The organism is Pseudomonas sp. BP8 (assembly GCF_017875955.1).
In the GTDB taxonomy this organism is placed as follows: Bacteria; Pseudomonadota; Gammaproteobacteria; order Pseudomonadales; family Pseudomonadaceae; genus Aquipseudomonas.
This window is the reverse complement of record NZ_JAGINK010000001.1, coordinates 4977786-5439158: the sequence shown is the minus strand read 5'-3', so window position 1 is coordinate 5439158 and position 461373 is coordinate 4977786. Positions and strand designations below refer to the sequence as shown.

393 protein-coding genes, 5 tRNA genes, 3 rRNA genes, 3 pseudogenes and 1 riboswitch (1 of these 405 cut by a window edge) are annotated in these 461373 nt (G+C 62.3%); of the genes and pseudogenes, 223 read left to right on the top strand and 181 right to left on the bottom strand.

Annotation, left to right across the window (positions count from 1 at the left end; translation table 11 throughout):
* The 7 genes from J3B00_RS23790 to pdxJ all read left to right on the top strand — a co-directional run.
* A protein-coding gene (locus J3B00_RS23790) for a DegQ family serine endoprotease (protein WP_209872917.1) crosses the window boundary here: on the top strand, positions 1–345 show its 3' end. 1095 nt of this gene lie to the left of the window's left edge; only the last 345 of its 1440 coding nucleotides appear in the window; its start codon lies off the left edge, out of view; its stop codon occupies positions 343–345.
* Positions 346–608: 263 nt separating this feature from the next.
* A complete protein-coding gene (gene lepA / locus J3B00_RS23785; protein WP_209872915.1) occupies positions 609–2408 on the top strand; it encodes a translation elongation factor 4 in 1800 nt (599 codons plus the stop codon).
* A gap of 5 nt (positions 2409–2413) precedes the next feature.
* Positions 2414–3268, top strand: a complete 855-nt coding sequence (gene lepB, locus J3B00_RS23780; protein WP_209872907.1) for a signal peptidase I — start codon at positions 2414–2416, stop codon at positions 3266–3268.
* Between the two features lie 163 nt (positions 3269–3431).
* Positions 3432–4121 carry a ribonuclease III gene (rnc, locus tag J3B00_RS23775; protein WP_209872905.1) on the top strand — a complete coding sequence of 230 codons (690 nt, stop codon included), beginning with the start codon at positions 3432–3434 and terminating at the stop codon, positions 4119–4121.
* Positions 4114–5016 (top strand): GTPase Era, encoded by a 903-nt coding sequence (era, locus tag J3B00_RS23770; protein ID WP_209872901.1) that lies wholly within the window; start codon positions 4114–4116, stop codon positions 5014–5016. The genes rnc and era overlap by 8 nt, the downstream gene beginning before the upstream one ends.
* A 53-nt stretch (positions 5017–5069) precedes the next feature.
* Complete coding sequence (gene recO, locus J3B00_RS23765; RefSeq protein WP_209872898.1) at positions 5070–5753, top strand: DNA repair protein RecO; 684 nt, start codon at positions 5070–5072, stop codon at positions 5751–5753.
* A gap of 43 nt (positions 5754–5796) precedes the next feature.
* Positions 5797–6537, top strand: a complete 741-nt coding sequence (pdxJ, locus tag J3B00_RS23760; RefSeq protein ID WP_209872894.1) for a pyridoxine 5'-phosphate synthase — start codon at positions 5797–5799, stop codon at positions 6535–6537.
* Between the two features lie 64 nt (positions 6538–6601).
* On the opposite strand, the gene J3B00_RS23755 is transcribed toward pdxJ, so the two are convergent.
* Together J3B00_RS23755 and J3B00_RS23750 are read right to left on the bottom strand one after the other, a co-directional pair.
* On the bottom strand, positions 6602–7987 hold the full coding sequence (locus tag J3B00_RS23755; protein WP_209872891.1) for a heavy metal sensor histidine kinase: 1386 nt from the start codon (positions 7985–7987) through the stop codon (positions 6602–6604).
* The gene (locus J3B00_RS23750; RefSeq protein WP_209872888.1) at positions 7984–8658 is read right to left on the bottom strand and encodes a heavy metal response regulator transcription factor; all 675 of its coding nucleotides are present in this window, start codon (positions 8656–8658) and stop codon (positions 7984–7986) included. Before J3B00_RS23750 ends, J3B00_RS23755 begins: the two co-directional genes overlap by 4 nt.
* 274 nt (positions 8659–8932) lie before the next feature.
* Here J3B00_RS23750 and J3B00_RS23745 point away from each other — a divergent pair, with 274 nt between their 5' ends.
* The 4 genes from J3B00_RS23745 to J3B00_RS23730 all read left to right on the top strand — a co-directional run bounded on the left by J3B00_RS23745 (position 8933) and on the right by J3B00_RS23730 (position 12661).
* Positions 8933–9136, top strand: coding sequence for a hypothetical protein (locus J3B00_RS23745; protein ID WP_209872885.1), 204 nt, complete (start codon positions 8933–8935; stop codon positions 9134–9136).
* Between the two features lie 132 nt (positions 9137–9268).
* Complete coding sequence (locus tag J3B00_RS23740; protein WP_209872881.1) at positions 9269–10432, top strand: alpha-xenorhabdolysin family binary toxin subunit A; 1164 nt, start codon at positions 9269–9271, stop codon at positions 10430–10432.
* Between the two features lie 13 nt (positions 10433–10445).
* Positions 10446–11441, top strand: a complete 996-nt coding sequence (locus J3B00_RS23735; RefSeq protein ID WP_209872877.1) for an alpha-xenorhabdolysin family binary toxin subunit B — start codon at positions 10446–10448, stop codon at positions 11439–11441.
* A gap of 26 nt (positions 11442–11467) precedes the next feature.
* Positions 11468–12661, top strand: coding sequence for an alpha-xenorhabdolysin family binary toxin subunit A (locus J3B00_RS23730; RefSeq protein WP_209872873.1), 1194 nt, complete (start codon positions 11468–11470; stop codon positions 12659–12661).
* Positions 12662–12683: 22 nt separating this feature from the next.
* Here the strand turns inward: J3B00_RS23730 and cmoB are convergent, their stop codons facing one another.
* The 7 genes from cmoB to J3B00_RS23695 all read right to left on the bottom strand — a co-directional run bounded on the left by cmoB (position 12684) and on the right by J3B00_RS23695 (position 24118).
* A complete protein-coding gene (cmoB, locus tag J3B00_RS23725) occupies positions 12684–13640 on the bottom strand; it encodes a tRNA 5-methoxyuridine(34)/uridine 5-oxyacetic acid(34) synthase CmoB (protein ID WP_209872870.1) in 957 nt (318 codons plus the stop codon).
* A complete protein-coding gene (gene cmoA, locus J3B00_RS23720) occupies positions 13637–14380 on the bottom strand; it encodes a carboxy-S-adenosyl-L-methionine synthase CmoA (protein WP_209872866.1) in 744 nt (247 codons plus the stop codon). The genes cmoB and cmoA overlap by 4 nt, the downstream gene beginning before the upstream one ends.
* Before the next feature lie 88 nt (positions 14381–14468).
* Positions 14469–14861, bottom strand: coding sequence for a protease inhibitor I42 family protein (locus tag J3B00_RS23715; RefSeq protein ID WP_209872864.1), 393 nt, complete (start codon positions 14859–14861; stop codon positions 14469–14471).
* A 109-nt stretch (positions 14862–14970) separates the two neighbouring features.
* The gene (gene lon, locus J3B00_RS23710; protein WP_209872859.1) at positions 14971–17391 is read right to left on the bottom strand and encodes an endopeptidase La; all 2421 of its coding nucleotides are present in this window, start codon (positions 17389–17391) and stop codon (positions 14971–14973) included.
* 663 nt (positions 17392–18054) lie between these two features.
* Positions 18055–20466: a glucose/quinate/shikimate family membrane-bound PQQ-dependent dehydrogenase gene (locus J3B00_RS23705; protein WP_209872855.1), complete on the bottom strand. Its 2412-nt coding sequence runs from the start codon at positions 20464–20466 to the stop codon at positions 18055–18057.
* Between the two features lie 31 nt (positions 20467–20497).
* Positions 20498–21844 carry a carbohydrate porin gene (locus tag J3B00_RS23700; protein WP_209872852.1) on the bottom strand — a complete coding sequence of 449 codons (1347 nt, stop codon included), beginning with the start codon at positions 21842–21844 and terminating at the stop codon, positions 20498–20500.
* A 222-nt stretch (positions 21845–22066) separates the two neighbouring features.
* Positions 22067–24118, bottom strand: coding sequence for a TonB-dependent receptor (locus J3B00_RS23695; protein ID WP_209872849.1), 2052 nt, complete (start codon positions 24116–24118; stop codon positions 22067–22069).
* A 172-nt stretch (positions 24119–24290) separates the two neighbouring features.
* Between J3B00_RS23695 and J3B00_RS23690 the strand changes: the two genes are divergently transcribed.
* Positions 24291–24512 (top strand): VF530 family protein, encoded by a 222-nt coding sequence (locus tag J3B00_RS23690; protein ID WP_119138883.1) that lies wholly within the window; start codon positions 24291–24293, stop codon positions 24510–24512.
* On the top strand, positions 24513–25139 hold the full coding sequence (locus J3B00_RS23685) for a Pr6Pr family membrane protein (protein WP_209872845.1): 627 nt from the start codon (positions 24513–24515) through the stop codon (positions 25137–25139).
* 141 nt (positions 25140–25280) lie between these two features.
* Here the strand turns inward: J3B00_RS23685 and J3B00_RS23680 are convergent, their stop codons facing one another.
* The 4 genes from J3B00_RS23680 to J3B00_RS23665 form a co-directional block, all read right to left on the bottom strand.
* Entirely contained in the window at positions 25281–26042 is a 762-nt protein-coding gene (locus J3B00_RS23680; RefSeq protein ID WP_209872842.1) for a siderophore-interacting protein, read from the bottom strand.
* A complete protein-coding gene (locus J3B00_RS23675) occupies positions 26039–26572 on the bottom strand; it encodes a PadR family transcriptional regulator (protein WP_209872840.1) in 534 nt (177 codons plus the stop codon). Before J3B00_RS23675 ends, J3B00_RS23680 begins: the two co-directional genes overlap by 4 nt.
* Positions 26573–26655: 83 nt before the next feature.
* Positions 26656–29799 carry a transglycosylase domain-containing protein gene (locus tag J3B00_RS23670; RefSeq protein WP_209872837.1) on the bottom strand — a complete coding sequence of 1048 codons (3144 nt, stop codon included), beginning with the start codon at positions 29797–29799 and terminating at the stop codon, positions 26656–26658.
* 196 nt (positions 29800–29995) lie between these two features.
* Positions 29996–31615, bottom strand: a complete 1620-nt coding sequence (locus J3B00_RS23665) for an FMN-binding glutamate synthase family protein (protein ID WP_209872834.1) — start codon at positions 31613–31615, stop codon at positions 29996–29998.
* Positions 31616–31793: 178 nt separating this feature from the next.
* On the opposite strand from J3B00_RS23665, the gene J3B00_RS23660 reads away from it, so the two are divergent.
* Positions 31794–32057, top strand: coding sequence for a type B 50S ribosomal protein L31 (locus tag J3B00_RS23660; protein ID WP_209872831.1), 264 nt, complete (start codon positions 31794–31796; stop codon positions 32055–32057).
* A gap of 390 nt (positions 32058–32447) precedes the next feature.
* Positions 32448–32861 carry an NUDIX domain-containing protein gene (locus J3B00_RS23655; protein WP_209872827.1) on the top strand — a complete coding sequence of 138 codons (414 nt, stop codon included), beginning with the start codon at positions 32448–32450 and terminating at the stop codon, positions 32859–32861.
* Here the strand turns inward: J3B00_RS23655 and metR are convergent.
* Positions 32845–33762 carry a transcriptional regulator MetR gene (gene metR, locus J3B00_RS23650; RefSeq protein ID WP_209872824.1) on the bottom strand — a complete coding sequence of 306 codons (918 nt, stop codon included), beginning with the start codon at positions 33760–33762 and terminating at the stop codon, positions 32845–32847. The two genes, J3B00_RS23655 and metR, sit on opposite strands and share 17 nt — an antisense overlap.
* Positions 33763–33957: 195 nt before the next feature.
* Between metR and J3B00_RS23645 the strand changes: the two genes are divergently transcribed.
* Entirely contained in the window at positions 33958–34953 is a 996-nt protein-coding gene (locus J3B00_RS23645; RefSeq protein WP_209872821.1) for an alpha/beta hydrolase, read from the top strand.
* Between the two features lie 80 nt (positions 34954–35033).
* Here the strand turns inward: J3B00_RS23645 and J3B00_RS23640 are convergent, their stop codons facing one another.
* The 11 genes from J3B00_RS23640 to J3B00_RS23590 form a co-directional block, all read right to left on the bottom strand.
* A complete protein-coding gene (locus J3B00_RS23640; RefSeq protein ID WP_209872818.1) occupies positions 35034–35378 on the bottom strand; it encodes a GlpM family protein in 345 nt (114 codons plus the stop codon).
* Between the two features lie 18 nt (positions 35379–35396).
* Entirely contained in the window at positions 35397–36725 is a 1329-nt protein-coding gene (locus tag J3B00_RS23635) for a sigma-54 dependent transcriptional regulator (protein ID WP_209872815.1), read from the bottom strand.
* Between the two features lie 13 nt (positions 36726–36738).
* Positions 36739–38643 (bottom strand): ATP-binding protein, encoded by a 1905-nt coding sequence (locus J3B00_RS23630; RefSeq protein ID WP_209872812.1) that lies wholly within the window; start codon positions 38641–38643, stop codon positions 36739–36741.
* 68 nt (positions 38644–38711) lie between these two features.
* Complete coding sequence (locus J3B00_RS23625; RefSeq protein WP_119138855.1) at positions 38712–39446, bottom strand: amino acid ABC transporter ATP-binding protein; 735 nt, start codon at positions 39444–39446, stop codon at positions 38712–38714.
* Entirely contained in the window at positions 39443–40114 is a 672-nt protein-coding gene (locus J3B00_RS23620; protein WP_209872809.1) for an ABC transporter permease subunit, read from the bottom strand. Before J3B00_RS23620 ends, J3B00_RS23625 begins: the two co-directional genes overlap by 4 nt.
* On the bottom strand, positions 40114–40860 hold the full coding sequence (locus J3B00_RS23615; protein WP_209872806.1) for an amino acid ABC transporter permease: 747 nt from the start codon (positions 40858–40860) through the stop codon (positions 40114–40116). The genes J3B00_RS23620 and J3B00_RS23615 overlap by 1 nt, the downstream gene beginning before the upstream one ends.
* Before the next feature lie 145 nt (positions 40861–41005).
* Positions 41006–41929 (bottom strand): glutamate/aspartate ABC transporter substrate-binding protein, encoded by a 924-nt coding sequence (locus tag J3B00_RS23610; RefSeq protein WP_209872803.1) that lies wholly within the window; start codon positions 41927–41929, stop codon positions 41006–41008.
* A 306-nt stretch (positions 41930–42235) separates the two neighbouring features.
* The gene (glpD, locus tag J3B00_RS23605) at positions 42236–43774 is read right to left on the bottom strand and encodes a glycerol-3-phosphate dehydrogenase (RefSeq protein ID WP_181088791.1); all 1539 of its coding nucleotides are present in this window, start codon (positions 43772–43774) and stop codon (positions 42236–42238) included.
* Between the two features lie 184 nt (positions 43775–43958).
* Positions 43959–44714 carry a DeoR/GlpR family transcriptional regulator gene (locus J3B00_RS23600; protein WP_209872800.1) on the bottom strand — a complete coding sequence of 252 codons (756 nt, stop codon included), beginning with the start codon at positions 44712–44714 and terminating at the stop codon, positions 43959–43961.
* A 183-nt stretch (positions 44715–44897) separates the two neighbouring features.
* A complete protein-coding gene (gene glpK / locus J3B00_RS23595) occupies positions 44898–46397 on the bottom strand; it encodes a glycerol kinase GlpK (RefSeq protein ID WP_209872796.1) in 1500 nt (499 codons plus the stop codon).
* A 78-nt stretch (positions 46398–46475) separates the two neighbouring features.
* Entirely contained in the window at positions 46476–47327 is an 852-nt protein-coding gene (locus tag J3B00_RS23590) for an MIP/aquaporin family protein (protein ID WP_209872792.1), read from the bottom strand.
* A 306-nt stretch (positions 47328–47633) separates the two neighbouring features.
* On the opposite strand from J3B00_RS23590, the gene ybaK reads away from it, so the two are divergent.
* Positions 47634–48104, top strand: a complete 471-nt coding sequence (gene ybaK / locus J3B00_RS23585; RefSeq protein WP_209872789.1) for a Cys-tRNA(Pro) deacylase — start codon at positions 47634–47636, stop codon at positions 48102–48104.
* A 123-nt stretch (positions 48105–48227) separates the two neighbouring features.
* Here ybaK and J3B00_RS23580 read toward each other — a convergent pair whose 3' ends face one another.
* Positions 48228–49337: an ABC transporter ATP-binding protein gene (locus J3B00_RS23580; RefSeq protein WP_209872786.1), complete on the bottom strand. Its 1110-nt coding sequence runs from the start codon at positions 49335–49337 to the stop codon at positions 48228–48230.
* Positions 49334–50254: an ornithine carbamoyltransferase gene (gene argF / locus J3B00_RS23575; RefSeq protein WP_209872783.1), complete on the bottom strand. Its 921-nt coding sequence runs from the start codon at positions 50252–50254 to the stop codon at positions 49334–49336. Before argF ends, J3B00_RS23580 begins: the two co-directional genes overlap by 4 nt.
* Positions 50255–50618: 364 nt before the next feature.
* Here argF and J3B00_RS23570 point away from each other — a divergent pair, with 364 nt between their 5' ends.
* A complete protein-coding gene (locus J3B00_RS23570; protein WP_209872780.1) occupies positions 50619–52727 on the top strand; it encodes a molybdopterin oxidoreductase family protein in 2109 nt (702 codons plus the stop codon).
* 131 nt (positions 52728–52858) lie between these two features.
* Complete coding sequence (grxD, locus tag J3B00_RS23565; protein ID WP_209872777.1) at positions 52859–53194, top strand: Grx4 family monothiol glutaredoxin; 336 nt, start codon at positions 52859–52861, stop codon at positions 53192–53194.
* A gap of 86 nt (positions 53195–53280) precedes the next feature.
* On the opposite strand, the gene bfr is transcribed toward grxD, so the two are convergent.
* Together bfr and J3B00_RS23555 are read right to left on the bottom strand one after the other, a co-directional pair.
* Positions 53281–53754, bottom strand: coding sequence for a bacterioferritin (gene bfr / locus J3B00_RS23560; protein ID WP_209872774.1), 474 nt, complete (start codon positions 53752–53754; stop codon positions 53281–53283).
* Between the two features lie 202 nt (positions 53755–53956).
* Positions 53957–54178, bottom strand: a complete 222-nt coding sequence (locus tag J3B00_RS23555) for a bacterioferritin-associated ferredoxin (protein ID WP_209872770.1) — start codon at positions 54176–54178, stop codon at positions 53957–53959.
* Positions 54179–54388: 210 nt separating this feature from the next.
* Between J3B00_RS23555 and J3B00_RS23550 the strand changes: the two genes are divergently transcribed.
* The gene (locus J3B00_RS23550; protein ID WP_209872767.1) at positions 54389–54991 is read left to right on the top strand and encodes a peroxiredoxin C; all 603 of its coding nucleotides are present in this window, start codon (positions 54389–54391) and stop codon (positions 54989–54991) included.
* A gap of 858 nt (positions 54992–55849) precedes the next feature.
* On the opposite strand, the gene rnt is transcribed toward J3B00_RS23550, so the two are convergent.
* Both rnt and pyrC read right to left on the bottom strand, forming a co-directional pair.
* Complete coding sequence (rnt, locus tag J3B00_RS23545) at positions 55850–56512, bottom strand: ribonuclease T (protein WP_209872746.1); 663 nt, start codon at positions 56510–56512, stop codon at positions 55850–55852.
* The gene (gene pyrC / locus J3B00_RS23540; protein WP_209872743.1) at positions 56509–57555 is read right to left on the bottom strand and encodes a dihydroorotase; all 1047 of its coding nucleotides are present in this window, start codon (positions 57553–57555) and stop codon (positions 56509–56511) included. The genes rnt and pyrC overlap by 4 nt, the downstream gene beginning before the upstream one ends.
* A 130-nt stretch (positions 57556–57685) precedes the next feature.
* On the opposite strand from pyrC, the gene J3B00_RS23535 reads away from it, so the two are divergent.
* On the top strand, positions 57686–58642 hold the full coding sequence (locus J3B00_RS23535) for an OmpA family protein (RefSeq protein WP_209872740.1): 957 nt from the start codon (positions 57686–57688) through the stop codon (positions 58640–58642).
* 131 nt (positions 58643–58773) lie between these two features.
* A complete protein-coding gene (locus J3B00_RS23530; RefSeq protein WP_209872737.1) occupies positions 58774–59991 on the top strand; it encodes an argininosuccinate synthase in 1218 nt (405 codons plus the stop codon).
* A 680-nt stretch (positions 59992–60671) separates the two neighbouring features.
* Here the strand turns inward: J3B00_RS23530 and J3B00_RS23525 are convergent.
* The gene (locus J3B00_RS23525; protein ID WP_209872734.1) at positions 60672–61109 is read right to left on the bottom strand and encodes a hypothetical protein; all 438 of its coding nucleotides are present in this window, start codon (positions 61107–61109) and stop codon (positions 60672–60674) included.
* 338 nt (positions 61110–61447) lie between these two features.
* Between J3B00_RS23525 and J3B00_RS23520 the strand changes: the two genes are divergently transcribed.
* Entirely contained in the window at positions 61448–62074 is a 627-nt protein-coding gene (locus J3B00_RS23520) for a response regulator transcription factor (RefSeq protein WP_209872731.1), read from the top strand.
* 87 nt (positions 62075–62161) lie between these two features.
* Here the strand turns inward: J3B00_RS23520 and J3B00_RS23515 are convergent, their stop codons facing one another.
* The 7 genes from J3B00_RS23515 to metG all read right to left on the bottom strand — a co-directional run bounded on the left by J3B00_RS23515 (position 62162) and on the right by metG (position 67851).
* The gene (locus J3B00_RS23515) at positions 62162–62341 is read right to left on the bottom strand and encodes a hypothetical protein (RefSeq protein WP_209872728.1); all 180 of its coding nucleotides are present in this window, start codon (positions 62339–62341) and stop codon (positions 62162–62164) included.
* 104 nt (positions 62342–62445) lie between these two features.
* Entirely contained in the window at positions 62446–63084 is a 639-nt protein-coding gene (gene nth / locus J3B00_RS23510; protein WP_209872725.1) for an endonuclease III, read from the bottom strand.
* 4 nt (positions 63085–63088) lie between these two features.
* Positions 63089–63613 (bottom strand): Rnf-Nqr domain containing protein, encoded by a 525-nt coding sequence (locus tag J3B00_RS23505; protein ID WP_209872722.1) that lies wholly within the window; start codon positions 63611–63613, stop codon positions 63089–63091.
* Positions 63606–64205, bottom strand: coding sequence for an RnfABCDGE type electron transport complex subunit G (locus J3B00_RS23500; protein WP_209872718.1), 600 nt, complete (start codon positions 64203–64205; stop codon positions 63606–63608). Before J3B00_RS23500 ends, J3B00_RS23505 begins: the two co-directional genes overlap by 8 nt.
* Positions 64202–65173 (bottom strand): RnfABCDGE type electron transport complex subunit D, encoded by a 972-nt coding sequence (locus J3B00_RS23495; RefSeq protein ID WP_209872714.1) that lies wholly within the window; start codon positions 65171–65173, stop codon positions 64202–64204. The genes J3B00_RS23500 and J3B00_RS23495 overlap by 4 nt, the downstream gene beginning before the upstream one ends.
* A complete protein-coding gene (locus J3B00_RS23490; RefSeq protein ID WP_209872711.1) occupies positions 65170–65718 on the bottom strand; it encodes an Rnf-Nqr domain containing protein in 549 nt (182 codons plus the stop codon). The genes J3B00_RS23495 and J3B00_RS23490 overlap by 4 nt, the downstream gene beginning before the upstream one ends.
* Before the next feature lie 93 nt (positions 65719–65811).
* Positions 65812–67851 carry a methionine--tRNA ligase gene (gene metG, locus J3B00_RS23485; RefSeq protein WP_209872708.1) on the bottom strand — a complete coding sequence of 680 codons (2040 nt, stop codon included), beginning with the start codon at positions 67849–67851 and terminating at the stop codon, positions 65812–65814.
* Positions 67852–68011: 160 nt separating this feature from the next.
* On the opposite strand from metG, the gene apbC reads away from it, so the two are divergent.
* Positions 68012–69106 (top strand): iron-sulfur cluster carrier protein ApbC, encoded by a 1095-nt coding sequence (gene apbC / locus J3B00_RS23480; RefSeq protein WP_209872705.1) that lies wholly within the window; start codon positions 68012–68014, stop codon positions 69104–69106.
* A gap of 235 nt (positions 69107–69341) precedes the next feature.
* On the opposite strand, the gene J3B00_RS23475 is transcribed toward apbC, so the two are convergent.
* Positions 69342–69551 carry a cold-shock protein gene (locus tag J3B00_RS23475; RefSeq protein WP_209872702.1) on the bottom strand — a complete coding sequence of 70 codons (210 nt, stop codon included), beginning with the start codon at positions 69549–69551 and terminating at the stop codon, positions 69342–69344.
* A 327-nt stretch (positions 69552–69878) separates the two neighbouring features.
* On the opposite strand from J3B00_RS23475, the gene dcd reads away from it, so the two are divergent.
* Both dcd and J3B00_RS23465 read left to right on the top strand, forming a co-directional pair.
* Positions 69879–70445, top strand: coding sequence for a dCTP deaminase (dcd, locus tag J3B00_RS23470; RefSeq protein ID WP_186556221.1), 567 nt, complete (start codon positions 69879–69881; stop codon positions 70443–70445).
* 97 nt (positions 70446–70542) lie between these two features.
* A complete protein-coding gene (locus J3B00_RS23465) occupies positions 70543–70776 on the top strand; it encodes a hypothetical protein (RefSeq protein WP_209872699.1) in 234 nt (77 codons plus the stop codon).
* Here J3B00_RS23465 and pdeM read toward each other — a convergent pair whose 3' ends face one another.
* The 10 genes from pdeM to J3B00_RS23415 all read right to left on the bottom strand — a co-directional run bounded on the left by pdeM (position 70777) and on the right by J3B00_RS23415 (position 82456).
* Positions 70777–71436 (bottom strand): ligase-associated DNA damage response endonuclease PdeM, encoded by a 660-nt coding sequence (gene pdeM / locus J3B00_RS23460; RefSeq protein WP_209872696.1) that lies wholly within the window; start codon positions 71434–71436, stop codon positions 70777–70779.
* Positions 71402–73897, bottom strand: a complete 2496-nt coding sequence (locus J3B00_RS23455) for a ligase-associated DNA damage response DEXH box helicase (RefSeq protein ID WP_209872693.1) — start codon at positions 73895–73897, stop codon at positions 71402–71404. The genes pdeM and J3B00_RS23455 overlap by 35 nt, the downstream gene beginning before the upstream one ends.
* A gap of 64 nt (positions 73898–73961) precedes the next feature.
* Positions 73962–75077 (bottom strand): succinylglutamate desuccinylase/aspartoacylase family protein, encoded by a 1116-nt coding sequence (locus J3B00_RS23450; protein ID WP_209875117.1) that lies wholly within the window; start codon positions 75075–75077, stop codon positions 73962–73964.
* Positions 75078–75196: 119 nt separating this feature from the next.
* On the bottom strand, positions 75197–76855 hold the full coding sequence (locus tag J3B00_RS23445; RefSeq protein ID WP_209872690.1) for an ATP-dependent DNA ligase: 1659 nt from the start codon (positions 76853–76855) through the stop codon (positions 75197–75199).
* The gene (locus J3B00_RS23440; protein WP_209872687.1) at positions 76852–77868 is read right to left on the bottom strand and encodes a ligase-associated DNA damage response exonuclease; all 1017 of its coding nucleotides are present in this window, start codon (positions 77866–77868) and stop codon (positions 76852–76854) included. Before J3B00_RS23440 ends, J3B00_RS23445 begins: the two co-directional genes overlap by 4 nt.
* Positions 77869–78024: 156 nt before the next feature.
* A complete protein-coding gene (locus J3B00_RS23435; RefSeq protein WP_209872684.1) occupies positions 78025–80463 on the bottom strand; it encodes a penicillin acylase family protein in 2439 nt (812 codons plus the stop codon).
* Positions 80464–80794: 331 nt separating this feature from the next.
* A complete protein-coding gene (locus J3B00_RS23430; protein WP_099430255.1) occupies positions 80795–80998 on the bottom strand; it encodes an SEC-C metal-binding domain-containing protein in 204 nt (67 codons plus the stop codon).
* A gap of 6 nt (positions 80999–81004) precedes the next feature.
* Positions 81005–81478: an LEA type 2 family protein gene (locus J3B00_RS23425; protein WP_209872681.1), complete on the bottom strand. Its 474-nt coding sequence runs from the start codon at positions 81476–81478 to the stop codon at positions 81005–81007.
* Positions 81479–81480: 2 nt separating this feature from the next.
* On the bottom strand, positions 81481–81957 hold the full coding sequence (locus J3B00_RS23420; protein WP_209872678.1) for a YchJ family protein: 477 nt from the start codon (positions 81955–81957) through the stop codon (positions 81481–81483).
* Between the two features lie 4 nt (positions 81958–81961).
* Entirely contained in the window at positions 81962–82456 is a 495-nt protein-coding gene (locus J3B00_RS23415; RefSeq protein ID WP_209872676.1) for a DUF6231 family protein, read from the bottom strand.
* A 159-nt stretch (positions 82457–82615) separates the two neighbouring features.
* Between J3B00_RS23415 and J3B00_RS23410 the strand changes: the two genes are divergently transcribed.
* From J3B00_RS23410 to J3B00_RS23395, 4 genes are all read left to right on the top strand, one after another.
* Positions 82616–83308: an OmpA family protein gene (locus J3B00_RS23410; protein WP_209872672.1), complete on the top strand. Its 693-nt coding sequence runs from the start codon at positions 82616–82618 to the stop codon at positions 83306–83308.
* An 88-nt stretch (positions 83309–83396) separates the two neighbouring features.
* Complete coding sequence (locus J3B00_RS23405; RefSeq protein WP_209872668.1) at positions 83397–84116, top strand: OmpA family protein; 720 nt, start codon at positions 83397–83399, stop codon at positions 84114–84116.
* A gap of 102 nt (positions 84117–84218) precedes the next feature.
* The gene (locus tag J3B00_RS23400; protein WP_209872666.1) at positions 84219–84494 is read left to right on the top strand and encodes a DUF1145 domain-containing protein; all 276 of its coding nucleotides are present in this window, start codon (positions 84219–84221) and stop codon (positions 84492–84494) included.
* Positions 84487–85245: a collagen-like protein gene (locus tag J3B00_RS23395; RefSeq protein WP_209872661.1), complete on the top strand. Its 759-nt coding sequence runs from the start codon at positions 84487–84489 to the stop codon at positions 85243–85245. Before J3B00_RS23400 ends, J3B00_RS23395 begins: the two co-directional genes overlap by 8 nt.
* Before the next feature lie 113 nt (positions 85246–85358).
* Here the strand turns inward: J3B00_RS23395 and J3B00_RS23390 are convergent, their stop codons facing one another.
* The gene (locus J3B00_RS23390; RefSeq protein WP_209872658.1) at positions 85359–85823 is read right to left on the bottom strand and encodes a CopD family protein; all 465 of its coding nucleotides are present in this window, start codon (positions 85821–85823) and stop codon (positions 85359–85361) included.
* 98 nt (positions 85824–85921) lie between these two features.
* On the opposite strand from J3B00_RS23390, the gene dinG reads away from it, so the two are divergent.
* The 6 genes from dinG to J3B00_RS23360 all read left to right on the top strand — a co-directional run bounded on the left by dinG (position 85922) and on the right by J3B00_RS23360 (position 94163).
* Positions 85922–88066: an ATP-dependent DNA helicase DinG gene (gene dinG / locus J3B00_RS23385; protein ID WP_209872655.1), complete on the top strand. Its 2145-nt coding sequence runs from the start codon at positions 85922–85924 to the stop codon at positions 88064–88066.
* A gap of 81 nt (positions 88067–88147) precedes the next feature.
* Positions 88148–90385: a beta-agarase gene (locus tag J3B00_RS23380; RefSeq protein WP_209872652.1), complete on the top strand. Its 2238-nt coding sequence runs from the start codon at positions 88148–88150 to the stop codon at positions 90383–90385.
* Between the two features lie 177 nt (positions 90386–90562).
* A complete protein-coding gene (locus J3B00_RS23375; protein WP_209872649.1) occupies positions 90563–91708 on the top strand; it encodes a serine hydrolase domain-containing protein in 1146 nt (381 codons plus the stop codon).
* 99 nt (positions 91709–91807) lie between these two features.
* A complete protein-coding gene (locus J3B00_RS23370; protein ID WP_209872646.1) occupies positions 91808–92785 on the top strand; it encodes an OmpA family protein in 978 nt (325 codons plus the stop codon).
* A 19-nt stretch (positions 92786–92804) separates the two neighbouring features.
* On the top strand, positions 92805–93452 hold the full coding sequence (gene pdxH / locus J3B00_RS23365) for a pyridoxamine 5'-phosphate oxidase (RefSeq protein WP_209872642.1): 648 nt from the start codon (positions 92805–92807) through the stop codon (positions 93450–93452).
* 246 nt (positions 93453–93698) lie between these two features.
* Positions 93699–94163 carry a glycine zipper 2TM domain-containing protein gene (locus J3B00_RS23360; RefSeq protein ID WP_209872639.1) on the top strand — a complete coding sequence of 155 codons (465 nt, stop codon included), beginning with the start codon at positions 93699–93701 and terminating at the stop codon, positions 94161–94163.
* Positions 94164–94727: 564 nt separating this feature from the next.
* On the opposite strand, the gene J3B00_RS23355 is transcribed toward J3B00_RS23360, so the two are convergent.
* From J3B00_RS23355 to J3B00_RS23325, 7 genes are all read right to left on the bottom strand, one after another.
* Positions 94728–96341, bottom strand: a complete 1614-nt coding sequence (locus J3B00_RS23355) for an NAD(P)/FAD-dependent oxidoreductase (protein WP_209872636.1) — start codon at positions 96339–96341, stop codon at positions 94728–94730.
* A 103-nt stretch (positions 96342–96444) separates the two neighbouring features.
* Entirely contained in the window at positions 96445–97119 is a 675-nt protein-coding gene (locus J3B00_RS23350) for a hypothetical protein (RefSeq protein WP_209872633.1), read from the bottom strand.
* 691 nt (positions 97120–97810) lie between these two features.
* Positions 97811–98512 (bottom strand): ATP-binding cassette domain-containing protein, encoded by a 702-nt coding sequence (locus J3B00_RS23345; RefSeq protein WP_209872630.1) that lies wholly within the window; start codon positions 98510–98512, stop codon positions 97811–97813.
* On the bottom strand, positions 98513–99280 hold the full coding sequence (gene livG, locus J3B00_RS23340; protein WP_209872627.1) for a high-affinity branched-chain amino acid ABC transporter ATP-binding protein LivG: 768 nt from the start codon (positions 99278–99280) through the stop codon (positions 98513–98515).
* On the bottom strand, positions 99277–100533 hold the full coding sequence (locus J3B00_RS23335; protein ID WP_209872624.1) for a high-affinity branched-chain amino acid ABC transporter permease LivM: 1257 nt from the start codon (positions 100531–100533) through the stop codon (positions 99277–99279). Before J3B00_RS23335 ends, livG begins: the two co-directional genes overlap by 4 nt.
* A complete protein-coding gene (gene livH, locus J3B00_RS23330) occupies positions 100530–101453 on the bottom strand; it encodes a high-affinity branched-chain amino acid ABC transporter permease LivH (protein ID WP_086977869.1) in 924 nt (307 codons plus the stop codon). Before livH ends, J3B00_RS23335 begins: the two co-directional genes overlap by 4 nt.
* Before the next feature lie 226 nt (positions 101454–101679).
* Entirely contained in the window at positions 101680–102795 is a 1116-nt protein-coding gene (locus J3B00_RS23325) for a branched-chain amino acid ABC transporter substrate-binding protein (protein ID WP_209872621.1), read from the bottom strand.
* A 360-nt stretch (positions 102796–103155) separates the two neighbouring features.
* Here J3B00_RS23325 and J3B00_RS23320 point away from each other — a divergent pair, with 360 nt between their 5' ends.
* Positions 103156–103461 carry a DUF2288 domain-containing protein gene (locus J3B00_RS23320; protein ID WP_209872618.1) on the top strand — a complete coding sequence of 102 codons (306 nt, stop codon included), beginning with the start codon at positions 103156–103158 and terminating at the stop codon, positions 103459–103461.
* A 185-nt stretch (positions 103462–103646) separates the two neighbouring features.
* Complete coding sequence (locus tag J3B00_RS23315; RefSeq protein ID WP_209872615.1) at positions 103647–104534, top strand: NAD(P)-dependent oxidoreductase; 888 nt, start codon at positions 103647–103649, stop codon at positions 104532–104534.
* Here J3B00_RS23315 and J3B00_RS23310 read toward each other — a convergent pair.
* Together J3B00_RS23310 and rapA are read right to left on the bottom strand one after the other, a co-directional pair.
* Positions 104434–106698, bottom strand: a complete 2265-nt coding sequence (locus J3B00_RS23310) for an EAL domain-containing protein (protein WP_209872612.1) — start codon at positions 106696–106698, stop codon at positions 104434–104436. The two genes, J3B00_RS23315 and J3B00_RS23310, sit on opposite strands and share 101 nt — an antisense overlap.
* A 942-nt stretch (positions 106699–107640) precedes the next feature.
* The gene (rapA, locus tag J3B00_RS23305; RefSeq protein WP_209872609.1) at positions 107641–110487 is read right to left on the bottom strand and encodes an RNA polymerase-associated protein RapA; all 2847 of its coding nucleotides are present in this window, start codon (positions 110485–110487) and stop codon (positions 107641–107643) included.
* 123 nt (positions 110488–110610) lie between these two features.
* Between rapA and J3B00_RS23300 the strand changes: the two genes are divergently transcribed.
* The 7 genes from J3B00_RS23300 to J3B00_RS23275 all read left to right on the top strand — a co-directional run bounded on the left by J3B00_RS23300 (position 110611) and on the right by J3B00_RS23275 (position 115576).
* Positions 110611–111306 carry a hypothetical protein gene (locus tag J3B00_RS23300; protein ID WP_209872606.1) on the top strand — a complete coding sequence of 232 codons (696 nt, stop codon included), beginning with the start codon at positions 110611–110613 and terminating at the stop codon, positions 111304–111306.
* Between the two features lie 107 nt (positions 111307–111413).
* The gene (locus tag J3B00_RS23295; protein WP_209872603.1) at positions 111414–111740 is read left to right on the top strand and encodes an aspartate-semialdehyde dehydrogenase; all 327 of its coding nucleotides are present in this window, start codon (positions 111414–111416) and stop codon (positions 111738–111740) included.
* A 60-nt stretch (positions 111741–111800) separates the two neighbouring features.
* On the top strand, positions 111801–111962 hold the full coding sequence (locus tag J3B00_RS23290; RefSeq protein ID WP_209872600.1) for a hypothetical protein: 162 nt from the start codon (positions 111801–111803) through the stop codon (positions 111960–111962).
* 138 nt (positions 111963–112100) lie between these two features.
* Complete coding sequence (ccoM, locus tag J3B00_RS26870) at positions 112101–112217, top strand: cytochrome c oxidase subunit CcoM (protein ID WP_281076012.1); 117 nt, start codon at positions 112101–112103, stop codon at positions 112215–112217.
* A 281-nt stretch (positions 112218–112498) separates the two neighbouring features.
* Complete coding sequence (locus J3B00_RS23285; RefSeq protein WP_209872597.1) at positions 112499–114487, top strand: FUSC family protein; 1989 nt, start codon at positions 112499–112501, stop codon at positions 114485–114487.
* Positions 114474–114680, top strand: coding sequence for a DUF1656 domain-containing protein (locus J3B00_RS23280; protein WP_209872594.1), 207 nt, complete (start codon positions 114474–114476; stop codon positions 114678–114680). Before J3B00_RS23285 ends, J3B00_RS23280 begins: the two co-directional genes overlap by 14 nt.
* A gap of 11 nt (positions 114681–114691) precedes the next feature.
* On the top strand, positions 114692–115576 hold the full coding sequence (locus J3B00_RS23275) for an HlyD family secretion protein (RefSeq protein ID WP_209872591.1): 885 nt from the start codon (positions 114692–114694) through the stop codon (positions 115574–115576).
* Positions 115577–115591: 15 nt separating this feature from the next.
* On the opposite strand, the gene J3B00_RS23270 is transcribed toward J3B00_RS23275, so the two are convergent.
* Complete coding sequence (locus J3B00_RS23270) at positions 115592–116665, bottom strand: diguanylate cyclase (protein ID WP_209872588.1); 1074 nt, start codon at positions 116663–116665, stop codon at positions 115592–115594.
* A gap of 126 nt (positions 116666–116791) precedes the next feature.
* On the opposite strand from J3B00_RS23270, the gene J3B00_RS23265 reads away from it, so the two are divergent.
* Positions 116792–117886 carry an MBL fold metallo-hydrolase gene (locus tag J3B00_RS23265; RefSeq protein WP_209872584.1) on the top strand — a complete coding sequence of 365 codons (1095 nt, stop codon included), beginning with the start codon at positions 116792–116794 and terminating at the stop codon, positions 117884–117886.
* Position 117887: 1 nt separating this feature from the next.
* Here the strand turns inward: J3B00_RS23265 and J3B00_RS23260 are convergent, their stop codons facing one another.
* On the bottom strand, positions 117888–118784 hold the full coding sequence (locus tag J3B00_RS23260; RefSeq protein WP_209872581.1) for a formate/nitrite transporter family protein: 897 nt from the start codon (positions 118782–118784) through the stop codon (positions 117888–117890).
* Between the two features lie 540 nt (positions 118785–119324).
* Here J3B00_RS23260 and J3B00_RS23255 point away from each other — a divergent pair.
* From J3B00_RS23255 to J3B00_RS23190, 14 genes and pseudogenes are all read left to right on the top strand, one after another.
* Positions 119325–120861: ribosomal RNA gene (locus tag J3B00_RS23255) — 16S ribosomal RNA — on the top strand.
* Positions 120862–120948: 87 nt separating this feature from the next.
* A tRNA-Ile gene (locus tag J3B00_RS23250) sits at positions 120949–121025 on the top strand.
* Between the two features lie 26 nt (positions 121026–121051).
* Positions 121052–121127: transfer RNA gene (locus J3B00_RS23245), tRNA-Ala, on the top strand.
* 244 nt (positions 121128–121371) lie between these two features.
* A 23S ribosomal RNA gene (locus tag J3B00_RS23240) occupies positions 121372–124263 on the top strand.
* 130 nt (positions 124264–124393) lie between these two features.
* Positions 124394–124509 (top strand): 5S ribosomal RNA (gene rrf, locus J3B00_RS23235).
* Together the 16S, 23S and 5S rRNA genes with 2 tRNA genes alongside form the textbook arrangement of a ribosomal RNA operon.
* Positions 124510–124850: 341 nt before the next feature.
* Positions 124851–126494 (top strand): acetolactate synthase large subunit, encoded by a 1644-nt coding sequence (locus J3B00_RS23230; protein ID WP_209872577.1) that lies wholly within the window; start codon positions 124851–124853, stop codon positions 126492–126494.
* Between the two features lie 192 nt (positions 126495–126686).
* The gene (locus tag J3B00_RS23225; protein ID WP_209872574.1) at positions 126687–127583 is read left to right on the top strand and encodes a nitrilase family protein; all 897 of its coding nucleotides are present in this window, start codon (positions 126687–126689) and stop codon (positions 127581–127583) included.
* Positions 127584–127592: 9 nt separating this feature from the next.
* Positions 127593–128749 (top strand): annotated as a pseudogene (locus tag J3B00_RS23220) (hypothetical protein).
* On the top strand, positions 128749–129738 hold the full coding sequence (locus J3B00_RS23215; protein WP_209872571.1) for an asparaginase: 990 nt from the start codon (positions 128749–128751) through the stop codon (positions 129736–129738). The pseudogene J3B00_RS23220 and the gene J3B00_RS23215 overlap by 1 nt, the downstream one beginning before the upstream one ends.
* A 70-nt stretch (positions 129739–129808) precedes the next feature.
* The gene (locus tag J3B00_RS23210; protein ID WP_209872568.1) at positions 129809–130354 is read left to right on the top strand and encodes a UPF0149 family protein; all 546 of its coding nucleotides are present in this window, start codon (positions 129809–129811) and stop codon (positions 130352–130354) included.
* 11 nt (positions 130355–130365) lie between these two features.
* Positions 130366–130920: a UPF0149 family protein gene (locus J3B00_RS23205; protein WP_209872564.1), complete on the top strand. Its 555-nt coding sequence runs from the start codon at positions 130366–130368 to the stop codon at positions 130918–130920.
* Positions 130921–131166: 246 nt separating this feature from the next.
* Positions 131167–131796, top strand: a complete 630-nt coding sequence (locus J3B00_RS23200) for a glutathione S-transferase (protein WP_209872561.1) — start codon at positions 131167–131169, stop codon at positions 131794–131796.
* A 29-nt stretch (positions 131797–131825) separates the two neighbouring features.
* Positions 131826–133859 carry a pyridoxamine 5'-phosphate oxidase family protein gene (locus tag J3B00_RS23195; RefSeq protein ID WP_209872558.1) on the top strand — a complete coding sequence of 678 codons (2034 nt, stop codon included), beginning with the start codon at positions 131826–131828 and terminating at the stop codon, positions 133857–133859.
* Positions 133860–133944: 85 nt separating this feature from the next.
* A complete protein-coding gene (locus J3B00_RS23190; protein ID WP_209872555.1) occupies positions 133945–134844 on the top strand; it encodes a LysR family transcriptional regulator in 900 nt (299 codons plus the stop codon).
* Between the two features lie 52 nt (positions 134845–134896).
* Here J3B00_RS23190 and J3B00_RS23185 read toward each other — a convergent pair whose 3' ends face one another.
* From J3B00_RS23185 to J3B00_RS23145, 9 genes are all read right to left on the bottom strand, one after another.
* A complete protein-coding gene (locus tag J3B00_RS23185) occupies positions 134897–135772 on the bottom strand; it encodes an aldose 1-epimerase (protein ID WP_209872552.1) in 876 nt (291 codons plus the stop codon).
* Between the two features lie 47 nt (positions 135773–135819).
* Positions 135820–136755, bottom strand: coding sequence for a DMT family transporter (locus tag J3B00_RS23180; protein ID WP_209872549.1), 936 nt, complete (start codon positions 136753–136755; stop codon positions 135820–135822).
* 55 nt (positions 136756–136810) lie between these two features.
* The gene (locus J3B00_RS23175; RefSeq protein WP_209872546.1) at positions 136811–138091 is read right to left on the bottom strand and encodes a TRAP transporter large permease; all 1281 of its coding nucleotides are present in this window, start codon (positions 138089–138091) and stop codon (positions 136811–136813) included.
* Positions 138092–138619 carry a TRAP transporter small permease gene (locus J3B00_RS23170; protein ID WP_209872543.1) on the bottom strand — a complete coding sequence of 176 codons (528 nt, stop codon included), beginning with the start codon at positions 138617–138619 and terminating at the stop codon, positions 138092–138094. It abuts the gene before it with no gap.
* 67 nt (positions 138620–138686) lie between these two features.
* Positions 138687–139658 (bottom strand): TRAP transporter substrate-binding protein, encoded by a 972-nt coding sequence (locus tag J3B00_RS23165; protein ID WP_209872540.1) that lies wholly within the window; start codon positions 139656–139658, stop codon positions 138687–138689.
* A gap of 56 nt (positions 139659–139714) precedes the next feature.
* Positions 139715–140608 carry an SMP-30/gluconolactonase/LRE family protein gene (locus J3B00_RS23160; RefSeq protein ID WP_209872537.1) on the bottom strand — a complete coding sequence of 298 codons (894 nt, stop codon included), beginning with the start codon at positions 140606–140608 and terminating at the stop codon, positions 139715–139717.
* Between the two features lie 26 nt (positions 140609–140634).
* The gene (locus J3B00_RS23155) at positions 140635–141441 is read right to left on the bottom strand and encodes an NAD(P)-dependent oxidoreductase (RefSeq protein WP_209872533.1); all 807 of its coding nucleotides are present in this window, start codon (positions 141439–141441) and stop codon (positions 140635–140637) included.
* Between the two features lie 238 nt (positions 141442–141679).
* Positions 141680–142918 carry an OprD family porin gene (locus J3B00_RS23150; RefSeq protein ID WP_209872531.1) on the bottom strand — a complete coding sequence of 413 codons (1239 nt, stop codon included), beginning with the start codon at positions 142916–142918 and terminating at the stop codon, positions 141680–141682.
* A gap of 275 nt (positions 142919–143193) precedes the next feature.
* Positions 143194–144084 carry an EamA family transporter gene (locus J3B00_RS23145; protein WP_209875115.1) on the bottom strand — a complete coding sequence of 297 codons (891 nt, stop codon included), beginning with the start codon at positions 144082–144084 and terminating at the stop codon, positions 143194–143196.
* 113 nt (positions 144085–144197) lie between these two features.
* Between J3B00_RS23145 and J3B00_RS23140 the strand changes: the two genes are divergently transcribed.
* Positions 144198–144974, top strand: a complete 777-nt coding sequence (locus J3B00_RS23140; protein ID WP_209872528.1) for a helix-turn-helix transcriptional regulator — start codon at positions 144198–144200, stop codon at positions 144972–144974.
* A 276-nt stretch (positions 144975–145250) separates the two neighbouring features.
* Here the strand turns inward: J3B00_RS23140 and J3B00_RS23135 are convergent, their stop codons facing one another.
* Together J3B00_RS23135 and J3B00_RS23130 are read right to left on the bottom strand one after the other, a co-directional pair.
* Complete coding sequence (locus J3B00_RS23135) at positions 145251–146501, bottom strand: ribonucleotide-diphosphate reductase subunit beta (protein ID WP_209872525.1); 1251 nt, start codon at positions 146499–146501, stop codon at positions 145251–145253.
* Between the two features lie 271 nt (positions 146502–146772).
* Positions 146773–149652: a ribonucleoside-diphosphate reductase subunit alpha gene (locus J3B00_RS23130; protein WP_209872522.1), complete on the bottom strand. Its 2880-nt coding sequence runs from the start codon at positions 149650–149652 to the stop codon at positions 146773–146775.
* Positions 149653–150497: 845 nt separating this feature from the next.
* Here J3B00_RS23130 and J3B00_RS23125 point away from each other — a divergent pair.
* Both J3B00_RS23125 and J3B00_RS23120 read left to right on the top strand, forming a co-directional pair.
* A complete protein-coding gene (locus J3B00_RS23125; RefSeq protein ID WP_209872519.1) occupies positions 150498–151202 on the top strand; it encodes a response regulator transcription factor in 705 nt (234 codons plus the stop codon).
* On the top strand, positions 151199–152809 hold the full coding sequence (locus tag J3B00_RS23120; RefSeq protein WP_209875112.1) for an ATP-binding protein: 1611 nt from the start codon (positions 151199–151201) through the stop codon (positions 152807–152809). Before J3B00_RS23125 ends, J3B00_RS23120 begins: the two co-directional genes overlap by 4 nt.
* Positions 152810–152812: 3 nt before the next feature.
* Here J3B00_RS23120 and J3B00_RS23115 read toward each other — a convergent pair whose 3' ends face one another.
* A complete protein-coding gene (locus J3B00_RS23115; protein WP_209872517.1) occupies positions 152813–153514 on the bottom strand; it encodes a 4'-phosphopantetheinyl transferase superfamily protein in 702 nt (233 codons plus the stop codon).
* Positions 153515–153590: 76 nt separating this feature from the next.
* A complete protein-coding gene (locus J3B00_RS23110; protein WP_209872514.1) occupies positions 153591–154382 on the bottom strand; it encodes a dienelactone hydrolase family protein in 792 nt (263 codons plus the stop codon).
* Between the two features lie 133 nt (positions 154383–154515).
* Here J3B00_RS23110 and J3B00_RS23105 point away from each other — a divergent pair, with 133 nt between their 5' ends.
* From J3B00_RS23105 to J3B00_RS23090, 4 genes are all read left to right on the top strand, one after another.
* A complete protein-coding gene (locus tag J3B00_RS23105; RefSeq protein ID WP_209872511.1) occupies positions 154516–155121 on the top strand; it encodes an outer membrane beta-barrel protein in 606 nt (201 codons plus the stop codon).
* A gap of 122 nt (positions 155122–155243) precedes the next feature.
* Positions 155244–155921, top strand: a complete 678-nt coding sequence (locus tag J3B00_RS23100; protein ID WP_209872508.1) for a response regulator — start codon at positions 155244–155246, stop codon at positions 155919–155921.
* The gene (locus tag J3B00_RS23095; RefSeq protein ID WP_209872504.1) at positions 155918–157264 is read left to right on the top strand and encodes an ATP-binding protein; all 1347 of its coding nucleotides are present in this window, start codon (positions 155918–155920) and stop codon (positions 157262–157264) included. The genes J3B00_RS23100 and J3B00_RS23095 overlap by 4 nt, the downstream gene beginning before the upstream one ends.
* Before the next feature lie 415 nt (positions 157265–157679).
* The gene (locus J3B00_RS23090; protein ID WP_209872501.1) at positions 157680–159002 is read left to right on the top strand and encodes a dicarboxylate/amino acid:cation symporter; all 1323 of its coding nucleotides are present in this window, start codon (positions 157680–157682) and stop codon (positions 159000–159002) included.
* 153 nt (positions 159003–159155) lie between these two features.
* On the opposite strand, the gene J3B00_RS23085 is transcribed toward J3B00_RS23090, so the two are convergent.
* Both J3B00_RS23085 and J3B00_RS23080 read right to left on the bottom strand, forming a co-directional pair.
* The gene (locus J3B00_RS23085; protein ID WP_348635974.1) at positions 159156–159662 is read right to left on the bottom strand and encodes a SprT family zinc-dependent metalloprotease; all 507 of its coding nucleotides are present in this window, start codon (positions 159660–159662) and stop codon (positions 159156–159158) included.
* 117 nt (positions 159663–159779) lie between these two features.
* Positions 159780–160379: a Yip1 family protein gene (locus J3B00_RS23080; protein ID WP_209872495.1), complete on the bottom strand. Its 600-nt coding sequence runs from the start codon at positions 160377–160379 to the stop codon at positions 159780–159782.
* 284 nt (positions 160380–160663) lie between these two features.
* Between J3B00_RS23080 and ttcA the strand changes: the two genes are divergently transcribed.
* Entirely contained in the window at positions 160664–161488 is an 825-nt protein-coding gene (ttcA, locus tag J3B00_RS23075; protein ID WP_209872492.1) for a tRNA 2-thiocytidine(32) synthetase TtcA, read from the top strand.
* Between the two features lie 3 nt (positions 161489–161491).
* Complete coding sequence (locus tag J3B00_RS23070; RefSeq protein WP_209872488.1) at positions 161492–162163, top strand: DNA-3-methyladenine glycosylase I; 672 nt, start codon at positions 161492–161494, stop codon at positions 162161–162163.
* A 49-nt stretch (positions 162164–162212) separates the two neighbouring features.
* On the opposite strand, the gene J3B00_RS23065 is transcribed toward J3B00_RS23070, so the two are convergent.
* From J3B00_RS23065 to arsC, 3 genes are read right to left on the bottom strand one after another with little or no spacing between them, the layout of a single operon-like run.
* The gene (locus tag J3B00_RS23065) at positions 162213–162626 is read right to left on the bottom strand and encodes a DUF2069 domain-containing protein (protein WP_209872485.1); all 414 of its coding nucleotides are present in this window, start codon (positions 162624–162626) and stop codon (positions 162213–162215) included.
* The gene (gene wrbA / locus J3B00_RS23060; protein WP_209872481.1) at positions 162619–163224 is read right to left on the bottom strand and encodes an NAD(P)H:quinone oxidoreductase; all 606 of its coding nucleotides are present in this window, start codon (positions 163222–163224) and stop codon (positions 162619–162621) included. Before wrbA ends, J3B00_RS23065 begins: the two co-directional genes overlap by 8 nt.
* The gene (gene arsC / locus J3B00_RS23055; RefSeq protein WP_209872477.1) at positions 163221–163574 is read right to left on the bottom strand and encodes an arsenate reductase (glutaredoxin); all 354 of its coding nucleotides are present in this window, start codon (positions 163572–163574) and stop codon (positions 163221–163223) included. Before arsC ends, wrbA begins: the two co-directional genes overlap by 4 nt.
* Before the next feature lie 87 nt (positions 163575–163661).
* Here arsC and J3B00_RS23050 point away from each other — a divergent pair, with 87 nt between their 5' ends.
* Positions 163662–164129: a TlpA disulfide reductase family protein gene (locus tag J3B00_RS23050; protein WP_209872473.1), complete on the top strand. Its 468-nt coding sequence runs from the start codon at positions 163662–163664 to the stop codon at positions 164127–164129.
* Between the two features lie 153 nt (positions 164130–164282).
* On the opposite strand, the gene J3B00_RS23045 is transcribed toward J3B00_RS23050, so the two are convergent.
* The 4 genes from J3B00_RS23045 to J3B00_RS23030 are packed head-to-tail and all read right to left on the bottom strand — an operon-like array spanning position 164283 to position 168923.
* Positions 164283–164687 (bottom strand): META domain-containing protein, encoded by a 405-nt coding sequence (locus J3B00_RS23045; RefSeq protein WP_209872470.1) that lies wholly within the window; start codon positions 164685–164687, stop codon positions 164283–164285.
* Complete coding sequence (locus J3B00_RS23040) at positions 164684–165121, bottom strand: hypothetical protein (protein ID WP_209872467.1); 438 nt, start codon at positions 165119–165121, stop codon at positions 164684–164686. The genes J3B00_RS23045 and J3B00_RS23040 overlap by 4 nt, the downstream gene beginning before the upstream one ends.
* A 31-nt stretch (positions 165122–165152) precedes the next feature.
* On the bottom strand, positions 165153–166142 hold the full coding sequence (locus J3B00_RS23035) for a 2-hydroxyacid dehydrogenase (protein ID WP_209872464.1): 990 nt from the start codon (positions 166140–166142) through the stop codon (positions 165153–165155).
* 24 nt (positions 166143–166166) lie between these two features.
* Positions 166167–168923 (bottom strand): response regulator, encoded by a 2757-nt coding sequence (locus J3B00_RS23030; protein WP_209872461.1) that lies wholly within the window; start codon positions 168921–168923, stop codon positions 166167–166169.
* Between the two features lie 274 nt (positions 168924–169197).
* Between J3B00_RS23030 and J3B00_RS23025 the strand changes: the two genes are divergently transcribed.
* From J3B00_RS23025 to J3B00_RS22995, 7 genes are all read left to right on the top strand, one after another.
* Positions 169198–169914 carry a response regulator transcription factor gene (locus J3B00_RS23025; RefSeq protein WP_209872458.1) on the top strand — a complete coding sequence of 239 codons (717 nt, stop codon included), beginning with the start codon at positions 169198–169200 and terminating at the stop codon, positions 169912–169914.
* Positions 169915–169916: 2 nt separating this feature from the next.
* Positions 169917–171317, top strand: coding sequence for a sensor histidine kinase (locus J3B00_RS23020; protein WP_209872455.1), 1401 nt, complete (start codon positions 169917–169919; stop codon positions 171315–171317).
* A 1322-nt stretch (positions 171318–172639) separates the two neighbouring features.
* Positions 172640–173539 (top strand): cysteine synthase CysM, encoded by a 900-nt coding sequence (gene cysM, locus J3B00_RS23015; protein WP_209872450.1) that lies wholly within the window; start codon positions 172640–172642, stop codon positions 173537–173539.
* Positions 173539–174897, top strand: a complete 1359-nt coding sequence (gene rlmD, locus J3B00_RS23010) for a 23S rRNA (uracil(1939)-C(5))-methyltransferase RlmD (protein ID WP_209872446.1) — start codon at positions 173539–173541, stop codon at positions 174895–174897. Before cysM ends, rlmD begins: the two co-directional genes overlap by 1 nt.
* A 96-nt stretch (positions 174898–174993) precedes the next feature.
* Entirely contained in the window at positions 174994–177234 is a 2241-nt protein-coding gene (relA, locus tag J3B00_RS23005; protein WP_209872443.1) for a GTP diphosphokinase, read from the top strand.
* A 62-nt stretch (positions 177235–177296) separates the two neighbouring features.
* Positions 177297–178130: a nucleoside triphosphate pyrophosphohydrolase gene (gene mazG / locus J3B00_RS23000; RefSeq protein WP_209872439.1), complete on the top strand. Its 834-nt coding sequence runs from the start codon at positions 177297–177299 to the stop codon at positions 178128–178130.
* 26 nt (positions 178131–178156) lie between these two features.
* Positions 178157–178696: a DUF2058 domain-containing protein gene (locus J3B00_RS22995; protein ID WP_209872435.1), complete on the top strand. Its 540-nt coding sequence runs from the start codon at positions 178157–178159 to the stop codon at positions 178694–178696.
* A gap of 44 nt (positions 178697–178740) precedes the next feature.
* On the opposite strand, the gene J3B00_RS22990 is transcribed toward J3B00_RS22995, so the two are convergent.
* The 4 genes from J3B00_RS22990 to purM all read right to left on the bottom strand — a co-directional run bounded on the left by J3B00_RS22990 (position 178741) and on the right by purM (position 182933).
* Entirely contained in the window at positions 178741–178926 is a 186-nt protein-coding gene (locus J3B00_RS22990) for a hypothetical protein (RefSeq protein WP_209872431.1), read from the bottom strand.
* Positions 178927–180502: 1576 nt separating this feature from the next.
* Positions 180503–181213, bottom strand: a complete 711-nt coding sequence (locus tag J3B00_RS22985) for a DUF3108 domain-containing protein (protein ID WP_209872428.1) — start codon at positions 181211–181213, stop codon at positions 180503–180505.
* 8 nt (positions 181214–181221) lie between these two features.
* Positions 181222–181875, bottom strand: a complete 654-nt coding sequence (gene purN / locus J3B00_RS22980) for a phosphoribosylglycinamide formyltransferase (RefSeq protein WP_209872425.1) — start codon at positions 181873–181875, stop codon at positions 181222–181224.
* Positions 181875–182933 (bottom strand): phosphoribosylformylglycinamidine cyclo-ligase, encoded by a 1059-nt coding sequence (purM, locus tag J3B00_RS22975; RefSeq protein ID WP_209872422.1) that lies wholly within the window; start codon positions 182931–182933, stop codon positions 181875–181877. Before purM ends, purN begins: the two co-directional genes overlap by 1 nt.
* A gap of 340 nt (positions 182934–183273) precedes the next feature.
* On the opposite strand from purM, the gene J3B00_RS22970 reads away from it, so the two are divergent.
* The 5 genes from J3B00_RS22970 (at position 183274) to J3B00_RS22950 (ending at position 187750) form a co-directional block, all read left to right on the top strand.
* Positions 183274–184350, top strand: a complete 1077-nt coding sequence (locus J3B00_RS22970; RefSeq protein ID WP_209872419.1) for a DUF2066 domain-containing protein — start codon at positions 183274–183276, stop codon at positions 184348–184350.
* A gap of 15 nt (positions 184351–184365) precedes the next feature.
* Positions 184366–185439, top strand: a complete 1074-nt coding sequence (locus J3B00_RS22965; protein WP_209875109.1) for an AI-2E family transporter — start codon at positions 184366–184368, stop codon at positions 185437–185439.
* 168 nt (positions 185440–185607) lie between these two features.
* Positions 185608–186312: a DnaA regulatory inactivator Hda gene (hda, locus tag J3B00_RS22960; protein WP_209872416.1), complete on the top strand. Its 705-nt coding sequence runs from the start codon at positions 185608–185610 to the stop codon at positions 186310–186312.
* A 127-nt stretch (positions 186313–186439) separates the two neighbouring features.
* Positions 186440–187078 (top strand): C40 family peptidase, encoded by a 639-nt coding sequence (locus J3B00_RS22955; protein WP_209872413.1) that lies wholly within the window; start codon positions 186440–186442, stop codon positions 187076–187078.
* Between the two features lie 135 nt (positions 187079–187213).
* Positions 187214–187750 carry a C40 family peptidase gene (locus J3B00_RS22950; protein ID WP_209872410.1) on the top strand — a complete coding sequence of 179 codons (537 nt, stop codon included), beginning with the start codon at positions 187214–187216 and terminating at the stop codon, positions 187748–187750.
* Between the two features lie 226 nt (positions 187751–187976).
* Here the strand turns inward: J3B00_RS22950 and J3B00_RS22945 are convergent, their stop codons facing one another.
* Complete coding sequence (locus J3B00_RS22945; RefSeq protein WP_245362610.1) at positions 187977–189293, bottom strand: sorbosone dehydrogenase family protein; 1317 nt, start codon at positions 189291–189293, stop codon at positions 187977–187979.
* 225 nt (positions 189294–189518) lie between these two features.
* Here J3B00_RS22945 and J3B00_RS22940 point away from each other — a divergent pair, with 225 nt between their 5' ends.
* From J3B00_RS22940 to J3B00_RS22870, 16 genes are all read left to right on the top strand, one after another.
* A complete protein-coding gene (locus J3B00_RS22940) occupies positions 189519–190577 on the top strand; it encodes a tartrate dehydrogenase (protein WP_209872405.1) in 1059 nt (352 codons plus the stop codon).
* A 155-nt stretch (positions 190578–190732) separates the two neighbouring features.
* Positions 190733–190939, top strand: a riboswitch (cobalamin riboswitch).
* Between the two features lie 120 nt (positions 190940–191059).
* Positions 191060–191671, top strand: coding sequence for a cob(I)yrinic acid a,c-diamide adenosyltransferase (gene cobO, locus J3B00_RS22935; RefSeq protein ID WP_209872402.1), 612 nt, complete (start codon positions 191060–191062; stop codon positions 191669–191671).
* Positions 191668–192963, top strand: coding sequence for a cobyrinate a,c-diamide synthase (locus tag J3B00_RS22930; RefSeq protein ID WP_209872398.1), 1296 nt, complete (start codon positions 191668–191670; stop codon positions 192961–192963). The genes cobO and J3B00_RS22930 overlap by 4 nt, the downstream gene beginning before the upstream one ends.
* Positions 192960–193610: a 5,6-dimethylbenzimidazole synthase gene (gene bluB / locus J3B00_RS22925; RefSeq protein WP_209872396.1), complete on the top strand. Its 651-nt coding sequence runs from the start codon at positions 192960–192962 to the stop codon at positions 193608–193610. The genes J3B00_RS22930 and bluB overlap by 4 nt, the downstream gene beginning before the upstream one ends.
* Entirely contained in the window at positions 193607–194515 is a 909-nt protein-coding gene (cbiB, locus tag J3B00_RS22920) for an adenosylcobinamide-phosphate synthase CbiB (RefSeq protein WP_209872393.1), read from the top strand. Before bluB ends, cbiB begins: the two co-directional genes overlap by 4 nt.
* Entirely contained in the window at positions 194508–195500 is a 993-nt protein-coding gene (cobD, locus tag J3B00_RS22915; RefSeq protein WP_209872390.1) for a threonine-phosphate decarboxylase CobD, read from the top strand. Before cbiB ends, cobD begins: the two co-directional genes overlap by 8 nt.
* A complete protein-coding gene (locus J3B00_RS22910) occupies positions 195497–196951 on the top strand; it encodes a cobyric acid synthase (protein WP_209872385.1) in 1455 nt (484 codons plus the stop codon). The genes cobD and J3B00_RS22910 overlap by 4 nt, the downstream gene beginning before the upstream one ends.
* A gap of 1 nt (position 196952) precedes the next feature.
* Positions 196953–197474, top strand: a complete 522-nt coding sequence (gene cobU, locus J3B00_RS22905) for a bifunctional adenosylcobinamide kinase/adenosylcobinamide-phosphate guanylyltransferase (protein ID WP_209872382.1) — start codon at positions 196953–196955, stop codon at positions 197472–197474.
* Positions 197471–198526: a nicotinate-nucleotide--dimethylbenzimidazole phosphoribosyltransferase gene (gene cobT, locus J3B00_RS22900; protein ID WP_209872379.1), complete on the top strand. Its 1056-nt coding sequence runs from the start codon at positions 197471–197473 to the stop codon at positions 198524–198526. Before cobU ends, cobT begins: the two co-directional genes overlap by 4 nt.
* Positions 198523–199089: an alpha-ribazole phosphatase family protein gene (gene cobC / locus J3B00_RS22895; RefSeq protein ID WP_209872376.1), complete on the top strand. Its 567-nt coding sequence runs from the start codon at positions 198523–198525 to the stop codon at positions 199087–199089. The genes cobT and cobC overlap by 4 nt, the downstream gene beginning before the upstream one ends.
* A gap of 1 nt (position 199090) precedes the next feature.
* On the top strand, positions 199091–199831 hold the full coding sequence (locus tag J3B00_RS22890; RefSeq protein WP_209872373.1) for an adenosylcobinamide-GDP ribazoletransferase: 741 nt from the start codon (positions 199091–199093) through the stop codon (positions 199829–199831).
* Between the two features lie 267 nt (positions 199832–200098).
* A complete protein-coding gene (locus J3B00_RS22885; RefSeq protein ID WP_348635987.1) occupies positions 200099–201211 on the top strand; it encodes a cellulase family glycosylhydrolase in 1113 nt (370 codons plus the stop codon).
* 53 nt (positions 201212–201264) lie between these two features.
* The gene (locus J3B00_RS22880) at positions 201265–201669 is read left to right on the top strand and encodes a MarR family winged helix-turn-helix transcriptional regulator (RefSeq protein ID WP_209872366.1); all 405 of its coding nucleotides are present in this window, start codon (positions 201265–201267) and stop codon (positions 201667–201669) included.
* Between the two features lie 63 nt (positions 201670–201732).
* Positions 201733–202935 carry an MFS transporter gene (locus J3B00_RS22875; protein WP_209872363.1) on the top strand — a complete coding sequence of 401 codons (1203 nt, stop codon included), beginning with the start codon at positions 201733–201735 and terminating at the stop codon, positions 202933–202935.
* Positions 202932–203054: a hypothetical protein gene (locus J3B00_RS26865; protein ID WP_281076008.1), complete on the top strand. Its 123-nt coding sequence runs from the start codon at positions 202932–202934 to the stop codon at positions 203052–203054. The genes J3B00_RS22875 and J3B00_RS26865 overlap by 4 nt, the downstream gene beginning before the upstream one ends.
* A gap of 49 nt (positions 203055–203103) precedes the next feature.
* The gene (locus J3B00_RS22870) at positions 203104–203655 is read left to right on the top strand and encodes a glutathione peroxidase (RefSeq protein ID WP_209875102.1); all 552 of its coding nucleotides are present in this window, start codon (positions 203104–203106) and stop codon (positions 203653–203655) included.
* A 3-nt stretch (positions 203656–203658) separates the two neighbouring features.
* Here J3B00_RS22870 and J3B00_RS22865 read toward each other — a convergent pair whose 3' ends face one another.
* Positions 203659–203913 carry a DUF2798 domain-containing protein gene (locus J3B00_RS22865; protein WP_209872360.1) on the bottom strand — a complete coding sequence of 85 codons (255 nt, stop codon included), beginning with the start codon at positions 203911–203913 and terminating at the stop codon, positions 203659–203661.
* 125 nt (positions 203914–204038) lie between these two features.
* Between J3B00_RS22865 and J3B00_RS22860 the strand changes: the two genes are divergently transcribed.
* Positions 204039–204974, top strand: coding sequence for a LysR family transcriptional regulator (locus tag J3B00_RS22860; protein ID WP_209872357.1), 936 nt, complete (start codon positions 204039–204041; stop codon positions 204972–204974).
* 223 nt (positions 204975–205197) lie between these two features.
* Here J3B00_RS22860 and J3B00_RS22855 read toward each other — a convergent pair whose 3' ends face one another.
* The 3 genes from J3B00_RS22855 to J3B00_RS22845 all read right to left on the bottom strand — a co-directional run bounded on the left by J3B00_RS22855 (position 205198) and on the right by J3B00_RS22845 (position 207583).
* Positions 205198–206481 carry an outer membrane protein transport protein gene (locus tag J3B00_RS22855; protein WP_209872353.1) on the bottom strand — a complete coding sequence of 428 codons (1284 nt, stop codon included), beginning with the start codon at positions 206479–206481 and terminating at the stop codon, positions 205198–205200.
* Positions 206482–206627: 146 nt separating this feature from the next.
* Positions 206628–207110 carry a hypothetical protein gene (locus tag J3B00_RS22850; RefSeq protein ID WP_209872350.1) on the bottom strand — a complete coding sequence of 161 codons (483 nt, stop codon included), beginning with the start codon at positions 207108–207110 and terminating at the stop codon, positions 206628–206630.
* A gap of 248 nt (positions 207111–207358) precedes the next feature.
* Positions 207359–207583: a hypothetical protein gene (locus J3B00_RS22845; protein ID WP_209872347.1), complete on the bottom strand. Its 225-nt coding sequence runs from the start codon at positions 207581–207583 to the stop codon at positions 207359–207361.
* Between the two features lie 940 nt (positions 207584–208523).
* Here J3B00_RS22845 and J3B00_RS22840 point away from each other — a divergent pair.
* Both J3B00_RS22840 and rmuC read left to right on the top strand, forming a co-directional pair.
* A complete protein-coding gene (locus J3B00_RS22840; RefSeq protein WP_209872344.1) occupies positions 208524–208931 on the top strand; it encodes an SEL1-like repeat protein in 408 nt (135 codons plus the stop codon).
* Between the two features lie 319 nt (positions 208932–209250).
* Positions 209251–210609, top strand: coding sequence for a DNA recombination protein RmuC (gene rmuC / locus J3B00_RS22835; protein ID WP_209875099.1), 1359 nt, complete (start codon positions 209251–209253; stop codon positions 210607–210609).
* Here the strand turns inward: rmuC and J3B00_RS22830 are convergent.
* Positions 210581–214057 carry a hybrid sensor histidine kinase/response regulator gene (locus J3B00_RS22830; protein WP_209872341.1) on the bottom strand — a complete coding sequence of 1159 codons (3477 nt, stop codon included), beginning with the start codon at positions 214055–214057 and terminating at the stop codon, positions 210581–210583. The genes rmuC and J3B00_RS22830 overlap by 29 nt on opposite strands.
* A 149-nt stretch (positions 214058–214206) precedes the next feature.
* On the bottom strand, positions 214207–214863 hold the full coding sequence (locus J3B00_RS22825) for a TetR/AcrR family transcriptional regulator (RefSeq protein WP_209872338.1): 657 nt from the start codon (positions 214861–214863) through the stop codon (positions 214207–214209).
* Positions 214864–214902: 39 nt separating this feature from the next.
* Here J3B00_RS22825 and J3B00_RS22820 point away from each other — a divergent pair, with 39 nt between their 5' ends.
* The 9 genes from J3B00_RS22820 to J3B00_RS22780 all read left to right on the top strand — a co-directional run bounded on the left by J3B00_RS22820 (position 214903) and on the right by J3B00_RS22780 (position 226889).
* Positions 214903–215652, top strand: coding sequence for an SDR family oxidoreductase (locus tag J3B00_RS22820; protein WP_209872335.1), 750 nt, complete (start codon positions 214903–214905; stop codon positions 215650–215652).
* Positions 215645–216400 carry an SDR family oxidoreductase gene (locus J3B00_RS22815; RefSeq protein ID WP_209872332.1) on the top strand — a complete coding sequence of 252 codons (756 nt, stop codon included), beginning with the start codon at positions 215645–215647 and terminating at the stop codon, positions 216398–216400. The genes J3B00_RS22820 and J3B00_RS22815 overlap by 8 nt, the downstream gene beginning before the upstream one ends.
* A 237-nt stretch (positions 216401–216637) precedes the next feature.
* Positions 216638–218713 (top strand): hydantoinase/oxoprolinase family protein, encoded by a 2076-nt coding sequence (locus tag J3B00_RS22810; protein ID WP_209872329.1) that lies wholly within the window; start codon positions 216638–216640, stop codon positions 218711–218713.
* A 36-nt stretch (positions 218714–218749) separates the two neighbouring features.
* Positions 218750–220402: a hydantoinase B/oxoprolinase family protein gene (locus tag J3B00_RS22805; protein ID WP_245362609.1), complete on the top strand. Its 1653-nt coding sequence runs from the start codon at positions 218750–218752 to the stop codon at positions 220400–220402.
* 3 nt (positions 220403–220405) lie between these two features.
* Complete coding sequence (locus J3B00_RS22800) at positions 220406–221608, top strand: pyridoxal phosphate-dependent aminotransferase (protein WP_209872323.1); 1203 nt, start codon at positions 220406–220408, stop codon at positions 221606–221608.
* 26 nt (positions 221609–221634) lie between these two features.
* Positions 221635–222447 (top strand): NAD(P)-dependent oxidoreductase, encoded by an 813-nt coding sequence (locus tag J3B00_RS22795; protein ID WP_209872321.1) that lies wholly within the window; start codon positions 221635–221637, stop codon positions 222445–222447.
* A 26-nt stretch (positions 222448–222473) separates the two neighbouring features.
* Entirely contained in the window at positions 222474–223670 is a 1197-nt protein-coding gene (locus J3B00_RS22790) for an FAD-binding oxidoreductase (protein ID WP_209872318.1), read from the top strand.
* 25 nt (positions 223671–223695) lie between these two features.
* Entirely contained in the window at positions 223696–225381 is a 1686-nt protein-coding gene (locus tag J3B00_RS22785) for a thiamine pyrophosphate-binding protein (RefSeq protein ID WP_209872315.1), read from the top strand.
* Positions 225382–225440: 59 nt separating this feature from the next.
* The gene (locus tag J3B00_RS22780; RefSeq protein ID WP_209872312.1) at positions 225441–226889 is read left to right on the top strand and encodes an NAD-dependent succinate-semialdehyde dehydrogenase; all 1449 of its coding nucleotides are present in this window, start codon (positions 225441–225443) and stop codon (positions 226887–226889) included.
* Positions 226890–226970: 81 nt separating this feature from the next.
* On the opposite strand, the gene J3B00_RS22775 is transcribed toward J3B00_RS22780, so the two are convergent.
* Both J3B00_RS22775 and J3B00_RS22770 read right to left on the bottom strand, forming a co-directional pair.
* The gene (locus J3B00_RS22775; RefSeq protein ID WP_209872309.1) at positions 226971–227696 is read right to left on the bottom strand and encodes a FadR/GntR family transcriptional regulator; all 726 of its coding nucleotides are present in this window, start codon (positions 227694–227696) and stop codon (positions 226971–226973) included.
* A gap of 216 nt (positions 227697–227912) precedes the next feature.
* Complete coding sequence (locus J3B00_RS22770; RefSeq protein WP_209872307.1) at positions 227913–228653, bottom strand: FadR/GntR family transcriptional regulator; 741 nt, start codon at positions 228651–228653, stop codon at positions 227913–227915.
* Between the two features lie 228 nt (positions 228654–228881).
* Here J3B00_RS22770 and J3B00_RS22765 point away from each other — a divergent pair, with 228 nt between their 5' ends.
* The 11 genes from J3B00_RS22765 (at position 228882) to J3B00_RS22715 (ending at position 241240) form a co-directional block, all read left to right on the top strand.
* Positions 228882–230030 carry a branched-chain amino acid ABC transporter substrate-binding protein gene (locus J3B00_RS22765; protein WP_245362608.1) on the top strand — a complete coding sequence of 383 codons (1149 nt, stop codon included), beginning with the start codon at positions 228882–228884 and terminating at the stop codon, positions 230028–230030.
* 138 nt (positions 230031–230168) lie between these two features.
* Positions 230169–231107 carry a branched-chain amino acid ABC transporter permease gene (locus tag J3B00_RS22760; protein ID WP_209872304.1) on the top strand — a complete coding sequence of 313 codons (939 nt, stop codon included), beginning with the start codon at positions 230169–230171 and terminating at the stop codon, positions 231105–231107.
* 13 nt (positions 231108–231120) lie between these two features.
* Positions 231121–232368 (top strand): ABC transporter ATP-binding protein, encoded by a 1248-nt coding sequence (locus J3B00_RS22755; protein ID WP_209872302.1) that lies wholly within the window; start codon positions 231121–231123, stop codon positions 232366–232368.
* The gene (locus J3B00_RS22750) at positions 232365–233138 is read left to right on the top strand and encodes an ABC transporter ATP-binding protein (RefSeq protein WP_209872299.1); all 774 of its coding nucleotides are present in this window, start codon (positions 232365–232367) and stop codon (positions 233136–233138) included. The genes J3B00_RS22755 and J3B00_RS22750 overlap by 4 nt, the downstream gene beginning before the upstream one ends.
* Positions 233135–233851 (top strand): ABC transporter ATP-binding protein, encoded by a 717-nt coding sequence (locus tag J3B00_RS22745; protein ID WP_209872296.1) that lies wholly within the window; start codon positions 233135–233137, stop codon positions 233849–233851. The genes J3B00_RS22750 and J3B00_RS22745 overlap by 4 nt, the downstream gene beginning before the upstream one ends.
* Positions 233852–233895: 44 nt before the next feature.
* Positions 233896–234243, top strand: a complete 348-nt coding sequence (locus tag J3B00_RS22740) for a RidA family protein (RefSeq protein ID WP_209872293.1) — start codon at positions 233896–233898, stop codon at positions 234241–234243.
* A 117-nt stretch (positions 234244–234360) separates the two neighbouring features.
* Positions 234361–235770, top strand: coding sequence for an amino acid permease (locus tag J3B00_RS22735; RefSeq protein ID WP_209872290.1), 1410 nt, complete (start codon positions 234361–234363; stop codon positions 235768–235770).
* A gap of 158 nt (positions 235771–235928) precedes the next feature.
* Entirely contained in the window at positions 235929–236660 is a 732-nt protein-coding gene (locus tag J3B00_RS22730; protein ID WP_209872287.1) for a GntR family transcriptional regulator, read from the top strand.
* Positions 236661–236789: 129 nt separating this feature from the next.
* A complete protein-coding gene (locus tag J3B00_RS22725) occupies positions 236790–238064 on the top strand; it encodes an MFS transporter (RefSeq protein ID WP_209872283.1) in 1275 nt (424 codons plus the stop codon).
* A gap of 15 nt (positions 238065–238079) precedes the next feature.
* Complete coding sequence (locus J3B00_RS22720; RefSeq protein ID WP_209875093.1) at positions 238080–238925, top strand: amidohydrolase family protein; 846 nt, start codon at positions 238080–238082, stop codon at positions 238923–238925.
* 440 nt (positions 238926–239365) lie between these two features.
* On the top strand, positions 239366–241240 hold the full coding sequence (locus tag J3B00_RS22715) for an MFS transporter (RefSeq protein ID WP_209872280.1): 1875 nt from the start codon (positions 239366–239368) through the stop codon (positions 241238–241240).
* Between the two features lie 17 nt (positions 241241–241257).
* Here the strand turns inward: J3B00_RS22715 and sugE are convergent, their stop codons facing one another.
* The 3 genes from sugE to rdgC all read right to left on the bottom strand — a co-directional run bounded on the left by sugE (position 241258) and on the right by rdgC (position 243803).
* Entirely contained in the window at positions 241258–241575 is a 318-nt protein-coding gene (gene sugE / locus J3B00_RS22710) for a quaternary ammonium compound efflux SMR transporter SugE (protein WP_101321713.1), read from the bottom strand.
* Positions 241576–241789: 214 nt separating this feature from the next.
* A complete protein-coding gene (locus J3B00_RS22705; protein ID WP_209872278.1) occupies positions 241790–242755 on the bottom strand; it encodes a bile acid:sodium symporter family protein in 966 nt (321 codons plus the stop codon).
* A 127-nt stretch (positions 242756–242882) separates the two neighbouring features.
* Positions 242883–243803, bottom strand: a complete 921-nt coding sequence (gene rdgC, locus J3B00_RS22700; RefSeq protein WP_209872275.1) for a recombination-associated protein RdgC — start codon at positions 243801–243803, stop codon at positions 242883–242885.
* Between the two features lie 206 nt (positions 243804–244009).
* Here rdgC and J3B00_RS22695 point away from each other — a divergent pair.
* The 3 genes from J3B00_RS22695 to J3B00_RS22685 all read left to right on the top strand — a co-directional run bounded on the left by J3B00_RS22695 (position 244010) and on the right by J3B00_RS22685 (position 246040).
* Positions 244010–244085: transfer RNA gene (locus J3B00_RS22695), tRNA-Val, on the top strand.
* 13 nt (positions 244086–244098) lie between these two features.
* Positions 244099–244175 (top strand) — tRNA-Asp (locus J3B00_RS22690).
* 158 nt (positions 244176–244333) lie between these two features.
* Positions 244334–246040, top strand: a complete 1707-nt coding sequence (locus J3B00_RS22685) for a molecular chaperone HscC (protein WP_209872272.1) — start codon at positions 244334–244336, stop codon at positions 246038–246040.
* A gap of 30 nt (positions 246041–246070) precedes the next feature.
* Here J3B00_RS22685 and J3B00_RS22680 read toward each other — a convergent pair whose 3' ends face one another.
* The 3 genes from J3B00_RS22680 to map all read right to left on the bottom strand — a co-directional run bounded on the left by J3B00_RS22680 (position 246071) and on the right by map (position 251404).
* Positions 246071–248713: a J domain-containing protein gene (locus J3B00_RS22680; protein WP_209872267.1), complete on the bottom strand. Its 2643-nt coding sequence runs from the start codon at positions 248711–248713 to the stop codon at positions 246071–246073.
* On the bottom strand, positions 248710–249402 hold the full coding sequence (locus J3B00_RS22675) for a DUF1266 domain-containing protein (protein ID WP_209872264.1): 693 nt from the start codon (positions 249400–249402) through the stop codon (positions 248710–248712). Before J3B00_RS22675 ends, J3B00_RS22680 begins: the two co-directional genes overlap by 4 nt.
* A gap of 1225 nt (positions 249403–250627) precedes the next feature.
* On the bottom strand, positions 250628–251404 hold the full coding sequence (gene map, locus J3B00_RS22670; RefSeq protein ID WP_209872261.1) for a type I methionyl aminopeptidase: 777 nt from the start codon (positions 251402–251404) through the stop codon (positions 250628–250630).
* A 286-nt stretch (positions 251405–251690) separates the two neighbouring features.
* On the opposite strand from map, the gene J3B00_RS22665 reads away from it, so the two are divergent.
* From J3B00_RS22665 to nirD, 3 genes are all read left to right on the top strand, one after another.
* Positions 251691–255719: a bifunctional nitrate reductase/sulfite reductase flavoprotein subunit alpha gene (locus tag J3B00_RS22665; RefSeq protein WP_209872258.1), complete on the top strand. Its 4029-nt coding sequence runs from the start codon at positions 251691–251693 to the stop codon at positions 255717–255719.
* Between the two features lie 288 nt (positions 255720–256007).
* Positions 256008–258560: a nitrite reductase large subunit NirB gene (gene nirB, locus J3B00_RS22660; protein WP_209872255.1), complete on the top strand. Its 2553-nt coding sequence runs from the start codon at positions 256008–256010 to the stop codon at positions 258558–258560.
* Entirely contained in the window at positions 258560–258922 is a 363-nt protein-coding gene (gene nirD / locus J3B00_RS22655; protein ID WP_209872252.1) for a nitrite reductase small subunit NirD, read from the top strand. The genes nirB and nirD overlap by 1 nt, the downstream gene beginning before the upstream one ends.
* A gap of 144 nt (positions 258923–259066) precedes the next feature.
* Here the strand turns inward: nirD and J3B00_RS22650 are convergent, their stop codons facing one another.
* From J3B00_RS22650 to J3B00_RS22635, 4 genes are all read right to left on the bottom strand, one after another.
* Entirely contained in the window at positions 259067–260017 is a 951-nt protein-coding gene (locus J3B00_RS22650) for a 2-hydroxyacid dehydrogenase (protein ID WP_209872249.1), read from the bottom strand.
* 33 nt (positions 260018–260050) lie between these two features.
* Positions 260051–260815 (bottom strand): SDR family oxidoreductase, encoded by a 765-nt coding sequence (locus J3B00_RS22645; RefSeq protein ID WP_209872246.1) that lies wholly within the window; start codon positions 260813–260815, stop codon positions 260051–260053.
* 18 nt (positions 260816–260833) lie between these two features.
* The gene (locus J3B00_RS22640) at positions 260834–261535 is read right to left on the bottom strand and encodes a fumarylacetoacetate hydrolase family protein (protein ID WP_209872243.1); all 702 of its coding nucleotides are present in this window, start codon (positions 261533–261535) and stop codon (positions 260834–260836) included.
* 116 nt (positions 261536–261651) lie between these two features.
* Positions 261652–262995, bottom strand: coding sequence for an MFS transporter (locus tag J3B00_RS22635; protein ID WP_209872240.1), 1344 nt, complete (start codon positions 262993–262995; stop codon positions 261652–261654).
* Positions 262996–263323: 328 nt separating this feature from the next.
* Here J3B00_RS22635 and J3B00_RS22630 point away from each other — a divergent pair, with 328 nt between their 5' ends.
* The 11 genes from J3B00_RS22630 (at position 263324) to J3B00_RS22580 (ending at position 274341) form a co-directional block, all read left to right on the top strand.
* Complete coding sequence (locus J3B00_RS22630) at positions 263324–264253, top strand: AraC family transcriptional regulator (RefSeq protein ID WP_209872236.1); 930 nt, start codon at positions 263324–263326, stop codon at positions 264251–264253.
* 46 nt (positions 264254–264299) lie between these two features.
* On the top strand, positions 264300–265232 hold the full coding sequence (gene pcaQ, locus J3B00_RS22625) for a pca operon transcription factor PcaQ (RefSeq protein WP_209872233.1): 933 nt from the start codon (positions 264300–264302) through the stop codon (positions 265230–265232).
* A gap of 237 nt (positions 265233–265469) precedes the next feature.
* Positions 265470–266210, top strand: coding sequence for an FKBP-type peptidyl-prolyl cis-trans isomerase (locus tag J3B00_RS22620; protein ID WP_209872230.1), 741 nt, complete (start codon positions 265470–265472; stop codon positions 266208–266210).
* Between the two features lie 274 nt (positions 266211–266484).
* Complete coding sequence (locus tag J3B00_RS22615) at positions 266485–266925, top strand: DUF1232 domain-containing protein (protein ID WP_209872227.1); 441 nt, start codon at positions 266485–266487, stop codon at positions 266923–266925.
* A gap of 100 nt (positions 266926–267025) precedes the next feature.
* A complete protein-coding gene (locus J3B00_RS22610; RefSeq protein ID WP_209872225.1) occupies positions 267026–267376 on the top strand; it encodes a helix-turn-helix transcriptional regulator in 351 nt (116 codons plus the stop codon).
* Positions 267373–267741: a hypothetical protein gene (locus tag J3B00_RS22605; RefSeq protein ID WP_209872222.1), complete on the top strand. Its 369-nt coding sequence runs from the start codon at positions 267373–267375 to the stop codon at positions 267739–267741. The genes J3B00_RS22610 and J3B00_RS22605 overlap by 4 nt, the downstream gene beginning before the upstream one ends.
* 587 nt (positions 267742–268328) lie before the next feature.
* Complete coding sequence (locus tag J3B00_RS22600; RefSeq protein ID WP_245362607.1) at positions 268329–269846, top strand: OmpA family protein; 1518 nt, start codon at positions 268329–268331, stop codon at positions 269844–269846.
* 15 nt (positions 269847–269861) lie between these two features.
* Complete coding sequence (locus J3B00_RS22595; protein ID WP_209872219.1) at positions 269862–271475, top strand: hypothetical protein; 1614 nt, start codon at positions 269862–269864, stop codon at positions 271473–271475.
* Complete coding sequence (locus tag J3B00_RS22590; protein ID WP_209872216.1) at positions 271476–272306, top strand: hypothetical protein; 831 nt, start codon at positions 271476–271478, stop codon at positions 272304–272306.
* A 47-nt stretch (positions 272307–272353) separates the two neighbouring features.
* Positions 272354–272677 (top strand): hypothetical protein, encoded by a 324-nt coding sequence (locus J3B00_RS22585; protein ID WP_209872213.1) that lies wholly within the window; start codon positions 272354–272356, stop codon positions 272675–272677.
* A 26-nt stretch (positions 272678–272703) separates the two neighbouring features.
* Positions 272704–274341, top strand: a complete 1638-nt coding sequence (locus J3B00_RS22580) for an ankyrin repeat domain-containing protein (RefSeq protein WP_209872210.1) — start codon at positions 272704–272706, stop codon at positions 274339–274341.
* Between the two features lie 1612 nt (positions 274342–275953).
* On the opposite strand, the gene J3B00_RS22575 is transcribed toward J3B00_RS22580, so the two are convergent.
* Entirely contained in the window at positions 275954–278035 is a 2082-nt protein-coding gene (locus J3B00_RS22575) for a carboxy terminal-processing peptidase (protein WP_209872207.1), read from the bottom strand.
* A gap of 141 nt (positions 278036–278176) precedes the next feature.
* On the opposite strand from J3B00_RS22575, the gene J3B00_RS22570 reads away from it, so the two are divergent.
* Positions 278177–279139, top strand: coding sequence for an NAD(P)H-quinone oxidoreductase (locus J3B00_RS22570; protein ID WP_209872204.1), 963 nt, complete (start codon positions 278177–278179; stop codon positions 279137–279139).
* 141 nt (positions 279140–279280) lie between these two features.
* On the opposite strand, the gene J3B00_RS22565 is transcribed toward J3B00_RS22570, so the two are convergent.
* The 6 genes from J3B00_RS22565 to J3B00_RS22540 form a co-directional block, all read right to left on the bottom strand.
* Positions 279281–279934 carry an HAD family hydrolase gene (locus J3B00_RS22565; RefSeq protein WP_209872201.1) on the bottom strand — a complete coding sequence of 218 codons (654 nt, stop codon included), beginning with the start codon at positions 279932–279934 and terminating at the stop codon, positions 279281–279283.
* A gap of 12 nt (positions 279935–279946) precedes the next feature.
* Positions 279947–280936: an ABC transporter ATP-binding protein gene (locus J3B00_RS22560; protein WP_209872199.1), complete on the bottom strand. Its 990-nt coding sequence runs from the start codon at positions 280934–280936 to the stop codon at positions 279947–279949.
* Between the two features lies 1 nt (position 280937).
* Complete coding sequence (locus tag J3B00_RS22555; RefSeq protein ID WP_209872196.1) at positions 280938–281732, bottom strand: ABC transporter permease; 795 nt, start codon at positions 281730–281732, stop codon at positions 280938–280940.
* On the bottom strand, positions 281722–282555 hold the full coding sequence (locus J3B00_RS22550) for an ABC transporter permease subunit (protein ID WP_209872193.1): 834 nt from the start codon (positions 282553–282555) through the stop codon (positions 281722–281724). Before J3B00_RS22550 ends, J3B00_RS22555 begins: the two co-directional genes overlap by 11 nt.
* A complete protein-coding gene (locus J3B00_RS22545) occupies positions 282552–283358 on the bottom strand; it encodes an alkaline phosphatase family protein (protein WP_209872189.1) in 807 nt (268 codons plus the stop codon). Before J3B00_RS22545 ends, J3B00_RS22550 begins: the two co-directional genes overlap by 4 nt.
* A gap of 142 nt (positions 283359–283500) precedes the next feature.
* Positions 283501–284562, bottom strand: a complete 1062-nt coding sequence (locus J3B00_RS22540; protein ID WP_209872186.1) for an ABC transporter substrate-binding protein — start codon at positions 284560–284562, stop codon at positions 283501–283503.
* Between the two features lie 329 nt (positions 284563–284891).
* On the opposite strand from J3B00_RS22540, the gene J3B00_RS22535 reads away from it, so the two are divergent.
* The gene (locus J3B00_RS22535) at positions 284892–285605 is read left to right on the top strand and encodes a UTRA domain-containing protein (protein ID WP_209872183.1); all 714 of its coding nucleotides are present in this window, start codon (positions 284892–284894) and stop codon (positions 285603–285605) included.
* A 711-nt stretch (positions 285606–286316) separates the two neighbouring features.
* Here the strand turns inward: J3B00_RS22535 and J3B00_RS22530 are convergent.
* The 7 genes from J3B00_RS22530 to minC form a co-directional block, all read right to left on the bottom strand.
* A complete protein-coding gene (locus J3B00_RS22530) occupies positions 286317–288494 on the bottom strand; it encodes a mechanosensitive ion channel domain-containing protein (RefSeq protein ID WP_209872179.1) in 2178 nt (725 codons plus the stop codon).
* A gap of 44 nt (positions 288495–288538) precedes the next feature.
* Positions 288539–288706 carry a hypothetical protein gene (locus J3B00_RS22525; RefSeq protein WP_209872176.1) on the bottom strand — a complete coding sequence of 56 codons (168 nt, stop codon included), beginning with the start codon at positions 288704–288706 and terminating at the stop codon, positions 288539–288541.
* Positions 288707–288835: 129 nt separating this feature from the next.
* Positions 288836–290125: a M18 family aminopeptidase gene (locus J3B00_RS22520; RefSeq protein WP_209872173.1), complete on the bottom strand. Its 1290-nt coding sequence runs from the start codon at positions 290123–290125 to the stop codon at positions 288836–288838.
* 122 nt (positions 290126–290247) lie between these two features.
* On the bottom strand, positions 290248–290883 hold the full coding sequence (locus J3B00_RS22515; RefSeq protein ID WP_119139654.1) for an RluA family pseudouridine synthase: 636 nt from the start codon (positions 290881–290883) through the stop codon (positions 290248–290250).
* Between the two features lie 188 nt (positions 290884–291071).
* Entirely contained in the window at positions 291072–291326 is a 255-nt protein-coding gene (minE, locus tag J3B00_RS22510) for a cell division topological specificity factor MinE (protein ID WP_119139657.1), read from the bottom strand.
* Between the two features lie 3 nt (positions 291327–291329).
* Positions 291330–292142 carry a septum site-determining protein MinD gene (gene minD / locus J3B00_RS22505; RefSeq protein WP_119139659.1) on the bottom strand — a complete coding sequence of 271 codons (813 nt, stop codon included), beginning with the start codon at positions 292140–292142 and terminating at the stop codon, positions 291330–291332.
* Positions 292143–292242: 100 nt separating this feature from the next.
* On the bottom strand, positions 292243–293001 hold the full coding sequence (gene minC / locus J3B00_RS22500) for a septum site-determining protein MinC (RefSeq protein WP_209872170.1): 759 nt from the start codon (positions 292999–293001) through the stop codon (positions 292243–292245).
* Positions 293002–293112: 111 nt separating this feature from the next.
* Between minC and J3B00_RS22495 the strand changes: the two genes are divergently transcribed.
* On the top strand, positions 293113–294048 hold the full coding sequence (locus J3B00_RS22495) for a lipid A biosynthesis lauroyl acyltransferase (RefSeq protein WP_209872167.1): 936 nt from the start codon (positions 293113–293115) through the stop codon (positions 294046–294048).
* A gap of 62 nt (positions 294049–294110) precedes the next feature.
* Here J3B00_RS22495 and J3B00_RS22490 read toward each other — a convergent pair whose 3' ends face one another.
* Positions 294111–294926: a VacJ family lipoprotein gene (locus J3B00_RS22490; protein ID WP_209872164.1), complete on the bottom strand. Its 816-nt coding sequence runs from the start codon at positions 294924–294926 to the stop codon at positions 294111–294113.
* A complete protein-coding gene (locus J3B00_RS22485) occupies positions 294919–296217 on the bottom strand; it encodes a serine/threonine protein kinase (RefSeq protein ID WP_209872161.1) in 1299 nt (432 codons plus the stop codon). Before J3B00_RS22485 ends, J3B00_RS22490 begins: the two co-directional genes overlap by 8 nt.
* Positions 296218–296449: 232 nt before the next feature.
* On the opposite strand from J3B00_RS22485, the gene J3B00_RS22480 reads away from it, so the two are divergent.
* Positions 296450–296839: a hypothetical protein gene (locus J3B00_RS22480; RefSeq protein ID WP_209872157.1), complete on the top strand. Its 390-nt coding sequence runs from the start codon at positions 296450–296452 to the stop codon at positions 296837–296839.
* A 149-nt stretch (positions 296840–296988) separates the two neighbouring features.
* Here the strand turns inward: J3B00_RS22480 and J3B00_RS22475 are convergent, their stop codons facing one another.
* A complete protein-coding gene (locus J3B00_RS22475) occupies positions 296989–298548 on the bottom strand; it encodes a beta (1-6) glucans synthase (RefSeq protein WP_209872154.1) in 1560 nt (519 codons plus the stop codon).
* 206 nt (positions 298549–298754) lie between these two features.
* On the opposite strand from J3B00_RS22475, the gene J3B00_RS22470 reads away from it, so the two are divergent.
* From J3B00_RS22470 to J3B00_RS22430, 9 genes are all read left to right on the top strand, one after another.
* A complete protein-coding gene (locus J3B00_RS22470; RefSeq protein ID WP_209872150.1) occupies positions 298755–299603 on the top strand; it encodes a glycine betaine ABC transporter substrate-binding protein in 849 nt (282 codons plus the stop codon).
* A gap of 161 nt (positions 299604–299764) precedes the next feature.
* Positions 299765–300076: a DUF485 domain-containing protein gene (locus J3B00_RS22465; protein WP_209872147.1), complete on the top strand. Its 312-nt coding sequence runs from the start codon at positions 299765–299767 to the stop codon at positions 300074–300076.
* Positions 300073–301737 (top strand): cation acetate symporter, encoded by a 1665-nt coding sequence (locus J3B00_RS22460; protein ID WP_209872144.1) that lies wholly within the window; start codon positions 300073–300075, stop codon positions 301735–301737. The genes J3B00_RS22465 and J3B00_RS22460 overlap by 4 nt, the downstream gene beginning before the upstream one ends.
* A 219-nt stretch (positions 301738–301956) precedes the next feature.
* Positions 301957–302436: a CS1 type fimbrial major subunit gene (locus J3B00_RS22455; protein WP_209872142.1), complete on the top strand. Its 480-nt coding sequence runs from the start codon at positions 301957–301959 to the stop codon at positions 302434–302436.
* Between the two features lie 103 nt (positions 302437–302539).
* Positions 302540–305023, top strand: a complete 2484-nt coding sequence (locus tag J3B00_RS22450; protein WP_209872138.1) for a CS1-pili formation C-terminal domain-containing protein — start codon at positions 302540–302542, stop codon at positions 305021–305023.
* A 91-nt stretch (positions 305024–305114) separates the two neighbouring features.
* The gene (locus tag J3B00_RS22445) at positions 305115–305849 is read left to right on the top strand and encodes a molecular chaperone (protein ID WP_209872135.1); all 735 of its coding nucleotides are present in this window, start codon (positions 305115–305117) and stop codon (positions 305847–305849) included.
* A 56-nt stretch (positions 305850–305905) separates the two neighbouring features.
* Complete coding sequence (locus J3B00_RS22440) at positions 305906–307036, top strand: hypothetical protein (protein WP_245362911.1); 1131 nt, start codon at positions 305906–305908, stop codon at positions 307034–307036.
* 29 nt (positions 307037–307065) lie between these two features.
* Positions 307066–307692, top strand: a complete 627-nt coding sequence (locus J3B00_RS22435) for a response regulator transcription factor (protein WP_209872130.1) — start codon at positions 307066–307068, stop codon at positions 307690–307692.
* Positions 307693–307702: 10 nt separating this feature from the next.
* Positions 307703–310900, top strand: a complete 3198-nt coding sequence (locus J3B00_RS22430) for a transporter substrate-binding domain-containing protein (RefSeq protein ID WP_209872127.1) — start codon at positions 307703–307705, stop codon at positions 310898–310900.
* Positions 310901–310917: 17 nt separating this feature from the next.
* Here the strand turns inward: J3B00_RS22430 and J3B00_RS22425 are convergent, their stop codons facing one another.
* Positions 310918–311076, bottom strand: coding sequence for a DUF3309 family protein (locus tag J3B00_RS22425; protein ID WP_209875087.1), 159 nt, complete (start codon positions 311074–311076; stop codon positions 310918–310920).
* A gap of 221 nt (positions 311077–311297) precedes the next feature.
* Here J3B00_RS22425 and J3B00_RS22420 point away from each other — a divergent pair, with 221 nt between their 5' ends.
* The 3 genes from J3B00_RS22420 (at position 311298) to csrA (ending at position 313774) form a co-directional block, all read left to right on the top strand.
* Positions 311298–312110 carry an SDR family oxidoreductase gene (locus J3B00_RS22420; RefSeq protein ID WP_209872123.1) on the top strand — a complete coding sequence of 271 codons (813 nt, stop codon included), beginning with the start codon at positions 311298–311300 and terminating at the stop codon, positions 312108–312110.
* Positions 312111–312319: 209 nt separating this feature from the next.
* Entirely contained in the window at positions 312320–312652 is a 333-nt protein-coding gene (locus J3B00_RS22415; protein WP_209872120.1) for a YnfA family protein, read from the top strand.
* Positions 312653–313588: 936 nt separating this feature from the next.
* Entirely contained in the window at positions 313589–313774 is a 186-nt protein-coding gene (gene csrA / locus J3B00_RS22410) for a carbon storage regulator CsrA (RefSeq protein ID WP_209872117.1), read from the top strand.
* A gap of 29 nt (positions 313775–313803) precedes the next feature.
* Here the strand turns inward: csrA and J3B00_RS22405 are convergent, their stop codons facing one another.
* The 5 genes from J3B00_RS22405 to mnmC all read right to left on the bottom strand — a co-directional run bounded on the left by J3B00_RS22405 (position 313804) and on the right by mnmC (position 321170).
* On the bottom strand, positions 313804–314031 hold the full coding sequence (locus J3B00_RS22405; RefSeq protein ID WP_209872114.1) for a YheU family protein: 228 nt from the start codon (positions 314029–314031) through the stop codon (positions 313804–313806).
* Positions 314032–314098: 67 nt separating this feature from the next.
* Positions 314099–315283, bottom strand: a complete 1185-nt coding sequence (locus J3B00_RS22400) for an osmoprotectant NAGGN system M42 family peptidase (protein WP_209872111.1) — start codon at positions 315281–315283, stop codon at positions 314099–314101.
* Positions 315284–315428: 145 nt separating this feature from the next.
* Complete coding sequence (gene ngg / locus J3B00_RS22395) at positions 315429–317174, bottom strand: N-acetylglutaminylglutamine synthetase (protein WP_209872109.1); 1746 nt, start codon at positions 317172–317174, stop codon at positions 315429–315431.
* A 3-nt stretch (positions 317175–317177) separates the two neighbouring features.
* Positions 317178–318965, bottom strand: a complete 1788-nt coding sequence (locus J3B00_RS22390) for an N-acetylglutaminylglutamine amidotransferase (protein WP_209872106.1) — start codon at positions 318963–318965, stop codon at positions 317178–317180.
* Positions 318966–319193: 228 nt separating this feature from the next.
* Positions 319194–321170 (bottom strand): bifunctional tRNA (5-methylaminomethyl-2-thiouridine)(34)-methyltransferase MnmD/FAD-dependent 5-carboxymethylaminomethyl-2-thiouridine(34) oxidoreductase MnmC, encoded by a 1977-nt coding sequence (gene mnmC, locus J3B00_RS22385; protein WP_209872103.1) that lies wholly within the window; start codon positions 321168–321170, stop codon positions 319194–319196.
* Positions 321171–321292: 122 nt separating this feature from the next.
* Here mnmC and pap point away from each other — a divergent pair, with 122 nt between their 5' ends.
* Positions 321293–322786 (top strand): polyphosphate:AMP phosphotransferase, encoded by a 1494-nt coding sequence (pap, locus tag J3B00_RS22380; protein ID WP_209872100.1) that lies wholly within the window; start codon positions 321293–321295, stop codon positions 322784–322786.
* A gap of 273 nt (positions 322787–323059) precedes the next feature.
* A complete protein-coding gene (locus J3B00_RS22375; protein ID WP_209872097.1) occupies positions 323060–324022 on the top strand; it encodes a DMT family transporter in 963 nt (320 codons plus the stop codon).
* Between the two features lie 115 nt (positions 324023–324137).
* Here J3B00_RS22375 and J3B00_RS22370 read toward each other — a convergent pair whose 3' ends face one another.
* Entirely contained in the window at positions 324138–325532 is a 1395-nt protein-coding gene (locus tag J3B00_RS22370) for a class II fumarate hydratase (RefSeq protein WP_209872093.1), read from the bottom strand.
* A gap of 156 nt (positions 325533–325688) precedes the next feature.
* Here J3B00_RS22370 and J3B00_RS22365 point away from each other — a divergent pair, with 156 nt between their 5' ends.
* From J3B00_RS22365 to J3B00_RS22335, 7 genes are all read left to right on the top strand, one after another.
* Entirely contained in the window at positions 325689–326210 is a 522-nt protein-coding gene (locus J3B00_RS22365; protein WP_209872089.1) for a DUF2059 domain-containing protein, read from the top strand.
* A gap of 10 nt (positions 326211–326220) precedes the next feature.
* A complete protein-coding gene (locus tag J3B00_RS22360; RefSeq protein WP_209872086.1) occupies positions 326221–326517 on the top strand; it encodes a BolA family protein in 297 nt (98 codons plus the stop codon).
* A 229-nt stretch (positions 326518–326746) separates the two neighbouring features.
* Entirely contained in the window at positions 326747–327679 is a 933-nt protein-coding gene (locus tag J3B00_RS22355; protein WP_209872083.1) for a rhodanese-related sulfurtransferase, read from the top strand.
* Positions 327680–327682: 3 nt separating this feature from the next.
* The gene (locus tag J3B00_RS22350; RefSeq protein WP_209872079.1) at positions 327683–328315 is read left to right on the top strand and encodes a DsbA family protein; all 633 of its coding nucleotides are present in this window, start codon (positions 327683–327685) and stop codon (positions 328313–328315) included.
* The gene (locus tag J3B00_RS22345) at positions 328308–330140 is read left to right on the top strand and encodes an ABC transporter ATP-binding protein (RefSeq protein WP_209872076.1); all 1833 of its coding nucleotides are present in this window, start codon (positions 328308–328310) and stop codon (positions 330138–330140) included. Before J3B00_RS22350 ends, J3B00_RS22345 begins: the two co-directional genes overlap by 8 nt.
* Positions 330141–330294: 154 nt before the next feature.
* The gene (locus tag J3B00_RS22340; protein WP_209872074.1) at positions 330295–332751 is read left to right on the top strand and encodes an EAL domain-containing protein; all 2457 of its coding nucleotides are present in this window, start codon (positions 330295–330297) and stop codon (positions 332749–332751) included.
* Positions 332752–332790: 39 nt separating this feature from the next.
* Positions 332791–333576: an iron-containing redox enzyme family protein gene (locus tag J3B00_RS22335; protein WP_209872072.1), complete on the top strand. Its 786-nt coding sequence runs from the start codon at positions 332791–332793 to the stop codon at positions 333574–333576.
* Positions 333577–333644: 68 nt separating this feature from the next.
* On the opposite strand, the gene J3B00_RS22330 is transcribed toward J3B00_RS22335, so the two are convergent.
* The 4 genes from J3B00_RS22330 to J3B00_RS22315 form a co-directional block, all read right to left on the bottom strand.
* Complete coding sequence (locus J3B00_RS22330) at positions 333645–334385, bottom strand: YciK family oxidoreductase (RefSeq protein ID WP_209872070.1); 741 nt, start codon at positions 334383–334385, stop codon at positions 333645–333647.
* Positions 334386–334523: 138 nt separating this feature from the next.
* Positions 334524–335195: an N-acetylmuramic acid 6-phosphate phosphatase MupP gene (gene mupP, locus J3B00_RS22325; RefSeq protein WP_209872068.1), complete on the bottom strand. Its 672-nt coding sequence runs from the start codon at positions 335193–335195 to the stop codon at positions 334524–334526.
* A 2-nt stretch (positions 335196–335197) separates the two neighbouring features.
* On the bottom strand, positions 335198–335896 hold the full coding sequence (gene ubiG / locus J3B00_RS22320; RefSeq protein WP_209872065.1) for a bifunctional 2-polyprenyl-6-hydroxyphenol methylase/3-demethylubiquinol 3-O-methyltransferase UbiG: 699 nt from the start codon (positions 335894–335896) through the stop codon (positions 335198–335200).
* 64 nt (positions 335897–335960) lie between these two features.
* Positions 335961–337283, bottom strand: a complete 1323-nt coding sequence (locus J3B00_RS22315) for a TRZ/ATZ family hydrolase (protein WP_209872063.1) — start codon at positions 337281–337283, stop codon at positions 335961–335963.
* 109 nt (positions 337284–337392) lie between these two features.
* On the opposite strand from J3B00_RS22315, the gene mtnA reads away from it, so the two are divergent.
* The 29 genes from mtnA to J3B00_RS22170 all read left to right on the top strand — a co-directional run bounded on the left by mtnA (position 337393) and on the right by J3B00_RS22170 (position 380331).
* Positions 337393–338466 (top strand): S-methyl-5-thioribose-1-phosphate isomerase, encoded by a 1074-nt coding sequence (gene mtnA / locus J3B00_RS22310; protein WP_209872060.1) that lies wholly within the window; start codon positions 337393–337395, stop codon positions 338464–338466.
* Between the two features lie 313 nt (positions 338467–338779).
* Positions 338780–341545 (top strand): DNA gyrase subunit A, encoded by a 2766-nt coding sequence (gene gyrA / locus J3B00_RS22305; protein WP_209872057.1) that lies wholly within the window; start codon positions 338780–338782, stop codon positions 341543–341545.
* A 71-nt stretch (positions 341546–341616) separates the two neighbouring features.
* Positions 341617–342702: a 3-phosphoserine/phosphohydroxythreonine transaminase gene (gene serC / locus J3B00_RS22300; RefSeq protein ID WP_209872053.1), complete on the top strand. Its 1086-nt coding sequence runs from the start codon at positions 341617–341619 to the stop codon at positions 342700–342702.
* Positions 342702–343796 (top strand): prephenate dehydratase, encoded by a 1095-nt coding sequence (pheA, locus tag J3B00_RS22295; protein ID WP_209872050.1) that lies wholly within the window; start codon positions 342702–342704, stop codon positions 343794–343796. Before serC ends, pheA begins: the two co-directional genes overlap by 1 nt.
* Before the next feature lie 231 nt (positions 343797–344027).
* Positions 344028–346235 carry a bifunctional prephenate dehydrogenase/3-phosphoshikimate 1-carboxyvinyltransferase gene (locus tag J3B00_RS22290; protein WP_348635986.1) on the top strand — a complete coding sequence of 736 codons (2208 nt, stop codon included), beginning with the start codon at positions 344028–344030 and terminating at the stop codon, positions 346233–346235.
* Positions 346232–346918, top strand: coding sequence for a (d)CMP kinase (gene cmk / locus J3B00_RS22285; protein ID WP_209872043.1), 687 nt, complete (start codon positions 346232–346234; stop codon positions 346916–346918). Before J3B00_RS22290 ends, cmk begins: the two co-directional genes overlap by 4 nt.
* A 122-nt stretch (positions 346919–347040) precedes the next feature.
* Positions 347041–348717 (top strand): 30S ribosomal protein S1, encoded by a 1677-nt coding sequence (gene rpsA / locus J3B00_RS22280; RefSeq protein WP_119139742.1) that lies wholly within the window; start codon positions 347041–347043, stop codon positions 348715–348717.
* Positions 348718–349361: 644 nt separating this feature from the next.
* The gene (gene ihfB, locus J3B00_RS22275; protein WP_119139744.1) at positions 349362–349661 is read left to right on the top strand and encodes an integration host factor subunit beta; all 300 of its coding nucleotides are present in this window, start codon (positions 349362–349364) and stop codon (positions 349659–349661) included.
* A 21-nt stretch (positions 349662–349682) separates the two neighbouring features.
* Entirely contained in the window at positions 349683–349922 is a 240-nt protein-coding gene (locus J3B00_RS22270) for a lipopolysaccharide assembly protein LapA domain-containing protein (RefSeq protein ID WP_209872040.1), read from the top strand.
* Between the two features lie 112 nt (positions 349923–350034).
* Positions 350035–351489, top strand: a complete 1455-nt coding sequence (locus J3B00_RS22265; protein ID WP_209872037.1) for an MBL fold metallo-hydrolase — start codon at positions 350035–350037, stop codon at positions 351487–351489.
* Between the two features lie 233 nt (positions 351490–351722).
* Entirely contained in the window at positions 351723–352784 is a 1062-nt protein-coding gene (locus J3B00_RS22260) for a Wzz/FepE/Etk N-terminal domain-containing protein (protein ID WP_209872034.1), read from the top strand.
* 111 nt (positions 352785–352895) lie between these two features.
* Complete coding sequence (gene tviB, locus J3B00_RS22255) at positions 352896–354173, top strand: Vi polysaccharide biosynthesis UDP-N-acetylglucosamine C-6 dehydrogenase TviB (RefSeq protein WP_209872031.1); 1278 nt, start codon at positions 352896–352898, stop codon at positions 354171–354173.
* 47 nt (positions 354174–354220) lie between these two features.
* Positions 354221–355246 carry an NAD-dependent epimerase/dehydratase family protein gene (locus J3B00_RS22250; protein WP_209872028.1) on the top strand — a complete coding sequence of 342 codons (1026 nt, stop codon included), beginning with the start codon at positions 354221–354223 and terminating at the stop codon, positions 355244–355246.
* 161 nt (positions 355247–355407) lie between these two features.
* Positions 355408–356694: an oligosaccharide flippase family protein gene (locus tag J3B00_RS22245; protein WP_209872025.1), complete on the top strand. Its 1287-nt coding sequence runs from the start codon at positions 355408–355410 to the stop codon at positions 356692–356694.
* Positions 356681–357913: a hypothetical protein gene (locus J3B00_RS22240; RefSeq protein ID WP_209872022.1), complete on the top strand. Its 1233-nt coding sequence runs from the start codon at positions 356681–356683 to the stop codon at positions 357911–357913. The genes J3B00_RS22245 and J3B00_RS22240 overlap by 14 nt, the downstream gene beginning before the upstream one ends.
* Positions 357903–358820 carry a glycosyltransferase family 2 protein gene (locus J3B00_RS22235; RefSeq protein ID WP_209872019.1) on the top strand — a complete coding sequence of 306 codons (918 nt, stop codon included), beginning with the start codon at positions 357903–357905 and terminating at the stop codon, positions 358818–358820. Before J3B00_RS22240 ends, J3B00_RS22235 begins: the two co-directional genes overlap by 11 nt.
* On the top strand, positions 358817–359893 hold the full coding sequence (locus tag J3B00_RS22230; protein WP_209872016.1) for a glycosyltransferase family 4 protein: 1077 nt from the start codon (positions 358817–358819) through the stop codon (positions 359891–359893). The genes J3B00_RS22235 and J3B00_RS22230 overlap by 4 nt, the downstream gene beginning before the upstream one ends.
* A gap of 39 nt (positions 359894–359932) precedes the next feature.
* On the top strand, positions 359933–361885 hold the full coding sequence (asnB, locus tag J3B00_RS22225) for an asparagine synthase (glutamine-hydrolyzing) (protein WP_209872013.1): 1953 nt from the start codon (positions 359933–359935) through the stop codon (positions 361883–361885).
* 4 nt (positions 361886–361889) lie between these two features.
* The gene (locus J3B00_RS22220) at positions 361890–363026 is read left to right on the top strand and encodes a glycosyltransferase family 4 protein (protein ID WP_209872011.1); all 1137 of its coding nucleotides are present in this window, start codon (positions 361890–361892) and stop codon (positions 363024–363026) included.
* 91 nt (positions 363027–363117) lie between these two features.
* Positions 363118–364293 (top strand): DegT/DnrJ/EryC1/StrS aminotransferase family protein, encoded by a 1176-nt coding sequence (locus tag J3B00_RS22215; protein WP_209872008.1) that lies wholly within the window; start codon positions 363118–363120, stop codon positions 364291–364293.
* 102 nt (positions 364294–364395) lie between these two features.
* Positions 364396–364941 (top strand): dTDP-4-dehydrorhamnose 3,5-epimerase, encoded by a 546-nt coding sequence (gene rfbC / locus J3B00_RS22210; RefSeq protein WP_209872004.1) that lies wholly within the window; start codon positions 364396–364398, stop codon positions 364939–364941.
* A 23-nt stretch (positions 364942–364964) separates the two neighbouring features.
* Entirely contained in the window at positions 364965–365561 is a 597-nt protein-coding gene (locus J3B00_RS22205; protein WP_209872002.1) for a sugar transferase, read from the top strand.
* Positions 365558–366184, top strand: coding sequence for an acetyltransferase (locus tag J3B00_RS22200; RefSeq protein WP_209871998.1), 627 nt, complete (start codon positions 365558–365560; stop codon positions 366182–366184). The genes J3B00_RS22205 and J3B00_RS22200 overlap by 4 nt, the downstream gene beginning before the upstream one ends.
* 44 nt (positions 366185–366228) lie before the next feature.
* Positions 366229–368226: a nucleoside-diphosphate sugar epimerase/dehydratase gene (locus J3B00_RS22195; protein WP_209871995.1), complete on the top strand. Its 1998-nt coding sequence runs from the start codon at positions 366229–366231 to the stop codon at positions 368224–368226.
* An 87-nt stretch (positions 368227–368313) separates the two neighbouring features.
* Positions 368314–369384 carry a dTDP-glucose 4,6-dehydratase gene (gene rfbB, locus J3B00_RS22190; RefSeq protein ID WP_209871992.1) on the top strand — a complete coding sequence of 357 codons (1071 nt, stop codon included), beginning with the start codon at positions 368314–368316 and terminating at the stop codon, positions 369382–369384.
* Positions 369381–370277: a dTDP-4-dehydrorhamnose reductase gene (gene rfbD, locus J3B00_RS22185; RefSeq protein WP_209871989.1), complete on the top strand. Its 897-nt coding sequence runs from the start codon at positions 369381–369383 to the stop codon at positions 370275–370277. The genes rfbB and rfbD overlap by 4 nt, the downstream gene beginning before the upstream one ends.
* 5 nt (positions 370278–370282) lie before the next feature.
* Entirely contained in the window at positions 370283–371164 is an 882-nt protein-coding gene (gene rfbA / locus J3B00_RS22180; RefSeq protein WP_209871985.1) for a glucose-1-phosphate thymidylyltransferase RfbA, read from the top strand.
* 303 nt (positions 371165–371467) lie between these two features.
* Positions 371468–378970, top strand: a complete 7503-nt coding sequence (locus J3B00_RS22175; protein ID WP_209871981.1) for a type I polyketide synthase — start codon at positions 371468–371470, stop codon at positions 378968–378970.
* Between the two features lie 8 nt (positions 378971–378978).
* Positions 378979–380331, top strand: a complete 1353-nt coding sequence (locus J3B00_RS22170) for an aminotransferase class I/II-fold pyridoxal phosphate-dependent enzyme (RefSeq protein WP_209871978.1) — start codon at positions 378979–378981, stop codon at positions 380329–380331.
* Between the two features lie 722 nt (positions 380332–381053).
* Here the strand turns inward: J3B00_RS22170 and J3B00_RS22165 are convergent.
* The 9 genes from J3B00_RS22165 to J3B00_RS22125 form a co-directional block, all read right to left on the bottom strand.
* Positions 381054–381509, bottom strand: coding sequence for a transposase (locus tag J3B00_RS22165; RefSeq protein ID WP_209871974.1), 456 nt, complete (start codon positions 381507–381509; stop codon positions 381054–381056).
* A 224-nt stretch (positions 381510–381733) separates the two neighbouring features.
* Complete coding sequence (locus J3B00_RS22160; RefSeq protein WP_209871971.1) at positions 381734–382777, bottom strand: phytanoyl-CoA dioxygenase family protein; 1044 nt, start codon at positions 382775–382777, stop codon at positions 381734–381736.
* A gap of 3 nt (positions 382778–382780) precedes the next feature.
* Positions 382781–384913, bottom strand: coding sequence for a capsular polysaccharide biosynthesis protein (locus tag J3B00_RS22155; protein ID WP_209871969.1), 2133 nt, complete (start codon positions 384911–384913; stop codon positions 382781–382783).
* The gene (locus J3B00_RS22150) at positions 384910–385467 is read right to left on the bottom strand and encodes a GNAT family N-acetyltransferase (RefSeq protein ID WP_310196495.1); all 558 of its coding nucleotides are present in this window, start codon (positions 385465–385467) and stop codon (positions 384910–384912) included. Before J3B00_RS22150 ends, J3B00_RS22155 begins: the two co-directional genes overlap by 4 nt.
* A 16-nt stretch (positions 385468–385483) precedes the next feature.
* Positions 385484–387103: an LTA synthase family protein gene (locus J3B00_RS22145; RefSeq protein WP_209875084.1), complete on the bottom strand. Its 1620-nt coding sequence runs from the start codon at positions 387101–387103 to the stop codon at positions 385484–385486.
* 7 nt (positions 387104–387110) lie between these two features.
* The gene (locus J3B00_RS22140; protein ID WP_209871965.1) at positions 387111–387887 is read right to left on the bottom strand and encodes an SDR family NAD(P)-dependent oxidoreductase; all 777 of its coding nucleotides are present in this window, start codon (positions 387885–387887) and stop codon (positions 387111–387113) included.
* Positions 387884–389203, bottom strand: a complete 1320-nt coding sequence (locus J3B00_RS22135) for a capsular biosynthesis protein (RefSeq protein WP_209871962.1) — start codon at positions 389201–389203, stop codon at positions 387884–387886. Before J3B00_RS22135 ends, J3B00_RS22140 begins: the two co-directional genes overlap by 4 nt.
* Positions 389143–391167 (bottom strand): capsular polysaccharide biosynthesis protein, encoded by a 2025-nt coding sequence (locus tag J3B00_RS22130; protein WP_209871960.1) that lies wholly within the window; start codon positions 391165–391167, stop codon positions 389143–389145. The genes J3B00_RS22135 and J3B00_RS22130 overlap by 61 nt, the downstream gene beginning before the upstream one ends.
* A gap of 515 nt (positions 391168–391682) precedes the next feature.
* Positions 391683–392801 (bottom strand): phosphotransferase, encoded by a 1119-nt coding sequence (locus J3B00_RS22125; RefSeq protein ID WP_245362605.1) that lies wholly within the window; start codon positions 392799–392801, stop codon positions 391683–391685.
* Positions 392802–393022: 221 nt separating this feature from the next.
* Between J3B00_RS22125 and J3B00_RS22120 the strand changes: the two genes are divergently transcribed.
* Entirely contained in the window at positions 393023–393955 is a 933-nt protein-coding gene (locus tag J3B00_RS22120; protein ID WP_209871958.1) for a KpsF/GutQ family sugar-phosphate isomerase, read from the top strand.
* A 1327-nt stretch (positions 393956–395282) separates the two neighbouring features.
* Positions 395283–396956: a glycosyltransferase gene (locus J3B00_RS22115; protein ID WP_209871956.1), complete on the top strand. Its 1674-nt coding sequence runs from the start codon at positions 395283–395285 to the stop codon at positions 396954–396956.
* Between the two features lie 263 nt (positions 396957–397219).
* Here J3B00_RS22115 and kdsB read toward each other — a convergent pair whose 3' ends face one another.
* The 6 genes and pseudogenes from kdsB to J3B00_RS26855 all read right to left on the bottom strand — a co-directional run.
* Positions 397220–398506, bottom strand: coding sequence for a 3-deoxy-manno-octulosonate cytidylyltransferase (kdsB, locus tag J3B00_RS22110; protein WP_209871954.1), 1287 nt, complete (start codon positions 398504–398506; stop codon positions 397220–397222).
* 24 nt (positions 398507–398530) lie between these two features.
* Positions 398531–399373, bottom strand: a complete 843-nt coding sequence (kdsA, locus tag J3B00_RS22105) for a 3-deoxy-8-phosphooctulonate synthase (RefSeq protein WP_209871951.1) — start codon at positions 399371–399373, stop codon at positions 398531–398533.
* 85 nt (positions 399374–399458) lie between these two features.
* Positions 399459–401705: a capsule biosynthesis protein gene (locus tag J3B00_RS22100; protein WP_209871948.1), complete on the bottom strand. Its 2247-nt coding sequence runs from the start codon at positions 401703–401705 to the stop codon at positions 399459–399461.
* Positions 401705–402838 (bottom strand): CDP-glycerol glycerophosphotransferase family protein, encoded by a 1134-nt coding sequence (locus J3B00_RS22095; RefSeq protein ID WP_209871946.1) that lies wholly within the window; start codon positions 402836–402838, stop codon positions 401705–401707. Before J3B00_RS22095 ends, J3B00_RS22100 begins: the two co-directional genes overlap by 1 nt.
* Positions 402831–403226 (bottom strand): pantoate--beta-alanine ligase, encoded by a 396-nt coding sequence (locus J3B00_RS22090; protein WP_209871944.1) that lies wholly within the window; start codon positions 403224–403226, stop codon positions 402831–402833. Before J3B00_RS22090 ends, J3B00_RS22095 begins: the two co-directional genes overlap by 8 nt.
* Positions 403227–403783: 557 nt before the next feature.
* Positions 403784–404110: pseudogene (locus tag J3B00_RS26855) on the bottom strand (CatB-related O-acetyltransferase); the annotation flags it as partial.
* A gap of 917 nt (positions 404111–405027) precedes the next feature.
* Between J3B00_RS26855 and J3B00_RS22080 the strand changes: the two are divergent.
* Positions 405028–406098, top strand: coding sequence for a right-handed parallel beta-helix repeat-containing protein (locus tag J3B00_RS22080; RefSeq protein ID WP_209871941.1), 1071 nt, complete (start codon positions 405028–405030; stop codon positions 406096–406098).
* A 96-nt stretch (positions 406099–406194) separates the two neighbouring features.
* Entirely contained in the window at positions 406195–407355 is a 1161-nt protein-coding gene (locus J3B00_RS22075; RefSeq protein ID WP_209871938.1) for an alpha/beta hydrolase, read from the top strand.
* Positions 407356–407435: 80 nt separating this feature from the next.
* Here J3B00_RS22075 and J3B00_RS22070 read toward each other — a convergent pair whose 3' ends face one another.
* Genes J3B00_RS22070 through J3B00_RS22055 form a run of 4 tightly spaced genes read right to left on the bottom strand, consistent with a single transcriptional unit; the run spans position 407436 to position 411135 of the window.
* A complete protein-coding gene (locus J3B00_RS22070; RefSeq protein ID WP_348635971.1) occupies positions 407436–408524 on the bottom strand; it encodes a polysaccharide biosynthesis/export family protein in 1089 nt (362 codons plus the stop codon).
* Positions 408517–409623, bottom strand: a complete 1107-nt coding sequence (locus J3B00_RS22065; RefSeq protein ID WP_209871932.1) for an ABC transporter permease — start codon at positions 409621–409623, stop codon at positions 408517–408519. The genes J3B00_RS22070 and J3B00_RS22065 overlap by 8 nt, the downstream gene beginning before the upstream one ends.
* A gap of 53 nt (positions 409624–409676) precedes the next feature.
* On the bottom strand, positions 409677–410330 hold the full coding sequence (locus J3B00_RS22060; RefSeq protein WP_209871929.1) for an ABC transporter ATP-binding protein: 654 nt from the start codon (positions 410328–410330) through the stop codon (positions 409677–409679).
* Positions 410331–410343: 13 nt separating this feature from the next.
* Positions 410344–411135 (bottom strand): ABC transporter permease, encoded by a 792-nt coding sequence (locus J3B00_RS22055; protein WP_209871926.1) that lies wholly within the window; start codon positions 411133–411135, stop codon positions 410344–410346.
* Positions 411136–411575: 440 nt separating this feature from the next.
* Here J3B00_RS22055 and J3B00_RS22050 point away from each other — a divergent pair, with 440 nt between their 5' ends.
* Positions 411576–411902: a ComEA family DNA-binding protein gene (locus J3B00_RS22050; protein ID WP_209871923.1), complete on the top strand. Its 327-nt coding sequence runs from the start codon at positions 411576–411578 to the stop codon at positions 411900–411902.
* A gap of 382 nt (positions 411903–412284) precedes the next feature.
* Here J3B00_RS22050 and J3B00_RS22045 read toward each other — a convergent pair whose 3' ends face one another.
* Positions 412285–412452 (bottom strand): DUF2897 family protein, encoded by a 168-nt coding sequence (locus J3B00_RS22045; RefSeq protein WP_209871920.1) that lies wholly within the window; start codon positions 412450–412452, stop codon positions 412285–412287.
* A 184-nt stretch (positions 412453–412636) separates the two neighbouring features.
* On the opposite strand from J3B00_RS22045, the gene pyrF reads away from it, so the two are divergent.
* Positions 412637–413338 carry an orotidine-5'-phosphate decarboxylase gene (gene pyrF, locus J3B00_RS22040; protein ID WP_209871917.1) on the top strand — a complete coding sequence of 234 codons (702 nt, stop codon included), beginning with the start codon at positions 412637–412639 and terminating at the stop codon, positions 413336–413338.
* Positions 413339–413718: 380 nt separating this feature from the next.
* On the top strand, positions 413719–414600 hold the full coding sequence (locus J3B00_RS22035; RefSeq protein WP_245362603.1) for a lipopolysaccharide biosynthesis protein: 882 nt from the start codon (positions 413719–413721) through the stop codon (positions 414598–414600).
* A 41-nt stretch (positions 414601–414641) separates the two neighbouring features.
* Here the strand turns inward: J3B00_RS22035 and J3B00_RS22030 are convergent, their stop codons facing one another.
* Together J3B00_RS22030 and J3B00_RS22025 are read right to left on the bottom strand one after the other, a co-directional pair.
* Complete coding sequence (locus J3B00_RS22030) at positions 414642–415145, bottom strand: AAA family ATPase (RefSeq protein ID WP_209871914.1); 504 nt, start codon at positions 415143–415145, stop codon at positions 414642–414644.
* 452 nt (positions 415146–415597) lie between these two features.
* Positions 415598–416599 carry an NADP-dependent oxidoreductase gene (locus tag J3B00_RS22025; RefSeq protein WP_209871909.1) on the bottom strand — a complete coding sequence of 334 codons (1002 nt, stop codon included), beginning with the start codon at positions 416597–416599 and terminating at the stop codon, positions 415598–415600.
* Positions 416600–417052: 453 nt separating this feature from the next.
* On the opposite strand from J3B00_RS22025, the gene J3B00_RS22020 reads away from it, so the two are divergent.
* The 3 genes from J3B00_RS22020 (at position 417053) to J3B00_RS22010 (ending at position 419027) form a co-directional block, all read left to right on the top strand.
* Complete coding sequence (locus J3B00_RS22020; RefSeq protein WP_209871906.1) at positions 417053–417814, top strand: SDR family oxidoreductase; 762 nt, start codon at positions 417053–417055, stop codon at positions 417812–417814.
* Positions 417815–418491: 677 nt separating this feature from the next.
* Entirely contained in the window at positions 418492–418755 is a 264-nt protein-coding gene (locus J3B00_RS22015; RefSeq protein ID WP_209871903.1) for a hypothetical protein, read from the top strand.
* The gene (locus J3B00_RS22010) at positions 418755–419027 is read left to right on the top strand and encodes a DUF3077 domain-containing protein (RefSeq protein WP_209871899.1); all 273 of its coding nucleotides are present in this window, start codon (positions 418755–418757) and stop codon (positions 419025–419027) included. The genes J3B00_RS22015 and J3B00_RS22010 overlap by 1 nt, the downstream gene beginning before the upstream one ends.
* 138 nt (positions 419028–419165) lie before the next feature.
* Here the strand turns inward: J3B00_RS22010 and J3B00_RS22005 are convergent, their stop codons facing one another.
* Positions 419166–420356, bottom strand: a complete 1191-nt coding sequence (locus J3B00_RS22005; protein ID WP_209871896.1) for a benzoate/H(+) symporter BenE family transporter — start codon at positions 420354–420356, stop codon at positions 419166–419168.
* A gap of 143 nt (positions 420357–420499) precedes the next feature.
* Here J3B00_RS22005 and J3B00_RS22000 point away from each other — a divergent pair, with 143 nt between their 5' ends.
* Positions 420500–421102, top strand: a complete 603-nt coding sequence (locus J3B00_RS22000; protein ID WP_209871893.1) for a glutathione S-transferase family protein — start codon at positions 420500–420502, stop codon at positions 421100–421102.
* Positions 421103–421256: 154 nt separating this feature from the next.
* Here the strand turns inward: J3B00_RS22000 and J3B00_RS21995 are convergent, their stop codons facing one another.
* From J3B00_RS21995 to J3B00_RS21975, 5 genes are all read right to left on the bottom strand, one after another.
* Positions 421257–421628, bottom strand: coding sequence for a glutaredoxin (locus J3B00_RS21995; protein WP_209871890.1), 372 nt, complete (start codon positions 421626–421628; stop codon positions 421257–421259).
* Between the two features lie 61 nt (positions 421629–421689).
* On the bottom strand, positions 421690–422235 hold the full coding sequence (gene folE, locus J3B00_RS21990) for a GTP cyclohydrolase I FolE (RefSeq protein ID WP_209871887.1): 546 nt from the start codon (positions 422233–422235) through the stop codon (positions 421690–421692).
* Positions 422236–422305: 70 nt separating this feature from the next.
* Positions 422306–422866 (bottom strand): Smr/MutS family protein, encoded by a 561-nt coding sequence (locus J3B00_RS21985; RefSeq protein WP_209871884.1) that lies wholly within the window; start codon positions 422864–422866, stop codon positions 422306–422308.
* Between the two features lie 154 nt (positions 422867–423020).
* The gene (locus tag J3B00_RS21980) at positions 423021–423341 is read right to left on the bottom strand and encodes a hypothetical protein (RefSeq protein WP_209871881.1); all 321 of its coding nucleotides are present in this window, start codon (positions 423339–423341) and stop codon (positions 423021–423023) included.
* Between the two features lie 79 nt (positions 423342–423420).
* Complete coding sequence (locus J3B00_RS21975; protein WP_209871878.1) at positions 423421–424011, bottom strand: cysteine hydrolase family protein; 591 nt, start codon at positions 424009–424011, stop codon at positions 423421–423423.
* Between the two features lie 178 nt (positions 424012–424189).
* Here J3B00_RS21975 and prmB point away from each other — a divergent pair, with 178 nt between their 5' ends.
* Positions 424190–425098, top strand: a complete 909-nt coding sequence (prmB, locus tag J3B00_RS21970; RefSeq protein ID WP_209871875.1) for a 50S ribosomal protein L3 N(5)-glutamine methyltransferase — start codon at positions 424190–424192, stop codon at positions 425096–425098.
* Between the two features lie 118 nt (positions 425099–425216).
* On the opposite strand, the gene J3B00_RS21965 is transcribed toward prmB, so the two are convergent.
* Positions 425217–425999 carry a hypothetical protein gene (locus J3B00_RS21965; RefSeq protein WP_209871872.1) on the bottom strand — a complete coding sequence of 261 codons (783 nt, stop codon included), beginning with the start codon at positions 425997–425999 and terminating at the stop codon, positions 425217–425219.
* 227 nt (positions 426000–426226) lie between these two features.
* Positions 426227–427186: an alpha/beta fold hydrolase gene (locus tag J3B00_RS21960; RefSeq protein ID WP_209871868.1), complete on the bottom strand. Its 960-nt coding sequence runs from the start codon at positions 427184–427186 to the stop codon at positions 426227–426229.
* 203 nt (positions 427187–427389) lie between these two features.
* On the opposite strand from J3B00_RS21960, the gene aroC reads away from it, so the two are divergent.
* The 3 genes from aroC (at position 427390) to J3B00_RS21945 (ending at position 430266) form a co-directional block, all read left to right on the top strand.
* On the top strand, positions 427390–428481 hold the full coding sequence (aroC, locus tag J3B00_RS21955) for a chorismate synthase (RefSeq protein ID WP_209871865.1): 1092 nt from the start codon (positions 427390–427392) through the stop codon (positions 428479–428481).
* 94 nt (positions 428482–428575) lie between these two features.
* A complete protein-coding gene (locus J3B00_RS21950; protein WP_209871861.1) occupies positions 428576–429730 on the top strand; it encodes an MFS transporter in 1155 nt (384 codons plus the stop codon).
* A complete protein-coding gene (locus J3B00_RS21945) occupies positions 429730–430266 on the top strand; it encodes an oxidase (protein WP_209871859.1) in 537 nt (178 codons plus the stop codon). Before J3B00_RS21950 ends, J3B00_RS21945 begins: the two co-directional genes overlap by 1 nt.
* 222 nt (positions 430267–430488) lie before the next feature.
* Here the strand turns inward: J3B00_RS21945 and J3B00_RS21940 are convergent, their stop codons facing one another.
* Positions 430489–430761 carry a DUF3509 domain-containing protein gene (locus tag J3B00_RS21940; protein WP_209871856.1) on the bottom strand — a complete coding sequence of 91 codons (273 nt, stop codon included), beginning with the start codon at positions 430759–430761 and terminating at the stop codon, positions 430489–430491.
* Between the two features lie 280 nt (positions 430762–431041).
* On the opposite strand from J3B00_RS21940, the gene J3B00_RS21935 reads away from it, so the two are divergent.
* Both J3B00_RS21935 and J3B00_RS21930 read left to right on the top strand, forming a co-directional pair.
* Entirely contained in the window at positions 431042–431566 is a 525-nt protein-coding gene (locus tag J3B00_RS21935) for an ankyrin repeat domain-containing protein (RefSeq protein WP_209871853.1), read from the top strand.
* A 60-nt stretch (positions 431567–431626) separates the two neighbouring features.
* On the top strand, positions 431627–432157 hold the full coding sequence (locus J3B00_RS21930) for a hypothetical protein (RefSeq protein WP_209871850.1): 531 nt from the start codon (positions 431627–431629) through the stop codon (positions 432155–432157).
* Between the two features lie 474 nt (positions 432158–432631).
* Here the strand turns inward: J3B00_RS21930 and J3B00_RS21925 are convergent, their stop codons facing one another.
* Positions 432632–433570, bottom strand: a complete 939-nt coding sequence (locus tag J3B00_RS21925) for a ZIP family metal transporter (protein ID WP_209871847.1) — start codon at positions 433568–433570, stop codon at positions 432632–432634.
* A gap of 126 nt (positions 433571–433696) precedes the next feature.
* On the opposite strand from J3B00_RS21925, the gene J3B00_RS21920 reads away from it, so the two are divergent.
* The 4 genes from J3B00_RS21920 (at position 433697) to J3B00_RS21905 (ending at position 437088) form a co-directional block, all read left to right on the top strand.
* Complete coding sequence (locus tag J3B00_RS21920) at positions 433697–433888, top strand: PLDc N-terminal domain-containing protein (protein WP_209871842.1); 192 nt, start codon at positions 433697–433699, stop codon at positions 433886–433888.
* 221 nt (positions 433889–434109) lie between these two features.
* Positions 434110–436188: an LTA synthase family protein gene (locus tag J3B00_RS21915; protein WP_209871839.1), complete on the top strand. Its 2079-nt coding sequence runs from the start codon at positions 434110–434112 to the stop codon at positions 436186–436188.
* Between the two features lie 145 nt (positions 436189–436333).
* Positions 436334–436570: a hypothetical protein gene (locus J3B00_RS21910; RefSeq protein WP_209871836.1), complete on the top strand. Its 237-nt coding sequence runs from the start codon at positions 436334–436336 to the stop codon at positions 436568–436570.
* Positions 436571–436755: 185 nt separating this feature from the next.
* The gene (locus J3B00_RS21905; RefSeq protein WP_209871833.1) at positions 436756–437088 is read left to right on the top strand and encodes a ribonuclease E inhibitor RraB; all 333 of its coding nucleotides are present in this window, start codon (positions 436756–436758) and stop codon (positions 437086–437088) included.
* A 53-nt stretch (positions 437089–437141) separates the two neighbouring features.
* Here the strand turns inward: J3B00_RS21905 and J3B00_RS21900 are convergent, their stop codons facing one another.
* Entirely contained in the window at positions 437142–437942 is an 801-nt protein-coding gene (locus J3B00_RS21900) for a cytochrome c (protein WP_209871830.1), read from the bottom strand.
* Positions 437943–438477: 535 nt separating this feature from the next.
* On the opposite strand from J3B00_RS21900, the gene J3B00_RS21895 reads away from it, so the two are divergent.
* Positions 438478–439212: an amidotransferase gene (locus J3B00_RS21895; protein WP_209871826.1), complete on the top strand. Its 735-nt coding sequence runs from the start codon at positions 438478–438480 to the stop codon at positions 439210–439212.
* Positions 439213–439397: 185 nt separating this feature from the next.
* Here the strand turns inward: J3B00_RS21895 and J3B00_RS21890 are convergent, their stop codons facing one another.
* The 3 genes from J3B00_RS21890 to J3B00_RS21880 all read right to left on the bottom strand — a co-directional run bounded on the left by J3B00_RS21890 (position 439398) and on the right by J3B00_RS21880 (position 442050).
* Positions 439398–440369, bottom strand: coding sequence for a magnesium and cobalt transport protein CorA (locus J3B00_RS21890; RefSeq protein WP_209871823.1), 972 nt, complete (start codon positions 440367–440369; stop codon positions 439398–439400).
* 78 nt (positions 440370–440447) lie between these two features.
* Complete coding sequence (locus tag J3B00_RS21885; RefSeq protein WP_209871819.1) at positions 440448–441164, bottom strand: 1-acylglycerol-3-phosphate O-acyltransferase; 717 nt, start codon at positions 441162–441164, stop codon at positions 440448–440450.
* 196 nt (positions 441165–441360) lie between these two features.
* On the bottom strand, positions 441361–442050 hold the full coding sequence (locus tag J3B00_RS21880; RefSeq protein ID WP_209871816.1) for a crotonase/enoyl-CoA hydratase family protein: 690 nt from the start codon (positions 442048–442050) through the stop codon (positions 441361–441363).
* Positions 442051–442337: 287 nt separating this feature from the next.
* Between J3B00_RS21880 and J3B00_RS21875 the strand changes: the two genes are divergently transcribed.
* Positions 442338–442427, top strand: a tRNA-Ser gene (locus tag J3B00_RS21875).
* Between the two features lie 495 nt (positions 442428–442922).
* On the opposite strand, the gene J3B00_RS21870 is transcribed toward J3B00_RS21875, so the two are convergent.
* The 3 genes from J3B00_RS21870 to J3B00_RS21860 all read right to left on the bottom strand — a co-directional run bounded on the left by J3B00_RS21870 (position 442923) and on the right by J3B00_RS21860 (position 447024).
* A complete protein-coding gene (locus J3B00_RS21870) occupies positions 442923–445076 on the bottom strand; it encodes a TonB-dependent siderophore receptor (RefSeq protein ID WP_209871813.1) in 2154 nt (717 codons plus the stop codon).
* A 202-nt stretch (positions 445077–445278) separates the two neighbouring features.
* Entirely contained in the window at positions 445279–445659 is a 381-nt protein-coding gene (locus J3B00_RS21865; protein WP_209871809.1) for a hypothetical protein, read from the bottom strand.
* A gap of 177 nt (positions 445660–445836) precedes the next feature.
* A complete protein-coding gene (locus tag J3B00_RS21860) occupies positions 445837–447024 on the bottom strand; it encodes an MFS transporter (protein ID WP_209871805.1) in 1188 nt (395 codons plus the stop codon).
* Positions 447025–447132: 108 nt separating this feature from the next.
* Here J3B00_RS21860 and J3B00_RS21855 point away from each other — a divergent pair, with 108 nt between their 5' ends.
* Positions 447133–448029 (top strand): LysR family transcriptional regulator, encoded by an 897-nt coding sequence (locus J3B00_RS21855; RefSeq protein ID WP_209871802.1) that lies wholly within the window; start codon positions 447133–447135, stop codon positions 448027–448029.
* Between the two features lie 29 nt (positions 448030–448058).
* Here J3B00_RS21855 and J3B00_RS21850 read toward each other — a convergent pair whose 3' ends face one another.
* Both J3B00_RS21850 and J3B00_RS21845 read right to left on the bottom strand, forming a co-directional pair.
* A complete protein-coding gene (locus J3B00_RS21850) occupies positions 448059–448541 on the bottom strand; it encodes a GreA/GreB family elongation factor (protein WP_209871799.1) in 483 nt (160 codons plus the stop codon).
* A 2-nt stretch (positions 448542–448543) separates the two neighbouring features.
* Positions 448544–448936 (bottom strand): hypothetical protein, encoded by a 393-nt coding sequence (locus tag J3B00_RS21845; protein WP_209871796.1) that lies wholly within the window; start codon positions 448934–448936, stop codon positions 448544–448546.
* A 132-nt stretch (positions 448937–449068) separates the two neighbouring features.
* Between J3B00_RS21845 and earP the strand changes: the two genes are divergently transcribed.
* The 3 genes from earP to J3B00_RS21830 all read left to right on the top strand — a co-directional run bounded on the left by earP (position 449069) and on the right by J3B00_RS21830 (position 451671).
* On the top strand, positions 449069–450202 hold the full coding sequence (earP, locus tag J3B00_RS21840; RefSeq protein ID WP_209871793.1) for an elongation factor P maturation arginine rhamnosyltransferase EarP: 1134 nt from the start codon (positions 449069–449071) through the stop codon (positions 450200–450202).
* 48 nt (positions 450203–450250) lie between these two features.
* On the top strand, positions 450251–450820 hold the full coding sequence (gene efp, locus J3B00_RS21835) for an elongation factor P (protein WP_209871790.1): 570 nt from the start codon (positions 450251–450253) through the stop codon (positions 450818–450820).
* Between the two features lie 551 nt (positions 450821–451371).
* Positions 451372–451671: a hypothetical protein gene (locus J3B00_RS21830; protein ID WP_209871787.1), complete on the top strand. Its 300-nt coding sequence runs from the start codon at positions 451372–451374 to the stop codon at positions 451669–451671.
* Between the two features lie 126 nt (positions 451672–451797).
* Here J3B00_RS21830 and J3B00_RS21825 read toward each other — a convergent pair whose 3' ends face one another.
* From J3B00_RS21825 to J3B00_RS21815, 3 genes are all read right to left on the bottom strand, one after another.
* Positions 451798–452226, bottom strand: coding sequence for an organic hydroperoxide resistance protein (locus tag J3B00_RS21825; RefSeq protein ID WP_209871784.1), 429 nt, complete (start codon positions 452224–452226; stop codon positions 451798–451800).
* A 130-nt stretch (positions 452227–452356) separates the two neighbouring features.
* Entirely contained in the window at positions 452357–452812 is a 456-nt protein-coding gene (locus tag J3B00_RS21820; protein WP_209871781.1) for a MarR family transcriptional regulator, read from the bottom strand.
* Positions 452813–452864: 52 nt separating this feature from the next.
* The gene (locus J3B00_RS21815; RefSeq protein WP_209871777.1) at positions 452865–453821 is read right to left on the bottom strand and encodes a LysR family transcriptional regulator; all 957 of its coding nucleotides are present in this window, start codon (positions 453819–453821) and stop codon (positions 452865–452867) included.
* Between the two features lie 112 nt (positions 453822–453933).
* On the opposite strand from J3B00_RS21815, the gene J3B00_RS21810 reads away from it, so the two are divergent.
* Positions 453934–454683 (top strand): sulfite exporter TauE/SafE family protein, encoded by a 750-nt coding sequence (locus tag J3B00_RS21810; protein ID WP_209871774.1) that lies wholly within the window; start codon positions 453934–453936, stop codon positions 454681–454683.
* 65 nt (positions 454684–454748) lie between these two features.
* Here the strand turns inward: J3B00_RS21810 and J3B00_RS21805 are convergent, their stop codons facing one another.
* A complete protein-coding gene (locus J3B00_RS21805) occupies positions 454749–455603 on the bottom strand; it encodes a LysR substrate-binding domain-containing protein (RefSeq protein ID WP_209871769.1) in 855 nt (284 codons plus the stop codon).
* A gap of 96 nt (positions 455604–455699) precedes the next feature.
* On the opposite strand from J3B00_RS21805, the gene J3B00_RS21800 reads away from it, so the two are divergent.
* On the top strand, positions 455700–455918 hold the full coding sequence (locus J3B00_RS21800; protein WP_209871766.1) for a DUF1127 domain-containing protein: 219 nt from the start codon (positions 455700–455702) through the stop codon (positions 455916–455918).
* Positions 455919–456016: 98 nt separating this feature from the next.
* Here J3B00_RS21800 and J3B00_RS21795 read toward each other — a convergent pair whose 3' ends face one another.
* Positions 456017–457363 carry a 3-deoxy-7-phosphoheptulonate synthase class II gene (locus J3B00_RS21795; protein WP_209871762.1) on the bottom strand — a complete coding sequence of 449 codons (1347 nt, stop codon included), beginning with the start codon at positions 457361–457363 and terminating at the stop codon, positions 456017–456019.
* 119 nt (positions 457364–457482) lie between these two features.
* Between J3B00_RS21795 and J3B00_RS21790 the strand changes: the two genes are divergently transcribed.
* Together J3B00_RS21790 and J3B00_RS21785 are read left to right on the top strand one after the other, a co-directional pair.
* Positions 457483–458238 (top strand): spermidine synthase, encoded by a 756-nt coding sequence (locus tag J3B00_RS21790; RefSeq protein ID WP_209871759.1) that lies wholly within the window; start codon positions 457483–457485, stop codon positions 458236–458238.
* Positions 458239–458686: 448 nt separating this feature from the next.
* Positions 458687–460409, top strand: a pseudogene (locus tag J3B00_RS21785) (DEAD/DEAH box helicase).
* Positions 460410–461373: the final 964 nt, after the last annotated feature.

Below are 461373 nucleotides of genomic sequence, written 5' to 3'. Positions count from 1 at the left end.
GCTCTGCCGGAAGACGACGCCGACATCGGTGTAGGCGCCGGTACTGATGGCAGCGCAGAACGCAGCAGCAACCGCCTGGGTGTGTCGGTGTCTGACCTGACCGCCGAACAGAAGAAATCGCTCGAGCTCAAGGGCGGCGTGGTCATCAAGGAAGTGCAGGACGGCCCTGCGGCCCTGATTGGCCTGCGTCCGGGTGATGTCATCAGCCACCTGAACAACCAGGCCATTGGTTCGGCCAAGGAGTTCACCGAGATCGCCAAGGACCTGCCGAAGAACCGTTCGGTGTCGATGCGCGTCCTGCGTCAGGGGCGTGCAAGCTTCATTACCTTCAAACTGGCTGAATAAGCTGGGTCTTGGGTAGGAAAAGGGCAGCCTCGGCTGCCCTTTTTCGTCAAAACCTGTAGGTGCTGACTTGGCCTGCGGTTAACCGCGCAGCCCTTGCCGAGTGCCTGTGGGGGCCGGGCTGGCTTTTTCGCGGGACAAGCCGACGCCAACCGGGTATCCAGCGCAGCCGATCAGGAATCTCCCATAAGCCTTCGGCTTGAGGTACAATTCCCGGCTATTTTTCGGCGGGCGTCCGGCTCGCAGCCTTTTCCGAGTGTTGACCCGTGAGTGATTTGAGTCATATCCGCAATTTCTCCATCATCGCCCACATCGACCATGGCAAGTCGACGCTGGCCGACCGTTTCATTCAGATGTGCGGTGGCCTGTCTGCGCGCGAAATGGAAGCCCAGGTCCTCGACTCCATGGACCTGGAACGCGAGCGCGGGATCACCATCAAAGCCCACAGTGTCACGCTGCATTACAAGGCGCTGGACGGCAAGACCTATCAGCTGAACTTCATCGACACCCCCGGCCACGTCGACTTCACCTATGAAGTCAGCCGTTCGCTGGCGGCCTGCGAAGGTGCGCTGCTGGTCGTCGATGCCGGCCAGGGCGTCGAAGCACAGTCCGTGGCCAACTGCTACACCGCCATCGAGCAAGGCCTGGAAGTCATGCCAGTGCTGAACAAGATGGACCTGCCGCAGGCTGATCCGGACCGCGTCAAGGACGAGATCGAGAAGATCATCGGTATCGACGCTGCCGACGCCGTGGCCTGCAGCGCCAAGAGCGGCATGGGCGTCGACGAAGTGCTCGAGCGCCTGGTGCATCAGATTCCTGCGCCAACCGGCGACATCGACGCGCCACTGCAGGCGCTGATCATCGACTCCTGGTTCGACAACTACCTGGGCGTCGTCTCCCTGGTGCGCGTGCGTCATGGCCGCGTGAAGAAGGGCGACAAGATCCTGGTCAAGTCCACCGGCAAGGTGCACCTGGTCGACAGCGTCGGTGTATTCACCCCGAAACACACCCAGACCGCCGACCTCAAGGCCGGTGAAGTGGGCTTCATCATCGGCAGCATCAAGGACATTCATGGTGCACCGGTCGGTGACACCCTGACCCTGAGCTCCACCCCTGAGGTGGAAGTGCTGCCAGGCTTCAAGCGCATTCAGCCGCAGGTCTACGCTGGCCTGTTCCCGGTGTCTTCCGACGATTTCGAAGACTTCCGCGACGCCTTGCAGAAGCTGACCCTGAACGACTCGTCGCTGCAGTACCTGCCAGAGAGCTCTGACGCCCTCGGCTTCGGCTTCCGCTGCGGCTTCCTCGGCATGCTGCACATGGAGATCATTCAGGAGCGCCTGGAGCGCGAGTACGACCTGGACCTGATCACCACGGCGCCGAGCGTAATCTTCGAGGTCAAGCTCAAGACCGGCGAAACCATTCACGTCGACAACCCGTCGAAGTTGCCAGACGTATCCTCGGTCGAGGACTTCCGCGAGCCGATCGTGCGCGCCAACATCCTCGTGCCACAAGAGCACCTGGGCAACGTCATCACCCTGTGCATCGAGAAGCGTGGCGTCCAGCGCGACATGCAGTTCCTCGGCACGCAGGTGCAGGTGAGCTACGACCTGCCGATGAACGAAGTGGTGCTGGACTTCTTCGACCGTCTGAAGTCGACCAGTCGCGGTTACGCATCGCTGGACTATCATTTCGATCGCTACCAGTCGGCCAATCTGGTCAAGCTGGATGTGTTGATCAACGGCGACAAGGTCGATGCCCTGGCATTGATCGTGCACCGTGACAACGCGCACTACAAAGGCCGCGCGTTGACCGAGAAGATGAAGGAACTGATTCCTCGGCAGATGTTCGATGTTGCGATCCAGGCCGCCATTGGCGGGCAGATCGTGGCGCGGACCACTGTCAAGGCGCTCAGAAAGAACGTACTGGCCAAGTGCTACGGTGGTGACGTTAGCCGTAAGCGCAAACTGCTGGAGAAGCAGAAGGCCGGTAAGAAACGCATGAAGCAGGTAGGCAATGTGGAAATTCCACAAGAGGCCTTCCTCGCCGTGCTCAGGTTGGATAGCTAGGTCCTATGTCGCTAAATTTCCCGCTGTTGCTAGTCATTGCCGTCGCCGTCTGTGGCGTGTTGGGTCTGATCGACCTGCTGTTCCTGGCCCCGCGCCGGCGGGCAGCGATCGCCAATTACCAGGGCAGCGTTACCCAGCCCGAAATGGCAGTGGTCGAGAAGCTGAACAAGGAGCCGTTGCTGGTTGAGTACGGCAAGTCGTTCTTCCCGGTGCTGTTCATCGTGCTGGTGCTGCGCTCGTTCCTGGTAGAGCCGTTCCAGATCCCTTCGGGGTCGATGAAACCGACCCTGGAAGTGGGCGATTTCATCCTGGTGAACAAGTTCTCCTATGGCATTCGCCTGCCGGTGATCGACAAGAAAGTCATCGAGATCGGTGATCCGCAGCGCGGGGACGTCATGGTGTTCCGCTACCCGAGCGACCCTAGCGTCAACTACATCAAGCGTGTGGTTGGCCTGCCAGGCGACCAGATCCGCTACACCAACGACAAACGTCTGTTCGTCAATGGTCAGCCGGTCGCCGAGCAACTGGTCGGCACCGAGCCGGGCACCTTGGGCAGCGCCGAGCTGTACAAGGAGAAACTCGGTGAGGCCGAGCATCTGATCCGCAAGGAGATGAGCCGCTACCGCATGCCGCCGGACCAGCAATGGACGGTGCCTGCCGGCCATTACTTCATGATGGGCGACAACCGCGACAACTCCAACGACAGCCGCTTCTGGGATGATCCGAATATCCCTAAAGAGCTGCACGGGATGGTTCCGGACCGCAACATCGTCGGCAAGGCCTTTGCGGTCTGGATGAGTTGGCCGGAGCCCAAGCTCAGTCACTTCCCCAACCTGTCGCGGGTCGGCCTGATTCATTGATACCCATCGGCGTTGTCTGACAGACAGCGCCGAATGCTTTTCTGACATAGGCTGTGTACTCAGGGATCGAGACGTTTCGTCGCCGACCGGCGACGATCCACAGCCAAACAGTCTTTCAGGATGTTGATTTGAACAACGCGTTGAACAATTCACGGGTGGCCGCATGAGTGCACCCCTTGCACGCCTCGAGCGCAAGCTCGGCTACACCTTCAAGGACCAGGACCAGATGGTCCTGGCCCTGACCCATCGCAGTTACGCCGGGCGCAATAACGAGCGCCTGGAGTTTCTTGGCGACGCCATTCTCAACTTCGTCGCTGGCGAGGCGCTGTTCGAGCGCTTCCCGCAGGCACGCGAAGGCCAGCTGTCGCGCCTGCGTGCTCGGCTGGTCAAGGGTGAAACCCTGGCGCGGTTGGCCCGTGGCTTCGACCTTGGCGAGTACCTGCGCCTGGGTTCGGGTGAACTCAAGAGCGGTGGTTTTCGCCGCGAGTCGATCCTTGCCGATGCGCTTGAAGCCCTGATCGGCGCCATTTATCTGGACGCCGACATGGAAACCGCGCGCGAGCGCATCCTGGCCTGGCTGACCGATGAATTCGCCAGCCTGACGCTGGTCGACACCAATAAAGACCCCAAGACCCGTCTGCAGGAGTTTCTGCAGTCGCGTGGTTGTGAGTTGCCGCGTTACGAAGTGGTGGACATCCAGGGCGAACCTCACTGCCGCGCCTTCTTCGTCGAATGCGAAGTGGTGCTGCTGAATAACAAGAGCCGTGGCCAGGGCGTGAGCCGGCGTATCGCCGAGCAAGTCGCCGCCGCCGCTGCATTGATCGCCTTGGGCGTGGAGAATGGCAATGACTGAGAACAACCCAACCCGCTGCGGTTACGTGGCCATCGTGGGTCGCCCGAACGTGGGCAAGTCGACCTTGCTCAACCACATCCTCGGGCAGAAGCTGGCGATCACCTCGCGCAAGCCGCAGACCACCCGTCACAACATGCTCGGGATCAAGACCGAGGGTGATGTGCAGGCGATCTACGTCGACACCCCAGGCATGCACAAGGCCAATGACAAGGCACTCAACCGCTACATGAACCGCACTGCGTCGGCCGCCCTGAAGGACGTCGACGTGGTGATCTTCGTGGTTGATCGCACGCGCTGGACCGATGAGGACCAACTCGTCCTCGAGCGTGTTCAATACGTCACCGGTCCACTGATCGTGGCGGTCAACAAGACCGACCGGATGGACGAGAAGGGTGATCTGATTCCGCACCTGAAGTGGCTGCAGGAACAACTGCCGAACGCCGAAATCGTGCCGATCTCCGCGCAACAGGGGCACAACCTCGAAGCGCTCGAAGGGCAGATCGCCAAGTACCTGCCGGAGAACGAGCACTTCTTCCCGGAAGACCAGATCACCGACCGCAGCAGCCGCTTCCTGGCCGCCGAACTGGTCCGCGAGAAGATCATGCGTCAGCTCGGCGCCGAGCTGCCGTACCAGATCACCGTGGAGATCGAAGAGTTCAAGCAGCAGGGCCATGTGCTGCACATCCATGCGCTGATCCTGGTCGAGCGTGACGGGCAGAAAAAGATCATCATTGGCGACAAGGGCGAGCGCATCAAGCGCATTGGCTCTGACGCGCGCAAGGATATGGAAACGCTGTTCGACGCCAAGGTGATGCTCAACCTCTGGGTCAAGGTCAAAGGCGGCTGGTCCGATGATGAACGCGCCCTGCGTTCGCTGGGCTACGGCGACCTGTAACTGCCCTCGACGGCCCGGATCTCTCCGGGCCGTTCAGTCTCCGGACCCTCCCCATGGAACAATCCCCAGGTCAACCGGCGTACGTGCTGCATAGCCGTGCGTACCGTGAGACCAGCGCGCTGGTGGACTTCTTCACGCCGCAAGGTCGCGTGCGCGCGGTGCTGCGCCGTGCGCGCGGCAAGGGTGGCAGCCTGGTGCGTTCGTTCGTGGCCTTGGAAGTCGAACTGCGTGGGCGCGGCGAGCTGAAGAACGTCGGCCGTCTGGACAGCACTGGCGTCGCCGCCTGGCTCAGCGGGGATGCGTTGTTCAGTGGTTTGTACCTGAATGAGCTGCTGATGCGCCTGCTGCCCGCCGAGGCGCCGTGTCCGTTGTTGTTCGAGCATTACACCCTGACCTTGCAGGCACTGGGTGAGGGGCGCGCGCTGGAGCCACTGCTACGCGCCTTCGAATGGCGGCTGCTGGATGAGCTGGGCTACGCCTTCGCGCTGGATCGCGATATCGCTGAGCAGCCGCTCGCCGCTGATGGGCTGTACCGCTTGCAGGTGGATGCCGGGCTTGAGCGGGTAGAGTTGTTCCAGCCGGGTTTGTTCAAGGGCGCCGAGCTGTTGGCCCTGGCTGAAGCCGACTGGCAGGCGCCTGGCGCATTGCTGGCGGCCAAGCGTCTGATGCGCCAGGCCTTGGCCGTACACCTGGGGCCAAAACCGCTGGTCAGTCGGGAACTGTTTCGCAAGCGCTGAGCACATCGTATGCTGTGTGGCTAAACCATCAGGAGAGCCTTTCGTGACTCACAGCAACCGCATGCTTCTCGGCGTCAACATCGACCACGTGGCAACCTTGCGCCAGGCTCGCGGCACCCGCTACCCAGACCCGGTCAAGGCCGCGCTGGATGCCGAGGAAGCAGGTGCCGATGGCATCACCGTGCACCTGCGCGAAGACCGCCGACATATTCAGGAGCGCGACGTGTTGCTGCTCAAGGACGTGCTGCAGACCCGCATGAACTTCGAGATGGGCGTCACTGAAGAGATGATGCTGTTCGCCGAGCGAATTCGCCCCGCGCATATCTGCCTGGTACCGGAAACCCGCCAGGAGCTGACCACTGAAGGCGGCCTGGACGTCGCCGGGCAGGAGGCGCGGATCAAGGCTGCGGTCGAGCGTTTGGCGCGTACCGGTGCCGAGGTCTCGCTGTTCATCGACGCCGACGAGCGCCAGATCGAAGCGTCGCGTCGGGTCGGTGCGCCGGCCATTGAACTGCACACCGGGCGTTACGCCGACGCCCAGACGCCTACCGACGTGGCTGAAGAGCTCAAGCGTATCGTCGATGGTGTGGCGTTTGGTGTCGGTCAGGGCCTGATCGTCAATGCCGGTCATGGCCTGCATTACCACAACGTCGAAGCCGTGGCGGCGATCAAGGGCATCAACGAGCTGAACATCGGCCATGCGCTGGTGGCGCATGCATTGTTTGTCGGTTTCAAGGCTGCCGTGACCGAGATGAAAGCGCTGATCGTCCAGGCGTCGCGCTGATTCAGCTGGAGTATTGCAGCCCCCACACGGGCAGGCGGTGTGGCCAATTGTCTGTTTGATGCGGCTATTGCGCCATGAAGGTCAGGGTAAACCGTGTGGGCCCCTCAAGCCGGCTGGTCACTTCGACCTTCCCACCATGCAACTGCATGATCGACTTCACGATCGCCAGCCCAAGCCCTGTACCACCTTCCAGTCGCGAGCGGCCGCAGCCAACCCGGTAGAACCGCTCGAACAGCTGCGGCAGATCCGCCTCAGCGATTCCCGGCCCCTGGTTCTCTACCCAGAGCCAGACATGCTCATCTTGGCGGCCGATACCCACCGTCACCGTCTGGCCATCCGGACTGTGCCGAATGGCATTGCTCAGCAGGTTGGACAGCGCCCGCTGCACCATCAGCCGATCGGCCAACGCCGTGCCCCAGCCGTGCAGCTTGAGTTCGATGTCCTTGAGCTCGGCGCTGAACGCAAACAGCTCGCTGACCCGCTCTGCTTCTGCGGCCAACGCCAGTGGCTTGAGCTCAAGCTGGGCCTGAGGCTGGCTGACCTGGGCAAGAAACAGCATGTCATTGATGATGCGGTTGAGCCGGGTCAGCTCCTCGATGCTGTCCTCCAGCACCTCACGGTAGTTGCCGCTGTCGCGCTCGCGGGCCAGGGTCACCTGAGCCTTGCCCATCAGGTTGCTCAGCGGCGTGCGCAGCTCGTGGGCGAGGTCATCGGAAAACTGCGACAGTTGCTGCACGCCCTGGGCGAGGCGATCGAGCATCACATTGATGGCGCTGGCCAGTTCGGCCAACTCCTGCGGCAGGCCCGTCGCGGGCAAGCGGTGGCTGAGGTCCTGGGCCGAGACTTGGCCGGCAATTCGGCGAAAATGGCGCAGCGGTTTCAGGCTGCGTTGTACCAGTTTCCAGGCACCGATGCCGATCAGGATCAACAGCAAGGGCAGGGCGAGCAGGGTCGAGTTCAGGTAGGCCTGGAGCAGGGCATTGTCATCGTCGCGGTTGAGCGACATCATCACCCGCACCGGGGTGTCGTCACGCAGGCGCATCAGCCGCGAAGCGGTGAGGATCTCTGTACCGAAGCGATCGTGCCACTGATGGAAACTCAGCTGAGCGGCGGTTGGCAACGCGCGCAAGGTGTCCGACTGCAATGCCGGGCCGAGGCTCAGCAACGCCGGATGACGAGCATTGAGAGCAAGGATGCTCAGGCTGAGGTTGTCGTGGCCCATGACCAGGTCGAGCAGGGGATGGGCGCGTGCGGCCAGGTCATCACTGCGCAGGTCGATGCGCAGGTTGTGCTCCACCTGGAGCATCTTGCGCGCGAGGTCCTTGCGCGCACGGCTGTCCAGTTGGTGATCGAGGGCGAACACCGCCAGGCAGCCCAGCAGCATGACCAGCATCGCGCCCATCAGGGTCACGCTGAGGCCGAGGCGCAGCGACAGGCTGGCAGTTCTCAATGGCGCGCCTCGAGCACATAGCCCACGCCGCGCAGGGTATGGATCAGCTTGTCTTCGAAGGGATCGTCGATCTTCGCCCGCAGGCGGCGGATGGAGACCTCGACGACGTTGGTGTCGCAGTCGAAATTCATGTCCCAGACCAGCGAGATGATCTGCGTGCGCGACAGCACCTCGCCGCTCTGGCGCATCAACAGATGCAGCAGGGAAAACTCTTTGGCGGTCAGGTCGATGCGCTTGTCGCCGCGCCAGGCGCGGTGGCGGCCCGGGTCGAGCTCAAGGTCGGCAACGCGCAAGGTGCTCGGCTGCAGGGGCTGCTCGTTGCGGCGGAGCAGGCTGCGGATACGGGCCAGCAGCTCGGGAAATTCGAACGGCTTGAGCAGGTAGTCATCGGCCCCCAGGTCGAGGCCTTTGACGCGGTCCGCCAGGCGACCATGGGCGGTGAGCATCATGATCCGCGTGGCGGATTCGGCGCGCAGCCGTTGCAGCACGCTCCAGCCGTCCAGTTCGGGCAGGTTGACGTCAAGGATGACCAGGTCGTAATTCTGCTGGCGGGCCAGGTGCAGGCCGTCAATGCCGCTGTGGGCGCAGTCGACCACGTAGCCGTTTTCGCGCAGGCCTTGCTGCAGGTAATCGGCGGTGCGCAGTTCGTCCTCGATGATCAGTAGACGCATGCTCGAGCTCGCTGGGGTTAAGGGCGGCAATTCTCAGCCCTGTAGCCGCATCAGGGTCAAGCGCCGGGATGTTACGGCATGAGCGCTGAGAACAGGCGTGGATTACAGATTTGTAATCCCCCGGCCATTTTCCCGACAGGTCCGGGCTGGACCGCGAAGGGGCCGTGACCGACGCTGCCAGGCCAGTTTGCAGTACTGTAATGTCCGCCTCACCTTGGCGTTAGCTGCCGCGCGCCACTATGGCCTCATCTGCATACGCCCTGAGGCAATCACGATGAAGCTTACCCGATACCTGTTGCTCGCACTCCTCGCCGTGGGCAGCACCCCCGCATTGGCTGAAGACGGGGCTGAGCGCTCGCGCCAATTCTGGGAGGCTTTCCGCCAGGAGCAGCAGCGTTTGCACGGCCAGCCGGACCCGGTGCTCGCGCAGCGTCAGCGCAATGAGCAGGCACAACCGGCAAAGGTAGCCAAGGACTGACCCCGGCCGCCTGCTCAACTCACGGTGCAACACTGCAAGTAGCGGAACACCTGCCTGCTGCCGCGTCATCGGCTGCCGCCTTAGTTTGCCTGTCGCGAGCCACTTAAGGGCTTGAGTACAGGAGGCAAGACCATGAGCGCACAAACGGCTGATTACGATCAGCTGCAGGAAGATGCAACCAAAATACCCGGCAAGCTTATCCAGGCCATGGCCGAACGTGATGGTCAGGAGGAGGGTGGGCTGACCCTCAGCCGCGAGCACATCATCACCCTCAACCGCTACGTGAACTTTGTCTTCAGCCTGCCCGCGACCCCCGACAATCTTCATCGATGGCTGGGCTACAGCGAAATCGACGAGCCCGAACTGGCCCCTACAGGCATGACCACGCTGTTCAATTCGCTGCGTGGCCATGCGCGCAGCTGGGCGCCCTTGTCCGACAACAGCAAGAAGCTGGCCAGTGAGCTGGCTTCGACCGCTGCGTCCATCAATGCAGCGGGGGAAACCATCGTTGATGAGTGCCGGCAGATTCGTGCGCTGGGCTCGGATATCAGGGAGTGGGACAAGGTCGTACTGCGCACGCCGGTCAAGCTGGATGCTGCCGACCGGCAAGCGGTATCCATGCTGGTCGAGTACATGGAGGTCCTCAACGAGGACGTCAACCGCTATGCCACGCGGGTCGAAAGCGTGCGCATTGAAACAGAAACCTTCCGTGATACGGCGCGATTCAAGCTGATTCCAGCGGTGAAGCAGAAAGGCCTTGCTGTCGAGCGCAAGAAAGGCGATGGCGAGGTTGAGCGCCTGCGCGGCCAGCTCAAGGAGCTGGATGAAGAGATCGTTGCGCTGGGCAAAGAGTATGACCAGTACGTCAAGCAGGCGCTCAGTGGTCTGGCTGCCGGCCCGATCGGCGTTGCGATCACCGGTGGGATCTACGGCAGCAAGGCCGAGAAGGTGCGTAAGGAGCGCAAGGCGCGTCAGCAGCAGCGACGTGAGGTCAGCGAAGCCCTACGCGTGCGGGTCAATCTTGAAGGTCGCATGGAAGAACTGTCGACCTTCGTCGATGAACTCGACAGCCGCCTGCAAGATGTCGTGACTGCCGCCTCCCATCTGCAGACGGCCTGGGAGATCGTCGGCAGCTATATCGACAGCTCCATCAGCAAACTCCAGCAGATCACTGACAACCGGCAGTTGGCCAGGTTCGTCATCTATTTCCGGCAGTTCCTCGCGCAGTGGAAGCAGATCGAAAAGACCTCGCTGCAACTGACCCGCATCTTCGACGAAGCAGCTTCTGCTCAATAACAGGTGAATGATCATGAACGACAATGTCAGTGTTCTGCACAGCAACCCAACGGCACCTGAGCTTGGCCATGCGCTCGCCGCCACGCGCAGTTATACCCAGGCGTGGCAGCAGGGCAAATTCAAATCCATGCCGGTCATTCATGAGTCGTTGGAGCGGCACATGAAGCTGTTCATCAACTGTGGCGAACAGATGGCGCGTCACGCTCAACGGCTGGTCGCCGAGATTTCCAGCGATCCGCTGCGGGACATCCTCGATGCGTTGGGCGGTGGCGACGATGACGATCTGATGGGCATCGCCGATGAACTGCTCGACACGGTCAAGTCGCTGCTTGAGGCGCAACTTTCCCACCTGGGCAAAGAGCAGCATGCACTCGGTGCCCTGCCAGCGCCGGCGTGGGCCAGCGACGAACAGCGCTTGCTCAAGCAACAGCAAGACCTCGCCCGCCTGCAGGTTCAGTTGAGCGAAGAGCATGCACGCGAAGATCAGAAAAAAACGGCTGTGGAACAGGCCATCGCGACCTTGGAAGCCAATGGTCTGCAGACCCGATTTGAAGGTGTCGTGCCTTCGCTCAGTGACTTGAGCAAACTCGCCGCCCCTGGCGGCGAGGCGTTGGTTACCGCGGAACTGGTGTCCAAGGCCGTGCAACAATTGCAAACCCTGCTCGGCGATGTCATCGAGGGCATGCGCTACGAACAGTTGCACCGCGAGCGTCGCCTCCAGCGCGAGCGGGTGCGTGCGTTGGAGCTGCAACTGCAAGACATCACGCGTGGGCAAGCCACCGCGCAAGGCAATCTTGCTGCGCTGGCGCTGATGCCCGGCTTGCTCGAACATCGGCTGGGTTGGGTTTCGGCGATCAATGTCGTTCGCCAGGCATTGGCCAATTTTGCCACGCGACTAGGCCGCCATAGCGCGCGCGACGCTGGTGAAGTCCGCGCAATGGATGCCCTGTTCAAGCAATTGCTCAGCTACCAGCGACAGCTGCTCGAACAGCATCGTCTCAGCCAGTAACCCACCCGCACAGCCAACTGAACTGCTTGCAGCGCGGTTGGCTGTGTCATTTGCAGAGGCTTGGAAAGCAACCAATGAATCCACGGCTATTGAATTTTGAAGATCAGCAACGCAAGGCAATTGCACTGCCCTGCGGCCTGATCGAGGCAATGGACAGTCGAAATGGGGTGGGCAGGGCGGGGCTGATTCTGACGGGTGAATCCCGTCAGACCCTCCAAGCGTACAGCCAGCGTATGCTGCAGCTGCCGTCCAACTTGCCCGGTGCCATCGCTTGGCTGGGGTATTCCAGCATCGCCGAGCCGGAGTTGACTGCGGGTGAGATGCTTGCGCTGTTCAGGCGGCTACGGGTACATGCCCAATCGTGGCGAGCGCTGGACAACACCGCGCGCGCAGTCACGCTTCGGCTCAATGCGCACGCCAGAAAAGTCGAGGACTGCGGAGCCGAAGTCATCGCGCTGGTCGCCAGAACGCGTGCGTTGGGTGATCGGCAAGCATCATGGGACAGCCTGCGTGAGGCCGCGGATATACCGCTCGATGAGCATGACCTGAACTGTATCCGGTCAATGGCTGACCGACTGATGCAACTGCATCAGCTGATCGATGATTTTGATCAGGACGTGGACAGTGTTCGATTGGGTTTCGAACAATTTCGCGACGTGGCGCGCTTTAACCTGCGCCCGGCGATAGTTGAGAAGTGCCGGGCGGCGCAGCGTTTCTCCAAAGCGGCAGATGGCGAGAATCTGGCCCGGGAGCTCGACAGCCTGGACGCAGACATTCGCGCCGTACGTAGCGAGTACCAACGCTATTCCAAGCAATCCTCCATGGGCTGGATCGGCGGTCCCTTCGGGGCAATTATCAGCGGCTCGATCTATGGCCCCAAGGCCAAGGCGGCGCGTGCTGAACTGCATGGCCTGGAACGCCGGCGCGCCGAGATCAGCCGCAGGCTGGCCGAGTTTCGCCGGGTGGAAGGGCGTGTGCAGGAGCTGCACTCGTACATGGGTGAGCTGGAGTTCGACGTGTGGGACGCGGTTCTTGCTGCGGGCCATTTGCATACAGCCTGGCAAACCATCGAAGCCTATCTGGAAAGCGCGGCAGCGCAGCTGGAAAAGATGAACACTCGCCAGCGGCTGGCGGTGTTCATCTATTACTTCAGGCAGTTCCTGGCCCAGTGGGCGGGCATCCGCGCCCATGGCCTGGAGATGGCGAAGGTCTTCGACTAGCGGGTGAATCGGTCGTGCAGGTTCACTTGCGCGCCAGAATCGTCGCCCGCCGCGGTGCCGGCAGGCCTTCGATGGTCAGGCTGTGGTCATTTGGGTCGAGGAAGTCGCCCAGCGACTGGTAGCGCATCCAGTCGGTACTGCGTTGCTCTTCGACGCTGGTAACGCTGACATCCACGCAACGCACATCGCTGAAGCCGGCACGCCGCAGCAAGCGTTCAAGCGCCGGCACGGACGGCAGGAACCACACGTTGCGCATTTGTGCATAGCGGTCTTCGGGGACCAATACCTGGTTCTCGTCGCCTTCGATGACCAGGGTCTCCAGGACCAGCTCGCCACCTTTGACCAGGCAGTCCTTGAGCGCCAGCAGGTGCTCGATGGGCGAGCGACGGTGGTAGAAGACGCCCATGGAAAACACCGTGTCGAACCCTTCGAGGCTGGCCGGCAGCTCTTCCAGAGCGAACGGCAGGTGCCAGGCCGGTAATTGCGGCAGGTACTTCTGTACCGCCTGGAACTGGCAGAAGAACAGCCAGTTGGGGTCGACCCCGATGACCATGTCGGCCCCGGCACCCAGCATGCGCCATTGGTAATAGCCATTGCCGCAGCCGACATCAAGCACGCGCTTGCCCTTGAGGTCGAGGTGCGGGCCGACCCGCGACCATTTCCAGTCCGAGTGCCATTCAGTGTCGACGTGCACGCCGAACAGGTCGAACGGCCCTTTGCGCCAAGGTGAAAGCCCCATCAGGGCCTGGCGCAGTTGCTCGCGGCTGGCATCGTCGCACGGGCTGTCCAGACGCAGGCCAGTGACCAGGTCGATCTCGCTCGGTTGCAGTTGCGGCAAGGCCTCCAGGGCGCCGCGCCAGCGCTCGAGGTCGCCGTGGCCTTTTTCCAGTTTGGTGTCCAGTTGCGCTTGCAGGCCCGTAGACCATTTAGCCAGAGGGGTGCCCGCCAGACGGCGGACCAAGGGAGACAGATCGATCATGGCAGGGCTATCAGTGAGGCGAAGTTGAGGCATTGGAACCACGGTACGACCTTGGAGAAGCCCGCCGCGTGCAGACGCGCTTTGTGGGCTTCAAGGGTGTCGGGTTTCATCACGTTTTCGATGGCGCTGCGCTTCTGGGAAATCTCCAGTTCGCTGTAGCCATTGGCTCGCTTGAAGTCCAGGTGCAGGTCGCTGAGCAGCGCCTGCTCCTGGTCATCGGCGAAGCAGAGTTTTTCCGAGAGGATCAATGCCCCGCCTGGCAGCAGCGCCTGGCGGATCCGCCCGAGCAGCTCAAGGCGTTGCGTGGGGGCAATGAACTGCAGGGTGAAGTTCATCGCCACCACCGAGGCTGTTTCGAACGGCAGGGCGAGAATATCCGCCTCCAGCACCTGCACCGGCAGCAGCTCCTGGAACATCGAGTCCTGGGCGGTGAGGTATTGCCGGCAGCGTTCGACCATTGCCGCCGAGTTGTCCACCGCGATCACCCGGCACCCGTCGCTGCGCACGTGGCGGCGCAACGACTGGGTCACCGCGCCCAGCGATGCCCCCAGGTCGTACAGCGCGGTATGCGGCTGGGCGAAACGCGCGGCCAGCACACCGAGGTTCTCGACGATGGTCGGGTAGCCGGGCACCGAGCGCTTGATCATGTCAGGGAACACGCGCACCACGTCCTCGTTGAAGACGAAGTCGGGGACCTGTTCAAGTGGCTGGGCGAATAGGCGGTCGGGGTCTTTGCTCACAGGGTGTCCGGGGTCTGGCGAGGTGAAGGGCCGGCATTTTAGCCAAACTGCGCCAAGGATGCATGAATGGCTGACCAGCGCTGCGCCTTTACTTCACCCTGATCTCGCAATCGAAGGTCTGCACCGGGCGCACTTCCGGGGCCCACGGCTGCTGATAGACCAGAATCAAGTGCCCATCTCCGACCGCCTTGGCCTGGAAACGCCAGGTCGAGACGCCTGCGCTGCCTACCAACCCGGCTTCCTCGGGTTGGGTATAGACCTCGGCGGCAATCGGGCGAAGGATGTTCGAGGCAGGGTTCTGCAGCAACCAGCGGTAACCGGTGGTGGGGTTGCTAGGCAGGCTCAGGGTCAGGCTTTGGCCGGTTTGCAGGCGGATCGGGCATTCGTTTTCGGTGCCCAATTCAAGGGTCTGGGCGGGCCGCTGGCTGCAGGCCGCGATCAGGGTGAGGCTCAGGGGAACAAGCAGACGAAGGGCGGTCATGTTGGCTCCAAAGGCGGGGGATGCCTGAGGATAACCGAAGTTGCCCAAGGTTGTGCTGGCGCAGCTGGCCTCATCGCACGCTGTTGGCAGCGGCGATGAGGCCGATGGATCAGAACAGCACCTTGGCTACGTCGGTAAAGCGCTTGGCGAAATGCACCGTCAGGCCTTCACGCAGGTAGTCCGGAAGCTCCTCGTAATCGCCGCGGTTGGCCTCCGGCAGGATCAGCTCGAGGATTTTCTGGCGCTTGGCGGCGATGATTTTCTCGCGCACGCCGCCAATCGGCAGGACCTGGCCGGTGAGGGTCAGTTCGCCGGTCATGGCCACGCCTTTTTTCGGCGCCTGGTCACGGGCCAGCGACAGCAGCGCACTGGCCATGGTGATGCCGGCGCTGGGGCCGTCTTTCGGGGTGGCCCCCTCTGGCACGTGCAAGTGGATGAAGGCTTCGTTGAAGAAGGTCGGTTCACCGCCAAACTGCTGGAGGTTGGAGCTGACATAGCTGTAGGCGATTTCAGCCGATTCCTTCATCACGTCGCCGAGCTTGCCGGTCAGCTTGAAGCCGCGGTTCAAGGTATGGATGCGCGTGGCCTCGATCGGCAAGGTCGCGCCACCCATGCTGGTCCAGGCCAGTCCGGTGATCACGCCCTTGCCGGCGAGTACCTGCTCGCTGCGGAACACCGGCATGCCAAGCGCCGCTTCCAGATCCTTGGGGCCGATCTTGAGTTTTGCCTGCGGGTCGTCGAGCAGTTTGACCACGGCCTTGCGCACCAGCTTGCCCAATTGCTTCTCGAGCTGACGCACCCCGGCTTCTCGGGCATAGCCGTCGATCACCGTGCGCAGGGCGCTGTCGCTGATGCTCAGGCTGGTCTTGGCCACGCCAGCCTTGGCCAGCTGCTTGGGCCACAGGTGGCGCTTGGCGATGGCCAGTTTCTCTTCGGTGATGTAGCCCGAAAGGCGGATCACTTCCATGCGGTCGAGCAACGGCCCGGGGATCGAATCCAGGGTGTTGGCGGTGCATACGAAGAGCACCTTGGACAGGTCCAGGCGCAGGTCGAGGTAGTGGTCGAGGAAGTCGACGTTCTGTTCCGGGTCGAGGGTTTCCAGCAGTGCCGAAGCGGGGTCACCCTGGTAGCTCTGGCCCATCTTGTCGATCTCGTCGAGCATGATCACCGGGTTCATCACCTCGACATCCTTCAGCGCCTGTACCAGTTTGCCTGGCTGGGCGCCGATGTAGGTGCGGCGGTGGCCCTTGATTTCTGCTTCGTCACGCATGCCGCCGAGGCTGAAACGGTAGAACGGCCGGCCGAGCGACTCGGCGATGGATTTACCGATGCTGGTCTTGCCTACGCCTGGCGGGCCGACCAAGAGCACGATCGAGCCACTGATTTCGCCTTTCCAGGCGCCGACGGCAAGAAACTCGAGGATCCGTTCCTTGATGTCATCGAGCCCTGCGTGGTGTTGGTCGAGCACCTTGCGCGCATGCTTGAGGTCGAGCTTGTCTTTGCCGTACACACCCCAGGGCAGGGCGCTGGCCCACTCCAGGTAGTTGCGGGTGACGGCGTATTCCGGCGAGCCGGTTTCGAGAATGGCCAGCTTGGCCATCTCTTCGTCGATGCGTTTCTTGGCGGCAGCGGGCAGGGTCTTGCCTTGCAGGCGCTGCTCGAACTGCTCGAGGTCGGCACTGCGGTCGTCCTTGGTCAGGCCGAGTTCCTGCTGGATGACCTTGAGCTGTTCCTTGAGGAAGAACTCGCGCTGGTGCTCGCCGATCTGCCGGTTGACCTCGGCCGAGATTTCATTCTGCAGGCGGGCAACTTCGACTTCCTTGCGCAGCATCGGCAGGACTTTTTCCATGCGTTTGAGCATGGGTACGCAGTCGAGCACTTCCTGCAGCTGGTTGCCGGTGGCTGAAGTGAGTGCCGCGGCGAAGTCGGTCAACGGCGAAGGGTCGTTGGGGCTGAAGCGATTGAGGTAGTTTTTCAGCTCTTCGCTGTACAGCGGGTTGAGCGGCAGCAGCTCCTTGATCGCGTTGATCAGGGCCATGCCGTAGGCCTTGACCTCATCGGTCGGCTCGGTCGACTGGCGTGGGTATTCGACTTCGACCAGGTAGGGCGGGCGATGGTGTTTGAGCCAGGTGCGGATGCGCACGCGGGTCAGGCCTTGGGCGACGAACTGCAGCTTGCCGTTTTCGCGGCTGGCGTGGTGAACCTTGACCAAGGTGCCGTATTCGGGCAACGCCGAGGTGTCGAAGTGGCGGTGATCTTCGGGCGGGGTGTCCATGAAGAACAGGGCCAGCGAGTGATGATCGGTCTTGGCCACCAGGTCGAGGGTTTCTGCCCAGGGTTCTTCGTTGACGATCACCGGCAGTACTTGCGCGGGGAAGAATGGGCGGTTGTGGATCGGGATCACGTAGACCTTGTCCGGCAGTTGTTGGCCAGGCAGGGCGAGGGAGTGGCCGGTGGTCGAGGCCGCTTCGAGGTGTTCGACTTCGCTGTGTTCGTCGGGATGTTCCGGCAGATCCTGCTGGTCGTTCATGGGGCACCTGGGTGAATGGCTATGGTGCTTAGATGGGGCGGGGAGCAAGGGGTTTCAACCCTGATCAGCGGCACGCGCGACTGGCTGCAAGTTTGAAGCGGCAAAAAAGGTTCTTCTCGGGTTGGCGGGGGGCGCGGGGTTGGTTCTGGTTGTGGGGCTCGTAGGTTGGGGGCTTATCCATTTGATGGGGTGGCTGTGATGGCCCCTTCCGCCCTTACGGCCAGGCCTTTCAAGGTCTTTGCATTTTTCCGGAATTTGTCTTTGGCTTGAGTTCGCTGGGGCCGCTACGCGCCCCTTTCGCGACACAAGGCCGCTCCCACAAGGGCGAACCGCAACCGTTCTTGAGACATGCGCTATCCCTGTGGGAGCGGCCTTGTGTCGCGAAAGGGCTGCAAAGCAGCCCCGGCTCACTCAAGCCAGTCCAAATTTCAAAGACCTTGAAAGGGATGGCCGTAAGGGCGGAAGGGGCCAGTGGCGCCACCACATCAAATGGATGAGCCCACAATTCCTAAGCCAGCCAGCCAGCCAGCCAGCCAGCCAGCCAGCCAAGCCAAGCCAAGCCAAGCCAAGAGATATCACCCCCAACAATCCGTTAAGTACAAAAAAAAGCGGGACCGCACAGGCCCCGCTTCTTCTTAACGCTTGCAGCTTGTTTACTGAAGCTTACTCAGCAAGTTTATAAGCGATGATGTAGTCACCCATCTTGGTCCCCAGCGAGCCATGCCCGCCGGCGGTCACCAGCACATACTGATTGCCATCCTTGCCGCTATAGGTCATCGGCGTGGCCTGGCCACCTGCTGGCAGGCGCGCTTTCCACAACTCTTCACCGTTGTGCACGTCATAGGCACGCAGGTACTGGTCAAGGGTGCCGCTGAGGAAGCCAACGCCACCGGCCGTCACCATCGAGCCGCCCATGCTCGGCACACCTACCGGCATGCCGATCGGCACTGGGGTGCTGTCACGGGTGGTGCCATTCTTGTGCTTCCACACAACCTTGTTGGTGAACAGGTCAATGGCCGCCACGTAACCCCAGGCCGGTGCCTGGCACGGTACGCCCAGCGGCGACATGAACGGATGCATGGTCACCGCATAAGGCGCGCCGGTGTTCGGCTGCACACCGCTGGTTTCGCTTTCGCGCTTGCTGCCGGCCGCGACTTGCTCACGCGGCACCATCTTCGACACGAACGCCATGTAGTTAGGCGAGGTGAACATCAATTGACGCACCGGGTCGACCGACACGCTGCCCCAGTTGAACACGCCGACGTTGCCCGGATAGATCAGGCTGCCCTGTTCAGACGGCGGGGTGTACTGGCCTTCGTAACGCAGTTCGCGGAACTGGATGCGGCACAGCATCTGATCGAACGGGGTCGCGCCCCACATGGCCTGTTCGGTCAGGTCCGGGCCGAGCAGGTTGAGGTCGGAGCGGGCCTGGGTCGGCGCAGTGCGATCTCCCTTGACCGCGCCCTGCGGGGTCGGGATCTCGCGGATCGGCACGATCGGCGTACCGTCGCGGCGGTCCAGCACATACAGGCTGCCCTGTTTGGTCGGCACGATAACCGCAGGTTTGACGCCGTCGTCGGTCTTCAGATGGATCAGGGTCGGCTGGCTGCCGACGTCCATGTCCCACAGGTCATGGTGGGTGAACTGGTAGTTCCAGCGCGCCTTGCCCGTGGCCAGGTCCAGCGCGACGATGCCAGCGCTGTACTTCTCGGCACCCGGCGTGCGGTCAGCACCCCATTGGTCGGGGGTCTGGTTGCCCAGGGGCAGGTAGATCATGCCAAGGTCTTCATCGACGCTGGCAATCGACCACATGTTTGCCGAGTTGCGGCTGTAGGTCTTGCCCGGGGCCAGTGGCTTGGTGTCGTCCGGGTTGTTGCTGTCCCAGTTCCATACCAGGTGACCGTCGTGCACGTCATAGGCGCGGATCACCCCGGAAGGCTCGTTGGTCGACTCGTTGTCGGTGACATGGCCACCAATGATCACCAGATCACGGGTGATCGCCGCCGGCGAGGTGGAGTAGTAACCGCCGGCAGTAAACGGGCCGATCCCGCGGGTCAGGTCAATCACGCCTTGATTGGCGAAGCCTTCGCAGACCTTGCCGTTGTCGGCGTTGATGGCGATCAGGCGGGCGTCGGCAGTAGGCAGGTAAAGCCTGCGCGGGCACGCCTGAGCCACTACCTGGCCGGCGTCGGAAATCTTCGGTGCAGGGCTGCCGTCACGGCTGACGTAGCGGTTCTCGTCGTAGTAGGAGACGCCGCGGCAGGTCATGTGGGCGAAGCCCTTGAAGGTGCCTACCGGGCTCTTGACCTGCGGATCGAAACGCCAGATTTCAGCGCCAGTGTCCGGGTCCAGGGCCAGCAGCTTGCTGTGCGCCGTGCACGCGTAGAGCATGCCATTGACCTTCAACGGGGTGTTCTGGTTGGTCAACTCGACCGGGTCGTTGTCGGTCGGCAGATCACCGGTGCGAATGCGCCAGGCTTCTTCCAGGCGATAGGCGTTCTGCGGAGTGATCTGGCGCAGTGGCGAGTAGCGATCACCGTGCTCGGTACGCCCGTAGGCCTGCCATTCACCGTCAGGCATGGACGGCGCGGCGCTGGCCATTTCACTGCTGTCGCGGTTCAGTTCGCCGTGGATCTCGCCTGGGTGCGTGAACTGGCTGGCGACGGCGGTCGCGCCGGAAGCCACCACTGCCACGCTGAGCAGGGCGGTATTGAGCTTGGAAGCAGGGCCGAGCAATGGACGACGCGCCCATGGCAGCAGCAGGAGCACGCCGATAGCGAACCAGATTGCCAGGCGCGGCACCAGTTGCCACCAGTCCAGGCCGACTTCCCACAGCGCCCAGACAGTGCTGGCGAGCAGCACCAGGCCGTACAGGCCGAGGCCGATCTGGCGCCTGGCCAGCAGCAGGGCGCCGGACACGGCAAAGCCCAGACCTGCGATCAGGTAGTAAAGCGATCCGCCCAGCTGGCTCAGCTTGATGCCGCCGGCCAACAGGGCCAGGCCCATCAGCAACAGCAGCACGCCCAGAAGGCGCGATAGCCAGCGGGTTCCATTCTTGGCACCGTCAGTGCTCATCGTAGGTACTCCGTTAGGTCAAGGGTTGGGTTTAAAAACTGCTCTGGATCTTCAGGCCTGCAATCAACGCGTCGTCGACCTGCGACACCCCGCCCGGATGGCGGATGTACTGCAGGTTCGGGCGCACGGTGAGCCAGTTGGCCAGGTGAATGCCGTAATAGAGTTCGGCGCTGTATTCGGTGTCCTGCACTGGCAGGAAGCCTGGATTGTCGTAGTCGTCGAGGCCCGCCACCTGATTGGCCAGGCGGGCGTTCTTACGGTAGCCAGGGTTGACGTGCACGCGTGCAAGGGCGAAGCCGATGTCGTCCTTGGCACGGGCATCGAAAGGCCCCTTGTAAACCAGTCCTGCCTGAACATAGTTGTCGATGGCATTGGTCTTCTTGTCGTGCAATGTGGCATTGGCGAACAGGCTGAGGCCGCGCGACTGGTCGGATGCCTGCGCAGTGACCTGCTGCTGGGCACCGAGCCAGAGGCCGTGCTTGCTGGAACTGCTGCGGTATGCGGCGCCACTGATGGCGGCCGGCTGGCCGTTGCGGTCCTTCAAGACGTCCTGTGCCTTGGCATTACTGTAGTAGTAGCCGGCACGATATTCCCCTGCAAGGCCATTGACCTGTGGGCTCCAGACCAGTTCGATCGGCATCACCGCGCCTTGGGTGCCGCTGCCGCTGAGTTTGAAGCCGTTGCCGGACTCGAGGTTGGACGGGTTCTGCTCGAACACGCCGACCTGTGCATAGAGGCTGTCGCTAAGGTTGTAGCGCACGCGCATGGCCCACTGGCTGACCGGCCAGTTGTACCAGATGCCGCCGACCCAGTTACCGACCTGCGAGCCGCAGAACGCCAGGTTCTGGAAGTCGCAGGGGAAGCTGTTGAAGTCTTCACCCTCACCAAAGCGGCCGAATTTCACATCCAGGGCGCCGTTGAAGTATTTCTGCTTGATCCACATCTGGGTCAGCCGCCAGGTCTGGCCACGGCCCCAGACTTCCTGGGCCGAGGTGAAACCGCCCACCCGCGGATCGTTGATACGGTCGTTGCTGATGTTCTGGCCGTGGCGCTCGGTGATGGTCAGTTGTGCTTCGGTGTCATGCCAGCCGAGGATCTTTTCCAGGTCCAGGTGGCCGCCGAAGGTGAATTGGTCGCTGTAGCGTGCGGTGCGATCGTGGTCGTAGCCGCCGTGCAGGTTGGCGCCCATCTCGCCGGTGTAGCCGAGGGTGAAGTCGTAGCCTTTTTCCAGCAGCTCGCTGCGGGTACCGCCCCAGTCGCCGAGCATCCACGGCGAATCGGCAGCGAACAGTTCGCTGGCGCCGGTGGTGGGCGAGAGGACGCTGAACAAGGTGGCCAAGGCGAGGCCGGAATAACGTGTAGTGGGCAGCTGGAACATGAGATAGCGCTATCTTTTGATTATTGAAAAATACGCAAGCGCATCGGAGAGCAAGGCTCTTCAATGGAGATGGCAGCGGAAGGTTTGGATGAAGCGATTCAGCTTGCGGCGAGGAGGATATAGAGGAAGTTGCAAGAAAAAAAGACAAATTGTCGCAGGGGATTGTTGTTGAAGTTGTAACAATGAGACTGCTGGGGGCGCTCTACGCGCCCCCGCTGGTATTCAGAACGTTGTGCGCACGCCAACTTCAATGCTACGCCCCGGCGCCGGGGCGATGTCGCGCAGGATCGAGCTGGCGTAGCGCACGGTCTGATCCGTCAGGTTTTCACCCCGGACAAACGCCAGCCATTGGCTCTGGCCAACCTCGAAGCGATAGCCAACGCTCGCCCCCAGCGTGGTATAGCCATCGGTGCCGCTCTCGTTCGACGGCGTGCGCCGCTGCGACGCCGCATGCTGCACATCCAGCCGTGCCTGCCAGCGGTCCAGCTCCCACAGCAGGCCGCTGTTCAGGCGCAGCGGCGCGATCCGCGGCAACGGCTCGCCACTGTCGAGGTTTTTGGCCCGGGTGTAGTCGCCCGACAGTTCCAGGGCAAAGCTGCCATAGCGGTTTTCTACCAGTTGCCAACGGTCTTGGGCCTCGATGCCATAGAAGCGCGCCCGCACGCCCTGATAGAGGTACTCCGGGATGTCGCCATGGTCATGATCGTGGTCATGGTCGTGATCTTCTTCGCCATGGTCATGCTCATGTCCCTCACGCAGATTGCCGCTGCCGATCAGGCCGATGTAGTTGCGAAAGTGGCTATAGAACACGCCGACACTGCCCTTGTGCGTGCCATTGTCGAAGCGCAGCGCCAGGTCGGCGGAGATCGCCTTCTCTTTGTTCAGATCAGGGTCGCCCACTTCATAGGCACCCGTGGCCACGTGCGCGCCATTGGCGTACAGCTCGTAGAAGGTCGGTGCCCGCTCGGTGTAGCCGAGGTTGGCCGCCAGCGACCAGACCGGATCGAACTGGTACACCGTGCCGGATGACAGGCTGGCGGCGTTGAAGCTGCTGGCGCTGTCGGCCGCAGCGAAGTCTTCGTTGCCCTTGGCATCCGGGTCGACCCGGGTGTGCTCGAGGCGTGCGCCAAGGCTCAGGTTGAGGCGTTCGCTGGCCTGCCACTGCTCGAGCATGAACAGCGCAAGGCTGTCGGTATCGGTATGCGGGACAAACGCTTCCTCGCCCAGAGCAGAAAACTCGTTGCGGCTGACCTGGGCGCCAATCACCCCTTCGACCGGCCCGATCGGCTGATGCCGGGCCTCGATGCGCGCCTCGTAACCTTTGTTCTTGAAGGTGGTATGCACTTCGCCGCTTTCGATTTCACGGTGCTGGTAATCGGTGTAGCCGGCATCGACCTTGACCGAGCTGAACGGGCCGTCGAGGTCACGCAACTCGGAGGCGAAGGCGTAGTGGTCCTGCTGCATGTCGAGGCGTACCCCGGGCTCGGCCACCGAGCCATAGTTGCTGTCGTAGCGGCTGTAGGACAGCCCGGTGTAGCCGTGATCCCACTGGTAGGAACCGCCAATGGCACCGCCGTCCTGGCGCCCGTCGCTGTTTTCCAGGCGATGGCGGCTACCGGGTTCGTCGGCGCTGCGTAGGTTCGAACTGCGCGCGTGGCCGGGGATGCGCAGGTCATTGAACTGGCGGCTGTTGGCATCCAGGTGCAGGGCGAAGGTGCCGTTGCCGGCTTCCAGCTTACCGGCGCTGCTGCGGGTGGTGTCGGCACCGCCGTAGCGCAGTTCGCCGGCGCCCTGAATGCCTTCGATCGGCGCATCGGGGATGCGATTGTCGAAGGTATTGACCACCCCGCCAATGGCGTTGCCACCATAGAGCAGGGCTGCCGGCCCGCGGATGATTTCGACGCGCTCGACGGTGACCGGGTCGAGCGGCACGGCATGGTCGTACGACAGCGACGAGGCATCCAGCGCACCGACGCCGTTGCGCAGGATGCGGATACGGTCGCCGTCGAGGCCGCGAATTACCGGACGACTGGCGCCAGGGCCGAACCAGGTGGAGGCGACGCCGGGCTGCTTGTTGAGCGTCTCGCCGAGGCTGGAGTGCTGCTGTTGCAGCAAATCGTCGCCTGACAGGACGGTACTGGGTGCGGCAAGTTGAGCACTACCGAGCGGGTTGGCAGTGATGACCTGCGGCTGCAGTTCAACGGCGTGGCCGGGCGTGGATGCGAGCCACAGGGCAGCGGCGAGAGGGGAGAGGCGCAGGGGTGAGGACAGCATGGGAGGGTGACGTTCCTTGGCAGGGTCTTAGTATCGTTACAATATAACATTACTGATCTGCGGTCTGGCCAGAGGATTTGTTGAAAGTCTTCGCCGACACAGGGATCGAATCGCCCGCAAGCGCCTCTACACTCGTGTAATGTGCGCATCTTTTTCATCGCGGGAGCACGGCATGAGCACGGCCAACCACAACGCGCTGCACGGCAAGACCCTGGAGCAGATCCTCACCGAACTGGTCGCGCACTACCAATGGCAGGGGCTGGCCGAGCGCATCGACATTCGTTGCTTCAAGAGCGATCCGTCGATCAAGTCGAGCCTGGCGTTTTTGCGCAAGACCCCTTGGGCGCGCGAGAAAGTCGAGTTTCTCTACATCAAGCTGCAGCGCAAAGGCTGAATGTCACGCCATCCCTGGCTGACCCTGGCGGCGCTGCTCGGCTGGGCGGGGCTGGGCGTGCAGGTCTATCTGGTGCTGGTGGCGCGCTGGCAGGAGCAGGCCAGCCTGATTGGCGGCCTGATCAACGTCTTCGGCTATTTCACGGTATTGACCAATACCTTGGTAGCGACCGTGCTGAGCCATGCGGCGTTTGGCCGTGAATCAGCGGCCCGGCGTTGGTTTCTGTCGCCGGTGGTCAGTTCCGGGGTCGCGGCCAGTATCATCCTGGTGGCACTTGCCTATAGCGTGCTGCTCCGGCACTTGTGGCATCCGCAGGGGTGGCAGTGGCTGGCGGACGAGCTGCTCCACGACGTCATGCCGCTGCTGTTCGTGGTGTACTGGTGGCGGACGGTGCCCAAGGGCTCGCTGCGCTTGCATCATCTGGGGCTGTGGAGTGTGTATCCGGCGGGGTATTTCGCATATGCGTTGTGGCGGGGGCATGAGATCGGGGTGTATGCGTATCCGTTCATTGACGTTGCCCGCCTTGGGTATGGGCGGGTGATGCTCAATGCCCTGGCGGTGCTGGCGGGGTTCTGGGTGATTGGCCTGGTGCTGCTGCTGGTGGATCGCTGGCGGCGGGCTGACTGACGTGTGGCAGTGCCGGCCTCTTCGCGGGGCAAGCCCGCTCCTACAGGATATGCGGTGCCCCCCGCATTCGCGTCATCTGGGTTACCCCAATCCTGTAGGAGCGGGCTTGCCCCGCGAAGAGGCCGGCACTGATACGACTGCTTACGCGTCGTCAGCGCTGCCGTCTTCACGCCAGTAAGCCGCGGCCTTCAGTGCGTCGTCCTGCACGCCCTTCTCCAGCAGCAGTGTCTTGGCCTGGCGCGTCAGCGCTTTCTCCAGTGCGACCCAACTGTACAGCTTGCCTGCAGGCAGGCTCAGGTTGTTCACCAATGCAAGCAGGTCTTCATCCTCACGACGCACCCAGATCACTTCTACCTGGGCCTTGCTTGGCAGTGGCTGGCGCTCGTGTTCATCTGCGATCTGAATGATCGCCAGCACCTGGCGACCCGCCGGCAGCTCATCCAGACGGCGGGCGATGGCCGGGATCGCGGTCTCATCACCGATCAGCAGGTAACTGTCGAAAATGTCCGGCACCACCATCGACGCGCGTGGCCCAGCAATGTTCAGGGTCTGCCCCGGTGCAGCCTGTGCCGCCCATGTGGAGGCGGGGCCGTCGCCGTGCAGGACAAAGTCGATGTCCAGTTCGCCTGCCGCCAAGTCATAACGCCGTGGCGTGTATTCGCGCATGGTCGGCCGCACGCCGCTATCGCGGCCCAGCTGGCGCGCGTCGATGGCAGCTTGCTGTTCGGCGGTCTCGCCAAACAGCAGCTTGACGTGATCATCGCTGCCCAGGCTGACAAAGCCCTCCAGCTCCGGGCCGCCGAGGGTGATGCGGCGCATGCGCGGGGTCACTTCAGTCACCCGCACGACCTGCAGGCGGCGCTGTTTGATTTCGTGATTGACGCGGTGGATGGTGTCACTCATGGGGTGTGCTCCGTAACGCGATCGGCCGGCCCTGTGGCGATGGCCTTGGCGGTTTCATTGAGCAGGTTGCGCACCCGCTCGATTTCTTCAGGGGTCCAGCGGCCGCTGTGCATGTGCAAGGCATGGCGCAGGTTGCCGACGGCTTCATGGATTTCGGGTGGCCGATCATGGCCGCGCAGGGCGCGCTTGCTGACTTCGATGCGCATGCGCACGCCATCGAGGGCGACGGCTTGCTCGGTCAACGCGGCGCGGCCGGCGTCGGTGATCTGGTAGAGGCGCTTGCTGCCCTGGATCTGGCCGCTGATCAGCTCGGCTTCCTCAAGAAAATTGAGGGTGGGGTAGATGACGCCTGGGCTCGGGCTGTAGCTTCCGTCGAACAAGGTCTCGATCTGGCGGATCAGGTCATAGCCGTGGCCAGCTTGTTCGGCAAGCATGGCCAGCAGCAGAAGTTTGAGGTCGCCAGGGGCGAACACCCGAGGGCCGCGTTCACCGCGGCCGGGTCGGCGTTCAAATGGGTCATGGTCACGCATGCAGGCTCCGTCTTTGACGATATATCGTTAGATACTACTCAAGATATATCTTAAGACAAGCCTTAGTTAGTGATGATTATCATCTACATTTTCGATATTGGCTCGCGCCCGGGCAGGTGGGCCAGCTCCGGTGGCTTGCATTCCGTCGCGCTACCTGGCTCCAGATACGGCATGAGAATCGGCGCCATGCCCTTGAGCACCTGCACCGGCAATGCCGAGGTGAACGTGAACGCCTCGGCGCTGCGCCCCGGGACAAATGCGGTCAGCGTGCCGAAGTGGTTGTCGCCCAGGAAGAACACAAAGGTCGCTGTGCGGTTCAACGAGCGCGAGCCGATCAGCCGGCCGCCCGCGCCAAAGCTCTCGATGCGGTTATCGCCGGTACCGGTCTTGCCACCCATCACCAGCGGTGTACCGTCCTGCAGTTTGAAACTGCCCGAGATACGCCGCGCGGTACCCGCATCGACCACCTGCGACATGGCGCCCTTGAGCGCACGCGCCACCTCTACCGGCAAGATCCGCTGACCGCGGTCCGGGTCGCTGATCAGCTTGGTTTCATACGGCGTGTTGGCGGCAAAGTGCAGCGTGTCGATACGCAACGTCGGTAGGCGAATGCCGTCGTTCTGGATGATGCCGACCAGTTCCGACAAGGCCGCAGGACGATCACCCGAGCTGCCGATGGCGGTGGCCAGCGATGGCACCAGGTGGTCGAAAGGGTAGCCGACACGCTTCCAGCGCTGATGGATATCCAGAAACGCCTCGATCTCGACCATGGTCCGGATGCGGCTGTCGCGGGCGCCCTGATGACGGCTCTTGAACAGCCAGCCATACACTTCCTGTCGCTCGAAGCGGCTGGCGTTGACCATTTCGGTAAGGGTCGCGCCGGGATTCTTCAGCAGGTAGCCGAGCAGCCACAGGTCGAGCGGGTGCACCTTGGCGATATAGCCCTGGTCAGGCAGGTCGTATTTACCGGGCCCGTAGGAAACGTACATCTCCGACAGACGTCCATCGGTGAGTTTGGCCAAGGCCTTCTTGTCTTCCTTGCTGTGCGCCCGAACAAAGGCGTTGAAGGTTTCCTGGCCGGCTTCAGGGAACAGGTAGCGGTGTACGGCAGCAAGCCGTTGCGGGGTCACGCGCATGCTGTCGAGGAAGGTATCGAGACGCTGCTGAGACGTCTTGCGCTGGTACTTCTTCCAGAAACGCATGAGGTAGTTGGTGCCTTCGCGGTCGGCAAAGCGCGCCAGATATTCCTGGCGGCGCGGGTCGGCATCGTCCTTGAGCAGCATGGCGCGGTTGAACGGCTGCTGGTAGGTGACATAGCGCACGATGTCGCGCATCAAGCGAATGAACGGCAGGTTGATCGACTCGCGCAGGGCGTCCTTGAGGGTGGGGTTGCGGCCGTTGTCTTCCTTGCGGAAGTTATTGAACACATGCATGCCACCGCCGGTGAAGAACGCTTCGCCGGTATTGGCCGAATACTTGCGCTCGAGTGCCGCGTCGAGCATGGCGTCCAGGCTCTGGTTCTTGCTGTTCTGCATCAGCCATTCCAGCGACCACTGGGTGAGGCGGTCCAGCTCGGCGACTGGCTCCTTCTTCAGCTCCGCAGCCGGTTTGCCGGCGTACTTGTCGTGCAGTTGGGCGATGATTTCCAGGTAGGTGGTGAGCACCCGCAGCTTGGCGGTCGAACCCAGTTCCAGCTTGCTGCCTTCATTTATATCAAAGGCCAGGTCGGTGCTGTCGGTCTGTACGCGCACCCGTGAGCCGTCTTCGGTGCGCTCGAACAAGGTGAAGCTGTAGCGCACCTGGTCAGTGGTCTTGGAGGTCAGCAGGCGCTCGCCGATCAGGCCCATTTGTGCGGCGAAGGCGGGGTCGGAAAGGTTTTTCAGGTACTGGCTGACGTGGGTCTGCAAGTCGGCCTGCAGGGTACTGGTGGCCGACAGGTCAAGGCGATCGAGGTCGTACAGGGGGCGGTTGAGCATCCCGGCGAGACGGTTACGCGCCAGGCTGATGCCTTTGTTGGTGACAATCGGCACGATGGTCGGCTGCGCTACCCAGTCGCGGTACACCGCCTTGCTGGCCAGCGCCGCATCCGCCAGCGGCCGCTCGATAACGTTGGCGGCGGCGAGCACGCGGATGTGCGAGTCGGTCAGTTCGGCCAGCTCGACCCGGCCCTTGGACAGGTAGTGCGAGGGCCGCCGCTGGGCGATCATCAGCGACAGTACCTGACGCAAGGCCAGGCCGCGGGCTGCCATGCTCTGCGCGTCCGTGGCGGTCGAGGTCAGGGCCTGATTGACCTGGTCGAAATCGGCGCCATACCAGACCCGCAATCCTTCAGCCATGCCGTGCACTTCGCCGTGACCCGGTACGGCCGAGAGCGGCACGCTGTTGAGGTAATCACGCACGATGCGCTGGCGCGATTCAGTGGTATCGGGCCCGCCCTGGTAGGCGCGTACGCTGGCGGAGAACATCTGGCGTATTTTCTCGGCGCCCGACACGGTCAGGCCGTCGGGTGAGTGACGGTACTTTTCCAACTGGGTCGCCAGGGTACTGCCGCCCGCCGATTGGCCGGGCAGGGCAAGGTACTTGGCGATCTGGCTGTAGGCCGCCTTGGCAAAGCGCGGCCAATCCACTGCAGGGTTGTTGCGCGGATCCTGTGGGTCGAGCAGGTCGCGGTTCTCGATGAACAGCAAGCTGTTGACGATCACCGACGGGATTGCCGCAAAGTCCGGATACAGATGCTGCGGGTAGTTGTATTGATAGAGCATGTCGCCACGGCAGTCGGTGATCGTCAGGCCGGCCTGGATTTTCTCGACGAAGGGTACGAACAGGCCATGATCGACGTAGTTCATCAGTGCCGGGGAAAACTGCACCTGCTGGCTGATCAGGTAGTCGCGCTTGAGCAGCCGCGGCAGGAATTCACCCAGCGCGCTGTAGCCCAGGCGTTTGTCGAAGGGGCCGTCGCCCGGGTAAACGATGGCATCGCTGGGACCCGCTTCGAGGCTATACGTGAGGGTGCTCGCCAGGCGGCTGAATTCGCGTGATTGCAGGTTGGAGGTCTGCATCTCGTCGTACGCGGCGAAGCCAATGGCAACGATCGCCACCAGCAGGATCAGGATGATCAACCGCCACCAAAGCCGGCGCTGGCGAGGGTTTTTTGGCGCCGGAGCATCAGCCAGATTTTGTTCAGGTTCTTCCGTTCTGGTCGGTTCCGATTGCCACTGTGCGCCCATAGTCTTCAATCCGGCCAAGTATTTTCGTCTAGCTTGCCTGAAGCTTAGACGTTGACCGGATTTGGTGAAAATTTTGTAGGAAGAGTTGGAAAAATTATTGAGGATTCAGAGGTACTTGCGGTTCGAAGGCGGTTTTGTGGTGATTTCGGATGCCTGGCATGGGCTTGTGCAGCGTCCGTGACAGGCATCCTTAACCTCAAGCCGCCACTTCGCTATGCGGCTCGAAACTGTCAGCCCGAGCCAACTGCCACATCCGCGAATAAAACTGCCCATCGACCTCACCGGTCAACAGCTCGCCAGGCTTGAGAAACACGTGCATCTGCGAGAACAGCTTGATCTCGGTCGCCGAAACCCGCCGCACCAGGTGCTTGGCATCCAGCTGCGCAGGATGATCGAGCCCCGCCGCCGCCAGCATCTCGGCCAACGCTCGCAGTGTGTTGCGGTGGAAATGCAGCACGCGGTTGGCCTTGTCTGGTACCACCAAGGCCCGTTGGCGCAGAGGGTCCTGAGTGGCCACGCCGGTCGGGCACTTGTTGGTATGGCAGCTTTGCGACTGGATACAACCAATGGCAAACATGAAGCCACGCGCCGAGTTGGCCCAGTCCGCACCAATCGCCAGCACGCTGGCAATATCGAACGCGCTGACGATCTTGCCGCTGGCGCCGAGCTTGATCTTGTCCCGCAGATTGAGCCCGACCAGGGTGTTGTGCACGAACAGCAAACCTTCGCGAAGCGGCACGCCGATATGGTCGGTGAACTCCACCGGCGCTGCGCCGGTGCCGCCTTCCTTGCCGTCGACGACGATGAAGTCGGGGAGGATGCCGGTCTCGAGCATAGCCTTGGCGATCCCCATGAACTCCCATGGATGGCCCAGGCAGAACTTGAAACCGACCGGCTTGCCGCCCGACAGCTCTCGCAGCTGGGCAATGAACTGCATCAGCTCGATCGGCGTGGAAAACGCGCTGTGGCGCGACGGCGAGATGCAGTCTTCGCCCATCTGAATACCGCGCGTCGCGGCGATCTCTTCGGTCACCTTGTGCTTGGGCAGGATGCCGCCATGCCCGGGCTTGGCGCCCTGGCTCATCTTGATCTCGATCATCCGTACCTGCGGGTTGCGCGCCTGCTCGGCGAACCGCTGCGGGTCGAAGCGACCGTCCGCAGTGCGGCAACCGAAGTAGCCGCTGCCCAGTTCCCAGGTCAGGTCGCCGCCATGCTCGCGGTGGTAAGGGCTGATGCTGCCCTCGCCGGTGTCATGGGCAAAGTTGCCGAGTTTGGCGCCCTGGTTGAGGGCGCGGATGGCGTTGGCACTGAGCGAGCCGAAGCTCATTGCCGAGATATTGAAGATCGAAGCTGAATAGGGCTGGCTGCACTGCGGGCCGCCGACGATCACCCGGAAGCTGGCCGGGTCGGCCAGTGGCGCCGGGCGCATGGAGTGGCCGATGAACTCGAAGCCGGACTGGTAGACGTCGATCAGGGTGCCGAACGGTTTGTCCGAGGCTTCGTTCTTGGCCCGGGCGTAGACCAGCGAGCGTTGTGCACGGGAAAAGGGCAGGGCATCGCTGTCGGCTTCCAGCAGGTACTGGCGGATTTCCGGGCGGATCGTCTCGACCAGGTAGCGGATGTTGCCAAGGATCGGGTAGTTGCGGCGCACCGCGTGGCGCTTCTGCAGCAGGTCGAACAGACCTATAAGGCTGAGTACGGCGGTAGTCAGGGTAAACGGCCAGAGCCATTCGTGGTGGAGCAGTGGCAGGCTGGCGAGGGTGAACAGGACGCATCCGGCGAAGAAGGCGTAGCGGCTGAGAAGTGACAGGCTCATACGTAATCCTTGCGATGGCTCGGTCAGGCTCAGGGCCTGGGGCAAACCCCGACCATAGCCCTATCCGGCGACCTAAGGCCAGCCTTGAGCGGCGAGAGAAAAATGAAATTCGCGGTATCAAAAACCATTCGCCTTTAGTATGTTATAAAGTATCACTTAGCGCTTGAGGGCTTTTGCCATGAAACCTGATATCCATCCTGCCTATCGTCCGGTGCTGTTCCACGACACCGCGGCCGATGTGTATTTCCTGATCGGTTCGACGGTGGATACCGATCGTACCCAGCAGCACAGCGACGGGCAGAGCTATCCGTACGTGGCCTTGGATGTGTCGAGCGCCTCGCACCCGGTCTATACCGGTCAGCAACGCAAGACTACCGTCGAAGGGCGGGTGGCCGGGTTCAACAAGCGCTTTGCCGGATTTGCCGGAAAGACTGCGAACTAGGCGAGGGGCGCTGGGGCCGCTGCGCGAACAAACACAGCGCCAGTCTTGAGGCACGCGCGGACTCTGTGGGAGCGGCCTTGTGCCGCGAAATGAGGGCGCAGCCCTCACCGGCATTACCTCCAGATACGGATCCGTTCGCCCACTGCTACCCGCATTGGCATTGCGTGTGGTTGTAAGTCAGCTGGTGAGGGCTTCGCCCTCATTTCGCGACACAAGGCCGCTCCCACACAGACCGCGCCAGCGTGAGGTTTAGCGCAAGACAGTTCCACGGAAGCTGTGTATGTCTGCCGACTGGCGCGAAAGGCCTGCGGCCAGTCAGTTAAGGCTTGCCTCGGCACAGACGCTGCAGGGATCAGGTATTCTCATCCCTTTACGTGCCACGAGCGCTTCATGACGAAAACCATCCGCATCGCCGCCGCCCTTTTGATCGACCCCCAGGGCCGTACCCTGCTGGTACGCAAGCGCGGCACGCAAGCCTTCATGCAACCTGGCGGCAAGATTGACGCGGGTGAAACCCCGCAACAGGCGCTGGTGCGTGAGCTGGAAGAAGAACTGGGCCTGCAGCTTGACCCAAGCCAGGCTGAATACCTCGGCCAGTTCAGCGCGCCGGCGGCCAACGAGCCTGGCTTCGAAGTCCAGGCCGAGCTGTTTCGTATCGACACCGCCGCCGCCGTGGCGCCGGCCGCGGAGATCGAGGAAGTGCACTGGCTGGCGGCTGATCAAACAACCACCCTGCAACTGGCGCCGCTGACCCGCGACCTGATCCTGCCGCTCTACCGCGAGCTGCTCAACGCACCGCGCTGACCCCATCGAGGGTGGCGAATGAGGTGTCTTTGGCAGTGAGCAAGAAATCACGCATGTACGGTGCATCGAGCATGTCGGTGCGCACCGCCGCGTAGAGCGTGGCGAACAGGCCTTTCTCGCCCAGGCGCTTACCCTTGACGTAGCCGCGCGAACTGTACTCGTGCAGGGCCCAGTGCGGCATGCCGCACACGCCACGGCCGCTGGCCACCAGTTGCATCATCATCACGGTCAGCTCTGAAGTGCGCACTGCGGCAGGCTCGATGTCGGCCGGCTCCAGAAAGCGGGTAAAGATATCCAGCCGATCACGTTCCACCGGATAGGTGATCAGGGTCTGGTCGAGCAGGTCTTGCGGCACCATGTACGGCTTGCTGGCCAGCGCGTGCTGATTGGCCACCGCCAGCATCGCCTCGTAGGTGAACAGCGGCACATAGGTAATGCCAGACAGGTCGAGCGGATCGGAGGTCACCACCAGGTCGAGGTCGCCGCGGGCCAGTGCCGGCAGCGGGGCGAAGGCAAAGCCCGAGGCCAGGTCGAGCTCGACTTCCGGCCAGGCATCGCGAAACTGGTCGATGGTCGGCATCAGCCACTGGAAGCAGCTGTGGCATTCGATGGCCATGTGCAGGCGTCCGGCGGTTCCGCCTGCCAGGCGCGCAATGTCGCGCTCGGCGCTACGCAGCAGCGGCAGGGTGGCGTCGGCCAGTTGCAACAGGCGCAGGCCGGCGCTGGTGAAGCGGATCGGTTTGGTCTTGCGCACGAACAGCGACATGCCCAGGCGCTCTTCGAGTTCCTTGAACTGATGCGATAGCGCCGACTGGGTCAGGTGCAGGCGCTCGGCCGCTTCGACCAGGCTATCGGCCTCGCGCAGGGCATGAAGGGTTTTCAGGTGGCGGATTTCCAGCACAACGAACTCCGGGGGAGAAGCCAGGGGGATAACGACATGTAGTGAGTTTCGCTCATGTTGATCGCCGCTGTCGACCTGATCCTCACTGACCACTGGGCAGGGTTCATCAAACTGTCACCGAACTGTGGCAGCGCGCTTGAATGATTTTCATCAGACTCGCGCTCTACTGGGGATCTGCATTCTGGTGTTTCTGTCATGCGGGCTTTACTGCTTTTTTTCTGTTTGCTGTTCAACCTGCCGGGTGCCCTGGCGGGGCAACGCTGCGCCGCCGATGTGCCGGTGCAGCGAGCCGATCTGGGTGAGGTAAGCCTGGTTTACCAGAGCGTTGGCTCATCGACCGACCCGGCGCTGTTGCTGGTGATGGGGCTGGGCGGGCAACTCATCCATTGGCCGGATGACGTGGTCGAGGCGCTCTGCCGGCAAGGCTTTCGGGTGATTCGCTATGACAACCGCGATGTTGGCCTGTCGCGCTGGAAGCAGCTGCCGCCTTCGGCCAACCTCACCCTTGAGCTGTTGCGCTACAAGCTCGGCCTGTCGGTAGCGGCGCCCTATACCCTGACCGACATGGCCGGGGATGGCCTGCGCCTGATGGATGCGTTGCAGGTCGATCAGTTTCATGTGCTAGGGGTGAGCATGGGCGGCATGATCGCCCAGCACTTGGCGGCCATCGCGCCCGAGCGGGTGCGCAGCCTGACCTTGGTGATGTCCAGCTCGGGCGCCGCTGGGCTGCCTGCGCCGAGCCCGGCGCTGATTCAGTTGTTGGCGCGCAGAAGTGCGCCGAGCCGCGAGGTGGCGATCGAGCAACAGGCGGACTTGTTAGCCGCGCTGGGCAGCCCACAGGTACGTGATGAGCGTGCAGTATTGTTGCAGCAGGCGGCGCTGGCCTATGACCGAGCGTTCAATCCGGAAGGGGCCAAGCGGCAGATCATGGCGATTCTGGCCGAGCCCAGTCGAGTCGAGCTGTTGAATCAGTTGCGAGTGCCGACGCTGGTGGTGCATGGCACGGCCGATCCGTTGCTGCCGGTGATGCACGGGGTGCATCTGGCGGCGCATATCCAGGGCAGCCAGTTGCGGCTGATTCCGGGGTTGGCGCATCGCTTTCAGGAGCCGTTCAAGGCGCCGTTGCTGGGGGCGGTGTTGCCGTACCTGAAGTCGCATCGGGAAGACCTGACGCACTTGGCTCGGCTGTAGAGTGCCGGGGCCGCTGTGCGGCCCTTTCGCGACACAAGGCCGCTGCCACAGGGTCCGCGTCGGCCTTGAGGCATGTGATCTCAGTGCATGCGCACCCAAAGGCTCACCAGCACCGTCGCCGCCACCAGCCAGGCCACGGTGGCCAGCGCCAGCGACACTTCAAGGCGCATCCGGTCGACCAGCACATACAAGGTCGCCAGGTAGACGAAATACGGAATGATCGACCACATGCCGAACAGGATGGTGGTCTTCAGGTCTTCCAGCGAGCGTCCCTTGCCGACGATGTAGTGCGCGATCAGGGCAAAGGTCGGAAACAGCGGCACCAGCCCGGCAATGTAGTAATTGCGCGTTTTCGCCAGAATCGCCAGCAGTACCACCACGCCCGCTCCCAAGGCGGCTTTGAATAGCAGATCCACAATGTTCATCCAGGTTGAAGTCAGGGGTCAGCCGAGGCCGTATTTTTTCACTTTGTCGAACAGCGTGGTCTTGGCCATGCCCAACTCCAGACTGGCCTGGCTAAGGTTGCCGCCAGTGCGCTGCAGGGCGTCGCTGAGCAGGTTGCGCTCGAACGCTTCGACCGCCTCGGCAAAGCCCAGGCCCTGACTGGCACCGCTGCTACCGGACTTCTTGAACGCCGGCAGGCCGAGGGCATAACGCTCGGCGACGTTGCGCAGTTCGCGCACGTTGCCTGGCCAGTCATGGGACATCAAGCGCGACAGGGTCTGGCTGTCCAGTTCAGGCGCTTCGCGGTCGAAGCGCAGCGCTGATTGCTGGAGGAAGTGTTCGAACAGTTGCAGGATGTCTTCACGGCGCTCGCGCAGTGGCGGCAGCTCCAGAGTCACCACGTTCAGCCGGTAATACAGGTCGCTACGGAACTGGCCACTCTGGCCCATGGCATCCAGGTCGGACTTGGTGGCGGCGATCACCCGGCAATCGACCGGGATGCTCTGGTTCGAGCCCAGTCGTTCCAGGGTGCGTTCCTGCAACACCCGCAGCAGCTTGATCTGCAGGTTGAGCGGCATGCTTTCGACTTCGTCGAGGAACAGCGTGCCGCCGTTGGCGTGCTCGATCTTGCCGATGCGGCGTTTGCCCGCGCCGGTAAAGGCGTTGGCTTCATGGCCGAAGATCTCGCTCTCGAACAGGTTCTCGGGCAACCCGCCACAGTTGAGCGCAACGAACGGCTGAGCCTGGCGCCGACTGAAGTCGTGCAGGCAGCGGGCGACCAGCTCCTTGCCGGTGCCGGTCTCGCCTTCGATGAGGACGTTGGCCGAGGTGTCGGCAACATTGGCAATCAGCTCGCGCAAGTTGTGCATGGCCGGCGAGCGACCAATGATGCGCCCCTCCAGGGTGCTCTGGCCGGCCAGCTGGCGGCGCAGGGAAAACACTTCACGGGCCAGGCCGCGTTGCTCCAGCGCGCGCCGCACCACTTCGACCAGACGCTCTGGCGAGAAGGGTTTCTCCATGAAGTCGTAGGCGCCATTACGCATGGCGCCCACCGCCATGTCGATGTCGCCATGGCCGGTGATCAGCACCACCGGCAGGCTGCGGTCGCGGGCCTTGAGGCGGCTCAGCAACTCCAGCCCATCGATGCCCGGCAGGCGGATATCGCTGACCACGATACCGGCAAAGTCGTCGCCGATACGCTCCAGCGCCAGCTCGGCACTGCCGACCCCCTCGCAGGCGATGTCTTCCAGGGCCAGTGCCTGTTGGCAGCCGAGCAACACATGGGGGTCATCCTCGACAATCAGGACGGTTAAGGGTGCTTGGTTCATAGGTACCCTTTGCTCATGGCAGCTCTGCCGATTCGGTAGGGGTGTTGAGCAGCGGCAAGGCCAGGACGAAAGCAGTACCGCCGCTGGCAGGGTGCTCGACGTTCAACGAGCCCTTGGCCGCGGCGGCAAGACTCGCCGACAGGGTCAGGCCCAGGCCCAGGCCATGCTCGCCCGGTTTGGTGGTAAAGAAAGGTTCGAACAGGTGCTTGCGTGTTTCGACATCGATGCCGTGGCCATTGTCGCGTACGCGCAGGCGATACTTGTCGCCCAGCAGTTCGCCTTCGAGCCACAACTGTGGCTGCGGCTGGCTGGCCATGGCATCCAGAGCGTTGCCGATCAGGTTGACCAGAATCTGCTCCAGGCGGGTCTGGTCGATGGCCAGTTGCTGGTCGTCGTAGTGATTGTGCAACTGCAAATGGCAGCCGGCAATGCGATTGCCGAGTACCTGCAGGCTGGCCTCGACGGCCTTGGTCAACGAGGCCTGGCCGCCATCGTCGCCGCGGCGGGCGAACGAGCGCAGGCTGGCGGTGATGCGGCCCATGCGGTCGATCAGGTCGTTCATGGTGCGCAAGTTGGTGCTGGCGGTTTCCAGCGCGCCCCGCTCAAGGAAGCGCACGGTGTTGCCAGACAAGGTCCGCAGCGCCGCCAGCGGTTGGTTGAGCTCGTGGGCAATGCTGGTCGACATCTGGCCGATGGCCGCCAGCTTGCCGGCCTGGACCAGCTCATCCTGGGCATGGCGCAAGGTCTGTTCGGCGTGGCGCCGCTCGCGAATCTGGCCCTTGAGCCGTTCGTTGCTTGCGCGCAGGTCGGCGGTGCGCTCAGTGATCTTGCGCTCCAGGTGACTGTTGGCTTCTTCCAGGGCCTCACGGGCGGCCAGGCGCGTGGCGATCACCTTGCGCCGCTCGTTCCAGGCGATCGCCAGGATCGTCAGCAAGGCGAACGCCACGGCCACCAGCACGCCTTGCACCAGCGATTCACGGCGCAGGTCCTGCAGGGGGGTGAGCAGGGTGAAATGCCAGGGCGTGTCGGCCAACCGCCGGGTCTGCGCCAGGTAGGCGACTTCATGCGGCTTGCCTTGGGCGGTCTCGCTGTTGGCCGGGAAGGTCAGTTTCTCGACGCCATCTGCCAGGGTTTCGCGGGCCAGCGGCTGCAGCTCGTTAAGCGGCCACCAGTAGTACTGCAGGCTGCGCGCCAGGCGCTCCTTGGTTTGCGGGCTCAGCGCGCGGACCGCCTTGAGCCGTCGGGCCGGGTCACTGGAAAGGATGATGATGCCGTTCTCATCACTGACAAAGGCTTCCAGGCGGGCGCGTTGCCAGCGCTCCTCGAGTGTGTCGAGACGCACCTTGATGACCGCCACGCCGATGATCTTGCCGTGCTCCTCCAGGCCGTGGGCCAGGAAGTAACCGGCTTCGCCGGTGGTGCTGCCGATCCCGTAGAACCGCCCCGGCTCGCCGCGCACGGCATCCTGGAAGTAGGCACGGAACGACAGGTCTTCGCCAAGAAACGAATCGGCATCGCGCCAGTTGCTGGTGGCTTGTACCCGACCACTGGTATCGAGCACGAAGATCGCCCGGCTGCGGCTGCGTCGATTGAGGCCTTCGAGGTATTCATTGACGGTCTGCCGCGCGCCGCTATCGGAATCGGTCAGCAGCAGTGAGACGCTGTCTTCCAGTTCGAGCAGGCTCGGCAGGTAGGTGTATTTGCTGATTTCGCTTTCGACCGTACGCGCATGCAGCTCGAGCTGACGCTCGCCATTTTCGCTAAGGGTGCGGATACCGTTGCTATCGCTGATCAGATAGCCGATCAGGCCCAGGCCGACCATCAGCAGGATGATCAGGGGCGGCAGCAGCAATTGGCGGATCAGACGGGATTTCACGGCGGGTTTGGCAGGGCGCAGGAGCGAGGGGTCGCATTTCATCACAGTGGCCTTGTCACGACCAGCGTCCACTGTCCGGAGAGGGCCGGACAGTGGGCGCTGCGGCCGACTTAGTGTTGCAGGATCTTGCTGAGGAAGTGCTGGGTGCGCTGGTCGCGGGCGGTCTGATCGCCGAAGAATTCTTCCTTGGTGCAGTCTTCGATGATGTTGCCCTTGTCCATGAAGATGACCCGATTGGCGACCTTGCGAGCAAAGCCCATCTCGTGGGTCACGCACATCATGGTCATGCCTTCATGGGCCAGCTGGACCATCACATCGAGTACTTCGCTGACCATTTCCGGGTCGAGCGCCGAGGTCGGTTCGTCGAACAGCATGACGATCGGGTCCATCGACAGCGCGCGGGCGATGGCCACACGCTGCTGCTGGCCGCCGGAGAGCTGGCCCGGGTGCTTGTGCGCATGGGCCGACAGGCCGACGCGCTCAAGCAGCGCCAGGCCCTTCTTGGTGGCCTCTTCCTTGCTGCGGCCGAGCACCTTGATCTGCGCGATGGTCAGGTTCTCGGTGATGGTCAGGTGCGGGAACAGTTCGAAGTGCTGGAACACCATGCCGACCCGCGAACGCAGCTTGGGCAGGTTGGTCTTCGGGTCGGAGATCGACGTGCCGTCGACCACGATGTCGCCTTTCTGGAACGGTTCGAGGGCGTTGACGCACTTGATCAGGGTCGACTTGCCCGAGCCGGACGGCCCGCAGACCACGACCACTTCACCCTTTTTGACATCGGTGGTGCAGTCGGTGAGCACCTGGAAGTCGCCGTACCACTTGTTGACGTTCTTGATGGAAATCATACGGTGATCCTTTTTTGCAGGCGCTTGACCAGCCATGAAGCGGAGAAGCTGATGAGGAAGTACACGACACCGGCGAAGATCAGGAACTCGTGTGAGCGGCCGATGATATCGCCATTGGCGCGTGCCGAGTTAAGGAAGTCGACCAGGCCCACGGTGTAAACCAGCGACGTATCCTGGAACAGGATGATGCTCTGTTGCAGCAGCAACGGCGTCATCTTGCGAAACGCCTGCGGCAGGATGATCAGACGCATGGTCTGGCTGTAGTTCATGCCCAGTGCTTGGGCGGCGCCCATCTGGCCCTTGGAGATCGACTGCACGCCGGCCCGGACGATCTCGCAGAAGTAGGCCGCCTCGAACATCATGAAGGCCACTACGCACGAGGTGAAGGCACCCACCGGGGTGTCTTCGCCAGTGATCCAGCGCAGCACGAACGGCACCGCCAGGTAGAACCAGGTGATCACCAGCAGCAGCGGGATCGAGCGGAAGTAGTTGACGTAGGCACCGGCCAGCCGCGACAGCAGCTTGTTTGACGACAGCCGCATCAGGGCCAGGATGGTCCCCAGGGCGATACCGCCAATCACGCCCATGACCATCAGTTGCAAGGTCATCAGCATGCCGTTCCACAGGCCTGGCAGGGCTGGGATAATCCCGGAAAAGTCCATTTCCATCACTTACCTCCCACGGAGATCAGGCCTGGCACGGCGACTTTCTTCTCGACCATGCGCATCAGCAACATCAGCCCCATGTTCAGGGTGAAGTAGATCAGGGTGGCCAAGGTGAAGGCTTCGAACAGGTTGGCCGAGAATTCGGCAGTCTGCTTGGTCTGGGCCAGCAGCTCCATCAGGCCGATCAGCGAGGCTACCGAGGAGTTCTTGAAGACGTTGAGGAATTCAGAAGTAAGCGGCGGGATGATGATCCGGTAGGCCTGCGGCAGCAGCACGTTGTTGTAGATCTGCGCCAGGCTGAAGCCCATCGCACGGGCGGCGGCCTCCTGGCCACGCGGCAGCGCCTGGATACCGGTACGAACCTGTTCGCAGACGCGCGCCGCAGTGAACAGGCCGAGGCAGATGACCACGCTGATCAGTGCCGAAGTCGTTGGGTTGAGGTCTTGCTTGAACCATTCCTGCAAGCCCTCGGGCAGCAGGTCGGGCACCAGGAAGTACCAGATGAACAGCTGCACCAGCAGCGGCACATTGCGGAACAGCTCCACGTACGCGGTGGCGATGCCCGACACCAGGCGGTTCGGCACCGTGCGCATGACGCCCAGCAGCGAGCCCAGCAACAAGGCGATGATCCAGGCGGAGATGGCGATGGCGATGGTCCAGCCCAGACCGGTGATGTACCAGTCCAGGTAGGTTTCGCTACCGACGCCGGTGGACTTGAAGAACACGCCCCAGTCCCAGTTGTAATTCATCGGGATTTCCCCTCAGACGGTTGTTTCACGGGCACCTTCGAGCATCCAAGGGCGGCGAGCGCCCTCGGATGAAAGGTTAGACACTAACGAGTGGCCTGCAGGGTTAATTCATGCTCGTGATGAGCACCAGGCCACTATTTACCGATCAGGACTTCTTTTCGTCCGCAGCTTTGTCGGTTGGATTGGCGATCAGCGCCTTGAGCTCGTCGCTCATCGGGAACTTCAGATTCAGACCCTTAGGCGGGATTGGCTGAGAGAACCACTTGTCGTAGATCTTGTTGATCTCGCCCGACTTGTACAGCGCGACGATGGCGTCATCGACGGCCTTCTTGAAGGCCTCGTCACCCTTGCGCACCATGCAGCCGTAGATCTCGTAGGACTGCGGCGTACCGGTGATGGTCCAGTCAGCAGGCTTCTTGGCCTTGGCCATTTCACCGGCCAGCAGCGCGTCGTCCATCATGAAGGCGACGGCGCGGCCGCCTTCGAGCATGTTGAAGGCTTCACCGTGGTCCTTGGCGGAAATCACGTTCATCTTCATCTGCTTGTCGGCGTTCATCGCCTTGAGGATGCGCTCGGACGTAGTGCCAGCGGTGGTGACGACGTTTTTCCCAGCCAGATCCGGGAAGTCGTTGAAGGCCGGTTTACCGTCCTTGACCTTGGTCAGCAGGCGGGTACCGACTTCGAAGATGCCGACCGAGAAGCTGACCTGCTGCTGGCGCTCGACGTTGTTGGTGGTCGAGCCACATTCGACGTCGACGGTGCCGTTCTGCACCAGTGGAATGCGGGTCTGCGAGGTGACCAGGTTGTAGCGAGCATTGAGGTTCGGGACGTCAAGCTGCTTCTTCAGGTGTTCAACGATAGCCAGCTGGATGTCGTGGGAGTAGCCAACGGGTTTACCCGAGCCGTCGGCGAAGTAGGAAAACGGAATGGAGGAGTCGCGGTGCCCCAGGGTGATGGTGCCCGAATCCTTGATCTTCTTCAGGGTGCCGGTCAGCTCTTCAGCCATGGCCGGTGAAGCGATCACAGCGGCCGCGATGGCGGCGCCCAGCAATTGACGAACGATACGCATCAAATTTTCCTCGACATGTTTGTTTTTTTTATGGAGCCGTTGGCGGACTCTTTCGTTCAACGAATACCACATGAAGCGGTGAGCATTCGGGTTCAGAGTGTAGAGCATGAGTCGTGCCAAGCCCTGGCTTTGATCATAACGCCGCGAAAACGCTGGGGATTAATCTTTTTTGACGGTTGTATGGGGGATTGTGTCGTCCGGATTACCGGACGAATACGTAGAGGCCGTTCGGAAACCCGAATGAATGGTCGTATTCCCCTGTAAAAGTAACGCCCCTTTTCAGGGGCGTATGCCTGTTGGGCCGAATCAGGCGGCCTGGACCTGGCTACGGTTGGCCCGGGTCTGCTGCAGGTAATCGGCCAGCGCCTGCTGTTCGGTGGCAGTGGTGAACAGGCCGAGCTTGGTCCGGCGCCAGAGGATGTCCGCGCTGCTGGTCGCCCACTCGGTTGCGCAGAGGTAGTCGACCTCGCGCGTGAACAACCCGCCACCGATGGCCTGGCCGAGGTCCTGTGGCCCTTGCACGCCGTCGAGCAGGCGCCAGACACGGCTACCGTAGGTCACGGCCCAGCGCCGGGCGATATCCACCGGCAACCAGTCATGGCGCGCCAGCACGGCATCGGCCAGTGCAGATGCCGTGGTCATGTCTTCGCCGCCAGGCAATGCTGCGCTGGCGGTCCAGCTGCCACGCATCTGGGTGAAGAACGGCTTGAGTTCAGCCATGGCCGATTCGGCCAGCTTGCGGTAGGTGGTCAGCTTGCCACCAAACACCGACAGCAGCGGCGCCTGACCTTCACTGGCCGACAAAGCCAGGGTGTAGTCACGGGTCACCGCCGAAGGGTTGTCCGACTCGTCGTTGCACAGTGGGCGTACGCCGGAATAGGTGTGCAGGATGTCGGCACGGCTCAGCGTGTGATTGAAGTGCTGGTTGACCACGTTGAGCAGGTAATCGGTCTCCCCCTCGGTGATCGATACCTGGGCCGGGTCGCCCTGGTATTCGCGGTCGGTGGTGCCGATCAGGGTGAAGCGCTCCAGGTAGGGAATGGCGAAGACGATACGTTGGTCTTCGTTCTGCAGGATGTATGCATGCTCACCTTCGTACAGCCGCGGCACGATGATATGGCTGCCCTGGATCAGACGGATACCGTAGGGTGCGTCCAGCTTGAGATCATCCTTGATGAACTTCGCCACCCACGGGCCTGCGGCATTGACCAGCGCGCGGGCGCGGATGGTCTGCACGGCGCCGTCGCTGTGCTGGAGTTCGACCTGCCACAGATCTGCCACGCGTTCGGCACGCAGGCAGCGGGTGTGGGTAAGGATATCGGCGCCATTCTCGCGAGCGGCCATGGCATTGAGCACCACCAGGCGCGCATCGTCCACGGCGCAGTCGGCATATTCGAAGCCGCGGGTGATCTCAGGCTTGAGCGGGTTGCCCGGACCGAAGCGCAAGCTGCGCGAGGCTCCCAGGCGCTTGCGTTTGCCCAGGTGGTCATACAGGAACAGGCCAGCGCGGATCATCCAGGCCGGGCGCAGGTGTGGGCGATGCGGCAGCACGAAACGCATGGGCTTGACGATGTGTGGGGCCTTGGCCAGGAGTACTTCCCGCTCGGCCAGGGCTTCCCGCACCAGGCGGAATTCATAGTGCTCGAGGTAGCGCAGGCCACCGTGGATCAGCTTGCTGCTGGCCGAAGAAGTGTGTTGGGCCAGGTCGTCCTTTTCGCACAGGAACACCTTCAGCCCACGCCCGGCAGCGTCAGCGGCAATACCTGCACCATTGATACCGCCGCCGATCACAACGAGATCGTAACAGTCGGCGAGGGCGGGCTGGGGCGAAACGGGCTGGGACACGGGCAAGGCCTCCTGAAGGCTGTTCATATCGAATATGAACATCGATGTTCGTTTCCGAAAATACTAGCGCAACAGAACCGCTATCACCAGTCAGTATTGATAGAAATAACTGATCGGATGGCACACAAGTGAACATTTGTGAACATTTTCAGCAGTAAGGCGCGGGATGACCCCGCGCGCTGTGTCACACCACTTCGAGGCGGACCTTGTGCTCAGTGAGCAGCTGGTTCAGTTCAGGCGAAGGGGCGAGGTCCGTCACCAGGCAGTCGACCAGATTGATCGAGCCGAGGCGGACCATGGCGTTGCGGCCATACTTGCTTGAGTCGGCGGCAAGGATGACCTGGCGTGCGTTGGCGATGATCGCCTGGGAGACGCGCACTTCCTGGTAGTCGAAGTCGAGCAGGCTGCCGTCTTCATCGATACCGCTGATGCCGACCAGGGCGAAGTCGACCTTGAACTGGTTGATGAAGTCGACGCTGGCCTGGCCGACCACGCCGCCGTCACGGCGCACCGTACCGCCGGCCACCAACACCTCGAAATCATCCTTGGCACTGAGGATCGAGGCCACGTGCAGGTTGTTGGTGATGACCTTGAGGTGGTTGTGGTTGAGCAGGGCGCGGGCAATGGATTCGGTGGTGGTACCGATATTGATGAACACCGAGGCGTGATCGGGAATCTGCCGGGCCACGCCTTCGGCGATGCGTTGCTTCTCGTCGCGCATCTGATCGGCGCGCATGGCGTAGGCGGTGTTTTCGATGCTTGAGTCGTAGGCCGCGCCGCCATGGTAACGGCGTAGCAGATTGCTCTCGGCGAGCTGGTTGATGTCGCGGCGGATGGTTTGCGGGGTGACGACAAACAACTGCGCCATTTCTTCGATACTGACGTAGCCGCGTTCGCGCACCAGCTCGAGGATTTGTTGTTGGCGGGGGGGCAGATTCATGGGCGGTCCTTTGGGGCTGCCGGACAAATGCTGCAATGATGCCGTAGGAAGGGGATGACGGCCAGTGGCGAGGCGAATCAATGCCGGCCTCTTCGCGGGGCAAGCCCGCTCCTACAGGATCTGCGATCGACCGGTAGGAGCGGGCTTGTCTCGCGAAGAGGCCGGCAGCCTCAGCGCATCAATTTACGCCTCGTGATCTTCCCAGTCACGGGTACGCTCGACGGCCTTTTTCCAGCCGGCATACAACTTCTCTTTGTGCGTCTCATCCAGCTGTGGGCTGAACTCGCGCTCGATGATCGCCTTGTTGCGCAACTCGTCCAGGCTGCTCCAGAAACCGCAGGCCAGGCCCGCCAGGTAGGCTGCGCCGAGCGCCGTGGTTTCACGCATTTTCGGCCGTTCGACGCAGGTGCCGAGGATGTCGGCCTGGAACTGCATCAGGAAGTTGTTGGCTACCGCTCCGCCGTCCACTCGCAGCTCGGTCAGGCGCTGGCCGCAGTCTTGCTGCATGGCGTCGAGCACGTCGCGGGTTTGGTAGGCGATCGACTCGAGTGCTGCACGAATGATGTGATCGACCTTGACCCCGCGGGTCAGGCCGAACAGTGCACCGCGTGCGTAGGGGTCCCAGTACGGTGCGCCCAGGCCGGTAAAGGCGGGCACCAGGTAGACACCATTGCTGTCTTTGACCTTGCTGGCGAAGTATTCGGTGTCGAGCGCGTCGTTGACGATCTTCAATTCGTCACGCAGCCATTGCACGGTCGAGCCGCCGTTGAACACAGCCCCTTCCAGGGCGTAGGCCACTTCACCGCGTGGGCCGCAGGCGATGGTGGTGAGCAGGCCGTGGGAAGAGGTCACCGCCTTGTCGCCGGTGTTCATCAGCAGGAAGCAGCCGGTGCCGTAGGTGTTCTTGGCCTGGCCGGGTTCGACGCACATCTGGCCGAACAGTGCCGATTGCTGGTCGCCGGCGATACCGGCAATGGCGATACCGCTCTTGGTATGGCCATAGACTTCCGACGACGAGCGCACCTGCGGCAGCATCTGGCGTGGCACGCCAAGCAGCTTCAGTAGCTTTTCGTCCCACTCCAGGGTATGAATGTTGAACATCAAGGTGCGCGAGGCGTTGGTGTAGTCGGTGACGTGCACCTTGCCGCCGGAAAACTTCCAGATCAGCCAGGTATCGACGGTGCCGAACAGCAGCTCGCCGCGCTCGGCACGCTCGCGCAGGCCTTCGACGTTATCCAGGATCCACTTGAGCTTGGTACCGGAGAAATACGGGTCGGTGACCAGCCCGGTAGTCTCGCGGATGTAGCTCTCGTGGCCGTCACGCTTGAGCTGCGCGCAGATCTCGGTGCTCCGCCGGCATTGCCAGACAACGGCGTTGTACACCGGGCGACCGGTTTCCTTGTCCCACACCACCGTGGTCTCACGCTGGTTGGTAATGCCGATGGCAGCCACCTGGGCGTGGCTGATGCCGGCCTGGGCCAACGCCTCGACCATGGTCGCGCTCTGCGTGGCGAAGATTTCCATCGGGTCGTGCTCGACCCAGCCGGCCTGCGGGTAGTGCTGGGCGAATTCGCGCTGGGAGGTACCTACCACATTCGCATCACGGTCGAAAATGATCGCTCGCGAACTGGTGGTGCCCTGGTCCAGGGCGATGATGTAGTTCTTGTCCTGGGTATCTGTCATGTCGGTGGCCTTGCACAAAATAGGGGGAGGTCAGGGCTGGCCGGGCGCTTGGCCCGGCATCGGGGTCAGCCAGCCGATTCAGGAAACCTGAGCATCGCTCTGAGGATTATCGTCTGTTTGCAGGTTCGCCGTGTTCGCCATTGGCAGGTTACGTGCGATCAGGCCGCGATAGACCGCTGCACCCAGGCAGGCGCCAACGATCGGGGCAAAGATTGGCACCAGGAAGTACGGAATGTCCCGGCCACCGGTAAACGCAACTTCGCCCCAGCCGGCCAGGAAGGTCATCAGCTTGGGGCCGAAATCACGTGCAGGGTTCATTGCAAAGCCGGTAAGCGGGCCCATCGCGCTGCCGATCACGGCGATCAGCAGGCCGATCAGCAGCGGCGCCATGGCACCGCGCGGCAGGCCATTGTTGTCGTCGGTCAGGGCCATGATCACCGCCATGAGGATGGCGGTGATGACCAGCTCGACCAGAAACGCCTGGCCGATCGACAGGGCCGGGTGCGGATAGGTGGAAAATACTGACGCCAGTTCGAGGCTTTCCTGGGTGCCGCGGAGCATCGCGTGGGCCTGTTCGAAATCGAAGAACAGGTTGCTGTACAAGGTGTAGACCAGCGCTGCGCCGCAGAACGCGCCACACACTTGGGCCAGGATGTAGAACGGCAGCTTGCGCTTGTCGAAGCCGGCGAACAGGCTCAGGGCGATGCTCACGGCCGGGTTGAGGTGCGCACCGGAGACGCCGGCAGTCAGGTAGATCGCCATGCTTACGCCGACCCCCCAGATGATGCTGATTTCCCACAGCCCGAAGCTTGCGCCCGCGACCTTGAGGGCTGCAACGCAGCCTGTGCCGAAGAAAATAAGCAGAGCAGTGCCGAGAAACTCGGCCAGGCATTGGCCCCAAAGCGTGGGTTCGCGTAATGCAGTCGTCATGTATGACCTCGGTTCTTGTTGTTGTGAGGCGCAGGGCGCTCGACAGCAAGGCCCAGGATCGATCCCCATTGATCCCGGGCAGATAAGCGAAAGCGCACGTTAAAGGTGCACCATTTATTCAGAAACGAAAAAATATAGGCAAGAAACGCTCATGTCAAAGGTCGAAAGTGAACGCTCGGCCATAATCTGACCCGCAACGCCAACTTTGACTACTTGGACAGCTTGCTGCGTTCTGGCAGCAGGCTGGCTGGCGCGGGGCTTTTGACCTAAAGTAGCCGCCGACACCGTCCTTGCTCGGAGCTCCGCATGACCCCCGCTCTGGATCTATTGAAAAAGATGCGCGCGATTCACCGCGTGCACAGCTACGAACACGACCCGAAGTCGGCTTCCTATGGTCTGGAAGCGGCCGAGAAGCTTGGACTTGAGCCGATGCAGGTGTTCAAGACGTTGCTGGCCAGTAGTGAGAAAGGCGAGTTGCTGGTGGCCGTGGTGCCGGTAATCGGCACCTTGGACCTGAAGGCGCTGGCCCATGCGGCGGGGGTCAAGAAATGCGAGATGGCCGACCCGGCGGCAGCGCAGCGAGCCACGGGATATCTGCTCGGGGGGATCAGCCCATTGGGGCAGAAGAAGCGCCTGCGCACGTTTATCGATCAGTCAGCGCAACAGTTCGAAACGATTCATGTGAGTGCCGGGCGGCGAGGACTGGAGGTGGAGCTGGCGGCGGCGGTGTTGGCGGAGCATACCCAAGGCAAATTTGCCGAGATCGGGCGGGGCTAGTTCGAGTGCTGGGGCCGCTGCGCGACCCTTTCGCGACACGAGGCCGCTCCCACAGGTACCGCGCTGTCTCTGTGGGAGCGGCCTTGTGTCGCGAAAGGGCTGCGCAGCAGCCCCGGCAATCTATCAGGTCGCCGAGCTGTAGCGGCGAACCCCATTCTCCTGCCGCGGCAGTTGCGCCGCGACACTGCCTGGCACTGCGAACAGCACCAGGTGATCGGCTTTTACCGCAATGCCCACATCCTGGCCGACCTGATGGTCGATGTGACTGGTGAAGATCGCCTCGAGCTGGCTACCGGTGGCCAACTGCAGGCGGTACAGGGTGGAAGCACCGAGGAAACTCTTGCCGACAATCGTCGCACGCAACGCGCTGTCCGGCGTATGGACGATGTCGTCCGGGCGCAACAGTACGTCTACCGCACTGCCAGGCGCCATCAAGTAGGCGCGATTGCCACACAGTTCACCCAGCTCGGTGTTGACCGCTTCATGGCTGATCATCTGCCCACGGATGAAGTAGCCCTGGCCGATGAAACTCGCAACAAACGGCGTCTGCGGCTCATGGTAGAGGTTGTAGGGCGTGTCCCACTGCTCCAGCCGGCCTTCCTTGAACACCCCGACGTGGTCGCTGACGGCGAAGGCCTCTTCCTGGTCATGAGTGACCAGGATGGCACTGGTGCCGCGGCTCTTGAGGATGTCGCGGACCTCGTGACTCAGGCGTCGGCGCAGCTCTACGTCGAGGTTGGAGAATGGCTCGTCGAGCAGTAACAGCTGCGGCTCCGGGGCCAGCGCGCGAGCCAGGGCCACGCGTTGCTGCTGGCCACCTGACAGCTCGTGCGGGTAGCGCCCGCCCAGGCCGCCGAGCTTGACCAGTTCGAGCATCTCGGCAACCACTTCAGCCTGTGCCGGGTGCTTGCTGATGCCGAAGGCAATGTTCTGCGCGACGGTCAGGTGGGGGAACAGCGCGTAGTCCTGGAACACCATGCCGATCCGGCGCTTTTCCGGTGACAGCGTGAAGCCCGCACGGGAAATGACCTCTCCAGCCAGCTGGATCTCGCCCTCATGCACCGGTTCGAAACCGGCAATGGCGCGCAGGGTGGTGGTCTTGCCGCAACCCGAAGACCCCAGCAGGCAACCGATGTCGCCTGCATTGAGGTGCAGATTGAGGTTCTGGACGATGCGCGTATCACCATAGCCACAGGCCAGGTTGCGCAGGTTGAGCAATAGCGGTTGACTCATGCGTGGTGGTAAGCCGGTTCGACAAGGAATTCGAGGAGGGCCTTTTGCGCATGCAGGCGGTTTTCAGCTTGGTCCCAGGCGACCGAACGAGGGTCGTCGAGCAGGTCCAGGCTGATTTCCTCGCCACGGTGGGCGGGCAGGCAGTGCATGAACAGGGCGTCGGGTGCCGCCAGGTCGAGCAGTTCGCGGGTGACCTGATAAGGCGCGAAATGCGCCAGGCGCCGTGCAGTTTCCTCCTCTTGCCCCATGGAAGTCCAGACGTCAGTGCTGACCAGGTGGGCGCCGGCAATGGCTTGCTTGGGGTCGCGCACGATCTGCACACGGTCGCCAGCCAAGGCCAGGAAGCGTGGATCGGGCTCGTAGCCTTCCGGGCAGGCGATGCGCAGCTGGAAGTCGAACTGCTGGGCTGCCTCGATGTAGGAGTTGCACATGTTGTAGCCGTCGCCGATCCAGGCCACTGTCTTGCCCTGGATCGAGCCGCGGTGCTCGAGGAACGTCTGCATGTCGGCGAGCAACTGGCACGGGTGCGACTCGTCGGACAGGCCGTTGATCACCGGTACCCGCGAATGGGCGGCGAACTCGGTGAGGATGCTGTGGTGATGGGTACGGATCATCACCGCATCGAGCATGCGCGACATGACGATGGCGCTGTCTGCAATCGGCTCGCCCCGGCCCAGTTGGGTGTCGCGCGGCGAGAGGAAGATAGCCTGGCCGCCGAGCTGGATCATGCCCGCCTCGAACGACAAGCGGGTACGGGTCGAGGATTTTTCGAAAATCATCCCGAGTACGCGGTTCTTCAGCGGCTCGAACAGCACGCCGCGACTACGCAGGTCCTTCAGCTCGATGCCACGACGGATCACGCCGAGCAATTCGTCAGCAGTGAAGTCCATCAGGGAGAGAAAGTGCCTAGCGCTCATGATTGATACCTTATCTGCAACGGTTTGCAGGTCGTCCGTAGGGTTTTATTGACAACGGGAGTGACCTGCGGCGTAAGCCGCACGGGGCGGACGTAATAGGGGAAAGGCGCAATACTATAATTAAATGTCGCCTGAAACCAAGAGGGCAAACCACGTCACTGTATCAGCGGGTGTCGTAACCTACTGGCAGAGTGCTGTTTTTTATTTGCTACAGAGGTTTGTACACGGCTCGCGGGTGCGTTGGCAAACGCCAGGTCGCGAATCGTCTGCCTGATGTCGGGGGATTCATGCCACTGAGCTCGGTGGCCACTGTCCAGCGGCGAGCGCATAGTCGAAGCTCCAGAACAACAAGGCAGAGGCGGCCATGTCCACGACCCTGCATCACCGAGCCTGTCACCTGTGCGAGGCTATCTGCGGTCTGAATATCGAAATTGCACAAGCGGCCGACGGCCGCGCGCGTATCGCTTCGATTAAGGGTGATCCGCTCGACCCGTTCAGCCGCGGTCATATCTGCCCCAAGGCGATTGCGCTGCAGGACATTCAGGATGACCCCGACCGCTTGCGCCAACCCCATCGGCGCATTGCCGACCGTTGGCAACCGATCGGCTGGGACGAGGCCTTTGCGCTGGCCGCCGAGCGCCTCTGGAGCATCCAGCAAGCGCACGGGCGCAACGCTGTGGCGGTCTATCAAGGCAACCCCAGCGTGCACAACTATGGCCTGATGACGCACAGCAACTACTTCCTTGGCCTGCTCAAGACCCGCAACCGCTTCTCCGCGACGTCGGTAGACCAGTTGCCGCAGCACCTGACCAGCTACCTGCTGTATGGCCATGGCTTGCTGCTGCCCATTCCCGACATCGACCACACCGATTTCATGCTGATTCTGGGCGGCAATCCGCTCGCTTCCAACGGCAGCATCATGACCGTGCCGGATGTCGAAAAGCGCCTCAAGGCCCTGCGCGCCAGGGGTGGGCGGTTGGTGGTGATCGACCCGCGCCGCAGCGAAACCGCAGCCATCGCCGATCAGCACCTGTTCATTCGCCCAGGGGGCGACGCTGCGTTGCTTTGCGCCATGCTCCATACCTTGTTTGCCGAGGATCTGGCCAAGGGTTCACACCTGCCGGTCAACGGCCTGGACCAGGTGCGTGCCGCCATCGAGCCATTCAACGCGCAGCGCATGAGCCCGCTGTGTGGCGTGGCCGCAGACGACATCCGCCAATTGGCACGCGATTTCGCGACCGCCGAGCGGGCTGTCTGTTATGGCCGCATGGGGGTTTCGACCCAGGCGTTCGGCACCCTCTGTCACTGGCTGGTGCAAGTGATCAACCTGGTCACCGGCAATCTTGACCGCGAGGGCGGCGCCCTGTGTACCGAGCCGGCCGTCGACGTGGTGGGGAGTACCTCCGGCGGGCACTTCAATGCCTGGCAGAGCCGCGTGTCCGGCTTGCCCGAGTACGCCGGCGAGCTGCCGGTGGCGGCCCTCGCCGAAGAGCTGCTCGAGCCGGGTGCAGGGCAGGTGCGGGCGCTGGTGACCGTGGCCGGCAACCCGGTGCTGTCGACGCCCAATGGCCGCCAGTTGGACAAGGGCCTGGAAGGCCTGGAGTTCATGCTCAGCATCGACCTGTACATTAACGAAACCACTCGCCATGCCGACCTGATCCTGCCGTCCACCTCGTCCTTGGAAAACGATCACTACGATACGACCTTCAACCTGCTGGCGGTTCGCAATGTCACCCGCTTCAACCGGGCGATCCTGGCCAAGCCAGAGGGGGCGTTGCACGACTGGGAGATCTTCGTCGGATTGGCACAGGCCTTTGCCCGGCGTGCGCAAGTGGAGTTGAAGCCGACTGTGGCGCCGGCACAGATGATTGACCAGGCACTGCGAACAGGCGGCTATGGCGACGCTTCAGCGTGGCAGTTGTCGCTGGAGACCCTTGAGCAACATCCTCATGGACTCGATCTGGGCGCATTGCGGCCCAATCTGGCCGCGCGCCTGCGCACCGCCAGTCAGGCCGTGGAGGCGGCGCCGCAATTGCTGCTGGACGACCTGCGGCGTCTTGCCGATCAGCTGCCGCCGGCGGCGGGTGAGTTGCTCTTGATCGGACGCCGGCATGTGCGCAGTAATAATTCCTGGATGCACAACTTTCATCGGCTGGTCAAAGGCAAGCCGCGTCATCAGTTGTTGATGCATCCGCACGACTTGCAGCAGCGACAGCTGACCGATGGCCAGTGGGTGCGGATTCACTCGCGCACCGGTGTGGTCGAGGTTCAGGTGCAGGCCAGCGAGGACATGATGCCCGGGGTGGTCAGCCTGCCCCATGGCTATGGGCAGGGGCGCCAGGGGGCACGGTTGCAGATTGCCGGTGCGCAGCCGGGCGTCAGTGTCAACGACCTGACCGACGAGCGCCTGCGTGATGCGGTGTCGGGGAATGCGGCATTGAATGGGGTGCCCGTGCGGGTGGAGGCTGCTTGAAGGGCTGTGACGCCGCTGAGGGCAATACGGGCATCAATCCGACAGCACGCAGGTCGACCCGCCGCCGGCCTTTCCGATACAATGCGTCACCGTGCCGACCATCGAGTCGGAAAGTTCAGACGAGGTGTTCCATGGATATCATCGAAACAATCAAAGAGCAGATTGCCAACAACACCATTCTGCTTTACATGAAAGGCTCGCCGAACGCCCCTCAGTGCGGCTTCTCGTCTCGTGCCTCGCAAGCCGTAATGCAGTGTGGCGAAAAGTTCGCCTACGTCGACATCCTGCAGAACCCGGAAATCCGCGCCAACCTGCCCAAGTACGCCAACTGGCCAACCTTCCCGCAGCTGTGGGTCGGCGGTGAGCTGGTCGGCGGTAGCGACATCGTCCTGGAAATGTTCGAAAAGGGTGAGCTGCAGACCCTGATCAAGGACGCGGCCGCCAAGGCCAAGGCTGCCGAGGCCTGATTCACGCTGATGTCAGAGCGGCCATGCCGTTCTGACAGGCAACAAAAAGCCCCGCTTGGCGGGGCTTTTTTGTGGCAGCGAGAACGTTATTCTTCGCCCATCTGCGATTGCAGGTAGTTCTCGATGCCGATCTTGTCGATCAGGCTCAGCTGGGTTTCCAGCCAGTCGATGTGCTCTTCCTCGGCTTCGAGGATGTCTTCGAGCATTTCCCGCGAACCGAAGTCGCCGACGCTTTCGCAGTGGGCGATGGCGCCTTTGAGGTCGATCAGGCCGCTCTGCTCGATCTTCAGGTCACACTCGAGCATTTCCTTGGTGTGTTCGCCGATCAGCAGCTTGCCGAGGTCCTGAACATTGGGAATGCCTTCGAGGAAGAGAATACGCTTGATCAGTTTGTCAGCGTGCTTCATCTCATCGATGGATTCCTTGTACTCGTGCTTGCCGAGCTTGTTCAGGCCCCAATCTTCATACATACGGGCGTGCAGGAAATACTGGTTGATCGCGACCAGCTCGTTTCCGAGGATCTTGTTGAGATGCTGGATGACGCTTACGTCGCCTTTCATGTCCGGATTCCTGCCGTGTGAAGTGTGTCAATACAGCAAGTTTGAGCCTGGCAACTTCCACTGTCAAACCTAAGTTATTGAATAATAAATGAAATTTAATCGGAATAAGAATGTTTGTGAACCGCGTTAGAGGTCTAACTTGTTGAATTACAGGCATAAAAAAACCGGACACTAGGTCCGGTTCTTCAAATTCGCGGGTTTTTTACGCCACATTAAATTCAACGGGATAGGGCAGGGCGGCCTGCTGGCTGGCTTGAAGGTCGCTCAAAGTCTCGCGCACCACCTGTTTGGCGAGGCAAGCGCACTTGCCGCACTGGCTGGCCACATTGGTGGCTGCCCGGACTTCCTTGTAGCTGCAGCATCCTTCATAGATCGCATCGCGGATCTGTCCGTCGGTAACGCCGACACAAAGACACACATACATAGAGGCTGACCATCGTCGTTGAGTCGATGCGTTGGAGAGTAATAGTAATGAGAATGCTTGTCAAAGCGCTTTGTTGATGAGTATTGATCGGGCGACCGGCGGTTGAATTCGGACTGTCACCCTAACCCGTGTATGATGGTCGGCCTTTGCTGGATGCCTGACGGGTCCCCCGTACGGGCAACGATCTTTCACCATCATCAGGAGATAACGATGAGCGTACTCGTTGGTAAACAAGCCCCCGACTTCACCGTCCCCGCTGTACTGGGCAACGGCGAAATCGTTGACAGCTTCACCCTGTCCGAGGCCATCAAGGGCAAGTACGGCCTGGTGTTCTTCTACCCGCTGGACTTCACCTTTGTCTGCCCGTCCGAGCTGATCGCTCTGGACAACCGCATCCCGGACTTCGCTGCACGCGGCGTGGAAGTGATCGGCGTGTCGATCGACTCGCACTTCACCCACAACGCCTGGCGTAACACCCCGGTCAACAACGGCGGCATCGGCCAGGTCAAGTACACCCTGGCTGCTGACATCGCCCACTCGATCTGCAAAGCCTACGACGTAGAGTCTGCAGACGGTGTTGCTTTCCGTGGCGCGTTCCTGATCGACAAGAACGGCGTTGTCCGTTCGCAGATCGTCAACGACCTGCCGCTGGGCCGTAACATGGACGAGCTGCTGCGTCTGGTTGACGCTCTGCAATTCCACGAAGAGCACGGCGAAGTCTGCCCTGCCAACTGGAAGAAAGGCGACAAGGGCATGAACGCTTCGCCAGAAGGCGTTGCTGCTTACCTGAGCGAGAATGCTGGCAAGCTGTAAGCGCCATGCATGAAAAAACCGGCCCTGGTGGCCGGTTTTTTTTGTTCTTTAGGGGGGCTTTTGGGTTGGGGGCTTATCCGTTTGATGGGGTGACTTTTCTGGCCCCTTCCGCCCTTACGGCGGGTCACTTTTTTTCTTGGAAAAAAGTAACCAAAAACCGCCTGCTCCTGCATCCGGCCCTTCGCTGCGCTACGGGTCCCCTCGCTCCGGTCTTGCTCCGGGAGGACCGCGCTGTACGGCCCATCCTGGGCCTCAGCGCTTTCCGGCCATCCATGGCCTCCACCTCCCTGCGCAAGACCTCCACTCGGCCTCCTGAAGTCGCTGCTAGATCAAGAGCCAGATCAAGATCAACAGCCAGGGCAACGGCAGGCGAATCGCTGCGCTCTCGCTTTGTTTATTTACCAGCGGATTTGTGGGGTGGCTGGCAGGGCTGCGCCCTGCGATTTGTATTGGCAGTACCGGCCTCTTCGCGGGGCAAGCCCGCTCCTACAGGGATTGCGCCGAATTCAAAATTTGCGCCAACCCTGTAGGAGCGGGCTTGCCCCGCGAAGAGGCCCGAATATCCACCACACCTGCCACTATCGAAGACAACGCCAGCCCAGACGCCACCCGTAACTTCGCGACGTCAGGAGGCCGAGCGCAGGTCTTGCGCAGGGAGGTGGAGGCCATGGATGGCCGTACAGCGCGGTCCTCCCGCCGTAAGGGCGGAAGGGGTCATCACAGCCACCAGATCAAATGGATAAGTCCACAATGCCTAGGCCAGCCAATCCAACAGATCCCCGCCAACACTCCGTGAAGACCCTTTCTTGCCTGACTCACACCGCTCTCGCAGACACGCCTGCGATAGCGGCATGGACATCAGTCCCGCCAGCCGCCCATGTCCTTCCAGCGGTTGACGATGCCGCAGAACAGCTCGGCGGTCTTCTCGGTGTCGTAACGGGCCGAGTGTGCCTCACGACCATCAAAGTCGATATCCGCGCTCTGGCAGGCTCGCGCCAGCACGGTCTGGCCGTAGGCGAGGCCGGCCAAGGTAGCGGTGTCGAAGCTGGAGAACGGGTGGAACGGGTTGCGCTTGAGGTCGTTGCGCGCCACCGCAGCGTTGAGGAAGCCGAGGTCGAAGCTGCTGTTGTGACCGACCAGAATCGCCCGCTTGCAGCCGTTGGCCTTGAGGGCCTTGCGCACACTGCGGAAGATTTCGGTCAGGGCACTTTCCTCGCTCACCGCCATGCGCAGCGGGTGATCGAGCTTGATCCCGGTGAATTCCAGGGCAGCGGCTTCGATGTTGGCCCCTTCGAACGGCTCTACGCGGAAGAAGTGGGTGTGTTCAGGGAACAGGAAGCCCTTTTCGTCCATGCCGATAGTGACCGCGGCAATTTCCAGCAGCGCGTCGGTGGCACTGTTGAAACCACCGGTCTCGACGTCGATGACGACCGGCAGGTAGCCACGGAAGCGCTCGGCCATCGGGTGGCGGGGGCCACCGGTTGGAGCATCCTGCTCGTCTTCGTACAGATCTTCACTCACGCGTTTTCCTCCAGCAGGCGCCAGCGCAGTTTTTCACCGGCGCGCAGCGGGATGACAGTTTGCTCGCCGAACGGCAGGCTGCTCGGCGCAGTCCACTCGTCGCGGACCAGGGTAATGGTGTCGGTGTTTGCCGGCAGGCCATAGAACGCCGGGCCATGCAGGCTGGCAAAGCCTTCCAGCTTGTCCAGCGCATTACGCTGCTCGAACGCCTCGGCGTACATCTCGATCGCGGCGTACGCGGTGTAGCAGCCGGCGCAGCCGCAGGCGGCTTCCTTGGCATGCTGGGCGTGGGGGGCCGAGTCGGTGCCGAGGAAGAACTTGCGATTACCACTGGTGGCCGCATCCAGCAGCGCCACCTGGTGGGTGTTGCGCTTGAGGATCGGCAGGCAGTAGAAGTGCGGACGAATGCCGCCGACCAGCATGTGGTTGCGGTTGTACAACAGGTGCTGGGCGGTGATGGTCGCACCGACATTGGCCGGCGCTTCGCTGACGAACTGCGCTGCATCGGCGGTGGTGATGTGCTCGAACACCACTTTGAGCGTAGGGAAACGCTCGACCAGACGGCGCATGTGCTCGTCGATGAAACGCTTCTCGCGGTCGAATACATCGATCTCGGCACGTGTCACTTCTCCGTGCACCAGCAGCGGCATACCGGTCTCGGCCAGCGCTTCGATGGCCGGGAAGATCTTGTCGATGCTGGTCACGCCGGAGTCGGAGTTGGTCGTGGCGCCTGCCGGATACAGCTTGGCGGCATACACGAACCCACTGGCCTTGGCCGCGCGAATGTCTTCGGGGCTGGTGCGGTCGGTGAGGTAGAGCACCATCAGTGGCTCGAAGCGGCTACCTGCCGGACGAGCGGCAAGAATCCGCTCCCGGTAGGCGCCAGCTTCGGCGGCGTCGCGCACTGGCGGAACCAGGTTGGGCATGATGATGGCACGGGCGAAGGTACGCGCTACGTCGCCAACGGTGTGAGGCAGGACGGCACCATCGCGCAGATGGATGTGCCAGTCGTCGGGACGCAGGAGGGTCAGGCGGTCGGACATTGGGAATTCCAGGCGGGTCGAACTCAGGGGTGAATGCTACCGGAAAACCCTTGGCCGAGCACGGCTATCAAGTTTTCCCGCGACCGACCGATAGCCTGCAGGTAAGCCGTCAGAATTTGTGGAGCCTCCCGTGCGCCAGCATTACCTAGCCCTGTTCACTCTGTTTGCCAGCCTGCCGGCAGGCGCACTGACCTTCCAGACCCGGATGGAGAACATCGCCTGGAAGGTCGAGGGCGACCAGTTCGAATGCCGTTTGGTCCAGCCGATCGATGGCTTTGGCAGCGGCGAATTCGTTCGTCGGGCCGGCGAGCAGCCGATTTTCCGCTTGCGCTCGGACACCAATGTGCTCGGCGCGGGCTCGGCGACATTGCTCGCGGCCGCCGCGCCGTGGCAGCCGGGGCGCAGTGATATCAACCTCGGCGCGGTACGCATGGCGCGCACCGGCGTCTTGTTCAGCTCATCGCAGGGCCAGGCCAGCCGCCTGATCAACGGGCTGCTCGATGGGCGCAGTACGGTGGTGCGCAATTATGCCGGTGAAGGCGGGCGGGCCATGGAGGTGCGCGTGTTGCCGGTGAGCTTTGCCCAGGCCTACGGCGACTATCAGGCGTGTGCCAGCAAGCTGCTGCCGATGAACTACGACCAGATACGCCAGACCCAGGTCGGTTTCCCCCGCGGGATCGATCTGGACAGTGATGGCCGGGCACGGCTTGACGTAATTCTCGAGTACCTCAAGGCTGACCCTTCGGTGAACCACATCGAGCTCAACGGTCATTCAGACAATGGTGGCAATCGCCTGGCCAACCGCGAGGACTCGCGCCGGCGCGCCTTGGCCGTGGCCGACTACCTCAAGGCGCATGGCGTACCGGATGAGCAGATCAGCGTGCGCTTCCATGGCGAGCGCTACCCACTGGTGAAGAACAACAGCGCGGCCAATCGGGCACGTAACCGCCGGGTCAATATCGAGCTGGATCGCGTCACGCCGGTGGTAAAACCCGTCGACAAGCCGCTCGAGTCGCCTGCCACTGGGCCTGCGCCAACGGCTGCACCTGCTGCCCCGGCCAGCCCCCCCGCTGCCAAGCAGCTCTAAGCGCTCCGAGCAGAAGTCGCGCTGTCGACAGTTACTGTCGCTTTGTCGTCAGAAGCTGTCGCCCCACTGTAAATTTTGCCGCGACGCCGGTAGAATCAATCGCTTTCCGTACAACCCCGTGGAGTGATGGCATGGCGGACGTAAATAAGGTCGTACTGGCGTATTCCGGCGGCCTTGATACTTCGGTGATTCTCAAGTGGCTGCAGGATACCTACAACTGCGAAGTGGTGACCTTCACCGCTGACCTGGGGCAGGGCGAAGAGGTCGAACCGGCCCGCGCCAAGGCTCAGGCGATGGGCGTGAAAGAAATCTACATCGACGACCTGCGCGAAGAATTCGTGCGCGACTTCGTGTTCCCGATGTTCCGCGCCAACACCGTCTACGAAGGCGAGTACCTGCTGGGTACTTCCATCGCTCGTCCGCTGATCGCCAAGCGTCTGATCGAAATCGCCAACGAAACCGGCGCCGACGCCATTTCCCACGGCGCGACCGGCAAAGGCAACGACCAGGTGCGTTTCGAGCTGGGTGCCTATGCGCTCAAGCCGGGCGTCAAGGTTATCGCTCCATGGCGTGAGTGGGACTTGCTGTCCCGCGAGAAGCTGATGGATTACGCCGAGAAGCACGGCATCCCGATCGAGCGTCACGGCAAGAAGAAATCGCCGTACTCGATGGACGCCAACTTGCTGCACATCTCCTACGAAGGCGGTGTCCTGGAAGATACCTGGACCGAGCACGAAGAAGACATGTGGAAATGGAGCGTTTCTCCGGAAAACGCCCCGGACCAAGCGACCTACCTCGAGCTGACCTATCGCAATGGTGACATCGTCGCCATCGATGGTGTCGAGAAGTCCCCGGCTACCGTTCTGGCTGACCTCAACCGCATCGGCGGCGCCAACGGTATCGGTCGTCTGGACATCGTTGAAAACCGCTATGTCGGCATGAAGTCGCGCGGCTGCTACGAGACGCCAGGCGGCACCATCATGCTGCGCGCCCACCGTGCCATCGAGTCGATCACCCTCGACCGTGAAGTCGCTCACCTGAAAGACGAGCTGATGCCCAAGTACGCGAGCCTGATCTACACCGGTTACTGGTGGAGCCCGGAGCGCGTGATGCTGCAGAAGATGATCGATGCTTCGCAGGTCAACGTGAATGGCGTGGTGCGTCTGAAGCTGTACAAAGGCAACGTTACTGTTGTTGGTCGTAAGTCGGATGATTCGCTGTTCGATGCCAACATTGCGACGTTTGAAGAGGACGGTGGCGCCTATAACCAGGCTGATGCTGCTGGCTTCATCAAGCTCAATGCCCTGCGTATGCGGATTGCTGCGAACAAGGGTCGTTCGTTGCTGTGATCTGGTGCTAGTTGCTTGAAATGAACCCCGGCCTGGTGCCGGGGTTTTTTTTCGGGTGTTTACGGGGGGGGGGGGCCTCGCTCCGGTCTTGCTCCGGGAGGACCGCGCTGTACGGCCCATCCTGGGCCTCAGCGCTTTCCGGCCATCCATGGCCTCCACCTCCCTGCGCAAGACCTGCGCTCGGCCTCCTGAAGTCGCTGGTAGATCAAGAGCAAGATCAAGATCAACGGCCAGGGCAACGGCTGGCGAATCGCTGCGCTCTCGCTTTGTTTATTTACCAGCGGATTTGTGGTGTGGCTGGCAGGGCTGCGCCCTGCGATTTGCATTGGTAGTACCGGCCTCTTCGCGGGGCAAGCCCGCTCCTACAGGGATTGCGCCGAATTCAAAGTTTGCGCAATACCTGTAGGGGCGGCGGTGCGGCGATCCGACTTGTCCCGCGAAGAGGCCCGAATATCCACCACCCATGCCACTATCAAAAACAACGCCAGCCCAGACGCCGCCCGTAACTTCGCGACTTCAGGAGCAAGACCGGAGCGAGGGAACCCGCAGCGCAGCGCCGTAAGGGCGGAAGGGGCCAGTAGTGCCACTACATCAAATGGATAAGCGCACAATTCCAGAGCCAAACCAAGTCATGAAGTACCTCCAAATCACCCTGTCTCCATGACTTCAGCACGCCCCAATCAAAACACCGAGCGCTTCTCGTCACTGGCCATGGCACTCACCGACAAACCAATCCGAATGCGCGTTTCAAGGTTGAACAAAGTCCAACTCTGCGCCTGCGGATCCGCCTGATTGATGCAGCGCAGTACATGCGCCTCGATCATCTTGCCAGCCTCCGGGCCCGACAAGGCAATGATCCTGTCGTCCCTGAGTTCGCCCTGCACCTGAGCCCTGTCAGCCTCCTCATGCGGGCCGGGCAAGTACAGGCTTTGATGGTTGAAGTTCAACGTAAGGAAGAACAATACCGTGAGGAAGAACGGGAAACCTACCAGGAACCAGGTATAGATCGTCTGGCTCTTCTCGCTGAGAAACGGCAGAGACGCCAATGCGGAAGCTTCGATGATGCCCGCGAAGATTGCTATGAGCGTCAGCGGGGTCAGGCTCTTTTCTATCTTCATGACGCGGCCCTGCTTCTGTTTTGTGCATGTGTACGGCAAGCGGGAGGGCTAAGGCAGATGGCTCGATTGCTCTAGTAGAGGTGGTTGCCGGCCATCGCGCCACTCACCCCGCGGCTATCGTTTACCTGAAATTGAGCCATTCAAAATGTTTAGCCGAGGTTCACTTTGACAGTGCAGAGCCGCGAAGACACAGGCTGCTAATGCCAAGTTTGTAGGACGCTTCCTTATTTAATGTAAGTTCCATCTCTGCATCATTTGAATGGGCAAGGCGTCGCGCCATTAGGCGTTGCGCTCGGTTATGGTGGTGCCTGGAAAAATAACGAATCAATGGATATCGCATGAATAAAGTGCTTATCGTGGATGATCATCCGGTTATTCGCCTGGCCGTACGCATGCTGATGGAGCGGCATGGCTATGAGGTAGTGGCAGAATCCGACAATGGCGTGGATGCGTTGCAACTGACCCGCGACTACCTGCCGGATATCGTCGTGCTGGACATCGGCATTCCCAAGCTCGATGGGCTCGAGGTGATCGGGCGTATCCACCTGGCCAGCCCGTGCAGCAAGGTATTGGTCCTGACCTCGCAGGCCCCAGGGCATTTTTCGATGCGTTGCATGCAGGCCGGAGCCGCCGGGTACGTGTGCAAGCAACAGGAACTGACCGAGTTGCTTAGTGCGATCAAGGCAGTGTTGTCGGGCTACAGCTACTTTCCCAACCAGGCCCTGCACAAGACACGCGGCAGTTTGAACAGAGGAACCGAGACTGAAATGGTCGATCGTCTTTCCGCCAGGGAAATGATGGTGTTGCAGCAACTGGCGCGGGGCAAGAGCAACAAGGACATCGCCGACAGCATGTTTCTCAGCAACAAGACGGTAAGTACCTACAAGACTCGCTTGTTGCTCAAACTCAACGCCCGCTCGCTGGTAGATCTGATTGAACTGGCCCAGCGCCATGGGCTGAGCTGAACTCCCCCATGGCTGTTGACTGCCCCGCGCACTGGCACTGTCGACCGGTTCGCGGGTCAAGTCGGATCACCGCTCATGCGCGTACGACTACATGTCGTAATCGTAATCAGAGAGCTGGCGCTGCAGCCGCCGTTCTTCGAGGAGGTTATCAATGGTGCGGCGCTTGTTCAGGTTGGTCTTCGCGACTTCCACCTGAGGCTGCGCGTCTTCATCTGCGTCGCTGGTGAAGTCTTCGTCGATCGACAGCTCGTCTTTATCGGTACTCATGCGTTGCTCCAAGCCAAGGGGCCATTGGCCGTCCTTATAACGAGAAACGCGATGCCGGTAAAAAAGATTTTTTCAATCGTACAAGCCGGTTTTTAACTATCGGCTCAATCGTCCGAGGTCTTCAGCTTGTATTCGCACAGGTCTTCGATGCGGCAACTGCCACAGCGCGGCTTGCGGGCCTGGCACACGTAGCGCCCGTGCAGGATCAGCCAGTGATGGGCGTCGAGCAGGTAGTCCTTGGGAACGAACTTCATCAGTTTTTTTTCTACCTCCAGCACGGTCTTGCCAGGGGCGATCCCGGTGCGGTTGCTGACCCTGAAAATATGCGTATCAACCGCCATTGCGGGCTGGCGAAACGCCGTGTTGAGCACCACATTGGCGGTCTTGCGACCAACGCCAGGCAACGCTTCGAGCGCCTCGCGGGTCTGCGGGACTTCACTGCCATGCAATTCAACAAGCAGGCGGCAGGTCTCGATAACGTTTTTCGCCTTGCTGTTGTACAAGCCGATGGTGCGGATGTATTCACTCAAGCCATCGACCCCCAGGGCATGAATCGCCTCCGGTGTGTTGGCAACCGGATACAGGCGAGCGGTGGCCTTGTTGACGCCGACGTCCGTAGCCTGGGCCGAGAGTATTACCGCAATCAGCAGCTCGAACGGCGTGCTGTAGGCGAGTTCAGTTTTCGGCTCGGGGTTGTCTTCGTGCAGCCTGCGAAAGATCTCCAGGCGTTTGGCAGCATTCATTGGGTCAAAGGTTTCCTTGCCGACGAGAGGGGGCGAGCCCCGGACGCAGGCGATTGTACAAGGCCAGCAGCAGGCCGAGCAGTATCAATCCACCGGGGGCGAGGCTGATCAGGTGCAGGCCGGCGACGTTGCCCAGCCATTGCCGGAGGATACCGAGCAGCAGGCACAGCACCACCAATCCGCTCAGGTGGAGGGCGAGCGTGCGCCAGCGGGCCTCCTTGGGCAGCAGTTGATCGGCAGCCAGGCATTGCAGGCTGAGCAGCGCCGGGTAATACCCCAACGCCAAGGCCATGGGTAGTGCCCAGGCGCGCAGGCCTAATTGCAGGCAGCTTGCCAATGCGGCGATCAACAGCAGGCTTGCAGCCAGTCGGGCGGTGTGGCTGAGCCCTCTGGCCAGGACTGCCAGCAAGGCCTGGTGCAGGACCATCAGCAAGGTCGAGCAAGCGGCAATGGCTGCCGCGTGGGGCAGCGTGCGGGTGGCCCCGAGCAGGGGCGCGAGGCTGATGCCCAACAGCCAGAATCTACTCACGGCGGGTCTCCAATAAACGCGCTTGCTGGCTATCGAAATAGCGCAAGGCATCCTGCAGCGCATCTAGTACCGCGCGCGAGGTGACCGTCGCCCCGGCCAACTGATCGAAGTCGCCTTGGTCACGCCTCAGCGCCCAGCCGTCGTCGAGGCTGCGTCCGGTGAACTGTTCCAGCCAGTGCAGGCTCGGGTCTACCAGCCTGTCACCCAGGCCCGGGCTCTCCTGCTGCTGCACAACCGATATGCCGAGCAGGCGTCCGCTGCGATCAATGGCGATCACCAACTCGATTGGGCCGGCGTAGCCTTGAGTCAGGCTGCGCAACAGCACGGCGCTGGGTTTACCCGCTTGAGTGGCGCGATAGCCGGCGAGCAGCTGGCTGTGCTCAAGCTGGGTGACAGGCAGGTCAAGCGGCGCCTGCAGTGGGTCGTTATCGTAGCTGGCGCTAGGGAGCACGGTGAGCCACTGGGCATTATCCAGCTCGCGCTGGGCCTGCTCGATCGGTGCGCGCGTACAGTGCCGCAAGGTCAGGGTGGCCGCTACCGACAAGCTGCCCAGCAGTGTCAGCAACAGCGCCTGGCGCGCCCAAGCGTTCATGGCGTCACCTGTTGGCGGCTTGCTGCCAGGCGGTCCAGGGCGGGCGCGGCAAGGTTCATCAGGAGTATGGCGAAGGCCGTACCGTCGGGATAACTGCCCCAGGTTCGAATCAGGTAGACGAGCGCGCCGACGCCAATGCCGAACAGCAGGCGGGCCAGGGCGAGCTTCGGCCCAGAGATGGGCTCGGTGGCGATGAAAAAGGCCGCGAGCATGCTCGAGCCGGTAAACAGGTGCAGCAGCGGCGAGCCGTTCGAGTCGGAGCCTGAGCCGTTCCAGCACAGCAGGCTGAACAGTACCAAGGCGCAGAGCACGCCAACGGGGGCGTGCCAGCTGAACACCTTGCGCTGGAGCAGGAACAGCCCACCCAGCAGAAACGCCAGGTTGACCCATTCGCTACCGTGGCCGCCCACCCTGCCAAACCCTGGATGCTGGGCGAACAGTTCTTCCACGGTCAGGCTGCGGTTGTGACGCAGGGCATCCAACGCTGTAGGTTGCGCCCAGGCATCGATCCCGCTGTCGCCGAACACCCGATACAGCGCCTCCATCAACCCGGGGGGCGGGCCGGGCCAGTGGTTCATCTGCTGGGGGAAGCTCAGCAGTACCGCGACATAGCCGACCATCGCCGGATTGAACAGATTGCGGCCGACGCCGCCAAAGGCTTGCTTGCCGAGGCCGATGGCGATGCTGGCAGCGATTGCTGGCAGCCACCAGGGGGCGTAGGGCGGCAAGGCGGCTGCCAGCAGCACGGCGCTGACCAAGGCGCTGCCATCGAGAAGCGTCGGCGACAGCGCCTGAGCGCGCAGCTTGAGGATCAAGGCTTCGCTGGCCAAAGCGAACACAGTGCAGAGGATCAGGTTGAACAGCACGCCCCAACCGTGCAGCCAGCAGAGCGCCAGCAGACCCGGCAGGCAGGCCAGCAACACTTGTCCCATGGCGTCACGCACGCGTAGATCAGCTGTCTGGCTCATTGTGTAAAGAGTCCATTGAAGCCGCAAAAGGCCATGGCCATCACGCCAGCGCCTATCAGCACGATGGGCAGACCGCGCAGGGCGTGGGGGATGTCGGCGTGCTCGCTGCGCTGCTGCAGGTCGTCGAGCCAGGCCAGGGCCAACCACAGGGCCACGCCGGCGCAGAGCCCGCCAGCCAAGGTCGATGACCAGCTGCCTGGCTCGTTGGCCACCTGCAACATCAGGCCGAGCACCGTCACGTTGCCCAGCAGCGCTGGCCGCAGGGCTTCGATGGACGCTTCTGGGTGCAGGCGGGCGAGCAGGCTGGGCAGCCACCAGGCCAGCGAAGCCAGCAACGGCAGCAGCGCGAACAGTTGCAGGTCGTGCAACTGCAAAGGGTGCAGGACCCGCTCTACCAGTAGTTTTGCCCCGATCATCCCTGTCAGCATCAGCAGTGCGCAACTCGCGCCGAGCAGGTGCACCTGTGCGCGGGAGCGCGGTCCAGGGGAGAGGATCAGGTGATTGACCAGCGCCGCGCTGACCACAACCAGAACATAGTCACTCATGGGGATGCCGAAAGCCGTGGGCTGCAGTGAGTATATCCGGCACCGCGGCAGGCAATGCAAAAGCCCCGGCGCTAAGGCCGGGGCTTGGGGGCGTTACTTGATGCGCTGACCCGGCTTGGCGCCGCTGTCAGGGCTGAGCAGGTAGATTTCTTCACCGCCAGGGCCGGCAGCCATGACCATCCCTTCCGACACGCCAAAGCGCATTTTGCGTGGCTTGAGGTTGGCAACCATCATGGTCAGGCGGCCTTCCAGCTTGGATGGGTCAGGGTAGGCCGACTTGATCCCGGAGAACACATTGCGGCGCTCGTCGCCGATGTCCAGGGTCAGTTGCAGGAGTTTGTCTGCACCCGCTACTGCCTCGGCCTTGACGATCAACGCGACACGCAGGTCGACTGCAGCGAAGGTGTCGAACTCGATTTCTTCGGACAGCGGGTCCTTGCTCAGTTCACCGTTACCAGCAGGCACTTCGCCTTGGGCGGCGAGCAAGTCTTCCTTGCTGGCAGCGATCATGGCTTCGACCTTGGCCGGCTCGATGCGGCTCATCAGCGGTTTGAAGGCGTTCAGCTGATGGTTTTCCAGGCGCGACTGGTGGTCGTTCCAGGTCAGTGGCGCAACATTGAGGAACGCCTCGGCGTCGGCGGCCAACAGCGGCAGTACCGGCTTGAGGAAGATCACCAGTTGGCGGAACAGGTTGACGCCCTGGGCGCAGATAGCCTGCACTTCGTCCTGCTTGCCTTCCTGTTTGGCCAGCGACCATGGGGCCTTGTCGGCGATCCAGGCGTTGGCGCGGTCGGCCAGGGCCATGATCTCGCGCATGGCACGGGCAAAATCGCGCGCCTCGTAAGCTTCCGCAATGGATGGTGCTGCGGCCAGGAACGCTTCAGTCAGCTCGGGAGCGGCGTCGCCCTCGACCAGTACGCCTGCATTTCCTTTGTGGATGAAACCGGCGCACCGGCTGGCGATGTTCACCACCTTGCCGACCAGGTCAGAGTTGACCTTCTGCACGAAGTCTTCCAGGTTCAGGTCGAGGTCATCGACGCCACGGCCCAGCTTGGCGGCGTAGTAGTAACGCAGGTATTCCGGCGCCAGGTGATCAAGGTAGGTGCGCGCCTTGATGAAAGTGCCGCGCGACTTCGACATCTTCGCGCCGTTGACGGTCAGGTAGCCGTGCACGTTGATCGCGGTCGGCTTGCGGAAGCCTGCGCCTTCGAGCATGGCTGGCCAGAACAGGGCGTGGAAGTTGACGATGTCCTTGCCGATGAAGTGGTACAGCTCGGCGCTGGAGTCTTCTTTCCAGAAGGCGTCGAAATCCAGCTCGGGACGGCGCGCGCAGAGGTTCTTGAAACTGGCCATGTAACCGATCGGGGCGTCCAGCCAGACGTAGAAGTACTTGCCCGGCTCGCCCGGGATCTCGAAGCCGAAGTACGGCGCATCGCGCGAGATATCCCACTCCTGCAGGCCGGAATCGAGCCATTCGGCGAGCTTGTTGGCCACCGCATCCTGCAGGGTGCCGCTGCGGGTCCACTGCTGGAGCATGGCCTGGAAATCAGGCAGCTTGAAGAAGAAGTGCTGGGAATCCTTGAGGACCGGGGTGGCACCGGAAATCGCCGACTTGGGGTTCTTCAGCTCGGTCGGAGCGTAGGTGGCGCCGCATTTCTCGCAGTTGTCACCGTACTGATCGTCGGCCGCGCACTTGGGGCAGGTGCCCTTGATGAAACGGTCGGCCAGGAACATGCCCTTTTCAGGGTCGAAGTACTGCGTCACCGAACGGTTGGCGATGTGACCGGCTTCGCGCAGGCGGTTGTAGATCAGGCTCGACAGCTCACGGTTTTCTTCACAGTGGGTCGAGTGGAAGTTGTCGAAGTCGACCAGGAAGGCGGCGAAGTCGCTGCTGTGCTCGGCCTGGACATTGGCGATCAGTTGCTCCGGCGTAATGCCTTCCTTCTCGGCGCGCAGCATGATCGCCGAACCGTGGGCATCGTCGGCACAGACATAGATGCACTGGTTGCCGCGCAGTTTCTGGAAGCGAACCCACATGTCCGTCTGAATGTACTCGAGCATATGGCCAAGGTGGATGGATCCGTTGGCATAGGGCAGGGCGCTGGTGACGAGAATCTGACGTGGCTCGGACATGGTGGCTCGGCTACTTACTCTGGCTACGATGAAAAACAAGGGTGATCGGCCACTATAAAGGCACGGCAAATATATTTCACCCCATCGACGCGCCTGCTGACGATTGACGGGTTAGCATAGGCGACTGTTTCAATTCCAGATCTTGCCTACGGGAGCCTCCATGAGTGCCGTCACACGTGCCGACGTCGAAGCCGTCCTTCGCCAGTACACCGACCCCTACCTGAACCTTGACCCGGTCAGCGCCGGTTGCGTGCGCGCCATCGACGTCCAGGGCAGCCAGGTCAGCGTGCAGCTGCAGTTGGGTTATGCCGCAGGGTTGTTCAAGAGTGGCTGGGCGCAGGTACTGCAAAACGCCATTGAAAACCTCGATGGGGTCAGCGCTGCGCAGGTCTCGATCGATTGCGTGATTGCTGCGCACAAGGCTCAGGCGCAAGTGCCGGGCCTGGCCAACGTGAAGAACATCATTGCCGTGGCCTCGGGCAAGGGTGGAGTGGGCAAATCGACCACTTCGGCCAACCTCGCCTTGGCCCTGGCTCGCGAAGGCGCCCGGGTGGGCATTCTCGATGCCGACATCTACGGCCCCAGCCAGGGCGTGATGTTCGGTATCCCGGAAGGCACGCGTCCGCAGATTCGCGAGCAGAAGTGGTTCGTGCCGCTCAAGGCGCATGGCGTTGAAGTCATGTCGATGGCGTTTCTCACCGACGACAACACGCCGATGGTCTGGCGTGGGCCGATGGTCTCCGGGGCACTGCTGCAACTGGTCACCCAGACTGCCTGGGACGATCTTGATTACCTGGTGATCGACATGCCGCCGGGCACCGGCGACATCCAACTGACGCTGGCACAGAAAGTCCCGGTGGCGGGTTCGGTCATCGTCACCACGCCGCAAGACCTGGCCTTGCTGGATGCGCGCAAGGGCGTGGAGATGTTCCGCAAGGTCAACATCCCGGTGTTGGGCGTGGTCGAGAACATGGCTGTGCACATTTGTTCGAGCTGTGGCCATGCCGAGCATCTGTTCGGTGAGGGTGGCGGTGCGAAGCTGGCGGCGCAGTATGGCGTCGAACTGCTGGCTTCGTTGCCGCTGTCGATGCTGATCCGCGAGCAGGCTGACAGTGGCAAGCCGACTGCGATTGCCGAGCCCGAAAGCCAGATAGCCATGGTTTACCAGGAGCTGGCGCGTCAGGTCGGTGCGCGCATCGTTCTGCAGGAAGCCGCTACACCGGCGATGCCGAGCATAACGATCAGCGAAGACTGATGACGCCACCGCGGCTCGCGCAGAGCACATCTCACCTGTAGGAGCGGGCTTGTCCCGCGAAGAGGCCGGCCCGGGCAAGCCTGATTTATGGCACCGGCTGCGCCGGTGTTCGCGGGGCAAGCCCGCTCCTACAAGGAGGGGCGTTGTGAACACGGTTAGCGTCAAACAGGATATGCTGCCAAACACCAGGCATAAAAAAACCCGCCGAAGCGGGTTTTTCTGAAGCTAAACTGACTTAGGCCAGTTGAACTTCTTCAGCCTGCATGCCTTTCTGGCCGCGGGTAGCGACGAAAGTAACAGCTTGGCCTTCTTTCAGGGTCTTGAAGCCGTCAGCTTGGATGGCTTTGAAGTGCACGAACAGGTCGTCACCCGATTGAGGGGTGATGAAGCCGTAGCCTTTTTCATCGTTGAACCACTTGACGGTACCGTTTTGACGGTTGGACATGTGTCTGTCTCCTTGGACAAAGTAAATTTCGGCACAGGAAACGCCCTGGCCGGACTGAGTGCAAAGAGTAGGAAAATTCAGCGATGGGCCGATGGAAATCGTGCATCAAACTAGAGATTCTCGGTGTCACGTGCAGCACAGTGGCGTCACCTTAACCCACTTTCCCCAACCTGCCAATGGTCAATAGCCGGTTTGATGAAATTCGGATCGGCGGCGGCCGCAGGCCCCGTCCGGCACGGGATGCGGCACGGAACTTTAACCCAGGCCCCGGGACCGGTAAGATGCGCATCTTGTTTTTCACCTCGCACTCTCAGGACACCCCCCGCCATGAGCATCAAATCGGACAAGTGGATTCGCCGCATGGCGCAGGAACACGGCATGATCGAACCGTTCGTCGAGCGCCAGATGCGCGGCGAAGCAGACAGCCGGGTCATTTCGTTCGGCGTCTCCAGCTACGGCTATGACGTACGCTGCGCCGACGAATTCAAGGTGTTCACCAACATCAATTCGGCCACCGTCGACCCGAAGAACTTCGATGCCGGCAGCTTTGTCGACGTCAAGAGTGACGTCTGCATCATCCCGCCAAACTCTTTCGCCCTGGCGCGTACCGTCGAGTACTTCCGCATTCCGCGCAACGTCCTGACCATCTGCCTGGGCAAGAGCACTTATGCGCGCTGCGGCATCATCGTCAACGTCACCCCACTTGAGCCAGAGTGGGAAGGCCATGTGACCCTGGAATTCTCCAACACCACCACATTGCCGGCCAAGATCTACGCCAATGAAGGCGTGGCGCAGATGCTCTTCCTCGAATCCGATGAAGAGTGCGAAGTGTCCTATAAGGACCGTGGCGGCAAGTACCAGGGCCAGCGTGGCGTGACCCTGCCGCGGACCTGATCCGACGAGCGCGGGGAATTACTTTCCCGCCTGGCACTCCAACGATTGAACAGTTCCGGCGCGCATGACGTGCGCCGGCTCTCGTCAGGAGCTGCCTATGAAACTCCATCCCACCGTCAGTGAGAAGCTGGCCAACCTCCAGCAGACCAACCAGATCGGTTTGCTGGCATGGTCACTGCTGGCCCATCCGCCATTGCCGTTACAGGCCGGAGGCGTGCCGCATCAGCCCGGTCCGGATACCCCTCAGCCGCCCCAGCCCGGCGATAATCCGCCGATGGAGCCGGGTGAGCCGACCTTGCCCGATGAGCCACCTCCCGCCCCCGTCGCCTGATCAGCGCTGCACCGCCCAGACCTGCTCGGCGCCCGCAAGATAGACGCGGGTGGCTGAGTCGGGCTCGACTGTCCAGCCGCCGGTAAATTCGCCGAACGCTGGCAACAGGCTGACGCTACTGTCGATCAGAAAGCATGGCAGGCGCAGGCGCTGGCGTGCCTTGCCTCGCAACACGAACACCGGATGAACGTGCCCGGCCAGGACCGGGTGGGTGGCGTGCGCGGTGGGTTCATGCTGAAGGGCAAACGGCCCTTGCAGCCACGGTTCCTCCATCACTTCGATGCCCAGTGCGGCGGGCGGGTCGCCCGCATGCCGGTCGTGGTTGCCTCTTACCAAGATGATCCGTAGCCCGTCATGGCGCTGACGCCAGGCCATCAGCTTGGCGACAATGGCCGGCGCGCGCGCAGGGCGCGCGTGGAGGAAGTCGCCCAGTACGATCAATTGCTCGCAGTCATGCGTCGCCAACAACGCATCAAGGCGGGCCAAGGTTGCATCGGTAGTCCCACGCGGTACCGGCTGGTGCAGGGCGCGGTAGCTGGCTGCCTTGCCGATGTGCACGTCAGCCACCAGCAAGGCGCGCCGCGCCGGCCAGTACAGGGCCTTGTCGGGCAGTAGCCAGAGGGTCTCACCGCAATGCTCGATTACCAGGTGCTGGTCCATCTCTCTCCTTTCGGGGTTTGTCCGCGACCTTTTCCAGGTCGGCGACCATCCGTGCGATACGGTCGGCCAGTTTCTCCGTGCTGAGGGTTTCGCGCATGCCCTCGACCAAGAGTGCAAACGCCAAGGGCCCGGGCCGGCGCAAGACCTGTAGATCCAGACGCAATTTGCCCAGCTTGAGCAGTTGCCGGTGCAGCCGCTCGATTTCCAGCTCCTCGCGCAGCACTTCGTCTCGCGCCTGGCCAAGCAACAGGTTGCTGGCGTCATGCTTGCGAAACACTTCATAAAACAAGCCGCTGGACGCCTGGATCTGACGCGTGCTCTTTTGCGCTGACGGATAGCCGCCAAATACCAGCCCGGCAATCTGGGCAATTTCGCGAAAGCGCCGCAACGCCATCTCCCCAGCGTTGAGGCTGGCCAGTACATCCTCGAGCAGGTTTTCCGTGGACAGTGCTGACGGCAGGCAGTTTGCCCAGTCGACGCTGCTCGGGCTGAGCAGCTCAAAGCCATAGTCGCTGACGGCGATCGACACCGACAGCGGCTGCACGCGGCTGACCCGCCAAGCCACCAGATTGGCCAGGCCGAGGTTGGCCATGCGCCCGGCAAAGGGGTACAGAAACAGGTGCGAGCCTTGCCGTGAGGTAAACGTCTCGGCCAGCAAGGTGTGTTGAGTAGGCAGCGCCGACCAGGCTTGTTGCAGGGCCAGCAAGGGCCGTACAGCGCGCATTTCCGGGCCGTTGAAGTGGCCACGGGCGGCGGCGTCGAGCTGCTCGACCAAGGCATCGGCCAACTCACTCGAGAGCGGCATGCGGCCGCCATTCCAGCGTGCCACGGCGGCTTTGCGGGCGGTGCTGCGGCGCACGTAGGCGGTCATGTTCTCGACCCGCACCAGTTCCAGGATCCGCCCGGCAAATACCAGCGTGTCGCCGGGACGCAGGCGGGCGATGAATGCCTCTTCGACGCTGCCCAGGTTTTTCCCGCCACCGCCTTTGCTCCAGTACTTGAGGTTGATACTGGCCTCGCTGACGATGGTGCCGATGCCCATGCGATGGCGCCGGGCCAGGCGCTCGCTGGCCACTCGCCAGAGGCCGTCAGGGTGCGCCTGCACGCGTTGGTAGTCAGGGTAAGCGGTCAGCGAGTTGCCGCCGTGGCAGACAAAATCCAGCGCCCATTGCCACTGGCTGTCGCGCAGGTCACGAAAGGCCCAGGTACTGCGCACCTCTTCGAGCAGCTCGTGCGGGCGAAAGCCGCTGCCCAGGGCCATGCTGACCAGGTGCTGGACCAGCACGTCCATGCTCAGCCGCGGTGACTGGCGCGCTTCTATGTGGCCCGCGGCCAGGGCCTGGCGGGCCGCGGCGGCCTCGACCAACTCCAGGCTATGGGTCGGCACCAGGGTAATCCGTGAGGCGCGTCCCGGCGCATGGCCAGAGCGCCCGGCCCGTTGCAGCAGGCGGGCGATGCCTTTGGCGGAGCCAATCTGCAGCACCCGCTCCACGGGCAAAAAATCCACCCCAAGGTCGAGGCTGGAGGTGCAAATCACTGCTTTGAGCGTGCCCTGCTTGAGGCTGCGCTCGACCCAGTCGCGGGTCTGCCGGGCCAGCGAGGCGTGGTGCAAGGCAATCAGCCCAGCCCAATCGGGACGCTGGTCGAGCAGGGCCTGGTACCAGAGTTCGGCCTGCGCGCGGGTATTGGTGAATACCAGGCAACTGCTGCTGGCGTCGATTTCGGCGCTGACCTGAGCGAGCATTTTCAGCCCCATGTGGCCTGCCCAAGGGAAGCGCTCGATGGCCTCGGGCAGCAGGGTATCCACTTCGAAGCGTTTGTCCTGGCGGCCAGTGACCAGTGAGCCGCCAGCTGGCAGCAGTACTTCTTGTGCGTGGGGCAAGTTGCCGAGGGTCGCCGAGAGCCCCCAGACCACCAGCCCTGGATGCCAACGGCGCAGCCGCGCCAAGGCCAGTTGCAACTGCACACCACGCTTGTTGCCGAGCAGTTCGTGCCATTCGTCGACCACTACCATGCGCAGGTTGGAGAAGTCCTGCGCGGCATGTTCGCGGGTCAGCAGCAGGGTAAGGCTCTCCGGGGTGGTGACCAGTGTGCTGGGCAGGCGCCGGGATTGCCGGGCCCGTTCGGCGGCGCTGGTATCACCGCTGCGCACGCCCACGCTCCAGTTCAGGCCGAGGTCATCCAGCGGGGTTTGCAAGGCGCGTGCGGTGTCTGCGGCCAGGGCGCGCATCGGCGTGATCCAGAGCACATGCAGGGGCGCCGCTTGCTTGGCCGCTGGGGCCTTGGCAAAGGCACGCAGGGCCGCCAGCCACACCGCGTAGGTCTTGCCGGCCCCTGTGCTGGCATGCACCAGGCCGGATTCGCCGCGTTCGACAGCGGCCCAGACCTGGCGCTGGAACGCGAAGGGCTGCCAGCCGCGTGCGGCAAACCAGGCGTTGGCAAGGTCGGTGGTAGCGGGCATGCGGCAGGTCCGTCGGAGGCTGTGTTTCTACAGACCGTTGGCCGCTACGATTGGTTTTACCCGATCAGTTGCCCAGCAGGTAGCCACTGCGACAGACCTGCTCGCCGGCGACATGAGCGATGACCATACCGGTGGTGGCCATGCGCCGCACGCTGCGCGCGTAGAGCAGGCCGGCCTGATTGTTGCGCAGGGCGGTGATGCGGTCGCTGAGCGGGTCGATGACCTCGGCGATCAACTGCCCCGCCTGCAGGTACTGCCCGGGTTGGGCGTGGAATACCAGCAGGCCACCCAAGGGAGTGGTTACCGGCTCTACCGCCGCCAGCGGCGTGGCCGGGTGCAGCAAAGGCGGCAGCGGCTTGGGCTGGCCTTCGATTACTCCGGCGTGGGTCAGAAAATCAATGATCGCCTGGCTGTCCTGGGTCGCCAGGTCGTGGCTCACATCGGCCTGGCCGCGCAGTTCGAGGGTGACCGAGAAGCTGCCCTGCGGGATCGGGTAGCGTTTGCCGAAGCGCTGCTGCAGTTGCCACCAGACCAGGCTGAAGCATTCATCGAACGACTGCCCGCCGGAATCAGTAGCGAGCAGGCTTGCCTGGGCACCCAGGTAGCGGGCGAGCGGCTCGACCTGCGGCCAGGCTTCGGGCGTGGTGTACAGGTGCTCGACCGCTTCGAAGTCGCAGTGCAGGTCGAGCACCATGTCGGCATCGCAGGCCAGCCGCTGCAAGCACAGGCGTTGCGATTGCAGGGGGGTGCGCACGGGGTGCGCGGCCAGGCCGCGGCGCAGATGTTCGCGGATCAGCGCCAGGTTGTGTGCCGGGTCCTGGTTAAGTTGGCCCTCCAGCTGATCGCCAATGGTGTCTGACAGATCAACGAAGTTGCGATTGAAGTTTTCTCCGCTCTGCAACTCGAACCGGCCCAGTGGGGCGTCCAGCAAGACCTGCTCCAGCCCGACCGGATTGGCGACCGGTACCAGCAGGACCTCCTGGCGCAAGCGGCCTTGTTGTTCCAGTTCCAACAAACGTTGCTTGAGGTGCCAGGCCACCAGCATGCCTGGCAACTCGTCGGCATGCAGCGAGGCCTGGATATACACCTTGCCGCCACCGCGCGGGCCGAACTGAAAGCTGTGCAGCTGTCGGGTGATGCCTGGGGCGGGGGAGAGGAGGTCGTGGGTCGAGTGGTGCATGGTGGTCCTGATGGGCATGGGTTTGACGGTCTGCGACTGGAAATAGAAGCATAAACTTCGGCTTTGCGCATGGGCGAGGTTGATTTTTGCCGGGTCAGTTGCTGCCTCTTCGCTATCTATCAGGCCAGCAAGGCCTGCAGGGTTGCCAGGTTATCAGCCTCAGCCACCGGCTTGTCCAGCCGCCAGCGCAGCATGCGCGGGAAGCGCACGGCGATACCGCTTTTGTGGCGCTTGGACAGCGCGATGCCTTCGAAGCCCAGCTCGAACACCAGGGTCGGAGTCACGCTGCGCACCGGGCCGAAGGTTTCCACGGTGGTCTTGCGGATGATCGCATCGACCTTGCGCATCTCTTCATCACTGAGCCCGGAATAGGCCTTGGCGAACGGCACCAGGCTGCGCTCGGGGGTACCGGGCGGCGCATCCCAGACGGCAAAGGTGTAGTCGCTGTACAAGCTGGCGCGCCGGCCATGGCCACGCTGGGCATAGATCAGTACGGCATCGACGCTGAACGGGTCGATCTTCCACTTCCACCACAGGCCCATGTCCTTGGTCCGTCCGACCCCGTACAGCGCCTCGCGCTGCTTGAGCATCAAGCCTTCGACGCCAAGGCTGCGTGACTGCTCGCGCTGGCGGGCAAGGTCGGCCCAGGTGTCGCCTTGCAGCAGCGGGGAGAGCAGCAGCGGTGCCAACGGATGCTCCTGGGCGATGCGCTCCAGTTGCGCGCGTCGCTCGTGCTGAGGGCGATTGCGCCAGTCCTGATCCTGCCATTCGAGCAGGTCGTAGGCCTTGAGGACGACCGGAGCGTCGGCCAGCAGTTTCTTGCCCAATGTCTTGCGGCCCAGCCGTTGCTGGAGCAGGGCAAACGGCTGCACGGCTACGGCCTGCTCGGTAGCGCCGGGCTTCCACACGAGGATTTCGCCGTCGAGCACGGTGCCGTCGGGCAAGGTCGCCGCCAGGCTGTGCAACTCGGGGAAACGATCGGTGACCAGCTCTTCGCCGCGCGACCAGATCCACAGCTGGCCGTCACGCTTGACCAACTGCGCGCGGATGCCATCCCATTTCCACTCGACCTGCCAGTCGCTGACCGGACCCAGCAAAGCCTCGAATTGCTCGGTGGGGGCCTGCAGGGCGTGGGCCAGGAAAAACGGATAAGGCTGGCCGCCACGCTGGCTGTGCTCATCGGCGGATTCGCCGGCGATCAGCTTGAGGTAGCTGTCGGCGTTGGGTCTATGGCTCAGGTCGGTATAGCCGACCATGCGCTGGGCGACGCGCTTGGCGTCGAGGTCAGCCAGTTGCGCCAGAGCGCGGGTCACCAGCAGCTTGGACACGCCGACACGAAAACTGCCGGTGATCAGTTTCAGGCAGAGCATCAGGCTCGGCCGATCCAACTGCGCCCAGAGCTGCGGCAGGCGCTCACGCACATTCTCCTGGGGCTGGCCGCGCAGCGGCAGCAAGTGCTGCTCGACCCACTCGGCGAGGCCTTCATCGCTGCCTTGAGGATTGTCGGGGAGCAGCAGCGAGATGGTCTCGGCCAGGTCGCCCACTGACTGGTAGCTTTCTTCGAAGAGCCAGTCAGGCAGTTGCGACAGTTCAATGGCCAGTTCACGCAGCAGACGCGTTGGCACCAACTGTCGAGGCCGACCACCGGCGAGAAAATACACCGCCCAGGCTGCATCGCGAGCCGGGGCCTGGCTGAAGTACTCGCGCAGGGCCTGCAGCTTGGCATTGCTGGAGGTGGTGCCATCCAGGCGCAGGTACAGCTCGGCAAAGGCCTTCATGCCTGCGCCTGCGGCTCGCCGCTATCGTCCTCGTCGCCGTATTCGGTGACGAATCCGCGGGCATCGAGACCGCGTTCGGCGAGATAACGCACCAGCACATTGACCGAGCCATGGGTGACCATTATCCGCTCGGCCCCGGTCTGCTCGATCGCCCAGAGCAAGCCTGGCCAGTCGGCGTGATCCGAGAGGACGAAGCCGCGGTCGACGCCGCGCCGCCGCCGCGTGCCGCGCAGGCGCATCCAGCCGCTGGCGAAGGCATCGCTGTAGTCACCAAAGCGCTTCATCCAACTGCTGCCGCCTGCGGACGGTGGTGCCAGCACCAAGGCTTGGCGCAGCAGCGGGTCGTTACGGGCGAAGTCCCCCGCATAGTGAGTCTCGGGCAGCGCCACCCCTGCCTCGCGGTAGACCCGGTTGAGCGGCTCGACCGCACCATGTACAAGGATTGGCCCGATGCTCGGGTCCAGCCCGTGCAGGATCCGCTGGGCCTTGCCGAACGCATAGCAGAACAGCACGCTGGCCTTGCCCAGCTCGCGGTTGGCTCGCCACCAGGCGTTGATCTCGCTGAAGATCACCGCCTGCGGCGGCCAGCGGTAGATCGGCAGGCCGAAGGTCGATTCGGTAATGAAGGTGTGGCAGCGCACCGGCTCGAATGCTGCGCAGGTGCCGTCGGGTTCGACCTTGTAGTCACCCGACGCTACCCAGACCTCGCCCTGATACTCCAGGCGCACTTGTGCCGAACCCAGCACATGCCCCGCGGGATGAAAGCTCAAGGTGACCCCATGGTGCTCAAGGCGCTCGCCGTAAGCCAGGGTCTGCAGGTCGATATCCTGGCCGAGGCGGCTGCGCAACACGCCGGCACCCGGTTCGGCGGTGAGGTAACGGGTATTGCCGGGGCGGGCGTGGTCAGCGTGACCATGGGTGATCACCGCGCGCTCCACCGGTCGCCACGGATCGATGTAGAAATCACCGGGCGGGCAGTACAGGCCTTCGGGGCGAGCGATCACAAGGTCCATGGGCACGGGCACTGGCTTGGGGGTTACAAGGTAGGAGCGTGGAGTGCGGGGGGAAGTTCGGATGGGATTTGTGCGGTAGGGAAGCGGACTAGGCTAAAACCGCCTGAGCATGAAAAAGCCGCCAGTCATGGCGGCTTTTGCAATGAGGCTGAGGATTTACTTGCCCGGCACCAGCGTCAGCCGCTGAGTGCCATAGGCCCGGGCGAAGTTCTGCGGCTGGATCGGCAGGCTCATGAATCGCCCTTTGAACCAGGCATCCAGGCCATCGCCATAATGGCGGCTGGCGGCGTTGCCGGATTGGCCGCTGCTGGTCAGCACCTGCAGCGGTTCGGCCTGGCCGAAGTCGACGATCATCCGCGCCGACGCCGGCAATTGCGTATCGAAGCCGCTGCCCCAAGCGTAAGGGGTCATGGCCAGGGTAGTGAAGTCGCCACCGGCAGCCAGCGGCGCGCGGCTGATTGCATCGCCCAGGCCGTGGTAGCTCGCTGCCGGCCAACGGTACTGGTGCAGCTTGCCCCACTGCCAGGCGCTTCGATCTGCACCCAGCTGCGCGGTCCCGGTGTCGACGGCAGCCGCCAGGCTGCGGGCGAGGATGGCCGGTTTGTCTTCTTTCTGTGCGGTCGAGCGGTCGTCCCAGAACGGGCTGTCCTCGCGACCGAGCAGATGGTCGGCCTGGGCCGAGTACGACAACTGGGCGTTGCCGACGAATGCCTGCCAGGCCGGGCTTGACTCGGGGCCGAGGTCGTCGAGGAAGGTTTGCCGGGCGACTTCCTGGAGGAACAGTTGATACAGCGCGGCATCCGCCGACAGCGGGCTCAGGCGACCGTCGAAGGCCTTGAGTCGGGTCAGGGTGTCACGCGCCTTGGCGCGTTGGGCGGCTGGCAGGGCGTCGATGGCCTGCTTGAGCGGCTGGGCCATGCCCGGGGCGTCGAACATCTGCTTCAGCTTGTCGGCCAGCAGGGTCACCTGGTCGTTCTGCATGGCGATCAGGCTGCGGCTGTCGTGGCGGCCGTTGCCGGCCAGTTGAGCCAGGCGCTCGGCCCGCTCGGGGTAATACCAGGTGTTGGACAACTGCATGCCGTAACCCTTGGCCAGGCTGCGCTGGTTGGCGTGGCCGAGCCAGCCGGCTTGCGGGTCCTGGTCGTAGGGGTGGAGCATCGGATCGGCGTAGCCGTCCCAGTCATAACGGCCGTCCCAGCCTGGCGAGGGCAGCAGGCCCTGGCCGTCGCGACGATTGGGGTAGCGGCCGCTGACCTGCCAGCCGATGTGCTCGGGGTCGGCGAAGACAAAGTTGAACGCAGCAGCGCCCACTTCACGGGTGCTGTCGAAGGCGCGCTCGACATTGCTCGCGCGGGTCAGGTCGAACAACGCGTCAAGGCTGCGGTCATCCTTGAGCCGCGGCAGGCTCAGGGCCAAGCCCAGGCCGTTGTTGCCCGGCTGACCCAGCAGGGTGCCGTGGCGGGTGTCGTACATGACCTCGCGCAGCGGCCGCTGGCCACGGGCGAAGAAGGTCTCGCTGCGGGCGCGTGCCTGCTGCCACTTGCCATCGGCCAAATAGGTCAATTGGCTGCCCTGGCGGCGTATCTGCTCCAGGTACAGGTCCTGGTTGTCGGCCATGACCGCGCTGCTGCTCCAGGCCAGTTTGCCGTTGTAGCCGGCGACCAGGATCGGCAGGCCAGGCAGCGACAGGCCCGCGACCTGGTACTTACCCGTGTGGATCTGCACCGGGCTGAGTGCCCAGGCCGCGCGGCTGTCGCTGGCCAGCAGGCTCTTGCCGCTGCGGCTGCGTTGTGGCCCGAGGGCGACGTTGGCCGAGCCGGGACTGCCGAGCAGGCCGAGGTCGGCCAGCTTCTGGCTGGCGCTGGCCAGTGCAGGCAGGTCGGGCAGTTGAGTGCTGAGGTTGAGCCCCTTGAGCTTATCCACCTCGGCCTCGGCCAATGGCTCGTCGGGCGCAGCGGGCAGCAGCCAGGCGAGCTTGTCGCTGCCGACTTTTTCCGCCAGGGTCAGGGCGCTGAGCTCTTCCTGCAGGTTCACCGACTGGCTGAAGGCATACAGGCTGAACACCAGCGCCGAGTCTTCCGGCTTCCAGTACTCCGGACGATATCCGCTGCGGGCGAGCTCACCCGGGAGTTTGTCGCGGAAGCGGAACAGGTAGGCGTTGACCCCACGCGCATACACCTCGAAGAAGCGCTTGAGCCGTGGTGAAGCGTCGGCGTAGAGCTGGCCGGCGTTCTGCTTGAGGTTGGCTGCGCGCATCAGACGGTCGATGTCCAGCGCCTCAGGGCCAGCCAGTTCGGCCAGGCGACCTTGTGCCAGCAGGCGCATGGCGACCATCTGCTCGATGCGATCGCTGGCGTGAACGTAGCCGAGGCTGAACAGCGCGTCGTGGAAGCTGCTGCTCTCGATCAGCGGTGCGCCCATGGCATTGCGACGTACCGACACATTCTGCGCCAGGCCCTTGAGCGGTTGCACGCCCGTCGTTGCTGGCACGCTGTCCTGATAGCCGCCCATCTGGCAGCCGCCCAGGCCAAGCAGGCCCAATAGCGCCAGGGCGCCGAAGCGGGGACGGAAGGGAGGAAAGGCGGCGGCGGCCATGACGAGGCTCCTGCAAAGCGTGGCGGGGGTTGGAAAGGCGCTAAGGTAGTGAGCGCAGGAGCGCCGTGCAAGGTGCGGCGAGTCTTTATTTCAGCGGGCCTGCCGAGTGGTCGGCGGTTGCTGGAACCCAGCGCGATCCTTCCTGGCTAGACCCATTCCCTGTAGGAGCGGGCTTGCCCCGCGAAACCGGCACAGCCGGTGCTATGCACCGCGGTGGCTGGACCGGCCTCTTCGCGGGACCAGCCCGCTCCTCCAGGGTTACGCTACATCAATGAGTCAGGGTGAGCTCCATGAGAGCCGCGGTGCTTGCACCACAGTACTGGTGACGGAATCAGGCGCCGTGGCACTTCTTGAACTTCTTCTCGCTGCCGCACGGGCAAGGGTCGTTGCGGCCAACGTCCTTCAGGGCGTTGCGCACCGGCTCCTGGTGGCCGTGGTTGCAGTGCGGGCCGTGCACATGGCCGTGATCGTGGTCGTGCTGGTGATCATGATCGTGGTTGCAGTCTGGACCATGGACATGGGGTTGTTGGGTCATTGCGGGTTACTCCGGTATGAAATCGCCGGGCATTATCTCACCACTGCGCGACAAGTGCAGGCTCCGAAAGATGAACAGCCCGGTGTTCAGTTCGGCACTCAGCCGGTAGCGCAGCGGCTGCTTGCTCTTGAACAGCTTGGCCAGTGGCTTGAGCTGCGCCCACAGGTTGGTCCGCGCGGTGATCTTGAAGGTGCGCCGGTCATGCCCGCCGACGCTGCGCCAGAGGCTGGCCTCGTCATCGACCAGCAGCAGCTCGTTGAGCCGCACCGAGTACGCCAGGTTGCGAATGAACAGGCGGCTGTCATTGGGGTTGTCGACCCGCAGGTGGAGGATGAACTCCTGCTGGTGCAGGCGCGCCTTGACCGTCTCCACCTTGACCAGGTGTACCTCGGGTTCGCGCCAGTCCTCGCCGCCCCAGCTGACACAACCTGCCAATAGCAGCACGAAGCTGGCGAGGAGCAGGCGGGCCAGGGCGTTCATGGTCAGCTAGCCACGTAGCTGGAACAGCATTTCTTGAATTTCTGCCCGCTGGCACAGGGGCAGGGATCATTGCGGGTGACCTTCAAGGCCACAGTCGGGTCGATGAAATACCAACGTCCTTCGCGCTGGACGAAAGCCGAGCGCTCGCGGTGGGCATGTTCGCCTTGTTCATCGTGCCAGCGTGCAATGAAGGTGACGAAGGCATGTTCGGGCTGGCCGCCCAGCACTTCGGCGCTCTCCACATCCAGGCCGAGCCAGGTGCTTTGCGCGCTCCAGGCCGCCATGGCGGCGCGATCGAGCCCGCCTTGCTGAGCCGGCAGGGTGGTGCCTACCAGATAATCCATCAGACCCAGCACGTAGGCGCTGTAGCGCGAACGCATCAGTGATTGAGCGTCCGGAGCGGGCTGGCCAGCGTGATAATGCCCGCAACAGGCCTCGAGCAGGTTGCCGCTGCCACACGGGCAGACCGAAACACTCATCACATCACCACCAGTACTTGCCAAAGTTTTCGGGGTTGGCCCAGAACCGGGCGTTGAGCCAGTCCGGGACCTGTTTGTAGTCATGTAGATCATAGGTGAACAGGCTCAGGACCTGATCGTCGCGACGAAATTTCTCGCTGGCCGACATCGCCAGGGAGAAAAAGTCGGTGTCGTGCCAGCCGCAGGCGCTGAGGTCGGCCAGCACCGCAACCCTGCTGGCATTGAGATTGCGAATACCGCCGAGCAGTTCCAGGCCGCTGCGCTTGGGCAGGTGCTCCAGGCAGTCGACCAGCACCGCCAGGTCGTAACGTTGGGCTGCCACCGGGCCGGGCAGCGCGCCGGGCGCGGCTACTTCTATGGTGACCTGCGGATGCGCCTGGGCAAACGCGTCCAGGGCCGGAAAGCGCGAGCCCACCAGCAGCAGGCGCTGGGGCGTGAAGCGTTCGAGCAGGGCCGCGAGGGCCTGCTGCGGTGTACGTTGGGAAAAACCGTCGGTCATTGCCAGTCCTCGTTCAGGGTTACCAAGACTAGCCGGCCCCGGCGCGCGGGCATAGGGCTACGAGGCCGCAGCAGGGCTTATCGCTGGCAGAGCGGTAATGTGCGGTCTTTACTCCCAGAGATCGGCCTGGTGCCGATTCCCCCTAGGAGACGCAACACTATGAGCATAGTACGCACAGCGATACCCCTGGTTCTGCTCACCGGCGTGTTGACTGGTTGTGCAGGACTGCAAAAGACCGACTGGCCGACCTGTGCGGCCGTGGGTGGTGTGGGCGGCGCTGCCCTTGGCGCCATCGAAAGCTCCAGCTGGGCGGGTTGGGGCGCGTTGCTCGGTGGTGGCCTGGCGGCCGGCTACTGCTGGGCCAACGGTGATGGCGACGAAGACGGCGACGGCGTGCCGGACAGCCGCGACAAGTGCCCAGGCACCCCGCGTGGGGTGCAAGTGGATGCCAATGGCTGCCCACCGGAGCCGGTCGCTGTGGTCGAGGAAGTGGTGGTGGTCAAAGAGGAAGTCATCGTTATCCGTGACGTCCACTTCGAGTTCGACTCGGCGCGCCTGACCGGCGCCGATAAAGAGCGGCTGAACACCATCGCCACCCGCCTCAAGCAGGAAGCAGCCAGCGCACGCTTGAGCGTCACCGGCCATACCGACAGTGTCGGCTCCGACAGCTACAACCAGAAACTGTCCGAGCGGCGTGCGCATTCGGTGACCGATTACCTGGTCGAAAGTGGGGTGCCTCGCAGTAGCTTCATCTCGGTGGTCGGTGCTGGCGAAACTCAGCCGGTTGCGGATAACGCCACCGCCGATGGGCGGGCCATGAACCGTCGCACCGAGATCAAGATCCAGCGCTAGCCGGCGCGGCCCGCGCCTTGAGAAGTGGCGCGGGCGCGTCTTTACTCCTGGGGGACCGGTAGCGGCCGGTGGCACAGGAGCATTGATCATGGGTGTTATGTCAAAGGCGGCGCTGCCGTTGCTGTTGGTGTCCGGCCTGCTCACGGGCTGCGCCACCCACAGTGACGGCGGTGCGCCCCTCAATCAACGGACGTGGCCAATCTGCAGCCTGCTGGGTGGGCTTGCGGGTGGCGGCCTGGGCGCGATCGAGAGCTCTGCCTGGGCCAGCGGGCTCGGTGCAGTGGGCGCGATAGCTGGCGGATTGATCTGCTATGCCCAGGATGGCGACGAGGATGGCGATGGCGTGTTCGACCGCCGCGACCGTTGCCCGGATACCCCGGTCGGCACCCAGGTCAATCATATGGGTTGCCCGCTGCCGCAATACCCGCCATCGGCGCCACGGGTTGAACCATCAGTGACTTCCGAGGTGATTACTCTCGATGATCAGGGCCAGGTGCTGTTCGCTTTCGATTCGGCCGAGCTCATGCCTGGCGCCCAGCAGCGTCTGCGCGAACTGCTGCCCAAGCTCAGCAATCCCGCAGTGGCCACGATCAAGGTGGTCGGCCATACCGATGGCGTGGGAGCCGACAGTTACAACCAGAGCCTGTCTGAGCAGCGGGCCAGTAGGGTTGCCGAGTACCTCATCAGCCAGGGGCTGGCGCCAAACAAGGTCACCAGCCTGGGGCGTGGCGAGAGCGAGCCGGTGGCGGACAACGATACCGACGAAGGCCGCGCGCTCAATCGCCGCGTGGAGTTGCACCTGAACTGAACATTTCGCCGCTGGTGTGCGCACCCGGCATGAGGTTACTGTGGCTGAAGTTGCCCGCTGTCACGGGCAGCTTTGCCTTGACGACAAATCAGGGGGTAGCGCATGAAGTTCATCCTGGGCCTGGGCAAGCTGCTCACCGTCGCGTTCTGGTGGGTGGTGCTGGTCAATCTGTTGATACCGCAGCCCGTGCCGTTCAACCTGTTGATCAACGCGGCGGGTATCTTTCTGCTAGGCCTGCATGTGCTTGAGGTGCTGTTCTTCAATGCCAGCCTGCGTCAGCGCAGCCACCGCTGGTTTGACCGTTTGCAGATTCTGTTGACGGGTATTTTCCATGTCATGTCCATTCCCAAGCCACAGGAGACGCCGCGCCGTGCGTAAATTGATGTTGCTGGCGGCCTTCGCCAGCCCACTGGTTCAGGCGCAGAGCCTGGATGTTGCCGCCCATTCGGTATTGCGCTTGGCGAACAAGGCCAATAGCGTCCATCTGGAGCAGCTGCGGGTGGCCGATTCGGCGACCTTGCTGGTGCCTGCCTCCTTGACGTCATTGACCATCGACCGCCTGGAACTGGGCCGCGATGCGCGGATTGCCGTTGCTCCGGGTGACAGCGCGTTGCGCATCGAAGCGGCGACGGCGCGTTTTGCCGAGGGCAGCGAGATCACCGCGACAGGTGCACCTGGCAGCTATGAAAGGGCCGCCCGACCTGGGCGTGAGCTGGATGTGCGGTTGCATGCCCTTGAGGCTGATCGGCTGGCGATTGATGCCCGCGGTGGTGCCGGCGCGCCGGGCTATGTCGGCCTCGATGGGGCCAATGGCAAGCCCGGAGGCTGTACCTGGGGCCAGGCCAGCCGCGGGGCCAACGGTGACAATGGCGGTAATGGCCATGATGGTGCTGCGGGTGGCCGAGTTCGGCTGGCGGTACCTGAGGGGTTTGAGCCGCAACGTATCGTGGTCCGCCTCGAAGGTGGCGTGGCGGGCAAACCGGGCGCGGCCGGCAAGCCTGGGGCCGGCGGTGCCAGCAAGGGTTGCCTGGTATATAGCACCGATGCTGGCGCCAAGGGCAGGGCCGGCGAGCCTGGTCAGCCTGGTTTGGCGGGGGCGCCGGGAGAGTTGATTTTGCAGCATCTGTGAGTCATCAGGCGTACGCAGTTCTGGGGGCGCCGGACCGGTCGGAAAGGGCTGCGCAGCAGCCCCGGCATACCCAAGTCAGACGCAATTTCAGAAGACCTTGGAAGGCCTGCCCCTCAGAGCAAGATCCGCGAACTGGCCACGGCGACCACCGCCAACCCCAGCAACAGGTTCACCCCGACCATCCGCCGAATCCGCGCCAATACCCCAGCCCCGGCCGCCCAGTCCTCGGCCTGCACCGCTGCGCGCAACTCCGGCAGCATCAACGACTGCACGCGCATGAATAACGCAAACATCACGATTCCACCGCCGATCATCAGCTGAACATAGCGAGGCGCCGTCTCGAACCCGCTGAAGCGCACGTGCAACATGCCGATACCACTGATCGCCAAAACCGCCACTGCTGCCCAGATCCAGGCAAAGAAGCGTCGGAAAACTTCCACCCATAAACGCAGCCGTGCAGGCCCGTCCAAGGCTGCAACCGTTGCTGGGCGCAGCACCAGCCAGGCAAAGAACATCCCCCCGACCCAGACCAGGGCAGCCAGAACATGCAGTGTGTAGGGTAGGGCAAAGGCGAGCATCCGGATCTCCATGCGGCACAAAGGGCGATAGCGGGGTATGATAGCCGCCCCATGCGAAACACTGAAAATATATCCAGCCCTTCGGGCATCTGCAGACCATGATCAGCAACGAACTCAAAGCCACCATCCAGGGCGCCTACTCGCGTTTTCTCGAAGCCAAGAGCCTCAAGCCACGCTATGGCCAGCGCCTGATGATCGCCGAGGTGGCGAAAGTCCTCGGCGACATCGCCTGCGACGACGAAGGCCGCCGCGCGGGCGAGCCTGCCGTTGTCGCGGTGGAGGCGGGTACCGGTACCGGCAAGACGGTGGCCTACAGCCTGGCCGCGATTCCTGCCGCCAAGGCTGCGGGCAAGCGCCTGGTGATCGCTACCGCTACGGTCGCGTTGCAGGAGCAGATCGTCTTCAAGGACCTGCCCGACCTGATGCGCAACAGCGGCCTCAACTTCAGCTTTGCCCTGGCCAAAGGCCGCGGACGCTACCTGTGCCTGTCCAAACTCGATGTGCTGCTGCAGGAAGGCCACGCTCAGTCGGCCACCGCCCAGCTGTTCGAGGAAGAGGGCTTTCACATCGAGGTCGATGAGCGCAGCCAGAAGCTGTTCAACAGCATGATCGAGAAGCTTGCCGGCAACCGCTGGGACGGCGACCGCGACAGTTGGTCCGAAGCGCTCGAAGACCAGGACTGGGCGCGCCTGACTACCGATCACAGCCAGTGCACCGGCCGCCATTGCCCGAACTATCAGCAGTGCGTCTTCTACAAGGCCCGCGAGGGCATGGGCAAGGTCGACGTGATCGTCACCAACCATGACATGGTCCTGGCCGACCTGGCCCTGGGCGGCGGCGCCGTGCTGCCCGACCCGCGTGACACCATGTACGTGTTCGACGAAGGCCATCACCTGCCGGACAAGGCCATCGGCCACTTCGCTCATTATTCGCGCCTGCGTTCTACTGCCGACTGGCTGGAGCAGACCGCCAAGAACCTGACCAAGTTGCTCGCTCAGCACCCGCTGCCGGGCGACCTTGGCAAGTACATCGAGCAAGTGCCGGAGCTGGCGCGGGAAATCCGTACCCAGCAGCAGTTCATGTTTACCCTGTGCGAGCAGGTGGCAGACTTCCGCCCCGGTGAAGACCCAGAAGGCCGAGACCGCCCGCGCTACCGCTTCGAAGGCGGCGTGGTGCCGGAGCAGATCCGCGAAGTCGGCATCGAACTGAAAAAGGGCTTCTCGCGCCTCAACGACTTGTTCACCCGCCTGGCCGACCTGCTCAAAGAAGGCATGGACGCGGAAACCAGCATCGGCATTCCCAGCCATCAGGCCGAGGAGTGGTACCCGCTGTTTGGCAGCCTGGTCACCCGTGCCCAGTCCAACTGGGAACTATGGACAGCGTTCACCGCCGAAGACCCGGAAGACAGCCCGCCGATGGCGCGCTGGCTGACCCTCGCCGAGACCGGCGCGCTGTTCGACATCGAGGTCAACGCCAGCCCCATTCTTGCTGCCGAAATGCTTCGCCGCAGCTTGTGGAGTGTCGCTCACGGCGCCCTGGTGACCTCGGCCACCTTGACCGCGCTGGGCAAGTTCGACCGTTTCCGCATGCGCTCGGGTCTGCCGCGCGATGCGGTCACCTGCGTGGTGCCCAGCCCGTTCGTGCATGGCGACGCCGGCCTTTTGCGGGTGCCTGACCTCGGCGCCGATCCGCGTGACGCGGCCGGGCATACCGCGGCGATCATTCGTGAACTGCCAGCGATGCTCGAAGAGGCCCGCGGCGCGCTGGTGCTGTTCTCTTCACGCAAGCAGATGCAGGACGTCTTCGACGGCCTCGACCGCGACTGGCGTAAGCTGGTGCTGATCCAGGGCAATCTGTCCAAGCAGGAAACCCTCAACAAGCACAAGGCGCGGGTTGACGATGGCCAGCACAGCGTACTGTTCGGCCTGGCCAGCTTTGCCGAAGGTGTCGACTTGCCGGGCGCCTACTGCGAGCACGTGGTGATTGCCAAGATCCCGTTCTCGGTACCGGATGACCCGGTCGAGGCGGCGCTGGCCGAGTGGATCGAGGCCCGTGGCGGCAACCCGTTCATGGAAATTTCCGTCCCCGATGCCTCGCTCAAACTGATCCAGGCGTGCGGTCGTCTGCTGCGCACCGAGCAGGATCGCGGTGTCATTACCTTGCTGGACCGTCGATTGGTCACCCAACGCTACGGCAAGGCTATTCTCAATGCGCTGCCGCCGTTTCGGCGGGAGATTTCCTGACGGCCGGAGCATGCTGCTTCGGCCCGTTGTCCATTACTCAGTCAAGGGCCCACACGGGTTCTGAAGGAGAGCCACAGCTCTATGATCCGTCGTACCTTGCCCGCCGTTCTCACCCTGTTGTTCAGCGCGCCGCTGCTGGCCGGGCAGCAAACGCTGTTCAGCTTCGTGCGTCCGGCCTCGGTGGTCAACGTGATCACCGCCGATGCGGGTATGCCGCAGTACAACGCGGAGCAAACGGCCGAAGGCGAGGTATTGCGGCGGGTGGTGTTCAACCCTGTCGAGCGGCCGACGCTGGGCTTGAGTCCGCAAAGCGGTGTCTGGGACTGGTCTGCCGGCCAGGCACTCACCTTGCGTCTGCAAAGCGCGATGGATTGGGCGCTGACGGTCGATGTCACGGTGCAGAGCAGCGATGGACGCACCCTCACCAGCCGCATCGACCTGCCCGCCGGGCCCGCCCAGACGGTCATGGTGCCACTGACGGCCAGCTCGCCGCTGAACCAGGGCATGCGTGCCGGGCCGCCGATGCCGTGGACGTATGAAGGGCAGCGCCTGCTGTTGACCAGCAGTGTCGGCGCGGTCGACCTCAAACAGGTGACATCGGTCACCCTGAGCATCCCCAAACCCAAGGTGGCGCAAAGCCTGCTGATCGAGAAGGTCGCTTTGCAGGATGACGACCTTGCGTTCAAGGCTGCCTATGCCGGCCTGATCGACGCCTACGGCCAGTCGACCCGCGCGCGATGGCCAGAAAAAATCGTCAGCGACGATCAGCTCAAGGCTGCCGACAGCCGTGAGCAGGCGCAGCTCAAGGGCTGGCTGGCGGAGCGTGGCAAACAGCAACTGGACAGCTACGGTGGCCTGCTGGCGGGCCCGGCGTTCGAGGCCAGCGGTTTTTTCCGTACCGAGAAGCGCGAGGGCCGCTGGTATCTGGTAACGCCTGATGGGCATCCGTTCTATTCGCTGGGTATCAATGCGGTGGCCGCCGATGGCGGGCGTACCTATGTGGCGGGGCGAGAGGGCATGTTCAGCGCCTTGCCCGCCGAGGGCGAGCCGCTGGCGGCCTATTATGGCGAGGGCAACAATGATGACGGCAATGCCTCCTCACAAGGGCGCAACTTCAAGAAAGGCCGCTGGTTCGACTTCTATGCCGCCAACTTGCAGCGCGGCTACGGCAAGGCCTGCCCTGCGCAGGTAGAAGGCCAGCCGCCTGTCACCTGCCCACCGGTGGCAGTCGATGCCGCGCGCTGGCAGGCGCACACCCTTGATCGCCTGCAGGCGTGGGGTTTCAACACCTTGGGTAACTGGAGCGACCCGGCGCTGGCGCTGGCCAAGCGCGTGCCATACACCTTGCCGTTGTCGATCGTCGGCGACTACGCCAGCATCAGCACCGGCATGGACTGGTGGGGGCGCATGCCCGATCCGTTCGACCCACGCTTTGCCATGGCGACCGAACGCGCCGTGGCCATTGCCGCCCGCGATCACCGCGATGATCCTTGGTTGATTGGCTATTTTGCCGACAACGAGTTGGCCTGGGCCGCGCCAGGGGATGATCCCAAAGCGCGTTACGGCCTGGCCTTCGGCACCTTGCGGCTGACCACCGATGTACCGGCCAAACGCGCCTTCCTCAAGCAACTGCGCGACAAATACCGCAACCAGGAAGGCTTGTCCAAGGCCTGGGGCATCGATCTGCAGGCCTGGGAGCTGATGGAAGACCCAGGGTTTGAGGCGCCGCTGCCCAATCCGGAGCATCCGGAAATCGAACGCGACTACCAGTACTTCCAGCAAGTGTTCGCCGACACTTATTTCAAGACCATTGCCGATTCACTGAACTGGCATGCCCCCAATCACCTGCTGCTGGGCGGACGCTTCGCCCTGAGCACGCCGGAGGCAGTCAAGGCCTGCGCCGAATTCTGCGATGTGCTGAGTTTCAACTTCTATACCCTCAAGCCTGACGACGGCTATGACTTCGCGCGCCTGGCCGAGCTGGACAAGCCACTGTTGGTGTCTGAGTTCCAGTTTGGCTCGCGTGATCGCGGTCCGTTCTGGCCTGGGCCGTTGGAGTTGCCGCGCGAGGAAGATCGCGCGCCCGCCTATGGCACCTTCCTCAAAGCCGCGTTCGCGCAGCCAATGATCGTCGGCGCGCATTGGTTCCAGTACCTCGACCAGCCAGCCAGCGGGCGTTTGCTCGATGGTGAGAATGGTCATCTCGGGCTGGTGGCTATCACTGACGTGCCCTACCCAGGCTTTGTCGACGCCGTGCGCCGCAGCAATCAACAGGTCATGGATGAACTGGGCAAGGCGCTCAGCAAGCCTGCTCCTTGAGCCTGAGCGGCACTGTGCAGCCCTTGTGCCAGCGACCTTGTGTCGGTACAGGACTGGGCAGTGGCCGCCGTTCGTCGGGGTCTAGCGGTGACCATCCAGCCTTATTCGGTTTGCAAATCCGTCAACTACTGAAACAATGCACGACTTTGTGGAAATCAGTCGTACGGAGAGCATGCGGTGCAGATCCAGGGTCACTATGAGCTGAAGTTCGAGGCGGTGCGCGAGGCATTCGCCGCGTTGTTCGAAGATACCCAGGAGCGTGGCGCGGCCCTGTGCATTCAGGTCGGCGGCGAGACCGTGATCGACCTGTGGGCCGGTAGCGCCGACAAGGACGGCCGTGAGGCCTGGCACAGCGATACCATCGCCAATCTGTTCTCCTGCACCAAGACCTTCACCGCCGTCACCGCCTTGCAACTGGTGGGTGAGGGCAAGCTGGCCCTGGATGCGCCGGTGGCGCGCTACTGGCCGGAGTTTGCCCAGGCCGGCAAGGCCACCGTCACCTTGCGCCAGTTGCTCAGCCACCGCGCGGGCCTGCCAGCGATCCGCGAATTGCTGCCGGCCGAGGCGCTTTACGACTGGCAGACCATGACTGGCGCCTTGGCCGCGGAAACCCCGTGGTGGACGCCTGGCACTGAACATGGCTACGCCGCCATTACCTACGGCTGGCTGATCGGCGAACTGATTCGTCGTGCCGATGGCCGCGGGCCTGGCGAGTCGATCGTGGCGCGCACGGCCAAGCCGCTGGGCCTGGACTTTCACGTTGGCCTGGCTGATGAAGAGTTTTACCGTGTGGCGCACATCGCCCGCGGCAAGGGCAACCCCGGTGATGCCGCTGCCCAGCGCTTGCTGCAGGTGACCCTGCGTGAACCCGAGGCGCTGTCGACCCGCGCCTTCACCAATCCACCGGCAATCCTCACCAGTACCAACAAGCCGGAGTGGCGCCGCATGCAGCAGCCGGCAGCCAATGGCCATGGCAACGCGCGCAGCCTGGCAGGGTTCTATGCCGGGCTGCTCGACGGCAGCCTGCTCGAGTCGGAACTGCTTGACGAACTGACCCGCGAGCACAGCCTCGGTCAGGATCGTACCTTGCTGACCCAGACCCGTTTCGGCCTGGGCTGCATGCTCGACCAGCCGACGGTGGCCAACGCCACCTTTGGTCTGGGTGCCAGGGCATTCGGCCATCCGGGAGCGGGCGGTTCGGTCGGTTTTGCCGACCCCGAGCACGATGTTGCCTTCGGCTTCGTCACCAATACCCTCGGGCCCTACGTGCTGATGGACCCGCGCGCGCAACAGCTGGTGCGGATACTTGGCACTTGCCTTTGATCGGGTAATGCGGGTATTGCCCCGACCCTTTGACTATCCTCAATGCCAACGCCTCGTCTGCGTGGGCAAAATTTCTTTCTAATTCATGGTGTATCGCTGATGTCTTCACATAAAACCTTAGCACTCGCCCTGTGCCTGGCCATGACCGGCTGCGCCAGCCACTCGCAGGATGCCAGCAAAGACAGCGCCATCAACTGGTGGCCATTCGGCGCCGACAAGGTGGCCGATCAGCAGGTGAAAGAGGCGGTTACCGAAAAGGTTGCCAAGGCCGACGCCAAATCCGACAGCAGCAGCCGCTGGTGGTGGCCTTTCGGCAGTGAAGACAAACAGGCCAAAGGCCCTGTCGTGCCGAAGATCGACCAGAAAGCCACCCAGGCCTGGCTTGACGAGTACGAGCCGAAACTGCGTGAAGCGGTCAAGGGCAGCAAGTTTGAAGTCGAGCGCCGTGAAGATTTGCTGGCGGTGACCATCCCGGTGGACGGTTCGTACAACCCGGACCGGCCGAACATGCTCTTGCCGGCAACCTTGGGGCCGATCACCCGCGTCGCCAAAGCGGTGGAAGTCGATAGCAAGACCGCTGTGCTGGTACTCGGCCATGCCGACAGCAGCGGTGTCGCCGCCGCCAACCAGAAGCTCAGCCTGGAGCGCGCCGCTTCGGTCTCGGCGATCTTCCGCCTCAGTGGCCTGCAGCGCGATCGCCTGACCCTCAAGGGCATGGGTTCGGTCATGCCGCGTGCAGCCAATGACAGCCTCGAAGGCCGTGCCTTGAACCGCCGCGTGGAAATGCTGCTGACCCCGCAGAACACCATGGTTGCCTTGCTCGCCAAGTATCAACAGGCAGCTCCCGCGCCGACCCCGGCTGCGCTGGTTGCCACCCAGGACGCCAAGGCCCCGGCTGCCAAGGCTGCGGCCAGCAAGCCTGCCGCAAAAGCCGCTGCCAAGCCGGCTGCGAAAAAGGCAGTCGCCAAAGCACCGGCGAAAAAGCCTGCAGTGAAGAAAGCCGCTGCCAAGCCTGCGGCGAAAAAGGCCGCTACCGACAAGAAAGTCGCCGCTAACAGCCCTGCGAAGAGCAACTGATCGTCAAGGATACGCAGCCATGACCCAATCCCTGGCCGATATGCGCCGCGACTACACCCGTGATGGCCTGGCTGAAGCCCAGGCCCCGGGCGAGCCGTTTGCCTTGTTCCATCAATGGTTCGCCGACGCGGTGAAGACCGAGCAGGCGCCGGTCGAAGCCAACGCCATGACCCTGGCCACTGTCGATGCGCACGGCCGTCCGCATTGTCGGGTGCTGTTGCTCAAAGGCCTCGACGCCCACGGCTTCACCTTCTTTAGCAACTACGACAGTGCCAAGGGCCAGCAACTGCTGAGCAACCCTTACGCTGCGATGACGTTCTTCTGGCCGGCGCTGGAGCGCCAGGTGCGTATTGAAGGACGGGTGGAGAAAGTCACGGCCAAGGAGTCGGATGACTACTACCAGGTGCGTCCACTGGGTAGCCGCTTGGGTGCGTGGGCGTCACCGCAAAGCCGGGTGATTACCAGCCGTGAAGAGCTGGAAGGGCTGGTCAAGGCAACCGAGGCACGCTTTTCCGAGACCCAGCCGCATTGCCCAGAGCACTGGGGCGGGTACCGCCTGCTGCCTGAGCGCATCGAGTTCTGGCAGGGTAGGGCGAGCCGCTTGCATGACCGCCTGAACTACCGTCTGCTCGATGATCAGTGGTCGCGCGAGCGCCTGGCCCCTTGATGTCGTTCGACCGCGCCTGTTCCAGGCGCGGCAGCTTCTTATAGGCGCCTTTGGCGTCGTTCTCTCCGGCCGGCGACGGTTGTCAGTAACGCGATGAAGTAATCCTGGGCAATTTCTTGTCTCACTATCAAGCGCCAGCACAGCGGCTGTACCTGCGCTGAATGAAAGCGACTTTATGATCTGCGTGTCGTGACAGCCGTCAGCCCGCGGAGTCTAATGGACACCTGACCTCTGGAGAATCAACCCATGCGTAAATCCGTTTTGCTGGTGGCGAGCTTCACCACCGTGTCGTTGTTGCTCGGCGGTTGTGCGTCGAGTCTGACCGGCGACAGCTATTCCCGTGATGAGGCCCGTCGCGTGCAAACCGTGCGCATGGGTACCATTGAGTCCTTGCGTCCGGTGAAGATCGAAGGCACCAAGACCCCAATTGGCGGCGGCGCAGGGGCCATCGTCGGTGGCGTCGCGGGCAGCGCGGTGGGTGGTGGTCGCGGCAGCATCGTCGCGGCGGTGATTGGTGCGGTGGCGGGTGGTCTGGCAGGTTCGGCTGCTGAAGAAGGGATTACCCGCACTCAGGGTGTCGAGATTACCGTGCGTGAGGACGACGGCAGCCCCCGCGCTTATGTGCAGGCGGTGCAGGAGAATGAGATCTTCCGCGTCGGCGAGCGGGTGCGGATCATGACCGTTGATGGCACCAGCCGCGTTAGTCACTGATCGCTGGGCTGATAAACAAAACCCCGACTTGGTAGCACCGGTCGGGGTTTTTTTATTGGGTAGCGGGGGGCACTTACGGCCTTCCTTCTTAAGGTCTTCTGAAATTGCATCTGGCTTTAGGAGGCCGTGGCTTTTGCGCAGCCCTTTGCGCCCTGTCCGGCGCCCCGGCAACGTGACCCGCAAACACAGCGCCAGTCTTGAGGCATGCGCGGTCAGTGTGGGAGCGGCCTTGTGTCGCGAAATGAGGGCGCAGCCCTCACCGGCACCACATCCAGATACGAGCCGTTCGTCCACTGCAATCCGGTCACGACTCCCTCGGGTTCATCCCACCCATTGCGCTTAAGAAAACATGCAGGCCTGCTAAGGAAAACCGGCGATTACCCGCCTTGGGGTTGTGTGTGGTTGTGGTTCAGCGGGTGAGGGCTTCGCCCTCATTTCGCGACACAAGGCCGCTCCCACAGAGACCGCGCCAGGTTGAGATTCAAAGCAAGACAGTTCTCCCACTAGGTACGATGCATACCTTCGAAGGACCGCCGCCCGTCCCCAGCATCGCGGGCGTTAAACTCAGGCGTTGACTCCAAGAATATCCCGCGCCACCGCCTCAGCAATGCGAATCCCATCGACACCCGCCGACAGAATCCCGCCCGCATATCCAGCCCCTTCACCCGCCGGGAACAGCCCCTTCAGATTCAGGCTCTGGTACGTCGCATCACGGGTAATCCGCAGCGGCGATGAGGTGCGAGTCTCGATCCCGGTCAACACTGCGTCATGCAGGTTGTAACCCTTGATCTGTCGATCGAACGCGGGCAGCGCCTCGCGGATCGCTTCGATGGCGAAGGCCGGAAGGCTCTCGGCCAGATCCAGCAGGGTTACCCCAGGCTTGTACGACGGCTCGACACTGCCCAACGCGGTCGATGGCCGCCCAGCGACAAAGTCACCGACCAATTGCGCCGGTGCTTGGTAGTTGCTGCCACCCATCACATAGGCATGTGCCTCGAGACGCTCTTGCAACTCGATGCCGGCCAGTGGGCCACCCGGATAATCGCGCTCTGGGTCGATACCGACAACGATGCCCGAGTTGGCGTTGCGCTCGTTACGCGAGTATTGGCTCATGCCATTGGTGACGACCCGGCCTGGTTCGCTGGTCGCGGCAACCACGGTGCCGCCCGGGCACATGCAGAAGCTATAGACCGAGCGGCCGTTCTTGGCGTGGTAGACCAGCTTGTAGTCGGCGGCACCGAGTTTCGGATGGCCGGCGTATTTGCCCAGACGCGCCTTGTCGATGAGGGTTTGCGGATGCTCGATGCGGAAACCGATCGAAAACGGCTTGGCTTCCATGAACACGCCCTTGCCATGCAGCATGCGGAAGGTGTCACGGGCGCTGTGCCCCAGCGCCAGCACGACATGGCGTGAGTGCAGCTGTTCGCCGCTGTCGAGGACCACGCCGGTGAGCTGCTCACCGTCGACGAGCAGGTCGCTGACCTTTTGCTCGAAGCGGACTTCGCCGCCCAGGGCGATGATCTCTGCGCGCATGTTCTCGACCATACCGGTCAGGCGGAAGGTACCGATGTGTGGCTTGTTGATGTAAAGGATCTCGTCCGGCGCCCCGGCCTTGACGAACTCTTCCAGCACCTTGCGGCCGTGGTGCAGCGGGTCCTTGATCTGGCTGTACAGCTTGCCGTCGGAGAACGTGCCGGCGCCGCCTTCGCCAAATTGCACGTTGGACTCTGGGTTGAGCACGCTTTTACGCCACAGGCCCCAGGTATCCTTGGTGCGCTGGCGCACTTCCTTGCCGCGCTCGAGGACAATCGGCTTGAAGCCCATCTGCGCCAGAAGCAGGCCTGCGAAGATGCCACAAGGGCCGAAGCCGACTACCAGTGGCCTTTGCTCGAGGTCGGCGGGTGCCTGGCCGACGTACTTGTAAGTGACGTCAGGCGCGACAGTGATGTTGTGATCGTCGGCGAACCGGGCCAGCAGCTCTGCTTCGTTGCTGGCCTCAAGGTCGATGGTATAGATGAACAGCAGTTCGCTGTTCTTCTTGCGCGCGTCGTAGCTGCGCTTGAACAGGTTGAAGCCGAGCAGTTGCTCATCCGCGATCCCCAGACGCTGGACGATGGCCTCGCGCAGGGCCTCATCGGGATGGTCCAGGGGCAGCTTCAGTTCGGTGATTCGTAGCATGGCAAGGTCCAATATCCCGGCCATGGGCGGCCGGCGGCTTCACATAAACCGCCAAGTATAAGCTGTTCGCCGCCCTGGCAGGCAGGATAAAAGTGGCCGATGATCAGTTGTCCCGCGCACCGCCGTAGTAGCCGCAGCCTTGCAGGGTCTTGCCATCGATGCGCAGTTCGGCGCGCAGGTGCCGTACGGCGCCTGTGGCGCTGTCGACGCAACGCTGTGGTGCGACCCACAGCTCGACCGTTTGGCCATTGGCTTCGCTGGACAGGGTCAGGCCGCCGCCAGGGATCTGCTCTTCGAGGAAGGGCAGCGGCAATGGCTCCTGGCCGACGCGGTTGAGCACCATGCCTTTGCCGCTGGCCTTGATGTCCCACTCAGGTTCGTGGCCGTTGGCACGCAGGGTCAGTTGCTTGAAGTTGGGGTCTTCACAGGCTCTGGTGGAAGACTCCAGGCGATACAGCCGGCGCACGTCGAGCTGACCGTCGGTGTTGGCTTGTTTGGCGCCGGTAAGGCGGGCGCGGACGTCGGCGAACAGCGTGTCGCCGGCGCTGTCGGCCAGGTTCGAGGCTTCCTGCAGGATGCCGGTGGCGCCTGCATCGTTGACCACGAAGTGGCGGCTCTCGGTGCAGGGCTTGAACAGCAGTTGACCGCCACTGGCGCTCAACTCGCCCTGCATGCGCGTGGTGCCGATATCAGGATCGGTCGGCGTGTCCGCCAGCATCTGGCAGCCGGCGAACAAGGGCAGCAAGGTGGCGAGCAGCAGGGGAGGGGTGAGGCGCATGGATGAAGCTCCGGGGTCGCAGCGGATGAAGTGGGCACGTTACCGAGCATGCTTGCCGATCACAAGTTTGCTGTGTCAGCGGGGGCCTCTTCGCGGGGCAAGCCCGCTCCTACAGGTCCTGAGGCGCTCACAAAAACCTGTAGGAGCGGGCTTGTCCCGCGAAGAGGCCGGTACTGCCAATGCAAAGCGCAGGGCGTAGCCCTGCCAGCCACCCCACAAATCCGCTGGTAAATAAACAAAGCGAGAGCGCAGCGATTCGCCAGCCGTTGCCCTGGCTGTTGATCTTGATCTGGCTCTTGATCTACAGCGACTTCAGGAGGCCGAGCGCAGGTCTTGCGCAGGGAGGTGGAGGCCATGGATGGCCGGAAAGCGCTGAGGCCCAGGAGGGGCCGTACAGCGCGGTCCTCCCGGAGCAAGACCGGAGCGCGGGAACCCGTAGCGCAGCGAAGGGCCGTTTGATGGAGCCAAGACCTTTTTGGTTATTTTTTGGCTGGGCCGGCACACCGGGGGCGTTTGCCAAAAAGTGACCCGCCGTAAGGGCGCAAGGGGCCAGAAAAGTCACCCCATCAAATGGATAAGCCCACAACCCAAAAGCCACACCCCACAAGCCCCAGAACCACAGCCAAGCCCCCGCCAATTCGTAAACAACCTGAAAAAGGGTCCGAAGGCCCTTTCTGTGTCACGCAGTCGATCACCCCCCGAGATACGCGTCGCGCACCTTCGGATCACTCAACAGCGCTTCCCCGGTACCCTGCATCACCACGTGGCCGTTCTCCAGCACATAGGCGCGGTCAGCAATCTTCAGTGCCTGGTTCGCGTTCTGTTCGACCAGGAACACCGTCACACCATCCCGGCGCAGTTGTTCGATGATGTCGAAGATCTGCTGAATGATGATCGGTGCCAGCCCCAGCGACGGCTCGTCGAGCAGCAGCAGCTTGGGTTTGCTCATCAGCGCCCGGCCGATGGCGAGCATCTGCTGCTCGCCACCGGACATGGTCCCGCCACGCTGCACATAACGCTCTTTCAGGCGCGGAAACAGCTCGAGGACCTTGTCCAGCTGCGCCTGATAATCGCCCTTGTCGGTGAAGAAGCCACCCATCGCCAGGTTTTCCTCGACCGTCAGCCGAGCAAACACCCGGCGCCCCTCGGGAACCACCGCAATACTCTTGCGCATGATGTGCGAGGACGGCTGGCCGACCAGCTCTTCCCCCAGGTACTTGATACTGCCGCTGTGCGCCTGTGGCGAGCCACAGAGAGTCATCAGCAGGGTCGACTTGCCCGCACCGTTGGCACCGATCAGGGTGACGATTTCGCCCTGGTTGATCTCCACGTTGACGCTGTGCAGCGCCTGGATCTTGCCGTAGAAGGTGGAAACGTTTTCGAACTTGAGCATTTACGCTTCCCCCAGGTAAGCCTTGATCACTTCAGGATTGCCACGGATCTCTTCCGGCGTGCCATCGGCCAGGGGCGTGCCCTGGTTGATCACGACGATATGGTCAGAGATGCTCATCACCAGCTTCATGTCGTGCTCGATCAGCAGCACGGTCACGTCGTGGGATTCACGCAAGTAGGCGATCAGGGCCTTGAGGTCTTCGGTTTCCCGCGGGTTGAGGCCCGCTGCTGGCTCGTCGAGCATGATGATCCGCGGTTGCGTCATCATGCAGCGGGCAATTTCCAGGCGGCGCTGCTGGCCGTAGGCGAGGGTGCCGGCGGTGCGGTTGGCAAACTCGGTCAGGTTGACCTTCTCCAGCCAGTACTGCGCTCGCTCCATCGCCTCGCGTTCGCTGCGGCGAAAGCCCGGTGTCTTGAACAGGCCTGCGAAGAAGTTGGTATTCAAGTGCCGGTGCTGGGCGATCAGGAGATTTTCCAGTGCGGTCATTTCCTTGAACAGGCGTACGTTCTGGAAGGTCCGCACCACACCCTTGCGAGCGATCTGATGGCCGGCCAGGCCCTGGATTGGCTGGCCATCGAGCAAGATGGTGCCGCCACTGGGCTTGTAGAAGCCGGTCAGGCAGTTGAACACCGTGGTCTTGCCGGCGCCGTTCGGGCCGATCAGCGCCACCACTTGCTTTTCCTTGACGGTCAGGGCCACGCCGTTGACCGCCAACAAGCCGCCGAAGCGCATGCTCAGGCCGCTGACTTGCAGAATTTCGCGGCTCATCGACGCAGCTCCAAATGTGGACGTTGCATAGGCAGCAGGCCTTGCGGACGCCAGATCATCATCAACACCATCAGCGCACCGAACATCAGCATCCGGTATTCGCTGAACTCACGCATCAGCTCTGGCAGCAGGATCATCACGATGGCCGCGAGAATCACGCCCAACTGTGAGCCCATGCCGCCCAGCACGACGATGGCGAGGATGATCGCCGACTCGATGAAGGTAAACGACTCCGGTGTCACCAGCCCTTGTCGCGCGGCAAAGAAGCTACCGGCGAAACCGGCGAACGCAGCACCCAGGGTGAAGGCCGACAGTTTGATCACGGTCGGATTCAGGCCCAGTGCACGGCAGGCGATTTCGTCCTCGCGCAAGGCTTCCCAGGCGCGGCCGATCGGCATGCGCAGGAGGCGGTTGATCACGAACAGCGCGCCCAAGGCGAGCAGCAGGGCCACCAGGTAGAGGAAGATGACCTTGTTGATCGAGTTGTAGGGCAGGCCGAAGAACTCGTGGAAGGTCTGCATCCCCTCGGCGGCGCGACGCTCGAACGACAGGCCGAAGAAGGTCGGCTTGGGGATGTTGCTGATACCGTTGGGGCCGCCGGTGAGGTCGGTGAGGTTACGCAGGAACAGCCGGATGATCTCGCCGAAACCCAGGGTCACGATCGCCAGGTAGTCACCGCGCAGACGCAACACGGGGAAACCCAGGAGGAAGCCGAAGGTGGCTGCCATCAGGCCGGCGAGTGGCAGGCAGATCCAGAAGCTCAGCCCGTAGTAATGCGAGAGCATGGCGTAGCTGTAGGCGCCCACGGCATAGAAGCCGACGTAGCCCAGGTCGAGCAGGCCCGCCAAACCGACCACGATGTTCAGGCCGAGGCCGAGCATGACGTAGATCAGGATCAGCGTGGCGATGTCGACCGCGCCGCGCGAGCCGAAGAACGGCCATACCAGCGCCACCACGATCAGGCCGAGGATGATCCAGCGCTGGGTCTTGGGCAGGGTGAGGAAGTTGCTCACCGCCGGCGAGATCAGCTTGCGGTCCGAACCTCGGGCGGTCACGGCGCTCCACTGCTTGTCGAACAGCACCCGCAGGAACATCAGCACCGAGCACACGGCAATCACCGTGAGGGTGAACGGGCCTTGGCTGTGGACGATCAGGCTGATGCCGTCGATGCTCAGCTTCAGGCCCAGTACCGGGAAGGCCACGGCCCAGACCAGCAAGGCGCTGAAGAACGCCTGTTTGATATTTTTGTTCATACTTTTTCAACCTCCGGACGGCCCAGAATGCCGGTCGGCCGGAACAGCAGCACGAGAACCAAAAGACCGAACGCCACCACATCCTTGTACTGGTCGCCGAAGATGTCGGCACCAAAGGCTTCGGCCACGCCCAGCACCAGCCCACCGAGCATCGCTCCCGGAATACTGCCGATGCCACCCAGTACCGCCGCGGTAAAGGCCTTGAGGCCTACCAGGAAGCCGGCGTTGGGGTTGATCACGCCGTACTGCATGCTCAACAGCACGGCCGCCACCGCTGCCAGCGCGGCACCGATGACGAAGGTCAGGGCAATGATGTTGTTGGTGTTGATGCCCAGCAGGTTGGCCATCTTGATGTCCTCGGCGCAGGCGCGGCAGGCGCGGCCCAGGCGAGAGCGGGAGATGAACAGGGTCAGCAGGGTCATGGCCACCAGGGTGACGACAAACACCAGGATCTGCATGTAGGAAATCAGGACTTCTTCCGCGCCGCCCGGGCCGAAGGAGATACTCCCCGGGATCAGGTTAGGGATGGATTTGTCCTTGGAATCCTGTGACAGCAGCACGGTGTTCTGCAGGAAGATCGACATGCCGATAGCAGAAATCAGCGGGATCAGGCGGTTGCTGTTGCGCAGGGGGCGGTAGGCAACGCGCTCGATACTGTAGCCATAGGCACTGGTAACGAAGATCGTGGCAACGAAGGCCACGGTCATCAGGATCGGCAGCGAATGAATACCCATCATGGCCAGCCCGGCGAGGGCAATGAACGCCACGTAGGATCCGATCATGTACACCTCGCCGTGGGCGAAGTTGATCATGCCAATGATGCCGTACACCATCGTGTAGCCGATGGCGATCAAGGCATAGGTGCTGCCGATGGTCAATCCATTAACCAGTTGTTGGAAGAAATGGTAGATCTCAGGCATTACAGCGCTCCTAAAAACCTGATTTGCATTCGCTGGCAGGGGGGTAACCCGGCCCGCCTCGTGGTCTGTGCACGATGGCTGGGCGCGGCCAGTGAACCGCGGTTGACGGTTTTAAGATTTTCAGGTGGGGCGGCTGCCGGATCGCGGCAATCGGGCCCATGAACCTCGTAAAACAAAGCCCACTGCTCGCACAGTGGGCTTTTACGGTCAGCTATTAGTCACGCAGTTACTGAGGGGAGACTTCGGTCTTCGGCTTGCCGAAGTGCCATTCGTAGACCACGAACTTGAAGTCTTTCAGGTCGCCCTTGGCGTCGTACGACAGGTCGCCGGTCGGGGTCTTGAAGGTGCCGGCGTGAATGGCTTCTGCCACCTTGTCGGTGTCTTCGGACTTGGCCGCCTTGATACCTTCGGCGATCAGCTGCACTGCCGAGTAGGCCGGGAACACGAACGGGCCGCTTGGGTCCTTGCCGTCAGCCTTGATGGCGTCGGCGATGGCCTTGTTCGCAGGGTCCTGGTCGAAGGACTTCGGCAGGGTGACCAGCAGGCCTTCGGAAGCGCCCTGGGCGATCTGCGAGATGGAGTCGTTGCCGACGCCTTCCGGGCCCATGAACTTGGCTTTCAGGCCTTTTTCCTGGGCTTGGCGCAGGATCAGGCCCAGCTCTGGGTGGTAGCCGCCGTAGTAGACGAAGTCGACGTTGGCTTGCTTGAGCTTCTGGATAATCGAGGAGAAGTCCTTGTCGCCGGCGTTCAGGCCTTCGAACACGGCAACCTTGGTGCCTTTGCCTTCCAGGGTCTGCTTGACCGCGGTGGCGATGCCTTCACCGTATTGCTGCTTGTCGTGCAGAACGGCAACGACCTTCGGCTTGACGTGGTCGGCGATGTAGTTGCCGGCGGCCGGGCCTTGGGCGCTGTCCAGGCCGATGGTGCGGAACACCAGCTTGTAGCCACGGGCGGTGATTTCCGGGCTGGTGGCGGCGGGGGTGATCATGATCACGCCTTCGTCTTCGTAGATGTCGGACGCAGGCTGAGTAGAGCTGGAGCACAGATGGCCAATGACGTACTTGACGCCGTCGTTGACCACTTTGTTGGCGACTGCCACGGCCTGTTTCGGGTCGCAGGCGTCGTCGTATTCCTTGGCTTCAAGCATTTTCCCATCAACACCGCCCTTGGCGTTGATGTCCTTGATGGCCTGTTTGGCGCCGATGAACTGCATGTCGCCGTACTGGGTAACGGGACCCGTCTTCGGACCGGCAATACCGATCTTGATGGTGTCGGCGGCAAACGAATGGCTGGCAACCCCGGCCAGTACCATTGCGGCGAACAGCTTGGAAATCTTGATCATTAGTGCTCCACTCATTCTGTTGTAATTCTTATAGTCCTGGAGGCCAGGGCTACAGACCGGGCGGGATTTGCGGCATGGCCATGCCAACCGCAAGCCCACCTTCCCCCGGAACATGTCCCGGAACTGTACCGGTACAGTGTAGAGCGCTGTTCGAGCGCTTGAAAAGCGGGTAAAAAGCGCCTGTTTCGCGGGGTGTCGCGTGATCGACAGAAAGATACAGAAAGGCGCCATTAAAGTGCCTGCATCTCTGGACCCACCCCACAACTACGGGACCCATCGACCAAATTACGTATTTGAAACCGGGTTTTTCTGCAAAAATACCGGCCTTTTTAATTGGCCGATTTTTGCCGGTAGGAACCCATGACTGATCAAGTAAGCACCCTCTATGCCAAATTGCTCGGCGAGACCGCAATCATCGAGTGGAAGGCGTTGGAGCGTTTCTGGGCGAAGGGTGACCTGATTTGGGTCGACCCCGATCTGGACCTGATTACGGTGGCTGCGGCAATGGCCGACAATCGCAGTGAAATCTTCGCCAAGTGGCGCGGTGATGGCGCTGTGGGCACGCTGTCGGCGGAGCAGGCCCTAGACCTGCAGACCCGCGATCCAGAGATCTGGGCTGTGGTGGTATCGCCGTTTGTGGTGATGCAGGAGAAGAAAGGCAAATAATGCTGCGCTTTTTTGGTGCGCAAAAATACGCACCTGCATCGGATTGGTGCGCGTTGACGTGCACGTAAGGTGGAAGTAAGTAACATCACCCTGCCCATTCGGCACAGCGGTAACAGTTTACGTAATGCGTAATGGGTCGTATGGCGGCCGCGTGCCTGAGTCTTCGTTTTGATAGGGAGTCGTTCATGAGTACTGCACTGCCTGCGTTGGGCTTCGCCGGAATCGGTCTGATGGGTTTGCCGATGTGCCGGCGGCTGTTGGCGGCGGGTTATCCGCTGACGGTGTGGAACCGTAGCCCGGAGAAGTGCGCCGAACTGGTCGCCGCTGGCGCCCGCTTGGCCGCGAGCCCGGCCGAGCTGTGCCGCGATGCCGAGTTGGTGCTGCTGTGCCTGGCCGACACTGGGGTGGTGCGTGAGGTGGTGTTTGCCGAGCAGGGCATCGCCGAGGGCGCTCGCCGCGGACAACTGCTGATCGACTTGTCCAGCCTGGAGCCGACGGCGACCCGCGAGATGGCCGCTGAGTTGGACGCGTTGTGCGGCATGGGCTGGGTGGATGCGCCAGTGTCTGGCGGTACGCCGGGGGCGGAGGCCGGCACCCTGGCAATCATGGTCGGCGGCGAGGCCGATGAAGTGGCCCGTGCACGCCCGGTGCTGTTGACCCTTGGTCAGCGCGTCACGCACATGGGCGCTGTTGGTGCAGGGCAAGTAACCAAGGCCTGCAACCAGATGATCGTCGCTTGCAACGCCTTGGTGATTGCCGAAGTGGTGGCGCTGGCCGAGCAGTCCGGGGTCGAAGCGAGCCTGATCGCCGAAGCGCTGGCCGGCGGTTTCGCTGATTCCAAGCCGCTGCAGATTCTCGCGCCGCAGATGGCCGAGAGCCGTTTCGAGCCGATCAAGTGGCACGTGCGAACCTTGCTCAAGGATCTCGATACTGCGGTGAAGTTCTCCCGCGAGCAGGGCTCAGCGACCCCGCTCAGTGGCCTCGCCGCGCAACTGATGCGCTTGCACGGTAGCCAGGGCTATCTGGAAAAAGATCCGGCGACCTTGGTAGAGCAGTATCGGCACAAGGGTTGAAGTCGTTGTCCTGGCGATCAAGGCGCTCGAGCACCGGGCGCAGGTCGGCCAGCGGTACGGGACGGCTGAGCAGGTAGCCCTGTAGAAAGTCGCAGCCGTGGGCAGCGAGGAATTCGTGTTGCTCGACTGTCTCCACGCCTTCGGTCACCACCTTGAGATGCAGGGTGTGCGCCATCATGATGATTGCCTGGACGATCTCGCGGTCTTTCTGGCTGGCAGGTACGTCCTGGATGAACGAGCGGTCGATCTTAAGCACGTCGAGCGGCAGGCGCTTGAGGTAAGCCAGCGACGAATAGCCCGTGCCGAAGTCGTCGATCGACAGTGCGACGCCTTGACTGCGAATGCGCTTGAGCAGATTGATCACGCGGTGGATGTCGCCCATCAGCGCGTTCTCGGTGACCTCCAACTCCAGTTGCCAGGGCGACAGCCCCGCGTGGAACAGGGCCATCTCCACGTCGCTTGCCAGCTCCTCGCGGGCCAAGGTCAGCGCCGAGCAGTTGACCGTGACCTTGAGGCTGGCATAGCCATGGCGGTTGAGCTGGGCCAGGTCCTCACACGCGCGGCGCAGCACCCACAGGTCGAGGTCGGCGATCAGGCCATTGGCTTCGGCAATGCCGATGAAGCGGTTCGGGCCCAGCAGACCGTGCTGTGGGTGTTGCCAGCGAACCAAGGCTTCGAGCTTGGCTACTTGGCCGCTGCGCAGGTCGAAAATCGGCTGGTAGTGCACGCACAGGCCGCGTTCTTCGAGAAGGGCGATGCGTAGCTCTTCTTCCAGCTGCAGCTCGAGGGTCGCGCGGGTGCGCAGACTGCTGTTGAAGAAATTCAGGTTGTTACGCCCGCAGCCCTTGGATTGGTAAAGCGCCAAGTCAGCGTTTTTCAGCAGCTCTTCGCTGTTGCGCCCGTCATCGGGATAGATACTGATGCCAATGCTGGTGGTCATGACCATGCGCCGCCCGCCGAGGTCGATGGGGTCTTTCATGCGTTGCATGATGCGCAGCGCCAGGTGGCGGGCTTCGTCGCGGTTGTTCAGGCTGGTGACGATGCAGAATTCGTCGCCGCCGAAGCGGGCGACCAGGTCCTGGTTGCGAGTGGCAGCCTTGATGTGGTCGGCGATCACTTTGAGCAGGTCATCGCCCGCGGCATGGCCGAGGCTGTCATTGATGCGTTTGAAGTGATCGATATCGAGAAACATCACGGCCAGCATGCCCTCGTTGGCCGCTTGTTCGGCGAGGCGCTCGGCAAAGACCTGATTGAACCCGCGACGGTTGATCAGGTTGGTCAGGGCATCGTAGTGAGCGGCTTGCTGCAGTGATACGCGGGCCTGGTCGAGTTGGCTGAGCAGTTCGCTGACCCGGCGCAGGTCGTGTTCCTTGCTTTGCAGCTTCTTGTCGGCAAGCGCGGCACTGATGCTGCTGGCGCTGATCAGCAGGGTGATGCAGGCGATGGTCAGGCCCAATTGCAGGCTGTTGTCGCTGGTCGGCAGGTTCAGCGAGGCACCTGCCGGGATGACCAGGGTCATGGCGGCCATGCCGATGAAGTGCGTGCCGAAGATACCGGCGGCCATCAGCAGGCTGGCGCCGTATTTCATGGCCAGGTGCAGAGTCCCGCTGCCTTTGCGAAAGTACCGTGCCATCAGCAGGGCTATCAGGCTGGCGGCGATGGCAACGCCCAGCGAGGCGAGCAGTAAACCGCCTTGATAGTACTGCTGGGCGTTGGTCTGCAGCGCGGCCATGCCGACATAGTGCATCAGGGTGATGCCGAAACCGATGAACACTGCGGCTTGCAGGTAATGACGCGGGCGCATGTCGCGGCGATCGAGGCTGTTCATGGCCAGCCAGGCGGCACACAGGGCGAGCAGCAGCGAGAGGCCGGTCAGTGGCACGTCGTAGTGAATTTCCAGTGGGGCGCGGAACGCCAGCATGCTGATGAAGTGCATGGCCCAGATTCCACCGGCCAGGCAGCAGGCGCCTAGTACGCGCCATTGGCGGCGGGCGGCGGGGTGTTCGCTGTGGCTTTGGCGTTCGGCCATGTCGAGGGTGGCGAATGAGGCTGCACAGACCACTACATAGGCTAACGCAACCAGAAAGGGCTCATGTTGGCAATCGAGTAAGATCTGGCCGGAGGCCGGCGCCTCGGCGAACACTTGCAGTCCCAGCCAATCCATAGCTTGCCTCTTCTTCGAGCCTGCACGCGTCCCCCGAAGAAGACTGTTCAGCCTGCAGTATAGGAAGAGGTGCTTATACCTTCATGATTAATGGCAATTTGCTCTCTATGATTTGGATATGAGGGTGATAGCTAAGTGGTCTAAAAGGTGATCTCTGTGGTGAGTTTGGGCCGCTTCGGGGTGGTGCGCGGGGCAACGGGCAGGTTCTTTATGGGTTGCCGGGGGCTATGGGGCTTGTAGGTTGGGGGCTCGGGGAGGACCTCCACTCGGCCTCCTGAAGTCGCGAAGTTACGGGTGGCGTCTGGGCTGGCGTTGTTTTGATAGTGACAGGCGCGGTGGATATTCGGGCCTCTTCGCGGGGCAAGCCCGCTCCTACAGGATTTGCGCCGAATTCAAAATTTGCTCAATCCCTGTAGGAGCGGGCTTGTCCCGCGAAGAGGCCGGTACTGCCAACGCAAATCGCAGGGCGCAGCCCTGCCATGTCGCACCACAAATCCGCTCGTAAACAAACAAAGCGAGAGCGCAGCGATTCGCCTGCCGTTGCAGTGGCTGTTGATCTTGATCTTGATCTTGCTCTTGATCTACCAGCGACTTCAGGAGGCCGAGCGCAGGTCTTGCGCAGGGAGGTGGAGGCCATGGATGGCCGGAAAGCGCTGAGGCCCAGGATGGGCCGTACAGCGCGGTCCTCCCGGAGCAAGACCGGAGCAAGGGAACCCGGAGCGCAGCGCAGGGCCGGATGCAGGAGCAGGCGGTTTTTGGTTACTTTTTTCCAAGAAAAAAAGTGACCCGCCGTAAGGGCGGAAGGGGCCGGAAAAGCCACCCCATCAAGTGGATAAGCCCACAACCTACAAGCCCCAAGACCAGAACCAGCCCCTCCCAACAATCCATGAACAACCACAAAAAAAGGGCCGCTAAGCGGCCCCTTCTTCTTCAGCTAAACGCTCAACCCGCAACCAACACGCGAATCGCCTCCAGCCGCAAAGCTGCCTTCTCCAGCATCGCCAAACCATCCTCACGCTGCTTGCGCAACGCCTCGATCTCGCTATCGCGCACACTCGGATTGACCGCCTTCAGCGCAGTCAAACGCGCCAACTCTTCATCCGCCTCGGCGGCCAGACGCCGCTGGGCATCGGCCACGCGCTCGACGTGCACCGGCTCGATCTTGGCGTCGGCACCGCTGATCCGCTGCGCCAGCACATCCCGCTGGGCCTGGATGAACTTGTTGGCGCTCGCCCGCGGCACGCTTTCCAACTGCTCGTTGAGGGTCTCGAACGCTACCCGCGGTGCCAGGTCGTTGCCGTTGGCATCGAGCAGGCAACGCAGTGCCGCCGACGGCAGGTAACGGCCCAACTGCAGGCTGCGTGGCGCCACCACTTCGCTGACATACAGCAGCTCGAGCAGCACGGTGCCGGGCTTGAGCGCCTTGTTCTTGATCAGTGCCACGGCGGTGTTGCCCATCGAACCCGACAACACCAGGTCCATGCCGCCTTGCACCATCGGGTGCTCCCAGGTCAGGAACTGCATGTCTTCACGCGACAGCGCCTGAGCACGGTCGTAGGTAATGGTCACACCCTCGTCGTCGCCCAGCGGGAAGCTGGCGTCGAGCATCTTCTCGCTCGGCTTGAGGATCAGGGCGTTTTCCGAATGGTCTTCGCTGTCGATGCCAAAAGCGTCGAACAGGGTCTCCATATAGATAGGCAGGGCGAACTGGTCGTCTTGCTCAAGGATCGCCTCGACCAAAGCCTGGCCTTCGCCAGCGCCGCCGGAGTTGAGTTCAAGCAGGCGATCGCGACCGCTGTGCAACTCGGATTCGAGTGCCTCGCGGGCAGCTTTTGCCTCGTTGACCAATGCGTCCCAGGTGCCGGCTTCGCCGCTTTCGAGCAGCGGCAGCAGGCGCGGGCCGAAGCGGTGCTGCAGGGCGCTGCCGGTCGGGCAGGTGGCAAGGAAGGCGTTCAGGGCCAGGTGGTACCACTGGAACAGGCGCTCTTGCGGGCTGTCCTGCAGGTACGGGATGTGCAATTCGATGGTGTGCTTCTGGCCGATCCGGTCGAGACGGCCGATGCGCTGCTCGAGCAGATCGGGATGAGCCGGCAGGTCGAACATCACCAGGTGATGGGCAAACTGGAAGTTGCGACCTTCACTGCCGATTTCCGAGCAGATCAGCACCTGGGCGCCGAACTCTTCGTCAGCGAAGTAGGCCGCGGCGCGGTCACGCTCGAGGATGCTCATGCCCTCGTGGAACACCGTGGTGGGGATGCCGGAGCGCACGCGCAGGGCGTCTTCCAGGTCCATCGCGGTCTCGGCGTGGGCACAGATGACCAGCACCTTGGTGCGCTTGAGCATCTTCAGCGTATCGATCAGCCAATCGACCCGTGGGTCGAAGCGCCACCAGCGCTCTTCTTCTTCGCTGGCGCCCTGGGCCTGGAAGGCCACCTCTGGATACAGCTCGGCGTGCTCGCCGCTTGGCAGGTTGGCGTACTGCTCGGGATTGGCCAGCGGGTACGGGTGCAGGTGGCGTTCAGGGAAGCCCTGGACCGCGGCCCGGGTGTTGCGGAACAGCACCCGGCCGGTGCCGTGGCGATCGAGCAGTTCACGGATCAGGCGCGCGCTGGCTTCGCTGTCGCCATCGCTGACTGCGGCCAGCAGGGCTTCGCCCTCGGCACCCAGGAAGCCCTGGATAGTGGCGTGGGCCTTGGGCGACAGGCGGCCCTTCTCGAGCAGTTCCTGGACCGCCTCGGCTACCGGGCGATAGTTCTCGCTCTCGGCGCGGAAGGCCGCCAGGTCGTGGAAACGGTTCGGGTCAAGCAGGCGCAGCCGCGCGAAGTGGCTGTCCTGGCCCAGTTGCTCCGGGGTCGCGGTGAGCAGCAGCACGCCGGGGATGACCTCGGCCAGTTGCTCGACCAGGCCGTACTCCGGGCTGACCTGGTCTTCATGCCAGACCAGGTGGTGCGCTTCGTCGACCACCAGCAGGTCCCAGCCCGCGGCGAACAGAGCATCCTGGGCTTTTTCGTCGTCGACCAGCCACTCCAGCGCAACCAGTGCCAACTGGGCATCTTCGAACGGATTGCTGGCATCGCTTTCGGTGAACCGCTCGGCGTCGAACAACGCCACTTCCAAGTTGAAGCGGCGACGCATTTCGACCAGCCACTGGTGCTGGAGGTTCTCCGGCACCAGGATCAGTACGCGATTGGCGCGCCCGGTAAGCAGTTGGCGATGGATGACCAGGCCGGCTTCAATGGTCTTGCCCAGGCCGACTTCGTCCGCCAGCAAGACCCGTGGGGCGATTCGGTCGGCAACTTCACGGGCAATGTGCAACTGGTGGGCGATCGGTTGCGCGCGGCAACCTCCCAGCCCCCACAGCGTCGACAGCATCTGCTTGCTGGTGTGCTGCAAGGTGTTGTACCGCAGCGAGAACCACGCCAGCTGGTCGATCTGCCCGGCGAACAAGCGATCGCTGGCCAGGCGGAACTGGATGAAGTTGGACAGCTGGGTCTCGGGCATGGTGCGCGGTTGGTTCTGCGCATCAAGCCCGTGGTAGACCATCAGCCCGTCGACGACGTCGACTTCGCGTACGGTCAGCTTCCAGCCCTCGAAATGGGTGATCTGGTCGCCTGGGGAGAAGCGCACGCGGGTCAGCGGCGCATTGCGCAGGGAATACTGGCGGGTGTCGCCAGTGGCCGGATAAAGCACGGTCAGCAGGCGGCCATCCTGCGCCAGGATGGTACCCAGGCCGAGCTCGGCTTCGCTGTCGCTGATCCAGCGTTGCCCCGGTTGATACTGCTGCGCCATACTGCCTGAACTCCCGCCGATGAAAAGCCGGCTATGTTAACGGATAGACCGGGCAGACCAAAGAATAAAGAGTCTAGCCGTTTCATCGACGAACACCGCCAACCGATGAGGGCACCGAGCCGAATGCTTGCCAAGCACTGCTGGTTGAACGCCTCCGTGGGCCTGGGCAGCTTGTTGCTGCTGGCGGCCTGTGACCAAAAAAAATTCGAGAGCCTGCCGCCGATCCCGATCGAGCAGCTCGAAGTGCTGGGTGTGCAGACACCGCTTAAAAGCGTGCACTTTCGTGATCGTGACGGCGAAGGCCTGCTGGTGTTGAGTCGCGTCGATGGCCAGGCCACCGATGCTGAAAGCGAGCAGGAGGTCGACAAGGTGCTGCTCAAGGCGACGCTGTATGGCCGCAGTGCCGCAAGCGATGCGTTCAAGGCACGTTGGCAGATCGAACAGGAGACCACCTGCCCAGGGCTGGACCTGGACGTCGACTTCTATAACGATGTCAGTGACGTCAGCGACCTCAACAAAGATGGCGTTGCCGAACTGACCGTCGCCAGCCATGCCTTCTGTGGCGGGGGCATCGACCCGCACGACATCGCCATCGAAATGCGCGAAGGCCAGGTGATCTACAGCATCACGGGGCAGTCGCTGATTACCCCGGCCGGCGAAGAGCCGATCGGGGGCGAACGTGAAGACAGCGCTTCGTTGAAAAATGCGCCACAGGCGGTGCGTGATCACCTCGATGCGGTCTGGCAGCAGGTCTACAAGCGGCCGTGGAGTGAAGCCAGCCCGCCTGCGGATGACGCCGCCGACGAGCTGCCCGAGTGAGTCGGCTAGACTAAAGGGCGTATCGCCAGGAGTTGCCGCGCAGTTCGCTGGGTGGCGGCTCAAGACCGCTGTAGGTTGGCCGATACAGTAGCTATAGGAGAATTCCCATGCTGCCGCCGATCATCCCCCTCAGTGCCGCCCCCGTGACATCGCAACTGGACCCGGTCAAGCCGACGCCGGATATTCCCCCGGTGGTGCCGGCGCAAGCCACCTCCGGCGATGCCACGATCGACCTCAAGAACCAGCGCGACCCGAGCGAACAGGCCCTGCTGCTGCGTGAAGAGCAGCGTCGGCAGCAGCAACGTCGGCAGCACGGTCAGGATGAGCGCTATGAAGCCCTCGCCGGTGAGGAGCTCAATGCCGATAACACGGTACCGGTGGCGCCGCTCGGTGAGCGTCAGCGCCAGGGCCTGCTGGTCGATATCGAAGTCTGACTGGCCAATGCCAGCGGCTGGCGGCATCATGCAAGTATCTGCTGACAGTCGGGCCCGCCCATGAGTGAAGAAAATCTGATCGATTTCGGCGCCGAGCGCGCCAAGCGCATCCACGACATCAAGGACAAGCGCCTCAACGAAGTGCGCCAGGCCTTCGAGCAGGCCATGCCCTTGACCGGCGCGAAAAAGAAGAAATCCAAGAGCAAGCCCAAGAAGCGCTGAATCTTGACGCAGGTCAACCCTGCGCCCGCCTCGCGTGCCCGGTCCCGGGCACCTATTGACCCTGATCAATGCCCGCTGCCCGCACATTCGTTACCTTGCATCCATCGGACAACGGCAGACGGATACGGGAGCGCCAACATGTTCTTCGACAATGTGGTTATCGCAGGTGTGGTAACGGTCGGGCTGATGGTGCTGTTCTTCGCCGGTCTGGGTATTTTCATCTGGAAGGATTCGCACAAGCGCAAGCCGCGCTGATCCTTTCCGATTCACGAGCACGCAAGGCATTTAGGGCGACTTCGGTCGCCCATTTTTTTGTCTGCATTTTTGCGTTGACCGGACCTTCCTCGTCCAAGGGCAAGCCCACACGCTTGTGAACGCCTCCAAACCTGTGAGAGTGGGCTTGCCCCGCGAAGAGGGCGAATGAGCACCACAAAATCTCGCTAACATAGATGATTAGCTAGCTAATCAATCGTTTCCACAGTATCCTCCACCCATTGTCTATCGTTCTACACATCACCCCCCGCAAGGTCCGATTCGTGCCCATTACCTTCCAGGCCCTGTTCGCACCCAGCAACCTCGCCCTCAAGTTCGCCATCAAGACTCTCTTGGGCGGTGGCCTGGCGCTGTGGCTGGCCATGCGCTGGGGGTTGGAGCAACCCTCCTGGGCCTTGATGACTGCCTTCATCGTGGCCCAGCCGCTGTCGGGCATGGTGGTGCAAAAAGGCCTGGCAAGGCTGGCCGGCACCTTGGTCGGCACGTTCATGTCGGTGGTGTTCATCGGCCTGTTCGCCCAGACGCCATGGTTGTTCCTGCTGACCCTGGCGCTATGGTTGGCCTTGTGCACTGCGGCGTCGACCCAGTTACGCAGTGCCTGGGCGTATGCCTTTGTCCTGGCCGGCTACACCGTGGCAATCATTGCCCTGCCTGCCGTCGACCACCCGCTGCAGGTATTTGACCAGGCCGTGGCGCGCTGTACCGAGATCTGCCTGGGGATTGTCTGTGCCACTGCCACCAGTGCCTTGCTCTGGCCCTTGCGCGTCGAGCAACAGCTCGGCGGGCAGGCGCGCCAGGCCTGGCAGAGCGGTTTGCAGGCTTCAAGCGCCATGCTCGGCGGCGAGGAGGGGGCGCGCAAGGGCTTGCTGGACATCCTCGGACGCATCGTTGCCATTGACGCACAGCGTGAGCACGCGTGGTTTGAGGGCAGTAGCGGCCGCCAACGGGCCAAGGGTGTGCGGGGGTTGAGCCAGAAACTGATGGTGCTGCTGCGCATTTCGCGGTCGGTGCGTCGGCAATGGCGTCAGCTCGATGAGCGCGAGGCCGAGCGTCTGGCGCCCTGGCTTGAGCAGGTTCGCGCCGAGCTGGCCCAGCCCGACCAGGCGAGCCTGTTGCTGTTGCGTCAACAAGTCTGGGATGCCGCTCAGGGCCAGCAGATCAGTTCGGCCGAGCATTACTGCCTGGCCCGCATGGCCTTGCTGCTCGACTACGCCATGGCGGCCACTCAGGCGTTAGTGGATGTCGAGCAGGGCAGAACACCCAAGGAGGCCGCGCAGGGCCTGGCCGTGCACCGTGACCTGCCGCTGGCATTGTTGTTCGGCTCGCGCAGTGCCTTGGCGTTTTTGGTCATGAGCAGCTTCTGGCTGGCCACCGCCTGGCCGTCGGCACCGGGTGGCCTGGTGCTGACCTGCGTGGTCTGCAGCCTGTTCGCCAGCCGTGAGAACGGCGCACAGATCGGCCTGAGCTTCTTGCGCGGGATTCTTTTGGCCATCCCTGCGGCGTTTGTCGTCGGGCAGATTCTCCTGCCTCAGTGGAGCAGCTTCGCCATGCTGTGCCTGGGCATGGGCGTCCCCCTGTTTTTCGGTGCGCTGGGCATGGCTCACCCACGCACCGGGGCCACCGCGACCTCGTTTTGCCTGCACTTCATCGTCCTGGTGGCACCGCTCAATGCGATGAGTTTCAGCGTCGCCAGCATGCTCAACAGTGCTCAGGCCATGCTCCTCGGCGTCGGCGCTGCGGTGCTGGCTTTCCGCCTGGTAGTGATTCGCCACCCGACCTGGCTAGGCCGGCGTCTGCGCGCGGCGACGCAAAGCGACCTGGTCCGTCTGACCCGACGCGACCTGCGCGGCGCCGACAGCTGGTTTGGCGGGCGCATGGCTGACCGCTTGATGCAACTGGCGCGTCACGCCAGTGAACTACCTGAGGCCCAGCGTCAACGCTGGGATGATGGCCTGCACGGTCTGGATATAGGTGATGAACTGGTGCACCTGCGCATGTGCCTGGCGGTCGCTCAAGCGCCCATGGCCGATGCCGAGCGGCATTATCTGGAGCAGGTCGAGGCGGTCCTGGCCAAAGGCCCGGCGCCGGGCCGCGGGCAGCGCCTGGACGCCGCTAGTCAAGCGTTCATCGAAGCCTTGCGGCGCCAACCGCCTAGCGATCCGCTGCGTCTGGCCGAGGGTGCGGTGCTGCAGTTGCAAAAAAGCTGGGGTAAATGGTGCCGCTGGCAGGAGGAAGTCCATGGGCTTGCGTGAGTGGGCGCTGGGCGGTGTGCTGCTCAGCCCGTTCCTGATCTACGTGCTGATCGCCCTGCTATTGACCGGTGCCCTGCGGCTGCTGGTGCAGGCCACGCCGCTGGGACGCTGGATCTGGCATGAGGCGTTGTTCGATGTGGCGCTGTTCGTTTGTGTCCTGTTCCTGGTAGTGCGTCTACTGGGGTCTTTGTAAGGAGTAACTCGATGCGTGCAGCGGTACGTACCCTGGTCACCCTCTGTGTGGTGATCATCGCCATTTTCGCCGGTTATCAGCTCTGGCAGTACTACATGCTCACGCCCTGGACTCGGGATGCCCGGGTGCGCGCCGATGTGGTGGTGATCGCCCCAGACGTGTCCGGATGGGTGCGCGAGCTCAAGGTGCACGACAACCAGCAGGTCAAGGCCGGCGATCTGCTCATGAACATCGATCGCGACCGCTTCCAGGCTGCGCTCGAACAGGCCAAGGCGGTTGCCGAGACCCGCACCCAGCAACTGCACCTGCGTGAACGCGAGGCGGCCCGGCGCACGGCGCTTGGCCCCGAGGCGATCAGCGCCGAGCTGCGTGAGAACGCCCAGATCAACGCGGCCATCGCCCGTGGCGAATTGCACGAGGCCCAGGCCCAGTTGCAGGTGGCCCAGCTCAACCTGGACCGCAGCGAAGTCCGCGCGCCACGCAGCGGGCACATCACCAACCTGCGTCTGGCCCAAGGCAACTACGTCACCACCGGGCAGTCGGTCATGGCCTTGGTGGATGATTCGACCTTCTATATCCAGGCTTACTTCGAGGAAACCAAGCTGCCGCGGATTCGCGTCGGCGATCCGGTCAAGGTCTGGCTGATGGGGGCGGGCGATGCTCTGCAAGGGCAGGTCGAGAGCATCAGCCGGGGGATTACTGATCGCAACAGCAACCCGGACAGCCAGTTGCTGCCGGAGGTCGAGCCGACCTTCAACTGGGTGAGGCTGGCGCAACGGATCCCGGTGCGGATTCGGCTCGAGCAGATCCCCGAGGGCGTTACCCTCAGTGCGGGGATGACGGCCAGTGTCCAGGTGCGCGAGGATCATCTCGAGCCGGTGACAGCTCCGCGTTGAGGGCTCAGGGGCGGTTCATTCAGGGTAGGCAAGCCTGAGCGGTGGAGTGTCGGCGCGTTTGATATTCACTTGGTCACGGCCCCTGTGCTTGGCGCCATACAGCGCCATGTCGGCCTGTTCGAGCCAGTGCTCGGGCGATTTCAGGCCACTGTCGAATGCCGCCAGGCCGATACTCAGGCTGACGCGCAGGGCGGGCAGCTGCGGGTTGCGGTAGGCGTTGACCCGTTGGCGCAGGTGCTCCATGGCCTGGCAGGCCGGACCTTCATCGCCTGAAAAGAACACGCAGAACTCGTCGCCACCATAGCGCCCGGCATGGGCGTCATTACCCAGCGTGCTGCGCAGCTCCTGGCTCAGGTGGCGCAGCACGCAGTCTCCGACGACATGCCCGTAGGTATCGTTGATGACCTTGAAGTGGTCGATGTCGATCAGTGCGATGACCGCCGGTAACTGCTGCTGGCTGCAGATCTGAAACTTGAGCAGTAGCAGGTCTTTCCAGGAGCCATGATTGAGCAGGCCGGTCAGGCTGTCAGTGCGGCTCAGTGCGCTAAGCTGACGTTTATGGTCGGCCAGCTTGATCGCCAGGCGGTAGCACACCCAGCCTAGCGCCAACGGGTAGAGCGTGAGCATCGGTAGGCAGGCGTACACCTGAAGTTGCGTGGCCTGCAGTTGCAGGCCCGTGCCCAGTAGCAGGCTCGCCAGCAGCATGCCGAGCAGTTGCGCGAGCAGTCCGCGCAGCACCAGGCGGCGGCCGCCCGCAGCAACGTTGTTCAGGGTCATCATCGACAGGATGGTGACGCAGGGCAGCGGATTGAAGTGGATGGCTGCGGCCCAGAAGCCGCCCATCAAAGAATCGAGCAGCAGGTTGCGTTGCTCGGCCTGGTAGGGGTTGGCGCTGCGCAGTGCCCAGTGATAGGCCAGGTGCGGCCAGATCAGGCCATTGCCGAGCAATAGTAGCCAGACCCAGCCAGGCGGCTGCATGGGAGCAATCGCGGCCATGACACTGAACAAGCCAATGCCCAGGCCGATGATTCTCGGCAGGTAGATGCGCCTGACAAAGGAACGCCCTTTGCCGCTTCTGTAGTCGATCATGGTGTGGGTTCTTCCGTGGGGCGCCGTTTATCGCATAAACCGTATGAATATTGTTCAACAGTGTTGCGTCGGCAAAAAGTGACCTTGCAGGCCAATTCACGGTTGATCCAATCACTGTGGGGTAACATGAAGGCCTTGTTCCTGTTTGGAGTGCTCCTGTTCATGCAGCCCACAGTCGCTCATGCCGGTGACCCGGCGCATTACAAGGATGGACGCTTTCACAACCTGGCTGCGCTGCCCCAGGACGGGGTAATGAAGAAGCTGCGCATCGGCCTCAAGTACCTGTTTCTGCGCAAGCCGGCCGAAACCCGGCCGGCTGCACCGATCAGCCTGCAGCCGATGACCCGCCAGCAGGTACTCGATGCCCCCGATCACAGCCTCTGGCGGCTGGGCCACTCGACGGTCCTGCTCAAGCTGCGCGGGCGCTTCTTTATTACCGACCCGGTATTTGCCGAGCGCGCCTCGCCGGTGCAGTGGGCCGGTCCGCTAAGGTTTCATGCACCGCCGCTGGCCCTGAACGAGGTTCCCGCGTTGGCGGCCGTGATTATTTCGCATGATCACTTCGACCACCTGGACGAGCAGGCCATCCTCCAGCTTGCCGGGCGCACCGACCAGTTTCTCGCACCGTTAGGCGTCGGCGACCGGCTTATCGCGTGGGGTGTGCCCGCCGGCAAGGTGCGGCAGCTCGACTGGTGGCAGCAAACCGAGGTCGAGGGCGTGCGCTTTGTTGCGACCCCGGCGCAGCACTTCTCGGGCCGCGGGCTGTTCGACAGCAACCACACGCTGTGGGCCTCATGGGTAATCATGGATGACCAACTGCGGCTGTTCTTCAGTGGTGACACGGGCTATTTCGAAGGCTTTCGCGAGATCGGCGAACGCTACGGGCCGTTCGACGTGACCCTGATCGAGACTGGCGCCTATAACCTGGCCTGGCCGAATGTACACATGCAGCCTGAGCAGAGCCTGCAGGCCCATCAGGATCTGCGCGGGCGGTGGATGTTGCCGATCCACAATGGCACTTTCGACCTGTCCATCCATGACTGGCAGGAACCGTTTGAGCGCATCCTCGCGCTTGCCTCGGCGGCGCAGGTGAAACTAAGTACGCCGCAGATGGGCGAGCGGATCAGTCTCGACTCGCCGCATGCCGGACAGAACTGGTGGCAACCGCGGCCGCTGCGCCAGCAGGGGAGGGCGGCGCAGCGCTCGGTAGCCACGCGCTGAGTCAGATTTTCGGCTCCTGGCGGCGACTGGCGGGCTTGTTGTCTTCCTTTAATAGCTGCGAAGGCGGCTTGCCGCTGTCACTGCGGACCTGGGCATGGCTGATCAGGGCGAAGATGAAGCTGCCACCAATGATGTTGCCGGCCAGCGTAGGCAAGGCAAACTCCAGCCAGAACGCCTGCCAGGTCTGATCGCCTGCCCAGACCAGGTAGGACACCTCGACCGAGCCGACCACGATGTGGGTGAAGTCGCCGAGGGCCATGAGGTAGGTGATCATCAGGATGATCCAGATCTTGGCGTTTTCCATGGCAGGAATCATCCAGACCATGGTTGCGATCATCCAGCCAGAGATGATGCCCTTGGCGAACATCTGGCTGATGTCGTTGGTCATCACCTTGCGGCCTATCTCAAGAAAGGCAACATCGGCCTTGCTGTCGAAGATCGGCAGCTCGAGCATGACCCACGCTACCAAGATGGTGCCAGCCAGGTTGCCGGCCAACACCACAGCCCAGAGTCGCAGCAGGCGGCCGAGGTTGCTCAGGGTAGGCGTGGTCATCAGCGGCAGGACGGCGGTCAGGGTGTTCTCGGTGAAGAGTTGCTGGCGGGCGAGAATCACCGCCAGGAACCCCGCGCTGTATCCCAGGCTGGCTATTACCTGTGCGCTGTCGCCGTCCGGCAGTCGGGCGTAGAACAAACCCATGGCCATCAGTGACAGGCCCATGCTCAGCCCAGCCGCTAGCGCTGACCACCACAGGGCGGCCAGGGTGCGTTCCAGCTCCTGATCGCCCTGGGCACGGATGATCTCGTGCAGTACCGCTGCGCGTGGCGGCTGGTTATGGCTGATTTCCTGTTCTTCGTCCGCTGACAGGCCTGGGGTCTTGTCGCTTTGCGTATCACTCATGGCCGTTGTGCTCCGCTGGGTGTTTCTCTACAGATCAACGGCACCTCTATTTAGTTGCCGAACGTCTGCATTCACTTTTTAAAAGTTTTTATAGAACAAGGTGTTGACTCATATTTCATATCGCGTATTATTCGCCTCCTCGCAGCGATGCAGTCGCAGCGAGGCAAGCCGGAAACGCTTGCGGCTGGTAGTGAAAAGGTAGTTGACAGCAGGTTGTAACGCTGTAGAATTCGCCTCCCGCTACGAGAGATCGCAAGCGAGTCAAGTGTTTGAAGTTGAACGAGTTTCTCGCAAAATACTTCGAAATAAACGCTTGACAGACACAGAGGAAAGCGTAGAATGCGCGCCTCGGTTGAGACGAAAAGCTCTTAACCAACCGCTCTTTAACAAATTGAATCAAGCAATTCGTGTGGGTGCTTGTGAGTATGGTTTGATAGTCGCCAAGATTATCAGCATCACAAGTGGCCGCATGAGAAATCATAGTAGTCATTTGAGATTGCTGAGCCAAGTTTAGGGTTTCTTAAAAACCCAAGCAGTATTGAACTGAAGAGTTTGATCATGGCTCAGATTGAACGCTGGCGGCAGGCCTAACACATGCAAGTCGAGCGGATGAGAAGAGCTTGCTCTTCGATTCAGCGGCGGACGGGTGAGTAATGCCTAGGAATCTGCCTGGTAGTGGGGGACAACGTTTCGAAAGGAACGCTAATACCGCATACGTCCTACGGGAGAAAGCAGGGGACCTTCGGGCCTTGCGCTATCAGATGAGCCTAGGTCGGATTAGCTAGTTGGTGAGGTAATGGCTCACCAAGGCGACGATCCGTAACTGGTCTGAGAGGATGATCAGTCACACTGGAACTGAGACACGGTCCAGACTCCTACGGGAGGCAGCAGTGGGGAATATTGGACAATGGGCGAAAGCCTGATCCAGCCATGCCGCGTGTGTGAAGAAGGTCTTCGGATTGTAAAGCACTTTAAGTTGGGAGGAAGGGCAGTGAGCGAATACCTTACTGTTTTGACGTTACCGACAGAATAAGCACCGGCTAACTCTGTGCCAGCAGCCGCGGTAATACAGAGGGTGCAAGCGTTAATCGGAATTACTGGGCGTAAAGCGCGCGTAGGTGGTTTGTTAAGTTGAATGTGAAAGCCCCGGGCTCAACCTGGGAACTGCATCCAAAACTGGCAAGCTAGAGTACAGTAGAGGGTGGTGGAATTTCCTGTGTAGCGGTGAAATGCGTAGATATAGGAAGGAACACCAGTGGCGAAGGCGACCACCTGGACTGATACTGACACTGAGGTGCGAAAGCGTGGGGAGCAAACAGGATTAGATACCCTGGTAGTCCACGCCGTAAACGATGTCAACTAGCCGTTGGAATCCTTGAGATTTTAGTGGCGCAGCTAACGCATTAAGTTGACCGCCTGGGGAGTACGGCCGCAAGGTTAAAACTCAAATGAATTGACGGGGGCCCGCACAAGCGGTGGAGCATGTGGTTTAATTCGAAGCAACGCGAAGAACCTTACCAGGCCTTGACATGCAGAGAACTTTCTAGAGATAGATTGGTGCCTTCGGGAACTCTGACACAGGTGCTGCATGGCTGTCGTCAGCTCGTGTCGTGAGATGTTGGGTTAAGTCCCGTAACGAGCGCAACCCTTGTCCTTAGTTACCAGCACGTAATGGTGGGCACTCTAAGGAGACTGCCGGTGACAAACCGGAGGAAGGTGGGGATGACGTCAAGTCATCATGGCCCTTACGGCCTGGGCTACACACGTGCTACAATGGTCGGTACAGAGGGTCGCCAAGCCGCGAGGTGGAGCTAATCTCACAAAACCGATCGTAGTCCGGATCGCAGTCTGCAACTCGACTGCGTGAAGTCGGAATCGCTAGTAATCGCGAATCAGAATGTCGCGGTGAATACGTTCCCGGGCCTTGTACACACCGCCCGTCACACCATGGGAGTGGGTTGCACCAGAAGTAGCTAGTCTAACCCTCGGGAGGACGGTTACCACGGTGTGATTCATGACTGGGGTGAAGTCGTAACAAGGTAGCCGTAGGGGAACCTGCGGCTGGATCACCTCCTTAATCGAAGACATCAGCCTGCTGATGAGCTCCCACACGAATTGCTTGATTCACTTGTATAAAGACGATGCTGTAACGCGACCCTGTTATAGGTCTGTAGCTCAGTTGGTTAGAGCGCACCCCTGATAAGGGTGAGGTCGGCAGTTCAAATCTGCCCAGACCTACCAATTACAGGGTGCAGCCTAGATCAAATGGGGCCATAGCTCAGCTGGGAGAGCGCCTGCCTTGCACGCAGGAGGTCAGCGGTTCGATCCCGCTTGGCTCCACCACTTTTCGCATTACGCAATCGCTTGTCAGAACTTAGAAATGAACATTCGTTGATGAATGTTGATTTCTGACTTTTGTCAGATCGTTCTTTAAAAATTCGGATATGTGATAGAAATAGACTGAACACTACTTTCACTGGTAGTGGATCAGGCTAAGGTAAAATTTGTGATGCGCTCTTAACTGAGCATGTACGAATTTTCGGCGAATGTCGTCTTCACAGTATAACCAGATTGCTTGGGGTTATATGGTCAAGTGAAGAAGCGCATACGGTGGATGCCTTGGCAGTCAGAGGCGATGAAAGACGTGGTAGCCTGCGATAAGCTTTGGGGAGTCGGCAAACAGACTGTGATCCAGAGATCTCTGAATGGGGGAACCCACTCAGCATAAGCTGAGTATCTTGTACTGAATACATAGGTGCAAGAGGCGAACCAGGGGAACTGAAACATCTAAGTACCCTGAGGAAAAGAAATCAACCGAGATTCCCTTAGTAGTGGCGAGCGAACGGGGACCAGCCCTTAAGTTGGTTTGAGATTAGTGGAACGCTCTGGAAAGTGCGGCCGTAGTGGGTGATAGCCCCGTACACGAAAATCTCTTATCAATGAAATCGAGTAGGACGGAGCACGAGAAACTTTGTCTGAACATGGGGGGACCATCCTCCAAGGCTAAATACTACTGACTGACCGATAGTGAACCAGTACCGTGAGGGAAAGGCGAAAAGAACCCCGGAGAGGGGAGTGAAATAGATCCTGAAACCGTATGCGTACAAGCAGTGGGAGCCTACTTGTTAGGTGACTGCGTACCTTTTGTATAATGGGTCAGCGACTTATATTCAGTGGCGAGCTTAACCGAATAGGGGAGGCGTAGCGAAAGCGAGTCTTAATAGGGCGTTTAGTCGCTGGGTATAGACCCGAAACCGGGCGATCTATCCATGGGCAGGTTGAAGGTTAGGTAACACTGACTGGAGGACCGAACCGACTACCGTTGAAAAGTTAGCGGATGACCTGTGGATCGGAGTGAAAGGCTAATCAAGCTCGGAGATAGCTGGTTCTCCTCGAAAGCTATTTAGGTAGCGCCTCATGTATCACTGTAGGGGGTAGAGCACTGTTTCGGCTAGGGGGTCATCCCGACTTACCAAACCGATGCAAACTCCGAATACCTACAAGTGCCGAGCATGGGAGACACACGGCGGGTGCTAACGTCCGTCGTGAAAAGGGAAACAACCCAGACCGTCAGCTAAGGTCCCAAAGTCATGGTTAAGTGGGAAACGATGTGGGAAGGCTTAGACAGCTAGGAGGTTGGCTTAGAAGCAGCCACCCTTTAAAGAAAGCGTAATAGCTCACTAGTCGAGTCGGCCTGCGCGGAAGATGTAACGGGGCTCAAACCATGCACCGAAGCTACGGGTATCACCTTCTGGTGATGCGGTAGAGGAGCGTTCTGTAAGCCTGTGAAGGTGAGTTGAGAAGCTTGCTGGAGGTATCAGAAGTGCGAATGCTGACATGAGTAACGACAATGGGAGTGAAAAACTCCCACGCCGAAAGACCAAGGTTTCCTGCGCAACGTTAATCGACGCAGGGTTAGTCGGTCCCTAAGGCGAGGCTGAAAAGCGTAGTCGATGGAAAACAGGTTAATATTCCTGTACTTCCGATTGTTGCGATGGAGGGACGGAGAAGGCTAGGCCAGCTTGGCGTTGGTAGTCCAAGTTTAAGGTGGTAGGCTGGGATCTTAGGCAAATCCGGGATCCCAAGGCCGAGAGCTGATGACGAGTTGCCTTTAGGCGACGAAGTGGTTGATGCCATGCTTCCAAGAAAAGCTCCTAAGCTTCAGACAATCGGGAACCGTACCCCAAACCGACACAGGTGGTTAGGTAGAGAATACCAAGGCGCTTGAGAGAACTCGGGTGAAGGAACTAGGCAAAATGGCACCGTAACTTCGGGAGAAGGTGCGCCGGCGAAGGTGAAGGGTTTACCCCGTAAGCTTTTGCCGGTCGAAGATACCAGGCCGCTGCGACTGTTTATTAAAAACACAGCACTCTGCAAACACGAAAGTGGACGTATAGGGTGTGACGCCTGCCCGGTGCCGGAAGGTTAATTGATGGGGTTAGCGCAAGCGAAGCTCTTGATCGAAGCCCCGGTAAACGGCGGCCGTAACTATAACGGTCCTAAGGTAGCGAAATTCCTTGTCGGGTAAGTTCCGACCTGCACGAATGGCGTAACGATGGCGGCGCTGTCTCCACCCGAGACTCAGTGAAATTGAAATCGCTGTGAAGATGCAGTGTATCCGCGGCTAGACGGAAAGACCCCGTGAACCTTTACTATAGCTTTGCACTGGACTTTGAATTTGCTTGTGTAGGATAGGTGGGAGGCTTTGAAGTGGGGACGCCAGTTCTCATGGAGCCATCCTTGAAATACCACCCTGGCAACTTTGAGGTTCTAACTCAGGTCCGTTATCCGGATCGAGGACAGTGTATGGTGGGTAGTTTGACTGGGGCGGTCTCCTCCCAAAGAGTAACGGAGGAGTACGAAGGTGCGCTCAGACCGGTCGGAAATCGGTCGTAGAGTATAAAGGCAAAAGCGCGCTTGACTGCGAGACCCACACGTCGAGCAGGTACGAAAGTAGGTCTTAGTGATCCGGTGGTTCTGTATGGAAGGGCCATCGCTCAACGGATAAAAGGTACTCCGGGGATAACAGGCTGATACCGCCCAAGAGTTCATATCGACGGCGGTGTTTGGCACCTCGATGTCGGCTCATCACATCCTGGGGCTGAAGCCGGTCCCAAGGGTATGGCTGTTCGCCATTTAAAGTGGTACGCGAGCTGGGTTTAGAACGTCGTGAGACAGTTCGGTCCCTATCTGCCGTGGACGTTTGAGATTTGAGAGGGGCTGCTCCTAGTACGAGAGGACCGGAGTGGACGAACCTCTGGTGTTCCGGTTGTCACGCCAGTGGCATTGCCGGGTAGCTATGTTCGGAAGAGATAACCGCTGAAAGCATCTAAGCGGGAAACTTGCCTCAAGATGAGATCTCACTGGGATCTAGAATCCCCTAAAGGGCCGTCGAAGACTACGACGTTGATAGGTTGGGTGTGTAAGCGCTGTGAGGCGTTGAGCTAACCAATACTAATTGCCCGTGAGGCTTGACCATATAACACCCAAGCAATTTGCTAGCGCGAATTGCGGTGGTGAAGACGAAACAGCTGAAAATTCGTACCATCACAAAATCACATATCCGAATTCGCTGGGCTGTCCATCTGGACATTCTGGCTACAGAATTTCTTGACGACCATAGAGCATTGGAACCACCTGATCCCATCCCGAACTCAGTAGTGAAACGATGCATCGCCGATGGTAGTGTGGGGTTTCCCCATGTGAGAGTAGGTCATCGTCAAGATTCATTTCGCAAAACCCCTATCTGCGCAAGCAGGTAGGGGTTTTGTCTTTGGGCGGTAAAAATTCTGCGGTCAAGTCACCCTTACTGATCCACCTCATCAATATTTCCACGCTTTTCTCCTCCATGCCCCTCAAGCAAATACATTTTGTCCGAACGAGCACACCCCCTGTGCGCCATAGGTGCGACAATATTGCAGTTCGATTACGTGACTTTATCGCGCATAGTCAGCGTCAAGATTTAGATTCGGGGGCACCTTCCGCCCGCGGACAAGCCGATGTCAGCGCTTTGTGCTGACCGCCCTGGACGCCAGTAGCGTCCTTTTACTTGAGGTAACAAGCAAGATGGCTAAGGCCGCCGATGTCGTTGTGCAATGCCTGGAAAACGAAGGTGTCGAGTATGTATTCGGCATTCCCGGTGAGGAGAACCTCGACCTGCTGGAATCCCTGCGCAAGTCGAAGATCAAGCTGGTACTGACCCGTCACGAGCAGTCCGCGGGCTTCATGGCCGCCACCTATGGCCGCCTGACTGGCAAGACCGGCGTCAGCCTGTCGACCCTCGGCCCTGGCGCGACCAACTTGGTGACCGCCAGTGCCTACGCCTATCTCGGCGGCATGCCGATGATGATGATTACCGGCCAGAAGCCGATCAAGAAGTCCAAGCAGGGCCGCTTCCAGATCATCGACGTGTGCGGCATGATGGCCCCCATCACCAAGTACACCCACCAGTTCGCCTCGGCCGACAACATTCCATCACGCATGCGCGAAGCGTTCCGCCTGGCCGAAGAAGAAAAGCCGGGTGCCGTGCACCTGGAGCTGCCGGAAGACATCGCTGCCGAGCAGACCGATGCCATGCCGATCCCGCGCAGCCTGCACCGTCGTCCGCTGGCTGAGCACGTAGCCATCGAAGCCGCCATCGAAAAACTGCGCACTGCGCGCAGCCCGATCCTGGTAATCGGCGCCGGCGCCAACCGTAAGATGACCGCCAAGGTCCTCAAGCAGTTGATCGACAAGACCGGTATCCCGTTCGTTACCACCCAGCTGGGCAAGGGTGTGGTCGACGAGCGCAGCCCGCGCTTCCTGGGCAACGCTGCGCTGTCGTCGGGTGACTTCGTCCACCGCGCAATCGAAGCCGCCGACCTGATCATCAACATCGGCCACGACGTGATCGAGAAACCGCCGTTCTTCATGGTCCGTGGCGGCACCGAAGTCATTCACATCAGCTTCCGCTCCGCCGAAGTCGATGCCGTGTACTTCCCGCAGATCGAAGTGATCGGCGACATCGCCAACGCCGTCTGGCAGATCGCCGAAGGCCTGGGCGACACCTCGCACTGGGACTTCACCCGGCTGATGGCCATCCGTGAAGCGAACGAAGCGCAGATCGCTGAAGGTGCCGACGACGCCCGTTTCCCGGTCTATCCGCAGCGGCTGGTGGCCGACATCCGTCGCGTCCTGCCGTCCGAAGGCATCGTCGCCCTGGACAACGGCATCTACAAGATCTGGTTCGCCCGTAACTATAAGGCGCACAAGCCCAACACCGTGCTGCTCGACAACGCCCTGGCGACCATGGGTGCCGGTCTGCCGTCGGCCATGGCCGCGCATCTGGTGTACCCGGACCGCCCGGTGATTTCGGTGTGCGGCGACGGCGGCTTCATGATGAACAGCCAGGAACTGGAAACCGCAGTCCGCCTGGGCATGCACGTCACCGTGGTGATCCTGCGTGACGACGGCTACGGCATGATCCGTTGGAAGCAGGCCAACATGGGCTTCACCGATTTCGGCCTGGACTACGGTAACCCGGACTTCGTCAAATACGCCGAAGCCTACGGTGCCAATGGCCATCGTGTGGAAAGCGCCGAAGGCTTGCTGCCGCTGCTCGAGCACTGCATCAACACTCCAGGTGTCCACGTGATCGACTGCCCGGTCGACTACAGCGAGAATGACCGCATCCTCAACAGCGAGCTGCGTGAGCGCGCGCTGGCGGTGTAACGCCTGAGAACACCCTGGCAGGCAAGTGTGAGCGCCGAGCGGCTGCTCTCATTTGCTTGCCAGGGTGTTAGATGTTTTCCCTAGTATTCTTGGATTTCCCCTACATCTTCTGCAGATTTGGCTGACTGTTCGAGCCATCTGCCTCCTCGCTTTACTGGCCTCCTTCCCATAACCACAAGAAGGAAAGCCTCCATGTCAACGCACCCCACCCCGGTAAGTCCCGTCCGCATCGCAGTCATCCAATACGATCCCCAAGTCGGTCTCGAGCACTGCGAGGGGAATCTGAGCAAAGGCTTGGCCTTGGCCCGTCAGGCAGTTCGCGAGGGTGCCAATCTGATTGTCATGCCTGAGCTGGCCAATACCGGCTACACCTTCCACACCCGCGCCGAAGCCTACGCCCATGCCGAAACGTTGCAGGGTGGTCCCAGTCTTGAGGCCTGGTGCAGTTTTGCCCGTGAGCACAACGTCTACCTGGCTGCCGGGTTCGCCGAACGTGATGGGGTCAAACTCTACGACAGCGCGGTACTGTTCGGCCCCGACGGCATGCTCGGCCACTACCGCAAGGCCCACCTGTGGAACCAGGAAAAACTCTGGTTCACGCCAGGAAACCTCGGTTTTCCCGTATTCGAGACACCGATCGGCCGCATCGGCCTGCTGATCTGTTGGGACATCTGGTTTCCAGAAGTCCCGCGGCTGATGGCCCAGCAGGGGGCAGACATCATCTGCAGCCTGAACAACTGGGTGTGGACCCCGCCACCGCTGTTCGACGCCGCCGGACGGTGCATGGCGTCCTACCTGACGATGACAGCCGCGCATGTCAACAACGTCTACATTGCCGCAGCCAACCGCATCGGCCAGGAACGGGGCGGACGCTTCCTGGGCTGTTCGTTGATCGCGGGGACCAATGGCTGGCCCATTGGCGAAGTGGCCAACGCCGAGGAGGAGTGCATCCTCTACGCCGATGTCGACCTGAGCTGTGCACGAAGCGCGCCGATCTGGAACAGCCTCAACGACTTGCCCCGCGACCGCCGCACCGACCTCTACGACGCAATGCTGGGCTATGGCCTGCATTCGCCGCTGCCGCGCTAAGGAGCCACCATGAACACTGCACCCACGGTGCCGCGTCGCGGTGCCCTCGAATTGCTTGTGGTCTGTCTGCTGGCGTTACTGGCAGTCAGCCTGCTACAGGGTCAATGGCCGGATTATGCACACATGGCCGCCACGCTCGACCAGCCGCTCAGCCGGCTGCGCTGGATCGTAGGCGATATCAGCGAAGTTGCATTCTACAAACACGAACTGCCCGCGCTGGGGCTTTTGCTAGGCGCCGCTCTGGCGCACTGGGCACACTGCAAAGGCTATCGCTGGCAGGGTTTCGCCATCTGCTACGGAAGTGGACTGTGGCCCTGGCTGCTGATCAGCGCGCTGCTAGGCCTGCTGCTTAGCCATGCCGTCTGGGGATGGACGTTGGCGAGCGGTACCTGGCAGCCGACCTTCGTCGCCTTCGTTTCCTTGCCATCGGCGATGGTCCTGCTGTTTGGAGGTGGTTGGCGGGTCGCGCTCAGCGGTGCGCTGCTTGGCGCGCTATTGGTGACCCCGGCCAGCCTGCTGCTGGTCAACCTGGTCTGTTATCCGCTGCAGTTGCCGGTGGTGGTTGGCAACGTGGGCGGCATGGCCCTGGCAGTGCAGTGGCCTTCGTCCTGTGCAAGTGTTTTCCGGTTCTGGTCGCTGGGGGGCGATCTGCACAACAGCCTCGGCCAACCACACCCGTCACGACGCCAGACTACGGTGTGTGCTGGACCCTACGCAGGGTACTGGCCGACTTCAGCGAGGCGCCGTTCTTCGGCAATGAACTGGCCAGCCTGGGATTGCTGCTCGGTTTACTCCTCGCCTACGTGCTGGCACCGGGCGCGCCGGCCTATGGTTCACACCTGGTACTCGAGCTGGTCGCAGGCCAGGCCCTGGCATCGCTGACCGGTATCGTGCTGTGGAAGCGCCAGTGGGTAGCGCGCGGCTGGTACCCCACCTACATTCCTATTGTATCGATCGTGCCAGCAGCCATTCTCACCCTGGGTGGCAGCTGGCAAGTGATCGTGCTGAGCGCCGGGATTGGGGCATTGCTTGCGCCTCCACTGGCCGCGGCGATCAGCGCGCGACTGCCCGCTTACATGCACGGCTACATTGGCAACGTGCTGTCCATGGCCATCAGTACACTGTCGATTGTGCCGCTGATTGGCCTGATGGTAGGAGACGCCTGATGAGAGAGATGAGTACCCTGCCTACGCTGTCGATCGGCAGCTTGGGCGGCACCGTGAGCATGCAGGCCGGCGCACCGGGACAGGGCATAACCCCCCAAGTCGACTGCGCGGCGCTGTTGGCTTCTGTCCCCCAGCTGGCTGACCTGGCCCGTGTGCGGGCCAAGACCCTGTGCCTGGTCCCCAGTGCTTCGCTTGGCTTTGCGCAATTGATCGACGTGCTCGAATGGGCCAGGCAAGAAATCGAGCAGGGCGCTCAGGGCGTGGTGTTGACCCAAGGCACTGACACGCTGGAAGAGACCGCGTATTTCTTCGACCTGCTATGGCCTTTCGAACAGCCCTTGGTCGTTACCGGTGCCATGCGTTCGGCCAGCCAGCCAGGCGGCGATGGACCAGCCAACCTGTTGGCGGCGGCCCAGGTGGCATTGGCCGGCAACAGCCGTGGACGCGGCGTGCTGGTGGTGATGAACGATGAAATCCACGCCGCGGCCAGGGTGCGCAAGACCGCCAGCTTGACCGTGGCCGCCTTCACGTCGCCCGGGCATGGGCGCGAGGGCCTGGTGGTCGAGGGAGTGCCTCTCTACCGCCAGCCAGCCAGGCCGCGCAGGGTGTTGCCGATACCGCGTCGCAGCGAGCACTGCGTCGCGCTGCTTGAAGCCACGCTAGATGCCGACACGCGTCTGCTCGAGGCGATTCCCGCCCTGGGTTATGCCGGCGTGGTCATCGCCGGCTTCGGCGCCGGGCACGTTTCTGCCACCTGGGCACACGCGCTGCAGACGATTGCCCAGCGCATGCCAGTGCTGGTTGCTACGCGAACCGGTAACGGGCCGACGGCCATGTCGACCTACGGCTTCGTCGGTGCAGAGATCGATCTGCGCCAGAAGGGCCTGCACATGGCCGGCGCGCTTTGCCCGCGTAAATGCCGGATCCTGCTCTGGCTGCTACTCGCCAATGGCCTGCAGGCATCGCTCGAAGAGTACCTGCACCCTTAGTGGGTGCAGCCCAGCGCTGTTGCTTGTGCTAGGGTGCATCCATCCCCCTTTCCAGGACATGTGCAGACCTATGCTTCCCAGGCTCACCGAAAAAGAACTCGACCGTCTCGAAGACTTGTTGATTACCTACGGCAACGATTTCTCGGTGCTCAACTTGGCCGAGCTCAATGGCTTTTTCACCGCATTGGCCAGCTCGCCAAATGTGGTCACTCCAGAAAAATGGCTGCCGGCCGTCAGCGGTGGCAAGGTTCCCAAGTTCAAGCGCCCGGCCCATGAAGAGGCTTACACCGCGCTGATGCTGCGCTACTACAACGACGTAGCCGCCGAGCTGGCGGAGCAGCTCGATGACTTCGAGCCGTTGTTCGAAGAGAGTGAAGGCGAGGAAGGCCCGGCAATCATTCTGGAAGAATGGTGCTTTGGTTACATGCGTGCTACCCAGGTAGCGCAATGGGATCAATTGCCGCCCGAGCAGGACACGTTGCTCAAGGCCATTTCGTTGCATGGCCTGGAAGATAATTTCGAACTGCTTGATGCGATGAGCTTCGAACAATTGCAAGCCTGTGTGCCCGGCGTGGTCGCCGCGGCACGTGCTCTTTATCGTCATTATCGTTTATAGGAAGGACTGCAATGAACGGCTCACTCAGCGATGAAGAACTCGACCGCCTGCAAGAGGTGCTTTTCCACTACGGCAACGATGATGCAATTTTCGATGTCAGTGAACTGGATGGATTTTTCACAGCGCTGTGCAGCTCGATAACCCTGGTTCAGCCTAGCCAATGGCTGGTCGAGGTAGCCGGCGGGGTGCTTCCGGAGTTCGACACGAAGGCACAAGCCGATGAGTATTTCAACCTCATCACCCGCTTCTACAATGATATTGCCAACACCCTGTCCGAGGCCCTCGACGAGTTCGAGCCGATGTTTGAGGTCAGGGAAAACGACGAGGGGGAGGTCATTGTTCTCGAGGACTGGTGCTTCGGCTACATGCGCGGCGTTGCGCTGGCCCAATGGGATGAGCTTGCGCCTGAGCAAGCGTCGTTGCTCCAGGTCATCGCCCTGCATGGCCTGGAAGAGAACTTCAAGCAGCTCGACAACCTGAGCTTCGTGGAGCATCAAGCCACGGTGCCGTTGGTGGTCGAGGCTGTTCGTGAGTTGTATCAGTATCACCGGCAACTGCGTCATTGAGGCGAGCCCTCACTGCGCAGTCGTGCCGGAGACACTTCTCCTGTAACGCCGCCTGACCTGTAGGGGCGGCATCGCCGCTCCTACAGAAGTTTCTGCCAATCAATCAATACGCGCTGCCTCACTCATCCGAGCGATGGCGATATTATTTCGATTGGCGAAATTATGGATTGCTTCTGGCGCTGATTCTACTGCCAAGCAAACAGGTTCAGTCTGTACTCCACACGTACACAGAGTGGAGTACACGCCATGCCTACCCCGATCAAGCTGTACAACTTCCCCAAATCCGGCCACGCCCACCGCATCGAATTGATGCTCTCTTTGCTCCAGCTGCCGACTGAGCTGGTCTTCGTTGACTTGGCCAAGGGCGCACATAAACAACCTGATTTTCTTGCCCTCAACCCCTTCGGCCAGGTGCCGGTGATCGATGACAACGGCGTCATCCTGGCCGACTCCAATGCCATCCTTGTCTACCTGGCGAAAACCTATGATGAAGGTCGCTGGCTGCCCGAAGCTCCCGTGCCCGCGGCCCACGTTCAGCGCTGGCTGTCGGTCGCGGCAGGGCCGCTCGCCTATGGCCCGGCCGCTGCGCGCCTGGTGACCGTGTTCGGCGCTTCGTTCAACAGCGAAGAAGTCATTGCCCGCGCTCACACCCTGCTGGCACTGATGGACAGCGAGTTGGCCAAGTCGACGTTCCTCGTCGGAGATACGCCGACCATCGCCGATGTCGCCAACTACTCCTACATAGCCCACGCCCCCGAGGGCAATGTTTCGCTGGAGGCGTACGCCCATGTCCAGGCGTGGCTGGCGCGCATCGAAGCGCTGCCCGGCTTTGTCGGCATGCCGCACACCACCGCCGGCCTGCACGCCGCCCCCTGATCCTGTCCACTGCCCGAGAGGAGTGCATCATGCAGCCGATCCCCAGACACCGCACTTCGCCTTGGCACGCCGGCGAGAAGACGCTCCAGGAACAGGCTGGCGTTGCCCAACGCATGGAGGCATTCGGGCAGAAAGTCATCCGCGATTACATGCCTGACCAGCACCGCGACTTCTACCAGCAGTTGCCGTTCATGGTGGCGGGCGCGGTCGATGAACAGGGCAGGCCTTGGGCAACCTTGATCGAAGGGCCTGAAGGCTTCGTCAGCTCGCCCGATTCGCGCAGCTTGCTGATCGACAGCCCCGTGCCAGACGACGATCCGGCAGCCGCAGGCTTGCCGGCGGGTCAGGCCATCGGCCTGCTCGGTATCGAACTGCACACGCGCCGGCGTAATCGCATCAACGGCCTGATTCAGGCCGCCACCGAGGGGCAACTGCAGGTGCAGGTGGAGCAGGCGTTCGGCAACTGTCCGCAGTACATTCAACTGCGTGACTATCAGCGCGTAGACGAACCCCCACAGCCGCGCGAGGATTCGCCCACGCTGGACCCTCGGGCGATGGCGATGATCGAAGCGGCTGACACCTTTTTCGTGGCAAGCTTCGTCGACTACGACGATGGGCTGCGCTCTGTGGATGTCTCGCACCGCGGCGGTCGTGCAGGCTTCGTCAAGGTCGAGGGTAACCGTCTGACCATCCCCGATTACGCTGGCAACCTGCATTTCAACACCCTCGGCAATCTGCTGGTGAACCCGCTGGCGGGGCTGCTGTTCGTTGATTTTGCCAGTGGCAATGTGCTGCAGCTGTCAGGGCGAACCGAGCTCATCCTGGACAGCCCGACGATCACGGCGTTCGCGGGCGCTGAGCGGTTGTGGGCCTTGGAGGTCGAGCAGGTGGTCTGGCGCCCGGCGGCTATATCCCTGCGTTGGGCGTTCGGTGGTTATGCCCCCACCAGCCTGATGACCGGCACTTGGGCAGAAGCACAGCAGCAGCTTGAGCTGGGTGAGCACAAGGCGCGCTGGCTGGCCTGGCGGGTAGCGCGGGTCGAGCAGGAGAGCCGTGATATCCGCTCCTACTACCTGCAGCCGCCCAGTGACACGCCGCTGCCGTTTACCGCCGGGCAGCACCTTCCCATGCGCGTCCAGCTTGACCAAGGGCCGCCGCTAATCCGCACTTACAGCGTGTCCAGCGCACCGTCTGACGGCTACTTGCGGATCAGCGTCAAGGCCCAGGGAGCGGTGTCGCGTTATCTGCATGAGCGGGTCGAGGTGGGCGACATGCTGGAGGTCCGCGCGCCGATGGGCAGCTTCGTCCTTGACAGCAGCAGCCCGCGGCCGCTGGTACTGATTGCGGCGGGAGTGGGCATCACGCCATTGATGGCGATGTTGCGCGAGCAGCTGGCGCTGGACCAGGGCCGGCAGATCCATCTGTTTCAGGGCGCGCGCAGCCTGGCTGACCTGCCGTTTCAGCAGGAGCTGGCGACCTTGCGTCACGCGGCAGGGGGACGCTTGCAAGTGCATCGCGCCGTGAGCCTGCCGGAAGCTGACGCCGTGCCAGGACGCGATTACGAGCTTGCCGGGCGGCTGGGTATCGAGCAGATCAAGGCCCGGCTGATGCTGGACGACTACGATTTTTATGTGTGCGGGCCGGCCAGCTTTACCCAGGACATCTATGAAGGGCTGCGTGCGCTGCGGGTGGCGGATACGCGCATTCATGCCGAAGCCTTTGGCCCATCGACCCTGCGCCGGCATGGCGACGGAGAACCGGCGGTGCAGGTGCAGCCGCCAGCGGCCACTGAGTCGGTACCGGTGTTTTTCGCAGGCTCGGCCAAGGAGGCGCGCTGGCAGCCTGGCAGTGGCAGCTTGCTGGAGCTGGCCGAGCGTCGCGGCTTGACGCCGGAGTTCAGCTGTCGGGGCGGTTCGTGTGGCACCTGCAAGACGCGCTTGGTCAGCGGCCAGGTGCATTATCCCAATCCGCCGGCGGAGTTGCCTGAGCCTGGCACGGTGTTGATCTGTTGTGCGGTGCCGGCGGTGGCAGATGGATCGCAAGCGCTGGTGCTGGACTTGTAGACATTGATGTCTGCGTCGCTAATTTTCCCTTGTGACCATGGCCCCGCCCCACGAATAATCGTCCATGACAGGAGAGGGGCGCGCAATGGATCAGATCCACCTGATGAAGGTGTTGGTAGCCGTCGCTGAGCTGGAGAGTTTCGCCGGTGCCGCGCGGCGTCTGGATATCTCGCCCGCTGCAGTTACTCGCGCGGTGGTCACGCTCGAGGCAAGCCTCGGCGTCAAGCTGCTGCTGCGCACCACCCGCAGCGTGCGCCTGACCGACGCCGGCAGCCGCTATCTGGAAGACAGCCGCAACATTCTCGCCGCGCTTCACGAGGCCAACGCCGCAGCTGCAGGCATCAATGCCGCACCAAAGGGCAACCTCTCGGTCACCGCGCCCTTGCTGTTTGGCAAGGTCTTTGTCATGCCCTGCATTGTCGACTACCTGCAGGCATACCCCGAAGTGGATGTAGCGGCGTACTTCCTCGATCGGGTGGTCAACCTGGTGGAGGAGGGCATGGACGTCGCGGTGCGTATCGGCCCATTGCCGGATTCGGGGCTCAAGGCCGTGCGTGTCGGTCAGGTGCGCCGGCTGCTGTGTGCTTCGCCAGCGTACCTGGCGCAGCATGGCCTGCCGCAGCATCCGCAGGCGCTGTCCGCGCATACCGTGATCGCCGCCAGTGGCGTGTCACCGCAACTGGACTGGAAGTTCGGGCCGGCCCAGGCACCGCTCCAGGTCCGCATCAAGCCACGCCTGACCGTGACCAGCAATGACGCCGCGATCGTTGCCGCAAGTGCTGGGCTGGGGATCGCCCGCTTGCTGTCGTACCAGGTGGCGGATGAGCTGGCGGCGGGGCGTTTGCAGGTGGTGCTTGACGCGTATGAGGAGGCGCCTTGGCCGATTCACGTGGTGCATCGCGAGAGCAAGTACGGCTCGGCCAAGGTACGGGTGTTCATCGACCGGCTGGTGGAACATCTACGCGCGCACCAGTATCTGAATTGATCAGCTTCGGGGTAAGACCACGATGGGGTTGCCTGGGCAGGGTGCCAACCCCCTAGCGACTCAGCGGCTGGTAGGCCATTCTGAACCCCAGGCTGACATGCTCGCCCTGGCTCAGCAAACGTAACCCCGGCCGCCCGGGCAGATGATGGGCGTTGATCGGATGGCTTACCGGCTCAAAGCAGAAAAATCCCTGGTCCTGTGGGCAGAACAGCAGGTAGTGATCGGTGCCGCTGGCGCTGCACTGCAACTGATAGCCCGCGCTGGGCTGGACGATCGTGCACGCCCCCTGCCACCCCGAGAAAGCGTGATCGACCACCCGCTGTGGCAGTGCGCTCAAGGTCTCGAAGCGCCAGTCTTCAGGGATCTCCTCCTGCCGCGACGGCAGCGTGTCAGCCTCGCCCAGCCACACTTGGCGCGCCGGTGCCAGCAACTGGGTATCGTCATGGCGCGGGAAGTACGGATGCAACCCCAACCCATGCCAGGTCGGCCGCAGGTCAAGGTGCGTCACCTGCAGATCAAGGCTCAGGCAGCCCTCATCCAGGCTCACGTGGAGTGTTGCCCGGTAGGCAAACGGCAGGCGACTTTCGAGGGTCAGGCAGGCATGGTCGCTACCTTGATGGCTCACCCGCCACGGCTGTTGCCAAGCGCTGCCATGGATGGCGTAGGGGCTGTTGTCGGTATTGGGCGGCAACGCCAGCCAACCATCAGGGCGCTCGAAACCGCCCTCGGCAATGCGGTTCGACCACGGTGCCAGTGGATAGCAGCCGAGCCGGCGTGGCGAGCCGGACGCCAGCGCGGCGGCGTCGCTGTGGCGCAGCAGCGGTTGGCCAGTTTTCTTCACCTGCCAGTTGACCAGACTGCCACCGACGCTTGGCGCCAGGCTCAAGCGGGTCAGGCGGTCTTCAAGATGCACTTCGTGCGGGGACATCCAGAGCTTCCTTTACACGTGGATTTGCGACTGCCAGCGCAGGCCGCTCAGGCCGACCGACGGTAGGTCAGCAGCACGATCCCGCACACCACCACGGCGCCGCCGAGCAGTTGCAGGGTACTCAGCTGTTGATTGAGCAATGCCCAGCCCAGCAGCAAGGTAGCGATCGGTTCGACGTTCATCACCGGCGCGTTCTGTGCCATGTTCAGCCGCGGTACGCAGACAAACAGCAAGGTAAACGCCACGCCATACAGCACCACCAGGCTCGCCAGGGCGATCCAGCCGGTGCTGCTGCCGGGCAGCGACAGCCCGCCGGGCACCAGGCCGCCGGCGCCTGCGACCAGCATGCTGCTGAACACGATCAGCAAGGTCAGCAGGCTGCGCACCGGCCCGCGTACCCCAGCCAGCTTGTGATCGGTGATCCACAGCGCGCAGGCAAACACACAGGCGGCGCAGAACGCCAGGCTCACGCCGAGGGTCCAGTCGGGGTTGGACTCGCCGCTGTCGGCCAGCCGCGACGGCACATCCAGCGCCAGCACCAGGCCGATCAGGATCAGCCCCATCAGCAGCACCGTGCGCCGCGTCGGTCGCGGCCCGCCGAGGGCCCAGCTGAGCAACGCCAGCAGGATCGGGAAGGTATTGCCGACCAGCAGCGCCAACGCCACCGGAATCCTCGCCACTGCCGAGTACAGACACAGGCTCTGCGTGGCAATCAGCAGGCCCAGCAGCAATTGCCAGCGGCGTGAGCCGGCAGGCAGGCCCAGCGGCTGGCGCTGCCACAGCACCAGCGCAGCCAGTGCCAACAGGGTGATGCCGGAGCGACAGAGGATCGCCAATAAAACCCCGGTGTCGTTATCGAAGGCGATCCGCGCGGCGATGTGGTTGCCGGCAAACGCGCACGCCAGCAGCGCCAACAGGGCGACCGCCAGCTTGCGCGGGAAGAGGGTTGAGACGCTAGGGCTCAAAGCAGAAGGGACAGCCATGTGCACAAATCCATTTGCAAAGGGAGGGCGGGCCGCGCGGGCCCGCCTGAGGCAGTTACAGCACCACGCTAGGCAGCCATAGCGAAATTGCCGGGATGTAGGTCACGGCTATCAGCACCAGGAACAGCGCCGCGTAGAACGGCAGCAGCGCCTTGACCGTGGACTCGATGCTGACCTTGCCGATTGCCGAACCGACAAACAGCACCGCGCCCACCGGTGGCGTGATCAGGCCGATACCGAGGTTGACCAGCATGATCATGCCGAACTGCACCGGGTCGACGCCGATACCAACGATCACCGGCAGCAGGATCGGCGTAAGAATCAGGATCAGCGGCGCCATGTCCATCACCGTGCCCAGCAGCAAGAGCATGAAGTTGATGCACATCAGGATCACGTAACGGTTGTCCGACAGGGTCAGGAACATCGTGGTGATCTTCGCCGGGATCTGCATCAGCGTCATGACATAGCCGAAACTGGCGGCAAAGCCGATCAGGATCATCACGATGGAAATGGTCCGCACCGTGCGATGCATCAGTTTCGGCAGGTCGCGCCATTTGTAGTCGCGGTAGATGAACATGGTCACGAAGAACGACCAGACCACCGCGATCGCCGCCGACTCGGTGGCGGTGAACACCCCGGACAGAATGCCGCCGAGGATGATCACCATGGCCATCAGGCCCCACAGTGCTTCACCGGCAATTTTCAGCGCCTGGCGCAGCGGGATCACTTCGCCCTTGGGGTAGTTGCGCTTCTTGGCGAAGATCAGGCACAGGCCCATCAGCATCGCGCTCATCAGCAACCCAGGCATTACCCCGGCCATGAACAGCGAGGCAATCGACACGGTACCGCCGGCCGCCAGCGAGTAGAGCACCGAGTTGTGGCTAGGCGGCGTCAGCAGCGCCTGCACCGAACCACTGACGGTCACCGCCGTGGAAAACTCGCGCGGGTAGCCTTTGCGCTCCATTTCCGGGATCAGCACCGAACCGACCGAAGCGGTATCGGCCACCGAAGAGCCCGAGATCGCCCCAAAGAAGGTCGATGCGGTGATGTTGACCAGCGACAGGCCGCCGCGCACGAAGCCGACCAGCACCCCGGCGAAGGCCACCAGCCGGCGTGACATGCCGCCTTCGGCCATGATCGCGCCCGCCAGCACGAAGAACGGAATCGCCAGCAGCGAGAACTTGTTAACCCCACTGGCGACCTGAATCATCATCGCCTGCAGCGGGATGTCGATCCACCAGGCACCGATCAATGCAGCCAGGCCCAATGCGTAGGCTACCGGCATGCCGATCAGGATCAGCGCGATGAAACTGCCCAACAGAATGAACGCATCCATTTATGCCGCTCCTTCGTTTTCTTCGACCACGTCGAAGCGCATCACCTGGCGGTGGCTCTGGTCACCGAAGAGGAGTTTCTCCACGACGAACATCAGGGTGATCGCGCCGCCAATCGGAATCGGCGCGTAGGTCATGCCGACCCGCACCGACGGCAGGGTGGCGAGAAACTGCTTCCAGGTGGTCATGCACAGCTTGAAGCCGTAGTAGGTCATGAACACGCAGACCAACAGCATCAGTACCTGCACCAGTAGCGACGCAGCCTTGCGTTGTGCCGGCGGCAGGCGGTCGGTGACCATCGCCACTGCCATGTGCGCACCGGCCCGGTAGCTGGCGGCGGCGCCGATGAAGGCAAACACCACCATCAGCAGGATCGCCACCGGCTCCGGCCAGCTGGAGCCGGTGCCGAGCACATAACGGGCGAAGATGCCCCAGGGAATGATCAGCGTCATGGTCAGGATCGACAGACCCGCAACCCAGATGCAGCACTTGTACAAGGCGTCGTTCAGACGCAGAAACTGGTTTTTCATAGGCATCACCGAAGCCGCAGGGTGGCGAGTGCCACACTGCGGGAGTCATCTGGGAACGGGGCCGGGGTTACTGAACGTCGGCGATTCGCTTCATCAGGTCGGCGTATTGCGCACCGTATTTCTCGCGGACCGGCGCAGTGGCGTCGTAGAACGGCTTCTTGTCGACCTCGATGAACTCGACGCCGGCGGCCTTGAGTTTTTCTTCACTGGCAGCCGACTTGGCGTCCCACAGCGCGCGCTCTTCCATCTGCGCTTCGCGAGCGACCTTCTTCACCAGGGTCTGCTGCTCAGGGGTGAGCTTGTCCCAGGTGGTCTTGGACATCACCACCGGCTCCGGCAGGATCAGGTGGCCGGTCAGGGTGAAGTACTTGGCGCTCTGGAAATGGTTGTGTTCGAGCAGGGTCGGCGGGTTGTTCTCGGCACCGTCGATCACCCCGGTCTGCAGGGCGCTGAAGATCTCGCCGGTGTCCATGGCGATGCCGTTGCCGCCCATGGCGTTCATCATGTCGATGAACAGCGGGTTGCCCTGTACGCGAATCTTCATGCCCTTGAGGTCTTCGATCTTGCGCACCGGCTTCTTGGTGTAGAGGCTGCGCGTGCCGCCATCCATCCAGGCCAGGGCGACCAGGTTGAATTCGGAGTTGGTGATCTTGTCGAGAATTTCCTGGCCGATCTCGCCATCGATGATCTTGCGCATGTGCTCGTGATCGCGGAACACGAACGGCATGTTGAACACGTTCACATCGGGTACCACCGGGCCGACGATGCCGAGGCTGACGCGGGTCATCTGCACTGCACCGATCTGCGCCTGCTCGATCACTTCCTTCTCCGAGCCGAGCACGCCACCGGCGAACATCTTGAAGGTGATCTCGCCATTGCTGGCGGCTTCGAGCTTCTTGCCCATGTTCTGTTCGGCGACCACGGTGGGGTAGCCGGCCGGGTGGATTTCAGCGAACTTGATGTCCAGCGCAGACGCCGTGCCAGAGAGGCTGAAGGCGAACGGAAGTACGGCAAGGAGTAGCTTGCGTTTGAAGATCATGATGAAACTCCGGTGTTGTTATTATGTGGTTTCGCTCGTGTATGGCAGTGCTGGGCTCAGCCCCGGTAGGTCGGCTCCTCCAAGCCTTTGACGCCCGGGTTGAGGGCAAACACGCCGCCGGCCAACGGCTGGTCGGCGAGGTCGCCCGCGGGGCGAATCGAAGTGACGAACAGAGTGTCCATGCCGGCGCCGCCGAAGGCGCACATCGCCGGCTTTTTCACCGGCACGCTGAGCGAGCGGTCGAGCCGGCCGTCAGGCGTGAAGCGGTGCACCAGGCCAGCGTCGTTGCCGCAGATCCAGTAGCCGCCGTCGGCATCGATCGCGGCGCCGTCGGGGCGTCCGGGGAATGCCCGCATGTCAACGAACAGCCGCTGGTTGTGCGGCGTGCCGCTGTCAATGTCGTAATCGAAGACCCAGATGGTCTGCACGTCCGGGTGTGAGTCGGAGAGGTACATGCGCGTGCCGTCGGGGCTGAAGGCCAGGCCGTTGGGCACGATCATCGTGTCCAGTTGCAGGCGCAGCGCCTGGCCTTCGCCGTCATGCCGATACAGCGCACCGACGCGGGCGCCTTGCTGCATGTCCATCAGCATGGTTCCGGCCCAGAAACGCCCTTGCCGGTCGCAGCGCCCGTCGTTGAAACGCATGCCGTCGCGGGCATGTTCGACCGGGCTGACCAGGCGGCTGTCGAGCCCGCCCTGGGCGTTGACCGTCAGGTGGAAGAGGCCGCTCTGCATACCGGCGATCCAGCCACGGTCGGGGCTGGCGCAGCGGGCGATGCAGGCGAGCATCTCGTCGGCTTGCCAGCGGTCATGCGCACCATCGCTTGCGCGCCAGCGGTGCAGTTGGCCGGCGGGTATGTCGACCCAATACAAGGCCTGTTCAGTGGTGTGCCAGACCGGGCTTTCTCCGGTGGCGTTGCGCGCGTCAACGAGCAGTTCGCAGTGCGTCATGGGCCGGCTTCCTTAGCGGTCGTGGATCAGTCGAATGGCCCGGCAGCGACGAAGGCGCCGCCGTGATAGACCATCGAGGGATCGTCGGCCGCTGGCGCTGGCTGCGCTTCGACCTTGGCGCGGAACACTTCGGAGGAGTCTTTCGGCTGGTAGTTCAGGTGCGCGGCGTCGCGGTTGTCCCACCACACATCGCGGTTGGCAGAGGCGCCGTAGACCACCGTGTGGCCGACATCTGGGGTGAACAGCCCGCGTTCGATCAGCTGGGTCAGGTCGTCATAGCTGAGCCAGGTGCTGAGCATGCGGCGGTTCTGCGGTTCAGGGAACGACGAGCCGATGCGGATGCTCACGGTCTCGATGCCGTAGCGGTCGAAGTAGAAGCTGGCGACGTCTTCGCCATAGCATTTGGACAGGCCGTAGTAGCCGTCGGGGCGGCGCAGGGCATGGGCGTCGATGCGCTCGTCCTGCTGGTAGAAGCCGATGGTGTGGTTGGAACTGGCGAAGATGATCCGCTTGACCCCGTGCTTGCGCGCCGCCTCATAGAGGTGGAATACACCGCAGATATTCGGGCCGAGGATTTCTTCGAAGGGGCGTTCGACGGACACGCCGCCAAAGTGGCAAATAGCGTCGACGCCTTCGACCAACTGATGCACCGCGGCTTTGTCGGCCAGGTCGCATTCGACGATTTCTTCATGCGCGCCAGTGGCGGGGGCCATTGCCGCGATATCGGAGAGGCGCAGCACTTCGGCGTAACCCTTGAGGCGTTCGCGAAGCACTTGGCCGAGGCCGCCTGCGGCTCCAGTGAGCAGCAGGCGCTTGAACGGTGTGGGAGTCATGGCAAGCTCGTATTGTGTTTTGTTGTAGGTTGTCGTATGACTTTGCTGGATTATCGGTAGGGATTCCCGCCCTTGTCAATGCTCTGTATGTGGTTTTTAGCCGCTGAGCCGTGTGCGGTCAGTGCCGGCCTCTTCGCGGGGCAAGCCCGCTCCTACAGGTTGCGCGCAGGTCTCTAGAACAGCACTCCACCTGTAGGAGCGGGCTTGCCCCGCAAAGAGGCCGGCACAGCCGCCGTGGTTACAAGATCGAAAGCGGATAGTTGAAGATCAACCGATTCTCATCAAACTCGTTGTTGCTGAAATCCCGGCGAATCGTCGAGTTGCGCCATTTGACGCTCAGGTCCTTGAACGTCCCACTCTGAATCACATAGGCCAACTCCGACTCACGCACCCATTCCTTGCCATCGGTAACCACGCCACTGTGCACCTCGCGGCCGCTGATATAGCGGTTCATCAGGGTCAGCCCCGGTACGCCCACGGTGACGAAGTTGAAGTCATGGCGTACCTGCCACGAGCGCTCGTTGGCGTTGTCGAAACTGGCGTTGTAGCTGTCGTTGGCCAGCGTGCCGCCGCTGGTGCCGTTGACCCGCATCCAGGTGTCGCCGCTGACCTTCTGCAGCCCGACCCAGAAGGTGTTTCCGCCGTATTTGGCCGAGAACATCCCCGAGTAGGTCTTGTTGTCCAGCTTGCCGGCCCGCTCCGAGCCGTCTTCCTCGCCCTGGAAGTAGCCGAGGTTGGCGCCCAGCGTCCAGCTGCCGACCGGCTGGCTGTGGCTGACCTGCAGGTACTGCTGCTGGTAGACGTCCTTGAGCACCGCATTCCACAGGCCGACCAGGGTCCGGTCCTGGTTGAACTTGTATTCGCCGCCGACGAAGTTGAAGCGATCCGACAGGGCGCCGCCGTAGCCCATGTCCTCCATGCTCGCGTCATTACGCGGGCTGTTGGCGCGGAACTGGCCGCCGTAGAGGGTCAGCCCGGCGATTTCGTTGGACGTCACCTGGCCACCGCGCAAGGTTTGCGGCAGCGAGCGACCATCGTCCGAACGCAGGATCGGCAGCACCGGCATCCATTCACCGATCTTCAGCTCGGTCTTCGAGATCCGCGCCTTGCCGGCGACCGCCAAGCGTCCAAAGTTATCCGCCGGCCGGCCATCATCGTGGCGCGGCAGCAGTGCCGTGCCATAGGTACCGCCACCACCATCGAGCTTGACCGAATACAGCCCCAGCACGTCCACGCCAAAACCGATTGGCCCTTCGGTAAAGCCTGAGCGAGCGTCAAGAATGAAGCTCTGGGTCCATTCCTCGGCCTTGCTCTGCGGGTTGCTCGGGTCGACGAAGTTGCGGTTGATGTAGAAGTTGCGCAGGCCCAGCGTGGCCTTGGCGTCTTCCATGAAACCAGCGGCAAGACCGGCTTGCGGCAGCGCGCCAAGAGCGGTCGCGCCGAGCAAGGCGAAGGGGATGGATTGGCGGATTTTCATTATTGTTGTGCTCCCTAAGGGTGTAGCTATCCGTATGCCGGGCGCGGACAAGCGGCCAGCGGCAGTGGCGGTTGCAGAGGTGGCCTGGCAAGGCCGAGGGGTGAACGCGGTCAGCAGCGACCTAGGTGGCCACGGGTTTGTACGATGAGCTGTAGGTATCGAGCGGGCGGGGGTGACGCGAGAGGGCTGTCGTCATGGGGGACTCACGAATTGTTGTTTTTGTTGTGTGTTGTCGTACGACCTTGGCGAATTATTAACAAGTGGCAAAATGCTTGTCAACGCATTTGAGGCCCGTATGTGTGGGATGGGGCAGCCCGCCGTTTGAGCATGCCTACTGCCAATGCCGATAGAATCAGCCCCATGCATAGCCAGTCCCAATCACTTGGCGTCTGTTCGACGATTGCTATCGAACTCACCGTGCCAAACACAGGAATCAACAGTGACAACGGCGCCACTTGCGATGCTGGATACTCGCGTAGCAACAGGTTCCAGCCCCAATAGCAGAAATGGGTCGCCGCATACACTTGGAATGCTAGCGACAGTATTGCTACGCCATCCACTTGCGAGGGCAGCGCGATAAATGGCGTCGCCCCATGCAGCCACCAGGTCAGCAACAACAACGGGATCGGCGCGAACAAGCTGGCCCAAACCACGAACGCAAAGATTTCCCTCACCTTGGACAGCTTGATGATGACGTTGCCGACACTCCAGGCCAGCGCGCTGACCATCACCAGCAGGAAGCCCACCGTCGTTGCATGACCTGTGCTGCCCATCAGGATGCCCACCAAGCCGATTGCCGCCAGCACCATGCCGAGCACCTGCGGCCCGGTCAGGCGTTCGCGAAACAGCAGCACGCCCCAGCCAAGGGTGAAAAACGCACTGAACTGAATGAGTAGCGCAGCGCTGCCTGGCGGTACGCCCATGGCAATACCCAGATTGATCAGCGCCCACATGGCCACCCCGAAAATCAGGCCATAGGCCGCCACCCATTGCATGGCGACATTTGGCCGCTTCACCAGAAAGACCCACGGCAAGGCGGCCAGGGTGAAGCGTATAGCGGTCAACAACAATGGATCGATGCTGGCCAGGCCGAGTTTGGTGATGGGGAAGTTGACGCCCCATACCGCCGTCACCAGCACGGCCAATATCAAATGTTTTCTCTGCATGGTCAGGCGCTCTTTCCTCAAGCTCCGGCGGGACGCCGTGAAGGGCGTGAAATATGCCGCGCCGGCGCCTGGCCCGCTTTCAATTCAAGGTCAAATACCCTTAAAGTCGGGCCATGCACAATACTGACCGCACGCGCTACCCAGAAATCTCGGGTGATCTGCTGGTGACCCGCAAGGATTACGCCGACGGCGATCACTTCCCGATGCACAGCCATGCCCGCGGCCAGTTCGCCTACGCGGCGTGCGGCGTCATCACTGTCGAAACCGAAGCGGGCAGCTGGGCCGTCCCGCCGCTCAGGGCCATCTGGGTGCCCGCGCAGCGTGCGCATGCCATGCAGATGCGCGGCCCGGTGACCATGCTCAACGGCTATGTGTGCCCGCGCGCTGCGCAGCGTTTGAGGTTGCCTGGGCATTGCCAGGTATTGGCTGTGTCGCCGTTGCTCCGGCAACTGCTTGAGCAGGCGGTGGCGCTCCCCGCGCGGTATCCGGCCAACGGGCGCGAAGCGCATCTGCTGGGGCTGCTGCTGCATGAGATCGCCGTGATGCCGGCACAGTCGCTGAATGCGCCCATACCGGCCGAGCCGCGCCTTGCGCAGGCCTGCAGCGCGTTTCTGGCGGCGCCCTGCCTGGAGGTGGGTATAGACGCCATGGCTGAGCGCGTTGGCATGAGCCGGCGCACCTTTACGCGCCAGTTCCGCCTGCATACCGGGATCAGTTTTCTGGAATGGCGGCAGCAGGCGTGCCTGTTGGCGGCGGTGGTGCGACTGGGCAACGGCGAGTCGGTCACGCGGGTTGCGATGGAGCTTGGCTATAGCAGCCCAAGCGCTTTCTCGACAGTGTTCAAACGTGCGCTTGGCGAGATCCCCAGTCGCTACTTTTCAGCCCCGTAGCCCCGGGGCGACAAGCCACTCTCGGCAACGCCACACCTCCCTTGTAGGAGCGGCCTTGTGTCGCGAAAGGGCTGCAAAGCAGCCCCGGCGAGCTAAAGCCAAACGCATGTGCAAAGGTCAGCGCCAAGCCGCCGGTCACATCGCTCATTGAACAATCCAGGCATGCCTTCCAGCCCCCAGCCGACAACCGTGACCGGCTGCCACGAGCCAATCCATCCAACGCCCATAAAAAAAGGCTGCCATTCAGGCAGCCTTCTTCGGTTTCGAGCCAGACAATCAGTCCCAGCTCAACGCCCCACCCGTCTGATACTCGATCACACGCGTCTCAAAGAAGTTCTTCTCTTTCTTCAAGTCCATGATCTCGCTCATCCACGGGAACGGGTTGTTCGTCCCTGGGTACTCTTCCTTCAAGCCAATCTGGGTCAGGCGACGGTTAGCGATGAACTTGAGGTAGTCCTCCATCATCGCCGCGTTCATGCCCAGCACGCCACGGGGCATGGTATCGCGCGCGTATTCGATCTCCAGCTGGGTCCCTTGCAGGATCATCTGGGTCGCTTCTTCCTTCATCGCCGCGTCCCACAGGTGCGGGTTCTCGATCTTGATCTGGTTGATCACGTCGATGCCGAAGTTCAGGTGCATCGACTCGTCACGCAGGATGTACTGGAACTGCTCGGCAACGCCGGTCATCTTGTTGCGACGGCCCATCGACAGGATCTGGGTAAAGCCGCAGTAGAAGAAGATGCCTTCCAGAACGCAGTAGTAGGCGATCAGGTTGCGCAGCAGCTCTTTGTCGGTCTCTGGGGTGCCGGTGTTGAATTCCGGGTCGGAGATGGCGCGGGTGTACTTCAGGCCCCAGGCGGCTTTTTTCGCGACCGACGGGATCTCGTGGTACATGTTGAAGATCTCGCCTTCATCCATGCCCAGCGACTCGATGCAGTACTGGTAGGCGTGGGTGTGGATCGCCTCTTCGAAGGCCTGGCGCAGGATGTACTGGCGGCACTCGGGGTTGGTGATCAGGCGGTACACGGCCAGGGCCAGGTTGTTGGCAACCAGCGAGTCGGCAGTCGAGAAGAAGCCGAGGTTACGCATGACGATGCGGCGCTCGTCATCGGTCAGGCCGTCCTGGTCTTTCCACAGGGCGATGTCCGCGGTCATGTTGACCTCTTGCGGCATCCAGTGGTTGGCACAGCCGTCGAGGTACTTCTGCCAGGCCCAGTCGTACTTGAACGGGACCAGCTGGTTGAGGTCGGCGCGGCAGTTGATCATGCGCTTTTCGTCAACGGCAACGCGGGCGGCGGAGCCTTCGAGCTCAGCCAGGCCTTCAGCGATATCGAGGTCGTTCAGGGCCGCTTTGGCACGCTTGACGGCATCGGAGTCGCTGGCAGTGGCCGCACGGGCTTCGAGGGCGGCGGCACCGCCAGCACTGTCGAGCTTGTCGAGCGTGGCGGCAGCGGCGGCCTGCGCGGGGCTGCTGCTTTTGGCAGCAACTTCGGTGTCTTCTTTATCGAATTCGTCCCAGCTCAGCATGGTGAGGTTTTCCTGCTTGAGGGCCATCTATGAAGTATGGCCGATGGATCTTGGTTGCGGTGCGTTAGCCCCGTTGGGGTAGTGCAGTGCACGCAAATCTGGAGTGGCCCTGTCCGGGCCGCCGGGGCAGTTGGAGCCACGGCTTATTGTGTTTGGCTGGGGAGAGGCGGCGGGGATGCCAGCCTCTGCGCGGGCAAGCCCGCTCCCACAGGGTCCGCAGTGTCGCGGCAAAAGCGTTGAGGCTTCCTTGAGAGGAAGCCTCGGCGAGGCCTTATTGGCAGGCTTCGCAATCCGGCTCGTCGATCGCGCAGGCCTTCGGCACAGGTGCTGGACCTGCAGCCTGGACCGGGGCGCTGTCGCCGCCGCTGGAAACGGCGTTGAGCTTGCCGGTGTTGATGGTCGACTTCTCGGTGCTGGTCGCGGCCAGGGCACGGAGGTAGTAGGTGGTTTTCAGACCACGGTACCAGGCCATGCGGTAGGTCACGTCGAGCTTCTTGCCCGAAGCGCCGGCGATGTACAGGTTCAGCGACTGCGCCTGGTCGATCCACTTCTGGCGACGGCTGGCGGCATCGACGATCCACTTGGTGTCGACTTCGAACGCAGTGGCGTACAGCGCCTTGAGCTCTTGCGGGATACGCTCGATCTGCTGCACCGAACCGTCGTAGTACTTCAGGTCGTTGATCATGACCGAGTCCCACAGGCCGCGGGCCTTGAGGTCGCGAACCAGGTACGGGTTGATCACGGTGAACTCGCCGGAGAGGTTCGATTTCACGTACAGGTTCTGGTAGGTCGGCTCGATCGACTGCGATACGCCAGTGATGTTGGCGATGGTCGCGGTTGGCGCGATGGCCATGATGTTCGAGTTACGAATACCTTTCTGTACGCGAGCACGGACCGGTGCCCAGTCCAGGGTCTCGTTCAGGTCGACGTCGATGTACTTCTGGCCACGGGCCTCGATCAGGATCTGTTGCGAATCCAGCGGCAGGATGCCTTTGGACCACAGCGAACCCTGGAAGGTCTCGTAGGCGCCACGCTCGTCGGCCAGGTCGCACGAAGCCTGGATCGCGAAGTAGCTGACTGCTTCCATCGACTTGTCGGCGAACTCGACGGCAGCGTCGGAACCGTAGGCGATGTGCTGCAGGTACAGCGCGTCCTGGAAGCCCATGATGCCCAGGCCGACCGGACGGTGCTTGAGGTTCGAGTTACGCGCCTGCGGTACCGAGTAGTAGTTGATGTCGATCACGTTGTCGAGCATGCGCACGGCAGTGTTGACGGTGCGCTGCAGCTTGGCGGTGTCCAGCTTGCCATCGACGATGTGGTTCGGCAGGTTGATCGAGCCCAGGTTGCAGACCGCGATCTCATCCTTGTTGGTGTTCAAGGTGATCTCGGTGCACAGGTTCGAGCTGTGCACCACGCCGACGTGCTGCTGCGGCGAACGCAGGTTGCACGGGTCTTTGAAGGTCAGCCATGGGTGGCCGGTCTCGAACAGCATCGAGAGCATCTTGCGCCACAGGTCCTTGGCCTGGATGGTCTTGAACACCTTGATCTTGTTGTACTCGGTCAGGGCTTCGTAGTACTCGTAACGCTCTTCGAAGGCCTTGCCGGTCAGGTCGTGCAGATCAGGTACTTCGTTCGGCGAGAACAGGGTCCACTGGCCGTCATCGAAGACACGCTTCATGAACAAGTCAGGGATCCAGTTGGCGGTGTTCATGTCGTGGGTACGACGACGATCATCACCGGTGTTCTTGCGCAGCTCGATGAACTCTTCGATGTCCAGGTGCCAGGTTTCCAGGTAAGCGCAGACCGCGCCTTTGCGCTTGCCGCCCTGGTTGACCGCAACAGCGGTGTCGTTGACCACTTTCAGGAAGGGTACGACGCCCTGGGATTTGCCGTTGGTGCCCTTGATGTAGGAGCCCAGCGCACGCACCGGGGTCCAGTCGTTGCCCAGGCCACCGGCGAATTTCGACAGCATGGCGTTGTCGTGGATCGCGTGGTAGATGCCCGAGAGGTCGTCCGGCACGGTGGTCAGGTAGCAGCTCGACAGCTGTGGACGCAGGGTACCGGCGTTGAACAGGGTCGGGGTCGAAGCCATGTAGTCGAACGACGACAACAGGTTGTAGAACTCGATCGCACGGGCTTCTTTGTCTTTCTCTTCCAGCGCCAGGCCCATGGCCACACGCATGAAGAATACCTGCGGCAGCTCGAAGCGCACGCCATCCTTGTGGATGAAGTAGCGGTCGTACAGGGTCTGCAGGCCGAGGTAGGTGAACTGCTGGTCGCGCTCGTGGTTGATCGCCTGGCCCAGACGCTCCAGGTCGAAGTCGGCCAGGGCCGGGTTGAGCAGCTCGAACTCGATACCCTTGGCGACGTAGGCCGGCAGGGCCTTGGCGTACAGCTCGGCCATCTCGTGGTGGGTGGCGCTGTCGGCGACGCCGAGGAAGCCCAGGCCTTCGGCACGCAGGGTGTCCATCAGCAGGCGGGCGGTGACGAACGAGTAGTTCGGCTCACGCTCGACCAGGGTACGCGCGGTCATCACCAGGGCGGTATTGACGTCCTTGAGGGCGACGCCGTCGTACAGGTTCTTGAGGGTTTCGCGCTGGATCAGCTGGCCATCGACTTCGGCCAGGCCTTCGCAGGCTTCGCTGATGATGGTGTTCAGGCGCGCCATGTCCAGCGGCGCCTTGCTGCCGTCGGCCAGGGTGATGCGGATCGACGGGTGCGGCTCGACCACGGCATCGGTGTTGGCGCGGGTCGCACGCTCTTTGGCGCGCTGGTCGCGGTAGATCACGTAGTCACGGGCGACTTTCTGCTCGCCGGCGCGCATCAGGGCCAGTTCGACCTGGTCCTGGATCTCTTCGATATGGATGGTGCCACCCGATGGCATGCGACGCTTGAACGTGGCGGTGACCTGTTCGGTCAGGCGCGCGACGGTGTCGTGGATGCGCGACGAAGCGGCGGCGGTACCGCCTTCAACTGCGAGGAACGCCTTGGTGATGGCCACGGTGATCTTGTCGTCGGTGTAGGCGACGACAGTGCCGTTACGCTTGATCACGCGCAGTTGGCCAGGCGCGGTGGCAGCCAGATCCTGGTTCGAATCGGCGGCCTGAGGCGCTTGGCCCTGCGGGTTCTCGCGAGTTGTGTCGGTTTGCATGGGTGGGTGTCTCCACAGTTTCTATAGTGTTCGGGCGCCTTGTGGGCGCCCACCGTTCCATCCGCCAGTTCGATCACCCGAGCGGGGACACCACGCGCACGTGGATCCGCCTCCTCGGGTTTACCGACTTCGGGACAGACTCAGGAATAAGGGCAATAGCTTGCCGCTCCCTGGCCGAAGTCAAAGGTTTTGAGCCGCGGCCCAAAAACTGTTGCTGTCGGGGTCGCCAGGCGATGCCTGCAACACCCATACCCGAACAAGACCGCTTGGACGGGCTTGCCTCGGTCGCCTCCGCAGGAGCGGTTTGGCTGCTGAAATCACCGTAAGTTCAGGCGGAAAAATCGCTTGAGTTTCGGCGCTGACTTGTGTTTGTGATTTGTCTACGAACCCCAACATGTAGTGGTTCGCTGCAATGGAGATACAAGATAATGCGGTCGCGGGGTGTTTGCAAGGCGAGCGCCTGTGGATAACTTGTGCACAGATTGTGTGTGATTCTTGGGTATTGGCTGTAGGCCTTGTCCCCAGAGGTTTTCACTTTTTTTCTGCGTGTGTACGGCCCATTGCAGATTTTTCGGGGGCGCACCCTATCACATAAATCGGTGCAGTCCAGTGTGGCGTTGAGGAGATTGGCAGGGGTGGGTGTGCGACGTAGTATCCGCTGAGGATGTTGCTTTTTTATTTTGGCCTGGGGCCTGTGTCGAGGGGTGCCGGCCTTTTCGCGGGGCAAGCCCGCTCCTACAGGGGTTGCGCCATTCAGGAATCAGCGCACGCCCCTGTAGGAACGGGCTTGCCCCGCGAAGAGGCCGGCACAGCCCGTACACAACGACAATAACGAGAGGAAGGCCATGGACCAGCCAAGCAACCGTATCCTCATCGTCGAGGACGACCAGCGTCTCGCCGAGCTCACCGCCGAGTACCTCCAGGCCAACGGCTTCGAGGTGGCGGTCGAGGGCGATGGCGGGCGGGCAGTGCGGCGCATCGTCGACAGCCAGCCCGACCTGGTCATCCTCGACCTGATGCTGCCCGGCGAAGACGGCCTGAGCATCTGTCGCCGGGTGCGCAGCCAGTACGCCGGGGTGATCCTCATGCTCACCGCCCGCAGTGACGAGCTCGACCAGGTCCAGGGCCTCGACCTGGGTGCCGACGACTACGTCTGCAAACCCGTGCACCCGCGCCTGCTGCTGGCCCGCATCAATGCCCTGCTGCGCCGCAGCGACAGCCCCGAGAACAAGCCGCAAGCGCTGCGCTTTGGCGCCCTGCGCATCGACCATGGCCTGCGCGAGGCCTGGCTCGACCAGCAGTCGATCGACCTCACCAGCGCTGAATTCGACCTGCTCTGGCTGCTCGCCAGCCACGCCGGACGGGTGCTGTCGCGCGAGCAGATCTTCACCGCGCTGCGCGGCGTCGGTTACGACGGCCAGGACCGCTCCATCGACGTGCGCATTTCCAAGATCCGGCCGAAGATCGGCGATGATCCCATCCACCCACGGCTGATCAAGACCCTGCGCAGCAAAGGCTATCTGTTTGTCGGCGAGGCGGCCCAGCCCTGATGAATTCGATCTTCCTGCGCATCTATGGCGGCATGCTCGGCGTGCTGGTGCTGGTGGGGGTACTGGGTGTGCTCAGCCTGCACCTGGTCAACCTGGTGCGCGCCGATCAGCACCGCGAGCGCCTGGCCCAGGGCACCTTCAGCCTGATGGCCGACAACCTGGCCCCGCAGAACGAAGTCGAGCGCAAGCGCTCGCTGTTGATCTGGGAACGCTTGCTCGGCGTCCCCCTTGATCTGCAGCCCATGACCCAACTGAGCCTTGATGGCAGCCAGCGCGCACGGCTGTACCGCGACCTGGTGGTAGTGGAAAAGACCGGCCCGCATGCCGCCCGGGTGTTGCGCCGGGTCGGCCGCGAAGACCTGTTGCTGGTGGCTCAGGTCAAGCAGGTCAGCGAACAGCTGGCGCGAGCCACCCTGTACCTGCTCGCCGACGAACTGGTGCGCTACCCGGTGACCGAGCAACAGCGGCGCCTGGCCGAGCTCAAACAAAGCAAGGGCTTTGGTTTCGACGTCAGCCTGCAGCGCCTCGAGCGGGCCGGCCTCGATGACGACCAGCGGCATCGGGTGGAGGAGGGCGACACGGTGATGGCGCTGGACAAGGAGGGCGATTCGATCCGCGTGTTCGCCAGCCTGCCCGGCTCACCCTGGGTGCTGGAGATCGGCCCGCTGTACCAGCTCAATCTGTACCCACCGCAACTGTTGATCCTGATCGCCTTTCTTGGCCTGTGCCTGATCGGCCTGGTGGTGTACCTGTTGGTGCGCCAACTGGAGCGGCGCGTGTCTGGCCTGGAGAATGCTGCCACGCGCATTGCCCAGGGCAGCCTGGACACCCGCGTGCCGGCCGGCGACGCCGACTCGGTAGGGCGCCTGGCGGCGGCCTTCAATGGCATGGCCGAGCACCTGCAGCGCTCGCTGAGCATGCAGCGCGAGCTGGTGCGGGCAGTCTCGCATGAGCTGCGCACGCCGGTGGCGCGGCTGCGCTTCGGCCTGGAGATGATCGAAAGCGCCAGCACCGAGCAGGCCCGCGCCAAGCACCTGGCGGGCATGGATGGCGACATCCAGGACCTCGACCGGCTGGTTGACGAGATGCTCACCTACGCCCGCCTTGAGCAGGGCGCACCGGCGCTGAAGTTCCAGGCCGTCGACCTGGATGCCTTGCTCGATCGGGTGATTGCCGAGCTGGCGCCGCTGCGCCCAGGTATCAAGGTGCTGCGTGGGGCGTGCCAGGCACTGGATGCGCAGGCAGGCGCCTGGGTCGACGCCGAACCGCGTTACCTGCACCGCGCCCTGCAGAACCTGGTCAGTAACGCCATGCGCCACGCTGAAAACCAGGTACGGCTGAGCTACCAAGTCGGTCAGCAGCGCTGCCGGATCGATGTCGAGGATGATGGCCCGGGTATTCCTGAAGGTGTCTGGGACCGGATCTTCACCCCCTTCACCCGCCTCGACGACAGCCGCACGCGCGCCTCTGGCGGGCATGGCCTGGGGCTGTCGATCGTGCGGCGGATTATCCACTGGCACGGCGGGCGGGCTTTGGTCGGGCGCAGCGAAGGTCTGGGCGGCGCCTGTTTCAGCCTGAGCTGGCCACGCGAGCAGGCGCCAACCTGAAGGTCAGACGCTGACCAGGCTGAGCAGGTGGCCGTCGTGCAGGCAGAACTGCCCGTCGAGTTCGACCCCATGACGCCACGCTGGCGACAGGTCGGTCAGCAAGCGCAGTCGCGCCAGGCCGTCGGCAGACCACTCCAGCACCTCGGCGTGCTCGAAGTAGAAGCGTTGCCGGGTCAGCGGGTAGAGGGTCTTGAACAGGCTCTCCTTGAGCGAGAAGGTCAGGGTCACGGTCAGCCCTGATTGATTGCGGTCCAGGCGTGCCAGCTCGGCGGGGGTGAGGATCTCGGCGGCGAGGCGCTCGGCGCGCTCGTCATTGAGCAGGCTTTCCTGGTCCAGGCCCAGGCCGCGGCAGGCGCCATCGGCAGCCACCACGGCGGCGGCCCAGCCTTTACCGTGGGTGATCGAACCGTGGATCGCGCTAGGCCAGATCGGCGAGCGGTCTTCATGGGTGGCGGGCACGTAGTCACGCCCATCGAGCCGCTGCAAGGCGGCGCGGGCACAGACCCGGCCGGCGAGGTACTCGGCCTGGCGCTTGGCCACGGAGCGCTGCAGGCTGGGCGTCTGCTCGATGCCCGCGCGCTGGAAGTCGTCGGCGGCCAGTTGGGCGGGGTCGAAGGCGCAACTGACCAGCACCGCACCGGGAACTGCGCGGGGCAGGGGCCAGTGGTGCTGGAGTGGGGCGCAGCAGGTGGGGAGTCTGTTCATGGCGGGTATTGTGCCAGCCGCTGTGGCGTGGTGGGAGTTGAGATTGCAGGGGCCCGCAACGCGGCCCCAGCAATGGTCAGTCAAAAACCTTTTTCAAGAACGCCTGCATATCCGCCCAAGAGCGCTGATCCGCCGCCTTGTCATAGCCGATATCCGGCCCGCCATGCTCGCCATGCCCGAGCCGATCGGCATCCGGATTGCTGAATCCATGCTTGGCCCCCTCGATGCTGACAAACTCATAACTGGCCCCAGCCTTGTCCATCTCCTGCTTGAACGCCGCTACCTGCTCGGCCGTGACCATGCTGTCCGCCGCGCCATGCTCGACCAGCACCTTGGCCTTGACGCTGCCCGGCGTGGCGGGTGTCTGCGTGACCAGCGCGCCATGGAAGCTCACCACCCCGGCCAGCGGCTCGCCACGGCGCGCGGCATCCAGCACCACCTTGCCGCCAAAGCAGTAGCCGATCGCAGCCAGCTTGTCGGTATCGGTCTTGGGCTGGATCTTCAACAACTCGACACCTGCATCAAAGCGCTTGGCAGCGGCGGCAGGGTCTTTCAGCGCTGCGGCCATGAACGCCTGGGCGTCGGCCGGATGCTCGGTGTGCTTGCCATCACCATACATATCGATGGCCAGGGCGCTGTAGCCCAGCGCCGCCAGATCGCGCGCGCGGCGCTTGGCATAATCGTTCAGCCCCCACCATTCATGTACCACGACGATACCCGGGCGCTTGCCGTCGACGGCATCGTCATAGGCGTAGTAGCCCACCAGGCGCTTGCCATCTTGATCTTGATAGGGGATCTCGCGGGTTTGCACAGCCGCCTGGGCCATGGCGGCGCTGCACAGCAGAGCCAGGGCAAGCAAGGAACGCATGGTCGGTACTCCGTGACGACGATGGATGCGCTTCGTTCAGCGCGGGTTCAGCCTGGGTTCAGCAGCGGTTCAGGGCGTTCTGCTTACTCTAGTCCGCAGACAGAAACAGCGCATCCCACTGGAGTACGAACCCATGAAAACGCTCAACACCCTGATGGCTGCAATGGCTGTATGTGCCGCCGGCTTCGCGGCCACCGCCCAGGCCGATGACAATTTCGCCAGCCTTACCTACGGCCAGACCAGCGACAAGGTTCGCAAGTCCGGCCTGCTCGACCGCAACAGCGACAACCTCAACACCGACGGCATCATCGGCAAGGACGGCACCTGGGGCGTGCGCCTGGGCAAGATCAACGACCAGGGTCGCTACTACATGACCTATGACAACGTCTCCGGTGACCACAGCGGCCTCAAGTTGCGCCAGGAAAACCTGCTCGGCAGCTACGACGTATTCCTGCCGGTCGGTGACACCACCAAGCTGTTCGGCGGCGGCAGCCTCGGCGTGACCAAGCTGTCGCAGGAGTCTTCCGGCTATGGCCGCGACACCGACTATGGCTATGCAGTGGGCCTGCAGGCCGGCGTGATCCAGGAAGTCACCGACAACGCCTCGGTCGAGCTGGGCTACCGTTACCTGCGCAGCAACGCCAGCACCGAGCTGGTCGAGCACGGCGGGCCCAAGGTCGGCACCCTGCGCCTGACCAGCAGCGCCCAGACCTACCTGTCGGCCAACTACAAGTTCTGAGGCACGCTGGTATCCTGTGCCGGCCGCTTCGCGCGCCTACAGGTTCAGCGCTAACCCTGTAGGCGCGGGCGTGCCCCGCGAAGAGGCCGGCACATGCAACGCAACCCTATCAAGGAGCACCCATGAAATTGCTGGTGGTCGAGGACGAGGCGCTATTGCGCCACCACCTGCACACGCGCCTGGGCGAGAGCGGGCATGTGGTGCAGGCGGTCGCCAACGCTGAAGAGGCCCTGTACCAGACAGAGGAATACACCTTCGATCTGGCCATCATCGACCTGGGCCTGCCCGGCATGAGCGGGCTGGAATTGATCGGCCAATTGCGCAGCCGCGGCAAGACCTTCCCGATCCTCATCCTCACCGCCCGCGGCAACTGGCAGGACAAGGTCGAAGGGCTGGCCGCCGGTGCCGACGACTATGTGGTCAAGCCGTTCCAGTTCGAAGAGCTCGAGGCTCGCCTCAACGCCTTGTTGCGCCGTTCCAGCGGCTTCACCCAGTCGACCATCGCCGCCGGCCCGCTGCTGCTCGACCTCAACCGCAAGCAGGCGACCCTCGACCAGCAACCGCTGGCGCTGACCGCCTATGAATACCGCATCCTCGAGTACCTCATGCGCCATCACCAACAGGTGGTGGCGAAAGACCGCCTGATGGAGCAGTTGTACCCGGGCGACGAGGAGCGCGACCCCAACGTCATCGAAGTGCTGGTCGGTCGCCTGCGGCGCAAGCTCGAGGGCGAACACGGCTTCAAGCCGATCGACACGGTACGTGGCCTGGGCTATCTGTTCACCGAGCGCTGCCGATGATCCGCTCGCTGCGCGTGCGCCTGATGCTGGCGGCCGCGCTGCTTGCCCTGTTGTTCATGCTGGCGCTGCTGCCGGCCCTGCAGAAGGCCTTCAGCCTGGCGCTGCAGGAGTCGATCGAGCAGCGCCTGGCCTCGGACGTCACCACCTTGATCTCCGCTGCGCGAATCGAGCATGGCCAATTGCAGATGCCCGAACTGCTCCCGGACGAGCGCTACAACCTGCCGTACACCGGCCTGATCGGCTATATCTTCGACCGTCAGGGCGAGCAGGTCTGGCGTTCGCGCGCCACCCGTGATCGCCACATCAACTACAGCCCCCGCTATGACGGACGTGGCAACGAGTTCGCGCGTATCCGCCAGGACGATGGCGAGGAATTCTTCGTCTACGACGTCGAGGTCAAGCTGTTGGGTGGCAAGAGCGCCGCCTACAGCATCGTCGCCCTGCAGCCGGTGCGTGAGTACCAGCACACCCTTGATGGCCTGCGCGAAAAACTCTACCTGGGCTTTGGTGCGGCCGTGCTGGTGCTAATGGCATTGCTCTGGGCCGGGCTGACCTGGGGCCTGCGCTCGCTGCGCCGGCTGAGCCTGGAACTGGACGAAGTGGAGGCAGGCGCGCGCGATGGCCTGAGCCGGGAGCACCCGCGTGAACTGTTGCGTCTGACCGGCTCGCTCAACCGTCTGCTGCACAGCGAGCGCGAGCAGCGCCAGCGCTACCGCGACTCGCTGGACGACCTGGCGCACAGCCTGAAAACGCCGCTTGCGGTGCTGCAAGGTGTCGGCGAAAGCATTGGCCGAGGCGGTGACGAGCGCGAGCAGGCGCGGGTGCTGCAGAGCCAGATTGATCGCATGAGCCAGCAGATCGACTACCAGCTGCAGCGCGCCAGCCTGCGCAAGAGCGGCCTGGTGCGCCATCGGGTGCGGCTTGAGCCCTTGCTCGAAAGCCTGTGCAGCACTTTGGCCAAGGTCTATCGCGACAAACGCGTGGCGATCAGCTTCGAGGTGCCGCAGCAGGCGGAGGTACCGATGGAGCAGGGCGCCTTGCTCGAGTTGCTCGGCAACCTTTTGGAAAATGCCTATCGACTGTGCCTGGGGCAGGTGCGGGTGAGCCTGAGCGAGCACGCTGGGCAACTCCTGCTGTGCATCGAGGACGACGGGCCGGGCGTACCGGCCGACCAGCGTGAGCGCATTCTGCAGCGCGGTGAACGGCTGGATCGCCAGCACCCCGGGCAGGGCATCGGCCTGGCGGTGGTCAAGGACATCATCGACAGCTACGACGCGCAACTCAGCCTGGATGATTCGCCGCTCGGTGGCGCCGCCTTCACGATCCGCTTCAAGCGCGACTGATTGTGCAATCAGGCCCGGCCTCTTCGCGGGGCAAGCCCGCTTGTACAGGGGATTGCGCCATTCAGGAACCAGCGCAACCCCCTGTAGGAGCGGGCTTGCCCCGCGAAGAGGCCGGGCCTGGTATCCCTTGTACGGGCGGATTCCCGCCATCCGTGCTTGTTCAAATTCCGCCACCAGGCGGAAACCCGCCAGATCCCACGCCCCCTTCGCCCTCCAATTGGGCAATAGACCCGCGTAAAAACAGCCCTCGCACCCAATCTGGGCATTTTGGCATTGCCCTTGCTAATTACTTATCAGAGACCTGCCCCAGGCAGCTCGAACACAACGACAAATCCCTCCAGGTGCAGGAGGGTTAGCGATTCAGGTGCCCCCGCTCTGGAAAGAGTGGAAATCGGCACACTCGAGGAAATTAGCCATGACGAAACGTCAGCCGCTGTACAAATCCCTGTATATCCAGGTGTTGCTCGCCATCACCATCGGTATCCTGCTTGGCCACTTCTATCCTGAAACCGGCGTCGCGCTCAAACCCTTGGGTGACGGGTTCGTCAAACTGATCAAAATGGTCATCGCCCCGATCATCTTCTGCACCGTCGTCAGCGGCATTGCTGGCATGCAGAGCATGAAATCGGTCGGCAAGACTGGCGGCTACGCGCTCCTGTACTTCGAAATCGTCTCGACCATCGCCCTGATCATCGGCCTGGTTGTGGTCAACGTGGTCAAGCCAGGCGCTGGCATGCACATCGACGTTACCACCCTGAACGCCAGCAGCGTGGCCGCTTACGCCGCCGCCGGCGCGCAGCAGACCACCGTTGGCTTCCTGCTCAACATTATCCCGAACACCGTGGTCGGCGCCTTCGCCAACGGCGACATCCTGCAAGTGTTGATGTTCTCGGTGATCTTCGGCTTCGCCCTGCATCGCCTGGGCAGCTACGGCAAGCCGGTGCTCGACCTGATCGACCGCTTCGCCCATGTCATGTTCAACATCATCAACATGATCATGAAGCTGGCCCCGATCGGTGCCTTCGGCGCCATGGCCTTCACCATCGGTCAGTACGGTGTTGGCTCGCTGGTGCAGTTGGGCTACCTGATGGCCTGCTTCTACGTGACTTGCCTGGCGTTCATCCTGATCGTCCTCGGCGGTATCTGCCGCGCCCACGGTTTCAGCGTACTCAAGCTGATCCGCTACATCCGTGAAGAGCTGATGATCGTGCTGGGTACTTCCTCTTCGGAATCCGCCCTGCCGCGCATGCTGGCCAAGATGGAGCGTCTGGGTGCGAAGAAATCTGTGGTAGGCCTGGTAATTCCGACTGGCTACTCGTTCAACCTCGACGGTACCTCGATCTACCTGACCATGGCTGCGGTGTTCATCGCCCAGGCCACTGACACCACCATGGACATCACTCACCAGATCACCCTGCTGCTGGTGCTGCTGGTAGCGTCCAAAGGTGCTGCAGGCGTGACCGGTTCGGGCTTCATCGTACTGGCGGCAACCCTGTCGGCTGTCGGCCACCTGCCGGTTGCCGGCCTGGCGCTGATCCTCGGTATCGACCGCTTCATGTCCGAGGCCCGTGCCCTGACCAACCTGATCGGTAACGGCGTAGCGACCATCGTCGTGGCCAAGTGGGTCAAGGAGCTGGACGAAGACAAGCTGCACGCGGAACTGGCTTCGGGTGGCGCGCCACTGGAAGACACGCGTCCGACTGACGACCTGGGTGTGGCTGAAGGCCCGGCTCGTTGATTCAGGCGTAATTGAAAAAGGCGACCTTCGGGTCGCCTTTTTCATGCCTGGTCATTGAGGCTGTCAGGGCCGGCCTCTTCGCGGGGCAAGCCCGCTCCTACCGAGGCGGCGGTGAACCCTGTAGGAGCGGGCTTGTCCCGCGAAGAGGCCAGTCTATTCGACGCGGGTCTCGCCGCTGTACACCAATATCTGCCGACACCGCCGACACAGATAGCGCCGCCCCTGGCGTACCAGCTTGTGCCGCTGGGCACTGAACGGAAAATCACTCTGCGGGCACGGGCACTGATAGATGTAGCGGGTCGCCGTGCGCCGCTGCACTGCATAGTTGTGGCAACGGTTGGGCGGCAGCTCATACACCCCGCGCATGATCAACTGCCACTCCTCGCCATGCGGCTGAATCCTGTCGCCGAACAGTTGATGCGCCACCAGGTGGGCCACTTCATGGGCCACAGTCTGGCGCAGGAAGTCATCCTGGTTGTCGCGATACAACTGCAGGTTGAAGCGCAGCAGGTTCTCGTGCAGATGGGCGACGCCGGCTTTATGGCCGCGCAGCTTGAAGCTGACCTGCGGGCGGGCGAAGGGGCGTTTGAAGAAGGCTTCGGCTTGCTGGTAACAGGTTTCGACGCGGGATTCGAGCAACTCGGGCATGGCGGTAGACACTCTCCTTAGCCAGGCATTATGCCGCAAGCGTCGCTGGCCTGCCCAGCCACCGGTCAGCAGGCAGTCAAAGGCCGCCTTGCGGCGGCCCGTGACCTGATGCCCCAGTGTTGGTTGGATCTAGTTGGTATACACAGGCCCCACGCCCAGGCCCCAGATGATCACGGTGGCGGCCATGATTGCCACCAGAACCACCAGGCCTACCGCCAGCACCGAGCTGGAGAACAGGAAGCCTTCATCCGGCGGGATGTTCATGAACGTCGGCAAGCCCACATACAACAGGAAAACCGTGTAGCTGATCGCCGCTGTGCCGATCACCATGCCTAGCCACACGTGTGGGTAGAGCGCGGCCAGGCCGCCAATGAACAGCGGGGTAGCGGTGTAAGTGGCAAACGCAATGCATTGCGCCATCGACGGCGTGGCATCGTAGGTGCGGGCCATCCAGTGGATGAACGCGCCCATCACCGCCACCCCGGCGAGCATCGCCAGGTAAGACATGATGCTCATCCAGATGGCGCTTTCCACGGTCAGCATCACCGCCGGTCTGTTGCCGATCACCCAGCCGACCTGGGTGGTACCGATAAACGCCGAGACCGCCGGGATCGCCGCCAGGATCAACGTGTGGGTGAGGTACATGTGGCTGATGGTCTCGTCCTCGCCACGAATCTCCTTCCACTCCTGATCAGGATGGGTAAACAGCCCCAGAACGTGATGGATCATGCGGGTCACTCCTATCGTCGTTGCCAAACGCCCCCCAAATGGTGCGTTTGTGGCCCCAGGCCTGGCACCGATGTGAGCGGTAATGCGGCCTTATGTCGCAGTATAGGAAGCGGATCCCCGCTTAATAGCTGCTTTTTAGAGCAAATCGCGCTGTCGGCGCGCGTCTTGATTCCCTTGGAGTCTTTGATCGGAACGCTGGCCTTTATTCAGGTCAGGCCCTACGCCCGGGACCGGTTTGTGGGTAAAATAGTCGGCTTTTGTCACACCTCGCGGATTCAAGCGCTATGGGCACCCTCTCGGTCAACCAGAACAAACTGCAAAAACGCCTGCGTCGTCTCGCTGGCGAAGCCATCACCGACTACAACATGATCGAAGATGGCGACAAGGTCATGGTCTGCCTGTCCGGCGGCAAGGACAGCTACACCATGCTCGATGTTCTGCTGCACCTGCAGAAGGTGGCGCCGATCAAGTTCGAGATCGTCGCGGTGAACATGGACCAGAAACAGCCCGGCTTCCCCGAGCACGTGCTGCCGGCCTACCTGAAGGCCCTTGGCGTCGACTACCACATCGTCGAGAAAGACACCTACTCGGTGGTCAAGGAACTGGTACCTGAAGGCAAGACCACCTGCTCGCTGTGCTCGCGCCTGCGTCGTGGCACCTTGTACACCTTCGCCGACGAAATCGGCGCGACCAAAATGGCCCTGGGGCACCACCGCGACGACATCGTCGAAACGTTCTTCCTCAACATGTTCTTCAATGGCGCGCTCAAGGGCATGCCGCCGAAGCTGCGCGCCGATGACGGCCGCAACGTGGTGATCCGCCCGCTGGCCTACTGTCACGAGAAGGACATCCAGGCCTACTCGGACATGAAGGAGTTTCCGATCATCCCGTGCAACCTGTGCGGCTCGCAGGAAAACCTGCAACGCCAGGTGGTCAAGGAGATGCTGGTGGAGTGGGAGCGCAAGCACCCGGGCCGCACCGAGAGCATCTTTCGCGCGATGCAGAACGTGGCGCCCTCGCAACTGGCCGACCGCAACCTGTTCGACTTCACCAGCCTGAAGATCGACGAGAACGCCGCGTCGCGCTTTCTTGACGTGGTAAATCTCTAGACCATGCGTGATTACCAGTGGCTGCATGAGTTCTGCCTGAATCGCTTTGGCTCGGCACAGGCCCTTGAGGCCTTCCTGCCGCAGCCAAGGACACCGGCACAATTGCGCGATATCAGTGCTGACCGCTACCTGTCGACCCTGTCACTGCGGGTGTTTCGCGCAGGCCTCAAGCACAGCCTGGTGGATGCCAAGTGGCCAGCATTCGAGCAGGTATTCTTTGGCTTCGTCCCCGAGAAAGTGGTGCTGATGGGCGCCGAACACTTGGAGCGGCTGATGCAGGACGAGCGGATCATCCGCCACCTGGGCAAGCTCAAGAGTGTGCCGCGCAATGCTCAGATGATTCTCGACATCGAGAAGGAGCATGGCAGCTTTGGCGCATTTATCGCCGACTGGCCGGTGACTGACATCGTTGGCTTGTGGAAGTACCTGGCCAAGCACGGCAACCAGCTCGGTGGGCTGTCGGCGCCGCGCTTCTTGCGCATGGTTGGCAAGGATACCTTCATTCCGACCGATGACATGTCAGCGGCACTGATCGCCCAAGGCATCATCGACAAGGCGCCGACCAGCCAGCGTGATCGCGCATTGGTGCAGGAGGTATTCAACCAGTGGCATGCCGAGAGCGGCCGGCCGCTGTGTCAGTTGTCGGTGATGCTGGCGCATACCGTCAATCACTGAGTCGCCGCAGGCGCGCCGTACAACCCTGTAGGCGCCGAGCCTGTCCGCTTCAGTTGCCTTCACCCGCCAGGCGCCGCTCATGCTGGAACTTCCAGCGTACAAACAGCAGCCCACTGACAAACAAGCCCAGGCTCACCAGCACTTCGATCCAGCCAAACACCGCCCGCGCCGAATCGAACGCTGCCAGCACGCCCTTGATGAAGTAGATATTGACCACGAAGCAGGTCCAGGCATGCGCCCGGGCGCTGCCCATGAGCATGCCTGGCAGCAGCAACAGCAACGGGATCAGCTCGATCGCCAGGATCACCTCGACCCGCGCCCCATGCAGGTTGGCGAACCACAGGTTGTTGACCAGCAGCAACGCGATCAGGCCAACCAGGCAGGCCATGCTCAGTGCCCGCGTCAGGCGCAGGCGCGGCGTCAGCCACGCCAGTGGCGGCAGTGGCTTGGGCTGTCTAGCCACGCTCGCCACCCAGCGCCTTGGCGGTGCTCGCCAGGCGTTGGCCGAGCGCCCGGCACAGGGCAATCTCGTGGCTGTCCAGTTCGCGCTTGCCGTCGGCCCCGGCATGATGGCTGGCGCCATAAGGCGTGCCGCCGCCACGGGTCTCGAGCAGTGCCGATTCGCTGTAGGGCAGGCCCATGATCAGCATGCCGTGGTGCATCAGTGGCAGCATCATCGACAGCAGCGTGGTCTCCTGGCCACCGTGCAGGCTGGCGGTAGAGGTGAACACGGCGGCAGGCTTGCCGACCAGTTCGCCGCCGAGCCACAGACTGCTGGTGCCGTCCAGGAAATACTTGAGCGGCGCAGCCATGTTGCCGAAGCGGGTCGGGCTGCCCAGCACCAGGCCGGCGCAATGGCGCAGGTCATCGAGGGTGGCGTACAGCGCGCCGCTGGCGGGGATGTCCGGCGCGACGGCTTCGCACTCGGTGGAAATCGCCGGTACGGTGCGCAGGCGCGCCTCCAGGCCAGCCATCTCGATGCCGCGGGCGATGTGCCGGGCCATTTCGCTGGTCGAGCCGTGACGGCTGTAGTACAGCACCAGGATGAACGGATCGCTCACGGCAGAATCTCCAGAACGTTTTCTGGCGGACGGCCGATCACCGCCTTGTCGCCCGCCACCAGGATCGGCCGCTCGATCAGTTTCGGGTGTTGCGCCATAGCCTCGATCAGCTCGCCATCGCTGAGCGCGGGGTTGGCCAGGTTCAACGCCTTGTATTCGTCTTCACCACTGCGTAGCAGTTGGCGTGGGGTAATCCCCAGCTTGCCAAGCAAGGCCTTCAGCGTCGCGGCGTCCGGAGGGGTCTCCAGGTAACGCACGACGGTCGGAGCCAGGCCACGGGCCTCCAGCAGCTCGAGGGCGCCGCGGGATTTCGAGCAGCGCGGGTTATGATAGAGAATCAGATCAGTCATGACGGGTCGCATCCAGCTGGGTGTGGCGGCTATTCTAACCGCTGCGGCTGAATTACAGGTTTGAAAAACTTCGAGAAGGATTGACCCATGGCAAAGCGTTTGGCAGCTGCACTGGCCATCACTGCGAGCCTGTTGCTCGGCGGTTGCGGTGCGGACTACGGTGTTGATCAGCACGGCAATACAGTAAAGGCTGAACAGATCGAAGGGCACTGGCTGGTGCTCAACTACTGGGCCGAATGGTGCGGCCCGTGCCGTACCGAGATCCCTGAGCTGAATGCGGCGGCCAAGCAGTGGCAGGCCGACGGCATCAAGGTGGTCGGGGTGAACTTCGACGGCCTGCAGGGGCAGGACCTCAAGCAGGCCTCCGAGACCTTGGGTATCGGTTTCACCGTGCTCGCCGAAGACCCGGCCGAGCGTTACCAGCTGCCGCGCAGCGAAGCATTGCCGGTAACCTACATCATCGACGACAAGGGCAAAGTGCGCGAACAGTTGCTGGGTGAGCAGACCCTTGAAGGGCTGCAGGAGAAGATCAAGGCACTCAAGGGCGGAGTCTGATCATTGTCGGTACCGCTCCCACGGGTTCACCACGCCACCCTGTAGGCGCGGGCTTGCCCCGCGAACACCGGCACAGCCGGTGCCACCCATGATCGTCGCCTGGGCTCGCCTCTTCGCGGGGCAAGCCCGCTCCTACAGGGATCCTGGCGGTTGTCAGCCTTCTTCAGGCCAGAACCGCAGCGGCTTGCCTTCCGTCGGCCAGAAGCGAATCTGCTCGATTGCCGACACATCCCACCGCTGCACCGTCTCCAGCGCCTGCAGGAAGCGCTTCTCCTGCTCCATCAACGCTGGTGCGCACAGCTTGCGGGTCTTGCCGACCTTACCGAAGCTGATGTGCTCACCCTCCAGCGTATACGGTGCAAACCAGTGGTTGCAGCCGGCATTGCCGTAGGCGCGGCCATCTTCGGCCAAGGTCAGGGTCAGGTGGCTGTAGTCGATCAGCGGACGTTCGCCAATCCACTCCAGCACATAGCTCTGCTCGCGTTGCAACTTCGAAGGCTCGGTGGCGCAGCCCAGCAGGCCGGTGGCAATCAGCACGCCGGTCAGCATGTTTTTCACTGGGCGCTCTCCTGGCAACGCGGGCACAGGTGCTTGTCAGCCTTGCTGACCCAGCCCAGGGCGGCAACCCGTTCACTGGCCGCGGGCTTTTGCGCCTTGGTGCCAAGCTTGGCGTCGACTGCGAATTCGAAATCGAGCACGGCGTCGCAGCTGTCGCACTGGACCTGCCAGTTGAGGATCGCCAGCTCCTTGAAGGCCGGGCCGCTGGCCACTGCCACCCACTGGCCGCGCGGGTTGATCAGGTGGCGCACGCTTTCGACGGTGAGGCGCATGGACAGGTCCTTGCTGCCCTTGAGGGTCACCAGCAGGACATCGTCCTTCTGGATCGAGCCACCGTTGCCGGTCACCTGGTAGCGACCTGGCACCAGTGCGCGGACTTCGATCAGGGTGTGTTGCGGGTTGAATAGGGTGTAGCGGAAATCGTGCTCGACCATGGGTCCTCCAGAAATGCCGCGTATCCTAGCATCAACTCATGACCAGATTCTGCGCCTTGCCTGCCGCCCAGCGGATGATGTTGTCGAGGGTGGTGGTGGCGATCGCGTCGAGTGCTTCGCGGGTGAGGAACGCTTGGTGGGCAGTAATGATGACATTGGGGAAGGTCAGCAGCCGCGCCAGCACATCGTCCTGTAGCGGCAGGTCGGAGCGGTCGGCGAAAAACAACTGGGCTTCCTCTTCATAGACATCCAGGCCGAGGTAGCCAAGGTGGCCGCTCTTCAGCGCATCGATCAGCGCCGGGGTGTCGACCAGTGCGCCGCGGCCGGTATTGATCAGCATCGCGCCGGGCTGCAGCGAGGCGAGGCTGGCCTGATTGATCAGGTGGCGGGTGTGCTCGGTCAGCGGGCAGTGCAGGCTGACGATGTGCGACTGGCGCAGCAGCTCGGGCAATTCCAGGTAGCGCGCGCCGAGGGCCAGCAGTTGTGGGTTGGGGGAGGGGTCGTAGGCCAGTAATTGGCAGCCGAAACCGGCCATGATGCGCGCGAAGGCCGCGCCGATCTGGCCGGTACCGACAACGCCGACGGTTTTCCCATGCAGGTCGAAGCCGGTCAGGCCGTGCAGGGTGAAATCGCCCTCGCGGGTGCGGTTGTAGGCGCGGTGCAGGCGCCGATTGAGCGCCATGATCAGCGCCACCGCGTGTTCGGCAACGGCGTGTGGCGAATAGGCCGGCACGCGCACCACGGCCAGCCCCAGACGTTCGGCGGCGGCCAGGTCGACGTGGTTGTAGCCGGCCGAGCGCAGGGCGATCAGGCGCGTGCCACCTGCAGCCAGGCGCTCGAGTACCTGGCTGTCGAGTTCATCATTGATGAACGCGCAGACCACTTCGAAACCGTGGGCCAGTGCGGCGGTGTCCAGAGTCAGGCGGGCCGACTGGAAGTGCAGGTCGAGCGGGGTGTCGGCGCTGGCCCGGGTGAAGCTTTCCTGGTCGTAGTGCTGGCTGCTGAACAAAAGGGTGCGCATGGGTGGGGCTCCTTTGCGGGTGGCTCAGGCACTCGTCTGCGCCTGCTCGGCCAAGCGATTGATGGCATGTTCGAGCTCATCCAGCGCCTGCAACGCCTGCGGGCTGTCCTGCTTGAGCAAGGTCTCGCTGCGCTGGCAGGCGGCGCGCAACTGCGGCACGCCACAGTAGCGCGAGGCGCCGTTGAGCCGATGCACCCGCTCGATCATCGCCTCGCGATCGCCTGCCTCACGCGCCTGGCGAATCGCCTCGCGATCGGCCTCCAGCGACTCCAGCAGCATGGTCAGCATGTCGGCGGCCAAATCCGCCTTGCCCGCCGCCAGGCGCAGACCCTCTTCAGGGTCGAGCACCTTCAACTCGCTGCTGTCAGGCAGACGCTCGGCAGGGCGCTCCTGCTGCGGCGTGCCCAGGTTCAAACCGGTCCATTTCATCACCACCTGGGCCAACTGTCGCTCGCTGATCGGCTTGGTCAGGTAGTCGTCCATGCCACTGTGCAGCAGGGCGCGTTTTTCATTGGCCATTGCATGCGCGGTGAGGGCGACGATGGGTAGCGGATTGCCGCTCTGGCTGCTTTCCCACTGGCGGATCTGCTCGGTGCAGGCGCGGCCGTCCATGCCAGGCATTTGCACGTCCATCAGCACCAGGTCGAACGGCTCGTCCTGCACGGCCTCTACCGCCGAATAGCCGTTATCGACCGCCAGCACCTCGGCGCCAAGCCCTTCGAGCAAGGTTTGCACCAGCAGCAGGTTGGCCGGGTTATCATCGACACAGAGGATTTTCGGCATCCGCTGGTTGCCGGGGATACGCACTTCGCTGAGCTGGCGGCGCGGCTGAATCAGGTCCAGCAGCAGGCGGCGCAGCTTGCGCGTGCAGGTCGGTTTGGACAGCAACTGGCCATGCGGGTTGGGCAAGTAGGGGTGGTAGAGCGCCTGTTCGGTGGTCGGGCAGAGCACCACGCACAGGCACTGCAGGCGCTCCAGCTGTTGGTTGTACTGCGCCAGTTGCTCAGGCGACAGACTGCTCATGGTAGCCCCGAAAATGGCGAACTCGAACGCCTGGCCGGCCAGGTGGGCGGCCTCTACGCCGTGCAGCAGTTGGTCGAAGGAGGCAAACAGGCTGACGCTCAGGCCGCAGTCCTCGAGCTGGTGCTCCAGCGCCTGGCGGGCCAGTTCGTGGCCGTCGATGATTGCTGCGCGACGCCCGAGCAACGGCTGTAACGGCAGGTCCTGGGCATCGTCGTGTGCCTTGGGCAGGTTGAGGCTGATCCAGAACTGCGAACCCTCGCCCGGTGTGCTGTCGACGCCGATCTCGCCACCCATCTGCTCGATCAGGCGTTTGGAAATCACCAGCCCCAGACCGGTACCGCCGGGCTGGCGTGACAGCGAGTTGTCGGCCTGGCTGAAGGCCTGGAACAGGGTGCGCACATCCTGCGGTGACAGGCCGATGCCTGTGTCCTGGACACTGATGCGCAATTGCACGCTGTCTTCCTGGTCGTCCTCGAGCATGGCCCTGACGACGATGGTGCCCTCGCGGGTGAACTTGATCGCATTGCTCACCAGGTTGGTGAGGATCTGCTTCAAGCGCAGCGGGTCGCCGACCAGCGATAGCGGGGTGTCGCGGTAGACCAGGCAGAGCAGCTCGAGCTGTTTGGCGTGGGCGGCCGGAGCGAGGATGGTCAGGGTGTCCTGGATCAGGTCGCGCAGGTTGAACGGGATGCTGTCGAGCACCAGCTTGCCGGCCTCGATCTTGGAGAAGTCGAGGATCTCGTTGATGATCCCGAGCAAGTTGTCCGCGGACTTCTCGATGGTGCCGAGGTAATCGAGCTGGCGCGGGGCGAGCTCGCTTTTCTGCAACAGATGGGTAAAGCCGAGGATGCCATTGAGCGGGGTGCGGATCTCGTGGCTCATGTTGGCGAGGAACTCGGACTTGATCCGGCTCGCCTCCAGGGCCTCCTTGCGCGCCATGTCCAGCTCGATGTTCTGGATCTCGATGGTTTCGAGGTTCTGGCGGACGTCTTCGGTGGCCTGGTCGATGCTGTGCTGCAGTTCTTCGTGGGCGTTGTGCAGGGTTTCGGCCATACGGTTGATGCCAGCCGCCAGCTCATCCAGTTCATGGCTGCCCATGGCCGGCAGGCGGGCCTCGAGGTTGCCGTCCTTGAGTTGAGTGACCGCGTGCTTGATGCGGCTGATCGGGTCATTGATGGTGCGGCTCATGCGCAGCGCGAGCAGGGCGGTGAGGATCAGGCAACCCAAGATCAACAGCACGCTGGTAAACAGGTTGCGATAGCCGCGCAGCAGGGTGCCGTCATGCGACAGTTCGATCTCGACCCAGCCCAGCAGGCGCTCTTCCTCGGCCGGCACCGCATCGGTGGCCAGGTCGCGGTGATGGCCGAAGACCGGCATCAGGTAACGCGTGGCGTCGTTGCCAGTGCGTTGCAGCAATTGCGTGCCAGTGCCGCCGCTAGGTGGCTGGTTGAGCATGCTCGGCCCGGCGTGGGCCAGGCGCGAACGGTCCGGCGCCAGAAAGGCCACCGCGCGCACATCGGTCTGCTCCAGGGCCTGGGCGGCAATGCGCTCGAGCTGCGCCGCGGTGTGCCGGGCGAGGGCCGGTGCAGCCAGCGGCGCGAGCTGTTCGGCGATCATCTTGCCGCGCTGCAGCAACTGGGTACGCAGCTCGTTTTGTTGCAGCACGGTGAAATAGCTGCCCAATACCAGCGCCATGAAGCTGGCCGGCAGCAAGGCCAGCAACAGCACCCGGCTTCTGATTCCCAAACGATCGAGCACACTCGCCTCCTGTGATGTGCCTTGCGGCCGCCGCCGAGCGGGACGGAATTATTTCCGAACGTTACTCCGGGTCTTGGGGTAATGCACTCATTGCGCTGGTTTTTTTGTCGCCACCCTGACCTGAGGGCGGCAGGAGCGACCCATAACCTCCAGGAGCGGGCTTGCCCCGCGAAGAGGCCGGCACTGGCGCTAAAGAGGCACCGGTCGCAATCCAGTTGCCTGCCCGGCCCTCATGGCCAATAATCGCGCAACTGAGAATAAATGTCAGAAGCCAATGAATCCCGTAACTATTCAGAATTCGAACATTCTTGCCATCGAGGACGATCCAGTCCTGGGTGCCTATCTGCACGAAGAGCTGCAGCGTGGCGGCTTCCAGGTAACCTGGTGCCGCAACGGCCAGGAGGGCCTGGAGACCGCCGGTCGGCAGGTGTTCGACGTGGTCCTGATGGATATCCTGCTGCCGGGGCTCAACGGCCTGGACGCCTTGGCGCAACTGCGTCGGCGCAGTGCCACGCCGGTCATCCTGATGTCGGCACTGGGCGCCGAGGCTGATCGCATCAGCGGCTTCCAGCGCGGGGCCGATGATTACCTGCCCAAACCCTTCAGCATGGCCGAGCTGCAGGTGCGTATCGAGGCCATTTTGCGCCGGGTCGACCTTGAGCGCCGGCGTCAGGCACCGCGAGAGGTCGACGCCGGCGAGCTGCAATTTGACGATGGCCTCTGCGACGTCTCCCTGAGCGGCCACTGGGCGGGCCTGACCCCCAGCGAGTACCGCCTGCTCGATACCCTCAAGCGCAGCCCGGACGAAGTCCTCAGCAAGCCCTTCCTTTACCAGCAGGTGCTACAGCGCGGCTACTCGCGCCACGACCGCAGCCTGGACATGCACGTCAGTCAGATCCGCCGCAAGCTGAAAGGCATCGGCTATCACGAGCGACAGATCCGCACGGTGTGGGGCAAAGGCTATGTGCTCAGTGCCGCCGAGGCGGACTGATCATGCTCGATCGGCATTCGCTGTTCTGGCGGCTGGCGGTACTGCTGGTGGGCTTTTGCCTGCTGATGATCGGCCTCAGCTACACCTGGGGCCGTCACGTCGAGACGCAAAACGCCTTTCTCTCCGAGCCCGCCCGGCAGTTGCTGCGCAGTTACGCCGCCGAGGCCGAGCAAGCCTATCGCGACGGCGGCCAAGCCGGCGTCGATCGCTGGCTGGGCGAGATGCGTCAACGTGAGCAGGGCTGGATCAACGTGCTCGATGCCAGGCTGCGGCCGTTGGGCGAATCACGGCTGACTACCGCTGAAGTTCAGCGCCTGACCCGCCTGCGCGGTATCGACTGGCCAATGAGCCAGCGCAGCATCGATCAGCCCTGGGTGCGCGTGCCGTTTCCCACTGCAGTGGAGCAAGGCATGCTGGTCATTCAGTTGCCCGAACGGCTCAATCCGGGGCAGTACCGCGTGCTCTGGCGCATCCTCACCAACGGTGTGATTCCCGGGCTGTTCGCCCTGCTGTTGTGTGTTGGCCTCTATCGCATGTTGATCGTGCCGCTGAACCAGTTGCGCGAGCAGGCCAAGGCCTGGCGTGCCGACCAGCTCTCGGCACGGATTGATTCTCGCACCATCAGCCGCAATGACGAGTTGGGCGAGCTGGCCCGGGCGTTTGATCAGATGGCCGAGCGCCTGCAGGGGACCGTCGCCCTGCAGCAGCAACTGCTGCGCGACTTGTCCCACGAAATGCGCACGCCGCTTAGCCGCCTGCGCGTCGCCTGTGACGGTGAGAGCGACCTGCAGCGCCTGCGGGAGCGTCTGGGCCGTGAGGTCGACTGCATGCAACAGCTGGTCGAAGACACCCTGCAATTGGCCTGGCAGGACGCCGAGCGGGCGCCGATGAACCTGGAGCCGATCCAGCTCCAGGCGTTGTGGGACATGTTGAGCGAGGATGCCTGCTACGAGAGCGGCTGGGCGCCGGCCCGGCTGCAGTGCGAGGTGCCGGCGAGCTGTTGGGTCCAGGGCAACCTCAACCATCTGGCTCAGGCCTTGGAAAACCTGTTGCGCAATGCCATTCGCCATTCGCCTGACATGGGCTTGATCAGGCTTGGCGGCAAGCGTGAGGGCGGCTATTGGCGGATCTGGCTGGAAGACGAAGGTGGTGGGGTAGCTGAGGAGGACCTGGAGCGGATCTTTGCGCCGTTTTCGCGGTTGGATGGTTCGCGGCCTGGCGATGGTGGGTTTGGCCTGGGTTTGAGTATTGCGCGTGGGGCGATTCAGCGCCAGGGCGGCACCTTGTGGGCGGAGAACGGCAAGCGTGGATTGCGGTTGTGTATGCGGTTGCTGGCGCATGATGAGGGAGCCCTGCGAGTGCAGGCTGAGTTTGGCGAGGTTGCTAAGACTGGGGCCTGCTAAGGCCGTGGGAGATTTCTTTGGTTATTCAGGGATTGCCGGGGACGGTGGGGCTGGGGGTTGTAGGTTGGGGGGCTTATCCAATTGATGGGGTGCTTTTTCGGGCCCCTTCCGCCCTTACGGCCATCCCTTTCAAGGTCTTTGAAATTTGGTCTGGCTTGAGTGAGCCGGGGCTGCTTTGCAGCCTTTTCGCGACACGAGGCCGCTCCCACAGGGATAGCGCATGCCTCAAGAGCGGCGCGGTTCGCCCTTGTGGGAGCGACCTTGCCGGGGCGCCGGACCGGTCGAAAAGGGGCGCGCAGCGCCCCCGGCATTGCTGGCCTCCATGAGAAATCCGAAGGTAACGCAAAGACCTTGAAAGGGATGGCCCTTACGGCGGGTCACTTTTTTTCTTGGAAAAAAGTAACCAAAAACCGCCTGCTCCTGCATCCGGCCCTCCGCTGCGCTGCGGGTCCCCTCGCTCCGGTCTTGCTCCGGGAGGACCGCGCTGTACGGCCCCTCCTGGGCCTCAGCGCTTTCCGGTCATCCATGGCCTCCACCTCCCTGCGCAAGACATCCACTCGGCTTCCTGACGTCGCGAAGTTACGGGTGGCGTCTGGGCTGGCGTTGTTTTGATAGTGGCATGGGTGGTGGATATTAGGGCCTCTTCGCGGGGCAAGTCGGATCGCCGCACCGCCGCCCCTACAGGTACAGCGCCGAATTCAAAATTTGCGCAATCCCTGTAGGGGCGGCGGTGCGGCGATCCGACTTGCCCCGCGAAGAGGCCGGTACTACCAATGCAAATCGCAGGGCGCAGCCCTGCCAGCCACCCCACAAATCCGCTCGCAAACAAACAAACAAAGCGAGAGCGCAGCGATTCGCCAGCCGTTGCCCTGGCTGTTGATCTTGATCTTGATCTTGCTCTTGATCTACCAGCGACTTCAGGAGGCCGAGCGCAGGTCTTGCGCAGGGAGGTGGAGGCCATGGATGGCCGGAAAGCGCTGAGGCCCAGGATGGGCCGTACAGCGCGGTCCTCCCGGAGCAAGACCGGAGCGAGGGAACCCGTAGCGCAGCGAAGGGCCGTATGATGGAGCAAGCGGTTTTTGGTTACTTTTTTCCAAGAAAAAAAGTGACCCGCCGTAAGGGCGGAAGGGGCCAGAAGTGCCACCACATCAATTGGATAAGCCCACAATTCCAAAGCCAACCCAAGCCAACCCCGCAAAAAAAACCAGCACATGATCAGCCCTTATAGCTTGTAGCTATAGCGACCACAGATTGCGTGATATGGCCAACAAAGGTTTGCCGGTATGATAGTTGCCCCTGCCGTCCGGATTGCGAAATACGCCATGACTCTGCAGTACCCAACCATCGCCGATTGCGTCGGCAATACGCCACTGGTTCGCCTGCAGCGCATCGCCGGCGAAACCAGCAACACCTTGCTGCTCAAGCTCGAAGGCAACAACCCCGCTGGCTCGGTCAAGGACCGCCCGGCGCTGTCGATGATCACCCGCGCCGAACTGCGCAACCAGATCAAGCCCGGCGACACCCTGATCGAAGCGACCTCCGGTAACACCGGTATCGCCCTGGCCATGGCTGCCGCGATCAAGGGTTACAAGATGATCCTGATCATGCCGGACAACTCCACCGCCGAACGCAAGGCGGCCATGACCGCCTACGGCGCCGAGTTGATTCTGGTCAGCAAGGAAGAGGGCATGGAGGGCGCGCGCGACCTGGCCGAAAAGCTTCAGGCCGAAGGCCGCGGGCTGGTCCTGGACCAGTTCGGCAACGGCGACAACCCGATCGCCCACTACACCAGCACCGGCCCTGAGATCTGGCAGCAGACCCACGGCACTATCACCCATTTCGTCAGCTCGATGGGCACCACCGGCACCATCATGGGCTGCTCGCGCTACCTCAAGGAGCAGAACCCCGCGGTGCAGATCGTTGGTCTGCAGCCAATGGAAGGTTCGTCCATCCCTGGTATTCGTCGCTGGCCGCAGGAGTACCTGCCGACCATCTTCGACGCCACCCGCGTCGACCGCGTAGTAGACATGTCCCAGGCCGAAGCCGAGGACATCACCCGTCGCCTTGCCCGTGAAGAGGGCATTTTCTGCGGCGTGTCTTCCGGTGGTGCGGTGGCAGCCATGCTGCGCCTGTCCGAGGAAGTCGAAAATGCCGTGATGGTCGCGATCGTCTGTGATCGTGGTGATCGTTATCTCTCTACCGGACTGTTCGACGCGACCTGATGACCAGCAAGAAAAGCAAAGGCGGCTTGCGCTTCCAACCGGCCGGCGGTGACCGTGCACCTCAGGTCCCCGTCGGCAAGAAGCAACGGCTGGACATCGAGCGGCTGTCCGGTGACGGCCGTGGCATTGCCTTCCATGAAGGACGCACCTGGTTCGTCAGCGGTGCGCTGGCCGGCGAGGCGGTCGAGGCGCGGGTGCTCGGTGCCCGTGGCAAAATCGTCGACGCACGCCTTGAGCGCGTCTTGCAGGCCAGCGCCGAACGGCGCCAGGCACCGTGCCGGCATTTTGACCGCTGTGGCGGCTGCAACCTTCAGCACCTGCCGCACGCCGAGCAACTCGCGCTCAAGCAACGCCTGCTCGCCGAGCAGTTGCAGCGCGTGGCCGGCATCCAGCCAGAAAGCTGGGCGCCAGCGCTGTTCGGTCCTGAATTCGGCTACCGTCGGCGTGCGCGCATAGCCGTGCGTTGGGACCCCAAGGCACGTCAGCTGGACGTCGGCTTCCGTGCCGAAGCCAGCCAGGAAATTATCGCCATCGATGATTGCCCGGTGCTGGTACAGCCTTTGCAAACGATAATGCGGCATTTGCCGACCGTGCTCCGCAGCCTGAGCAAACCTCAGGCGCTGGGTCATGTCGAACTGTTCAGTGGCACCGCCGAAGCGATTCTGCTGCGCCACGTGGCGCCCCTGCCCGAAGACGACCTGGCACGCCTGCAAGCCTTCTGCAAGGAAGCCGGTGCCCAGCTATGGTTGCAAGGGGAGGGTGATCCGGCGCCGGTCGAGGCCGGGCAGACTTTGGGCTTCACCCTCGAGCCGTGGGCCTTGCAGCTGGCCTGGCGCCCGGGGGACTTTGTCCAGGTCAATGCGCAGGTCAACACGGCGATGATCGAACAGGCCCTGGCCTGGCTCGCACCCAAGGCCGACGAGCGTGTGCTGGACCTGTTCTGTGGGCTGGGCAACTTTGCCTTGCCCTTGGCCAGGCAGGCCCGTGAAGTGGTGGCGGTGGAAGGTGTACAGGCCATGGTCGATCGGGCCGCGGCCAATGCCCGAGACAACAATGTGCATAACGCACGGTTTTTTCAGGCCGATTTATCCCAGCCTTTGGCAGGCGCCGCATGGGCCGCCGAGGGCTTTTCTGCGGTACTCTTGGATCCACCGCGCGACGGTGCTTTCGAGGTCGTGCAAGGCATCGCACGCCTCAAGGCCAAGCGGTTGGTCTATGTGTCATGCAACCCGGCCACGCTGGCGCGAGATGCCCAGGTGCTGGTCGGTCAAGGGTACCGGTTAACAAGGGCCGGGATTCTCGACATGTTTCCTCAGACGGCGCATGTCGAAGCCATGGCGTTATTCGAAGTGGGCTAGTGAACTGGCCCCTTGGTAGGCATTCCATGGATTGGAGTGCGTACGGTGATTCTCAGTGCACCCGTGGGGTGCACTGTATGGAAAGGTAAAGCAAAGATGGTACAGGTGAGAGTGCACCAGCCGGTCAATACCGACGGCAGTATCAATCTCGAAGCATGGCTCGATCATGTGGTGAGCGTCGACTCGGCGCTCGACCGGGTGAACCTCAAAGAGGCCTGCGAATTCGCCCAGGAAGTCGAGAAAAAGGGCAACCCGGCCAAGCATTCCTGGGCGGACGGTACGTCCAGTTACCAGGCAGGCCTGGAGATCGCCGAGATCCTCGCTGACCTCAAGCTCGACCAGGATTCGCTGGTGGCGGCCGTCATCTATCGTTCGGTGCGCGAGGGCAAGGTGACCTTGGCCGAGGTCGGGCAGCGCTTTGGCCCGGTGGTGTCCAAGCTGATCGACGGCGTGCTGCGCATGGCCGCCATCAGCGCCAGCCTGAGCCCGCGCCAGTCGTTGGTGCTGGGCTCGCAGGCGCAGGTCGAGAACCTGCGCAAGATGCTCGTGGCGATGGTCGACGATGTCCGCGTTGCGCTGATCAAGCTGGCCGAACGGACCTGCGCGATTCGTGCGGTAAAGGCCGCCGACGACGAAAAACGCCTGCGCGTGGCGCGCGAGGTGTTCGACATCTATGCGCCACTGGCGCACCGCCTGGGTATCGGCCACATCAAGTGGGAACTCGAAGACCTGTCTTTCCGCTACCTCGAGCCCGACCAGTACAAGCAGATCGCCAAGCTTCTGCACGAGCGCCGGCTGGACCGCGAGCGGTTCATCAGCGACGTGATGAACCAGTTGCAGAACGAGCTGCTGGCTACTGGCGTCAAAGCCGACATCAGTGGCCGTGCAAAACATATCTATTCGATCTGGCGCAAGATGCAGCGCAAAGGGCTGGAGTTCAGCCAGATCTACGACGTGCGCGCCGTGCGCGTGCTGGTCCCGGAAATCCGCGACTGCTACACCGCGCTGGGCATCGTCCATACCCTCTGGCGGCACATCCCCAAGGAGTTCGACGACTACATCGCCAACCCCAAGGAGAACGGCTACCGCTCGCTGCACACGGCGGTGATAGGCCCGGAAGGCAAGGTTCTGGAAGTACAGATCCGCAGCCACGGCATGCACGAGGAGGCCGAACTGGGCGTCTGCGCCCACTGGCGCTACAAGGGCACCGACGTCAAGGCCAGCTCCAATCACTATGAAGAGAAGATCTCCTGGCTGCGTCAGGTGCTGGAGTGGCACGAGGAGCTGGGCGACATTGGCGGCCTGGCCGAGCAACTGCGGGTCGATATCGAACCGGACCGGGTCTATATCTTTACCCCCGACGGCCACGCCATCGACCTGCCCAAGGGTGCCACACCGCTGGACTTCGCCTACCGCGTGCACACCGAGATCGGCCACAACTGCCGCGGGGCCAAGATCAACGGGCGCATCGTGCCGCTCAACTACAGCCTGCAGACCGGCGAGCAGGTCGAGATCATCACCAGCAAGCACGGCAGCCCTAGCCGCGACTGGCTGAACTCCAACCTCGGCTACGTCACCACCTCGCGGGCGCGCGCGAAGATCGTCCATTGGTTCAAGTTGCAAGCACGCGACCAGAACGTCGCCGCTGGCAAGACCTTGCTCGAGCGCGAGCTGAGCCGCCTCGGCCTGCCGCAGGTGGACTTCGACCGGCTGGCCGAGAAAGCCAACGTCAAGACCGCCGAAGACCTGTTTGCCGCCCTTGGTGCGGGTGACCTGCGCCTGGCGCACCTGGTCAACGCCGCGCAGCAGCTGCTCGAACCTGAGCGTATCGAACAGATCGAGCTGACCCCGCGCAAGCCCTCCAGCGCGCGCACGGGCAAGCGCGCCGATATTCAGATCCAGGGTGTCGGCAACCTGCTCACGCAGATGGCCGGTTGCTGCCAGCCGCTACCGGGCGATGCGATCGTCGGTTACATCACCCAGGGGCGTGGCGTGACCATCCACCGTCAGGACTGCGCTTCGGTGCTGCAACTGACCGGGCGCGAGCCTGAGCGGATCATCCAGGTCAGCTGGGGGCCGGTGCCGGTGCAGACCTACCCGGTCGACATCATCATTCGCGCCTACGACCGCCCGGGTCTGCTGCGCGATGTGTCGCAGGTGCTGCTCAACGAGAAGATCAACGTATTGGCGGTCAACACCCGCTCGAACAAGGAAGACAACACCGCATTGATGTCGCTGACCATCGAGATCCCCGGCCTGGATGCCCTTGGGCGTCTGCTCGGGCGGATTTCGCAGTTGCCGAACATCATCGAGACGCGGCGTAACCGTACCCCTTGAACCCGCGGTGCCCTGTTCGCGGGTTCACCCGCGGGCAGGGCGCAACCGAAGGACCTGCCCTCATGCTCTATACCCTTGAAGACCTGCTGCACCTCATGGCCCGCCTGCGCGACCCCCATCATGGCTGCCCATGGGACCTCAAGCAGAACTACGCCAGTATCGTCCCGCACACGATCGAGGAGGCGTATGAAGTCGCCGATACCATCGAGCGTGGCGATTTTGCGCACCTGCAAGGCGAGCTAGGTGACCTGCTGTTCCAGGTGGTCTATTACAGCCAGCTGGCCCGTGAAGAGGGGCGCTTCGAATTTGCCGGGGTGGTCGATGGCATCACCCGCAAGCTGATCCGTCGTCACCCCCATGTTTTCCCCACGGGCGAGCTCTATGCGCCACTCGACACCCCGACCCTGAGCGAAGCCCAGGTCAAGTCACGCTGGGAAGAGATCAAGGCCGAAGAGCGCGCCGAGCATAGCGTGCCTGAGCAGTTGTCCTTGCTCGACGACGTACCGGCGGCATTGCCGGCCTTGTCACGCGCCGCCAAGTTGCAAAAACGTACTGCCACGGTCGGCTTCGACTGGCCAGACGCCCTGCCGGTGCTGGATAAAGTCCGCGAAGAGCTGGATGAAGTCCTGCAAGCCATGGCTGATGGCGACAGTGATGCCCTGGAAGACGAGATCGGCGATCTGTTGTTCGCCACCGTCAACCTGGCCCGCCACCTCAAGCAAGACCCGGAAAACGCCCTGCGTCGCGCCAATCGCAAGTTCGAGCGACGTTTCCGCTTCATCGAACAGGCGTTGCGCGACAGTGGCAAGCCGATTGAAACCTGTAACCTTGACGAACTGGATGCCCTTTGGGGGGAAGCCAAACGTCAGGAAAAGAACCTGCCCAGCTGCGGCTGAGCTGTTGCATAAGTGAGTGAACATCCATGAGCCTTTCCCTTCGCGATCAATTGCTCAAGGCCGGTCTGGTTAACCAGAAGCAGGTCCAGCAGACCAACAAAGCAGAAAAGAAACAGAAGCGCCTGGAGCAAAAAGGCCAGGTCGAAGTCGACGACACCCAGCAGCGTCTGGCCAAGGAAGCCATGGCCGACAAGGCCAAGCGTGACCAGGAGCTCAACCGCCAGCAGCAGGAGAAGGCCGAGCAGAAGGCCCGTGCCGCACAGATCAAGCAGTTGATCGAAGCGACGCGTCTGCCCAAGTTGAACACCGAGGACTATTACAACTTCGTCGATGACAAGAAGGTCAAGCGCATCGCCGTCAACGCCCTGATGCGTACCAAGCTGAGCAACGGCTCGCTGGCGGTGGTGGCTTTCGGCGGTGGCTACGAAGTGATTCCGCGTGAGGCGGCGGTGAAGATTCAGGAGCGCGACCCTAATCGCATCCTGTTGCTTAATACCCACGTGGAGGAGGCGGACGAAGACGATCCGTACGCTGCCTACAAGATCCCAGACGATCTTATGTGGTAAGCACGAAAAACCCCGCCTAGGCGGGGTTTTTTATCGAAGACTGATTATTGCGTAGTGGTACGCTGGCTCTCGAGCTGCTCGAGTTCTTGCCGGTACTGGTGGGCTTCGTGTTCCTGATGGAACATACCGACCAGTTCACCTTGCTGGTGCACATCCCAGATCCGCACACCGGCGGCCAGGCCTTCGTGGGACATTTTCGATTCGTCACGTTCGGTTACTTGGACTGTCATCGTTAAAACTCCACTTCTAGTTGGCTGCGGCACTGTGTCGCAGGACTTAGTTATAGTGTTTGATAGCAGGCTAAGTAAATAAACTGGGCATGAAACATGTTTCATGGAGGGTGGTGCGGGGTTTCAGTGGCGGCCTCTTGTGGGAGCAACTGTCTTGCACAAGATCTAGAAGCTGGCGCGATCACTGGGGGAGCGGCCTTGTGTCGCGATCGGGGGGCGATGGTTCTGAGGCTTGTAGGTTGGGGGCTTATCCATTTGATGTGGTGGCTTTTCTGGCCCCTTCCGCCCTTACGGCGGGTCAATTTTTTCTTGGAAAAAAGTAACCAAAAACAGCTTGCTCCATCATCCGGCCCTTCGCTGCGCTGCGGGTCCCCTCGCTCCGGTCTTGCTCCGGGAGGACCGCGCTGTACGGCCCATCCTGGGCCTCAGCGCTTTCCGGCCATCCATGGCCTCCACCTCCCTACGCAAGACCTCCACTCGGCCTCCTGAAGTCGCTGTAGATCAAGAGCAAGATCAAGATCAACAGCCAGGGCAACGGCTGGCGAATCGCTGCGCTCTCGCTTTGTTTATTTACCAGCGGATTTGTGGGGTGGCTGGCAGGGCTGCGCCCTGCGATTTGCATTGGCAGTACCGGCCTCTTCGCGGGGCAAGCCCGCTCCTACAGGTATTGCGCAAATTTTGAATTCGGCGCAAATCCTGTAGGAGCGGGCTTGCCCCGCGAAGAGGCCCGAATATCCACCACCCATGCCACTGTCAAAAACAACGCCAGCCCAGACGCCACCCGTAACTTCGCGACGTCAGGAGGCCGAGTGGTGGTCTTCTGAAGTCGCTGGTAGATCAACAGCCAGAGCAACGGCAGGCGAAACGCTGTGCTCTCGCTTTGTCTGTTTACAAGAGGATTTGTGGTGTGGCCGGCAGGGCTGCGCCCTGCGATTTGCGTTGCCGGTACCCGCCTCTTCGCGACGACAGGAGGCCGAGTGCAGGTCGCTGGTAGATCAATAGCAAGATCAAGATCAACAGCCAGGGCAACGGTAGGCGAAACGCTGTGCTCTCGCTTTGTTTATCTACCAGCGGATTTGTGGGGTGGCTGGCCGGGCTGCGCCCTGCGATTTGCGTTGCCAGTACCAGCCTCTTCGCGGGACAAGCCCGCTCCTACAGGGATTGCGCCGAATTCAGAATTTGCGCAATACCTGTAGGAGCGGGCTTGTCCCGCGAAGAGGCCCGAATATCCACCACGCCTGCCACTATCGAAGACAACGCCAGCCCAGACGCCACCCGTAACTTCGCGACGTCAGGAGCAAGACCGGAGTGAGGGAACCCGGAGCGCAGCGCAGGGCCGGATGCAGGAGCAGGCGGTTTTTGGTTACTTTTTTCCAAGAAAAAAAGTGACCCGCCGTAAGGGCGGAAGGGGCCAGAAGCGCCACCACATCAAATGGATAAGCCCACAATCCCTAAGCCAGCCAGCCAGCCAGCCAGCCAAGCCAACAGCCCATCTCCCCAACAACCCCTGAACAGCCAAAAAGAAACCCCGCACAAGGCGGGGTCTCAAGATCCAGCAAACAGCTTCAGGCAATCATCAGTTGCCCTTGACCGACCTGCCATCAACCGTACCATCCTGCAGCACGATCACATACTCCTTGCCATCAGTCTCAACCTGACGCAGCTGCACCAGCAGATAATCCCAGTCCTTGGCAAACCACAGCTCGGTGATACGCTTGCTCTGGCTAGGATCACGCACCCGCTCGACTTTCACCGCATCAACCTGGCCGGTCTTGGTGGTGACCTTCTCGGTACCCAGTACACGGAAATCGTAGGTGTCGATCTCGTCACCGTCGACCACCTGGTAGGACACGCTCTTCTTGCCGGCAGCCACGTCATGCTGCAGCGCCAACTGATAAGACGACTTGTCCAGCACGCCACGGTTGAGCGGCAGGCTCACCGCATCACCACGGTCGCTACCGGTGACTTTCTTGCTGGCCCAGTCGAAGTCCAGGTCAACCTTCTTCGCCTTGCCCAAGCCACCACGCTCGAAGTGGTAGGTCTGCGGCAGCAGCGTGTCCTTGTCCAGCTTGAGCGTGCTCTGCTCGGTCAGGCTGGCGATCATCATGGACGCCTTGAAATTCAGGCTCCAGGTACCGTTGGCGTTCTTTTCCAGGCTGCGCTCGGCGGTGCCGCTCATGGGCAGCTGCTTCCAGTCGGCGGTATAGCTGGCCGAAAACGGCTTGAGGTCAGCTGCCTGGAGGGGCAGGGCAAGCACAGCGAGAGCCATCAGCAGGGCGCGACGCATAAATACTCCTAGGATCGAATCAAGTGACCGCTGGCCGCCAGCGGCTGGCCATCCAGTAACGCACCGTGCTCACCCAGACGCAAGCGTCCTTCAGCGAACCAGCGCACCGCCAGCGGGTAGATCTGGTGTTCCTGGTGGTGAACCCGGCTGGCCAGGCTCTGCGCGGTGTCGTTTGCCGCCACCGCTACCACAGCCTGTACGACCAGAGGCCCGCCATCGAGTTCCTCGGTGACGAAATGCACGCTGCAGCCATGCTCGGCATCACCCGCCTCCAGCGCACGCTGGTGGGTATGCAGCCCCTTGTACTTGGGCAGCAACGACGGGTGAATATTGAGCAGGCGACCCTGGTAGTGGCGCACGAAGTCGCCACTCAGGATACGCATGAAACCCGCCAGCACGACCAGGTCCGGCTCGAAGCGATCGATCAGCGCCATCAGCGCCGCATCGAAGGCTTCGCGGCCGTCGAAACCCTGGTGCTGCAGGACCGCGGTGTCGATGCCGGCCGCTTTGGCCCGCTCCAGACCGTAGGCGTCGGCGCGGTTGGAGATCACCCCGCAGATGCGCACCGGGCTGTCCTCACCACTGCTCTGGTCGATCAGCGCTTGCAGGTTGCTGCCGGAGCCCGACAGCAGTACCACGACGTTACAGGTCTTGCTCGGCATCAGTGCGCCTTGAGGTTCTGCAGTTCGACCTGGGCAGCGCCTTCGGCCGCGTCGGCGATCTGGCCGATCACCCATGGCTGCTCACCGGCAGCGCGCAGCACGTTCAGGGCGTTGTCGACCTGGTCCTGGCCAACGCAGATGACCATGCCCACGCCGCAGTTCAGCACGCGGTGCATCTCGTGCTCGTCGACGTTGCCTTTTTCCTGGAGGAAATCGAACACCACCGGACGCTGCCAGCTGGCCACGTCAATGATCGCCTGGGCGTTTTTCGGCAGAACGCGCGGGATGTTGTCGAGCAGGCCACCACCGGTGATGTGGGCCATGGCCTTGACCGCGCCAGTGTCCTTGATCAGCTTGAGCAGCGGCTTGACGTAAATGCGCGTTGGCGCCATCAGCAGGTCGGCCAGCGGCGTGCCGTCGAGCTGGGTGCTCTCGATGTCGGTCGCGGACACTTCGAGGATCTTGCGGATCAGCGAATAGCCGTTGGAGTGCGGGCCGGACGAGGGCAGGGCGATCAGGGCGTCACCGCTGGCCACTTTCGAGCCGTCGATGATCTCGGCCTTCTCGACCACGCCGACGCAGAAGCCGGCCAGGTCATAGTCTTCGCCTTCGTACATGCCTGGCATCTCGGCGGTTTCACCACCGACCAGCGAGCAGCCAGCCAGCTCGCAACCTGCGCCAATGCCGGTTACCACGGTAGCGGCGACGTCGACGTTGAGCTTGCCGGTGGCGTAGTAGTCGAGGAAGAACAGCGGCTCGGCGCCACACACCACGAGGTCGTTGACGCACATGGCGACCAGGTCCTGGCCGATGCTGTCGTGCTTGTTCAGGTTCAGCGCCAGGCGCAGCTTGGTGCCGACTCCATCGGTGCCAGAGACCAGAACCGGCTGCTTGTAGCCGGCCGGGATCTCGCAGAGGGCGCCGAAGCCGCCCAGGCCACCCATGACCTCAGGGCGTGCGGTGCGCTTGGCCACGCCCTTGATGCGTTCGACCAGTGCTTCGCCGGCGTCGATGTCTACACCGGCGTCCTTGTAGCTCAGGGAGGGTTGCTTGCTCATTGATCCAGGCCTTTAGGAGGGAGGGATTCGGAAAAACGACCGCGACGGCCAAGGCCGGCTGTTGCAGCGGCGGCTGCCTGTTCGTCACTGGTCTGCGAAGGCGCGCGATTTTATCAGGGTTGCCGGGCAGCGGCCATCCTCAGGCCGACGGGCAGGCCGGGAAATCGGCAAAAACATCCTTTCGCGGTCAGCGACTGGTTGCCACGGCAGTGGCTGTATAAGGTATAGGCATGGCGAGGGGACGAAATCGCTGGCCCGACGGAGCGTTCTTCATGCGCTGCGGTCACAGCCAGCAGGTACGGGGCCCCGCGCCCCTCGGTCATCTGGACAGGAATCCTCCATGCGTGTCATCAATTCTCTGCTTGTGGGTTGCCTGGCCCTGCTCGCCAGTGCAGCCCAGGCTGAAAGTGTTACCGGCCTTTATCAGGTTCGCGAACCCCTCGAAGGGCAGGGCGCCGATGCCCGCACCCAGGCTACCGGGCGTGCCCTGGATACCTTGGTGCTGCGCCTGACCGGCGATCCCAAGGCTCCGCAGAACCCGGCCCTCGCCGCCCTGCGCAAGGACCCGCAACAAATCATCAACCAGGTAGGCAGTGACGCAGGTCCGCCGGAAAGCGTGCTGGTCGAATTCGACCCTGGCAGCACCGAACGTGCCCTGCGTAAAGCCGGGCTGGCCCTGTGGGGCAGCAACCGGCCGGCGATCCTCAGCTGGTGGTTGAACGACAGCGTCGAGGGCAGCAGCCTGGTCGGTGATGGCCAGAGTGCTGCCGAGCCACTGCGCCGCGCCGCTCAGCACCGCGGGCTGCCGCTGCGCCTGCCGTTGGCCGACCTGCAGGAGCAATTGGTGGCCAGTGCCAAGCAACTCGAAAGCAAGGACCCGGCGCCGCTGCGTGAAGCGTCCGAGCGCTACGGCGCCGATGCCCTGTTGGCGGTGCATGCGCATGAAGCCGACGGCAAGTGGCAAGGCAGATGGCAGCTGTGGCAGGGCGACCAGCGTGAGCAGGGCGAGGCCGAAGGCGCCAACCAGGCGGCGCTGGCCGATGCGGTGATGCTGGCAGTCAGCAGCCGCCTGGCCCCGCGCTATGTCACCCGGCCCGGCGCCAGCAGCGATCTGCACGTGCAGGTGCAAGGCATGAACCTCAAACGCTACGCCGAACTCAGCCGCGTGCTCGAGCCGTATGGTCCGCGCTTGCAGTTGGCTGACGGCGGTACCTTGACCTACCAGGTGACCGGCAATCGCGAGCAACTGCGTGCCCAGTTAGGCTTGGCCAAGCTGCAGGAACTGCCGGCTGAAGCCGCGCCCGCCGCAGCCAGCAATCCCGCTCCCGCCCCTCAGGGCAGTACTGGCAGCGAGCAGCCGGGGGCGGTCCAGGCGGCTGCACCCAAACCGTTCGACGGCCTGCGTTTTGGTTGGTAAGGAAGCATGCACATGATGACTGATCTGCGTCGTTGGGCGTGGCTGGGCGTGGCCCTGCTGATCGCCTTGTTGCTGTACTGCCTGCACAACATCCTCTCACCGTTTCTGGTAGGGATTCTTCTGGCGTACCTGGCCGACCCACTGGTCGACCGACTGGAGCGTCTCGGCCTGTCGCGGACTTGGGGCGTGGTGGTGGTGTTCAGCCTCTTCACCCTGATCTTCATGGCCTTGCTGCTGGTACTGATCCCCATGCTGGCCAAGCAGCTGGTGCGTCTGTATGAGCTGACGCCGCAGATTCTCGACTGGCTGCAGCATGTTGCCCTGCCGTGGGTGCAGGGGCGCTTGGGCCTGGCCGACGGCTTCTGGAAGTTCGACAAGATCAAGGCCGCGGTTGGCGCACACATGGGCGAGACCACTGACTTCGTCGGTGTGCTGTTGTCCCAGGCCACGGCCTCCAGCCTGGCCCTGCTGGCCTGGTTGGCCAACCTGGTGCTGATCCCGGTCGTGGGCTTTTACCTGCTGCGTGACTGGGACCTGATGATGGCCAAGCTGCGCAGCTTGCTCCCGCGCCAGCGTGAAGATCAGGTGGTGGAACTGGCCGGTGAGTGCCACGAGGTGCTCGGCGCGTTCGTTCGCGGCCAGTTGCTGGTCATGCTCGCGCTTGGTGTGATCTATGCGGGCGGTCTGATGCTGGTCGGCCTGGAACTGGGCCTGTTGATTGGCCTGTTGGCCGGGCTGGCGGCGATCGTGCCGTACATGGGCTTTATCATCGGCATCGGCGCGGCGTTGATTGCCGGGCTGTTCCAGTTCGGTGGCGACCTGTACCCGATGCTGGGCATCGTTGCGGTGTTCATGGTCGGTCAGGCGCTGGAAGGCATGGTGCTGACGCCCTTGCTGGTAGGCGACCGAATCGGCCTGCATCCGGTAGCGGTGATCTTTGCCATCCTGGCGGGCGGCGAGCTGTTCGGCTTTACCGGGGTGCTGCTGGCGTTGCCGGTGGCGGCGGTGATCATGGTGCTGTTGCGCCATGTGCACGACCTTTATAAAGACTCGGACATGTACGCTGGCGAGGTCGATCCAGACCTGTAAGCACTACCGGGGCTGCACAGCAGCCCCTTCCTTGCCCGTTTTCAGCGTGCAACTCATTGATTTTACTTGGCCTCTCCCGCTCGCCGATTGTGCCGCCCGCGTTGCGGGTATAGACTTTGCACACTGTTTTCTCAAAGGCCCCCGTGGTCCTCGTGACCGTCAGCCAGCATGAAACCGATCCAGTTGCCCCTGGGTGTGCGTCTGCGCGACGACGCCACCTTCATCAACTACTATCCGGGCGCCAATGCCGCGGCATTGGGCTACGTCGAGCGGCTATGCGAAGCCGACGCCGGCTGGACCGAGAGCCTCATCTATTTATGGGGCAAGCAGGGTGTGGGCCGCACTCACCTGTTACAGGCTGCCACTCAGCGTTTTCAGCAACGTGGCGAACTTGCCGTCTACCTGCCGCTGGCACAATTGCTCGACCGAGGCATCGAACTGCTCGACCACCTCGAGCAGTACGAACTGGTGTGCATCGACGACCTGCATGTGATCGCCGGCAAGGCTGATTGGGAAGAGGCGATGTTCCACCTGTTCAACCGCCTGCGCGATAGCGGCCGGCGCCTGTTGCTGGCCGCCTCGAGCTCGCCTCGCGAGTTGCCGATCAAGCTGCCCGACCTCAAGTCGCGGCTGACCTTGGCGCTGATCTTCCAGATGCGTGGCCTGTCTGACGAAGACAAGCTGCGCGCCCTGCAATTGCGTGCCTCGCGCCGCGGCCTGCACCTCACCGACGAAGTTGGCCACTTCATCCTCACCCGCGGTGCGCGCAGCATGAGTGCGCTGTTCGAACTGCTCGAACGACTCGACCAGGCCTCCCTGCAGGCTCAGCGCAAGTTGACCATCCCGTTTCTGAAGGAAACGCTCGGCTGGTAAGTCCTTGAAAATAGCGGGCTAGAGCGGCAAAACGGAAAAGTCACATTTTTATCGATAAAATTTGCAAATGGCCATGATAGAGGGCATAGTTTCCTCCTTCTAAAGGATTACCGACACGGTCGTGCCCATGCTAAAGCGCTTCGCACCCCTCGTGCCCCTCGCACTCGTGACCCTGCTTTTTGGCTGCGCGGCTAATGGCCCGGTTTCCCAGCCTCAGGATCAGCAACAGGTCGCCGCTCACACTGCGGACCTGGCCAAACCTTCGGTTTCTTCCGTTTTCGGCGAAGAGCCACTGGCCACTGACGAAGACCTGAACACCTTCTCCAGCAACAGCAAGCCCTACCAGCTGCCTGTCCTCGCTGACAGCATCCTCGAGCGCGGCATGTCGTTGATCGGCACTCGCTATCGCTTCGGCGGCACCTCTGAGCAGTCCGGTTTCGACTGCAGTGGTTTCATCGGCTATCTGTTCCGCGAAGAAGCTGGCATGACCCTGCCACGTTCGACCCGCGAAATGATCAACGTCGATGCGCCCAAGGTAGCGCGCAACAAGCTCAAGCCAGGCGACCTGCTGTTCTTCAGCACCAACGGCCGCGGCCGGGTCAGCCATGCTGGCATCTACCTGGGTGACAACCAGTTCATCCACTCCAGCAGCCGCCGTAGCGGTGGTGTGCGCATCGACAACCTCGGTGATCGCTACTGGAGCAAGACGTTCATCGAGGCCAAGCGTGCCCTGGCCATGGCGCCGACGACGATCTCGCGTAACTGACAGCCAATTGCTGAATTCCGCACGGCGGCGCTGCTGAAAAAGCTCGCCGCCGTGCGTGTTTACAGAAAACGTCTAATCTAAATTCTCAACGCTTTTCGGCCCTGACCGATTGCTCACTTACAGGAAGTTCTGGCCATGGTGATAGTGGCGCGCTTCGCATTCCTTTCCCTGGTGGCCCTGCTGGCTGCCTGCTCCAGCCGTGCCCCGGCACCGGCGCCTGTGGCCAAGCCACAAGTTACCTTCAATCAACAGGTTACCTATTCACCGGTGGCGTCGGATGTGCTGTTCCGGGCGATTGGGCTGGTGGGTACGCCTTATCGCTGGGGTGGCAATACCCCGGATGCCGGGTTTGATTGCAGTGGCTTGATTGGCTATGTCTACCGCGATGCAGCGGGCATCGGCTTGCCGCGTACCACGCGAGAAATGATCGGCATGCGCGCGCCGAATGTGGACATGAATGCCCTGCAATCCGGTGATTTGGTGTTTTTCGCGACCAACGGTGGTTCGCAGGTCAGCCATGCGGGGATTTACGTAGGCGAAGGGCGGTTTGTACATGCGCCGTCCACGGGCGGTACCGTGCGCCTGGATTACCTCTCAAACAGTTACTGGGCCAAGGCCTATCTGCAGGCCAAGCGGATCTTGCCGCCCGGGCATCTGGCGCAGAATCCATAATCCGCTCATAGAACTAACGCTAGCTCATTGATATAGCAAAAACCTGTAGGAGCGGGCTTGCCCCGCGAAACCGGCGAAGCCGGTGCCTTCCGCCACGGTGGCCGGTCTGGCCTCTTCGCGGGTCAAGCCCGCTCCTACAGGGTATGCAGCGCATTTACGGACGGTGTTCTCTACGCGAGCTCGCAACCCGAAGGGCTGGGCAAAAGTTCAGCCTCCTGCGCTGAAGTCAGCGCGTTTTGCTTACCCGCCAGATCACATTCCCCACGTCATCTGCCACCAACACCCCGCCACGTGAGTCAACAGCGACACCCACTGGCCGCCCCATCGCCTGGCCTTCGCCATTCAGAAACCCGCCAAGCAGATCGAGCGGCTTGCCAGCAGGCTTTCCGGCAGCATCAAACGGCACGAAAATAACCTTGTAACCACTGTGCGGCTTGCGGTTCCACGAACCGTGCTGGCCAACTAGCGCGCCGCGCTCAAACGGTGGCGGCAACACACCGGGTTGGATGAAGGCCAGCCCGAGCGAGGCGGTATGCGGCCCCACCGCGTAATCAGGGACCAACGCGCGGGAGACCTTCTGCGGGTCCTGCGGCGTTACCCGGCTATCCACGTGTTGCCCGTAATAGCTGTAGGGCCAGCCATAGAAACCGCCATCGGTGACTGAAGTGATGTAGTCGGGTACCAGGTCGCTGCCGATCTCGTCGCGCTCGTTCACCGCAGTCCACAAGGCACCCGAGTGCGGCGCCCAGGCCAGGCCATTGGGATTGCGTAAACCCGAGGCGAACAGGCGATGCTTGCCACTGGCGGGATCGACTTGCCAGATCGCCGCGCGGTCTTGCTCCTGGTCCATGCCGTTTTCACCGATGTTGCTGTTGGAGCCCACGGTCACGTAGAGCTTGGCTCCGTCGGGGCTGGCAATGACATTCTTGGTCCAGTGGTGATTGAGCGGGCCACCCGGCAGGTCGACCACCTTGATACCGGGCTGGCGAATCTGCAGGGCACCGGTTTCATAGCGAAAGCGCAGCAGTCGGTCGGTATCGGCCACGTAGAAGTCCTTGCCCACCAGGGCCATGCCGAACGGCGAGTTGAGCCCTTCGATGAACGTACTGCGTGTCTCGGCCACACCGTCCTGGTCTGCGTCGCGCAGCAAGGTGATGCGGTTCGCACTGGGCACGCCGGCACCGGCCCGGGCCATGGCTTTTTTCATTAACCAGCCGCGTACGCCCTTGCCATCGTCTGGTTTGGGCGGGGCGTTGGTTTCTGCCACCAGCACGTCGCCGTTAGGCAGTACGTAGAGCCAGCGCGGATGGTCGAGCTTGTCAGCAAAGGCCACGACTTGCGTGCCCGCAGCTGGCGTGGGCGTGACGCCTTGAGGCCAGCCGATTGCCGGGGCAACGTTGACGGTGGGAATCAGGGTCTTGTTCGGCGCGGGCAATCGCGGAGCGGGGCCGAAGCCATCGTTGACGTCCAGGGTCGCGGTGTCGCCGCAGCCCGCGAGGCCGGCGATCAGCGCCAGCAGTAGCGTAGTGCTCATCTTGTCCATGCGCCGGTACCCGTCTCAGAGGTCATGAAATTAAGAGCAACTGCCGCTCGGCGAGGTTCAACCGCTGGCCGCGAACCCCAGAATTCATTGGGTCGAGCAATTATTAACTGTCAGTTACTTATGAAGTTATTTGTGGTTAATTGTTGACCTTTTATAGCGCTATATACTCGGCCAATACCCGCCGGGGCAGGCTCGGCGAGGCACAACAACACAGGCTACCCAGACATGACCCACTACAAGATCGCAGCAATTCCAGGTGATGGCATCGGCGTCGAAGTGATCGCCGCCGGTGTCGAAGTGCTCAAGGCCCTGGCGGCCAAGCGCGGTAGCTTCAGCCTGGACTTCGAGCACTTTGACTGGAGCTCTGAGCGTTACCTGGCTGAGGGTCAGTACATTCCCGAAGGCGGTCTGCAAGCCTTGAAAGCTTTCGATGCGATCTTCTTCGGCGCGGTCGGCAGCCAGGAGGTGCCCGATCACGTCTCGTTGTGGGGTCTGCGCCTGCCAATCTGCCAGGGCTTCGACCAATACGCCAACGTGCGCCCGGCCCGCGTCCTGCCCGGCGTGACCAGCCCTCTGGCAAAGGGCAAGGCGATCGACTGGGTGATCGTGCGGGAAAACTCCGAGGGTGAATATTCCGGCAGCGGTGGCCGCGTCCATCAAGGCCTGCCGATTGAAGTGGCGACCGAGGTCTCGACCTTTACCCGGGTCGGCATCGAGCGCATTCACCGCTTTGCCTTCGACCTGGCCCGCAGCCGCCCGGCCCGCCACCTGACCCTGGTCACCAAATCCAACGCCCAGCGCCACGGCATGGTGCTGTGGGACGAAGTGTTCGAGGAAGTCGCCAAGGACTATCCGGACGTGCGCACCACCCGCGAGCTGGTCGACGCCGTGACCACCACCATGGTGCTCAAGCCCGAATTGCTGGACGTGGTGGTCGCAACCAACCTGCACGCCGACATCCTCTCCGACCTCGCTGCCGCATTGTCTGGCAGCCTGGGCATCGCGCCCACCGCCAACCTCAACCCGAGCCGCGAGTTTCCGTCGATGTTCGAGCCGATCCATGGCTCGGCGTTCGACATCACCGGCAAAGGCGTGGCCAACCCCATCGCTACGTTCTGGACCGCAGTGATGATGCTCGAGCACCTGGGCGAAGCTGCTGCAGCGGCAGAACTGATGGCGGCCATTGAGGCGGTAACCGAGAGCGGGGTGCACACGCCTGATCTGGGCGGCAAGGCCACCACTCGCGACGTGACGGATGCGCTGCTGGCATTGATTCGTCGCTGATAACCTACGCAAGGTGTGCGCCGCGCCTATTCTGCGAGAGCAGGGTAGGCGCCGGGTTCGGCCGATTTCCCTCAGGCCCGGTTTGCCCTCAACCCAGCGACATCCCCCCGCCAAATCCCTCTCGGTTTAATTGACGCTCCGGGTGCAACCCTCTAACCTTCGCGCGTGTTTCAGGTGCCCTGCGGACAATGCGCTGGCGGGGTGAAACTGGGAAGCCGGTGGTATTCCGGCGCTGCCCCCGCAACGGTAGGTGAGTCAAGGCCGCGCAGGGCCACTGGATCGAGCGATCCGGGAAGGCGCGCAGTCGCTGGGCCCAGGCCCGCTCACGAGCCCGGAGACCGGCCTGTTACTGCCAACGGCATCACGGAGGGTGATGCACAGTTCACTGTGGCCTGCGCCACGGCGCCTGCGCGTTCTCCGTTTGCCTGCCTATCGATCTGCCGCCGCTGCGTGCGTGCGCAGGCAACCTGCGGAGACCCCTGATGAGCGAAACCCCCGAACGCGACGAACGCCACCTGGCGCGCATGCAGCGCAAAAAGGCGGTAATCGACGAGCGCATCGCCAATTCCCCCAATGAATGCGGCTTGCTGCTGGTGCTCACCGGCAACGGCAAAGGCAAGAGCAGCTCGGCTTTCGGCATGCTCGCGCGCGCCCTTGGCCATGGCATGCAGTGCGGTGTGGTGCAGTTCATCAAAGGCCGCAACAGCACCGGCGAAGAGCTGTTTTTCCGACGTTTCCCCGAACAGGTGCGCTACCACGTGATGGGCGAGGGCTTCACCTGGGAAACCCAGGACCGCCAGCGTGACATCGCCGCCGCAGAAGCGGCCTGGGCCGTCTCGCGTGAGTTGCTGCAGGATCCGTCGATCCAGTTCGTGGTGCTCGATGAACTGAACATCGCCCTCAAGCATGGCTACCTCGACCTTGATCAGGTACTGACCGACATTCAGGCCCGTCCGCCGATGCAGCACGTCATCGTCACCGGCCGCGGCGCCAAGCCGGAAATGATCGAGCTGGCCGACACCGTGACCGAGATGGGCGTGCTCAAGCATGCCTTCCAGGCCGGTATCCGCGCGCAGAAGGGCGTGGAATTATGAGTGACACCCGGCATTGTCCGGCGGTGCTGATTGCAGCACCGGCTTCCGGCCAGGGCAAGACCACGGTCACCGCAGCCCTGGCGCGCCTGCACCGCAACCTCGGGCGTAAGGTCCGCGTGTTCAAGTGCGGGCCAGACTTTCTCGACCCGATGATCCTTGAGCGCGCCAGTGGTGCGCCGGTGTACCAGCTCGACTTGTGGATGATCGGCGCCGAGGAAAGCCGACGGCTGCTCTGGGAAGCGGCCGCCGAGGCTGACCTGATTTTGATCGAAGGGGTCATGGGGCTGTTCGACGGCACCCCGTCGAGCGCCGACCTGGCCCGCCATTTTGGCGTGCCGGTGCTGGCGGTGATCGACGGCACGGCCATGGCGCAAACCTTCGGCGCCCTCGCGTTGGGGCTGGCGCGCTATCAGGCCGACCTGCCGTTCGCCGGGGTGCTGGCTAACCGGGTCGGCAGCCTGCGCCATGCACAACTGCTCGAAGGCAGCCTGACCGAAGGCCTGCGCTGGTATGGCGGGTTGTCTCGCGAGCGCGGCATCGAGTTGCCCAGCCGCCACCTGGGGCTGGTGCAGGCCAGCGAGCTGAACGATCTCGACCTGCGCCTGGATGCTGCCGCCGAAGCGCTCGGCTCCAGTTGCGACGCGGCCTTGCCGCCGCCAGTCGGCTTCGCCGCGGCTGCACCGACCGCGCCGATACCGGCACTGGCCGGTGTGCGCATCGGCGTGGCCCAGGACGAGGCCTTTGCCTTCACCTATGGCGCCAACCTTGAACTGTTGCGGGCCATGGGTGCTGAACTGGCATTCTTCTCGCCGTTGCACGACCGCGAACTGCCCACTGTCGACAGCTTGTACCTGCCCGGCGGCTACCCGGAACTGCACCACCATGCCCTGGCCGCCAATGCGCCGATGCTTGCGGCAATTCGCGCCCACCATGCCCAGGGCAAACCGCTGCTGGCCGAGTGCGGCGGCATGCTCTATCTGCTTGATGCGCTGACCGATGTCGCCGGCGAGCGCGCGCCCCTGCTGGGCCTGCTGCCCGGCGAGGCCACCATGCAGAAGCGCCTGGCAGCCCTCGCCCTGCAAGCGGTGGAGCTGCCAGAGGGGACCCTGCGCGGGCACACCTACCACCATTCGCTGACCAGCACCGAACTCGAACCGATCGCACGCGGGCTGAGCCCCAATGGCGGGCGGGGTAACGAGGCGGTCTACCGTCTGGGCCGGCTGACCGCGTCCTACGTGCACTTCTATTTCCCCTCCAGCCCTGACGCGGCGGCGGCGCTGCTGCGACCATGAGCGAACACGCCTTCAGCGCTGCCGAGCGCGATGCGCTGTACCGCGCCATCGGTGAGCGTCGCGACATGCGCCACTTTGCCGGTGGCGAAATAGCGCCGCAGCTCCTCACCCGGCTACTGGGCGCCGCCCATCAGGCGCCCAGTGTCGGCCTGATGCAGCCGTGGCGGTTTATCCGGATCAGCCAGCGCGAACTGCGCGGGCGCATCCAGGCCTTGGTGGAAGCGGAGCGGGTACGCACTGCCGAAGCCCTGGGCGAACGCTCCGATGAGTTCATGAAGCTCAAGGTCGAGGGCATCAACGACTGCGCCGAAGTGCTGGTGGCGGCATTGATGGACAACCGCGAACCGCACATCTTTGGCCGCCGTACCTTGCCGGAAATGGACCTGGCCTCGCTCGCCTGCGCAATCCAGAACCTCTGGCTGGCTGCGCGTGCCGAGGGCCTGGGCATGGGCTGGGTATCGCTGTTCGACCCGCAGGCGCTGGCCGAGCTGCTGGGCATGCCTGCCGGGGCCAAGCCGGTCGCGGTGCTCTGCCTGGGGCCGGTTCAGGCGTTTTATCCAGCGCCGATGCTGGTCATGCAGAACTGGGCCGAACAACGGCCACTGAGCGACATGCTCTACGACAATCAATGGGGAGAGCGCGAATGAGCGTGGCCTTGCTGACCGTGGCCGGGGTGGCCATGGACGCCTTGCTTGGCGAGCCGCAACGGCGTCATCCGCTGGTCGCGTTCGGCAACCTGGCCAAGCGCCTCGAGCAGCGTCTCAATGCCGGCGGGCGAGGCTGGCGCAGCCACGGCGTGAGTGCCTGGTTCCTGGCGGTGGTGCCACTGACCCTGCTGGCGTTGATCCTGTCCTGGCTGCCCTACATCGGCTGGATCGTCGACGTGCTGGCGCTGTATTGCGCGCTGGGCCTGCGCAGCCTGGGTGAACATGTGCTGCCGGTGGCCGAGGCCCTGCGCCGCGGCGACCTGGCGCAAGCGCGCCAGCGCGTGGGTTACCTGGTCAGCCGCGAGACGGCTGAACTCGATGAGCCCGCCGTCGCCCGCGCCGCCACCGAGTCGGTGCTCGAGAACGGCAGCGACGCGGTGTTCGCCGCGCTGTTCTGGTTCATCGTCGCCGGTGCGCCCGGGGTGGTGCTGTACCGCCTGAGCAATACCCTCGATGCCATGTGGGGCTATCGCAACGAGCGGTTCGAGCGGTTCGGTTGGGCTGCGGCGCGCATCGATGACGTGCTCAACTATCTGCCCGCAAGGTTGGTGGCATTGACCTACGCCGTGCTTGGCAAGACGCGCCTGGCGCTGGCCTGCTGGCGCAAGCAGGGGCCGCTGTGGGACAGCCCCAACGCCGGCCCGGTAATGGCCGCGGGTGCCGGTGCGCTGGGGGTCGAGCTGGGTGGCCCGGCGGTCTACCACGGCGAACTGCATGAGCGCCCGCGCCTGGGCGAAGGGCCGATGGCCGACGCCGAGGCCATCGAACGCGGCTGGAGCCTGGTGCAGCGAGGCGTGTGGCTGTGGTTGCTGGTGATCTGCCTGGGAGGCTATCTGAATGCTTGAACATGGCGGGCGGCTGCTGAGGGCGGTGCACCAGTACGGAATTGCCCGCGAGCAGTGGCTCGATCTGTCCAGCGGCATCGCGCCCTGGCCCTATGCAATCCCGCCGATTCCGCTGGACGCTTGGGCACGCCTGCCGGAGACCGAAGACGGCCTGGAGCACGCCGCCCGGCGCTATTACGGCGCAGCCCAGCTACTGCCGGTGGCCGGCTCCCAGGCCGCTATCCAGGCGTTGCCGCACCTGCGCGGCAAAGGCCGGGTCGGCGTGCTCGCACCGTGCTACGCCGAGCATCCCTATGCCTGGCAGCGCGCCGGTCATCAACTGCTCGAACTGGATGACGCGCAGGTCGAGCAAGCCCTCGACAGCCTGGATGTGCTGCTGCTGGTCAACCCCAACAACCCCACCGGGCGCCGTGTGCCGCGCGCGCGCCTGCTCGACTGGCAGGCCCGGCTGGCACGCCGGGGTGCCTGGCTGGTGGTTGATGAAGCGTTCATGGACACCACCCCAGAACACAGCGTGGTCGACTGCGCCGAGCGCCCGGGGCTGATCGTGCTGCGCTCGTTTGGCAAGTTCTTCGGCCTCGCTGGGGTACGGCTGGGCTTCGTCATGGCCGAGCAGAGCTTGTTGCAACGCCTGGCCGAACTGCTCGGGCCATGGACGGTGCCAGGCCCGACACGGGTGCTCGGCCAGGCTTGCCTGGCCGATAACGCGGCTCATGCTGCCCAGATCGACCGTTGCCAGCAGGCTGGTCAGCGCCTCGCCGTGCTGCTCGCCGATGCCGGCCTGAGCCCCAGCGGCGGCTGTGATCTGTTTCAGTATGTGGGTGGCGAGCAGGCCAGCCGCCTGCATGGCTTTCTCGCCCGGCGCGGCATTCTCGTGCGCCTGTTCGACCATCCGCCCGCAGTGCGCTTCGGTCTGCCGCCCAGCGCGGCCGATGAGCAGCGCCTGTGCCAAGCACTGGCTGACTACCAGAAGGAATCAGCATGACCACCCTCATGGTGCAAGGCACCACCTCTGATGCCGGCAAGAGCACGCTGGTGACTGCCCTGTGCCGCTGGCTGTTGCGCCAGGGCGTCGCCGTGGTGCCGTTCAAGCCACAGAACATGGCCCTCAACAGCGCGGTCACCGCCGACGGCGGCGAGATTGGCCGCGCCCAGGCGGTACAGGCTCAAGCCTGTCGGCTGGCGCCGCACACCGACATGAACCCGGTGCTGCTCAAGCCCAACAGTGATACCGGCGCCCAGGTGATCATCCATGGCCGCGTCGTGACCAGCATGAACGCGGTGGCCTATCACGACTACAAGGCCATCGCCATGCAGGCCGTACTGGCCTCGCACCAGCGCCTGCAGGCGGCCTATCCGGTGGTCATGGTCGAGGGCGCCGGCTCGCCGGCGGAAATCAACCTGCGCGCCGGTGACATCGCCAACATGGGCTTTGCCGAGGCGGTCGACTGCCCGGTGATCCTGGTGGCCGATATCAACCGCGGCGGGGTGTTCGCCCACCTGGTCGGCACCTTGGAACTGCTCTCGGCGAGCGAGCAGGCGCGGGTCAAGGGCTTTGTCATCAACCGCTTCCGTGGTGATATCGCCCTGTTGCAACCCGGACTCGACTGGCTCGAACAACGCACCGGCAAACCGGTACTGGGTGTACTGCCGTATGTCACCGACCTGCACCTGGAAGCCGAGGACGCCATCGACGCGCGCCAGCCGGCCAAGGCCGAGCGGGTGCTCAAGGTGATCGTGCCGGTGCTGCCGCGCATCAGTAACCACACCGACTTCGATCCACTGCGCCTGCATCCGCAGGTCGACCTGCAGTTCATCGGCCCCGGCCAGCCGATCCCCGCAGCAGACCTGATCATCCTGCCCGGCTCGAAGAGCGTGCGGGCCGACCTGGCGCAGTTGCGCGAGCGTGGCTGGGCCACGGCCATCGAACGCCACCTGCGCTACGGCGGCAAACTCATCGGCATCTGCGGCGGGCTGCAGATGCTCGGCCGGGAAGTGCGTGATCCCCTCGGCCTGGAAGGCGCGGCCGGTGACAGTGCCGGCCTTGGCCTGTTCGACTACGTGACCGAGCTCGAGGCGCACAAGCAGCTGCGTAACGTCGCGGGCACCTTGCACCTTGAGCAGTCTGCGGTAAGCGGCTACGAAATCCATGCCGGGGTCACTCGCGGCCCGGCGCTGGAGCGGCCAGCCGTGCAGCTCGCCGATGGTCGCTGCGATGGTGCGATCAGCGCTGATGGGCAGATCCTCGCGACCTACCTGCATGGCCTGTTCGAAGGCAGCCACTCGTGCGCCGCGCTGTTGCGCTGGGCTGGCCTGGAAGCGGTGCAGAGCATCGACTATGACGCCCTGCGCGAGCGCGATATCGAGCGCCTCGCCGACCTCATCGAGCAGCACCTGGACACCGCGCAGCTGCGCCAACTGTGTGGGGTCGCCTGAGATGCGCAACCTGATCCTTGGCGGCGCGCGCTCGGGCAAGAGCCGTCTTGCCGAACAACTGGCCGAGGCCTCTGGCCTGGCGGTGACCTACATCGCCACCAGTGAACCGCTCGACGGTGAAATGAACGAGCGGGTGCGCCTGCACCGCCAACGTCGCCCCGCGCACTGGCAACTGATCGAAGAACCGCTGCAACTGGCTGCCGTACTGCGTGCCGAAGCCGGCGAAGGGCGCTGCCTGCTGGTCGACTGCCTGACCCTGTGGCTGACCAATCTGCTCATGCTGGAGGATGACCAGCGCCTGGTCGCCGAGCGCGACGCGCTGCTCGATTGTCTGCAAAGCCTGCCCGGCACGATCATTCTGGTCAGCAATGAAACCGGCCTGGGCGTAGTGCCCATGGGCGAGCTGACCCGCCGTTACGTCGACCAGGCCGGCTGGCTGCACCAGGCCGTGGCCGAGCGCTGCGAGCGCGTGGTGCTGACCGTAGCCGGCCTCCCTCTCATGCTTAAAGGACCTGCTCTATGACCTCATCGTGGTGGCGCGACGCCTGCCAACCTGTTGATCACGCCGCCATCGAACAGGCCCGCGCGCGTCAGCAGCAGTTGACCAAACCAGCCGGTTCGCTGGGCCAGCTGGAAACCCTGGCAATCACCCTGGCCGGCTTGCAGGGGCGTGAGCGGCCGAGCCTGGAGCGGGTCGCGATCACTATTTTTGCCGGTGACCATGGCGTGGTCGAGGAGGGCATCTCGGCTTATCCGCAGGCGGTCACCGGGCAGATGTTGCGCAACTTTGTCGGCGGCGGCGCGGCGATCAGCGTCTTGGCGCGCCAGCTCGACGCCAGCCTGGAGGTGGTCGATCTGGGTACCATCGACCCCACCTTGCAGCTGCCGGGCGTGCGTCATCTGCGCCTGGGTGCTGGCACGGCGAACTTCGCCCAGGGCCCGGCGATGAGCGAAGCGCAACTGCAGGCAGCGCTGCAGGCCGGACGTGACAGCGCTTCACGTGCGGCCGAGGCGGGCGCGCAGCTGTTTATCGGCGGCGAGATGGGGATTGGCAACACCACCGCCGCGGCCGCCCTGGCGAGCACCTTGCTCGGCTGCCCGGCGCGTCAACTCAGCGGCCCAGGCACGGGCCTGGACAGCGCCGGCGTGCTGCACAAGGCGCAGGTGATCGAACGCGCCCTGGCCCTGCACGGCCTGCGCGCCGATCAGCCGTGGCAGGCGCTGGCGTGTGTCGGCGGCTTTGAAATTGCCGCGTTGGCCGGCGCTTACCTGGCCTGTGCCCAGCAGGGTGTCGCGGTGCTGGTGGACGGCTTCATCTGCAGCGTTGCCGCGTTGGTTGCAGTGCGTCTCAACCCGCAGTGCCGGCCATGGCTGCTGTTCGCCCACCAGGGCGCCGAGCCTGGCCATCAAGCGTTGCTCGAGGCCCTGCAGGGTGAACCGCTGCTGGCCCTCGGCCTGCGCCTGGGCGAGGGCAGTGGTGCAGCCTTGGCGGTCCCGCTGATGCGCCTGGCCTGTGCCCTGCACGGGCAGATGGCAACGTTTGCCGAAGCGGCAGTGGCGGATCGGCCGGCATGATCCTCGACCTGTTGCGTCACGGCGAGACTGAACTGGGTGGCGGCCTGCGCGGCAGCCTCGACGACGCCCTGACCGAGCGTGGCTGGGCGCAGATGCGCGCCGCGCTCGAACAGGCCGGGCCATGGGATGCGCTGGTGAGCTCGCCGCTGCAACGCTGTGCACGCTTCGCCGACGAGGTGGGCGAGCGCCTCGTCCTGCCGGTGCAGCTCGAGCCCGGCCTGCAGGAGTTGCACTTTGGTGACTGGGAGGGGCATAGCGCCGCGCAGTTGATGGAGACCCAGGCCGAGCAGCTCGGTCGCTTCTGGGCTGATCCCTATGCCTTCACCCCGCCGGGGGGGGAGCCAGTCGAGGCCTTTGCCGAGCGTGTGCTGGCCGCCATCGCAGGCCTGCAGCGCGCGTATGCCGGCAAGCAGGTGTTGCTGGTCACCCACGGCGGCGTGATGCGCCTGTTGCTGGCGCGGGCACGGGGCTTGCCGCGCGAGCAGTTGTTGCAGGTCGAGGTCGGGCATGGCGCCCTGGTGCGCTTGCAGGTGCAGGACGGGCAGTTGTTGGAGGTCGTTTGAAATGCTGCCCTTGCTGATTGCCCTGCAGTTTCTCAGCAGCTTGCCGGTGACACTGCCGGGTATGCCACAGCCGCGCGAGATGGGGCGCTCATTGCTGTTCTATCCGCTCGTCGGGCTGCTCTTCGGCGTGTTGCTGTGGCTGGCTAGCGCGCTGTTGCAAGGCACTGCGGCGCCATTGCAGGCAGCCTTGTTGCTGACCCTATGGGTGTTGCTCAGTGGCGCGTTGCACCTGGATGGCCTGGCCGACAGTGCCGACGCCTGGCTCGGCGGCTTCGGCGATCGTGAGCGCACCTTGCTGATCATGAAAGACCCGCGCAGCGGGCCGATTGCGGTGGTGACGCTGGGGTTGGTGCTGCTGCTCAAGTTCTGCGCACTGTGGGTGCTGGTGGAGCGGGGCGCGGGGGCGCTGCTGGTACTTGCGCCGGTGATCGGTCGGGCGGCGTTGCTCGGGCTGTTTCTCGGTACACCGTATGTGCGTCCGGGCGGGCTTGGCCAGGCTTTGGCGGAGCACCTGCCGCGGCAAGCAGCGCGCTGGGTGCTGCTGGGTAGCGCGCTGGGTTGCGTCGTCATTGGTGGTTGGTCAGCGCTGTGGATATTGTTGCTGGCGGTTGCGGTGTTTGCCTGGTTGCGTCACCTAATGTGTAGACGGCTGGGCGGGACTACCGGAGACACTGCCGGGGCACTGCTCGAGTTGCTGGAGCTGGCGGTGGTGGTGGGCCTGGCCTTGATGCTGCCGGGTTAAGGGTTGTTGCATCTGATCCGGGACTAAACGTTCTGCTGATCACGCCGTCCCTGTAGGAGCGGGCTTGCCCCGCGAAGACGCCAGAGATGTCCATACATCTCCTGAATCATTCGGCAATTTCCGGCAATTCATCAACTGTGCGCGTGCCGACCTGGCAGCGTATCGTCGAGCGCCTCTCCAATCAGCCAGGGAGGCGCGGCCATGCGTCACTGGATCTTCACCAGCCTGCTTCTGCTCATCTCATTGCCCGTTGCGGCTGCCGACCTGATCGACTTCTGGAACACCCCGCGCCATGGCGGCAACAGTTTCAATCGCCTGCCGCCGAACCAGGCCTACTTCGAGGCGCTGAAGGGCTACGGCGCCAGCTGGGTGCGGCTCTCCTACGACAAATGGCAGCCCGAGCACCGCGACTACCTGCTGGGCAATGCCGACGCCTATACAGGCCTCGCCAGCAAAGACCTCGCGCAACTCAAGCAGGTTCTCGACCACGCGTATGCCGCTGGCCTCAAGGTAGTTATCGCGCCACTCTCGCTGCCCGGCATGCGCTGGTCGCAGAACAACCAGGGCCGCTTTGACGATCGTCTGTGGCAAGACAAACGCTACTGGCAGCAAGCAGCGGCCTTCTGGCGCGATCTGGCCGAGGAGCTCAAGGACCATCCCGCCGTTGCCGCTTACAACCTGATCAACGAGCCAGCCCCGGAGAAGGAGGGTGGTTTGGCCGAGCACGCCGACCCTGAGCAGATGCAACGCTGGTATGCGACGCACCAGGGCGGACCCCGAGACCTGCCGGCGTTGTATCGGCAAATCGTCGCGGCCATCCGCGAGGTCGATGACAAGACGCCGGTCATGCTCGACGCTGGCTGGTATGCCTCGGCCGACGCGTTTGCCTACTGGCCGCAGCCGTTGGCAGACCAGCGTGTGCTGTACAGCCTGCACATGTACGAACCCTACGCGGCCACCAGCGCACCGAACATCACCCGCAAGACGCCGTTCGTTTATCCCGGCCAGGTGCCGTTCGCCGGGCGTAACGAGCTGTGGAATGCCCAGCGAGTCGCGGCCTACCTGCAACAACCGCTCGACTGGCTTGACGCGATGCAGCTGCCGCGCTCACGCCTGGTGGTCGGCGAGTTCGGCTGCATGCGCCGCCTGCCCGGCTGCCGGGAGTACCTCGAAGACGTCCTGACGGTGCTGGAGCGCAATGCCCTGCACTGGGCGTTCTACAGTTTCCGCGAAGACAGCTGGGATGGCATGGACTACGAATTGGGCACGGCCAAGGTGCCCTGGCGGTATTGGCAGGCCATCGACCAGGGCGCAGCCGATCCAGTGCAACGCACTGCCACTGAGGCTTTCGAGCCGATTCGTCGACGTTTGCAGCCCTGAGCGCCATTTGAAATGTCTTGCAACATGGTAGATGCGGGTATATACACGCATTCATGCTGACCAGTGAATGCATCTGCACCCACCTGCGTCGCGCCGCCCGTGGGGTGAGCCGACATTACGACGAGGCCCTTGCCGGCTTCGGCATCAATGTCGCCCAGTTTTCCCTCCTGCGCCATCTGCAGCGGCTCGATCAACCGAGTATTACCAGCCTGGCCGAAGCCATGGGCCTGGACCGCAGCACCTTGGGGCGCAACCTCAAGGTGCTCGAGGCCGACGGCCTGGTCGCCTTGGCCGACGGCACTGACCAGCGCAACCGGGTAGTGGTGCTTACCGCGGCTGGCAAGTCGCGTGTTGCCGACGCCCAGCCCGCCTGGGAGCAGGCCCAGCTCGGCTTGATCGAGCAGTTGGGCGAGGGGCAGCGCGATGAACTGGTGCGGTTGCTGGAGCGGCTGGCGTGATGGATGCCGATGACACGCGGGTACTGCCCGCATAAACCTTGCGATGGGCTGGAGAAAACAACAATGACTTCGCTATGGCGAACCAGTGGGTGGGTGCTTGTCGGTGCGGCGCTGATTCTGGCGTTGTCGCTGGGTGTGCGCCACGGTTTCGGGCTGTTCCTGCCGGAGATGAGCGCGGAATTCGGCTGGGGGCGCGGGGTGTTCGCCTTCGCCATTGCCTTGCAAAACCTGATCTGGGGCCTGGCCCAGCCGTTTGCCGGCGCCCTGGCTGACCGGCTGGGTGCGGCCAAGGTAGTGATAGTGGGCGGTATTCTCTATACCGCCGGGCTGCTCATGATGGCCTCTGCCGACTCGCCATGGTCACTGTCGCTCAGTGCCGGCCTGTTGATCGGTATTGGCCTTTCGGGCACCTCGTTCTCGGTCATTCTTGGCGTGGTTGGCCGCGCAGTCCCGGCAGAAAAACGCAGCATGGCCATGGGCATCGCCAGTGCGGCGGGTTCGTTTGGCCAGTTCGCCATGCTGCCCGGTACCTACGGCCTGATCCATTGGCTGGGCTGGTCCGCAGCCTTGCTCGTGCTGGGCCTGCTGGTGGCGCTGATCGTGCCGTTCGTGGCGCTGCTCAAGGACCGTCCGCTGCCCAGCCACGGCGCTGAACAGACCCTCGGCCAGGCCCTGCGCGAGGCCTGTTCGCATTCCGGTTTCTGGCTGCTGGCGCTGGGCTTTTTCGTCTGTGGCTTCCAGGTGGTGTTCATTGGTGTGCACCTGCCGGCCTACCTGGTCGACCAGCATCTGCCGGCGACCATCGGCACCAGCGTGCTGGCGCTGGTCGGGCTGTTCAATATTGTCGGTACCTACACCGCCGGCTGGCTGGGTGGGCGCATGTCCAAACCACGCTTGCTGACCGCCCTGTACTTGCTGCGGGCGGTCGTGATCGTGCTGTTCCTGTGGGCGCCCGTCACTGAGGTGAGTGCCTATCTGTTTGGCATTGCCATGGGCCTGCTGTGGCTGTCGACGGTGCCGCTGACCAATGGCACGGTGGCTACCCTGTTCGGTGTCCGCAACCTGTCCATGCTCGGCGGTATCGTCTTCCTGTTCCATCAGTTGGGTGCCTTCCTCGGCGGCTGGCTGGGCGGTGTGGTGTACGACCGTACTGGCAGCTATGACCTGGTCTGGCAGATCTCCATCCTCCTCAGCCTGTTGGCTGCGGCGCTCAACTGGCCAGTACGCGAACGCCCGGTCGCCCGTCTGCAGGCACAGGCCACATGAGCCGCTATCTGCCCCGCATCGTGCTTGCGGCAGTGGCTGTATTGCTGCTGGCGCTGGCCTGGTGGGGGTGGCACAAGGGCGGGCTGGCGTTGATGCAACTGGGCATGAGCGTTTGTTAGGCGCTACCCTGCTAGATCAAGGACCGTCTCGCAGGAGTAGTGAACAATGATGCATGTACGCTGGTTAGCGATACCCGTGTTGTCCCTTGCCGGCCTCACCTCGAGTTGGGCCGCGGACTGCCCGGCGCTCTTGCAGGGCACGCTGCCCGAGTTGAGCGGCAAGCAGCAGATCGAACTCTGCGAGCGCTTTGCCGGCAAACCGCTGGTGGTAGTCAATACCGCCAGCTACTGCGGTTTTGCGCCGCAGTTCGAAGGTCTCGAAGCGCTGTACAAGGAGTATCACCAGCAAGGCCTGGAGATGCTCGGTGTGCCGTCCAATGACTTCAAGCAGGAAGACAGCGACAGCGAAAAAACCGCCAAGGTCTGTTATGCCAACTACGGCGTCACCTTCGCCATGGCCAAGGCGCAGCACGTGCGTGGCAATGATGCGGTGCCACTGTTTGCTGAGCTGGCTCGGCAGAGCAGTGCGCCGAAGTGGAACTTCTACAAGTATGTGGTCGATCGCAAAGGCAATGTGATTGCCAACTTTTCCAGCCTGACCAAGCCGGATGACGAGGCGTTCAAGGCCGCGATTGAAAAGGCCATCGCCTCTCAGCCTTGAGCGTCAGTGCGGGTGTACGGTGAGCGCGACCAGGCGGATGACCACTGGGCGCACCATCAGCACGCAGACGAAGGCTACCGGCATGGCCAGCTTATAGGCGTCGAGCACGTTGGCCAGGTAGTCGGGTGTCACTCCGGCGTTGGCCGCGGTGATCACGAAGCACATCAGCAAGGCCATGATGGCCGACATGTACAGGGCAAAGACATACGGCGTGGCGGCGGGGCGCAGCTTACGGCGGGTTTGGGACAGTTCGCTCATGAAGGGCCTCTTGGTTTAGCGGAACGCGAAGTGGGCCCAAGGTTAACAATCCTTCGGGCAATCGCTGTAGACCGCTAACAGTGAGTTCTTTATAAAGAGATTGTTACGAATCTGAAGGGCTCGCCGTGGACCTGCTTAATACCATCCGAAGCTTCATCAAGGTTGTCGAGGCTGGCAGCATCGCCGCAGGCGCGCGTGCCTTGGGCATCAGCCCCGCGGCGGTCAGCCAGAACCTCGCGCGTCTTGAGTCGCACCTGCAAGTGCGGTTGATCACGCGTACCACGCGCAGCATGACCTTGAGTGCGGCGGGGCGCCTGTATTACGAGCGGGTGAGGGACATCGAACGGGATCTTGTTCGGGCAGAACAGTTGGTGACCACCCCCGACAGTGAGCCGCACGGACGTTTGTGCATCGCCTCGACGTCGGCCTTCGGCCGGCATGTGCTGGCGCCGTTGATCCCCGCGTTCAGCGCCCGCTATCCGCAGCTTTCGATAGAGTTGCTAACGACTGATCGGCGCGTCAATCATGCCCAGGAAGACGTCGATGTCAGCGTGCGTATCACCGCACAACTGGAAGACCACCTGTTGGCCCGGCACCTGGCGCAGATTCCTTTCATCTGCTGCGCATCTCCCGGCTATCTGGCCAGCGCTGGGCTGCCGAGCTCGCCAGAAGCGCTGCGGGATCATCGTTGCCTGGTGTTTCGCTACCCGGTAGACGGGCGCTTCCTGCGCTGGGGCTTCATGCGTGATGGGCTGCGGTTCGAGGCGGAGTTTGGTCAGGTGCTGATAAGTGATGACATCGATGCTCTGACCCAGATGGCCTTGAACGATGGGGGTGTGGCGCGGCTGGCGGAGTTTATTGTCAGGCCTCATCTGGAGTCGGGGGCGTTGGTGCCGCTGTTTGAATTCAGCGATAGCGGGCGGGCTTATGCTCAGACTGAGCCGATGGATGTCTATCTATGCCTGGCTGACCGTTTTGCGTTGACGCCCAAGGTACGTGTGTTTATGGAATACCTGCAAGAGAGTTTGGGGGCGGGGTGGGGTGTGGGGGTATCCATTTGATGGGGTGACGTCTCGGGCCCCCACATCAAATGGATAAGCTCACAATCCCTAAGCCAGCCGCCACCGCACTGTCCGTGCGTGCCCTGTAACCAGAGGTAGACACGATCAGTGTGGGAGCGGCCTTGTGTCGCGATGGGCCGCGAAGCGGCCCCAATGCCGGCGCTACAGAGCTTAAGTGAACACCACTAGCCACCAGAGCAGGCTTTGCACGCGCCGAAGAGGCTCAGAAGCGGTAGGTGAGGGAAGCCCCGATACCGTGAGCGCTGTTCTCGTACTTGGCTTGGTAGGAGCCCTTGAGAGCACCTTCCTGCAGGCTCGTCGGCTGACGATTGATCTTGGTGTCTTCTTCCCACAGGTAGGAATAGGCGACATCAATGGTCATGTCATCCGTCGGGCTCCAGCCAGCACCAAGGCTGAAGATCCTACGGTCGCCGGTCGGAATGCGTGGCGAGCGGTCGTGGTTGTTGGTGGGCGACTGGTCAACCGAGAAGCCGGTACGCAGGGTCCATTCCTTGTTCACCTTGTAGGACGCGCCAATGGCGTGGGCCCAGGTGTCGTGCCAGTTCTGGTCTTCGTTGATGGTCTGGAACGCTGAGCCCTGCAGCGGTGCAGGCACATCGTTCTGCACGGTGATCGCCTCCAGGCGGCTCCAGCGGGTCCAGGTGCTGCCCGCATACACGGTCCACTGGTCATCGAGCTCGTGGGTAATCGAGAAGTCGACCGACTCTGGCGTCTTGATCTTCAGGCTCGCATCGAACTTGCTCCCGGAAAGCGCCCCGATCGCTGGTGTGCTGACGCGGGTCTTGCCCTCGAGCTTGTAGTCGACCATGGAGTGATAGGTCAGGCCGAGACGGGTACGGTCGGTCGCCTGGACCAGGATGCCGACGTTGTAGCCGACAGCGGTATCGTCGCCTTTGATCTTCACTTCGCCATCGGTGGCGCTACCAAACGCCCGACTGCTCAGGTTGGAGCCCAGCTCGCCTTCGATACGGTTGATGGTCGGGCCGAAGCCGATCGAAACCTTGTCGTTGAAGGCATAGCTGACGGTTGGCTGGAAAGTGACGACTTGTACGTGGCTTTTCTTGCCCCAGTAACGGGCAGCATCATCGCTGCCGTAGTCGGTGACCAGGCCGAACGGCACGTAGACACCAAAACCGACGCTCCAGTGGTCATCGATCGGCTTGACGTAGTAGCCCATGGGAACGCCCACCACTGGCACCATGTCGCCGTCGGTTTCGCCGCCCAGATTGCTACCCGGACCCGAGATATCGGTTTTGGCGATGATAGCCGCGCCACCTACGGTGACTTGCTCGCGCTTGAGGCGCGACATGCCGGCGGGGTTGCCAAACACGGTGCTGGCATCATCGGCAGAAGAAGAACGACCCGCGAAACCTGTCCCCATGCCGCTAATGCTCTGCTCGTTGAGGGCGAAACCGCTGGCGAGCAGTTGGCTGGAAGCGAGAGCAATGGCAACGCCGAGGGAGGTTTTGAGCATTACTTTTTTCATTATTGTGAAACTCCTTGGGATCTCCGGGGCGAAAAGCTACCAACAAATCACGCGTCGCGCTATAGGCTCAATCGCGTGAGATAGAGCGGTTTTGTAGGACAATCCGACCAAACTTCCATTTTTTCCGGTTTTCTGTAGGACGCTTCTCAAGATGCCTGGGACAGGATCGGTTCGACGCAGGTGTGCCATGCCAGGGTGAAGTCACGCAGGCGGCCTTGGGGCTGGAAAGTTTGTCGCCAGATTCGCGCCAGCCCGACCAGGTCGTCAGCTGCGGGCAGGGCGGTGCGCTGCTGTTCGATGAGCATCCAGGCGATAGCAGTGGAATAGCGCAGGTTGACCGTCAGCTCAAGGTGCGGTCCCCCCAGGAAGGCATGCTGGCTGGCTAGCCCGCGGACCAGGCTGGCAAGGTCGGGATCGCGCGCTAAAAAGTCGTCCCAGAGCGCCTGGTGACGGTGCTCGCCAATCCGGTAGAGGCCATGCCCACGGCGGTCGTGCAGGGCTGAACCAAGTGCCGACTGGCAGGCGGCTACCCCCAGTAGCAGGGCTTCGGCGCTGGCACAATGGCGGTCAAGGTAGACCAGGGTGGGTCGAATCACATACAGACACAATTCATTCGCAGCGATACCCATGATGCCCTCGTTCTATTAAGGGCCGACGGGCGCTGGAGCTTGGCAGCTGGTGAAGGATCAGGCCCGCCGGAAGCGGCTCGCACCGCTCAACTTGAAGTGTAGTGTGATAACCACGATGTAAAGGCCTGTTTTTAAATCGATTGCTGCCTGAGGTCAGAAGCCATATGCCCTAAGGCAATTAGGCCAAGAACCAACAGGCAGCTGCTGCGAGCCGGTATTCAGCCCTTGAATGGGCTGACATTCAGGGCTCACGCGGTCAACGATTGGCGCGTCCGATCGATCACCGCCTGCAGTGGGCCTGCGCGGTTGTACTGCTCGGGGTACAGGCGTTCGCTGTGGCAAGCGATGCCGTGTTCGTCGACCAAGGTAAAGCTGAAGCTGCCCTTACGTGGGGCAACGATAAGGCACTTCAGTGGAGCGAAGGCCTGAGAGAGGGTGCCAACGGCACTCTGAAACTGATGATGATTTGTCATTATATGGAGGTTCCTGCTTTGGACACGGACTTTGATCCGTACATCTTAGAAACGTTCCAGTGACGCCTTTATTAAGGGGGCGTTGAACCTGACTGGAACAGGGCAGCCAGAAGGGCGCATTCATTAGGTAGGCGCTGGGCTGACTGGTAGGTACGTCAAAAGGCGGGCAGGCACACCGAGGCAAAGGTTCATGGCCTCTGGGTGAAGATCCCGATCAATCTGCGAGGTGATTCGTGCTGGAGCAGCGGTGGCTGCCGAGTGAATCATCGAAAGGGCCGGTCCTGTTTCAGCAGGTTCTGCTCTTGGGGGGAGCCGGACGCTGCATGGACCTTACTGGCCAGAATTGACTTTCAGCTGGGTACTAACGAGGGCCACCCTACAGGAAGAAAACAGGATTGGCAAATTTATTTGCTGCTGATCAGCTGAGCCGACCAGTATGGCTCAGCTTTGTTGCAATGTGAAGTAGGCGGGCACAGCTGGCAACCGCCCGGCTGGGCTGATTTCGGGCACCCGGCGGCACACTTCGGTGCACTTGTACACATTTGGGGCGCAGTCTGTAACAGACCTGCAACAGCCTCGAATCACCTCGCCAATGCCTTGACTGGCGTCTTAAGTCAATGAAAAAAAACACTAATTTTAGCTGGTGAAAAAATCGACAGTTTGACTGTAGGCCCCATTTCATAAGGGTTTGAAGGCAACATGAAGTGGTTGTCCACCGAGTTATCCACAGGTTCTGTGGATTGTCCCGAGCGCTTGCTCTAGGACGGGCGTGCCAGCCGTTTCTATGACTGTCCGACAATCGTCGTTAAAGGTAGGGGTAGCGAAGGTCCCGCTGAAAACGTCAAGAAAAGATCATCAAATTTTTTTAAAATTTCATGAAAAAACATGCCGGTAAATCGGGTAGAGTGGCGCGCCTCACGAGTTGCCATCGCTGTTGGTCATGAATTTTCGCGGTAAAAACCTCGCACATCCCCCCGCCATTGCATCAGCGTCTGGTCCCAAGCGCTTTTCCTTGAAGGTAGCCCTGTGGCTGCTGGACAGCCCCAGGCTGGGTGACAGGCACAGCGTCAAGCATCTCGCTGGACGCCTGCTCAAGCAGCCTGCGCGTCAAGGCGTGGTGGTGGCGCAAAGCCGTCTTGGCCAGATGCTCTGCCGTGACTGCGGCAGTGCCCGTGATCGGCGCATTGGCCATGACCTGCTGCGTCAGGCAGCTCGCGCAGGGGATCGTCGCGCACAGTTGGAATATGGCCGGCTCTGTCAGCACAGTGAACCGGAGCAGGCTCGGCATTGGCTGGAGCTGGCGGCGGCGCAGGGATCCCAAGAGGCGCGACGACTGCTCACGGCTTGAGCAAGCCGGGCCTGCTCTGCAGTCCGTTCCGGCGCTCCGGCGAGGCCGCTCCCACAGAGATCGCGTCAGCATGAGGTTTGGTGCAAGACAGTTGCTCCCACATTTCCTGCCAAGCATCCGGGCCTGCTCGAGCAGCCCCGACGACCTGACAAGCGCCTTGCTGTAAGCTGCGCCGAGCATTGATCAACAGCATATCGGGGTAGTTATGGCAGTGGATCTGGCCAGCATTCTGCTGGGCATCGTGGCAGCGGCAGTTCCCTTGCTCGGCTGGGTACTCAAGGTCCAGCGCCAGCAGGCTGCAGACCAAGGTGAGCACGCCTTGCGCGAAGAACGCCTCAGTGCAGCCGTATTGGCCCAGGAAGGCCTGCAAGCGCAACTCGAGGCCAGTCGCGACGAGATCAGCGACCTCAGCGAAGCCAACGCCGCCAAGCAGGCCAACCTCGCCGCTCAGGGTCGCGAGCTGGAACTGTTGCAGATCGACCGCGACAACGCCCGCGATGCCGCTCACGCCTGGCAGCTCGAGCGCACCAGCCGTGAAGCCGAACTGCGCCGTCTGGAGGCCCAGGCCGCCGGCCTGCAAGCGGAGCTGCGCGAACAGCAGGAAAGCCACCAGCAGCGCCTCGAAGACCTGCAACAAGCCCGCGACACCCTGCGCGCACAGTTTGCCGAGATGGCCACGAAGATCTTCGACGAGCGCGAACAACGCTTCGCGCAGACCAGCCAACATCACCTCGGGCAATTGCTCGACCCGCTCAAGGAGCGCATCCACGCCTTCGAAAAGCGTGTCGAAGAGAGCTACCAGCAAGAGGCCCGCGAACGCTTCTCGCTGGGCAAGGAGCTGGAGCGCCTGCAGCAGCTCAACCTGCGCTTGTCCGATGAAGCGACCAACCTGACTCAGGCCCTCAAGGGCCAGAAGACCCAGGGCAACTGGGGTGAGCTGATCCTTGAGCGGGTGCTGGAGCATGCCGGCCTGGAGAAGGGCCGCGAGTACCAGACCCAGGTCAGCCTGAAGAGCGCCGACGGCGAGCGCTTCCAGCCCGATGTGCTGATCATGCTGCCGGGCGACAAGCAGGTGGTGGTGGATGCCAAGGTCAGCCTCACCGCCTACCAGCAGTTCGTCAGCAACAATGACGAGGCCGCGCTCAAGCAGCACGTGCAATCGCTGCGCAGCCACGTCAAAGGCCTCTCCGGCAAGGATTACAGTCGCCTCGAAGGCCTGCACAGCCTCGACTTCGTGCTGCTCTTCGTGCCCATCGAAGCGGCGTTTTCGGCAGCTCTGCAAGCCGAACCTAACCTGTTCCAGGAAGCGTTCGACCGGCAGATCGTCATCGTCAGCCCGACCACCCTCTTGGCCACCTTGCGGGTCATCGACAGCCTGTGGAAGCAGGAGCGCCAAGGCCAGAACGCTCGGGAGATCGCCGAGCGCGCTGGTTGGCTGTACGACAAGTTCGTGTTGTTCATCCAGGACCTGGACGAGCTCGGGGCGCGCCTGCAGCAGGTCGACAAGGCCTATGCCGCTGCACGCAACAAACTCTGCGAGGGGCGTGGCAACCTGATCAGCCGCAGCGAGCAGCTCAAGCTGCTCGGCGCGCGCGCCAGCAAGAGCCTGCCGGCCGACCTGCTGGAGCGCGCACTGAGTGATGAAGCGCTTACTGAACCAGGCTCAGATGCCGATTGAGCAGCGCCCGCAACGCGGCCGGCTTGACCGGCTTGGCCAGATAATCGAGGCCTGCGGCATGGACCATGGCGATGGTCTCGCTGCGCCCGTCGGCGCTGATCACCACGCCCGGCACCGGCTCGCCCAGGCGCGTGCGTAGCCAGGCCATCAGCTCGGTACCCGTGTCACCGTCGTCCAGGTGATAGTCGACCAGCGCCAGGTGCGGGCGCACGCCCTTCTCCAGCAGGGCTTCACACGCTTCGCGGTTGCGCGCGGTCCAGACCTGGCAGCCCCAGCGGCTGAGCAGGCTGTTCATGCCGATCAGGATGCTGTCTTCGTTGTCGATGCACAGCACCTGCAGGCCGGCCAGTGGCTGGCCCGGTTGCTGTTCGACGGGCGCGCTCGGCGCAGCGCCAGCGCTGGCAATCGGCACGCTGACGCGGAACACGCTGCCCTTGCCCGGCCACGAGCGCACTTGCAGGGTATGGCCGAGCACCCGGCATAGACCGTCGGCGATCGCCAGGCCTAGGCCCAGGCCTTTTTCGGCGCGGGTCTGGTGGCTGTCGAGGCGCTTGAACTCCTGGAAGATCACCTGCAGCTTGTCGTCGGTGATGCCCGGCCCGCGGTCCCAGACCTCCAGCCACAGTCGCTCACCCTGGCGGCGCACACCGAACAGGATCGGGCTCTTGCCGTAGCGCAAGGCATTGGTAAGGAAGTTCTGCAGCACTCGGCGCAACAGCTTGATGTCGCTGTTGACCCGCAAGCGACTGCCGCGCAGGCGGAACTCGAGGCCTTTTTCCGCCGCCAGGACCTTGAACTCGGCACCCAGGGCATCGAACAGGTCACTGAGGGCGAAGGGCTTGATGTCGGGGGTGATCTTGCCGTTTTCCAGGCGCGAGATATCCAGCAGGTCGCTGATCAGCTCCTCGGCTGAGCGCAACGAGCTGTCCATGTGCTTGACCAGCTGCTGGGCTTCGTCCGACATGCCCTCGGCCTGCTGCGACAGTGCTGCGGAAAACAGCCGCGCCGCGTTCAGCGGCTGCATCAGGTCATGACTGACCGCAGCCAGGAAGCGCGTCTTCGACTGGCTGACCGCCTCGGCCCGGCTCTTCGCTTCGGTCAGCGCCTGGTTGAGCTGGGACAGCTCATGGGTGCGCGCGGCAACCCGCTGCTCAAGGCCCTCGTTGGCGTCCTTGAGCGCCTGTTCCGCTTCGCGGAAGGGGGTGATGTCGGTAAAGCTCATGACAAAACCGCCGCCCGGCATCGGGTTGCCGATCAGCTCGATGACCCGGCCATTGGGGAACAGCCGCTCGGAGGTGTGCGCGCGGCCCTGGCGCATCCAGTGCAGGCGCCGCGCCACGTGCACCTGGGCCTCGCCCGGGCCGCACAGGCCGCGTTCGGCGTTGTAGCGAATGATGTCGGCAATTGGCCGGCCGACGCTGATCAGGCCGTCAGGGTAATTGAACAGCTCCAGGTAGCGCCGGTTCCAGGCCACCAGGTGCAGGTTCTGGTCGACCACACTGATGCCCTGGTTGATGTTCTCGATCGCGCCCTGAAGGAGGGCACGGTTGAACTGCAAGACCTCGCTGGCTTCATCGGCGATGCGCACGACATCTTCGAGCTGCATGTCGCGGCCTTCGATGGCGGCCTTGACCACCGCCCGCGTCGACGACGTACCGAGCACGCCGGCGAGCAGTCGTTCGGTGTGTTCTATCCAGTCGCCATCGGCGTTCTGGTTGGGGTTGAAGCCCTTGCCCTGGCGGTAGGCGAAGCGGATGAAGCTCTGCCGTGCACGCTCCTCGCCGACAAAGCGTGAGGCGAGGTTGAGCAGGTCGTCGATCTGCACCGCCAGCAGCGAACGGCTGTTGGGCCGGGCGCTGGTCTGCTGGCCGATGAAGCGGCCTGCCTGCCAGTGTTCCGACACCCGCGTGCGCGACAGGATCGAGACCCAGGCGAACAGGGTGAAGTTGCCTGCCAGCGACAGCACCACGCCTTGCGTGAGCGGGGTGATCGGCAGATTCAGCGGGTTGCCGTGCAGCCACGCCAGGCCCGGGAACAGCTCCAGCGACCAGCCCAGGCTGTGCGCGGTGATCGGCAGCACCAGGGTGTAGAACCAGAGGAAGATCCCCGCCGCGAGACCTGCGAACACGCCACGTCGGTTGGCCTGTTTCCAGTACAGCGCACCGAGCATGGCCGGGGTCAGTTGGGTGACGGCGGCAAAGGCGATCTGGCCGATGGTGGCCAGGCTGGCCGTGGAGCCGAGCAAGCGGTAGCTGACGTACGCCAGCAAGAGGATGACGACGATGGTCACCCGGCGTACCGAAAGCATCCAGTGGCGGAACGCCTCGAACGGCCGCTCGGCATTTTTGCGTCGTAGCAGCCAGGGCAGCAGCATGTCGTTGGAGACCATGGTCGACAGCGCCACCGCCTCGACGATGACCATGCCGGTCGCGGCCGAGGCGCCGCCGATAAACGCCAGCAAGGCCAGGCTCGGGTGCGCTTCGGCCAGCGGCAGGCTGATGACGAAGGAGTCCGAAATCACTGTGCCCGGCAGCAGCATCTGCCCGGCCAGGGCGATCGGCACCACGAACAGTGCGGCCAGTACCAGGTACATCGGGAACACCCAGCGCGCCATGCGCAGGTCCTGCGGCTCGATGTTCTCTACCACGGTGACGTGGAACTGACGCGGCAAACAGATGATCGCCATCATCGCCACGCCGGTCTGGACCACCATCGACGGCCAGTTAATGGTCTCTTGCCAGTAGCTTTCCAGGTGCACCGATTGCCGCGCCTGGGTGAACAGGTCGTCGAAGCCGTCGTACAAATTGAACACCACGAACACGCCCACGGCGAGAAACGCCAGCAGCTTGACCAGCGCTTCGAAAGCGATCGCCAGGACCATCCCCCGGTGGTGCTCGGTGACGTCCAGGCTGCGCGTGCCGAACACGATCGAGAACAGCGCCAGCACCAGCGAAACCACCAGCGCGGTGTCCTGTACGCGGGTGCCGGTGGCATCGGCGTTGGCCCCGATCAACAGGTTGACCCCGAGCACGATGCCCTTGAGCTGCAGGGCGATATACGGCAGTACGCCGACCAGGCAGATCAGCGCCACCACCACCGCCAGGCTCTGCGATTTGCCATAGCGCGCGGCAATGAAGTCGGCGATCGACGTAATGTTCTGTTGCTTGCTGATGAGCACCATCTTCTGCACCACCTGCGGCGCAAAGATCAGCAGCAGCACCGGGCCCAGGTAGATCGGCAAAAACGCCCACAACTGCTCGGCGGCCTGGCCGACCGCGCCAAAGAAGGTCCAGCTGGTGCAGTAGACGGCCAGCGACAGGCTGTACACCCAGGCACGCAGGCGCGGCGGCAGCGGGGTGCTGCGGCGGTCGCCATAAAAGGCGATGGCGAACATGACGGCCATATAGGCCAGGGCGACCACGGCGATCAGCCCGCTGGACAACGACATGAAGACTCCGGAGCAAATAAGATGAAACGCGGTCCCGATCAGCCAGTCTGGCACGTGGCCCGCGGTTCGTCAGCGCCGACGATGGTAGCAGTGGCAGGAGGTCGCAGTTCAGCCAATCCAGGGTCCCGGCTTCAGCGATTGGAGCGGGCTCACGCGGCCTCGCTGTTCATGGTGGCAATGATGCCGTACGCAAAACGCTTCAGGGCAGGGCTTTGCTGAGTGCCACTGACTTCAGTGTTGAGCCACTGGGCGTGGTTGAAGAGCATGCCAAGCACCGCATCAGACGCCATCGAGAGTGTGGCGGGGTGCAGTCGGTTGGCCCGGATCAGGTCCTTGATAATGTCCGACAAGATCTGGATGTAGTCGTTTTTCAGGCCATTGAATTCGTCCGCCTGCGCGGCGGTCAGGTTGATCTGTTCGCGCGCGAGCAGGCAGGCGCGGGCTGCGCATCCGGTTTTGAAGGCCAGGAAAGTATCGATGAAGCAGTTCAGTCGTTCATGCGCCTGGGCCTTGCGCCGCAGATTTAGTCTGGTGCTGTAGAGCAACTCGTTGATGGCGTCTTCCATAAGTTCGTATAGCAGTGACTGTTTGCTGTCGATGTGGTGATAAAGCGAACCTGGCTTGATCCCGACGTGCTCCGCCAGCTCTCGCAGGCCAATGGCTTGATAGCCATACAGTGCAAACAGTTCGCAGGCCCCTTGGAGAATGCGGTCGCGTGCGCTTTTAACGTCAGGAGCTGTCATGACCGAGGCCCTTTTGTGCGAATGGTCGGTGCGTGCGGTGCAGGTTGACGAAATGTAAGACAACAGGCATCTTACAGTAAAGCTTTATCGGAGGAGCTCGGCATGAACGATCAAACGGTAGTGATAGTGGGTGGCGCCTCGGGTCTGGGCCTGGAAACCGCGCGGCTGATGGTCAAGCGCGGGGCAAGCAAGATCGGTCTGATAGACCGTAACGAACAGCTCCTGGTGCAGGCAGCCGAAGAGCTGGGTGCGCTGGGTGTGCAAGTGGCGACCGCGGTTGGCGACATCGCTCGCCAGCAGACCGCGCATGCCGCGTTTCAGCAGATCGTCGATGCGCTGGGTCGGGTTCATTGCCTAGTCAACAGTGCGGCGATCTACCCGCGCAAGGATATTCTCGAGATCACCGACGACGAGTGGGATCTGGAGAACGCCGTCAACATCAAGGGCACCTATCACATGATGGTCGCCGCCGTGCGCCACATGCAGCAGTTCGTTGCCGCCCCGGCAGTGACCGGGCGCATCGTCAACGTGACCTCGGTCGACGCCTTCAAGGCTCACCCGCAGAACGCCCACTATGCTGCCACCAAGGCGGCCGTGGTCAGCCTGACCAAGTCGTTTGCCCAGGCCTGTGCCAAGGACCAGATCCTGGTCAACTCGGTGGCCCCGGCCGGCTTCGCCACCGAGCGCGCCAAGCAGCTCGGCTTTCTCGGTGAGTTGGCGGCGGCCAACCCGCTGGGGCGTGCCGCCGAGCCAGCTGAAATCGCCGAGTGGATCGTTATGATGGGTAGCAGCCGTAACAGTTATGCCACCGGAGAAAACGTCATCGTCAGCGGAGGCTACATTTATGCCTGAAGCTTCCTTCCCCACAGGCTACCAGCGCGCGCTCGTGACCGGTGCCACCAGTGGCATCGGCAAGGCGATCGTGCTGGCCTTGCGTGATGCTGGCCTGCAAGTGATTGCGGTGGGCCGCAGCCCTGACGCGCTGGCCGAACTCGCCAGCGAGCCTGGCGTCACCACTTTGCAAGCCGATGTGCGCGACAGCAAGGCATTCAGCGCCGCGCTGGAAGGCCTGACGGTGGATGTACTGGTCAACAACGCGGGGGTGCTGTCCACCCGTGCGGCGTTCCAGGAGATCGACGAGGCCGAGATCGACAACATGATCGACATCAACCTCAAGGCGCCGCTGCAGCTTGCCCGTAACGTGCTCCCGGGCATGGTCGAGCGCAGCCGTGGCCACGTGTTCTTCATCGGCTCCAGTGCTGGGCGCGCGCCGCATCCTGGGGCGGCGGTGTACGGTGCCTCCAAGGCGGGCGTGAGCCTGTTCTGCGATGCCTTGCGGTGCGACCTGCTGGGCACCGGGGTACGGGTCACCGAAATCGCCCCAGGCCGGGTGCAGACCCAGCTGTACCGCACTGCGATGGGTATGCAGGCCGCGGGTAGCGAACTGTACGACGGCTACGAGTCGATCCAGCCCGAGGACATCGCGCAACTGCTCCTGGCAGCACTGCGCATGCCTGCCGCGGTTGATGTATCGCGCCTGGAAGTGTTCCCGACTGCGCAAGCGGTGGGTGGCTCGCGGATGGTCAAGACGCTCAGCTGAGGTGGGGCTTAAAACGCCAGGGTAGCGCGAAGGCCGCGCCACACGGACGTCGTTCAGGGCTTGCAGCAGACTGACTGTCCGGGTGGGGCGGCCTTTGTCGTGAGGGCGATGAAATTTCTATCGCTCAGCGCTGATTCATGGCGCACAACCCCTTGACCACATGTAAGACAACATATAACTTACAGATCAACCGGCCATATCGTGGACGGATACAACTACACAGCAGGGGATATGACGATGACTGCGACATCATGCCGGGTCGGCGTGGACATTGGCGGGACCTTCACCGATATCGCGCTGGACGTGGACGGCGTGCTTCATTCGACCAAGATCCTGACCGACTACGAGCTGCCCGAGCGGGCCATCCTCACCGGCGTTCGGCTGGTGGTGGAGCAGGCCGGTCTGGCGCTCTCGGATATCGACCAGCTGATCCACGGTACCACCCTGGCCACCAACGCCCTGATCGAGCGACGTGGCGCGCGCACTGCCTTCATCACCACCGAAGGCTTTCGCGATACCCTGGAAATGCGCACCGAAAACCGCTTCGAGCAGTACGACATCAATATCGTCCTGCCGCCGCCGCTGATCGACCGCGAACACCGCTATACCCTGCACGAGCGCCTGGACGTCAAAGGCCAGGTGCTGATCGCCCCTGAGCAGGCCGAGATCGACACGCTGGTCGAGCGCATCGCCGAAGGCAACTACGAAAGCGTCGCCATCGGCTTCATCCACAGCTACGTCAACGGCGCCCACGAGCGGCAATTGCGCGATGCCCTGCAGGCGCGCCTGCCACAGGTGTCGATCTCGATCTCCAGCGAAGTCTCGCCGCAGATGCGCGAGTTCGAGCGCTTCAACACCGTGTGTGCCAACGCCTACGTCAAGCCGCTGATCAAGTCCTACCTGGACCGCCTGGTGGTGACCCTCAAGCAGGAAGGCGCCGATTGCCCGGTGTTCATGATCCACTCCGGTGGGGGCATCATCTCGGTGCAGAGCGCGGCCGAGTTCCCGGTCCGCCTGGTCGAGTCCGGCCCTGCCGGCGGCGCTATCTTTGCCGCTGACATCGCCCGTCGCTACCAGCTGGAAAACGTCCTGTCGTTCGACATGGGCGGCACCACCGCAAAAATCTGCCTGATCGAAGACCAGGTGCCGAAAACCGCCAAGACCTTCGAAGTGGCGCGTACCTACCGCTTCAAGAAGGGCAGCGGCATGCCGATTTCCATCCCGGTGGTGGAGATGGTCGAGATCGGCGCCGGCGGCGGTTCGATCGCCAGCATCGACAGCATGCGCCAGATCCGCGTCGGCCCGCACAGCGCGGCTTCCGAGCCTGGTCCGGCGTGCTATAACCGCGGCGGCCTGGATCCGACCATCACCGACGCCAACCTGCTGCTGGGTCGTCTGGATGGCGACAACTTTGCCGGTGGTGCTCTGCGTCTGTGCGGCGAAAAAGCCGCTGAGGCGATGGGCCGCGTGATCGGCAACCCGCTGAGCATGGACGCCACTACCGCGGCCTTCGGTGTCTGCGAGGTGGTCGACGAAAACATGGCCAATGCCGGCCGTGTGCATGCGGTGGAGAGCGGCAAGGACATCGCCGACTACACCATGATCACCTTTGGCGGCGGCGGCCCGCTGCACGCTGCGCGACTGTGCGAAAAAATGGGTGTCTCGCGCTTCGTCGTGCCCGCTGGCGCCGGTGTCGGTTCGGCTATTGGCTTTCTGCGTGCGCCGTTCGGCTATGAGGCCGTGCGCAGTGCGTTCGTGCGCCTGTCCGAGTTCAATGCCGCGGCGGTCAACGGCCTTATCGAAGAAATGAAGGCCGAGTCGCTGAGCTTCCTGCGCCAGGGCATGCCCGAGGGCGAGCCTGAAATGGACTGCACGGCGTTTATGCGCTATGTCGGTCAAGGCTGGGAAATCCCCGTGGCACTGCCGTTCAAGGCGTTCACCGCGGCTGACACCGTGCAGTTCAAGACCCTCTTTGAAGAGGCCTACACGCGCTTCTTCGGTCGCCCGATCGAAGGCCCGGACATCGAGATCGTCAGCTGGTCGGTGCGCGCCAGTTCGCCGCTGCCACCAGTCGCCCGTATCGAAGAAGTCGGCGCTGCCTACCGCGCCAATGAAGTGTCCCGCCGCGAGGTGTTCGATGTCGCTGCCGGCGGCTTCGTCGAGGCAGGGATCTACCCGCGCGAAGAGCTGCAGATCGGCGCCCGCGTCGATGGCCCGGCGATCATCGTCGAACGCGAGACCTCGACTTTCGTCACCTCCAATTTCATCGCCACGGTCCAGCCCGACGGCTGCCTGCTGGTTGTCCGTCGCTAACGCCCTACATCGGAGGCAAGCACCATGAGCGAAACCATGATCGACATTCAAATGCAGGTGATGTGGAACCGACTGGTCTCGGTGGTCGAAGAACAGGCCCTGACCCTGATCCGCACCGCCTTTTCGACCAGCGTACGTGAGGCTGGCGACTTGTCGGCCGGGGTCTTCGACCGCGCCGGCAACATGCTCGCCCAGGCGGTCACCGGCACCCCGGGCCACGTCAACACCATGGCCGAAGCCGTGGTGCATTTCATCAACGACATCGGCGAAGACAATATCTTCGAAGGCGACGTGTACGTCACCAACGACCCGTGGAAGGGCACCGGCCACCTGCACGACATCACCATCGTGTCGCCGTCGTTCTACAAGGGCACGCTGATCGGCTACTTCGCCAGCACCGCCCACGTGGTCGACATCGGCGGCCGCGGCTTTGGTCCGGACGCGCGCGAAGTCTACGAAGAAGGCTTGTTCATCCCGATCATGAAGCTGTTCGAGCGCGGCAAGGTCAACCGTGACCTGATCAACATCCTGCGCAACAACGTGCGTGAAAACGACCGCGTGGTGGGTGACTTCTACGCCCTGTCGGCGTGCAACGAGACCGGCCACAAGCGCCTGCTGGACATGCTCGACGAGTTCAATCTGGACGACCTGGAGCACATCGGCGGCTTCATCCTCGAGCACAGCCGTCGCGCCACCCTCGAATGCTTCAAGTCGCTGCCGCATGGCACCTATACCAACAGCATGACCCTGGACGGCTACGACGTGCCGGTGACGCTGGCGGTGACTATCACGGTCGGTGAGGACGGCATCAAGAGCGACTTTACCGGCACCTCAGGCATGAGCCAGTTCGGCATCAACGTGCCGCTGGGCTACGCCAAGGCGTACGCCTGCTATGGCCTCAAGTGCATCGTCGCGCCAGAGATCCCCAACAACTCGGCCTCGCTGGCGCCCTTCGAAGTGACCGCGCCGGAAGGCTGCATCCTCAATGCCAAGCATCCGGCGCCGGTCTCGGTGCGCCATGTGCTCGGCCACTTCGTCCCTGACCTGGTGCTCGGTGCGCTGCACAAATGCCTGCCCGGCAAGGTCCCCGCAGAAGGCTCCAGCGCCCTGTGGAACCTGCACCTGAGCGTGCGTCCGCTGGAGAGCAACCCGAACGGGCGCAACGCCGAGATGCTGATGTTCAATAGCGGCGGCATGGGCGCTCGCTCGGCAATGGACGGCCTCAGTGCCACGGCGTTCCCCAGCGGCGTGCACACCATGCCGGTGGAAGCTACCGAGCATGCCGGCCCAGTGGTGGTCTGGCGCAAGGAGCTGCGGGAAGGGTCGGGCGGGTCTGGCCAACTGCGCGGCGGCCTCGGCCAGGAGATCGAAGTGTCGGCGGCCGAAGGTTACAGTTTCCGCTTCAGCGCCATGTTCGATCGCATCCAGTATCCCGCGCGCGGCCTGGAAGGCGGGCAGCCGGGTGCCCAGGGCTTCGTTGGCCTGGATGACGGTACGGTGCTGCGCGGCAAGGGCCAGCAGTTCGTCCCGGCCGAGCGCCGCCTGGTGCTGAGCCTGCCGGGTGGCGGTGGCTATGGCGACCCGCGCAAGCGTGGCCGTGATGAGGTGGCGCGTGACCTGCGCTTTGGCTACATCAGTGCCGAACAGGCGCGTGACGACTACGGCTTCGAAGCCGCCAAGGAGCGCTGAGCCATGCACATCCAGAGCAGCCGCGTGCGCGCGGTCAAGAGTTCACCAAGCATGGCCGTGTCGGTACTGGCCAAGCAGATGCTCGCCAAGGGCGAGCCGGTGATCAACCTGAGCCTCGGTGAGCCGGACTTCAACGTCCCGGCCCACGTCATCGAGGCCGCCTATCAGGCCATGCTGGCGGGTAACAATCACTACACCGCGCCCAATGGCTGTGAGCAGCTGCGCCAGGCCATCGTCGACAAGTTCGAGCGTGAAAACGACCTGAAGTACGGCCTTGACGAGATCTGTGTCGGCAACGGCGCCAAGCAGCTGCTGTTCAACGCCTTCCTGGCGACCCTGGAGCCGGGTGACGAAGTGATCACTCCGGCCCCGTACTGGGTCTCGTACACCGACATGGCGATCCTCAATGGCGGCGTGCCAAAGGTGATCCCGTGCGGTGCGGAGCAGGGCTTCAAGCTGCAGCCCGCGCAACTCGAGGCGGCCATTACCCCGCGCACCCGCTGGCTGATGCTCAACTCGCCGAACAACCCGAGCGGGGCGATCTTCACCCGCGAAGAGTTCGCCGCGCTGGGCGCGGTGCTCGACCGCCACCCGCACGTGCTGATCATCTCCGACGAGATTTACGAGCACATCGTGCTCGGCGAGCAGCCGTTCGTGTCGTTCGTCACCGCCTGCCCGCAACTGCGTGAGCGCACCTTGCTGATCAACGGTGTGTCCAAGGCCTATGCCATGACCGGCTACCGCCTGGGTTACGCGGCCGGCTCGAAGGAGCTGATCGTCGCCATGAACAAGACCCAGTCGCAGACCACCACCTGCCCGTCGGCGATCTCGCAATTGGCCGCCGCCGCCGCACTGGACGGCCCGCAGCACTTCGTTCGCGACGCCAATCGCGAGTACCAGGCGCGTGGTGCCCTGGTGGTGCGTGGCCTGGCCGACATTCAGGGGCTGGCGCTGCAGATGCCCGAAGGGGCGTTCTACGCCTTCCCCGAGGTGAGCGCGTTCATCGGCAAGCGCACCCCGGGTGGCCAGGTCATCGGCAACGATGCGGACCTCTCGGCCTACCTGCTGCGCGTCGGCAAAGTGGCCACCGTGCCGGGCTCGGCATTTGGCCTGGAGCCTTACGTGCGGCTGTCGTTCGCGACCTCGCGCGAGGAACTGGAACAGGCCCTCGGCCAGCTGCGCGAAGCGTTCGCGGCGCTGGTCTGATCAACTGATTGATGTGAGGTAAGAACATGAGCAAGCCATTCAAACGTCTGCTGATCACTGGCGCCGCCGGGCGCCTGGGCAGCGTGCTGCGCAAGCACCTTGCGGCTTTTGCCGATGAGCTGCGCCTGACGGACATCGCTGACCTGGGCCATGCGGCCCCCCACGAAGAGCTGGTGCGCTGCGACCTGGGCAACTTCGACGATGTACTGCCGTTGACCGAAGGCGTCGACGCCATCGTGCATGCCGGCGGCGTACCGGTCGAGAACACCTTTGCGGCGATCCTCAACGGCAACATCGTCGGCACCTACAACATCTACGAAGCCGCCCGTCGCAACGGCGTCAAGCGCGTGGTGTACACCAGCTCCAACCACGCCATCGGTTTCTATGACCGCACTGAAACCATCGACGCCAGCGTAGCGCATCGCCCCGACAGCCTGTACGGCGTGAGCAAGTGCTTCGCCGAAGACCTCGGCCAGTACTACTGGGACAAGTTCGGCATCGAGTCGGTCAACCTGCGCATCGGCTCGTCGTTCGCCGAGCCCCTTGACCGCCGCATGCTCGCCACCTGGCTGTCGTTCGACGACTTCGCTCAGCTGACCGAGCGCTCGCTGCTGGCGCCGCGGGTGCGCCACATGATTGTCTACGGCATGTCCAACAACCGCGAGTCGCTGTGGGACAACCGCATGGCGTCGTCGATCGGCTATGTGCCCAAGGACAGCGCCGACGACTACCGCGAAAAGGTCCTGGCCGAGCACCCGCCGCTGGACCCCAACGAGCCAGCGGCGCGCTACCACGGCGGCAACTTCGCCGGTGCCGGGCACTTTGAAGATCCGCAGTAATCTCCACATCACAAGAGAGCTTATTCATGGCTTCCACAGCAAAACAACAGAACTACGATGTGGTGATCGTCGGTGGCGCGGTCAACGGCAGCTCCACCGCCTACTTCCTGGCCAACAACCCGGACTTCACAGGTTCGGTGCTGGTCATCGAGCGTGACTGGACCTACAACAAGTCGGCCACCGCGCTGTCCAGCAGCTCGATCCGCCAGCAGTTCTCCAACCCGATCAACATCGAGATATCCAGGTTCGGCGCGGAGTTCGTGCGCAACTTCCCTGACGCGATGGAAGTAGATGGAGACCGCCCCGACCTGGCCTTCCACGAGAACGGCTACCTGTTCCTCGGCGACGACAAGGGCTACGAGGTGCTGCGTCGGCTGCACGACACTCAGGTATCTCATGGCGCCGACGTGCACCTGCTCGACCCGGAGCAACTGGCGCGCAAGTTTCCGTGGGTCAATGTCGACAGCCTGGCCGGTGCCAGCTATGGCCAGACCGGCGAGGGCTGGTTCGACAGCATGGGCATGCTCAATGGCTTCCGCCGCAAGGCGCGCTCGCTGGGCATCGAGTACATCGAGAACGAAGTGGTCAGCATCCGGCGCGAGGGTGACCGCGTCACCAGCGTGACACTGGCCAGTGGCGAGAAGATCGGCTGTGGCGTGCTGGTCAACTGTGCCGGCACCCGTGGCACCAAGGTCGCGCGCATGGCTGGCCTGGACATCCCGGTGGAGCCACGCCGCCGCTCGCTGTTCGTCTTCGATTGTCGCACGCCGCTGCAAGGCACCGTGCCGCTGACTATCGACCCGACCGGGGTGTTCTTCCGCCCTGAGGGCAAGTTCTACCTGGGCGGCACCTATCCCAAGCACGACCCTGAAGTGGACTTCGAAGACTTTGATGTGCTGCACGACGAGTTCGATGAAGAGGTCTGGCCGATCCTGGCTGAGCGCGTGCCGGCGTTCGAAGGCATCAAGGTGGTCAACTTCTGGGCTGGGCACTACGACTTCTGCGTGCTCGACCACAACGCCATCGTCGGGCCGCATAACCAGGTCAGCAACTTCCTGTTCTGCAACGGCTTCAGTGGCCACGGCTTGCAGCAGGCGCCGGCGATCGGTCGCGGCCTCAGCGAGCTGATCACCTACGGCGGCTACCGGTCGCTGGACCTCGGCGCGCTGTCCTATCAGCGCGTGATTGATAACAAGCCATTCCTGGAAGACTCGGTCATCTGACCCCAGGCCTGCGGAGAACACTACAATGAATACAACATCCAAGGGCAAGCGCAGCGGCGGTGAAGTGCTGGTCGATGCGCTGCGCATCAATGGCGTCGATCGCGCCTTCTGTGTGCCGGGTGAGAGCTACCTGGCGGTGCTCGACGCGCTGCATGACGTCAAGGACGAGGTCGAGTTGGTGGTCTGCCGCCAGGAAGGCGGCGCGGCCTACATGGCCGAGGCCTACGGCAAGCTGACGGGTAAGCCAGGCATCTGCATGGTCACCCGTGGCCCCGGCGCGACCAACGCCTCTGTAGGTGTGCACACGGCGTTTCAGGACTCCACCCCGATGATCCTGTTCATCGGCCAGGTGGCACGCGACCAGATCGAGCGCGAAGCCTTCCAGGAGGTCGACTACCGCCGCATGTTTGGCCAGATGGCCAAGTGGGTGGTGCAGATCGACGATGCCGCGCGCATCCCCGAGTTGGTAAACCAGGCCTTCCAGAGGGCGATCAGTGGTCGCCCGGGCCCGGTTGTCGTGGCCCTGCCAGAAGACATGCTCACCGACCTGGTCGATGTGCCCGATGCACGCCCGGCGCAGCGTGTCGAAGCGGCGCCGGCACCGGCTGCGCTGGAAGAGCTGCAGGCGTTGATCGCCAAGGCCGCCAAGCCACTGGTGATCGTCGGCGGCGGCGCCTGGAGCCCTGCAGCGGTCGCTGACCTCAAGCAGTTCATCCAGACCCAGGGCCTGCCGTTGGCGGCCTCGTTCCGCTGCCAGGACCTGTTCGACAACACTGACCCGCACTATGCCGGCGATATGGGCCTGGCGGCCGGCCCGGTGCTGGTCGACGCGGTCAAACAGTCGGACCTGCTGATCGTGGTCGGTGCGCGGCTGGGCGAAATGACCACCGGCGGATATGCGCTGGTGGACATTCCGACACCCAGGCAGGTGCTGGTGCACATCCACCCAAGTGCCGAAGAAATCGGTAGGGTCTACCAGCCGACCCTGGGCATCAATGCCGGGCCCGCCAGCTTCCTCAGGCAGGCCGCCGCACTGCCCGCGGTCAAGCCAGCGGCCTTTGCAGACTGGACCGTGAGCCTCAATCGCGGCTACCTCGGCAACTTCGAAACACCACGCTCGCCCGGCAACGTGCAGATGAGCGAAGTGATCGCCTGGCTCAACAAGACCCTGCCTGACGACAGCATCCTCACCTGCGGCGCCGGCAACTACACCGGCTGGGTGCACCGTGGCTACCAGCACCGCACCTTCCGCACCCTGCTCGGGCCGACCAATGGCTCGATGGGCTACGGCGTGCCAGCGGCGGTGGCGGCCAAGCTGACCTACCCGCAGCGCACGGTGGTGGCCTTCGCCGGTGACGGCTGCTTCCTGATGAACGGCCAGGAGCTGGCAACGGCGGCGCACTACGACGCGCGGGTCATCACCGTGGTGGTCAACAACGGCATGTACGGCACCATCCGCATGCACCAGGAGCGCAGCTATCCGGGCCGTGTGTCGGGTACCGAGCTGCACAACCCGGACTTCGCCGCGCTGGCGCGCGCCTTTGGCCTGCACGGCGAAACCGTGACCCGCACCGAAGACTTCGCCGCGGCCTTCGAGCGCTGCCAGGCCTCGGGTAAGCCCGCGCTGATCGAAGTGCAGGTCGACCCGGAAGCGCTGACCCCCCGTATGACCCTCAGCCAGATCCGCGAGAAGGCCCTGGCCTCTCTGTGAGATTCCCTCGGCGGGGCGCAGTCGGGCCCCGCTTTTTTTCTTCGAATGAGCCAATCGACATGAAACTTGCCGATCCTGATCTGCTGCGTGAAGTGTGCTATATCGATGGGAAATGGCTGCCGGCGGATAGCGGCCAGCGCATCAACGTCACCAATCCGGCCAACGGCCAGACCCTGGGTACGGTACCGCGCATGGGCGCGGCAGAAACACGCCGGGCGATCGAAGCCGCTGAACGCGCCTTGCCGGCCTGGCGTGCACTGACTGCCAAGGAGCGGGCGGGTCGCCTGCAAGCCTGGTTCCGCGAGATCCTCGCCCACCAAGAAGACCTGGCCCAGATCATGACGGCCGAGCAGGGCAAGCCGCTGGTGGAGTCGCGCGGCGAGATCGCTTTCGCCGCCGCCTACGTGGAGTTCTACGCCGAAGAAGGCAAGCGCATCTACGGCGACGTGATCCCTTCGCCGAACGCTGATCGTCGACTGATCGTCACCAAGGAGCCGATCGGTGTCTGCGCAGCGATCACCCCGTGGAACTTCCCGGCCGCGATGATCACCCGCAAGGCCGCCCCAGCGTTGGCCGCGGGCTGCACCTTGGTGCTCAAGCCTGCGTCGCAAACCCCGTTCAGTGCTTTGGCGCTGTGTGTGCTCGCCGAACGCGCGGGCATTCCGGCCGGTGTCCTGAGCGTGGTGACCGGCGACTCGGCGGCGATTGGCGGCGAGATCACCGCCAGCCCGATCGTGCGCAAACTGTCGTTCACCGGCTCGACGCCGATCGGTATTCAGCTGCTGCAGCAGTCTGCGGCGACGGTCAAGAAAGTCACCCTGGAACTCGGCGGCAATGCACCGTTCATCGTCTTCGATGATGCCGACCTTGAGAAAGCCGTCGAAGGCGCGCTGATCGCCAAGTTCCGCAACAGCGGCCAGACCTGCGTGTGCGCCAACCGCTTCTACATCCAGGACGGTATCTACGAGCGCTTCGTCCAGCGCTTCGCCGAGCGGGTAGGGGGGTTGGTGGTCGGTGTCGGTGACCAGCCAGGCACCCAGGTCGGCCCGATGATCGACGGGCGCGCCGCCAGTGGCGTGGAGCGTATGGTTGGCGAGGCCGTGGAAGCAGGTGCCCGGGTGGTCGCAGGCGGCCGTCGGCATCCGCTGGGTGAGACCTTCTTCGAGCCGACACTGCTCGCCGATGTCACCCCGGACATGCGCGTAGCCCGCGAAGAAATCTTTGGCCCGGTTGCCCCGTTGTTCCGCTTCACAAGCGAAGAGGAGGTAATCGCCGCCGCCAACGACACCGAGTTCGGCCTGGCCTGCTACCTCTATGCACGTGATGTCGGGCGGGTTTGGCGCGTATCCGAGGCGCTCGAATACGGCATGGTCGGCGTCAATGTCGGGGTGGTCGCTACCGAAGTCGCACCGTTCGGGGGAGTCAAAGCTTCTGGGCTGGGCCGCGAAGGTTCGCGCTACGGGATCGAGGACTACCTGGAAATCAAGTACGTGTGCATGGGGCTCTGAAACCTACTCTGACCAGCTTCAGTTGCAAACCGAGTACATCGCCATTGTTGGGTGGATGTCGGTTTGCGCTGAAGGCTGCTGTCAGTGGCTTTCGGCGAGCAGTCGCTGGTAGCGCGAGAGGCTTTCTTCGAGGTGTTTGCGCAGCGCGTTGCGGGCACCTGAAACATCCCCCATGGTGATCGCAGAGAGGATCGCGCCGTGCTCTCGGCCGATCTTCTTGATGTGCGCCAGCCGGTTCTTGCCGCTGACCTGGCTGTGCTTGAGGTTCAGGTCGAGGATGATGTCCGGGCCGAGCGCTTCGAGCAGCTGTGTGAAGTGCGGGTTGTTGGTGGCGCGGGCAATCGCCAGGTGGAACTCGAAGTCGGCCTTGGCCTCTTCTTCAAGGTTGGAGCCATCCAGTGCATTGAAGCGATCGAACGCTTCGGTGATCATTGCCAGGGTACTGGGGGTGCGACGCTCTGCGGCACGCGCCACGGATTCGGTCTCGATCCCCAGGCGCAGTTCCAGCACCTGGGCCGCTACGCGCACATCGTCGACGATGCTGCCAATGGCAAAGCCAATGCGTTTGACGTCCTGCTCGACGACAAACACGCCGACGCCCTGGCGCGCGATCAGGCGTCCGCCCAGGCGCAGCGACGCCACTGCCTCACGGATCACCGGGCGGCTGACGTTGAATTCTTTGCACAGGGCTTGTTCGGACGGCAGTTTCTCGCCAGGGCCATACGTGCCTGAATCGATGCGACTGGATAATTCACGGATAACGGTTTCTGCGAGGTTCGCCCTCCGGGTGGTGAGTACTGGTTCCATCGTTAAACTCCTGATGTACTGGACCAACACGGCGCCAAGGCCGATACAAAATTTGGCTTGTATGTTATCAAATAACTTACCTATCCGCTTGGATTTTGGGCCGTTCGTAGCCTATCTCCCGAAGCTGTCTAGTCCGCATGATACAAGTCATTTAAGAGAAATAATGGATCGCTTGGCGCTCGGTCGCTCGCCCAGGTGCGCCGCTTCGCTGGGCATTCAGGCGTCGCGCCGAGGGTCGTTGCCCTGCAGGAGTCGCTGGTAGCGCAGGTGGCTTTCAAGCAGGTGTTTCTGCAAGGCCGTGCGAGCGCCTGCGGCGTCGCCCATGCTGATTGCCGAGACGATCGCACCGTGTTCGCGGGCGATCTTCTTGATGTGAGCCTGGCGATTCTTGCTATTGACCTGGCTGTGCTTGAGGTTCAGGTCGAGGATGATATCCGGGCCCAGCGCTTCGAGCAGATGGGTGAAGTGCGGGTTGTTGGTGGCGCGGGCAATCGCCAGATGAAACGCGAAGTCGGCTGCGGCTTCTGCTTCGAGCGATGCGTCGCCCAGCGCGTTGAACTGATCGTAGGCCTCGGTGATGTCCGCCATGCTGGCAGGGCTGCGGCGTTCCGCGGCGCGGGCTACCGACTCGCTTTCGACGCCCAGGCGCAGCTCGAGAATCTGCGCGGCGGCGCGCACATCGTCGACCACCGTCTCGATCGCGAAGCCGATGCGTTTGACGTCCTGCTCGACCACGAACACCCCCACGCCCTGACGCGCCACCAGCCGTCCGCCCAGGCGCAGTGACGCCACCGCTTCGCGCACCACCGGTCGGCTGACACCGAACTCCTTGCACAGCGCTTGCTCGGACGGCAGCTTCTGGCCCGGCCCCCAGATGCCATTTTCGATCCGCGCGGCGAGCGCCTGAATCACGGTCTCGGCCAAATTGGCGCGGCGAGTTGCCAGTGACGCTTTCATAGCGATTTGCTCCTTGAACGGACACATGTATCCGTTTTTTCTGCGCTGGGTTGCGCGACCCTGATCATAGCTCTATTGACAGTTACCTGCTGACTGTTATCTTACAAGTGCGTTGGCGTTCTGGCCAATGTGCGTGGCAAGCGATGGTCAGGGTCGTGTTGCTTTTTGGCCCTCATTCGCCTGCTTTGTGTCCCGATGTTCGTTCGACCACTACTGGGAGCACTTAGAATGCAAAATAATAAATTCGGGCTGAACGCGCTTGCTGCCGCAGCGACCTTGCTGGTGGCGATGGGTGGGGCGAACGCGGCTGAGAGCCAAGTCGTCAAGATCGGCTTTGCAGGACCCCTGACCGGCCCATCGGCACACCAGGGGCAGGATGTCGAACACGGCATTCAGATCGCCGTGGAAGAGGCCAACCAGCAGCAACTGAAAATCGGTGACAAGGTCGCCGAGTTCAAGCTGGTGTCCGAAGATGATGTCGCCGACCCCCGTACCGGCACCGCGGTGGCTCAGCGCCTGGTGGACTCGAAAGTCGCCGTGGTGATTGGCCATTACAACTCCGGTACCAGCATCCCCGCCTCGAAGATCTACGCTGCCGCCGGCATCCCGCAGATCTCACCGTCGGCCACCAACCCGGCGCTTACCCAGCAGGGTATTACCTCGGTGTTCCGTGTGGTCAATGACGACGCGACCCTGGGCCGCTACGCCGGAAACTTCCTGGTGAGCAAGCTCGAAGCCAAGCGCATCGCCATCTTCGACGACCGCACCGCCTATGGCCAAGGCTTGGCCGACGAGGTTACCAAGGCGGTCAAGGCCGCCGGTGGCAACGTGGTCGTGCGTGAGTACACCAACGACAAGTCGACCGACTTCAACGCCATCCTCACCACCGCCAAGGCGCAAAAGGCCGATGCGGTGTTCTTCGCCGCGCTCGACTATCAGGCGGCGCCGATGGCCAAGCAGATGAAGAACCTCGGCCTGAAAGCCCGCTTCATGAACATAGGTAACCTGCCCAACGATTCCTTCAAGCAGATGGCCGGCAGCGCCGCGGAAGGCGTATACGCCTGGAACTACGGCACCCCGCTGCTGGAAATGCCCAAGGGTGCTGCGTTCGAGCAGAAGCTCAAGGAGAAGTTCGGCGTCGGTGTCGTGCAGTCTTCGCCAGCGGCCTATGACGCCACCTGGGCGGCCATCAACGCCATGGTCAAGGCCGGCTCCGCCGAGCCGACGGCCTACCTGCCGGTGCTCAAGCGTGAAAGCTACGAGGGCGTCACGGGCACTATTGCCTTCGATGACAAAGGCAACCTGAAGAGCCCTGCGGCGACGGTGTTCCAGTTCGAAGCCGGCGCTTGGAAGACCCTCGCCGTTCAGCGCGATTGAGCGACGGCAAACCCTCGATAATAAGCGGGCTGAAGCCTGCAAAAAAACAATAAAAGACTTTACCCATCTGCCAAGCCCGGCGATGCATGACAGCCGTTGTCATGCGTCGTCGTCACTGCAGTTTCGAGGATTCAGCTCGTGGACGGAAATTTCGATATCTTGTTGCAACAGGTGCTCAATGGGCTCGTATTGGGCAGCATCTACGCCCTGGTCGCCCTGGGCTACACCATGGTCTACGGCATTATCGGGCTGATCAACTTCGCCCACGGTGAAGTGGTCATGATCGGCGCCATGGTCACCATCTCGGTCCTCACCATGCTGGCCGGCTTTGGCTTCGATCCCGGTGTGATCACCTTGCTGTTGGCGATCATGGCCGCAGCGGTGGTGTGCATGCTGCTGGCCCAGGGCATGGAAAAATACGCCTACCGGCCCCTGCGCAAGGCACCGCGGCTGACCCCGCTGATCCTCGCCATCGGTATCTCCATCGCCCTGCAGAACCTGGCGATGATGATCTGGGGGCGCGGCTACAAGACCTTCCCGGAAGTGGTCGAGACGCGTCCGGTGGAAGTCTTCGGCGCCACCGTCACCAACGTTCAGCTGTCGATCATGCTGATCGCCGTGGTGATCATGCTCGGCCTCTGGCTGCTGGTCGACAAGACCCGCCTGGGCAAGGCCATGCGCGCCACCGCGCAAAACCAGGAAGTCGCCGGGCTGATGGGCATCAACATTAACCGGGTGATCTCCGCGACCTTTCTCATCGGCGCCTCGCTGGGCGCGATTGCCGGCGTAATGCGGGCGATCAACTACGGCCAGGCCGACGCCTACATGGGCTTGCTGCTGGGCCTCAAGGCGTTTTCCGCAGCCGTGCTGGGCGGCATCGGCAACCTGTTCGGCGCCATGGCCGGCGGCTTGCTGCTGGGCCTGATCGAGTCACTTGCGGCAGGTTATACCGGGCAGATCACCGGCGGCTTCCTGGGTGCCAACTACCAGGACATCTTTGCCTTCGCGGTATTGATCCTGGTGCTGTTGTTCAGGCCCAACGGGCTGCTTGGCGAACGCCAGGCCGACCGGGCATAAGGAGGTCTGCGCGATGAAAAACCTCAAGACCCAGTACCTGCTGTTGATTCTCGCTTTTGTCGCCTTGCCGTTCCTGATCGAAGCTATCCCAATGCTTGGCCCGACCTGGGTGCGCATCCTCGGTTTTGCCATGCTCTACGTGCTGCTGGCTCTAGGCCTGAACATCGTGATCGGCTACGCCGGCCTGCTCGACATGGGCTATATCGGCTTCTACGCGATTGGCGCGTACCTGTACGCCTTGCTCGCTTCGCCGCACTTGCACATGGCCGGGCTGGTAAGCGGCGTGCTGGACTGGCCGCTGTGGATGATCATCCCACTGGCGGCGGTGGCGGCGGCGATCTGCGGGGTGCTGATCGGTGCGCCGGTGCTCAAGCTGCGCGGTGACTACCTGGCGATCGTCACCCTCGGCTTCGGCGAAATCATCCGCATTTTCATGAACAACCTCGACCAGCCTGTGAACCTCACCAACGGCCCCCAAGGCATCAGCAACATCGCCCCGCTGCACGTCGACGGCGGGCCATGGATGCACGCGGTGGGCGAGGGCACGGCGCCGCTGCTGTCGCTGCAACAGAGCTGGAGTCTGTTTGGCCTGCAGGTGTCGCCGGTGATCAGCTATTACCTGTTCTTCCTGGCGGTCGTCATTCTGGCCATAGTCATGTCCAAACGCCTCGAAGTATCGAGGATCGGCCGGGCCTGGATGGCCCTGCGCGAGGACGAGGTGGCTGCCGAGGCCATGGGCCTGAACAAGCGCAACCTTAAGTTGCTGGCGTTCGCCATGGGCGCGACGTTCGGCGGCGTTTCCGGTGTGCTGTTTTCCAGCTACCAGGGCTTTGTCAGTCCGGAGTCGTTCACCCTGATGGAGTCGATCATGGTTCTGGCCATGGTGGTGCTCGGCGGCATGGGTTCGATCCGTGGCGTGGTGCTCGGGGCGTTGATCCTGTCGGTGATGCCTGAGCTGTTCCGCGACCTGGTCAACTGGATCCAGCCGTGGGTGATGGACAACGTCACCTTTATCAGTCGCGACATCCTGCGCAACGTCCTGGATGCTTCGACCTTGCGCATGCTGGTATTCGGCCTGGCGCTGATTCTGGTCATGCGGTTCCGTCCGGAAGGCCTGTGGCCGTCCAGCCGGCGCCGTGCCGAGCTGCATGACAGCGACCCGGAGCCTGCGGCTGCCGCCGCGGAGCTGACGATTTCCGTGCACGCACCGGCCACCGAAGCATCCTTCGAGTACCCGGCCAAAGAGGCGGACAAGGCATGAGCGACATCCTTCTTGAGCTGCACCAGGTGAGTAAGTTCTTCGGCGGCCTGCAGGCCTTGCACGGCATCGACCTGAGTATCCGCCGGGGCGAGATCCGCGGTTTGCTCGGCCCCAACGGCGCGGGCAAGACCACCTTGTTCAACGTCCTCACCGGGCTGTACCGGGCCGAGCAGGGGCGGGTGATGTTCAACGGCCAGCCGCTGCTGATCAGCAAGCCGCACAAGGTAGTGGAGGCGGGTATCTCTCGTACCTTCCAGAATATCCGCCTGTTCCACAACATGACCGCCCTGGAGAACGTCATGATCGGCCGCCACGTGCGCACTCGCAGCGGTGTGTTCGGGGCCATCCTGCGTACCCCCGGCTGCGTACGTGAAGAGCGCGAGATCCACCAGGCGGCGCGCCACTGGCTGGACTATGTGGGCATTGGGCACCTGAGCGGCGAGCTTGCCAAGAACCTCTCCTACGGCGACCAGCGCCGCCTGGAAATCGCCCGCTCGCTGGCCACCGAGCCGCTGTTGATTGCCCTCGACGAACCGGCTGCGGGCATGAACGCCTCTGAAACCGAGGGCCTGCGCAAACTCATGTGCAAGATGCAGGCAGACGGCAAGACCGTGCTGTTGATCGAGCACGACGTCAAGCTGGTGATGGGCCTGTGTGATCACATCACCGTGCTGGAGTTTGGCCGCAAGATCGCCGACGGCCTGCCGGCCGATGTACGCAAGGACCCCAAGGTGATCGAGGCTTACCTCGGCGCGGAGGCAGTAGCATGAAGAGCATCCTGCAAGTGAATGACCTGAAGGTGTCCTACGGCGCCATCCAGGCGATCAAGGGCATCGACCTGAGCGTGGGCGAAGGCGAAATGGTCGCCCTGATCGGGGCCAACGGCGCTGGCAAGACCACCACCTTGAAGACCTTGGCCGGCCTGCTCAAACCCAGCGCCGGGCAGATCACCTTTGCTGGCAAGGCGCACGCGGCAATCAAGAGCTATGACCTGATCCGCGAAGGCCTGGCGCTGGTGCCCGAGGGGCGCGGCATCTTCCCCAAGCTGACGGTTCACGAGAACCTCGAGATGGGCGCCTTTACCCGGCGCGACGGCAAGGACGCGATCGGCGCCGATATCGAGCGCATGTACGGCATCTTCCCGCGGCTCAAGGAGCGGGCGTATCAGTTGGCCGGAACCATGTCCGGCGGCGAGCAGCAGATGCTGGCGATCTCCCGCGCGCTGATGGGCAAGCCAAAGCTGCTGTTGCTGGACGAGCCGTCGATGGGCCTGGCGCCGATCATCGTGCAGAAGATCTTCGAGACCATCCGCGAGGTGGTCAAGGGCGGCGTGACCCTGCTGCTGGTGGAGCAGAACGCCCGCCTGGCGCTGCAGACCTGTGACCGCGCTTACGTGATCGACTCTGGCCGTATCGCCCTGAGTGGCGCCAGCCAGGACCTGCTGCACGACAAGCAGGTACAGAAAGCCTACCTGGGCGAATGACACCATCAAATCGGGTGTGAATTTCAAGACTGAGGGAGTGTGCTGTGAGTGATATTGATCGGTTGGAGTTTGATACGCGGGTCCACCATGTCGTCAAACATAACGGTGTGGTGTATCTGACCGGGCAGGTGGGGACTCCAGGAGAGTCCGCTGCGGCGCAGACCCGGGAGGTGCTCGACAAGATCGATCGCCTGCTGGCGCTGGCGGGGAGTGATAAAAGCAAGGTCCTCAATGCCTTGCTGTGGCTTGACGACCTCAGGGACTTCGAGGACGTCAATCGGGTGTGGGACGCCTGGTTGCTGAAGGCGCATGCCCCGGCACGCTCGACCGGGCAGGCGCGTCTGGCCAAGCCCGGCATGCTGGTGGAAATCATCATCACCGCGGCGGTCTGACCACCGCGTTGGGCCAGGCGTGTTCGCACCGAACACGATCCTCTGGGTCGTACCGAAAACAATCACAAGAAAACCTGTCGTGGCCAGTGCCACGGTCAGGTTGATCGAAGGTTTCAGATGACGTCGTCCCCACCGAACCCACACGGTTCCCTGCAACATGGCCTGACCTCGCGTCAGGTCTCGATGATTTCCATCGCCGGCATCATTGGCGCCGGCCTGTTCATTGGCTCTTCCAATGCGATTGCCGCCGCAGGGCCGGCGATCCTGGTGTCGTACGCGATGACCGGCGTGCTGGTGCTGCTGGTGATGCGCATGCTCGGCGAGATGGCCGTGGCCAACCCCAACAGCGGCTCGTTCTCGACCTACGCTGGTGAGGCTATCGGGCCGTGGGCGGGCTTCTCCATCGGCTGGCTGTACTGGTGGTTCTGGGTGCTGATCATTCCCGTCGAGGCCATCGCCGGCGGCGATATTCTGCACAGTTATTTCCCGGCGGTGCCTTCCTGGCTGTTCGCCTTCCTGATCATGGCATTGCTGGCCGGCAGCAATCTGGTCAGTGTGAAGAACTTCGGTGAGTTCGAGTTCTGGTTCGCTCTGATCAAGGTGGTGGCGATCATCGCCTTCATCGGTATAGGTGGCATGGCGGTACTGGGCGTATGGCCGCTGGCCGAGGCGGGCGGGGTTGAGCGTCTGTGGTCCGCTGGCGGCTTCGTGCCCAATGGCTGGGGTGCGGTACTGGGCGGGGTGCTGATCACCATTTTCTCGTTTTTCGGCGCCGAAGTGGTGACCATTGCTGCGGGAGAAACGGCCAATCCACAAGCGAAGATCCGACGTGCCACCAACCTCGTGGTGTATCGCATCGGCATTTTTTACCTGCTGTCGATCTTCCTCGTGGTGTCGCTGGTGGCCTGGGACGATCCGCGCCTGTTGCAGGTGGGGTCGTTCCAGCGGGTACTGGAAGTGCTGAACGTGCCGGGGGCGAAGGTCATCGTCGACCTGGTGGTGCTGGTGGCGGTCACAAGCTGCATGAACTCGGGCCTGTATACCGCTTCACGGATGCTCTACTCGCTGGGCGACAGGGGTGAGGCCTTGCCGATTACCCGCAGCGTCTCCAGCAATGGTGTGCCGGTGGTGGCCGTGCTGCTTTCCACGTTGGCGGGTTTTGCCGGTTGCCTGCTCAACTACCTGTTCCCGGGCAAAGTGTTCAGTTTCCTGCTGTCGACCACAGGCGCCCTGGCCCTGCTGGTGTACCTGGTCATCTCGATTTCGCAGCTACGCATGCGCGCACGTGCTGAGCGCGATGGGGTAGAGCTGGCGTTCAAGATGTGGCTGTTCCCTGGACTGACCTGGGGCGTGATTGTCACGATCACCTTGGTGCTGGGGTACATGCTGTTCACTGAGGCGTATCGGTATCAGACGCTGATGACGGCGGGTTTGTCGCTGTTCGTCGTGCTGATCTATGTCGTGCGCAAATGTCTGGGTGCTGGCAGGGAGCGCCGCGCTTCCATGGCATACGGTAAGGCCAGCTAACTCAGGCTTGCGTACAGTGGGGGCCGCTTGCGGCCCCCACTGTATTACGGACCGGCAATGAGGCAAGCAACAGACAGGCGGAGGATTGACATGCTTTCAGCCAAGGCGAATAATCTCGAAAAATTCATATAGATGTTTATATAACAAGAGAAGCCGCCATGACCTTGCTGTCCGCCGATGCGCGTCTGCCCCGTTACCAGCAACTGCGCGATCATCTGCTCGAACAAATCGCCAACAACCGCTGGCGCCCAGGTGAGGCGATCCCCACTGAGGCCGCGCTGGCGACCGAGTACGACCTGTCGGTAGGCACCGTGCGCAAGGCGGTCGATGCCCTGGTCGCCGAAGGCGTACTGGAGCGTCAGCAAGGGCGCGGTACCTTCATTCGTCGCCCGCAATTCCAGTCGTCGCTGTTCCGCTTCTTCCGCTTCGAGTCGGTCAATGGCGAGCGCGTGCTGCCCGAAAGCCGCATCCTCTCGATCGAGCCCCTGCCAGCCCCTTCGGCCGTCGCCGAAGCACTCGGCCTGGCGCCGCATTCCGAGGTGATCCGCATCGTCCGGTTGCGACTGATCGGTGCCCAGCCAGTGCTTGCCGAGGACATCTGGCTGCCACGCCAGCTGTTCCAGCCACTGCTTGAGGTCGACCTCGATCGCAAAGGCCCGCTGCTCTATCCGATCTATGAAGAACTGTGCGGGCAGGTCGTCGCCAGTGCAGAAGAAAGCCTCACCGCCGAGGCGGTCGATGCCGTGCACGGCCGCTTGCTGCAGTTGCCCGAGGCAAGCCCGGTGGTGGTGATCGAGCGGCTGGCCCGCGATTACGCCGGCAAGCCGCTGGAATGGCGCCGTTCGCGTGGGCATGCCCAGCACTTCCGCTACCGCATCGATATTCGCTGATAACGCGTTCTGCCTGGTGACGCCCAGCGCCGTGCTCGCACGCCGCTGCGGCGGCGCCTGCCCGGTCGATGCGTGCCAGAAGCCTCGGTGCGCCCGGCTGACACCCACACAATTAGAAGGATAACCATCATGTTCAGCTGGTATCGTCAGATCACTTCACGGGAGCGCAAGACGTTCTGGGCCTGCTTCGGTGGCTGGTCGCTCGACGCCCTCGAAGTGCAGATGTTCGGCCTGGCCATCCCCGCGCTGATCGCCGCCTTTGCCCTGACCAAGGGCGATGCCGGCCTGATCAGCGGCCTGACCCTGGTCACCTCGGCCATCGGCGGCTGGGTCGGCGGCACGCTCTCCGACCGCTATGGGCGGGTACGCACCCTGCAGTGGATGATCCTCTGGTTCTCCTTCTTCACCTTTCTCTCGGCCTTTGTCACCGGCTTCTACCCGTTGCTGTTCGTCAAGGCCATGCAAGGCTTCGGCATTGGCGGCGAGTGGGCGGCCGGCGCGGTCCTGATGGCCGAGACCATCAACCCGAAATACCGCGGCAAGGTGATGGGTACGGTGCAGAGCGCCTGGGCGGTCGGCTGGGGCCTGGCGGTAGCGCTGTTCACCCTGATCTACTCGCTGGTGCCGCAGGAGTTCGCCTGGCGGGTGATGTTCTTCGTCGGCCTGCTGCCGTCGCTGATGATCATCTGGGTACGGCGCAATGTGCCCGAGCCGGACAGCTTCCAGCGGATGCAGAAGGAAAAGGCCGCCCCGGTCAGCTTCTTCAAGTCGATGTCGGGGATCTTTCGCCCCGAGCTGCTGCGCGTCACCCTGCTTGGCGGCCTGCTGGGGCTGGGCGCCCACGGCGGTTACCACGCGGTGATGACCTGGCTGCCGACCTTCCTCAAGACCGAGCGCAACCTGTCGGTGCTCAACTCCGGTGGCTACCTGGCGGTGATCATCCTGGCCTTCTGGTGCGGCTGCGTGGTCAGCGGCCTGCTGATCGACCGGATCGGCCGGCGCAAGAACATCCTGCTGTTCGCCATCTGCTGCGTGGTGACCGTGCAGGCGTATGTGTTCTTCCCGCTGAGCAATACCCAGATGCTCTTCCTCGGCTTCCCGCTGGGCTTCTTCGCCGCCGGTATTCCGGCCAGCCTCGGGGCGTTCTTCAATGAGCTGTATCCGGCCGATGTGCGTGGTGCCGGGGTAGGCTTCTGCTACAACTTCGGTCGCGTGCTGTCGGCGGTGTTCCCGTTCCTGGTGGGCCACATGAGTGAGTCGATGTCGCTGGGCAGTGCCATCGGCATCGACGCCGGGATCGCCTACGGCGTCGCCGTGATCGCCGCCCTGTGCCTGCCGGAAACCCGCGGCCGCAGCCTCGAGGCTGAACCTGCGGCGCAGCCTACTGCTGCCCTGGTCAAGTAACCTTTACTGATCATGATGAGAACCATGCTCGACGTCCCCGCTCCTACCCCAAGTGCCATCGACAGCCACGCCCACGTCTTCAGCCGTGGCCTTGAGCTTGCGGCCGAGCGCCGTTACGCGCCGGCCTATGACGCGCCGCTGGGCGATTACCTGGCCCAGTTGCAGCAACAGGGTTTCAGCCATGGTGTGCTGGTTCAGCCGAGTTTTCTCGGCACCGACAACGGTTACCTGCTCAGCGCGCTGCAGAGCGCGCCTGGGCAACTGCGCGGGGTGGTGATGCTCGACCCGCAGGTCGAGCGCGAGACCCTCGACGAGATGGCCCGCCTGGGGGTGCGCGGGGTGCGTCTGAACCTGATGGGCCAGGCTGGCCTGCCGGACCTGCGTGCGGCCGAGTGGCGGCCGTTGCTGGAACGTATCGGCGAGCAGGGCTGGCACCTCGAACTGCATCGTCAGGTAGCCGATGTGCCGGCGTTGGTGCGTGCTTTGCAGCCGTTCGGGCTGGATATCGTGGTCGACCATTTTGGCCGGCCGGATGCACGCCTGGGGCTGGATCAGCCCGGCATGCGCGAACTGCTGGCGCTGGGCGCGCAGGGCAATGTCTGGGTCAAGGTGTCGGGCATCTATCGGCTGGAGGGCTCGCCCGAGCAGAACCTGGCGTTTGCCCGTGAGGCGTTGCGTGGGCTCGAGGAGCATTACGGGGCAGGGCGGCTGATGTGGGGGAGTGATTGGCCGCATACCCAGCATGAAGCGGCGCTGAGTTTTGCCGGGGCGCTGGAGCAGTTTGCGACGCTGGAGTGTTCGGCGCCGTTGCGTCGGGCGCTGTTGGTGGAGACTGCGCAGGCGTTGTTCGGCTTCGAGTGATTGGCTGGCTGAACTGACGCTTTCGCGGGGCAAGCCCGCTCCTACAGGGTTCTCGGTGAAGCCCCAATTATGGGCCTTGCACAGAACCCTGTGGGAGCGGGCTTACAACCCGCGATGCGTCAGTACAGGCAATGTGTTTCTCAACTGCCCGGCAGTTTTGAGGTCACCGCGAGGAGACCGGTGACTTCAACACTGATCAGAACCTGAACCGGCTGATCATCGCCTGCAACTACCCACCGAGCCGCGCCAGCTCCACGCTGGACGCCGAGGTCTGCTGACTGGCGCCCTTTATGAAAACAATGTCAGTTAGCTATCAATGGCTGCGGCGTTTGTCGCCCGACTTGCCAGCAGTCGCCCTTCGCGTGCAGATTTGTGGCCTGGCGCGTCTGGCGTGCCTCCAATGACAAAGCCTTTTGAGGTGTTTCCAAGGTGCACGGACGATGAGCCATCCCTCGCAATTCAGCCTGCTCGGCAAGCGGCGCTTCTTGCCGTTTTTCATCACCCAGTCGCTGGGGGCCTTTAACGACAACCTGTTCAAGCAATCGCTGATCCTGGCGATCCTGTACAAGCTGAGCCTGGAAGGTGATCGCTCGATCTGGGTCAACCTGTGCGCGCTGCTGTTCATCCTGCCGTTTTTCCTGTTTTCGGCGCTGGCCGGGCAGTTCGGCGAAAAGTTCGCCAAGGACGCGCTGATCCGCGCGATCAAGCTGGCCGAGGTGGTCATCATGGCCATCGGCGCGGTGGGCTTCGTCACCAACCACCTCGAGCTGATGTTGCTGACGCTGTTCGCCATGGGCACCCACTCGGCGCTGTTCGGCCCGGTCAAGTATTCGATCCTGCCGCAGGCCCTGCGTGAAGAAGAATTGGTGGGCGGCAACGGCCTGGTCGAGATGGGCACGTTCTTGGCGATCCTGGCCGGGACCATCGGCGCCGGGGTGATGATGTCCTCGTCCAGCTATGCCACGGTGGTGGCTGGAGGCATTGTCGGCACCGCCGTGCTGGGCTACCTGGCCAGTCGCTGGATCCCGCGTGCCGCTGCAGTGGCACCGCAGATGAAGCTCGACTGGAACATCTTCAAGCAGTCCTGGCTGACCCTGCGCCTGGGCCTGGGGCAGACCCCGGCGGTCTCGCGCTCGATCGTCGGCAACTCGTGGTTCTGGTTTGTCGGTGCGATCTACCTCACCCAGATTCCCGCCTACGCCAAAGACTGGCTGCATGGCGATGAAACCGTGGTCACCCTGGTGCTGACCCTGTTTTCGGTAGGGATCGCGGTTGGCTCGCTGCTGTGCGAACGGCTCAGCGGGCGCAAGGTGGAGATCGGCCTGGTGCCGTTCGGCTCGTTTGGCCTGACCCTGTTCGGCCTGCTCTGGTGGTGGCATTCCGGTGACGTGCCGGCGGCGGCCGTCGCGCATGACTGGCTGGCCTTGCTGGGGATGCACCAGGCCTGGTGGATCCTGCTGTCGATTGTTGGCCTTGGGGTGTTTGGCGGCTTCTATATCGTGCCGCTGTACGCGCTGATCCAGGCGCGTACCGCCGAGGGTGAGCGGGCCCGGGTGATTGCCGCCAACAACATCCTCAATGCATTGTTCATGGTGGTCTCGGCGATTGTCACCATCGTCCTGTTGAGCCTCGCCGAGCTGAGCATTCCGCAGCTGTTCCTGGTGGTGTCGCTGCTGAACATTGCCGTCAACGCGTATATCTTCAGCATCGTGCCTGAGTTCACCATGCGCTTCCTGATCTGGCTGCTCAGCCACTCGATGTACCGCGTCGAGCACCGCGACCTGCAGCGCATCCCGGACGAAGGCGCAGCGTTGCTGGTGTGCAACCACGTCTCGTTTGTCGATGCGTTGCTGATCGGCGGGGCGATACGGCGGCCGATCCGTTTCGTCATGTACTACAAGATCTACAACCTGCCAGTGCTCAACTTCGTCTTCCGCACTGCCGGGGCGATCCCGATTGCCGGGCGCAGCGAAGATGAAGCCATCTACCAGCGAGCCTTCGCGCGCATCGCCCAGGCCCTGGCGGCGGGCGAAGTGGTATGTATCTTCCCCGAGGGCAAGCTGACCGCCGATGGCGAGATCGATGAATTCAAGGGTGGGGTCAAGCGGATTCTCGAGGAAACCCCGGTACCGGTGATTCCGCTGGCGTTGCAGGGTTTGTGGGGTAGCTTCTTCAGTCGCGACCCGGACAAGGGGGTGTTCAAGCGCTTGTGGTCACGGGTGACCATCGTCGCTGGCGCCGCGATTCCGGTGGAGGCGGCGCAGCCAGACGCCTTGCGCGCGCAGGTCAGTGCCCTGCGCGGCGATTTGCGTTAAAGGTGCTGGGGGGAGGGTCAGCTGGCGCTGACCTTCAGGCCGACCAGGCCAGTGATGATCAGGGCAACGCTGAGCAGGCGAATCAAGGCCATCGATTCGCCGAACAGGATGATCCCGGCGATTACCGTGCCGACTGCGCCGACCCCGGTCCAGATGGCGTAGGCAGTGCCCAGCGGCAGCTCCTTCATGGCCAGGCCGAGCAGGCCGAGGCTGATGACCATGGCGCCGACGGTGAGTACCGTTGGCAGTGGCCGGGTGAAGCCGTCGGTGTACTTCAGGCCTACCGCCCAGCCCACTTCGAACAGGCCGGCGAAGAACAGGATGATCCAGGACATTGTGTGAGTCTCCATCGTTTCAATGATGGGGCCGTCCCCTGGGTGGTCACGCGCTGCGTCGTGAGGTCGTCCTCACAGTGCGCACTATACTGCACAATTGTCCTGTTCAAGGCAAGGTGCGCACGCGTGGTGAGTCAGGGCCGACAAGTTCCGAGGCGTTCACAAAACCTGTAGGAGCGGGCTTGCCCCGCGAAGAGGCCGTCACTACCGCTACTTAACGTGCGTCAGTCGCCGACGCAGATGCCTGCTCGGTCGGCTCTTCCATGCGCCGGAACCAGGTCGACAGCAACGCCCCAGAGATGTTGTGCCAGACACTGAACAGCGCGCTCGGCACTGCCGCCAGCGGCGAAAAATGCGCCGCAGCCAGCGCCGCGCCGAGCCCCGAGTTCTGCATGCCGACCTCCAGCGCCAACGACTTGCGCTGCGCCAGCGGCAGCTTGCACAGCTTGCCGGTCATGTAGCCCAGCAAGTAGCCAAAGCTGTTGTGCAGGATCACCACCGCCATGATCAGCAGGCCCGACTCGGCAATTTTCGCCTGGCTGGCCGCGACCACTGCGCAGACGATCATCACGATGCTCACCACCGACACCAGCGGCAGCACCTGCACTGCCATCTGTACCCGTGCACCCAACAGCCGCTGGGCGAGCACGCCCAGCACGATCGGCAACATCACCAACTGCAGGATCGACCAGAACATGTCCATGAACGATACCGGCAGCCAGGCCGAAGCCAGGAACCAGATCAACGTCGACGTCAGCAACGGCGCCAGCAGCGTAGTGACCGCAGCGATGGCCACCGCCAAGGCGAGGTCGCCCTTGGACAGCCAGACCATCACGTTCGAGGCGGTGCCGCTTGGGCAGCAGCCGACCAGGATCACGCCCACGGCGATCTCCGCTGGCAGGTGAAACACCTGACACAGCAACCAGGCCATGCCCGGCATGATCACGAAGTGCGCCACCACGCCCAGCGCGACTCGCCAAGGTTGGCGGGCGAGGGCGGCGAAGTCATCGAGCTTGAGGGTCAAGCCCATGCCGAACATCACCAGGCCGAGCAGCGGCACGATGGCCACCTTCAAGGCGATGAACCACTGCGGCTGAAGGAAGGCCAGGCAGGCAAACACCAGCACCCAGATGGCGAAGGTGTTGCCGACGAAGCGGCTGAGGGCGGCGAGGGCACGCATGGGGCAGGTCCTTGTTCTTTTATAGGGACGGACAAATGTGGGGCCGCTTGGCGACCCTTCGCGGGTTTAACCGCGAAGGGCTGCCAAGCGGCCCCTGAGATGCTACTGCTTATAGAGCAGGAAGTGATCAGACCCCTTGCGGAATCTCTTCACCACCCAGCGCTTCAAACAACGCCGGCAAGAACTCGGTAAAGGTCATCATCATCAACAGGAAGCTCGCATCGAACTGCTGCTGAGCCTCTTCACCACCATCCTGCTCAGCCTGCTCCTGCAGCAACTCTTCGAATTTCAGGCGTTTGATCACCGTCTTGTCGTCGAGCACGAACGACAGCTTGTCTTGCCAGGCCAGAGCCAGTTGGGTCACGACCTTGCCGGTGCCCAGGTGCAACTGGATCTCGTCGCTTTTCAGGTCCTGACGCTTGCAACGGACGATCCCGCCATCTTCGTGGGTGTCACGCAGCTCGCATTCGTCGAGGACATAGAAGTCCTGTGCAGCGGCCTGCGACTTGACCCAGTCGGTCATGGTCGCGCTTGGCGCGGTCTTGACGGTGACCGGGCGCACGGGCAGCGAGCCCAGCACTTCACGCAGGGTCGACAGCAGGTCTTCGGCGCGCTTGGCGCTGGCCGAGTTGACCAGGATCAGGCCCAGGCGTGGGGCGATGGCGGCAAAGATCATCGAGCGGCGGATAAAGGCCCGCGGCAGGAACGCCTGGATGATCTCGTCCTTGATCTGGTCGCGCTCTTTCTTGTAGACCTTGCGCATCTGCTCGGTCTCGATCTCTTCGACCTTTTCCTTTACAGCGTCATTCACCACGCTGCTCGGCAGGATACGTTCTTCCTTGCGTGCGGCAATCAGCAGGAAGTCGCCGCTGACGTGCACCAGGGGAGCATCTTCGCCTTTGCCGAAGGGCGCGACGAAACCGTAGGTGGTCAGCTCCTGGCTGGCGCAGGGGCGGGCCGGCTTGCTGGCCAGGGCGGCTTCCAGTGCCTCGGGCTCGAATGGGACTTCCTGGGTCAGGCGGTAGGTCAGCAGGTTCTTGAACCACATGAGGGTAGATCTCTCCTTAATGCATAAGGCGGGCATTATTCTCCGAGTGGTGCCGCCGGGCCAACCCTGTCAGAGGGCCATCAGCGACTTATTAATAGAGAAAAGGCCGGTTGCGCTAGGTCCTTGAAAGCCCTGAAAAATTATTTGAAAAAAGTGCTTGCCAGGGTGGTACGTCCTCCGTAGAATGCGCGCCACACCGAGACGAAGGGTGATTAGCTCAGCCGGGAGAGCATCTGCCTTACAAGCAGAGGGTCGGCGGTTCGATCCCGTCATCACCCACCACTCGATGTATAGCGCAGCGGTAGTTCAGTCGGTTAGAATACCGGCCTGTCACGCCGGGGGTCGCGGGTTCGAGTCCCGTCCGCTGCGCCATATTGAGTTTCAAGGCCCACTGAACACCTTGAAACGACAGAGAAAGCGACCTTAGGGTCGCTTTTTTTGTTTCTGTCATTGCGTCAGAATGCCCCTTGTCCGCCGGAAGCGGCCAGCAGGCTCTGCTCCGGCTCTTCATCGTCAGCAAGAGACCGACCATGCAGGATGCCAGTAGCGCTCAATCACCCGCACACTCCACGCCGTTGCTCGGCATTGACCTGGGCACCACCAACAGCCTCATCGCCGTCTGGCAGGAGGGCAAGGCGCAGCTGATCGCCAACGCCCTGGGCGAGGTGCTGACGCCGTCGGTGGTCAGCGTCGATGAAGACGGCAGCATTCTGGTGGGCAAAGCCGCGCGGGCGCGCCTGACGACTCATCCGCTGCGCACGGCCGCTGCTTTCAAGCGCTTCATGGGCAGCGACAAGCGCTTCGAGCTGGGCGAGCATCGCTTCAGCGCGGAAGAACTCTCCGCCTTGGTCCTTGGTGCGCTCAAGCAGGATGCCGAAGCCTACCTGGGCTGCCCGGTCAGCGAGGCAGTGATCTCGGTACCGGCCTATTTCAGTGACGAGCAGCGCAAACGCACAGTGTTTGCCGCAGAACTGGCCGGGCTCAAAGTGCAGCGGCTGATCAACGAGCCAACTGCCGCGGCCATGGCCTATGGGCTGCACGAGCAGAAGTTCGAGCGCACGCTGGTGTTCGATCTGGGCGGGGGCACCTTCGACGTCACCGTGCTGGAGTACGCCTTGCCGTTGATCGAGGTGCATGCCTCGACGGGCGACAACTACCTGGGTGGCGAAGATTTCACCGACGCGCTGCTGCAAGCGTGCCTGCGCGACTGGTCGCTCAAGGCCGAAGCACTTGAAACCAAGGCGCTGGCCAGCCTGCATGACGCCATCGAACAGTTCAAACATGACCTCGGCGAAGGCCAGTGGACGCTGACCTGGAACGGTGACGGCCAGGCCCGGCAATGGGCCCTCGACGAACTCAAGCTGCAGGGCATCTGGGCGCCATTGCTGGCGCGAGTGCGCGCGCCGATCGAACAGGCCCTGCGTGATGCGCGCCTGAGCCCCAAGGAGCTCGACAGCCTGGTGCTGGTTGGCGGCGCCACGCGCATGCCGCAGATCCAGCAACTGGTGGCCAAGCTGTTTGGTCGCCTGCCGTACCGGCATCTGGACCCGGACACCATCGTTGCCCTCGGCGCGGCCAGCCAGGCCGCCTGCAAGGCCCGCGACGCGGCGATCGACGAGTTGATCCTGACCGATGTCTGCCCATACACCTTGGGCATCGCCGCACAGCGTGGGGATGACAACAGCGGCGCGTTTTCGCCGATCATCGAGCGCAACACGGTGATCCCGACCTCGCGGGTCGAGCGCTTCTACAGCAGCCATGCCGAGCAGAAGATGGTGCGCATCGCGGTGTACCAGGGCGAGCGGCCGTGGGTACGCGACAATATTCTGGTCGACAGTTTCGAGATCCCGCTGCAGCCGACCGGCCAGATCCAATCGCTGGACGTGCGTTTCAGCTACGACATCAATGGCCTGCTCGAGGTCGACGTCACCTTCCTCGAGACCGGTCTCAAGCACAGCCACAGCATCGACCGCAGCCCCACCGGGCTTGATCAGCAAGCGCGACAGGCCAGCCATGAACGGCTGTCAGGTTTGAAGATCCATCCGCGTGATGCGTTGCCTAACCGTACCCTGCTGGCGCGGCTGGAGCGGGCCTGGATGCAGAGCCTGGGCGAAGAGCGCGAATTGATCGGGAGCTGGCTGGATGCGTTCAACAGCGTGCTGGCCGGGCAGCAGGCGGGCGATATCAGTCGTCAGCGCCAGCAGTTGAGCCAGGCGCTGGATGAGCTGCGTTACTGATACCGCTTGGGCTGCAGAGCAGCCCCGCGTTTAACGGTTCATCCGCCGCAACGTTGCCTGCAGGCCACCCTCGAGCGATGCGCTCGTGCCCGGCACCGCCCCGTAACGGTTGGGCAGCTTATCTCCCGGCAGGCCCAGCAGCACCAGCGGCACCACCGGGAGTAGTCGGCTGACCACCAGCAGCACCAGCAAGGTCGGTACCCCCTGGCCAAGGTCGCGCAGGCGCCGCAGGACACCGCTGATCAACAGCAGCCCCATCACCACGATTATCCCCGGCACCGCCTGCATCAGGCTGCCGCAGGCGACCGTTGCGCCCAGGTGCAGGGCAAAGCCGGTCCGGTTCAGCCGGCTCTTGAGCTTCCATACCTCCCAGAACTGCGCCGGCGGTTGCTTGCAGTCGTTGTCCAGCATACGTTCGCTCCACGACAGCAAGGCCATGATCGCGCAACGCAGGCCGGGGTCGAGCTCGACATCGTCCTTGGCCTTTTGCAGTGCACGCAACACGCGGGTCTTGGGTGGCGCGCAGTCATTGAGCAGGCTGTTCAGGGCATCCAGCGCATCATTGAACGGTCGGCTGGCAATCCCTTGCTTTTGCAGCAACTCGGCGCTCGGCCGCTTGGTCTTGCCTGCCACCAGTTCGCGGCGCAGCGGCTCGTACCAGTAGTCATCGATGTACAACGCTTCGATACGGTTACGCAGGCGGGTGCGTTGTTCTTCATCCAGGCTGCGGTCGTGATACAGCACCGCGCAAAACAGCAGCTTGCCCAGCGGATAGTCGTCGAGCACGGTCGGCTCGCTTTCTAGGCAGGCGAGCAATTGCCCGGCGCTGGGCAGGCGGCTGCTGTCGATCGCGGTACGCAGGGTCAACAGCCGACTGGCCAGCAAGCCCTGCAGCGGATTGCTGTAATCCAGGCTGCCGAGCACGCCACTGCTGCCGTCGGGGCCTTGCAATACTTGTTGCAGCTGCGCTTGCAGGGCGGCGAAGGGGTGCTCGCTGGGGTAGTCGATCTGGCCGAGCAGTTGCGCATCGATCAACGTCAGCCAACGCGCCGGCTGGTCGAACAGGGCCAGCATGAACAGCTGTTGCCGGTGCCAGGCCCAGATTGCCTGGCTGTCGCTCGGCATCGGCAACTGGGCGCCGTGTTCGGCCAGCGCTTCCTGCACATGCAAGGCGAACGGGCGGGTGAACAGGCGGCGCATGTCGAACTGGCAGTTGAGCTCATGCAGGGCATGCGCCGGATACAGCCGCAGGCGCCGCAGCCATTCGCGGCACAGCGGCCGGTTGTTCTCTTCGGCCAAGGCTTCGGGCAGCGCAGCGGCGGGGTCGTCGCTGGCGCAGAACTGCACCAGCGCGCGCACCACCGGGGCGTGCTCGAGCCAGTGCAGCTGTTGCGCGGCCTGACGGCGGAAACCTTCGATGATCAGGGCGTCGAGGGCGTCTTCGGCGGGCGGCTCGGCCACCACCAGACGGAGCAGCTCGGCTTCACCGCGTTGCAGCGCCCAGGCCAGCCAGTACAGGCGATGCAGCTCGCGCTCGGGTTGTGCCTGAAGGAGCCAGGCGAGCAGTGGCAGCTCGTCGTCGCCGTCCAGCCGCCAGTCGATGAAGGTCGCCGCAATGCCGCCCAGTTCCAGGCGTGCGGCCTCCAGCCAGCGCGCCAGGGTTTGCGGGCTCTGCGCCGGGCTGCCGCAGGCCTGGGCCGGGTCGAGCAGGTCGTCTGGCCAGGCAGCGGGGCTGCTTTGCTGGTCCAGCGCTTGAATCAGCAGTGGCAGGCGTTGCGGCTGATGGCGGGCGCAGAGGTTGATCAGCCAGCGTTCGGCCTGCGGGTGGCGGTGCTCGCGCCACAGCCGCAGCCAGCAATCGAGCGCCTGCTGTTCTGCGCCCAGCGCATCGGCTTGGCGGGCGAGCAGGAACAGCAAGTCGGGATCATCCGGAGCCTGTTCAACCTGCTCCAGCAGGCGCGCATAGAGGGTCCGGCTGCCGATGCCGGCCTGGCTGAACTGCACCAGCAGACGCTGGATCAGCGCCTCGTCGTCGGGGAAGGCCAGGCAGGTGTGGATCTCGGCAAACTGCTCGTACTCGAACAGCGGCCGCTGGCGGAAGCAGTACTCCAGGCTGCGGAAGTACCACAGCGACTCCAGTTGCGCAGCAGGCGGCCAATCGCGCATCAGCTGCGTATCGAACGGGTCGGGCTCTGCCAGGCGCTGGAGGAAGGCTTCCACTTCGTGCGGATCGTTCAGGCGCAGCAGTTGCTCGGCCCAGCCCAGGCGCTCGGCGAGCAGGCCGGCGCAGCGGTGCGAGATCGGCCCGCAGTTGCGCAGTTCGTGCAGTAGACGCCAGTTCAGCTCATCCAGCTCGTCGAGGGGCAGTTCGTCGAGTTCGACGAGGTATGCCTGCCAGGCCTGCGGGTCGAAGCGCAGGGTGGGCTCTTCGAGCAAGCGGCGAAAGCCCAGCAGGGCCGGCGACGCGACGTCTTCGCTGGGCTCGGGCTGCGGCGCCGTGCTGGGCACCTGCTCACGGGCAAGGCGCAGGGCTTCTTCATAAGCCTCACGCAGGGCCTGAAAACCCTGTGGGTCGGTTTCCGGGTGATGTGCGGGCAGCAGGCCGCGATAGGCCTGACGGATGGTGTTGAGGTCCTGGGTAGGTTCCAGGCCCAGGCGGATCCAGCAGCTCATGACCAGCAATCCTCATCCAGCGACGCGGGGCGTTGCGCTTCGGGTAGTTCCATGTCCCACGGCAGGCTGGCCAGCAGCTCGCTGGCGCCGAGCCGCAGGTTGAGCAGGATGCAGCGGTTCCAGTGATCACTGCCTTGGCGTTCGAGCTCGGCGGCGAGGGCATCGTCGCTGCTGCCCGAGGCGTTCCATAGCGCCTTGCCGAACACGTAGCCGGCCAGGTAGGTGTCCCAGCGGTTGTAGTAGTGGCGTGCGCGCAGGGCCAGCCGATAGTGCAGGTAGAGGCTCTCGTCGGCCGTGATATAAGCCTTTTTCAGGCCAGCGCGCAGCAGAAAGCTCATCCGTCCCAGGTCCCACGCGCGGGTGCCGCCCGGGCCGCAGTCGGGGAAGGTGTGTGCGGCGAATTCATGCTTGATGCGTTCGCGCTCAGGCAGGGTTTGCAGCAGGGTGTGCCACTCGCTGGGCAGGCAGCGCTGGAATTGCCAGTAGGCTTCGGAGAGTTCGGTGGCATGGCCGTTGTCGGCCATGCCGAGCATGTCCAGCAACTGCGCGCGGTTGCTGATGCCCCACCAGCGCTCGAGGTCGGTCTGGTCGTCGCCTTCGAAGTACTCCGCGGCGGTGTAGCTGGCGCCGTTGAGGGCGGCCATCGGTGCAGACAAGGCATGCAGCCAGTGCTGTGCGGTTTCTTCCATGAGACGGCTCCTGGGCCGGCGCAATTCAAGGGGGGCGGCCGGCGTTGCTGAGGCGGATTGTAGAGAGCGGGGGCTGGACGGGCAATATTGGCCTGGCTGGCTGACGGGCTTATGAATTGTGGGCTTATCCATTTGATGTGGGGGCGCTACTGGCCCCTTCCGCCCTTACGGCCATCCCTTTCAAGGTGTTCTGAAATTGCGCTTGGCGTGAGCTCGCCGGGGCGCGCAGCGGCCCCGGCGAGCTCAACCAAAGAAAAATTCATAAAAATGCAGAGACCTTGAAAGGGATGGCCCTTACGGCGGGTCACTTTTTTTCTTGGAAAAAAGTAACCAAAAACCGCCTGCTCCTGCATCCGGCCCTGCGCTGCGCTACGGGTCCCCTCGCTCCGGTCTTGCTCCGGGAGGACCGCGCTGTACGGCCCATCCTGGGCCTCAGCGCTTTCCGGCCATCCATGGCCTCCACCTCCCTGCGCAATACCTGCGCTCGGCCTCCTGAAGTCGCGAAGTTACGGGCGGCGTCTGGGCTGGCGTTGTTTTTGGTAGTGGCATCGGTGGTGGATATTCGGGCCTCTTCGCGGGACAAGCCCGCTCCTACAGGTATCGCGCCGAATTCAAAATCGGCGCCCATCCTGTGGGGCGACAGTGCGGCGATCCGGCTTGCCCCGCGAAGAGGCTGGTACTGCGCCGAATTCAAAATCTGCGCAATCCCTGTAGGGGCGGCGGTGCGGCGATCCGACTTGTCCCGCGAAGAGGCCGGTACTGGCAGTGCAAATCGCAGGGCGCAGCCCTGCCAGCCACACCACAAATCCGCTGGTAAATAAACAAAGCGAGAGCGCAGCGATTCGCCAGCCGTTGCCCTGGCTGTTGATCTTGATCTTGCTCTTGATCTACAGCGACTTCAGGAGGCCGAGTGGAGGTCTTGCGTAGGGAGGTGGAGGCCATGGATGGCCGGAAAGCGCTGAGGCCCAGGATGGGCCGTACAGCGCGGTCCTCCCGGAGCAAGACCGGAGCGAGGGAACCCGTAGCGCAGCGAAGGGCCGGATGACGGAGCCAAGACCTTTTTGGTTATTTTTTGGCTGGGCCGGCACACCGGGCGTTTGCCAAAAAGTGACCCGCCGTAAGGGCGGAAGGGGCCAGCAGCTCCACCACATGAAATGGATAAGCCCCCACCCCACAAGACCCAGACCCCTAGCCCCCGCCAATCCATCAAGAACCAAAAATCTACCTAGCGTGCGCGCTCTTCCTCGCGCAAGGTCAGCACCTCGACGCCATCGGCCGTCACCGCCACGGTGTGCTCCCACTGCGCCGACAAGCCGCCATCGCGGGTAATCACCGTCCAGCCATCCTTGAGCGTGCGCGTGCCACGCCGACCCTGGTTGATCATCGGTTCGATGGTAAAGACCATCCCCGGCTTGAGCTTCATGCCCAGCCCGCGCTCGCCAAAGTGCAGTACCTCCGGCCCTTCATGCATCTGCTGGCCAATGCCATGGCCGCAATACTCACGCACCACGCTGTAGCCCGCAGCCTCGGCATGGCGCTGGATAGCATGACCGATATCGCCCAAGGTCGCGCCCGGGCGGACCTGGGCAATGCCTTTCCACAGCGCTTCGTAGGTGGTGTCGACCAAACGCTGGGCGTCTTCGCTGATCGCCCCGATGCGGTACATCTTCGACGAGTCGGCAATATAGCCACCCTGCTCCAGGGTGATGTCGACGTTGATGATCGAGCCGTCCTTGAGCACCTCGTCGGCCTTGGGAATGCCATGACAGACGACTTGGTCGACCGAGGTGTTGAGCGAGTAGGGGAAGCCGTATTGGCCCTTGCTCGCCGGCCGCGCCCGCAAAGTCTGGACGATGAACGCTTCGGCGTGGTCGTTGATCTGCATCGTGGTCACGCCGGGGCGGATGAAGCTGTCGAGCTCGGCGAACACCTGCGCCAGCAACTGGCCGGCGCGGCGCATCAGCGCAAGTTGCTCGGGGGTCTTGAGAATCACTTGAGACATTGGGGCTGTGCACATCTCGGTTGAATAGGCATTTACAGCTTATCCCCGCAGCGCCTGACGGTGCCACCGGTTGGTGCGCAGCTCACCATGTCGGTGCAATTCAACCTGCGTCGCAGCCCGCATCTACAGGCTTTGGGGCGCTGGCCCGAGTTTTGCTGAGTAATCAGCATCCGGGTCGTCAACGTCGACGGCCCCATACAGTTCACGACAAAGGCGCCGTGTTGCCCTGCTTGCTTGCGCAAGCCAAGGGCAACCGGCGCCTTTTGCGTTTTGCCAGGAGAAGCCGATGGCCAGCAGCGAAGTACGCAGCGTATGCCCCTATTGCGGGGTAGGGTGCGGCATCGTCATGGCGGTGCAAGACGGCCAGGTGAAAAAGATCGCCGGCGACAAGCAGCACCCGGCCAACTTCGGCCGGCTCTGCACCAAAGGCCTGACGGCGCACCAGCCGCTGACCGCCGCCGGACGCATGGCCAACGCCTACGTGCGCGGGCAGCGTGCCCAGGAGCCGGTGCGCAGCAGCCTCGATAGCGCTATTGAACAGACCGCCACGCGCCTGCGCGCGATCATCGACGCGCACGGCCCGGACGCCGTGGCGCTGTACGTCTCCGGGCAGATGTCGCTGGAGGCCCAGTACCTCGCCAACAAGCTGGCCAAGGGTTTTATCCGCACCCGGCACATCGAGTCCAATTCGCGTCTGTGCATGGCCAGTGCCGGCAGTGGCTACAAGCTGTCGCTGGGCGCCGACGGCCCGCCTGGCAGCTACCAGGACTTCGAGCACGCCGACGTGTTTCTGGTGATCGGCGCAAACATGGCCGACTGCCATCCGATCCTCTTCCTGCGCCTGCTGGACCGGGTCAAGGCCGGGGCCAAGCTGATTGTCGTCGACCCACGGCGCAGTGCCACCGCCGACAAGGCCGACCTGTTCCTGCAACTGCGCCCCGGCAGCGACCTGGCCCTGCTCAACGGCCTGCTGTACCTGCTGCACCAACAGGGCCAGACCGACGCCGCGTTCATCGCCCGCCACACCGAAGGCTGGAGCGACCTGCCGACGTTTCTCGAAGATTACCGCCCCGAGCGCGTTGCCGCCCTGACCGGCCTGAGCGAAGCCGACATTCACCAGGCCGCCGCGTTGATCGGCACGGCGCGCAACTGGATGAGCTGCTGGACCATGGGCCTCAACCAGAGTGTGCATGGCACCTGGCACAGCAACGCGCTGTGCAACCTGCACCTGGCCACCGGCGCCATCTGCCGTGCGGGCAGCGGCCCGTTCTCGCTGACTGGCCAGCCCAATGCCATGGGCGGCCGCGAAATGGGCTACATGGGCCCGGGCCTGCCGGGCCAGCGTTCGGCCCTGGTCGACGCCGACCGGGCCTTTGTCGAGGCGCAGTGGCAGTTGCCCGCCGGCAGCCTGCGTGCCGAAGGCGGCGAGGGCACGGTGGCCCTGTTCGAGCAGTTGCGCAGTGGTGAGGTCAAGGCCTGCTGGATCATCTGCAGCAACCCTGTGGCCAGCGTCGCCAACCGCCAGCAGGTGATCGACGGCCTGCGCCAGGCGCAGCTGGTGATCAGCCAGGATGCCTTCCTCGACACCGAAACCAACCGCTACGCCGATATCCTCCTGCCCGCCGCGCTGTGGGCCGAAGGGGAGGGCGTGATGATCAACAGCGAGCGCAACCTGACCCTGATGCCGCGCGCTGTCGAGGCGCCCGGCGAAAGCCAGGAAGACTGGCGCCTGATCGCCCGCATCGCCTGCGCCATGGGCTATGCCGAGGCCTTCGACTATGCCGACGCCGAGGCGGTCTACGACGAGATCCGCCGTTTCCACAACCCGGCAACCGGCTACGACCTGCGCGGTATCAGCTACGCCGAGCTGCGTCGCCAGCCCCGGCAATGGCCCTGCGCGCCTGGTCGTGAAGCCGATCGCAGCCCCCTGCGCTACATCAATGACGGCAGAAGCCAGACACTTTTGCTGGACGCCGACGGCACCCCGCCAGCCCTGGCGTTCCCCACACCCAGCGGCAAGGCGCGCTTCTTCGCCCGGCCCTGGCTGCCGGCGCCCGAACTGCCCGACGACGACTATCCCTGGGTGCTCAACACCGGCCGCGTGCAGCACCAGTGGCACACCCTGACCAAGACCGGCAAGGTCGCCAGCCTGAACAAGCTCGAGCCCGGCCCCTTCGTCGAGATCAACCCCGACGATGCACGGCGCCTGGGTATTGCCGACAAGGACCAGGTGGCGATCCGCTCGCGGCGTGGCCAGGCCGTGCTGCCGGCGCGCATCAGCGACCGGGTGCTGGCCGGCGGTTGCTTTGCGCCGTTCCACTGGAACGACCTCTACGGCGAGCAACTGGCGATCAATGCGCTCACCTGCGATGCGGTCGACCCCATTTCACTGCAACCGGCTTTCAAGCACTGCGCCGTGGCCCTTGAGCGGGTCGGCGGCGAGCGTATCGAAGCCCTCGACCTGACCACTGTTACCCCTGCGGAGCCTTCCAGCATGCCGATTGCCGCCCTGTCTCGCCTGCTCGGTCTGGACCACCTGCCTGTGCCAGTCCTGGCCGAGGACGAACGTCATTACTTGCAGGGCTTCGTCCTCGGCCTGGGTCAGGCCCGCGCCGATGGCGTGCCGAGCCTGCCGGCCAATGCGCCGTTGTCAGCGAGCCGCCGCTTGTTCGTCGATGGCCTGCTGGCAGGCCTGTTCGCCGCACCCGCGACAGCGCCTGAACGCGTGGCCGAGGCCCCGCGTCATCGCGTGTTGTGGGCCTCGCAGACCGGTAACGGCGAAGCCTTGGCCGACAAATGCGCGCAGCGCTTGCGCGAGGCTGGGCTGGCCGTCGAGCTCAGTTGCATGGAGGCCATCAGCCCCAGCCAGTTGCAAGGCGCTGCCAGCGTAGTGCTGATCGCCAGTACCTTCGGTGACGGCGAGGCACCAGACAGTGGTGCGGCCTTCTGGCAGGCGCTGCACGCCGAACAGGCCGGCCAGTGTGCCGAGTTGCCCTATGCGGTATTGGCCCTGGGCGACTCCAGCTACGGTGAGTTCTGTGGGTTTGGCCGCAAGCTAGATGAACGCCTGGCCGAATTGGGTGGGCGCCGCTTGCTGGCGCGGGTTGATTGCGAGCCAGACTTCGACGAGGCCTTCAGTGCCTGGCTCGAGGCGCTGCTGCCTGAGCTGGGCACTGCCGTACAACCACCCGTTGTCGCTGAGCCCGCGCCAGTCGCAACCTACAGCAAAGCCCAGCCATGGCAGGCGACGCTGCTCGAAAACAACCTGCTGAATGGTCCCGGTGCCAGCAAGGAGACCCGCCAGCTGGTGTTCGACCTGAGCGGCAGCAACTTCAGCTACCAGGCCGGTGACGCCCTCGGCGTGTGGCCGCGTAATTGCCCTGAACTGGTCGAGGAAGTGCTGGCGCTGATCGGCATCGACGGCCAGACGCAGGTCGAGCTCAAAGGCCAGCCGCCGATGGCGCTGGCGACCGCGCTGGAGCAGCACCTGGAGATTGCCCGGGTTACGCCTGGGCAACTGCAGGTCTTCAGCGACACTGCCGAGGACTTGCGGCGCTTGCTCCAGCCTGAGCACAAGGCCGAGTTGAGTGACTGGCTGTGGGGGCGGCAGTTGGCTGATGTCCTGCGTGAATTCCCCCAACAGTTGCCCTTGGCAACCTGGCTCGACCTGCTCAAACCGTTGCAGCCGCGGCTGTACTCGATCAGTTCCAGCCCTGTTGCGCATCCCGGCCAAGTCCACCTGACCGTTTCCACGGTGCGCCATGGCCAGCGCAAGGGTGTCTGCTCGGCGTTTCTCGCCGACCGCGCTGCGGCGCTGAAGGTGGCGATCTTCCCCCAGGTCTCGAAGCACTTTCGCCTGCCGCAAGACCCGCACGTGCCGATCATCATGATCGGCCCCGGCACGGGCATTGCGCCGTTTCGGGCGTTTCTCGAAGAGCGCGAGGTACAGCGTGCGAGTGGGCCGAACTGGTTGTTCTTTGGCGAGCAGCACCACGCCTGCGACTTCTATTACCGCGAGCAGCTGCTGGCCTGGCAAGCCAGCGGGCACCTGCGCCTGGACACGGCGTTTTCCCGCGATCAGGCGCAGAAGATCTACGTGCAGCAGCGGTTGCTGGCGCAGGGCGCAGACGTCTGGCGCTGGTTGCAAAACGGCGCGCACCTGTACATCTGTGGCGATGCCCAGCGCATGGCCAAGGATGTCGACGCCGCGCTGCGCCAGCTGGTGGCTGAGCAGGGCGGCATGAGTACGGCGGCGGCAGATGCCTATGTCGACGGCTTGAGCCGAGACAAACGCTACCTGCGCGACGTGTATTGAGTGAGTGCCCCAGGATGGGGAGCGGTGCACCTTGGCTGTGCGAATTTTCCAGTATCGAGGCTGCTTGACCGACCAAGAGCCCCGCTAAACCAACGAAATTCACCGCTCCGCCATCGTTGGCACAGTCCCTGCTTTTACAGAGTTACAACATGCCCCATTGATCAACGGCGATCAGCAAGGGGCCACACACTGATGAGAACAGGCAAAGGCGCCTGGAGCTTTGAGCTCCAGGCGTTTTTTTTTGTCTTGGCGGCGGCTAACCCCGCCAACCGTGATCGAGGATCGACTATGAAGGCAACAGCGAACGGCGGACAACGAGAGCGACTGGTCATTGTCGGCAACGGCATGGTCGGCCACCACTGCGTCGAACAACTGGTCGAGCGCGGCGCCCTGGCGCGCTTCGAGGTACGGGTGTTCGGCGAAGAGCGCCAGCGCGCCTATGACCGGGTGCACCTGTCGGAGTACTTCGCTGGCAGCTGTGCGGAAACCCTGGCTATGTGCGAAGGCGGTTTCTACGATCGCCATGGCGTTCACCTGCATCTGGGTGAGGCGGTGCTGGAGATCGACCGCGCAAGCTGCGAAGTGGTCACAGCCGAAGGCCGCTATGGCTACGACCAATTGGTCCTGGCCACCGGCTCCTACCCGTTCGTACCGCCCATCGAAGGCTCCAGTGGCACCGCCCGGCTGGTCTACCGCACCCTCGACGACCTCGACGCGATCCGTGCCGCCGCCAGCGATGCGCGCCGTGGCGTGGTGGTCGGCGGCGGCCTGCTCGGGCTGGAGGCGGCCAACGCCCTGAAGTCGCTGGGCCTGGAAGCGCACGTGGTCGAATTCGCCCCACGCCTGATGCCGGTACAGCTCGACGGCGAAGGTGGCGCGGCGCTCAAGGCCCAGATCGAAGCGCTTGGCGTGGGCGTGCACCTGTCCCGCGCCACCCAGTCGATCAGCGCCGGTGAGCACTACCGCTACCGGATGAACTTCGACGGCGGCGAGAGCCTGGAAACCGACCTGATCGTGTTCTCTGCCGGTATCCGTCCGCAAGATGCCCTGGGTCGCGCCTGCGGCCTGGAGATCGCCCAGCGCGGCGGTGTAGTGATCGATAACGACTGCCGCACCAGCGATGCGCAGATCTTCGCCATCGGCGAATGCGCCTCGTGGAACGGCAGCGTGTTCGGCCTGGTTGCGCCGGGTTACAGCATGGCGCGTAACCTCGCCGCGCTCTTGCTCGGCGAAGCGGCCAGCCCGTTCACCGGCGCCGACATGTCGACCAAGCTCAAGCTGCTCGGCGTCGATGTCGGCTCGATCGGCGACGCCCATGGTGCCACCCCGGGTTCACGCAGCTACCGCTTCATCGACGAAGCCAACGCCGCCTACCGCCGGCTGGTGGTGGATGCCAGTGGCAAGCACGTGCTCGGCGCGGTGCTGGTCGGCGACAACAGCTACTACGACACCTTGCTGCAGTACTGCCAGAACGGCATCGCCCTGCCGGCCGATCCCGCCGCGTTGATCCTGCCGCAAGGCGGCGGTGCCCCGGCCTTGGGCGCTGATGCCCTGCCAGACACTGCAACCATCTGCTCGTGCCACAACGTCAGCAAGGGCGCAGTCTGCGCCGCCATCGACAGTGGCTGCGGCGACCTCGCCGCGGTCAAGCGCTGCACCAAGGCCGCCAGCGGTTGTGGCGGTTGCGCGGCGCTGCTCAAGCAAGTCTTCGAACATGAGCTGACCGCACGTGGAGTGACGGTCGACAAGAGCCTCTGTGAACACTTCAGCTACACCCGCCAGGAGCTCTACGGCCTGGTCCGGGTTGAGGGCATCCGAACCTTCAACGACCTGCTCGAACGCCATGGCCAAGGCCATGTCGGCTGCGACATCTGCAAGCCGGCGGTGGGCTCGATTCTCGCCTCGTGCTGGAACCAGCCGATCATGGACGCTGCGCTGGTACCGCTGCAGGACACCAACGACACCTTCATGGCCAACATGCAGAAAAACGGCACCTACTCGGTGGTGCCGCGGATTCCGGGTGGCGAGATCACCCCGGACAAGCTCATCGTGATCGGCCAGGTGGCAAAGAAGTACGACCTCTACACCAAGATCACCGGCGGCCAGCGCATCGACCTGTTTGGCGCCCAGCTGCACGAGCTGCCGCTGATCTGGGGCGAGCTGATCGAGGCCGGCTTCGAGACCGGCCATGCCTACGGCAAGTCGACCCGTACGGTGAAGTCGTGTGTCGGCAGTACCTGGTGCCGCTACGGCGTGCAGGACAGCGTGGCCATGGCCCTGCGCCTGGAAGACCGCTACAAGGGCCTGCGCTCGCCGCACAAGCTCAAGTTCGCCGTGTCCGGCTGCACCCGCGAATGTGCCGAAGCGCAAAGCAAGGACATCGGCGTGATTGCCACCGACAAGGGCTGGAACCTCTATGTGTGTGGCAACGGCGGCATGCGCCCACGCCATGCCGAGCTGTTTGCCACCGACCTTGATGACGAGCAACTGGTGCGCCTCATCGACCGCGTGCTGATGTTCTACATCCGCACGGCCGACAAGCTGCAGCGCACCTCGGTCTGGCGCGAGAGCCTGGAAGGCGGCCTGGATTACCTCAAGGCGGTGATCCTCGATGACAGCCTGCAGATTGCTGCCGAACTGGAAGCGCAGATGCAGCATGTGGTCGACCAGTATGAATGTGAATGGGCCAACGCCCTCAACGATCCCGAGAAGCTCAAGCGCTTCCGTACCTTCGTCAACGACCGGCGCGCCGACCCAGACGTGCACTTCGTGCGCGAACGTGAACAGCGCCGTCCCGCTGCACCGCTGCACCTGATCCCCACTGTCGAGGAGGCTGTCTGATGAACCTGTCCACTGCTGCTGTTGCGCAACAACCCCATTGGCAGACGGTTTGCCACGTAGGTGACCTGGTCGCTGATTCTGGCGTGGTGGTCTGGCTGGAGGGCGAGCAGGTCGCGCTGTTCTACCTGCCTGACCAGGCGCAGGCGGTGTATGCCGTCGACAACCGTGACCCACGCTCCGGCGCGAACATCATCGGCCGTGGGCTGGTGGGGAGTCTGGGAGGAGAGCTGACGGTGGCCGCGCCGCTGTACAAGCAGCATTTCAGCCTGGCCAGCGGGCGCTGCCTGGAAGATCCGCAACAGGCGCTACGGGTGTGGCCGGTGCGGTTGCAAGGGGAGGCTGTGGAGGTGGCGTTTGCCTGATGGCGATGGGCCGTCAAACCACAGGCCCATGCCGTAGTGTATGGCACCGGCTCTGCCGGTGTTCGCGGGTCAAGCCCGCCTACAGGGTTCCACGCAAATCCTGTAGGAGCGGGCTTGACCCGCGAAGAGGCCAGCCCGGCCGCTTTAAAGCACCAACCCCTGCGGCGTACGCCCGGCAAACACATCCACCAGGCTAGCCACCACCATCTGGCCCATGCGCGTACGCGTCTGCACCGTGGCACTCGCGCGGTGCGGCTGCAGCACCACCTCGTCACGCTCGAACAACGCCTCCGGCACACGCGGCTCGTCGGCAAACACATCCAGCGCCGCCCCGGCAATCTCACCCGCCTGCAGCGCGGCAAGCAATGCCGGCTCATCCACCAGCTTGCCGCGTGCGATATTGATCAGATACCCCTCACGACCCAGCGCCTGCAGAATCCGCCGATTGACCAGCGCCTCCCCTTTGTCAGCCGCAGCCGCCAGAATCAGCGCATCGCTGTCGCGCGCCAGTTGCTCCAGGTCGGCCTCAAAGCCATACGGCACATCCAGCGCCTGCAAGTCGGTGTAGCGGATCGGGCAACCAAAGGCCGCCGCGCGCTGGGCGACGGCACGCCCCACCCGGCCCATGCCGACGATGCCGATGCGCATCCCCGACACTTGCCGGGCCAATGGCAGTGGCGCTAGCGGCGTGGCGCTGGTCGCCCACAGGCCGCTGCGCACGAAACGGTCGCCGGTACACAGGCCACGGCAAACACTGATCAACAAGCCAATCGCCAGATCAGCTACGTCTTCGGTCAGCGCGCCAATGGTGGCAGTCACCTGGATACCCCGATCACGGGCGTAGGCCAGGTCAATCGCATCGGTGCCGACGCCATTCACCGCAATCACTTGCACATTTGGCAGGCTGGCCATCAGCGCCTGGCTGATGCCGGTGTGGCCACCGGTAATCACCCCACGGAACTTGCTGCCATGCTCGGCAATGAAGGCCTCTTTGTCGGCCTGCTCGTAGTAGCGGTGCACAGTGAACAGCTGCTCCAGCTGTTCGCGGATTTGCGGGATGAGGATCGGGCTCAGTTGCAGGACTTCAGGTTTCATCTGTCACTCCAGTTGTGCGCAAGGCGAGGCGGCTCAGCCGCGACCGACGAAGGGCATGTTGCTGGCCATCACGGTCATGTTGAGAACATTGGCGTCCAGCGGCAGGGCGGCGATATAGCGCACGGCATCGGCCACATGGCGGACGTCGAGCATGGGTTCGGCGGCGATCTCGCCATTGGCCTGGCGCACGCCGCGGGTCATCCGTTCAGACAGCTCGGTCAGGGCGTTGCCAATGTCGATCTGGCTGCAGACGATGCTGTACGGGCGACCGTCCAGGGCCAGCGCTTTGGTCAGGCCGAGCACCGCGTGCTTGCTGGCGGTGTACGGCGCGGTGAACGGGCGCGGGGTGTGCGCCGAGATCGAGCCGTTGTTGATGATCCGCCCGCCCTGCGGCTGCTGGCGGCGCATCAGGCCGAAGGCGGCGCGGGCGCAGAGAAACACGCCGTCGACATTGGTGGCGATGACGTTGCGCCAGTTCTCCAGCGGCAGTTCGTCGATCGGCACGGCGGGGGCGTTGACCCCGGCGTTGTTGAAGATCAGGTCGAGGCGGCCATGCACCTCCTCGATGGTGGCGAACAGTTGCGCGACGCTGTTTTCGTCGCGCACATCGGTAGGCACGGCCAGCGCTTGGCCACCGGCGGCCTGGGCCTGCTCGACGAGCAGTTGCAGCGGTTCGGCGCGGCGCCCGGCAAGGACCAGGCTGAAGCCGTCCTCAAGCAGGGCCAGCGCCACGGCGCGGCCGATACCGCTGCCAGCGCCGGTGACCAGGGCGACTTTATTGTGTTTGGCTTGGGTCATGCTGTGCTCCAGAAAAAGTCAGGCGGCTTGACGAATGGCCCGCGGGCCAACGCGCATCTGTAATTGGCCAATGCCATCGATGCCGGCGGTGATCACATCACCCGGGTTCAGCGGGGCCACACCGGGCGGGCTGCCGGTCATGATCAGGTCGCCGGGTTGCAGCGCCAGTTGCTGTGACAGGCGGCTGATCACCTCGGCCAGCGGCCAGGTCTGGTCAGCGATGTGCGCGCGCTGGCGCTCCTCGCCGTTGACCTGCAGCCACAACTCGGCGTCGAGTGGCCAGCCGAGGCCGGCCGCCGGGACGATGGCGGTCATCGGCGCGGAGGCGTCGAAGACCTTGGCGCCTTCCCACGGCAGCCCCTCCTGCTTGGCCTGGCGCTGACGGTCGCGCAGGGTCAGGTCGAGGCCGGCGGCGTAGCCGTAGACATGCTCGAGGGCGTGGCGTGGGTCGATATCGACGCCGCCGGTGCCGATGGCCACGACCAGTTCAATCTCATGGCAGAACTCTTCAGTGCGCGGCGGGAAGGGCAGCTCGCCGTCGGCAGCGACCACGTTGCTTGCCGGTTTCATGAAAAACACCGGCTCGCTCGGCGCCGGCCCGGCGGCCGCTGGCCACGGGTAATTGCGGCCCAGGCAGAACACCCGGCCGACAGGAAAACGGCTGTCGCTACCGTGGATCGGCAGGCTGATGGTGGCCGGGGGGGTGAACAGGTACGTCATGGGGTGTGTCCTCCGTTCGGGAGTGGCCAGCGTAGCGAGCGCTGCGCTGGCAAAGTTGGATGAAACCGGCAAGGGCTTGGACAAATCGGTGCCTGTACCGCCAAGGACAATCGGCCTTACGCAGCAGTCTTCAGCTCAATTCGGTACAGCTTGCCGAGCAACAGCGAGTACGACAGGGTGCCCATCAACGCCACCCCACCAATGAACCAGAACGCCATGGCAAACGAGCCGGTGGCCTGCACGATGGTGCCGATGACGATCGGCGTGACGATGCCGCCGATGTTTGCGGCCAGGCTGGTAACGCCCCCGGTCAGGCCGATCAGCTCCTTGGGCGCGACTTCCGAGACCGCTGCCCACGATGACGAAGCGATGCCCTGGGCGAAGAAGGCCAAGGTCAGCACGGCAATGCAGAGCACATTGGAGTCGGTGAAGTTGACCAGCACGATCGACATGCCGAGCATCGAACCCACCACCAGCGGCAGCTTGCGGGCAAACGACAGCGAGTAGCCGCGGCGGATCAGCAGGTCGGAAACGATCCCCGCCAGAAGGATGCCGATCGTGGCGCCAATGAACGGCATCACGGCAAAGATGCCCACCTTGATCAAGGTCAGTTGACGCTCTTCGATCAGGTAGGTCGGGAACCAGGTCAGGAAGAAGTACAGCGCCGAGGTGCTGGCGAATTTGCCCAGGCAGATCGCCCAGACCTGCCGATAGCGGAACAGCTCGGCGATCTGCCGCCAGTCGAAACGGGTGCGTTGCTGGCTGCTCTTGACCAAGCCGCCGCCGTCTTCGATGTAGGCCAGTTCTTCCTTGCTGACCTTCTTGCAGTTCAACGGGTCGCGGTACAGGAACAGCCACACCACGCCGAACACGATGCCGACGATGCCGGTGCTGTAGAACACGTGGCGCCAGTCGTAGGTGGTCGCCAGCCACAGCAGGGCGCCGGTGAACAGCGCAGTGCCCAGGTACTGACCGCAGACATAGATGCTGCTGGCCAGGCCGCGTTCGCGGGCGGGGAACCACACCGTGACCGCGCGGCTGTTGGCCGGGAAGGCTGGAGCCTCCATGGCGCCGACCGCCAGGCGCAGGCCGAACAGCGATGCGAAGCCGGTTGCCAGGCCTTGCGCCACGGTGACTGCCGACCAGCTGATCAGCGACACGCCGTAGGTCAGTCGCGAGCCAAAGCGGTCGGCGACGAAGCCAGCAGGCACCAGGGCCAGCGCGTAGGTCCAGGCAAATGCCGAAAAGATCAGGCCCATCTCGACCTTGTCCAGGCCAAGGTCCTTGGCCATGAACGGTGCGGCGATGGAGATATTGACCCGGTCGACATAGTTGATGATGGTCGCAATCAGCAGCAGCGACAGCATGAACCAGCGTCGGCGGGTCGGCAGGCGTTGCGTTGGGGCAGCGTCCAGGGCCAAGGCCCCCGACGCGGAACGGGTGGTGGGCGTGCTCGACATGAGTCGACCTCGTTTATTGTTGTTGGGAGGTTGGGCTGCAGTCCTGCCTATTAAGGTGGTCGTACGACTGTTGAAAAGCAACGGCGCTTTTAGACCGTTTTTTGTACGTGGAGGGGGGTAGGGCTGCAGTGTCCAAAAAAATCCTGGCACTGGGTTTTGTCCGATAATTCTGCTGAAACACGCGGTTTAGAGCTGTTTTGGTGTATTGCTCAGGTAGCGTGTTTTTGTAGGACGGTGTTACATATGGACTTTCGACATCGTACAACTTGTTGCGCGCCGAACAGCTCGACCTTCACAATCGGCCGTGCACACCGAGGAGCCCACACCCATGCCGCCCAAGCGCGAAGTCCCCACCTACGTCATGCAGCAACGCAGCGAGCTGATGGATTTCCACATCCGCGACCAGCGCGGCCGCCCCGCCGAGACCGCGCCGCATCGCCACGAATACTTCCAGATCCAGATCAACCTGGGCGGCGATACGGTGCAGCACATCGGCAGCGTCGAGCGGCCGTTTGCCCGCAATACCCTGGCGTTCATCCTGCCGCACCGGGTGCATGTCATCCCGCACCCGCCCGAAAGTGATTTTTTCGTGATCAATTTCTCCCAGACGTTTCTCCTGCCGCACCTGGCCTGCGACCCGATGGACCTGGAAGAAGTGTCGATCCTGCAGGCACCGGAGCTGTCGCCGTTCCGCTTCCAGGAGCACCTCGATTTTTGCCTGGACGATGCCCAGTTCGCGCAGATCAGCGGCCTCCTCGAGCAGATGCGTGAGCTCGATGCCAACCGCGGGTTTGGCACCCGGGAAATCCTCAAGGGGCTGCTCCTGCAACTGATCGGCCGGGTCTGCGGGCTGTATGCCGAGCCCTTGCGCGAGCTGGCCGAAAGCAACGCCGCGCAGATCAGCCGGCGCGCTGCACTGGGGCGCATGAGCGACTACCTGCGCCGGCACATCGACGACCCCGACCTCAACCTGCAAAAGGTCGCCGCGGCCACCTACCTGTCGCCGACCTACCTGACCCACTGGCTGCGCAAGGAAGTGGGCAAGAGCTTCAGCGAACTGGTGCTGGAGCGGCGCATGCATGCCGCGCGCAACTACCTGCTCAATGGCAGTCGGCCGGTGGGGGAGGTGGCGCGGCTGTGCGGCTTTGCCGACGAAGCCTACTTTTCGCGCCGGTTTCGCCAGATCCACGGCGCCCCGCCGGGGCAGTTTCGCCGCCAGCAGCGCGATCCGGACACGCCGCAGGCAGCGATGCTATAAGATGGCTGAACGACGCTGAACGCAGGCAAATCCTGCTCCTGGACGCATGAATCTCGACACCCGCATCAAGTATCGCCACCTGCTGTGCTTTCTGGAGATTGCCCGTCAGGGCAGTCTGGCCCGGGCCGCCGATGTCTTGGCGATCAGCCAGCCGGCCATCTCCAAGACGCTCAAGGAGCTTGAAGAGCTGCTCGAAACGCGGCTGTTCGAGCGCACCCGGCTGGGCGTCGAACTGACCCCGGCCGGCACCCGCTTCATGCGCTACGCCGGGCCCAGCGTGCAGGCCCTGCGCGATGGCGTGAGCACCTTGCGTGGCGAAGCCCGCGCGCCGTCGCAGGTGCGCATTGGCGTGCTGTCGACGGTCGAGGGCTTGCTGATGCCCGAGGTGCTCTGTCGCTTGCACCAGCGTCACCAGGCGCTGGTGATCAGCGTGGTCACCGGGGTCAGCGCGCAGTTGCTCGGCCAGTTGCACCTGGGCGAGCTGGAAATGGTGGTCGGGCGGATGACCGACAGCCCGCAGATCCAGGGTTTGTCGTTCGAACACCTGTACAGCGAGTCGATGAGCCTGGTGGTCCGCCCGGGGCATCCACTGCTGGCCCGCCAACCGGTCGAGCGGGGGCGGGTGGGCGACTACCCGCTGGTGCTGCCGCCCCCCGGCACGACCATTCGCCAGCATGCCGACAGCCTGTTCGTGCAGTGCGGGATCCACATGTCCGGGCAACGCCTGGAGACGCTGTCGCTGGCCTTGAGCCGGCGCTATTTGCTGGGCAGCGATGCAGTCTGGGTGGCACCGCGCGATGCGGTGCTGATCGACCTCGGCCGCGGCGAACTGGTCGAACTGGATCTGGGCGTGCGCGAGCCGGGCGGGTCGGTCGGGATCTGTCGCAACGCGGCCTTGCCGCAAAGCCTGCCGGCGCAGTGGATGTGCGAGGTATTGCGCGAGGTGGCGGGGCAATACCGGGATGGGGTTTATCCCTGACGCGCCACCCGGTGATGGACATCCTGGGAGCGGCAATAATTAGCGACAAAAACCCGGCAAACCCGGCATATCAGGTCAATACTGGCCAATGGCTGTAAATGCCGAATGAAGAAGCTTTCACCCACTGAACTTCCCGTCGGTAACCCGCTCTTATGCCGGTAGCCATTGGTAATGGCCGCCTGATAAGCTCGCGGCTTTACCCTGATTGCCCTCATGGCGCATGAACAAGGAATTAGCATGAAACAACATCGTTTGGCGGCTGCGGTTGCCCTGGTAAGCCTGGTTCTGGCGGGCTGCGACGCCCAGACCAGCAACGTCGAGCTGAAGACCCCGGCACAGAAAGCCTCCTACGGTATCGGCCTGAACATGGGCAAGAGCCTGGCTCAGGAAGGCATGGAAGACCTTGATTCCAAAGCAGTGGCTCTGGGCATCGAAGACGCCGTCACCAAGAAAGAACAACGCATCAAGGACGAAGAGCTGGTCGAAGCCTTCACCGCACTGCAGAAGCGTGCCGAAGAGCGCCTGACCAAGGCCAGCGAAGAAGCCGCTTCCGCTGGCAAGAAGTTCCTTGAAGAAAACGCCAAGAAACAGGGCGTGGTCACCACCGCTTCCGGCCTGCAGTACGAAGTCGTGAAGAAGGCCGATGGCCCACAACCGAAAGCCAGCGACGTGGTGACTGTTCACTACGAAGGCAAGCTGATCGATGGCAAGGTCTTCGACAGCTCGGTCGAGCGCGGCAGCCCGATCGACCTGCCAGTCAGCGGCGTGATCCCAGGTTGGGTCGAAGGCTTGCAACTGATGCACGTCGGCGAGAAGTACAAACTGTACATCCCGGCTGAGCTGGCCTACGGCGCCCAGAGCCCGAGCCCGCTGATCCCGGCCAACTCTGTCCTGGTGTTCGATCTCGAACTGCTGGCCATCAAGGACCCGAGCAAGGCTGAAGGCGAAGCGCCGCAAGTCGAAGCACCGGCCCAGTAAGGCCAAGGCTGTACCCAGCGCCCCGTCTCGACGGGGCGCTGTCGTTTTGGCGGTCAGGCGGGACGAACCTCGTCGGCCGCAGACTGTCCGAACAGGACCGAGCGTACTGCAGTCAGCGGCGTCGCAAAACGTTTGCGCAAACGTAACGACTGTGTAAAAAACGCCCGATCTGAGCGGGACCCTTGCCCAGTGGGCACCCCGCGACGGAAACTGTGCCCTGTTCACAAGGTTATCCACAATAAATGTGGATAACCTCCGCCGATCTGGAGGCCCCATGAGCGCACCCTGGAACTTTGCCCGCTTCCTGCCCTTGGCCGAGCGCCTGCTCAGCCGTGGCCGCCTGCCGGCCTTGCTGTTTGCCGTGGCGCGCAAGGGCCCCAAGCTTGGCCAACTGCGTGAGGACGTGCGCCTGATGCAGGCGCTGTGCCTGGCCTGGTGGCGTGGCGAATACCGCGCCATCAGCCCCAAGGCGCTGGTGACCGTGGTCGCCGGTTTGCTGTATTTCGTCAGCCCGCTGGACGCCATTCCCGACTGGTTGTTGGGGGTCGGTTTTCTCGATGACATCGCCGTGCTGGGCTGGGTGTTGAAGACCGTGGCTGATGAACTGGGCCGCTTCAAGGCCTGGCGTGACAGTCAGGCGCCGGAGCGCCTGCGCGTGGTCGAGCGCCTGCCGGACACCCCCGAAGCCCTGCGCCTGGAGCGCCGCACGCCATGAAGTGAACGTGATCTGCACAGACTCCCGCGCTTGGTCATATAATTGGAATAAGGATTATGCCTACGGATTACATGCCGTAATCCTACGTGAGGGGGTAGTAATGGGAATTCAGGTCATCAGCCGGGACGGTCAGCCCGAATACGCCGTTGTCCCCTGGGAGCAATATCAGGCACTGCTCGCGGCAGCGGGCCAGCCACCTGCCGGCGTTAGCGCCAAGGTGCAGCCGGCCGAAGCCGACACGCCCGCGCCAGCTGTCAGCCTGCCTGCGTTGAGCGAGCTGGCGCAGTTGCGTGAGGCCAAGGGCCTGGAGCCAGAGGCCTTGGCCCGTAGCGTCGGCATCAGCCCGGCGTATCTGGCCATGATCGAAACCGGCGAGCGCGAACCGGGTGATCCGATTCTGCGCAGCCTGGCCTGGCACCTGGGGATTGCCGGCTGGAGCCAGTCGTCATGAGCCAGGTGAGGATCAGCCGTCAGCAATGGCAAGGCCTGCTGGACGAGCTTGATCTGGCCCGACGTCAACGTCATCTGCTCACCTACCGTGCACTGCTCGAACGGTTGCAATTGCCGATCCCGGCCATGCAGACCCTTACCGCTGCCCTGGAACACCTGGCGGTGATCGATGCGCGGGCTGAGCAGCCGCTGCGCAGCTCGCTGGTCATCAGCCAAGGCGCAAGCCGCCTGCCGCGCACCGGGTTTTTCGAATGCGTGGAGCGCCTCGGGCGTTTTTCCGGGCCGGTCGACGGTATGGAGGCGGCCTCCTGGCATGCCTCTGAAGTGGCGCGCGTGTTCGAGTACCGCTATCCCGAAGAGGCCTGAGTACCTGGCTTCGTCGTGAGGCCAGTAGCCGAGGGCGCTGCGCGCGCCCTCTGTGGGAGCGGCCTTGTGTCGCGAAATGAGGGCGCAGCCCTCACCGGCATCACCTTCCGATACGATCCGTTCGCTCACTGCAATCCGGCCAGTTCACCTCGGGTTCACCCACCCATTGCGCCAAAGAAAACCTGCAGGCCTGGTAAGGAAAACCGGCGATTACCCGCATTGGAATTGGGTGTGGTTGTGAGTCAGTTGGTGAGGGCTTCGCCCTCATTTCGCGACACAAGGCCGCTCCCACAGAGGCCGCTCCCACAAAGGCCGCGCCAGCTTGAGGCTTGGTCAAGACAGTTGGCCACAATGAAGACTGTGCATCCCTCGACAGCGGTGCTGGCGCGGGTGTGGGCGCTGTGTCGCGATAGGTTCAGCGCCTCTGCACAAACGGTAATCCGAATAGCCTACAAATAATGTTGTATTGCTATCATTACCGTGCTGAAATTCGCATCATTTTTTAACACTTTTCGTTCAGGGAAGAACGTCATCCCGCCACTAGGGCGGAGACTGCCCTGAGTGACAGGTCCACTCAGGAGTCTGGTTTGCCCCTTTCAACGCAATCCCACCGCTTGCCGTTGTGGCGCAATACCGCTTTGGCGGTTGCCATTTCCCTCACTGTGAGCAGTTGCGCCACGGTTGACGACTTCTCGCGAAGCCACAGCAAAACTACCAACTGCTTGGCCGGCGGCTTTATCGGTGCACTAGCGGGGGCAGCGGCGGGCGCGGCCACCAAGAAAGGTGACGGCGCCGTCATCGGCGGGGCACTGCTCGGCGCTACCGCCGGTTGCGGCGCAGCCCTGGTGTACAAGGATCGCCTTGATCGCCTGGAGCGCCTGGCCAAGGAAGAAAACCTCAAGCTGCAGGTCGAAACCCTGCAGGCCAGCAGCAAGCCCAATGCAGCGCCTGAAGAAGCCGGCATCGTCGCCCAGGTCGAGGATCAGGGCATGTTCGCCGTCGGCAGCGCCCAGCTCAGCAGCGAAGGCCAGCGCCAGGTGCGCAAGCTCGCCAGCGTGTTCGCCGGCGAGAGCAAGACCTCCATCCTGGTGGTCGGTCACACCGATGCAACCGGCAGCGCCAGTGGCAACCAGGCCCTGTCCGAGCGTCGCGCGCGGGCAGTGGCAAGCATCCTTGCCGAGCAGGGCATCGCACCCCAGCGCATGTACTTCCAGGGCGCCGGTGCATCACGCCCTGTGGCGGACAACGCCGACCCACTGCTGCGCGGCCAGAACCGCCGGGTCGAGATCGTCGAAGTCAACGACACGGCCACCCTGCTCAAGCGCATCAGCGCCGAACAGAACAACCCGCGCTACCTGGCCCACGGCACCTCCACCCAGGCCGTGCCTACCGCCAAGTCCAAGTCCAACTCCAAACCCAAGCTGGCCCAACAGCCTGCTGCCAAGCCGGGCAAGACCACCCCGGCGAGCAGCGTCCCTGCCAGTACGCCGCCAGTCGTCGGCGCCCCTGCGCCAGCACGCCATAGCGGCAAGGTGCTCGACTTCGGTGGCCAGGCGCTGCTCGCCAGCAACTGGACCCTGGGCCAGTCGATCGCACCCAAATCCAGCGGTTTCGCCCTGATTTCGTCGGCCAACGCCGCCGATATCCCGGTAAGCAGCTGCGAGGGTGACAAGCCGCGCGAGAGCGGCAAGGTGTTCAACCTGGCCAGCGGGCAGAAGCTTGAAACCCACCAGACCACCGATTACCTGCCCGGCTACAACAACCGGGTATGGGCGCAAACCGTCAACGGCCACCTGGTGACGATCTCGCCGGTGTCGATCCTGCGCAGCGATGCCGCGGTCGGCCGCCAGCCGTTCATCCAGGTCGTCAACGACTATGCCACCGGCAATCGCAAGGCGCTGGTCAAGGCCGATGCCGTTGCCAACACCTACGAAGGCGAGGACCGCGTGCTGTACCGGGTATTCCTCAAAGACCCGCAGGCGCCGGTGTCCTGCATGGACGTGGTGTTTAGCAAAGGCAGTGCCAAGGCCACCGATGGTGCGCTGTTCTACCCACTTCGCAATGGCGAAATCTACACGGCCCGGTTCATTCCGGAGCGCACCTGATACCAAGGATCAAAAATGGAAGAGTTCAGCTTTAACGCTTTGACGGCGTTGGCAATGGCCAACAAGCTGATTACCGGCGCGGTGGTCTCCACCTTGCTGGCGATCATCCTGATCAAGGTCTACTGGGACAAGGTCGGCTACTTCGCCATGCGCATCTGGCACGGCTTCCCGCTGATCGGTACCGTGGCCCGTCTGGCCAAACGCAGCACCAGTGCCGACCAGAAGAAGTGGCTGCTCAGCGAAACCACGTTGTGCAACGACTACTACGACTACTACCAGGATGTCGGTGAGAAAAATTCCGACTACTACAACAAGTGCGAAGCCTACCTGGATGCCATCGGCGAGAGTGATCGTCGCGAACGGCCGATCTGGGTGTTGGTGCTGATCTTCCTCTTGATCCTGTTCGAAGCGGTCGGTTTCGCCTACGTGCTGGTGCCGTTCATCAACCAGAACCTGTCGAGCAACGACCAGACCTACCTGGGCTGGATGGCGGCGTTCCTGCTGTCGATCATCTCCGCAGGCTTCGCCGAAGCGGCCGGTCGCGCCATCCACCACAATGCCCTGGTGAGCAAGGCCCGGCATTGGTGGGAAAGCGATCCCGAGCGCGGCAACTTCGCCCTCAAGCAGCAGCCGGGGATCCGCATCAAGGACACCGACAAGGATGCCAACGGCAAGGACTACAACCGTATCCTGGCGCGCATGAACACCAACCATACCGTCACGCCCAAGCGCGGCTGGATCATTGGTTGCGCCCTGGTCGTGGTGATCATGGCCTGTGCCGCATTCGGCATTCGCGCCTACCAGCTCAAGAGCATCGAGACCGAAATGGTCGGCAACCCGGATGTGTTCGCCCAGCAGAGCTATGAAAGCAGCGACAGCCCGTTCGAACTGCCGCAGGAGTCCAGCGAGGTCAACCAGCAGGCCAGCGACAGCACGCTGACCGACAAGATGGATGCGATCCGTAGCGCCTCGCTGATCACCTTTGTCGTGCTGTCGGTGATCTACATCGCGATCCAGGCGGTCAGCGTCTGGCTGGCATCGATCTTCGGCTTTGCCGGGGTCGAGTCGAAGAAGGCCTGGGAGTACACCCACGCCTTCAATACCGCTGCCGAGCTTGAGCGCTGGATGGAAAATCAGCGGGTCAAGATCAGCGCGCATGCCGACCACAAGCTGCGCATGCTGCAGATGAAGCTGTCGCGCCGGCCGACCACTGATCCTGAAGTCGCGATCGCCATCAACGGTGCGCAAGGGCGTGACTTCAATGCCTACGTGCGGCGCATGCAGGAAGAGAACGTCACTCACCGCACGCAGGAAGCCGAGCTGGCGCCTGCCGCCGCGGCCGTGGTTGCCCAGCCAGCGCCGGCACCAGTGGTTGCTGCGCCTGTCGCGCCAGCCCCGGCGCCAGCGCCAGTGAGCGTTGCTGCGCCTGCACCAGTTCAGACTCCGGCTCCGGCAGAACCTGCGCCGGTCGCTGCCAGCACAGCCCTGGACGCCCTGCGTAGCAAGGACCTGACCGCTTACAGCGAAGACCAACTGCGCACCATCTGCCAGGCCAAAGGCTACGACGTGGCCGCTGTGCTGGCCCTGCGTGCCGAACAGCAGCTGCTCAAAGACTTCGAAGGCGTCTGAATGAAAGTCAAAACGCTGTTTGCCCTGCTGCTGTGCCTGCCTGCCCTGGTGCAGGCTGGTGAGCGCAACGATATTCCCGACTGCTACAGCTACGCCAAGACTGATCAGTTCCGCCAGGCTGGCAGCGGTCGCGAACTTACAGTGATCATCGACCAGACCGTGCCCATGCCAGAGAGCATCCAGAAGGCCGCCTGGGGGCAGATCAACCGCTTCGTCGGCCCGGGTGACAAAGTCCGCCTGTACAGCTTCTCGGCGTTTCTGCCTGGGCAGTACATGCAACTGCGCTTTGCCGGTGAGTTGAACACGCCACTGCCGGCCAAGGTGCGTGACGATGTCGGTATGCAATCGCTGCGCACCCTCGACAAGTGCCTGGCCGAGCAGCAAGGGTTCTTGCGCAAGAAGTTCGGCGCGGTGTTCGTGCAGACCCTGCGTGAGGCCAGAGAAGACATTCCGCGCAGCGAGATCTTCCACTCGCTGCGCGATATCGGTGCTGACCTGGCCCAGCGTCCGGCTGATCAACGTGTGGTGCTGCTGCTGTCGGACATGCTCGAGAACAGTGACTTTGGCAGTTTCTACGCCAATAACCGGATCCGCGACCTGGAGCCCAAGGCTGAGCTCAAACGGGTCAATGACAAGGGCCTGTTCGCTGACTTGCAGGGCGCGCGGGTGTACGTCGCGGGCGCCGGTCTGGTGACCCAGGATGTCAAACAGGCGTATCGCTCGGGCAAGACCATGGAGCAGTTGCAGGGCTTCTGGAAGGGTTATTTCGAGGGTTCCAACGCCAGCCTGGCAGGCTTCGGTACCCCCAGCCTGAACATCGACCTGCAATGACTGCGCTTATTCACAACCGATCCGCTCTGACGCAAGGAAGTGCTCGCATGAAACTTCGGATTCTCGCTGTACTGTGTGCCGCAGCCCTGACCGGCTGTGGCAATGACGCCATTGAAGGCACCTTCAAGGTGCAAAGCAGCGTCATGGGCATGCGCATCGACGCAGGCCAGGCGATCCTCAAGTCGGACAGCATCGTCATGGACGGTGACAAGTTCGAGGTGGACGAATGGGAGCAGGCAGACGGCATGGTGACTGCGCGTGCGGCCGATGGTAGCGCGATCATCCATGCGCGCGTGCTGGACAACGGCAACCGCTTGGAAATGGCCGGCGAAGGCAGCCTGCTCAATGTCACGCTGGTCCGTATCAAATGACCTTCATCACTGTTAGCGAGAAGCCCATGCACAAGCTATTGCTCCCCGGCGCTATTGCCCTGGCCCTAACCGGTTGCGGCGGCTATGACGCCGACGACCTGAAAACCAACAGCGGCAGCTTCACCCCCAGCAGCCAGTATGTTGAGCGTGACAGTGGCAAACCGGCCAGCGGCGCGGTTACCCGCACCGAAGACGGGGTCAAGACGCTGGAGTTCAGTGTCGATGACGGCCGTGTAGACGGCAACTGGATCGCGCGGGACAAGCAAGGTAACGTCACCGAGGATCTGAACCTGAGCGCAGGCCAGTTCACCGGTACCTCTACGATCTTCTGCAAGCAGGACGAGGCCAAGGGCAAGCCGTCTGTCACCGTGGTAGTGAAGGGCGGCCAGAGCACCGAAACCCAGTACGACTGTGCCTCCGGCTTCAGCCTGCGCCAGACGGTCAAGGTCGACGCACCTGGCACCCCCAACCACCGGCGTACCACCGGTGAGCAGAAAGCCTGGCAAGTGGTCGACGGCAAGCAGGTGCTGCGTGGCGTCGAGCATTATGCCGAGGACGGTAGCGGCAAGCGTGACGGTCTGAGCGAGGTGTATTTCGCCTCTGGACAGATCGGCCAGCGTAGCCACTACAAGGCCGGTGAGCTGGATGGCCGCCAGGAAGAATACGCGCAGTTCAACGACGGCACCTCGCGTCTGGTGCAGATGAACACCTACGCTGCAGGCAAGCGCGACGGTGACCAGGCGCGCTACTTCCCGGCGCCGTGGCCTGAGCAAACCGTGAAGGAAGCCCAGGTCTATGCCAACGGTGACGAAGTGCGTCTGACCAGCTTTACCTTCGGCAAGGTACATGTATACGACCGTCAGGCACCGAGCGATAACTGGACCCTGATCAAGCAGATCAAGGGACAGGATGGCCGTCTTGGCAACCAGGTGACTGACGTCGAGGGCCTGGAGTACCTGCTGGTGAACAGCAAGGTCGACCTCAATGCCACGCTTGATAACCAGGGTAATGCGCCGATCCACTATGCGGCAGACAACGCCTATGAGCTGTTGATCAAGCTGGGCGCAGACGCCTCCAAGCTGGCCTTGAACGGCCAGAACCGCTTGCAGCGCTGCCTGACCAACGAGATTGGCTGCTCTACCGAGCATGTGCTGAAGCTGGCGGCTGAGCCTTCTGCCAAGCACGCCGACCTGTACGGCAGCACCCCGTTGCACCTGCTGTGCCGCTCGGGCAAGTACATGAGCTTCCGGGCAAACGGCAGTGCCGATGAGCAGTTGCTCGCGCTGGTGGCGAACCAGGATGTCAACGCCAAGGACTACGAGGGCAAGACGGCCCTGCACTACTGCATGAAGAAGAACCCGCAGTTCATCGATGGTCTGGTAGCGGCAGGGGCTGACCTCGATGCGGCAGATTCGGCGGGTATCACGCCGATGCAGGCGTTGTTCCTGCGCAACAGTGAGCTTGAGCAGATCAGCAGCATGGGCTATCAGGTGAGCTGGAGCCCGGCGTTGGTTGAGCAGGCTGGACGGCTGATGGCCCACTCGAAGTTCCGCTTCGATGCGCCGTTCCCGGGGTTCGAGAAGGGCTTGAAGCAGGTCATGATCGAGAACGGTGATGCGCAGAGCGCCATGGCGGCTGATCGGCTGACACCGACGGCTGGCTGAGTGCGGTAGGGTCGGTCCGTGACCTAGCTCTTGGTTGTGTTTTGGATCGTACGCTCTGGGGCTGCTTTGCAGCCCTTTCCAACTGGTCCGGCGCTCCGGCAAGGCCGCTCCCACATGAATCGTGTATGCCGGTATTTACAGGGCAAGCGCGGACATTGTGGGAGCGGCCTTGTGTCGCGATGGGCTGCGCAGCAGCCCCGGCATTCTCAAGCGAACAGTGTTGGCTCAGCTCAAGCCCGCTTCCACAGGGGTATGCATCGCGCTTGCAACCACCAAAAGGTTCTTCACGGGGTGGTGGGGCTCGGGCCTTGGTTTTGGTTTTGGTTTTGGTTTTGTAGGTTGTGGGCTTATCCGTTTGATGTAGTGACTTTTCTGGCCCCTTCCGCCCTTACGGCGGGTCACTTTTTTTCTTGGAAAAAAGTAACCAAAAACCGCTTGCTCCTGCATCCGGCCCCTACGCTGCGCTGCGGGGTTCCCTCGCTCCGGTCTTGCTCCGGGAGGACCGCGCTGTACGGCCCATCCTGGGCCTCAGCGCTTTCCGGCCATCCATGGCCTCCACCTCCCTGCGCAAGACCTGCGCTCGGCCTCCTGAAGTCGCTGTAGATCAAGATCAAGATCAACAGCCAGGGCAACGGCTGGCGAATCGCTGCGCTCTCGCTTTTGTTTATTTACGAGCGGATTTGTGGGGTGGCTGGCAGGGCTGCGCCCTGCGATTTGCATTGGCTGTACCGGCCTCTTCGCGGGACAAGCCCGCTCCTACAGGGATTGCGCAAATTTTGAATTCGGCGCAAATCCTGTAGGAGCGGGCTTGCCCCGCGAAGAGGCCCGAATGTCCACCCCACCTGCCACTATCGTAAACAACGCCAGCCCAGACGCCACCCGTAACTTCGCGACTTCAGGTTCCCTCGCTTCGGTCTTGCTCTGGCCTCAGCGTTTTCCGGCCATCCATGGCAGCCAGATCAAGATCAACAGCCACGGCCAGGGCAACGGCAGGCGAATCGCTGCGCTCTCGCTTTGTTTGTTTACGAGCGGATTTGTGGGGTGGCTGGGCAGGGCTGCGCCCTGCGATTTGCATTAGCTGTACCGGCCTCTTCGCGGGGCAAGCCCGCTCCTACAGGGATTGCGCAAATTTTGAATTCGGCGCAAATCCTGTAGGAGCGGGCTTGCCCCGCGAAGAGGCCCGAATATTCACCACACCTGCCACTATCGAAGACAACGCCAGCCCAGACGCCACCCGTAACTTCGCGACGTCAGGAGGCCGAGTGGAGGTCTTGCGTAGGGAGGTGGAGGCCATGGATGGCCGGAAAGCGCTGAGGCCCAGGATGGGCCGTACAGCGCGGTCCTCCCGGAGCAAGACCGGAGCGAGGGAACCCGCAGCGCAGCGCAGGGCCGGATGCAGGAGCAGGCGGTTTTTGGTTACTTTTTTCCAAGAAAAAAAGTGACCCGCCGTAAGGGCGGAAGGGGCCAGTGGCGCCACCCCATCAAATGGATAAGCCCACAATTCCTAAGCCAGCCAGCCAGCCAGCAAATCAACTCCCCCAACAATCCATGAATAACCCCAAAAAAAAGGGCTGAACGCTTACGCGGTCAGCCCTTTTTCATACCCAGGCTATCAGTGCTTCGCTACCCGCGAATCCAGGCTCAGGTAGTCGAGCAAGATACGCCCAGTCTCGGACAGATAGGCATCATCTTCCGGCTTGGTGTCCTCATCCTCGACCGGCAACGCATCCTCATCCTCTTTCTTCAGCTCCTTGAGCGGCTCCTCGCCCTTGGCCTTGCGCCGCACGTTCTCCAGCGCCAACTGCTTGGCCTCGATCTCGTCGTGGCGGGCACGGCGCTCCTGCTCATTGAGGCTGACAGTCTTCTCGTTCATCAGCTTCTGGGTCAGGGCCAGACGGTCACGGATATAGGCAAACTCCGCGTCCTTGGCGCTGCGCGCATCATGGCGGGCCTTGAGCTCAGTCAGGAACGGCTTGAACGGATCGGCCGCCGGCTTGATCACCGGGCGAATGGTGTCCCACGGCATGGCCTCAGGCAACGCGCTCTCGCCAATTTCCTTGGTGTCGATGATCGACGGGTAGTCGATGTCCGGCAACACGCCCTGGTGCTGGGTGCTCTGCCCGGAAACCCGGTAGAACTTGGCCAGGGTCAGCTTCAGCTCACCATGGTTGAGCGGCTGGATGGTCTGCACGGTGCCCTTGCCGAAGGTCTGGCCACCGATGATCAGCGCGCGGTGGTAGTCCTGCATGGCACCGGCGAAGATCTCCGAAGCGGACGCCGAAAGGCGGTTGACCAGCAGCGCCAGCGGGCCTTTGTAGAAGGCGCCGACGTTTTCGTCTTCAAGCACGTCAACCCGACCGTCGGCATTACGCACCAGTACCGTCGGGCCCTTGTCGATGAACAGGCTGGTCAGCTCGGTGGCTTCCTGCAGCGAGCCACCACCGTTGTTGCGCAGGTCGATGACCACGCCATCGACCTTCTCTTTCTGCAGCTCGGTGAGCAGCTTCTTCACGTCGCGGGTGGTGCTCTTGTACTCCGGATCGCCGGCCCGATAAGCCTTGAAGTCAAGGTAGAAGGCCGGGATCTCGATGATCCCCAGCTTGTAGTCACGGCCGTCCTGCTTGAGCTTGAGCACCGACTTCTTCGCCGCCTGCTCTTCAAGCTTGACCGCTTCGCGGGTGATCGAGACGATCTTGCTGGTCTGGTCGTTCGGCGCATTGCTCGCCGGGATGACCTCCAGGCGCACCACCGAGCCTTTTGGCCCGCGGATCAGCTTGACCACTTCATCCAGGCGCCAGCCGACCACGTCGACCATTTCCTTGCTGCCCTGGGCAACACCGATGATCTTGTCGGCCGGGGCGACCTGCTTGGTCTTGGCCGCAGGGCCAGCCGGCACCAGGCGGACGATCTTGACCTGGTCGTTGTCACTCTGCAGCACCGCACCGATGCCTTCGAGCGACAGGCTCATGTTGATGTCGAAGTTTTCCGCGTTGTCCGGCGACAGGTAGTTGGTGTGCGGATCGTAAGACTGGGCGAAGGTATTGATGTAGGCCTGGAAGATGTCTTCGGCACGGGTCTGGTTCAGGCGCGCCAGCTGGTTCTTGTAGCGCTTGGTCAGGGTTTCCTGGATCTGCTTGGGATCCTTGCCGGCGATCTTCTGGCGCAGCACCTCATCCTTGACGCGTTTGCGCCACAGGTCGTCGAGCTCGGCCTGGTTCTTCAGCCATGGCGCGTCCTTGCGGTCGACCAGCAAGGTTTCGTTGGCCGTGAAGTCGATCTTGTCGACGCCCTTGTCGAGCTCGGCCAGGGCAAAGTCCAGACGCGATTTGACCCGGTTCAGGTAGCGCTTGTAGATAGTGAAGCCAGGATCGAGGTTGCCGCTCTTGAGGAAGTCGTCGAACTGGGTCTTCCACTTGTCGAACTCGGCGATGTCGGAGGCGATGAAGTAACTGCGCGAGGGGTCGAGCAGCTTCAGGTAGCTGTCGTAGATGATCACCGAGCGCGCATCATTCAGCGGCGGCTTGCTGTAGTGGTGGCGCTTGAGCAACTCGACCACGTTGAGGCTGGCAACCACCTCGTCACGGTCTGGCTGCAGGCTCTCCCACTTGTTGGCGGCCGCCGCATTGCCGGCCAGGGTCAGACTGCCAACGCCGATGAGCAGGGCGAGGGCGGTGCTGGGCAGGAAATGCTTCATGCTGATTCGACGTAAAGGCAATTGATCACGCATAGTAGGCCGTCTATTCCGTTCGCCGGTTCCGTGGAGCCGGGAAAATACTGCAAAAAGCCCGGGACATGGCGATCCCGGGCTCAGTCATGACTCAACTATGGAGGCACTGTGAAGGCATTGCAAGGCGTTGAAGGACATGTGGAGTGGGTCGAGGCCGAGCGTCCGACCTGTGACGCCGGCCAGGTACGTATTCGCGTGGCCGCCGCGGGACTCAACCGCGCCGACCTGCTCCAGCGTGCGGGGCTGTACCCGCCACCGCCCGGCGCCAGCCCTTACCTGGGCCTGGAATGCGCCGGGGTGATCGCCGAGGTCGGCCCAGGCGCCGACTGGCGCGTGGGGGACCGGGTGTGTGCGCTGCTGGCCGGCGGCGGCATGGCTGAAGAAGTGGTGGTGGATGCCCGGCATGTGCTGCCGGTCCCCGAGGGGCTGAGCCTGCACGAGGCGGCGGCGATCCCTGAGGTGTACGCCACGGCCTGGCTGAACATCTTCCAGCTCGGTGGCCTCAAGGCCGGCGAGAAGCTCCTGGTGCATGCCGGGGCCAGCGGCGTTGGTTCGGCGGCGATCCAGCTGTGCAAGGCCTTCGGCAACCCGGTGTGGGTCAGTGTCGGCTCGCCTGAGCGCCTCAGTTACTGCCAGAGCCTGGGTGCCGAAGGCGGTGTGGTGCGTAATCAGAACCTTGACGACCTGGAAGGCCTGGGGCCGTTCGACGTGATCCTCGATCCGGTCGGTGCCAGTTATGCGCAGCTCAACCTGACGCTGCTGGCGCGTGACGGACGCTGGGTGATCATTGGCCTGATGGGCGGGCGCAAGGTCGAACTCGACCTGGCCCTGGTGTTGGGCAAGCGCTTGCAGGTCACCGGCTCGACCTTGCGTAACCGTGATGACGGGTTCAAGGCTGAATTGCTGCAAGAGCTGGGGCAGCATGTGTGGCCGCTGTTTGGCGAGGGGCGGCTCAAGGCGCAGTTGGTCGATACCTATCCGGTGGCGTTTGCCGAGGCGGCGTATGCCGAGCTTGAGACCAATCAGGTGTCGGGCAAGCTGGTGCTGGTGATCGACGAGACCCTGGTCTGATCCGAAATCGTCGGGGCCGCTTTGCGGCCCTTTCGCGACACAAGGCCGCTCCTACGGGTACTGCGCCGTTCCAGAGATGGGCGCTTACCTTGTGGGAGCGGCCTTGTGTCGCGAAAGGGCTGCGCAGCAGCCCCAAACATTTCAGGACCAACTCAAAATCGGCCAGCCATTGGTCTGCGCATGCTCACGCAGCACCGCATCTGGATTCACCACCTTGGGATGATCCACCTTCAACAACAGCGGCAAATCATTACGCGAGTCTGAATAGAAACTCGCCCCTTCCAGATTCTCCTGCTCCTGATCCAGCCACTCCAGCAAGCGGGTGATCTTGCCTTCGCGGTAGGTCAGCACGCCATGGGTCTTGCCGGTATACACCCCATTCACCGCGTCCAACTCGATCGCCAGGTACTCATCCACCCCCAACCGTGCGGCAATCGGCCCCACCAGGTGGGTGCCGGAGGCAGAGATGATCAAGATCCGGTCGCCCTGCTTGCGGTGCTCGGCAATACAACGGCAGGCATCGCCATAGATGATCGGCTCGATCACGTCCTCGACCCACGGCTCAACCAGATGCTCCAGCTCTTCCAGGGTACGCCCGGCGATCGGCTCCAGGCTGAACGCCATGTACTCTTCCATGCGCAGGTGGCCCCTGCCGTAGGCTTCCATCAGCTCATGGTCGCGGCGCAGGAACTCCTTGCCGTCGACCCAGCCAAGCCGTGCCATCTGCTCACTCCACAGCGACGAACAGTCACCGTGAATCAACGTTTCGTCCAGATCGAAAATTGCCAAAGCCATTGCGCACTTCTCCTAAGCCACTTCGCGTAGCGCTGAGGGGTCGATGGACAAGGATACCCGTTGTCCGTCCGGATGCAGATCGGCAGATGAGCGATTGAGCACATCCACCACCAGTTCCACCCCGCGCACCTCGATCCGGTAGCGGATGACATTACCCAACAGGCTGTGGCTGCGCACCTGGCCGTCCAGTTCACCGTTCAGGCCGAGGCTGATCGACTCCGGGCGAATCGCCAGGCGGTTGGCCACCGGCCGCTGCAGCAGGCGGCTGGCGCTGTCGGCGTCGAGCAGGTTGTAGTTGCCGATAAAGCCGGCGGCAAACAGGTCGACCGGTGCGGTATAGAGGGTCTCGGCGTCGCCACTCTGGACGATCCGGCCCTGGTTCATCAGGAAGATGCGGTCGGACATGGTCAGCGCTTCTTCCTGGTCGTGCGTGACAAAAATGGTGGTCAGGCCCAGCTCACGCTGAATGGCACGGATCTGCTCGCGCAGGTGCTTGCGGATGCGTGCATCCAGTGCCGACAGCGGCTCGTCGAGCAGCAGCAGGCGTGGCCGGGTCACCAGTGAGCGGGCCAGCGCTACCCGCTGGCACTGGCCACCGGACAGCTGATGCGGGTAGCGCTCGGCAAAGCTGCCCAGCTCGACCAGTTCAAGCACTTCGTGCACTCGCCGCTGGCTCTCTTCGGCCTGGGTCTTCTGCATGCGCAGGCCAAACGCGACGTTTTGTTGCACGGTCATGTTGGGGAACAGCGCATAGCTCTGGAACACCATGCCGATCCCGCGTTTCTGCGGGCTGAGCGGCACCAGGTCGTGACCGTCGAGCAGGATCTGCCCACTGTCCACCGGGGTCAGCCCGGCGATGCAGCGCAGCAGGGTCGACTTGCCGCAGCCAGACGGGCCGAGCAGGGTGACGAACTCGCCGCGCTCGATCTCGCAATCGATGTCATGGAACACCGGGCTGCCGGCGTAGCTCTTGTGCAGTTTCTGCACGCTGACGAAGCTCATCTCAGGTTTTGTCCTTGTTCAGGCGGTTGGCGACCCAGGTCAGCACCAGCACGAAGGCGAAGTAGGCGATCACCAGTGCACTGTTGAAGTGGCCGCTGCTGTTGCGCATGTTGTTCAGGTACACCTGCAGGGTCTCGTAGCGGGTGCCGACCAGCAGGTTGGCGAAGACGAACTCGCCGAACAGGAACGAGAACGACAGCAGCAGTGCCACCATCAGGCCCTTGCGCAGGTTCGGCAGGACCACCAAAAACGCCGCCTGCCAGGTGCTGGCGCCCAGCAGTTGCGCCGCGTCCATCAGGTCGCGCAGGTTGATCGCCTGGAGGTTGTTGGTGATCGCCCGGTACATGAACGGCAGGGCCACGGTGAAGTAACAGCCGATCAGGATCCACGGCGTGCCGACCATCGCCATCGGCCCGCTGCCATACAGCTGCAGCAGGCCCACCGAAGACACCACCGGCGGCACCGCGAACGGCAGCAGGATGAGGATGTTCATCAGCGCATCGAGCCGCGGGAAGTGGTAGTGCACAACAAACAGCAGCGGCAGGATCAGCACCACCGACAACACCAGCGCGCCCACGCAGACCAGCAGCGACTGGCCAAACGCGGCGAGAAAGCGCGGCTCGCTCCACAGCGCCACGTACCACTTGAGGGTCAGGCCGCTGGGCAGCAGGCTCGCCGACCAACTGGTGGATATCGAATAGAGGAGGGTGCCCGCCAGTGGCAGCAGCAGGATCAAAAACAGCAGGTAGACCACCGCGCGGTGATACAGGCCGCCCTTGCCGGGTTCAACGCGCATGGTAGCTCCTCTTCAACAGCCATTGATGGACCACGGTGACCAGGGTCATCAGCCCGACCAGGAGCATGGCCAGCGCACTGGCCAGGTTCGGGTCGAGGGTGATGTCGCCGGACACCAGCGCCGCGATACGGATCGGCAACACGTTGAAATTGCCGGTGGTCAGGGCATAGACGGTGGCGTAGGCGCCGAGGGCGTTGGCCAGGAGGATGACGAACGTGCCGAGCAGCGCTGGGGTCAGCACCGGCAAGCCGATGTGCCGCCAGTACTGCCAATGGTTGGCACCGAGCAGTGCAGCCGACTCGCGCCAGTCTTCGCGCAGGGCATCGAATGCCGGGTACAGCAGGAGGACGGCCAAGGGGATCTGGAAATAGGTGTAGACCAGGATCAGGCCGCTCTTGGAGTAGATGCTGAAGTCTTCCAGCAGGCCGGCCTGCTTGAGCAGCAGGGTCAGTGCTCCGTTGAAACCGAGCAGGATGATGAAGGCGAACGCCAGCGGCACGCCGGAGAAGTTGCTGGTCATGTTGGCGAAGGCGGCGACGAAGTCGCGCAGGCGCGAATCGACCTGATGCAGCGAGTAGGCGCCAAGGGTGGCAATGACGATGCCGAACAGGCTCGACCAGAAGCTGATTTCCAGGCTGCGTTGCAGCGCCTGCAGGTAGAACTTCGAGGCGAACACCTTGCTGAAGTTTTCCAGCCCCCAGCCGCTTTCGCCGTGCAGGCTGTGCAGCGCGACCCAGCCCAGCGGGGCGATCTGGAAGATGATGAAAAACAGCGCAAACGGCAGCAGGCAGAGCAGGGCCAGCAGGCGGCCGCGCTGGCTCACTTGAGCAGCTCCCGGCACACGCTCTTGTCGTGGGCAGCGCCGAGCAGTTCACAGATCGTTCCGCACAGCTCGGTCTGCATCGGCTTGGCCGCAGGGTCGAGGCTGAACGCGTCGCCGAAGACGAACAGCGGCACCTCGCGCTCTTCGGCCAGCAGGCCGTTGTGCGAGCGATCGTTGTTCATGCCGTGGTCGGCGGTGACCAGCACCTGGTAACCCTCTTCGAGCCAGCGCGGCAGGTAGTCGGCGAGGAGGATGTCGGCGCTGCGCGCGGCGTTGCGGTACTGGCTGCTATCCAGGCCGTGGCGGTGGCCGGCGTCGTCGATGTTCATCGGGTGCACCAGAAGAAAGTTCGGTGCATGCCGGCGGCGCAGGTATTCGGCATCGGCCAGCAGGTGCGAGTCGGGGTAGTGGTCGGCGTAGTAGAACAGCCCATGCTGGATGGGTAGTTTCGGCGCATGGGTGTGGCGATCGCGCAGCGGGTCGAAGGGCGAGCGGTTGTACAGCTCGCTCATCCAGTGGTAAGCCGCGGCGGCAGTGCCCAGCCCGGCCTCGCGGGCGTAGTGGAACACGCTGCGCTGGTTGGACAGGCGGTTGACGTTGTTGTGCACGATACCGCTGTCGATGGGCGGTACCCCGGTGAGGATGCATTCGTACAGCGGCCGCGACAACGATGGCAGTTCGCACTCCACCCGATACAGCGCGGCGCGGTCGGCCTCGACATAGGCATGCAGGTGGCCCATGGCGTGATGAGCGACCTGGTGGTTGAGGCCGTCGAGCAGGACCAGGATGACGTTGTGTTGCATGTTAGCTCCGCGGGAGGTGTGTCAGTCACAGCTGTGTCGACCTCTTCGCGGGTCAAGCCCGCTCCTGCAGGATCACCACGGACCCTGTAGGAGCGGGCTTGACCCGCGAAAGGGCCAGCTCAGGCGCCAAAGAGCCTTTGCCTTACTCCATTTCGATGATCACCTGCTCCTGCCACTTCTGCGGCAGTGCCTTGGAGGTCTTCTCCCAGGCCTCGGCGTTCTTGATCGGCTGGGCTGGCGCGTACTGCTCGTTAGGCAGCAGCTTGGCCTGCACATCCGCCGGCAGTTTCAGGTGTTCGGCGCGGATCGGCCGGGCATGCCCCTTGGCCAGGTTGATCTGCCCGGCATCGCTGAAGATGTACTCACGCGCCAGCTTCGCCGCGTTCGGGTGCTTGGCGTATTTGTTGATGATGGTGGTATAGCCGGAGGTGATCGAACCGTCCGCCGGGATCAGCACTTCAAAGCGCTTGGGGTCGATCTGGTCGCGGTAGCTCAGGCCGTTGAAGTCCCACACCACGCCGACTTCCACTTCGCCCTTCTCCAGGGTCTGGATGGTCGGGTTGGCCAGCGACAGGCGCTTCTGCTGGGCCAGCTTGGTGAACAGCTGCAGGCCCGGCTCGATATTGCTCTCGTCGCCCTTGTAGGCAATGGCCGCGGCGAGCACGCCATTGGCGGCTTGGGCGGCGGTACCGACGTCACCGATGGCCACTTTGTACTTGCCTTTTTCCAGGTCGTGCCAGGTCTTCGGTCGTTGGTCTTCCTTGACCAGGTCCTTGTTGATGATGAAAGCGATGGTGCCGGTATAGGCCAGCGCCCAATGGCCGTCCTCATCCTTGGCCCACGTTGGCACCTGGTCCCAGGTGCTCGGCTTGTACGGCTGGCTGACACCCTTGGCCACGGCAATCGGGCCGAAGGCGGCGCCGACGTCACCGATGTCGGCGCTGGCGTTGTCTTTCTCGGCGTCGAACTTGGCGATTTCCTGGGCCGAACTCATGTCGGTGTCCATGTGCTTGAGGCCGTACTTGCTGGCCAGGTCGTCCCAGGTGCCTTTCCAGTTGGCCCAGGCATCGGGCATGCCCACGCTGTTGACCGCGCCTTCCTTGCGCGCGGCGTCTTCCAGTGCCTTGAGATCGTCAGCGGCCATGGCCGAGGTGCACACAGCGATGGCCGAGCCCAACAGTGACGCCATGAAAAACTTTTTCATCCGAAGCTCCTTGGGTGGATGCCTTGCAATGGATTGGTGATCGGAAAACCTTGTCAGCGAACGAGAGTGGTCTAGGTCAGCAAACCTTGAGCCAAGTTAGGACCCTTGCGTGACAGTTTGATGTAGGGAGGGTGCCGGCACGGGCTACCGGCGGCCCTGGAGATACAGCGTAGACCAGATCCAAAGCCCTGAACGGCAAGGGCTGGCCCGTTTCTGGCAAGGGTTCACCAAGACCTTTGTCACAGGATGTTCATCGGCTGTGCCTAGGCTTGCACTATTCTCCAAGTGCCCTGTTCTGGGGCTGGACTAGTCCAGATAGGTAACCTTTGATGCAAGCGACCCCGGCGCGTGCGGTAACAGCCATCTGTCATGCCCTGCAGGAGCAGATCGAACACGGTCTGCTGGCGCCGGGTGGCAAGCTGCCGGCCGAGCGCAAGCTCAGCGAGGTGTTCGCGACCACCCGCATCACCCTGCGTGAGGCGCTGGTGCAGCTTGAGGCGCAGGGGCTGATCTACCGGGAGGAGCGGCGTGGCTGGTTTGTTGCGCCGCAGCGGCTGACCTACGACCTGATCGAGCGCAGTCACTTCCATGCCATGGTGCGCGAGCAGGGACGCTTGCCCAGTACCGAGCTGCTGTCGGCGCGGCTGCAACCGGCGTCGGCGCTCATCTGTGCGCGGCTGCGGTTGCCGGCGTTGTCCAGCGTGGTGCAGATTTGCCGCGTGCGGCGGATTGATGGGCGGGCGGTGTTGTATGCGGAGCACTACCTTAACCCTGGGTACTTTCCGCGTATTCTTGAGCAGGATCTGGGGCAGTCGCTGACCGAGATCTATGCCCGTGAGTACCGGATTGCTTATGGTCAGGTGTGTTTTGAGATCTTGCCGACCGCGTTGCCGGTGGCGGCGGCGCAGGCATTGAAGGTGTCGGCGGGGAGCCCGGGGTTGCATATTTCTCGGGTTAACAGTGATCAGCGTGGGCATTTGATCGACTGTGATCTGGAGTATTGGCGGCATGATGCGATTCGGATCAGGGCTGAGGCGGGGTAGGGCTTTGAGGTTGGCGGGCTTATCCATTTGATGTGGTGGGTTTTCGGGCCCCTTCCGCCCTTACGGCGGGTCACTTTTTTTCTTGGAAAAAAGTAACCAAAAACCGCTTGCTCCTGCATCCGGCCCTTCGCTGCGCTACGGGTCCCCTCGCTCCGGTCTTGCTTCGGGAGGACCGCGCTGTACGGCCCATCCTGGGCCTCAGCGCTTTCCGGCCATCCATGGCCTCCACCTCCCTGCGCAAGACCTCCACTCGGCCTCCTGAAGTCGCTGGTAGATCAAGAGCAAGATCAAGATCAACAGCCAGGGCAACGGCAGGCGAATCGCTGCGCTCTCGCTTTGTTTGTTTACGAGCGGATTTGTGGTGCGGCTGGCAGGGCTGCGCCCTGCGATTTGCATTGGCAGGACCGGCCTCTTCGCGGGACAAGCCCGCTCCTACAGGGATTACGCCGAATTCAAAATTTGCGCGATACCTGTAGGAGCGGGCTTGCCCCGCGAAGAGGCCCGAATATCCACCACCTATGCCACTATCGAAAACAACGCCAGCCCAGACGCCACCCGCAGCGCAGGGCCGTAAGGGCGGAAGGGGCCAGCAGCGCCAGCACATCAAACGGATCAGCCCACAACCGCCACGCCAGGACCATCCCCCCGAGAACCCAGCAAGAACCTGCTGTTTTCAAGGATGAACAGTCCCGACTAAATCCGTATAGGGAATTACAGAGGCTTAATACTCAGCCCCTCCGGCTTGTCCTCAGGCCCACCCATATTTCCACCCCCAGCCGTCACCACCTGCACCGACAACCGCGGCATCGCCAAATCAACCCCAGCCTCATCCAGCTGCCGCTTGAGCGCCAGGTTGAACGCCCGCGACACCTCCCACTGCTTGATCGGCGCGGTCTTGAAGCGCGCGCGCAAGATCGCCTGGCCGGACTCGAAGCTCTCCACCCCCTGCAACTCCAGCGGCGACCAGATGTTACGGCGCATCAGCGGATCGCTGCGCAGTTTCTGCCCCACCTCGCGGATCAGGCTGATCGCCTGGTCGATGTTCATCCCATGCGGGATCGCCACGCGAAAGATCGCGTAGCCGAACTCGCGCGAGTAGTTCTTGATGCTCTTGATCTCGCTGAACGGAATGGTATGCACGATGCCGTCGATGTCGCGCAGGCGCACGGTACGGATGGTCAGGCCTTCGACCGTGCCCAGGTGACCACCGACATCAACGTAGTCATCGATCGCCAAGGAGTCTTCGATGATGATGAACAGCCCGGTGATCAGGTCAGCGACCAGCGACTGCGCACCGAAACCGATCGCCAGGCCGATCACACCGGCACCGGCCAGCAGCGGCGTGACGTTCATGCCCATGTTGGCCAGGGCGACGATCACCGCGATGATGAAAATGGCCACGAACATGACGTTGCGGATCAGCGGCATCATGGTCTGCGCGCGGGCGTTGGCCAAGCCCCGGCGCGAGCGCACCAGAGCATGGTGCACAGCGGTGTCGGCAAGGATCCACACCAGCCACGCGGCGATCAGCGTGCCGGCCAGGCCGAGCAGGCGCAGGCTGACTTCATGGCCTTCGCCTTCAGCGAAACTGATCATCGACAGGCCCCACACGCGCAGCCCCAGCTCGATGAACAGCAGCCAGATGAACAGGTGCACCAAGGCATAGCCGAAGTTCTTCAGGCGCTCGGCATACACCTCCTGACGCCGGTTGGCCCGCTTGGGGTTGGCGGCGTGACGCCGCACCAGGCCGTTGAGCACCATGCACACCACCACCAGCACGGTGCACATCAGCGCTTGGCGCAGGGCGGTGCTGGTGTCGCCGGCAGAGACGAAGGTGGCAAACAGCGAGATGGCCACAAGGATCATCGCCGGGATGTACCAGAAGCTGCCGAGGATCTCGATGGTGTCACTCAGCGTGCGCCGGGTCAGGCGACGCGACAGCGGCTGGTTGCGGATCAAGTGAGCGATCGGCCGGCGGAAGCGCAATACGAACAACCCGGTGCACAGCGCCGCAAGGACGTTGGCCAGGGTTGCCAAGGCATGCGCCAGATGACTGCCCAGGGCGGCGGTCAGGCGCGGGTCGTTCATCGCCTCGCCAAATGCGGCAAAGCTGCCGATCAGCCACAGCGGGTGAAACGCCTTGTGACGCAGGATGTGCAGGGCGCAATGGCGGTGCGGGCCGTCGAGCAGGGAAAAAGCGATCACGCAGATGGCCGAGAAACAGGTGCCCACCACCAGCGCATAGGCCAGCACCATCGCCAGCGACTTGCCCAGCGAAGGCGGCAGGGCGAAGCTCAGGTACACGGTGAATACCAGCGCCACCAGCCACGGGCCGAGCTTGCGCAGGGCAAACCGCACCAGGTCCCAGGTCCGCGGATGCTGCGGCAGTTCTTCAGACAGGCCAAAGCGCAGGCGTACCCGATGGCCGATCCAGTTGAAGGCATAGGCCAGCAGGCTCCACACCGCAATGACCGCGGCAAAACCGAACAAAATCGCCGGCCATTGATGCACCGGCACCATCAATTCGCTCAGTTCGGCCTGCGCCTGGTCGATCTCCAGTGACCAGCGGCGGAACGGGCTGGCATCGCCGCTGAACTGCTGCTCGAAGTCGTGCAGCGCGCCGCCGATCAGGCCAAGCACGCCCTGTTCAGGGCTGGTCTGGGTCTGTTTGCTGGCGTCACGCAGCTTTTTCAGGTCGGCCAGCAGCTTGCTTCGTTGCTGGTCGTTCTCGAGATTCTTGATCACCTCATCGAGCGACTTGGCCAACGGCTCGCTGGCTTCGGGCTGGGCCGGCGCACTGGCGCCGAGCAGCCCAGGCAGGCCGGCAGCGTAGGCCGGGGTGATGAACAGCAACAGCAGCAGGGTCAGGCAACGCAGGAGGGCAGGCACCGGGAAATCTACCTCAGGTCAAACGATGGCCCGAGTGTAGAGGTTTATGTGGGCAGTTTCTCGAGGATCTTCCAGCACATGATGCCGAAAATGCCCAGCGTGCCGATCCACATCATCAACACACCGGCGTTGCGTTCGCGCAGGCTGAAGCCGATGGTCAGCAGCATCAGCAGGAGGAAGACGGGCAGGAACAGCGAGAGAAACGGGGACATGGTCAGAATCCTTCTGCTTTGGGGGCCATGTAACAAGCATAGCGGCTGGGGCAGGGCAGAGGATTGATTCGGGGCAGGTAGGGCGTCTGTGCTTGCCCCGCGAAGAGGCAAGCCCAGGCTAGATCAGTCTCAAGGCAACTCGCGGGTCCGGTAGAACGCCGTCAACACCTTCACCAGATGCGCCAGGTCATGGCTGCCACACAACTCGCGGATCGAGTGCATGGCAAAGGTCGGCAGGCCGATGTCGACGGTGCGCACGCCCAAATGGCTGGCGGTAATCGGGCCAATGGTCGAGCCGCAGCCCATGTCGCTGCGCACCACGAAGCTCTGCACCGGCACTTCTTCGGCCATGCACAGATGGCGGAAGAAGCCGGCAGTTTCGCTGTTGGTGGCGTAGCGCTGGTTGTTGTTGACCTTGATTACCGGCCCGGCATTGAGTTTGGGCCCGTGGTTGGCGTCGTGCTTGTCGGCGTAGTTGGGGTGCACGCCATGGGCATTGTCGGCCGAGACCAGCAGCGAGCGCTGGATCGTGCGCACGTACTCGTCACCCTCAGGCAGCAGGCGCTGCAAGGTTTGCTCGAGCATCGGCCCATCAGCGCCACAGGCCGAGCACGAGCCGACTTCTTCGTGGTCGGTGCACACCAGCACGCAGGTCTCGTCGGTGTCCGAGGCGAGCATCGCCTGCAGGCCGGCGTAGCACGACAGCAGGTTGTCCAGGCGGGCGCCGGCGATGAAGTCGCCGTTCAGGCCGATCAAGGCAGCATCCTGGGTGTCGTAGAAGCTCAGTTCGTAGTCCAGCACCACGTCGGCATTGAGCTCGTGCTCGCGGGCCAGTTGCTCGGTGAGCAAGGCGCGGAAGTCGACCCGTTCGTCACCGGCTACTTGAGCGATGATCGGCGGCAGCTCGAGTTGCGGGTTGATCGGCCAGCCTTCGTTGGCAGTGCGGTTGAGGTGGATGGCCAGGTTGGGGATGACCGCGATCGGCAGCTTGAAATCGACCAGTTGGCTTTCCACCTTGCCGTCGCGACGGAAGGTAACCCGACCGGCCAGCGACAGGTCACGGTCAAACCACGGCGCGAGCAGCGCCCCGCCGTAGACTTCGACGCCCAGTTGCAGGAAGCCGTGGCGCTGCAGTTCGGGCTGCGGCTTGACCCGCAGGCATGGGCTGTCGGTATGGGCGCCGACGATGCGGATGCCGCTGTGCAGCGGCGAGCGTTTGCCAAGCTTGATCGCGATGATCGAAGAATCGTTGCGGGTTACGTAGTAACGCCCGCCAGGCACGGTGGCCCAGCTCTCACGCTCGTCCAGCCGCTGGAAGCCAGCCGCTTCGAGGCGCTGCACCAGGCTGGTGGTGGCGTGGAAGGGCGTTGGGGAGGCCTTGAGAAATTCGATCAGGCCCTGGTTCAAAGCATCGCGCATAAGTCACTCCAGACAGCAGTGGCGCGAGTTTAACGCAGATGAGCGACAATTTGTGTCGGCCTATAGGCGGCTGCGTGGGAGCGGGCTTGCCCCGCGAAGAGGCCCGCCCAGGCACCCGACAATCAGAACGGTGCCGGGCACTCGAACTTCAGCCGCTCACCCGACACCGGATGAGTAAAGCTCAGCATGCTCGCATGCAGGCACAACCGCTCATGCGCTGCCAGCGCCTCAGGGTTGGCGTACAAGCGATCGCCCAACAACGGATGGCCAATCGACAGCATGTGCACGCGCAACTGGTGCGAACGCCCGGTGATCGGCGTCAGCTCGACCCGGCAATAGTCGCCACAGCGCTCCACAATGCGCCAGAAGGTCAGCGCGTGCTTGCCCTGCTCGTGGTCGACCACATGGCGTGGCTTGGTCGGCGGGTCGTAGCGCAGCGGCAGGTCGATGCTGCCGCTGTCCAGCGCCGGCTGGCCCCAGCACAGCGCGGTGTAGGCCTTCTCGGTTTCGCGGTCATGGAACTGACGCGACAACTCGCGGTGGCTGGCAGCATCGCGTGCAAGCAAGATGATTCCCGAGGTTTCCCAATCGAGCCGATGCACGATCAGCGCGTCCGGGTAGCCGTTTTCCTGCAGGCGGGTGATCAGGCAGTCCTTGTTGTCATCGGCCCGGCCTGGCACCGAAAGCAGCAGGGTCGGTTTGTTGATCACCAGGATGGCGGCGTCTTCGTGAAGGATGTGCACATTGGACAGCGGCATTGCGTGGTCTCTGCAAATGGCAACGGCGGCAACGGCTGCGCAGAACACTCCTGTAGGAGCGGGCTTGACCCGCGAATGCTGTTGTCCAGGCAACCCGGTCGTTGCAACTGACGCATTCGCGGGGCAAGCCCGCTCCTACAGGTGTTCGGCTGGCCGTTGCCGCCGTGGCTATCGCCCGAAAGCGTGAATCAACGCTCGGGCAGGGTGATGTTCAACTCGAGGATCGAGCAGCTGCCCTGGTTCTCCAGGGCAACTACCACGTCATCGTTGCCGATATTGACGTACTTGCGGATCACCTCGACCAGCTCCTTCTGCAGGGCGGGCAGGTAGTCCGGCGTGGTGCGCTGGCCGCGCTCGTGCGCCACGATGATCTGTAGACGCTCTTTCGCTACCGACGCACTGGTCTGTTTCTGTCTGCCACGAAAGAAGTCAAAAAGGTTCATGGTTTATTTGCTCCCAAAAAGGCGCTCGAAGAATCCCTTCTTCTGTACATCGACGAACCGAAGTTCTTTCTCTTTGCCCAGCAGACGTTCAACGGTGTCGCTGTACGCCTGGCCGGCATCGCTCTGGTCATCGAGGATGACCGGTACGCCCTGGTTGGAGGCCTTGAGCACGGCTTGCGATTCAGGAATCACGCCCTTGAGCTTGATCGCCAGGATCTCTTCGACGTCGGCGATGCTGAGCATTTCGCCGTTGACCACGCGCTCAGGGTTGTAACGGGTAATCAGCAGGTGTTCCTTGATCGGCTCTTCGCCACGTTCGGCGCGGCGCGATTTGCTCGAGAGCAGGCCGAGCATGCGGTCGGAGTCGCGTACCGAGGACACTTCAGGGTTGGTCACGACGATCGCTTCGTCAGCGAAGTACATGGCCAGGTGAGCGCCTTTCTCGATGCCGGCCGGGGAGTCGCAGACCACGTAGTCGAAGGTTTCCTTCAACTCCATCAGGACTTTCTCGACGCCTTCGAGGGTCAGCGCGTCCTTGTCGCGGGTCTGGCTGGCGGCCAGCACGAACAGGTTCTCAAGGCGCTTGTCCTTGATCAGGGCCTGCTGCAGGTTGGCTTCGCCGTTGACCACGTTGACGAAGTCGTACACCACGCGGCGCTCGCAGCCCATGATCAGGTCGAGGTTACGCAGGCCGACGTCGAAGTCGACGATGACGGTTTTGTGGCCGCGCAGAGCTAGGCCGGTACCGATGGCGGCGCTGGTGGTGGTCTTGCCCACACCCCCTTTGCCGGAAGTAACCACGAGAATCTTGGCCAAGGTGTTTCACCCCTAAAATTGAGTCGGGACATGGTGTCCCTGAAAAAGCACATAACGGCAACGATGAAAAAGTTGCTCTAAAAATGCCGGCAAGTATCCGTTAAAGACGGGTGATGTTCAACACATCGCCGGACAGGCTGACCTGCACGCCGGCCCCCCACAACGGGTCGCGTCGAAGGTCTTCACAGACGCGGTACTGACCGGCGATGGAAACCAGTTCTGCGGTCATCTGCTGGCAGAAGATGCGCGCTTTGGTATTGCCCTTTATCCCTGCCAGGGCGCGGCCGCGCATTGCGCCGTACACATGGATGTTGCCATCGGCGAGAAGTTCCGCGCCCGGGCTGACCGAGGTGGTCACCACCAGGTCGCCGCCTTGAGCATAGATCTGTTGGCCGCCGCGCACCGGCGAAGTGATGATGCGCGTTGGTCGGATTTCCGCTTCCGGGGCTGGCGCGGGTACCGGCGCGGGCTCGGCCTTCTTCACTTCGGGCTCGGGATCCAGCGGCCGCTCGCGGGCGCCGGAGGGCGGCAACACCGGCAGGTCGATGGCGATCGCCGCAGCGATGTCCTCGATGCGGTTGGCGCGAATCGCCAGGGTACGCAGGCCATGATGGCGGCAGACGCGCATCAGCCCGGGCAGGTCGATTGCCCCTTCGTCGGCTGGCAGCTTGTCCAGCGCCAGCACCAGCGGTGTATTGCTGAAGAAATTCGGCGCCTGGGCCACTTTCGCCGCCAATTGCCGGTCGAGGGACTCGAGGTCGTTGCGCGCCAGTTCCAGCACAGTGATGGCAAGCATACTGCCCTTGAGCTGGAACACGGAGGCGCTTTCGGGTGTCTGGTTTAGGCTCATGGTCTGCATAGACGGCTTGTTGCGAAAAAAGTGCCCTGACTTATAACGAGAACGCCGGTTGCCCGCAACCGGCGACGATCCGTTGTAGAATGCCCGGCCCTTGTCTTTCCGGAAGCTTCAATGGAACGCCCGCGTTTTCGTCCCTATTTTCTCCACCCGCGATTCTGGGGCCTGTGGCTGGGCCTTGGGCTGCTGTGGCTGATCGTACAGCTGCCGTACCGCGCAATACTGCGGCTGGGCCGTGGGCTGGGTGCGCTGATGTACCTGCTGGCGGGTGAGCGCCGGCGGATTGCCGCGCGTAATCTTGAGCTGTGTTTCCCTGAATTGTCTGTCGACGAACGGCAGCGTTTACTGAAGGAAAACTTTGCCTCGACCGGCATCGCCTTCTTCGAAATGGCCATGAGCTGGTGGTGGCCACGGGCCAGGCTGGCGCGCCTGGCGCATATCGAGGGCATCGAGCACCTGCAGGCTGCGCAACGTGAAGGGCAGGGCGCAATCCTCATGGCCGTGCACTTCACCACGCTGGAAATCGGCGCCGCACTGCTGGGCCAGGTGCACACCATCGACGGCATGTACCGCGAGCATGGCAATGCGTTGTTCGACTACATCCAGCGCAATGGCCGTGAGCGGCACAACCTCGATTCGCTGGCGGTCGAGCGCGAAGACGTGCGCGGCATGCTCAAGCTGCTGCGCGCCGGCCGCGCGATCTGGTATGCACCCGATCAGGACTACGGTGCCAAGCAGAGCCTGTTCGTGCCGCTGTTCGGCATCCAGGCCGCGACGGTCACTGCCACCACCAAGTTCGCCCGCCTGGGCAAAGCGCGGGTGATTCCATTCACCCAGCGGCGCCTGGCGGATGGCAGCGGTTACCGGCTGGTCATCCATCCGCCGCTGCAGGGCTTCCCGGGTGAGAGTGAAGAGGCGGATTGCCTGCGCATCAACCAGTGGGTTGAAGGCGTGTTGCGTGAGTGCCCCGAGCAGTACTTGTGGGCGCACCGGCGCTTCAAGTCGCGGCCTGAGGGGGCGCCAGCGCTGTACGAGAAGAAGAAGCGCTGAGGCTATACCGGGGCGCCGGGCCGGTCGGAAAGGGGCGCGTAGCGCCCCCCAGCGGATTGTGATTACTCAGCGATCTGCAACTTGCGCGCCTGGGTATACACGTAGCGCACCTTCTCGTACTCGAACGGCGAGTTCAGCTGCCCATAGCGGAAGTTGGTGGTATAGCGCTTGTCCACCGCCCGCAGGAAGAAGATCTCCGGATGGTCGGTACTCGCCTCGGCCACGTTGAGGAAGTTGACCGCCTGCTCACCCGCGTAATCCACCACTACCCCGGTGGTGTCGCGCAGGTTCGACGGGCCCAGGATCGGCAGCATGATGTACGGCCCGTCCGGCACCCCGTAGTAGCCCAAGGTCTGGCCAAAGTCTTCACTCTGGTGCGGCAGGCCCATCTTGGTCGCCGGATCCCACAGCCCACCAACACCCAGCAGGGTGTTGAACATCAAGCGCGCAGTGATCTCGGCCGAACGCTTGCCCTTGAGCTGCAACACGCTGTTGAACAGGTTGGGCACATCGCCCAGATTGCTGAAGAAATTGCTTACCCCGGTGCGCACGAAGCGCGGGGTCACGTATTGATAGCCCTGCACCGCAGGCAGCAGCACCCACTGGTCGAAGCGGTAGTTGAAGTGGTAGATGCGCCGGTTCATCGACTCCAGCGGGTCGTAGACGTTGAGCGCAGTCAGGGTCGAGCGCTCGAACTCGCGCTGGTTCAGCCCCGGGTTGAATTTCAGCGAGCGCAGCGGATCGAGAAAACCATCGCTGCCGGCCGCAGGGCTAACGACCGGGTCCGCTTCGATTACGCTGGTACGCGGGGCAATTTCTTCTGCCTGGGCCAGGCCCGCGGCACACAAGGCGGTGACAAGCAGCAGTCGTTTAACCACGGAAGAACTCCAGCATGGCGTCGCTGTTGACGCGGTAATTGAGGTTGCCGCAATGCCCGCCGTGCGGGTAAAGGGTCAGGCGATCGCCGAACACCTTGCGCAGGAAGCCGATGTCGCCAGGGCCCAGGATCAGGTCGTCGGCATTGTGCATCACCTCGATCTTGGTGCTGTTACGCAGGTAGTCTTCAAGCGCGTAGAGGCTGGCCTGGTCGACCAGTTGCAGCACACTGCCGCCGTCGGTGCGCACCCGCCACATGGGGATCACCTGCTCGGTCAGGTAGCACTCGAAGTCGCACTGCAGCGCCCGCTTGAACCACGGGGTCAGGCTGCTGCCCTCGGTGATCGGGGTTTTCGGCGGCGTGATCAGGCCACGGCGGTTGATCAGGTCTGAGGTAAACGCGATATCGGCAGCGGAGAAGCGGAACGAGGTGCCGATAAGCATCGCCATCTGTTCGTTGGACAAGTGCTGGCGCGACTTCTGGAAGTCATAGAGCAGGGCGTCGTTGAGGTCGACGTAGCCCTTTTCCTGGAAGTAGCGGGTGAGTTTTTCCAGCATCAGCTCATAGAAGGTGGTGCTGCGGTCGATGCCTTTGACCTGAGTCTGCACCAGCTTGTCGAGGTTGCTCACCGAGGTGTAGAGGTTGACCGGCGGGTTGAGCAGCAGCACCCGCTTGAAGTTGAAGCTGCGCCGGGTTTCGTCCAGGTGGCTGACAAACGCCGCGTCCAGCGCGCCGAGGCTGTAGCCGGTCAGGTAGAAATCGCTGACCGGCAAGCGTGGGTGCTGGGCACGCACTGCCTGCATGACTCGGTAGAGGTCCTCGGCGTCCTCCTTGGTCACGCCAGGAGTGGCAAAGCGCGAGGCTGCGCTCATGAAGTCCCAGCTGGTCGGCGACGACAGCTGAACGACGTGGAAGCCTTCCTGGTAGTAGAGCTTTTTCAGGTATTCGTTGATGGTGCTGGAGTACGGCGCACCAGTGCCGGCAATGATGAAGATCAGCGGTGCTTCGCGGTCCTGGCGTGCCAGGCGGTACTTGAGTTTTTTCACCGGCCAGAAGTTGTCGGGCAGGGTGAAGGCGCGGTCCGGGCGCAGGTTCAGGCTGTAGTCGGCCTGGGTGATGTCTTCATCGCTGGGCAAGGTCGGGCGCAGGTCGGGAGGCGTGGTGGCGATGGTCGCCTCGAACGGATTGGTCAAGGGGAAGCCATAGCCGGCGGCGTCGATATCCCGCGCAGAGGCGGCCGCAGCCAGTAGCAAGCCACCCAAAAGGGCAGCGAGGCGCATTGATCGAAGCATTGAATCCCCCAGGAAAGATCAGCAAGGTGTTGCGATACGCAGGCTAGGACCACGGCTCACTGGCCAAAGTTGCCTGGTACGCTGCCCTTTGTCGGGCCAGATATTGCCGCGCCGATGACAGGCGCGGCAAGGGTTGTTGTGTGCAACATAGCTTGTGCACTGGCAACTTGCCTTGCATGGATGTTGCGCACGGTTATGCTGAGCCTTTATTTGATCTGCCCGGAGCCGGCCGTTGAAGCGTTTTTTGCCTGTAATCGTGCTGTTGGCATTGCTGCCATTGTGGCTGGGCGCCAGTTATGGCGTGCGCTATGGGTTGATGGAGGATGCCCAGTGGGTTGGCCTGTGTGCGCTGCCGGACGGGTACTGGCAGTGCCAGGTGCGTTCGTTGCTGGGGTTGGCCATTCATTTTCAGGTGATCGCCTGGGGTGCTCTCGGGCTGGCGCTGGTGGCGCAGCTGGTGGCGGGGCGTGCTGGCTGGTACCTGGCCGGATTGGCATTGTTGCTGGGGATACCGGCGTTGGTGCTGTACACGGCGAGCATTGCGGTGTTCGCGGTGGTCTTGGCCGGGCTGCGGCTGGTGCGCCAGCCAGCCCCACAACCCAGGCTTGCCAGAAACCTGTAGGAGCGGGCTTGCCCCGCGAAGAGGCCAGCCCAGGCAACCGAGGTAGATGGCACCGGCTTTGCCGGTGTTCGCGGGGCAAGCCCGCTCCTACAGGGGTGGAGGCGTTTGCAGGCTGTGTAGGTTTAACCGCGAAAAGGTCAGCATCGGTTTCACGCCTTGCGCAAACTGCTCCACAACGCGCCGACCATCAGCACACTCACCCCCGCCCAAACCCACGCCTGCTGATTTTCCAACCCCTCCCGGAACAACTGCGGCGCCACCCCCGCGCCCACGATAAACGCCAACAAGGCCACCTCAGCCCGCCGCGCCGGCACCGGCCGCAACAGATACACCAGCGCCGGCAGCAGCAGCGCCGCGCTGGGGAAACTGCGATACCGTGGGTCAACCACCATCGCCAGCATGCTCACCGCCGCGGCAAACCCCGCCGCCAGCAACCACCAGCCTGCCCTGGCCTCAAGCCAGGCAAACAACCGCCCGCGCCAGCCTTCTCGGCGCCCCAGGGCCAACACCCCATGGGCCAGTACCAACAGGTTCAGGCCAGCCAACAGCAGCGCCCACAGCCACTCCGCGGCAAACCGCGCATTGGTCCGCATCAACTCGCCCCACAAGCCCAGGCTGCCCGCGCCGATGGCGGCCAGCAGCGGCAGCAGCAGTGCCGCACGGCGGTCAGCCGGGCGTCCGCCGAGCAGCAGGGCAGCCAGCATCAGCAACGCACTGGCAGCCAACCACTGCGGCCACAGCGCCAGGTTGCTCACCGGCCCCTCGAGCACGCCCTTGTCCTGCCGGTCGGCGTCATACAGCCCCCAGTAACCGCCGACCGCGCCTTCGCTGGCACGCTTCCACGGCTGGTCAAAGGCTTCGATCAGGTTGTAGCGCCAGCCGTTGTGCTCGGCCATGGCGACAAAGCCACGGATGAACAACGCCTCGTTGACCCTGCTCGGCACTGCGGTCTCGCGCTGACGGCCTTCACTGGGCCAGCCGGTTTCACCGATGACGATGTCCTTGGGCGCAAAGCGTGTGCCGAATACCTGGCGAATCTCGGCGACATGCGCCAGGGCCTGGTCGATGCCGCTCGGGTCATCTTCCCAGTAGGGCAGCAGGTGGATGGTCAGAAAATCCACCGCGGTTGCCACCTGCGGGTGTTGCAACCAGAACTCCCAGACATCGGCGTAGGTCACCGGCACCGTCACCTGGCGTTTGACCCGGCCGATCAGTTCGGCCATGCGCTCGCCGGTGACTTCCTTGCGCAGTAGCGCTTCGTTGCCGACGATAACTGCCGTGACCACATCCGGGTTGGCCTTGGCCGAGGCGATCAGCAGCTCGACTTCCTTGTCGGTGTCCGCCGCGTTGGCGTTGACCCAGGCGCCGATCATCACCTTCAGGCCGTGCTTGCGCGCCAGCGCCGGAATTGCCTCAAGGCCGGTCATCGAATAGGTGCGAATGCACTGAAAACGCTCGGCCAGCAGCGCCAGGTCGGCGTCCATTCGCGCCGGGCGCAGGCGAAACGGCTGGTCGAAGGGCGACTGGTCCTTGTCGAACGGGGTGTACGAGGCGCACTGCAGTTTGTGCGTCGGGCTGGCCGCGTCGGGCAGCAGCACCGGCTTGCCAAGCCCGTACCAGAGCGCGCCGAGGCCGCCCAGGGCGAGCAGGCAGGCAAGCAGGTACAGCGGCAGCAGCAGGCGTGTAGAACGGGGCATCGGGCGGTCCATCGTCAGGCACAAAGGGCTAGATGATAGCCGCAAATGCCCGGCGTCAACGCTTTGGCATGCAAGGATCGCGCAGGCCACGCTCGCCCGATGGCGCTAATGGCCAAGTGCTGTCGCATCTGGGTGGGGTAAAGGTCGCAGGTGGAGCAGGTCGCACCGTGTGTCAGGTTGATGATGCAATCTCCAAGACCTGACGAGGGGATGCTTTGATGAACATGCGACGTTTCCTGGGCGTGGGATCCGCCCTGGTGTTGGCCATGAGCGCAGCGCAAGCAATGGCCAAAGAAGTGAGCATCGGTTATGTCGATGGGTGGGCCGACAGTGTCGCCACCACCCACGTGGCAGCCGAGGTGATCAAAGAGAAGCTCGGCTACGACGTGAAGCTGCAGGCGGTTGCTGCCGGCATCATGTGGCAGGGGGTGGCCACCGGCAAGCTGGACGCCATGCTCTCGGCCTGGTTGCCGGTAACGCACGGCGAGTACTGGGCCAAGAACAAGGACAAGGTGGTCGACTACGGGGCCAACTTCAAAGACGCCAAGATCGGCCTGATCGTCCCCGAGTACGTCAAGGCCAACAGCATCGAAGACCTCAAGACCGATACCAGCTTCAAGCAGAAGATCGTTGGTATCGACGCAGGCTCCGGGGTAATGATCAAGACCGAACAGGCGATCAAGGACTACGACCTCACCGGTTACAAACTACAGGCCAGCTCCGGTGCAGGGATGACGGCCGAGCTGACCCGGGCCTATCCGAAGCAGCAATCGATCGCGGTGACCGGCTGGGTGCCGCACTGGATGTTCGCCAAGTGGAAGTTGAAGTTCCTCGAAGACCCGAAAGGCGTGTACGGCGCGGCTGAGACCGTCAACAGCATTGGTAGCAAGGAGCTGGACAGCAAGGCGCCGGAAGTGGCGGCGTTCCTGAAGAAGTTCCAGTGGCAGTCCAAGGATGAGATCGGCGAAGTGATGCTGGCGATCCAGGACGGTGCCAAGCCGGAAGCGGCGGCCAAGGCCTGGGTGGCCAAGCATCCGGACCGCGTCGCTGAGTGGACCGGTAAGTAAGGTTTTGAGAAGGTGAATCGGGGCCGCACAGCGGCCCCGCTTCTGTTACCAAATCAGTAAAACACCCTTGCATCTAAGACTAAGGTCGTCTGGTTGGCGTCCAACGGCAGCATAAAGTTACAGGCGGGTTATCCCTAATCTGTGCTGCTAGGACAAAAACAATGAACGACAGCATTTACCTCTCGATACAGAACAGTCCCCGCTTCAAGGAACTGGTCACAAAACGCGAACGCTTCGCCTGGATTCTCTCGGCGATCATGCTCGGCCTCTACTGCGCTTTCATCCTCCTCATTGCCTATGGCCCGCACTTGCTCGGTGCCAAGATCAGCCCTGAGTCGTCGATCACCTGGGGCATTCCCCTCGGTGTTGGGCTGATCCTCTCGGCGTTCGTCCTGACCGGTATCTACGTGCGTCGCGCCAACGGCGAGTTCGATCAGCTGAACAAGGCAATCCTCGAGGAGGCCAAGCAATGAACCGCCCAGTCAAAGCCCTGGCCGTTCTGGCCTGCGGCGTTTTTGCACCCGCCGTGTGGGCAGCCGATGCGCTGACCGGCGAGGTGCAGAAACAGCCGCTCAACATGTCTGCGATCGTCATGTTCCTGGCCTTCGTCCTGTTCACCCTGGGGATTACCTACTGGGCGTCGAAACGCAACAAGTCAGCCTCCGACTACTATGCCGCCGGCGGCAAGATCACCGGTTTTCAGAACGGCCTGGCGATTGCCGGTGACTACATGTCGGCAGCCTCCTTCCTGGGTATTTCCGCCCTGGTGTTCACCTCCGGCTACGACGGCCTGATCTACTCGATCGGCTTCCTGGTCGGCTGGCCGATCATTCTCTTCCTGATCGCCGAACGCCTGCGCAACCTGGGCAAGTACACCTTTGCCGACGTCGCCTCGTACCGCCTCGGGCAAAAGCAGATCCGCACCCTGTCGGCCTCCGGCTCGCTGGTGGTGGTGGCCTTCTACCTGATCGCGCAGATGGTCGGCGCGGGCAAGCTGATCGAGCTGCTGTTCGGCCTCGACTACCACGTCGCGGTGATCCTGGTCGGCATCCTGATGTGTATGTACGTGCTGTTTGGCGGCATGCTCGCCACCACCTGGGTACAGATCATCAAGGCCGTGCTGCTGCTCTCCGGTGCCAGCTTCATGGCGCTGATGGTCATGAAGCACGTCAACTTCGACTTCAACACGCTGTTCTCCGAAGCAATCAAAGTGCACGCCAAGGGTGAAGCGATCATGAGCCCTGGCGGTCTGGTCAAGGATCCGATCTCGGCGTTCTCGCTGGGCCTGGCGCTGATGTTCGGTACCGCTGGCCTGCCGCACATCCTGATGCGCTTCTTCACCGTCAGCGACGCCAAGGAAGCGCGCAAGAGCGTGCTCTACGCCACCGGTTTCATCGGTTACTTCTACATCCTGACCTTCATCATCGGCTTTGGCGCGATCCTGCTGGTCAGCACCAACCCGGACTTCAAGGACGCCGCGGGCGCTCTGCTGGGTGGCAACAACATGGCGGCGGTGCACCTGGCCGATGCCGTGGGTGGCAGCATCTTCCTCGGCTTCATCTCGGCGGTGGCCTTCGCCACCATCCTCGCCGTGGTTGCCGGGCTGACCCTGGCCGGTGCCTCGGCGGTGTCGCACGACCTGTATGCCAGCGTCTGGCGCAAGGGCAAGGCCAACGACAAGGACGAGATCCGCGTATCGAAGATCACCACGATCTTCCTCGGCATCCTCGCGATCGGCCTGGGCATCCTGTTCGAGAAGCAGAACATCGCCTTCATGGTCGGCCTGGCCTTCTCGATTGCTGCCAGCTGCAACTTCCCGGTCCTGCTGCTCTCGATGTACTGGAAGAAGCTCACCACCCGTGGCGCCATGATCGGCGGCTGGCTGGGGCTGGTCAGTGCGGTTGGCCTGATGATCCTCGGCCCAACCATCTGGGTGCAGATCCTTGGCCACGAGAAAGCCATCTACCCGTACGAGTACCCAGCGCTGTTCTCCATGCTGATCGCGTTTGTCGGTATCTGGTTCTTCTCGGTCACCGACAAGTCCAGCGCAGCAGAAAACGAGCGTGCGCTGTTCTTCCCGCAGTTCGTGCGTTCGCAAACCGGCTTGGGTGCCAGTGGGGCGGTTTCCCACTAAGCCTGAGCGCTAGAACACAACGCCCCGCTTAGTCGGGGCGTTGTGCGTTGTGGGCCGGCAAGTGCGCGCAACCCCATTGATGGCATTCTGCGCTCGCTGGGAAATTTCCGAAGCGCGCTCGGAACGGTCTTAGTCCTCGCGGCAAGGCAACCCGGAATAATTCTCCTCACTGAATGGGCACGTCCCGTCAGGCATTGATCATTTCAAGGAGATTTATTCGTGAAACGTACCTTACTTGCCCTTCCTCTGGCCTTGCTCTGCGCAGGTTCGGCGATTGCCGCCGACCCTATCGAAAAACAGGTGCAGATCACTGCCCAGATCCCCACCGCCGCGTTTTACGTCGAACCGGTAGGCGGCAACTGGATGAACGATCCGCAGGAGATGACCTGGAACTCCTACCAGTCCACGCTCGAGCCGATCCGCAAGCAGTTGCAGGTCAAGAGCACCATTGGCCCGATCACCGGTTACCTGATATCGCCCGCCGTGATCGCCAATGGCAGCAACAACATTGGCCTGGATGTTCAGGTTGGCGATACGCTGCTGTTGACCACACCCTCCGAGGTGGTCTCCGCCGCCCAGGCCGCCCCGGGCGCGACCATCGGTTTTGTCGTGTCGGCCAAACCCGCGCCGACCACCGGTTATGAGCCGGGCAACTACCAAGGCCTGGTCAGCATGATGTTCGAGACCGCTGCGCCCTGAGCGGCTGCGCCCAGCGTTAACCCCATCCGTTGTTGCCTGCCCTGCTTCGGTGTTTCCTGCACCGTTGGAGGGCGGGTATTGCCTGCAAGCGACGCCGACGCCCATGCCGATCATTGATAACTACATCGCTTCGTTGCGCCGATGCTTGGCCCTGGCTGCCTGTCTGCTTGCGGTGCCGTGCTATGGCAGCGAGCCGACGACGGCCATTGCCCAGATCGAAGGCCTGCCACGCGATTTCCAGGCACACTTTTTCGATGTGCCGCTTGCCGTACGAGTAGACCTGGATGGCCGCTACCTGGGCGATGCCATGGTAGTACTGAGCCGTGATCAACAGGTACAGCTGCTGGAATTCACCGACACTCAGGACAGCCGCGAGCCAGAAAGCCTGCGCCGGCGCTGGCAGGAGCGTCTGGCCGACGGCCGTGCCCTGGGTGACTGCCAAAGCGATTGCCCAGACGGCTTGCGCGCGCTGCACTACAGCCTGATCAACTCACAGTTATCGCTGCTGACCAACCGCGCCGAAACCGCTACGCCTGCCGAGCGTTTCTACCACCTGCCCGAGCAGGGCAGCTATGGCCTGCTGCTGCGCAACCAGCTCAATCTGGTGAGTGACGGGCGTGGCACCAGCGGTCGCTACGCGGTGCAAGGGCAGGGCAGTCTCGGCAACTGGACAACCCTCGCTGACGGCCAGCTCGACCGCGGCAGCGATAGCCAACAGGGCAGCCGTTACCGCCTCGACCAGCTGTATGCCGAGCGCCTGGTCGACGACCACTTCTACCGCCTGGGTTACTTTACCCCCAGCGCACAAGGCCTGACCCGCCAGCCGCGGCTGATGGGCGCCAGCCCCGATACCACCGTGGGCGTCATGTTCGGTAGCAGCGACGGCCTGGCGATCGACAACGGCGCGCCGAGCGCTACGCCCATCTACGTCACCCCGGATCGGCCTGCCGTGGCCGAGATCTACCGCAATGGCGTGTTGATCAACAGCCAGGCGGTGCAGCCGGGCCTGCAGGCCCTCGACAGCAGGGTACTGCCCGGTGGTATCTATGAAGTCGAGATCCGCCTGGTCGAAGATGGCCAGGTCACTTCGCGCAGTCAGGCGTTCATCTACAAACCGAGCAACTGGCGCAGCACCGACGCGCCTTGGCGCTACAACCTCTACCTGGGCCGGCAAAGCAGCCTGCTGAGCAACTGGCAGAGTGATCACAATGACAGCCTCAGTGCTGGCGTGCTGGCCAACTATCTGCTGCATCCACGGGCGATTGTCGGCCTGTCGGCCCAGCGTATCGATACCTTCATGCAGTACGGCACCTCGCTGGACTGGGACGTGCGCGACCGCTTCAAACTGTACGGCAACCTGTTCCAGACCCAGGACCACGGCAGCGGCTATGACCTGCAGGCGATCCACACCTATGAACAAGGTTCGCTGGTGGCCAGCCACAGCCGCTCCTGGCTAACCCAGCCACGGCTGACACGCTTTTCCAATGGGCAGCCGAGGGTCCAGCGGCAAACCCAATCGTCGCTGTCGATCAACCATCGCCTCGACCCGCGCAACAGCCTGAGCCTGCGTGTGTCCCACAGCAGCGGTGCCAGCGCCGGGCTGGGCGCGGACCTTGGCTGGTCGTACTACGGCCGCTTGCTGGGGTCGGACGCCAACTGGCGACTGAGCCTGTTTGACCGGCCAGGCACGCTCGGCACCGGCGATGCGCGCAGCCGCGGGGTCAACCTGGCCCTGAGCATGAGCCTCGGCGACGGCGGGCGGCGGCTGTCTGCCAGCCTCGGCACACGTACCTCACGCGATGGCGGGCGCGACCTGAACGCCTCACTGGGCTATCAGCAGGACGTCGATTTCGGCCCGTTGCGCAGCGTCGGCCTGACCGCCAGCGCCGACCGCTATGGCGCCGGCCTGGGCGGCGACACTCAGTTCGAGAACCACTGGCTCAACGGCGACGCCTACTTCCAGCAGTCGTCCTATAACGGCGAGTTCAACGGCGGACTGAACCTGCAGAGCCTGGTCGCCCTAGGTGGAGGCAAGGCAGCGCTGAGTGGCCAGTACTTGCCGTATCAGGCCGGCTTGATCGTCGATGTCGAGACCGACCTGCCGCACCTTGCGCTGCGTGCCGATGACCCTGACAGCAGCACCGCCAGCTTGCGCCCGGGGCGTAACGTCATCCCGGTGGCGGCCTACAAGGCCGGCCAGGTGCAGTTCGACTTCGACGGCAGCGACGCGACGGCAGCGGTGATCCAGCCTCCCAGCCTCGACTACCACCTCAATCGCGGCGGCATCGCCTACCGGCAGTTGCGCGTGTTACGCACGGTCACCGTGCTTGGCCGCCTGTTCGATGGCCATGGGCGTGCGCTGCGCGGTGCTCAGGTGGTCAATCACGCCAGCCGCACGGTAAGCGAGGCCGATGGGTTCTTTGCGGTGGAGATGAGCGAATCGACGCCGACCCTGGAAATCCGCCAGCGAGGCACGCTGGTCTGCCAGCTGAAGCTCGACCTGCAGCAGCTGCAACGCGAGGGCGATGTGCTCCTGGCGGGTGACCAGACCTGCAGCCCTGTGCGGCCCGTTGCGGAAATTTCCTAAGGCATTTTGGGATATCTCCCGCCAGTTGCGCCATGGCCAGCGACACGCCTGCATCACTACTCTCTTCATGCATCCACGGAGACTACTCACGATGAAGATTTTACCCTTGAGCCTGCTGGCGCTGTTGCTCAGCCCGCTGAGCGTCAGTGCTGCCCCCGAACTGAATGTCGGCGCGCTCTACGATTACCTCGACAGCGGCAAGAGCACCTTGCTCAAGCGCATCCGCAATGGCGGCGACACCACGGCGTTCGTCAAGGTCAGTGTCGCCGAGCTGATCTACGACGCCGATGGCGTCGCCCGTGAAGTCGACACCGATGGCCTGCCGCTGGAGCAGCGTGGGCTGGTCGCCAGCCCAGCGCGGTTGATCGTGCCGGCCAACGGCATGCAGGCGGTGCGCCTTTTGTACCGTGGCTCGCGTGACCAGGAGCGCTATTTCCGCTTGCGTTTCGTGCCGGTGCTGCCAGAGCTGGGTGACGGTTTTGCCGTCGATCAGCAAGAGGCCGAGCAGTACCGCGATAGCCTCAAGGTCGGCGTCAATCTGCTGGCCGGTTACGGCTCGCTGTTGTTCGTGCGGCCCGCCGAGGTCAGCTTCAAAACGCCGATACAACGCCAGAATGGGCAACTGACGGTGTCCAATCAGGGCAATAGCACGGTTGTACTCGATCACTTTCGCCAGTGTCAGGCGGCCGACCGCGAGTGCGAGCCAGCAACCAAGCATCATCTGCTGCCTGGGCGTTCCCGGCAGTTCGACGGCCAAGCGCAGAAAGTGCATCAGTTCGAGCTGCATGAAGGCAATGAGCATCAGGCCATGGTGGTGAAGGGATGATGGCGATAATTCCTTCCCACCGGCGTTGGCATGGGTACTGGCTGCTGGCCTTGCTGATGCAGATGGCCGCTACTGTCCAGGCACTTGAGACCACGGTGTCTGCGCAGTATCTGGGACATGTCTCCGGCAAATTCGAAAATACCACGCCGCCTGCGCTGTTCTGTCAGCGATTTGCCTATCGCTGTACAAGCCATGATGTGGTCGACTTGCCCATTACCTACTCCAAGACAGCGGTCGAAGAGGGCCCTCGGCAGCGGTTCTACATTCAGCTACCTGGCATTCGTCAGGTTGACGTCTTTCACGAAAAGACCGGTGAGCCCCATACGCTGTCGTTCGAATTCACCGGCGTCAGCCAGAAAACCCAAGGCCCAGAATGGTACTTAAGCCCGGTTTACAATGCTGTTATCGAGGGCGGCTGCACAAAGGCAGGGATCATCGGCAATCCACCGTACGTGTTTTTTCTCTGGGACGTCACCAATCCCAGAGCTCCGGGCGGATGCCACTCAAGAAACCCCAGAGTCAAGCCAGGTGACCGCGCAGAGGTCAGCGTTACTAACATGGGCGTGTCGTATAACCTGAACATGCCTGCACCTTTTCGCATGAAAACCGGCATCTACCGGGGCAGCGTCACTTACAGCATCGGCCCAGGTCGCGATTTCGACTTCGGCGATGGTGTCAGCGCGCTTAACGACAACAGCGTGACGATCAACTTCGTGCTCGATGTTCAGCATGCGTTCTACTTCGAGTTTCCGCCGGGGACCGACCGCGCCGTGCTGGAACCGCGCAACGGCTGGCAAGGCTGGCTCTCCCGAGGGCATGTGCCTGAACGGCTGTACCGCGACTTGCCCTTCAAGCTGTCTTCATCCGGCCCGTTCAGGGTCTACAAGGTGTGCCAGTACGACATTGACACCCGCTGTGGGATTAAAAACGACAAGGGCGATCAGGTCCCGGTTCTGCTGTCCGTGAGTTTGCCTGCAGGCATCTTGTACCGAGGCCGGCCGGTACAGCGTCTCGCGCTGCCTAGCGGGCGTGTCCAGGCGCTGCAGTTCGATGCGGTGCAACCGACCGTCAACCGCCCGGGGCAGATGCATTTCGAAGTCGCCCAGGACGATGTGCGCAGCATGCTGCCCAACGCCGGTACTACCTATAGCGGTCAAGCCACGCTGGTGTTCGATGCCGAAATCTAGCCCGCCCCGCAGCACCAGGGAGGACGCCCATGTACACCGTACTCGTGGTCGATGACCACCCCTTCATTCGTGCGACCGTCTGCATGTTGCTACGCCAGGAGCCGCTGGAAGTGGTCGGCCAGGCCGACAACGGTATCGACGCGATACGCTTGATCCGCGAGTATCGGCCGGACCTGGTGATCCTCGACATCACCATGCCCGGCCTCGATGGCCTGGACGTGATCGCCAGGATTCGTGGGCTGGGCTACCCGGCCAAGACCCTGGTGCTGACTTCGCAGCTGGCCGAGGCGTATTCGTTGCGCTGCATGCAGGCCGGTGCGTCCGGGTTCGTGTCGAAGACCGACGACTTGTGCGAGCTGAACAAGGCCGTGCGCGCGGTCATGTCGGGCTACACCTATTTCCCGGAGGTGGCGCTGAGCTCGGTGCATCACCAGGACCTGCGCGCCACCGAGCTGCAATGCATTGCCAGCCTTACCGACCGCGAACTGATGGTGCTCCAGCAATTGGCCCGCGGCCTGAGCAACAAGGCCATTGGCGAGAGCATGTTACTGAGCAACAAGACCATCAGCACCTACAAAGCCAGGCTGCTGGAAAAACTCAGGGTCAACTCATTGATCGACCTCGCCGACTTCGCCCGCCGCAATCAACTGCTCTGACCGGCCGTTGATGCGCGCGGCGGTTCTCTGGGCGTTGGCCTGTGCCTTGGCGACAGCGCCTGCGTCGGCCGCGCCAGTGCTGTATCCCCGGGCCACGCTCGACGAGCTGCGCAGCGAGCCCGACAGTGCCGAGCTGCGCTGGCTCTGGCAGCATCGGCAAATGCGCCTGGGGGTGCTCGACCGGGAGTACCCGCCGCTGGATATCCTCGGTACCGGGCAGGCCTATGAAGGCATCACGGCCGATTATGCCGGACTGCTTGCCGAGCAGTTGAACCTTGAAATGAGCGTGCACGTGTTTGCCACGTTCGACGCCGCCGTGGCCGCCTTGCGTGCCGGCCAGATCGACCTGCTCGGCGCGGTCAGCACGGGCCAGGCCGCGACGGCCGGGCTGCGCCTGTCGCGGCCGTACGCCGATGACCGGCCGGTGCTGCTGGCGCGGGTCGACGAGGCGCGCGGGCAGCGCTTCGTCATGGCCATGGTTGAAGGCTACCGCACGCTCGCGCAGATCAAGGCCGGCTATCCCCAGGCCGAGGTCCAGGTGCATCCCGGCCCCCTCAGTGCGTTGGCCGCGGTTGGCCTGGGCCAGGCTGACGGCTACCTCGGCAACGAGCTGAGCGGGCGCTATATGTTGGGGCGCAATCCGCTGGCCGGGGTCGAGGTGCTGGGCAAGGCGCAGCTGCCGGATGAGGACATCGGCTTTGCCTCGGTAGCTAACGGCTCGCCGTTACCGCGCCTGGTGGATGCCGCCTTGGCCCGCCTCACGCCTGAACAGCACGCACGTATTCGCGAACGCTGGGGGGCGATGGCCGGCGCGGCGTACCCGCCGGTGCACGTCCAGCTGAGCGACGCCGAACAGCGCTGGCTGGACCAGAACCCGACGATCAAGGTACTGGTCGATGAACAATTGCTGCCGTTGAGCTTTCGCGATGGCAAGGCAGCGCTGCGCGGCTTGAGCCTCGATGTGCTGCAACTGATCAGCCGCCGCACGGGTTTGCACTTCGACGTCCAGGCCGGTGGCAGCCTAAAACGCATGCTCGAGCAACTGCGCAAGGGTAAGGCTCAATTGATTGCCGGGGTACCGCGCAGTCAGGCCCTCGAGCGTCATCTGGGATTCAGTCGGGCGTACCTCAGCGCCTCACGCGTGCTGGTGACCCGGGATGAGCCGCAGGCAGCCGTCAGCCTTGCCCAGTTGGCCGGCCAGCGACTGGCGCTGGTGTGGGGCAGCGCGGTGCAGGAGTCGCTACTGCCGGCCCACCCGCAGATCCAGGTGCTGGAAGTACCAGGGCCGGTGCAGGCCCTGCAGGCGGTTGCCCGCGGTCAGGCAGCGGCGGCAGTGCTGACCCTCGATGACGCCCGCCCGCTGATTGCCCGGTGGTACCCCGGACGCTTGCGCATCAGTGCCAGCCTGGCCATGCCGCCCGCGCACTTTGCCTTGGCCAGCGCCCGTGGCGAGATCGAGCTGCAGGGCATCCTCAACAAAGCCTTGCTCAGCCTCACCCCGCGCGAAACCGAGGTGTTGGTGCGGCGCTGGCGCAACCCCATGATCGTCGCCGACGGAGCCTGGGCGGAGCACCGCAACAAAGTATTGATGGGCTTTGCTGCTGCGTCTGCGCTGTTGCTCCTGGCGCTTGTCTGGATCCGCTACCTGCGCCGTTTGCAGGTCCAACTGCGTGCGGCCATGCACGAAGCCGATGCCGCCAACCACGCTAAAACACGTTTTCTGACCACCATGAGTCATGAAATTCGCACGCCATTGCACGCCGTGCTGGGCATGCTCGAACTGGCCCAGTGCAAGGCCGAGCAGGGCGTCCTCGACCGCCTGGCCATTGAAGTGGCCACCGACGCGGCGCGCGGTCTGCTCGAGTTGATCGGAGACATCCTCGACGTCACGCGTATTGAAAGCGGCCACCTGCAACTGGCACCGCAGCGGGTCCGGCTGCGCGAGCAGGTGGCGCGGGTACTGCAGTTGTTCGAGCAGCAGGCCCGCGGCAAGGGCCTTGAATTGCGCCTGCAGCTACAGGGGCCGGTGGATGCCGAGGTGATGCTCGACCCGCTGCGCTTCAAACAGGTCCTGGCCAACCTGGTCAGTAATGCGATCAAGTTCACTCGCCAAGGGCAGGTCGAGGTGAGCGTGCGAGCCTTGGCCAAGGGCGACTGCCTGGCGGTCGAGCTGCAGGTCAAGGACAGCGGGGTAGGTATCGCTCAGGCCGAGCTGGCCGAGCTCGGCCAGCCGTTTCGCCAGGCCAGTAACCAGCGGCAGTCGCCGCGCTGCAGCGCAGGGCTGGGCCTGGGTATCAGCCGCAGCCTGTGCGAAATGATGGGCGGGCGCCTGTTCTTGCGTAGCGTGCTTGGCGTGGGCACCGAAGTGGATATCCGTCTGAACCTGCCGCTGTTGCCTGCACAAGAGCCCGTGCCTGCCTTGGCCGCGGTCGTGGTCAAGGAGGGCGGGCCGCGCCTGCGGGTGCTGGTGGTCGATGACTACCCGGCCAACCGCCTGCTGCTGGCCCAGCAGCTGGATTACCTGGGGCACCAGGCGCGGGTGGCCGAAGACGGCGCGCAAGCGCTGCGGTTGTGGCTCAAGGAGCATTTCGACGTGGTGATCAGCGACTGCCACATGCCGCGGCTGAACGGTCATGCCCTGGCGCGGGCGATTCGCCTGCACGAGCGCCGCAGTGCGCGTTCGGCGTGTCGCCTGATCGGCCTGACGGCCAATGCCCAGGAAGAGGAGCGCCACCGCTGCCGCACTGCTGGCATGGACGATTGTCTGTTCAAGCCATTGGGTCTGGACAGCCTGGTGCAGGCCCTGGCGAGTTGCCAGACGGCTGGCGTGCAGCCTTCTGAGGAGGCGCCGCTACTAGACATCGCCCACTTGCAGCAATTGGTCGGCAAGGACAGTGCCGCACTCAATGCCCTGCTGAGTGACTTGCGCAGCAGCAACCGCGCAGACCTGCACTGCCTGGAACGCCTGGGTGATACTGATGCGCAGGGCTTGGCTGAGCTTGCTCATCGCGTCAAAGGCGGGGCGAAGATCGCCCGTGCAGCGCCCTTGATCGCCGCCTGCGAGCGCTTGGAGCGCACAATTACGCGCACGCCGCTAATAGCGGAGCAGTTACAACAGGATGTGGCGGCAGTGCGCGATGCCATGCAACGCCTCGAGCGGCATCTGGATAACCAGGCCGCTCGTGGCGTTACTGCACAATCTCACTGAATAAGATCAGCGATGGGTCATATCATGCCGAGTAGCAATAGCACCAGGAGGATCACCAGCACCACGCCGATGATGCCGGACGGGCCGTAGCCCCAGCTGCGCGAGTGTGGGAACACCGGTAAGCCACCAACCAACAGCAGGATCAGGATGATGATGAGGATCGTGGTCATGGGCAGAATCCTTGCGTTGTTCTAGGGGAAGGGGCCTGTGAATGCCGGCCACTTACAAATCCGACCGCTGCTGTTTGGCAAAGATTCAATCGTTTGATGGAGTCAGTTTACGCCGTCTGTAAGCCGCTCAAATCTCATGTCGGCCCATTCAGCACCCTGATACCACTCCAGCGCCGCGTGTGCCTTGGCTAGACTCGCGCCATTGCCCACAGCACAAGGCCCGCACCATGCATGACCGAATGATGATCACCGGCGCCGGTTCCGGCCTCGGCCGCGAGATTGCCCTGCGTTGGGCGCGTGAGGGCTGGCGCCTGGCCCTGGCCGACGTCAATGAAGCCGGCCTGCGCGAAACCCTCGATCTGGTCCGCGCCAGCGGCGGTGAGGGCTTTGTCCAGCGTTGCGACGTGCGCGACTACAGCCAGCTGATCGCCCTGGCCCAGGCGTGCGAGGAGAGGTTCGGCGGCGTCGACATGATCGTCAACAATGCCGGGGTTGCCTCTGGCGGGTTCTTTGCCGAGTTGTCGCTGGAAGACTGGGACTGGCAGATCGCGGTCAACCTGATGGGCGTGGTCAAGGGCTGCAAGGCGTTTTTGCCGCTGCTGGAGCGTAGCCAGGGGCGCATCGTCAACATCGCCTCGATGGCGGCGTTGATGCAGGGTCCGGGGATGAGTAACTACAACGTGGCCAAGGCGGGTGTGCTGGCGCTGTCCGAAAGCCTGCTGGTGGAGTTGCGCCAGGTGGGGGTGGCGGTGCATGTGGTGTGTCCGTCGTTTTTCCAGACCAACCTGCTGGACTCGTTCCGCGGTCCGAACCCTTTGATGAAGGCGCAGGTTGGCAAGTTGCTGGAAGGCTCGCCGATCAGTGCTGCGGAAATTGCCGATTACCTGCATGAGCGGATAGCCGCTGGGGAGTTTCTGATCTTGCCGCATGAGGCGGGGCGGGAGGCCTGGAAGCTCAAGTGCGAGGCGCCGCAGTTGCTGTATGACGAGATGGCCGGGATGGCGGTGAAGATGCGTGCCAAGGGGCGGTCTGGTAGCTAGGGGTGTCTGTAGGTTTGTTGTAGGCATTAAGAATGCTGGGGCCGCTGCGCGCCCGCTCCCACAATTGACCGTGTTGCGCGGTCCAATCTGTGGGAGCGGCCTTGTGTCGCGAAAGGGGCGCGCAGCGGCCCCGGCGGTGTCAGACAGAAACCAAACTCCTCAGGCCAATACGCTATCCTGACCGCCCTTTTCTGGCTGGATGCATCGGCGTGATCAATTACTTGTGGTTTTTCCTCGCCGCTCTGTTTGAAATCGGCGGCTGCTACGCGTTCTACCTCTGGCTACGCTTGGGTAAAAGCGCTTGGTGGATTATCCCGGCACTGCTCAGCCTGACCGTGTTCGGCCTGATTCTCACGCGGGTCGAGGCTGCCTACGCTGGGCGCGCCTATGCGGCTTATGGCGGTATCTACATCGTTTCCTCGCTGCTCTGGCTGGCGTTTGTCGAGCGGGTTCGACCGCTGGGTAGCGACTGGCTTGGCGCGCTGCTGTGTGTGGTTGGGGCTAGCATCATTGTGTTTGGGCCGCGCTTGCAACAAGGTTGAAGAAGGGTGTTTGCGGATTGTTGGGGGGGTGGGGCTTGGGCTCGGGCTTGGGGGCGTGGGCTTATCCATTTGATGTGGTGGGTTTTCTGGCCCCTTCCGCGCTTACGGCGGGTCACTTTTTGGCAAACGCCCCAAAAAGTAACCAAAAAGGTCTCGGCTCCATCATACGGCCCCTACGCTGCGCTTCGGGGTTCCCTCGCTCCGGTCTTGCTCCGGGAGGACCGCGCTGTACGGCCCATCCTGGGCCTCAGCGCTTTCCGGCCATCCATGGTCTCCACCTCCCTACGCAAGACCTGCGCTCGGCCTCCTGAAGTCGCTGGTAGATCAAGAGCAAGATCAAGATCAACAGCCAGGGCAACGGCAGGCGAATCGCTGCGCTCTCGCTTTGTTTATTTACGAGCGGATTTGTGGGGTGGCATGGCAGGGCTGCGCCCTGCGATTTGCATTGGCAGTCCCGGCCTCTTCGCGGGACAAGCCCGCTCCTACAGGGATTGCGCCGAATTCAAAATGTGCGTAATCCCTGTAGGAGCGGGCTTGTCCCGCGAAGAGGCCCGAATATCCACCACCCATGCCACTATCGAAGACAACGCCAGCCCAGGCGCCGCCCGTAACTTCGCGACGTCAGGAGACCGGAGCGAGGGGACCCGGAGCGCAGCGCAGGGCCGGATGCAGGAGCAGGCGGTTTTTGGTTACTTTTTTCCAAGAAAAAAAGTGACCCGCCGTAAGGGCGGAAGGGGCCAGTAGTGCCACTACATCAAATGGATAAGCCCACAATCCCCAAGCCAAGCCAACAATCCGAGAAAACCTGAAAAAAGTTCAGTCTGTAGGGCGTTTTACCCACCGGCGTAGGATGCGTCTATTTCGTTCGCGCAACGTTGTGTAGCCCGATATACCCCGGGCACGCTCCGTTTTTCCCTTGGTTTGGAGGAACGGATCATGCTGGTCATTGCACGCGAAGTCGGGGAAGTCATCACCATAGGCGACGATATACAGATTGAAGTGGTCGCCGTGACCGGTGGGATGGTGCGCTTCGGCGTCACGGCACCGCGCGAGATACCGGTGCATCGCTCAGAAGTCTACAGAAGGATCAAGGCACGCGAGGAGCGCGAGCGCCAACGCTGAAAGGGGCTGCACGGCAGCCCCAGGGATCGTCAGTCGAGCAACTCGCGCGGCACCTCATGCTTGGCCAGCAGCTGACACTGCTGGCTGTCCAGGTCGAACAAGATGAACGCCTGGCCTTTGGCCAACGCCTGGCGGACCCGCAGGACGCGGGTCTCCAGCGGAGTGTCGTCGCCGTTGTCAGTGCCTTCACGGGTGACGAAGTCCTCGATCAGGCGGGTCAGGGTTTCAGCTTCGAGTTGGTCGTAGGGGATCAGCATGCGCAGAGTCGGTCGGTAGTCATCAGTGCCGCCATGCTACGCCAATCGTGCCCTCTGCGCGCAGCCATCAGTTCTTGTTGCCGACCAGGCTGTCCACCGCCGGCACGCGGGTGTCGCTCTCCATCTGCGCATCGTGCTCCAGCTGATGGCTGAAACGCTCGAGCGAGCTATTGGCCGGGTTGGAGTCGCTGGCGAACACCGGTGGGCTGAGCAGGTACCCCGAAAGCAAACGGCTGAGCGTTGCCAGGCTGTCGATATGGGTGCGCTCGTAGCCGTGGGTGGCGTCGCAGCCAAAGGCGACCAGCGCGGTACGGATATCGTGGCCCGCCGTCACCGCCGAGTGGGCGTCGCTGAAGTAATAGCGGAACAGGTCGCGGCGCACCGGCAGATCCTGCTCGTCGGCAAGCTTCAGCAGGTGGCGCGACAAGTGGTAGTCGTAAGGCCCCGAGGAGTCCTGCATGGCCACGCTGACTGCGTGTTCACTGGAGGCTTGGCCCGGCGCTACCGGGGCGATATCGATGCCGACGAATTCACTGACATCCCAGGGCAGGGCACCTGCGGCACCGGAGCCGGTCTCTTCGGTGATGGTGAACAGCGGGTGGCAGTCGATCAGCGGTTGCTGGCCGCTTTCCACCACCGCCTTGAGCGCGGCGAGCAGGGCCGCGACACCGGCCTTGTCGTCCAGGTGGCGGGCGCTGATATGGCCGCTGTCGGTAAATTCTGGCAGCGGGTCGAACGCGACGAAATCGCCAATCGAGATGCCCAGCGCCTCACAGTCGGCGCGGGTTGTGCAGTAGGCGTCGACGCGGACCTCGACGTGGTCCCAGCTGACGGGCATCTGGTCGATGGCGGTATTGAAGGCATGCCCGCTGGCCATCAACGGCAGCACGCTGCCGCGCAAGACGCCGGTATCGGTGAAGACACTGACCCGGCTGCCCTCGGCGAAGCGGCTCGACCAGCAGCCGACCGGTGCCAGGGCCAGGCGGCCGTTGTCCTGCAGTTGGCGCACGCTGGCACCAATGGTGTCGAGGTGGGCCGAGACGGCGCGGTCGGGGGAACTCTGGCGGCCCTTGAGGGTGGCGCGGATGGTGCCGCGGCGGGTCAGCTCGAAGGGGATGCCGAGCTCGTCCAGGCGTTCAGCCACGTAGCGCACGATGGTGTCGGTAAAGCCGGTGGGGCTGGGGATGGCGAGCATCTCCAGCAGCACGCGTTTGAGGTAGTCGAGGTCGGGTTCGGGAAGGTGTTTGGACATGGGCACTCCTCGGTGAGGCTAGCGGCCTCTTCGCGGGGCGAGCCCGCTCCTACAGGGTCTGTGTCGATCACACAATCTGTGTGCCACGCAAATCCTGTAGGAGCGGGCTTGCCCCGCGAAGAGGCCAGTGGCGTCAACGCATTAATCAGGCCGGTGGCCGGCTGTGCGGAAACAGCAGGTCGACAAAACGTTCGGCAGTAGGTTGCGGTTCATGGTTGGCCAGGCCAACACGCTCGTTGGCCTCGATAATCACGTAGTCCGGCTGCCCGGCATCGGCGACCATCAGGTCGAGGCCGACCACCGGAATATCCAGCGCCCGCGCGGCGCGCACGGCAGCGTCGGCCAGCACCGGGTGCAAGCGCTCGGTGACATCTTCCAGGGTGCCGCCGGTATGCAGGTTGGCGGCACGGCGCACGGCCAAGCGTTGGCCGGCCGGCAGCACGTCGTCGTAATGCAGGCCCGCGGCGCGCAAGGTGCGCTCGGTTTCTTCATCCATCGGGATGCGGCTCTCGCCGTCGGTAGCAGCCTGGCGGCGTCGGCTCTGCGCCTCGATCAGCGCCTTGACGCTGTGCTTGCCATCGCCGATCACCTGGGCCGGGTGACGAATCGCCGCCGCCACCACCTCATGGCCGATGACCACGATGCGCAGGTCGTGGCCGGGGTGGAAGCTCTCCAGCAACACCCGGCTGTCGAAGCCGCGAGCGTGCTCGATCGCCTGGCTCACCTCGTCGAGCGTGGTCAGATTGACCGCCACGCCTTGGCCCTGTTCGCCGTCGACCGGCTTGACCACCACGGCGCCGTGTTCTTCGAGAAACGCCAGGTTATCGTCGGCATTGCCGGCCAACTGCTGCACCGGCACGCACAAGCCGGCGGCCTCAAGTGCGTGCTGGGTCAGGCGCTTGTCCTGGCACAGGGTCATGCTCACCGCGCTGGTCAAGTCGCTGAGCGACTCGCGGCAACGTACCCGGCGGCCACCCAGGCTGAGCGTGAACAGACCCGCCTCGGCGTCGTCGACCTGCACATCGATGCCGCGGCGGTGGGCCTCGTCGACGATAATCCGGGCGTACGGGTTGAGCGCTGCAGCAGGGCCCGGGCCGAGGAACAGCGGCTGGTTGATGCCATTCTTGCGCTTGACTGCAAAGGTCGGCAGGTTGCGAAAGCCGAGCTTCTGGTACAGGCGTTTGGCCTGGCGGTTGTCGTGCATCACCGACAGGTCCAGGTAGGCCAGTTCGCGGCTCATGAAGTGCTCGACCAGGTGGCGCACCAGCACCTCGCCGACCCCCGGCCGGCTGCACTGCGGATCGACCGCCAGGCACCAGAGGCTGCAACCGTGCTCCGGGTCATCGAAGGCTTTGCTGTGGTTCAGGCCCATCACGCTGCCGATCACCGCGCCGGTGTCTTCGTCTTCCGCCAGCCAGTACACCGGCCCGCCCTGGTGGCGCGGGGTCAGCAGGTCGGCATTGATCGGCAGCATGCCGCGCGTCTGGTACAGGGTATTGATCGCCTGCCAGTCGGCCTCGGACTGCGCCCGACGAATGCGAAAACCGCGAAACACCCGCTGCGCCGGGCGGTAGTCGGTGAACCACAGGCGCAGGGTGTCGGACGGGTCGAGAAACAACTGCTGCGGCGCCTGCGCCAGCACTTGCTGGGGCGCCGCCACGTAGAGGGCGATGTCGCGCTCGCCGGAGGCTTCCTCGAGCAGCGCGCCGGCCAGTTCGGCCGGGTCCGGGTAGGTATGCCCGATCAGCAGCCGGCCCCAGCCGCAGTGCACTGCGCGCGGCTGGTCGTGGGGCTCGCTGCCATCACCGGCCAGGCGCGCCTGCAGGCGCTCGTAGGAGGGCGCCTGGCCGCGCAACAAGCGCTGGCCATAGGCTATTTCATGGGCTTTCATCGATCAGATTCCTTGTTCGCTGAGCCACAGGTTCAGCGCTGCCAACTGCCACAGCTTGGAGCCGCGCAATGGCGTCAGTTGACCGTGAGGGTTGCTCAGCAGCTTGTCGATCATGGCCGGATTGAACAGGCCGCGGTCCTGGCTGGGATCGGTCAGCAAGTCGCGGACCCAGCCCAGGGTTGCGCCTTCCAGGTGCTTGAGGCCGGGGACCGGGAAGTAGCCCTTCTTGCGGTCGATCACCTCGTGCGGAATGACCCGTCGCGCCGCCGACTTGAGCACTTGCTTGCCGCCGTCGGGCAGCTTGAAGCGCGCCGGGATCCGCGCCGACAGCTCGGCCAGGCGGTAATCGAGAAACGGCGTACGCGCTTCCAGGCCCCAGGCCATGGTCATGTTGTCGACCCGTTTGACCGGGTCGTCGACCAGCATCACCGTGCTGTCCAGGCGCAGCGCCTTGTCGACCGCATCCGTCGCGCCCGGGCGGGCGAAGTGCTCGCGGACGAAATCACCGGCGGCGTCGTTGTCCAGCAGCCACGGGGCCTGGACGGTGTCGCGGTACTCGGCGTGGCTGCGGTCGAAGAACGCGTCGCGGTAGGCCGCGAACGGGTCGGCAGCGCCGTCCACCTGCGGGTACCAGTGATAACCGGCAAACAGTTCGTCGGCGCCCTGACCGCTCTGCACGCCCTTGCAATGCTTGGCGACTTCCCGCGAGAGCAGGTAGAAGGCAATGCAGTCGTGGCTGACCATCGGCTCGCTCATGGCGCGGAACGCCGCTGGCAGCTGATCGATGATTTCGTGTTCGTCGATCCGCAACTGGTGATGGCGAGTACCGTAGTGACGGGCGATCAGGTCGGAGTACTGGAACTCGTCACCGCGCTCGCCGCCGGCATCCTGGAAGCCGATCGAGAAAGTCGACAGGTCGTCTACGCCGACGTCGCGCAGCAGGCCGACCAGCAGGCTCGAGTCGACACCGCCCGACAGCAGCACGCCGACGTCGACGGCGGCACGTTGGCGGATCGCCACGGCGTCACGGGTGGCGTCCAGTACACGGGTGGTCCAGTCTTCCAGGTCGAGCTGCTGTTCGTCGGCATTAGGGCCGTACTTGAGCTGCCACCAGGTCTGGCGTTCGACTTCGCCATGGCGGTCGATGCGCATCCAGGTGCCGGGCTCGAGCTTCTGCACGTTGGCCAGCAGCGTGCGCGGCGCGGGCACCACAGCGTGGAAGTTGAGGTAGTGGTTGAGCGCGACCGGGTCGAGGACCGGGTCGATGTCACCGCCTTTGAGCAGCGCTGGCAGCGTCGAGGCGAAGCGCAGGCGCTCACCGTTGCGTGACAGGTACAGCGGCTTGACGCCAAGGCGGTCGCGGGCGAGGAACAGCCGTTGCTTGTCGCGCTCCCAGATGGCCAGGGCAAACATGCCGTTGAGCTTGGGCAACAGCGCTGCGCCCCAGGCGTGGTAGCCCTTGAGCAGGACTTCGGTGTCGCCGTCGGACCAGAACGTGTAGCCGAGGTCTTGCAGCTCTTGGCGCAGTTCGGGGAAGTTGTAGATGGCGCCGTTGAACGCCAGCGACAGGCCGAGGTTGTTGTCGACCATGGGCTGTGCCGAGCCATCGGACAGGTCCATGATTTTCAGCCGGCGATGGCCGAGGGCAATCGGCCCTTGGCTATGGAAGCCCCAGGCATCCGGGCCGCGTGGCGCCAGATGATGGGTGATCCGCTCAACTGCGGCGAGGTCCGCCGGGCGTGGTGCCTGGTTGATCGGGGTGAAGCGTAACTCTCCTGCTAATCCGCACATAAGTCCTTACCGGTTTTGCCGTTGGGGAGGGGTGCCCTAAAGTGAGGCACTTAGGAACTGACCTGTGCGGTTTGTGAGAGTTTTAGATCAATCTGTTATAAGCGCTGACCGTACAGGCGTCTGCAGGAATCGCGCCGCTCCTACAGGGTTGATTGAAATCAGGGGGCGACGCGGTACCTGTGGGAGCGGCCTTGTGTCGCGAAAGGGCTGCGCAGCAGCCCCAGCACTCTATGGCTTACCGCGAATCAAACTGCGCAAGCCAAACCGATTCGGGTGACACGCCTCAGCCACCGCCCTGGGCACCGGCAACGGCTCGCCACACACCCAGGCCGCAATCAGCTCGCCACTCAACGGCGCCGTAATCAACCCCCGCGACCCATGCCCGCTATTCACATACAGCCCCTCCAGCCAAGGGCAGTCCACCGCAGGCACCTGGCGGGCATCTTTGCGCAACATGGCATACGCCTCGGCAAACGCCGGGCCATCCGCCAGCGGCCCGACAATCGGCAGATAATCCGGGCTGGTACAACGAAACGCCGCTCGGCCCTGCAGCAACGCAGGGTCAATCCCAGTCACCTCCAGCCGCTCGGCCATCTCAGTGGAAATTTCATCCAGCATGGCCAGGTTGCCCTGGTGCTCGGCCACAGTCGGCGTCAAATCATCACTGTGGAAATCAAAGCTGGCACCCACCGTGTGCTCGTCACCGCGCACCGGCACCACATAACCCTCGGCACAGACCACCGTGGCCAAGCTGCGGCTGGCGTCGGTCGCGGGCAAGTGGGTGATCTGCCCGCGAATGCGCTTGAGCGGCAAATCGGCGCAGGGGGCAAAGCGGCGTACCTCGGCGGCACCGGCCAACACCACCAGCGGCGCACTGGCCAGTAACCGCTGGCCATCCCAGGCCTGCCACAGGCCGTCGACCTTGCGCAGCTCGATCACCTCCTGATGGGTCAGCAGGCGGATCTGCGCATGCTGCAGCTGCGCCTCGCACAGCGCCGGTGGATGCACCCAGCCACCCTCTGGATAGAACAAGCCGCCACTGGTCAGGCTAACCCCGGCAACCTGTTCCGCCTCGGCGCGGGTCAATGAACTCAGCAGACTGCTGTCGAAGGCCGCGGCAAGCTTGGCCTGGCGCTCGGCTTCCTTGGCGTCGAAAGCCAGTTGCAACACCCCGCAGGCATCCCAGTCCTGACCACGCTGCAGGCGCTCGAGCCAGCGCCGGGTGTAACCGAAGCCGGCGAGGATCATCTGCGACAGCGCCGTGCCGTGCGCCGACAACTTGAGGTAGAGCACCCCCTGCAGGTTGCCCGAGGCCTCCCGGGCGGCGGCGTCATGGCGCTCCAGCACGCTGACCTGCCAGCCGCGTGCGGCGAGGCTGGCGGCGGTGGCGCTGCCGGCCAGCCCTGCGCCGATCACCAGCGCCTGGCGCGGGCCCTCGAGCGGCGCCGGGCGGGCGTACCAGGGCGCGACCGCTGTCGTAACCGGCTGGCCACTGTAGTGGCCGTGCATCACCTCCCACTTCTTGCCCAGCCCCGGCACCTTCTTCATGGTAAAGCCGGCGTCGATCAGCCCCCGGCGAACCCAGCCGGTGGTGGTGAAGGTGCCGATCGTCGTCCCTGAATGCGACAGGCGCGCCAGTTGTGCGAACAGCTCAGGGGTCCACATGTCGGGGTTTTTCGCCGGGGCGAAACCGTCGAGAAACCACGCATCGATCGGCGCATCGAGCAGCGGCAGTTGCTCCCGCACGTCGCCGATGAGCAGGGTCAGGGTGACCCGGCCAGCGTCGAAGCTGAACTGCTGAAAGCCTGGGTGGACCGCCACGTATTGCGCCAGCAACGGCTGCCAGTAAGACGCCAGCTCTGGCCACAGTTGCACGGCGCGGGTCAGGTCGGCGCGGCTCAGCGGGTACTTTTCGACACTGACGAAATGCAGCCGCGCGTTTGCCGGGGCCTTCTCGGCGAACAGCTGCCAGGCGCAGAAGAAGTTCATCCCGGTGCCGAAGCCGGTCTCGCCGATGACCAGGCAGCCGTGCGCCGGCAGCTCGCTGAAGCGCTGGCGCAAGCGGTTGCCTTCGATGAATACATACTGGGTTTCGAGGCTGCCCTCGCTGGTCGAGAAGTAGACGTCGTCGTACTGCCGCGAGTGCGGGCGGCCCTGGTCATCCCAGTCGATCTGGGCGTGTTGGGGGAGGGTGGAGTCTGGCATGGTCGGCTCTGATGCAGCGGAAGCGGGATTTTAAGCCATTCGCGAACATATGGGGGCCGCACAGCAGTCGCAAAAACCTGATTCGATCCGCTAGTCTTAAAAATCCATTGAAGGAGCCAGCCATGTTCGAATCCGCCGAAATCGGTCACAGCATCGACAAGGACACCTTTGAGGCCGAAGTGCCCGCCCTGCGCGAGGCGCTGCTCGAGGCCCAGTACGAGCTCAAGCAGCAGTCGCGCTTCCCGGTGATCGTGCTGATCAACGGCGTCGAAGGCGCCGGCAAGGGCGAGACGGTCAAGCTGCTCAACGAGTGGATGGACCCACGCCTGATCGATGTGCTGACCTTCGACCAGCAGACCGACGAAGAGCTGGCCCGACCGCCGGCCTGGCGCTACTGGCGGGCGCTGCCGCCTAAAGGGCGGATGGGGGTGTTTTTCGGCAATTGGTACAGCCAGATGATCCAGGGCCGGGTGCATGGCCAGTTCAAGGACGCCGTGCTCGACCAGGCCATCGCGGGCGCCGAGCGCCTCGAGCAGATGCTCTGTGACGAAGGCGCGCTGGTGCTCAAGTTCTGGTTCCACCTTTCCAAGAAACAGATGAAAGCCCGCCTCAAGGCACTCCGTGACGACCCGCTGCACAGCTGGCGGATCAGCCCACTGGACTGGCAGCAGTCACAGACCTACGACCGCTTCGTGCGCTTTGGCGAACGCGTGCTGCGCCGCACCAGCCGCGACTTCGCGCCGTGGCACGTGATCGAAGGTTCCGACCCGTATTACCGCAGCCTGGCGGTCGGGCGCATCCTGCTCGAGGGCATGCAGGCGGCGCTGGCGGTCGAACCCAAGGGCAAGGGCAAGAGCAACGTCGCGCCGCTGGGGCGCAGCATCGACGATCTCAACCTGATCGGCGCGCTGGACATGACCCTGCGCCTCGAGAAAAAGGACTACCAGGAGCAACTGGTCACCGAACAGGCGCGCCTGGCCGGCCTGCTGCGCCACAAGCACATGCGCCGCCATGCCTTGGTGGCGGTGTTCGAAGGCAATGACGCGGCAGGCAAGGGCGGGGCAATCCGTCGCGTGGCAGCTGCGCTCGATCCGCGCCAGTACCGCATCGTGCCGATTGCCGCGCCCACCGAGGAGGAGCGCGCCCAGCCCTACCTGTGGCGGTTCTGGCGGCATATCCCGGCGCTTGGCAAGTTCACCATCTTTGACCGCTCCTGGTATGGCCGGGTGCTGGTCGAACGGGTCGAGGGGTTCTGCAGCCCGGCTGACTGGATGCGTGCCTACAGCGAGATCAACGACTTCGAAGAGCAGTTGAGCAACGCCGGTGTGGTGGTGGTCAAGTTCTGGCTGGCGATCGACCAGCAGACCCAGCTGGAGCGTTTCGAAGAGCGCGAGCAGATTCCGTTCAAACGCTACAAGATCACCGAGGAAGACTGGCGCAACCGGGACAAGTGGGATGTGTATACCGAGGCGGTGGGGGATATGGTCGACCGCACCAGCACCGAGATCGCCCCCTGGACCCTGGTCGAGGCCAACGACAAGCGCTGGGCGCGGGTCAAGGTCTTGCGCACGATCAACGACGCGCTGGAGGCGGCCTTCGCCAAGCACAAGAAGTGAGTACGATGCCAGCCTCGCGCGCACAGTCCCAGGCTGGTGGCGTCCCCTGTAGGAGCGGGCTTGCCCCGCGAAGAGGCCGGTCCAGCCACCGCGGAGTATGGCACCGGCTGCGCCGGTGTTCGCGGGACAAGCCCGCTCCTACAGGGTCCTGCTGGATGCCATGCCTCGCGGGAATGACCCAATGAATTTATTTCCCGCCATTTTCCCCCTGTCTTCCCCGCCTAGCCCTTAGACTTGCCCTTACCCCCACCAAGGGATCTGATCGAGGACGCTATGCACATCACTTCCGGACGCTGGGTCCATGGCCTGCTGTTGGCACTGTTGACCGCGCTGCTCTGGGGCATTTTGCCAATCAAGCTGAAACAGGTCCTGCAGGTGATGGACCCGGTGACCGTCACCTGGTACCGCCTGCTGGTGTCCGGTGGCCTGCTGTTCATCTGGTTGTCTGCCAACCGTCGTCTACCCCCGTTCAAAGGGCTCGGCCGCAAGCGCCTGGGCCTGGCGGCGGTGGCCATCTGCGGCCTGCTCGGCAACTACGTGCTGTACCTGGTGGGCCTCAAGCTGCTCAGTCCCGGTACCGCGCAACTGGTGGTGCAGGTTGGCCCGGTGCTGTTACTGGTGGCCAGTGTGTTCGTCTTCAAGGAGCGTTTCAGCCTGGGCCAGGGTGTTGGCCTGCTGGTGCTGCTGATGGGCTTTGGCTTGTTTTTCAATCAACGCCTGGACGAGCTGCTGACCTCGCTGGGTGCCTACACCACTGGCGTGCTGACCATCCTCCTGGCGACCAGCATCTGGGTGTTCTATGCCCTGAGCCAGAAGCAGCTGCTGACCGTGTGGAACTCGCAGCAAGTGATGATGGTGATCTACCTGGGCTGTGCGGCCTTGCTCACGCCTTGGGTGCACCCGCTCGAGGCGCTGCAGTTGAGCCCGTTGCAAGGCTGGCTGCTGCTGGCGTGCTGCCTGAATACCCTGGTGGCGTATGGCGCGTTTGCCGAGGCGCTGGCGCACTGGGAGGCGTCGCGGGTGAGTGCAACGCTGGCGCTGACGCCGTTGGTGACGTTTGTAGCGGTGGCAGTGGCGGCGTGGGTCTGGCCGGATTATGTGCATGCCGAACAGATCAATGTGCTCGGGTATGTCGGGGCGGTGACAGTGGTGCTGGGGTCGGCGCTGGTAGCGCTGGGGCCTTCGCTGATGGCTGGGTTGCGGGCGCGCCGGGCGCGTATGGCTGAGGTTCATTGATTGCCTGGGCTGGCCTCTTCGCGGGGCAAGCCCGCTCCTACAGGTCCGAGGCGCGCACACAAATCCTGTAGGAGCGGGCTTGCCCCGCGAAGAGGCCAGCCCGAACACCATCAACTCAGCCCTTGGCCCCCGGCGCCAGCATGTTCTCCGGCCGCACCCACTCATCGAACTGCTCGTTGGTCAGGTACTGCAACTGCAACGCCGCTTCGCGCAGGGTGGTCCCTTCGCTATAAGCCTTCTTGGCGATTTCTGCCGCCTTGTCATAGCCAATATGCGGATTGAGCGCCGTCACCAGCATCAACCCACGCTCCAGGTGCGCCGCCATCTGCTCGGCATCCGGCTCGATCCCGGCCACGCAGTGCTGCTGGAAGTTGCGACAGCCATCTGCCAGCAGCTCGATCGATTGCAGCAGGTTGTGGATGATCACCGGCTTGAACACGTTCAACTGCAAATGCCCCTGGCTGGCGGCAAAGCCAATTGCCACATCATTGCCCAGCACCTGGCAGGCGAGCATGGACAGCGCTTCGCACTGGGTCGGGTTGACCTTGCCCGGCATGATCGAGCTGCCCGGCTCGTTGGCCGGCAAGCGCACCTCGGCCAACCCCCCGCGCGGTCCTGAGCCGAGCAGACGCAGGTCGTTGGCGATCTTCATCAAGGCCACCGCGAGGGTTTTCAAGGCGCCGGCCAGGCTGGTCAGCGGCTCGTGGCCGGCGAGGGCGGCAAACTTGTTCGGCGCGGTGACAAACGGCAGCCCGGACAACGCCGCCAGCTCCGCCGCCACCGCCTCGGCAAAGCCATGCGGAGCGTTCAGGCCAGTACCCACCGCCGTGCCGCCCTGAGCCAGCTCGCACACTGCGGGCAAGGTCGCGCGGATGGCCCGCTGGGCGTAGTCGAGCTGGGCGACGAAGGCCGACACTTCCTGGCCGAAGGTAATCGGCGTGGCGTCCATCATGTGCGTACGGCCGGTCTTGACCAGGTGCGTATGACGCGCCGAGAGCTCGGCCAGGCCCGACGACAACTCGGCAATCGCCGGCAGCAGCTTGCCCTGTACTGCCTGTGCAGCGGCTATGTTCATGGCCGTCGGAAAGCAGTCGTTGGAACTCTGCGAGCGGTTGACGTGATCGTTGGGGTGCACTGGCACCTTGCCGCCACGGCCCTGACCGGCCAGTTCGTTGCCGCGCCCGGCAATCACTTCGTTGACGTTCATGTTGCTCTGGGTGCCACTGCCGGTCTGCCAGACGACGAGCGGGAATTGCTCGTCCAACTGGCCGTCGAGCACTTCATCGGCGGCTTGTTCGATCAGCCGGGCGATGTCGGCCGGCAGGTCGCCATTGCGGTCGTTGACGCGCGCAGCGGCTTTCTTGATCAGCGCCAGGGCGTGCAACACGGCAAGCGGCATGCGCTCTTTGCCGATGGCAAAGTTGATCAGCGAACGCTGGGTCTGCGCACCCCAGTAGGCGTCCTCAGGAACTTCAACCTGTCCCAGGCTGTCTGTCTCGATACGGCTCATCCTGCGTTCACTCCTTTGTCGTCTGAATCCGCAGTTTAGGCCGTGATTCGAAAGAGCGGTTCCATCGCTCGTCGTGCCACTTGAGTCGAGCGCCCGCTGCGGCGCAGAATGCTCAACTCTGAGGTATCTGCCTCCCTTTTTCATGAAGGATTTGCAATGACCCGTCTCCGTGTCCTCTGTGCCGCCGTAGCCCTGGCCTGTGCCAGCGGCCAGGTACTCGCCGCCACCCCTGCTCACACTCAAGCCGCCGAGAAATTCCTGACCCTGGCCAACGCCGACAAGCTGGGCACCCCGGTCTACATGCAAGTCCAGCAGATGTTCGCCCAGCGGTTTGAACAGACCAAGGCCCCGGCCTCGAAGAAAGCCGTGCTCGACAGCTACCAGGCCAAGGCCAATGCTGCCCTCGACGGCGCCATCGGCTGGAACAAGCTCAAGCCGAAGATGGTCAGCCTGTACACCACCACCTTTACCGAAAGCGAGCTGAAGGACCTGGTCAAGTTCTACGAGTCGCCGCTGGGCAAGAAAGTCCTGCGCGAGATGCCCAAGGTCACCCAGCAGTCGGCCCAGCTGACCCAGCAGAGCCTCGAGCCTGCCGTGCCGGTGGTCAACAAGCTGCTCGACGACATGACCAAGGAACTCGACCCCAACGCTGGCAAAGCCGCTCCAGCGAAGAAGTGAGTAGCACCCGATGAACATGCAGCAACGCATCGAGCAGCAGCTGGCGCCCCTGGGCTCGCAACACCTTGAGGTGTTCAACGAGAGTCACATGCACAGCCGCGGCCAGGAAAGCCACTACAAGGCGGTGATGGTCAGCGAGCAGTTCGCCGGCCTCAACAGCGTCAAGCGTCACCAGAAGGTGTACGCGACGATGGGCGAGCTGATGGGCCAGATTCACGCTTTGGCGATTCACACCTACACCCCTGAAGAGTGGGCCCAGGTCGGCGCCGCGCCGGCCTCGCCGGTGTGTGCTGGCGGCGGGCACTGATTCCTCTTTGCCATTCTGGTAAACTCTGCATCACCTGGGGCCGCTTTGCGGCCCTTTCGCGACACAAGGCCGCTCCCACAGGTACTGCACCGTTCAATAGAGCGGCGCGATTCCTGTAGGAGCGGCCTTGTGTCGCGAAAGGGGCGCAAAGCGCCCCCGACCATCCGTAACTGATCACTGTCATTCCGGTCCGCCCCTTACGAGGGTGACCACCTGGAGAAACACATTCATGTCCCAAGCTATCGTCGTGGCGGCGCTGTACAAATTCGTCACCCTGGAAGACTACCTCGAACTGCGCGAGCCATTGCTCAAGGCCATGCTCGACAACGGCGTCAAAGGCACCTTGCTGATTGCCCTCGAAGGCATCAACGGCACCGTGTCGGGCACCCGTGAAGGCATCGATGGCCTGCTCGCCTGGCTGCGCAGCGACGCGCGCCTGGTAGACATCGACCATAAAGAGTCGTACTGCGACGACCAGCCGTTCTACCGCACCAAGGTCAAGCTGAAAAAAGAGATCGTCACCCTCGGCGTGCCCGGCGTAGACCCTAACCACAAGGTCGGCACCTACGTCGACCCCAAGGACTGGAACGCCCTGATCAGCGACCCCGAAGTGCTGCTGATCGACACCCGTAACGACTACGAAGTGGCCATCGGCACCTTCAAGGGCGCGCTCGACCCCAAGACCGAGAGCTTTCGCGAGTTCCCCGAGTACATCAAGGCCAACTTCGACCCGAGCAAGCACAAGAAGGTGGCGATGTTCTGCACCGGTGGCATCCGTTGCGAAAAAGCCTCCAGCTACATGCTCGGTGAAGGCTTCGAGGAGGTCTATCATCTTAAAGGCGGCGTCCTCAAATACTTCGAGGAAGTCGCTCAGGAAGAAAGCCTGTGGGATGGCGACTGCTTCGTCTTCGACAACCGCGTCACGGTGCGCCATGACCTCAGCGAAGGCGAGTACGACCAGTGCCACGCCTGTCGTCACCCGATCAACGTGGAGGACCGTGCGTCCGAACACTACTCGCCCGGTGTCAGCTGCCCGCATTGCTGGGACAGCCTGAGCGAGAAGACCCGACGCAGCGCCATCGACCGGCAGAAGCAGATTGAACTGGCCAAGGCGCGTAACCAGCCTCACCCGATCGGCTTCAACTACAAAGCCGAGGCCTGATGCATGACTGCACGCCTGCTCTACGTGATGGACCCGATGTGCTCCTGGTGCTGGGGTTTCGCACCCGTGGCCGAGGCCCTGATCGCCCAGGCGCAGGCAGCCGGCGTGGCCACCCGCCTGGTGCCGGGCGGCCTGCGCTCGGCCAGCACGGCGCTGGACGCCTCGACCCGACGCTACATCCTTGAACACTGGCAGGCGGTCGCCGAAGCCAGCGGGCAGACGTTCCGCTTCGACGGCGCCCTGCCCGAAGGCTTCGTCTATGACACCGAGCCGGCCTGCCGCGCCCTGGTCGCAGCACGTGAGCTGGACGCCGAGCGGGTCTGGGATTTGCTCGGTTTGATCCAGCGCGGTTTTTACGAGCAAGGCCTGGACGTTACCCGCGCACCGCAACTGGTCGATCTCGCCGAACAGGCCGGTTTCGACCGGCTGGGCTTTTCCGAAGCGTTGATCCGCAGCGAAACCCGCGCCGCCACGGCCGCTGATTTCAGCTGGGTGCAAGACCTCGGCATCGCCGGCTTCCCAACCCTGCTGGCCGAACGCAATGGCCAACTGGCGCTGCTGACCAATGGTTATCAGCCGCTCGAGCGCCTGCAGCCGCTGCTGGCCCGCTGGCTGCAGCAGGCCGCCTGTGCTTGACCTGCCCGGCTCGCCCGACCCTGTGCCAGGGAAGCCCCAGGCTGTGCCTGATCGGCTGAGCTGGGCGGAGATCCGCCGCCTGGCCCTGCATCACCGCAAAGCGCTGTGGACGGCCAACCTGGTCGCTGTACTCGCCGCGGTATGCAGCGTACCGATCCCCTTGCTGCTGCCGTTGCTGGTCGATGAAGTGCTGCTGGGCAACGGCGACGCTGCGCTCAAGTGGATGAACAATTTTCTCCCGACCGACTGGCAGCAGGCCGCCGGCTACATCGGCCTGATGCTCGCTGCCACCTTCTGCCTGCGGGTCTGTGCGCTCGGCTTCAACGTGGTCCAGGCCAAGCTGTTCGCCGGGTTGGCCAAGGACATCGTGTACCGCTTGCGGATTCGTCTGATCGAGCGGCTCAAGCGTATCTCGCTCAAGGAATACGAAAGCCTCGGCAGCGGCACGGTGACCACCCACCTGGTCACCGACCTGGATACCCTGGACAAGTTTGTCGGCGAAACCCTCAGCCGCTTTCTGGTAGCGGTACTGACCCTGACCGGTACTGCGGCCATCCTGATCTGGATGCACTGGCAGCTGGCCTTGCTGATCCTGCTGTTCAACCCGCTGGTGATCTATTTCACCGTGCAGTTGGGCAAGCGCGTCAAGCACCTGAAAAAGCTCGAGAACGACAGCACCGCACGCTTTACCCAGGCGCTGACGGAAACCCTCGACGCCATTCAGGAGGTCCGCGCCGGCAATCGCCAGGGTTATTTCCTTGGCCGGCTGGGCCTGCGCGCCCGTGAAGTGCGTGACTATGCCGTGGCGTCGCAGTGGAAAAGTGATGCCAGTGGGCGCGCCAGCGGGCTGTTGTTCCAGTTTGGTATCGATATTTTCCGCGCGGCGGCGATGCTCACCGTGCTGTTCTCCGACTTGTCCATTGGCCAGATGCTGGCGGTGTTCAGCTACCTGTGGTTCATGATCGGCCCGGTCGAGCAGCTGTTGAACCTGCAGTACGCCTATTACGCCGCAGGTGGCGCGCTGAGCCGGCTCAACGAGCTGCTGGCGCGTGAAGACGAGCCGCAATATGCGGCCGCCAGCGATCCGTTCAGCGGGCGCGAAACGGTCAGCATCGAAGTGCGCGACCTGCGTTTCGCCTATTCCGACGAACCCGTGCTGGAGCACCTCGACCTGTCGATCGCCCCTGGCGAAAAGGTTGCGATCGTCGGCGCCAGTGGTGGCGGCAAGAGCACCTTGGTGCAATTGCTGCTGGGCCTGTATACCGCGCAGGCTGGGACCATCCGCTTTGGCGGTGCCAGTTTGCAGGAAATCGGCCTGGAGACCCTGCGCGAGAACGTCGCGGTGGTGCTGCAGCACCCCTCGCTGTTCAACGATACCGTACGCGCCAACCTGACCATGGGCCGCGACTGCACCGACGAAGCCTGCTGGCAGGCGCTGCGCATCGCCCAGCTGGACGCCACCATCGCGGGCCTGCCGCAAGGGCTGGACAGCGTAGTGGGGCGCAGTGGCGTGCGCTTGTCCGGTGGTCAGCGCCAGCGGCTGGCGATTGCCCGGATGATCCTCGCCGAGCCCAAGGTGGTCATCCTCGATGAAGCGACCTCCGCCCTGGATGCCGCCACCGAGTACAACCTGCATCAGGCGTTGGCGCGTTTTCTCAGTGGCCGCACCACCTTGATCATTGCCCACCGGCTGTCGGCGGTGAAGCAGGCAGACCGCGTGCTGGTGTTCGATGGCGGGCACGTGGCCGAGGATGGCGACCACCAGCAACTGATTGCTGATGGTGGGTTGTATGCCAAGTTGTATGGGCATCTGCAGCAGACCTGAGCGTCCTGCCAACGCAGAATGGTTTGCACCGCAGCGGCCGCGATATCGGCAATATTCGTTGTCATCAAAATCCCCATCACGGCTATGGCAAATGGCCTACGCTGTGCATGTCTGGGTCGATTTTTGCCTTATCAGCCGACGTGACAGGGACTCCATGAAGGGAACTCGTATTCGCGAAGCGCCTAGGCTTCTGGGCATCATCTGGCCGTTTGTCGCCGTTGTGGTTCTCCAGGTCCTGCTGGCCAGTCTCAGCCTTTACACGCTATCGGCGGTCCGCGCCTATGTGGCCGGCGAAAGCCTCTGGTCGAAGGCGCAGAAAGACGCCATCTATTACATCAACCTGTACGCCGAAAACCCTGACGAACGCACCTATGCGCGCTATCGCCAGGCGATTGCCGTGCCCCAGGGCGACCACAGCCTGCGCGTCGCCCTCGACCAGCCGACACCCGACCTCGAGGCTGCACGCCAGGGCATCCTGCAGGGCGGCAACCACCCCGAGGATGTCGAACGGATCATCTGGTTCTACCGTAACTTCCACACCATCAGCTATATGCAGAAAGCCATCGCTTACTGGGACATCGGTGATGACTACCTGCGCCAGCTCGACCTGCTCGCCGACGAAATGCGCGCTACCTATGCCAACGGCAAGCCAAGCCCGCAGCAAGTGAGCGCGTGGAAAGCGCGCATCGTCAGTATCAACGAAGGCGTGACGCCCGCCGCCAAGGCGTTCAGCAATGCCTTGGGCGAAGGCTCGCGGATGTTTCTCAATATCTTGCTGATCCTCAACCTGGTGACTGCGTTGTTCCTGATCAGCATGGCCTGGCGCCGCTCAAGCAAGTTGCTCGTCCAGCGCCAGGCCTTCGCCAGTGCCCTGCAAGCCGAGAAAGAGCGGGCGCAGATCACCCTGGAGTCGATCGGTGACGCGGTGATCACCGCCGATGTCGAGGGCAGCATTGTCTTCATGAATCCGGCTGCCGAGCAGCTCACCCACTGGCAGGCCGGCCCCGCTCAAGGCCTGCCGTTGACCGCACTGTTCAGCCTGATCGACGAGCAGGCCGAGCTCGACAGTCGCAGCCTGGTCGAGCAGGTCCTCAGTGGCTGCCTCAAGGGCGGTGCCGAGCACGCCCGGTTGATCCAGCGCCTGGACGGCAGCACGGTATCGGTCACCCTGGTCGGCTCGCCGATCATCAGCGACGGGCAGGTCAGCGGCATCGTCCTGGTGCTGCACGACATGACCCGCGAGCGCCAGTACATCGCCAACCTGTCGTGGCAGGCCACTCACGATGCCCTGACCGGGCTGGCCAACCGACGCGAGTTCGAGTATCGCCTGGAACAGGCGCTCAACAGCCTGGCGCGCCAACCTGGCCGCCACTCGCTGATGTTCCTCGACCTTGACCAGTTCAAGCTGGTCAACGACACCAGTGGGCATGCGGCGGGTGACGAGTTGCTCCGGCATATCTGCGCGGTGTTGCTGGCAGCCCTGCGCGAAGGCGACACCTTGGCGCGGCTGGGTGGCGACGAGTTTGGCGTGCTGCTCGAGAACTGCCCGCCCGACCAGGCCGAGCGCATCGCCGAGCAACTGCGCCAGGCCGTGCAGGGCCTGCACTTCGTCTGGAAGGGCCGGCCGTTCATTACCAGCGTGAGCATCGGCCTGGTGCATCTTTCCCAACTGCCCAGCACCCTTGAGGCGTCCTTGCGCGCGGCAGACATGGCCTGCTACATGGCCAAGGAGAAGGGCCGCAACCGCGTTCAGGTCTATCACGCCGACGACAGCGAGTTGTCCCTGCGCTTTGGCGAAATGGCCTGGATCCAGCGCCTGCAGGTAGCCCTCGAAGAAAACCGGTTTTGCCTGTACGCCCAGGAAATCGCCCCGCTCACGGCCCAGGAGGGCCCCGGGCATATCGAGATCCTGCTGCGCCTGCACGATGAGAACGGCCGGACTATCCTGCCCGACAGTTTCATCCCGGCCGCCGAGCGCTATGGGCTGATGACCACGCTGGATCGCTGGGTGGTGCGCAACGTGTTCCAGGTGATTCGCCAATGCCTCAACGAGAGGCGCCAAGGGCCGCTGGCCATGTGCGCGATCAATCTTTCGGGTTCGAGCATCGGTGACGATGAATTTCTTCAGTACCTTCAGCAATTATTCGTCGAGTTTGATATTCCACCGCGGATGATCTGTTTCGAAATTACCGAAACCATCGCCATTTCCAACCTGGGCAGTGCGATTCGCTTCATCAATGAATTGAAGGGCCTGGGTTGCCGGTTCTCGCTGGATGACTTCTGCGCCGGAATGTCGTCGTTCGCGTATTTGAAGCATTTACCCGTGGACTTCCTGAAGATCGACGGAAGTTTTGTCAAAGACATGCTGGATGATCCGATTAACCGGGCTATGGTTGAAGTGATCAACCACATCGGCCACGTCATGGGCAAACGCACCATTGCCGAGTTTGTCGAGACGCCATTGATCGAGCAGGCCCTGCAGGAAATAGGCGTGGATTACGCCCAGGGCTACCTGATCGAACGGCCGCAGGTGTTCACCTGCGACAGTCTGCAGCGTCAACGCATTGCTGCACGGCCGTTACTGCAAAGGGCGCCAGGGACGTTTCGCTGAGAGCTGTAGGCAAAATCACAGGGAATCAAGGAGCTGACAGTGATTGATGCATTCATTCGGATCGGGCCATTGATGGATCCCGCCAGTTACCCGCTGTGGGCGCAACAGATGATCGAAGAGTGCCGCGAGAGCAAGCGGCGGGTGGTTGAGCATGAGCTGTATGAGCGCCTGCGCGACGGCCAGCTACGGCCGGCGACCATCCGCCAGTACCTGATCGGTGGCTGGCCGGTAGTCGAGCAGTTTTCCTTGTACATGGCCCAAAACCTGACCAAGACCCGTTTTGCCCGGCACCCTGGCGAAGACATGGCGCGGCGCTGGCTGATGCGCAATATCCGTGTCGAGCTCAACCATGCCGACTACTGGGTGCAGTGGTGCCACGCCCACGGCGTCACCGTCGGTGATCTGCAGGCGCAGGAGGTACCGCCTGAGCTCAATGGCTTGAATGACTGGTGTTGGCGGGTGTGTACCACCGAGTCGCTGGCGATTGCCATGGCGGCTACCAACTACGCCATCGAGGGCGCGACTGGGGAGTGGTCGGCAGTGGTTTGTGCCGGCGATACCTATGCGCAAGGCTTCCCTGAAGAAACCCGCAAACGTGCGATGAAATGGCTGAAGATGCATGCCCAGTATGACGATGCGCACCCGTGGGAGGCGCTTGAGATCATCTGCACGCTGGTGGGGGAGAGCCCGACGCCGCTGTTGCGCGCCGAGCTGCGCAAGGCGGTGTGCAAGAGCTATGACTGCATGTACCTGTTCCTTGAGCGGTGCATGCAGCTGGAGCAGCGCCAGCCCAGCCGAGCCCGCCTGGGGTTGGCGGCGGGCTAAGGGAGACGATGCTAGTCAGTTAAGGCGCCGGGGCCGCAAAGCAGCCCCAGCTTCTAAACTTACAGACTCTACTGAGCGTTCAGCGCCTGCCCGTTCACATCCTTGCTGTCAGGCCCCATCAGGTACAGGTACACCGGCATGATCTCTTCCGGCAGGGGATTGTCCTGCGGATTCTCACTCGGATACGCCAACGCCCGCATCGCCGTGCGGGTGGCTCCCGGGTTGATGCTGTTGGAGCGCACTGGCGCGACATTTTCCAACTCGTCAGCCAAGGTCTGCATCAGCCCTTCGGTAGCAAACTTTGACACCCCATACGCACCCCAGTAGGCCCGGCCCTTGCGCCCGACGCTGCTGGAGGTGAACACCACCGAGGCGTCCTGCGACAGCTTGAGCAGCGGCAGCAAGGTGCTGGTCAGCATGAACGTGGCATTCACGTTGATGTGCATCACGCGCATGAAATTGTCGCCCGAGAGCTGGTCCAGCGGCGTGCGCGGACCAATGATCGAGGCGTTGTTGAGCAGGCCGTCGAGGCGGCCGAAGTCGTTCTCGATCATTACTGCCAGTTCGTCGTACTGGTGGGGCAGGGCGGTTTCCAGGTTGAACGGGATCACCACCGGCTGTGGGTGGCCGGCGGCTTCGATCTCGTCATAGACCTCGTTGAGGTTGGCTTCGGTCTTGCCCAGCAGCAGGACGGTGGCGCCGAGCGCGGCATAGGCCTTGGCGGCAGCGGCACCGATGCCACGGCCAGCGCCGGTGACCAGGATGACCCGGCCTGAGAGCAGGTCGGGGCGGGCGGTGTAGTCGAACATGGCACTAATCCTTTGAATTCTGTTGCGGTCTGCAGGGCCTCTTCGCGGGGCGAGCCCGCTCCTACAGGATTTGGCTGATACACAAGTCCTGTAGGAGCGGGCTTGCCCCGCGAAGAGGCCGGCACTGATACACCCCGATCAGCAGCCGCAAAGCGCGCTATCAAGCACCTTGCGCAGCTCCAGCGGGTGATCCACGACCACATCGGCGCCCCAGTTGTTGGGGTTGTCCTCAGGATGAATATAGCCGTAGCGCACCGCTGCCGTACGCGTACCGGCGTCGCGTCCCGACTCGATGTCACGCAGGTCGTCGCCAACAAACAGCACGCTGGCCGGGTCGAGGTCGAGGGTCTTGCAGGCCAGGATCAACGGCTCCGGGTCAGGTTTGCTGTTCTTCACGTGGTCCGGGCAGATCAGCAAGGCCGAACGCTCGGCCAGCCCCAGGCGCTGCATGATCGGCTCGGCGAAGCGCACCGGCTTGTTGGTCACCACACCCCAGATCAGGCCGCCTTTCTCGATATCCGCCAACAGCTCGGCCATGCCGTCGAACAACTTGCTGTGCACCGCGCAATCGCGCTGGTAGCGCTCGAGAAACTCCAGGCGCAGGGCCTCGAAGCCATCCGCCTCGGGGTCCATGGCAAAGGTGGCGGCAACCATGGCGCGGGCGCCGCCGGAGATCACGTCACGCACCAATTTGTCATCGACCGCCGGCAGGCCGCGCTCGGCGAGCATGGCCTGGCAGATGGCGATGAAGTCCGGCGCGGTGTCCAGCAACGTGCCGTCCATGTCAAAGAGTACTGCTCGCAAACGCATGCTTATTCCTCGCGCAGAGTCTGGATCATGTAGTTGACGTCAACGTCGCTGCTCAGCTTGTAGTGCTTGGTCAGCGGGTTGTAGGTCAGGCCGATGATGTCTTTTACTTCCAGGCCAGCCACGCGGCTCCAGGCGCCGAGCTCGGACGGGCGGATGAATTTCTTGAAGTCGTGGGTGCCGCGCGGCAGCATCTTGAGGATGTACTCGGCGCCGATGATGGCCAGCAGGTAGGCCTTGGGGTTGCGGTTGATGGTCGAGAAGAACACCTGGCCCCCGGGCTTGACCATGCGGTAGCAGGCGCGGATCACCGAGGAAGGGTCGGGCACGTGCTCGAGCATCTCCAGGCAGGTGACCACGTCGAACTGCTCGGGCATTTCTTCGGCCAGGGCCTCGGCGGTGATCTGCCGGTACTGGACTTCTACGCCCGACTCGAGCTGGTGCAGCTGGGCCACGGCCAGCGGCGCCTCGCCCATGTCGATACCGGTCACGGTCGCCCCGCGCAGAGCCATCGCCTCGCTGAGGATGCCGCCGCCACAGCCGACGTCGAGGACCTTCTTGCCGGCGAGGCTGACCCGCTCATCGATCCAGTTGACCCGCAGCGGGTTGATGTCGTGCAGCGGCTTGAACTCGCTTTCACGGTCCCACCAACGATGGGCCAGGGCCTCGAACTTGGCGATTTCGGCGTGGTCGACGTTGCTCATTGAACAAATCCTCAGAATCTTCGATAAAAGGTGTCACAGGGCGGCAGCCGTGGCTGCCGGCCGCTCATTCGTTGCCTGCGATACGTGCGCCCCAGGCGCGGGCAGTGGCCGTCAGGGCGGCTTCGTCCATGCGGGTCAGGCGACCCTCATCGAGCAACTGCTCGCCGGCTACCCAGAGATGCCGCGCGCAGTCGCGGCTGGTCGCGTAGATCAATTGTGAAACAGGGTTGTGCACCGGCTGCTGGGCCAGGCCTGACAGGTCGAAGGCGACCAGGTCGGCGGCCTTGCCGACTTCCAGCGAACCGATGCTCGCCTCCAGGCCCAGTGCACGGGCACCGTTGAGGGTGGCCATGCGCAGGGCGCGATGAGCGTCCAGCGCCGAGGCCGAGCCGGCCACTGCCTTGGCCAGCAGGGCGGCGGTGCGGGTTTCGCCGAGCAAGTCGAGGTCGTTGTTGCTGGCCGCACCGTCGGTGCCGATCGCGACATTGACGCCGGCCTGCCACAAGCGTTCCACCGGGCAGAAGCCGCTGGCCAGCTTGAGGTTGGACTCGGGGCAGTGGATCACGCTGGTGTTGCTTTCTACCAGCAGCGCCAGGTCGTCGTCGCTGATCTGGGTCATGTGCACGGCCTGCAAATTCGGCCCGAGCAAACCCAGCCGGGCCAGGCGCATCAACGGCCGCTCGCCGTGCTCGGCGAGCGCTTGCTCGACCTCACTGGAGGTTTCGTGGATGTGCATGTGCAGCGGCGCGTCGAGCTGGTCGGCGATGACCCGGATCTTCTCCAGGTTTTCATCATTGACCGTGTACGGCGCGTGAGGGCCGAGGGCGACGGTGATGCGTGGATGGTGGCGCAGGTCGCCGAACAGCTCGATGGCCAGGTGCAGGCCCTCATCGGGCGTGCGCGCACCGGGGATCGGGAAGTCCAGCAGGGGCACCGCGACCTGGGCACGCATGCCGCTGTGGTGGACCCGGTCGCAGGCTTCGCGCGGATAGAAGTACATGTCGGCAAAACAGGTGATGCCGCCCTTGATCTGCTCGGCGATGGCCAGGTCGATGCCATCGCGGACGAAACCCTCGTCGACCCAACGCGCCTCGGCCGGCCAGATGTGCTCTTGTAGCCAGGTCATCAGTGGCAGGTCGTCGGCCATCCCGCGAAACAGGCTCATGGCGGCGTGGCCGTGGGCGTTGATCAGCCCGGGGCACAGCAGGCAGTCGGGCAGCTCGCGCACCTCAGTGGCGGCGGGTGCCCGCTCGCGCGGGCCGATCCAGGCGATCAGGCCGTTGCGCAGGCCCAGTGCATGGCCTTCCAGGACCACTCCGGCCGGTTCCACGGGTACCAGCCACGCCGGCACCAGCAGCAGGTCGAGGGGGGTCGTGGATGTGGGCATGCGGCGGCTACCTGCAACGTTTGGGCGGAACCCGCAGTATACCCGAGCGTCCGCGGCTGAGGGTCGCTATAATCGCCGGCTTTTGATGACCGAACGACAGGGAGAGGCGATGCGCGAGCGACTTTTGGCGGCGGAGAAGGTGACCGGCATCCAGTGGCGTGACGGCACCCTGCATCTGCTCGACCAGCGCCTGCTGCCGTCGGAGGAGCGCTGGCTGCCCTGCGACGATGTGGCCCAGGTGGTTGAAGCGATCCGCTCGATGGTGGTGCGTGGTGCGCCGGCCATTGGTATCGCGGCGGCCTACGGGCTGGTGCTGGCCCTGCGCGAGCGCCTGGCAGAAGACGACTGGGAGCACGCCCTCGAGGAAGACTATCTCAGCCTGGCCGAGGCGCGGCCGACCGCCGCCAACCTGTTCTGGGCGCTCAACCGCATGCGCGACCGGCTGCAGCGCCTGCGCGGCGACGAAGACGTGCTGGCGGTCATGCAGGCCGAGGCAATCGCGATTCACGAGAGCGACCGCGAAGCCAACCTGACCATGGCCCAGTACGGCATCGACGTGATTCGCCGCCACCAGGGCAACGCGCAGACCGTGCTTACCCACGGCAATGCCGGCGCCCTCGCCAGCGGTGGCTTTGGTACCGCGCTGGGGGTGATTCGCGCGGCGTTCCTCGAGGGCATGGTCGAGCGCGTGTATGCCGGCGAAACCCGGCCCTGGCTGCAGGGTTCGCGGCTGACCGCATGGGAACTGGCCCAGGAAGGCATCCCGGTGACGTTGTGCGCCGACTCGGCGATGGCCCACCTGATGAAGGTCAAGGGCATCACCTGGGTAGTGGTCGGTGCCGATTGCATCGCCGCCAATGGTGATGTAGCCGCCAAGATCGGTACCTACCAACTGGCGGTCGCCGCCATGCACCACGGCGTGCGCTTCATGGTGGTGGCACCGAGCACCACCATCGACCTGAACCTGGCGACTGGCGATGATATACCGCTGGAAGAGCGTGATGCCGATGAGCTGCTGGATGTGGCTGGGCTGCGGATGGCGGCTGATGTCGAGGTGTTCAATCCGGTGTTCGACGTGACCCCGGCTGATCTGGTTGATGTGATCGTGACCGAAAAGGGCGTTGTCGAACGCCCTGACACTGCCAAGCTCGCTCAACTCATGTGTCGCAAGCGGTTGCATTAAAAGCTGGGGCCGCGCAGCGGCCCCAGCAAGCTCAAGCCAGGCACGATCGCGAAAACACCCGCAAAGCCTGCTTTACACACTCAATCCTGCTCATCAAGCGGCAACCTGCCATATCTCCCATCTACACCGCCTATGTGATACCATCCGGCAGTTTCCAAGGCCGCCCATTGTTGCGGTCTTCATTGCGCAGATCCAAGGCACAACCTATTGATTTGTCGTAAGTCGTCGCACCACTGTGCGCTGCGGCGACGAGCTTCGTTCGTCCTCTGGGGACTTGGACGAGGTTTCACCAGAAAAAGGAATCAGGCTTCTCATGGGCGAACTGGCCAAAGAAATCCTCCCGGTCAATATCGAAGACGAACTGAGACAGTCTTACCTCGACTACGCGATGAGCGTGATTGTCGGGCGTGCACTGCCCGATGCGCGTGACGGCTTGAAGCCCGTGCATCGCCGCGTTCTGTTTGCGATGAGCGAGCTGGGCAACGACTGGAACAAACCGTACAAGAAGTCCGCCCGTGTGGTCGGTGACGTTATCGGTAAGTACCACCCGCACGGCGACACTGCGGTCTACGACACGATCGTGCGTATGGCCCAGCCGTTCTCGCTGCGCTACCTGCTGGTCGACGGTCAGGGCAACTTCGGTTCGGTCGACGGCGATAACGCCGCGGCCATGCGATACACCGAAGTGCGCATGTCCAAGCTGGCACACGAGCTGCTGGCTGACCTGCACAAAGAAACCGTCGACTGGGTGCCCAACTACGACGGCACCGAGCTGATCCCGGCAGTCATGCCGACCCGGATCCCCAACCTGCTGGTCAACGGCTCCAGCGGTATTGCCGTGGGCATGGCGACCAACATCCCGCCGCATAACCTCGGCGAGGTGATCGACGGCTGCCTGGCACTGATCGACAACCCGGAAGTCACCATCGATGAACTGATGCAGTTCATCCCTGGCCCGGACTTCCCGACCGCAGGCCTGATCAACGGCCGCTCCGGCATCATCGAGGCCTATCGCACCGGCCGTGGCCGCATCTATATGCGCGCCCGCTCCGAGATCGAAGACATCGACAAGGTCGGTGGTCGCCAGCAGATCATCATCACCGAGCTGCCGTACCAGCTGAACAAGGCGCGTCTGATCGAGAAGATCGCCGAGCTGGTCAAGGAGAAGAAGCTCGAAGGTATCACCGAGCTGCGCGACGAGTCCGACAAGGACGGTATGCGCATCGTCATCGAGCTGCGTCGCGGCGAGGTGCCGGAGGTGGTGCTCAACAACCTCTACTCGCAGACTCAGCTGCAAAGCGTGTTCGGCATCAACATCGTTGCCCTGATCGACGGCCGGCCGAAGCTGCTCAACCTCAAGGACCTGCTCGAGGCGTTCGTCCGTCACCGCCGTGAAGTGGTGACCCGCCGTACCGTGTTCGAGCTGCGCAAGGCCCGCGAGCGTGGCCACATCCTTGAAGGCCAGGCGGTTGCGCTGTCCAACATCGATCCGGTCATCGCCCTGATCAAGGCCTCGCCGACCCCGTCGGAAGCCAAGGAAGCCCTGGTCTCGATGCCGTGGGAGTCGAGCGCCGTGCAGGTTATGGTCGAGCGCGCTGGCGCCGATTCGTGCCGCCCGGAAAACCTCGATCCGCAATACGGTATGCGCGACGGCAAGTACTTCCTGTCGCCAGAGCAAGCCCAAGCCATTCTCGACCTGCGCCTGCACCGCCTGACCGGCCTGGAGCACGAGAAGCTGCTGGCCGAGTACCAGGAGATCCTCGAGCAGATCGGCGAGCTGATCCGCATCCTCAGCAGCGCCGAGCGCCTGATGGAAGTGATCCGCGAAGAACTTGAAGCGATCCGCGCCGAATACGGCGATGTGCGCCGCACCGAGATCCTCGACGCCCGCCACGACCTCAGCTACGGCGACATGATCCCGGAAGAAGAGCGCGTGGTGACCATCTCCCACGGCGGCTACGCCAAGACCCAACCGTTGACCGCGTACCAGGCCCAGCGCCGTGGCGGCAAGGGCAAGTCGGCGTCGGGCGTCAAGGACGAGGACTACATCGAACACCTGCTGGTCGCCAACAGCCACGCTACCCTGTTGCTGTTCTCCAGCAAGGGCAAGGTGTACTGGCTGAAGACCTACGACATCCCGGAAGCCTCGCGCGCTGCCCGTGGTCGTCCGCTGGTCAACCTGCTGCCGCTGGAAGAGGGCGAAGGCATCACCGCGATGCTGCAGATCGACCTCGAGGCGCTGCAACAGAGCGCCGGCGCCGATGAAGAGCTCGAAGACGGCGACGACACCGTGCTCGAAGGCGAAGTGCTCGAAGCCGAAGAAATCGACGAAGAAGATGGCGATACCGCCGAGTGGGCCGCTGAGCCGACCGGCGCGTACATCTTCATGGCGACCGCTTCAGGTACCGTCAAGAAGACCCCGCTGGCCCAGTTCGCACGTCCTCGTACCAGCGGCCTGATCGCCCTGAAGCTTAAAGAGGGTGACACCCTGATCGCCGCGGCCATCACCGACGGCGCCAAGGAAGTCATGATGTTCTCCGACGCCGGCAAGGTCATCCGCTTCGCTGAAAGCGTGGTTCGCGAGATGGGCCGTACCGCTCGTGGCGTGCGCGGCATGAAGCTGGGCAAGGGGCAGCAGATCATCTCCATGCTGATCCCTGAGTCTGGCGCGCAGATCCTCACCGCCTCCGAGCGCGGCTTCGGCAAGCGCACCCCGCTGTCCAAGTTCCCTCGTCGTGGGCGCGGTGGCCAGGGCGTGATCGCCATGGGTACCAAAGGGCGCAACGGTCTGCTGATCGGCGCGATCCAGGTCCAGGAAGGCGAAGAGATCATGCTGATCTCCGACCAGGGCACCTTGGTTCGTACCCGTGTCGGCGAAGTCTCCAGCCTGGGTCGTAACACCCAGGGCGTGACCCTGATCAAGCTGGCCAGCGACGAGACCCTGGTGGGTCTGGAGCGGATCCAGGAGCCATCCGAAGACCTCGATGAACTGATCGAGGGTGAGGAGGGCGTCGAGGTCGACGCGCTGGACGTGGCGGATGACGCTGCCGGCGGCGTTGAAGAGGCGCCTCAGGAATAACACAGCGCAACAACCCGGGCGGGGCGACCAAGGTCGCCCCGCTTACTGAACAGAGCAGAGCGAGAGTGGATGTGAGCAAACGAGCCTTTAACTTCTGCGCAGGCCCTGCTGCGCTTCCTGAAGCTGTCCTGCAGCGTGCCCAGGCCGAAATGCTGGACTGGCACGGCAAAGGTCTGTCGGTGATGGAGATGAGCCATCGCAGTGACGACTATGTGGCCATCGCTGAAAAGGCTGAGCAGGACCTGCGTGACCTGCTGTCCATTCCCTCCAATTACAAGGTCCTGTTCCTGCAGGGCGGCGCGAGCCAGCAGTTCGCCGAGATCCCGCTGAACCTGTTGCCGGAAACCGGCACCGCCGACTACATCGAAACCGGTATCTGGTCGAAAAAGGCCATCGAAGAAGGGCGTCGCTTCGGCAACATCAACGTGGCTGCCAGCGCCAAGCCGTTCGACTACCTGGCTATCCCCGGCCAGAACGACTGGAACCTGACCAAGAACGCCGCGTACGTCCACTACGCATCCAACGAAACCATCGGTGGCCTGCAGTTTGACTGGGTGCCCGAGACCGGTGATGTTCCGCTGGTGGTCGACATGTCGTCCGACATTCTCTCGCGCCCGATCGACGTCTCGCAGTACGGCCTGATCTACGCCGGCGCGCAGAAGAACATCGGCCCGAGCGGCCTGGTTGTAGTGATCGTGCGCGAAGACCTGCTCGGCCGCGCCCGCAGCAGTTGCCCGACCATGCTCGACTACAAGGTCTCGGCTGACAACGGCTCGATGTACAATACCCCGGCCACCTATTCCTGGTACCTCTCGGGGCTGGTCTTCGAGTGGCTCAAGGAGCAGGGCGGCGTCGAGGCCATGGAGCAGCGCAACCGCGCCAAGAAAGACCGCCTGTACGGCGTTATCGATGCCAGCGAGTTCTACACCAACCCGATCAGCGTCAACGCGCGCTCGTGGATGAACGTGCCGTTCCGCCTGGCTGACGAGCGCCTCGACAAGGCCTTCCTCGCCGGTGCCGATGCCCGTGGCCTGCTCAACCTCAAGGGTCATCGCTCGGTGGGTGGCATGCGCGCTTCGATCTACAACGCCCTGGGCCTGGATGCGGTCGACGCGCTGGTTGCCTACATGGCTGAATTCGAGAAGGAGCACGGCTGATGTCGGAGCACGAACTCAAGGCGCTGCGCGTACGCATCGACAGCCTCGACGAGAAGATCCTCGAGCTGATCAGTGATCGCGCCCGCTGCGCCCAGGAAGTCGCCAGGGTCAAGACCGCCTCGCTGGCCGAAGGCGAGAAACCGGTGTTCTACCGTCCCGAGCGTGAAGCTGCCGTGCTCAAGCGCGTCATGGAGCGCAACCCGGGCCCGCTGGGCAACGAAGAGATGGCGCGGTTGTTCCGCGAAATCATGTCGTCGTGCCTTGCTCTGGAAGAGCCGCTGAAAGTCGCTTACCTCGGCCCTGAAGGTACCTTCACCCAAGCCGCGGCGATGAAGCATTTCGGTCATGCGGTGATCAGCCGTCCGATGGCGGCGATCGACGAAGTATTCCGCGAAGTGGCTGCCGGTGCGGTCAACTTTGGCGTAGTGCCGGTGGAGAACTCCACCGAAGGTGCGGTCAGCCACACCCTCGACAGCTTCCTCGAGCACGACATGGTCATCTGTGGCGAAGTCGAGCTGCGCATTCACCATCACCTGCTGGTGGGCGAGAGCACCAAGACCGACAGCATTACCCGCATCTATTCCCATGCGCAGTCGCTGGCCCAGTGCCGCAAGTGGCTGGACGCGCATTACCCGAATGTCGAGCGCGTTGCGGTGTCGAGCAATGCCGAGGCGGCCAAGCGGGTCAAGGGTGAGTGGAATTCGGCGGCGATCGCCGGTGACATGGCGGCCAACCTGTACGGTTTGACCCGTCTGGCCGAGAAGATCGAAGACCGCCCGGACAACTCCACGCGCTTCTTGATGATCGGCAGCCAGGAAGTGCCGCCGACCGGTGACGACAAGACCTCGATCATTGTCTCGATGAGCAACAAGCCTGGTGCACTGCACGAGTTGCTGGTGCCGTTCCATGACAATGGCATCGACCTGACCCGCATCGAAACGCGTCCTTCGCGTAGCGGCAAGTGGACCTACGTGTTCTTCATCGACTTCGTTGGCCATCACCGTGATCCGCTGATCAAGGCCGTGCTGGAGAAGATCAGCCAGGACGCCGTTGCGCTGAAAGTGCTGGGCTCGTATCCGAAGGCGGTACTCTGAGGTTGCGGCTGGCCTGTGAGAATGCCGGGGCTGCTGCGCAGCCCATCGCGACACAAGGCCGCCCCCACAAGGCCCGCGCGAGACCTGTGGGAGCGGCCTTGTGTCGCGAAAGGGGCGCAAGACGCCCCCCCAGCATTCTACCGACTGGCATGATTTCATCCGGCAACACACTTGCCGTTCTGAACAGGGTTCGCACTCGTGGTTGATGTGGTAGCAAACAAATCCGCGCCGATTATCGGCCGTCTGGTGGTAGTGGGCCTCGGCCTGATCGGCGGCTCGTTCGCCAAGGGCCTGCGCGAAAGCGGCCTGTGTCGCGAAGTGGTCGGTGTCGACCTCGATGCCCCGTCGCGCAAGCAGGCGGTGGCCTTGGGTGTGGTCGACCGCTGCGAAGAAGACCTCGCTGCAGCCTGCGTCGGTGCCGACGTGATCCAGCTCGCCGTGCCGATCCTGGCCATGGAAAAGGTGCTCGCTCGCCTGGCTCGACTCGACCTCGGCAATGCCGTGATCACTGACGTCGGCAGCGCCAAGTGCAACGTCGTGCGCGCCGCCCGCGAGGTATTTGTCGAAGGCTTGTCGCGCTTCGTGCCCGGCCACCCCATCGCCGGCTCCGAGCAGAGTGGGGTAGAAGCCTCCAATGCCGCGCTGTTCCGCCGGCACAAAGTTATTCTGACGCCGCTGGCCGAGACCGACCCAGGCGCACTGGCGCTGGTTGATCGCCTGTGGCGCGCGCTGGACGCCGACGTCGAGCATATGAGCGTCGAGCGTCATGACGAAGTGCTGGCGGCTACCAGCCACCTGCCGCACCTGCTGGCCTTCGGCCTGGTCGACTCGTTGGCCAAGCGCAATGAAAACCTCGAAATCTTCCGGTACGCTGCGGGAGGCTTCCGCGATTTCACGAGAATCGCCGGCAGCGACCCGATCATGTGGCATGACATCTTCCTCGCCAACCGCGAAGCTGTCCTGCGCACACTAGATACATTTCGCAGCGACCTCGACGCCTTGCGCGACGCGGTCGATGCAGGGGACGGGCACCAATTGCTGGGTGTATTCACCCGCGCTCGGGTTGCCCGCGAGCATTTCAGTAAAATCCTGGCCCGCCGGGCCTATGTGGACGCTATGAACGCCAACGATCTGATTTTCCTGGCCCAACCTGGTGGCCGCGTGTCCGGACGGATCCGCGTTCCAGGCGACAAATCGATTTCCCATCGCTCGATCATGCTCGGCTCGCTTGCCGAAGGCACCACCGAGGTCGAAGGTTTCCTCGAAGGCGAGGACGCCCTGGCGACCTTGCAGGCCTTCCGCGACATGGGTGTGGTCATCGAAGGCCCCAACCATGGCAAGGTCACCATTCATGGTGTCGGCCTGCATGGCCTCAAGCCGCCACCGGGGCCGATCTATGTCGGCAACTCGGGCACCTCGATGCGCCTGCTGTCTGGCCTGCTGGCGGGTCAGCCGTTCGACGTGACCATGACCGGTGACGCCTCGCTGTCCAAGCGCCCGATGGGCCGTGTTGCCAATCCGCTGCGTGAAATGGGCGCCGTGGTCGAGACCGGCCCCGACGGCCGTCCGCCGCTGACCATCCGCGGTGGGCAGAAGCTCAAGGCGCTGACCTACACGCTGCCGATGGCCAGTGCCCAGGTCAAGTCGTGCCTGCTGCTGGCCGGCCTGTACGCCGAAGGCGTGACCACCGTCACCGAGCCCGCGCCGACCCGCGATCACACCGAGCGCATGCTGCGTGGTTTCGGCTACACCGTTGAGTCCAATGGCCCGGTCGCCTCGCTGCAGGCCGGTGGCACGCTGACCGCGACCCGTATCGAAGTTCCGGCGGATATCTCCTCTGCGGCGTTCTTCCTGGTTGCCGCCTCCATCGCCGAAGGCTCGGAGCTGGTCCTCGAGCACGTCGGCATCAACCCGACCCGTACCGGCGTGATCGACATCCTGCGCCTGATGGGCGGCGACATCACCCTGGAAAACCAGCGTGAAGTCGGCGGCGAGCCGGTGGCTGACCTGCGCGTGCGCGGCGCCAAGCTCAAGGGTATCGAGATTCCTGAAGAGCTGGTTCCACTGGCGATCGACGAGTTCCCGGTGCTGTTCGTGGCTGCCGCGTGTGCCGAAGGCCGGACCATCCTGCGCGGTGCCGAAGAGCTGCGCGTGAAGGAATCCGACCGTATCCAGGTGATGGCCGACGGCCTGATCACCCTGGGTGTGAAGTGCGAGCCGACCCCGGACGGCATCATCATCGAGGGCGGCCAGATTGGCGGTGGTGAAGTGCACGGTCACGGTGACCATCGCATTGCCATGGCCTTCAGCATTGCTTCGCTGCGGGCCAGTGCGCCGGTGCGTATCCATGACTGCGCCAACGTTGCGACGTCGTTCCCGAACTTCCTCGCCCTGTGCGCCGAAGTCGGCATCCGCGTTACGCAAGAGGCTCAATCGTGAATCAGCAACCTTGCGTCATCACCATCGACGGGCCGAGTGGCTCGGGCAAGGGTACCGTGGCCGGCCTGCTCGCGCGCGAGCTCGGCTGGCGTCTGCTGGATTCCGGCGCGCTCTACCGCCTGCTGGCGTTCAACGCCTCCAACCACGGCGTCGACCTGACCAACGAAGAGTTGCTCAAGGCCCTGGCCGCCCATCTGGATGTGCAGTTCATCGCGGCCGAGCCCGGTAAACTTCAGCAGATCATCCTTGAGGGTGAAGATGTCAGCAATGTCATCCGCACCGAAACGATTGGCGCCGGCGCCTCGATGGTGGCCTCGCTGCCCGCCGTGCGTGAAGCCTTGCTGCAGCGCCAGCGCGCCTTCCGCGAAGCTCCTGGGCTGATTGCCGATGGTCGCGACATGGGCACCGTGGTATTCCCGGACGCGCCGTTGAAAGTGTTCCTCACCGCCAGTGCAGAGGAGCGCGCCCGTCGCCGCTATTTGCAGTTGAAGGGCAAGGGTGAAGATGTTAGTCTGGCGAGTCTCCTGGATGAGATACGTGCACGCGATGAGCGTGACACCCAGCGTGCAGTGGCCCCGCTCAAGCCAGCGGCCGATGCGATTCAGCTGGACTCTACCGAGTTATCCATCGAGCAGGTGTTGCAACGCATCAGAAGTGAGCTCGCCCTTCGCGATCTCATTTGATGACAGGAAGGCAGGCAGGGGCACCAGTCAACGTCCTGCCGGCCTTCCTATACATAACGAAACCCACATTGTCTGGAATGTGGCTAGGGGCGTTTGTTTCGCCCGAATCTACAGGAATTAAAATGAGCGAAAGCTTTGCAGAACTCTTTGAAGAAAGCCTGAAAACCCTCAATCTTCAGCCGGGTGCGATCATCACCGGTATCGTTGTCGACATCGACGGCGACTGGGTTACCGTACACGCTGGCCTGAAGTCCGAGGGCGTCATCCCGCTCGAGCAGTTCTACAACGAAGCTGGCGAGCTGACCATCAAGGTCGGTGACGAAGTTCACGTTGCGCTGGACGCGGTCGAAGACGGCTTTGGCGAAACCAAACTGTCCCGTGAAAAAGCCAAGCGCGCCGAGTGCTGGATTGTTCTGGAAGCAGCTTTCGCCGCCGAAGAAGTGGTCAAGGGCGTTATCAACGGTAAGGTTAAAGGCGGCTTCACTGTCGACGTTAACGGTATCCGTGCGTTCCTGCCGGGCTCCCTGGTTGATGTCCGCCCAGTGCGCGACACCACCCACCTCGAAGGCAAAGAGCTGGAATTCAAGGTCATCAAGCTGGACCAGAAGCGCAACAACGTGGTTGTTTCGCGTCGCAGCGTCCTGGAAGCCGAGAACAGCGCCGAGCGCGAAGCTCTGCTGGAAACCCTGCAGGAAGGCCAGCAAGTCAAAGGTATCGTCAAGAACCTCACCGACTACGGCGCATTCGTGGACCTGGGCGGCATCGACGGCCTGCTGCACATCACCGACATGGCTTGGAAGCGTATCAAGCACCCGTCGGAAATCGTCAACGTTGGTGACGAAGTTGATGTTCGCGTTCTGAAGTTCGACCGTGAGCGCAACCGCGTTTCCCTGGGTCTGAAGCAGATGGGCGAAGATCCGTGGGTCGCTATCACTGCACGCTACCCAGAAGGTACCCGTGTACAGGCTCGCGTTACCAACCTGACCGACTACGGCTGCTTCGCTGAGCTGGAAGAAGGCGTTGAAGGTCTGGTACACGTTTCCGAAATGGACTGGACCAACAAGAACATCCACCCGTCGAAAGTCGTTCAGGTTGGCGACGAAGTGGAAGTCATGGTTCTGGACATCGACGAAGAGCGTCGTCGTATCTCCCTGGGCATCAAGCAGTGCAAGTCCAACCCATGGGAAGACTTCTCCGGCCAGTTCAACAAGGGTGACAAGATCACCGGTACCATCAAGTCGATCACCGACTTCGGTATCTTCATTGGTCTGGACGGCGGCATCGACGGTCTGGTTCACCTGTCCGACATCTCCTGGAACGAAACCGGCGAAGAAGCCGTACGTCGTTTCAAGAAGGGCGACGAGCTGGAAACCGTCATCCTGTCGGTCGACCCAGAGCGCGAGCGCATCTCCTTGGGCATCAAGCAGCTGGAAGACGATCCGTTCTCCAACTTCGTTGCTGTCAATGACAAGGGCGCTATCGTCAAGGGCATCGTGAAAGAAGTTGACGCCAAAGGCGCCATCATCACCCTGGCCGACGACATCGAAGCCACTCTGAAAGCTTCCGAAATCAGCCGTGACCGCGTTGAAGATGCGCGTAACGTTCTGAAAGAAGGCGAAGAGATCGAAGCTAAGATCATCAGCGTTGACCGCAAGTCGCGCGTTATCAGCCTGTCGATCAAATCGAAAGACGACGCTGAAGAGCGTGAAGCTATCCAGAGCCTGAAACAGGCTCCAGAAGCTGCTGCCGACACCACCATGGCTGCGCTGCTGCGCGAAGCAATGGCCAAGCAGAACTGAGTTCTGTTTGATCGGTAGAAAAAGGGCGACTTAGGTCGCCCTTTTTTATTGTCTTCAGTAATGCTTTTTGCAGCATGAAACTGCATCTCGAAGCGTGCGCGGACCCTGCGGCAACTGTCTTGCACACAACCTGAAAGTTAGCGCGATCACTGTGGGAGCGGCCTTGTGTCGCGAAATGAGGGCGCAGCCCTCACCGGCGGAATGACAACCACGCACAATCTCAATGCGGGTAATCGGCGTTTTTCCTTATCAAGCCTGCGCGTTCGTGAGCGGATTGCAGTGGGCGAACGGGTCGTATCTGGATGTGATGCTGGTGAGGGCTGCGCCCTCATTTCGCGACACAAGGCCGCTCCCACAGAGTCCGCGCCAGGTTGAGATCTAGTGCAATACAGTTGCTCCCACAGTGATCGCGCTAACTTTCAGGTTTGGTGCAAGACAGGGAGCCGTGCCCGGGCGCCGGACCGGTCCTAAAGGCGCGCGCAGCGCCCCCGGCCACGACGCCCCATCCCAGCGCAAACCCCCATTCCTGCTGCACCAATCTTGAATTTTTTTATTAAGTCAAGAACCGCCCTGTTCAAATCTCCCGGAGCGTGCTACAAACTGGTTAAGCAATGATCTAGCTGCTTGATAACGAAGGGAAAAACATGACGAAGTCCGAGTTGATCGAACGTATTGTCACCCATCAGGGCCTGCTCTCGTCCAAGGACGTCGAGCTCGCCATCAAGACCATGCTCGAGCAGATGGCCCAGTGCCTGGCTACCGGCGATCGCATCGAGATCCGCGGTTTTGGCAGCTTCTCTCTGCATTATCGAGCGCCTCGCGTGGGGCGTAATCCCAAGACTGGCCAGTCGGTGAGCCTTGAAGGCAAGTTCGTGCCGCACTTCAAACCGGGTAAAGAGCTGCGTGACCGGGTCAATGAAGAAGAGCATGAGGCCCACACCTGAATCCACTGAGGATCGAGTCCGATGCGTAATCTCAAACGCGCCCTGGCAGCGCTTTTTGTCTTGCTGCTGGCGGCGGTGGTGCTGTTCTTCGTGCTGGAAAACCAGCAGGCGGTGGCCCTCAACCTGTTTGGCTGGTCTGCACCAGCGGTGCCTGTGGCAGTGCCAGTGATCGCAGCCTTGGTGCTGGGATTGGCGGTTGGGCCGTTGCTGGGTGGCTATGCGGTGATGCGCAGCCGCCGTCGGATGCGTGCAGCGGCATAAAGGCCTGCTCGGTTTTAGGAATGTGCCTACAACCTTTTGCGAAATTGGGTCATTTTAAGCCAGGGGCGAGTATGGGGTAATGCTCCCCCCGAGATTTCCCGAGCGCCGTTTGATGGTGTACCCCTATCTGAGCCATCACGGTGGCACCCGCACGGTCACCGGCTCCTGCCATCAGCTTCATCTGCAGGATAACTGCAGCCTGCTGGTCGATTGCGGCCTGGAGCAGGGGCCGGATGCCATGGCCGGTACTCAGCATGCGCTGCCAGGCCTGAGCGTTGGTAGCGTGCAAGCGCTGATCGTTACCCATGTGCACCTTGATCATGTCGGGCGTATTCCAGCGTTGCTGGCCGCAGGCTTTCGCGGCCCGATCCTGTGCAGCGCGCCCTCTGCCAAATTACTGCCCCTGGTGCTCGAAGATGCCTACAGGCTGAGCGTCAGTCGTGACGCGGCCGAGGTCGAGCGGTACCTGGCCCTGTTGCGCAGCCTGATCGTCCCGCTGCCCTTCGAACAATGGCACGCGCTGATCGAGCGCGATGGGCTGACCTGCTCGATTCGCCTCCAACGTGCCGGGCATCTGCTTGGCTCTGCCTATGTCGAGTGCGATGTGTGGTATGCGGGGCGTCAGGCGAGCTCGCGCATTGTCTTTTCGGGTGATCTCGGTGCGCCCTGCAACCCGCTGCTGCGCCCCGTACGCCCGCCTGAGCGTGCAGACATCCTGGTGCTTGAAAGTACCTATGGGGATCGCCTGCATGCTGATCGGCACGATCGCCAGCGACGCCTTGAAGCGGTCATCGGCCGCGCCTTGCTTGACCAGGGCACGCTGTTGATTCCGGCGTTCAGCCTGGGTCGCACGCAAGAGCTGCTGTACGAAATCGAAGATATCCTCCATCGCAGGGCACTGCTCAGTGCCGATAGTGCACCGCGGGCAGAGGATCCGCTGCAGGCGCTCGACTGGTCCAGGCTGCCGATCATCCTCGACTCGCCTCTTGCGCAGCGCATCACCCAGGCCTATCGCGAACTGCATGCGCACTGGAAGCGCGAGGCGCTGCAGCGGCTTGGTACGGGGCGTACGCCGCTGGGGTTTACGCAACTGGTCAATGTCGAGAGTCATGCCAATCATCAGCGCGTGGTCAACTATCTGGCCAGCACCGGGCGTCCCGCCATTGTCCTGGCCGGCAACGGGATGTGCTCGGGCGGGCGCATCGTCAATTACCTCAAAGCCATGCTCGGCGACCCCCGGCATGAGGTGGTGTTCGTCGGGTATCAGGCGAAGGGCACTGCAGGTGCATTGATCCAGGCCAGTGCCTTTGCCAAGGTCCCGGTGCATATTGACCTGGATGGCGAGTCCCTGGCGCTGCGGGCCAAAGTCGTCACACTCGAAGGCTACTCTTCTCATGCCGACCAGCAGGGTTTGCTCGACTTTGTCCTGGGCATGGCGCAGCCGCCCAGGCAGGTGGTGCTGGTGCATGGCGAAGCCAGATCTAAACGGGTGCTAGCGCGCGCCTTGGTGAAGTCCTTTGATGACCTGGGGCAGTCTGTGCAGGTGAGTATTGCTGGCCCGGAATAACTGATCAGAGGTCATTGCCGAATGGAACATTCAGGTAATTTTTGGTTCCAAAATTTCTGAGCTATGATTCAGGCGTTGCATCAAAAAGGCGTTGAGCGGGTTGTTGATTGACCTTACCCTGTGGTGTAGAGCTTATCCAGCATGATGAGGTTGACGCATCGTGGTCCCCGGCTAGCCTGGCCGGTGCCTTGATGATGTCAGAGGGCAGAATGAGCCAAGGAAAATTAGAATAAATGCGCAATGATCGTGAGCGCCAAGACGGCAAGCCTGTAGTTGACCTGGTTGAACTGATCGAGGAACTTTGGAAGCAGAAGTGGGTGGTGGCGGTTACTACTGTGATTGTCACGTTGTTGGGCGTTGCCTACGCCTTGCTGGCTACTCCGCTGTATGAAGCAAAAGTATTCATCCAGTCGCCTTCTCAAAACGACATTGCACAGCTTAATTATGGCCGAGGTGGGGACAGCGGGTTGCCCATGCTGTCGGTCAAGACTGTTTACGAAAGCTACGTGCGCAATATTCAATCAGAATCCCTGCGTCGGCAGTTCTACCGTGATGTCTATCTGAAATCCCTGCCTGAAGATGAGCGGCGCGGCGCTCAAGATGATCTGTACGCGAGATTCAACCAGGTTGTTTCCATCCCGATCGCGGCGAAGGAAACTCCCGGACGCTTCCAGATCGTTGCTACCTCCAAAGACCCCCAACAAGCGGCAGACTGGGTGGTGCGTTATGCGCAGCTTGCAGGTGAGCGGGCCAAGAAAGAAGTGATGGCTGACGTGCGCGCCGATGCCCTGGTCAAGGCCGGCAACCTCAAGGAGCGGATCCGCTCTGCCAGGGAGGAGGCCCGCAAGGCCCGTGAGGACCGTATCGCGCGCTTGTCCGAGGCACTGATCGTGGCGCAGTCGATAGGCCTGGAGAAGCCACCTATCATTTCGGGTGGCGGCAACTCCGAGCTTTCGGCAGACATGGAAGGCTCGTTGGTCTACATGAGGGGCAGTCGCGCTATCGAGGCCGAAATCAAGAATCTGCGCGCCCGCGTCTCGGACGACCCCTTTGTCGATCACCTGCGGCAGAACGAGGAGACAATAGCCTTCTACGAAGCGCTGCAAGTAGACCCATCAGTGTTTGAGGTCTATCGCCAGGACGGTGGCTTGGATACCCCGGACAAACCGGTCAAGCCACAGAAGGTTGTCATCGTCGTCCTGAGTGCTTTGCTGGGTGGGCTGCTCGGTATCCTGATTGCGCTCTACCGCGCCTTTTTCTTCACTGGTCGTTTTTCGCGAAGTGCCAGAACGTGATTGTCGTGCCGTGCGGGCGTGGCCCGCGAGCCTGACCTCATCATCGACTTTCTTCGGCGCAGCGGGCGAGTGCAATGCATTGCCTCGCCACGACCGGGTTCAATTACATAGATGACATTATTGATGAATATTAAGCTGGCAATTATTGGTTTGGGTTATGTGGGCCTGCCCCTGGCAGTCGAGTTCGGCAAGCGCCGCGAGGTGGTTGGCTTCGACATCAACCAGGCGCGGATCAGCGCACTGGTGGCGGGCCACGATGCGACACAGGAAGTCAGTACCGAAGAGCTGGCGCAGGCCAATTTGCTCAGCTACAGCGCAAACGTCGAAGACCTGCGTAGCTGTAACGTGTTCATCGTCACCGTTCCCACGCCCATTGACGAGTACAAGCAACCCGACCTGACCCCCCTGGTGAAGGCATCGGAAACCATCGGCCGGGTGTTGAAGGCCGGTGATATCGTCGTCTACGAGTCGACGGTGTATCCAGGGGCGACCGAAGAGGTGTGCGTACCAGTGCTCGAGCGCGTTTCCGGGCTCACGTTCAACCAGGATTTCTTTGCCGGCTATAGCCCGGAGCGAATCAATCCGGGTGATAAAGAGCACCGGGTGACGACGATCAAGAAGGTCACCGCCGGTTCGACCGAGGCGATTGCCGAGGTGGTCGATGCCCTGTATCGCGAGATCATCATTGCAGGTACCCACAAGGCGGCGAGCATCAAGATTGCCGAAGCTGCCAAGGTGATTGAAAACACCCAGCGTGATTTGAACATTGCCCTGATAAACGAGCTGGCGATCATCTTCAACCGTCTCGGTATCGATACCGAGGCAGTCCTGGAGGCCGCGGGTACCAAGTGGAACTTCCTGCCGTTTCGCCCCGGCCTGGTCGGTGGGCACTGTATCGGCGTCGACCCGTACTACCTTACACACAAGGCACAGGCCATCGGTTATCACCCGGAAATCATCCTGGCCGGCCGCCGCCTGAACGATGGCATGGGTCGCTACGTCGCCTCGCAACTGGTCAAGGCAATGCTCAAGCGGCGCTTGCAGGTCGAGGGCGCGCGGGTGCTGGTCATGGGCCTGACCTTCAAGGAAAACTGCCCAGACCTGCGCAATACGCGGATCGTGGACGTGATTGCCGAGTTGAGCGAGTACGGCATTGCCGTCGATGTATTCGACCCTTGGGTCGATGCCGCCGAGGCCCAGCATGAGTATGCCATCACGCCAGTAGCCGCCCCTCAAGCCGGCAGCTACGACGGCATCGTCATCGCCGTGGCTCACCAGCAGTTCAAGGCGCTCGGCGAGGCTGCCATTCGCGCCTACGGCAAGCCTGACCACGTGCTCTACGATCTCAAGTACCTGCTGGACGCAAAGAGCTCTGATATTCGCCTGTGATCGACGGGGCATCAGGTTCGGCAACTATTGCAAGTTTGGATGAAAAAATGACGGCATATGAAGTACTTCAGCAAGCGCTTCCACAGGCTCCCAAGCGGTGGCTGATCACCGGTGTAGCAGGGTTTATCGGGTCTAACCTGCTTGAGCATCTGCTTCTGCTCGACCAGACGGTGGTGGGCCTGGACAACTTTGCCACCGGCCACCAGCGCAACCTTGACGAGGTCAAGGCGAACGTTTCTGCGCAGCAATGGAGCCGTTTCAATTTTATCCAGGGTGATATCCGCAACCTGGATGACTGCCATGTGGCCTGCCGCGATGTGGACTATGTCTTGCACCAGGCAGCATTGGGCTCGGTGCCGCGTTCGTTGAACGACCCGATTACCACCAATGCGACCAACGTCGACGGTTTCCTGAACATGTTGGTTGCCGCCCGTGATGCGGCGGTGAAGAGTTTCACCTATGCAGCGAGCAGTTCGACCTACGGTGACCACCCGGGCTTGCCAAAAGTGGAAGATGTCATCGGTAAGCCGTTGTCGCCGTATGCGGTGACCAAGTATGTCAACGAGCTGTACGCCGATGTCTTCTTCAAGTCGTATGGCTTCAACAGTGTCGGCTTGCGCTACTTCAACGTCTTCGGCCGTCGGCAAGATCCCGAAGGGGCCTACGCGGCAGTCATTCCCAAGTGGCTCGCCTCGATGATCAGTGCAGATGACCTCTTCATCAATGGCGACGGTGAGACCAGCCGCGACTTCTGTTTCATTGAAAACGTGGTGCAGATGAACCTGCTGGCGGCGACCACTGCCGACCCTGCGGCGGTCAATCAGATCTACAACGTGGCGGTCAGTGGCCGTACCACGCTCAACCAGTTGTTCGAGGCGCTGCGCGAGGGTTTGCAAGAGAACGGCGTCGTCTATGCCAAGGCACCGGTATATCGCGATTTTCGCGCGGGCGATGTGCGACATTCTCAGGCGGATATTTCCAAGGCGCAGAAGCTGCTCGGTTATGCACCGCGTTACGACGTCATGGGTGGTATCTCCAAGGCCATGCCCTGGTACATCAATTTCCTGGCCTGACGGCCAGTCCTTTGCGATGTTCTGAAATAGCGTTTGGCTTGAGCCCGTTGAGGCCGCTGCGCCAACCTTTTGCGACACGAGGCCGCTCCCACAAGGAGCGGCGTCGTCTTCAAGGGGACGCAGCAGCCCCAGCCAGGCGGCCATTGGTGTGAGAGGAAGCAGTGCATTACAAGAATATCGTGTGGAATCTGCTCGGCTTGGGCCTGCCGCTGATCATCGCTGCACTGACCGTTCCGGGATTGATTTCAATTGTAGGGACTGAGCGTTTTGGTCTTCTTGCACTCGCCTGGGGTTTGATCGGCTATGCCGGCGCGCTCGACCTGGGCATCGGCCGGGCCTTGACCCAGCGTATCGCCTCGCTCCGTGATGGGCCGCAGGCGGCAATCATCGCCGATGTCATCGCGACGGCGGTCACCCTGACCTCTGTGGTCGGTATCGTCGGTTTTGTGGCAATTGCACTGGGATCGGCTGCCGGCTTGCAGCAGTTCATCCCTCGGCAAAGCATACCCGCCTCGGAGATCACCTTTTCGCTGTTGCTGCTGGCGTTTGCACTGCCCATGCAGGCAGTGAGTGCAACCTACCGCGGGGTGAACGAGGCCTACCTGAATTTCAGGGGCATCAGCCTGTTGCGCATTGGCCTGGGTGTTGCCAACTTCGGCGGGCCATACCTGGTCGCGCAATTTACCCATGAACTGCAGTGGCTGGTGTCGACCCTGGTGATTTCGCGGGCAGTGGCGCTGCTCATCTACCGCATCAACGCCAAGGCATGCCTGCAAGGGCAGGGGCCTGGCCGTTATGTCAAGGAACAAGCCATCCAACTGCTGCGCTTTGGCGGCTGGGTAACGGTCAGTAGCGTCGTCAGTCCATTCCTGGTGCAGGCCGACCGCTTCTTCGTCGGTTTCCTGTTGTCTGCCGCAGCGGTGACCGCCTATGTGATCCCCTACGAGATTACCGTGCAGGCGATGATCCTGGTCGGCGCGGTGACCACCGTGGCGTTTCCGGCGATTGCCGGCCTGATGCAACAGGGGGTGGACAAGGCGTGGACGCTGTTCCGCACCTGGACGCTGCGGGTAGCTGCGATGATGCTGGTCATCATGAGTGCCATGGCGCTGTTGATGCCAATCGTGCTCAACCTGTGGGTCGGTGAATACGTCAACGCCGAGTCGGTGGCGGTGGGCCGGATCTTGTGCGCGGGGGTGTTCCTGAACGGCGTCGGGGCCATGCTGTACGCCTTTTTGCATGCCCAGGGCCGGACCAGGATCACGGCGATCTTCCACCTCATCGAACTGCCGTTGTTCGTCGGCGCCTTGTATTGGCTGATTCAGGACCTGGGAGTCATCGGCGCTGCGCTCGCCTGGCTGCTACGCACGCTGCTGGATACGCTATTACTGAGTTGGGCAGTGTGGCAGGCGAAGGGCGATAGAGGCTTGGTCAATGTCGTTGAATGACTTTGCCCAGCGCGTGGCAGGCTTGATCCTGCTGCTGTCGCTGGTGTTTCCAACGAGCTTTACCGCATTCAAGACGGTGGCCCTGCTGCTGCCCCTGGGCTGCCTGGTATTGGGCGGTGGGCTGGTTGGCAAGGTTGATTCGCGCTTGTTCTGGGCGGCGTTGCTGTTCTCGTTCATCGGCTTGGGCTGGTCGTTCTACGGCGCGCTGCTGGGCAACCCCGGCGCGTTGCGCGTGCTCACCGTGATGGTGGTGTACCCGACGCTGTTTACCATCCTGGCGATGCTCTACCAGGGTAACAGCGATGGCCTGGAGCGCCTGATGGTTACCGCGGGGCTGCTGATCGTGCTGATTGACCTGGGCTTTGTCGTGGGCGAGATCGTGCTGCCTGGCAACCCGTTGGGCGTAACCTTGCGGGCGCTCTACGCAGACGAGGCCGTGGTCGATTACGGTTCGGGGTACTTGAAGTTCACCTTGCCCAACGTCTCCAGCGTGATCTTCCTGCTGTCGTTCATGTTCTGCCGAATCATTTGCCAGCGTATCAGCCTGGCAGGGCTGATCACCTTCCTCGGCCTGCTGCTGGTGGTCATGTTGTCCGGCCGACGGGTCATCCTCGTGACCGCCGTACTGGGGCCGCTGATTGCCTATTGCATGAGCTTGGGCGCTCCAGGTGGACGCGGGCTGGCGGTATTCAAGGTCAGCCTGTTTGTCGGCGGCGCGATCGGGCTAGCCTTGGTTGTGTACTCGTTGTGGCCTGATTATATCTACGAGCGGGTATCGTCGATTTTTGACTTCGGCGCCGATGCGAGCAACTCGGAGCGGGCGGTTCAGTTCGGTGCGCTGATGGACGGGATTGTCGCGCACCCGTTCTGGGGCTCGGGGGCCGGTGCTGTCGCCAGTTATATTCGCTCTGAAGAAATGCCTTGGGCGTACGAGTTGTTCTATGTGTCGCTGGTATTTCAGTACGGCGTGTTCGGCTTCTCGATCTATGCCGTGGGGGTGGTCTCGCTCATGGTATTTCTGGCCCAGGAAGTACGCCGCAAAGGGCGCGAGAGCTTTGAGTTTTATTATCTGTGCGGGTTGGTTTCGTTTTTGCTGGCGACGGCGACCAACCCGTACTTGGCGAAATTCGATTACATGTGGGTTTTATTCGTGCCCGTGGCCTTGCTGAATCACCGGCTGGTAAATAGCGTCAACAGGAATTTGGCTCATGGACATTGATGTAGTTATCGTCAACTGGAATTCGGGCAAGCAGATTCGCGACTGTATCGCGTCGCTGCAAGCCAGTATCGCCGCGGGCCAAGTCCGGGTCATCGTGGTCGACAACGGGTCCACCGACGGCTCTGAGCAAGGGCTGGAGCAGGAAGGCGTCAGCGTGCTGCGCACCGGTGCCAACCTTGGTTTTGCGCGTGCCTGCAACCTGGGCGCGGCCGAGGGCAGTTCACCTTTCGTGCTGTTCCTCAATCCTGATGCAGCGGTGTATCCGGGCACCCTCGACTACGTGTTGGGGTACATGCGTGACCCGCACAACGCTCAGGTCGGCGTATGCGGAGTACAGCTGGAAGAGGAGAGCGGCCATGTTGCCCGCAGTTGCACGCGCTTGCCGACCACGGCCAGTTTCCTTGCACATGCGGTGGGCCTTGACCGGATCCAGCCGCGGCTGGGCTTCTTCATGGCTGAGTGGGCGCACGACAACGACCGTACGGTCGATCATGTGATTGGCGCCTTCTACCTGATCCGCCGCGAGCTGTTCGATCGGCTGCAAGGGTTTGACGAGCGTTTTTTTGTCTACCTCGAAGACCTCGACTTGTCCAAACGGGTCAAGGACCAAGGCTATCGCATCGAGTTTCTGACCAAGGTCAAGGCGTTCCACAAAGGCGGCGGCACCTCGGACCAGGTCAAGGCACGCAGGCTCTTCTACTCACTGCGTAGCCGCATTCTGTATGCCTTCAAGCACCTTGGGCGGGCCTCTGCCAGCGCAGTGCTGCTGGCCACGGTAGTGCCCGAGCCGATCCTGCGCGTGGGCCTGGCGCTGGTCAAGCGCAAGGGCGTCGGCGAGACGCTGCAAGCCTATCGGCTGTTGTTCGGTTGGCTGGGTGAGTGGTTGCGCACGGGCAAGACCCGATGAAAAAAATCCTCATCCTGAGCAAATACACGCGCATGGGGGCGAGCAGCCGCCTGCGGATTCTGCAGTTCCTGCCGGCGCTGCAGGCCAGTGGTGTCGAGGTCGAAGTCAGCGAGTTCTTCGGTGAGGACTACCTCAATGACCTGTACCGCTCATCCAAACGTTCACCCTTGAAGTTGCTGGGTTATTACCTGAAACGTGTGCTGGTCTTGTTGCGCGCGCGCAAGTACGACGCGGTCTGGATCGAAAAAGAACTGTTTCCGATGCTGCCGGCGGTGTTCGAGCGCGGGCTGCGGGCGGTGGGTGTGAAATACCTGGTCGATTACGACGACGCGGTTTTTCACAACTATGACCTGTCGACCAATCGATGGGTACGGCGCCTGCTGGGCAGCAAGATCGACGACGTCATGCGCGCGTCGAGCATCGTCGTTGCTGGCAATGAGTACCTGGCTGAGCGAGCGAGGCGTGCCGGTGCTGCGCGCGTCGAGATCATTCCAACCGTGGTCGATCACAGCCGCTATCAAGTGTGCCGTCGGCCCGAAGGGCAACAGCGGGTGATCGGCTGGATCGGCTCGCCATCGACCCAGAAGTACGTGGTCAGTATCCATGCCGCGCTGCTCGAGGCGTGCACGCGCTATGGTGCCAAGCTCATGCTGGTGGGCGCGACTGCCGATATCGTCGCTCAGCTACCGGGCATCGAGGTTGAAACCCTCCCCTGGAGTGAGGATAGTGAAGCTCGGCTGATCGAGCAGATGGACATCGGCATCATGCCGTTGATCGACGGTCCGTGGGAAAAGGGCAAGTGTGGTTACAAACTCATCCAGTACATGGCCTGTGGCGTACCGGTTGTGGCATCGCCGGTCGGGGTCAACGTGGAGATTGTTGCCGCCAACCACTGCGGTTTGCTCGCCAGCCAGCACCAGGAATGGCTGGCGGCGTTGTGCCAGTTGCTGGCCTCGCCTGAAGAGCGAGGCCGCCTGGGCGGTGCCGGCCGGCATGCGGTCGAAACCCGGTACTCGTTGCAGGCCCAGGCGCCGGTGCTCGAGAAACTCCTGAAAAGCCTGACAGGCTCATGATCATGAGCTTGCAACGCCGAATTCATAAGGTGCGCGTCAATGTGTGGAATTGCTGGATTTTTTAGCCCTGGTCTGCGGGATGCGCAGGCGCTTATCGGGCGAATGACGACTGAAATTACCCACCGCGGGCCTGATGATGCTGGCTACTGGGGGGACGAAGCGCTTGGCCTGGCCCTTGGCCATCGCCGTCTGGCGATTCTCGACCTGTCGCCGGCTGGCCATCAGCCCATGGCCTCTGCGTGCGACCGCTACGTGATTGTCTACAACGGCGAGGTGTATAACCACCTGGCGCTGCGGGCCGAGCTCGAGGCGCAGGGGCATGCACCTGCCTGGCGTGGACATTCCGATACCGAGACGCTGCTGGCCGGTATCGCGGCGTGGGGCCTGGACAAGACGCTGCAGCAAGCGGTCGGCATGTTCGCCATCGCCCTGTGGGATCGCCTCGAGCAGACCCTCAGCCTGGCTCGCGACCGCTTCGGCGAGAAGCCGTTGTACTACGGCTGGCAGGGCAGCAGTCTGCTGTTCGCCTCCGAGCTCAAGGCCCTCAAGTGCCATCCGGCGGCGACCCGCGAAATCGACCGCGATGCCCTGACGCTGCTCCTTCGGCACAACTGCATCCCCGCGCCGTACAGTATCTACAAGGGCATCCACAAGCTGCGCGCCGGCCACTATATCCAGTTTCCGCTCGGCCAGCCTGACGCTGCCCGGCAGGCGCAGCCACGCCAGTACTGGTCGCTCAACGAGGTGGTCGAGAACGGCCTGCGCAACCCGTTCCAGGGCTCTTTCGAAGAGGCCACCGACCTCCTCGAGCAGCAGTTGTCGGCCACGGTGGGCAGGCAGATGCTGTCGGACGTGCCACTGGGCGCCTTCCTCAGTGGCGGCGTAGACAGCAGTACGGTTGTTGCTTTGATGCAGGCGCAAAGCCAACAGCCGGTGCGTACATTCACCATCGGCTTCGGCGAGACCGCCTACAACGAGGCGGAGTATGCCAAGGAAGTAGCGCGCCACCTGGGCACCGATCACACCGAGCTGTATGTCACGCCCAAGGACGCCCAGGACGTGATTCCACGGCTCGCCTCGATCTATTGCGAGCCGTTCAGCGACAGCTCGCAGATCCCGACCTTCCTCGTCAGCCAGCTGGCCAGCGCGCATGTGCGGGTTGCCCTGAGCGGTGACGGCGGTGACGAACTGTTCGGTGGCTATAACCGCTACCTGATGGGCAACAAGGTCTGGAGCCGGCTGTCGCGGCTGCCGGCGGTGGCGCGCAAGGGGGCCTCGCTGGCCTTGCGGGCGTTGTCGCCAGCACAGTGGGATCAGGTCTACGGGATGCTCAAGCCGGCCATACCGGCGCGCATGCAGATTGCCACCCCGGGCGACAAGGCGCACAAGCTGGCCGGCCTGCTCGGCCTGTCGGATCAGCGCGCGTTTTTCCGCACCTTGACCAGCCACTGGCAAGACCCGGCCAGCCTGATCATCGGCGCAGTCGAGCCCGAGACCTTGCTCAGCGCCAGCGCGCAGTGGCCGAGCACCGATCACTTCGCGCATACCATGATGGCAATGGATGCCCAGACCTACATGACCGACGACATCCTGGTCAAAGTCGATCGCGCCGCCATGGCCGTCAGCCTTGAGAGCCGCGTACCGATGCTCGATCCGCGGGTTGCCGAACTGGCCTGGAGCCTGCCGCTCGACTACAAGATTCATCAAGGCAAGGGCAAGCGGGTACTGCGCGAGGTGCTCTACCGGCACGTCCCGCGCGAATTGATCGAGCGTCCCAAGCAGGGCTTCGGCCTGCCGCTCGACAGCTGGCTCAGAGGCCCTCTGCGCGAATGGGCGACAGCCCAGCTCGACCCCACCCGGTTACGCCAGGAAGGGATCTTCCACCCCGAGCCGATTACCCAGATGTGGAACGAACACCTGAGTGGTCGCCGTAACTGGCAGCACCACTTGTGGAACGTCCTCATGTTCCAGGCCTGGTATGCAGAGCATTGAAACGATGAAATTTCTGTTGATCGCGAGTCATCCCGACTCACTGCTGAACTTCCGTGGGCCGCTGCTCGATGCGCTGCGCGCCAGTGGCCTGCAGGTGCATGTTGCCGCGCCTGACCTGGCTGCGGGCAGCACGGTGCGGGCGGTGCTCGAGGCCAAGGGCATTACCGTGCATGATATCGCCCTGCAGCGGGTAGGCCTGAACCCACTGACCGACTTGCGCTCGCTGTTGCAGCTTTGGCGTCTGATGCGCCAGATCCGCCCCTCCCATGTCATGGGATATACGGTCAAGCCGGTGGTGTACGGATCGATTGCCGCCTGGCTGGCGCGGGTGCCGCAGCGCTTTGCCCTGATCACAGGCCTGGGCTATGCGTTTCAGGAGCCTGAGCAGAAAGGCAAGCGCGGCCTGGTGCGCAGGGTAGTGCAGACGCTCTATGCGGTTGCGTTGCGCTGCACGCACAAGGTGTTTTTCCAGAACCCGGACGATGAAGCGCTGTTCCGCTCGCTGAAGCTGCTCCCGCCACAGGTGCCCTCGTGCGTGGTCAACGGCTCTGGCGTGGATGTCGCTTCGTTTGCGGTGGCGCCGTTGCCGGACAGCCCGCGTTTTCTGTTGATCGCCCGCTTGTTGGGCGACAAGGGCGTGCGCGAGTACGCGGCAGCCGCGCAGCGCATGCGCGAGCAGTACCCACAGGCAAGTTTTGCGCTGGTCGGCTGGATTGACGACAATCCCGACGCTATTGCCCAGCACGAGCTGGACCGCTGGGTTGCCGAGGGCTCCCTGGAGTACCTCGGGCGCCTTGGCGACGTGCGTCCAGCGATCGAGGGCTGTAGTGTCTACGTCCTGCCGTCTTATCGAGAAGGCACCCCGCGAACTGTGCTCGAAGCCATGGCGATGGGCCGCCCGATCATCACCACCGATGCCCCCGGCTGCCGCGAAACGGTGGTGCCGGAAGACAACGGCATGCTGGTGGCCGTGAAGAGCGTCGAACAACTGGTCGAGGCGATGACCCGATTTGTGCTCGAACCCGAACTGACCTCGCGCATGGGGCGCAGGTCCAGGGAGATGGCCGCACAGCGCTATGACGTACACTCGGTGAACGCGGTCATGCTCGCTGAAATGGGCATTGCGCCCGGCGCGCGCTGAACACGCCTGCAGGCGTTTTTATATTTCTACTGGCCAGCCACCCCAGCAGGGTGGTGCGGCCGTACTACTGTCCAGTAAACAGGTGCATATCGTGTTGAACACTCCTTTTTCGCCATGGCCCTCGTTCTCGACGCAAGAAGCCGACGCGGTGCGTGATGTCCTGCTGTCCAACCGGGTCAACTACTGGACGGGGGAGGCTGGGCGAAAATTCGAGCAGGCCTTTGCCGCGTATGCCGACTGCGCGCACGCCGTCGCCGTGACCAACGGCACCGTGGCCCTCGACCTGGCGCTGAAGGCTCTGGGCATCGGCGCGGGTGACGAGGTAGTGGTGACGCCGCGCACGTTCCTCGCATCGGTCTCGAGCATCGTCAATGCCGGTGCTATCCCGGTGTTTGCCGAGGTCGACCGTGACTCGCAGAACATCACGGCAGAGACCATCAGCAAGGTCCTGAGCCCACGCACCCGTGCGGTGATCTGCGTCCACCTGGCTGGCTGGCCATGTGACATGGACCCGATCATGGCATTGGCCGCCGCCCACGACCTGAAGGTGATCGAGGACTGTGCGCAAGCTCACGGTGCACGCTACAAAGGTCGCGCGGTGGGTTCCATCGGCCATGTCGGCGCCTGGTCGTTCTGCCAGGACAAGATCATGACCACTGGCGGCGAGGGTGGCATCGTCACCACCAATGACTCCGAGTTGTGGAAGCGCATGTGGTCGTACAAGGATCACGGCAAAAGCTGGGACGCGGTGTATGAGCGCCAGCACGCGCCAGGCTTCCGTTGGCTGCACGAAAGCTTCGGCACCAACTGGCGGATGCTGGAAATGCAGGCCGTGATCGGCTCGATCCAGCTCGGGCTGATGCCGGAGTGGCACGCCAGCCGCCTGCGCAACGCCGGCCAGATCTGGGAGTGCGCGGCCAGCCTGCCAGGCCTGCGGGTGCCGGCGGTGCCTGGCGACTGCGAACACGCTGCCTACAAGTGCTATGTATTTGTCGAACCGGGCAAACTGGCGGCCGGTTGGGATCGTGACCGGATCCTCCACGAAATTGCCCAACGCGGTGTGCCGGCGTTCTCCGGTTCCTGCTCCGAGGTCTACCTGGAAAAAGCCTTCGACGGTACCGGCTGGCGCCCTGAGCAGCGCCTGGTCATTGCCCGCGAGCTGGGCGAGACCAGCCTGATGTTCCTGGTGCATCCGACCCTGACCGAGGCCGAAATGCGCAAGACCTGCGAGGTACTGCAGGACGTAATGGCCCAGGCGACGGCGTAAGTCCGGCCGGGCCTTCTGTATAAGCGTACGTCTGCGGTTGTGGCCAGTGAATGCCGGTGCAACTGCAGCGCTGCAACACGATTTCATGAATAGGGCAATCTAATGAAGGCGACATCTCTGGCAATACCCGAAGTGATCTTGTTCGAGCCAAAAGTGTTTGGTGATGCGCGGGGTTTCTTCCTTGAAAGTTTCAACCAGAAGGTGTTCGAAGAAGCGGTCGGCAGAGCCGTCAGCTTTGTCCAGGACAACCACTCCAAATCCACCCGGCGGGTACTGCGCGGGCTGCATTACCAGATCAGCCAGCCGCAAGGGAAGCTGGTCCGGGTGGTATCTGGCGAGGTCTTTGACGTTGCCGTCGACCTTCGTCGGTCGTCGCCGACCTTTGGTCAATGGGTTGGCGCTGTGCTGTCCGAGCACAATAAACATCAGTTGTGGGTGCCCGAAGGCTTTGCCCATGGCTTCCTGGTGTTGTCGGAAAGCGCCGAGTTCTTGTACAAGACCACCGATTATTACGCGCCAGCGCACGAGCGCTGCCTGGCCTGGGATGATCCGGACGTTGCCATCGAGTGGCCGCTCGAAGTTGCACCGACCCTCTCGGAAAAAGACCAGGCGGGCAAGTCGTTGCGCACTGCCGAGTGTTTTGCTTGATGGCGCGGTCGTGTGGCAAGGCTATGGTTAAGCGTGCAATCGATATTGTCGCCTCACTGTTTGGTCTGGTGCTGTTGAGCCCGGTCATTGTCATTCTTGCGCTGTGCATTCGGCGCAAGCTCGGCTCGCCGGTGCTGTTCCGCCAGGTCCGTCCGGGCATGAACGGTAAACCCTTCGAGATGATCAAGTTCCGTACGATGCGCGATGCGGTTGATGAACACGGTGTGCCGTTGCCCGATGACAAGCGCATGACCCCGTTTGGCAGCTTCCTGCGTGCCTCGAGCCTGGACGAGTTGCCTGAACTGTGGAATGTGCTCAAGGGCGAGATGAGCCTGGTCGGCCCGCGGCCGCTGCTCATGGAGTACCTGCCGCTGTATGACCAGGAACAGTACCGTCGCCACGATGTGCGCCCGGGGGTGACCGGCTGGGCGCAGATCAATGGCCGTAATGCGTTGTCCTGGGAAGAGAAGTTCCGGCTCGATGTATGGTACGTCGACAACCGCTCGACACTGCTGGACTTGAAGATCCTCCTGCTGACCGTGAAGAAGGTCCTGGTACGTGACGGAATCTCGGGCGAAGGTCAGGCCACCATGTCGAAATTCACCGGATCGCCGAAATGAATCGCCTGGCGATCCTCGGGGCGAGTGGCCACGGCAAGGTGGTGGCTGATCTGGCCGAGCTGTGTGGCTGGCAGCAGATCGACTTTTTTGACGATGCGTGGCCCGGGCTGAGCGAGAACGGCGCCTGGCCAGTGGTCGGCGGCGGCGCACAATTGCTTGAGCGGCTTGATCACTATCAAGGCGTGATCGTCGCCATCGGCAACAATGCCGTGCGTGCGCAGAAGATGCGCGAGTTGCAACAGCGGGGTGCGCCAGTGCCTGTGCTGGTGCACCCCAGCGCCGTGGTCAGCCGCCACGCCTCGCTGGGCCGTGGCACGGTGGTTTTTGCCGGCGCGGTGGTCAATGCATTTGCCACAGTGGGCGAGGGTGCCATTCTCAATACAGGCAGCAGTGTCGATCACGATTGCCGTATTGGTGACCACGTGCATGTCAGCCCTGGCGCTCGCTTGGCTGGAGGGGTTGGCGTTGGTGAGCGCAGCTGGATAGGTATCGGTGCGGTGGTCAGGCAGATAATCAAGATTGGTTGCAGGGCGACCGTGGGCGCGGGTGGTGTGGTGGTCTGCGACGTAGCCGACGACACCACCGTGATCGGTGTGCCGGCGCGGCCTATGGCCCGTCCTTGAAACACTGCCGGTATCTTCTCAACCTGGAGGGACTCTGAGGTTATATGGATAAGCTGAGAACAAGATTGCTTGGACTGCCTCGTCGCCATAAACGGCTGATTCAGGTAGCGACGGATGTCATTCTGGTGTGGGCTGCGCTGTGGTTGGCGTTTCTCGTGCGCCTGGGCATCGACGACCTGGCCAACCCGGTGCTGGACCATACCTGGCTGTTCGCCTGCGCGCCGCTGGTGGCGATTCCGCTGTTCATCCGCTTTGGCCTGTACCGGGCAGTCATGCGCTACTTCGGCAATGACGCGCTGATCGCGATCATCAAGGCCGTAACGTTGTCGGCAGTGCTGTTGGGCTTCATCATCTTCTGGTCGGGTAACCACCACAACGTGGTACCGCGCTCGATCATGTTCAACTACTGGTGGTTGAGCCTGATCATGGTCGGCGGCTTGCGCCTGGCCATGCGCCAGTATTTCCTTGGCGACTGGTTTGCCACGGCGGTGCAGCACGTGCCGTTTGCCAACCGCGATGACGGTTTGCCGCGGGTCGCCATCTACGGTGCAGGCTCGGCAGGCAACCAGTTGGTGGCAGCCCTGCGCATGGGCAAGGCGATGCGCCCGGTGGCGTTCATCGACGATGACACAAGTATTGCCGATCGGGTCATTGCCGGTCTGCAGGTGTACCCGCCCGAGCAACTGCAACGGATGATCGAGGACACCGGTGCCGAAGAGATTCTGCTGGCCATCCCATCCGTCAGCAGGCCCCGTCGGCGCGAGATTCTCAACCTGCTCGAGGGGTATCCGCTGCATGTGCGCAGCGTGCCCGGTTTCATGGACTTGGCCAGTGGCCGGGTCAAGGTCGACGATATCCAGGAAGTGGACATCGCCGACCTGCTCGGCCGCGACACGGTCCCCGCGCAGAACGACCTGCTCGAACGCTGCATCGTCGGCCAAGTGGTAATGGTTACCGGCGCGGGCGGTTCGATCGGCTCCGAGCTGTGCCGGCAGATCCTCGGCCAGGCGCCGCGCACCCTGTTGCTGTTCGAGCACAGTGAGTTCAACCTCTACAGCATTGCCAGTGAACTTGAGCAGCGGATTGCCCGCGAGAGCCTCGGCGTGCAGTTGATTCCGATGCTTGGCTCGGTCCGTGACCAGGCCCGGATGCTCGATGTCATGTGCGCGTGGAAAGTCGACACGGTCTATCACGCGGCCGCCTACAAACACGTGCCGATGGTCGAACACAACATTGCCGAAGGCGTTTCGAACAATGTCTTCGGCACCCTGCGCACCGCGCAGGCGGCGCTGCGGGCTGGGGTGGCCAACTTCGTGTTGATTTCCACCGACAAGGCCGTGCGCCCGACCAACGTCATGGGCAGCACCAAGCGGCTTGCCGAGATGACCTTGCAGGCGCTGAGCCGCGAAGTGGCACCCGTGCTATTCGGTGATGTCGGCAATGTTTCGCAGGTCAACAAGACCCGCTTCACCATGGTTCGTTTCGGCAACGTGCTGGGCTCGTCCGGCTCGGTGATCCCGCTGTTCCACAAGCAGATCAAGGCCGGCGGCCCGCTGACCGTCACCCACCCGAAAATTACCCGCTATTTCATGACCATCCCCGAGGCCGCGCAACTGGTGATTCAGGCCGGCTCAATGGGCAAGGGCGGCGACGTCTTTGTGCTGGACATGGGCGAGCCGGTAAAAATCGTCGAACTGGCAGAGAAAATGATCCACCTGTCGGGCTTCAGCATTCGCTCGGAGCGCAACCCGCAAGGTGAGATCGCGGTTGAATTCACTGGGCTGCGGCCCGGCGAGAAGCTCTACGAAGAACTGCTCATCGGCGAAAACGTGCTGGCTACCCGCCACCCGATGATCATGAGTGCCAACGAAGATTACCTGAGCTGGGATGTCCTCAAGCAGCGGCTGGAGCACTTGCAGTCGGCGGTTGCCAGCGACGAGTTCCTGCTGGTACGCCAGCTCTTGCGCGAGCTGGTGATTGGCTACAGCCCGGAAGGGGAAATCGTCGATTGGCTCTACCAGCAGCGCAGGTTCGAGCCCTGACTGAAGTTCGCGCGCCCGGATCACAGATCCGCCCCGCAACGATCAATACGCCTGAGTGAACCAGGCCATACATTGGAAGACTACAACATGACCATTCTGGTAACTGGCGGCGCAGGCTTCATCGGCGCAAATTTCGTGCTGGACTGGCTGGCAGAATCCAACGAGTCAGTCGTCAATCTCGACAAACTCACCTATGCCGGCAACCTGCAGACCCTGAGCAGCTTGCACGGTGACGAGCGGCACATCTTTGTCCATGGCGACATTGGTGACAGCACGCTGGTCAAGCGCCTGCTGGCCGAACACCAGCCGCGGGCCATCGTCAACTTTGCCGCCGAGTCGCACGTCGACCGTTCGATCCACGGCCCAGAAGACTTCATCGAAACCAACATCGTGGGCACTTTCCGCCTGCTCGAAGAAGTTCGCGCTTACTGGAACAACCTCGCCGACGACGCCCGCCAGGCGTTTCGCTTCCTGCATGTGTCGACCGACGAAGTGTACGGCTCGCTGGCGGCCGATGAACCGGCGTTCACCGAGACCCACCAGTACCAGCCGAACAGCCCGTACTCGGCGAGCAAGGCGGCCAGCGATCACCTGGTGCGCTCGTATCACCACACCTACGGCCTGCCGGTGCTGACCACCAATTGCTCGAACAACTACGGCCCGTTCCACTTCCCGGAAAAACTCATCCCGCTGATGATCGTCAACGCCCTGGCCGGCAAGTCGCTGCCGGTCTATGGCGATGGCCAGCAGATTCGCGACTGGCTGTACGTCAAAGACCACTGCAGTGCCATTCGCCGCGTGCTTGAAGCCGGCCGGCTCGGCGAGGTGTACAACGTCGGTGGCTGGAACGAAAAACCCAACCTGGACATCGTCAATCGCGTCTGTGCCCTACTGGATGAGCTGCGCCCGCGCGCCGATGGGCAAACCTACGCCGGGCAGATCACCTACGTCACCGACCGCCCAGGCCACGACCGGCGTTACGCGATCGACGCGCGCAAGCTCGAGCGTGAGCTGGGCTGGAAGCCTGCGGAAACCTTCGAGACGGGCATTCGCAAGACTGTCGAGTGGTACCTGGCCAACGCCCAATGGGTCGAGAACGTGCAGTCCGGCGGTTACCGCGACTGGGTCGAGAAGAATTACAGCGGGCGTACGGCATGAAGATTCTTCTGCTGGGCAAGAACGGTCAGGTGGGTTGGGAGCTGCAGCGCAGCCTCGCCCCCTTGGGCCAGCTGCTGGCGCTGGACTCGCGCAGCCAGGACTACTGCGGTGACCTGGCCAACCTCGACGGGCTGGCCGCCACGCTCGAGGCCTACGCGCCGGATGTGATCGTCAACGCGGCGGCCTATACCGCGGTCGATAAAGCCGAGGAAGAGCGTGAGCAGGCGTTTCGGGTCAATGCCGAGGCTGTGGCGCTGCTGGCGCAATGGGCTGCCGGCAGCGGTGCGCTGCTGGTGCATTACTCGACCGACTATGTGTTTCCCGGGCAGGGCAGCAAAGCCTGGCGGGAGCACGACGCCACCGGCCCGCTGAACGTCTACGGCGAGAGCAAGCTGGCTGGTGAGCAGGCCATCCTCGCGTCCGGCTGCGCTCACCTGATGTTGCGCACCTGCTGGGTGTATGCCGCGCGCGGCAACAACTTTGCCCGGACCATGCTCCGGCTGGCCGCCGAGCGCGACAGCCTGGGCGTCATTGATGACCAGTTTGGCGCCCCGACCAGCGCCGAGCTGATTGCTGATGTCAGTGCTCATGCCATCGTCGCCACCCGGCGCACGCCGGCCCTGGCCGGTGTCTATCACCTGGCGGCGTCGGGCGAAACCACCTGGTGCGGCTATGCTCGTTTTGTGCTTGAACAGGCGGCGGCAGGTGGCGTGGCCTTGAAGGTTGCGGCCGAACAGGTCAATGCGTTGACCACCGAGGCCTACCCGACCCCGGCCAGGCGCCCAGCCAATTCGCGGCTCAATACCCAAAAACTGCAGGACGCTTTTGCCTTGGTACTGCCTGACTGGCGCCAGGGCGTGGCGCGAATGCTGACCGAAATACACGAGAAGTGAGCGATATGAAACGTAAAGGCATCATCCTCGCGGGCGGCTCGGGCACCCGTCTGCACCCGGCAACCCTGGCGATTTCCAAGCAGTTGTTGCCGGTCTACGACAAGCCGATGATCTACTACCCCCTGACCACGCTGATGCTGGCCGGGATCCAGGACATCCTGATTATTTCCACCCCTCAGGACACGCCGCGTTTCGAGCAACTGCTGGGCGACGGTCATCGCTGGGGGATCAACATCTCCTACGCCGTGCAGCCTTCGCCGGATGGCCTGGCGCAGGCGTTTCTGATCGGCGAGCAGTTCATCGGCAACGATCTGTCGGCGCTGGTGCTGGGCGATAACATCTTCTACGGCCACGACTTCCAGCAGTTGCTCGGCAACGCCATGGTCCGCACCGACGGCGCCAGCGTCTTCGCGTACCACGTGCAAGACCCCGAGCGTTATGGCGTGGTCGATTTCGACGCGCAGGGCAAGGCCATCAGCCTCGAAGAGAAACCCGCCCAGCCCAAGTCGAACTACGCGGTGACCGGCCTGTATTTCTACGACAAGGACGTGGTCGAGATCGCCAAGAGCATCAAACCGTCAGCGCGCGGCGAACTGGAGATCACTGATCTCAATCGGGTGTACCTCGAACAGAACCGTCTGTCGGTCGAAATCATGGGGCGGGGCTATGCCTGGCTCGACACCGGCACCCATGATTCGCTCCTCGAAGCCAGTGGCTACATCGCCACCATCGAGCGTCGGCAAGGGCTGAAGGTGGCTTGTCCGGAGGAAGTCAGCTTCCGTCAGGGCTGGATCGACGCCGCTCAACTGGAAGCCTTGGCCGCTCCTTTGGCAAAAAATGGCTATGGCCAGTACCTCAAGCGCCTGGTGCAAGACAAGATCTACTGATACTCGATGAAATCTCAGCGCCCGCTGCGTGAAATATCACCGGCGGGCGACGAGATGTGACACCCGCCACGCCCCCAGGGTTTTCCCCCGCCCCCCATACCGCGTATCATCCGCTTACACCAAATCTGAATTTCCCGAGCAAGCATCAGACAACGCGTCTTGCTTTCTCCTGCGTGCACAGCAATTTCAGATCACCAGACGATCATCAGCGACACATACGACCCGCCAGTGCATGGCGAGGCAAGGCATGCCGGCTGTCCGCAGGATGGGACGCAGCCCCGATGAGTTTTGAAGGAATGGGTTTTGACTAAGCGTAAACAGGTTGCAATCGTTGGTAGTTCGTTCCGTTTCCCCGGTTCTACTTCGGCCAGCTTCTGGCAGAACCTGATGAGTGGGCGCGACCTGGTCACCCAGGTCGACCCGTCGCGCTGGGAAAAGGCAGAGTTCCTGCACCCGGACAAGACCCACCCTGCGAGCACCTACACCTTCGCCTCCGGCACCCTGGGCGACATCAGCGGCTTCGACGCGGGCTTCTTCAATATCTCGCCGCGCGAAGCGGCGATGATGGACCCGCAGCAGCGCATCCTCCTTGAAATGTGCTGGGAAACCTTCGAAAGCGCCGGGGTCAAGCCGTCGCGCCTGCGTGGCAGCAACTGCGGCGTGTACCTCGGCATCGCCAGTGTCGAACAGGCCTATCGCCTGGTCGACGACATGGCAGCCATCGATGGCGCCACCGCCACCGGCAACACCATGAGCATCGCGGCCAACCGCCTGTCGTATTTCTACGACCTGCGCGGCCCGAGCATGGCCATCGATACCGCGTGCTCATCGTCGCTGGTGGCCTTCCACCAGGCCTGCCAGGCGATCCTCAGCGGTGACGTCGACCAGGCGATCACTGGCGGCATCAGCCTGCACCTGCACCCGTTCGGCTTCATGATCTTCTCCAAGGCCACCATGCTCTCGCGCACCGGGCGCTGCCAGTCGTTCGACCAGAACGGCGACGGTTACGCGCGCTCTGAAGGCGGTGGCCTGTTCCTGCTCAAGGACTACGACCAGGCGCTGGCCGACGGCAACCCGATTCTGGCGGTGGTCGCCGCCAGTGCGGTGAACACCGATGGCCGCAAGTCCAGCCTGACCCTGCCCAACGCCACCGCCCAGGCCGCGTTGCTCAAGCGCGCCTACGCCAAGGCCGGCATCGCTCCCGAGCAACTCGACTACCTCGAAGCCCACGGCACCGGCACCGCGGTCGGTGACCCGATCGAGACCCGTGCCATCGGCGAGGCCCTGGGCCAGGCGCGTGGCGCCGGCAACCCGCTGCCGATCGGCTCGGTGAAGAGCAACCTCGGCCACCTCGAGGCCGCCTCCGGTGTGGCGGGCCTGGTCAAGGCGATCAACTGCCTGACCCAACGTACCGTGCCGGCGACCATCGGCGTGCAGGCGCTCAACCCGACCATCGAGTTCAGCGCGCTCAACCTGCAGGTGGTCACCGAGCCCTTGCCGCTCAAGCGTGAAGGCCAACTGACGGTCGGGATCAACTCCTTTGGTTTCGGCGGCGCCAACGCCCACGTCATCCTGCAAAGCCCTGAGCCGTTGCCTGTGGCTGCTGCCCAGGCGCCCGCCGGGCGCGTGCCGCTGTTGCTCAGCGCCAAGACCGAGCAAGGCCTGCGCGCCAGCGCCGAGCGCTTTGCCGCGTACCTGGCCGAACACCCCGAGGCGAACTACTACGACGTGGCCTACCAGGCCATGTTCCGCCGTGACGCGCATGCGCACCGCCTGCTGCTGATCGCCGACAGCCCCGCCGAAGCGGCCCAGGCCCTCGACGACTACGCCCAGGACCCGACCCTCGGCGAGCTCAGCGCAGTGCTCGAAGCGGGCCAGGCGCTGGACGCGGCCAAGGGCCCGGTGTTTGTCTATTCCGGCAACGGTTCGCAATGGCAGGGCATGGGCCGGGCGCTGCTCGACAACCCGCTGTTCGCCGCTGCTGTGAACGAAGTGGACGCCCTGTTCCAACCCTTGGCGGGCTACTCGCTGCGCGCCGAACTGCTCGGTGACAACGGTGAAGGGCGCTACGCGCGTACCGAGATCGCCCAGCCGGCGCTGTTCGCCCTGCAGGTTGCGGTCACTCGCGTACTTGCCGCCGAAGGCGTGCGCCCGGTTGCAGTGATCGGCCACAGTGTCGGCGAAGTCGCCGCAGCCTGGGCCAGCGGTGCGCTGAGCCTGGCCGACGCGACCCAGGTGATCTTCCACCGCAGCCGCCTGCAAGGGCTGACCCGTGGCACTGGCCAGATGACCGCCGTTGGTCTGTCTGGCGAGGCCACTGCGCAGTTGATCGCCGAGCTGGGGCTGGACGGCAAGGTCGTCGTGGCTGGCGAGAACAGCGCCCGTGGTGCCACCGTGGCCGGCGACATCGACGGCCTGTCGGTGCTGGAAGAGGCCCTCGCCGAGCGTCAGGTATTCGCCCGCCGCCTGGACCTCGACTACGCCTTCCATTCGCCCGCGATGAACCCCATCGAACAGGACGTGATCGCCGACCTCGCGCACATCCGCCCGCGCACCGGTGATATCCCGTTCTATTCCACCGTGGTCGGTGGCGAGCTCGACGGCCAGCGCCTGGACAGCCACTACTGGTGGCAGAACATCCGCTTCCCGGTGCTGTTCCAGGGCGCCACCGATGCGCTGGTGCGTCAGGGCCTGAACCTGTTCGTCGAGGTTGGCCCGCACCCGATCCTGCGCAGCTACCTCAACGACGTACTCAACGAGTGCGAACAGTCCGGCCAGGTGATCGGCACCCTCAAGCGCAACGATCACAGCCCGTTGCTGCTCGAGCGCAGTGTCGCCCGTGTGCTGATCGCCGGCGCCGAGCCGGAATGGCCCGAGCGCTTTGCCCTGGTCGGTCAGGCGGTGAACCTGCCTGGCTATGCCTGGCAGCGTGATCACTTCCAGTTGCCGGTCAGCAGCGAGTCTGCCGGCGTGCTGCGCCGTGAGCGGGTGCACCCATTGCTCGGTTACCCGCTGGCGGACCAGGCACTGACCTGGGAAAACCGCCTCGACACGCAGATGTTCCCGACCCTGGCCGACCACAAGGTCGGTGAGTCGGTGCTGTTCCCCGGTGCAGGCTTTACCGAGCTGGCGCTGGCCGTGGCGCAACTGCACCAGCCGGGCGAGTTCGTCGATATCGAAGAGCTGGAAATCCACAACCCGCTGCTGCTCGGCAGCGAGGGCAGCAAAAAGATTCGCGTCCAGGTCGAAGAGGCGGATGGCACCCTGCGCATCACCTCGCGCTCGCTGGCCCAGCGCGAAGACTGGGTACAGCACGTGGTCGCGCGCCTGCCCGGCGAAGCCCGCGGCGTGCTGCTCGAAGCCCGCGCCCCGGCGCTGCCCCAGCGCCCGGCCGACTTCGACGGCGAGCAGCACCTGGCGTTGACCCGCGCAGTCGGCCTCAACTACGGCCCGGCCTACCAGACGGTTGCCGCCGCCTGGGTCGAAGAGCAGCGGGTCCTGGCCCAGCTCACTGTACCGAGCGTAATCGAAGCCGAGCTGGCCGGTCTGCACCTGCACCCGGCCTTGCTCGACGGTGCCTTCCAGCTGATCACCGAATTGCTTGCCAGCCGCCCGGGGCGTAACCGTGGCCTGGCGTTCATCCCAGTCAAGCTCGGCCGCATCGCCTTTACCCAGGCCGGCGGCGTGCCGGTCCTGGCCGAACTGCGTCAGCGCAAGCGTACCGAGCATTCGCTGCTGGTCGACATCACCCTGTTCGATGCCAGCGGCGCCGCCGTGCTGGCAATCAACGACGCGCGCTTGCGTGCGGTCCGCCTGAACTACGACCGCACTGGCGAGATCAAGCGCATGGGCCACGTCGGCATTGCCGCGCCGGGCCAGGTGCTGGCGCTGCAACGCCATGCCGTCGCCGCCACGCCGCTGGCTGCTGCGCTGCAGGGCTTGGCCGACGAGCCGGCCCAGGCGCGTTACCTCAATGAGGTCGAGCCGCTGCTGGAAATGCTCTGCGCGAGCTTCCTGGTCGACCTGGTCGAACAGGCTGGCGGGCGCTTGAGCGCCGAGCAGATTGCCTTGTGGTCGCAGCACCAGGGCGACTTCATCGCCAGCCTGCTGCGTCACGCCGAGCAGGACCTGAGCCTGCTACCTGCCACTGACGGCAGTTGGCAGCTGGGCGACAGCGGTGAGCGGCCGAGCTCGGCGGCGATCTGGCAAGAGCTGTTCCAGAGCTACCCGGAGTACTTCCAGATCATCCATTCGGTCGGGCGTATCGGCCAGCACCTGCAGGGCCTGCTCGACGGCCAGCTGAGCCTCGACAGCTTGCTGCCACGGGAAACCAGTGGTGCCAGCCTGGCCCGCCTGGTGCTGGGCGCCGCCGGCCAGCAACGCCTGCTTGCGGGCATCAGCGAAACCCTCACCGTGCGTCTGGCGCAGCTGCCGCAGGGGCAGCGCCTGCGCGTGCTGGAGATCGGTTTTACGGGCGCCTCGTTTGCCGAGCTGCTGTACCCGAGCATCGATTTCGACCGGATCGATTTTGTCTACTGCGTCGCCGAGCCGGAGCTGGAACAGCGCCTGCGCGACGACTGCCCAGCCTTGAGCGTGATCAACCGCGAGCAACTGGCCGACGCCGGTGGCTTCGACTGGGTGCTGCTGCCAAGCGACCTTGCCGCCCTCGGTGCGGTCGGCGATGCCCTGCGTCAGGCCTGTGCGCAACTCAACCCACATGGCCAGTTGGCGCTGCTGGGGCAGTACCCGGCGCGCTGGGCCGACTTCGTCTTTGGTGGCCAAGCCGACTGGTGGCTGGCCGGTCCGCAGCACGCGCTGTCGCGCCAGCAATCGCCGGCGTTCTGGCAGCATGAGCTGCAGCGCCACGGCTTGCTTGCCCCGCGCACCCTTGAGGCGTTGCCAGGCAGCGCCTGTGGCAGCTACCTGCTGCTGGCCGACAAAGGCGCTGCCGCAGCCGCTGCTGCGCCGGCGCCGGCCACTGCGCACTGGGCCTTGCTGGCCGAGGCCGGGCAGGGCGCTGCTGCGCTGCTGGCCGAGCAGTTGCGTGGCCACGGCCAGCAGGTCAGCCTGCTCCTGCCGGGTGATGCCCAGTCGCTGGCGGCGCAGTTGGCCGCGCTCGACCAGGCCCCGCAGCACCTGCTGCACCTGGCCGGTTTCGACAGCAGCGCCGGCCTTGATGGCCAGGGCGAGCGGTGCATGCTCGCCGCTGCCCTGGTGCAGGCCTGTGAATCGCTCAACCTTGCCCCGCAGTGCTGGTTGCTCAGCCGCGGCGCGGCCGCGCACCTGTATGACGGTGACCAGGGCCATGCCCTGGAGGCCATCGCCGACGCTGCCTTCTGGGGCTTCGGCCGGACCCTCGCCAACGAATCCGCCCACTGCCGTATCCGCCTGATCGACCTCGGTCACGGCGCCGCTATCGAGCGCCTGCTGCCGGCCCTGTTGCAAGCCGACGCCGAGACCGAGCTGGCGCTGGACGCCGAAGGCCGCCGTTACGTGCCGCGCCTGCGCGTGCTTGACGATGCCACCACGGCCAGCGACGCCGCTGAGCAGTGGCTGTGCCTGGGCTTCGATCTGCCGGGCCAGCTGCGCAACCTGCGCTGGGAAGTGCGCGAGCCGCGCCAGCCTGCTGCCGACGAGCTGGACATCGCCGTGCGCGCCACCGGCCTGAACTTCCGCGACGTGATGTTCGCGCTTGGCCTGCTTTCCGACGAGGCCATCGAGAACGGTTTCTCCGGCCCGACCCTGGGCTTCGAGTTTGCTGGTGTCGTTCAGGGCAAGGGCGCTGCGGTGCTCGGTGACTTCGCCCCGGGTGACCGCGTGGTCGGCTTTGGCCCGTGCAGCTTTGCCAACCGTCTGGTGACCAACGCCAACGCGGTCGCGCGCATTCCCGAGGGCATGTCGTTCGAAGCGGCGGCGACCATCCCGAGCACCTTCTTCACCGTGTACTACGCCCTGCATCACCTGGCTCGCCTTGAACCAGGCGAAAAAGTGCTGATCCACGGTGCCGCCGGTGGCGTGGGCATTGCTGCCATCCAGATTGCCAAGTGGCTCGGCGCCGAGATCCATGCCACTGCTGGCAGCGACGAGAAGCGCGACTTCCTGCGCCTGCTCGGCGTGGACAACGTCTACGACTCGCGCTCGCTGGCGTATGCCGACCAGGTACTGGCGGCCACGGGCGGGCGCGGGGTCGACGTGGTGCTCAACTCGCTGGCTGGCGAGGCGATCAACCGCAACCTGCGCGTGCTCAAGCCGTTCGGCCGCTTCCTCGAGCTGGGCAAGCGCGACTTCTACCAGAACACCCGGATCGGCTTGCGTCCGTTCCGCAACAACATCAGCTATTTCGGCATCGATGCCGACCAGTTGATGAGCGAGCGCCCGGACCTGACCCGGCGCCTGTTCGGCGAAATGATGGCGCTGTTCGAGCAGGGTATCCTGCACCCGCTGCCATTCCGCGAGTTCGACGCCAACCAGGTGGTCGAAGCCTACCGCTACATGCAGCAGGCGCGGCAGATCGGCAAGATCGTCGTCACCTACGGCAACCGCATCGAGCAGACCGTGGACGTCCGCCAGCAGCCGGCACGTGCCCTGCAGCTGGACGCCGAGGCCACCTACCTGGTGACCGGCGGCCTCGGCGGCTTCGGCTTGCGTACCGCGCAATGGCTGGTCGACAAGGGTGCCCGTCACCTGCTGTTGCTCGGCCGCCGTGGCCCGGCCAGTGTCGAGGCCCAGCCGCAGCTGGCCCAATGGCAGGCGCAGGGCATCGATGTGCAGGCGGTTGCCTGCGACATCACCGATGCCGGCCAGGTACGCGCGGTGATCGCCCAGATCGCCAGCACGCCATGGCCGCTGCGTGGTCTGGTGCATGCGGCAACGGTGATCGATGACGGCCTCATCCGTAACCTCGACGCCGAGCAGTTGCAGCGCGTGCTCGAGCCAAAAGCCAAGGGCGCGCAGTACCTGCATGAATTCACCCAGGGCCTGGCGCTGGACTTCTTCGTCATGTTCTCGTCGGCCACGACCCTGTTCGGCAACCCCGGCCAGGCCAACTATGTCGCCGCCAACCATTGGCTCGAAGGCCTCGCGCGCCATCGCCGCGCCCACGGCCTGGCTGCCACCGCGGTGCTTTGGGGCGCGATCGACGACGTCGGCTTCCTGGCCCGCAACGAGCAGATCAAGGACGCCCTGCAAAGCCGCATGGGCGGCGCTGCCCTGCGTGCCGAAGCGGCCCTGGCCCAGCTCGAAGCCCTGTTGCTTGACGGCGACAACGGCCTCGGCGTGCTGGAGCTGGACTTCAAGGCCTTGTCGCGGTTCTTGCCGAGTGCGGGCAGCCCGCGCTTTGTCGAGCTCGCCCGAGCCCACGGTGGCGACCAGGACGACGACAATGCCGGCGAAGACATCCAGCGCATGCTGGCCGAGCTGGACGACGCCGAATTGCTCGAACGCTTTGCCGAGATGCTCAAGCATGAAGTGTGCGAGATCCTCCGCCTGCCGGCCGCGCGCCTGGACAGCCAGCGCCCGCTGCAGGAGCTGGGGCTCGACTCGCTGATGAGTGTCGAGCTGGTGGTCGCCCTTGAAGAGCGCTTTGGCATTCGCCTGCCGGTGATGGAGCTCAGTGAGAGTTCCAGCATCGACAAGCTCAGCGTGCGCCTGCTCGAGCTGCTGCGGGGTGAGGCCGGTGACGGCGAAGAGCAGCTGGCGCAGAATGTGCTTGCCCGCCACGGTAGCGAGCTCAGTGCCGAACAGATGGCAGAGCTGAACGCCGAACTCGCCGATGCCACTACGGCGCCTAACCGATTGATTGAGTAACCGCTTCGATGACAGCAAGAACCCCCACCGGCCTGGCAGGCGACACCAAGCAGCGCTTGATCCAGCAAGCGCTGGCCCGCCGTCGCAGCGAGGCCGGCGAGGTTGCCGGCGGCGCGACCCTGGAGCAGGCCCAGCAGGCGGCGTTGAAGGTCCCCGAGGCCTTCTACCGCTTCGACCAGCACCCCGGTTACCAGCAGTTGCGGGTGATGCAGCAGGGTGCTGCGCGTCTGGGCCTGAGCAATCCGTTTTTCCGTCTGCACCAGGGTACTGCCGGTGCCGAGACGCAGATCGACGAGCGCGAATACCTCAACTTTGCCAGCTACAACTACCTCGGCTACTCCGGTCACCCGCGCGTGGCCGAAGCGGCCAAGGCGGCGATTGACCGTTACGGTACGTCGGTGTCGGCTAGCCGCCCGGTGTCCGGTGACCGCCCGCTGCACCGCGAGCTGGAGCGTGAGTTAGCCAGTTTGTATGAAGTGGATGATGCGGTGGTGATGGTCAGCGGCCATGCCACCAACGTCACCACTATTGGCTACCTGTTCGGCCCGCGCGACCTGGTGGTGCATGACGAGCTGATTCACAACAGCGTGCTGCAGGGTATCCAGTTGTCCGGCGCGCGCCGTTTGAGCTTTGCCCACAACGACTGGCAAGCGCTGGACCGCTTGCTGGGTGAGCAGCGTCAGCATTTCGAGCGTGTGCTGGTGGTGGTCGAAGGCATCTACAGCATGGACGGCGACTATCCCGAGCTGCCGCGTTTTGTTGAGCTCAAGCGCAAGCACAAGTGTTTCCTGATGGTGGATGAAGCGCATTCGCTGGGGGTGATGGGGGCCACGGGCAAAGGTATCCGCGAGCATTTCGGCCTGGCCGGTGATGATGTGGATATCTGGATGGGCACCTTGAGCAAGACCCTGGCCAGTTGTGGCGGCTACATTGCCGGCAGCACGGCGCTGATCGAGCATTTGAAGTTTCTTGCGCCGGGCTTTCTGTACAGCGTGGGGATTGCCCCGTCGGTGACGGCTTCGGCGTTGGCCGCGTTGCGTTTGCTGGCTGATGATCAGCAGCGCGTGGCGCAGGTACAGGCGCGCGGCGCGTTGTTCTTGCGCCTGGCCCGTGAAGCGGGGTTGGACACGGCGACCAGTACTGGGTTGGCGGTGATTCCGGTGATTACCGGCAGTTCGTTCAAGGCAGGGCGGTTGTCCAGTGCGTTGTTCGAGCGCGGCATCAATGCCCAGCCGATCCTGTATCCCGCGGTACCCGAGCAGGCTGCGCGGGTGCGCTTCTTTGTGTCGTGTGAGCACACCGAAGAACAGATTCGCCATGCGGTGGCGGTTGTGGCGCAAGAGATGGCGAAGTTGGGGTGAGGTTTGTGTGGGCATGGCTGGCCTCTTCGCGGGGCAAGCCCGCTCCTACAGGGGTAGCGCAGGCCATCAGGTTGCGGTGATTCATCCCCCAGGCACTACACCTCCCTCAAAACCACCACCCCACCCTGTAGGAGCGGGCTTGCCCCGCGAAGAGGCCAGCCCAGCCACAGCGTATCGATGGCACCGGCGTTGCCGGTGTTCACAGGTCAAACCCGCCCCAGCAGGATTAACGCAGCCCATCAGATTGCGGTGATTCATCCCCCAGGCACGACACCTCCCTCAAAATCACCACCCCACCCTGTAGGAGCGGGCTTGCCCCGCGAAGAGGCCAGCCCAGCCACAGCGTATCGATGGCACCGGCGTTGCCGGTGTTCGCGGGACAAGCCCGCCCCAACAGGGTTAACGCAGGCCGTCAGGTTGCGGTGATTCATCACGCAGGCACGACACCTCCCTCAAAACCACCACCCCACCCTGTAGGAGCGGGCTTGTCCCGCGAAGAGGCCAGCCCAGCCACAGAGTATCGATGGCACCGGCGTTGCCGGTGTTCGCGGGACAAGCCCGCTCCTACAGGATTAACGTAGGCCATCAGGTTGCGGTGATTCATCGCGCAGCCAATGGATCAATGGCACCGGCGTTGCCGGTGTTCACAGGTCAAACCCGCCCCAGCAGGATTAACGCAGGCCATCAGGTCGCGGTGATCCATCGCCCAGGCACGTTGCCAGTCAGGTCCAGGCCGTATCCCAGTGTGGATAATCGCCCACCTGGTCAACCAATTCAGCCCGCAACGGATTGCCAATGATGTACTCCGCCACCACCCGCACGCACTCTTCTCGCCGCAAGGCGCGGTCCTGGTAACCCGCTTGCCAAACCTTGCTGCGCGGCATCCCCAACTGATAAAGCGCATGGCTGCTGCGCGACTTGAACCTGCGCATCAAGCTGCCAAGCGTCGCGCTCTTCAGTTCGACCAGCCAATGAACATGGTCAGGCATAACCACCCAGGCGAGCGACTTACAGGCGTGCTCCCGTTCAGACTGGCGCATCTGGGCGATCACAGCGCGGGCGTGGAACAGGTTGGTGAACAGCGGCTGGCGTTCATGGGTGACAGTGGTCAGCAGGTAGAGGCCGTCAGGCTGGGAAAAGCGGCCTTGGCGGAGCAGGTGGGCGTGGGCACGGTCCATGTGTCGGTCCTTGGAAGTGGAATAGGAACCGGAACCATAGAGGGCACAAAGCTGATCAGGAGGTGGAAATCGTTAGCGGATGTGCTGTGCCGGTATCGGCCTCTTCGCGGGGCAATCCCGTACCTACAGGATCGCGTGCACCACGCAACCTGTGCTCCAGCACAAATCCTGTAGGAGCGGGCTTGCCCCGCGAAGAGGCCCGCCCTGACACTGCACAAACCAACTCAGATATGCGGCGCCTCATACGCATTCAACGCCTCGACAAACCGCCAATGACTGCGCTTGTCGAAGCCCATCATGCGCTTCAGGCGAATATCCCAGCGCATGTGGTGATCAGCGATCCACGGCAGGGCAAACAGGTGCGCCCCACGCCATGGAATGAACGGATTACGCCGCAAGCTGGCATAAATCTCCACCCGATGGCTGGCATGCCGGCTCGCGCAGCGGGCATGGAACCCCGACGTATCAGCCACCACCAAGGTATTGGCCGGCACCGCAAAACGACGCGGCATCGGCAACCCCAGCGCCGCCAACTGCGGCTCATCGATGCGGAACGACCCTTCCCGGTGCATCTGCTCGCCAGACCGGCTCGCCCCCAGGCTCTGCTTGAACTCCCACGCCAACCGCTCCGGCGTCAACCGATGCGACCCCGGCACATAACTGAACGGCCCCTGGTCATCCTCGACATCATCAAGGAACAACCACGCCTTGGCCGTCGGGTGAAAAGTGTCGGCGTGCAAGCGCGTCTGCGGATCCTGGTCGGCATTCGCCGCGTCGATGATGATCGACTGCAACTGATAGGTAATGCCGCCAGTATTGGACGACGCATACCCGATCAGATCGCGCACCCCACGGTCAGCGATGAACGCCGCCGTCGCCGGGTTCTGCCCCAGCACATCCCGATCGAGGCTGACCCGCCGCGTCACCGCACGGCCCTGGCGCATCTCCCAGCCGGTACTGCGCAGTGCACCCAGCTCGGCCCGCAGCGCAGCAAACTGCTCAGCCGGCAAGGCGTTCTCACGCATGAAAAACCCGTTCTCTTCGAAGTGCTCGCGCTCGCCAGCTTCCAGCCGCGAGGCCATACCCTGGCGGCGAAAACGCGCCATGGCCATTGCCAGCTGACGACGCTGCACATGCAGGCCCAACGCATTGAGCCGGGCACTACCGATCAGCGGGTTGTTCTCGAATGACTTGGCATGGGTAGCCAGTTGCAGGCAATGCCAGGGGAGTGCCGCATAACGGCCGATGTCCTTGAGCGAAACAGGCATGAGCTAGTCCTTTGCTGGGGCCAGTGGCCGGCCGCAGCCGAGCATGGTCCGGGTATAGTTGAGCAACGGCGCCACTCGCGGCTGCTCGGCCAAGCGCACAGGGCGCGGCGTCGACAAGCAGGCGAGGGCGTGCCAGGCATCGCAGGGCAGGGCTTGCTGAACGTCGGCATAGCGCGCATAGCGCAACAGAGCGCCGGCCACCAACTGATCCAGGGTCAAGCGCCGGGTACGGCGCGGCAAGGGCTGCTGGTCTTCGGTCAGCCCCCAACCGGCATAAAACGGGGTGCCGTAGGTCGTCACCGGCAGACCGCGCAACAGCGCCTCGAAACCCGCCGTCGAACTCAAGGTATGCAGCGCATCGACCTGGCCATACAGCGTGGCGATGTCGACCCCAGCCAACACCTGGTCGGCGAGCCCGCTCAGTTGTTGCGGGTGCAGCCCGCCCAAGCGCTTGCCAGCTTCGACGTCCGGGTGCGGCTTGTACAGGATCCACGCATCCGGCGCCGCCGCCCGCACCTGCTGTAGCAAGCGCAGGTTGCAGCCCGGGCCGCCACCGCTGTAGCGCACCGACGCGTCATCCTCGACCTGCCCCGGCACCAACAGGCGACGTTGGCCCGGCGCGTTCAGCAGGGGCGGGCAGTGCCCACCCTGCAGGTTGAACTTGCTGGTGCCGCGGGCAACGATGGCCTCGCGCAATTGCGCCGCTTCAGCCAGCGCCTGCGCCGTGAAATCACCCGCCTCGAGCAGCCGCTCGAGGTCACTGGCCGAGGCCGCATCATAGTGAATGCCACCGCGATCAAGCACCAACGACAGCGCCGGGCTGTTGTTCGCGCCCAGCCCGGCAGAGCGCAAAAAGCCATCCTCGACCCGCCACAGCGCCACCCCGGCCTGCCGCGCACGCGCTGCCAGGTCGCCCGGCTCACGCGCAGCCCAGACCAACAAGCGGCCGCTCTCGGCAGCCACCTGCTGGACCAGTTGCGGGCTGTCCACGGCAAAGCGCAGTTGGCCCCAGCGGCTGGCAAAGAAACGGCGGATGTTGTGCTGTTTGTGGCGCTTGACCCCAAGCACCGTGGTGCGCCCGGCGAACTCGCTGTCGCGGGCCTTTTTCGCCGCCAGTTGCCGGGCCACGCTGAGGGCGTCGGTCAGTTGCCCGCTAAGTGGGTCGACATAGCGGCAATAGCGCAGGTACGCCGCCGCCACCAGTTGCACCAGGTCAGGCCGTGCCTGCCGGCGCGGTATCGGCATGCGGTCGTCGGTCAGGCCCCAGCCGGCGTAGAACGGCAGCCCGAAGCAAGTCACCGGCACGCCCTGGATCAACGCCTCCAGGCCGGCCTGACTGGTGCCGATATACACCCGCCGCGCCCGTCGCGCCAGCGACGCCCATGCCACCGGCCGCGCCTCCAGCGGCAGCCCGCGTGCCTGGGCCGCGGCCAGCAGGCAGCTGGGTTTTTGCCCACCGAGGCAGTCGGGGTGAATACGCACCCGCACCTCGGCGTCGGGGTTTTCCGCCAGGGCGATGTCGAGCATGCGCACATAGTCGGCCTCGCACAGGCCACCGCCAGGGATCGAATAGTCGCCTGCGGTCTGATCCACCACCAATACCAGCGGCCGTTCGCGGCCGAGCGGGTCGTCCTCGGGCAGGTCCGGCGCATTGTTGTACTTGCCGATGCCGCTGCTGCGCATCAGCGCGATCAGTTCGCGGGCGCTGGCCAGTTCGGCTTCGGTCAGTTGATCGGGTTGCTGGAGGATGTTTTCCAGCAGCGAAGGGCGGTCGGCCAGGTAATGAATGCCGATCGGGTCGACCACCATGGACATCGGCGTATCGCCCTCGATGCCCAGTGATGAGGAGCGCAGAAAGCCGTCTTCCAGGGCGATGTAGGGCAGCTTCCAGCGCTCGCAGAGCACCCGCGCGTGGGCGGATGACTGCTTGTAGCCGATCCCGGCGATGGCCTTGAGCCCCTTGGGCGCCTTGCGGCCACGGCGCCACAGCCAGAACGGCGGGCCTTCCGGGCCGAGAAATTGCGGCAAATGGAGGACCTTCCACGCCACCCACTGCGACATGATGCCGACCCAGCCGGGGCCGTCGACCAGCGCTTGCAGGGTGTCAGCACGCCCCTCAGGTGGCAGCTTGGTCATACCACCCCCCGCCACATGCCACGCACCGGCGGAAACGGCACCAAGCGCCGCCGCCGCAGCTCAAACCCATTGTGCAGATACAACCGCTTCGCCCGCGGATTATCCAACGGCACTTCCAGCTCCACCTGCGCAAACCCCTGCGCCGCGGCATGCGCACAACACGCCTGCACCAACGCCGAGCCCACGCCACCCTCACGTGCAGGCTTGTCCACGCGCAGCCCATACAGCAAAAACGGATAGCGCCACTCGCGCAGCTCGCTCAGGCAAAAGCCGATAAACCGCACCCAGCCAGCCAGCAGCCCAAACTCCCGCACAAACGGCCGCCAGTGCAAGGCAAACGGCCCACGCCGGTGATGCTTGAATGCCGCAAACCCCACCACCTGCTCACCGGCAAAGGCCAGCAGGACGCGATCCCACTGAATGCTCTCGCCCAGCAAGCGATGACGGCAGGCAGGGTCGCCGATCAGAAACGCCAACGACCCGCGCCCCTGCGTCAACAGACGGGCCAGGGCCGGGTCAGCAGCACGCTGCGGCGTCAGGTTCGATCCAAGCACGATCTCTGTCACAGGCTCAAACTGCCACCACCGCAGCCGGCACCGTCGACTGCGCATCGCCAGCACCTGCCAGGGCATGCCCAAGCAGCGCGCTCGACAGCGCATCGACGCGCACAGGGCACGGCGTGCTGCCAGGCTGACGGCGGTTGGACCAGACCAGGTAATCGGTATCGCCAGCAGGTGCGCCCACCGCCTGGTAAACCTCAGGCAGGATCGGCACATGGTCGCCAAAGAAGCACAGCAGCGCCTCGTTGGGTTGCTCCAGCAAGGTGTCGCGTAGCAGCCCCAGCATGCGATCGGCATTGGCGATATGCCGCAAGTACGGCGCCAGGTCTTTCATCCCCGCTTGCAGCGGGCGGTCGAACCAGGCCGGCAGCTCGGCGTCGGTAACGCTTTCAAGGTGCAACGGCCCATGGTTTTCCATGGTGATGGCATGGATGAACAGCGGCTGATCGCGGTCCTCCTCCTGCAGCAGTTGGCGGATCTTCTGCGCCACCGCGTAATCGCCAATGAACGGCCCGGCCTTCTGCGATTCATTGAACGCCCGCACATCGATGAACGCGTCGAACCCCAGCGCCGGCAAGACCTTGTCGCGTCCGTAGAAACTGCCCGCATAAGGGTGAATGCACACCGTCCGGTAGCCCTGCGCCCTAAGCGTCGAAGCAATGCTCGGCAGGCCTTGGCGCGCCAGTACCCGATAAGGATTGAAGCGGTGCACACCCAGCCGATCAGCCGCGATCCCGGTCAGGTAGGCAAACTCGGTACGCACCGTGTTAGCGCCCCAGGCCGCCACTTGCAGCTTGCCGTGCGCCAGCGACTCGCGCCCCAGCCGATCAAATTCGCTGAGCACCTCCGGCCGCACGCCAGCCCACAGCCCGCGCACATCAAAAAACGACTCGCTCTGCACCGAGACCAGATCAGGCAACCCAAGCGTACTCGGCCCCACCGAAGCCACCGCATCAAACTCCCGCTCGCGCAGCCCTTTCGAACCCACCACACCCCCTGTAGGAGCGGGCCTGCCCTGCGAAGAGGCCGCCCCAGCCCCCCCGCAATCCCCCGCAAACGGCGACCCCAACCGACCTCGGTCGACCGGCATCCGCGCCGCCCAAAAATACCGCCACAGGCTAGCCGCCAAGCCCCACTCACGCACATCCCGCTCGGCATCGAAGCTCGGCACCACCGCCCGCCGCCCCAACCGCACCAGACTCATCCCCACCGCCACCAGCAGCACCGCATCCAGCCGCGCCCCCGGCACTTCAAAGCTCAGTCCCGCCCACAGGTACACGACAAACCCCAGCGCCAGGCCCGCCGCCTTGGCATAGCCAAAAAACGGCAGGTACAAGCGCGGAAACTTCACCGCATCACTGAAGTACTCAAAGTCGGCGCACACAAACGGTTCGCGCAGCGAGTGGTACTTGGCATTGCTCACCAACACCACCAGCGTCCACAGCAGCAGCAGGTTGACCCCACTGAACAACGCCCGCCCGGTCAGCCCGTACAGCAGCCCGAAGCCCACGCACCACAGCCCCACATGCAGCAACCAGCAACTGGCCGGACGGCGCAGGGCAGGGCGGGGTATCAGCAGACGCTCGACCAGCACCGAAAGCACCAGGCCGGCCAACGCGACCGGCAGCAAAGACAAATCAATCACTGTACTTCAGCCCACGCAAAATCATCGAAGAGAGCCGCTGCGGAATCACCCCCAGCAGCCAGGTACCCAGGTTGAGCGGGAACGGAAAGCTGATTCGCGCCTGATTGGCCGCCAGCCCGCGCCGAATGCGCTTGGCCGCCTTCTCGGCAGTCCACAGAAACGGCTTGGGCCCCGGCATCTCGAAGCACATCTTCGATTCCACGTAGCCCGGCACGATCACATTGACCTTGACCCCTTCCGGCGCCAGCCAGTCACGGATCGCCTCGCCATACACCCGGATCGCCGCCTTGCTCGCACTGTAGGTCGGCGTTACCGGCAGCCCGCGCCAGCCCGCCAGCGAGCTGAACAGGCCGATCTGCCCATGGCCGCGGCTACGCATGGACGGCAACGCCGCTTCCACCGTGGCCAGTGCCGCCATCACATTGACCTCGAGCAGCGCCCGGCTGTCGTCCCAGCACTCGGCCTCGCCATTGGCGCCGACTGCCGTGTTGAGCCCGGCACCGACCAGCACCAGGTCTGGCTGCTCCTGCTCGCTGACCCGGCGGACCATGGCCCGCAGCGCGTCCAGGTCGCGCACGTCGAGCGCTTCGAGCAGCACCCGGGCGCCCAGGGCGCGGCATTCGCTGGCCATCTGTTCGAGGCGATCGAGGCGCCGGCCTTGCAGGATCAGGGTGACGCCGGGGGCGGCGTAGGCAGGGGCCAGGGCGCCGCCGATGCCGCCGGTGGCGCCGGTGATGAGGATGCAGCGGGGCGAAGCGGTGGGGTTCATAGGTATTTTTCGATTCTTGAAGTTTTCGCCATCAGCACTTCGAGGCAGTTGGCCACGGCCATGTCCATGCCGCAGGGCGTGTAGAAACCGCCGTTGACCTGGGTGGTGTGGATAACCGTGTTGCGAAAGCGCTGGAACAGCGTGTTGTCGGGCGCCTCGTGGTGCATCCAGAAGTCTTTCAGGTTGCCTTGGTGGGTCAAGCCCGGCATCGCGTAGATGGGGTCTGCCAAGGTGCAGGTCGGGCGATGGTGGAGTATCGCCGACGCCCCGGCCGTGCTGTTGACGGTGATCATCCCGGCAATGTGCGAGAGCAGCGTGGGCATATGACCGCTTTCGAGGAAATCGACCCGGTCGGCCACGTCGTACTTTTTCGCCAGTTGCTCAGTGATTTTCTGGTAGTTGACCAGGCCCGGTGTCAGCGGGTGGTTCTTGATCAGCAGGCGTGCTTCGAACGGAGCGTGCAGGGAGAACGAGTCGATGACGTGCTCGATTACCTGGGTCATGTTCTGGAATGGCGAGTGGTCACGGATCTGCGCATCGCTGTCGAGTTGCAGCGGCAGCAAGAACGTTGGCCGTCGCTCACGGGCGACCTCTGCCACCAACGCATCGTCATGGTTGCGTGCACGCAACAAGCGCAAGCCCTGGCGGATAAAACCGGCGTATTCCACTGCCGCGTTGAACGGCGCATGGGTACGGTAGCGCGGGAAGGCCAGCGCATTCAGCGCGCCGCCAGCGTGATACAGCACATCGTGCGTGGCACGCGCGGTAAACGACAGCTTGAAGGGGTTGCCGTTCTGGTAGCGCGGGATGTGCCTGCCGACTTCGCGATACCACTGCGGGTCACGCGGCAGGCGCGAGTGATTGTTTACGCCGTCGCGTTCCAGGGTCACCCAGTACGGGCGGAAGTAACCTTCCTCGAAGACATGAACGCGAATGCCCAGCAAGCGGGCCAAGGCCACTGCAGGTTGATGCACCGGGCGACAGTCGCCGAACAGCACCAGGTCGGTGATATCCAGCTCGCGGAATACCTGGGCGTACCAATCCCGCGCTTCCTCGAGGCGATTGGGGAAGCGCATGCGCGCGCCGTTGGCGCCATACATCACGTCGCCAACGTTGAAGCGCACGCTGTGCACGCGCTGGCCGATATCACGCAGGCCCTTGGCCAAGCGCTGGAAAAACGGTGAGCTGACGCCCTGCAAAAACAGGAAGTTGTGCTGCGGAATGCCTAACAGGGGACGACGCGTCGCCCTTGCACTCAGTTGGTCAGGCGCTTCATGCCCAACAAACTGCTCAAGCGTCGAATCAAGTCCTGCCATCGAGAGGTAGCTCCTGGCTGCGGGTTCAGCGCATGCCAATGTTGTAATTCGTAGAGAGTCTGTTCTGCCGTGGTGAAGCGGTTAGTGATCCGGCTCACGTAGGTGGGATATAGAAGCAAGGTGCCTGCCACTAACTGGTCCAGCGTTAGCTGACGGGTCCGGCGTGCCTGCAGCTGGGGTTGCAGGTCCATGTCGCGGGTGAGCCCCCAGCCGGCATAGAACGGCTGGCCATAGGTAGTCACCGGCACCCCGCGCAGCAATGCCTCGAAGCCCGATTGCGAGGTCAACACATGCACCTCGTCGACCACTTCCAGCAGCTGTTGCAGCGGCGTGTTGCCAATGACCTCGTCGCACCAGTCGACTGTCTGCGCTTCGTCATCACCCCGCTCACGGGTACCGGCCAGCACCTCCGGGTGCGGCTTGTACAGCACCCACGCCTGCGGGTTGTGCTCGCGCACCGCGCGCAGCAGTTGCAGGTTGCTGCGGATGCGATTGCCGCCAAAACGAATCGACGCATCCCCCTCTACCTGGCCGGTAACCAGGATCACCTGACGAGCCTCGGCCGGGCGCTGCCAATGCTCGCCGGGCAGGTTGTACTTGGTCAGCCCGGCGCGGCAGATTGCCAAACGCAAGGCTTCGGCGCGGGCCAGTAGGTCGGCGTTGAAGGGGTCGTTGGCGAGGATGTGCTCGAGCCGCGAAGGGCGGGTGGCGTCGTAGTAGATGCCCAAGTCGTCAACTACCCACGACAAGGGGCGGGTCTTGCCGGCGCCAAGGCCTACTGAACGGAGGAAACCGTCCTCGACGCGGTTGACCGGGAGGTGGTGATCTTGCAGGTCTTCATCGTGCTTGCAGCCCCACGTGACCACCGGCAGGTCGGTGCTGAGGTCGAGCTCAGGCTTGACGAAGCGGATCGCAGCGCCATTGAAGAACATGTCCGCCAGTGGCTCCTTCCAGCGGCTGAAACCGAGCATTTGCACGCTCTGCGGGAGTACGCTTCGGTGACGACGCTGCAGCCCGATCCAGGCCATCAGGACTTCAGGTGTGCACGGGGTGTTTCGTTCCGGGCATACGTAACGCGGATAGTCGACCAAGCTGGCATGGATTAATTGCGCCAGAGGCACTGGGTGGCGTCGCGACGGTGCTAGCAAGCGATCGTCAGTCAGGCCCCAGCCGGCATAAAACGGCATGCCCCAAGTGTGCACTGGCACATTCCACAACAGTGCATCGAAGCCTAGTTGTGAGGTCATGACGAAAACCGCGCGCATCCGCGGCAGCAGCTCGGCAGGATGGATATTTTCTGCCAGTACCCGTACGCGGGGATTGCTTGCCAGCGCGTCCAGGTCGAAGTGGCCGCTCTTGCGTCCGGCGACCACGTCGGGATGCACTTTGAGCAGGACCGTACTCTGCGGGTAGCGCGCCAGGGCAGCCTCAAGCATGGCCGCGAAGTCCTCGACTCCAGCGCCTTGCAGTGAAGCATCGGCGCAGGTCTGATCGGCGACCAGTACACAGTCATCGGGTAGCTGAGGCGTATCGATGCGCGCCTCGTTGTACTTGGAGATGCGCAGCGCTTGCCACTGCCCCTGAAGTGCCAAGGCCCTTTCGGTTTGCTGTGGCGTGAGAGGTGTGGCGATCAGTTGCTCGAGCCGTGACGGTTGGCTAGCGTCGTAGTAAACGCCAACATCATCGACGATCAGCGACAACGGCGGTTCGTCGGCGCCCAGTCCAACCGAACGCACGAAGCCGTCTTCCAGCGTGAGCACTGGCTTACCTGCTTTACGTGCCTCGGCCATGGCCTTGAGAGCACTGGGCTTGCGGCCCCAAGCCATTACCCAATCTGCTTTTTTTACATCTCCCGTCACGCCGTTGTGCAGCGCGTAATCGGGCAACAGAGCAGGCAAAGTGGTGATGAGCTGGGCGCCCTTGGACAGGACCAGCAAGCGCGGGAGAGGCAAAGCGTCATCCATAAACGTAGAGCGACGTTCCATGTGAAGAGGACAGCAAGGGCGAGCGCCCGTGAAGCCAATGAGGTGGAAAAAGATAGGGGCGGATCTTAATACAAATTCCCATTAGCAGTACGACTGTTGTGGAAAAATCGCATAGGAAGTTCGAGGATTCCGGCCAATCCCGACGGATGACATCACAATGATATCTATTCGCAGGAAGTCCGGGTCCGCAGTGGTGGCGTTTGGCTATCTTTAATGAGGCTTTAGCCCGAAGATCCAAGCTATTGGCGTTTGATCGGTGTGACTGGTGAAGTGAAGAAAGGTTCGCGATAGCGCCACATCACTCCGTGGTACGTCCATCTCTTAAAGTCTGAGTTGTGCATGAATCTGAATCCCGCCCCCCAACGTAACCTGTGGGAGCGGGCCTGACCGCGAAGCGCTGCAAAGCAGCCCGTAAGCAATCACCGCAGCACTAAGATGAAAGCCGTTAGCTAAGCCCCAAAAGAGCTCGGATGTGACACGTCTTCTACCGACTGTTACGGCTTCCCAAGCGCCATCTCCAGCAAATATTCGTACTTTTCTCGAAGCAGCACCATCCGGTCCCGGGCCTGATATTCCGCCACCGTCTCTGGGCGCAAGCAGTGAAAAAGTGCCGTCAACAGAAACACGTAGCGCAGATTCTCTTGCGCCTGCTCGCCATCGAATTTCGACGGCAAGGCTTCCCGATATGCCTCGACAAATTCCGCCTGGGCGGCGAGAAACACCGCCATGTCCTTACGACGGAACAGGCTGCCCAGGTAAGCCCCACCATCGAAGCCCACCCGACCGACCTTCACTTCACTCCAATCGATCAGGTGCAACTGCCCCTTGTCCACGAAGAGGTTCTTACGCAGATAGTCCATGTGGCTGATACAGCGCGGGCTGCGCCGTGCCTGTTCAGCCAATCGGCGGGTCAACGGCACGCAGCTCTTGAAGTGCTTAGCTAACCCGACAAACCGCTCATCTTCGCGCGCCAACTGCTCAAGGTTCGGCAGGCAACGGGAAAAATTGAAGCGTGGACGCAGCAGGAACCATGGTCGGAAGAAGTCCATGCTCCACCAGAGCGGCGTCTTGGCCAATGGCTGCGCTTCCAGGTAGTCATGGCTAAGGGTTTCAAGCTCAGCGATGCCTGCTGCCAATTTTTGGGCAATGGCGTGCATGCGAGGTGGTTTGCCCCGCACAAACTCAGTAAAGATCAGGCTTTCCCATGGGGTTTCGACTACGCCCAAACACCCGGGATAATGAAAGTGCGCACTGCCCGCGAGCATGCCTTCGGCGCGGTGAAAGCGCGCCTCCTGACTGCCAATGAGCGCCATCTTGCGGATCGACTTTTCCACCAGCTCTACAGGATTACCGGTAATCGGGTCGTTCAAGCGATGGTGGCGTACGTAGTTGACGAACGAGGCATTTGAAGCGAGGTCTTCGCTAGTGATGTTCAGCGGCTGCCCGACCCACTGGGGCAACAGGGCGCGAAGGTGATCGTCGAGTGGTGCACGTTGCCAGCGGTAGAGCGTCTTGCTCGATGCAGGCGGGGAAGGAGGGGAAGTCATAACATTCAATCTGGCAAAGCCGTACGTCCGATGTGTAGCGATTGAGGGGGCCGTATGCTGCGGCATATGGGAGTGGCGTACAACGAAAAGATTCAACGAAGCGGGTGATTTGCAATGGCCATCACTCGGATTCCGCAGGCTCCGGCCATCTTGAAGCTAAAAATTGACAGTCAGGTGAGACCGTTCAGTCAGTTTAAGTCCCCAGGCACACATACGGACTTTGCTTAGCTATCTAAACACCTTACCATTCCCCGCCTCGTAATTAGCACCAATCGTCAGGGACGAATATGAACCACCTCAACATCGCCAAAGAAGCCCTAATCGCTCAGGCCCAAGCCGTTACGCAGATGGCCGATCGCCTCAATGGCGAATTCCAGAGTGCAGTCGAACTGATCCTTGGTTGCCAGGGGCGTACCGTGGTCTGTGGGATGGGTAAATCTGGGCTGATTGGCCAGAAGATGGTCGCCACCTTTGCTTCCACCGGCACTCCGAGCTTCTTCTTGCATCCTGCTGAAGCCTTCCATGGCGACCTCGGCATGCTCAAGCCTATCGACGTGCTGATCCTCATCAGCTACAGCGGCGAGACCGAAGAGCTGATCAAGCTGATCCCAAGCCTGAAGTCGTTCGGCAACAAGTTCATTGCCATGACAGGCAACGGTAAGTCCACCCTGGCCAAGCACGCCGATATCTGGCTCGATATCTCGGTCGAACGTGAGGTTTGCCCGAATAACCTGGCCCCGACCACGTCGACCTTGGCCACCATGGCCATGGGTGATGCCCTTGCCGTGGCCATCATCGAAGCGATTCAATTCAAACCTATGGATTTCGCCCGCTACCACCCCGGTGGCAGCCTGGGTCGCAAGCTGCTCACCCGCGTGCGTGATGTGATGCACTCGCCAGCGCCTGTTGTCACGCCTGAAACCAGTTTCCATGATTGCTTGTTGGTGATGACCCGCAGCCGTCTTGGCCTGACAGTAGTTATGGACGATGAGAAACTGGTGGGGATTGTTACGGACGGTGACCTGCGCCGTGCATTGCTGAGTAATGAGGGTGTTATTCATGAGACTGTTTCGCAGTTTATGACGATTAATCCTCATACTATTGGTGAGGATGCACAGCTGTCTGAGGCTGAAGTTTATATGCGCGATAATAAGGTTCGTGCTTTGGCTGTAAAGGATGAGGCTAATGCCGTTGTGGGTGTCGTGGAGATTTTTGACTAATAGCCATTGTGACTATGTGAAAGGTCGCTACTCTTCGCCTAACTCAACATTGAGCGCGAGAGTTGGATTAGTTTTAGTTTAAGGTCTTTGCTACTTCGCTGTTTCATAGCCAGGCTTTCTCCATCTTGTGGTGATAGCCTGGCATGATCAGTGCAAAATCCTCAGGGTTGAGCGACACCCTACCTTATTGGACTAGTTGATGTCTGTACGCCCTCCGGTTTCGTAATCTTTTCCAAAAAGCACTGAATCAGACTCGATTTAGAGCTTTTTAGGATTGGTTTATTAATATCCATTCCAGTGTGAATGATTTCATAGGTTTAACCGAAGCTAGGATGTGAGTGGTCGCTTGTGATTAGAAGTAGTGATCTGTTTTCGGCTATCAGAAAACCGCTATGATCTGGAAAAATTGAATTTCCCAAGAACACTTATGAAACATACCATTGAATACCGTTAGCTGAAGGGTTTTCTGAGGGGCGGAGGGTTGCGTTTCAGGTGAATATTGGTCAGAGCATCATAAAGAATCTGATTTGATTGTCTTTCATGATGATTTGGAAATAGAAGGGAATGCTGCTTGTCCAGTAGTAGGCAACAATGTTAGCTCCTTGGGGTCTTTAGCTTTCTTCGATCCCCATTCCTGCCAAAGTCGCGAATTGAAAGATATTGCTATATGCGCGTATAAACCTCGTAGGGCGGCACCCATAATAAATGGGCGATTAAATCCATTTTTACGTTCGGAAAATTTTGCTTTGCATGACGAGAGGTAATGTCCCTAGATAAAGCGACCAAATAAATCGAAAAAAGTAACCGTCGGGTATGATGATTGGGTCGCCGAGAATGTCGTTCTAGGTCGGAATATTACTATTGGTAATGGCGCTGTAATTGTAGGGGCAGTCGTATAAAATAGTAGGTGGTAATCCAGTCCGGGAAATAAAGTCTAGATTTCCCGAGGTGATAAGAAATTTGTTGCTTGAATAATCTTTTGGTGTCGTTCGTGGTTGTAAGAGTTTACGCAAAGATGTTGTTGACACCCTAGCTTTGGGGGTTAGGGGTAATTCTACATTAGACGCCTTCGTTTAGAAATATGAGAAACGATCAACGCGAGCAAGCGGGGACAAAGGCGGGGCATCTCGCTTTACCGGTTGAACATGTTGTTGATCATCGTATGCCCGTGTTGTCAATATAGAGTGACTGATCAGTGATGGATCAGTTGAGGGGCGATGAGGGTCTTCTCGATTAGAGAAGGCAATTTATTGCTCTGAGCTCTTGTTCCGGCGATCAAATAGTAGACATAATACGCACTAACCAAATCAGTCATGGACGAAATTTAATGTCTGGCGAATTTCATGAACACTCCCAAATTGTTCAAGTGGTATCGGTACTAAATAAGCTGTCTTCTCAGTCAGGAGGGGTTACTCGCGTCGCCATGGCAAGGGCTAAAATGCTCTCTGAAAGCGGTCTGAGATCGATTATTGCCACGGCTGAGTATGACCCGTCGCTGTTAAATTCAGTGAAGACGCTTAGAGAAGATGGAAGGCTTGGGCAATCAGTTGCAGTAGTGAATTTCTTTTCTTATTACTCGATAATTTCTCGGGTAGGCGGAGATAAAGCGCAGTTCAGTGATCTCTTTGTAAAGCCAGATATTGTTGAGCTTGAAAGGACATCAAGATATATAGGGTTAACAGGATTTCGCACGTCAGAATATGTTGACTCAAATGGCCGTGTCTTTGCTCGAGAAATAATAAACTCTGAAAATCAGGTGGTGAGTTTCCAGCTTGATCTTCCTGGTCGTCAAGTTATGAATTTCAAGACTAGAGATGATGCATATGTTTTTTGGTTAAACGAGATAGCGAAATTTGGAGCGTCTACGGTTTTAATTGCTGATGCATCCACTAAGGCCGGAACTGTATCAAAAGTTACAGCTAAAAATGCACGGAAAGTTTTAACTCTACACGGTAATCATTTTGCAAAGCCATATGTGTATGGTAGTCCTATCACCGTGGTAAGTGGAAGGATTTTAGCGCATGCTCGCTTCGCGGACTCGCTGGTCCTGTTAACTAATGCTCAAATGGTGGATGTTGAGAGGCAATTTCAAAGCCTAAAAGATGTCAGAGTTATTCCTAACTCAGTAAGCATAGAATCAAAACCGCAGACCACGCGCATGGCTAAGCGCTTTGTGGTCGTTTCTCGGTTAGAAACTGTCAAAAATATTGACATGATAATCCGGGCATTTCGACTTGCTTTGGACAGATGTGGTGATTTATATCTAGAGATTTGGGGACATGGGTCTAGAGAAAACGAAATACAATCATTGATAGATGCTAGTGCTCTTTCAGATCATGTCAAACTCAAAGGTTATGCTAACCCGGTATCTCACGTATTTGCACAGGCGCGCGGTTCTATTTCTGCTTCAGTCTCTGAGGGTTTTGGTCTAAGTATTCTCGAGTCTATGTCATTTGGCTGTCCGGTAATTTCACTGTCATCGAATTATGGGCCGGTAGAGATAATTAAAAATGAAGTGAACGGGTATCTTGTCAATGGTGAGGTGGAAATGGCGGATAGAATAGTCCGCTTGGCTAGCGATGATGATAAATTCACGGTGATGTCTGAGGCTAGTATTAAATCGGCTCTCGAGTATGCTCCAAATGTGATTACGGAGAAGTGGTTGACGCTCGTCAGTGATTTAACGTCAAAGGATTGGCCTTCCAATGAAATAAAATATTCTGAAAGAATGCGGAATGAGTTTTCTAGTGTCGCAGGGAATATTATTATTGCCGCCGCATCTGCTGAAGAGATTGAAGGTTATCGTAGGCTTGAAGTGCTTCGGGTTGATAGGTCAAGAAAATGGAAAGATCAGGCGTGCTTAGTTGAGTCAGGAATTTACGATATAAGTTCTATTGCATATGACGAAAATAAGCGAGTGATTGTTAAGTTTTCCCAAGGTGATTATGTTTATAATGGAGTGGTTCCTGCCGGCTCCGTAGAGTTTAGGTTTAGCTGCTAATAATTTGAAGAATTAGCTTGGTGAGGCTTATGCGATGTCCGCACTGAAGTGTCGGATTGCTATGCATTGCACTACTTGAGCGTGCGGTTAGCTAATATTGTATTGATAGTGCTTAAATAAAAATTATAGGAAGATAAATGCTAGGTGGTTAAAGTATATTATATAGATTTCTATATTGAAGTCGTTACCTGGATTGCTGGCTAATCCAGGTAACGCTGAGGTGGATCGACGGTAAGCTAATTTTTAAGATATAATAATTATATTTATTGAGCCATCTTTGCCATTACTTTAGCGTACGCATCAGCGCTCCCAAGTACGGCATCTTTTCCCTGAGCAATTAGGATCGCATCAGCTAGTTCACGGAATGCCCCAGTGCCGCCGGCAGCAGCAAGTGATTGTGTTGCTGCAGCCTTCACGTATACAGGTGCATCTGCAACGGCAAATGACATACCGCAAGCTATGAACGCAGGGAGGTCTATGCAATCATCACCAATGCATGCAGTTTGATCTTTCGTCACGCAGGCTTGTTGCATTAACTCTTTGCAAGCGGCTAGCTTATCTTTAACCCCAAACTGGCAGAGCGTAATTCCCAAGTCTGCAACGCGCTTACGTAGTGCTTCAGAATCCCGCCCGGATAATACCGCCACGCGGACGCCATTTTCTTCCAGTAACCGCATCCCCATACCATCACGAACATGGAAGCGTTTGACACATTCGCCCGTAGCATCGTAATAGATGCCACCATCTGTTAGTACGCCATCCACGTCAGTTATAACCAGACGGATATCTGAGAGTTTCGGCTTAGGTGTTGGAGATTGCCCCTCAAATAGCTTGCGCACTATTTCTAGGCATTCAGGGGTGTCCACTCCTGGACCAGTAGGTTCCACGATGAATGCCCGGATACAATAACCGGCCGCCATCAATCGCAACTGTTCCAGCTTTTCTGCATGCTCCATCATGGGCTGGGGAAGGCTGGAGTACTCAGCGAGCACATGGCGTCGATATGCATAAACGCCTACATGCTTTAGATATGTCGCCACAGTACTGTCGCGAGGGTATGGGATTGGAGAGCGGCTGAAGTACAACGCATTACCGTTGTGGGCTAGTACTACTTTGACAGTATTCGGATTGTGCGATTCATCCGCATTGATTGGATGGCACAAGGTTCCAACATTAACCGAGGCGTCAGCAAGCATACCGGCCGCCAAGGTTTTTATGTCCAGCGGACGTACTAAAGGCTCATCCCCTTGCAGATTGATGTAGATATCTGCATCAATTTTGGTCATTACTTCAGCAAGGCGGTCAGTTCCGGATGGATGATTCGGTGAGGTCATTATGCACTTGCCACCGAAACCGAGAACAACATCGGCGACTCGCTCGTCATCAGTGGCTACCACTACAGTTTGTGCATTCGTCACTTGCAGTGCACGCTCGTAAACGTGTTGCACCATCGGTTTCCCAGCAATGTCGGCTAGTGGCTTACCAGGTAGACGGGTCGAGCCATAGCGGGCTGGGATGATGATCGCTACCCGTTGTTCAGGAGTTGCCATACTCTCAGTCCTCATTGCCAAGACTTACGAAATCACCAGAGGGGTAAAAGACTTGACAAGATCGTCCAGTGCTTTGATCTGCGCGAGAAAAGGTTCAAGTTTATCCAAGGGCAGGGCGCTTGGGCCGTCACATTTCGCATGATTCGGGTTAGGGTGCGCTTCCAGGAACAGGCCAGCAAGACCTACACCCATTCCAGCGCGTGCCAAGTCGACGACCTGATCACGACGTCCGCCGGAAGCTGCTCCAGATGGATCGCGATTCTGAAGAGCGTGCGTTACATCGAAAATGATGGGCAGGTTTTCGCAAGTACGTTTCATTACTCCGAAACCTAGCATGTCGACAATCAGATTGTCGTAGCCCATGCATGTGCCGCGATCGCATAAAATAAGCTGGTCGTTACCCGCTTCCTTGAACTTGTGCACAATATTTTGTACTTGTGATGGGCTCAAGAACTGAGGTTTTTTAATGTTAATGGGTTTGCCAGTCTTAGCTAGCGCAACTACAAGGTCAGTCTGGCGAGCTAGGAATGCTGGTAGTTGTAGTACATCTACTACTTCGGCAACAGGAGCGACCTGATAGATTTCGTGGACATCGGTGATGATCGGAACACCAAATTCGGCTTTTACTTTCTCGAAAATTCGCAGGCCTTCTTCCATGCCTGGACCACGATAAGAATGGATCGAAGAGCGGTTAGCTTTGTCAAAGCTAGCCTTGAAAACGTAAGGGATACCCAGTTTCTCGGTTACACGAACGTATTCGGCGCAAGCTGTCAATGCGAGCTCTTCGGACTCTAGGACATTAATGCCCCCGAAGAGAACGAATGGTTTGGAGTTTGAGCATTCGATGGAGGAAGTGATGTTGATCATGGTTGCAAGTTCTCATCTAAATTTGTTTGTGAAGCACACAACTCGGTGCCTCACGTGGCCTACATAGCTATTACCAATCAGTTTGTCAGTCAAGCCATTGTTTCAACCGGTCGTGAATAGCGGCGCTATCATCACTCCCCATTGAATAGCTATTGACGTAGTAATGCAGTAAGTGCTGTGTACGCTCGCGGTCGAATTCAAGGTCTTGAGTCAATGTGAGCTTCAACTGTTCAATGGACTTAGGCTGCGCTGAAACCGCATAAGAGTAATCGCACTCTCCGGTAACAACTACAGGGCGACCGTGCAAAAGTGCTTCAAGTCCTACACCTGAGTTGACAGTGAATACAGCTTTAGCTCCCGATATTAAGTCGTGCACTGATGCGTCAGAAATCTCGATTGCATTGGATTTCAGTAGCGTTTCGAGTGTGTTCTGTACTGTCATGCTGTTGCAATATGGATGGCGCTTAACACGAACTTTAGTTTTGCTGCCTCGATAATGCTCTGCTACAGTTTGCACGAGCTCTGCACCGGTAACGTATGCTAGAGCTGCTACAGTGTCAGTTGGAATTTGCAGTGCTACAAAAACATATTCGTCTTCGAACGATACACGCTCAACTGTTTGTGAATATTTCGAAATGTTATTCTGAACGTAGATTCTGTAAAGATCACGCTCGGTTTGTTGAAGAATTTCTGCTGAATACGCTCTTCTAGCCTGCTCAATTGGATCGTGAATTGTCGACAGTGAGGAGTAGCCAGCGAATCCTTGATGATCCATACTGCAGCGTCCAGCCAACGGAACCTCTTGAATATGCAGGTGCTTAACGTTGTATGGTGCGTTAGTGTGATAGCTTACAACTCGAGCACCAGGGATGCGTGGATCGTGATTTCGCCAGTTCCACTGGTGTCGTGGAACCAGGATCAGGTCGGTTCGACTCATCAGATAGTCGTAAACGTTACCCAAGAAAGCTCGAACAGTTGCATAGCTAGGCTTTACTTCATTCGGAGCTGCAAAGAAAACTGTAGGGATAAACACCTCAACAGTTTTGGATAAGTCAATGCTATTTGGGTCGACGTCCACCATCACGCCATTTTTAATGCCGTATAGATGTGGCGACGTTTCATTGGTAGTTGCTATTTCAATAAGTGGTCGAATTTTTCTAATTTGATCCGTGACGGCTTCGAGCCAGGCTTTATTTCCACTACTTACAGGTTGCTTGCCGTTATTGTTGCGTTTTACAATCGCTTGAGCTTCGTTTATCCAGCGGCACTTCACTGCAACCTTGACTTGGTCGTCAGGATTAATACCTTTACGGCCAGTTTCTGCTGCAAGCAAGGCCCGTGCATTACCCCTAGCGGACCGAATGCTGTGTGCTAGGTCCGGGAAGAAAGGCGTCGCCCGGTTGATCATTGGCATGAACTTCATCAAGACTTCTTGAGGAAACAGCAAGATATTCGACAGCGTCTCGCGTGCTGGCTCAAACAGCGCGTGATCGATTTCAAAGGAAAGTCTCTTAACTGATCCGTATGATGGATAGAGCGCTTGACTTGCACACAAATAAGAGTAGGAACGAGCGGTTTGAGCGTCATCTCGCAGGATGTCACTAATACGCATCAGTAACAGTCGCTCGGAAGGAAATTCTACCTGGGCGGCCAGTAGTACATCGTATGCCGCCCTCTGATTACGAGATGCTTGATAAGCTTTAGCCAGCATCAATCTGTAATTCAGCCGGGATGAAATCCTATCCGGAAAGGAAAGGATTGCCTCTATCAACTTATCATTCAGATTTAATTGATGATAAGTGCGCGCGAGGATGTTGTAATTTGTTGAATTAGATGGGTCGGCATTGATTGCGGATTTAGCTTGTTCCGCAATGATGTTGAGCCAAGATAAATCATTCCCTGCCATAAGAAGCGATTGCTCAAGATCCTGCTCTGTCAATTGAGCCTTTGGTTTCTTAACGACGGATTTTTTCGAGCTTTTGGAGGGTTTTAGGCGATGCGAACGCAGAGCCTCTGAAACTGGGCCGCAGGAGGGGGCGAGCTTCAGTACTGCCACTGCCTCATCGGTATTTCCCTGGTGAGCTAAAACCTTAGCTTTTTCAAGATAGCCAAAAGAATTCGCTGGGAACTTATCAATTGCATACGTCGCGAAGCGTAGAGCTGCTTCATTATCATTTTGTGAATTAGCTGAAGCTACTGCTCTTCTCAGTTGGCTCAATGAAACATCGAGCTGTAGCAACCTGTCAGTGAATGCAAGGCTTGCTCGATGCGCACCTATTTTTGACAAAAGAAAGATTGCTTTTACAATTAAGTTTCGCTGAATGGATAGCATTATTTCACTACGCTCTGCTTTTTCTTAGCAATGGCCAGCTGTCGCTTTGTTGTGTAAAATTCTTTAAGCTCTTTACGAACATAAATTTGAGGCTGGCTTGGGATGTACTTGCCCTTCCAAAGCTGAATCAATGCGTCGTGAGCTAGGCTTAGCGAATCGTTAGTGGCGGTAAATAACTCGGTCCGCAGCGGCTCATACCCACTTATGTATTTGTGTGGGTTGTTGGCCAGCTCGGAAATTCCTGAATGCAAGTGCTCTGGAGAACTTATGCGAAGGCCGAGTTCATCTCTGCGGGAGTATTCAAGACTATAATCATCAATCTTTTTGCCCCCCATTTGATCATCAAGATCGGCTTCAAGGAGTGCTATGGGTTTCCTGCAGTACATAGCGTCGAAGATTGCTCCACTATAGTCGGAAATTACTATGTCGGAGACAGCTAATAACTCTAGGAGGTCATCATTAGCTCCGAAGTGGCGAATGCTGCCGGAAGCAATTTTACCCTTGCGATCCGCCTCTAGAAGCTGAGTGTTATGATGCATCTTGGTGAGGACGTTGAAGTTTTCAGCCAAAGCGTAAATTGCATCTATGTACTGATCTACACTAGAAAGGTCACCCCACGTGGGCAGATATAGAACAGTTTTCTTATCAGGGTTTAGCTTGTCAGCAAGCTTACGTTTAGCCTGACTATGAAATTCTTCTCGGTGCCAGTCGTCATATCGAGGATTACCCGTTGCTGCAGTCGGGCTAAAATAATCAATACGTTTGGATGCATACGGGCCGTAAGTCAGGCAGAGGTCTGCAAACGCTCTCCAAGGCCCATAGTTGTGAGGTTCTTTAGCATACCCGTATTGAATCATTGCAATTTTCGATTTCTCGAATGTCTCAATACGGGAAAAAGGCGTTTGACATACGATGATGTCAAAAACCCCGTCCAGAGTTGGCATTTTGGCCCTGTCCCAAACCATTATAGGTGTTGCAGGGTTTTTTAAAACTTCCTCACTAAATTCATCGATGAAGTCCTTTCTTTTTTCGATGACAAAGCAGGCGCCAGGGAAAGTGCTCGCAAGCTTTTGAATATGAAGAAATTGGAAAGGGTTCCAGCCGATGAAACCAACCCTTGGCAATTTATCCATATTTTTTGATCTCTGCGATCAATTGAGTGGTGGAAATACCATCTGTACGCGGTAGGTAAATAACTTCGCAGAGAGACTTGAATTCGTCAAAGCGCCCCTCCCAGTCGTTACCCATGACAAGTACGTCAGCTCCGAACTCCTTGATGTATTCACCTTTTAATTCAAGGGACTCTTCAAGAAATACTTGGTCTACGCATGCTAGCGAAGCGATAATGTCGCGTCGTTCGGTCTCTGGATAAACTGGGTTGCGTTGTTTTTTCGAATAGTTGAGTGCGTCAGAAGATACGCCCACTACCAGTCTGTCACCTTGTTCGCGAGCGCGCTGAAGAATTCGGACGTGACCAATGTGCAGTACGTCGAATGTTCCGAAGGTGATCACTGTTCTCATAACTATCCCTATCGTTAGCGATTCTGAAGCAATAGATAATGTAGGAGGCACGCAAGTTCGAAGCTTCTACTGGTGTGAACAAGTTAGTGCGTGCGTCTCCCAAATAAAAATACGGCTTCGTTTTCGAAGCCGTTATTGGTAATTGCTACTCGGCTTAATCAGTCAGTGCCAAGTTTAAAGGTAAACCGATTCTTGAAGATTTTACCTTTGAACGGTGCGTCACCGTCAGTAAACGTCAGACGATACCAACCGCGTTTAGCATCGAAACTGGCACTGTTAATTTTGTAGATACCTGGAATTACCAAGGCAGACGAATCATCAGGACCCTGTGAGTGCGAGATCACTTCAATGCTGGTGAATCTCTCTAGAGCATTCATGTCTGCATAAGCAGTCGGAGTGGTGAACCACACAATACCCGAACTTGTCCCGCTAGCAGAGTTGCTAATAACGCCATTCAGCGCATTGCGATTATCCAAGCCCATTCGAAGTTTTGTAGTAGAGATTCTATCTAAAGCGTCTGGAATATTCTGGAAGTCGATATCGACCATGTCCTTGGGTTCCAGTTCCCACCACTTGCTATTTAGCAGTCTATCAATGGTTCCGTCATCGAAGCGATATCGGATAACTTTTGCAGGTACTCCCGCAACAATAGCGTAGGGTGGAACATCTTTGGTGACAACTGCGCCGCCGGCGATAACTGCTCCAGTTCCCACTATGACGCCTTGGCAGATCATAGCTCCAGCACCTATCCAGACATCATGACCAATTACTGCCGGGTTGGCGCTTGGACCCTTCACCCGGGTGTGAGTGCGATACCCAGGGTGGTCGGTGAAGTGATTAGTGTTGTACTGGAATGGGTGGCTGCTAAGGTAATCAGTCGGATGGTTGATCGGGCTGATCTCTGCGTTGCGCGCGATAGAGCAGTAGTTGCCGATGACTGCACCTCGCCCCACGTACCCGTCTCGACCGATATACGTGTACTTACCTATCTGGGCTTTCGCATTCACGGTCACGGCGCCATAAAGCCTGACAGGCGGGAGCAGCGTAGCCTCGCTAGAAACGCTAGCGAGTTTCGAGATGAGCTTATCTTCCATGACTGTGTTCCATGGTTTGGTGTGGCGGGGAATCAAGAAGCCAGCGGCGTGTTTGGCTGGCCACCTACAGCCCGAAATCATATGTTTTACAAGTTGTTTTTGTCAACATTAATTGACTGAAAGCGCCGTTTTAGCGTTCGTTTTTTTTGAGCGCGCTAAGGGGGCGGGGAAAGCAAAAATTGGCTGCGCTTGCGGTGATTGCTCATTCAGAAGCTTGAGATTTCAAGGGCGACTTGAAAAATAATGATTTTCGGAGAATTTAGTGAAATATTTGGTTATTTCGATGATTTTACAAGATTTTTCTGTTTTGTGTTGATGGCTATATGATGGCATTATGGTTGGGGCTTTGATTCTGTTTGTCAAAATGCTGGCGTCGGCTGGCTGGTCCGGCCTGTTTAAGCTGATTTGCGTAATTGCTCTGCACTTCTAGGTGACACGGATCCGTCATGGGCGTGATGTAGAAGAATTTGGAGGGTTTTTACAAATTTTCTGCAGGGGTGGCGTATGGGGTGTTCCATATGGTTCTTGATCAGTATTTTTTTTGTGATTTCTTTTGTTGGGCTGGTGCTGGCTTCATTTTGGGGGTGGGCGGGGCATGTTGCTGCTGAAGGTGTCTCGGACTCCGATTTGATGCTTAGCTAATGGTGTGGCACTTATGGTAAAGCGCTGCTAGCTTTATAGATCGGATCGGTGAGGCTGGGAGTGTGATGATTTTGTTACGTTTTTTGATTGCAATCGGTGCGGGGTTGTTTGGGGTGAGTGGCGTTACGCTAGCTGGCGATGGGGCTTGTAGGCTTCCTGCGCGGATTATTGGTGATGTCAAATTGCACACTGGGTGTACCTATAATGGGTCTATTGTAATTTCCAGTAGTGACACCGTGCTCGATTGTCAGGGTGCGATACTGGATGGGCAAAATTTGCGAGAGACGGCAATTTCCATCAGCGGGCGCGGGAAACAAATACAGAATGTGACTGTTAAAAACTGCCAGATCACAGGTTTTAATGGAAGGGTGATCAATGTTACTTCTGGTGTTCCTAAGTGGCGACTGCTGACGGATGTTCATGCTAATTATGATGTCGCGCCTAAGCACGTGATAATTGATGGTGTCCAGGTTTCTGGGGGGCGTGGTGGGGTTTATTTCGATAGTTACGTCAATGGCTCGATATTGAGGAATTCAATAGTTCGTGGCGCAGATAAGGTGGGTGTCTATCTAGAGCAGGGTACTCGAGATATTAGTATTCTAAATAACAAGATTCTGGATAATGGTGCGTTGACCCGTCGGGAGGGGCTTGCGATCGATTCATCTGCCCACAATGTTGTGAGGGGGAACCTCTTTCAGGGTAACGCGGCGGGCGGTATTTTTATCTATAAGAACTGTGGTGAAAATTTCAACTCGGGCAAGTCGGTGTTGCGTTGGCAGTCTAGTGATTATAATGAAATTATGGATAACGAGTTTCGTGGTCAGCCTGTAGGTGTGTGGGTTGCGTCTCGCCAAAGTCGTAATTTAAGTAAGTGGGGGTGCGGTGATCGGGCGCTTGATCAGCAGGGTCGCTACTATGAGGACTTTGCTAATCATAATGTGGTGCAGGCCAATCGGTTCTGTGGTGTAAAGGTTCCGGTTAGGGTTGAAGGAGATCATAATGTTGTTTCCAATAACAAGTCTGATGTAAGGGTGGCTGAGATGGTTTTGGAGCCATTTAAATTCAAGGCGAAGCCTGATGGGAGGATGACAGTGGGTAACAGATTTGAGGCCAATTCCAGTTTCGTGTGTGACTGATGATTGCGAGAGTTCGCTGTGTCGGTGGTAAAAAACTGCGCCTCATGAGTGTGGAAGTATTGCTTTTGCCCGTTTTTTGGCCTAGTTTAATGTCGTATGAACTTCATGATGGGTCCCAGTGTTATGTTTGATGCATCGTCGCTTGATGGAAAGCATTTTAAGGTTGTGGAGCGGTCGGGTTCGAAGCGGCTAATGGTATTTTTGGCTGGTACGGATAAGACAGATGGTAAGTTTGATTTTTGGCATGTGGGTAATGCGCAGTCATGTCATTTGTTATTTCTGAATAACGGTCGCAATGAGTGGTATCAGCAGGGTATCCCCGGCTTTGGTGATAGTCATGAAGGAACTGTTCAGTGCTTGAAGGGTTTAATTGATTATCTTCAGGTAGAAGAGGTGTTTTTTGTTGGTGTGAGTATGGGGGGGTATGGCGCGGTCCTGTATGGAGCTGAGCTGGGGGCCAATGTATTGGCTTTTGGTTACGATACCAGGCTAAAAATAGCTGGTAGCCGTAGCCAAAAACGCATGCCTAAAGATATTCGTGTCGCGTTTCCGGATTTGCGTCCCTTAATTGAAGCTTCATCGGTTAAGGTTCTGCAGGTCGCTGGTGAATGTGATGCCTTAGATTTGGTTGCCGCATCTCACATTCGTGATCTTGCAAATGTAAATACAATTACGTTGACGGGCGTGGGGCATGGTGGGGCTCCATTTATCAAGGAGTATTATGGGCTGCCAGAGTTCATACAGGCTTGGGCTGAAGGTGGCTCGTTGCCGGAAATAATTGAGGTGGGAGGCTCGGTCAATAATCCTGCTTTAGTTAGATCGTTGCATAAAGCATTCTTGGCATTTAAAGAGAAAGACTGGGAGCTTGTTGAGCTCGAAGCGGGGCGCGCACTGAGTTTTGATGTAAGGCATGAGTACTCAAACTATATGATGGGTACCAGTTTGCTGGAGCGCAAAAAGCCTTCCGAGGCATTAAAGTACCTATTGATGTCGGTGGGTTCGGCGCCTCATTATAATGGCGCTCGGTATCGCCTAGGTAGAGCATTGATGCTGAGTAATCAGCACTCTCATGCGAAAGTGCATTTTCAGCACTATTTGAAGTCCAATCCGGCTGCTCACATCGTATTGATGATGATGTCTGATGTTTACATGGTGGAGGGGAATAAAGAGTTGGCGAAGCGTTATTTGAATGCTTCTCTGGAGAATGGCGGGGATCGAGAAAAAATTGCCGCGCGAATCGAGAAACTTGCTGCTTGATCGTTAACTTCGCAGATGCCCCTCGCTTAATTTTTACAAGGATATGGTGCCCTGCATTTTTTTAATGCAGGGCAATGCCGTTACTGAATGCCAGTAGCGCGGCCTAGGACCATTGTCTGTACGATAGGGCCGATGATTTTCTGCCACTCGTAAACCGCTGCGTTCGTTACGTAAATCGTGTCGTCGGGCTTGATTGCAATCTGCCTGGCATAGAAAATCGCAGCAGGGTCACGCATGTTCAGGCGCAGGACTGTAGGCTTGGATTTGCCGCTTTCACTCATGCGGAATACAAACACGCCTTCCGGGTTTGCGTTCTGTTCACGTAGGCCGCCTACGCTACCCAGTGCATCTAGCAAGCTTGTGTTCTGGCTTGGCAAGTCCTTCAGTCCAGGCTCTCCGACCGCTCCCATTGCTACAAACCGCTGACGGGCTCGATCCAGTACCACTTCGGAGTTAGGGCGCAGCACCATGTTATTGCCGGCCAAAACGTCCTCGTAGTTGAATTGCTGCACCTGAGTACCATTGCGCACCGTCACATTCACCAAGTGAGGTTCCAGGGCGGGACCGCCAGCTTGGTTAACAGCGTCGAGCAGCGTGAGCGGTCCCTGTAAGGTGCTAAAACGACCAGGAGTTTTTACTGCGCCAGCTACTAGGACCGATCCTGACAGGTCACCTATCAGCTCGACGTGTGTCTGCACGTCAGTGGTGATGCCCTTGAGCTGGCGGCGAATCATTTCTTCGACTTGGTTCAAGGTCATGCCGGCTACGAACTGGCGACCAACATAAGGCAGCGACAGCATGCCTTGAGAGTCGATACGTGACTTAAGAACGGTGCCACCCGTTGCCAGCGGAGCGAAGAGGCTAGACCCTTCTGGCGCTGTATCGGCAATCAGCACGTTCAGTGTGTCGCCCGCAGCCAGTCGAACTTCTGGTGACAGTGGTTTGGTAATGGACGCTAGAACCGGACGTGCAGCACCTGCCATGTACGGAGCAATGGTGTTGGCGTTGATGTCGACCAAGGTATACGCCGTGTTCTTGTTCTCGATCTCGCCCTTGTATGGCCCTGCACCGGAGAGGGTGCCGCCGCAGCCTGCGAGGCCAAGGGTCGCGAACGCCAGTGCCACCAGTTTCAGATTGAATGTCTTGGAGACAGCCAGGGATTTAATCACGATGATCCTCGATCGAAGCAAGAATGAAGCGGGTGATGCCATAGAGCATCAGTAAACCAAGCAAGATGGTTGCCAGGTTGTACAGGCGCTCCGGATATAGGGGGAGTTGTGGGGTGTTGGGACTAACTACCGTGACCAATGTGCGGATTTTCTTGCTGGCCTCGATGCGTGCGTTGTCCAGTGCGGCGACTGCAGTCTTGTAGCTCTCTTCCGCGATGCCGGCGTCCAAGGTCAACTGCTGGAAGCGCGAAGCTACAACGTTGAGCTGAGAGCCGTTAGGGGAGGAGACCAGAAGTCGCTTTTCCTTTGCCAGCTGCTGGGTGATAGCTTCGACTTTCTGTTTCTGCTGCTTGACCTGTGGTGCATTGGCTCGGAGCTTGAACGACATTTCGGTGAGCGCGGCTTGCTCCTTGGTGTACTGGCCTTCCAGGTCGGCAATGATGGTCGCGCGGCTCTGGGCGCTGGTACCGCCGTCCAGTACCTTGTTGTCATTCTGGAAGGTGAGCAGCTGGGTTTTACGCTTGGCATAGGTCAGGCGCGCAGTTTCCAGCTCGCCTTGGGCAAACTTCATCTGCTCGCGTGCGATGTTGTGGCTGACCTCGTTAACGAAGTGCTCGCTAGCCTGGAGAATCGTCCGCAGCATCTTCTCAGATAGCTCAGGGGTGAACGCTTGGACTTCTACACGCAGTAGGCCGGTGGTTTCGTCATAGTGGGCTGACACCATGCGTTGGTAGTACTTGAGCAGGTCCTCGCGCTGAGCATCTTTATCGAGCAAGAAGAAGATGTCGCTGCTCTGAGCGGCGTATTGCTCAATCCAGTGCACGCGTTCTTCAAGAAGCAGCATCATGTCTGTCGAGGTAATGTACTCGCGCAGATACAGTGTTTCCTCTCGCGAGGCTGGATTGGTGCCGGTCAGCAGAGTGGCCAGACCGGGTACCTGGGCGCCTTGGTTGTTACCATCCTGACGGACTACCACTTGGGCGGAACTGACATAGCGATCAATGGCGAAGATGCCGTAGTAGACGGCCGCTAGGACCATTGGCACGACGACCAAGGCGATCGCCAGGCCCCAGCCCTTATGTTTACCCGAACTGCTCATAGTGTGATGCATCCTTGAAGTGGAACGGTGCTGCGTAATGGAATTTGCGGGTATCAGCTCTTGTAGGCCTGAATGCCTTCATCTATGTCGTCGTACACTTGGATCCCGCCATCTCTCACCAGCAGGACGATGTCGCACATTTTTTTGATTTCCGGCATGGAGTGGGAGACCAATACGACATTCGAGGTCTTTAACTTTTCCTTGAATACCGATGCACTCTTGCGCTTGAACTGGGCGTCGCCGACCGCCATTACTTCGTCGATCAGGTAGTAATCGAAGTCAAAGGCCATGCTTAGACCGAAGGCAAGTCGCGAGCGCATCCCAGAGGAGTAGGTTTTGATTGGTTCGTCGATCCAGGTGCCGATCTCGGCGAATTCCTGTACGTAGCGGACCTTTTCGCGCATTGCTTCGCCCGTTGCGCCATAGACGCGACATACGAATTTGATGTTGTCGCGGCCGGTCATGCTCCCTTGGAAGCCGCCGGTCAAGCCAACCGGCCACGAGATGCTGCGGTCGGTAACGATGGTGCCGGAGTCGGGCACGTCGGCGCCGCCCAGTAAGCGCATGAGCGTGGACTTGCCAGCACCGTTACGGCCGATCAAGCCGATATTCTTGCCGGGTGGAATCGCCAGCGACAGGTTGCGAAAGACATACCGCCGGCCTTTGGGCGTGAGATACGACTTGGTGACGTTTCTGAGCTCGAACACGTTTGGCCTGTACTTAACCGTTCTTGGTGGAAATCAGATGCATCCTGCGGGCGCGGTAGGTACCCAGGGACAGGAACAGCAATACCAGGGTGAAAGCGATCACATAGGTTTCGGATACGCCATCAACCGGGGTGTAGTGAGGCAGCACCTCGGCGCGGATCAGTTCGAGCAGGTGTAGGAAAGGGTTAAGCAGTAGCACTGGCATCATCGCTGCCGGCAGATAGGCTGCGGGAATCAGTACGCCGGAAATGAAATAGAGCGGAAAGAACGCCATACGAATGACGAACTTCAGGCTGGGCATTGCGTGGGTTATCAAGGCCAGACACATACCTAACCCGAACGCGAACAATAATCCCAGCAGCAGGTTAGCGACCCACTGCAGCGGGTTGTGCACCGACATATCGAAGCCGTACCAGGCGAAAGCAAGTACTAAAATGGCGTAGACGGTGGTGCTGATGCACGCTTCAACGATGACGCGTGCGACATAGGTGTCCAGTGGTTTGATCTGTTTGTAGCCGAAGAGAGAGCGGTTCTCGCGCAGGCTGTCCATCAAGCGCAGCGCAGTGTTTCGATACAGCAGAAACGGAGCCATGCCCACCAGGATAAAGACGGGGTACTCGACGCCTGAGACGGTGCGTCCTCGGAGCAGTGCGAACAGTACGGAGAAGATCAACAGGTGGCAGACCGGCTCGATTAGCATCCATACGGCACCCATTCGGCGTTGGCCGATGCGAGCTCTAGCCTCACGCAAAACGAGGGCGAAGATCACCGATTTCTGAATCTGTAGGGAGGAACGAGGCTTCAAGATGGTTACCGCAAAGCAAAGCAGCGCGCCTTAGGCACGCCGGGGGTTCATCTTCAGGAAAGGCCCGATTCCGATGGCATTTTGCCCAGGAATTTTACGGCGACTTCCATGTTCTAAGGGTCGCGAGGTTAAGCGTTAGGGGGCATAAGCGTCAAGAATGTCGGACAATTCTTTGCAGAAGTTCCGACCACTTGGCAGGTTTTTGAGTGCATCGGTCGAGAATTTCGGGCAAAGACATTTGCAGCTGGACATAGCAATAACCGTGTGTCGGCACATGCACCATTCGGCGGGTAGGAAGCTTTCTGATCGCGTGTAGGACGTCTGATTCGGTAACGATTGAAGAGAAATGCCCGCTGTGAGAACGCCCGATGAGGCGCTAGGTTGTAAAGGCAGCTCAGGAAACGCTGCCTAGCAAATCTACCCACAGGAGTGATCACATCATGCGCAATACCGTCCTTTCCTACCTGCTGTTGCCGCTGTTTGCCAGTCTGTCTTTCTCTGTCTCCGCAGCCCCCGCCAGCCCCACCTCTGAGCCCGTCCCGGTGGTGAGTGAAATGCGCCCGCAACAGGCGTTGTTGAACTTGAACACCGCCGAGGCGTTGACCTTGCAGCAGGAGCTAAATGGGATCGGCAAGGCCAAGGCCGAAGCCATCGTCGCTTACCGCGAAGCCAATGGGCCGTTTACCTCGGTGGATGAGTTGCTGGAGATCAAGGGGATTGGCAATGCGTTGCTGGAGCGGAATCGGGATAAGTTGAAGGTGGAGTAAGAGGGGAGGGCTAGGGCTGGGTGTTTTGATGGGCCAGCCCTGGTCCTTTTGGGTTGTAAGGATGGGAGTTGTCGCGGGGCAGGCGAGTGGTTTTGAACTGCGGTTCGTACCTGCATTGTTAGCTGCGTTTACGTTGTTTGTTGAGTTGGTTGGCGTGCTTTGACTCGAGGGCCTCTTCGCGGGACAAGCCCGCTCCTACAGGGTATGCGGAGCATGTCGAGGGGTATGCGGGGCATGTCGGAGGGTATGCGGGGGCATGTCGGAGGGTATGCGGGGCATGTCGGAGGGTATGCGGGGCATACCGCAGGATATGCGGGGCATATCGCGAGGTATGCGGAGCATTTCGGGCTTTGTTCTGCGCGCGAGTGCTTGAGGGCGGGCTTTAGCGGTCTTTTGCCTCCTTGGCGTCCATCTCGGCATTGCGTTCGTGCACCTTCTTCAACTGGTCTTCAGTCAAGGGCAGCTTTTTCGCGGTATCGCGCAACATCATCAACCCGCCGACAATCGAGCCGAGGGCTATGATGAGGATCAGCCAGGCATACCAGGGCATTGTCGTTCTCCTTCAGGGCGGGGGTGGGCACCGCGTGTATACATGTTGAGCGATTACTGTCTGCGTTGGTTCAATTATAGGCCTATGCCCACGCTCGGCCTATTCTGCTGATCCGCGGGCCCCAAAGCCTGCGCCACATCGTTTACAATGCGCGCCGTTTTCGACTTGCCAAGAGACCCTGACCATGTCCGTCTGCCAGACGCCCCTGATCGTCGCCCTGGATTTCCCTACCCGCGAGGCCGCCCTGCAGTTGGCTGACCAGCTCGATCCGGCTCTGTGCCGGGTCAAGGTCGGCAAGGAGCTGTTCACCAGCAGCGCCTCGGGGATCGTCGAGTCCTTGTGCGCCAAGGGCTTTGAAGTGTTCCTCGACCTGAAATTCCACGATATCCCCAACACTACGGCCATGGCGGTAAAAGCCGCCGCCGAGATGGGCGTGTGGATGGTCAACGTGCATTGCTCCGGTGGCCTGCGGATGATGTCTGCCTGCCGCGAAGAGCTGGCCAAGCGCAGTGGGCCGCAGCCGCTGTTGATCGGCGTGACCGTGCTGACCAGCATGGAGCGTGAAGACTTGGCGGGGATTGGCCTGGATATCGAGCCGCAAGAGCAGGTACTGCGCTTGGCTGCGCTGGCTGAGAAGGCGGGCATGGATGGTCTGGTATGTTCGGCGCTGGAAGCGACGGCGTTGAAAGCCGCGCATCCGTCGCTGCAGTTGGTGACGCCGGGGATTCGTCCGGCCGGCAGCGCGCAGGATGACCAGCGGCGGATTCTGACGCCGCGTCAGGCGCTGGATGCTGGCTCGGATTACCTGGTGATCGGGCGTCCGATCAGCCAGGCCAAGGATCCGGCTCAGGCGTTGGCCGATGTGGTGGCTCAGATCCGTAACTGAGCACCGTTGTTTGTGATTTGCCTGAGGGCATGAGGTTTTCCCCAAACCTTGGCCCTTATGGCGGGAACTCTGTTGGAGCGCGGTGCGGCGAGCCGACTGGTCCCGCCGAACCGGCGGAGCCGGTGCCAGCTACCACGGGGGCTGGACCGGCCTCTTCGCGGGGCAAGCCCGCTCCTACAGGGGGCTGCGGTGCAGCCTGAAGGGGTGGGCGGTCTTCTACCGGGGCTGTTGACGCCTCCAAACGGCACGCAATTTCAGACGATCTACAACGGACTGGGCTTTGAATGGCTCAGGGTCGCGCTGAGCTGTGCGCGTTGCATTGGCGCCATTGGTCAGGCCCGGTAAAGCCCGTAGGGGCTGAAGGACATACTGTTTAGACCTTGCTGTGCGGCTACGGCCAGCATTCACCCAATGAACCCGGGCTGTTTTGGCTGGGGTCGAAGGTAAGCGACGGCATGAACAGTCCAGATTTGCCTGTGATCTCTGAGCGGTTGGTTATCCATGACCTTGCTTCGGTGCGCAACAGTGCCGAGGGGGCAGTGTTTATCGTGGCGTCGGGGCAATCGGTGCAGGGCTTTCCGATCGAGCGCTTTGCTGATGTGCCGATGATCACCATGAACGGTGCCATCAACAAGTTTGTCGGCACGCCAGTGGTGCCTTACTTCTACGTGTGTACCGATAGCAGTTTCCCCCTTCAGCAACCGCGTCTGTTCGGGCAGGCGCTGCTGCTCAGTCAACGTATTGCGTTGTGGCCTGAGCAACTGGCTACGTTACCGGTGGTGCCTGCGGGTGAGCTTTTTGCGTTGAGCAAAGCGGTTGATGGCGGGCGGGTGCGGTCGTTGCTCAAACCTGGCGGGAGTTTGGTTCGGAGTCGGGCGCTGTGGCAAAAGCGCTCGCGGTCGCTGGGGTTTAGCAAAGATTTGAGCCATGGGTTTTTCGATGCGCGGACGGTGGCGTATGTGGCGCTGCAGTTGGCGTATCACTTGGGGTTTAGCCAGGTGTTTTTGGTGGGGGTGGACTTGCAGGAGACTGCGGGGCGGTTTTATGAGCGTGAGGGTGGTGTGCGCTCGCCTTGTGGGCTGGATGAGCATTATCGGCGGCGGATTCTGCCGTCGCTGAAGCTGATGGCCAGGCGGGTAGTGGGGGCGGGGTTTGAGGTTTATAACCTGTCTGAGTGTTCGCGAGTGCCGGCCTCGGTGATTCCCAGGGCTGGGATTGGGGATGTGCGGGGGATCATTGCTGAGCATGGCGGGCGGCGGTGAGGGCTTGGTTCAGGCGATGTGGAGGTAGGGCGCCGCCGCCTCTACAGGGGCGGGAAGCGGTGGATGATCATGGTTACGGCTTGCGCAGTGGAGCTTAGGGCGGTGTCGATGCAGAACGGGGGTTGGTCCCAGGGCTCGTAGTCATGGCTCAGGACAGACGCCCAGGTGGGTGGGGTCAGCCCGGGGATATCGGGCGTTCTGGTTTCTACGCGGCGTCGGTGTTCATCGGTGTCGGAGCAGATTACTTGGATGTTAGCCAAGCGCACACCCGCGTTGCAGGCAATCTCGCTCCAGGTGGTTCTGCTTTCGCGTACTGGGTTGACGCCGTCGACAATGACCGTGCGGCCGAGTCCGAGATTGCTCTGGGCAAGGGCATTGGCTACCAGGTAGCCGCTGCGGCCGACGTCTTGGGCGAGTACGTTGGCATCGCGGATGGCTTGCTCGATTGCGTCAATTCGCAGGTATACGGCGCCCGTGGTTACGGCGAGTGCTTTGGCTAGGGTGGTTTTGCCGGTGCCGGGGAGGCCGCTGAAGACGATGAGCATGTGGGGGCCTTTGGTGTATGGGGTGGGTGGGAATGTTGGGGCGCGGAGAACAAAGCCCGTCAATGCAGCGCGTACCTGTAGGAGCGGCGGTGCGGCGATCCGAATTGTCCCGCGAAGAGGCCAGCCAGCCACCATGGTGGATGGCACCGGCTTCGCCGGTTTCGCGGGACAAGCCCGCTCCTACAGGATTTGTGTTGGAGCAGAGGTTGTGTGGTGCGCCACATCCTGTTGGTGATCGCGCAGTGAACAAAGCCCGTCAATGCGGCGCGTACTCTGTAGGAGCGGGCTTGTCCCGCGAAACCGGCGAAGCCGGTGCCATTCACCACGGTGGCTGGGCTGGCCTCTTCGCGGGACAAGCCCGCTCCTACAGAGTACGCGCCGCACTTACGGGCTTTGTTCACTCCGCGATCCGCCCTTGAGCGCACCGCACACCTCTGCTTCTACAGGCGCGATCAGACTTTCAGCACCAGTTTGCCAAAGTTCTCGCCACTGAACAGCTTGAGCAGTGTCTCAGGGAAGGTCTCCAGGCCGTCTACCACGTCTTCTTTGCTCTTCACCTTGCCACTGGCCATCCAGCCGGCAATCTCTTGTGCGGCTTTGCCGTACTCCTTGGCGTGGTCCATGACCACGAAGCCTTCCATCCGCGCGCGGTTGACCAGCAGCGACAGGTAGTTGGCCGGGCCTTTGACCGCTTCCTTGTTGTTGTACTGGCTGATGGCGCCGCAGATCACTACGCGGGCCTTGAAGTTGAGGCGGCTGAGCACGGCGTCGAGGATGTCGCCGCCGACGTTGTCGAAGTACACATCGACACCCTTCGGGCACTCGCGCTTGAGGCCGGCGTGGACGTCTTCGGCTTTGTAGTCGATCACGCCGTCAAAGCCGAGCTCGTCTGTGAGGTACTGGCACTTGTCTTTGCCCCCGGCAATGCCGACCACGCGGCAGCCTTTGATCTTGGCAATCTGCCCGGCAATGCTGCCGACCGCGCCGGCGGCACCGGAGATGACCACGGTTTCGCCAGCCTGTGGTTGGCCGACGTCGAGCAGGGCGAAGTAGGCGGTCATGCCGGTCATGCCCAGCGCCGACAGGTAGCGCGGCAGGGGTGCGAGAGAGGGATCGATCTTGTGCAGGCCCTGCGGCTCGCCGGTGAAGTAGTCCTGCACGCCGAGGGCGCCGCTGACGTGATCGCCAGGGGCAAAGCCGGGGTGATTGGAGGCGACTACTTCGCCGACCCCGAGGGCGCGCATGACCTGGCCCAGGCCGACTGGGGGAATGTAGGACTTGCCTTCGTTCATCCAGCCGCGCATGGCCGGGTCGAGCGACAGGTAGAGGTTCTTCACCTGGATCTGGCCTTCGCCTGGGGTAGCGGCGGGGGCCTGCTCGTAGGTGAAGTCTTCTCGGGTCACGGCGCCGACCGGGCGTTTGGCGAGCAGGAAGCGGCGGTTGGTCTGGGTCATGGCGAGTCCTTGTGGGCAGTTGGAGGGTGAGATGTACTCAATCTACCTTGCTGATGAGGGTAGGGGTGCAACATCACTGGTGAGCATGGTAGCCCAACTGTTGGCTTGATGATGCTGCACAGCGGGGTGGGGGGCTGACTATGCTCTGGCGGCGATACATCACATTGGGGGAGCACCCCGGCAATGCGTTCTCGTAGAACAAACGCTAACTCACTGATTTAGCGGGACCCTGTAGGAGCGGCGGTGCGGCGATCCGACTTGCCCCGCGAACACCGGCGAAGCCGGTGCCATCCCCTGCGTTGGCTGGGACGGCCTCTTCGCGGGGCAAGTGGTCACTCTAGCCACTGTGGGGGATGGCACCGGCTTTGCCGGTGTTCGCGGGACAAGCCCGCTCCTACAGGTATGGGGGGGCGCGTGGTTGTGTGGGTGACCTTTAACTTTCAGGAGCAAACGATGAGCATGACTTTTGCCGGCCAGGTAGCCCTGGTCACCGGTGGCGCTGCGGGGATTGGCCGGGCGACGGCGCTGGCGTTTGCCCGCGAGGGGTTGAAGGTGGTGGTGGCTGATGTCGACACGGTGGGCGGTGAGGCCACGGTGGCGCTGATCCACCAGGCCGGTGGCGAGGGGCTGTTCCTGCGCTGCGACGTGACCTGCGATGCCGAAGTGCGCCAGCTGCATGAGGGGCTGATCGCTGCCTACGGCCGGCTCGACTATGCCTTCAATAACGCCGGCATTGAAACTGAACAGGGGCGCCTGGCGGAGGGCAGTGAAGCGCAGTTTGACGCGATCATGGGCGTCAACGTCAAGGGTGTGTGGTTGTGCATGAAGTACCAGCTGCCATTGCTGGTTGCCCAGGGCGGCGGGGCGATCGTCAATACCGCGTCGGTGGCCGGCCTGGGTGCGGCGCCGAAGATGAGTATCTATTGTGCCTCCAAGCATGCGGTGATCGGCCTGACCAAGTCGGCGGCCATCGAGTACGCGAAGAAGGGCATTCGGGTGAATGCGGTGTGCCCGGCGGTGATCGACACCGACATGTTCCGCCGGGCGTACGAGGCCGACCCGCGCAAGGCCGAGTTTGCCGCCGCCATGCACCCGGTGGGGCGGATCGGCAAGGTCGAGGAAGTGGCCAGCGCCGTGCTGTATCTGTGCAGCGACGGCGCGGCGTTTACCACCGGGCATAGCCTGGCGGTGGATGGCGGGGCAACGGCTATTTGAGTGGGGGGCGGTGAGCTGGGTAGTGCGTGAGGCGGGGGCGGCACGCGAGGCCAGCATGGCATAGCTGCAGGGTCCAGGACCGTGGTGTATGGCACCGGCTTCGCCGGTGTTCGCGGGGCAAGCCCGCTCCTACAGGTTCATCGCTGGCCGCAGAGGTTCATCGCCGGCCGTTCAGGTTCATCGCTGGCCGTCCAGGTTCATCGCTGCCGTCCAGATTCACCGCTGGCCGCGCAGGTCCACCGCCGGCCGTCCAGGTTCACCGCTGGCCGCACAGGTTCACCGCCGGCCGTAATTACAGCAGAGGTCCTGTAGGAGCGGGCTTGCCCCGCGAAGAGGCCGGGACTGACACCCCATGGCCGTAGGACATTTCCCAATCTGAAACCAAATGCTTCAGGTTACCTGTGCTTCGGAACTATCCTACGCGCCTTGCCGACGCTTCCATATTGTTGGGGAAATGCCTTGGGGATAACTTCCTCGGGTCGCCAGTTAAAGGTGACCGGGTGTGAGAACCCGATGTGATAGAGCCGGCAAGCCGTTATGGCGGTCGTGCGTGGGCGAGCTTCGGCTCGGCCGAGCTTTGCTCATTCCCTCGGTTTCTCACCCCACGCACGGCTGTCACCTTGTCCCCCTGAGAAAGGTCGAAGTGGCAGTTTCTTTCAAACAGAAGGAATGCAGCCATGAAAAAAATCGTCCCCGACCCACCTACGCCCCAAGACCCGCTCTACGCCTCCATCCACCCCAACCTGTACCCGCCTGACGCCCTGTCCCACGCCCTCGAACTGCTCCGCGGCGTCTCCACCACCATCGACGCCCACTGCCATGCCAACGCCGGCTCGCCCGGGCTGGATCGGCTAGCCAATGCCGGCCACTGCACCGGAACCGCCCGCGCGTTGGTCGAGCACGTGTTCGACATGCTGCAATGGCGCCAGGGAGGTGAGTGATGAGCGACGAGCCCAAAGCCGACGTTACAGTCGGCGTCGAGACCTTCTTCGAGGTCGGCGAGAATTCCAGCCATATTTTCCGGGTAATGCCGGGAGTGCCGTTTGAATATGCCTACGAACAGGTGTCGGTGCTGCTGGGGTATATCAAGCACCTGGTGCGCGAAGGGGATATGGAGGACGACCACAAGTTTCTCGGTGCTGCCGATTACCTGAGTGCGTTTGCCAAGGCGATCATGGATGACATCGAGGTTGCCCGTAGTCAGATGCATTGAGTCTGGCTTGAGAGTGCCGGGGCCGCTGCGCGGCCCTTTCGCGACACAAGGCCGCTCCCACACTGGGAATGGCGTACACAGTCCCCCTGTGGGAGCGGCCTTGTGTCGCGATTGGGCTGCAAAGCAGCCCCGGCTATTTCACGCCTTGCGCGGACTGAGGATCAACAAAGTAATCACCCCCGCAACAATCCCCCAGAACGCCGACCCGATCGAAAACAAGGTCAACCCCGACGCCGTCACCATAAAGGTAATCAACGCCGCCTCACGCTCGCGCGGCTCGCTCATGGCCACGCTCAAGCCGTTCATGATCGAGCCAAACAGCGCCAGCGCGGCAATCGACAGCACCAGCTCCTTGGGCAACGCGGCAAACAGCGCCGCCAAGGTCGCGCCAAACACCCCGGCAATGCCGTAGAAAATCCCGCACCACACCGCTGCGGTGTAGCGTTTGTTCGGGTCTTCATGCGCATGCGGCCCGGTGCAGATTGCCGCGCTGATCGCCGCCAAGTTAACCCCGTGCGAGCCAAACGGCGCCAGCAGCAGCGAGGCAAAGCCGGTCGCCGAGATCAGCGGCGAGGCCGGTACCTGGTAACCGTCAGCGCGCAGCACGGCGACCCCAGGCATGTTCTGCGAGGTCATCGCCACCACAAACAGGGGGATGCCGATACTGATGGTCGCCGCCAGCGAGAAGCTCGGTGTGGTCCATACCGGCTTGGCCACTTCCAGGTTGAAGCCGCTGAAATCGAGCAAGCCCAACGCGCCCGACAGCGCCGTACCAACCACCAGCGCGGCCAGCACGCAGTAGCGCGGTGACAGCCGTTTGACCAGCAGGTAACTGAAGAACATGCCAAGCACGAGCAGGGTGCGGTGCTGGGCGGCAACAAAGATCTCGCTGCCGATCTTGAACAGAATCCCGGCCAGCAAGGCCGAGGCCAGCGAGGCGGGGATGCGTTTGACCAGCCGCTCGAAGCTGCCGGTTAGGCCGCAGATCAGCACCAGCACGGCGCAGGTGATGTAGGCGCCAATCGCCTCGCCATAACTGACCCCGCCCAGGCTGGTGATCAGCAACGCCGCGCCCGGCGTCGACCAGGCCACGGTGATCGGCGTGCGATAACGCAACGACAGGCCGATGCTGCAGACCGCCATGCCGATCGACAGCGCCCAGATCCACGAAGAAATCTGCGCAGTCGTCAGCCCGGCCGCTTGGCCAGCCTGGAACATCAGCACCAGCGAGCTGGTGTAGCCGGTGAGCATGGCGATAAAGCCGGCGACCACCGCCGACGGGGAGCTGTCTGCCAGGGGGCGCAGGCGCGCTGAGGTGGCATCGGTCATGGTCCAGTCCTTGTACATGTAAGCGTTTTTTTCAGGCTAACCCGCGGCTGCTTGATCCTTGCCATACAGCGACCATTGCTTTTAGCCGTACAGTCGCCAACTATTGCTCAATAATCGGCAACTGCATGAGAGGGGGAGCGGCGATGTACAAGGTCTATGGCGACTACAAGTCGGGCAACTGCTACAAGGTCAAGTTGATGCTGAGCCTGCTGGACCGTCCATGCGAGTGGCATCCGGTGGACATTCTCAAGGGCGAGACCGAGACCGCTGAGTTTCTCGCCAAGAACCCCAACGGCAAGGTGCCGGTGCTGGAGCTTGAAGACGGTACGTGCTTGTGGGAGTCCAACGCGATCTTGAACTTCCTGGCCGATGGCAGTGAGTTCTTGCCCAGCGAGCCGCGCTTGCGTACCCAGGTGCTGCAGTGGCAGTTTTTCGAGCAGTACAGCCATGAGCCGTATATCGCGGTGGCGCGGTTTATCCAGTATTACCTGGGGCTGCCGGATGAGCGGCTGGAGGAATACAAGGGGCTGCACAAGGGCGGCTATAAAGCGCTGCGGGTGATGGAGAAGCAGCTGCAGATGACGCCGTATCTGGTGGGCGAGCAGTATTCGATTGCGGATGTGGCGTTGTATGCCTATACCCATGTGGCGCATCAGGGTGGGTTTGATCTGGCGGGGTATCCGGCGGTGCAGGCGTGGATAGCGCGGGTGGCAGAGCATCCGCGGCATGTGCCGATGGGGGAGTGAGGTTCAAGGCCTCTGGGGGCGCTGTGCGCCCCTTTCGCGACACAAGGCCGCTCCCACAGAGACCGCGCCATTCTTGAGGTATGTGCGGTCTCTGTGGGAGCGGCCTTGTGTCGCGAAAGGGCTGCAAAGCAGCCCCAGGATCTCAAGGTTTCAATCAGACCGAAGCGAACCGCTTGTCCAGGTAAGCAATGATCGCCTTGGACTCATACATCCAGGTCACCTGCCCCTGCTCTTCAATACGCAGGCACGGCACCTTCACCCGACCACCACCCTCAAGCAGCGCCTGACGGTGCACCGGGTCGTTCTTGGCATCCCGCAGCGCCACCGGCACGTTCAAGCGGTGCAGGTTACGGCGGGTCTTGACGCAGAACGGGCAGGCATGGAACTGGTACAGCGCCAACCCCTGGGCCGCTTGCTCGACCTCGGCCTGGGCCGCAGGTGCGCGTTTTTGCTTGGCCGGGCGGCTGATCCAGTCGCCGAACACAATAAGCTGGCCGAGGCCGACCCGCAGGGCTTTGACGATCATGGGCAACTCCTGAACAAATAAAAAGCCGACCCCTCAGGGTCGGCTCGGGATCACTCGCCGATCACTTGATCAGGCTGAGGAACTCGCTACGGGTGGCGGCGTTGGCGCGGAACTCGCCGAGCATCACCGAAGTGATCATGCTCGAGTTCTGCTTCTCGACGCCGCGCATCATCATGCACATGTGCTTGGCTTCGATGACCACGGCCACACCGGCGGCGCCAGTCACCTGCTCGATGGCTTCGGCGATCTGGCGGCTGAGGTTTTCCTGGATCTGCAGGCGGCGGGCATACATGTCGACGATGCGCGCGACCTTGGACAGGCCGATGACCTTGCCCTTGGGCAGGTAGGCAACATGCGCCTTGCCGATGAACGGCAGCATGTGGTGTTCGCACATCGAATAGAGCTCGATGTCCCGGACCAGCACCATTTCGCTGTTGTCGGAGCTGAACAGCGCACCATTGGTGACTTCTTCCAGGGTCTGTTCATAACCGCGGCAAAGGTACTTCATGGCCTTTGCAGCCCGCTTGGGCGTGTCGAGCAGGCCCTCACGGGAGACGTCCTCGCCGATCTGGCTGAGGATCTCGGTGTAGTTCTGTTCCAGGGACATGGATCTACCTGTGGGAATAATCGCAAATAAAGAAGGTTACGGCGGCGCGGGCGGCGCTGCAAGCGCGGCGTTATTCGTCGCGGCCGTCGAGCATGGTCCGTTTGAGTATCACGTACACCGCGCCGGTGCCGCCGTGGCGGGCCTGGCACGAGGTAAACCCGAGCACTTGCGGGTGCTGGCGCAACCAGGTGTTGACGTGGCTCTTGATCATCGGGCGCTTGCCGTCGAGGCGCGCGGCCTTGCCGTGAGTGACGCGCACGCAACGTACTTCCAGCTTGGTCGCTTCGGCGAGAAACGCCCAGAGGATCTCGCGGGCTTTTTCCACGCTCATGCCGTGCAGGTCGATGCTGCCTTCGAAGGCGATCTGGCCGAGCTTGAGCTTGCGCAGCTGGCCTTCCTGAACGCCGTCGCGCCGCCACATGAGCTCGTCTTCGGCGCCGACATCGATGACGAACTGATCAGACATGCCATCGACCACCAGCGGCTGGTCGGTACGCACCGTTGCCGACTGGCGCAGGCCGGCCAGCTGCTTGCGGTCAGCCTTGGGTTTGCCGACCTCGGCACGGTCGTGCTTGATCGGCTTGACGCCGCGCACTTCGGCATGGAACAGGGAAAAATCGTCGTCTTGCATGCAGGCCTCCACGTGGGCGGCGTAGTTTACGCGACTGCGCGCCTGCGTACACCTGTGCGGGCCTCTTCGCGGGGCAAGCCCGCTCCTACAGGATTGCGTGCACCGCTAACCCTGTAGGAGCTTCCCCCGCGAAGAGGCCATCACAGACACCTACCTAATCGTGCTTCTTCATCAGGTGTGGCGACAGGTTCAGCTCCCGGCCACGACGCAGACGAATCCGGCTACGCCGCCAAAACCGTACCCCAGCCCACAACAGGATCAGCCCCACCGCTGTCACGATTGCCGCCAGCGGCCGGTTGGCATTGAGTTCAGCCAGGGCCTCGTAATTGCCCAGCAGACCAGCAAAGCCGGCCATCGCCAGGAGAATCCCCAGCGTGGCCAGCAAGGCAGACAGGCCGGCGGCCAGGCGCGCGCCCCAATTGCGCGGTTGGCGCGGGCGCAGACGCTTGGCATCGAAACTGTCAGAGAGCTTCATTCCCGATTTCCTCTATGGGTATCCGGAATTCGACCGGCGTAGCCCCCTCGGGTTCCGCCCGGCCGCCGGGCGGTCAGGGTCAGACCAGGCTGGCAGTGGGCGCGACGCAGGCGAAGTTGTCGGCCATCACGGCCATTTCACCCTGGTGGATCTGCGCAGCAGGGATGACGCCATCCTTGAACGCCAGGTCGCGGGTTGCCGAAGCATCCTCGACCAGGGTGCAACGATAACCATAGTCCTTGGCGCGGCGCACGGTAGTGCTGACGCTGGAATGGCTCATGAAACCGCAGACGATCAGGTCGAGGTGGCCTTTGTCCTGCAGCGTTTCGTGCAGCTTGGTGTTCTTGAAGGCGTTGGGCATGCGCTTTTCGATGACGATTTCATCGCCACGCGGCTCCAGGCCTTCGATGAACTCACCGCGCGGCCCTTGTGGGTCGAACAGGCCACCAACGGTACCCAGGTGACGGACGTGGATGATCGGACGGCCGGCCTTACGCGCGGCGTCGAGCAACCTGGCGATGTTGGCCACGGCCTCGTCCATGCCCGACAGCGCCAGGGGACCACTGAGGTACTCCTTTTGCGCATCGATGATGATCAGGCTGGCGTTGCCCAGCTTGGCCGGCGGGTAGTCGCGGCCACTGAGGCGGAACATCGTGGTTGGAACGGACATCAAGGGCTCCTTCAGTAGGGCTTTTGTAGGCCTATTCTCCCTTGCTTGGCGGCTAATGGGAATGGTTGACATCGTAACCGGCGTAATTACTGGCTTGTGGCTACTTGGCGAGGTTGTGGTGGAACATTTCAGCGGGTGGGCCTGTTAGACTTTTGTCCTGTCTGAAAAGGAGTACCCCGTGATCACATCCCGCCTGCGCACCTTGCGCGACCACATCCGCTGGGCCGTCAGCCGCTTCCACGAGCATGAGCTGTTCTTCGGTCATGGTGCCGACAATGCCTGGGACGAAGCCCGCCTGCTGGTGCTGGGCGCCGTGCACTTGCCGTGGGAGGTGGCTGACAGCTACCTGGATTGCCAGCTCGAGGACGATGAGCGGGTGCGTTTGCTGCACCTGCTCAAGCGGCGTATCGAAGACCGCGTGCCGACTGCCTACCTGTTGGGCGAGGCGTGGTTCTGCGGCATGTCGTTCATTGTTGATGAGCGGGTGCTGGTGCCGCGTTCGCCGATTGGCCAGTTGCTGGAAAAACGCTTCGAGCCGTGGCTGGCGCAGGAGCCTGCGCGCATTCTCGACCTGTGCACCGGTTCGGGCTGCATCGGCATTGTGGCGGCGGATGTGTTCCCGCAGGCGGAGGTCGTGCTGGCGGATCTGTCGTTCGATGCGTTGGAGGTGGCTAACCAGAACATCGAGCGTCATGGCCTGGATGAGCGTGTATACACGGTGCAAGGCGATGGTTTCGCTGGGCTGCCGGGGCAGCGCTTCGACCTGATCCTGTCCAACCCGCCGTATGTCGATGCCGAAGACTTCGCCGACATGCCGGCCGAGTACCAGCACGAGCCGGAGCTGGGTCTGGCGTGCGGTAACGATGGCCTGGACCTGGTCCGGCGGATGCTGGCCGAAGCCGCGGATCACCTGACCGAGAAGGGCTTGATGATCGTTGAAGTGGGCAACAGCCAGGTGCATGTCGAGGCGCTGTACCCGGAGGTCGATTTTGCCTGGCTGGAGTTCGAGCACGGCGGCCACGGCGTGTTCATGCTCACGGCCGAGCAGTGCCGCCAGCATCAGGAACTGTTCCAGTCGCGGGTGTGAAGTAGGGCCTGGGGCTGCTGCGCAGCCCATTCGCGGGGCAAGTCGGATCGCCGCACCACCGCTCTTACAGGAATTGTGGTGCGCCGAATACCCCGCGAAGAGGCCAGCACTGACTCACCTAGCGCGTAGCAATCCAGATCAACAGGCCCGCCTGGAACATGGCAAACGCCACCAGGCAGGTAATGGTAAAGCGCAAGCCGCCATCCTCGCGGCGGTACTTGGCCACGCGTTCGTCACGCTCGCGCAACTGGCCTTCCTTCTCCTGCAATGCTTGCTCGTACTGCTGCAGCAGGCCTGCCGACTCCAGCGCGTCAATGCGCTGTACCTTGTCGGTGTTCCAGCCGCCTTTCAATTGCCCCACCTTCAACTCGACAGTGCTGCCCTTGAGCACTTGCCCGTCGGCGTAGGCCACTTCGAGGCCAAGCCCGGCCAGCACATGGTCACGGCGCAGGCGGGTGTCTTCGTTGAGGGCGTCCTTGTTTGGCAGGGCCATGCCTTCGACCCGGTAATGCGACCAGTTGGTCTGCAACCATTGCACCGCCTGGCTGAACAGAAAGCGCCCCAGGCCACGGTTCAGTGGCTCCAGTTGCAGGCCATCAGCGGCACCGATGTGCACCTGGCGCTGGCTGTGATCGACGCGGATATCCAGCTGGTTCTGCTCTTTACGCACTTTCTGCCCGGGCAGGCTGATTTCCAGGCGCAGCAGGCTGTGTTCGCGGTTGTGCCGCTCGGCATAGCCGAACTGGACGAAGCGCAGCGGCCGTGCGCCGGTGTTGCGGTCGGTGGGCAGCGGGGCCAGGCGCAGCAGCTGGAAATGTTCGGCAGCCAGGTCCGCCCAGGGTAGCTCGGCGCTGTCCGGGGCTTGCTCTTCGATCGCCTCGGCGGCGGGGGCATTGGTCATCAGGGGTGGTCCTCACAGGCACTCGGCGGCTCGTTTAACGTCCAGGACCACCGGGGGCTGCTGCGCAGCCCTTTCGCGACACAAGGCCGCTCCCCCAGGTACGGCGCGATGCCTGTGGGAGCGGCCATGTGTCGCGATGGGCCGCAAAGCGGCCCCAGGGGGCCTGGACGTCTACGGCTAATATTCCGGTTATCGGCAGCTTCGTGCCGGACCTGAGCGCAAACTGTTCACGCCGGTGGCAACTGGCGGATGAACGCGACAATCCGCTCGCCCAGTTCACGCGCCAACGGCAGCTCAGGGTTCTGATAACTCTCCCGTTGCCCACTCATTGCCTGCGGGCTGATGCGCAACATGTGGTTCATGCCGTCGATCAACACCAGTTGCGCATCCGGCTTGGCCGCCTTTAGCCGTTCGGCATCGGCCACTTCGACCTGCACGTCGTTACGGCCCTGGATGATCAGCGCCGGCACGCCGAGGCGGGCGAAGGCGGCGGCGGGGTCCTGGCGCAGCAGCGAGATCAGGTAGGGCTGCACGCTGGGGCGAAACACTTCACGCAACGCAGGCGGCACGTCGAGGCTGGTTTGCCCGGCCTGCAGGCGGTCGATCAAGGTATCGCCACTGGCCAACTGCGCCGCCGGCAGGCGCTGCGCCAGTTGTTCGCGCAGTACCTGCGCCACGGGCCGGCCGCTGCCGGCAACGGTGATCACCGCGCTGGCGCCGGCTTGCTCGGCGGCCAGGGTGGCGATCAGCGCGCCTTCGCTGTGGCCAAGCAGGATCAACCGGCCGAAGCGTGGATCGGCCTTGAGTTTGTGCGCCCAGGCAACGGTGTCGGCGACATAGCGTTCGACGCTGAGGTTGCGCTCGTCGGGGGTGGCCGGCTGGCTGGCAGCGACGCCGCGCTTGTCGAAGCGCACGCTGGCGATGTGTTCACCGGCCAGCAGCAGGGCGAGGCGCTTGAGGTTGTCGATGCGCCCGGCAGCGGGGTTGTTGCCGTCGCGATCGGTCGGCCCGGAGCCGGCGATGATCAGCACCACGGGTGGCGGCGTGTCTTGCTGGGGCAGCAGCAGGCTGCCGTGCAGCACGCCCTGGCCGGTGTCGAGGTCGATCGGGCGCTGCAGAACAGTCGGGGCGGCTTGGGCGAGGCTGGTGCACAACAGCAGGAGGAGGGCGGCTAGGCGCAGCATCATGAGGGCTTCGTGGGGAGATGTCGGTTGGACCGGGTGGGTTGGGGAAGGTTCGTTGAGGTAGTGGCGGCCTCTTCGCGGGGCAAGCCCGCGCCTACAGGGGGCAAGGTGTCCATAGCCAACAACCCTGCGATTGTTCTCACAACCCAGCCGCTTTCCGTATACTGCCGTCTCATCCACATTCAGGCTGATTTCGCGGAGCGTTCATGTCCGGCAATACCTACGGCAAGCTGTTCACTGTCACCACCGCAGGCGAAAGCCATGGCCCGGCGTTGGTCGCCATTGTCGATGGGTGCCCGCCAGGCCTGGAGATTTCCCTGGCCGACCTGCAGCACGACCTCGACCGGCGCAAGCCCGGCACCAGCCGGCACACCACCCAGCGCCAGGAGCCGGATGAAGTCGAGATCCTCTCCGGGGTGTTCGAAGGCCGCACCACCGGCTGCTCGATCGGCTTGCTGATCCGCAACACCGACCAGAAGTCCAAGGACTACTCGGCGATCAAGGACCTGTTCCGCCCGGCCCACGCCGACTACACCTATCACCACAAGTACGGTGAGCGTGACTACCGCGGCGGTGGCCGCAGCTCGGCCCGCGAGACCGCCATGCGCGTTGCGGCCGGCGCCATCGCCAAGAAGTTCCTGGCCAGCCAGGGCATCACCGTGCGCGGCTACATGAGCCAGCTCGGCCCGATCGAGATCCCGTTCAAGACCTGGGACTCGGTCGAAGAAAACGCCTTTTTCAGCGCCGACCCGGCCAAGGTGCCGGAGCTCGAGGCCTACATGGACCAACTGCGCCGTGACCAGGATTCGGTCGGGGCAAAGATCACCGTGGTCGCCGAAGGCGTGATGCCGGGCCTCGGCGAGCCAATCTTCGACCGCCTCGATGCCGAGCTTGCCCACGCGCTGATGAGCATCAATGCGGTCAAGGGCGTGGAGATCGGCGCCGGCTTCGCCAGTGTTGCCCAGCGGGGTACCGAGCACCGTGACGAGCTGACCCCGGAAGGCTTCCTCAGCAACAACGCGGGCGGGATCCTCGGTGGTATTTCCTCGGGTCAGCCGATTGTCGCGCACCTGGCGCTCAAGCCGACCTCGAGCATCACCACCCCGGGCCGTTCGATCGATGTTGATGGCAACCCGGTCGAAGTGATCACCAAGGGTCGCCATGACCCGTGCGTGGGCATCCGCGCCACGCCGATCGCCGAGGCGATGATGGCAATCGTGCTGATGGATCACCTGCTGCGTCATCGTGCGCAGAATGCTGATGTGCGGGTGAACACGCCCGTATTGGGTCAACTGTAATCACCCCAGCGCCTGGACGGGCCTCCACCGACCCTGTAAGAGCGGGCTTGCCCCGCGAAGAGGCCCGCCCAGTCAGCAAACAATGAACTGACCCATGCCCGCAATCCCCTACTGGCGCCTGTCCAGCTTCTACCTGTTCTACTTCGCCCTGCTCGGCTCCACGGCGCCGTTCCTGGCGCTGTACTTCGATCACCTGGGCTTCTCCCCCGCGCGCATCGGCGAGCTGGTCGCGATCCCCATGCTGATGCGCTGCGTCGCCCCCAATCTGTGGGGCTGGCTCGGCGATCGCAGCGGCCAGCGCCTGCTGATCGTGCGCCTGGGTGCGTTAGCAACCCTGGCCACCTTCTCGTTGATCTTCTTCGGCAAAAGCTACGCCTGGCTGGCGCTGGTGATGGCCTTGCATGCGTTCTTCTGGCACGCCGTGCTGCCGCAGTTCGAAGTCATCACCCTGGCCCACCTGCATGGGCAGACCTCGCGCTACAGCCAGGTGCGCCTGTGGGGCTCGATCGGCTTCATCCTCGCGGTAGTCGGCCTGGGCCGCCTGTTCGAGTGGCTGAGCCTGGATATCTACCCGGTGGCGCTGGTGACAGTCATGGCCGGCATCGTCGTCGCCAGCCTCTGGGTGCCCAACGCACAGCCGGTCGAGCATGCCGAGCGTAGCGGGGCAGGGGGCTTCTTGCGCCAGTTGCGGGCACCGGGGGTGATTGCCTTTTACCTCTGCGTGGCACTGATGCAGTTCAGCCACGGGCCGTACTACACCTTTCTCACCCTGCACCTCGAGCACCTCGGCTACAGCCGCGGCAGCATCGGCCTGTTGTGGGCCTTGGGCGTGGTCGCCGAGGTGCTGGTATTCATGGCCATGAGCCGGATCTTCGCCCGCGTTTCAGTGCGCCGGGTGTTGCTGGCGAGCTTTGTCATTGCCGCAGTGCGCTGGCTGCTGCTGGGCAACCTGGCAGATGTGCCGGCGGTGCTGATCCTTGCCCAGTTGCTGCATGCGGCCACCTTTGGCTGCTTCCATGCTGCCGCCATCGCTTTCGTGCAGAGCAGTTTTGGTGCGCGCCAGCAAGGCCAGGGCCAGGCACTGTACGCGGCGTTGTCGGGTACTGGCGGCGCGTTGGGCGCCTTGTTTTCGGGTTACAGCTGGAAATGGCTGGGCCCACACTTCACCTTTGGTATGGCCAGCGTCGCAGCCTTCGCTGCAGCCGTTATCATTGCGACTCGAATGTCCGATAGCAGGAACAGCCCCTGATGAGCATCCTCAGCGTTTTCCACCCGTCCAGCCCTGGCCTGCCGAACAAGCTGCTGACCCACCATGACGACATCGTCACCACCCTGGCCGAGCAGGACGTGCGCTTTGCCCACCAGCCGCACGGTCTGAGCATTCGCCCGGGAAGTGCCGAGGGTGACGTGCTTGAGGGCGTGCGTGAGCGCCTCGATCAGTTGATGACCGAGCATGGCTGTAGCGCGTTTGCCGTGCTCAACCGCGACGCTGTTGTGCCGGCTGAGGTTGATCTGCGCGATGAGCATGTGCACACGGCCGACGAGGTGTTTGCCGTGATCAGCGGGCGTGCGCAGGTCACCGTGCGAGTGGGTGAGTACGTGTATGGCGTGTTGTGCGAGAAGGGCGATGTGCTGGTCGTGCCGGCTGGGGCGCGGCGCTGGATTGACCTTGGGGATACGCCGTTTTGCCTGGTGTTGCGGTTGTTCCGCGATGAGCAGGGGATGCAGGCGCGGTTTACCGGGGATGAGACGGCGAGGGAATTTCTTGGGATGGATGAGTTCTGACGAATATGGGGCTGCCTTTATGGCTGCGCTGAATACCCTGTAGGAGCGGGCTTGTCCCGCGAAGAGGTCAGCCCAGCCAACGTGATCGCGTTGGATGGCACCGGCTTCGCGGGGCAAGCCCGCTCCTACAGGAATGAGTTAGCGCAGGTTCTGAGTTAGCGTCAGTTCTGTGGGAGCGGCCTTGTGTCGAGATGGGCCGCAAAGCGGCCCCAGAATTCTGAATCAGCGATAAGTCGGCAGGGCAAACCGCTGCTGGCTCTGCAGCATCGAGATCACTGGCAACTCGCTGGCCTGTTCAGCCAGGTCACGACGAATGGCACTGATCGCCCAAGACAGCTGCTCGGCACTGTGCATTTGCCCGTAAGTCAGTACGCGACGGGTAACCTTGCCATCCGCAGCACGCAAGGTCAGCAGGATGCCACCGTCCGGACGGGGCTGAGTGGCGACCTGGTAGGCGGAAAAGACCGAGGTGAACTTTTGCTGGATGAGGTCCATATCAACTCCTGACTGTTGTATTGGCAGACGTGAGTTAATGGTTGCAGTGACCGTGCCAGCTTTGTCGCGTAAAAAAACCTATATAAATCAGTGGCTTACAAATACTTTAAAGCACGCTCCTCGTGCATTGTGCATGGTCATGCATTTTGCACAGTGCATTTTGCAAGGCTGCCTTGCAGAGCCATAGCCTGGGCCTCTGGCCCCTATAGAATCTGAACCTTTGACCCGGCGCCAGTGCCTCATGAACACTTGGGCCATCAAATTTGCCGGGAGGTTCCAGATGACCGATCAACAGTCCGCCGCCACCATGAACGATGAAGAGGCTGCGGCCTTTACCGATGAGGTTTTCGACCGTGCCCGCCGGGGTGATGCCGATATGCTCGGGCGCCTGCTCGAAAGCGGCTTGCCGGTCAACCTGCGCAACCACAAGGGCGACACCTTGCTGATGCTCGCCAGTTATCACGGCCACCACGAGGCAGTGCGGGTGCTGCTGGCGCACGGCGCCGATCCGCTGATCGCCAACGACAATGGCCAGTTGCCGATTGCAGGCGCGGCGTTCAAGGGCGACCTGGAGATGGTCCGCCTGATGCTGGATCATGGTGTACCGGTAGACGTCGCCGCCGCTGACGGGCGTACGCCGTTGATGATGGCGGCGATGTTCAACCGCTGCGAGATTCTCGACTACCTGCTGACCCAGGGTGCCGATCCCATGCGTCAGGACGCCCGCGGTGCCAATGCTCTGTCGGCGGCGCTGACCATGGGCGCAGCCGACACCGCCGCGCGCCTGCAGGCGTTGCCCGGCTAACCCTCAGGGGGCGTTTGCGGCTATCCTTGGTGACTTTTTTCACCATTGCAGGGCCCCCTCATGAAAGACCAGTTGCGCGAATTCATCAGCCTCATCGGTGCCGGCTGCATGCCCGATGACGAAATCGAGCGCATCGCCGACGAGGCGTCCCAGGCCTATGCCGACCCCGCTGCGTTCCTGGCGGCCAATCCGGACATCAACTACGACGACAGTTTTCCGATCCCGCTGGGTGAGTGGATCGTGCTTGGCAGCTTGCCGGAGACCGTGGTGTTTCTGGCGGACAGCTACCAGGAGCTGTTCCAGAACATCAGCGACTCGTTCGACAAGAGCGTGCCGCTGACCCTCAAGGCCAAGGGGCTGGCCAAGACCGAACCGTTGACCGCGCTCAATCGTATCCAAGTGCAGCTGGGCGCGTTGAACAAGGAGGCGGGCGGGTATGTGCTGCTGAACTTCAGCCAGTTGCTGGATGATGAGTTGCAGATGGTGATGGTCGGGCAGAATGACCTGGCGCGCGTGCTGGAGCTGGGTGCGGCGGTGGGGATCAAGGTTGAGCCGGCGTTGGAAGCGCTCAAGGTTGCGGTACACGTTTGATCGTACTGGGGCCGCTTTGCGGCCCATCGCGGGGCAAGCCCGCTCCTACAGGTATTGCGCCGAATTCAAGATCTCCGCAATCATCATGGGTGCTGGGGCCGCTTTGCGGCCATCGCGGGACAAGCCCGCTCCTACAGGTACTGCGTCGAATTCAAAATCTCCGCAATCATCATGGGTTCTGGGGCCGCTTTGCGGCCCATCGCGGGGCAAGCCCGCTCCTACAGGTACTGCGCCGAATTCAAAATTTCCGCAATCATCATGGGTTCTGGGGCCGCTTTGCGGCCCATCGCGGGGCAAGCCCGCTCCTACAGGTATAGCGCCGAATTCAAGATCTCCGCAATCATCATGGGTGCTGGGGCCGCTTTGCGGCCCATCGCGGGGCAAGCCCGCTCCTAAGGTATTGCGCCGAATTCAAGATCTCCGCAATCCCTGTAGGAGCGGGCTTGCCCCGCGAAGAGGCCACCCCTGCCACCCTTAACCCAACGCAGTATCGAGAAACATCATCACCGCGAACCCACCCATTAATCCCAGCGTCGCCGAAGTCTGGTGCCCATTGCGGTGCGTCTCGGGGATCACCTCATGCGACACCACAAAAATCATCGCCCCCGCCGCCAAGCCCATGCTGATCGGGTAGGCCAGCGCAAACCCGGTTGAAATCCCCAAGCCGATCACCGCGCCCAGCGGTTCCATCATCCCTGAGCCAACCGCGACCAACGCTGCCTTCAGGTTCGACAACCCGGTAGCGCGCAGTGCCAACGCCACCGCCAGCCCCTCAGGGATGTCCTGAATGGCAATCGCCGTGGTCAGCGGCATGCCGATATTCATCTCGCCATTGGCAAAGCTCACGCCAATCGCCATGCCCTCCGGCAGGTTGTGCAGGGTAATCGCCAGCACAAACAACCACACCCGATTGAAGCGCTCGGCGTCTGGCCCGCAAGGCCCGGTGCTTTCATGTTCGTGCGGGGTAAAGCGGTCGAGACCGAGCATCAACAGCACGCCCAGGCCCATCCCCAGCACCACGGTAAACGCCGCCGCAGGGCCGTTGCCGGTGATCTCGCGGGCGGCATCCAGCCCGGGCAAGATCAACGAAAACGAGCTGGCGGCGAGCATCATCCCGGCGGCGAAGCCAAGCATTACATCCTGAGTGCGCGTACTGACATCGCGCAGCACCACTGCCAGCACCGCGCCCAGCGCTGTGGCAGCGAACCCGGCGAGCCCGCCGAGCAGGGCCAGGTGCAGGTTCTCGGCGTGATCACCGTTGATGGCATTCCACAGGCTGGCCAGCAGCAACGCGACAATCGCGAGCAGGCTCAGGCCCAGGCCGGCGCTGAGCCAGGGGGTGTTCGTCGCTTGTTGCCGCCAGGCGCTCAACAACGAGGGTGGGGCGGCGCTTTCAGTGTGGGCGGGGGGCATGCGGACCTCGTGTCAGGGAATTCAAGCAGTCTACCCAGTGACCTGTGCGCACGGCCAAGGATTCACTTCTATCGACGTGATAGCCGCTATGCTCAGGCTCACACGGGTTAATACGGGAGATGCAGCATGGGGTCGACATTCAATGGGCTGGTAGGGCTGATCATTCTGGCGTTGGACATCTGGGCGATTATCAATGTGGTCAAGAGCGGCGCCGGGACTGGCAGCAAGGTGCTGTGGATCTTGCTGATTCTGGTGCTGCCGGTGATTGGGTTGATCATCTGGGCCATCGCCGGGCCGCGCGGCAACATTCGGATTTGAAGTTATCCCTGAAGATTGCGTCGTCTGTTTTGGGGCCGCTTTGCGGCCCCAATAGGCCATCCCTGACTCCCCAATGAACACTCGTGACATAATTTTCACACTGGATTAACCAGAATCCGCGCCGCACAATGCTGCGTTCGCCCAATAGCCATGATCAATGGCAGGGGCCGCCGGCGATTGTCGCCTTCCCGCAAACCCGCAATCCTAGGATCTCCCCATTCATGGCTAATACGGATGCCTTGAAACAACGGGCCGTGCCGGTCCCGTTCGCGCCGACCCTCAAATCGCACCTGGCCTACACCCTGCTCTGCGGCCTGGTCATCATGCTGATGCTCAGCCTGGTGCGCCTGGGGCTGCTGGTCTACAACAGCGACATGATCGGCGATACGCCGTATTCCACCGTGGCCGAGGGTTTCCTCAACGGCCTGCGCTTCGACTTGCGCGTGGTGGTGTACCTGAGCATTCCGCTGCTGCTGGCTATCCTCAGCCCGGCGGCGATGGCCGCCCGGGGCGTATTCCGCGTCTGGCTGACGATCACCGCGAGCATCGTGATGTTCCTCGGCCTGATGGAAATGGACTTCTACCGCGAGTTCCACCAGCGCCTCAACGGCCTGGTGTTCCAGTACGTCAAGGAAGACCCGAAAACCGTGCTGAGCATGCTCTGGTACGGCTTCCCGGTGGTGCGCTACCTGCTGGCCTGGCTGTTCGGCACCTGGCTGCTGAGCCTGCTGTTCAAGGGCATCGATCGCCTGACCCGCCCCGGCACCAGCGCTTCCGCTCACGGCACGCGCCCTGTGGCCGCCTGGTACAACCGCCTGGCGGTGTTCATGGTGATCCTGCTGGTGGCGGTAGTGGCCGCCCGCGGCACCCTGCGCCAGGGCCCGCCGATGCGTTGGGGTGATGCCTTTACCACCGACTCGAACTTCGTCAACCAGCTCGGCCTGAACGGCACCCTGACCCTGATCGACGCCGCCAAGAGCCGCTTCGGCGAAGACCGCGCCAACGTCTGGAAGTCGACCCTCGACCCGGTGGTGGCCCAGCAAAGCGTGCGTGACCTGCTGCTGACCCCGCACGACACCCTGGTCGATGCCGATGAAGCGGCGGTCCGCCGTGACTTCGTGCCGCCCGCCGAGCGTACCCTGCCGGTGAAAAACGTGGTGGTTATCCTCATGGAGAGCTTCGCCGGTCACTCGGTTGGCGCCCTGGGCAGCCCGAACAACATCACCCCGTACTTCGACAAGCTGGCCAAGGAGGGTCTGCTGTTCGACCGCTTCTTCTCCAACGGCACCCATACCCACCAGGGCATGTTCGCCACCATGGCGTGCTTCCCCAACCTGCCGGGCTTCGAGTACCTGATGCAGACGCCTGAAGGCGGCCACAAGCTGTCGGGCCTGCCAGCGCTGCTCAGTGCCCGCGACTACGACGACGTCTATGTCTACAACGGTGATTTTGCCTGGGACAACCAGTCCGGTTTCTTCGGCAACCAGGGCATGACCACCTTTATCGGCCGTAACGACTTCGTCAATCCGATCTTCTCCGACCCGACCTGGGGCGTGTCCGACCAGGACATGTTCAACCGTGGCGCCGAAGAGCTGGCCAACAACTATGGCAAGAAGCCGTTCTACGCCTTGCTGCAAACGCTCTCCAACCACACCCCGTACGCGTTGCCCAAGGACCTGCCGGTCGAGCCGGTCACCGGCCAGGGCCGTCTCGACGAGCACTTGACCGCCATGCGTTACTCCGACTGGGCGCTGGGCCAGTTCTTCGAGAAGGCGCGCAAGGAGCCGTACTTCAAGGAAACCCTGTTCGTCATCGTCGGCGACCATGGCTTTGGCAACCATCAGCAGGTCACCGAGCTCGACCTGGGCCGCTTCAACGTGCCGCTGCTGCTGATCGCTCCGGGTATCCAGGACAAGTTCGGTGCAGTCGATCACACCGTCGGTACCCAGGTCGACATCGTGCCGACCATCATGGGCCGCCTGGGTGGCGATACCCGTCACCAGTGCTGGGGCCGTGACCTGCTCAACCTGCCGCAGGGCGATCAGGGCGTGGGCATCATCAAGCCTTCGGGCAGCGAGCAGATCGTTGGTCTGGTCCAGGGTGACCGGATCCTGATCGAGTCCAAGGACATGAGCCCGCGCCTGTACCGCTACCAGCTGGGCCGCGAGTTCAAGGCCGAGCTGATCGAGGGTGCTGAAGACCAACCTGCACTGCTGAAAAACCTTGAGGCGTACATCCAGACCGCTACCAAGAGCCTGCTGGACAACACCGCCGGTGTTGTTCATGGCACGCCGAAGTAACTGCTGGCGCTGTTAAAAAGGGCTTGCCGGGTGACCGGCAAGCCCTTTTTCATGCGCGTTGGGCAGCCATGCTGAACAATGCGCGTGCACAGCGGTCAAGCTAGAACGGATGTCACTCAATGCGTTACCCAGCGAGGGCTATTCAATGAAAGAGTGGGAAGTCATCTTTGCCGATCAGAAAGGCGAACCGACGACGTTGTTGCTCACTGCCGATCAGCGTCCCAGTAAAGAGGATGCGGCGCGCGCCATTCGCACCAAGCTGTTCCCGCTCATGGATGAGCTCGACCTCAACAACTTCCAGGACCGGATTGAGTCCCCCACGGTTCACTGGCTCAAGGAGCAGAGCGGCGTGACCATCACCGATATCCGCGAACTGCCCTGAGCAGGCCTTTCTGGCGTAGTGCTGCTATCTTCGCTACGCTGGATGAACACCTCGGCCTTTTCTGCGGGCCGGCGTGGGTTACATCGCGTCTTGCATCAGCTCGATCTACCCGGCGCCTTTCAGGCGCCAGGCAGGTGCGTAGTGCACGGAAAGTCTATCCATTGCATTATTCAGGAGGACGATTCATGAGCAGCCAGAACGACGATATCAGCAGCAATGTCCTTCGCCAGATGAAAGCTGGCGGTTTTGATTTCAGCCAGATCCACCCCATCGAGTTTTACGCGGTTTTTCCCAATGAAGATGGCGCACGCCGTGCGGCCGGACAGTTTCGTGGCGAGTCTTTGAATGCTCAGGTGCGTGAACGTGACGATGGCGGTTGGGATTTGGAGCTGAGCAAGATCATGTATGCCACCTACCGTGGCATTGGTGCCTTCGAGGAAGCCTTCGAGGGGGTCGTCGGCCCCTTGGGCGGTGAGGTCGAAGGCTGGGGCGTCAAGCACGAAAGGCCGCGGGCCTGATACACCGAGTTGTGCCTTTCGCGGGCTTGCCCCGCAAAGGGCACAACTCGCATTCAAGGCTTGCGCTTGGCCATGTGCTCCAGATACGCCAGCAACGCATCCAGCTCCTGCTCGCTCAAAACCTCTTTACCGAATCCCGGCATCTTCGCCTGCGGCCACTGCCGCAGACTCTGCGGGTCGCGAATATACCGCCGCAACATCCCCGGCTGGAAATACTCGACCGGGCTATACGGCACATTCAGATCCGGCCCGAACTGCGCATCGCCCGCACCATTGAGCCGGTGACAGGCCAGGCAGTTCTGCTGAAACAGGGCAAACCCCTCGCGCACCGGGTCATCAGCCGGCAACCCCGCCTCTGGCAGCAACGCCGGAAACCGCTGCTCCACCGCAGCCAACCGGCGGATCGTGGCAATCTGAAACGGCCACTGCTCCGGGCGAATGCCGCTGGCCTGCGGATCGCTCCAAACGAGGTAGAACGGCCCCGCACTCGGCTTGCCCTTGGCCAACCTTGGCCAGGGCAGGGCAGGGTCCTCGATCGCCAGCCAAGCGCGCGCAGGCCCGGCCTGCAGCAACGGTGCAGCCGGCATCTCCGCGGCAAACCCATCCAGGGCGACCGCCTGCAGGTGTTGCTCGGCCTTCACACCCTCGAGCAGCACAGCAAGCGGCACCGCGCGATAACGCATGGGCCGCTTGTAGGAGACGTCCTGAGCAATGTCGATGCTGCGCGCCTGCGGATGCTGGAGCAGCTCGGCGCTGTCCCATTGGCGTGAATGGTCGCCCAGCTCGATGTTCAATTGCGCTGCCCCCAGTGGCAGGCTGAACAGCAAGGCGAGCAGGGCAAGGCTTTGGCGCATGGCAATCTCCAACCGTCAGGGCTGGCAGATTACCTGTGCACTGCCTGTGTATTCCACAGGCGCTGTCAGCCGAACAGCCGGGTCAAATTCGGCAAGATCAGCAGCAAAGTGGTTGCGAACAATATGAGTCCGGCTTGGCGTACTTTTGATTGTCTGAACATGGCGGACCGCCTTCTTGTTGTTATTCCTGAATAGCCGTTGGCTTCCCTGTCTCGCGTCGGGTCGATCGCAGCGGCCCTGGCCATACCGCCAGATGCCGATCCTGCTTGCCTCCTGTCTGTGGATATACAACCAACAGTAGGGGTTGCGTCATCCATGTTTGAGAACTGTTTGTTCTAACAACCTGGCCTGAAATTTCTTTTCGCTTAAAGGCCACTGGCCAGCAAGCTGGCACGCTGGGGCTAGACGAGTGCGCGACAGTGGTTACCAAGGGTGACAGGGCTTACCGTTCGTCAGTGCATCCTACTTGCTTGTACGTGTCTTTCGCGGCAGTCTCTATAGCTAATCCCCTCACATGTCGTTCAGGACTATCGCTATGTCGTTACGCATCTGCATCCTTGAGACCGACGTTCTGCGACCGGAGTTGACTGCGCAGTACCAGGGTTATGGAAGGATGTTCGAGCAGCTGTTCTTGCGTCAGTCGGTCAAGGCCGAGTTTCGTGTTTACAACGTGATGAACGGCGATTACCCCCCTGAGGATGAAGTCTTCGATGCCTACCTGGTCACGGGCAGCAAGGCCGACTCGTTTGGCGCTGATCCGTGGATCCAGACACTCAAGGCGTATCTGCTCAAGCTTTATGAGCGTGGCGAAAAGTTGCTGGGTGTGTGTTTTGGCCATCAGTTGCTGGCGCTGGTGCTGGGCGGCAAGGCTGAGCGTGCCGACCGTGGCTGGGGCGTGGGCATCCACCGCTACACCCTCGCGGCGCATGCGCCGTGGATGGACCCTGAGGTGTCCGAGCTGACCTTGCTGATCAGCCATCAGGACCAGGTCACGGCGTTGCCGGAGGGCGCGACGGTGATTGCCTCGAGTGATTTCTGCCCGAATGCTGCGTACCACATCCGCGATCAGGTGCTGTGCTTCCAGGGGCATCCGGAGTTTGTTCATGAGTACTCGCGGGCGTTGCTGGATGCTCGTCAGGAGTCACTGGGCGATGAGGTGTACCAGCGGGCGATTGCCAGCCTTTCGGCTGAGCACCAGGGCGATCTGGTTGGAGAGTGGATGCTGAGGTTTGTCGGGCATTCGGCGAAGGGCAAGCAAAGCGCGGCCTGACCTTGCCGGCCTCTTCGCAGGCCCGCTCCTACAGGATTTGCGGCGCACCCGGGTTTGCGTCTCACCATCAACCCTGTAGGAGCGGGCTTGTCCCGCGAAACCGGCGAAGCCGGTGCCATGCGCCACATTCACGGACGTTGTTCGCTGCACGACGGCGCAGCCAGAAGGGTCAGCGGCCCCAGCCTTTACAGCCACCCCGACCGCTTGAAGCTCACAAACAACCCGCTACAGCCCAATCCGATCACCCCGAGCACGGCAAAGTACCCGTAGTGCCAACCCAGCTCGGGCATGTTCTGAAAGTTCATCCCGTAGATCCCGGCAATCGCCGTCGGAAACGCCAGTATCGCCGCCCATGCAGCAAACTTGCGCTGGGTGATGCTCTGCCGTGACGACTCCAGCAGCATGCCGATCTCAATCGTCTGCCCGGCAATGTCGCGGATGCTGGCCAGGTCCTCCATCTGCCGCGTGACGTGAATCTGCACATCACGAAAATACGGCCGCATGTTCTTGTCGATGAACGGAAAACTCAGGCGCTGCAGTTCTTCGCTGATCTCCACCATCGGCGCTACGTAACGGCGCAGGCGCAGGATGTCGCGGCGCAGGCTGTGCAGGCGGCGGATGTCTTCTTCCTGAAGCGAATTGCTCAGCACGCTCTGCTCAAGCTGTTCGATCTCGTCGTGGATCGCCTCGCTGACCGGCTGGTAGTTCTCGGTGACGAAGTCGAGCAGGGCATACAGCACGAAGTCTTCGCCATGCTCGAGTAGCAGTGGCCGCGCTTCACAGCGCTGGCGCACCAGGGCATAGGATTTGGAGTGGCCATTGCGGCAGGTGATGATGTAGCCGTTGCCGGCAAAGATGTGCGTTTCGATGAACTCCAGCTTGCCTTCAATGCGCACCGGCGAATAGGTGACGATGAACAGCGCGTCGCCAAAGGTTTCCAGCTTCGGCCGGCTGTGTTTCTCGAGGGCGTCCTCGATGGCCAGCTCGTGCAGGTTGAATTGGCACTGCAGGCTGGCCAGCGCTTGGGCGTCAGGCTCCTCCAGGCCGATCCAGACGAAGTGCCCGGGCTTCTGCGCCCACTCGCTGCCTTCGTCGATACTGATGTTGGTGACCTTTCTTCCGGCGCTGTACACCGCCGCTGCGACGACTCGACCCATGGTTGTCCGCTTATTCGGTTGAACACGACAGACAGCTTGGTCGGTCTGCGGCTGCAGGGCAACTGGGGCGTGGTCTGCTCAGGCGGACAGTTCCTGATCCATGTGGTCGAGGCACTGCTGCATGTGCTGGCGGCACTGCTCGATCAATGCTGGCAAGTCATCCTTGCTCAGCCCTGCGGTGGCGATCGGCGGCAGCGAGCGAATGATCACCGGGCGGCGTCGCCAGCGATTCAGGCCGAACTGACGCGCATAGCGGCTGACGCACACCGGCACGATCGGCACGCCGGCTTCGATCGCCATGTGGAAGGCGCCCTTCTTGAAGGGCAGCAGCTGCGCGCTGGGGTTGCGCGTGCCTTCGGGGAAGATCCAGATCGAGGTGTCTTCGCGCAGGATGCGGGTGGTCTGCTGCAAGGCCTTGCGCGCTTGGTAGGCATTGCGGCGGTCTACCAGCACATTACCGCCCAGCCAGAACAGCTGGCCGAACAGCGGAATCCAGCCGAGGCTTTTCTTGCCGATGGCAACGGTGCGTCGGGGTATGGCCTGGGCGGCAATGAACAGGTCGAAATTGGATTGATGGTTGACGATGATCACGCAACCTGGCGGTTGCTCGTGCAGGGCGGCGACCTCGGCTTTGATTCTGACCGGTAGCAGCCATGGGGTAGGGAGGCTGTAGAGGCGGGCGAACAGTCGGCTGTTGTCGGTGTTGAACGGGCGGCACAGACCGAGCAGCAGGCCTGGGAGGCTGATGAGCAGGCAATGCAGGCCGAGCAGGAACAGGCGGATCAGAGAGAGCATGGGGCGACTCACAACAGTTGGTCGAAATTCAGTGTACGGTTGTGCACTGAAATCGGCAAATGGTTGCGAGGGGGTTGTCAGTGATGGCCTCTTCGCGGGGCAAGCCCGCTCCTACAGGGGTTTGGATTGTTCTCAATGATTGCTGCAACCCAAACCCCTGTAGGAGCGGGCTTGCCCCGCGAAGAGGCCACCAGCCTCAGCCCATATGTTCCTGGTCACGAATGATCGCGTCATCCAGCAGTTCAAGCAGCGCCTTGCGCACTTTCAGCTTGGTGTTCTTGTGCGCACGCATGTTGAGTTTTTTCAATTCGCGGGCAGCTTCCAGCGCGGTTTCGAGCAACTGCTCGGCTGGCACCACCTGGTCGAGGAAACCGGCATCGCGGGCATCCTTGGGCTCGAACATCTCGGCATTGATTACCGCACGGTGGAAGGCCGAGCGGCGCAGGCGGTCACGCGCCAGCTCGATACCGGCATGGTGCATGGTCATGCCGATCTTCACTTCGTTCAGGCCGATGGTGTAGGGCCCTTCGACGCCAATCCGGTAGTCAGCCGAGAGCAACAGGAAGGCACCCTTGGCCACGGCGTGGCCAGGGCAGGCGACAATCACCGGGAAGGGATGCGACAACAGGCGCCGGGCCAGGGTCGAACCGGCGGTGACCAGGCCGACTGCCTCCTTGGGGCCGGCAGTCATTACCTTGAGGTCGTAGCCGCCGGAGAGAATCCCCGGCTGGCCGGTGATGATCACCACGGCGCGATCCTTCTCGGCCTGGTCGAGGGCGAGGTTGAAGGCGGCGATGACATCCGGCGAGATGGCGTTGACCTTGCCGTTGTTCAGGGTCAGGGTGGCGATGCCTTCATCGGCATGGTAGGTAATCAGCTCGCTCATGACAGAGTCCTTTGGTGGCGTGGCGATGACGTTACCCAGCGCGGCCTGGCAGGTAAAGCGCCAAGGCTGACCAGCCAGTCAGCGTTGGGCGGGCAGGCCGTGTGGTTTGGGCGTGGGGTGCGGGGCTGCGGTAAAAGCGCTGGCGAGAATGGCAGCATTGCCCTGAGTACCGAGGTTTTGGCCTTATTTGCTTAAGCGCATGAAAATTCTGAAAAAAACGCTTGCCAAGGTTAAGGTGTTCGACTAAATTAGCGCGCCTCGACAGGCTGAATGGCTTGAAGAGAAACGGTGAAGTGTCCGAGTGGTCGAAGGAGCACGCCTGGAAAGTGTGTATACGAGAAATCGTATCAAGGGTTCAAATCCCTTCTTCACCGCCACATTCTACGAGAAGCCCCCGAACTGAAAAGTTCGGGGGCTTTTTGTTTGGGGCTTCACGGATTGTCGGGGGTGATGATCTGTTGGCTTTGCAATTATTGCTTTCCATGTGATGTGGTGACACTTATGGCCCGTTCCGTCCTTAGGGCCATCCCTTTCAAGGTGTTCTGAAATTGCGCTTGACGTGAGCTCGCCGGGGCCGCTGCGCGCCCCTTTCGCGACACAAGGCCGCTCCCACATGGACGGCGCCGTGCAGTGACTCTCATGTATTGAACAAAAAATGGGCAACACTCCATCCTGTGGGAGCGGCCTTGCCGGGGCGCCGGACCGGTCGGAAAGGGCTGCGCAGCGGCCCCGGCGAGCTCAAGCCAAAGAAAAATTCAGAAAAATGCAGAGACCTTGAAAGGGATGGCCGTAAGGGTGGAAGGGGCCCGAAAAGTCACCACACCAAATGGATAAGCCCCCAACCTAAAAGCCCCAGCCCCCAAAAAATACGCTTAAAAGCTCACAGACGCCGACAACCGCGCAGTCCGCGGCGCCCCCTGGAACAGATAATTGTCGCCCAGGTAATCCCCAACATCCCGCCAGTAACGCTTGTCGAACACGTTATCCACAGTCAGCCGCAGCACCGTGTCATACCCCCCGATCCGGGTCCGGTAACGGCTACCAATATCAAAAACGGTATACCCGCCAACCTCCACCCCGCCAGCCTGGCTAGCATACTTGCTGGCACTGTAACGAGCCCCACCAAGCACCGCCAAACCCGCAATCGGCAAGCTGTAATCGGCATGCAGCGCGGCCCGCAGGCGCGGCACATTGATCGCCTGATGGCCTTCGTAAATTTCAGTACCGCTATCCTCGACACGAGCCCGGATCGCGGCGGCGCTAGCCTGAATCTGCAAGCGGGAAGTCACCCAGCCACTGGCACCAAGCTCAACCCCGGTATTTTTCTGCTGGCCCTGCTGCACATAGGTGTTGTCATCAGGCCGCACGTATTGATTGGCCTGGCGGATCTGGAACAGAGCGGCGGTGAAACTCATGCCCTGCCAGTCGCGCTTGATACCCAGTTCAAGCTGGCGCGAGAGGGTAGGGGCAAGGATCTCAGCGGCGTTGTCAGCAAACCAAGGCGCGGTGCCACCTGCAGACAAGCCTTTGGCGTAGCTGGCATACAGGGTGGTGTCCGGCCGCGGCTTGTAGATCAGCGCGGCGTTGGGCAGCAACTGGTATTGCTGGGTGTGCCGGCCGGCAGCACCGTTTTCGTCCCAGGTTTTCTCGTCCAGGCGCACTTCACGGGCGCCGAGCACGGTCTGCCATTGCTCATTGAAGCTGATCCGGTCGCTGACGAACACGCCATACTGACGGCTGTCCAGGCGCCGTTCGCTGGCGCCGATGGGGCGCTCTGATGGCGCCACTTGCGGAGCACCGGTGTAAATGTTGCCGGGGAGTTCCAGGAACTCGTTGTAATACGGCCGCTGATCAAGCGTGCGCCGTTGCGCGCTGCTGCCCACGGTCAGTTCGTGCCCCAGGCCCAGCGCGCTGAAGCGGCCATTGAGCATGGCCTGGACTTCGTCGGTACGGCGGGTATCGTCAGGGCTGCGGAAGTCGTAGATGTCGTAATTACCTTCCGGGCTGAAGTAGTTCGGCACCGCCGCGCCGGCGCAGCTGTCCGAGCCATAGCAGCCCCAGGCAAACGCACTGTAGTCGTCAATCACCACCTTGCTGCGCGAGGCACTCACGCTCGCCGTCCAGTCGTCATTGAAGCGGTACTCGAAGCGCCCGCCCAGGTTCAGCGAGTCGTTTTGCACGGGCTTGGCCCATTGCTGGTAGGCCAGGCGATCCTTGGGGTCGATGCCATGCGGCACTTCAGTGCCACCGAGCAACTGATAACCGGGCACCGAGCGCTGCTCGCGGTGCTGGTATTCGGCATCCAGCTGCAGGGTGGCATTGGCGCTGATCTGCCAGTCGAAGGCCAGCGAGGCGAAGTCACGATTGCCATCGGCATGGTCGACGTACGAGCGGATGTCCTCATGGGCGAGGTTGGCGCGCAGGCCAAACTGGCGTTCGCTGCCAAACCAGCCGCCGAGGTCGGTGGCCAGGTAGCGCTCGCCCTGTTCGTTGGTCAAAACGGTCACGCTGCGTACATCTTCGGCGCGCTTGGTTACATAGTTGACCAGCCCGCCGGGCTCCGACACGCCGCTCTGCAACCCGGACAGCCCCTTGAGCAGCTCGACCTGTTGTTTGTTTTCGAGGGCGACGTTTTGTTCACCGGCGATGGTCTGGCCGTTGATCTTGTAGCTGCTGGCGGCATTGAGCTCGAAACCGCGCACGTTGAAGTTTTCGTAGTAGCCGATGGGCGCATAGCTTTCGCCGACCGAAGCGTCGCTTTGCAGCACTTCGCTGAGCTTGCGCACCTGGCGGTCCTCCAGCAGTTGCTGGGTGAACACGCTGACCGCCGCCGGGGTGTCGAGCAGGGGCGCCGCCTGCAGGCCGCCGACCTGCGCCTCGCGGGCCTGGTAGCCGCTGTTGCCGTAGACGTCCGAAACCTGCAAGGGGGCGAGCGTGACGCTGTCGTCGGCCAGACCGTGGCCGCTGTGCAGGGCGAGGCCAAGGCTGAGCAGGCTCAGGGGCAGGCGAGGGCGAAGCGAGGTCATGCAAGGCTCCTTGAAGGGCGGACGCGCCGTTATCGGTCGGCTGCTGTCGACGGGCTGAAAGGCTGGGTGCGAGTGCGGGCAGGGCGCCTGACGGTATTGCGCCGGCCAGGCAAAAGGGGCGCCATGTTAGCAGGCGCAGATGCACCGGGCGCCGCTATTTAAAGGGCGCCCGGTTAAGCAAACGATTCAGCCATGCGGGAATTCAGCTGGCGCTTGGGCCTTGCTGGCGGCGACGCCAGCTGTCGTCGATCTTCGACCAGGTCTTGCCATCGGTAATGGCCATCAACTTGCGGCCGTCCTTGAAGGTGGCGAGGAAGGTGGCTTCTTCTTCCTTGCCACCCAGCCAGAGCCCGGCGATCAGGCCGACCGGCCCGGCCACCAGGGCGCCGGCCATGCCCCAGCCGAGCGCGGTGCCCAGGCTGCGGTTGGTTTCCAGGCTGGCGAGCTTGAGCTCCTGGATGCGCGCGAGGGAGATTCGTTCTCCGGGGGAGGGGCTGCGAGGGGTCTTGAGTGTGAGCGATCCATTGCGATACTCGCCTTCACCTTGCAAGAAATCGCCGGATTGCACCGTGAGTCTTGTCATTGTGTCGTCCTGTCTGTGGGAGGGCATTTGACCAACGCCTATCCAGCGCTTGAGGGCTCGGCAAGTCAACGAGCACGCGACGGAGGGTCGTCCGGCCGGTTGTCGCCTACCGGCCCGTTTCAGGCTGACACTTCTGGGGCTGCACAGCAGCCCCAGGGGGTTACAGCCAAATACCCATCACGCCGACTGCATCAGGAATTTGCGTTTGCGCTCCGCCAGCCCCCAGACCACCAGCGCCAGGGTACCGATCACCACCCCAGCGACCACGATCCCATTCCAGCCACTGCGCTCGAACAGCTGCGTACCCAGCAGCGACCCCAGCGCGCCACCAATGAAGTAGCAAGTGATATACCCCGCGTTCAGCCGGGTGCGCGCTTGCGGGCGCAGGGCAATCACGGCGTTCTGGTTGCTGACGTGCACCAGCTGGACCGCCAGGTCCAGCACCAGCACGCCAATCAGCAAGGCCAGCAGCGAATGCTCGGCAAAGCCCAGCGGGATCCACGCCAGCAGCAGGGCCAGCAGGCCAACCGTGGTGCCCAGCGAGCCCTTGCCGCGATCAGCCAGGCGCCCGGCCCAGTTCGCCGACAGGGCGCCGGCAGCCCCCGCCAGGCCGAACAGCCCGATCACTGCCTCGGAGTACTGATACGGCTCGCGCACCAGCAAGAACGCCAGCGGCGTCCAGAACAAACCGAACAGGCTGAACGCCAACAGCCCCAGCAGCGAGCGCAGGCGCAGCAGTGGCTCCTCGACAAACAGGCGGAACACCGAGCCGATCAGTGCCGGGTACTTCAGCCCGGCATGGCTGTTGTGCTGCGGCAGGCTGCGGTACAGGGCGATGGCACTGATTGCCATCAGCACCGCGGCCAGCACATAGATGCTGCGCCAGCCGCCGAGCTCGGCCATGAACCCGGCCGCAGTGCGCGCCAGCAGAATGCCCAGCAGCAGCCCGCTCATCAGCGTACCCACGGCGCGGCCGCGTTGCTCCGGTGCGGTGAGGCTGGCGGCCATCGGCACGAGGATTTGCGCGACCACCGAAAACAACCCGGTCAGCGCCGTCCCCACCAGCAACCACGGCAGGTTCGGCGCGCAGGCACTGATCACCAGGCCGAGGGTGGCGATGGCAATCATGCAGACGATCAGCCGGCGCTGTTCGAACAGGTCGCCCAGCGGTGCCAGCAGCAGCAAGCCGGCGCCGTAGCTGAGCTGCGCGGTGATGACGATGGTCCCGGCGCTGGCAGTGCTCAGGCCGAACTGCTCGGCGATGCTGTGCAGCAGCGGCTGGGCGTAGTAGTTACTGGCCACCGCCAGGCCGGTGGCGGTCGCCATCAGCAGGATCAGGGCGCGACTGAGGGTCGGGGCGTTCATGGAAAATCTCGTTGCGGGCAGGGGAAAGGTGCGCACAGTATCGGTAGATAACAGTCATGACGCCAATGTATAGTTTTCAGCCTTTCTATCTCGTTTACAGATCAATCGATGAACCTCAAGCAGCTCGAATACGCCTTGGCCGTCGCTGACACCGGTAGTTTTACTCGCGCGGCCGAGCGTTGCCACGTGGTCCAGTCGGCGCTTAGCCATCAGGTCGCGCGGTTGGAGGCGGCGTTGGGGGTGAGCTTGTTCGAGCGCACGTCGCGACGGGTGCGCCTGACCCCGGCCGGCGAAGCGTTCGTGCTCAGCGCGCGGCCGGCGCTGGAGGCGACTCAGCGGATTGCCGATGACGTTGCGGCGGCCTGCGGGCAAGTGCGCGGCAGGTTGTCGATTGGCGAGATCAGTTCGTTGACGGCGCTGGACCTGGTCGACCTGTTGGCAGTGTTTCATGGGCGGTATCCGGCGGTGGATGTGCGCTTGCTGACTGCCAAGAGCGAATTGCTAGTGGCTGACGTGTGCGAGCGGCGCCTGGATGTGGGCTTCATCGGCTTGTGGGAAGGCGAGTTACTGCAGGGCGTGCAGCACCGCTTGCTGGGGCGTGAGGCGTTGGTGGCGGTGTTGCCGCCAGAGCACCCTCTGGCGGGGAACGAGTGTTTGGCGCTGGCGGACCTTGCCGATCAGGTGTTGGTGGACTTTCCCGAGGGCACGGGCGCGCGGCGGCAGACCGATGAGGCCTTTATGGCGGCGGGGTTGGTGCGCCGGGTGCAGTTTGAAATAGGTCATATCCGCCTGGTGGAGAAGTTCGTCCAGCGCGGGATGGCGCTGGGTTTGGTGCCGGAGCGCACTGCCCAAGGATTTGAGCGGGTGAGTCTGGTGCGTTTGACCGATGCGCCGGTGCGGCATGTGTACGCGGTGTGGGCGAACAGTCCGACGCCGGCGGCGCGGGCGTTCTTGCAGGTGCTGGAGGAACGCTTGGCAGTGGAGGCTGTTGGCCAGGTTAGGTGATGCCTGGGCTGCGAAACGGCCCCAGGGGTTCAGCTCACATCGACCACCACGGCCACCTGCGCCACGCCAGCCACCACCAGGCGAACCTCGTCATCGATCCGCTTGCCCAGCATCGCCTGGCCGAGCGGCGAGCGCGGGGTGATCACGGTCACCTGTTGCGCGCCCTCGCCAATCTTCAACCCAGCGCCTTCGGGCCCAAGAAACAGCAGCCGTTGTTCGCCCTCTTCATCTTCCAGGGTCACCAGGTTGGTGATCTGGATGCCCCGTGCCGGGTCGTAGTCGCGCGGCAGAAGTTGTTGGTAGGTCAGCAGCGCCTGGCGTATCTCGGCGGTGCGTCTGGCCTGGCCGGTGGCCAGGTACGAGGCTTCGAGCCCGAGCGTGTCGTACTTGTTCTCGGCGATGTTTTCTTCGGCGGTGGCGGTCTCGTAGGCCGTCTGCGCTGCACGACGCAGCACCTCGACATCCTGTTCGAGGGTTTCGACAATACGGGCGAGCAGGGTGGTCTTGTTCATGATCAGTAGCAGAACTCCAGCACGTTGGCCTGGCTCTTGTCGGTGGGTGCAGTGCGGTTCTGCTGCAGCCAGAACTGGCACTTGGGCTTGTTGAGGTTACGCGGGTTGCCCTGGGCCGCTTCGGCAGCCTGTTGCGCCTCCTGGTTGTGCAGGATGTCCTTGTAGCGTTCGAACATCTGCGCCTGGGCGTCAGCAGGCGGTGCCGGCGCTGGCGCTACGGCCGCGGGGGCGATGGCCTGGGTCACCGGTTGCACCTGTTCCGGCCACAGCCGCAGCGCCAGCCACAGGCTCAGGCCGATGGCCAAAGCACCCAGCCACAGGCCAAGGGCAACGCAGAAGATCAGCTGCACGGGCTTGAGGGTGATTTTCAGTTCGCGGCGGCGGTAGCGGTCCATGACAGCCTCCTGGCAGGGCGGTAGTGCTCGGCATTGTCGCATGCGCGGCCAACATATTTTCAGCGCAGCGCTTTTGTCAGCGACAATTTATCCGCAGAATCGGCGGTTTTTCCGCGCAGCGAGGCAGTCGGTATGAAAACCACCTGGGACATCTTCTGCACGGTTGTCGACAATTATGGCGACATCGGCGTGACCTGGCGCCTGGCCCGTCAGCTGGTGGCCGAGCATGATCAGGCGGTGCGCTTGTGGGTGGACGACCTGCAGGCCTTCGTGCCGCTGTGTCCAGGGGCCGATGTCAACGCCGAGCAGCAGTGGCAGCAGGGCGTCGACGTGCGCCGCTGGCCGGCTGACTGGCAGGCCAGCGCGCCGGCGCAGGTGGTGGTAGGGGCGTTTGCCTGTCAGTTGCCGGCGAGCTATGTCGAGGCCATGAGCCAGCAGGCCAAGGCGCCGCTGTGGCTCAACCTCGAGTACCTCAGCGCCGAAGATTGGGTAGAAGGTTGCCATGGGCTGCCCTCGCCGCAGGCCAATGGGCTGCGCAAGGTGTTTTTCTTCCCAGGCTTTACTGCAGGCACTGGCGGGTTGCTGCGCGAGGGCACGCTGCTGGCGCGGCGCGAGGCCCTGCAGCAATCGCCGGACGCACGGGCGCAGTTTCTCGCAGGGCTTGGCGTCAAGGTGCAGCCCGGGGCCCGGTTGATCTCCTTGTTCGCCTATGAGAACCCGCAACTGGGCAGTTGGCTGGAGGCGTTGGCGAGCGACGCGCAGGCCACTCACTTGCTGGTGCCGCAAGGCCGGGTGCTGGCCGACCTTGGCCAGTGGCTGGGCGAGGCTGAGCTGGCGCCCGGGGCGATTCACCGGCGTGGCGCGCTGACTGTGCAGGTGGTGCCATTCGTCAGTCAGGAGGATTACGACCGCTTGCTCTGGTGCTGTGACTTCAATGCCGTGCGTGGGGAAGACTCGTTCGTACGTGCGCAGTGGGCGGCGGTGCCGATGCTGTGGCACATCTATGTGCAGGAAGAGAACGCCCACTGGGAAAAACTCGACGCTTTCCTTGCGCTTTATCGACAGGGCTTGTCAGCGCCGGCTGCGGCTGCGTTGAGCGAATTGTGGCAGGCGTGGAACATGGACCGTGACATGGGCCAGGCCTGGCGAGCGCTGCAGCCGCATTGGGCAGAACTGCGCCAACATGCGCGTGACTGGGCCGCAGGGCAGGCCGCTCGGCCGGACCTTGCCACGGCGCTAGTACACTTTTACCGAAATTCGCTATGATACGCGGCCTCGATTTTTATAAATCCATCCAGATTCGGATATATCGCAATGAAAACTGGTAAAGAAATCAAACCCGGTACCGTTCTGCGCATCGATAACGATCCGTGGCTGGTTCAGAAAGCTGAATTCACCAAGTCGGGCCGTAACAGCGCGATCATGAAGACCAAGCTGAAGAACCTGCTGACCGGCTACAAGACCGAAACCGTCTACGGTGCGGACGACAAGCTGGACGACGTGATCCTCGATCGCAAAGAAGCGACCCTGTCGTTCATCAGCGGTGACCAGTACACCTTCATGGACACCACCGACTACACCATGTACGAGCTGAACGCCGAAGACATCGAGGCCGTTCTTCCGTACATCGAAGAAGGCATGACCGACGTCTGCGAAGCTGTGTTCTTCGAAGAGCGTCTGGTATCGGTAGAGCTGCCGACCACCATCAGCCGTAAGGTTGTCTACACCGAAAACTCCGCGCGTGGCGACACTTCGGGCAAGGTCATGAAGCCTGCCAAGCTGTCCAACGGTACCGAAGTACAGGTTGCTGACTTCATCGAGATCGACGAAATGATCGATATCGATACCCGCGACGGTAGCTTCAAGGGCCGTTCCAAGAAGTAATCACTTCTTGCGACTGTTTGAAAAACCCGGCCTTGGTGCCGGGTTTTTTTTGGTTTGATCATTGGGGGCTTGTAGGTTGGGGGGGCTTATCCATTTGATGTGGTGGTGCCACTGGCCCCTTCCGCCCTTACGGCGGGTCACTTTTTTTCTTGGAAAAAAGTAACCAAAAACCGCTTGCTCCATCATACGGCCCTTCGCTGCGCTGCGGGTTCCCTCGCTCCGGTCTTGCTCCGGGAGGACCGCGCTGTACGGCCCATCCTGGGCCTCAGCGCTTTACGGCCATCCATGGCCTCCACCTCCCTGCGCAAGACCTGCGCTCGGCCTCCTGAAGTCGCTGGTAGATCAAGAGCAAGATCAAGATCAACAGCCACTGCAACGGCAGGCGAATCGCTGCGCTCTCGCTTTGTTTATTTACCAGCGGATTTGCGGGGTGGCTGGCAGGGCTGCGCCCTGCGCTTTGCATTGCCAGTACCGGCCTCTTCGCGGGACAAGCCCGCTCCTACAGGTACAGCGCCGAATTCAAAATCTGCGCCAACCCTGTAGGAGCGGGCTTGTCCCGCGAAGAGGCCCGAATATCCACCACCCATGCCACTATCGAAGACAACGCCAGCCCAGGCGCCGCCCGTAACTTCGCGACGTCAGGAGACCGGAGCGAGGGGACCCGGAGCGCAGCGCAGGGCCGGATGCAGGAGCAAGCGGTTTTTGGTTACTTTTTTCCAAGAAAAAAAGTGACCCGCCGTAAGGGCGGAAGGGGCCAGTGGCGCCCCCACATCAACTGGATAAGCCAACAATTCCAAAGCCAGCAAGCCAGCAAGCCAATCAAACAGATCATCTCCCTCAACAACCCGTGAAGAACCGTTCTATGCCTGATGGACCGTGGCGCCTCCACAGGAATGGCGCGGTCTCTGTGGGAGCGGCCTTGCCGGCGCGCCGGACCGGTCGGAAGGGCTGCGCAGCAGCCCCACTGCCGCGATCAATCAGACACTCACATGCAACCGCACATCAACATTGCCACGCGTGGCATTGGAGTACGGGCACACCTGGTGCGCCTTCTCGACCAGCGCCTCAGCGTCAGCCTGGGCCAACCCAGGCAGGTTGATCTCAAGATCAATGTCCAGCCCAAAACCACCGGGGATCTGGCCAATGCCAACCTTGGCGGTGATCGACGCATCCGCCGGCAACTGCTTCTTCTCTTGCCCGGCGACGAACTTCAGCGCGCCGATGAAGCACGCCGAATAGCCTGCCGCAAACAGCTGCTCAGGGTTGGTGCCTTCACCGCCCGCGCCGCCCAGCTCTTTCGGTGTGCTCAGCTTGACCTCAAGCTTGCCATCGCTGGCTTTGGAGGTGCCATCGCGCCCGCCAGTGGAAGTCGCTTGTGCAATGTACAGGGGAGTGACCTTTTGCATCGTGAGCCTCACATGTGTGCTGAGCGCCAGAGCGCTGGATTGGTGTGGGATTTAAATTAGCGCGCAAATAGTTAGTGCGCAAGATAAATCTGTTGCCGTTGATCCGAACGACCAGCTCACAGCATAGTCGTCACAGCCCCTGTTGCAGGCTGGCGCGCAATTCGAGCAGTTCGGCCTGCAGCTGTTGCAAGCGTTCAAGGCTACGTCCGCTGGCCTGCAGGATGCATTTGGGCACTTCCCGGGCCTGCTCGCGTAAAGCACGGCCTTTATCGGTCAGTTGCACCATCACCACCCGTTCGTCTTCGCGGCTGCGGGTGCGCTTGAGCAGGCCTTCGCTCTCCAGGCGCTTGAGCAGCGGGGTCAGCGAGCCAGGGTCGGTGAGCAGGCGATGGCTGATTTCCCCGACCGTCAACCCGTCCTGCTCCCACAGCACGAGCATCGCCAGGTACTGCGGGTAGGTCAGGCCGAGCGCCTGCAGCAAGGGTTTGTAGACCTTGGTCATCAGCAACGAGGTGGAGTGCAGGGCGAAACAGACCTGGTTGTCCAGCAGTAGCTCGTCGCATGGGGCATTGTTGTCGGCGTTCATGCAGGTCCTTGAATGATTGAGATGGAAGTCTGGCGCGCGCAGGGTGGGGCACTCATTGCCACGGTAACTCACTGCGCAGGGCCAGGTCCCAGGGTGGCAGCGGACTGAAACGGCTCTTGAGGAATTCGAGCAGCAAGCGGCTGCGAGAGTTCGTTTCATGTGCCAGGCGTAGTGCATAGATGCCGCTGGTTTCTGCTTCGGGCAAGCCGTCCTGGCAAAACAGCGGCAGCAGTTCGCCACGCAGCAGGTGCTCGCTGACCAGCCAGGTTGGCAGGTGGGCGATGCCCAGGCCGGCCAGCGCGCCGAACAGCAGGGTCTCGGCGTTGTTGGCCGCCATGCGCATGCGCGCGGGTCGATACAGTCGGGTCTGGCCGTCGACCGCGAAGCGCCAGGCGAACGGCGGCGCCAGCCCGTCCCAGTCGAGGCCGTCGTGGCCTGGCAATTGGCTGGGGCAGGTGGGCGTGCCGCGGCTGGCCAGGTAGGCCGGGCTGGCGCAAGCGATCCGCACCATGTAGGCCAATGGTGTTGCCACCAGGCGGGTATCGGCCAGGGGGCCGGCGCGCAGCACCAGGTCGACCTCGCCAAGATGGCTACCGTGCAGGTCGACAAAACTGTCGATCAGGCGCAGTTGCACGTCCAGGCCGGGGTAGGCCAGCAGGAAGTCGGCAATCGCCGGCGCCAGGTGAAGCCGGCCAAAGGCCGCCGGCGCGTCAATGCGGATCAGGCCTTCCGGGGCGTTGCTCAGCGACACCGCTTCGGCGCGGGCCAGGCGTAACTCTTCGATGATGCGCCGGGCGCGCTCGGCGAAAGCATTGCCGGCGGGGGTGGGCCGTACCGCGTGGGTGCTGCGCACAAACAGGCGGCTGCCCACGGCGTGCTCCAGGCTGTCGATGCGCCGTGCCACTGCCGAGGGGGTCAGTGGGTGACGGCGCGCGGCGGCGGAAAAGCTGCCAGCCTCCAGCACATCGAGAAACAGGCTCAGTTGTTCGGTAAGGGTATCGGGGCTCATCAGGCTTCTGCTTGTGCGAATCACGCATAGCCATTGTGCGCTGCTGTGCGTTTCGCTGCCAGCCTGCAATGGTTAGCATGCACACATTCTGTAACAGGCGGATGAGGCCCTGATGATCGAGTGGTTGATGTATATCGTACTGGGCGCAGCGCTGGGGACTGTGGGCGGGCTATTTGGCATTGGCGGCGGGTTGATCGCGATCCCTGCATTGGGCCTGCTGTTTGGCCTCGACCAGCAGTTGGCGCAGGGCACTGCGCTGGTGATGGTGGTACCGAACGTGCTGCTGGCGCTGTGGCGCTATCACCAGCGCAACCGCATCGAGCTGCGCCATGCTTTGCCGTTGTCGCTGTGCAGCCTGGTGTTTGCCTGGCTTGGTTCGATCTGGGCGGTGGGCATCGATGCGCATTCGATGCGCTTGGGGTTCGTCGGCTTTCTGGTGGCGCTGGCGCTGTGGAACGTGGCGCGGATGTTCATGCGTGTGGCGCCGCCGAGCAGTGAGCTGCGTTATGCCTGGCCGTGGCTAGGGGTGTTGGGCAGTTTTGCCGGGACCATGGGCGGTTTGTTCGGCGTGGGCGGTGCGGTGGTGGCGACGCCGATCCTGACCAGTGTGTTCGGCACCACCCAGGTGGTGGCGCAGGGGCTGTCGCTGGCGTTGGCGGTGCCGAGCACCATGGTCACCTTGCTGACCTATGGGTTGCACCACAGTGTGGTCTGGCAGGTGGGCCTGCCGTTGGCGGTGGGCGGGCTGCTGAGCATCAGTTGGGGGGTGAAGCTGGCCCATGCGTTGCCGGAGAAGGTGTTGAAGACGCTGTTCTGTGTGTTCTTGGTGGTATGCGCGGTGATGCTGGGGTTTGAGTTGTAAGGCTGTCCATGCTAGGGCTGCGCAGCGGCCCCGGCGATCTCAAGCTAAACGCAATACCGCAGAACTCACAGCGCAAACCCTTCACTGATGTACTGCGCCATGCAGTCGGTTATCGCCGACTGGCTGTGCGCATTGCGCAGCATCATCACATTGGCCACCGGCAATTGCGGCAATCCATCATTCTCACCGAGTATGCGCAAGTTGCCGCCAATCAAGCTCTGCAGCTGCGCCGTGACCGCCAGTCCCGCCGTGACGATCGCAAAGATCGCCGCCAGGCTCGGGCTGGTGTAGGCGATCCGGTAATCGATGCCCTGCGTCTCGAGTGCATTGCAGGTCCAGGCCCGGCAGAAACAATCGCTATTGAACAACGCCAACGGCATCGGTCGCTGCTCCTGCGGACAAAAGCCCTGCGCCGCCGCCCACACCAAGCGCTCCTGGCGCAGCAGTTGGCCGACTTCATGGCCCGGCTCGCGGGTGACTATGGTCAGGTCGAGGTCCTGGCGTAGCATCAGCTGCTTGGATGACTCGCAGTGCACTTCAACCTGAATCAACGGGTAGGCCTGGGCAAAGCTGGAGAGGATGCTCGGCAGAAAGCGCATCGCGTAGTCGTCGGGCGTACCGATGCGCACCACGCCGACCATGTGCGGACTGCGCAGGGTGTTGAACACTTCGCCATGCAGCTTGAGGATGCGCCGGGCATAGCCGAGCAGCACCTGGCCCTCGGCGGTCAGGCGTACCTGGCGGCCGTCGCGTTCGAACAGCTGGCGCTGGAGGACGTCTTCCTCCAGGCGTTTCATCTGCATGCTGACAGCGGACTGGGTGCGGTTGACCACTTCGCCGGCGCGGGTGAACCCGCCTTGTTCGGCAATCGCGACGAAGGTGCGCAATACGTCGGAATCGAGGCTCTGGTACTGGGACATTGCATCAATCTCCGAGATGCATGACATAAGAAACATTCGTTGGATTGATCCTAAGCCCAGCGCGAGACTGAAGCCACTTACACGGAGGGCTTCACGATGAAAGGTCATGCGAGTGTTACCCGGCAACCGGCAGTTGGTCTTGGGCAGATGATGCAGGAGGTGGGTCGGCGCCTGGCCCGCTGGCATCAGTTGCACCGTCAGCGCCAGGAGTTGGCGCGGCTCAGTGATGCGACGTTGGCGGACCTGGGCTTGAGTCGGGCGGATATCCAGCAAGAGGCCGAGCGGCCGTTTTGGGATGATCCGCTGGGTAAGTGAATGGGCAGGGACTTGCATCAGGCTTGAGCTTGCTGGGGCCGCTGCGCGGCCCCAGCAAACTCAAGCCCAAACCCAAGCCTAGGCTGCTGGCGAAAGCCTTAACGTCGTACCTGCTTCAACGTCTCGGCAATCAAAAACGCCAGCTCCAGCGACTGATCGGCATTCAGCCGTGGGTCGCAATGGGTGTGATAACGGTCGGACAGCCCCGCCTCGGTAATCGGCCGTGCGCCACCGATGCACTCGGTGACGTTCTGCCCGGTCATCTCGATGTGAATCCCGCCGGCATACGAGCCCTCGGCCTGGTGCACCTGGAAGAACTGCTTCACCTCATCAAGAATCTGCGCAAAATCGCGGGTCTTGTAGCCACTGCTGGCCTTGATGGTATTGGCGTGCATCGGATCACAGCTCCACAACACCTTGCGCCCCTCGCGCTCGACGGTGCGGATCAACCCCGGCAGATGACCGCCGACCTTGCCCGCGCCCATCCGCACGATCAGGTTGAGCCGGCCCGGGTCGTTGTCCGGGTTGAGCGTGTCGATCAGGCGAATCAGCTCTTCTGGGTTCATGCTCGGACCGACCTTGACCCCGATCGGGTTGTGCACGCCGCGCAAGAACTCTACATGAGCGCCGTCCAGCTGGCGGGTGCGGTCGCCGATCCAGAGCATGTGCGCCGAACAGTCGTAGTAGTCGCCAGTCAGGCTGTCGCTGCGCACAAAGGCTTCTTCGTAGTTGAGCAGCAGCGCCTCGTGGGCGGTGAAGAAACTGGTCTCGCGCAACTGCGGCGCGCTGTCCAGGCCGCAGGCGCGCATGAACGCCAGGGTCTCGTCGATGCGGTCGGCGAGCTGGTGGTACTTGTCGGCCAGGGCCGAGTTGGCGATGAAGTCGAGGTTCCACTTGTGCACCTGGTGCAGGTCGGCAAAGCCGCCCTGGGCAAAGGCGCGCAACAGGTTGAGGCTGGCGGTGGACTGGTGATATGCCTGCAGCAGACGCTCGGGGTCGGGGATGCGGCTGGGTTCATCGAAGCCGATGCCGTTGACGATGTCGCCGCGGTAGGCCGGCAAGGTCACCTGGCCGATGGTCTCGTCGCCGGCCGAGCGCGGCTTGGCGAACTGACCGGCCATGCGCCCGACCTTGACCACCGGGCAGCCGGCGGCAAAGGTCATGACAATCGCCATCTGCAGCAGCACCTTGAAGGTGTCGCGGATCTTTGCCGCGGAAAATTCGGCGAAACTTTCGGCGCAATCACCGCCCTGGAGGAGGAAGGCGCGGCCCTGGGTGACCTCGGCAAACTGCCGGCGCAGCTCGCGCGCCTCGCCGGCGAAGACCAGCGGCGGGTAGCTGGCCAGGGTCTGTTCGACCTTGAGCAGGTGCGCGGCATCGGGGTAGGTCGGTTGCTGCTGGATCGGCAGCGCACGCCAGCTTTCGGGGCTCCAGGGTTGCTTCATCACGGGCTCGGTACGGTCTGTTATTAGGTGCCTGTCATGGTATCAGGTGGCGGCGTGCTTGTTGCGTGTGGGGCATTCACGGACAATGCGCATTTTGCGCGGGTCTGGCGGGAGTAGTAATGACGAACGAGCGGGAAGAGCGGCTGCTGGCCCGGGTTGAGGATGCCTTTGGCATCGTCAGTGTCTACGAGGTCGAGGACTATCGCTTTCTCGAGTTCGGCGAGGCCATCGAACAGAGCTGCGTGTTCACCGCCGACCCGAGCTGGCTGGAGTACGACTACACCCGGGCGATGCTGGTCGGCGCGCTGTGTCATGCGCAGCCGGAGAGTGCGCTGTTTCTTGGCCTGGGCGCCGGTACCCTGACCCAGGCGTGCCTGAAGTTCTTGCCGCTGGACGATGTCGAAGCGATCGAGCTGCGCCCGGATGTGCCGCGCCTGGCCATGGAATACCTGGGCCTGGATGACGACCCGCGGCTGTACGTGCGCATCGGCGATGCGGTGGAGTTGCTGCCCAGCGCGGAAAAAGCCGACCTGATCTTTGTCGACCTGTATACCGATCACGGCCCGGGGGTTGCCCACCTGGCGTGGAATTTCCTCGAGGGCTGCCAGCAGCAGCTCAACCCCGACGGCTGGCTGGTGATCAACCAGTGGGCCAGCGATGACGGCAAGCCGCTGGGCGCGGCGCTGTTGCGCGGGCTGTATCACCGCCACTACTGGGAACTGCCGGTGAAGGAGGGCAACGTGATCGTGCTGGTGCCGGCGGACCTTGATCAGGAGCTGTCGCTGGACGAGGTGCGCGCGCGGGCTGCCGCGTTGGCGCCGCAGTTGGGCTACAGCCTGGAATACCTGGTCAACGCGATCCGCCCTGCCACCTGAAACCCGCTCTCACAGGGATCGCGGTAACCCAGCAGCGACGCGTCCCCCTGTAGGAGCGGGCTTGCCCCGCGAAGAGGCCGGTCCAGCCAACCAAGTTGTATGGCACCGGCTTCGCCGGTGTCGCGGGGCAAGCCCGCTACAGGGGCAGTGCGAGTGCGCCGGGGTGCTCTGCGGGGAACCGATTCAGCCGGTAAACAATGGTGGCTCGGTACTGGCCCAGGCCCCGTAAAAAAATCTCACTGCAATAAAGGATTTCGGGTATAGTACGCGCCGGTCTTTTAGCGGGCCGCAAAATCAGGTGGTGCAAATCCTCCGAGTCCAGCTTCGGCTGCACGTCCGCTAGGCGGACCTTCCCAAGTTTTTCTTTTTCAATCGTTTTCGCAAATCCCCGCCGCCAAAACTGCCTGGGTGACCTTAGGGTCTTTCAAGGCATGTGCAGTTTTGGAGCATGGGTCTTTGCGGATGCACATAGAGGCAGACCCATGACCCAGGAAACCGGCGGATTCGCCGCTCTCGGACTTAACCCGAACATTGTTGCTGCCGTAATGGCCACCGGCTACGAAGAGCCGTCCGCCATTCAGCAACAGTCGATTCCGATCATCCTCGACGGTCATGACATGATCGGCCAGGCGCAGACCGGCACCGGTAAAACCGCTGCCTTCGCTCTGCCGATCCTCAACCGAATCGATGTGAGCAAGCGCGAACCGCAAGCCCTGATCCTGGCGCCAACCCGTGAGTTGGCGCTGCAAGTTGCAACCGCTTTCGAAACCTATGCCAAGCAAACGCCTGGCGTAAACGTTGTCGCTGTCTACGGTGGTGCCCCGATGGGCCCACAGCTGCGTGCCATTCGCAATGGTGCCCAGATCGTCGTAGCGACCCCAGGCCGTCTGTGCGACCACCTGCGTCGCGACGAGAAAGTCCTGTCGACTGTTCAGCACCTGGTGCTGGACGAAGCCGACGAGATGCTCAAGCTGGGCTTCATGGACGACCTCGAAGTCATCTTCGAGGCCCTGCCGCCGACTCGCCAGACCGTGCTGTTCTCTGCGACCCTGCCGTCGTCGATCCGCAGCATCGCCGAGCGTCATCTGCGCGATCCGAAACACGTCAAGATCCAGAGCAAGACTCAGACCGTCACCGCGATCGATCAGGCTCACCTGATGGTTCACGCCGACCAGAAGATCGCGGCTGTACTGCGTCTGCTGGAAGTCGAAGAGTTCGATGCGCTGATCGCCTTCGTGCGTACCAAGCAAGCCACCCTGGACCTCGCTGCCGCCCTTGAAGCCAAAGGCTACAAGGCTGCCGCGCTGAACGGCGACATCGCCCAGAACCAGCGTGAGCGCGTCATCGAATCGCTCAAGGATGGCCGCCTGGACATCGTCGTCGCTACCGACGTCGCTGCCCGTGGTCTGGACGTACCGCGCATCACCCACGTGTTCAACGTGGACATGCCGTACGACCCAGAGTCCTACGTTCACCGTATCGGCCGTACTGGCCGTGCCGGTCGCGAAGGTCGTGCGCTGCTGCTGGTCACCCCGCGTGAGCGCCGCATGCTGCAAGTGATCGAGCGTGTGACTGGGCAGAAGGTTGCCGAAGCCCGTCTGCCTGGCCCACAGGCCGTGCTCGATGCGCGCATCAAGAAGCTGACCGCGAGCCTGGCGCCGCTGGTGGCCGAAGCAGAAGCCAGCCATGGCGAACTGTTCGACCGTCTGACCGCTTCGCTGGAGTGCACTCCGCGTGCCCTGGCCTCGGCCCTGCTGCGCAAGGCCACCAATGGCCAGCCGCTGGACCTGGCTTCGGTCGAGCGCGAGCAGCCGCTGGTGCCGACCAATGCTCCGCGCGGTGAGCGCACCGAGCGTGGCGATCGTCCTGAGCGTGCTGAGCGTAGCGACCGTGGTGACCGTGAGCGTCGCGCGCCAATGCCACTGGCTGAAGGCCGTGTGCGTTGCCGTACCGCCCTGGGTGCCCGTGACGGCATCGCTGCCAAGAACCTGTTGGGTGCAATCCTCAACGAAGGCGGCCTGGCCCGTGATGCTATCGGTCGTATCCAGGTACGTGACAGCTTCAGCCTGGTCGAGCTGCCGGAAGATGGTCTGGAGCGTTTGCTGACCAAGCTCAAGGATACCCGTGTGGCCGGTAAGCAGCTGAAGCTGCGCCGTTACCGCGAGGATTGATCCTGGCGCACTAAAAAAATCCCCGACCTGGTCGGGGATTTTTTTTGGGGCTTCTTCGAGGATTGTTGGGGGATGATCTGTTGGCTTGGCTTGGCTTGGCTGGCTTAGGGGGTGTGGGCTTATCCATTTGATGGGGTGGCGCTGCTGGCCCCTTCCGCCCTTACGGCCATCCCTTTCAAGGTCTTTGAAATTTGGTCTGGCTTGAGCTCGCCGGGGGCGCTGCGCAGCCCTTTCGCGACACAAGGCCGCTCCCACAGAGACCGCGCCAGCTTGAGGTTGAGTGCAAGACAGTTGCCCAGAGGAGCGAACCGCGCCGTTCTTGAGGCATGTGCTATCCCTGTGGGAGCGGCCTTGCCGGGGCGCCGGACCGGTCGGAAAGGGGTGCGCAGCGCCCCCGGCGAGCTCAAGCCAGACCAAATTTCAAAGACCTTGAAAGGCCTGGCCCTTACGGCGGGTCACTTTTTTTCTTGGAAAAAAGTAACCAAAAACCGCTTGCTCCTGCATCCGGCCCCTACGCTGCGCTGCGGGGTCCCCTCGCTCCGGTCTTGCTCCGGGAGGACCGCGCTGTACGGCCCCTCCTGGGCCTCAGCGCTTTCCGCTCATCCATGGCCTCCACCTCCCTACGCAAGACCTGCGCTCGGCCTCCTGAAGTCGCTGGTAGATCAAGAGCAAGATCAAGATCAACAGCCACTGCAACGGCTGGCGAATCGCTGCGCTCTCGCTTTGTTTGTTTACGAGCGGATTTGTGGGGTGGCTGGGCAGGGCTGCGCCCTGCGATTTGCATTGGCAGTACCGGCCTCTTCGCGGGACAAGCCCGCTCCTACAGGGATTGCGCCGAATTCAAAATTTGCGCGATACCTGTAGGAGCGGGCTTGCCCCGCGAAGAGGCCCGAATATCCACCACCCATGCCACTATCAAAACAACGCCAGTCCAGACGCCACCCGTAACTACGCGACGTCAGGA

Bases quoted from the DNA above. Each gene is read 5' to 3' on its own strand.
- lepB (WP_209872907.1), top strand. From the start codon at position 2,414: ATGTCGCTAAATTTCCCGCTGTTGCTAGTCATTGCCGTCGCCGTCTGT.
- rnc (WP_209872905.1), top strand. From the start codon at position 3,432: ATGAGTGCACCCCTTGCACGCCTCGAGCGCAAGCTCGGCTACACCTTC.
- era (WP_209872901.1), top strand. From the start codon at position 4,114: ATGACTGAGAACAACCCAACCCGCTGCGGTTACGTGGCCATCGTGGGT.
- recO (WP_209872898.1), top strand. From the start codon at position 5,070: ATGGAACAATCCCCAGGTCAACCGGCGTACGTGCTGCATAGCCGTGCG.
- J3B00_RS23750 (WP_209872888.1), bottom strand. From the start codon at position 8,658: ATGCGTCTACTGATCATCGAGGACGAACTGCGCACCGCCGATTACCTG.
- J3B00_RS23745 (WP_209872885.1), top strand. From the start codon at position 8,933: ATGAAGCTTACCCGATACCTGTTGCTCGCACTCCTCGCCGTGGGCAGC.
- J3B00_RS23740 (WP_209872881.1), top strand. From the start codon at position 9,269: ATGAGCGCACAAACGGCTGATTACGATCAGCTGCAGGAAGATGCAACC.
- J3B00_RS23735 (WP_209872877.1), top strand. From the start codon at position 10,446: ATGAACGACAATGTCAGTGTTCTGCACAGCAACCCAACGGCACCTGAG.
- cmoB (WP_209872870.1), bottom strand. From the start codon at position 13,640: ATGATCGATCTGTCTCCCTTGGTCCGCCGTCTGGCGGGCACCCCTCTG.
- J3B00_RS23715 (WP_209872864.1), bottom strand. From the start codon at position 14,861: ATGACCGCCCTTCGTCTGCTTGTTCCCCTGAGCCTCACCCTGATCGCG.
- lon (WP_209872859.1), bottom strand. From the start codon at position 17,391: ATGAACGACCAGCAGGATCTGCCGGAACATCCCGACGAACACAGCGAA.
- J3B00_RS23705 (WP_209872855.1), bottom strand. From the start codon at position 20,466: ATGAGCACTGACGGTGCCAAGAATGGAACCCGCTGGCTATCGCGCCTT.
- J3B00_RS23700 (WP_209872852.1), bottom strand. From the start codon at position 21,844: ATGTTCCAGCTGCCCACTACACGTTATTCCGGCCTCGCCTTGGCCACC.
- J3B00_RS23695 (WP_209872849.1), bottom strand. From the start codon at position 24,118: ATGCTGTCCTCACCCCTGCGCCTCTCCCCTCTCGCCGCTGCCCTGTGG.
- J3B00_RS23690 (WP_119138883.1), top strand. From the start codon at position 24,291: ATGAGCACGGCCAACCACAACGCGCTGCACGGCAAGACCCTGGAGCAG.
- J3B00_RS23685 (WP_209872845.1), top strand. From the start codon at position 24,513: ATGTCACGCCATCCCTGGCTGACCCTGGCGGCGCTGCTCGGCTGGGCG.
- J3B00_RS23680 (WP_209872842.1), bottom strand. From the start codon at position 26,042: ATGAGTGACACCATCCACCGCGTCAATCACGAAATCAAACAGCGCCGC.
- J3B00_RS23675 (WP_209872840.1), bottom strand. From the start codon at position 26,572: ATGCGTGACCATGACCCATTTGAACGCCGACCCGGCCGCGGTGAACGC.
- J3B00_RS23670 (WP_209872837.1), bottom strand. From the start codon at position 29,799: ATGGGCGCACAGTGGCAATCGGAACCGACCAGAACGGAAGAACCTGAA.
- J3B00_RS23665 (WP_209872834.1), bottom strand. From the start codon at position 31,615: ATGAGCCTGTCACTTCTCAGCCGCTACGCCTTCTTCGCCGGATGCGTC.
- J3B00_RS23660 (WP_209872831.1), top strand. From the start codon at position 31,794: ATGAAACCTGATATCCATCCTGCCTATCGTCCGGTGCTGTTCCACGAC.
- J3B00_RS23655 (WP_209872827.1), top strand. From the start codon at position 32,448: ATGACGAAAACCATCCGCATCGCCGCCGCCCTTTTGATCGACCCCCAG.
- J3B00_RS23645 (WP_209872821.1), top strand. From the start codon at position 33,958: ATGCGGGCTTTACTGCTTTTTTTCTGTTTGCTGTTCAACCTGCCGGGT.
- J3B00_RS23640 (WP_209872818.1), bottom strand. From the start codon at position 35,378: ATGAACATTGTGGATCTGCTATTCAAAGCCGCCTTGGGAGCGGGCGTG.
- J3B00_RS23635 (WP_209872815.1), bottom strand. From the start codon at position 36,725: ATGAACCAAGCACCCTTAACCGTCCTGATTGTCGAGGATGACCCCCAT.
- J3B00_RS23630 (WP_209872812.1), bottom strand. From the start codon at position 38,643: ATGAAATGCGACCCCTCGCTCCTGCGCCCTGCCAAACCCGCCGTGAAA.
- J3B00_RS23625 (WP_119138855.1), bottom strand. From the start codon at position 39,446: ATGATTTCCATCAAGAACGTCAACAAGTGGTACGGCGACTTCCAGGTG.
- J3B00_RS23620 (WP_209872809.1), bottom strand. From the start codon at position 40,114: ATGGAAATGGACTTTTCCGGGATTATCCCAGCCCTGCCAGGCCTGTGG.
- J3B00_RS23615 (WP_209872806.1), bottom strand. From the start codon at position 40,860: ATGAATTACAACTGGGACTGGGGCGTGTTCTTCAAGTCCACCGGCGTC.
- J3B00_RS23610 (WP_209872803.1), bottom strand. From the start codon at position 41,929: ATGCGTATCGTTCGTCAATTGCTGGGCGCCGCCATCGCGGCCGCTGTG.
- J3B00_RS23600 (WP_209872800.1), bottom strand. From the start codon at position 44,714: ATGAATCTGCCCCCCCGCCAACAACAAATCCTCGAGCTGGTGCGCGAA.
- glpK (WP_209872796.1), bottom strand. From the start codon at position 46,397: ATGACAGATACCCAGGACAAGAACTACATCATCGCCCTGGACCAGGGC.
- J3B00_RS23590 (WP_209872792.1), bottom strand. From the start codon at position 47,327: ATGACGACTGCATTACGCGAACCCACGCTTTGGGGCCAATGCCTGGCC.
- ybaK (WP_209872789.1), top strand. From the start codon at position 47,634: ATGACCCCCGCTCTGGATCTATTGAAAAAGATGCGCGCGATTCACCGC.
- J3B00_RS23580 (WP_209872786.1), bottom strand. From the start codon at position 49,337: ATGAGTCAACCGCTATTGCTCAACCTGCGCAACCTGGCCTGTGGCTAT.
- argF (WP_209872783.1), bottom strand. From the start codon at position 50,254: ATGAGCGCTAGGCACTTTCTCTCCCTGATGGACTTCACTGCTGACGAA.
- J3B00_RS23570 (WP_209872780.1), top strand. From the start codon at position 50,619: ATGTCCACGACCCTGCATCACCGAGCCTGTCACCTGTGCGAGGCTATC.
- grxD (WP_209872777.1), top strand. From the start codon at position 52,859: ATGGATATCATCGAAACAATCAAAGAGCAGATTGCCAACAACACCATT.
- bfr (WP_209872774.1), bottom strand. From the start codon at position 53,754: ATGAAAGGCGACGTAAGCGTCATCCAGCATCTCAACAAGATCCTCGGA.
- J3B00_RS23555 (WP_209872770.1), bottom strand. From the start codon at position 54,178: ATGTATGTGTGTCTTTGTGTCGGCGTTACCGACGGACAGATCCGCGAT.
- J3B00_RS23550 (WP_209872767.1), top strand. From the start codon at position 54,389: ATGAGCGTACTCGTTGGTAAACAAGCCCCCGACTTCACCGTCCCCGCT.
- pyrC (WP_209872743.1), bottom strand. From the start codon at position 57,555: ATGTCCGACCGCCTGACCCTCCTGCGTCCCGACGACTGGCACATCCAT.
- J3B00_RS23530 (WP_209872737.1), top strand. From the start codon at position 58,774: ATGGCGGACGTAAATAAGGTCGTACTGGCGTATTCCGGCGGCCTTGAT.
- J3B00_RS23525 (WP_209872734.1), bottom strand. From the start codon at position 61,109: ATGAAGATAGAAAAGAGCCTGACCCCGCTGACGCTCATAGCAATCTTC.
- J3B00_RS23520 (WP_209872731.1), top strand. From the start codon at position 61,448: ATGAATAAAGTGCTTATCGTGGATGATCATCCGGTTATTCGCCTGGCC.
- J3B00_RS23515 (WP_209872728.1), bottom strand. From the start codon at position 62,341: ATGAGTACCGATAAAGACGAGCTGTCGATCGACGAAGACTTCACCAGC.
- nth (WP_209872725.1), bottom strand. From the start codon at position 63,084: ATGAATGCTGCCAAACGCCTGGAGATCTTTCGCAGGCTGCACGAAGAC.
- J3B00_RS23500 (WP_209872718.1), bottom strand. From the start codon at position 64,205: ATGAACGCTTGGGCGCGCCAGGCGCTGTTGCTGACACTGCTGGGCAGC.
- J3B00_RS23495 (WP_209872714.1), bottom strand. From the start codon at position 65,173: ATGAGCCAGACAGCTGATCTACGCGTGCGTGACGCCATGGGACAAGTG.
- J3B00_RS23490 (WP_209872711.1), bottom strand. From the start codon at position 65,718: ATGAGTGACTATGTTCTGGTTGTGGTCAGCGCGGCGCTGGTCAATCAC.
- metG (WP_209872708.1), bottom strand. From the start codon at position 67,851: ATGTCCGAGCCACGTCAGATTCTCGTCACCAGCGCCCTGCCCTATGCC.
- apbC (WP_209872705.1), top strand. From the start codon at position 68,012: ATGAGTGCCGTCACACGTGCCGACGTCGAAGCCGTCCTTCGCCAGTAC.
- J3B00_RS23475 (WP_209872702.1), bottom strand. From the start codon at position 69,551: ATGTCCAACCGTCAAAACGGTACCGTCAAGTGGTTCAACGATGAAAAA.
- dcd (WP_186556221.1), top strand. From the start codon at position 69,879: ATGAGCATCAAATCGGACAAGTGGATTCGCCGCATGGCGCAGGAACAC.
- J3B00_RS23465 (WP_209872699.1), top strand. From the start codon at position 70,543: ATGAAACTCCATCCCACCGTCAGTGAGAAGCTGGCCAACCTCCAGCAG.
- pdeM (WP_209872696.1), bottom strand. From the start codon at position 71,436: ATGGACCAGCACCTGGTAATCGAGCATTGCGGTGAGACCCTCTGGCTA.
- J3B00_RS23455 (WP_209872693.1), bottom strand. From the start codon at position 73,897: ATGCCCGCTACCACCGACCTTGCCAACGCCTGGTTTGCCGCACGCGGC.
- J3B00_RS23450 (WP_209875117.1), bottom strand. From the start codon at position 75,077: ATGCACCACTCGACCCACGACCTCCTCTCCCCCGCCCCAGGCATCACC.
- J3B00_RS23445 (WP_209872690.1), bottom strand. From the start codon at position 76,855: ATGAAGGCCTTTGCCGAGCTGTACCTGCGCCTGGATGGCACCACCTCC.
- J3B00_RS23440 (WP_209872687.1), bottom strand. From the start codon at position 77,868: ATGGACCTTGTGATCGCTCGCCCCGAAGGCCTGTACTGCCCGCCCGGT.
- J3B00_RS23435 (WP_209872684.1), bottom strand. From the start codon at position 80,463: ATGGCCGCCGCCGCCTTTCCTCCCTTCCGTCCCCGCTTCGGCGCCCTG.
- J3B00_RS23430 (WP_099430255.1), bottom strand. From the start codon at position 80,998: ATGACCCAACAACCCCATGTCCATGGTCCAGACTGCAACCACGATCAT.
- J3B00_RS23425 (WP_209872681.1), bottom strand. From the start codon at position 81,478: ATGAACGCCCTGGCCCGCCTGCTCCTCGCCAGCTTCGTGCTGCTATTG.
- J3B00_RS23420 (WP_209872678.1), bottom strand. From the start codon at position 81,957: ATGAGTGTTTCGGTCTGCCCGTGTGGCAGCGGCAACCTGCTCGAGGCC.
- J3B00_RS23415 (WP_209872676.1), bottom strand. From the start codon at position 82,456: ATGACCGACGGTTTTTCCCAACGTACACCGCAGCAGGCCCTCGCGGCC.
- J3B00_RS23410 (WP_209872672.1), top strand. From the start codon at position 82,616: ATGAGCATAGTACGCACAGCGATACCCCTGGTTCTGCTCACCGGCGTG.
- J3B00_RS23405 (WP_209872668.1), top strand. From the start codon at position 83,397: ATGGGTGTTATGTCAAAGGCGGCGCTGCCGTTGCTGTTGGTGTCCGGC.
- J3B00_RS23400 (WP_209872666.1), top strand. From the start codon at position 84,219: ATGAAGTTCATCCTGGGCCTGGGCAAGCTGCTCACCGTCGCGTTCTGG.
- J3B00_RS23390 (WP_209872658.1), bottom strand. From the start codon at position 85,823: ATGCTCGCCTTTGCCCTACCCTACACACTGCATGTTCTGGCTGCCCTG.
- dinG (WP_209872655.1), top strand. From the start codon at position 85,922: ATGATCAGCAACGAACTCAAAGCCACCATCCAGGGCGCCTACTCGCGT.
- J3B00_RS23380 (WP_209872652.1), top strand. From the start codon at position 88,148: ATGATCCGTCGTACCTTGCCCGCCGTTCTCACCCTGTTGTTCAGCGCG.
- J3B00_RS23370 (WP_209872646.1), top strand. From the start codon at position 91,808: ATGTCTTCACATAAAACCTTAGCACTCGCCCTGTGCCTGGCCATGACC.
- pdxH (WP_209872642.1), top strand. From the start codon at position 92,805: ATGACCCAATCCCTGGCCGATATGCGCCGCGACTACACCCGTGATGGC.
- J3B00_RS23360 (WP_209872639.1), top strand. From the start codon at position 93,699: ATGCGTAAATCCGTTTTGCTGGTGGCGAGCTTCACCACCGTGTCGTTG.
- J3B00_RS23355 (WP_209872636.1), bottom strand. From the start codon at position 96,341: ATGCTACGAATCACCGAACTGAAGCTGCCCCTGGACCATCCCGATGAG.
- J3B00_RS23350 (WP_209872633.1), bottom strand. From the start codon at position 97,119: ATGCGCCTCACCCCTCCCCTGCTGCTCGCCACCTTGCTGCCCTTGTTC.
- J3B00_RS23345 (WP_209872630.1), bottom strand. From the start codon at position 98,512: ATGCTCAAGTTCGAAAACGTTTCCACCTTCTACGGCAAGATCCAGGCG.
- livG (WP_209872627.1), bottom strand. From the start codon at position 99,280: ATGAGCCGCGAAATTCTGCAAGTCAGCGGCCTGAGCATGCGCTTCGGC.
- J3B00_RS23335 (WP_209872624.1), bottom strand. From the start codon at position 100,533: ATGAACAAAAATATCAAACAGGCGTTCTTCAGCGCCTTGCTGGTCTGG.
- livH (WP_086977869.1), bottom strand. From the start codon at position 101,453: ATGCCTGAGATCTACCATTTCTTCCAACAACTGGTTAATGGATTGACC.
- J3B00_RS23325 (WP_209872621.1), bottom strand. From the start codon at position 102,795: ATGATCAAGATTTCCAAGCTGTTCGCCGCAATGGTACTGGCCGGGGTT.
- J3B00_RS23320 (WP_209872618.1), top strand. From the start codon at position 103,156: ATGACTGATCAAGTAAGCACCCTCTATGCCAAATTGCTCGGCGAGACC.
- J3B00_RS23315 (WP_209872615.1), top strand. From the start codon at position 103,647: ATGAGTACTGCACTGCCTGCGTTGGGCTTCGCCGGAATCGGTCTGATG.
- J3B00_RS23310 (WP_209872612.1), bottom strand. From the start codon at position 106,698: ATGGATTGGCTGGGACTGCAAGTGTTCGCCGAGGCGCCGGCCTCCGGC.
- rapA (WP_209872609.1), bottom strand. From the start codon at position 110,487: ATGGCGCAGCAGTATCAACCGGGGCAACGCTGGATCAGCGACAGCGAA.
- J3B00_RS23300 (WP_209872606.1), top strand. From the start codon at position 110,611: ATGCTTGCCAAGCACTGCTGGTTGAACGCCTCCGTGGGCCTGGGCAGC.
- J3B00_RS23295 (WP_209872603.1), top strand. From the start codon at position 111,414: ATGCTGCCGCCGATCATCCCCCTCAGTGCCGCCCCCGTGACATCGCAA.
- J3B00_RS23290 (WP_209872600.1), top strand. From the start codon at position 111,801: ATGAGTGAAGAAAATCTGATCGATTTCGGCGCCGAGCGCGCCAAGCGC.
- ccoM (WP_281076012.1), top strand. From the start codon at position 112,101: ATGTTCTTCGACAATGTGGTTATCGCAGGTGTGGTAACGGTCGGGCTG.
- J3B00_RS23280 (WP_209872594.1), top strand. From the start codon at position 114,474: ATGGGCTTGCGTGAGTGGGCGCTGGGCGGTGTGCTGCTCAGCCCGTTC.
- J3B00_RS23275 (WP_209872591.1), top strand. From the start codon at position 114,692: ATGCGTGCAGCGGTACGTACCCTGGTCACCCTCTGTGTGGTGATCATC.
- J3B00_RS23270 (WP_209872588.1), bottom strand. From the start codon at position 116,665: ATGATCGACTACAGAAGCGGCAAAGGGCGTTCCTTTGTCAGGCGCATC.
- J3B00_RS23265 (WP_209872584.1), top strand. From the start codon at position 116,792: ATGAAGGCCTTGTTCCTGTTTGGAGTGCTCCTGTTCATGCAGCCCACA.
- J3B00_RS23260 (WP_209872581.1), bottom strand. From the start codon at position 118,784: ATGAGTGATACGCAAAGCGACAAGACCCCAGGCCTGTCAGCGGACGAA.
- J3B00_RS23230 (WP_209872577.1), top strand. From the start codon at position 124,851: ATGGCTAAGGCCGCCGATGTCGTTGTGCAATGCCTGGAAAACGAAGGT.
- J3B00_RS23225 (WP_209872574.1), top strand. From the start codon at position 126,687: ATGTCAACGCACCCCACCCCGGTAAGTCCCGTCCGCATCGCAGTCATC.
- J3B00_RS23215 (WP_209872571.1), top strand. From the start codon at position 128,749: ATGAGAGAGATGAGTACCCTGCCTACGCTGTCGATCGGCAGCTTGGGC.
- J3B00_RS23210 (WP_209872568.1), top strand. From the start codon at position 129,809: ATGCTTCCCAGGCTCACCGAAAAAGAACTCGACCGTCTCGAAGACTTG.
- J3B00_RS23205 (WP_209872564.1), top strand. From the start codon at position 130,366: ATGAACGGCTCACTCAGCGATGAAGAACTCGACCGCCTGCAAGAGGTG.
- J3B00_RS23200 (WP_209872561.1), top strand. From the start codon at position 131,167: ATGCCTACCCCGATCAAGCTGTACAACTTCCCCAAATCCGGCCACGCC.
- J3B00_RS23195 (WP_209872558.1), top strand. From the start codon at position 131,826: ATGCAGCCGATCCCCAGACACCGCACTTCGCCTTGGCACGCCGGCGAG.
- J3B00_RS23190 (WP_209872555.1), top strand. From the start codon at position 133,945: ATGGATCAGATCCACCTGATGAAGGTGTTGGTAGCCGTCGCTGAGCTG.
- J3B00_RS23185 (WP_209872552.1), bottom strand. From the start codon at position 135,772: ATGTCCCCGCACGAAGTGCATCTTGAAGACCGCCTGACCCGCTTGAGC.
- J3B00_RS23180 (WP_209872549.1), bottom strand. From the start codon at position 136,755: ATGGCTGTCCCTTCTGCTTTGAGCCCTAGCGTCTCAACCCTCTTCCCG.
- J3B00_RS23175 (WP_209872546.1), bottom strand. From the start codon at position 138,091: ATGGATGCGTTCATTCTGTTGGGCAGTTTCATCGCGCTGATCCTGATC.
- J3B00_RS23170 (WP_209872543.1), bottom strand. From the start codon at position 138,619: ATGAAAAACCAGTTTCTGCGTCTGAACGACGCCTTGTACAAGTGCTGC.
- J3B00_RS23165 (WP_209872540.1), bottom strand. From the start codon at position 139,658: ATGATCTTCAAACGCAAGCTACTCCTTGCCGTACTTCCGTTCGCCTTC.
- J3B00_RS23160 (WP_209872537.1), bottom strand. From the start codon at position 140,608: ATGACGCACTGCGAACTGCTCGTTGACGCGCGCAACGCCACCGGAGAA.
- J3B00_RS23155 (WP_209872533.1), bottom strand. From the start codon at position 141,441: ATGACTCCCACACCGTTCAAGCGCCTGCTGCTCACTGGAGCCGCAGGC.
- J3B00_RS23150 (WP_209872531.1), bottom strand. From the start codon at position 142,918: ATGAAAATCCGCCAATCCATCCCCTTCGCCTTGCTCGGCGCGACCGCT.
- J3B00_RS23145 (WP_209875115.1), bottom strand. From the start codon at position 144,084: ATGCAGAGAAAACATTTGATATTGGCCGTGCTGGTGACGGCGGTATGG.
- J3B00_RS23140 (WP_209872528.1), top strand. From the start codon at position 144,198: ATGCACAATACTGACCGCACGCGCTACCCAGAAATCTCGGGTGATCTG.
- J3B00_RS23135 (WP_209872525.1), bottom strand. From the start codon at position 146,501: ATGCTGAGCTGGGACGAATTCGATAAAGAAGACACCGAAGTTGCTGCC.
- J3B00_RS23130 (WP_209872522.1), bottom strand. From the start codon at position 149,652: ATGCAAACCGACACAACTCGCGAGAACCCGCAGGGCCAAGCGCCTCAG.
- J3B00_RS23125 (WP_209872519.1), top strand. From the start codon at position 150,498: ATGGACCAGCCAAGCAACCGTATCCTCATCGTCGAGGACGACCAGCGT.
- J3B00_RS23115 (WP_209872517.1), bottom strand. From the start codon at position 153,514: ATGAACAGACTCCCCACCTGCTGCGCCCCACTCCAGCACCACTGGCCC.
- J3B00_RS23110 (WP_209872514.1), bottom strand. From the start codon at position 154,382: ATGCGTTCCTTGCTTGCCCTGGCTCTGCTGTGCAGCGCCGCCATGGCC.
- J3B00_RS23105 (WP_209872511.1), top strand. From the start codon at position 154,516: ATGAAAACGCTCAACACCCTGATGGCTGCAATGGCTGTATGTGCCGCC.
- J3B00_RS23100 (WP_209872508.1), top strand. From the start codon at position 155,244: ATGAAATTGCTGGTGGTCGAGGACGAGGCGCTATTGCGCCACCACCTG.
- J3B00_RS23095 (WP_209872504.1), top strand. From the start codon at position 155,918: ATGATCCGCTCGCTGCGCGTGCGCCTGATGCTGGCGGCCGCGCTGCTT.
- J3B00_RS23090 (WP_209872501.1), top strand. From the start codon at position 157,680: ATGACGAAACGTCAGCCGCTGTACAAATCCCTGTATATCCAGGTGTTG.
- J3B00_RS23080 (WP_209872495.1), bottom strand. From the start codon at position 160,379: ATGATCCATCACGTTCTGGGGCTGTTTACCCATCCTGATCAGGAGTGG.
- ttcA (WP_209872492.1), top strand. From the start codon at position 160,664: ATGGGCACCCTCTCGGTCAACCAGAACAAACTGCAAAAACGCCTGCGT.
- J3B00_RS23070 (WP_209872488.1), top strand. From the start codon at position 161,492: ATGCGTGATTACCAGTGGCTGCATGAGTTCTGCCTGAATCGCTTTGGC.
- arsC (WP_209872477.1), bottom strand. From the start codon at position 163,574: ATGACTGATCTGATTCTCTATCATAACCCGCGCTGCTCGAAATCCCGC.
- J3B00_RS23050 (WP_209872473.1), top strand. From the start codon at position 163,662: ATGGCAAAGCGTTTGGCAGCTGCACTGGCCATCACTGCGAGCCTGTTG.
- J3B00_RS23040 (WP_209872467.1), bottom strand. From the start codon at position 165,121: ATGGTCGAGCACGATTTCCGCTACACCCTATTCAACCCGCAACACACC.
- J3B00_RS23035 (WP_209872464.1), bottom strand. From the start codon at position 166,142: ATGCGCACCCTTTTGTTCAGCAGCCAGCACTACGACCAGGAAAGCTTC.
- J3B00_RS23025 (WP_209872458.1), top strand. From the start codon at position 169,198: ATGAATCCCGTAACTATTCAGAATTCGAACATTCTTGCCATCGAGGAC.
- J3B00_RS23020 (WP_209872455.1), top strand. From the start codon at position 169,917: ATGCTCGATCGGCATTCGCTGTTCTGGCGGCTGGCGGTACTGCTGGTG.
- cysM (WP_209872450.1), top strand. From the start codon at position 172,640: ATGACTCTGCAGTACCCAACCATCGCCGATTGCGTCGGCAATACGCCA.
- rlmD (WP_209872446.1), top strand. From the start codon at position 173,539: ATGACCAGCAAGAAAAGCAAAGGCGGCTTGCGCTTCCAACCGGCCGGC.
- relA (WP_209872443.1), top strand. From the start codon at position 174,994: ATGGTACAGGTGAGAGTGCACCAGCCGGTCAATACCGACGGCAGTATC.
- mazG (WP_209872439.1), top strand. From the start codon at position 177,297: ATGCTCTATACCCTTGAAGACCTGCTGCACCTCATGGCCCGCCTGCGC.
- J3B00_RS22995 (WP_209872435.1), top strand. From the start codon at position 178,157: ATGAGCCTTTCCCTTCGCGATCAATTGCTCAAGGCCGGTCTGGTTAAC.
- J3B00_RS22990 (WP_209872431.1), bottom strand. From the start codon at position 178,926: ATGACAGTCCAAGTAACCGAACGTGACGAATCGAAAATGTCCCACGAA.
- J3B00_RS22985 (WP_209872428.1), bottom strand. From the start codon at position 181,213: ATGCGTCGCGCCCTGCTGATGGCTCTCGCTGTGCTTGCCCTGCCCCTC.
- purN (WP_209872425.1), bottom strand. From the start codon at position 181,875: ATGCCGAGCAAGACCTGTAACGTCGTGGTACTGCTGTCGGGCTCCGGC.
- purM (WP_209872422.1), bottom strand. From the start codon at position 182,933: ATGAGCAAGCAACCCTCCCTGAGCTACAAGGACGCCGGTGTAGACATC.
- J3B00_RS22970 (WP_209872419.1), top strand. From the start codon at position 183,274: ATGCGTGTCATCAATTCTCTGCTTGTGGGTTGCCTGGCCCTGCTCGCC.
- J3B00_RS22965 (WP_209875109.1), top strand. From the start codon at position 184,366: ATGACTGATCTGCGTCGTTGGGCGTGGCTGGGCGTGGCCCTGCTGATC.
- hda (WP_209872416.1), top strand. From the start codon at position 185,608: ATGAAACCGATCCAGTTGCCCCTGGGTGTGCGTCTGCGCGACGACGCC.
- J3B00_RS22955 (WP_209872413.1), top strand. From the start codon at position 186,440: ATGCTAAAGCGCTTCGCACCCCTCGTGCCCCTCGCACTCGTGACCCTG.
- J3B00_RS22950 (WP_209872410.1), top strand. From the start codon at position 187,214: ATGGTGATAGTGGCGCGCTTCGCATTCCTTTCCCTGGTGGCCCTGCTG.
- J3B00_RS22945 (WP_245362610.1), bottom strand. From the start codon at position 189,293: ATGGACAAGATGAGCACTACGCTACTGCTGGCGCTGATCGCCGGCCTC.
- J3B00_RS22940 (WP_209872405.1), top strand. From the start codon at position 189,519: ATGACCCACTACAAGATCGCAGCAATTCCAGGTGATGGCATCGGCGTC.
- cobO (WP_209872402.1), top strand. From the start codon at position 191,060: ATGAGCGAAACCCCCGAACGCGACGAACGCCACCTGGCGCGCATGCAG.
- J3B00_RS22930 (WP_209872398.1), top strand. From the start codon at position 191,668: ATGAGTGACACCCGGCATTGTCCGGCGGTGCTGATTGCAGCACCGGCT.
- bluB (WP_209872396.1), top strand. From the start codon at position 192,960: ATGAGCGAACACGCCTTCAGCGCTGCCGAGCGCGATGCGCTGTACCGC.
- cbiB (WP_209872393.1), top strand. From the start codon at position 193,607: ATGAGCGTGGCCTTGCTGACCGTGGCCGGGGTGGCCATGGACGCCTTG.
- cobD (WP_209872390.1), top strand. From the start codon at position 194,508: ATGCTTGAACATGGCGGGCGGCTGCTGAGGGCGGTGCACCAGTACGGA.
- J3B00_RS22910 (WP_209872385.1), top strand. From the start codon at position 195,497: ATGACCACCCTCATGGTGCAAGGCACCACCTCTGATGCCGGCAAGAGC.
- cobU (WP_209872382.1), top strand. From the start codon at position 196,953: ATGCGCAACCTGATCCTTGGCGGCGCGCGCTCGGGCAAGAGCCGTCTT.
- cobT (WP_209872379.1), top strand. From the start codon at position 197,471: ATGACCTCATCGTGGTGGCGCGACGCCTGCCAACCTGTTGATCACGCC.
- cobC (WP_209872376.1), top strand. From the start codon at position 198,523: ATGATCCTCGACCTGTTGCGTCACGGCGAGACTGAACTGGGTGGCGGC.
- J3B00_RS22890 (WP_209872373.1), top strand. From the start codon at position 199,091: ATGCTGCCCTTGCTGATTGCCCTGCAGTTTCTCAGCAGCTTGCCGGTG.
- J3B00_RS22880 (WP_209872366.1), top strand. From the start codon at position 201,265: ATGCTGACCAGTGAATGCATCTGCACCCACCTGCGTCGCGCCGCCCGT.
- J3B00_RS22875 (WP_209872363.1), top strand. From the start codon at position 201,733: ATGACTTCGCTATGGCGAACCAGTGGGTGGGTGCTTGTCGGTGCGGCG.
- J3B00_RS26865 (WP_281076008.1), top strand. From the start codon at position 202,932: ATGAGCCGCTATCTGCCCCGCATCGTGCTTGCGGCAGTGGCTGTATTG.
- J3B00_RS22870 (WP_209875102.1), top strand. From the start codon at position 203,104: ATGCATGTACGCTGGTTAGCGATACCCGTGTTGTCCCTTGCCGGCCTC.
- J3B00_RS22865 (WP_209872360.1), bottom strand. From the start codon at position 203,913: ATGAGCGAACTGTCCCAAACCCGCCGTAAGCTGCGCCCCGCCGCCACG.
- J3B00_RS22855 (WP_209872353.1), bottom strand. From the start codon at position 206,481: ATGAAAAAAGTAATGCTCAAAACCTCCCTCGGCGTTGCCATTGCTCTC.
- J3B00_RS22850 (WP_209872350.1), bottom strand. From the start codon at position 207,110: ATGGGTATCGCTGCGAATGAATTGTGTCTGTATGTGATTCGACCCACC.
- J3B00_RS22845 (WP_209872347.1), bottom strand. From the start codon at position 207,583: ATGACAAATCATCATCAGTTTCAGAGTGCCGTTGGCACCCTCTCTCAG.
- J3B00_RS22840 (WP_209872344.1), top strand. From the start codon at position 208,524: ATGAATTTTCGCGGTAAAAACCTCGCACATCCCCCCGCCATTGCATCA.
- J3B00_RS22830 (WP_209872341.1), bottom strand. From the start codon at position 214,057: ATGTCGTTGTCCAGCGGGCTGATCGCCGTGGTCGCCCTGGCCTATATG.
- J3B00_RS22820 (WP_209872335.1), top strand. From the start codon at position 214,903: ATGAACGATCAAACGGTAGTGATAGTGGGTGGCGCCTCGGGTCTGGGC.
- J3B00_RS22815 (WP_209872332.1), top strand. From the start codon at position 215,645: ATGCCTGAAGCTTCCTTCCCCACAGGCTACCAGCGCGCGCTCGTGACC.
- J3B00_RS22810 (WP_209872329.1), top strand. From the start codon at position 216,638: ATGACTGCGACATCATGCCGGGTCGGCGTGGACATTGGCGGGACCTTC.
- J3B00_RS22805 (WP_245362609.1), top strand. From the start codon at position 218,750: ATGATCGACATTCAAATGCAGGTGATGTGGAACCGACTGGTCTCGGTG.
- J3B00_RS22800 (WP_209872323.1), top strand. From the start codon at position 220,406: ATGCACATCCAGAGCAGCCGCGTGCGCGCGGTCAAGAGTTCACCAAGC.
- J3B00_RS22795 (WP_209872321.1), top strand. From the start codon at position 221,635: ATGAGCAAGCCATTCAAACGTCTGCTGATCACTGGCGCCGCCGGGCGC.
- J3B00_RS22790 (WP_209872318.1), top strand. From the start codon at position 222,474: ATGGCTTCCACAGCAAAACAACAGAACTACGATGTGGTGATCGTCGGT.
- J3B00_RS22785 (WP_209872315.1), top strand. From the start codon at position 223,696: ATGAATACAACATCCAAGGGCAAGCGCAGCGGCGGTGAAGTGCTGGTC.
- J3B00_RS22780 (WP_209872312.1), top strand. From the start codon at position 225,441: ATGAAACTTGCCGATCCTGATCTGCTGCGTGAAGTGTGCTATATCGAT.
- J3B00_RS22775 (WP_209872309.1), bottom strand. From the start codon at position 227,696: ATGGAACCAGTACTCACCACCCGGAGGGCGAACCTCGCAGAAACCGTT.
- J3B00_RS22770 (WP_209872307.1), bottom strand. From the start codon at position 228,653: ATGAAAGCGTCACTGGCAACTCGCCGCGCCAATTTGGCCGAGACCGTG.
- J3B00_RS22765 (WP_245362608.1), top strand. From the start codon at position 228,882: ATGCAAAATAATAAATTCGGGCTGAACGCGCTTGCTGCCGCAGCGACC.
- J3B00_RS22755 (WP_209872302.1), top strand. From the start codon at position 231,121: ATGAAAAACCTCAAGACCCAGTACCTGCTGTTGATTCTCGCTTTTGTC.
- J3B00_RS22750 (WP_209872299.1), top strand. From the start codon at position 232,365: ATGAGCGACATCCTTCTTGAGCTGCACCAGGTGAGTAAGTTCTTCGGC.
- J3B00_RS22745 (WP_209872296.1), top strand. From the start codon at position 233,135: ATGAAGAGCATCCTGCAAGTGAATGACCTGAAGGTGTCCTACGGCGCC.
- J3B00_RS22735 (WP_209872290.1), top strand. From the start codon at position 234,361: ATGACGTCGTCCCCACCGAACCCACACGGTTCCCTGCAACATGGCCTG.
- J3B00_RS22730 (WP_209872287.1), top strand. From the start codon at position 235,929: ATGACCTTGCTGTCCGCCGATGCGCGTCTGCCCCGTTACCAGCAACTG.
- J3B00_RS22725 (WP_209872283.1), top strand. From the start codon at position 236,790: ATGTTCAGCTGGTATCGTCAGATCACTTCACGGGAGCGCAAGACGTTC.
- J3B00_RS22720 (WP_209875093.1), top strand. From the start codon at position 238,080: ATGAGAACCATGCTCGACGTCCCCGCTCCTACCCCAAGTGCCATCGAC.
- J3B00_RS22715 (WP_209872280.1), top strand. From the start codon at position 239,366: ATGAGCCATCCCTCGCAATTCAGCCTGCTCGGCAAGCGGCGCTTCTTG.
- sugE (WP_101321713.1), bottom strand. From the start codon at position 241,575: ATGTCCTGGATCATCCTGTTCTTCGCCGGCCTGTTCGAAGTGGGCTGG.
- J3B00_RS22705 (WP_209872278.1), bottom strand. From the start codon at position 242,755: ATGCGTGCCCTCGCCGCCCTCAGCCGCTTCGTCGGCAACACCTTCGCC.
- rdgC (WP_209872275.1), bottom strand. From the start codon at position 243,803: ATGTGGTTCAAGAACCTGCTGACCTACCGCCTGACCCAGGAAGTCCCA.
- J3B00_RS22685 (WP_209872272.1), top strand. From the start codon at position 244,334: ATGCAGGATGCCAGTAGCGCTCAATCACCCGCACACTCCACGCCGTTG.
- J3B00_RS22680 (WP_209872267.1), bottom strand. From the start codon at position 248,713: ATGAGCTGCTGGATCCGCCTGGGCCTGGAACCTACCCAGGACCTCAAC.
- J3B00_RS22675 (WP_209872264.1), bottom strand. From the start codon at position 249,402: ATGGAAGAAACCGCACAGCACTGGCTGCATGCCTTGTCTGCACCGATG.
- map (WP_209872261.1), bottom strand. From the start codon at position 251,404: ATGTCTCAAGTGATTCTCAAGACCCCCGAGCAACTTGCGCTGATGCGC.
- J3B00_RS22665 (WP_209872258.1), top strand. From the start codon at position 251,691: ATGGCCAGCAGCGAAGTACGCAGCGTATGCCCCTATTGCGGGGTAGGG.
- nirB (WP_209872255.1), top strand. From the start codon at position 256,008: ATGAAGGCAACAGCGAACGGCGGACAACGAGAGCGACTGGTCATTGTC.
- nirD (WP_209872252.1), top strand. From the start codon at position 258,560: ATGAACCTGTCCACTGCTGCTGTTGCGCAACAACCCCATTGGCAGACG.
- J3B00_RS22650 (WP_209872249.1), bottom strand. From the start codon at position 260,017: ATGAAACCTGAAGTCCTGCAACTGAGCCCGATCCTCATCCCGCAAATC.
- J3B00_RS22645 (WP_209872246.1), bottom strand. From the start codon at position 260,815: ATGACCCAAGCCAAACACAATAAAGTCGCCCTGGTCACCGGCGCTGGC.
- J3B00_RS22640 (WP_209872243.1), bottom strand. From the start codon at position 261,535: ATGACGTACCTGTTCACCCCCCCGGCCACCATCAGCCTGCCGATCCAC.
- J3B00_RS22635 (WP_209872240.1), bottom strand. From the start codon at position 262,995: ATGTCGAGCACGCCCACCACCCGTTCCGCGTCGGGGGCCTTGGCCCTG.
- J3B00_RS22630 (WP_209872236.1), top strand. From the start codon at position 263,324: ATGCCGCCCAAGCGCGAAGTCCCCACCTACGTCATGCAGCAACGCAGC.
- pcaQ (WP_209872233.1), top strand. From the start codon at position 264,300: ATGAATCTCGACACCCGCATCAAGTATCGCCACCTGCTGTGCTTTCTG.
- J3B00_RS22620 (WP_209872230.1), top strand. From the start codon at position 265,470: ATGAAACAACATCGTTTGGCGGCTGCGGTTGCCCTGGTAAGCCTGGTT.
- J3B00_RS22615 (WP_209872227.1), top strand. From the start codon at position 266,485: ATGAGCGCACCCTGGAACTTTGCCCGCTTCCTGCCCTTGGCCGAGCGC.
- J3B00_RS22610 (WP_209872225.1), top strand. From the start codon at position 267,026: ATGGGAATTCAGGTCATCAGCCGGGACGGTCAGCCCGAATACGCCGTT.
- J3B00_RS22605 (WP_209872222.1), top strand. From the start codon at position 267,373: ATGAGCCAGGTGAGGATCAGCCGTCAGCAATGGCAAGGCCTGCTGGAC.
- J3B00_RS22595 (WP_209872219.1), top strand. From the start codon at position 269,862: ATGGAAGAGTTCAGCTTTAACGCTTTGACGGCGTTGGCAATGGCCAAC.
- J3B00_RS22590 (WP_209872216.1), top strand. From the start codon at position 271,476: ATGAAAGTCAAAACGCTGTTTGCCCTGCTGCTGTGCCTGCCTGCCCTG.
- J3B00_RS22585 (WP_209872213.1), top strand. From the start codon at position 272,354: ATGAAACTTCGGATTCTCGCTGTACTGTGTGCCGCAGCCCTGACCGGC.
- J3B00_RS22580 (WP_209872210.1), top strand. From the start codon at position 272,704: ATGCACAAGCTATTGCTCCCCGGCGCTATTGCCCTGGCCCTAACCGGT.
- J3B00_RS22575 (WP_209872207.1), bottom strand. From the start codon at position 278,035: ATGAAGCATTTCCTGCCCAGCACCGCCCTCGCCCTGCTCATCGGCGTT.
- J3B00_RS22565 (WP_209872201.1), bottom strand. From the start codon at position 279,934: ATGGCTTTGGCAATTTTCGATCTGGACGAAACGTTGATTCACGGTGAC.
- J3B00_RS22560 (WP_209872199.1), bottom strand. From the start codon at position 280,936: ATGAGCTTCGTCAGCGTGCAGAAACTGCACAAGAGCTACGCCGGCAGC.
- J3B00_RS22555 (WP_209872196.1), bottom strand. From the start codon at position 281,732: ATGCGCGTTGAACCCGGCAAGGGCGGCCTGTATCACCGCGCGGTGGTC.
- J3B00_RS22545 (WP_209872189.1), bottom strand. From the start codon at position 283,358: ATGCAACACAACGTCATCCTGGTCCTGCTCGACGGCCTCAACCACCAG.
- J3B00_RS22540 (WP_209872186.1), bottom strand. From the start codon at position 284,562: ATGAAAAAGTTTTTCATGGCGTCACTGTTGGGCTCGGCCATCGCTGTG.
- J3B00_RS22535 (WP_209872183.1), top strand. From the start codon at position 284,892: ATGCAAGCGACCCCGGCGCGTGCGGTAACAGCCATCTGTCATGCCCTG.
- J3B00_RS22525 (WP_209872176.1), bottom strand. From the start codon at position 288,706: ATGTCCCCGTTTCTCTCGCTGTTCCTGCCCGTCTTCCTCCTGCTGATG.
- J3B00_RS22520 (WP_209872173.1), bottom strand. From the start codon at position 290,125: ATGCGCGATGCTTTGAACCAGGGCCTGATCGAATTTCTCAAGGCCTCC.
- J3B00_RS22515 (WP_119139654.1), bottom strand. From the start codon at position 290,883: ATGCCGCTGTCCAATGTGCACATCCTTCACGAAGACGCCGCCATCCTG.
- minE (WP_119139657.1), bottom strand. From the start codon at position 291,326: ATGAACCTTTTTGACTTCTTTCGTGGCAGACAGAAACAGACCAGTGCG.
- minC (WP_209872170.1), bottom strand. From the start codon at position 293,001: ATGCAGACCATGAGCCTAAACCAGACACCCGAAAGCGCCTCCGTGTTC.
- J3B00_RS22495 (WP_209872167.1), top strand. From the start codon at position 293,113: ATGGAACGCCCGCGTTTTCGTCCCTATTTTCTCCACCCGCGATTCTGG.
- J3B00_RS22485 (WP_209872161.1), bottom strand. From the start codon at position 296,217: ATGCTTCGATCAATGCGCCTCGCTGCCCTTTTGGGTGGCTTGCTACTG.
- J3B00_RS22475 (WP_209872154.1), bottom strand. From the start codon at position 298,548: ATGGACCGCCCGATGCCCCGTTCTACACGCCTGCTGCTGCCGCTGTAC.
- J3B00_RS22470 (WP_209872150.1), top strand. From the start codon at position 298,755: ATGAACATGCGACGTTTCCTGGGCGTGGGATCCGCCCTGGTGTTGGCC.
- J3B00_RS22465 (WP_209872147.1), top strand. From the start codon at position 299,765: ATGAACGACAGCATTTACCTCTCGATACAGAACAGTCCCCGCTTCAAG.
- J3B00_RS22460 (WP_209872144.1), top strand. From the start codon at position 300,073: ATGAACCGCCCAGTCAAAGCCCTGGCCGTTCTGGCCTGCGGCGTTTTT.
- J3B00_RS22450 (WP_209872138.1), top strand. From the start codon at position 302,540: ATGCCGATCATTGATAACTACATCGCTTCGTTGCGCCGATGCTTGGCC.
- J3B00_RS22445 (WP_209872135.1), top strand. From the start codon at position 305,115: ATGAAGATTTTACCCTTGAGCCTGCTGGCGCTGTTGCTCAGCCCGCTG.
- J3B00_RS22440 (WP_245362911.1), top strand. From the start codon at position 305,906: ATGCAGATGGCCGCTACTGTCCAGGCACTTGAGACCACGGTGTCTGCG.
- J3B00_RS22435 (WP_209872130.1), top strand. From the start codon at position 307,066: ATGTACACCGTACTCGTGGTCGATGACCACCCCTTCATTCGTGCGACC.
- J3B00_RS22430 (WP_209872127.1), top strand. From the start codon at position 307,703: ATGCGCGCGGCGGTTCTCTGGGCGTTGGCCTGTGCCTTGGCGACAGCG.
- J3B00_RS22420 (WP_209872123.1), top strand. From the start codon at position 311,298: ATGCATGACCGAATGATGATCACCGGCGCCGGTTCCGGCCTCGGCCGC.
- csrA (WP_209872117.1), top strand. From the start codon at position 313,589: ATGCTGGTCATTGCACGCGAAGTCGGGGAAGTCATCACCATAGGCGAC.
- J3B00_RS22405 (WP_209872114.1), bottom strand. From the start codon at position 314,031: ATGCTGATCCCCTACGACCAACTCGAAGCTGAAACCCTGACCCGCCTG.
- J3B00_RS22400 (WP_209872111.1), bottom strand. From the start codon at position 315,283: ATGTCCAAACACCTTCCCGAACCCGACCTCGACTACCTCAAACGCGTG.
- ngg (WP_209872109.1), bottom strand. From the start codon at position 317,174: ATGAAAGCCCATGAAATAGCCTATGGCCAGCGCTTGTTGCGCGGCCAG.
- J3B00_RS22390 (WP_209872106.1), bottom strand. From the start codon at position 318,965: ATGTGCGGATTAGCAGGAGAGTTACGCTTCACCCCGATCAACCAGGCA.
- mnmC (WP_209872103.1), bottom strand. From the start codon at position 321,170: ATGCCAGACTCCACCCTCCCCCAACACGCCCAGATCGACTGGGATGAC.
- pap (WP_209872100.1), top strand. From the start codon at position 321,293: ATGTTCGAATCCGCCGAAATCGGTCACAGCATCGACAAGGACACCTTT.
- J3B00_RS22375 (WP_209872097.1), top strand. From the start codon at position 323,060: ATGCACATCACTTCCGGACGCTGGGTCCATGGCCTGCTGTTGGCACTG.
- J3B00_RS22370 (WP_209872093.1), bottom strand. From the start codon at position 325,532: ATGAGCCGTATCGAGACAGACAGCCTGGGACAGGTTGAAGTTCCTGAG.
- J3B00_RS22365 (WP_209872089.1), top strand. From the start codon at position 325,689: ATGACCCGTCTCCGTGTCCTCTGTGCCGCCGTAGCCCTGGCCTGTGCC.
- J3B00_RS22360 (WP_209872086.1), top strand. From the start codon at position 326,221: ATGAACATGCAGCAACGCATCGAGCAGCAGCTGGCGCCCCTGGGCTCG.
- J3B00_RS22355 (WP_209872083.1), top strand. From the start codon at position 326,747: ATGTCCCAAGCTATCGTCGTGGCGGCGCTGTACAAATTCGTCACCCTG.
- J3B00_RS22350 (WP_209872079.1), top strand. From the start codon at position 327,683: ATGACTGCACGCCTGCTCTACGTGATGGACCCGATGTGCTCCTGGTGC.
- J3B00_RS22340 (WP_209872074.1), top strand. From the start codon at position 330,295: ATGAAGGGAACTCGTATTCGCGAAGCGCCTAGGCTTCTGGGCATCATC.
- J3B00_RS22330 (WP_209872070.1), bottom strand. From the start codon at position 334,385: ATGTTCGACTACACCGCCCGCCCCGACCTGCTCTCAGGCCGGGTCATC.
- mupP (WP_209872068.1), bottom strand. From the start codon at position 335,195: ATGCGTTTGCGAGCAGTACTCTTTGACATGGACGGCACGTTGCTGGAC.
- ubiG (WP_209872065.1), bottom strand. From the start codon at position 335,896: ATGAGCAACGTCGACCACGCCGAAATCGCCAAGTTCGAGGCCCTGGCC.
- J3B00_RS22315 (WP_209872063.1), bottom strand. From the start codon at position 337,283: ATGCCCACATCCACGACCCCCCTCGACCTGCTGCTGGTGCCGGCGTGG.
- mtnA (WP_209872060.1), top strand. From the start codon at position 337,393: ATGCGCGAGCGACTTTTGGCGGCGGAGAAGGTGACCGGCATCCAGTGG.
- gyrA (WP_209872057.1), top strand. From the start codon at position 338,780: ATGGGCGAACTGGCCAAAGAAATCCTCCCGGTCAATATCGAAGACGAA.
- pheA (WP_209872050.1), top strand. From the start codon at position 342,702: ATGTCGGAGCACGAACTCAAGGCGCTGCGCGTACGCATCGACAGCCTC.
- rpsA (WP_119139742.1), top strand. From the start codon at position 347,041: ATGAGCGAAAGCTTTGCAGAACTCTTTGAAGAAAGCCTGAAAACCCTC.
- ihfB (WP_119139744.1), top strand. From the start codon at position 349,362: ATGACGAAGTCCGAGTTGATCGAACGTATTGTCACCCATCAGGGCCTG.
- J3B00_RS22270 (WP_209872040.1), top strand. From the start codon at position 349,683: ATGCGTAATCTCAAACGCGCCCTGGCAGCGCTTTTTGTCTTGCTGCTG.
- J3B00_RS22265 (WP_209872037.1), top strand. From the start codon at position 350,035: ATGGTGTACCCCTATCTGAGCCATCACGGTGGCACCCGCACGGTCACC.
- J3B00_RS22260 (WP_209872034.1), top strand. From the start codon at position 351,723: ATGCGCAATGATCGTGAGCGCCAAGACGGCAAGCCTGTAGTTGACCTG.
- tviB (WP_209872031.1), top strand. From the start codon at position 352,896: ATGACATTATTGATGAATATTAAGCTGGCAATTATTGGTTTGGGTTAT.
- J3B00_RS22250 (WP_209872028.1), top strand. From the start codon at position 354,221: ATGACGGCATATGAAGTACTTCAGCAAGCGCTTCCACAGGCTCCCAAG.
- J3B00_RS22240 (WP_209872022.1), top strand. From the start codon at position 356,681: ATGTCGTTGAATGACTTTGCCCAGCGCGTGGCAGGCTTGATCCTGCTG.
- J3B00_RS22235 (WP_209872019.1), top strand. From the start codon at position 357,903: ATGGACATTGATGTAGTTATCGTCAACTGGAATTCGGGCAAGCAGATT.
- J3B00_RS22230 (WP_209872016.1), top strand. From the start codon at position 358,817: ATGAAAAAAATCCTCATCCTGAGCAAATACACGCGCATGGGGGCGAGC.
- asnB (WP_209872013.1), top strand. From the start codon at position 359,933: ATGTGTGGAATTGCTGGATTTTTTAGCCCTGGTCTGCGGGATGCGCAG.
- J3B00_RS22220 (WP_209872011.1), top strand. From the start codon at position 361,890: ATGAAATTTCTGTTGATCGCGAGTCATCCCGACTCACTGCTGAACTTC.
- rfbC (WP_209872004.1), top strand. From the start codon at position 364,396: ATGAAGGCGACATCTCTGGCAATACCCGAAGTGATCTTGTTCGAGCCA.
- J3B00_RS22205 (WP_209872002.1), top strand. From the start codon at position 364,965: ATGGTTAAGCGTGCAATCGATATTGTCGCCTCACTGTTTGGTCTGGTG.
- J3B00_RS22200 (WP_209871998.1), top strand. From the start codon at position 365,558: ATGAATCGCCTGGCGATCCTCGGGGCGAGTGGCCACGGCAAGGTGGTG.
- J3B00_RS22195 (WP_209871995.1), top strand. From the start codon at position 366,229: ATGGATAAGCTGAGAACAAGATTGCTTGGACTGCCTCGTCGCCATAAA.
- rfbB (WP_209871992.1), top strand. From the start codon at position 368,314: ATGACCATTCTGGTAACTGGCGGCGCAGGCTTCATCGGCGCAAATTTC.
- rfbD (WP_209871989.1), top strand. From the start codon at position 369,381: ATGAAGATTCTTCTGCTGGGCAAGAACGGTCAGGTGGGTTGGGAGCTG.
- rfbA (WP_209871985.1), top strand. From the start codon at position 370,283: ATGAAACGTAAAGGCATCATCCTCGCGGGCGGCTCGGGCACCCGTCTG.
- J3B00_RS22170 (WP_209871978.1), top strand. From the start codon at position 378,979: ATGACAGCAAGAACCCCCACCGGCCTGGCAGGCGACACCAAGCAGCGC.
- J3B00_RS22165 (WP_209871974.1), bottom strand. From the start codon at position 381,509: ATGGACCGTGCCCACGCCCACCTGCTCCGCCAAGGCCGCTTTTCCCAG.
- J3B00_RS22160 (WP_209871971.1), bottom strand. From the start codon at position 382,777: ATGCCTGTTTCGCTCAAGGACATCGGCCGTTATGCGGCACTCCCCTGG.
- J3B00_RS22155 (WP_209871969.1), bottom strand. From the start codon at position 384,913: ATGACCAAGCTGCCACCTGAGGGGCGTGCTGACACCCTGCAAGCGCTG.
- J3B00_RS22140 (WP_209871965.1), bottom strand. From the start codon at position 387,887: ATGAACCCCACCGCTTCGCCCCGCTGCATCCTCATCACCGGCGCCACC.
- J3B00_RS22135 (WP_209871962.1), bottom strand. From the start codon at position 389,203: ATGGCAGGACTTGATTCGACGCTTGAGCAGTTTGTTGGGCATGAAGCG.
- J3B00_RS22130 (WP_209871960.1), bottom strand. From the start codon at position 391,167: ATGGATGACGCTTTGCCTCTCCCGCGCTTGCTGGTCCTGTCCAAGGGC.
- J3B00_RS22125 (WP_245362605.1), bottom strand. From the start codon at position 392,801: ATGCCGCAGCATACGGCCCCCTCAATCGCTACACATCGGACGTACGGC.
- J3B00_RS22120 (WP_209871958.1), top strand. From the start codon at position 393,023: ATGAACCACCTCAACATCGCCAAAGAAGCCCTAATCGCTCAGGCCCAA.
- J3B00_RS22115 (WP_209871956.1), top strand. From the start codon at position 395,283: ATGTCTGGCGAATTTCATGAACACTCCCAAATTGTTCAAGTGGTATCG.
- kdsB (WP_209871954.1), bottom strand. From the start codon at position 398,506: ATGGCAACTCCTGAACAACGGGTAGCGATCATCATCCCAGCCCGCTAT.
- kdsA (WP_209871951.1), bottom strand. From the start codon at position 399,373: ATGATCAACATCACTTCCTCCATCGAATGCTCAAACTCCAAACCATTC.
- J3B00_RS22100 (WP_209871948.1), bottom strand. From the start codon at position 401,705: ATGCTATCCATTCAGCGAAACTTAATTGTAAAAGCAATCTTTCTTTTG.
- J3B00_RS22095 (WP_209871946.1), bottom strand. From the start codon at position 402,838: ATGGATAAATTGCCAAGGGTTGGTTTCATCGGCTGGAACCCTTTCCAA.
- J3B00_RS22090 (WP_209871944.1), bottom strand. From the start codon at position 403,226: ATGAGAACAGTGATCACCTTCGGAACATTCGACGTACTGCACATTGGT.
- J3B00_RS22080 (WP_209871941.1), top strand. From the start codon at position 405,028: ATGATTTTGTTACGTTTTTTGATTGCAATCGGTGCGGGGTTGTTTGGG.
- J3B00_RS22075 (WP_209871938.1), top strand. From the start codon at position 406,195: ATGAACTTCATGATGGGTCCCAGTGTTATGTTTGATGCATCGTCGCTT.
- J3B00_RS22065 (WP_209871932.1), bottom strand. From the start codon at position 409,623: ATGAGCAGTTCGGGTAAACATAAGGGCTGGGGCCTGGCGATCGCCTTG.
- J3B00_RS22050 (WP_209871923.1), top strand. From the start codon at position 411,576: ATGCGCAATACCGTCCTTTCCTACCTGCTGTTGCCGCTGTTTGCCAGT.
- J3B00_RS22045 (WP_209871920.1), bottom strand. From the start codon at position 412,452: ATGCCCTGGTATGCCTGGCTGATCCTCATCATAGCCCTCGGCTCGATT.
- pyrF (WP_209871917.1), top strand. From the start codon at position 412,637: ATGTCCGTCTGCCAGACGCCCCTGATCGTCGCCCTGGATTTCCCTACC.
- J3B00_RS22030 (WP_209871914.1), bottom strand. From the start codon at position 415,145: ATGCTCATCGTCTTCAGCGGCCTCCCCGGCACCGGCAAAACCACCCTA.
- J3B00_RS22025 (WP_209871909.1), bottom strand. From the start codon at position 416,599: ATGACCCAGACCAACCGCCGCTTCCTGCTCGCCAAACGCCCGGTCGGC.
- J3B00_RS22020 (WP_209871906.1), top strand. From the start codon at position 417,053: ATGAGCATGACTTTTGCCGGCCAGGTAGCCCTGGTCACCGGTGGCGCT.
- J3B00_RS22015 (WP_209871903.1), top strand. From the start codon at position 418,492: ATGAAAAAAATCGTCCCCGACCCACCTACGCCCCAAGACCCGCTCTAC.
- J3B00_RS22010 (WP_209871899.1), top strand. From the start codon at position 418,755: ATGAGCGACGAGCCCAAAGCCGACGTTACAGTCGGCGTCGAGACCTTC.
- J3B00_RS22005 (WP_209871896.1), bottom strand. From the start codon at position 420,356: ATGACCGATGCCACCTCAGCGCGCCTGCGCCCCCTGGCAGACAGCTCC.
- J3B00_RS22000 (WP_209871893.1), top strand. From the start codon at position 420,500: ATGTACAAGGTCTATGGCGACTACAAGTCGGGCAACTGCTACAAGGTC.
- J3B00_RS21995 (WP_209871890.1), bottom strand. From the start codon at position 421,628: ATGATCGTCAAAGCCCTGCGGGTCGGCCTCGGCCAGCTTATTGTGTTC.
- folE (WP_209871887.1), bottom strand. From the start codon at position 422,235: ATGTCCCTGGAACAGAACTACACCGAGATCCTCAGCCAGATCGGCGAG.
- J3B00_RS21985 (WP_209871884.1), bottom strand. From the start codon at position 422,866: ATGCAAGACGACGATTTTTCCCTGTTCCATGCCGAAGTGCGCGGCGTC.
- J3B00_RS21980 (WP_209871881.1), bottom strand. From the start codon at position 423,341: ATGAAGCTCTCTGACAGTTTCGATGCCAAGCGTCTGCGCCCGCGCCAA.
- J3B00_RS21975 (WP_209871878.1), bottom strand. From the start codon at position 424,011: ATGTCCGTTCCAACCACGATGTTCCGCCTCAGTGGCCGCGACTACCCG.
- J3B00_RS21965 (WP_209871872.1), bottom strand. From the start codon at position 425,999: ATGACCAATGCCCCCGCCGCCGAGGCGATCGAAGAGCAAGCCCCGGAC.
- J3B00_RS21960 (WP_209871868.1), bottom strand. From the start codon at position 427,186: ATGATGCTGCGCCTAGCCGCCCTCCTCCTGCTGTTGTGCACCAGCCTC.
- aroC (WP_209871865.1), top strand. From the start codon at position 427,390: ATGTCCGGCAATACCTACGGCAAGCTGTTCACTGTCACCACCGCAGGC.
- J3B00_RS21950 (WP_209871861.1), top strand. From the start codon at position 428,576: ATGCCCGCAATCCCCTACTGGCGCCTGTCCAGCTTCTACCTGTTCTAC.
- J3B00_RS21945 (WP_209871859.1), top strand. From the start codon at position 429,730: ATGAGCATCCTCAGCGTTTTCCACCCGTCCAGCCCTGGCCTGCCGAAC.
- J3B00_RS21940 (WP_209871856.1), bottom strand. From the start codon at position 430,761: ATGGACCTCATCCAGCAAAAGTTCACCTCGGTCTTTTCCGCCTACCAG.
- J3B00_RS21935 (WP_209871853.1), top strand. From the start codon at position 431,042: ATGACCGATCAACAGTCCGCCGCCACCATGAACGATGAAGAGGCTGCG.
- J3B00_RS21930 (WP_209871850.1), top strand. From the start codon at position 431,627: ATGAAAGACCAGTTGCGCGAATTCATCAGCCTCATCGGTGCCGGCTGC.
- J3B00_RS21925 (WP_209871847.1), bottom strand. From the start codon at position 433,570: ATGCCCCCCGCCCACACTGAAAGCGCCGCCCCACCCTCGTTGTTGAGC.
- J3B00_RS21920 (WP_209871842.1), top strand. From the start codon at position 433,697: ATGGGGTCGACATTCAATGGGCTGGTAGGGCTGATCATTCTGGCGTTG.
- J3B00_RS21915 (WP_209871839.1), top strand. From the start codon at position 434,110: ATGGCTAATACGGATGCCTTGAAACAACGGGCCGTGCCGGTCCCGTTC.
- J3B00_RS21910 (WP_209871836.1), top strand. From the start codon at position 436,334: ATGAAAGAGTGGGAAGTCATCTTTGCCGATCAGAAAGGCGAACCGACG.
- J3B00_RS21905 (WP_209871833.1), top strand. From the start codon at position 436,756: ATGAGCAGCCAGAACGACGATATCAGCAGCAATGTCCTTCGCCAGATG.
- J3B00_RS21900 (WP_209871830.1), bottom strand. From the start codon at position 437,942: ATGCGCCAAAGCCTTGCCCTGCTCGCCTTGCTGTTCAGCCTGCCACTG.
- J3B00_RS21895 (WP_209871826.1), top strand. From the start codon at position 438,478: ATGTCGTTACGCATCTGCATCCTTGAGACCGACGTTCTGCGACCGGAG.
- J3B00_RS21890 (WP_209871823.1), bottom strand. From the start codon at position 440,369: ATGGGTCGAGTCGTCGCAGCGGCGGTGTACAGCGCCGGAAGAAAGGTC.
- J3B00_RS21885 (WP_209871819.1), bottom strand. From the start codon at position 441,164: ATGCTCTCTCTGATCCGCCTGTTCCTGCTCGGCCTGCATTGCCTGCTC.
- J3B00_RS21880 (WP_209871816.1), bottom strand. From the start codon at position 442,050: ATGAGCGAGCTGATTACCTACCATGCCGATGAAGGCATCGCCACCCTG.
- J3B00_RS21870 (WP_209871813.1), bottom strand. From the start codon at position 445,076: ATGACCTCGCTTCGCCCTCGCCTGCCCCTGAGCCTGCTCAGCCTTGGC.
- J3B00_RS21865 (WP_209871809.1), bottom strand. From the start codon at position 445,659: ATGACAAGACTCACGGTGCAATCCGGCGATTTCTTGCAAGGTGAAGGC.
- J3B00_RS21860 (WP_209871805.1), bottom strand. From the start codon at position 447,024: ATGAACGCCCCGACCCTCAGTCGCGCCCTGATCCTGCTGATGGCGACC.
- J3B00_RS21855 (WP_209871802.1), top strand. From the start codon at position 447,133: ATGAACCTCAAGCAGCTCGAATACGCCTTGGCCGTCGCTGACACCGGT.
- J3B00_RS21850 (WP_209871799.1), bottom strand. From the start codon at position 448,541: ATGAACAAGACCACCCTGCTCGCCCGTATTGTCGAAACCCTCGAACAG.
- J3B00_RS21845 (WP_209871796.1), bottom strand. From the start codon at position 448,936: ATGGACCGCTACCGCCGCCGCGAACTGAAAATCACCCTCAAGCCCGTG.
- earP (WP_209871793.1), top strand. From the start codon at position 449,069: ATGAAAACCACCTGGGACATCTTCTGCACGGTTGTCGACAATTATGGC.
- efp (WP_209871790.1), top strand. From the start codon at position 450,251: ATGAAAACTGGTAAAGAAATCAAACCCGGTACCGTTCTGCGCATCGAT.
- J3B00_RS21825 (WP_209871784.1), bottom strand. From the start codon at position 452,226: ATGCAAAAGGTCACTCCCCTGTACATTGCACAAGCGACTTCCACTGGC.
- J3B00_RS21820 (WP_209871781.1), bottom strand. From the start codon at position 452,812: ATGAACGCCGACAACAATGCCCCATGCGACGAGCTACTGCTGGACAAC.
- J3B00_RS21815 (WP_209871777.1), bottom strand. From the start codon at position 453,821: ATGAGCCCCGATACCCTTACCGAACAACTGAGCCTGTTTCTCGATGTG.
- J3B00_RS21810 (WP_209871774.1), top strand. From the start codon at position 453,934: ATGATCGAGTGGTTGATGTATATCGTACTGGGCGCAGCGCTGGGGACT.
- J3B00_RS21805 (WP_209871769.1), bottom strand. From the start codon at position 455,603: ATGTCCCAGTACCAGAGCCTCGATTCCGACGTATTGCGCACCTTCGTC.
- J3B00_RS21800 (WP_209871766.1), top strand. From the start codon at position 455,700: ATGAAAGGTCATGCGAGTGTTACCCGGCAACCGGCAGTTGGTCTTGGG.
- J3B00_RS21795 (WP_209871762.1), bottom strand. From the start codon at position 457,363: ATGAAGCAACCCTGGAGCCCCGAAAGCTGGCGTGCGCTGCCGATCCAG.
- J3B00_RS21790 (WP_209871759.1), top strand. From the start codon at position 457,483: ATGACGAACGAGCGGGAAGAGCGGCTGCTGGCCCGGGTTGAGGATGCC.